This is a genomic window from Hymenobacter baengnokdamensis (assembly GCF_008728635.1).
Lineage (GTDB): Bacteria > Bacteroidota > Bacteroidia > Cytophagales > Hymenobacteraceae > Hymenobacter > Hymenobacter baengnokdamensis.
Genome location: NZ_CP044285.1, coordinates 2,347,256 through 2,806,989, shown reverse-complemented (window position 1 = coordinate 2,806,989; position 459,734 = coordinate 2,347,256). Strand labels below are relative to the sequence as shown.

401 protein-coding genes, 4 tRNA genes, 4 pseudogenes and 1 riboswitch (2 of these 410 running past the window's edge) are annotated in these 459,734 nt (G+C 59.4%); of the genes and pseudogenes, 207 read left to right on the top strand and 202 right to left on the bottom strand.

The features are described 5' to 3' along the window. Positions 1-398, top strand: partial view of a TMEM175 family protein gene (locus F6X24_RS12010; RefSeq protein ID WP_151088232.1) — the 3' portion only. The gene continues 208 nt to the left of window position 1, outside the view; 398 of the gene's 606 nt are visible here — the last part of the coding sequence; the start codon falls outside the window, past its left edge; the stop codon is at positions 396-398. On the opposite strand, the gene F6X24_RS12005 is transcribed toward F6X24_RS12010, so the two are convergent. Together F6X24_RS12005 and F6X24_RS19155 are read right to left on the bottom strand one after the other, a co-directional pair. Next, entirely contained in the window at positions 393-656 is a 264-nt protein-coding gene (locus F6X24_RS12005; RefSeq protein ID WP_229725069.1) for an NIPSNAP family protein, read from the bottom strand. The genes F6X24_RS12010 and F6X24_RS12005 overlap by 6 nt on opposite strands. Further along, positions 557-1,165, bottom strand: a complete 609-nt coding sequence (locus F6X24_RS19155; protein ID WP_229725534.1) for a hypothetical protein — start codon at positions 1,163-1,165, stop codon at positions 557-559. The genes F6X24_RS12005 and F6X24_RS19155 overlap by 100 nt, the downstream gene beginning before the upstream one ends. A 201-nt stretch (positions 1,166-1,366) precedes the next feature. On the opposite strand from F6X24_RS19155, the gene F6X24_RS12000 reads away from it, so the two are divergent. From F6X24_RS12000 to F6X24_RS11940, 13 genes are all read left to right on the top strand, one after another. Beyond that, positions 1,367-2,716, top strand: a complete 1,350-nt coding sequence (locus tag F6X24_RS12000) for a phenylacetate--CoA ligase family protein (protein ID WP_151088230.1) — start codon at positions 1,367-1,369, stop codon at positions 2,714-2,716. A 141-nt stretch (positions 2,717-2,857) separates the two neighbouring features. Continuing rightward, complete coding sequence (gene paaE / locus F6X24_RS11995; protein WP_151088229.1) at positions 2,858-3,931, top strand: 1,2-phenylacetyl-CoA epoxidase subunit PaaE; 1,074 nt, start codon at positions 2,858-2,860, stop codon at positions 3,929-3,931. 185 nt (positions 3,932-4,116) lie between these two features. Then, on the top strand, positions 4,117-5,067 hold the full coding sequence (gene paaA, locus F6X24_RS11990; RefSeq protein WP_151088228.1) for a 1,2-phenylacetyl-CoA epoxidase subunit PaaA: 951 nt from the start codon (positions 4,117-4,119) through the stop codon (positions 5,065-5,067). Between the two features lie 55 nt (positions 5,068-5,122). Continuing rightward, complete coding sequence (paaB, locus tag F6X24_RS11985; RefSeq protein ID WP_133655299.1) at positions 5,123-5,410, top strand: 1,2-phenylacetyl-CoA epoxidase subunit PaaB; 288 nt, start codon at positions 5,123-5,125, stop codon at positions 5,408-5,410. A gap of 11 nt (positions 5,411-5,421) precedes the next feature. Then, positions 5,422-6,222, top strand: a complete 801-nt coding sequence (paaC, locus tag F6X24_RS11980) for a 1,2-phenylacetyl-CoA epoxidase subunit PaaC (protein ID WP_151088227.1) — start codon at positions 5,422-5,424, stop codon at positions 6,220-6,222. Then, positions 6,216-6,731, top strand: a complete 516-nt coding sequence (gene paaD / locus F6X24_RS11975) for a 1,2-phenylacetyl-CoA epoxidase subunit PaaD (RefSeq protein WP_151088226.1) — start codon at positions 6,216-6,218, stop codon at positions 6,729-6,731. Before paaC ends, paaD begins: the two co-directional genes overlap by 7 nt. An 8-nt stretch (positions 6,732-6,739) precedes the next feature. Further along, positions 6,740-7,522 carry an enoyl-CoA hydratase-related protein gene (locus tag F6X24_RS11970; protein ID WP_151088225.1) on the top strand — a complete coding sequence of 261 codons (783 nt, stop codon included), beginning with the start codon at positions 6,740-6,742 and terminating at the stop codon, positions 7,520-7,522. Positions 7,523-7,623: 101 nt separating this feature from the next. After that, entirely contained in the window at positions 7,624-8,805 is a 1,182-nt protein-coding gene (locus F6X24_RS11965; RefSeq protein WP_151088224.1) for a 3-hydroxyacyl-CoA dehydrogenase NAD-binding domain-containing protein, read from the top strand. After that, positions 8,780-9,226: a hotdog fold thioesterase gene (locus tag F6X24_RS11960; RefSeq protein ID WP_151088223.1), complete on the top strand. Its 447-nt coding sequence runs from the start codon at positions 8,780-8,782 to the stop codon at positions 9,224-9,226. Before F6X24_RS11965 ends, F6X24_RS11960 begins: the two co-directional genes overlap by 26 nt. After that, on the top strand, positions 9,223-10,431 hold the full coding sequence (gene pcaF / locus F6X24_RS11955; RefSeq protein ID WP_151088222.1) for a 3-oxoadipyl-CoA thiolase: 1,209 nt from the start codon (positions 9,223-9,225) through the stop codon (positions 10,429-10,431). Before F6X24_RS11960 ends, pcaF begins: the two co-directional genes overlap by 4 nt. Positions 10,432-10,526: 95 nt before the next feature. After that, positions 10,527-12,590: a phenylacetic acid degradation bifunctional protein PaaZ gene (paaZ, locus tag F6X24_RS11950; protein ID WP_151088221.1), complete on the top strand. Its 2,064-nt coding sequence runs from the start codon at positions 10,527-10,529 to the stop codon at positions 12,588-12,590. Between the two features lie 193 nt (positions 12,591-12,783). Then, positions 12,784-13,539, top strand: coding sequence for an enoyl-CoA hydratase/isomerase family protein (locus tag F6X24_RS11945; RefSeq protein ID WP_151088220.1), 756 nt, complete (start codon positions 12,784-12,786; stop codon positions 13,537-13,539). A 474-nt stretch (positions 13,540-14,013) separates the two neighbouring features. Then, positions 14,014-14,181 (top strand): PIN domain-containing protein, encoded by a 168-nt coding sequence (locus F6X24_RS11940; protein ID WP_151088219.1) that lies wholly within the window; start codon positions 14,014-14,016, stop codon positions 14,179-14,181. Between the two features lie 25 nt (positions 14,182-14,206). On the opposite strand, the gene F6X24_RS11935 is transcribed toward F6X24_RS11940, so the two are convergent. Continuing rightward, the gene (locus F6X24_RS11935) at positions 14,207-16,018 is read right to left on the bottom strand and encodes an ABC transporter ATP-binding protein (RefSeq protein ID WP_151088218.1); all 1,812 of its coding nucleotides are present in this window, start codon (positions 16,016-16,018) and stop codon (positions 14,207-14,209) included. A gap of 174 nt (positions 16,019-16,192) precedes the next feature. Between F6X24_RS11935 and F6X24_RS11930 the strand changes: the two genes are divergently transcribed. Next, positions 16,193-16,864: a porin family protein gene (locus tag F6X24_RS11930; RefSeq protein WP_151088217.1), complete on the top strand. Its 672-nt coding sequence runs from the start codon at positions 16,193-16,195 to the stop codon at positions 16,862-16,864. Between the two features lie 318 nt (positions 16,865-17,182). Here the strand turns inward: F6X24_RS11930 and F6X24_RS11925 are convergent, their stop codons facing one another. The 4 genes from F6X24_RS11925 to F6X24_RS11910 all read right to left on the bottom strand — a co-directional run bounded on the left by F6X24_RS11925 (position 17,183) and on the right by F6X24_RS11910 (position 19,834). Beyond that, positions 17,183-17,620, bottom strand: a complete 438-nt coding sequence (locus tag F6X24_RS11925; RefSeq protein ID WP_151088216.1) for a hypothetical protein — start codon at positions 17,618-17,620, stop codon at positions 17,183-17,185. Between the two features lie 81 nt (positions 17,621-17,701). Further along, complete coding sequence (locus F6X24_RS11920) at positions 17,702-18,106, bottom strand: hypothetical protein (RefSeq protein WP_151088215.1); 405 nt, start codon at positions 18,104-18,106, stop codon at positions 17,702-17,704. A gap of 409 nt (positions 18,107-18,515) precedes the next feature. Next, positions 18,516-19,109, bottom strand: a complete 594-nt coding sequence (locus F6X24_RS11915) for a hypothetical protein (RefSeq protein WP_151088214.1) — start codon at positions 19,107-19,109, stop codon at positions 18,516-18,518. Positions 19,110-19,192: 83 nt separating this feature from the next. Then, positions 19,193-19,834: a hypothetical protein gene (locus tag F6X24_RS11910; RefSeq protein WP_151088213.1), complete on the bottom strand. Its 642-nt coding sequence runs from the start codon at positions 19,832-19,834 to the stop codon at positions 19,193-19,195. Between the two features lie 258 nt (positions 19,835-20,092). Here F6X24_RS11910 and F6X24_RS11905 point away from each other — a divergent pair, with 258 nt between their 5' ends. Further along, entirely contained in the window at positions 20,093-21,529 is a 1,437-nt protein-coding gene (locus F6X24_RS11905) for a dihydrolipoamide acetyltransferase family protein (protein WP_151088212.1), read from the top strand. 110 nt (positions 21,530-21,639) lie between these two features. Next, positions 21,640-21,855 carry a hypothetical protein gene (locus F6X24_RS11900; RefSeq protein WP_151088211.1) on the top strand — a complete coding sequence of 72 codons (216 nt, stop codon included), beginning with the start codon at positions 21,640-21,642 and terminating at the stop codon, positions 21,853-21,855. Between the two features lie 12 nt (positions 21,856-21,867). Here F6X24_RS11900 and F6X24_RS11895 read toward each other — a convergent pair whose 3' ends face one another. From F6X24_RS11895 to F6X24_RS18995, 3 genes are all read right to left on the bottom strand, one after another. Further along, the gene (locus F6X24_RS11895; protein ID WP_229725067.1) at positions 21,868-23,919 is read right to left on the bottom strand and encodes a S9 family peptidase; all 2,052 of its coding nucleotides are present in this window, start codon (positions 23,917-23,919) and stop codon (positions 21,868-21,870) included. 290 nt (positions 23,920-24,209) lie between these two features. After that, the gene (locus tag F6X24_RS11890; protein ID WP_151088209.1) at positions 24,210-26,840 is read right to left on the bottom strand and encodes a valine--tRNA ligase; all 2,631 of its coding nucleotides are present in this window, start codon (positions 26,838-26,840) and stop codon (positions 24,210-24,212) included. A 271-nt stretch (positions 26,841-27,111) separates the two neighbouring features. Beyond that, positions 27,112-27,429, bottom strand: a complete 318-nt coding sequence (locus F6X24_RS18995) for a transposase (RefSeq protein WP_191906305.1) — start codon at positions 27,427-27,429, stop codon at positions 27,112-27,114. Between the two features lie 89 nt (positions 27,430-27,518). Here F6X24_RS18995 and F6X24_RS11880 point away from each other — a divergent pair, with 89 nt between their 5' ends. Beyond that, entirely contained in the window at positions 27,519-28,418 is a 900-nt protein-coding gene (locus F6X24_RS11880; RefSeq protein WP_191906304.1) for an IS630 family transposase, read from the top strand. A gap of 43 nt (positions 28,419-28,461) precedes the next feature. Here F6X24_RS11880 and F6X24_RS11875 read toward each other — a convergent pair whose 3' ends face one another. Then, positions 28,462-29,034: a hypothetical protein gene (locus F6X24_RS11875; RefSeq protein WP_151088206.1), complete on the bottom strand. Its 573-nt coding sequence runs from the start codon at positions 29,032-29,034 to the stop codon at positions 28,462-28,464. 581 nt (positions 29,035-29,615) lie between these two features. Between F6X24_RS11875 and aat the strand changes: the two genes are divergently transcribed. Next, positions 29,616-30,269: a leucyl/phenylalanyl-tRNA--protein transferase gene (gene aat, locus F6X24_RS11870; protein WP_151088205.1), complete on the top strand. Its 654-nt coding sequence runs from the start codon at positions 29,616-29,618 to the stop codon at positions 30,267-30,269. A gap of 153 nt (positions 30,270-30,422) precedes the next feature. On the opposite strand, the gene F6X24_RS11865 is transcribed toward aat, so the two are convergent. Then, positions 30,423-30,773 carry a 4Fe-4S binding protein gene (locus tag F6X24_RS11865; RefSeq protein ID WP_151088204.1) on the bottom strand — a complete coding sequence of 117 codons (351 nt, stop codon included), beginning with the start codon at positions 30,771-30,773 and terminating at the stop codon, positions 30,423-30,425. Between the two features lie 226 nt (positions 30,774-30,999). Here F6X24_RS11865 and F6X24_RS11860 point away from each other — a divergent pair, with 226 nt between their 5' ends. After that, entirely contained in the window at positions 31,000-32,016 is a 1,017-nt protein-coding gene (locus tag F6X24_RS11860) for an acyl-CoA reductase (RefSeq protein WP_151088203.1), read from the top strand. A gap of 93 nt (positions 32,017-32,109) precedes the next feature. Beyond that, a complete protein-coding gene (locus tag F6X24_RS11855; RefSeq protein WP_151088202.1) occupies positions 32,110-32,415 on the top strand; it encodes a hypothetical protein in 306 nt (101 codons plus the stop codon). Between the two features lie 158 nt (positions 32,416-32,573). On the opposite strand, the gene F6X24_RS11850 is transcribed toward F6X24_RS11855, so the two are convergent. From F6X24_RS11850 to F6X24_RS11820, 7 genes are all read right to left on the bottom strand, one after another. Further along, on the bottom strand, positions 32,574-33,443 hold the full coding sequence (locus F6X24_RS11850) for a nucleoside phosphorylase (protein ID WP_151088201.1): 870 nt from the start codon (positions 33,441-33,443) through the stop codon (positions 32,574-32,576). A gap of 92 nt (positions 33,444-33,535) precedes the next feature. Continuing rightward, the gene (gene trhO / locus F6X24_RS11845; protein WP_151088200.1) at positions 33,536-34,489 is read right to left on the bottom strand and encodes an oxygen-dependent tRNA uridine(34) hydroxylase TrhO; all 954 of its coding nucleotides are present in this window, start codon (positions 34,487-34,489) and stop codon (positions 33,536-33,538) included. A gap of 105 nt (positions 34,490-34,594) precedes the next feature. Then, entirely contained in the window at positions 34,595-35,227 is a 633-nt protein-coding gene (locus F6X24_RS11840; RefSeq protein ID WP_151088199.1) for a DapH/DapD/GlmU-related protein, read from the bottom strand. A gap of 81 nt (positions 35,228-35,308) precedes the next feature. Continuing rightward, positions 35,309-36,604, bottom strand: a complete 1,296-nt coding sequence (locus F6X24_RS11835; protein ID WP_151088198.1) for a hypothetical protein — start codon at positions 36,602-36,604, stop codon at positions 35,309-35,311. Then, a complete protein-coding gene (locus tag F6X24_RS11830) occupies positions 36,601-37,914 on the bottom strand; it encodes a DUF2851 family protein (RefSeq protein ID WP_151088197.1) in 1,314 nt (437 codons plus the stop codon). Before F6X24_RS11830 ends, F6X24_RS11835 begins: the two co-directional genes overlap by 4 nt. Before the next feature lie 144 nt (positions 37,915-38,058). Beyond that, a complete protein-coding gene (locus F6X24_RS11825) occupies positions 38,059-38,703 on the bottom strand; it encodes a LolA family protein (protein WP_151088196.1) in 645 nt (214 codons plus the stop codon). Positions 38,704-38,856: 153 nt separating this feature from the next. Next, positions 38,857-41,757 carry a DNA translocase FtsK gene (locus tag F6X24_RS11820; protein ID WP_151088195.1) on the bottom strand — a complete coding sequence of 967 codons (2,901 nt, stop codon included), beginning with the start codon at positions 41,755-41,757 and terminating at the stop codon, positions 38,857-38,859. Between the two features lie 145 nt (positions 41,758-41,902). On the opposite strand from F6X24_RS11820, the gene F6X24_RS11815 reads away from it, so the two are divergent. Then, positions 41,903-42,385 (top strand): hypothetical protein, encoded by a 483-nt coding sequence (locus F6X24_RS11815; RefSeq protein WP_151088194.1) that lies wholly within the window; start codon positions 41,903-41,905, stop codon positions 42,383-42,385. On the opposite strand, the gene F6X24_RS11810 is transcribed toward F6X24_RS11815, so the two are convergent. After that, on the bottom strand, positions 42,342-44,111 hold the full coding sequence (locus tag F6X24_RS11810) for a DUF6044 family protein (RefSeq protein WP_151088193.1): 1,770 nt from the start codon (positions 44,109-44,111) through the stop codon (positions 42,342-42,344). The genes F6X24_RS11815 and F6X24_RS11810 overlap by 44 nt on opposite strands. A 4-nt stretch (positions 44,112-44,115) precedes the next feature. After that, on the bottom strand, positions 44,116-45,015 hold the full coding sequence (xerD, locus tag F6X24_RS11805) for a site-specific tyrosine recombinase XerD (RefSeq protein WP_151088192.1): 900 nt from the start codon (positions 45,013-45,015) through the stop codon (positions 44,116-44,118). A 147-nt stretch (positions 45,016-45,162) separates the two neighbouring features. Between xerD and F6X24_RS11800 the strand changes: the two genes are divergently transcribed. From F6X24_RS11800 to F6X24_RS11775, 6 genes are all read left to right on the top strand, one after another. Beyond that, positions 45,163-45,642, top strand: coding sequence for a type II 3-dehydroquinate dehydratase (locus F6X24_RS11800; RefSeq protein ID WP_151088191.1), 480 nt, complete (start codon positions 45,163-45,165; stop codon positions 45,640-45,642). A gap of 97 nt (positions 45,643-45,739) precedes the next feature. After that, positions 45,740-47,902: an IPT/TIG domain-containing protein gene (locus tag F6X24_RS11795; protein WP_151088190.1), complete on the top strand. Its 2,163-nt coding sequence runs from the start codon at positions 45,740-45,742 to the stop codon at positions 47,900-47,902. Positions 47,903-48,010: 108 nt separating this feature from the next. After that, entirely contained in the window at positions 48,011-49,099 is a 1,089-nt protein-coding gene (locus F6X24_RS11790) for an aminotransferase class V-fold PLP-dependent enzyme (protein ID WP_151088189.1), read from the top strand. Next, positions 49,096-49,551, top strand: a complete 456-nt coding sequence (locus tag F6X24_RS11785) for a ribonuclease H family protein (RefSeq protein ID WP_151088188.1) — start codon at positions 49,096-49,098, stop codon at positions 49,549-49,551. The genes F6X24_RS11790 and F6X24_RS11785 overlap by 4 nt, the downstream gene beginning before the upstream one ends. 25 nt (positions 49,552-49,576) lie before the next feature. After that, entirely contained in the window at positions 49,577-50,089 is a 513-nt protein-coding gene (locus tag F6X24_RS11780) for a GyrI-like domain-containing protein (RefSeq protein ID WP_191906303.1), read from the top strand. Further along, positions 50,082-50,804, top strand: a complete 723-nt coding sequence (locus tag F6X24_RS11775; RefSeq protein ID WP_151088186.1) for a tRNA1(Val) (adenine(37)-N6)-methyltransferase — start codon at positions 50,082-50,084, stop codon at positions 50,802-50,804. The genes F6X24_RS11780 and F6X24_RS11775 overlap by 8 nt, the downstream gene beginning before the upstream one ends. 21 nt (positions 50,805-50,825) lie before the next feature. On the opposite strand, the gene F6X24_RS11770 is transcribed toward F6X24_RS11775, so the two are convergent. The 4 genes from F6X24_RS11770 to F6X24_RS11755 all read right to left on the bottom strand — a co-directional run bounded on the left by F6X24_RS11770 (position 50,826) and on the right by F6X24_RS11755 (position 55,620). Continuing rightward, positions 50,826-52,472 (bottom strand): AMP-binding protein, encoded by a 1,647-nt coding sequence (locus F6X24_RS11770; RefSeq protein WP_151088185.1) that lies wholly within the window; start codon positions 52,470-52,472, stop codon positions 50,826-50,828. Between the two features lie 78 nt (positions 52,473-52,550). After that, positions 52,551-53,246, bottom strand: coding sequence for an ABC transporter ATP-binding protein (locus F6X24_RS11765; RefSeq protein WP_151088184.1), 696 nt, complete (start codon positions 53,244-53,246; stop codon positions 52,551-52,553). Continuing rightward, the gene (locus F6X24_RS11760) at positions 53,233-54,240 is read right to left on the bottom strand and encodes a hypothetical protein (protein WP_151088183.1); all 1,008 of its coding nucleotides are present in this window, start codon (positions 54,238-54,240) and stop codon (positions 53,233-53,235) included. The genes F6X24_RS11765 and F6X24_RS11760 overlap by 14 nt, the downstream gene beginning before the upstream one ends. A gap of 6 nt (positions 54,241-54,246) precedes the next feature. After that, positions 54,247-55,620 carry a saccharopine dehydrogenase family protein gene (locus F6X24_RS11755; RefSeq protein ID WP_151088182.1) on the bottom strand — a complete coding sequence of 458 codons (1,374 nt, stop codon included), beginning with the start codon at positions 55,618-55,620 and terminating at the stop codon, positions 54,247-54,249. Between the two features lie 153 nt (positions 55,621-55,773). Here F6X24_RS11755 and F6X24_RS11750 point away from each other — a divergent pair, with 153 nt between their 5' ends. Both F6X24_RS11750 and F6X24_RS11745 read left to right on the top strand, forming a co-directional pair. After that, the gene (locus F6X24_RS11750) at positions 55,774-56,298 is read left to right on the top strand and encodes a cytidine deaminase (protein WP_151088181.1); all 525 of its coding nucleotides are present in this window, start codon (positions 55,774-55,776) and stop codon (positions 56,296-56,298) included. Positions 56,299-56,407: 109 nt separating this feature from the next. Continuing rightward, complete coding sequence (locus F6X24_RS11745; protein WP_151088180.1) at positions 56,408-56,788, top strand: DUF423 domain-containing protein; 381 nt, start codon at positions 56,408-56,410, stop codon at positions 56,786-56,788. A 79-nt stretch (positions 56,789-56,867) separates the two neighbouring features. Here F6X24_RS11745 and F6X24_RS11740 read toward each other — a convergent pair whose 3' ends face one another. The 5 genes from F6X24_RS11740 to F6X24_RS11720 all read right to left on the bottom strand — a co-directional run bounded on the left by F6X24_RS11740 (position 56,868) and on the right by F6X24_RS11720 (position 60,531). After that, on the bottom strand, positions 56,868-57,299 hold the full coding sequence (locus tag F6X24_RS11740) for a DUF1573 domain-containing protein (protein ID WP_151088179.1): 432 nt from the start codon (positions 57,297-57,299) through the stop codon (positions 56,868-56,870). Positions 57,300-57,430: 131 nt separating this feature from the next. After that, positions 57,431-58,090, bottom strand: a complete 660-nt coding sequence (locus F6X24_RS11735) for a DUF4136 domain-containing protein (RefSeq protein WP_151088178.1) — start codon at positions 58,088-58,090, stop codon at positions 57,431-57,433. A gap of 94 nt (positions 58,091-58,184) precedes the next feature. Further along, positions 58,185-59,621: an ATP-dependent DNA helicase gene (locus F6X24_RS11730; protein ID WP_151088177.1), complete on the bottom strand. Its 1,437-nt coding sequence runs from the start codon at positions 59,619-59,621 to the stop codon at positions 58,185-58,187. Between the two features lie 97 nt (positions 59,622-59,718). After that, the gene (locus tag F6X24_RS11725; protein ID WP_151088176.1) at positions 59,719-60,078 is read right to left on the bottom strand and encodes a lipocalin-like domain-containing protein; all 360 of its coding nucleotides are present in this window, start codon (positions 60,076-60,078) and stop codon (positions 59,719-59,721) included. Positions 60,079-60,096: 18 nt separating this feature from the next. Then, the gene (locus F6X24_RS11720) at positions 60,097-60,531 is read right to left on the bottom strand and encodes a PaaI family thioesterase (RefSeq protein WP_151088175.1); all 435 of its coding nucleotides are present in this window, start codon (positions 60,529-60,531) and stop codon (positions 60,097-60,099) included. Positions 60,532-60,665: 134 nt separating this feature from the next. Between F6X24_RS11720 and F6X24_RS11715 the strand changes: the two genes are divergently transcribed. The 3 genes from F6X24_RS11715 (at position 60,666) to coaD (ending at position 62,641) form a co-directional block, all read left to right on the top strand. Next, positions 60,666-61,172: an NUDIX domain-containing protein gene (locus tag F6X24_RS11715; RefSeq protein ID WP_151088174.1), complete on the top strand. Its 507-nt coding sequence runs from the start codon at positions 60,666-60,668 to the stop codon at positions 61,170-61,172. A 42-nt stretch (positions 61,173-61,214) separates the two neighbouring features. After that, complete coding sequence (locus tag F6X24_RS11710) at positions 61,215-62,090, top strand: DUF3822 family protein (protein ID WP_151088173.1); 876 nt, start codon at positions 61,215-61,217, stop codon at positions 62,088-62,090. 86 nt (positions 62,091-62,176) lie between these two features. Further along, on the top strand, positions 62,177-62,641 hold the full coding sequence (gene coaD, locus F6X24_RS11705; RefSeq protein WP_151088172.1) for a pantetheine-phosphate adenylyltransferase: 465 nt from the start codon (positions 62,177-62,179) through the stop codon (positions 62,639-62,641). A 79-nt stretch (positions 62,642-62,720) separates the two neighbouring features. On the opposite strand, the gene F6X24_RS11700 is transcribed toward coaD, so the two are convergent. After that, positions 62,721-63,194, bottom strand: coding sequence for a hypothetical protein (locus F6X24_RS11700; protein WP_151088171.1), 474 nt, complete (start codon positions 63,192-63,194; stop codon positions 62,721-62,723). 230 nt (positions 63,195-63,424) lie between these two features. Between F6X24_RS11700 and F6X24_RS11695 the strand changes: the two genes are divergently transcribed. Together F6X24_RS11695 and F6X24_RS11690 are read left to right on the top strand one after the other, a co-directional pair. Continuing rightward, positions 63,425-65,047, top strand: a complete 1,623-nt coding sequence (locus F6X24_RS11695) for an ABC-F family ATP-binding cassette domain-containing protein (protein ID WP_151088170.1) — start codon at positions 63,425-63,427, stop codon at positions 65,045-65,047. Positions 65,048-65,138: 91 nt separating this feature from the next. Next, a complete protein-coding gene (locus F6X24_RS11690) occupies positions 65,139-65,939 on the top strand; it encodes a hypothetical protein (protein ID WP_151088169.1) in 801 nt (266 codons plus the stop codon). Positions 65,940-66,018: 79 nt separating this feature from the next. Here the strand turns inward: F6X24_RS11690 and F6X24_RS11685 are convergent, their stop codons facing one another. Continuing rightward, on the bottom strand, positions 66,019-66,189 hold the full coding sequence (locus tag F6X24_RS11685) for a lmo0937 family membrane protein (protein ID WP_151088168.1): 171 nt from the start codon (positions 66,187-66,189) through the stop codon (positions 66,019-66,021). A 203-nt stretch (positions 66,190-66,392) separates the two neighbouring features. Here F6X24_RS11685 and F6X24_RS11680 point away from each other — a divergent pair, with 203 nt between their 5' ends. Then, positions 66,393-67,286, top strand: a complete 894-nt coding sequence (locus tag F6X24_RS11680) for a 3-hydroxyacyl-CoA dehydrogenase family protein (RefSeq protein ID WP_151088167.1) — start codon at positions 66,393-66,395, stop codon at positions 67,284-67,286. Between the two features lie 186 nt (positions 67,287-67,472). Further along, entirely contained in the window at positions 67,473-68,012 is a 540-nt protein-coding gene (gene msrA / locus F6X24_RS11675) for a peptide-methionine (S)-S-oxide reductase MsrA (protein WP_151088166.1), read from the top strand. Positions 68,013-68,141: 129 nt separating this feature from the next. Here the strand turns inward: msrA and F6X24_RS11670 are convergent, their stop codons facing one another. Then, positions 68,142-69,002 (bottom strand): 2,3,4,5-tetrahydropyridine-2,6-dicarboxylate N-succinyltransferase, encoded by an 861-nt coding sequence (locus F6X24_RS11670; RefSeq protein WP_151088165.1) that lies wholly within the window; start codon positions 69,000-69,002, stop codon positions 68,142-68,144. A gap of 90 nt (positions 69,003-69,092) precedes the next feature. Here F6X24_RS11670 and F6X24_RS11665 point away from each other — a divergent pair, with 90 nt between their 5' ends. The 5 genes from F6X24_RS11665 (at position 69,093) to F6X24_RS11645 (ending at position 75,272) form a co-directional block, all read left to right on the top strand. Continuing rightward, complete coding sequence (locus F6X24_RS11665; RefSeq protein WP_151088164.1) at positions 69,093-70,322, top strand: glycosyltransferase; 1,230 nt, start codon at positions 69,093-69,095, stop codon at positions 70,320-70,322. Between the two features lie 127 nt (positions 70,323-70,449). Next, the gene (locus F6X24_RS11660; RefSeq protein ID WP_151088163.1) at positions 70,450-71,469 is read left to right on the top strand and encodes a 3-oxoacyl-ACP synthase III family protein; all 1,020 of its coding nucleotides are present in this window, start codon (positions 70,450-70,452) and stop codon (positions 71,467-71,469) included. A 107-nt stretch (positions 71,470-71,576) separates the two neighbouring features. After that, the gene (locus F6X24_RS11655; RefSeq protein WP_151088162.1) at positions 71,577-72,230 is read left to right on the top strand and encodes a metal-dependent transcriptional regulator; all 654 of its coding nucleotides are present in this window, start codon (positions 71,577-71,579) and stop codon (positions 72,228-72,230) included. Between the two features lie 174 nt (positions 72,231-72,404). Continuing rightward, positions 72,405-73,781, top strand: coding sequence for a tRNA uridine-5-carboxymethylaminomethyl(34) synthesis GTPase MnmE (gene mnmE, locus F6X24_RS11650; RefSeq protein ID WP_229725065.1), 1,377 nt, complete (start codon positions 72,405-72,407; stop codon positions 73,779-73,781). A gap of 198 nt (positions 73,782-73,979) precedes the next feature. After that, positions 73,980-75,272, top strand: a complete 1,293-nt coding sequence (locus tag F6X24_RS11645; RefSeq protein WP_151088160.1) for a citrate synthase — start codon at positions 73,980-73,982, stop codon at positions 75,270-75,272. Between the two features lie 211 nt (positions 75,273-75,483). Here the strand turns inward: F6X24_RS11645 and F6X24_RS11640 are convergent, their stop codons facing one another. The 5 genes from F6X24_RS11640 to lepA form a co-directional block, all read right to left on the bottom strand. Beyond that, the gene (locus F6X24_RS11640) at positions 75,484-75,846 is read right to left on the bottom strand and encodes a hypothetical protein (protein WP_151088159.1); all 363 of its coding nucleotides are present in this window, start codon (positions 75,844-75,846) and stop codon (positions 75,484-75,486) included. Between the two features lie 369 nt (positions 75,847-76,215). Beyond that, positions 76,216-78,174: an OmpA family protein gene (locus F6X24_RS11635; RefSeq protein WP_151088158.1), complete on the bottom strand. Its 1,959-nt coding sequence runs from the start codon at positions 78,172-78,174 to the stop codon at positions 76,216-76,218. A 156-nt stretch (positions 78,175-78,330) separates the two neighbouring features. Continuing rightward, the gene (locus tag F6X24_RS11630; RefSeq protein ID WP_191906546.1) at positions 78,331-78,942 is read right to left on the bottom strand and encodes a 7-carboxy-7-deazaguanine synthase QueE; all 612 of its coding nucleotides are present in this window, start codon (positions 78,940-78,942) and stop codon (positions 78,331-78,333) included. A 201-nt stretch (positions 78,943-79,143) separates the two neighbouring features. Further along, the gene (locus F6X24_RS11625) at positions 79,144-80,043 is read right to left on the bottom strand and encodes a bifunctional 5,10-methylenetetrahydrofolate dehydrogenase/5,10-methenyltetrahydrofolate cyclohydrolase (RefSeq protein ID WP_151088156.1); all 900 of its coding nucleotides are present in this window, start codon (positions 80,041-80,043) and stop codon (positions 79,144-79,146) included. A 134-nt stretch (positions 80,044-80,177) separates the two neighbouring features. Next, positions 80,178-81,965, bottom strand: a complete 1,788-nt coding sequence (gene lepA, locus F6X24_RS11620) for a translation elongation factor 4 (RefSeq protein ID WP_151088155.1) — start codon at positions 81,963-81,965, stop codon at positions 80,178-80,180. 89 nt (positions 81,966-82,054) lie between these two features. Here lepA and F6X24_RS11615 point away from each other — a divergent pair, with 89 nt between their 5' ends. The 5 genes from F6X24_RS11615 (at position 82,055) to F6X24_RS11595 (ending at position 88,887) form a co-directional block, all read left to right on the top strand. Next, entirely contained in the window at positions 82,055-82,909 is an 855-nt protein-coding gene (locus F6X24_RS11615; protein WP_151088154.1) for a hypothetical protein, read from the top strand. Positions 82,910-83,072: 163 nt separating this feature from the next. Then, on the top strand, positions 83,073-83,477 hold the full coding sequence (locus F6X24_RS11610; protein WP_151088153.1) for a GlcG/HbpS family heme-binding protein: 405 nt from the start codon (positions 83,073-83,075) through the stop codon (positions 83,475-83,477). Between the two features lie 233 nt (positions 83,478-83,710). Beyond that, on the top strand, positions 83,711-84,376 hold the full coding sequence (locus tag F6X24_RS11605) for a GNAT family N-acetyltransferase (RefSeq protein WP_191906302.1): 666 nt from the start codon (positions 83,711-83,713) through the stop codon (positions 84,374-84,376). A gap of 102 nt (positions 84,377-84,478) precedes the next feature. Then, positions 84,479-87,904, top strand: a complete 3,426-nt coding sequence (locus F6X24_RS11600) for a methylmalonyl-CoA mutase family protein (protein WP_151088151.1) — start codon at positions 84,479-84,481, stop codon at positions 87,902-87,904. A gap of 125 nt (positions 87,905-88,029) precedes the next feature. After that, the gene (locus F6X24_RS11595; protein ID WP_151088150.1) at positions 88,030-88,887 is read left to right on the top strand and encodes a DUF6438 domain-containing protein; all 858 of its coding nucleotides are present in this window, start codon (positions 88,030-88,032) and stop codon (positions 88,885-88,887) included. Positions 88,888-89,108: 221 nt separating this feature from the next. Here F6X24_RS11595 and F6X24_RS11590 read toward each other — a convergent pair whose 3' ends face one another. Beyond that, positions 89,109-89,657, bottom strand: a complete 549-nt coding sequence (locus F6X24_RS11590; RefSeq protein WP_151088149.1) for an REP-associated tyrosine transposase — start codon at positions 89,655-89,657, stop codon at positions 89,109-89,111. A gap of 300 nt (positions 89,658-89,957) precedes the next feature. Then, complete coding sequence (locus F6X24_RS11585; RefSeq protein WP_229725064.1) at positions 89,958-90,653, bottom strand: HAD family hydrolase; 696 nt, start codon at positions 90,651-90,653, stop codon at positions 89,958-89,960. Positions 90,654-90,788: 135 nt separating this feature from the next. Here F6X24_RS11585 and F6X24_RS11580 point away from each other — a divergent pair, with 135 nt between their 5' ends. Then, a complete protein-coding gene (locus tag F6X24_RS11580) occupies positions 90,789-91,415 on the top strand; it encodes a chloramphenicol acetyltransferase (protein WP_151088147.1) in 627 nt (208 codons plus the stop codon). Positions 91,416-91,422: 7 nt separating this feature from the next. On the opposite strand, the gene F6X24_RS11575 is transcribed toward F6X24_RS11580, so the two are convergent. Then, positions 91,423-92,220, bottom strand: a complete 798-nt coding sequence (locus F6X24_RS11575; RefSeq protein ID WP_151088146.1) for a cupin domain-containing protein — start codon at positions 92,218-92,220, stop codon at positions 91,423-91,425. A 323-nt stretch (positions 92,221-92,543) separates the two neighbouring features. On the opposite strand from F6X24_RS11575, the gene F6X24_RS11570 reads away from it, so the two are divergent. From F6X24_RS11570 to F6X24_RS11560, 3 genes are all read left to right on the top strand, one after another. After that, the gene (locus tag F6X24_RS11570) at positions 92,544-93,413 is read left to right on the top strand and encodes an aldo/keto reductase (protein ID WP_151088145.1); all 870 of its coding nucleotides are present in this window, start codon (positions 92,544-92,546) and stop codon (positions 93,411-93,413) included. A 63-nt stretch (positions 93,414-93,476) separates the two neighbouring features. After that, on the top strand, positions 93,477-94,286 hold the full coding sequence (locus F6X24_RS11565) for a polysaccharide deacetylase family protein (protein ID WP_151088144.1): 810 nt from the start codon (positions 93,477-93,479) through the stop codon (positions 94,284-94,286). A gap of 93 nt (positions 94,287-94,379) precedes the next feature. Further along, entirely contained in the window at positions 94,380-95,480 is a 1,101-nt protein-coding gene (locus tag F6X24_RS11560) for an OmpA family protein (protein WP_229725062.1), read from the top strand. Positions 95,481-95,538: 58 nt separating this feature from the next. Here the strand turns inward: F6X24_RS11560 and F6X24_RS11555 are convergent, their stop codons facing one another. The 3 genes from F6X24_RS11555 to F6X24_RS11545 all read right to left on the bottom strand — a co-directional run bounded on the left by F6X24_RS11555 (position 95,539) and on the right by F6X24_RS11545 (position 97,897). Beyond that, positions 95,539-97,047, bottom strand: a complete 1,509-nt coding sequence (locus tag F6X24_RS11555; protein ID WP_151088143.1) for an HTTM domain-containing protein — start codon at positions 97,045-97,047, stop codon at positions 95,539-95,541. A gap of 83 nt (positions 97,048-97,130) precedes the next feature. After that, on the bottom strand, positions 97,131-97,493 hold the full coding sequence (locus F6X24_RS11550) for a hypothetical protein (protein WP_151088142.1): 363 nt from the start codon (positions 97,491-97,493) through the stop codon (positions 97,131-97,133). A gap of 47 nt (positions 97,494-97,540) precedes the next feature. Continuing rightward, on the bottom strand, positions 97,541-97,897 hold the full coding sequence (locus tag F6X24_RS11545) for a hypothetical protein (RefSeq protein ID WP_151088141.1): 357 nt from the start codon (positions 97,895-97,897) through the stop codon (positions 97,541-97,543). A 209-nt stretch (positions 97,898-98,106) separates the two neighbouring features. On the opposite strand from F6X24_RS11545, the gene F6X24_RS11540 reads away from it, so the two are divergent. Beyond that, positions 98,107-98,505 carry a thiol-disulfide oxidoreductase DCC family protein gene (locus F6X24_RS11540; RefSeq protein WP_151088140.1) on the top strand — a complete coding sequence of 133 codons (399 nt, stop codon included), beginning with the start codon at positions 98,107-98,109 and terminating at the stop codon, positions 98,503-98,505. A 115-nt stretch (positions 98,506-98,620) separates the two neighbouring features. Further along, positions 98,621-98,992: a sugar 3,4-ketoisomerase gene (locus tag F6X24_RS11535; protein WP_151088139.1), complete on the top strand. Its 372-nt coding sequence runs from the start codon at positions 98,621-98,623 to the stop codon at positions 98,990-98,992. Here F6X24_RS11535 and F6X24_RS11530 read toward each other — a convergent pair. The 3 genes from F6X24_RS11530 to F6X24_RS11520 all read right to left on the bottom strand — a co-directional run bounded on the left by F6X24_RS11530 (position 98,942) and on the right by F6X24_RS11520 (position 102,279). Further along, positions 98,942-99,838 carry a glycosyltransferase family 2 protein gene (locus tag F6X24_RS11530; protein ID WP_191906301.1) on the bottom strand — a complete coding sequence of 299 codons (897 nt, stop codon included), beginning with the start codon at positions 99,836-99,838 and terminating at the stop codon, positions 98,942-98,944. The two genes, F6X24_RS11535 and F6X24_RS11530, sit on opposite strands and share 51 nt — an antisense overlap. Before the next feature lie 75 nt (positions 99,839-99,913). After that, entirely contained in the window at positions 99,914-101,158 is a 1,245-nt protein-coding gene (locus F6X24_RS11525) for an MATE family efflux transporter (protein WP_151088137.1), read from the bottom strand. Between the two features lie 125 nt (positions 101,159-101,283). Further along, on the bottom strand, positions 101,284-102,279 hold the full coding sequence (locus tag F6X24_RS11520) for a hypothetical protein (RefSeq protein ID WP_151088136.1): 996 nt from the start codon (positions 102,277-102,279) through the stop codon (positions 101,284-101,286). 157 nt (positions 102,280-102,436) lie between these two features. Between F6X24_RS11520 and corA the strand changes: the two genes are divergently transcribed. Next, on the top strand, positions 102,437-103,585 hold the full coding sequence (gene corA / locus F6X24_RS11515; RefSeq protein ID WP_229725060.1) for a magnesium/cobalt transporter CorA: 1,149 nt from the start codon (positions 102,437-102,439) through the stop codon (positions 103,583-103,585). A 93-nt stretch (positions 103,586-103,678) separates the two neighbouring features. Then, the gene (locus F6X24_RS11510; RefSeq protein ID WP_151088134.1) at positions 103,679-103,921 is read left to right on the top strand and encodes a hypothetical protein; all 243 of its coding nucleotides are present in this window, start codon (positions 103,679-103,681) and stop codon (positions 103,919-103,921) included. A gap of 29 nt (positions 103,922-103,950) precedes the next feature. Here the strand turns inward: F6X24_RS11510 and surE are convergent, their stop codons facing one another. Continuing rightward, positions 103,951-104,805: a 5'/3'-nucleotidase SurE gene (surE, locus tag F6X24_RS11505; protein ID WP_151088133.1), complete on the bottom strand. Its 855-nt coding sequence runs from the start codon at positions 104,803-104,805 to the stop codon at positions 103,951-103,953. A 76-nt stretch (positions 104,806-104,881) separates the two neighbouring features. Between surE and F6X24_RS11500 the strand changes: the two genes are divergently transcribed. Beyond that, entirely contained in the window at positions 104,882-106,642 is a 1,761-nt protein-coding gene (locus F6X24_RS11500) for a M14 family zinc carboxypeptidase (RefSeq protein WP_151088132.1), read from the top strand. A gap of 97 nt (positions 106,643-106,739) precedes the next feature. Here the strand turns inward: F6X24_RS11500 and F6X24_RS11495 are convergent, their stop codons facing one another. The 6 genes from F6X24_RS11495 to dnaG form a co-directional block, all read right to left on the bottom strand. Next, on the bottom strand, positions 106,740-107,963 hold the full coding sequence (locus F6X24_RS11495) for a bifunctional 3,4-dihydroxy-2-butanone-4-phosphate synthase/GTP cyclohydrolase II (RefSeq protein ID WP_151088131.1): 1,224 nt from the start codon (positions 107,961-107,963) through the stop codon (positions 106,740-106,742). A gap of 85 nt (positions 107,964-108,048) precedes the next feature. Beyond that, a complete protein-coding gene (locus tag F6X24_RS11490; protein WP_151088130.1) occupies positions 108,049-109,236 on the bottom strand; it encodes a glycosyltransferase in 1,188 nt (395 codons plus the stop codon). Between the two features lie 4 nt (positions 109,237-109,240). Beyond that, positions 109,241-110,503 (bottom strand): glycosyltransferase family 4 protein, encoded by a 1,263-nt coding sequence (locus F6X24_RS11485; protein ID WP_151088129.1) that lies wholly within the window; start codon positions 110,501-110,503, stop codon positions 109,241-109,243. A gap of 22 nt (positions 110,504-110,525) precedes the next feature. Then, positions 110,526-111,689 (bottom strand): glycosyltransferase family 4 protein, encoded by a 1,164-nt coding sequence (locus F6X24_RS11480; protein ID WP_151088128.1) that lies wholly within the window; start codon positions 111,687-111,689, stop codon positions 110,526-110,528. A 43-nt stretch (positions 111,690-111,732) separates the two neighbouring features. Beyond that, positions 111,733-112,752: a potassium channel family protein gene (locus F6X24_RS11475; protein ID WP_151088127.1), complete on the bottom strand. Its 1,020-nt coding sequence runs from the start codon at positions 112,750-112,752 to the stop codon at positions 111,733-111,735. A gap of 98 nt (positions 112,753-112,850) precedes the next feature. Next, positions 112,851-114,893: a DNA primase gene (dnaG, locus tag F6X24_RS11470; protein WP_151088126.1), complete on the bottom strand. Its 2,043-nt coding sequence runs from the start codon at positions 114,891-114,893 to the stop codon at positions 112,851-112,853. A gap of 172 nt (positions 114,894-115,065) precedes the next feature. Between dnaG and F6X24_RS11465 the strand changes: the two genes are divergently transcribed. Beyond that, positions 115,066-116,106, top strand: a complete 1,041-nt coding sequence (locus F6X24_RS11465; RefSeq protein ID WP_151088125.1) for an LLM class flavin-dependent oxidoreductase — start codon at positions 115,066-115,068, stop codon at positions 116,104-116,106. Between the two features lie 117 nt (positions 116,107-116,223). Here the strand turns inward: F6X24_RS11465 and F6X24_RS19290 are convergent, their stop codons facing one another. Next, on the bottom strand, positions 116,224-116,352 hold the full coding sequence (locus F6X24_RS19290; protein ID WP_262714498.1) for a hypothetical protein: 129 nt from the start codon (positions 116,350-116,352) through the stop codon (positions 116,224-116,226). Positions 116,353-116,614: 262 nt separating this feature from the next. Between F6X24_RS19290 and F6X24_RS11460 the strand changes: the two genes are divergently transcribed. Beyond that, positions 116,615-119,632, top strand: coding sequence for a leucine--tRNA ligase (locus tag F6X24_RS11460; RefSeq protein ID WP_151088124.1), 3,018 nt, complete (start codon positions 116,615-116,617; stop codon positions 119,630-119,632). A 163-nt stretch (positions 119,633-119,795) separates the two neighbouring features. On the opposite strand, the gene F6X24_RS11455 is transcribed toward F6X24_RS11460, so the two are convergent. From F6X24_RS11455 to F6X24_RS11445, 3 genes are all read right to left on the bottom strand, one after another. Continuing rightward, a complete protein-coding gene (locus tag F6X24_RS11455; RefSeq protein ID WP_151088123.1) occupies positions 119,796-120,128 on the bottom strand; it encodes a type II toxin-antitoxin system RelE/ParE family toxin in 333 nt (110 codons plus the stop codon). Then, entirely contained in the window at positions 120,100-120,354 is a 255-nt protein-coding gene (locus F6X24_RS11450; protein ID WP_151088122.1) for a hypothetical protein, read from the bottom strand. The genes F6X24_RS11455 and F6X24_RS11450 overlap by 29 nt, the downstream gene beginning before the upstream one ends. A 91-nt stretch (positions 120,355-120,445) precedes the next feature. Then, the gene (locus tag F6X24_RS11445; protein WP_151088121.1) at positions 120,446-122,500 is read right to left on the bottom strand and encodes a S9 family peptidase; all 2,055 of its coding nucleotides are present in this window, start codon (positions 122,498-122,500) and stop codon (positions 120,446-120,448) included. Positions 122,501-122,678: 178 nt separating this feature from the next. Between F6X24_RS11445 and F6X24_RS11440 the strand changes: the two genes are divergently transcribed. Together F6X24_RS11440 and F6X24_RS11435 are read left to right on the top strand one after the other, a co-directional pair. Beyond that, positions 122,679-124,178 (top strand): amidase, encoded by a 1,500-nt coding sequence (locus F6X24_RS11440; RefSeq protein WP_151088120.1) that lies wholly within the window; start codon positions 122,679-122,681, stop codon positions 124,176-124,178. A 101-nt stretch (positions 124,179-124,279) separates the two neighbouring features. Beyond that, positions 124,280-126,916: a M14 metallopeptidase family protein gene (locus F6X24_RS11435; protein WP_151088119.1), complete on the top strand. Its 2,637-nt coding sequence runs from the start codon at positions 124,280-124,282 to the stop codon at positions 126,914-126,916. 89 nt (positions 126,917-127,005) lie between these two features. Here the strand turns inward: F6X24_RS11435 and F6X24_RS11430 are convergent, their stop codons facing one another. Continuing rightward, positions 127,006-127,365, bottom strand: a complete 360-nt coding sequence (locus tag F6X24_RS11430) for an MmcQ/YjbR family DNA-binding protein (RefSeq protein ID WP_151088118.1) — start codon at positions 127,363-127,365, stop codon at positions 127,006-127,008. Positions 127,366-127,377: 12 nt separating this feature from the next. Next, a complete protein-coding gene (locus F6X24_RS18990) occupies positions 127,378-127,554 on the bottom strand; it encodes a DUF6728 family protein (RefSeq protein WP_173241410.1) in 177 nt (58 codons plus the stop codon). A gap of 151 nt (positions 127,555-127,705) precedes the next feature. Here F6X24_RS18990 and F6X24_RS11425 point away from each other — a divergent pair, with 151 nt between their 5' ends. From F6X24_RS11425 to F6X24_RS11415, 3 genes are read left to right on the top strand one after another with little or no spacing between them, the layout of a single operon-like run. Then, complete coding sequence (locus F6X24_RS11425) at positions 127,706-129,055, top strand: dicarboxylate/amino acid:cation symporter (RefSeq protein ID WP_151088117.1); 1,350 nt, start codon at positions 127,706-127,708, stop codon at positions 129,053-129,055. 46 nt (positions 129,056-129,101) lie between these two features. Next, positions 129,102-129,569: a Cif family virulence factor gene (locus F6X24_RS11420; protein ID WP_191906300.1), complete on the top strand. Its 468-nt coding sequence runs from the start codon at positions 129,102-129,104 to the stop codon at positions 129,567-129,569. Between the two features lie 12 nt (positions 129,570-129,581). Beyond that, on the top strand, positions 129,582-130,109 hold the full coding sequence (locus tag F6X24_RS11415; RefSeq protein ID WP_151088115.1) for a hypothetical protein: 528 nt from the start codon (positions 129,582-129,584) through the stop codon (positions 130,107-130,109). A gap of 10 nt (positions 130,110-130,119) precedes the next feature. On the opposite strand, the gene F6X24_RS11410 is transcribed toward F6X24_RS11415, so the two are convergent. The 4 genes from F6X24_RS11410 to F6X24_RS11395 form a co-directional block, all read right to left on the bottom strand. Beyond that, entirely contained in the window at positions 130,120-130,626 is a 507-nt protein-coding gene (locus tag F6X24_RS11410) for a hypothetical protein (RefSeq protein WP_151088114.1), read from the bottom strand. A gap of 2 nt (positions 130,627-130,628) precedes the next feature. Further along, positions 130,629-132,620, bottom strand: a complete 1,992-nt coding sequence (gene ispG / locus F6X24_RS11405; protein ID WP_151088113.1) for a (E)-4-hydroxy-3-methylbut-2-enyl-diphosphate synthase — start codon at positions 132,618-132,620, stop codon at positions 130,629-130,631. A gap of 213 nt (positions 132,621-132,833) precedes the next feature. Further along, complete coding sequence (locus tag F6X24_RS11400; protein ID WP_151088112.1) at positions 132,834-133,730, bottom strand: PAS domain-containing protein; 897 nt, start codon at positions 133,728-133,730, stop codon at positions 132,834-132,836. 49 nt (positions 133,731-133,779) lie between these two features. Then, entirely contained in the window at positions 133,780-134,139 is a 360-nt protein-coding gene (locus F6X24_RS11395; protein ID WP_151088111.1) for a hypothetical protein, read from the bottom strand. A gap of 289 nt (positions 134,140-134,428) precedes the next feature. Between F6X24_RS11395 and F6X24_RS11390 the strand changes: the two genes are divergently transcribed. Then, positions 134,429-135,007 carry a hypothetical protein gene (locus F6X24_RS11390; RefSeq protein ID WP_151088110.1) on the top strand — a complete coding sequence of 193 codons (579 nt, stop codon included), beginning with the start codon at positions 134,429-134,431 and terminating at the stop codon, positions 135,005-135,007. A 34-nt stretch (positions 135,008-135,041) separates the two neighbouring features. On the opposite strand, the gene F6X24_RS11385 is transcribed toward F6X24_RS11390, so the two are convergent. From F6X24_RS11385 to F6X24_RS11375, 3 genes are all read right to left on the bottom strand, one after another. Beyond that, a complete protein-coding gene (locus F6X24_RS11385; protein WP_151088109.1) occupies positions 135,042-135,977 on the bottom strand; it encodes a D-2-hydroxyacid dehydrogenase in 936 nt (311 codons plus the stop codon). Positions 135,978-136,097: 120 nt separating this feature from the next. Continuing rightward, a complete protein-coding gene (locus tag F6X24_RS11380) occupies positions 136,098-136,514 on the bottom strand; it encodes a hypothetical protein (protein WP_151088108.1) in 417 nt (138 codons plus the stop codon). Positions 136,515-136,653: 139 nt separating this feature from the next. Further along, complete coding sequence (locus tag F6X24_RS11375; RefSeq protein ID WP_151088107.1) at positions 136,654-137,361, bottom strand: hypothetical protein; 708 nt, start codon at positions 137,359-137,361, stop codon at positions 136,654-136,656. A 206-nt stretch (positions 137,362-137,567) separates the two neighbouring features. On the opposite strand from F6X24_RS11375, the gene F6X24_RS11370 reads away from it, so the two are divergent. From F6X24_RS11370 to F6X24_RS11360, 3 genes are all read left to right on the top strand, one after another. After that, positions 137,568-137,981 carry a 6-pyruvoyl trahydropterin synthase family protein gene (locus tag F6X24_RS11370; RefSeq protein WP_151088106.1) on the top strand — a complete coding sequence of 138 codons (414 nt, stop codon included), beginning with the start codon at positions 137,568-137,570 and terminating at the stop codon, positions 137,979-137,981. After that, the gene (folE, locus tag F6X24_RS11365; RefSeq protein ID WP_151088105.1) at positions 137,971-138,663 is read left to right on the top strand and encodes a GTP cyclohydrolase I FolE; all 693 of its coding nucleotides are present in this window, start codon (positions 137,971-137,973) and stop codon (positions 138,661-138,663) included. Before F6X24_RS11370 ends, folE begins: the two co-directional genes overlap by 11 nt. A 95-nt stretch (positions 138,664-138,758) precedes the next feature. Continuing rightward, entirely contained in the window at positions 138,759-139,673 is a 915-nt protein-coding gene (locus F6X24_RS11360; protein WP_229725059.1) for a TIGR01777 family oxidoreductase, read from the top strand. 2 nt (positions 139,674-139,675) lie between these two features. Here the strand turns inward: F6X24_RS11360 and F6X24_RS11355 are convergent, their stop codons facing one another. Then, the gene (locus F6X24_RS11355) at positions 139,676-140,188 is read right to left on the bottom strand and encodes a D-glycero-alpha-D-manno-heptose-1,7-bisphosphate 7-phosphatase (RefSeq protein ID WP_151088103.1); all 513 of its coding nucleotides are present in this window, start codon (positions 140,186-140,188) and stop codon (positions 139,676-139,678) included. Between the two features lie 72 nt (positions 140,189-140,260). Here F6X24_RS11355 and hemG point away from each other — a divergent pair, with 72 nt between their 5' ends. The 7 genes from hemG to F6X24_RS11320 all read left to right on the top strand — a co-directional run bounded on the left by hemG (position 140,261) and on the right by F6X24_RS11320 (position 147,041). Then, positions 140,261-141,613, top strand: a complete 1,353-nt coding sequence (gene hemG / locus F6X24_RS11350; protein ID WP_151088102.1) for a protoporphyrinogen oxidase — start codon at positions 140,261-140,263, stop codon at positions 141,611-141,613. Positions 141,614-141,718: 105 nt separating this feature from the next. Further along, positions 141,719-142,495, top strand: coding sequence for a polyprenol monophosphomannose synthase (locus F6X24_RS11345; protein ID WP_151089596.1), 777 nt, complete (start codon positions 141,719-141,721; stop codon positions 142,493-142,495). Positions 142,496-142,550: 55 nt separating this feature from the next. Beyond that, the gene (locus F6X24_RS11340) at positions 142,551-143,492 is read left to right on the top strand and encodes a TerC family protein (protein WP_151088101.1); all 942 of its coding nucleotides are present in this window, start codon (positions 142,551-142,553) and stop codon (positions 143,490-143,492) included. A gap of 90 nt (positions 143,493-143,582) precedes the next feature. Further along, a complete protein-coding gene (gene egtD, locus F6X24_RS11335; RefSeq protein WP_191906299.1) occupies positions 143,583-144,539 on the top strand; it encodes an L-histidine N(alpha)-methyltransferase in 957 nt (318 codons plus the stop codon). A 75-nt stretch (positions 144,540-144,614) separates the two neighbouring features. Further along, a complete protein-coding gene (locus F6X24_RS11330; RefSeq protein WP_151088099.1) occupies positions 144,615-146,030 on the top strand; it encodes an MATE family efflux transporter in 1,416 nt (471 codons plus the stop codon). A 122-nt stretch (positions 146,031-146,152) separates the two neighbouring features. Then, on the top strand, positions 146,153-146,692 hold the full coding sequence (locus F6X24_RS11325) for a DUF922 domain-containing protein (protein ID WP_191906298.1): 540 nt from the start codon (positions 146,153-146,155) through the stop codon (positions 146,690-146,692). Further along, on the top strand, positions 146,685-147,041 hold the full coding sequence (locus F6X24_RS11320) for a tRNA-binding protein (RefSeq protein ID WP_151088097.1): 357 nt from the start codon (positions 146,685-146,687) through the stop codon (positions 147,039-147,041). The genes F6X24_RS11325 and F6X24_RS11320 overlap by 8 nt, the downstream gene beginning before the upstream one ends. A gap of 11 nt (positions 147,042-147,052) precedes the next feature. Here F6X24_RS11320 and F6X24_RS11315 read toward each other — a convergent pair whose 3' ends face one another. Beyond that, positions 147,053-147,439, bottom strand: coding sequence for a DUF4296 domain-containing protein (locus tag F6X24_RS11315; protein ID WP_151088096.1), 387 nt, complete (start codon positions 147,437-147,439; stop codon positions 147,053-147,055). Between the two features lie 48 nt (positions 147,440-147,487). On the opposite strand from F6X24_RS11315, the gene F6X24_RS11310 reads away from it, so the two are divergent. The 3 genes from F6X24_RS11310 (at position 147,488) to F6X24_RS11300 (ending at position 150,128) form a co-directional block, all read left to right on the top strand. Beyond that, on the top strand, positions 147,488-148,402 hold the full coding sequence (locus F6X24_RS11310) for a DUF58 domain-containing protein (protein ID WP_151088095.1): 915 nt from the start codon (positions 147,488-147,490) through the stop codon (positions 148,400-148,402). Positions 148,403-148,405: 3 nt separating this feature from the next. Next, positions 148,406-149,365: a hypothetical protein gene (locus F6X24_RS11305; RefSeq protein ID WP_151088094.1), complete on the top strand. Its 960-nt coding sequence runs from the start codon at positions 148,406-148,408 to the stop codon at positions 149,363-149,365. Positions 149,366-149,447: 82 nt separating this feature from the next. Next, on the top strand, positions 149,448-150,128 hold the full coding sequence (locus F6X24_RS11300; RefSeq protein ID WP_151088093.1) for an SIR2 family NAD-dependent protein deacylase: 681 nt from the start codon (positions 149,448-149,450) through the stop codon (positions 150,126-150,128). A 28-nt stretch (positions 150,129-150,156) separates the two neighbouring features. On the opposite strand, the gene F6X24_RS11295 is transcribed toward F6X24_RS11300, so the two are convergent. After that, the gene (locus tag F6X24_RS11295; protein WP_151088092.1) at positions 150,157-150,849 is read right to left on the bottom strand and encodes a TIGR02117 family protein; all 693 of its coding nucleotides are present in this window, start codon (positions 150,847-150,849) and stop codon (positions 150,157-150,159) included. Positions 150,850-150,924: 75 nt separating this feature from the next. Between F6X24_RS11295 and F6X24_RS11290 the strand changes: the two genes are divergently transcribed. Further along, the gene (locus F6X24_RS11290) at positions 150,925-151,338 is read left to right on the top strand and encodes a hypothetical protein (protein ID WP_229725058.1); all 414 of its coding nucleotides are present in this window, start codon (positions 150,925-150,927) and stop codon (positions 151,336-151,338) included. An 82-nt stretch (positions 151,339-151,420) separates the two neighbouring features. Here the strand turns inward: F6X24_RS11290 and F6X24_RS11285 are convergent, their stop codons facing one another. Both F6X24_RS11285 and F6X24_RS11280 read right to left on the bottom strand, forming a co-directional pair. After that, positions 151,421-152,410: an aldo/keto reductase gene (locus F6X24_RS11285; RefSeq protein WP_151088091.1), complete on the bottom strand. Its 990-nt coding sequence runs from the start codon at positions 152,408-152,410 to the stop codon at positions 151,421-151,423. Positions 152,411-152,815: 405 nt separating this feature from the next. Beyond that, positions 152,816-155,095 (bottom strand): aconitate hydratase, encoded by a 2,280-nt coding sequence (locus F6X24_RS11280; RefSeq protein ID WP_151088090.1) that lies wholly within the window; start codon positions 155,093-155,095, stop codon positions 152,816-152,818. 219 nt (positions 155,096-155,314) lie between these two features. Between F6X24_RS11280 and F6X24_RS11275 the strand changes: the two genes are divergently transcribed. The 3 genes from F6X24_RS11275 (at position 155,315) to F6X24_RS11265 (ending at position 159,704) form a co-directional block, all read left to right on the top strand. After that, positions 155,315-156,658, top strand: a complete 1,344-nt coding sequence (locus F6X24_RS11275; protein ID WP_151088089.1) for a peroxiredoxin family protein — start codon at positions 155,315-155,317, stop codon at positions 156,656-156,658. 248 nt (positions 156,659-156,906) lie between these two features. Then, positions 156,907-158,355: a M48 family metalloprotease gene (locus tag F6X24_RS11270; RefSeq protein WP_151088088.1), complete on the top strand. Its 1,449-nt coding sequence runs from the start codon at positions 156,907-156,909 to the stop codon at positions 158,353-158,355. 452 nt (positions 158,356-158,807) lie between these two features. Beyond that, positions 158,808-159,704, top strand: coding sequence for a universal stress protein (locus F6X24_RS11265; RefSeq protein ID WP_151088087.1), 897 nt, complete (start codon positions 158,808-158,810; stop codon positions 159,702-159,704). 101 nt (positions 159,705-159,805) lie between these two features. Here the strand turns inward: F6X24_RS11265 and F6X24_RS11260 are convergent, their stop codons facing one another. From F6X24_RS11260 to F6X24_RS11200, 13 genes are all read right to left on the bottom strand, one after another. Then, positions 159,806-161,197 carry a cytochrome b N-terminal domain-containing protein gene (locus F6X24_RS11260; protein ID WP_151088086.1) on the bottom strand — a complete coding sequence of 464 codons (1,392 nt, stop codon included), beginning with the start codon at positions 161,195-161,197 and terminating at the stop codon, positions 159,806-159,808. A gap of 12 nt (positions 161,198-161,209) precedes the next feature. Next, positions 161,210-161,743 (bottom strand): QcrA and Rieske domain-containing protein, encoded by a 534-nt coding sequence (locus F6X24_RS11255; protein WP_151088085.1) that lies wholly within the window; start codon positions 161,741-161,743, stop codon positions 161,210-161,212. Beyond that, entirely contained in the window at positions 161,736-161,948 is a 213-nt protein-coding gene (locus F6X24_RS11250) for a hypothetical protein (protein WP_151088084.1), read from the bottom strand. The genes F6X24_RS11255 and F6X24_RS11250 overlap by 8 nt, the downstream gene beginning before the upstream one ends. Positions 161,949-161,998: 50 nt before the next feature. After that, positions 161,999-162,826, bottom strand: a complete 828-nt coding sequence (locus F6X24_RS11245; protein WP_151088083.1) for a cytochrome c oxidase assembly protein — start codon at positions 162,824-162,826, stop codon at positions 161,999-162,001. Continuing rightward, positions 162,823-163,320: a cytochrome c oxidase subunit 3 gene (locus F6X24_RS11240; RefSeq protein WP_229725057.1), complete on the bottom strand. Its 498-nt coding sequence runs from the start codon at positions 163,318-163,320 to the stop codon at positions 162,823-162,825. Before F6X24_RS11240 ends, F6X24_RS11245 begins: the two co-directional genes overlap by 4 nt. A 43-nt stretch (positions 163,321-163,363) precedes the next feature. Further along, a complete protein-coding gene (gene ctaD, locus F6X24_RS11235) occupies positions 163,364-165,070 on the bottom strand; it encodes a cytochrome c oxidase subunit I (protein WP_151088081.1) in 1,707 nt (568 codons plus the stop codon). A gap of 3 nt (positions 165,071-165,073) precedes the next feature. Beyond that, positions 165,074-166,003, bottom strand: coding sequence for a cytochrome c oxidase subunit II (gene coxB / locus F6X24_RS11230; protein WP_151088080.1), 930 nt, complete (start codon positions 166,001-166,003; stop codon positions 165,074-165,076). A 580-nt stretch (positions 166,004-166,583) separates the two neighbouring features. Beyond that, entirely contained in the window at positions 166,584-166,946 is a 363-nt protein-coding gene (locus tag F6X24_RS11225; protein WP_151088079.1) for a cupin domain-containing protein, read from the bottom strand. A gap of 107 nt (positions 166,947-167,053) precedes the next feature. Further along, entirely contained in the window at positions 167,054-167,926 is an 873-nt protein-coding gene (locus F6X24_RS11220; RefSeq protein WP_151088078.1) for a hypothetical protein, read from the bottom strand. Positions 167,927-168,023: 97 nt separating this feature from the next. Next, on the bottom strand, positions 168,024-169,751 hold the full coding sequence (gene gldG / locus F6X24_RS11215) for a gliding motility-associated ABC transporter substrate-binding protein GldG (protein WP_151088077.1): 1,728 nt from the start codon (positions 169,749-169,751) through the stop codon (positions 168,024-168,026). A 2-nt stretch (positions 169,752-169,753) separates the two neighbouring features. After that, positions 169,754-170,479, bottom strand: a complete 726-nt coding sequence (gene gldF / locus F6X24_RS11210; RefSeq protein WP_151088076.1) for a gliding motility-associated ABC transporter permease subunit GldF — start codon at positions 170,477-170,479, stop codon at positions 169,754-169,756. Positions 170,480-170,627: 148 nt separating this feature from the next. Continuing rightward, a complete protein-coding gene (gene gldA / locus F6X24_RS11205; RefSeq protein ID WP_151088075.1) occupies positions 170,628-171,536 on the bottom strand; it encodes a gliding motility-associated ABC transporter ATP-binding subunit GldA in 909 nt (302 codons plus the stop codon). Positions 171,537-171,538: 2 nt separating this feature from the next. Then, positions 171,539-172,243, bottom strand: coding sequence for an SDR family oxidoreductase (locus F6X24_RS11200; protein WP_229725055.1), 705 nt, complete (start codon positions 172,241-172,243; stop codon positions 171,539-171,541). A gap of 22 nt (positions 172,244-172,265) precedes the next feature. Here F6X24_RS11200 and F6X24_RS11195 point away from each other — a divergent pair, with 22 nt between their 5' ends. Next, positions 172,266-173,045 carry a GIN domain-containing protein gene (locus tag F6X24_RS11195; RefSeq protein WP_151088074.1) on the top strand — a complete coding sequence of 260 codons (780 nt, stop codon included), beginning with the start codon at positions 172,266-172,268 and terminating at the stop codon, positions 173,043-173,045. 24 nt (positions 173,046-173,069) lie between these two features. Here the strand turns inward: F6X24_RS11195 and F6X24_RS11190 are convergent, their stop codons facing one another. Beyond that, positions 173,070-173,717 carry an SDR family oxidoreductase gene (locus F6X24_RS11190; RefSeq protein ID WP_229725053.1) on the bottom strand — a complete coding sequence of 216 codons (648 nt, stop codon included), beginning with the start codon at positions 173,715-173,717 and terminating at the stop codon, positions 173,070-173,072. A 162-nt stretch (positions 173,718-173,879) separates the two neighbouring features. Between F6X24_RS11190 and F6X24_RS11185 the strand changes: the two genes are divergently transcribed. Together F6X24_RS11185 and F6X24_RS11180 are read left to right on the top strand one after the other, a co-directional pair. Next, complete coding sequence (locus tag F6X24_RS11185) at positions 173,880-174,611, top strand: MlaE family ABC transporter permease (protein ID WP_151088072.1); 732 nt, start codon at positions 173,880-173,882, stop codon at positions 174,609-174,611. Between the two features lie 90 nt (positions 174,612-174,701). Beyond that, positions 174,702-175,514: an ABC transporter ATP-binding protein gene (locus F6X24_RS11180; protein ID WP_151088071.1), complete on the top strand. Its 813-nt coding sequence runs from the start codon at positions 174,702-174,704 to the stop codon at positions 175,512-175,514. A gap of 32 nt (positions 175,515-175,546) precedes the next feature. Here the strand turns inward: F6X24_RS11180 and F6X24_RS11175 are convergent, their stop codons facing one another. Then, on the bottom strand, positions 175,547-176,803 hold the full coding sequence (locus F6X24_RS11175; protein ID WP_151088070.1) for an NAD(P)/FAD-dependent oxidoreductase: 1,257 nt from the start codon (positions 176,801-176,803) through the stop codon (positions 175,547-175,549). Between the two features lie 94 nt (positions 176,804-176,897). Here F6X24_RS11175 and fabG point away from each other — a divergent pair, with 94 nt between their 5' ends. From fabG to F6X24_RS11145, 6 genes are all read left to right on the top strand, one after another. Then, positions 176,898-177,647: a 3-oxoacyl-[acyl-carrier-protein] reductase gene (gene fabG, locus F6X24_RS11170; protein ID WP_151088069.1), complete on the top strand. Its 750-nt coding sequence runs from the start codon at positions 176,898-176,900 to the stop codon at positions 177,645-177,647. Between the two features lie 48 nt (positions 177,648-177,695). Next, a complete protein-coding gene (locus F6X24_RS11165) occupies positions 177,696-178,385 on the top strand; it encodes a YiiX family permuted papain-like enzyme (protein ID WP_229725050.1) in 690 nt (229 codons plus the stop codon). A gap of 88 nt (positions 178,386-178,473) precedes the next feature. Beyond that, positions 178,474-179,247: a hypothetical protein gene (locus tag F6X24_RS11160; protein ID WP_151088068.1), complete on the top strand. Its 774-nt coding sequence runs from the start codon at positions 178,474-178,476 to the stop codon at positions 179,245-179,247. A gap of 158 nt (positions 179,248-179,405) precedes the next feature. Further along, positions 179,406-181,487: a VWA domain-containing protein gene (locus F6X24_RS11155; RefSeq protein ID WP_229725048.1), complete on the top strand. Its 2,082-nt coding sequence runs from the start codon at positions 179,406-179,408 to the stop codon at positions 181,485-181,487. A 98-nt stretch (positions 181,488-181,585) separates the two neighbouring features. Beyond that, positions 181,586-182,266, top strand: a complete 681-nt coding sequence (locus F6X24_RS11150) for a pseudouridine synthase (protein WP_229725046.1) — start codon at positions 181,586-181,588, stop codon at positions 182,264-182,266. 23 nt (positions 182,267-182,289) lie between these two features. Beyond that, positions 182,290-183,210: an alpha/beta hydrolase gene (locus F6X24_RS11145; RefSeq protein WP_191906297.1), complete on the top strand. Its 921-nt coding sequence runs from the start codon at positions 182,290-182,292 to the stop codon at positions 183,208-183,210. A gap of 70 nt (positions 183,211-183,280) precedes the next feature. On the opposite strand, the gene F6X24_RS11140 is transcribed toward F6X24_RS11145, so the two are convergent. From F6X24_RS11140 to F6X24_RS11105, 8 genes are all read right to left on the bottom strand, one after another. Continuing rightward, positions 183,281-186,430: an efflux RND transporter permease subunit gene (locus F6X24_RS11140; protein WP_151088066.1), complete on the bottom strand. Its 3,150-nt coding sequence runs from the start codon at positions 186,428-186,430 to the stop codon at positions 183,281-183,283. A gap of 133 nt (positions 186,431-186,563) precedes the next feature. After that, positions 186,564-187,661 (bottom strand): efflux RND transporter periplasmic adaptor subunit, encoded by a 1,098-nt coding sequence (locus tag F6X24_RS11135; RefSeq protein ID WP_151088065.1) that lies wholly within the window; start codon positions 187,659-187,661, stop codon positions 186,564-186,566. Positions 187,662-187,732: 71 nt separating this feature from the next. Next, positions 187,733-189,052 (bottom strand): TolC family protein, encoded by a 1,320-nt coding sequence (locus F6X24_RS11130; protein ID WP_151088064.1) that lies wholly within the window; start codon positions 189,050-189,052, stop codon positions 187,733-187,735. Between the two features lie 190 nt (positions 189,053-189,242). Continuing rightward, positions 189,243-192,350, bottom strand: coding sequence for an efflux RND transporter permease subunit (locus tag F6X24_RS11125; protein WP_151088063.1), 3,108 nt, complete (start codon positions 192,348-192,350; stop codon positions 189,243-189,245). A 152-nt stretch (positions 192,351-192,502) separates the two neighbouring features. Further along, positions 192,503-193,591 carry an efflux RND transporter periplasmic adaptor subunit gene (locus F6X24_RS11120; RefSeq protein WP_191906296.1) on the bottom strand — a complete coding sequence of 363 codons (1,089 nt, stop codon included), beginning with the start codon at positions 193,589-193,591 and terminating at the stop codon, positions 192,503-192,505. A gap of 88 nt (positions 193,592-193,679) precedes the next feature. After that, positions 193,680-195,383: a TolC family protein gene (locus F6X24_RS11115; RefSeq protein WP_151088061.1), complete on the bottom strand. Its 1,704-nt coding sequence runs from the start codon at positions 195,381-195,383 to the stop codon at positions 193,680-193,682. A gap of 174 nt (positions 195,384-195,557) precedes the next feature. Beyond that, positions 195,558-196,940 carry a sensor histidine kinase gene (locus F6X24_RS11110; RefSeq protein ID WP_151088060.1) on the bottom strand — a complete coding sequence of 461 codons (1,383 nt, stop codon included), beginning with the start codon at positions 196,938-196,940 and terminating at the stop codon, positions 195,558-195,560. Between the two features lie 88 nt (positions 196,941-197,028). Beyond that, the gene (locus tag F6X24_RS11105; protein ID WP_151088059.1) at positions 197,029-197,712 is read right to left on the bottom strand and encodes a response regulator transcription factor; all 684 of its coding nucleotides are present in this window, start codon (positions 197,710-197,712) and stop codon (positions 197,029-197,031) included. Between the two features lie 107 nt (positions 197,713-197,819). Between F6X24_RS11105 and F6X24_RS11100 the strand changes: the two are divergent. Then, positions 197,820-198,911, top strand: a pseudogene (locus tag F6X24_RS11100) (redoxin domain-containing protein). 24 nt (positions 198,912-198,935) lie between these two features. Here the strand turns inward: F6X24_RS11100 and F6X24_RS11090 are convergent. Beyond that, the gene (locus tag F6X24_RS11090) at positions 198,936-199,271 is read right to left on the bottom strand and encodes a tetratricopeptide repeat protein (RefSeq protein WP_151088057.1); all 336 of its coding nucleotides are present in this window, start codon (positions 199,269-199,271) and stop codon (positions 198,936-198,938) included. 148 nt (positions 199,272-199,419) lie between these two features. On the opposite strand from F6X24_RS11090, the gene F6X24_RS11085 reads away from it, so the two are divergent. The 6 genes from F6X24_RS11085 (at position 199,420) to F6X24_RS11060 (ending at position 204,973) form a co-directional block, all read left to right on the top strand. Beyond that, on the top strand, positions 199,420-200,160 hold the full coding sequence (locus F6X24_RS11085; protein WP_151088056.1) for an electron transfer flavoprotein subunit beta/FixA family protein: 741 nt from the start codon (positions 199,420-199,422) through the stop codon (positions 200,158-200,160). Between the two features lie 107 nt (positions 200,161-200,267). Beyond that, positions 200,268-201,245, top strand: coding sequence for an electron transfer flavoprotein subunit alpha/FixB family protein (locus F6X24_RS11080; protein ID WP_151088055.1), 978 nt, complete (start codon positions 200,268-200,270; stop codon positions 201,243-201,245). A 235-nt stretch (positions 201,246-201,480) separates the two neighbouring features. After that, positions 201,481-202,116, top strand: a complete 636-nt coding sequence (locus tag F6X24_RS11075) for a bifunctional nuclease family protein (protein ID WP_151088054.1) — start codon at positions 201,481-201,483, stop codon at positions 202,114-202,116. Between the two features lie 124 nt (positions 202,117-202,240). After that, complete coding sequence (locus F6X24_RS11070; protein WP_151088053.1) at positions 202,241-203,479, top strand: pyridoxal phosphate-dependent aminotransferase; 1,239 nt, start codon at positions 202,241-202,243, stop codon at positions 203,477-203,479. Positions 203,480-203,637: 158 nt separating this feature from the next. Beyond that, positions 203,638-204,318 carry a cytochrome b/b6 domain-containing protein gene (locus tag F6X24_RS11065; RefSeq protein ID WP_151088052.1) on the top strand — a complete coding sequence of 227 codons (681 nt, stop codon included), beginning with the start codon at positions 203,638-203,640 and terminating at the stop codon, positions 204,316-204,318. A 70-nt stretch (positions 204,319-204,388) separates the two neighbouring features. After that, positions 204,389-204,973, top strand: coding sequence for a TetR/AcrR family transcriptional regulator (locus F6X24_RS11060; RefSeq protein WP_151088051.1), 585 nt, complete (start codon positions 204,389-204,391; stop codon positions 204,971-204,973). 108 nt (positions 204,974-205,081) lie between these two features. On the opposite strand, the gene F6X24_RS11055 is transcribed toward F6X24_RS11060, so the two are convergent. Further along, positions 205,082-205,267, bottom strand: coding sequence for a hypothetical protein (locus F6X24_RS11055; protein ID WP_151088050.1), 186 nt, complete (start codon positions 205,265-205,267; stop codon positions 205,082-205,084). Positions 205,268-205,997: 730 nt separating this feature from the next. On the opposite strand from F6X24_RS11055, the gene F6X24_RS11050 reads away from it, so the two are divergent. Together F6X24_RS11050 and F6X24_RS11045 are read left to right on the top strand one after the other, a co-directional pair. Continuing rightward, positions 205,998-207,221: a site-specific integrase gene (locus F6X24_RS11050; protein WP_151088049.1), complete on the top strand. Its 1,224-nt coding sequence runs from the start codon at positions 205,998-206,000 to the stop codon at positions 207,219-207,221. A 22-nt stretch (positions 207,222-207,243) separates the two neighbouring features. Beyond that, on the top strand, positions 207,244-208,068 hold the full coding sequence (locus F6X24_RS11045) for an RteC domain-containing protein (RefSeq protein WP_151088048.1): 825 nt from the start codon (positions 207,244-207,246) through the stop codon (positions 208,066-208,068). A 356-nt stretch (positions 208,069-208,424) separates the two neighbouring features. Here F6X24_RS11045 and F6X24_RS11040 read toward each other — a convergent pair whose 3' ends face one another. Beyond that, on the bottom strand, positions 208,425-209,126 hold the full coding sequence (locus tag F6X24_RS11040; protein ID WP_151088047.1) for a helix-turn-helix domain-containing protein: 702 nt from the start codon (positions 209,124-209,126) through the stop codon (positions 208,425-208,427). A gap of 333 nt (positions 209,127-209,459) precedes the next feature. Between F6X24_RS11040 and F6X24_RS11035 the strand changes: the two genes are divergently transcribed. The 11 genes from F6X24_RS11035 to F6X24_RS10995 all read left to right on the top strand — a co-directional run bounded on the left by F6X24_RS11035 (position 209,460) and on the right by F6X24_RS10995 (position 216,899). Next, positions 209,460-209,783, top strand: coding sequence for a helix-turn-helix domain-containing protein (locus F6X24_RS11035; protein WP_151088046.1), 324 nt, complete (start codon positions 209,460-209,462; stop codon positions 209,781-209,783). Positions 209,784-209,864: 81 nt separating this feature from the next. After that, the gene (locus tag F6X24_RS18985; protein ID WP_191906295.1) at positions 209,865-210,002 is read left to right on the top strand and encodes a hypothetical protein; all 138 of its coding nucleotides are present in this window, start codon (positions 209,865-209,867) and stop codon (positions 210,000-210,002) included. Positions 210,003-210,099: 97 nt separating this feature from the next. Further along, a complete protein-coding gene (locus tag F6X24_RS19150) occupies positions 210,100-211,131 on the top strand; it encodes a hypothetical protein (protein ID WP_229725043.1) in 1,032 nt (343 codons plus the stop codon). Between the two features lie 31 nt (positions 211,132-211,162). Continuing rightward, positions 211,163-211,687, top strand: coding sequence for a hypothetical protein (locus F6X24_RS11025; protein ID WP_151088045.1), 525 nt, complete (start codon positions 211,163-211,165; stop codon positions 211,685-211,687). A gap of 54 nt (positions 211,688-211,741) precedes the next feature. Beyond that, positions 211,742-212,704 (top strand): helix-turn-helix domain-containing protein, encoded by a 963-nt coding sequence (locus tag F6X24_RS11020; protein ID WP_151088044.1) that lies wholly within the window; start codon positions 211,742-211,744, stop codon positions 212,702-212,704. 72 nt (positions 212,705-212,776) lie between these two features. Then, positions 212,777-213,946, top strand: coding sequence for a hypothetical protein (locus tag F6X24_RS11015; protein ID WP_151088043.1), 1,170 nt, complete (start codon positions 212,777-212,779; stop codon positions 213,944-213,946). A gap of 371 nt (positions 213,947-214,317) precedes the next feature. Further along, the gene (locus tag F6X24_RS18980) at positions 214,318-214,488 is read left to right on the top strand and encodes a hypothetical protein (RefSeq protein WP_191906294.1); all 171 of its coding nucleotides are present in this window, start codon (positions 214,318-214,320) and stop codon (positions 214,486-214,488) included. A 31-nt stretch (positions 214,489-214,519) separates the two neighbouring features. Further along, a complete protein-coding gene (locus F6X24_RS11010; RefSeq protein ID WP_151088042.1) occupies positions 214,520-215,203 on the top strand; it encodes a hypothetical protein in 684 nt (227 codons plus the stop codon). Continuing rightward, complete coding sequence (locus F6X24_RS11005; protein WP_151088041.1) at positions 215,190-215,414, top strand: hypothetical protein; 225 nt, start codon at positions 215,190-215,192, stop codon at positions 215,412-215,414. Before F6X24_RS11010 ends, F6X24_RS11005 begins: the two co-directional genes overlap by 14 nt. Before the next feature lie 207 nt (positions 215,415-215,621). Continuing rightward, the gene (locus tag F6X24_RS11000) at positions 215,622-216,215 is read left to right on the top strand and encodes a peptide deformylase (RefSeq protein ID WP_151088040.1); all 594 of its coding nucleotides are present in this window, start codon (positions 215,622-215,624) and stop codon (positions 216,213-216,215) included. A 15-nt stretch (positions 216,216-216,230) separates the two neighbouring features. Beyond that, a complete protein-coding gene (locus F6X24_RS10995; protein WP_151088039.1) occupies positions 216,231-216,899 on the top strand; it encodes a peptide deformylase in 669 nt (222 codons plus the stop codon). Positions 216,900-217,250: 351 nt separating this feature from the next. Here the strand turns inward: F6X24_RS10995 and F6X24_RS10990 are convergent, their stop codons facing one another. The 9 genes from F6X24_RS10990 to F6X24_RS10955 all read right to left on the bottom strand — a co-directional run bounded on the left by F6X24_RS10990 (position 217,251) and on the right by F6X24_RS10955 (position 224,992). Further along, a complete protein-coding gene (locus F6X24_RS10990) occupies positions 217,251-218,240 on the bottom strand; it encodes a hypothetical protein (RefSeq protein WP_151088038.1) in 990 nt (329 codons plus the stop codon). Between the two features lie 105 nt (positions 218,241-218,345). Beyond that, the gene (locus tag F6X24_RS18975; protein WP_191906293.1) at positions 218,346-218,489 is read right to left on the bottom strand and encodes a hypothetical protein; all 144 of its coding nucleotides are present in this window, start codon (positions 218,487-218,489) and stop codon (positions 218,346-218,348) included. A gap of 130 nt (positions 218,490-218,619) precedes the next feature. Further along, positions 218,620-220,329, bottom strand: coding sequence for an AIPR family protein (locus F6X24_RS10985; protein ID WP_229725041.1), 1,710 nt, complete (start codon positions 220,327-220,329; stop codon positions 218,620-218,622). Positions 220,330-220,486: 157 nt separating this feature from the next. Next, a tRNA-Ser gene (locus tag F6X24_RS10980) sits at positions 220,487-220,574 on the bottom strand. 109 nt (positions 220,575-220,683) lie between these two features. Then, complete coding sequence (locus F6X24_RS10975) at positions 220,684-221,757, bottom strand: asparaginase (RefSeq protein WP_151088036.1); 1,074 nt, start codon at positions 221,755-221,757, stop codon at positions 220,684-220,686. Positions 221,758-221,843: 86 nt separating this feature from the next. Then, positions 221,844-222,623 (bottom strand): TatD family hydrolase, encoded by a 780-nt coding sequence (locus F6X24_RS10970; RefSeq protein ID WP_151088035.1) that lies wholly within the window; start codon positions 222,621-222,623, stop codon positions 221,844-221,846. Between the two features lie 17 nt (positions 222,624-222,640). Further along, positions 222,641-223,081 carry a GNAT family N-acetyltransferase gene (locus tag F6X24_RS10965; protein WP_151088034.1) on the bottom strand — a complete coding sequence of 147 codons (441 nt, stop codon included), beginning with the start codon at positions 223,079-223,081 and terminating at the stop codon, positions 222,641-222,643. Positions 223,082-223,107: 26 nt separating this feature from the next. Beyond that, positions 223,108-224,220 (bottom strand): glycosyltransferase, encoded by a 1,113-nt coding sequence (locus F6X24_RS10960; protein ID WP_151088033.1) that lies wholly within the window; start codon positions 224,218-224,220, stop codon positions 223,108-223,110. 70 nt (positions 224,221-224,290) lie between these two features. Beyond that, on the bottom strand, positions 224,291-224,992 hold the full coding sequence (locus tag F6X24_RS10955) for a polysaccharide deacetylase family protein (protein WP_229725040.1): 702 nt from the start codon (positions 224,990-224,992) through the stop codon (positions 224,291-224,293). Between the two features lie 129 nt (positions 224,993-225,121). Between F6X24_RS10955 and trxA the strand changes: the two genes are divergently transcribed. The 3 genes from trxA to F6X24_RS10940 all read left to right on the top strand — a co-directional run bounded on the left by trxA (position 225,122) and on the right by F6X24_RS10940 (position 228,798). Then, complete coding sequence (gene trxA, locus F6X24_RS10950; protein WP_151088032.1) at positions 225,122-225,427, top strand: thioredoxin; 306 nt, start codon at positions 225,122-225,124, stop codon at positions 225,425-225,427. A gap of 78 nt (positions 225,428-225,505) precedes the next feature. Continuing rightward, the gene (locus tag F6X24_RS10945) at positions 225,506-227,854 is read left to right on the top strand and encodes a TonB-dependent receptor (RefSeq protein WP_151088031.1); all 2,349 of its coding nucleotides are present in this window, start codon (positions 225,506-225,508) and stop codon (positions 227,852-227,854) included. A gap of 53 nt (positions 227,855-227,907) precedes the next feature. Next, a complete protein-coding gene (locus tag F6X24_RS10940) occupies positions 227,908-228,798 on the top strand; it encodes a DUF4249 domain-containing protein (protein ID WP_151088030.1) in 891 nt (296 codons plus the stop codon). 78 nt (positions 228,799-228,876) lie between these two features. Here F6X24_RS10940 and F6X24_RS10935 read toward each other — a convergent pair whose 3' ends face one another. The 4 genes from F6X24_RS10935 to F6X24_RS10920 form a co-directional block, all read right to left on the bottom strand. Further along, a complete protein-coding gene (locus tag F6X24_RS10935) occupies positions 228,877-229,692 on the bottom strand; it encodes a purine-nucleoside phosphorylase (RefSeq protein ID WP_151088029.1) in 816 nt (271 codons plus the stop codon). Positions 229,693-229,758: 66 nt separating this feature from the next. Further along, positions 229,759-231,645 carry a M1 family metallopeptidase gene (locus F6X24_RS10930; protein ID WP_151088028.1) on the bottom strand — a complete coding sequence of 629 codons (1,887 nt, stop codon included), beginning with the start codon at positions 231,643-231,645 and terminating at the stop codon, positions 229,759-229,761. A 64-nt stretch (positions 231,646-231,709) separates the two neighbouring features. After that, entirely contained in the window at positions 231,710-233,488 is a 1,779-nt protein-coding gene (gene sppA / locus F6X24_RS10925) for a signal peptide peptidase SppA (protein ID WP_151088027.1), read from the bottom strand. A gap of 204 nt (positions 233,489-233,692) precedes the next feature. Then, entirely contained in the window at positions 233,693-234,985 is a 1,293-nt protein-coding gene (locus tag F6X24_RS10920; protein WP_151088026.1) for a replication-associated recombination protein A, read from the bottom strand. Between the two features lie 112 nt (positions 234,986-235,097). Here F6X24_RS10920 and F6X24_RS10915 point away from each other — a divergent pair, with 112 nt between their 5' ends. The 6 genes from F6X24_RS10915 to F6X24_RS10890 all read left to right on the top strand — a co-directional run bounded on the left by F6X24_RS10915 (position 235,098) and on the right by F6X24_RS10890 (position 240,833). After that, positions 235,098-236,036 (top strand): DMT family transporter, encoded by a 939-nt coding sequence (locus tag F6X24_RS10915; protein ID WP_151088025.1) that lies wholly within the window; start codon positions 235,098-235,100, stop codon positions 236,034-236,036. A gap of 33 nt (positions 236,037-236,069) precedes the next feature. Next, positions 236,070-237,089 (top strand): energy transducer TonB, encoded by a 1,020-nt coding sequence (locus F6X24_RS10910; RefSeq protein ID WP_191906292.1) that lies wholly within the window; start codon positions 236,070-236,072, stop codon positions 237,087-237,089. 74 nt (positions 237,090-237,163) lie between these two features. Continuing rightward, positions 237,164-237,880, top strand: a complete 717-nt coding sequence (locus F6X24_RS10905; protein WP_151088023.1) for an SDR family NAD(P)-dependent oxidoreductase — start codon at positions 237,164-237,166, stop codon at positions 237,878-237,880. A gap of 53 nt (positions 237,881-237,933) precedes the next feature. Then, positions 237,934-238,566 carry a TetR family transcriptional regulator C-terminal domain-containing protein gene (locus F6X24_RS10900; RefSeq protein ID WP_151088022.1) on the top strand — a complete coding sequence of 211 codons (633 nt, stop codon included), beginning with the start codon at positions 237,934-237,936 and terminating at the stop codon, positions 238,564-238,566. 4 nt (positions 238,567-238,570) lie between these two features. Continuing rightward, entirely contained in the window at positions 238,571-239,881 is a 1,311-nt protein-coding gene (locus F6X24_RS10895) for an ABC1 kinase family protein (protein ID WP_151088021.1), read from the top strand. An 88-nt stretch (positions 239,882-239,969) separates the two neighbouring features. Then, entirely contained in the window at positions 239,970-240,833 is an 864-nt protein-coding gene (locus F6X24_RS10890) for a dienelactone hydrolase family protein (protein ID WP_151088020.1), read from the top strand. A 401-nt stretch (positions 240,834-241,234) separates the two neighbouring features. Here F6X24_RS10890 and F6X24_RS10885 read toward each other — a convergent pair whose 3' ends face one another. From F6X24_RS10885 to F6X24_RS10875, 3 genes are all read right to left on the bottom strand, one after another. After that, complete coding sequence (locus F6X24_RS10885; protein ID WP_151088019.1) at positions 241,235-242,041, bottom strand: hypothetical protein; 807 nt, start codon at positions 242,039-242,041, stop codon at positions 241,235-241,237. 286 nt (positions 242,042-242,327) lie between these two features. Continuing rightward, entirely contained in the window at positions 242,328-243,542 is a 1,215-nt protein-coding gene (locus tag F6X24_RS10880) for an alpha/beta hydrolase (RefSeq protein WP_229725038.1), read from the bottom strand. A 125-nt stretch (positions 243,543-243,667) separates the two neighbouring features. Continuing rightward, positions 243,668-244,369 (bottom strand): hypothetical protein, encoded by a 702-nt coding sequence (locus F6X24_RS10875; RefSeq protein ID WP_151088018.1) that lies wholly within the window; start codon positions 244,367-244,369, stop codon positions 243,668-243,670. A 750-nt stretch (positions 244,370-245,119) separates the two neighbouring features. Between F6X24_RS10875 and F6X24_RS10870 the strand changes: the two genes are divergently transcribed. From F6X24_RS10870 to F6X24_RS10855, 4 genes are all read left to right on the top strand, one after another. Then, entirely contained in the window at positions 245,120-248,209 is a 3,090-nt protein-coding gene (locus tag F6X24_RS10870; RefSeq protein WP_151088017.1) for a SusC/RagA family TonB-linked outer membrane protein, read from the top strand. A gap of 14 nt (positions 248,210-248,223) precedes the next feature. Continuing rightward, positions 248,224-249,828, top strand: a complete 1,605-nt coding sequence (locus F6X24_RS10865) for a RagB/SusD family nutrient uptake outer membrane protein (protein ID WP_151088016.1) — start codon at positions 248,224-248,226, stop codon at positions 249,826-249,828. 75 nt (positions 249,829-249,903) lie between these two features. After that, the gene (locus F6X24_RS10860) at positions 249,904-250,698 is read left to right on the top strand and encodes a SusE domain-containing protein (protein ID WP_151088015.1); all 795 of its coding nucleotides are present in this window, start codon (positions 249,904-249,906) and stop codon (positions 250,696-250,698) included. A gap of 160 nt (positions 250,699-250,858) precedes the next feature. Beyond that, entirely contained in the window at positions 250,859-251,314 is a 456-nt protein-coding gene (locus tag F6X24_RS10855) for a hypothetical protein (RefSeq protein ID WP_151088014.1), read from the top strand. A gap of 87 nt (positions 251,315-251,401) precedes the next feature. On the opposite strand, the gene F6X24_RS10850 is transcribed toward F6X24_RS10855, so the two are convergent. The 3 genes from F6X24_RS10850 to F6X24_RS10840 all read right to left on the bottom strand — a co-directional run bounded on the left by F6X24_RS10850 (position 251,402) and on the right by F6X24_RS10840 (position 254,674). Then, complete coding sequence (locus F6X24_RS10850; RefSeq protein ID WP_151088013.1) at positions 251,402-252,679, bottom strand: zinc dependent phospholipase C family protein; 1,278 nt, start codon at positions 252,677-252,679, stop codon at positions 251,402-251,404. Between the two features lie 55 nt (positions 252,680-252,734). Further along, on the bottom strand, positions 252,735-253,865 hold the full coding sequence (locus F6X24_RS10845; RefSeq protein WP_229725036.1) for a CaiB/BaiF CoA transferase family protein: 1,131 nt from the start codon (positions 253,863-253,865) through the stop codon (positions 252,735-252,737). A 68-nt stretch (positions 253,866-253,933) separates the two neighbouring features. Next, positions 253,934-254,674, bottom strand: a complete 741-nt coding sequence (locus F6X24_RS10840) for a class I SAM-dependent methyltransferase (protein ID WP_151088012.1) — start codon at positions 254,672-254,674, stop codon at positions 253,934-253,936. Between the two features lie 173 nt (positions 254,675-254,847). On the opposite strand from F6X24_RS10840, the gene F6X24_RS10835 reads away from it, so the two are divergent. Continuing rightward, positions 254,848-256,452, top strand: coding sequence for a DEAD/DEAH box helicase (locus F6X24_RS10835; RefSeq protein WP_151089586.1), 1,605 nt, complete (start codon positions 254,848-254,850; stop codon positions 256,450-256,452). Between the two features lie 86 nt (positions 256,453-256,538). Here F6X24_RS10835 and F6X24_RS10830 read toward each other — a convergent pair whose 3' ends face one another. Continuing rightward, positions 256,539-257,357 carry an SDR family oxidoreductase gene (locus F6X24_RS10830; protein WP_151088011.1) on the bottom strand — a complete coding sequence of 273 codons (819 nt, stop codon included), beginning with the start codon at positions 257,355-257,357 and terminating at the stop codon, positions 256,539-256,541. Positions 257,358-257,525: 168 nt separating this feature from the next. On the opposite strand from F6X24_RS10830, the gene F6X24_RS10825 reads away from it, so the two are divergent. Next, entirely contained in the window at positions 257,526-260,552 is a 3,027-nt protein-coding gene (locus F6X24_RS10825; protein ID WP_229725034.1) for a M16 family metallopeptidase, read from the top strand. A gap of 133 nt (positions 260,553-260,685) precedes the next feature. Beyond that, entirely contained in the window at positions 260,686-261,951 is a 1,266-nt protein-coding gene (icd, locus tag F6X24_RS10820; RefSeq protein WP_151088010.1) for an NADP-dependent isocitrate dehydrogenase, read from the top strand. Between the two features lie 732 nt (positions 261,952-262,683). On the opposite strand, the gene F6X24_RS10815 is transcribed toward icd, so the two are convergent. The 3 genes from F6X24_RS10815 to F6X24_RS10805 are packed head-to-tail and all read right to left on the bottom strand — an operon-like array spanning position 262,684 to position 268,412. After that, positions 262,684-264,120: a TolC family protein gene (locus F6X24_RS10815; RefSeq protein ID WP_151088009.1), complete on the bottom strand. Its 1,437-nt coding sequence runs from the start codon at positions 264,118-264,120 to the stop codon at positions 262,684-262,686. Beyond that, the gene (locus tag F6X24_RS10810; RefSeq protein ID WP_151088008.1) at positions 264,113-267,301 is read right to left on the bottom strand and encodes an efflux RND transporter permease subunit; all 3,189 of its coding nucleotides are present in this window, start codon (positions 267,299-267,301) and stop codon (positions 264,113-264,115) included. Before F6X24_RS10810 ends, F6X24_RS10815 begins: the two co-directional genes overlap by 8 nt. A 28-nt stretch (positions 267,302-267,329) precedes the next feature. Beyond that, a complete protein-coding gene (locus F6X24_RS10805; RefSeq protein WP_151088007.1) occupies positions 267,330-268,412 on the bottom strand; it encodes an efflux RND transporter periplasmic adaptor subunit in 1,083 nt (360 codons plus the stop codon). A 471-nt stretch (positions 268,413-268,883) separates the two neighbouring features. Here F6X24_RS10805 and F6X24_RS10800 point away from each other — a divergent pair, with 471 nt between their 5' ends. The 7 genes from F6X24_RS10800 (at position 268,884) to F6X24_RS10770 (ending at position 274,422) form a co-directional block, all read left to right on the top strand. Continuing rightward, the gene (locus tag F6X24_RS10800) at positions 268,884-269,447 is read left to right on the top strand and encodes a YfiT family bacillithiol transferase (protein ID WP_229725032.1); all 564 of its coding nucleotides are present in this window, start codon (positions 268,884-268,886) and stop codon (positions 269,445-269,447) included. Positions 269,448-269,542: 95 nt separating this feature from the next. Then, positions 269,543-270,964: a vWA domain-containing protein gene (locus F6X24_RS10795; RefSeq protein WP_151088006.1), complete on the top strand. Its 1,422-nt coding sequence runs from the start codon at positions 269,543-269,545 to the stop codon at positions 270,962-270,964. Positions 270,965-270,974: 10 nt separating this feature from the next. Further along, the gene (locus tag F6X24_RS10790) at positions 270,975-271,577 is read left to right on the top strand and encodes a hypothetical protein (RefSeq protein WP_151088005.1); all 603 of its coding nucleotides are present in this window, start codon (positions 270,975-270,977) and stop codon (positions 271,575-271,577) included. A gap of 64 nt (positions 271,578-271,641) precedes the next feature. Then, the gene (locus F6X24_RS10785) at positions 271,642-272,214 is read left to right on the top strand and encodes an RNA polymerase sigma factor (RefSeq protein ID WP_151088004.1); all 573 of its coding nucleotides are present in this window, start codon (positions 271,642-271,644) and stop codon (positions 272,212-272,214) included. Between the two features lie 30 nt (positions 272,215-272,244). After that, positions 272,245-272,703 (top strand): hypothetical protein, encoded by a 459-nt coding sequence (locus F6X24_RS10780; RefSeq protein WP_151088003.1) that lies wholly within the window; start codon positions 272,245-272,247, stop codon positions 272,701-272,703. A 14-nt stretch (positions 272,704-272,717) separates the two neighbouring features. Next, entirely contained in the window at positions 272,718-273,206 is a 489-nt protein-coding gene (locus F6X24_RS10775) for a hypothetical protein (protein ID WP_151088002.1), read from the top strand. A 34-nt stretch (positions 273,207-273,240) separates the two neighbouring features. Next, a complete protein-coding gene (locus F6X24_RS10770) occupies positions 273,241-274,422 on the top strand; it encodes an aspartate aminotransferase family protein (protein ID WP_151088001.1) in 1,182 nt (393 codons plus the stop codon). A gap of 105 nt (positions 274,423-274,527) precedes the next feature. Here F6X24_RS10770 and F6X24_RS10765 read toward each other — a convergent pair whose 3' ends face one another. Next, on the bottom strand, positions 274,528-274,974 hold the full coding sequence (locus F6X24_RS10765; protein ID WP_151088000.1) for a tellurite resistance TerB family protein: 447 nt from the start codon (positions 274,972-274,974) through the stop codon (positions 274,528-274,530). Positions 274,975-275,197: 223 nt separating this feature from the next. On the opposite strand from F6X24_RS10765, the gene pfkA reads away from it, so the two are divergent. Continuing rightward, on the top strand, positions 275,198-276,169 hold the full coding sequence (gene pfkA, locus F6X24_RS10760; RefSeq protein ID WP_151087999.1) for a 6-phosphofructokinase: 972 nt from the start codon (positions 275,198-275,200) through the stop codon (positions 276,167-276,169). Positions 276,170-276,240: 71 nt separating this feature from the next. On the opposite strand, the gene miaA is transcribed toward pfkA, so the two are convergent. Both miaA and F6X24_RS10750 read right to left on the bottom strand, forming a co-directional pair. Then, positions 276,241-277,176: a tRNA (adenosine(37)-N6)-dimethylallyltransferase MiaA gene (miaA, locus tag F6X24_RS10755; protein ID WP_151087998.1), complete on the bottom strand. Its 936-nt coding sequence runs from the start codon at positions 277,174-277,176 to the stop codon at positions 276,241-276,243. 51 nt (positions 277,177-277,227) lie between these two features. Continuing rightward, positions 277,228-278,409: a glycosyltransferase gene (locus tag F6X24_RS10750; protein WP_151087997.1), complete on the bottom strand. Its 1,182-nt coding sequence runs from the start codon at positions 278,407-278,409 to the stop codon at positions 277,228-277,230. A gap of 103 nt (positions 278,410-278,512) precedes the next feature. On the opposite strand from F6X24_RS10750, the gene F6X24_RS10745 reads away from it, so the two are divergent. From F6X24_RS10745 to F6X24_RS10730, 4 genes are all read left to right on the top strand, one after another. Then, positions 278,513-282,103: a PAS domain S-box protein gene (locus F6X24_RS10745; protein WP_191906291.1), complete on the top strand. Its 3,591-nt coding sequence runs from the start codon at positions 278,513-278,515 to the stop codon at positions 282,101-282,103. 84 nt (positions 282,104-282,187) lie between these two features. After that, complete coding sequence (locus F6X24_RS10740; protein ID WP_151087995.1) at positions 282,188-282,574, top strand: response regulator; 387 nt, start codon at positions 282,188-282,190, stop codon at positions 282,572-282,574. Positions 282,575-282,672: 98 nt separating this feature from the next. After that, the gene (locus F6X24_RS10735; RefSeq protein WP_151087994.1) at positions 282,673-283,440 is read left to right on the top strand and encodes an MBL fold metallo-hydrolase; all 768 of its coding nucleotides are present in this window, start codon (positions 282,673-282,675) and stop codon (positions 283,438-283,440) included. Between the two features lie 23 nt (positions 283,441-283,463). Further along, positions 283,464-285,041: an NFACT RNA binding domain-containing protein gene (locus F6X24_RS10730; RefSeq protein ID WP_151087993.1), complete on the top strand. Its 1,578-nt coding sequence runs from the start codon at positions 283,464-283,466 to the stop codon at positions 285,039-285,041. Positions 285,042-285,078: 37 nt separating this feature from the next. Here F6X24_RS10730 and F6X24_RS10725 read toward each other — a convergent pair. Continuing rightward, positions 285,079-285,160, bottom strand: a tRNA-Leu gene (locus F6X24_RS10725). A 214-nt stretch (positions 285,161-285,374) separates the two neighbouring features. Here F6X24_RS10725 and F6X24_RS10720 point away from each other — a divergent pair. Beyond that, on the top strand, positions 285,375-285,842 hold the full coding sequence (locus F6X24_RS10720) for a low affinity iron permease family protein (RefSeq protein ID WP_151087992.1): 468 nt from the start codon (positions 285,375-285,377) through the stop codon (positions 285,840-285,842). Positions 285,843-285,936: 94 nt separating this feature from the next. On the opposite strand, the gene F6X24_RS10715 is transcribed toward F6X24_RS10720, so the two are convergent. Then, positions 285,937-286,590: a Dps family protein gene (locus F6X24_RS10715; protein WP_151087991.1), complete on the bottom strand. Its 654-nt coding sequence runs from the start codon at positions 286,588-286,590 to the stop codon at positions 285,937-285,939. Between the two features lie 158 nt (positions 286,591-286,748). Between F6X24_RS10715 and F6X24_RS10710 the strand changes: the two genes are divergently transcribed. The 3 genes from F6X24_RS10710 to F6X24_RS10700 all read left to right on the top strand — a co-directional run bounded on the left by F6X24_RS10710 (position 286,749) and on the right by F6X24_RS10700 (position 289,187). Then, positions 286,749-287,213: a hypothetical protein gene (locus F6X24_RS10710; protein ID WP_151087990.1), complete on the top strand. Its 465-nt coding sequence runs from the start codon at positions 286,749-286,751 to the stop codon at positions 287,211-287,213. A gap of 82 nt (positions 287,214-287,295) precedes the next feature. Then, positions 287,296-287,874 carry an MOSC domain-containing protein gene (locus tag F6X24_RS10705; RefSeq protein ID WP_151087989.1) on the top strand — a complete coding sequence of 193 codons (579 nt, stop codon included), beginning with the start codon at positions 287,296-287,298 and terminating at the stop codon, positions 287,872-287,874. Positions 287,875-288,185: 311 nt separating this feature from the next. Beyond that, positions 288,186-289,187 carry a J domain-containing protein gene (locus tag F6X24_RS10700; RefSeq protein ID WP_151087988.1) on the top strand — a complete coding sequence of 334 codons (1,002 nt, stop codon included), beginning with the start codon at positions 288,186-288,188 and terminating at the stop codon, positions 289,185-289,187. A 127-nt stretch (positions 289,188-289,314) separates the two neighbouring features. Here F6X24_RS10700 and F6X24_RS10695 read toward each other — a convergent pair whose 3' ends face one another. The 5 genes from F6X24_RS10695 to F6X24_RS19140 form a co-directional block, all read right to left on the bottom strand. After that, on the bottom strand, positions 289,315-290,022 hold the full coding sequence (locus F6X24_RS10695; protein WP_151087987.1) for a PD-(D/E)XK nuclease-like domain-containing protein: 708 nt from the start codon (positions 290,020-290,022) through the stop codon (positions 289,315-289,317). Positions 290,023-290,181: 159 nt separating this feature from the next. Then, positions 290,182-291,576 (bottom strand): DUF4270 family protein, encoded by a 1,395-nt coding sequence (locus F6X24_RS10690; RefSeq protein ID WP_229725506.1) that lies wholly within the window; start codon positions 291,574-291,576, stop codon positions 290,182-290,184. Next, positions 291,560-292,663, bottom strand: a complete 1,104-nt coding sequence (locus F6X24_RS10685) for a Kelch repeat-containing protein (protein WP_151087985.1) — start codon at positions 292,661-292,663, stop codon at positions 291,560-291,562. The genes F6X24_RS10690 and F6X24_RS10685 overlap by 17 nt, the downstream gene beginning before the upstream one ends. Before the next feature lie 184 nt (positions 292,664-292,847). Beyond that, positions 292,848-293,324, bottom strand: a complete 477-nt coding sequence (locus F6X24_RS19145) for an ABC transporter permease (protein ID WP_229725030.1) — start codon at positions 293,322-293,324, stop codon at positions 292,848-292,850. Next, positions 293,264-294,061, bottom strand: coding sequence for an ABC transporter permease (locus tag F6X24_RS19140; protein WP_229725028.1), 798 nt, complete (start codon positions 294,059-294,061; stop codon positions 293,264-293,266). The genes F6X24_RS19145 and F6X24_RS19140 overlap by 61 nt, the downstream gene beginning before the upstream one ends. A gap of 82 nt (positions 294,062-294,143) precedes the next feature. Here F6X24_RS19140 and F6X24_RS10675 point away from each other — a divergent pair, with 82 nt between their 5' ends. The 3 genes from F6X24_RS10675 to F6X24_RS10665 all read left to right on the top strand — a co-directional run bounded on the left by F6X24_RS10675 (position 294,144) and on the right by F6X24_RS10665 (position 296,881). Next, positions 294,144-295,364: an exo-beta-N-acetylmuramidase NamZ family protein gene (locus F6X24_RS10675; RefSeq protein WP_151087984.1), complete on the top strand. Its 1,221-nt coding sequence runs from the start codon at positions 294,144-294,146 to the stop codon at positions 295,362-295,364. A 20-nt stretch (positions 295,365-295,384) separates the two neighbouring features. Further along, a complete protein-coding gene (gene fmt / locus F6X24_RS10670) occupies positions 295,385-296,320 on the top strand; it encodes a methionyl-tRNA formyltransferase (RefSeq protein WP_151087983.1) in 936 nt (311 codons plus the stop codon). A gap of 63 nt (positions 296,321-296,383) precedes the next feature. Next, complete coding sequence (locus tag F6X24_RS10665; RefSeq protein WP_151087982.1) at positions 296,384-296,881, top strand: dihydrofolate reductase; 498 nt, start codon at positions 296,384-296,386, stop codon at positions 296,879-296,881. On the opposite strand, the gene F6X24_RS10660 is transcribed toward F6X24_RS10665, so the two are convergent. The 4 genes from F6X24_RS10660 to F6X24_RS10645 form a co-directional block, all read right to left on the bottom strand. After that, positions 296,878-298,155, bottom strand: coding sequence for an acyltransferase family protein (locus F6X24_RS10660; protein ID WP_151087981.1), 1,278 nt, complete (start codon positions 298,153-298,155; stop codon positions 296,878-296,880). The two genes, F6X24_RS10665 and F6X24_RS10660, sit on opposite strands and share 4 nt — an antisense overlap. A gap of 96 nt (positions 298,156-298,251) precedes the next feature. Next, positions 298,252-300,183 carry an interleukin-like EMT inducer domain-containing protein gene (locus F6X24_RS10655; RefSeq protein WP_191906289.1) on the bottom strand — a complete coding sequence of 644 codons (1,932 nt, stop codon included), beginning with the start codon at positions 300,181-300,183 and terminating at the stop codon, positions 298,252-298,254. Continuing rightward, a complete protein-coding gene (porU2, locus tag F6X24_RS10650) occupies positions 300,087-303,458 on the bottom strand; it encodes a putative type IX secretion system sortase PorU2 (RefSeq protein ID WP_151087979.1) in 3,372 nt (1,123 codons plus the stop codon). Before porU2 ends, F6X24_RS10655 begins: the two co-directional genes overlap by 97 nt. 26 nt (positions 303,459-303,484) lie before the next feature. Next, positions 303,485-304,621: a putative type IX sorting system protein PorV2 gene (locus F6X24_RS10645; RefSeq protein WP_151087978.1), complete on the bottom strand. Its 1,137-nt coding sequence runs from the start codon at positions 304,619-304,621 to the stop codon at positions 303,485-303,487. A 294-nt stretch (positions 304,622-304,915) separates the two neighbouring features. On the opposite strand from F6X24_RS10645, the gene F6X24_RS10640 reads away from it, so the two are divergent. Both F6X24_RS10640 and F6X24_RS10635 read left to right on the top strand, forming a co-directional pair. Beyond that, positions 304,916-305,254: a PadR family transcriptional regulator gene (locus F6X24_RS10640; RefSeq protein WP_151087977.1), complete on the top strand. Its 339-nt coding sequence runs from the start codon at positions 304,916-304,918 to the stop codon at positions 305,252-305,254. Positions 305,255-305,325: 71 nt separating this feature from the next. Beyond that, positions 305,326-308,001, top strand: coding sequence for a GIN domain-containing protein (locus F6X24_RS10635; protein ID WP_151087976.1), 2,676 nt, complete (start codon positions 305,326-305,328; stop codon positions 307,999-308,001). Positions 308,002-308,037: 36 nt separating this feature from the next. Here F6X24_RS10635 and F6X24_RS10630 read toward each other — a convergent pair whose 3' ends face one another. From F6X24_RS10630 to gap, 4 genes are all read right to left on the bottom strand, one after another. Then, positions 308,038-308,382, bottom strand: a complete 345-nt coding sequence (locus F6X24_RS10630; RefSeq protein ID WP_151087975.1) for a translation initiation factor — start codon at positions 308,380-308,382, stop codon at positions 308,038-308,040. Positions 308,383-308,489: 107 nt separating this feature from the next. Beyond that, positions 308,490-309,278: a DUF3050 domain-containing protein gene (locus F6X24_RS10625; RefSeq protein WP_151087974.1), complete on the bottom strand. Its 789-nt coding sequence runs from the start codon at positions 309,276-309,278 to the stop codon at positions 308,490-308,492. Between the two features lie 95 nt (positions 309,279-309,373). Then, positions 309,374-310,249 carry a diacylglycerol/lipid kinase family protein gene (locus F6X24_RS10620; RefSeq protein ID WP_151087973.1) on the bottom strand — a complete coding sequence of 292 codons (876 nt, stop codon included), beginning with the start codon at positions 310,247-310,249 and terminating at the stop codon, positions 309,374-309,376. Between the two features lie 128 nt (positions 310,250-310,377). Further along, positions 310,378-311,385: a type I glyceraldehyde-3-phosphate dehydrogenase gene (gene gap / locus F6X24_RS10615; protein WP_151087972.1), complete on the bottom strand. Its 1,008-nt coding sequence runs from the start codon at positions 311,383-311,385 to the stop codon at positions 310,378-310,380. A gap of 254 nt (positions 311,386-311,639) precedes the next feature. Between gap and F6X24_RS10610 the strand changes: the two genes are divergently transcribed. From F6X24_RS10610 to F6X24_RS10580, 7 genes and pseudogenes are all read left to right on the top strand, one after another. After that, positions 311,640-311,714: transfer RNA gene (locus F6X24_RS10610), tRNA-Glu, on the top strand. A 663-nt stretch (positions 311,715-312,377) separates the two neighbouring features. Beyond that, on the top strand, positions 312,378-312,566 hold the full coding sequence (locus F6X24_RS10605) for a hypothetical protein (RefSeq protein ID WP_151087971.1): 189 nt from the start codon (positions 312,378-312,380) through the stop codon (positions 312,564-312,566). 183 nt (positions 312,567-312,749) lie between these two features. Further along, positions 312,750-313,820 (top strand): hypothetical protein, encoded by a 1,071-nt coding sequence (locus F6X24_RS10600; protein ID WP_151087970.1) that lies wholly within the window; start codon positions 312,750-312,752, stop codon positions 313,818-313,820. A 126-nt stretch (positions 313,821-313,946) separates the two neighbouring features. Beyond that, a complete protein-coding gene (locus tag F6X24_RS10595; RefSeq protein WP_151087969.1) occupies positions 313,947-315,122 on the top strand; it encodes an RES domain-containing protein in 1,176 nt (391 codons plus the stop codon). A 12-nt stretch (positions 315,123-315,134) separates the two neighbouring features. Then, positions 315,135-315,950, top strand: a complete 816-nt coding sequence (locus tag F6X24_RS10590) for a potassium channel family protein (RefSeq protein ID WP_151087968.1) — start codon at positions 315,135-315,137, stop codon at positions 315,948-315,950. 415 nt (positions 315,951-316,365) lie between these two features. Continuing rightward, positions 316,366-316,524: pseudogene (locus tag F6X24_RS19475) on the top strand (DDE-type integrase/transposase/recombinase); the annotation flags it as partial. Positions 316,525-316,658: 134 nt separating this feature from the next. After that, positions 316,659-316,829, top strand: a complete 171-nt coding sequence (locus tag F6X24_RS10580; RefSeq protein ID WP_151087967.1) for an IS3 family transposase — start codon at positions 316,659-316,661, stop codon at positions 316,827-316,829. 220 nt (positions 316,830-317,049) lie between these two features. Here F6X24_RS10580 and F6X24_RS10575 read toward each other — a convergent pair whose 3' ends face one another. The 4 genes from F6X24_RS10575 to F6X24_RS10560 all read right to left on the bottom strand — a co-directional run bounded on the left by F6X24_RS10575 (position 317,050) and on the right by F6X24_RS10560 (position 319,759). Then, positions 317,050-317,949 carry an IS3 family transposase gene (locus F6X24_RS10575; protein ID WP_151087966.1) on the bottom strand — a complete coding sequence of 300 codons (900 nt, stop codon included), beginning with the start codon at positions 317,947-317,949 and terminating at the stop codon, positions 317,050-317,052. Next, on the bottom strand, positions 317,946-318,254 hold the full coding sequence (locus F6X24_RS10570) for a transposase (protein WP_151087965.1): 309 nt from the start codon (positions 318,252-318,254) through the stop codon (positions 317,946-317,948). Before F6X24_RS10570 ends, F6X24_RS10575 begins: the two co-directional genes overlap by 4 nt. A gap of 213 nt (positions 318,255-318,467) precedes the next feature. After that, positions 318,468-318,722, bottom strand: a complete 255-nt coding sequence (locus F6X24_RS10565) for a hypothetical protein (protein ID WP_151087964.1) — start codon at positions 318,720-318,722, stop codon at positions 318,468-318,470. After that, entirely contained in the window at positions 318,719-319,759 is a 1,041-nt protein-coding gene (locus F6X24_RS10560; protein ID WP_151086484.1) for an IS630 family transposase, read from the bottom strand. The genes F6X24_RS10565 and F6X24_RS10560 overlap by 4 nt, the downstream gene beginning before the upstream one ends. Positions 319,760-319,988: 229 nt before the next feature. On the opposite strand from F6X24_RS10560, the gene F6X24_RS19470 reads away from it, so the two are divergent. Beyond that, positions 319,989-320,255, top strand: a complete 267-nt coding sequence (locus F6X24_RS19470) for an IS3 family transposase (protein WP_151087963.1) — start codon at positions 319,989-319,991, stop codon at positions 320,253-320,255. A gap of 109 nt (positions 320,256-320,364) precedes the next feature. On the opposite strand, the gene F6X24_RS10550 is transcribed toward F6X24_RS19470, so the two are convergent. The 9 genes and pseudogenes from F6X24_RS10550 to F6X24_RS19465 all read right to left on the bottom strand — a co-directional run. After that, positions 320,365-321,576 (bottom strand): FG-GAP repeat domain-containing protein, encoded by a 1,212-nt coding sequence (locus F6X24_RS10550; protein WP_151087962.1) that lies wholly within the window; start codon positions 321,574-321,576, stop codon positions 320,365-320,367. Between the two features lie 127 nt (positions 321,577-321,703). Next, complete coding sequence (locus tag F6X24_RS10545) at positions 321,704-326,005, bottom strand: hypothetical protein (protein ID WP_151087961.1); 4,302 nt, start codon at positions 326,003-326,005, stop codon at positions 321,704-321,706. A 230-nt stretch (positions 326,006-326,235) separates the two neighbouring features. Further along, positions 326,236-327,180, bottom strand: coding sequence for a hypothetical protein (locus F6X24_RS10540; RefSeq protein WP_151087960.1), 945 nt, complete (start codon positions 327,178-327,180; stop codon positions 326,236-326,238). 40 nt (positions 327,181-327,220) lie between these two features. Continuing rightward, on the bottom strand, positions 327,221-327,763 hold the full coding sequence (locus F6X24_RS10535) for a hypothetical protein (RefSeq protein ID WP_151087959.1): 543 nt from the start codon (positions 327,761-327,763) through the stop codon (positions 327,221-327,223). 97 nt (positions 327,764-327,860) lie between these two features. Further along, the gene (locus F6X24_RS10530; RefSeq protein WP_191906287.1) at positions 327,861-328,313 is read right to left on the bottom strand and encodes an OmpH family outer membrane protein; all 453 of its coding nucleotides are present in this window, start codon (positions 328,311-328,313) and stop codon (positions 327,861-327,863) included. A 28-nt stretch (positions 328,314-328,341) separates the two neighbouring features. Then, positions 328,342-328,737, bottom strand: a complete 396-nt coding sequence (locus tag F6X24_RS10525; protein ID WP_151087957.1) for a hypothetical protein — start codon at positions 328,735-328,737, stop codon at positions 328,342-328,344. 29 nt (positions 328,738-328,766) lie between these two features. Beyond that, positions 328,767-330,671 (bottom strand): RHS repeat-associated core domain-containing protein, encoded by a 1,905-nt coding sequence (locus tag F6X24_RS10520; protein ID WP_151087956.1) that lies wholly within the window; start codon positions 330,669-330,671, stop codon positions 328,767-328,769. Next, positions 330,569-334,000, bottom strand: coding sequence for a LamG-like jellyroll fold domain-containing protein (locus F6X24_RS19130; RefSeq protein WP_229725024.1), 3,432 nt, complete (start codon positions 333,998-334,000; stop codon positions 330,569-330,571). The genes F6X24_RS10520 and F6X24_RS19130 overlap by 103 nt, the downstream gene beginning before the upstream one ends. Before the next feature lie 564 nt (positions 334,001-334,564). Next, positions 334,565-336,067, bottom strand: a pseudogene (locus F6X24_RS19465) (hypothetical protein); the annotation flags it as partial. Between the two features lie 1,435 nt (positions 336,068-337,502). Here F6X24_RS19465 and F6X24_RS19285 point away from each other — a divergent pair. The 3 genes from F6X24_RS19285 (at position 337,503) to F6X24_RS10505 (ending at position 342,800) form a co-directional block, all read left to right on the top strand. Further along, positions 337,503-337,628, top strand: coding sequence for a hypothetical protein (locus tag F6X24_RS19285; RefSeq protein WP_262714495.1), 126 nt, complete (start codon positions 337,503-337,505; stop codon positions 337,626-337,628). Positions 337,629-338,248: 620 nt separating this feature from the next. Next, positions 338,249-339,457 (top strand): hypothetical protein, encoded by a 1,209-nt coding sequence (locus F6X24_RS10510; protein WP_151087954.1) that lies wholly within the window; start codon positions 338,249-338,251, stop codon positions 339,455-339,457. Positions 339,458-340,550: 1,093 nt separating this feature from the next. Then, a complete protein-coding gene (locus tag F6X24_RS10505) occupies positions 340,551-342,800 on the top strand; it encodes a phospholipase C/P1 nuclease family protein (RefSeq protein WP_151087953.1) in 2,250 nt (749 codons plus the stop codon). 551 nt (positions 342,801-343,351) lie between these two features. Here F6X24_RS10505 and F6X24_RS19460 read toward each other — a convergent pair. After that, the gene (locus F6X24_RS19460; RefSeq protein WP_151089583.1) at positions 343,352-343,492 is read right to left on the bottom strand and encodes a transposase; all 141 of its coding nucleotides are present in this window, start codon (positions 343,490-343,492) and stop codon (positions 343,352-343,354) included. Positions 343,493-344,099: 607 nt separating this feature from the next. Here F6X24_RS19460 and F6X24_RS10495 point away from each other — a divergent pair. The 3 genes from F6X24_RS10495 to F6X24_RS10485 all read left to right on the top strand — a co-directional run bounded on the left by F6X24_RS10495 (position 344,100) and on the right by F6X24_RS10485 (position 346,823). After that, on the top strand, positions 344,100-344,360 hold the full coding sequence (locus F6X24_RS10495) for a hypothetical protein (RefSeq protein ID WP_151087952.1): 261 nt from the start codon (positions 344,100-344,102) through the stop codon (positions 344,358-344,360). Positions 344,361-344,417: 57 nt separating this feature from the next. Beyond that, on the top strand, positions 344,418-346,340 hold the full coding sequence (locus F6X24_RS10490; RefSeq protein ID WP_151087951.1) for a T9SS type B sorting domain-containing protein: 1,923 nt from the start codon (positions 344,418-344,420) through the stop codon (positions 346,338-346,340). A gap of 75 nt (positions 346,341-346,415) precedes the next feature. Further along, on the top strand, positions 346,416-346,823 hold the full coding sequence (locus F6X24_RS10485; protein WP_151087950.1) for a hypothetical protein: 408 nt from the start codon (positions 346,416-346,418) through the stop codon (positions 346,821-346,823). 143 nt (positions 346,824-346,966) lie between these two features. On the opposite strand, the gene F6X24_RS10480 is transcribed toward F6X24_RS10485, so the two are convergent. The 6 genes from F6X24_RS10480 to F6X24_RS10455 form a co-directional block, all read right to left on the bottom strand. Next, positions 346,967-347,590, bottom strand: coding sequence for a hypothetical protein (locus F6X24_RS10480; protein ID WP_151087949.1), 624 nt, complete (start codon positions 347,588-347,590; stop codon positions 346,967-346,969). 956 nt (positions 347,591-348,546) lie between these two features. After that, entirely contained in the window at positions 348,547-349,692 is a 1,146-nt protein-coding gene (locus F6X24_RS10475; protein ID WP_151087948.1) for a FecR family protein, read from the bottom strand. A gap of 61 nt (positions 349,693-349,753) precedes the next feature. Next, positions 349,754-350,440: an RNA polymerase sigma-70 factor gene (locus F6X24_RS10470; RefSeq protein ID WP_151087947.1), complete on the bottom strand. Its 687-nt coding sequence runs from the start codon at positions 350,438-350,440 to the stop codon at positions 349,754-349,756. Positions 350,441-350,686: 246 nt separating this feature from the next. Then, positions 350,687-351,853 carry a cytochrome-c peroxidase gene (locus F6X24_RS10465; protein ID WP_151087946.1) on the bottom strand — a complete coding sequence of 389 codons (1,167 nt, stop codon included), beginning with the start codon at positions 351,851-351,853 and terminating at the stop codon, positions 350,687-350,689. Between the two features lie 323 nt (positions 351,854-352,176). Then, a complete protein-coding gene (locus F6X24_RS10460; RefSeq protein WP_151087945.1) occupies positions 352,177-353,286 on the bottom strand; it encodes a zinc dependent phospholipase C family protein in 1,110 nt (369 codons plus the stop codon). 494 nt (positions 353,287-353,780) lie between these two features. Next, positions 353,781-354,080 carry a hypothetical protein gene (locus tag F6X24_RS10455; protein WP_151087944.1) on the bottom strand — a complete coding sequence of 100 codons (300 nt, stop codon included), beginning with the start codon at positions 354,078-354,080 and terminating at the stop codon, positions 353,781-353,783. A gap of 274 nt (positions 354,081-354,354) precedes the next feature. Here F6X24_RS10455 and F6X24_RS10450 point away from each other — a divergent pair, with 274 nt between their 5' ends. Continuing rightward, on the top strand, positions 354,355-354,813 hold the full coding sequence (locus F6X24_RS10450) for a BLUF domain-containing protein (protein WP_151087943.1): 459 nt from the start codon (positions 354,355-354,357) through the stop codon (positions 354,811-354,813). Between the two features lie 85 nt (positions 354,814-354,898). Here F6X24_RS10450 and F6X24_RS10445 read toward each other — a convergent pair whose 3' ends face one another. Both F6X24_RS10445 and F6X24_RS10440 read right to left on the bottom strand, forming a co-directional pair. Beyond that, positions 354,899-355,753: a hypothetical protein gene (locus tag F6X24_RS10445; RefSeq protein WP_229725022.1), complete on the bottom strand. Its 855-nt coding sequence runs from the start codon at positions 355,751-355,753 to the stop codon at positions 354,899-354,901. A 281-nt stretch (positions 355,754-356,034) separates the two neighbouring features. After that, complete coding sequence (locus tag F6X24_RS10440) at positions 356,035-356,691, bottom strand: ABC transporter ATP-binding protein (protein ID WP_151087942.1); 657 nt, start codon at positions 356,689-356,691, stop codon at positions 356,035-356,037. A 253-nt stretch (positions 356,692-356,944) separates the two neighbouring features. Here F6X24_RS10440 and sucC point away from each other — a divergent pair, with 253 nt between their 5' ends. From sucC to F6X24_RS10410, 6 genes are all read left to right on the top strand, one after another. Beyond that, entirely contained in the window at positions 356,945-358,141 is a 1,197-nt protein-coding gene (sucC, locus tag F6X24_RS10435; RefSeq protein ID WP_151087941.1) for an ADP-forming succinate--CoA ligase subunit beta, read from the top strand. Positions 358,142-358,350: 209 nt separating this feature from the next. Next, on the top strand, positions 358,351-359,331 hold the full coding sequence (locus tag F6X24_RS10430) for an aldo/keto reductase (protein WP_151087940.1): 981 nt from the start codon (positions 358,351-358,353) through the stop codon (positions 359,329-359,331). 148 nt (positions 359,332-359,479) lie between these two features. Next, a tRNA-Arg gene (locus tag F6X24_RS10425) sits at positions 359,480-359,551 on the top strand. Positions 359,552-359,930: 379 nt separating this feature from the next. After that, positions 359,931-360,161, top strand: a complete 231-nt coding sequence (locus F6X24_RS10420; RefSeq protein WP_151087939.1) for a hypothetical protein — start codon at positions 359,931-359,933, stop codon at positions 360,159-360,161. 160 nt (positions 360,162-360,321) lie between these two features. Beyond that, positions 360,322-361,407, top strand: a complete 1,086-nt coding sequence (gene fbaA / locus F6X24_RS10415; protein ID WP_151087938.1) for a class II fructose-bisphosphate aldolase — start codon at positions 360,322-360,324, stop codon at positions 361,405-361,407. Positions 361,408-361,480: 73 nt separating this feature from the next. After that, positions 361,481-361,777 (top strand): hypothetical protein, encoded by a 297-nt coding sequence (locus tag F6X24_RS10410; protein ID WP_151087937.1) that lies wholly within the window; start codon positions 361,481-361,483, stop codon positions 361,775-361,777. Between the two features lie 195 nt (positions 361,778-361,972). Here F6X24_RS10410 and F6X24_RS10405 read toward each other — a convergent pair whose 3' ends face one another. From F6X24_RS10405 to F6X24_RS10385, 5 genes are all read right to left on the bottom strand, one after another. After that, the gene (locus F6X24_RS10405) at positions 361,973-364,792 is read right to left on the bottom strand and encodes a S8 family peptidase (RefSeq protein ID WP_151087936.1); all 2,820 of its coding nucleotides are present in this window, start codon (positions 364,790-364,792) and stop codon (positions 361,973-361,975) included. 131 nt (positions 364,793-364,923) lie between these two features. Next, a complete protein-coding gene (locus F6X24_RS10400) occupies positions 364,924-365,157 on the bottom strand; it encodes a hypothetical protein (RefSeq protein ID WP_151087935.1) in 234 nt (77 codons plus the stop codon). Between the two features lie 132 nt (positions 365,158-365,289). Continuing rightward, complete coding sequence (locus tag F6X24_RS10395; protein ID WP_151087934.1) at positions 365,290-365,856, bottom strand: hypothetical protein; 567 nt, start codon at positions 365,854-365,856, stop codon at positions 365,290-365,292. Positions 365,857-365,938: 82 nt separating this feature from the next. After that, positions 365,939-366,301 (bottom strand): hypothetical protein, encoded by a 363-nt coding sequence (locus tag F6X24_RS10390; protein WP_151087933.1) that lies wholly within the window; start codon positions 366,299-366,301, stop codon positions 365,939-365,941. 5 nt (positions 366,302-366,306) lie between these two features. Then, a complete protein-coding gene (locus tag F6X24_RS10385; protein ID WP_151087932.1) occupies positions 366,307-366,753 on the bottom strand; it encodes a hypothetical protein in 447 nt (148 codons plus the stop codon). A 167-nt stretch (positions 366,754-366,920) separates the two neighbouring features. On the opposite strand from F6X24_RS10385, the gene F6X24_RS10380 reads away from it, so the two are divergent. Then, the gene (locus F6X24_RS10380; protein ID WP_151087931.1) at positions 366,921-367,199 is read left to right on the top strand and encodes a GNAT family N-acetyltransferase; all 279 of its coding nucleotides are present in this window, start codon (positions 366,921-366,923) and stop codon (positions 367,197-367,199) included. A gap of 85 nt (positions 367,200-367,284) precedes the next feature. Here F6X24_RS10380 and F6X24_RS10375 read toward each other — a convergent pair whose 3' ends face one another. The 3 genes from F6X24_RS10375 to F6X24_RS10365 all read right to left on the bottom strand — a co-directional run bounded on the left by F6X24_RS10375 (position 367,285) and on the right by F6X24_RS10365 (position 370,926). Further along, positions 367,285-368,340: a DUF6807 domain-containing protein gene (locus tag F6X24_RS10375; protein WP_151087930.1), complete on the bottom strand. Its 1,056-nt coding sequence runs from the start codon at positions 368,338-368,340 to the stop codon at positions 367,285-367,287. Positions 368,341-368,353: 13 nt separating this feature from the next. Next, positions 368,354-369,721 (bottom strand): Gfo/Idh/MocA family protein, encoded by a 1,368-nt coding sequence (locus tag F6X24_RS10370; protein WP_151087929.1) that lies wholly within the window; start codon positions 369,719-369,721, stop codon positions 368,354-368,356. 170 nt (positions 369,722-369,891) lie between these two features. After that, the gene (locus F6X24_RS10365; protein ID WP_151087928.1) at positions 369,892-370,926 is read right to left on the bottom strand and encodes a Gfo/Idh/MocA family oxidoreductase; all 1,035 of its coding nucleotides are present in this window, start codon (positions 370,924-370,926) and stop codon (positions 369,892-369,894) included. 274 nt (positions 370,927-371,200) lie between these two features. On the opposite strand from F6X24_RS10365, the gene F6X24_RS10360 reads away from it, so the two are divergent. After that, on the top strand, positions 371,201-372,949 hold the full coding sequence (locus tag F6X24_RS10360) for a T9SS type A sorting domain-containing protein (protein ID WP_151087927.1): 1,749 nt from the start codon (positions 371,201-371,203) through the stop codon (positions 372,947-372,949). A gap of 272 nt (positions 372,950-373,221) precedes the next feature. Here F6X24_RS10360 and F6X24_RS10355 read toward each other — a convergent pair whose 3' ends face one another. Beyond that, positions 373,222-374,439: a homoserine dehydrogenase gene (locus F6X24_RS10355; protein WP_151087926.1), complete on the bottom strand. Its 1,218-nt coding sequence runs from the start codon at positions 374,437-374,439 to the stop codon at positions 373,222-373,224. Positions 374,440-374,581: 142 nt separating this feature from the next. Further along, positions 374,582-374,700: riboswitch (SAM riboswitch) on the bottom strand. 291 nt (positions 374,701-374,991) lie between these two features. On the opposite strand from F6X24_RS10355, the gene F6X24_RS10350 reads away from it, so the two are divergent. From F6X24_RS10350 to F6X24_RS10340, 3 genes are read left to right on the top strand one after another with little or no spacing between them, the layout of a single operon-like run. Then, a complete protein-coding gene (locus tag F6X24_RS10350) occupies positions 374,992-375,579 on the top strand; it encodes a (2Fe-2S)-binding protein (RefSeq protein WP_151087925.1) in 588 nt (195 codons plus the stop codon). Positions 375,580-375,592: 13 nt separating this feature from the next. Then, positions 375,593-376,618: an FAD binding domain-containing protein gene (locus F6X24_RS10345; RefSeq protein ID WP_151087924.1), complete on the top strand. Its 1,026-nt coding sequence runs from the start codon at positions 375,593-375,595 to the stop codon at positions 376,616-376,618. Continuing rightward, entirely contained in the window at positions 376,615-378,882 is a 2,268-nt protein-coding gene (locus F6X24_RS10340; protein ID WP_151087923.1) for a xanthine dehydrogenase family protein molybdopterin-binding subunit, read from the top strand. The genes F6X24_RS10345 and F6X24_RS10340 overlap by 4 nt, the downstream gene beginning before the upstream one ends. Positions 378,883-378,948: 66 nt before the next feature. Here F6X24_RS10340 and F6X24_RS10335 read toward each other — a convergent pair whose 3' ends face one another. The 5 genes from F6X24_RS10335 to F6X24_RS10315 form a co-directional block, all read right to left on the bottom strand. Next, positions 378,949-379,941, bottom strand: coding sequence for a phospholipase D-like domain-containing protein (locus tag F6X24_RS10335; protein WP_151087922.1), 993 nt, complete (start codon positions 379,939-379,941; stop codon positions 378,949-378,951). A 48-nt stretch (positions 379,942-379,989) separates the two neighbouring features. Next, positions 379,990-380,229: a DUF433 domain-containing protein gene (locus F6X24_RS10330; protein WP_151087921.1), complete on the bottom strand. Its 240-nt coding sequence runs from the start codon at positions 380,227-380,229 to the stop codon at positions 379,990-379,992. A gap of 133 nt (positions 380,230-380,362) precedes the next feature. Beyond that, the gene (locus F6X24_RS10325) at positions 380,363-381,382 is read right to left on the bottom strand and encodes an Atu2307/SP_0267 family LLM class monooxygenase (protein ID WP_151087920.1); all 1,020 of its coding nucleotides are present in this window, start codon (positions 381,380-381,382) and stop codon (positions 380,363-380,365) included. Positions 381,383-381,711: 329 nt separating this feature from the next. After that, positions 381,712-382,605, bottom strand: a complete 894-nt coding sequence (locus tag F6X24_RS10320; protein ID WP_151087919.1) for an NAD(P)H-binding protein — start codon at positions 382,603-382,605, stop codon at positions 381,712-381,714. 142 nt (positions 382,606-382,747) lie between these two features. Further along, a complete protein-coding gene (locus tag F6X24_RS10315; protein ID WP_191906286.1) occupies positions 382,748-383,617 on the bottom strand; it encodes an AraC family transcriptional regulator in 870 nt (289 codons plus the stop codon). Positions 383,618-383,744: 127 nt separating this feature from the next. Here F6X24_RS10315 and F6X24_RS10310 point away from each other — a divergent pair, with 127 nt between their 5' ends. From F6X24_RS10310 to F6X24_RS10300, 3 genes are all read left to right on the top strand, one after another. Further along, a complete protein-coding gene (locus F6X24_RS10310; RefSeq protein ID WP_151087917.1) occupies positions 383,745-384,872 on the top strand; it encodes an XdhC family protein in 1,128 nt (375 codons plus the stop codon). A gap of 166 nt (positions 384,873-385,038) precedes the next feature. Next, positions 385,039-386,928, top strand: coding sequence for a chloride channel protein (locus tag F6X24_RS10305; protein WP_151087916.1), 1,890 nt, complete (start codon positions 385,039-385,041; stop codon positions 386,926-386,928). Between the two features lie 176 nt (positions 386,929-387,104). Next, complete coding sequence (locus F6X24_RS10300) at positions 387,105-389,225, top strand: TonB-dependent receptor family protein (RefSeq protein WP_191906285.1); 2,121 nt, start codon at positions 387,105-387,107, stop codon at positions 389,223-389,225. A 3-nt stretch (positions 389,226-389,228) separates the two neighbouring features. Here the strand turns inward: F6X24_RS10300 and F6X24_RS10295 are convergent, their stop codons facing one another. After that, positions 389,229-391,385, bottom strand: a complete 2,157-nt coding sequence (locus F6X24_RS10295) for a hypothetical protein (protein WP_151087914.1) — start codon at positions 391,383-391,385, stop codon at positions 389,229-389,231. Positions 391,386-391,579: 194 nt separating this feature from the next. Between F6X24_RS10295 and F6X24_RS10290 the strand changes: the two genes are divergently transcribed. After that, positions 391,580-392,431 (top strand): hypothetical protein, encoded by an 852-nt coding sequence (locus F6X24_RS10290; RefSeq protein WP_151087913.1) that lies wholly within the window; start codon positions 391,580-391,582, stop codon positions 392,429-392,431. Here the strand turns inward: F6X24_RS10290 and F6X24_RS10285 are convergent. Beyond that, the gene (locus tag F6X24_RS10285) at positions 392,400-392,963 is read right to left on the bottom strand and encodes a gluconokinase (protein WP_151087912.1); all 564 of its coding nucleotides are present in this window, start codon (positions 392,961-392,963) and stop codon (positions 392,400-392,402) included. The two genes, F6X24_RS10290 and F6X24_RS10285, sit on opposite strands and share 32 nt — an antisense overlap. Before the next feature lie 170 nt (positions 392,964-393,133). Here F6X24_RS10285 and F6X24_RS10280 point away from each other — a divergent pair, with 170 nt between their 5' ends. The 3 genes from F6X24_RS10280 to F6X24_RS10265 all read left to right on the top strand — a co-directional run bounded on the left by F6X24_RS10280 (position 393,134) and on the right by F6X24_RS10265 (position 396,050). After that, on the top strand, positions 393,134-394,051 hold the full coding sequence (locus tag F6X24_RS10280; protein ID WP_151087911.1) for an alpha/beta fold hydrolase: 918 nt from the start codon (positions 393,134-393,136) through the stop codon (positions 394,049-394,051). 177 nt (positions 394,052-394,228) lie between these two features. After that, the gene (locus F6X24_RS10270) at positions 394,229-395,329 is read left to right on the top strand and encodes a sensor histidine kinase (RefSeq protein ID WP_191906284.1); all 1,101 of its coding nucleotides are present in this window, start codon (positions 394,229-394,231) and stop codon (positions 395,327-395,329) included. After that, positions 395,310-396,050, top strand: a complete 741-nt coding sequence (locus tag F6X24_RS10265) for a LytR/AlgR family response regulator transcription factor (protein WP_151087908.1) — start codon at positions 395,310-395,312, stop codon at positions 396,048-396,050. Before F6X24_RS10270 ends, F6X24_RS10265 begins: the two co-directional genes overlap by 20 nt. A gap of 345 nt (positions 396,051-396,395) precedes the next feature. Here F6X24_RS10265 and F6X24_RS10260 read toward each other — a convergent pair whose 3' ends face one another. The 6 genes from F6X24_RS10260 to F6X24_RS10235 all read right to left on the bottom strand — a co-directional run bounded on the left by F6X24_RS10260 (position 396,396) and on the right by F6X24_RS10235 (position 404,196). Continuing rightward, the gene (locus tag F6X24_RS10260) at positions 396,396-397,724 is read right to left on the bottom strand and encodes a Zn-dependent hydrolase (protein ID WP_151087907.1); all 1,329 of its coding nucleotides are present in this window, start codon (positions 397,722-397,724) and stop codon (positions 396,396-396,398) included. 152 nt (positions 397,725-397,876) lie between these two features. Next, positions 397,877-398,590: an MgtC/SapB family protein gene (locus F6X24_RS10255; protein ID WP_151087906.1), complete on the bottom strand. Its 714-nt coding sequence runs from the start codon at positions 398,588-398,590 to the stop codon at positions 397,877-397,879. 30 nt (positions 398,591-398,620) lie between these two features. Next, on the bottom strand, positions 398,621-399,859 hold the full coding sequence (locus F6X24_RS10250; protein WP_151087905.1) for a DUF2252 family protein: 1,239 nt from the start codon (positions 399,857-399,859) through the stop codon (positions 398,621-398,623). Positions 399,860-400,002: 143 nt separating this feature from the next. Further along, entirely contained in the window at positions 400,003-400,629 is a 627-nt protein-coding gene (locus tag F6X24_RS10245; protein ID WP_151087904.1) for a cyclase family protein, read from the bottom strand. A gap of 3 nt (positions 400,630-400,632) precedes the next feature. After that, positions 400,633-403,284, bottom strand: a complete 2,652-nt coding sequence (locus F6X24_RS10240) for an MGH1-like glycoside hydrolase domain-containing protein (RefSeq protein WP_151087903.1) — start codon at positions 403,282-403,284, stop codon at positions 400,633-400,635. A gap of 96 nt (positions 403,285-403,380) precedes the next feature. Beyond that, positions 403,381-404,196, bottom strand: coding sequence for an SDR family oxidoreductase (locus F6X24_RS10235; RefSeq protein WP_151087902.1), 816 nt, complete (start codon positions 404,194-404,196; stop codon positions 403,381-403,383). A 277-nt stretch (positions 404,197-404,473) separates the two neighbouring features. Between F6X24_RS10235 and F6X24_RS10230 the strand changes: the two genes are divergently transcribed. Beyond that, positions 404,474-404,848, top strand: coding sequence for a hypothetical protein (locus F6X24_RS10230; protein ID WP_151087901.1), 375 nt, complete (start codon positions 404,474-404,476; stop codon positions 404,846-404,848). Between the two features lie 23 nt (positions 404,849-404,871). Here F6X24_RS10230 and F6X24_RS10225 read toward each other — a convergent pair whose 3' ends face one another. After that, complete coding sequence (locus tag F6X24_RS10225) at positions 404,872-405,612, bottom strand: LytR/AlgR family response regulator transcription factor (RefSeq protein ID WP_151087900.1); 741 nt, start codon at positions 405,610-405,612, stop codon at positions 404,872-404,874. Between the two features lie 188 nt (positions 405,613-405,800). After that, entirely contained in the window at positions 405,801-406,898 is a 1,098-nt protein-coding gene (locus F6X24_RS10220) for a sensor histidine kinase (RefSeq protein WP_151087899.1), read from the bottom strand. Positions 406,899-407,082: 184 nt separating this feature from the next. On the opposite strand from F6X24_RS10220, the gene F6X24_RS10215 reads away from it, so the two are divergent. From F6X24_RS10215 to F6X24_RS18970, 12 genes are all read left to right on the top strand, one after another. Next, entirely contained in the window at positions 407,083-409,122 is a 2,040-nt protein-coding gene (locus tag F6X24_RS10215) for a 7TM diverse intracellular signaling domain-containing protein (RefSeq protein ID WP_151087898.1), read from the top strand. 330 nt (positions 409,123-409,452) lie between these two features. Beyond that, positions 409,453-412,641, top strand: coding sequence for a SusC/RagA family TonB-linked outer membrane protein (locus tag F6X24_RS10210; protein ID WP_151087897.1), 3,189 nt, complete (start codon positions 409,453-409,455; stop codon positions 412,639-412,641). Positions 412,642-412,730: 89 nt separating this feature from the next. Next, the gene (locus F6X24_RS10205; RefSeq protein ID WP_151087896.1) at positions 412,731-414,206 is read left to right on the top strand and encodes a RagB/SusD family nutrient uptake outer membrane protein; all 1,476 of its coding nucleotides are present in this window, start codon (positions 412,731-412,733) and stop codon (positions 414,204-414,206) included. A gap of 44 nt (positions 414,207-414,250) precedes the next feature. Beyond that, a complete protein-coding gene (locus F6X24_RS10200; RefSeq protein ID WP_151087895.1) occupies positions 414,251-415,504 on the top strand; it encodes a PKD domain-containing protein in 1,254 nt (417 codons plus the stop codon). 33 nt (positions 415,505-415,537) lie between these two features. Beyond that, on the top strand, positions 415,538-416,431 hold the full coding sequence (locus tag F6X24_RS10195; RefSeq protein ID WP_151087894.1) for a glycoside hydrolase family 16 protein: 894 nt from the start codon (positions 415,538-415,540) through the stop codon (positions 416,429-416,431). 82 nt (positions 416,432-416,513) lie between these two features. Continuing rightward, positions 416,514-417,944, top strand: a complete 1,431-nt coding sequence (locus tag F6X24_RS10190) for a T9SS type A sorting domain-containing protein (protein WP_151087893.1) — start codon at positions 416,514-416,516, stop codon at positions 417,942-417,944. 333 nt (positions 417,945-418,277) lie between these two features. Beyond that, complete coding sequence (locus F6X24_RS10185) at positions 418,278-422,789, top strand: Pls/PosA family non-ribosomal peptide synthetase (RefSeq protein WP_151087892.1); 4,512 nt, start codon at positions 418,278-418,280, stop codon at positions 422,787-422,789. Between the two features lie 33 nt (positions 422,790-422,822). Continuing rightward, positions 422,823-423,506 carry a 4'-phosphopantetheinyl transferase family protein gene (locus tag F6X24_RS10180; RefSeq protein ID WP_151087891.1) on the top strand — a complete coding sequence of 228 codons (684 nt, stop codon included), beginning with the start codon at positions 422,823-422,825 and terminating at the stop codon, positions 423,504-423,506. Positions 423,507-423,648: 142 nt separating this feature from the next. Next, positions 423,649-424,365, top strand: a complete 717-nt coding sequence (locus tag F6X24_RS10175) for a pirin family protein (RefSeq protein ID WP_151087890.1) — start codon at positions 423,649-423,651, stop codon at positions 424,363-424,365. Positions 424,366-424,456: 91 nt separating this feature from the next. Beyond that, positions 424,457-425,167, top strand: a complete 711-nt coding sequence (locus F6X24_RS10170; protein ID WP_151087889.1) for a pirin family protein — start codon at positions 424,457-424,459, stop codon at positions 425,165-425,167. A 242-nt stretch (positions 425,168-425,409) separates the two neighbouring features. Beyond that, positions 425,410-425,928: a hypothetical protein gene (locus tag F6X24_RS10165; RefSeq protein WP_151087888.1), complete on the top strand. Its 519-nt coding sequence runs from the start codon at positions 425,410-425,412 to the stop codon at positions 425,926-425,928. Continuing rightward, positions 425,925-426,101 (top strand): hypothetical protein, encoded by a 177-nt coding sequence (locus F6X24_RS18970; RefSeq protein ID WP_191906283.1) that lies wholly within the window; start codon positions 425,925-425,927, stop codon positions 426,099-426,101. The genes F6X24_RS10165 and F6X24_RS18970 overlap by 4 nt, the downstream gene beginning before the upstream one ends. A 20-nt stretch (positions 426,102-426,121) precedes the next feature. Here the strand turns inward: F6X24_RS18970 and F6X24_RS19280 are convergent, their stop codons facing one another. After that, complete coding sequence (locus F6X24_RS19280) at positions 426,122-426,778, bottom strand: hypothetical protein (protein WP_262714494.1); 657 nt, start codon at positions 426,776-426,778, stop codon at positions 426,122-426,124. A 67-nt stretch (positions 426,779-426,845) separates the two neighbouring features. Beyond that, a pseudogene (locus F6X24_RS10160) lies at positions 426,846-428,819 on the bottom strand (AAA family ATPase); the annotation flags it as partial. A 92-nt stretch (positions 428,820-428,911) separates the two neighbouring features. On the opposite strand from F6X24_RS10160, the gene F6X24_RS10155 reads away from it, so the two are divergent. Further along, the gene (locus F6X24_RS10155; RefSeq protein WP_151087887.1) at positions 428,912-429,496 is read left to right on the top strand and encodes a Fic/DOC family protein; all 585 of its coding nucleotides are present in this window, start codon (positions 428,912-428,914) and stop codon (positions 429,494-429,496) included. Here F6X24_RS10155 and F6X24_RS18965 read toward each other — a convergent pair. Further along, positions 429,471-429,629 (bottom strand): hypothetical protein, encoded by a 159-nt coding sequence (locus F6X24_RS18965; RefSeq protein WP_191906282.1) that lies wholly within the window; start codon positions 429,627-429,629, stop codon positions 429,471-429,473. The two genes, F6X24_RS10155 and F6X24_RS18965, sit on opposite strands and share 26 nt — an antisense overlap. A gap of 38 nt (positions 429,630-429,667) precedes the next feature. Beyond that, complete coding sequence (locus tag F6X24_RS10150; protein ID WP_191906281.1) at positions 429,668-429,832, bottom strand: AAA family ATPase; 165 nt, start codon at positions 429,830-429,832, stop codon at positions 429,668-429,670. Between the two features lie 43 nt (positions 429,833-429,875). Here F6X24_RS10150 and F6X24_RS10145 point away from each other — a divergent pair, with 43 nt between their 5' ends. Further along, positions 429,876-430,538, top strand: coding sequence for a hypothetical protein (locus tag F6X24_RS10145; protein ID WP_151087886.1), 663 nt, complete (start codon positions 429,876-429,878; stop codon positions 430,536-430,538). A 41-nt stretch (positions 430,539-430,579) separates the two neighbouring features. Here F6X24_RS10145 and F6X24_RS10140 read toward each other — a convergent pair whose 3' ends face one another. After that, positions 430,580-430,813, bottom strand: a complete 234-nt coding sequence (locus F6X24_RS10140; RefSeq protein ID WP_151087885.1) for a hypothetical protein — start codon at positions 430,811-430,813, stop codon at positions 430,580-430,582. 264 nt (positions 430,814-431,077) lie between these two features. Here F6X24_RS10140 and F6X24_RS10135 point away from each other — a divergent pair, with 264 nt between their 5' ends. After that, positions 431,078-431,755 carry a 3'-5' exonuclease gene (locus tag F6X24_RS10135; protein ID WP_191906280.1) on the top strand — a complete coding sequence of 226 codons (678 nt, stop codon included), beginning with the start codon at positions 431,078-431,080 and terminating at the stop codon, positions 431,753-431,755. A gap of 155 nt (positions 431,756-431,910) precedes the next feature. Continuing rightward, a complete protein-coding gene (locus F6X24_RS10130) occupies positions 431,911-433,761 on the top strand; it encodes a DUF294 nucleotidyltransferase-like domain-containing protein (protein WP_229725019.1) in 1,851 nt (616 codons plus the stop codon). Between the two features lie 14 nt (positions 433,762-433,775). Here F6X24_RS10130 and F6X24_RS10125 read toward each other — a convergent pair whose 3' ends face one another. Next, positions 433,776-434,813: a LacI family DNA-binding transcriptional regulator gene (locus F6X24_RS10125; protein ID WP_151087882.1), complete on the bottom strand. Its 1,038-nt coding sequence runs from the start codon at positions 434,811-434,813 to the stop codon at positions 433,776-433,778. 226 nt (positions 434,814-435,039) lie between these two features. Between F6X24_RS10125 and F6X24_RS10120 the strand changes: the two genes are divergently transcribed. Next, positions 435,040-438,363, top strand: coding sequence for an AsmA-like C-terminal region-containing protein (locus tag F6X24_RS10120; RefSeq protein ID WP_151087881.1), 3,324 nt, complete (start codon positions 435,040-435,042; stop codon positions 438,361-438,363). Positions 438,364-438,443: 80 nt separating this feature from the next. Here the strand turns inward: F6X24_RS10120 and mgrA are convergent, their stop codons facing one another. Further along, positions 438,444-439,439: an L-glyceraldehyde 3-phosphate reductase gene (gene mgrA, locus F6X24_RS10115; protein WP_151087880.1), complete on the bottom strand. Its 996-nt coding sequence runs from the start codon at positions 439,437-439,439 to the stop codon at positions 438,444-438,446. Between the two features lie 204 nt (positions 439,440-439,643). On the opposite strand from mgrA, the gene F6X24_RS10110 reads away from it, so the two are divergent. Beyond that, complete coding sequence (locus F6X24_RS10110; protein WP_191906279.1) at positions 439,644-441,527, top strand: CocE/NonD family hydrolase; 1,884 nt, start codon at positions 439,644-439,646, stop codon at positions 441,525-441,527. Between the two features lie 96 nt (positions 441,528-441,623). Here the strand turns inward: F6X24_RS10110 and F6X24_RS10105 are convergent, their stop codons facing one another. From F6X24_RS10105 to F6X24_RS10070, 8 genes are all read right to left on the bottom strand, one after another. Next, entirely contained in the window at positions 441,624-442,010 is a 387-nt protein-coding gene (locus tag F6X24_RS10105; protein ID WP_151087879.1) for a nuclear transport factor 2 family protein, read from the bottom strand. A gap of 156 nt (positions 442,011-442,166) precedes the next feature. Then, on the bottom strand, positions 442,167-443,243 hold the full coding sequence (gene dinB, locus F6X24_RS10100; RefSeq protein WP_151087878.1) for a DNA polymerase IV: 1,077 nt from the start codon (positions 443,241-443,243) through the stop codon (positions 442,167-442,169). A gap of 42 nt (positions 443,244-443,285) precedes the next feature. Then, entirely contained in the window at positions 443,286-444,986 is a 1,701-nt protein-coding gene (locus F6X24_RS10095) for an ATP-binding protein (protein WP_151087877.1), read from the bottom strand. Further along, positions 444,983-445,306 carry a circadian clock KaiB family protein gene (locus tag F6X24_RS10090; protein WP_151087876.1) on the bottom strand — a complete coding sequence of 108 codons (324 nt, stop codon included), beginning with the start codon at positions 445,304-445,306 and terminating at the stop codon, positions 444,983-444,985. Before F6X24_RS10090 ends, F6X24_RS10095 begins: the two co-directional genes overlap by 4 nt. A 9-nt stretch (positions 445,307-445,315) precedes the next feature. Then, positions 445,316-445,645: a circadian clock KaiB family protein gene (locus F6X24_RS10085; protein WP_151087875.1), complete on the bottom strand. Its 330-nt coding sequence runs from the start codon at positions 445,643-445,645 to the stop codon at positions 445,316-445,318. A 20-nt stretch (positions 445,646-445,665) separates the two neighbouring features. Continuing rightward, positions 445,666-447,402 carry a circadian clock protein KaiC gene (gene kaiC, locus F6X24_RS10080; RefSeq protein ID WP_151087874.1) on the bottom strand — a complete coding sequence of 579 codons (1,737 nt, stop codon included), beginning with the start codon at positions 447,400-447,402 and terminating at the stop codon, positions 445,666-445,668. Positions 447,403-447,493: 91 nt separating this feature from the next. Next, positions 447,494-448,108: a sce7726 family protein gene (locus tag F6X24_RS10075; RefSeq protein ID WP_151087873.1), complete on the bottom strand. Its 615-nt coding sequence runs from the start codon at positions 448,106-448,108 to the stop codon at positions 447,494-447,496. Between the two features lie 32 nt (positions 448,109-448,140). Then, complete coding sequence (locus F6X24_RS10070; RefSeq protein ID WP_151087872.1) at positions 448,141-448,716, bottom strand: dihydrofolate reductase family protein; 576 nt, start codon at positions 448,714-448,716, stop codon at positions 448,141-448,143. 111 nt (positions 448,717-448,827) lie between these two features. Here F6X24_RS10070 and F6X24_RS10065 point away from each other — a divergent pair, with 111 nt between their 5' ends. From F6X24_RS10065 to F6X24_RS10055, 3 genes are all read left to right on the top strand, one after another. Then, a complete protein-coding gene (locus F6X24_RS10065) occupies positions 448,828-449,205 on the top strand; it encodes a group III truncated hemoglobin (RefSeq protein ID WP_151087871.1) in 378 nt (125 codons plus the stop codon). Positions 449,206-449,272: 67 nt separating this feature from the next. Beyond that, entirely contained in the window at positions 449,273-449,761 is a 489-nt protein-coding gene (locus F6X24_RS10060) for a DinB family protein (protein WP_151087870.1), read from the top strand. Between the two features lie 283 nt (positions 449,762-450,044). Further along, positions 450,045-451,538: a hypothetical protein gene (locus F6X24_RS10055; RefSeq protein WP_151087869.1), complete on the top strand. Its 1,494-nt coding sequence runs from the start codon at positions 450,045-450,047 to the stop codon at positions 451,536-451,538. Between the two features lie 61 nt (positions 451,539-451,599). Here F6X24_RS10055 and F6X24_RS10050 read toward each other — a convergent pair whose 3' ends face one another. After that, positions 451,600-452,082, bottom strand: coding sequence for a YfbU family protein (locus F6X24_RS10050; protein ID WP_151087868.1), 483 nt, complete (start codon positions 452,080-452,082; stop codon positions 451,600-451,602). An 11-nt stretch (positions 452,083-452,093) separates the two neighbouring features. Next, a complete protein-coding gene (locus tag F6X24_RS10045) occupies positions 452,094-452,438 on the bottom strand; it encodes a hypothetical protein (RefSeq protein WP_151087867.1) in 345 nt (114 codons plus the stop codon). Between the two features lie 1,244 nt (positions 452,439-453,682). Here F6X24_RS10045 and F6X24_RS10040 point away from each other — a divergent pair. The 5 genes from F6X24_RS10040 to F6X24_RS10020 all read left to right on the top strand — a co-directional run. After that, on the top strand, positions 453,683-455,431 hold the full coding sequence (locus F6X24_RS10040; RefSeq protein WP_151087866.1) for a hypothetical protein: 1,749 nt from the start codon (positions 453,683-453,685) through the stop codon (positions 455,429-455,431). A 27-nt stretch (positions 455,432-455,458) separates the two neighbouring features. Then, positions 455,459-455,815, top strand: coding sequence for a hypothetical protein (locus F6X24_RS10035; protein WP_151087865.1), 357 nt, complete (start codon positions 455,459-455,461; stop codon positions 455,813-455,815). 83 nt (positions 455,816-455,898) lie between these two features. Next, on the top strand, positions 455,899-457,236 hold the full coding sequence (locus F6X24_RS10030; RefSeq protein WP_151087864.1) for a DNA methyltransferase: 1,338 nt from the start codon (positions 455,899-455,901) through the stop codon (positions 457,234-457,236). A 4-nt stretch (positions 457,237-457,240) separates the two neighbouring features. Then, entirely contained in the window at positions 457,241-459,556 is a 2,316-nt protein-coding gene (locus F6X24_RS10025; RefSeq protein ID WP_151087863.1) for an ATP-binding protein, read from the top strand. Between the two features lie 3 nt (positions 459,557-459,559). Further along, positions 459,560-459,734: the 5' end (the start) of a hypothetical protein gene (locus F6X24_RS10020; RefSeq protein WP_151087862.1), read on the top strand. It continues 1,301 nt past the right edge of the window; only the first 175 of its 1,476 coding nucleotides appear in the window; the start codon lies at positions 459,560-459,562; the stop codon falls past the right edge of the window.

Sequence of the window (459,734 nt, the reverse complement as noted above, 5' to 3'; positions counted from 1 at the left end):
TTAGCGGCGGCGTGCTGTGGGCCAATCTGCATTTGCTGTTCTGGCTCTCGCTCACGCCGTTTGCCACCGGCTGGATGGGGGAAAATCACTTCGCCCCGGCCACGCTGGCCGCGTACGGCGTAGTGCTGCTGGGCTCGGGCATCGCCTACTTTATCCTGCAAAACTGCCTGATTGCCGTCAACGGCCCCGCCTCGCCGCTGGCCCACGCGCTGGGGCACGACTGGAAGGGGAAGCTCTCGCTGGTGCTCTACGGCGTCGGCATTGGCAGCAGCTTTGTGCTGCCTTGGCTGGCCGGGGCCACCTACGTGGCCGTGGCCCTGATGTGGCTGGTGCCCGACCCGCGCATCGAGCGGGTGCTGCAAGCCCACCCGGAGCACGAAGTACAAAACCAGCTATAAGCCTGAATAGGCTGTCGGACGCAGAAATGTGATGTCGGTATGCGACACGTTGTGCTGATACTGCGGCAGGGCCTTTAGCTTCAGCCATTCGGGGTCGCTGCTGAAGGCTTTCCAGTGCGCCTCACGGTCGGGCATACTCTTGAAAGAAGTCATATACATCAGGTTCGGCATATTTGAGCCAAAAACAACCTCGCCGTAGAAGACACCATTGAAGCCCAGGCGGTTGAACAGCCTGATTTCGCCGCCCGCGTTAAACATCTGTACTTTGGTGCGAAACAGCCTCTCGCCGGGACCTTCGTAGCTGCGTAGCTCATATACCCGCTCGCTGGGGGCGCGTCGAGTTTAGGGGCAGTAAGAGCGGGCATCTCGTCGAAAGCCTTTACGAAGATGGTTTGCTGCCGGCCATAGGCGGGGCTGCTGTAAGGGGCATTTTCGTAGCTGCCACCGGCTGCCAGCAGCCGGGACGTCGTTTCCCTTTCTACTTTTTCCCATTGCGGCAGCGAGGTAAACGGCGTGAGCACGTAAATTCTGCGGTCGGCGGCCGTATCATTGCCGATGGGCTTGAACACCCCAACGGTCGCTACTCCGGCCGCGTGCAGCGCCGGCAGGTACTGCCGCTGCAAAAAGCTATCGACCAGGGCCTCCTGCCGGCTGGTTTTCAGGTGATAGATTTTCAGCGCGAAGTACGCCGGTCGGGCGGCGCGGGTCCCGGCATATGCCGCGCCCAGCACGGTAATGGTCAGTAGCAGGCAAATCAGCTTTTTCATGGGTGCGCAACGGCCGGGGCATAGGCGCTCCCCGGCAACGGGCCGCAGTATACGAGTGGCCCGACCAATTTGCCTAAGCCCTCGCGGCACCGGCCGCCTGCACCTGCGACAAGGGCCGAAAAAAACTTATCAGTTTTTAACAAACGTTTGTTAGTTTTGCGTTAGCCGTGGGCTTCCACGCTTATCCTAGTCTCCCACCCCATGCTCTTCCAACCCGAAATTGAGCGGCTTCCGCTGCCGCAGCTGCGGGCGTTGCAAAACGCCCGCCTCCGGGAGCAGGTAGCCTACTTACAGGCTCGCGTACCATTTTACCAGCGCAAGTTTGCCGAGGCGGGTATTAATCCGGCCACGTTCCGGGGGCTGGCAGACTTACCCCGGCTGGGCTTCACTAAGAAAACGGATTTTCGGGATAACTACCCCTTCGGCCTGTTTGCGGTGCCCGAAGCGGAGGTGGCGCGGCTACATTGCTCCAGCGGTACCACGGGTAAGGCCACGGTGGTCGGCTACACGGCCGGCGACTTGGGTATTTTCGCCGAGGTAGTGGCCCGCTCACTGGCGGCAGCCGGCTGCCGGCCGGGCATGAAGCTGCAGAATGCCTACGGCTACGGCCTGTTTACGGGCGGCCTGGGCATTCACTACGGCGCCGAGAAGCTGGGGCTGACCGTGATTCCGGTATCGGGCGGCAGCACCGACCGGCAGCTGCAGCTTTTGCAGGATTTCCGGCCCGAAATCATCTGCGCCACGCCCTCCTACGCCCAGGTGCTAGCCGAGGAGCTGCAACGGCGCGGCATTGCCCCGGAAGCCATCAACCTGAAGCTGGCCGTGCTCGGCGCCGAGCCCTGGACCGAGGCCATCCGCCAGCAGGTGCAGGCCGGGCTGCACGTAGCGGCCACCAATATCTATGGCCTGAGCGAGATACTCGGCCCCGGTATCTCGCAGGAAGATGTGGACGAGCGCGGCACCGGCAGCTACATCTGGGAAGACCATTTTTACCCCGAGGTGGTCGATAAAGACTCCGGTGAGCCGGTGGCGGAGGGTGAGCTGGGCGTACTGGTTTTCAGCACGCTAACCAAAAAGGCCATGCCCATTCTGCGCTACTGGACGGGCGACATCACCAACATCTACTACGACCACTCGGTGAAGCGCACCCACGTAAAAATGGGTCCGATTCGGGGCCGCGCCGACGATATGCTCATCATTCGGGGGGTAAATTTCTTCCCCACGCAGGTCGAGGACATCATCAGCCAGCTGGCCCACGTCAGCCCCTACTACCAGGTAGTGGCCACCCGGCGCGGCAGCCTCGACGAAGTGGAAGTAAGCGTGGAAGTAGCCGAGCCCCTGCTGCGCGAGCTGGGGCTGGCCACCGCCCCTCTCACCGCCGAGCACGTGCAGCAGCACGACAGCCTGCGCCAGCTGCAAGGCCTGTTTGCCAAGAAAATAAAGGACAATATCGGCCTCAGCATGCGCGTGAACTTACTGGGCTGCGGGCAATTGCCGCGCAGCGAGGGCGGCAAGCTAAGCCGGGTGAAGGACTTGCGCGAGCTGAAGTAAACAATCAGAAAACGTTGGTCATGCAGCGCGCAGCGAAGCAGCTCGTTCGCATTATTGGGTTAGTAACTCAAACATCAGCACGCGAGATGCTTGGCTGCGGTCTGCATGGCCAACGAGTATTACCAGATTAAGTATTTGTAGATGAGCCGCTTCCATACCTTAAAAATCAAGAGCATCACCCGCGAAACCCCCGACTGCGTGTCGCTGGCCTTCGAGGTGCCGGCCGAGCTGCGCGAAACGTTTCGCTACCTGCCCGGCCAGTACCTGACCCTGCGCCGCGAGCACCAGGGCGAAGACTTACGGCGCAGCTACTCCATTTGCAGCAGTCCGCTGGATGATGAATGGCGGGTGGCTATCAAGAAGGTGCCTGAGGGCCGCTTCTCTACCCTGGCCGTAGAGGGCCTGCACCCCGGCGATACCCTCGACGTGCTGCCGCCGCAGGGCCGCTTCACCCCGGCCCTGCACCCCGGCCACACCAAGCGCTACGCGCTGTTTGCGGCCGGCAGCGGCATCACGCCCCTGCTCAGCATCGCCCGCACGGTGCTGCTGACCGAGCCGGGCAGCCACGTGTACCTGGTGTACGGCAACCGGGGGCGCAACTCCATTATTTTCAAGGAACAGATTGAGGGACTGAAGAATAAGTTTCTGGGCCGGCTGAGCGTGTTTCACATCCTGAGCCGCGAGCAGGGCGAGAGCGACCTGTTGTTTGGGCGGGTAGACTACGCCAAGACGGCCCAGCTGCTGCGCCAGCTCATTCCGGCCAGTCAGCTCGACGAGGCGTTTATCTGCGGTCCCGAAGAGATGATTCACGGCGTGCAGCAGGCGCTGACGGAGGCCGGCGTCGCGTCGGGGAATATTCACTTTGAGCTATTTGCCTCGGCGGGCAGTGCCACGGTGAAAGCCGCCCCGCGCCGCGCCGCGGGCGAAGACGACCAGAAAAGCCAGGTTACGCTGCGCCTCGACGGCCGCGCTTACCGCCTCGACATGTCGTATTACGGCGATACCGTGCTCGACGCGGCGCTGGCCGCTGGTATCAATGCGCCCTACTCGTGCAAAAACGGGATGTGCAGCACCTGCCTGGCCCGCGTGACGAGCGGCACCACCGCCATGGACGTAAACTATTCGCTCTCAGCCGATGAAATAGCCAAAGGCTACGTCCTGACCTGCCAGGCCCGGCCTACTACGCCGGAGGTAACGGTAGATTTTGACCAGTAAAATTAAAATCGCGCAACAAAAATCGTTGTCATGCTGACGAAGGAAGCATCTTGTCAGGGCAGAACTACCTCCCAGGCAAACCCGATAAGTTGCTTCCTTTGTCGGCATGACAGGCGATTAGCAAGAAGTTATTCTTACTTTTGTCTTACGCTAAACTAACACTCGTTAGTTTTTGTTATCCGCTCATGGAAACGCTCGCTCCCACCCCCGAAGAACAATTTCAGGCCCGCATCGATGCCGACATCCGCATCGAGCCCAAAGACTGGATGCCTGAGGCGTATCGCAAGACCCTCATCCGGCAGATTTCGCAGCACGCGCACTCCGAGCTGGTGGGTATGCTGCCCGAAGGCAACTGGATAACCCGGGCCCCTTCGCTCAAGCGCAAGTCCATTTTGCTGGCCAAGGTGCAGGACGAGGCCGGCCACGGCCTCTACCTCTACAGCGCCGCCGAAACACTGGGCACCTCGCGCGAGCAGATGCTCAATGACTTACATTCGGGCAAGGCCAAGTACAGCAGCATCTTCAACTACCCTACGCTGAGCTGGGCCGACATGGGCTGCGTGGGCTGGCTCGTGGACGGGGCGGCCATCCTGAACCAGGTGCCGCTGTGCCGCACCAGCTACGGCCCGTACGCGCGGGCTATGGTGCGGGTGTGCAAGGAAGAGAGCTTCCACCAGCGCCAGGGCTTTGAGATTATGCAGACGCTGTGCGAGGGTGCGCCGGCCCAGAAGGAGATGGCCCAGGAGGCCCTCAACCGCTGGTGGTGGCCCACGCTGATGATGTTCGGGCCCAAGGACAGCGAGTCGCCCAACACCGAGCAGAGCATGAAGTGGCGCATCAAGCGCTTTACCAACGACGAGCTACGCCAGAAATTCGTGGACATGATGGTGCCCCAGGCCGAGTTTCTGGGCCTGACCGTGCCCGACGAAAAGGTAAAGTGGAACGAGGAGCGCCAAGCCTACGACTTCGGTGAGATAAACTGGGAAGAGTTCTGGGCCGTGGTAAAAGGCAACGGCCTCTGCAACCACGAGCGCCTGCAAGCCCGCGTGCAGGCCCACGAGGAAGGCGCCTGGGTACGCGAGGCAGCCCTGGCCCATGCCGAAAAGCGCAAGGCGCGGGAAACGGTGGCGGCGTAAGAGGCAACGAACATCGTGCAGCGCGCAGCGAAGCAACCCAACGATTTTTCAGAAAATGAACAACTCCGAATGGCCTCTGTGGGAGGTCTTTATCCGCAGCAAGCAGGGGCTCGACCACAAGCACGTGGGTAGCCTGCACGCCGCCGACGCGGCAATGGCCGTGCAGAACGCCCGCGACGTGTACACGCGTCGCCTCGAAGGCGTAAGCATCTGGGTAGTGGAGTCGAAGCACATCCACGCTTCCAACCCCGATGAGGCGGCCGAGTTTTTCGACCCGGCGGCCGATAAAGTGTACCGGCACCCCACGTTCTACGACGTGCCGGATTCCATTAAACACATGTAAGCCCGCGGGTTATGGCAGCTACTCAGTCTGAAATCTCCACCGCTCCGGCGGCGGCTCCTGCCGCCAACCCGCTGTTTCCGTTCGTGTTGCAGCTGGCCGATACCAGCCTTATCCTGGCGCACCGCCTTTCGGAGTGGTGTGGGCACGGCCCCGTGCTGGAGCAGGATTTGGCGCTGGCCAACATTGCCCTCGATTTGCTCGGGGAGGCCCGCAGCTACTACCAGTACGCCGCCGAGCTCGAAGGCCGGGGCCGCACCGAGGATGACTTGGCCTACCTGCGCTCGGCCGTGGAGTACCGCAACCCGCTGCTGGTAGAGCAGCCCAACGGCGACTTTGCCCACACCATCGTGCGGCAGTTCTTGTTCGATAATTTTCACTATCACTTACTTAAAGAGCTACAAAGCGGCCCGGATGCCCGGCTGGCCGCCATCGCCGAGAAGTCGGTCAAGGAAGCCTCCTACCACCTCAAGTGGAGCTCCGAATGGCTGATTCGCCTCGGCGACGGCACGCCTGAGAGCCGGCAGCGCCTCGATAAAGCTATTGCCACGCTCTGGCGCTTCGCCGGCGAGCTGACCACGCCCACCGCGCTCGAAACGAACTTACAGGAACTGGGGCTGCTGCCCGACTACGCCGCCCTGCTGCCCGCCATGCAGGCGCACGCGGCGCATGTGCTGGCCGAGGCCACCGTGCCCCTGCCCGCCGCGCCCTTCGCGCAGCAGGGCGGCAAGAGCGGCCGCCACTCCGAGCACCTGGGCTACCTGCTGGCCGAGCTGCAATACCTGCAACGCACCTACCCCGGCCTGACGTGGTAACTACCTCCCCCCCAGCGCCTACCGAAGCCCGAATCTGGCAGCTGCTGGAAGAGGTGAGCGACCCCGAAGTGCCGGTGCTCAGCATCCTGGACCTGGGCATCGTACGGGCCGTGGCGGTAGACGGCGAGCATATTACCGTTACCATCACCCCGACTTATTCGGGCTGCCCGGCTATGAGCGCCATCGCCACCGACATCCGGCTGCGGCTGCTGGCCGAGGGCTACCGGCAGGTAACTATCCACAACCAGATAAGCCCGGCCTGGACCACCGACTGGATGAGCCAGGCGGGCCGCTCCAAGCTTGAAGCCTACGGCATTGCGCCACCTATTGATGGCACGGCCAGCGGCCACGTCCTCAACTTATTTGGCCAGGATACCGCCGTACGCTGCCCGCTCTGCAAGTCGGCCCACACGCACCTGGTCAGCCAGTTTGGCTCAACGGCCTGCAAGGCCCTGTATCAGTGCGACGATTGCCGCGAGCCGTTCGATTACTTTAAATGCCACGCTTAGCTCTTTCCATGTCCGACACCGCCCTGCTCTACTCTTTTGCCGACGGCGTGGCCACGCTCACGCTCAATCGCCCCGACGTCTTCAACAGCATCAACAAGCCGCTGGCGCTGGCCTTGCAGCAGCGGCTGCGCGCATGCCAGGCCGATGCCAGCGTACGGGCCGTAGTGCTCACGGGCACCGGGCGCGCTTTCTGCGCCGGGCAGGACCTGGCGGAGATAACCGGGCCGAACGCGCCCGATGTGTCGGAAATCGTGGAGCAGCACTACAACCCTATTATTCTGTTGATTCGGGAGTTGGAAAAGCCGGTCATTGCGGCGGTGAATGGCGTGGCGGCCGGGGCGGGCGCCAACATTGCCCTGGCCTGCGACATTGTGGTGGCCAAAGAATCGGCAGCCTTTATCCAGGCTTTCAGCAAGATAGGCCTGGTGCCCGACAGCGGTGGCACCTACTTCCTGCCGCGCCTCGTGGGTATGCAGCGCGCCAGCGCCCTCATGCTGACCGGCGACAAGGTAAGCGCCACCGAGGCCGTGCAGATGGGCATGATTTATAAGGCGTTTGCGGATGAGAATTTTGACCAGGAAGTAGCCGCGCTAGCCCGGAAAATGGCCAGCCTGCCCACCAAAGGCCTGGCCTACACTAAGCAACTGCTCAACTACTCGTTTGCCAACGACGTGGCCCAGCAGCTGCGCGCCGAAGGCGACTACCAGCTGCGCGCCGGCCACACCGCCGACTACCGCGAGGGCGTAGCCGCCTTTCTGGCCAAGCGTCAGCCCACTTTTACCGGCCAGTAGATTTTAAATGTGGAAGATGTGAGCATGTGGAAGATGTAAAAAATCATCTGCAATCTGCATTTTCTCATTTCTCACCTCTTCGCATCTCCCACATTATCAGAATGACCATCGGAATTATTGGCAGCGGCGCGATGGGCGCGGGCATTGCCCAGGTGGTGGCTACGGCCGGCCACGCGGTGCGCCTGCTCGACCAGAACGCCGCGGCCCTCGAAAAGGCTACGGCTGGCATCGCCGCCAGCCTGCGCAAGCTGGCCGAAAAAGGCAAGCTGACCACCGAAGCGGCCGGGGCGGCCATTGCCCGCCTGCATCCCACGGCCAGCATGGCCGATTTTGCCGACTGCGAGCTGGTCCTGGAAGCCATTGTGGAAGACCTGGCGGTGAAGCAGCAGGTTTTCCGGCAGCTTGAAAATATAGTAAATTCTGAATGTATTCTGGCTACGAATACATCGTCGCTCTCGGTTACGTCGATTGCGGCGGCCTGTCGGCGGCCGGAGCGCTTCGTAGGCATTCATTTTTTCAACCCGGCCCCGCTCATGCAGTTGGTGGAGGTGATTCCGGCGGTGCAAACCCGCCCCGGACTGACCGACGACATCAAGGCGCTGGTGGCCAGCTGGGGTAAGCGCCCGGTGCTGACCCAAGACACGCCCGGCTTTATCGTGAACCGCGTGGCGCGGCCTTTCTACGGCGAGGCCATTCGGATTCTGGAAGAAGGCATCGCCGACATCGCCACTATCGACTGGGCCCTGACCGAGCTGGGCGGCTTCCGCATGGGGCCATTTGCGCTGATGGACTTTATCGGCCACGACGTCAATTATCGGGTCACGGAGTCGGTGTTCACCGCCTTTTTCTACGACCCGCGCTACCGCCCCTCCTTCACCCAGAAGCGCTTGTTTGAGGCCGGCTACTACGGCCGCAAAGCCGGGCGCGGCTTCTACGACTATGCGCCCGGCGCCGCGCAGCCCACGCCGAACCGCGATGCGGCGCTGGGCCAGCGCATTCTGTACCGGGTACTGGCCATGCTCATCAACGAGGCCGCCGAGGCGCTGTACCTGCGCGTGGCGTCGGCCCCCGACCTGGAGCTGGCCATGACCACCGGCGTGAACTACCCCAAAGGCCTGCTGGCCTGGGCCGACGAGCTGGGGCCGGCCCAGGTACTGGCTACGCTCGACGACCTCTACCACGACTACCACGACGACCGCTACCGCGCCAGCGTGCTGCTGCGGCGCTTGGCCCGCGAAAACCGGTATTTTCTGACGCATGAGCCCGTTCCCGCCATCCGCTAGCTCAACCGCCGAGGCCGTGAAAGCCCTCATGCTCGGCCAGGACGCCTTCAGCCAGCTGCTGGGCCTGCGCGTGGACGAGGTCGGCCCCGGCTACTGCCGCCTGCATTTTGCGGTGCGGCCCGATATGCTCAACGGCTTCGGGGCCCTGCACGGCGGCGTCACGTTTTCGGCGGCCGATACGGCGTTTGCCTTTGCCTGCAACAGCCACGGCCGCCAGAGCGTGGGGCTCAGCGTAACCGCCGATTACCTCGAAGCCGGCCGGGTGGGCGACGTGCTCACGGTGGAAGCCCGGGAGGTAAGTCTCAAGCATAAAATCGGCGTGTACCAGGTGCGCGTAACCAACCAGCTGGGCGCGGAGCTGCTGCTTTTCAAGGGCACGGCCTACCGCACCAGTCACGAAATCCTGCCTAAAACCTCATGAACGAAGCCTATATCATCGACGGCGTGCGCACGCCCATCGGCAACTTTGGCGGCACCCTGGCCGCCGTGCGCCCCGACGACCTGGCCGCCCACACCATCCGCGAGCTGCTCAGGCGCCACCCCAACACCGACCCGGCCGCCGTAGCCGACGTTATCCTGGGCTGCGCCAACCAGGCCGGCGAAGACAACCGCAACGTGGCCCGCATGGCAGCGCTGCTGGCCGGCCTGCCCTACTCGGTGCCCGGCGAAACCCTGAACCGCCTGTGCGCCAGTGGCCTGTCGGCCGGCATCGCGGCGGCCCGCGCCATTCGTAGCGGCGACGGCGACCTGTTCGTGGCCGGCGGCGTCGAGAACATGACCCGCGCCCCCTTTGTCATGTCGAAGCCCTCCCGGGCGTTCGGCACCGACTCGCAGCTGGCCGATTCCAGCTTCGGCTGGCGCTTCATCAACCCTGCCCTGCAGGCGCAGTACGGCACCGACGCGATGGGCGAAACCGCTGAGAATCTGGTAGACCAGTACCACATCAGCCGCGCGGACCAGGATAAGTTTGCGCTGGCCTCGCAGCAGAAAGCCGCCGCTGCCCAGCAGCGCGGCCGTTTTGCCGCCGAGATTGCGCCCGTGGCCATTCCGCAGCGCAAAGGCGAGCCGCTGCTGTTTGCTGAGGACGAATTTCTGAAGCCCGACACCTCTTTGGAAGGGCTAGCCAAGCTGCGCCCCGCCTTCCGCAAAACCGGCGGCACCGTGACGGCCGGCAACGCCTCGGGCCTCAACGACGGCGCCGCCGCCCTGCTGCTGGCTTCGGAGGAAGGCATCAAGCAGCACAGCCTCACGCCCAAAGCCCGCATCGTGAGCATGGGCGTGGCCGGCGTCGAGCCCCGCATCATGGGCATCGGACCGGTGCCGGCCAGCCAGCAGGCGTTGAAAAAGGCCGGCCTCACGCTGAACGACATCGCTATTATTGAGCTCAATGAGGCCTTTGCCGCACAGTCGCTGGCCTGCATCCGCGCCTTTGGCCTGGCCGACGACGACCCGCGCCTCAACCCCAACGGCGGGGCCATTGCGCTGGGCCACCCGCTCGGCATGAGCGGCGCCCGCCTGCTCAACACGGCCGCGCTGGAATTGCACGCGCAGCAGAAGCGCTACGCGCTGGTCACGATGTGCATTGGCGTAGGCCAGGGCTACGCCGTGATTATCGAGCGCGTGTAGCGTGGACGCTGCGAGTCCGCGCGTTTGATTGACTGATTTCTCTACTCCTACCCCCGCGCGGACTCGCAGCGTCCACGCTACACGCCCACCCCGCTATGACACCCACCCTCGAAAACTATACCCTCGGCCGCTGGTTGCCCGGCGGCTCCGACCCGCACGAGCTGCGCGATGCCAGCACCGGCGAAGTCATTGCCCTGGCCAATACCGAAGGCTTTGACTTCGAGCAGATTCTGGCCTACGGCCGCCGCGTGGGCAACCCCGCCCTACGCCGGATGACTTTTCACGAGCGCGGCCGGATGCTCAAGGCGCTGGCTTTTCACTTGCAGGAAAAGAAGGAGATTTTCTACGAGCTGAGCTACCGCTCGGGGGCGACGCGCGCCGATTCGTGGATTGACATCGAGGGCGGCATCGGCAACCTGTTTGCCAACGCCTCGCTGCGGCGCAAGTTTCCCGACAAGCCGTTCTACGTGGAGGGCGAGCCGGTGGGCCTCTCCAAGGGCGGCACGTTCATGGCCCAGCACCTGCTGGTGCCCCGCGAGGGCGTGGCCGTGCACATCAACGCCTACAACTTCCCCATCTGGGGGATGCTGGAGAAAATTGCCGTCAACCTGCTGGCCGGTATGCCGGCCGTGGTGAAGCCCGCCGTGCCCAGCGCCTACCTCACCGAGGCCGTGGTGCGCGAGATCATCGCCAGCGGCATCCTGCCCGAGGGTGCCCTGCAGCTCGTAGTGGGCTCGGGCCAGGGTATTCTCGACCACGTCACGTACCAGGATGTGGTGACCTTTACCGGCTCGGCCGCTACCGGCGCCCGGCTGCGCGCCCACCCGCGCATTATCAGCGAGGCGGTGCCGTTCACCCTCGAAGCCGACTCACTCAACGCCGCCGTGCTGGGCCCCGACGCCCGGCCCGGTACGCCCGAGTTCGACCTCTTTATCAAGGAAGTCCGCAAGGAGATGACGGCCAAGTGCGGGCAGAAATGCACCGCCATCCGCCGCGCCATCGTGCCCGCCGAGCTGCTCGAAGACGTGCAGATTGCCCTGGGCAAGGCCCTGGCCCAGACTACCATCGGCCACCCGCAGGCCGAAGGCGTGCGCATGGGCGCGCTGGCCGGCCGCGAGCAGGCCGAGCGCCTGCGCGAGCAGGTACGCAAACTGGCTAAGAACACTCCCATCGTGTACGGCGACCTCGACAACGTCGAGATTCTGGGTAAAGAGCGCGGGGCCGACGCGGCCAAGGGTGCATTCATCTCGCCCATCGTACTGCGCAACGACCATCCGTTTAAGCATTTGGACAGCCACGAGCTGGAAGCCTTCGGGCCGGTCGTGACCCTGATGCCCTACCACAACCTGGGCGAGGCCACCCAGCTCGCCAACCTCGGCAAGGGCTCGCTGGTGTGCTCGCTGGCTACCAACGACCCGCGCACGGCCCAGGAGTTTGTGCTGGGCGCGGCCACTCACCACGGCCGTATTCTGGTGCTCAACGGCGAGATGGCCAGGGAAAGCACCGGCCACGGCTCGCCGCTGCCCCAGCTCGTGCACGGCGGCCCCGGCCGGGCCGGCGGCGGCCAGGAGATGGGCGGCATCCGGGGCGTCGAGCACTTCATGCAGCGCGTGGCCCTGCAAGGCTCGCCGAGCATGCTGACGGCCATTACGGAAGTGTACCAGACCGGCGCCAAGACGGTGGAGTACGACAAGCACCCCTTCCAGCGCTACTTCGAGGAGCTGGAAATCGGCGAAACCTACACCACCCACAAGCACACCGTCACGGAGGCCGACATCAGCGCTTTCGCCGGCATTTCGGGCGATAATTTCTACGCCCACGTCGATGCTACCTCGCTGGAAGGCACGCTCTTCACCGGCCGCGTGGCCCACGGCTACTACGTGCTCAGCAAGGCCGCCGGCATGTTCGTGGACCCGCGCAAAGGCCCCGTTTTGCTGAACTACGGCCTCGACGAGTGCCGCTTCACCAAGCCCGTGTACCCCGGCACCACCATCGGCGTAACGCTCACGGTAAAGGAGAAAATCGGCCAGGAAAAGCGCGACGACACCGACATCGCCAAGGGCATCGTACGCTGGCTCGTGACAGTAAAAGACGAAACCGGCGACACCGTGGCCGTGGCTACCATTCTGACGATGGTAAAGAAGAAAAATCAAGGATAATTTATCTAATCTCAATTCAAAAAGAACGTCATGCTCATCTGGCGTCCGCTTGTCGAAGCATCTCTACCACGCCGCTAGGGTCACTAATTCAACGGCACGGTAGAGATGCTTCGACAAGCGGACGCCAGATGAGCATGACAGACGTTTTTAACAACCTTGTGAAACCTCGCTTTACCTAGCGAAACCTTGCGCTATGAGCAACCTCAACGCCGGCCACGTCACGGCCACCACCGATGCCGCCGGCATCGCCACCGTCACGTTCTTCCACCCTGCTCACAACTCGCTGCCCAGCGCCATCCTGGCACAGCTAGCCCGCACCATCACCGAAGTTGGCCAGGCTGAAGCCACCAAAGTAATTATCCTGCAAAGCGAGGGCGAGCGCACGTTCTGCGCAGGGGCCAGCTTCGACGAGCTGCGCGCCGTGGCCGATGCGGCGCAGGGGCTAGCGTTTTTTTCCGGCTTCGCGCACGTTATCAATGCCTGCCGCACCAGCCCCAAGCTCATTATCGGGCGGGTGCAGGGTAAGGCCGTGGGCGGCGGCGTGGGCCTGGCGGCGGCTACCGACTACTGCCTGGCTACTACCCACGCGGCCGTGAAGCTCAGCGAGCTGGCTGTGGGCATCGGCCCCTTCGTGGTCGGCCCGGCCGTGGAGCGCAAAATCGGCACCTCCGCCTTCGGCCAGCTGGCCATCGATGCCACGCAGTTTCGCCCAGCCGAGTGGGCCGCCAGCCACGGCCTCTACGCCGAAGTGCTGCCCGACCTGACTAGCCTCGACGCGGCCGTGCAGGCCCTGGCCCGGCGCCTGGCCGCCTCCTCACCCGACGCCATGCGCGAGTTAAAGCAAGTCCTTTGGGCCGGCACCGAGCACTGGGATACGCTGCTCGTGGAGCGCGCCGCCATCAGCGGCCGGCTGGTGCTGAGCGAGTTTACGCGGGCGGCCATTGGGTAAAGGCAGTGGAACGAACGTGCTTGCCGGTTACTTTGCAGGTAAATTTCCATCCCAAAACCAGTAGTTATGAGCCCGATTCTGATTGAGCCGCTAAGCGAGCAGGCCTACGAGTTGCTGCGGCAGTTAGAGGCACTTCATATTCTGCGCGTTGTGACAGAGCAAGTTCCGCCAATTTCACCAGCACGGCAATGGGGGGGTAGTTTATCTAATGCCGCTGCCGACCAGTTGCGCGCACACACCGAGCAAGTCCGGTCGGAATGGGAACGGCCTTCTTAGCTGATACCAATGCGGGCATCGATTTCCTGAATGGCAAACTGCCATCGGCTAACGCCACCTGGTTTCAGCAAGCTATCGAAGAAGGACGGGTATACTTATCCGTGGTGAGCCGGATAGAATTACTTTCTTGGACTGGCAGCCCGACTGACATGCAATTGCTGACCGATTTCATTGAGGCTACCACTGTTTTAGCATTGGATGAGCCAGTTTCAAAAGACCATTCAGCTACGCCAGCAATACAAAGTCAAGCTGCCTGATGCCATTATTGCGGCTACGGCTTTGGTTCACGGCCTGCCAATTCTCACGCGCAACACCCGCGATTTTAAAGCTTTCACTGATTTGGTCGTGCTCAATCCAGTAAGTTAAGTAGCCACCAGCTTATCGCACGAGATTACAACGCCGTATCCAGCACCTCATCGCCATCATCGGCCATTGTCTTGGCTAGCTTCTCGATGTTAAGACTACGGGCCGAAGCATCAAAAATTTCGCGGTAGGTGCCGCGCTTTTCGTACAATTCCAGGTGGGTGCCGCTTTCCACCATCTCGCCTTTTTTCATCACGTAGATGCAGTCGGAATCCACAATCTGGGCGAGGCTGTGGGAGATGATGACCACGGTGCGGCCCTGCTTGATGGCGTCGAGGCTGTTTTTGATTTGCTCGGTGGCGATGGCGTCGAGGCTGGCGGTGGGCTCGTCGAGGAAGATGATGGGCGGGTTTTTGAGAAACAGCCGGGCGATGGCGATGCGCTGCTGCTGGCCGCCCGAGAGCTGCTGCGCGTCGCTGAGGTAACCTTTGGGCAGGTCGAGTATCTGGTCGTGGAGGTAGGCCTGGCGGGCGGCGGCTTCTATCTCGGGCTGGGTGGCGTCGAAGTTGCCGTAGCGGATATTCTCCTCGATAGTGCCTTTGAAAATGTGGTTTTTCTGGAGCACCAGGCCAATTTGCTGGCGCAGGGCGGGCGTGTCGTATTCGCTGAGCGGCTGGCCATCGAGGAATACGCCGCCGTTGTCGGGGCGGTAAAACTCGCAGAGCAGGTTGATAATCGTGCTTTTGCCGGCGCCGCTGAGGCCCACGAGCGCGGTGGTTTTGCCGGCCTCGATGGTCAGGCTCACGTCGTGCAGCGCGGCCGTGCCGCTGGGGTAGGTAAAGTTGACGTGGCGCAGCTCGAAGCGGCCGTAGAGGTGCGCGGGGCGCAGCGGACCGGGGCGCTCGGTCTGGTCATCGGCGTCGAGGATGGCGAAGAAGCCTTCGGCGTAGGTCAGGGCCTCGTTCATCTCGTCGTAGATACGGTGCAGCTGCCGGATGGGCGCCGACACGTTATTGAAGAGCAAGACGTGAAACATGATGGCGCCTATGCTCATCTGGCCAGCCAGCACCAAGTAGGCGGTAAGCACGATGATGGCCACCACGCCAATCTGCTCGAAAAACGACTTGAGGCCGTCGTAGCGAAAGTTGGTTTTGCGCGTGGTGAGCTGGGCGGCTTCCAGCTTGTCCTGCACGGCTAGCTGCTTGTCGCCCTCGTAGGCCTCGCGCACGAAGCTCTTTATCACCACGATGCTGTCGATGATGCTGATGAGGCCGTGGTTTTTCTCCTCGCGCAGGGCGCGCAGGTTGCGGCGGGTGCCGTTGAGGCGGTCGGCCTGCCGGTAGCTCAGCCAGAAGTACACGGGCAGGATGGACGTGGCCACCAGGCCCACCCATTTATTGGCCAGAAACATGACCACCAGCGCCACGATGGCGTTGGCAAAAAGCGGCAGAATGTCGATGAAGAAGTTCTGCACCAGCTTCATCAGGCTTTCTACCCCTCTATCGATGCGGGTCTGGAGCTTGCCGGTTTGGTTGCCGGCTTCGGTGAAAAAGCCCAGCTCGTAGCCCAGAATCTTGGTGACAGCAGCTTCAGCCAGCGCGCCCGACACGCTGATGCGGATTTTTTCGCCGTAGTATTTCTGGCCGAAAGTGATGGCCGTGTTCAGCAGCTCTTTGCCGAGCAAGAGGGCGCTCACCCAGATAAGCATCTGCCAGCCCTGGGCTAGCCCCAGGCCTTTATTGAGCAGGCTCTGCACCGTATCGACGGTGTAGCGCAGCACAAACGGGTTGACCTGAGCGGCCAGCGAGCCCACCAGCGTAAGCAGCAGCGTGCTGACGACCAGGCGGCGATGAGGCCGCACGAAGGGCAGCAGGCGTTGAATGATTTGCCAAAGGCTCATGGAAGACAGCGAGGATTGTGCCGTGACAGAAAGGCTGCTTCGGATGGGGGTAGCAGACCTTTTCGGGTGCGTGCTATACGTAAACTCCGCAATTGGCGCAGTTATTGAAACGCCACTCTCAGGCTCACCCTACCTTTTACAGGGCTTGCTTATAGTTTCAACCCTCTTTTTATTATGTCCAAACTCCTTTCTTTGACGGCGGGGGCAGCGCTAGTAGTGCTTGCGACAGCCCCGACAGCTCACGCCCAAACTATTAGATTCGGCCTTAAGGCTGGCGGTAGTCTTTCCAATCTATCCGGCAATCTTACCAACCAGAGCCAGTACAACAACCGCCTGGGGTTCCAGGCCGGCGCCATGCTCAACTTTGGGCTCGCCAACGACATGTTCTCGATTCAGCCCGAAGTGCTGTATTCCCAGAAAGGATTTAAGTACGCTGACCAGCAATATACTACGGCGCTTGGCACCTATCACAACACGGGGAGCGTGCGCTACGACTACCTCGACGTACCGGTGCTCGTGCGGCTCAAAGTCGGCAGTGTCTTCTTTGAAGCCGGGCCTCAGTACAGCTACCTGATGAACATCTCGACCGACCGCACCCAAACCTTTAATGGCAGCGTAGTCGGGACCGCCGGCTCGGGAACTACCGACCTGAGTAACGTCAACCGCAACGAAATCGGCTACGTAGGCGGCCTGGGCTTCCAATCGACGCAGGGCTTTTTATTGGGCCTGCGCTACAATGGCGCGTTTACGGACTTTGCCAAAGATGGCTACAGCAACAATGATTTCAAAAATGCCCGCAACTCCGTGTTTCAGGCCTACATCGGCTTTCTACTGGGCGGCAAGTAAGCCCTGTGCTTAATTAAAAAAGCCGCTTGTTCATTCGAACAGGCGGCTTTTTTATAGCTACCTCCGATGTCTCGGCTTCCCGAAGCTAGGAGTGAATGGTAGCGCAATCCGGCAACTTTACTCGCCTTAACGACAGCTCACCCAGCCGGGCACAGGCTTAAAATATTCATTTTTCTGCATATTTTAAGCTAGCGTTGGGTTGTCGTCCGCCGCACAGCTTGCCGCACCACAGCCTAAGCATGCATTTTCTTGCTCAAAAAAACCCTGACCTTTTAGGGCCAGGGTTTTTGAAGAATAATAACGAGTGGCCGGAGCGGCTTAGCTATCCGTTTTGGTCTTAATTTTCAGATTGCCATCCTTCTCCTTCACCTTTCCCTCCGGCAACACCTCGCCCCCGCGCTGGCGGCGGTTGGCTTCCAGAGTTTGCATTTGGGTGAATTGTTCGGGAGTAAGAATAGCTTTAAGCTGGTCTTCGTACTTGGTTCGGTTGGCCTGCATCTGGCTGCGCAGCTGGGCACGGTCGGCAGTACCGGCTTGCATCTGGGCGCGCATGGCCATCATTTCCTGGTCGCGGGCGAGTAAAACAGGCTGCACTTTGGCCGACTGGTCGGCACTTAAACCCAGCTGTTTGGTGAGGCCCTGCATTTGGCGGGCCGCCATTTCTTCGGGTGTGCGTTGAGGGCGACCTCCATCCTGGGCCGAAGCGGCAGTGGCCGATAAAGCAAATGCCAGCAGAGGCAACAAAAACTTCTTCATAAAAAATAAGCAGAAAAAAAGGTGAAAAGCCGGAGCCGGGCCGGCACCCTTACAGCTTAGATGCCAGCCCGGCCAGGTAGTTTAACGGCGATACTGGGCCTCCCAGCGGGCGCGCTCCTGAGGTGTTACGCGGTGGCCCTGCTCATACCCGTAGTTGTGACCCTGCTCCCAGCTGCGGCGTTCCTCACGGGTTACCTGGTGGTTGCGGTCGAAGCCGTAATTTTTATTACGGTCGAAATGGTCATTGCCCTGGCGGTTGTCAGCCCGGTCATTGCGGTGCTGTTCGTTGTCGCGCACCTGGCCCTGGGGCATGGCGCGGCGGTCCTGCTGCCCCCGATTATCATCGCGGCGGGCATTATCGTCCCGGTGGCCGGGGTCCTGCTGGAAGCGGCTATCCCGGCCGCGGTCATTAAAAGGAGCAGCAAAAGCGCCGGTGCTCATAAGCAGGGTGGCAGTTGCCAGGGCGGCAAACAGGAAAGATTTCATGACCAAGAGGAAAAGGAAGTAAAAAATAACATGAGCAATCAGGCAGCCGCCGGTAAGCTGGGTCCCAGTGGCTGGCTGCTGAGTACTTGGCAAACGAGCGGCCGGAAATATGGTTGGGTTCATCGGTAGTGGGCCAGCGGGCCTCAACTCCCGACCAACGCCGCGCTTGTCCCGACGGAAAGGTTATTTCAGCCACTACCTGGGCCGCCCAGCTTAAGCTGAATGGCCCGGTGCTACCGGCAAGTGGGGCCAGGTTGCCGCCTGACGGCGCGCAAGCCGAAATAACGGGCTATCTCAGTATTAGCCGCCGCGTTTAGCTTGAGCTCAACGCTGAAATCGATGGAACGCCCCGCTACGGCCAGCGGCACTAGCACGCCTGGCACCTGCGCCAACTGCAAAGCAGCGGCGCTTACCTCCAGCCCCCCCGCGCCCGCGCCTGGCGCAATAGCGCGTAGCGGGCCTGCATCTGCTGGTCGTAGCTTGGGGCCACCATCAGCAGCTCGACCCATGCCTGTTTTACCTGCCCTACCCCAACCAAAACCACTAGCAGCACTACCCCTGCGCCGGGCACTAGGCGGCCAGCTAGCCAACGCGAGCCCACCGGCTGCCACCAGGTACCTACCCATAGCGCCAGCCCGGCAGTAGACAGCAGCAGTACCAGAATAAGCAGGTTAGTGACCCGGCCCAGGAGCGGGTCTACCCAGAACGTTTTCAGAAACACTACCACGATGGTATTAAGAGCTACATAGCTTGCTAGCACAACCAGCCCATCGGCCCGACGCGGACGGGCCGATGGGGCCGGACACAGCCAGGCGCCCAGCTTCAAACAGCCTAGTGCCAGCCCCACCGTACTGGCCAATGTAACGGGCTGGGTTATCAGGCGCAGCACGGCCAGACCTGCCCGAGGTAGTAGCAGCAGCCAGCGCCCGGCCGGCGGGTAAGCGTCCGTTAGCGCGGCCCGGTTCCAGTTGCCAGGCGCACTCAGCGACAGGGTAATGCCCACTACAGCTAACGCGCACCAACCCAGCCACAATGACCAGGCTGCTGGCCGGTGCCGGCGTATCCACCACCCTAGCGCGGCCATAGTTACCGCGCACAGCAGCAAAGCGGGCTCGCTGCTGCCAATGGCCAGCCCCAGGCTGAGCCCGGCCCCCCGGCCCACCGCCGCCGCTGCGGCCCGGGGGGTAGCTCACTCGCTCGCAAGGCTGCCGTTGTGAAGCCTAGCGTAAATACCCAGGCCAGCTGGTAAACGAAGGTGGCACTGTACCAATAAAGAAAAGAAAAGGGCTCCGGCATTGCGTTCAGTCCTAGTGCCGTTAGCAGGAGTGCCAGTAGCCACTCGAGCTGCCGCCTGTCCCTGTCGGCCCCGCTGACGGGGGTTAGCAAGCGCAGCAGCACCCGAAAAAACTGTTGCAGAGCCACTATCTGCGCCAGCATCACTAGTAGTAGTATTGCCCGCAAGCCGGCCAGCACATGGGAACCAGACTCGCCCAGCTTTCCCCAGAAAAGGGGGTTGAGCATCGTGTCGAGGAAAATAGTGACTATTCGCCCCGACCAGGTTTGATACCAATGCCATTGACTAGCAAAGGGCCCCATAGCAGTGGCATTATTGGCTACATCATAATCGTCGAAATACGGATGCGCAAAGAAAGCAAGCCCCATAAATGGTAGCACGGCTAGCAGCAAAAGTATTGACAACAGTAACCAGCGATAATAATAAATTTTCACTATATTATACTTATAAAATCAGCAATACTAGTACTCTCTGCAGGCACATAGCCGGCGAAAACCAGTGCAAAAGTAACCAGGTGCCCGGCTGCCGCCAGGAGTTGCTAACCCCAGTATTTGGCCAGCAGACGGGATGTACCGGGCAATTGAACCCGGCCCGAACCGGCCGCGCTAAACCCGGTTGAGTTTGCGGCTACCTTTGCAGTCATAAACTCCCTCCCACCCCACCCCTCCTTTTAACACCCCCTGCCCCTTTTTATGGCCCGAGTGGAAATGACGATGCCCAAGATGGGCGAATCCATCATGGAAGGCACCGTGCTGAAATGGCTCAAGCAAGTTGGCGATACCATTGAGCAAGACGAGTCGGTACTGGAAGTAGCCACCGACAAGGTCGATACCGAAGTGCCCGCCCTGTACGCCGGCACGCTGGCCGAAATCCTGGTGCAGGAAGGCCAGGTAGTAGCCGTGGGCGCGCCCATTGCCATTGTCGAGACGGATGCAGCCTCGGCCCCTGCCCAAAACACCGACGACCTGGAAGAAGCCAGCGCCAATCCGCCCGTAATCGCGCCCGACCGCGTACCCGCGCTGCCCACCCCGCCGGCCGGCGACGAAAGCGTCCCCTACCTGCCGGGCCCTGGCACGCCCGTAGCGGCTCCCGAGCCCGCCGGCGCCCAGCATCCGGTGCAGGAAGGCCGCTTTTACTCGCCGCTGGTGCTCAGCATTGCCCGCGAGGAAGGCGTGAGCATGGCCGACCTCGAGCGCCTGCCCGGCACCGGCCAGGAAGGCCGCGTAACTAAAAAAGATATTCTCGACTACGTAGCCAACGGCAAGCAGCCGCTGGTACCGGCGGCTCCGGCGCCCGCCGCGCCGGCGGCCCAGCCTGCCCCGGCTGTGCCCAAGGCAGCGCCGCAACCCGCTCCGGCTCCCGCTGCTCCCAAGCCGCAGGCCGCCAGCGCTACGGCCAAGCCCGCGCCGTCGGTATCGGGCAGCCAGGAGCTGGTGGAGATGGACCGCATGCGCAAGATGATTGCGCAGCGAATGGTCGATTCCAAGCGTATTTCGCCGCACGTTACGAGCTTCGTGGAGGCCGATGTAACCGAGCTGGTGAACTGGCGCAACAAGCACAAGGATGCTTATAAGAAGCGCGAAGGCGAAAACCTCACCTTTACGCCCATCTTCATTCAGGCGGTGGCGCGCGCCATTCAGGACTACCCCAACATCAATGTGTCGGTAGATGGCGATTATATAATCAAAAAACGCGATATTAACATCGGGGTGGCGGTCGCGCTGCCGTCGGGCAACCTCATCGTGCCGGTCATTCATAATGCCGACCAGCTTAACCTTAACGGACTGAGCAAGAAGGTGAACGACCTCGCCAACCGCGCCCGCCAGAATAAGCTCAAGCCCGAGGACCTCGAAGGCGGCACGTACACGCTCAGCAATGTGGGCTCGTTTGGCAACGTAATGGGCACGCCCATTATCATGCAGCCGCAGGTGGCCATCATGGCCGTGGGGGCCATCAAGAAAAAGCCCGCCGTTATCGAAACGCCCCAGGGCGACCTAATCGGTATCCGGCACTTTATGTTCCTGAGCCACAGTTACGACCACCGCGTGGTCGATGGCTCGCTCGGGGGCATGTTTGTGCGCAAGGTGGCCGACTACCTCGAGCAGTTTGACCCCAATACGGCAGTATAGCTTAGTGGTCAGAAATCAAAAAAGAACGTCCTGCTCAGCTGGCTCCCCTTGTCGAAGCGGATGCCGGCTGAGCAGGACGTTCTGCGGTAATTACAGCTTACCCAATACGCATGAAAAACATCCTTTTTATCGCCACACTGGCCATTGCGCTGGGCCTTATCCTCTTTCTCTACCAGCGCCTGCTGTCTACTGAGGCCGCCCTCAAAACGGCCGAGCAGCATTTTGCCGCCTGCCAGCAGGTCACGTTTCAACTACAGGCCCAGCTGAGCGCCGACGAAAAAAGCGCGGCGGCCCACTCGACCACCGCGCCTTCGGTACTGCGCTAAGCTTTTCGTTGCTTACATCACCGATTTTTGCCCCAGCAGCATAAAGAGGAAGGCGTACTGCCGGGCTACGTCGTGCAACGCCTTAAAGCGGCCCGATGCCCCGCCGTGGCCGGCATCCATGTCGGTATGCAGTAGTAGCAGGTTGTTATCGGTTTTGGTGGCCCGCAGCTTGGCTACCCATTTAGCGGGCTCGAAATACTGCACCTGCGAGTCGTGCAGGCCCGTAAGCACCAGCATATTGGGATATTTCTGGGGCTTCACGTTGTCGTAGGGCGAGTACGAGAGCATGTAGTCGTAGTACTTTTTATCGGCCGGGTTACCCCACTGGTCGTACTCGCCGGTGGTGAGCGGAATGCTGGCGTCCGACATAGTCGTAACAACATCCACAAACGGCACTTCGGCGATAACGCCTTTATATAGGTCAGGGCGCATATTCACTATTGCGCCCATCAGCAGGCCGCCGGCGCTGCCGCCCTCGGCAAACAGCTTGGCGGGCGACGTGAATTTGTCCTTGACAAGAAACAGCGAGCAGTCGATAAAGTCGGTAAACGAGTTTTTCTTGTGCAGCATGCGGCCATCTTCAAACCACTTGCGGCCCAGCTCCTGCCCACCCCGGATATTGCACAGCGCGTAGGCAAAGCCGCGGTTGAGCAAACTCAGCCGCGCCGAGGAGAAGGTTGGGTCCATGGAAATGCCGTACGAGCCGTAGGCGTATTGCAGCAACGGGCCGGTACCATCCTTTTTGAAGCCTTTTTTGTACACCACCGTCATCGGAATCGTTTTGCCGTCGCGGGCCGTCACGAAGTAGCGCTCCGTCACGTAGTCCTCCTTGTTGAAGCCGCCCAGCACCGGCTGCTCCTTGAGCAGCGTGAGCTTGTGCGTAGCCATGTTGTAGTCGTAGGTAGTGGCCGGCGTGGTAAACGAGGTATAGGTCAGGCGCAGCGTCGGGGTATCAAACTCCGGGTTGGCCCCGATGTAGGTAGTGTACGCCAGCTCACGAAATGGAATAGTGTGGCCCACCTCATCCGAGAAGTTGATGACGCGCATCTCGCGCAGTCCTTCGGCCCGCTCGTTGAGTACCAAGTGGTCTTTAAATAGCTCCATCTGCTCGATGAAAACGTCCTCGCGCTCCGGCACCACGTCTTCCCACTGGCCCTTGCCGGTGTTGGTAAGCGGCGCGGCCATTACCCGGAAGTTGGGAGCCTCCCAGTTGGTGAGGATGTAGAACTGACCGTTGGCATCCTGCACTTCGTAGAGGTGGTCGGGCTCGCGCTTCAGAAATACCTTAAACTCGCCGGCCGGCTTATTGGCCTCCAGATAGCGATACTCCGACGAGAGCGAGCTGTGCAGCGTAATGCCGATGTAGTGGCGCGACTTGCTGCGCTCGATGCCCACGCCAAAGGTGTTATCCTTCTCCTCATACACCAGCACGTCGTGGCCAGGGTCGGTGCCCAGCGTGTGGCGATATACCTGAAAAGGCAGCAGCGTAGTTACGTCCTTTTTGGCGTAAAAAACCGTCTTGTTGTCGGCGGCCCACACGGCCGAGCCGGCCGTATTAGCAATTTTCTCGGGATAGAGCTTGCCGGTTTTCAAGTTTTTGAAGCGCAGCGTATAAAGCCGGCGGCTTACACTGTCGACACCGTAGGCCAGCGTCTGGTTATCGTCGCTCACGGCGTAGCCGCCGATGGCGAAGTACGACTTGCCCTGGCCCATCTCGTTGCCGTTGAGCATCACTTCTTCGGGCCCCTGCGGCGAGCCCTCCTTGCGGCAATAAAGCGGGTACTCGCCGCCGGTTTCGTAGCGGGTGTAGTAATAGTAGCCGTGGTCGCGGTAAGGCACCGAAGCATCCTGCTCCTTAATGCGGCCTTTCATCTCATTGAAAAGCTTTTCTTCCAAGGGCTTAACGCCGGCCATTTGCTGCTCGGTGTAGGCGTTCTCCTTTTTCAGGTAGTCGAGTACCTGGGGATTTTCGCGCTCGTTGAGCCAGTAGTAGTTGTCGGTGCGGGTGCCGTTGGGCGACACCAGCTCCTTGGCTTTAACCGTGGCAATGGGTGGATTAGTCATAGAGGCAGAAGGGGCAGCCTGCGCCTGAACCTCAAGCGCCGTCAGACCAGCCAGGCAGCTAAGGCAGAATGCGTATAGTATTTTCATGGAAAAAAACTTTATTAACTACCTCAAAGAAACGGCATAAATTGTGACTGAGCCCATTATATTTTTCTGCTTCCCTGGGCTGAGTACCGCTTCCCAGGCCCAGAAAGCAGCGGCATATTACTGACCCTCAAAAGAGTGTTGGGGCTGGCACCGAATGTGGTACCAGCCCCAACACTTCTTTAATCCCACCAAATCATTCTCGTTCACAGCGCTTTCAAGGCTTGCTCCAGCGCCGCGATTTTGGCCTCGGCGTCGGCCAGCTTCTGGCGCTCACGCTCCAGCACGTCGGGCTTGGCATTGGCCACAAACTTCTCATTGCCAAGCTTTTTGTTTACCGAGTCGCGGAAGCCGATGGCGTAGCCCAGCTCTTTCTCCACGCGGGCGCGCTCGGCGGCGGCATCCACCTGGCTATCGAGCGGAATAAAGAACTCGCTGCCGCCGAGCACGAAGCTGACCGCACCGGCCGGCGCTTCCTGGGCAAACGATAAGTCGCTGAGGTTGGCCAGCTTGCGCACCAGCGGCGCATAGGCTAGCACGGCGGCCTGGTCGTCGGTTTTCACCGCCAGTGTTAATGGCTTCACCGGACCAAGGTTTTTCTGGTTGCGCACGTTGCGCACGCCGGCCACAATGGCCAGCGCCTTGTCCATCTCAGCCAGCGTGTTGGCGCTGTCGGCGGGGGCGGTCACTTTGGGCCAGTGGGCCACGGTTACGTAGTCTTTAGGGCCGCGCTCGGCCAGCTCGTGCCACAGCTCTTCGGTGATGAAGGGCATGAACGGGTGCAGCAGCTTGAGCAGCGTTTCGAGGAAGCCCACGGTGACGCGCAGCGTTTCGGCATCAATCGGGTGCTGGTAGGCCGGCTTCACCATTTCGAGGTAGAGTGCGCAGAAGTCATCCCAGACCAGTTTATACACGGTCAGCAAGGCATCGCTCATCCGAAACTTGTCGAAATGCTCATCGAGCACCGCTACGGCTTCGGCCAGTCGGGCCTCAAACCAACTCACCGCCTGCGCATTGGCGAAGGGCAAGCTGTTATCCACTTCCCAGCCTTTCACGAGGCGAAAGGCGTTCCAAAGCTTGTTGTTGAAGTTGCGCCCCTGGTCAATCAGCTTCTGGTCGTAAAACAAGTCGTTGCCGGCGGGCGACGAAAACAGCATCCCGGTCCGTACCGCGTCGGCGCCGAAGTCACGGATGAGGTCGAGCGGGTCGGGCGAGTTGCCGAGCTGCTTGCTCATCTTGCGGCCCTGCGCATCGCGCACAATACCCGTGAGGTACACGTTTTTAAACGGCACTTCCTTGCGGTATTCCAGGCCGGCCATTATCATGCGCGCCACCCAGAAAAACAGGATTTCGGGGGCCGTTACGAGGTCGTTGGTCGGGTAGAAGTAGTTGATGTCGGCGTTGTCGGGGTCATCGAAGCCATCGAATACCGAAATCGGCCACAGCCACGACGAAAACCAGGTATCGAGCACGTCCTCATCCTGGCGCAGGTCGCTGGCTTGCAGCCCGTTGTTGCCGCTTTGCTCGCGGGCGAGCTCTACGGCTTCGGTTTCATGCTGGGCCACTACAAACGAGCCATCGGGCAGGTACCAGGCCGGAATGCGCTGGCCCCACCACAGCTGGCGCGAGATGCACCAGTCGCGCACGTTCTCCATCCACACCCGGTACATGTTCTTGAACTTGGGCGGGTGCAGCTTGATGGTGTCGTTTTCCACCACTTCGAGCGCGGGCTTGGCCAGGTGCTCCATTTTCAGAAACCACTGCAAGCTCAGCTTGGGCTCAATCACGGCCCCGGTGCGCTCCGAGGTCTGCACGATGCTGGCGTACTCCTCAACTTTATCGAGCAGACCGGCTTCCTGCAAATCCTTCACGATGTTGCGGCGGGCCGCAAACCGGTCCTGGCCCACGTACAGCTCCGCTTTCTCGTTCAGCGTGCCGTTATCATTCAGAATATCAATAACCGGCAGGTTGTGCTTCAAACCCAGCTCGTAGTCGTTCAGGTCGTGGGCGGGCGTCACTTTCAACGCACCCGTACCGAAGTCTACCGTCACGTACTCATCCTGGATAACCGGAATTTCGCGGCCCAGCAGCGGGATGCGCACGCGCTGCCCGGCCAGGTCCTGGTAGCGCGGGTCGGTGGGGTTCACGGCCACGGCCACGTCGGCCATGATGGTTTCGGGGCGCGAGGTAGCCACCGTGAGGAAGCGGCCGGGCTGGCCCACCACTTCGTACCTGAGGTGGTACATCTTGGCCTGGGTGTCCTTAGCAATTACTTCCTCGTCGGAGATGGCGGTGCCGCCCAGCGGGTCCCAGTTCACCATGCGCACGCCCCGGTATATTAGGCCTTTCCTATATAAGTCTACGAACACGCGCAGCACGGCCTCGGTCAGCTTGGGCTCCATCGTGAAGCGCGTGCGGCTCCAGTCGCAGGAGGCGCCGAGCTGCTTCAATTGCTCCAGGATGATGCCGCCGTACTTCTCCTTCCAGGCCCAGGCGTGGGTCAGAAAATCTTCGCGGCTCAGGTCTTTCTTATTGATACCCTGCTCCTTGAGCATAGCCACTACCTTGGCCTCGGTGGCGATGCTGGCGTGGTCGGTGCCGGGCACCCAGCAGGCTTCCTTGCCCTGCATCCGGGCGCGGCGCACCAGCACGTCCTGGATGGTATTGTTGAGCATGTGGCCCATATGCAGCACGCCCGTCACGTTGGGCGGCGGAATAACCACAGTGTAGGGCTGCTTGCGGGGGTTGGGTTTGGCTTGGAAAAAGCCCTGCTCCTGCCAGCGCTGGTACCATTTGGCTTCAACGTCGGCGGGCGAATAAGTTTTGGCGAGGGACATTAGGTCGGGGGTCTGCTACTAGGTAGCAAAAGTACGGCAAACCGTTAAGGTGCCGCTTTTGCTTTTCAGTACCCTACCAGCTAGTACTGGCGCGAGTTTAGGCGAAGCCGTAACTCGTGCCTTTTTTATGGTGGAGGTTGCACCTCCACTGCCGCGCCAGCGGCAAAGCGGCATCGAAAGACTTGTGCTTACTGCGCAACCGTAGCTTGCTGCGTTGCGGCAGATGAGGTACAACCTCATCCTTATAGTTTGTCACGAGTTACGGCTTTGCCTAAACTCGCGCCAGTTGGGGCGGCAAATCCCCCGGTAAGTCCCGCCACATGCACCCGTTTTTGAGCACGTACAAAATGGCGTTCACGACCTCCACCAGCGGCCACTTGCTGCGCCGGCGCACGACCAACAGCGGTTCCAACTCCTGCCAGTCCCGCGTCGACAAATCCGAACTGTAGCGCTTGCGAGCGACCTTTTCCCCTACTTGTTTCACCAAGCTAAACTCGTCGCGAAGTAAAAAGCGAAAGCCGTTGATTAAACTTGCGGCATGCAGGTTTCCCTCACCGACCCGGAGCGCCAACGGTTGCGTGCGTTGCAAAAGCAACGGCGCGATGACGAGGGCTACGTAAAAGTGACGGTGGTGCTGTTGCTGGACAAGGGCGCTCGGCGGGAAGCATTGCCGACGATTTGGGGCTGGATGATGGCACGGTGTACCGCTACGCCGAGGCCTTTGCCCGGTTGGGCTTGGAGAAGTACCTGGCCCACGAGCAGCGCGGCTACTGGGGGCTGCTGACCAGCACCCAACTCGCCGGCTTGTGCCAGGAGCTGCGCCGGACCCTGTACACCGACTGCCGCCCGTTGCAGGCCTGGCTGACACAGGCCACCGGCGTGCGCTACTCGGTTTCGGGCCTGACGGACCTGCTACACCGGTTGGGCTTTGTGTACAAGCTCACCACGCCCATGCCTTGCGAAGCGGACGCCGACGCGCAGGCCGCTTTTCTGGCCAACCGGTTGCAGCCCCTGCTGGAACGGGCTGCGGCCGGCGACGCCGTGGTGTATTTTGCCGACGCGGCCCACCCCACCCACAACACCCGCTGCACCCGGGCCTGGACCGAAAAAGGCGCACAGCGGCCCCTGCCTACGGTCAGCGGACGCGAACGGGTGAATCTGAACGCGGCCCTCAACGCGCACTGCCCTACGCAGGTGTACGTGCACGAAACGGCCTGCGTCAACGCCCAGAGCACAAAAGCCTTATACGAACAGCTGCTGGCCGCCCATCCCAGCCAACCGATTTACGTGGTCTGCGACAACGCCCGCTACTACAAAAACCAGGAACTGACCCAGTGGCTGGCCGATAAGCCCCTGGTGCAGGTCTTTCTGCCGCCCTATTCGCCCAACCTGAACCTGATTGAGCGCCTGTGGAAGTTCCTGCGCCAGAAAATCATCAACGCCACCTTTTACCGCACCAAGGGCCACTTCCGACAAGCCGTGCTCGGCTTCTTCTCCCGACTCAACGAGTTCGGCCAAGAACTCGCGTCCTTACTTACCCTCAACTTTCACCTCCTGGATTCGCAACCCACTTCGTGACGGGTATAAATTAACTCAAACAGCTTCTTAGTGAAGGTAGCAGTTATGGCTTTTTCCATTGGATAGAGTGTACAATTTGCATAAACAGTTCTCTATTATTCTTATTAATGCTTTCAGAATGGCTTAACCCTGTCCATAATAGAGAAGCAAGCTGTTTATCCCTTTTATAAAAAGCAAAAATCTCCTCTAGCTTCATATTAAACTCTTTATTTCTACAGTTCAATTCAACAATTTTCAATTCACCTTCCTGTGTTACAAAGTTTTTCGAACTAAGTATTCTTATTTGGTCTTGCCCTGCACCCATATTTGTAAGCAGTGCTTTTTCTAGTTTTGAGAAGGAGATTGTACCATTACGCTGTGCTATTTCAATTATAACAGTTTCACGTAGTACTGTATCCTTGGAGTGTGTATTAAGGAATAGATACTTCTTATCCTTGTTGGATGACTGTAAACCTTGCGCTGCAAAATTTAGATATTCCCAAGTGCTCGGAATCTGAACGGTAAGCGCTCCTAAATCGTGGCTATTATAAAGGTTAACCCCATTTGCTTGACTATTCTTGTCTTTAGCGCATCCACTTGCAAAATAAAAAATTAATACATTTAAATACTTATACATATTATTCATATTTATTTCGCCTTGATTAATAGGATAGGCGACCCGCGCAAGTTAGACGCAAAATATTCCTGATGTCCCTCGCTTTCCCCACCCACCGCCGCGCGACGACCTTGACGGCCTGCTGCTCGGCGGCCAGCCCATCGTCAAATAATTACGAAGCCCAACAAACTTTTAGCAGGAGATTCACCCAAGATTTAATAACTCACGTACATTTGCCTTACAAAACAAAGGCCGCACCTCGCGGCACGGCCTTTGCAACCTAGTGCAGCAAGTGAGCTACCGCCGTGGCGGCAGTCCCACCAACTACTAGCCCGACGAGCCACTTGACTAGCTCGGCAGGCATCCGGAGTCTGACTTTAAAATCAAACTCCGGTCTCGCGTTTTCCTTCATGATTTCGGTGAAGTAAAGGGTTGTCCAATAACCCCGCACTTCTGAAGCCCCGGCCGCGTCCACGGTTCGGGGCTTCGTCTTTCAACCGAAAGTCGGTGTAGGTCGCGGGGCATAACCCCACGCGAGTGCGGCAAAGGTAGCCGGGCTAGCCCCGCAGCGCGAACTTTACCGGCAGCCAGCTAGCTCGCCCATGCCCCTCACCTTCCCGCCACCCACCGCCGCACGCGACGACCTCGACGGCCTGCTGCTGCTCGGCGGCCAGGCCAGCGCCGAAAACCTGGTGGCGGCGTATGCGCAGGGCATTTTTCCGTGGCCGGTGGAGGGCTGGCCGCTGGCCTGGTTTTGCCCGCCGCGCCGGGGCATTTTGCGGCTGGCTAGCCTGCACGTGGGCCGCAGCCTGGCGCGGGCGCAGCGGCAGTCGCCGTGGCGCATCAGCTTCGACGAAGCATTTGGGCAGGTGATGCGGGCCTGCCAGGCCCAGCCGCGCCCCGGCCAGGCTGGCACCTGGATAACACCGCAGCTGGTGCGCGGCTACGAAGCGCTGCACGCCGCCGGCCACGCCCACAGCGTGGAGGTGTGGGAGGGCGACGAGCTGGTGGGCGGCCTCTACGGCGTGGCCGTGCGGGGCGTGTTTGCGGGCGAAAGTATGTTTCACCACCGGCCCAATGCCTCGAAGCTGGCGGTGCTGGCGCTGGCCGGGCACCTAAGGGCGCGCGGGGCCAGCTTCGTTGATATTCAGCAACTGACGCCGCACATGCTGGCGCTGGGCGCGGAGGAAGTGTCGCGGGAAGAATTCCTGATGCTGCTTAAGGCAGAGCAGGGAGCAGGGCGGCAGTTGTTCTAAGCTGGAAATAACCAAAGAACGTCAGGCTGAGCTTGTCGAAACATCTCTACCGCGCCGCTAGGCTCGTTCGGTAGAGATGCTTCGACAAGCTCAGCCTGACGTTCTTTTTTATTACAGTTCAGTCAAACGCGGACTCGCAGAGTCCACGCTACTTTACGCGGCCTTGTGCAGCCACTGCTGCTTCTGAGTGAGGCGCTCGCGGCTTTCGCGGTGGTCGGGGTCATCGACGCAGCAGTCGACGGGGCATACGGCGGCGCACTGCGGCTCCTCGTGGAAGCCTACGCACTCGGTGCATTTGTCGGTTACGATGTAGTAGTACTCGTTCGACACCGGCTTTTGGGGGTCGGTGCCGCCGGCCAGCTTGCCGTCGATGGTCTGGACTTCTTTCAGGGTGGTGCCATCGGCCCAGCGCCACTGGGCGCCGCCCTCGTAGATGGCCGTGTTGGGGCATTCCGGTTCGCAGGCACCGCAGTTGATGCACTCGTCGGTTATCATGATGGCCATTGCCGTCGTCTCCTTATGCTAGTGAGTAATTTTGCTTGGTCAAAGCTGCCCGGCTGTACGTAAAAGCGCCGGGCCAGGCTGGTTTGAACCCTCAAAGGTACATTTTCAATGTGGCAAATAGCAAGAATGTGAAAATACGGGAAATGGCAAATGAGCTAAATACCCCCTCCAGGCCGCCGGCTTTTTCTACATCTTCCACATTTTCACATTCTTCTCATTTTATTTAATGCTGAATCACACTGCCCGCCTTGCGGCCTTCGCGGCGCTGGGCCGCCGCCTCGCTACTCTTTCCGAGGACGAAATACTGGGCCTGGCCGACCGCGCCCGCAATCAGAATGCCTGGTTCGACCTGCCCAACGTGCGCACCGCTCTCGGTGGCGTGGCCCACCTGCTCGAAGAGCCCACGCTTACGCGCTGGGCCGGCCGCTACCCCGCCGAGCCCGCCACGCCGCGCAAAGTAGGCGTGGTGATGGCCGGCAACATTCCGCTGGTGGGCTTTCACGACCTGTTGTGCGTGCTGCTCAGCGGCCACACGCTGCTGGCCAAGCTCAGTAAGGACGATACCGTACTCATGCGGTGGATTATCAAGGAGCTGACTGAGATTGAGCCCGCCTTTGCCGAGCGCATTCAGGTAGTGGAGCGGCTCAACGCGGCCGATGCCTTTATTGCCACTGGCTCGGACAACACGGCGCGCTACTTCGAGTTTTATTTCAAGAGCCGGCCGCACATTATCCGGCGCAACCGCACGAGCCTGGCCATCATTACAGGTCACGAAACGGCCGACGAGCTGGCCGCGCTGGGCCCCGATGTGGTGCAATACTACGGCCTGGGCTGCCGCAACGTGAGCAAGCTCTACGTGCCCGAGGGCTACGACTTCGTGCCCCTGCTCGATGCCTGGCAGCCCTGGCACCGGGTGCTCAACCACCACAAGTACCAGAACAACTACGACTACAACAAGAGCATTATGCTCGTAAACGCCGTGCCGCATTTCGACAACGGCTTTTTGCTGCTCACCGAGAGTGCGGCGCTCGTGTCGCCCATCTCGGTGCTGCATTACAGCTATTACACCCAGGAAATCGACCTGCTCGACCAGCTTACTGATGTGGCGGCCCAGACGCAGGCCCTCGTGTCGGCGGGCGGGCGCTATCCGGGCTCGGTACCCTTTGGCCAGGCGCAGTTTCCGGGCGTGGCCGACTACGCCGATGGCATCGACACGATGGAATTTTTAGCGGCCGAATTATAAACCGAACTGGCTTAAACTTGGTACAATAACGGCGCCGCTACCTGGGTAGCTAGGCCCTCCGCTCTTTTACTCACCTCCCGCTATTATTGCCTTATGTTTTCCCCCATTACCGACCAGCCCGTTGAAACGGTTGAAAAAGAAGCGCTCCCATCGCTGCACTTTGGACCTGAAGATGTCTTGACTGATAAGGCCGCGCGTGAGCGCCGCCGCGTCGATGCCGAACGCGCCTGCGTGCTGGGCAACGCGCACCACGGCAAGCTGGATATTTTCTTTCGAACCGCCGATGGCCAAACCAAGCGCGTCCAAACCGCCGTGTGGGGCGCTCACACCGAGTATCTTAGCCTGAAAGCCGGCATCACACTACCGCTGCGGGCCGTGCTCGGGTTCGATTTTTATTAAGTCTGAACCGTGGATTTATCGGATTCGTCGGATTACTCGGATTTTGTGGACGTAAGAAAGGCCACCCAATTGGGTGGCCTTTTCAGCTAAAGCAAACAAATAAGAATTGTCCACAAAATCCGAATAATCCGACGAATCCGATAAATCCGCGGTTCAGACTACACTAAAGCCAGCGTGCGGGCAATCATGCGGTCCATGATATCGCCGGCATTTTTGGCAAACTCGCCGGTGGCGCGGTTAGCTACGATAGCGTTGAGGCTGAGCACCTCGTGGCCCAGCAGCTGGCCCAGGGCGTAGTAGCCGGCGGTTTCCATCTCGAAGTTGCTGAGGCGGAAATCACCCTCCGGGCTTTGGTGGCGGAAGCCCTGCAGGCGCGCCATGTAGTCGGGCTGGCGCAGGTCGAGGCGCAGGCGCCGGCCCTGCGGGCCATAAAAGCCGGGGCAGGTCACGGTGTTGCCGACGAGCAGGTCGGCGGCCAGCTGCTCGCGCAGCAGGTCGGAGCCGCGCACCACGTAGGGCGCGAAAGGCAACGCCAGGCTTTGCTGCAAGTCTTTGGCTACCTGGGTTTCGAGGCCGGTTTCCATCAGCGGATAAAACTGCATCAGCGTATCGAGGCCCACGGCGTGCTGCGTAGCCAGCATAGCCCCCACCGGCACCTCGGCCTGCAGGCTGCCGCTGGTGCCCAGCCGGATAATGCGCAGGCTCAGGCGCTCCTCCACGGGCCGCACCGTGCGCGAGAGAAAGTCGATATTGACGAGCGCATCCAGCTCATTCATCACAATATCTATATTATCGGTACCCATACCGGTACTCAGCACCGTCAGGCGCTTGCCCCGGTAGTAGCCGACGTGGGTTACAAACTCGCGGTGCGTACCCTCAAACTCGATGGAGTCGAAATGCCGGCTTACCTGGGCCACCCGCGCCGGGTCGCCCACGGTCAGAATGGTATCGGAAATATGGTCGGGCAGCAGATTGAGGTGATAAATCGTGCCGTCAGGATTCAGAATAAGCTCGGACTCGGGAATCATGTTTTTAATTAAAAAATTAAAGAATTAAAAATTAAAAATGAGCAAAAAAGCTACTGCAATTCGGGAAAGAAACAGCCGCAATTTTTAATTTTTCATTTCTGATTTTTAATTCTAAAAGAGGCCAGCCCCTGCGCGGGGGTGTAGTGGTTGCTGAGTTTGGGATACGTGCCGGTGCCGTCGTAGGGGCGCTTGTCGGGGTGCTCGGCGCAGGCTTCGGAGCAGGCGCCTTCGAGCAGCGTGCCGCAGCTTTCGCAAAGCGGCAGGTGGGCGTTGCAGTGCGGATTAGCGCAGTTGATGAGGCGGGGCGAGGGCTGCTGGCAGTGGTGGCAGCGGGCGATAATGCTGGGGTTCACGCGGTTGACATCCACCGCCACGCGGTTATCAAACACGTAACACTGGCCCTCAAAGTCCTCCCCGCCCGCCTCAATGCCGTATTTGATAATGCCGCCGTGCAGCTGGTACACGTTTTCAAAGCCCTGCTCGAGCAGAAAAGCGGTGGCTTTCTCACACTTCACGCCGCCGGTGCAGTAGGTCAGGATTTTCTTGTCCTGAAACTCGCGCAGGCGCTCGACGCGCTCAGGGAAGTCGCGGAAATTCTCGATATCCAGCGTCACGGCATTTTTGAAGCGGCCGAGGTTATACTCGTAGTCCGAGCGCACATCTACCACTACCACGTCGTCGCGGTCTTTCAGCGCCTTAAACTCCTGGGGGCTCAGATGCTGGCCGGTTTTTTCATAGGGCCGCACGTGGTGCAGGCTGCTGTGCACGATTTCGGGCTTCACCCGAACATGCAGCTTTTGAAATGTATGCCCGGCCGCCTCATCAACCTTAAATTCCAGCGCGGCAAAGCGCGGGTCGGCTTTCACGGCGGCCATGTAGGCGGCGCAGCTTTCGCGCGTACCCGACACGGTGCCATTCAGCCCTTCGGCGGCCACGATGATGCGCCCGCGCAAATCCAGCGCCAGGCACAGCCGATGATGCTCGTCGCGAAACTGCTCGGGGTCGGCGAGCGGGGTATAGCAATAATAAAGAAGGACCTGATACATGTTTTAATTGAAAATTATGAATTAAAAATTATGAATTGGTGCCTGGGTAACCTTGCCCACTCGTAACGAACAGCAATTTTTAATTCATAATTTTTAATTTTTAATTTAAACCTTAACCGCCGGGTTGCCGAATACCGTTTGGCCAGCGGGCACGTCGGCCACTACCACCGAGCCGGCGCCTACGCGGGCCTTGTCGCCCACTTTTACGCCGGCCACCAGCACGGCTCCCGCGCCCACAAACGCATTGCTGCCCACGCTGGCTCCTACCCCAATCTGGGCGCCGCTACCAAGCTGGGCATAGTCGCCCACGGCAGCGCTGCCTTCGACCACGGCGTTGGGGCCAATGAGCACGCCTTCACCAATCTTGGCAGTGGCCGCGATTACGGCATTGGGACCCACATAATTACCATGCCCCAGCTCGGCGTGTATCGACACGCTGGCCCGCTGATGGATGCTGTTTACGGGCACCACCTCATACTCATCGCGCAGCATCTTGGTGAGGCTGCGGCGGCTGGCCGCGTCTTCGGTAGCTACGAACACTTCGCACTTTTTGCCCAGCAGCTTCAGCAGCTCGCCGTCGTCGGTGTTGCCCATTACGGGCACGTCGAGCAGTTCGGTGTTGTGCAGCTTGGGGTCATCATCGAGCAGACAGTAAACTACTACATCGTTTGACAAAAAAGCATCCAAAGCGGCCGTTCCCACGGCCTGAGCGCCGAGAATGATAACAGGGTTTTCCATAAGCAGGCAAAGGTACGACCGGGACAAAGTAAGCCGAAAGGATTGTACCGAAGTCGTTGCCGCGTGGGCCAGTTTAAGGGCTCACTCTGCCAGGCCTGCTTTGCTGAGCAGAGCGCGGGCGTAGTCATTTTGCAGCAGCAGCAGCAGCAGCCAGGGCAGCAGTACGGCCCGGTAGCGGTGCAGGGTGCCCAGGTTGGGAGTGCTCAGGCCGATAAAGGCGGCCAGCAGCAGGCAGTACCCCACCAGCACTACTACTAAGGCAACCGGCAGCCGGCCGACCCGCCCATTCCAGCCGGCGGCAAAGGTGAGGAGCAGCAAGGCCACCAGCGCTACGTTTTCCAGGGCCGCCAGCAGGTACAGCGGCCGCGCCGATTCGCCGAGCCAGGGCCGCACCAGCACCTGCACCACGGCCTGCGGCGCATGGCGCAACAGGCCCAGGGGCGTGGGTTGCCAATCGGCGTACACAAGGTGCGGCCGGCCCTGCGAGGTTAGCAGGCCGTGCTGATAGTTTTTATTTACTTCCAGGCTGAAATAGCTTGGCTCCAGGTAGCGGCCGCCCACCAGCATGGCGGTGCCGCCACCGGCGGCAATGAGTAGCAACACGGTGCCAGCCTGCGCCGGCCACCGGCTATTCAGCCAGCCGCGCCCCGTAGCCAGCTGCACCAGCGCCAGGGCCACCAGCCCGCCAAATAGCGGCAGGGCAAAGAAGTAGCGCATCCGGAACAGCACCCACGCGAGCAGCCCACCCAGTACCACGCTGCCGGCCAGCCGCCAGCCGGGCACCGGCCGGCGGCCATACACGCCCGCCAGCACCAGGGCGGCGAGGCCAGCGCTGGCACCGACGAGCACCGTTTCCTTGTTGAGACCAGCCGACCACCACAGCACCGAAGGCCACAGCAGCCAGGCCACCAAGCCAGCCCCGCGGGGCGTAGTCGGAAATACCTGACTCAGTACCCGGACCAGCTCCCAGCAGGCTATATAGCAAAAAACACTTAGATACAGCGAATTAAGCCATAAGGCTCCGCCCGAGGCCAGATTCAGTAAGCCCAACAGCTTACTAAAGAAGAGCGTATTCGACATGCTGTGTGTGGTCATCACTTCTCCGTGCGCGTGCACGGTCAGGCTTTGCCAGCGCTCAAAGGCCGCTGCCGGGTTGGCCCAGAAATCCGTCGTCAGCCCTTGGGCCCAGTAGCTTACTCCGCGCGCATCGGGCCCCGGCCAGTAGCCGGCAATAGCCGTCAGCCCCAGGCGCAGAGCCAGGGTAAGTAGCAGCCAGCGCCGGAGCCGGGGGGTAGCAGCGCGGAACTCGCGCCGCAGCCACCAGCCGGCGGCGGCCAGCAGCAGCCCGTTCAGGAGCAGCGCAGTAAGCAGCTTCATCGGTTGATAAGCGACTTGGCCCCGCCCCCAAGCAGCCGCCCGCCAATGGCGCAGTGCAGGCAGCGACGCGGCTGGCAATAGCCTTTATGCATAGCCAGCAGGCCCTGCGAGTCGGCCGCGGTGCGGTGCTCGAAGCCGAGGTCCTGGTAAAGGTCGGTGTACTGATTGTGCTCGGCGGGCAGCTCACTCAGCAGGGCTACGCTGCTTTCGACCAGCGCGGGCTGACCCACCTGGCGGGCGTAGGCCACCCGCAGGGGCACCACCACGTTGGTAATGAGCAGGGCAATGCTGCTTTTGCCCAGGCCCGGCACCTTGCCCGGCCGGCCGGGCCGAAAATGCGCCTGCCAGTAGGCCGGAGCGGGCGCACTTCCAAAAAACTCGGTGAGAGCGGCTACGCTGCCGGCCGTAAGCAGCGCATCGAACAGGGCCGGGCGGCGGTGCAGCAACCCCACCAGCTGCCCCAGCCGCACGGCCGGAAAGTTGGCGGGCCGTAATCTCAAATAATTCCACTCGTGGGCAGCCAACGCGCTGGGGGCCAAGCTATACTTATGACGCAGAAACTCGTACTCCAGCCGCAAGTCGGCCAGGTAGTCGTCGCCGGCGGTTGCCTCGTCTTCTACTAAAAAGCCGGCCTGCCCGAATAGCAGCGCCTCCAGCTGCCGGGCATCGTGGCGGTGCCGGCGCACTACCGGCAGCGGCACGGCCTTGGCCAGGCGGGCTAGCGGCTCGCTGTTTTTCTGGAAGCCAAAAGCCGCCATCAGGGCATGGTAGGCGGTGGCTTCCCAGTCGTGCCCCAGGTGCGCGTGCAGCTCGGCCAGCATATCGGCTTTTTGCTCTATTCTTTCCAGTAAAGCCCGCTCGGTCATCATGGTGCGCACCAGCTGCGGCACCTGGGGCAGTAGCGGGGCGCAGGGCAACGGGGCAGCAGCGGGGGCCTGTACCAGCGCTTCGTAGCGGCCCAGCAGGTCGGGAGCCAGGCGCGGAGCCAAGGCCAGCGCCGGAATGAGGCTGCCATTGGTGCGGTAGATGTCGGCGTCGGCGGTGTGCACTACGTGCAGTACCACCTGGTCGTACTTGGCATCGGTCTGGTGGCGGTGGCGCTGCCAGTCGGAGGCCCGCAGGTGAATCTCCACGGCGCCGTTCCACTCCACCTCGCCCAGGCGCAGGCGCGCATTCAGAAAGTCGGGGCCGGCATCGGCGTTGCGCTGGCCGGGGCGCAGCACCTGAATTTCCTCGCCGGCCGTGGTGCGCAGGTCAGCTTTATCGAAGTACTGGTGCTGCCAGACGTAGTGCAGGAAATCTTCGCGCATAGCGGGCTAAACATAAGAACCGCCTGTCATTGCGAGCAGAGCGAAGCAATCGCACCAGAACGAGCCGTTCGGGTTTGTTCTGGTGCGATTGCTTCGCAAGCTCGCAATGACAGACGGTTTTTCCAGCCTATCCCAGTCCGGAACCTAGCGCAGGTCTACCACCTTCACGCCCTTGTGCGCATTTTTGTCAAATGCAAACGTGGTAGCCGATACCGGTACGTTGGGCTTGAAATTCTTGAGGGTGAACGTGGTACGCGTCCCGTTTTTCTTAAACGTCTTCACGCTGTGGATGGCATGGTCGGCTGTGCCCACCACGATTTGTACCTTAAACACGTCGTTCTTGCGGTCTTCCGGCGACAGCTCGATGAGGTCGCTGGTAACACCGGCGTCTTTCAAGGATTTTACATAGACATATTTATATCCTTTTTTGTACATGTTGTACATCTGGGCCGGCGACATATCCTGGTTCGTGGGGTCCGACTCGGAGATATTTACCTCGTTCTCGTTTTTGAGATACGTCCAGGTCGTTTTGCTGTCGTTGATAACTTCCTGGCCGCTGGCGGTGAGGTGATATTTCTGGCCGCTCACGGTTACGTCGCCGGTCAGGTTTTGCTTGAGCTTGGCGGCGGGGTTTTCCAGGGTTTGGGTAAAGCTGGCCTGAAACGACTTGAGCGCCGTGTACTTAGCGCTCACGGCATCAAGAATTTTACCGGCTTTGGGGTCTTGCTGGGCAGCGGCAGGCAAAGCGAGCGAGGCGGCCAGCGCCAGCAGGGAGAAGTGCTTGGTCATAAATTTGCAAAATGCCCGGCTGAGTTGGCACCGGGCGAAGCCTGATACGCAAAAGCGGGGCCAAAAGGCTAACGTAGCGCGGACTCTGGGAGTCCGCGCGTATTCGCGCAGTATCGTCCGGCTGCTACCGCACGCGGACTGCCAGAGTCCGCGCTACTTCACCAGCGTATTCAGCAGCTGCTCGAGCTGGTACTCGTCGGGAATGAGCACGGCGCGGGCCTTGCTGCCCTCAAACGGCCCCACAATACCGGCCTGCTGGAGCTGGTCCATAAGGCGGCCCGAGCGGTTGTAGCCCAGCTTGAGCTTGCGCTGGATGAGCGAAGTAGAGCCCTGCTGGTGCAGCACGATGCAGCGAGCGGCCTCGGCAAACATGGAGTCCCGGTCGCTGGGGTCCATCTCTTCCTGGCCGCTGCCGTCGTCGCCCTCGGCGCCGGCCACTTCGGGCAGCAGGTAGGCATCGGCGTAGCCCTGCTGCTCGCCGATATAGTCGCAGAGGCGGTCAACCTCGGGCGTGTCGATAAAGGCGCACTGCACCCGGATAAGGTCGGAGCCGGCTGAGAACAGCATGTCGCCCTGCCCGATGAGCTGGTCGGCCCCGCCGGTGTCGAGGATGGTGCGCGAGTCAATCTTGCTGGTCACCTTAAAGGAAATCCGGCAGGGAAAGTTAGCCTTAATAATGCCCGTAATCACGTTCACCGACGGGCGCTGGGTGGCCACAATGAGGTGAATACCGATGGCGCGGGCCAGCTGGGCCAGGCGGGCAATAGGCGTTTCTACTTCCTTGCCGGCCGTCATCATCAGGTCAGCCAGCTCGTCAATTACCAGCACGATAAAGGGCAGAAAGCGGTGGCCCTTCCTGGGGTTGAGCCGCCGCTCCACAAACTTGAGGTTGTATTCCTTGAGGTTGCGGCAGCCGGCTTCCTTGAGCAGGTCGTAGCGCCGGTCCATCTCCATGCAGAGCGAATTCAAAGTATTGACTACCTTTTTCGTATCGGTAATGATGGCTTCCTCCGTATCGGGCAGCTTGGCCAGGAAGTGGCGCTCAATCTTATTGAAGATGCTCAGCTCCACCTTCTTGGGGTCGACCAGCACAAACTTGAGCGTAGCTGGGTGGCGCTTATACAGCAGCGAGGCCAGGATAACGTTCAGTCCCACCGACTTGCCCTGGCCCGTGGCCCCGGCCATGAGCAGGTGGGGCATCTTGGCCAGGTCGGCCACAAACACCTCGTTGGTGATAGTGCGGCCGAAGGCCACCGGCAAATCCATCTCGGTGCGGGCAAACTTCTCGCTGCCCAGCACCGAGCGAATGCTGACCATCTCCTTCCTGGTATTCGGCACTTCAATGCCGATGGTGCCCTTGCCCGGAATGGGGGCGATAATACGAATGCCTAACGCAGCCAGGCTCAGGGCAATATCATCTTCCAGACTCTTGATTTTGGAGATGCGTACGCCGGCTTCGGGCACAATCTCGTAGAGCGTAACCGTAGGCCCGATGGTGGCTTTGATGCTGGCAATGGTAATGCCGTAGTGCCCCAGGGTTTCCACAATGCGGTCCTTGTTGGCTTCCAGCTCCTCCTTGGTTACCTGCGCCTTGGCCACGCCGTAGTCGTTGAGCAGCTCCAGGGTCGGAAACTGATAGCGCGAAAGGTCGAGCGTGGGGTCGTAGTTCACGTCCGGCATCACATCCGCGTCCAGGTCCTCGTCGGCCACGGCCGCGATATCGGCCCCCGCATTGGGGTCCAGGTCGTCGCGGCTCGGTACTGTTAGTTCGAGGGGTTTGACGGTAGCATCGGGCAGCGCCGGGCCGGCAGCCGGCAGCGGGCTATCGGCCAGGTCGGCCATGGAGAGCGGGGTCGGAATGCTGGCCGCGACCGGCGCGGGCGCTACCTCCGGCTCAGCTTCGGGCAGCTCAAACGAGAATGAGGGGCCGCTGGCTGCGGAGGCCACCACCGCGGGTATAACCGGGGCCGTAGTCAGCGGAGCGGTGGCCAGGGCCACCTCCCCCACCGCGCCGGTAAGCGTCGCGTCGGGTAGCGCCTCCGGCTCGGCTTCGGGCATAGCTACTACCTCAAAGCTGGCGGCGGGCACCGGCGCTTTGAGCGGGCTGGCCCGCGGTGGGGCCGGCTCAAACTCGGGCTCACGGGTAGGCGCGGGTTCCGGGCGGGCCGGCTTACCGGGGCGTTGGGCCACGGCTACGGGCGCAGCGACTTCCGCCGCGTCAGCTTCGGTATTCTCCTCGTCTTCGTCCTTATCGCCCAGGCCCAGGTTGAGGCTGGTGACGTTAAAGAAGAACACCACGAACATAATCAGCCCAAAGGCCAGCAGCAGCACCGTGCCCCAGCCGATGAGCGAGTCAAGCCAGAGCGCCAGCTCATAGCCGCCGCCGCCACTTAGCCAGTCCAGCCGATGCGCCAAGGCCGGGTCGGTGCCGGGCTGCGCCATCTGCACCACCACATATCCCAGCAAGGCACTGACCCACAGCATAGTAAACAAACCCAAAGCCAGCACATAGCTTACCGAGCCCGCCGCCCGCCGGAACACAATTTTGTAGCCCAGAAAAAAGACTATTGGAATAAGCGCGTAGGAAGCCAGGCCAAAGCCCCGGTAAATCAGCTTTTCGGCAAGCCAGGCCCCGAGCAGGCCCAGCCAGTTGCCCGACTCCTGCCCGGCTTCCTTCACCGGCACGGTGCCCAGGGCTGCTACTACACTCTGGTCGGCCCGGCCGCTGAGCAGAAAAGAGGTAAAAGCGATGGTCAGATACAACGAGCCGAGCAGCAGCCCAAACCCGATGAGCAGGTGAAAGCGGCGGTCGTGCAGAATAGCCGTTAGCTGGCTGACGCCCGGCAAAGGGCCGCGCGGCACCGCGGCGGCCTGCGGCCGGGCACGGGCGGCCGGGGCCGCCGCCTTGGCCGGGGCAGCTGTCGGAGCCGAAGCCGGGGCCGGGCGGGGCATATTGCCCCGCGCCGGACGCGGACCGCCATTGTCGGCGGGCGGCACCGGGCGGTTGGTGGCAGCGGGGCCACCAGGCGGATTTCGATAATTATTGGTAGCCATGCGCGGGCAAACAGAAAGGTCAAATCTACGCCAGCGAAGCCGCTTTTGACCATGCTGCACTGCGTATGATAAGCTGTACTATAACTACCAGCCCAAAACTTGCGTCTAGTGTCGGCGACACTTTTACCGGCAGCATTCTCTCCTCATGACTATCCCTCCCAGCATTGTGCGGCACCCAAACGGCCAGGCCTACTGCATCACCGAATACGTGCCGGCCGAGCACTGGCTGCGCACTACCTGGCAAGGCTTCGTATCACCGGCCGATGCCGAAAAGGGAGCCTTGGCCGCGCTGGAGCCGCTGGGCCTGCAGGCTATCCCGTACCTGCTCAACGACAACAGCCGAATCCAGGGGCCGTGGTTCGATTCGGCGGCCTGGCTGCAGCAGGTATGGGCCCCGCAGGCCAATCGGCTGGGCTTACGCTACGTGGCGCACGTAGCCCAGCCCCACACCGAAGGCGACCTGGGTGCCCTGCTCCGGCACGACCCGTTTGCCGGGCAGTTTGAGCTTCAGATATTTTCGACGATGGAGCAGGCCAGCGGCTGGCTGCACGACTGCCAGCGCCGCGATTTGCTTTATCCGGCCTCTACCGCGAGCCAGGAACCGGGCCAGCCGGCGGAGGCAGCGTAGCCGCCCCTACCCTGGCAATGGGCTCGTATAGATGCAAGCGCCAATAGGCCTGCGAGTCGTCGAAAACGCCCAGTAGCTGCAACCCGCTTTCCTCGGGGTGAGCCAGGCGCACGGCCGAGAGCACGTAGCGCCCCCCCAGCTGCCGAAAAGCAGCGGTATCGAAAGCCCAGTGCTGCACCTGCCGCACCGCCGGCAGCTTACCAAGCTGATAGTTTCGCCCCAGCTCAGCCGACATCAGGTAGCAGCGGTTGCCCCAGGCGTCGAAGTACGTGGCCAGGGCCGGGCTTTTGGCCAGCTCGCCGGCGATGAGCGGGCGAAAGGCATGCTTGTAAGCCAGCGGATAAAGCGTCTGGTACGAGTCGAGGGTATAAAAGCCGTTGAGCTGCGCCACCGCCGGGGGCAGCCCCAGGCACACCACCCGATAAGCGGGCGGCTTTATTTTATTTTTACTATATATAAAATTCTCAACCTGTCGTAGTAGCCCCGGTGCTACGAACGCCGCATACGAGGGCGCATCGGGCCGGGGCCGCCCGGCCAGGGCACGCACATTATTGGTAAACTCCGGGTTAGCGGCCAGGGCCGGCAGCAGCTGTAGCCCCACCAGCGCCAGGGCCAGCCGGCCCGGCGGCAATTGTCGCAGGGCCAGCACCAGCACCAGCACCCAGGGCAGGGCCAACAGAAAATAGAACCGGCTGAGCGTAAATGCGTGCAGCAATGGCAGCTGCGCCTGGAGCCGTATCGACAGCTGCGGCAGGAAAGCGGCTAGCAGGCAGAGCGCAGCAATGCCCGCGAGCAGGCCGGCTACCTGCCGGCCGAGCTGGCGGCGCTGCGGCGCGGCCAGCCGGGCCAAGGCAATAGCCACGGCCAAGATAATACCGCCTTTGAAAAACGGGCTGGCGTGGTAGTGCCCCAGCCAGAATAGCGCCCCCGCTTCCCGCAGGCCCACTCCTACGCCCTGGGGCAGCAGGCGGGCCAGGTCAAACTCCTGGCGATGAGGAAGGAATGATTTGGCAATGAGCGTAGTATAAAACAGCTGCCACTCTACCAGCACGTAGCTCAGCAGCAGCACCAGCAAGCCCCCGGCCCCGCGCCGGGTGGCGGCCCCTGCCGCCGGGCCGCGCCGAGCCAGGTCGAGCAGCAGGGCCCCGACCCACGCCACCGCTATAAACGGCCCCACCAGCACAAACGACGACCACCAGGGCAGCGCCACCAGAACCAGCCAATCGGGCCAGCGGGCCGACCCATCGCGCAGGCGTAGCGCCGTGCGCAGCAGCAGGGGCTGGCCCAGCACACTCAGCCCGAAGATGCTGTAGGCCGGCAGCACCGCCCACAGCAGCGCCACTGCCGCAGCCAGGCTCCGCTGCTCGGGCCGCGGCAGGCCGTAGCGGCGCAGCAGCGCATACATTCCCAGCAAGGCTACTACGCGCACCAGGGCCTCGTGGAGCAGGTAGGCGGCCAGCGGCGAGCGGGGCAGCAGGTGAAAAATCAACACCGTCACGCTCAGCCCCGAGCGCAGGGCCTCGCGGGGCAGGCCGTTCATGATGGGCAGCACCAGCGCGCCCGGCCCGTGCGCCAGGGCCAGGTGCAGCTTGGTTAGCAGGTGCACCCACACCACCTCGCCCTCCAGGTTATCATGCACCAGAATGAAGGTGTGCGGGCCCAGCACGGCCAGCGGCACCATAAACAGGAAAAGCCCCAGCAAGGCCCAGGTAAGCGGCTTCAGCATGGCCCTAGCTACGCGGATGAAACTCCGTCATTACCTGCCGCAGATAGTCGCGGTCGAGGTGGGTGTAAATTTCAGTGGTGGTGATGGAGGCGTGGCCCAGCATTTCCTGCACCGCCCGCAGGTCGGCCCCGCCTTCGAGCAGGTGCGTAGCAAAGGAGTGCCGCAGCGTGTGCGGACTAATAGTCTGGCGCAGCCCGGCCAGCTCGGCCAGCTTTTTAATGGTCGTAAACACCGTGATGCGCGAGAGCTGCCTGCCGCGCATACTCAGAAACACAACATCTTCGTTGCCCGGCTGCACCACCAGGTGCTGGCGCACGCCGCCCAGGTAAAAGTGCAGGTGCTTCACGGCCTCGCGCCCAATCGGCACCAGCCGCTCCTTATTACCCTTGCCCAGCACCCGCATAAAGCCCTGCTCAAAATACAGGTTCGAGAGCTTCAGGTCGCAGAGCTCGCTCACGCGCAGGCCCGAAGAATAGAGCACCTCCAGGACGGCCCGGCTGCGCAGGCCCTCACTGGTGCTGAGGTCGATAGCGCCGAGCAGGTTTTCGATATCGGGATACGAAAGCGTGTCGGGCAGGTGGCGGCCGGCCCTGGGCGACTCCAGCGTATCGGTGGGGTCGATTTTGAGCAGGTCTTCCATGATGAGAAACTCGTAGAACGCCTTGATGCCCGAGAGCGTCCGCGCCTGCGAGGTCGACGATAATCCCAGCTCGGTGAGAGCGGCCAGAAAATCGCGCAACAGGCGCGTGGTTACCTGCAGCGGGCCGGCCTTGAGCTTTTCCAGCTCCAGCCACTGCTGCAGCTTGCGCACGTCGCGCACGTAGGCTTCGACCGAGTTGGGCGAGAGCGATTTTTCGAGGCGTAGGTAGCCGTCAAATTGTTTTATAGCTTGCGGCCAATTCATGGGCAATAGCAACACGTCTGGCCTAGCGAGTGCAGCGTAGCAATCGCAGCAGAATGATTCTGCCTGAACAAGACTACCACAAACGTAGTCGCTCTGCGGCGATTGCTGCGCTGCAACTGCCCGGCAACGCGCTTTTATTATAGTTATATGAATGTTTTAATTTTAAACGGCCCAAACCTCAACCTGCTGGGCCGGCGCGAGCCCCACATTTACGGCACGCGCTCGTTCGAAGACTTTCTGCCCGAGCTGCAGGCTGATTTTCCCGACCTCACCCTCACCTCGTTCCAAAGCAACCACGAAGGCGCGCTCCTCGACCGCCTGCACGCGGCGGCCGGCTGGGGCGAGGCCGGCAGCGAAGCCGCCAGCCAGGGCGTAGTGCTGAACGCCGGCGGCTTCACGCACACCAGCGTGGCGCTTGGCGATGCCGTAGCGGCCGTGGCCGGCGCGGGGCTCCCCGTAATTGAGGTGCACCTGAGCAACCTGGCCGGCCGCGAAGACTTTCGCCACCAAAGCTTTATCGGCAAGCACTGCGTGGGCAGTATCGCCGGCTTCGGGCTCGAAAGCTACCGCCTGGCGCTGCACTACCTGCTCAGCCAGCGGCCCCGGCCGGTGGGCTTCCGGCGGTAGCGAAACTTGCAAAAGAATTGCCGATGCCAGTCCGTTGCAGGGCGAAGGCCGCCGTAAATTTGCTGGAATTATCTGGCAACGCCGCTTTATTTTCTGTATGAAATACCCTTTACTTTCGGTCCGCTCGGGCCTGCTGCTTCTATTGACGGGCATCCTGCCCCTACTGGCCCCGGCCCAGGGCACCTGCCTGCTGGTGCCCGTGCCCCTGGCCCAACGGGTGCAGCAGGCGGCCCTGGTAGTAGAGGCCCGCGTAGTAAGCCAGCAGCCCGAGCAGGCGGCAGGGCACATCGTAACCCGCAGCACGCTCGACGTATTTAAGGTGTTTCGGGGTCAGCTGCCCGCCGGGCCGTTGAGCCTGCTTACCGTGGGCGGCACGCTGGGAACCCAGCGCGAAATTGCCAGCGGCACGCTGCAGCTGCAAGTGGGCCAGCAGGGCATTTTTATGCTCGAAGCCGACCCGACCCAGCCGGGCGAGCTACGGGCTTATGCCGGCCCGCAGGGTTTTATCCGGTACGACCTGGCTTCTCTTACGGCCTCGGAGCCATTCGGCAGATACGATAATATTCAAAATTCACTATACAATGCCGTAATTGCCAGCGCCGGCACTACTTACCAGGAGCTGGAACCCAACAGCAGCCTGAGCGGAGCGGCCAGCCAGCGGGCCACCCGCCGCCAGACCAACGCCCTGCAAGCCGTGCCCCCCACCATCAGCGGCTTTTCGCCGGCTTCGGTCACGGCGGGCACGAGCACGAGCACGTCGAGCAGCTCTACGGGCGTGCTCACTATTACGGGCAGCGGCTTCGGGGCGGCGCGTGGCACCGGCTACGTGCAGTTTCCCAATGCCGACGATGGCGGCACGAGCTACACCCAGCCCCTGGCCAGCGACTACCTGAGCTGGACCGACACCCAGATTGTGGTGCGCGTGCCGTCGGAAAGCGCGTCGGGCAATACGACCGGCACCGGCCAGTTTCAGGTAGCCCTCGACAATACGGGTACGCTGGTAGCCACCAGCCCCAGCGCGCTTACGGTAACTTATGCGCTTATCAACGTTAATTCGAGCGGTACTACCTACCGCGTGCATCTTATCGGTACCGACGGCATGGGCGGCTATACGCTGCAATACGCCAGCAGCTTTCCGGCCGTGGCCAAGCCCGCGTTTGAGCAGGCCCTCACCAGCTGGCACTGCCAGACCGGCATGAACCGCACCATGAGCGCTACGCCGGCCCCCAGCGATGTAGCAGCCCGCGACGGCGTGAACGTGGTGCGCTTTGCGGGGAGCGCCGAGCTGGGCACCGGCGTGCTGGGCGTCACGTACTCTTACTACAGCAGCTGCACCGGCAGCAGCACCAACTTTCGGCTCGACGAAACCGATTATTCGTACACGCCCGTGCCCATTCCGGCGAACCCGAACGCCACCCCACCCACCCCGGCTTACAACTGGCACTACGACCCCAGCACGCAGCCCGGCTTTCAGGAATATGATTTCCCGAGCGTAGCCCTGCACGAGCAGGGCCACGGCGAGCAGCTGACCCACATCATCTCCAGTACGGGGGTCATGAATTACGCCATTGCCAACGGCCAGGCCAAGCGCACGCTGGACGGACCAACTGATATTGCGGGCGGCAAAGACGTTATTGCCTACAGCACCAGCATTGCGCCCGCTCAGCTGTGCACCAGCACGGCCTTCACGCCCAGTACCGCCGGCTGCCCGCTGCCGGTGGTGCTGACGGCCTTTACGGCCCGCTACCAGCCCAACCAGGGCACGCTCGTGAGCTGGACCACGGCTTCGGAGCAGCAAAGCGCCGCCTTTATCGTGGAAAGCCAGGACGACCAGCCGGGCAGTGCCTGGCAGCCCGTGGTACGCGTAGCGGCCGCCGGCACTACCCCCAGCCTGCACCAGTATAGTGCCCGCGACGCCCGGCCGCTGGCCGGCACCCGCGCCTACCGCCTGCGCCAGCTCGACCTCGATGGGCACGTAGCTTTTTCGCCGGAAGTGATGATAGCGGGGGTTGCTACCGAGTTGGTTGCTTACCCCAACCCGGCGGCGGGCACCGTTCACCTGAGCGGACCGCTGGCTACCGGGGCCACGGCTCAGGTACGCCTGCTCGATGCCACGGGCCGCTGCCTGGCCACCCGGCGGGCCCCGGCCGGGCAGGCTGCCTTCGACCTGCCGCTGGCCGGGGTACCGGCCGGCCTCTACCTGCTGGAATGGACGGGCGGCCCCAGCCCCTGCCACCTGCCGCTGGAGGTGACAGAGTAGTACAGCCCCCCAAAAAAGGCTTATTCGGCCAACCACAGCACGCTTTTGCTGCTGCCATTCGTTGCCCAGGGCACTGCGCACCGCTTTTCATCGCCCTACCTTTGCCCTATGGCAACCCTCCCGACTTATACCTTCAATCCCGGCCCGGCGGCGGTGTATCCCGAAGTGCGCCAGTACCTGGCCGATGCTTTCGAGGAAGGCTGGCTGTCGGTACCGCACCGCTCCGAGCGCTTCACGGGCCTGGTGCGCCACTGCCTCGACCAGGCCCGGCTCAAGCTCAATATCCCGCAGGACTATACCATTCTGTTTACGTCGTCGGCGACCGAGTGCTGGGAAATCCTGACCCAGAGCCTGACGCCCCGCCGCTCGTTTCACCTCTACAACGGCTCGTTCGGGCAAAAGTGGTTCGACTACGCCCGCGCCCTGCGCCCCGGCTGCACCGGCCTGCGCTTCGACCTCAACGACGTGCCCGACCCGGCCACTCTGCCCTTCAATGCGGAGGAAACTGACCTGGTTTGCCTTACCCAGAATGAAACCAGCACGGCCACCCAGCTGCGCGACAACTTCATTCTCAATACGTTTAACCGCCTCGGCCCCGCGCTGCTGGCCGTCGATGCCACGTCGTCGCTGGGCGGCGTGGCACTTAAATTCATAAAAGCAGATATTTGGTACGCCTCGGTGCAGAAGTGCCTGGGCCTGCCCGCCGGCCTGGGCCTGCTGGTGCTCTCGCCCCGCGCCGTGGCCCGCGCCCGCGAAATCGGCGAGAGCGCGCACTACAACAGCCTGAACGCCATGGTGAAGCAAATGCTGAACTATCAGACCACCCACACGCCCAATGTGCTGGGCATCTACCTGCTGAGCCGCGTGCTGCAAGCCCGCGAACCCATCAAGACTATTGCCCCGCACCTGGCCGGGCGCGCCCAGAAGCTCTACGACTACTTCGAGCAGGTGCAGCCGCTGGGCCTGCGCCCGCTCATCGAAAACCCCGAGGCGCGCTCCACCACCGTTATCGGCCTGCAAGGGCCGCCCGCGCTCATCGAGGAAGTGAAGCGCCGCGCCCGCGACGAGGCCGGCCTGCACCTGGGCTCGGGCTACGGCGACTATAAAGCCACCAGCCTGCGCATTGCCAACTTCCCGGCCGTGCCCGACGCCGGGTTTGAGGCGCTGGTGCAGTTTTTTGAAGGCATCCGCGCATGATAACGCTGTTTACTGATGGGTCGAGCCGGGGCAACCCCGGCCCCGGCGGCTACGGCACCATTCTGCGCTACGGCCCCCACGAAAAGGAGCTGAGCCAGGGCTTTCGCCGCACCACCAACAACCGCATGGAGCTGCTGGCTGTGATTGTGGGCCTGGAGGCCGTGACGCGCCCCGAAATTCCCATCCTGGTCGTGTCCGACTCCAAGTACGTGGTCGATGCCGTGGAAAAAAAGTGGGTGTTCAATTGGGCCGCCAAGCCCGATTTCGGCAAAAAAGCCAACGAGGACCTGTGGCGCCGTTTCCTGCGCGTGTACCAAAACCGGAAGGTTTCCTTCAAGTGGATAAAAGGCCACGCCGGCCACGCCGAAAACGAGCGCTGCGACGTGCTGGCCGTGCAGAGCGCGCTCGGCAAAGGGCTGCTGGTGGATGAGGGGTATGAGGCGCTGGGGTAGTTTTTTAGCGAGTCAGGAAGTACTAATGCAGCCGCACATCAAAACCCTCCCGGAAACCCTGCTGGCCGGCCAGCGCCAGCGTCTATCGCTGCTGGCCGATACCACGGCCGTCCTTTGGCGGAGCTTTGGGCAGCGACTGCGGGCGCGGCCGTTTGCCAATGACTCCGCGCGGTATTCGGTGCAGGTGTACGACGCGACTTACTTCCGGCCCTTTCGCCCCGAGGCCACCTTCGAGAAATGGGCCGCCGTGGCCGTGGCCCATCCGCAAGAAGTGCCTGCCGATTTAGAGCTGCTGGTGTTGCCGGCCGGCCTCTACGCCGTATTTGACTATAAAGGCCCCGCCAGCGACGGCCCCACCGTGTTTCGCTACATCCTGCTGGACTGGCTCCCGGCCTCGGCTTACGAGCTGGACGACCGCCCCCATTTTGAGGTGCTGAGCGCCCACTACCGCCCCGACGACCCGGCTGCCGAGGAAGAAATCTGGATTCCGGTGAAGCCGCGCGTGGTACCCCCTGTTTCGAACCTTCCCCTTGGCTAACGACTATTTCCAGTTTCAGCAGTTCCGCATCGAGCAAGCTGCGTGCGCCCAGAAGGTGAGCACCGATGCCTGCGTGCTTGGCGCCGTGGCCGACCTTAGCGCAGCTACCCGCGTGCTGGATATTGGCACCGGGACCGGCCTGCTGGCCCTGATGGCCGCCCAGCGGGCGCCCCAGGCTACGATTGAAGCCATCGAGCTTGACCCGGCCGCCGCTAAGCAGGCAGCCGCTAATGTGGCGGCCTGCCCCTGGCCCGACCGTGTGACGGTGCGGCCGCTGAGTCTGGCGGCTTACGCGGCCAGCCAGCCGGCGCCTTTCAGCCATATTATTTGCAACCCACCGTTTTTTCGGGGCAGCCTGGCTCCGCCCGATGCGGCCCGCGCCACGGCGCGCCACGAGAGCGCGGGCTCGCTCCCGTTTGGTGAGCTTAGCGGCTTTGCGGCAAGACACCTGCTCCCAGGCGGCTCGCTCACGGTGCTGCTGCCCCCACCCGAGATGCAGCAGTTTGCCAACGAGGCGCGGGCCGGCGGCCTGGCCGAGCAGGCCCGGCTGACGGTGCGGCACCGGCCGGGTGGGCGCGCTACGCGCTGCATTAGCCAGTTTGGGGCCAATTGCCCGGCCGCAGTGCCCCAGGCCGAGCTGATTATTCAAACAGCCAATGGCACTTATTCGGCAGCCTTTCGGGCGTTGCTGGCGGGGTTTTATCTGGCACTGTAGCGCGGGCCTTCGCCGTTTGCGCTACGCCGTTTTTACGGCGGCCGCGGCTTGCAGACCTAGCTCTTCTATGGCCTGCTCGCGCATGAGATACTTCTGAATTTTGCCGGTCACCGTCATCGGGAAGCTGTCTACAAACTTCCAGAAAGCCGGGATTTTATTGGTGGCAATGCGGTTTTGGCAGAAGGCGGCAATGTCGGTACCGGAGGCAGTGTGGCCGTCCTTGAGCTTTACCCAGGCCATTACTTCTTCGCCGTAGCGCAGGCTGGGCACGCCAATTACCTGCACGTCGGCTACGGCCGGGTGGGTATAGAGAAACTCCTCGACCTCACGCGGGTAGATATTATCGCCTCCTCTCAAAATCAGGTCTTTGATGCGACCCACAATGTTGAGGTAGCCCTCCGTATCGATGGTAGCCAGGTCGCCGGTGTGCATCCAGCGGGCGCGGTCGATAGCGGCGGCCGTAGCCAGTGGGTTTTCCCAGTAGCCAAGCATCACCGAATAGCCGCGGGTGCACAGCTCGCCGGGCAGGCCGCGCGGCACGAGGTGGCCGGTTTCGGGGTCAATTACTTTTACTTCGAGGTGGGGATGAACGTGGCCTACCGTACTCACGCGCTTAGCCAGCGGGTCGTCGATGTAGCTCTGGGCCGATACGGGCGAGGTTTCGGTCATGCCATAGCATATAGTGACTTCGCGCATGTTCAGGCGGGTTTGCACCTGCTTCATTATCTCCTCGGGGCAGGGCGAGCCGGCCATTACCCCGGTGCGTAGCGAGCTAAAATCGAAGGAGTTAAATTCCGGGTGCTCCAGCTCGGTAATGAACATCGTGGGTACTCCGTAGAGCGAAGTGCAGCGCTCATCCTGCACGGTGCGCAGAGCCGCCAGCGCCTCAAATGCCTCCGATGGAATGACCATGCAGGACCCGTGCGACACGCAGGCCAGGTTGCCAATCACCATGCCAAAGCAATGATAAAATGGCACCGGAATGCACACCCGGTCGGCTTCGGTATAGCGCAGCGTTTCGCCGATGAAGAAGCCGTTATTCAGAATATTATGGTGCGAGAGCGTGGCTCCCTTGGGGAAGCCGGTGGTGCCGCTGGTATACTGAATATTGATAGGGTCGTCGAACTGCAAGCTGGCTTCGCGGGCGGCCAGCGCCTCGTCGGCGATGGCCGTGCCGCCGGCCAGCAGGGTTTCCCAGTCGTCTTCAAGCACCACGACATGCTCAAGGGCCGGGCACTCGGCACGCACGCTGGCCAGCAGGTGCACGTAGCTGGTTTGGCGAAACTTGGCGGCCAGCAACAGTACCCGGCAGCCCGATTGGTTAAGCGCGTGCTTCAACTCTTCGGCCCGGTAGGCGGGGTTGATATTGACCAGAATGGCCCCCACCCGCGCCGAGCCAAACTGCGTAATAACCCACTCGGCGCGGTTGGGCGCCCACAAGCCCACGCGGTCGCCGGCCGCCACGCCGAGCGCCAGCAGGCCCTTGGCTAGCCGCGTAGTCTGGGCCCACAATTCCTGATAAGTAGCCCGGTAGCTTTGATGAACCACTACCAGGGCCTCCTGCTCGGGAAAGCGGGCCACCGTGCGCCGCAGGTTTTCACCAATGGTATCGCCCAGCAGCGGCGTGGTGCTGGGGCCGCTGAGGTAGGATAGCGCGGGGGAATTCATGGGATATAACAGCTAAAAGGCAGGCCAAGGTAGCGCTTTTACCCTGTTTTGGCCAAAGAGACTGCGCTACGGCCCCGGCTAAAGCAGTTCCCGTAGCTGGCCCAGCTTTTCGCCGTGCAGGGCGGCCAGCAGGTCGGCTTCGAGGGTGCCAAACTCGGCGGCGAGGTAGTGGCGCTGCACCTGGCCGCCCACCAGCACGGTCGCCTCGTTGGCCACCTCGGTGAGCGTGCTCAGGATGTGCGAGGTGAGCAATATGCCGGTGCCCCGGTCGCGCAGCCGCCGGAGAATTTCCTTGAGCAGCAGGTTAGCTTCGAGGTCGAGGCCATTGAAGGGCTCATCCAGAATCAGATAAGGAAAGTCCTGCACCAGCACGGCCAGCAGGGCGAGCTTTTTCTTCATGCCGGCCGAGTATTCGTCGGCGTACTGGTTGAGGGGCAGCTCCAGCAGCTGGTTCCAGGCGCGCAGGTCGGGCACGGGCCGGCCGCGGGCCTGCACGCAAAATTCTACGTATTCGCGCCCCGTCAGGCGCGGGTAGAAGTATGGCTCGTAGGGCACCAGGCCCGCGACCTCGCGCACCAGCCGGGTTGTTTCGGTGGCGCGCACCCGCCCGGCAAAGTCTTTTTCCAGGCCGTAGAGGCAGTTGATGAGCGTGGTTTTGCCCGCGCCGTTCGCGCCCACCAGTCCGTGAATAGTGCCCGGCCGCACGGCCAGGCTCACCCCGCGCAGCACCTGATGCCGGCCGTAGGCTTTGCGTAAGTCGCTAATCTCCAGCATCCGGTAGCGGCGATGAGTAGTGGTTGGTTTCCAGCACGGCCCGCAGCCGGCGCTGGCTTTGCCACACCAGCCCGCCGGCTATTGCCAGCAGCAGCGGCGGGTAAGCCGGGTGCCAGGCCCCGAGCAGGCTCACGGCCAGCACCAGCCCCTGCGTGGTGCGAATATGGCTGGCATTGGGGTAAAACGCATATTTACTGAGCATAAGCAGCGTGAGCAGCAGCAGCCAGAACAGCCCCACCGCCAGCGCTGCGCCCCAGCCCGCGTTTCCCGCCCCCAGCAGCGCCAGGAAGGGCGCGGCCGTGAGCGCCCCGTAACCCAGCCCCAGCGCCAGCCGCCGCCGCAAAAACTGGCGCGGGGTGCGCAGGGCCAGGGCCAGCATCGTGGGCGGCTCGGGCGTGGCGTAGCCGGCGGCCACCACCAGCAGCCAAACCAGTAGCGCCGCCACCGGCACCCCCGGCGCGGCTCGCTGCCAAGCAGCTCCACCCACCAGCAGCGGCCACAGCCACAAGCCTTTACTGGCGCGCATACCGCCTACCCACTCAAAGGCCTCGCTGCGAAACGGACTGCGCCAGCGGTGCCGCGTGGTGGCGGCGCGACCGGGGGGCACCCAGGCCACCAGCGGCGCCAGTCCCAGCGTCAGCGCGGCCGGCCCCCCGGCCCGCCGGGCCAGCAGCCCCAGCACGACAAACATAGATAAAATACCATATTCTACCACCAGCCAGCGCCGGCAGTCGGGCGCCGCGATGGCCAGAAACTGCGCATCGGCCCGCCGCCGGTGCGCCCCCAGCAGGCTGGCCGCCGTGAGCAGCGGCACCAGCCAGCGCCCCACCGGGTGGCCGCCCAGGGTAACCAGCGCCTGGAGCAGGCTCAGCGCCAGCAGCGGCCCCACCAGCGCCAGCCGCAGCCAGCCGATTTCGCGCAGCAGCCGGCCCAGCAGGCGCAGCCGCAGCCCCAGGTAAGCGCACAGCGCCAGGCCTCCAGCTACGGGTTCCATGCGGTGCTACGCGGGAAATGGGCCCACCAACGTTTCCTCTTCCGTGAAGGCAATGCCGTAGTCGGTCGCCAGCTCGTCCAGAATCGGCTCGTAAAGGTCAGCAGTGGTCGGAATAACGACGCCCCGGCCCGCAACTTCCCCCCGTGCCAGGCGGCGCACGGCCATGCCCAGGGGCAGGCCCACGGTTTTGGCCATCGCGGTGTGCAGGGCATCGTCGCCCAGCACCACCAGCGAGGACGTAAGCCGCTTGCTTTCAGCCCCCAGCTCAAAGTCAAACCGGTGCTGCATCACTATCATGTCGCGGTCGTGGGGCTGAAGCTGCCATTTCCCGGCCAGCAGGTGCTCCAGCAGCTCCGCGGGCGTGGCATTGGCGCGGCCCACGGGCTTTGGCTCGAAAATACCCAGCCAGACCAGGCGCTCCAGTTCGGGGCCGTGAGGGTCCAGGCCCAGGTAGTCGGCGGTGAGCGCGGCCAGCGACTGCCCGGCGGCGGGCCAGCGGGGCAGGTAGCCGGCCACCACGTCGTGCCAGGTAAGCGCGGCCGAATTGTCGAGGCGCACACCGTCGTCGGTGAGGCCCAGGCGCACCAGCGCGTGCCAGGCGGCGCAGTAGCCCGGCCGCCGCAGCGTGCCGCGCCGGATGCTCGGGATGTCGTCGAGCCCGTACGGCGCGCGGTAGTTGAGCGAGTCGCGGTTGGCATAGCCCTCAAATGCGCCGTGGCCCGGCACGTGGATTTCCTCGGTGCGGGCAAAAAGCTGCTGGTACGGAATGACGCGCAGGTGGTTATCCTGCAAGTACTTGGCGGTGCTCTGGCCGGCCAGCACCACGTTGCGCGGGTTCCAGGTAAACTTGTAGCGCCAGGGGTTGTCGCCCTCCGAGGCAGGGTCGAGCAGCCCGCCGCAGTACGAGGCGAAGGCCGTCAGGCGCCCGCCCCGCGCCCGAATGTGAGCAATGGCCCGCATGGCCGACAGATGATCGAGGCCGGGGTCGAGGCCGCATTCCATCAGAAAAACCAGGCCGGCCGCTGCCGCCGGCGCGTGCAGGGCCTGCACTTCGGGGCTCACGTAGCTGGCCGTGGCTAGGTGGCGGCCAAAATCGAGGCAGGCCTGCGCCACTACCGGGTGTAGAAACGCCGGCAGCATCGAGATAACCACGTCGGCCTCGGCTACCAGCTGGCGCAGCTGCGCCACGTTTTGCGCATCGCAGGGCACGGCGCGGGCGTACTGCGAGTGCGCGGCCAGCACCGGCGCCAGGTGGGCCGGCTGGGCATCAGCCACGGTCAAAAACCAGCGCTCGGCCGGGGCATGGCGCAGAATATAGGTAATAAGCGATGAAGCCGAGCGGCCGGCCCCGAGCAGTAGCAAGCGGGTGGGTGGGGTCATGGCGGCAAAAGTACACCGGCCAGGGAAGGCGGCGTTTGGTAGCCGGAGCGAAGCCGGCCAAGATACCAGCCAGCCCTGGCCGGGCTTTTCACGCCAGCTCCAAAATGCCGGATTACTCCCTTTCTTTGTCGCCCCATTTTCAACCCCGCCGCCATGGCTGCCTCCTCTATCGAAGCTCCCCCTACGCTACGCCAGCTTACCCTACGCTACCACGAGCTGACCACCCCCAACCAGCTGACGCCCGCCGAGCGCCGGGTGTGGGACGCCGCCCGCGCTGCCACGGCCCACTCGTACGCGCCGTACTCGCACTTCCACGTCGGGGCCGCGCTGCTGCTGGCCGATGGCAGCCTGGCGCAGGGAACCAACCAGGAAAATGCGGCCTATCCGTCCGGCCTCTGCGCCGAGCGCACGGCTTTGTTTGGGCTGGCGGGGGGCCGGCCCAGCCCCCCGCCGCTCATCGTGGGGATGGCGGTAGCCGGGCGGCCGGCCGCTGGCGATTTCGGCGCCGCCCTGCCCTGCGGGGCCTGCCGCCAGGTGATGCTCGAATACGAGCTGCGCCAGGGCCAGCCCATCTGGCTGCTGCTGCCCAGCACTACCGGCACCGTGCTGCGCTTCGAGCGGCTGGCCGATTTGCTGCCATTCCATTTTTCTTCGGATGACCTGCCGGTCAGGAGTTAGCACCAACCCCTTGACCAGTTGGGTCTGGCTGGCTAAAGTAACGTGCTGCTTCCCGTCGGTCAGCACTGACGTACTTTGAGGCAGGTTTTCCTTTTTCCCTTTCTCTACTATGTCTCCCCGTCTTATTCTTCAGCTAGCGGCGCTACTCGGCGCCCTCACCGTGGCTATCGGGGCCTTCGGGGCACACGGCCTGCGGCCCATGCTCGAAGCCAATGGCCGCCTCGACACCTTCGAAACGGCCGTGCGCTACCAGTTTTACCACGTGCTGGCGCTGCTGGCGGTGGGCGTGCTGGCCACGGCCCGGCCCGAGCTGCGCGACCCGCTCGACACCACGGCGGCGCTGTGGCTGGGCGGCATCCTCATTTTCAGCGGCTCGCTCTACGCCATCTGCTTCACGGGCATCACCAAGTTTGGCGCCGTGGCTCCGCTCGGCGGCCTGCTGCTGATTGCCGGCTGGATTCGCCTGCTGCTGGCCGTAAGCAAATTATAAATTTACTATATAATGCATAAAAAATACCCCGGCCGTAACGACCGGGGTATTTTTTACGTGGTTTTCCACCAGCGGCGGCTTACTTGTTCGAAGCCGTGGCGGCCTCTTTCACCTCGCCTACCAGCGAAACGGTGGTGCTGCCACCGGCCGAGTTCGAGTCGATAGTCAGCACTTTGGTTTGCATGCCCATCTTGCCGGCCGAGTTGAACTTGGCCGAGATGGTGCCGGTTTTGCCGGGCTGCACGGGCTCCTTGGTCCACGAAGGCGTGGTGCAGCCGCAGCTTACGCCGATGTTGGAAATTACGAGCGGCTGGGTGCCGGTGTTCTTGAATTTAAATACGTGGTCCACCACGTCGCCCTGCTTGATGGTCCCGAAGTCGTACTTCACCTCCATAAACTCAATCTGGGGGCCGGCCGGCTTGGCGGTGGCTTTGGCAGGCTTGGCAGCCTGGGCGTGGGCAGCGGTGCCCGCAAACGTGAGGCCCAGGGCCAGCAGCAGCATCTTCGTCATGACAGGGTAAAAGTTAAAAAGGGTTGTTGAGAGTAAACAAATTTAAGCGATAAGTCGGCCTTTGCAAATCTGCGGCCAAACTAACGCCCGCCGGCTGGAGGCCAGATGAAGCTCCCCCCTAAACCTCCAGGCTAGCTTTTGAATTCCTTAGAATACGGAAATTGCCGCGAAGCCTTCCGCATAATCACCGTAATAATGCTGCCGGTATCGGAGCCCAGGCCACGCCCGAGGCTTTTGTCGTATTTCCACAGCAGCTCGCCCGTTTTTCCATCATGGATATTGATGCTGAGCTTGCCGGTATTGGTCGAGCCGCTGAAACCCACCACCATGGTCATGGCGATAGCCGCGCCGTTGGAGAAGGGCTGCGAGCTTTCAAACGTACCCGAGATAATCCCATCTACTCCCAGCAGCTGGGCTAGCTCTTCCATCGTCATGGCCGGCAGCTTTTCGGCCGTAATGTTGTTTTTAGCCAGCAAGGCGTTGGTTTTGGCGATATCCTGCACGTCTACCGATATGTCTTTGTCCTGCTTTTGCTTCAGAAAATAGGATTGCAGCGCGCTTTGAACATTTAGCCCTTCGCGCTGCTCCAGCTGGTGCACTCCTTCGGCGCCGCCATTTTTGGCCACCTCATTAGGCCGCAGCGACAAGGTGGCCTTAAAAGGCAGGATGGCTAATACTTTATGGTCTTTGGCCAGCTCCTTAAACTTGGGACTGGTATAAATCTCACGGGTTTGAGCCGATGCCGCGCCCGCCGTAAGCAGCAACGCGAAAACTAGTAACAGGTGCTTCATAAAAGCCGCAGAAAAAAGAGTGGAATGAAAAAGTGAAAACGCGGCTCGAAAGTACGTGCTTCAGCTGCAATAACTCCACTTCTCAATCAACTATTTATTCAGTTGCCTCAACCTCTCCTTCGGCCAGCAGCCGCCGCTGAAAATTGAGCAGAAACAGCCGCTCCGACGCCCGCGTGATGGCCGTGTAGAGCCAGCGCGCAAACTCGCCGCCCACCGGCTCGTCGGGCTTCAGGAAACCGTGGTCGACAAACACCGCCTGCCACTGGCCGCCCTGGGCCTTGTGGCAAGTGAGGGCGTAGGCGAATTTTATCTGCAAGGCGTTGAGGTACGGGTCTTTGCGCATCTCGGCGTTGCGCTCGCTCTTTTTGGTAAGGTGGGCGTAGTCGGCCAGAATCTCCTGGTAAAGCTTCTCGTTCTGGTCGCGCGGCAGCGCCGGGCTTTCGGTATGCAGCGTGTCGAGCAGCAGCTTCACTTCCATCTCGGGCTCATCGGGATAGTCGACCAGCCGTACCCGCGCCTGGGCAAAGCGGCAGCCAAACATTTCTTCGCGTCGAACTATCTTCTTGATTTCCAAAAAGTCGCCGTTCGCCAGAAAGCCTATTTCCGACTCCTTGGGCAGCCAGAAATAGTTGTTGCGCACTACCATGATGTAGTCGCCGGCCTCAATCTCCTCCTCCGCCTCAAAGAGCGTGCGTCTAATCAGCTGATTATACTGGTTGGCGTTGCGATTGGAGCGGCAAATGATAGTCGTGTTCTCGTGCCCGAAGTTGCGGTAGGCCCAGCGCAGGCCGTCTTCCAGCTTGTCGCCGCCCATTTTGAACATATCCTTGAACCCCTTGGTATGCAGCTGAATGTTAGGCGCTTCCTCCCGCAATTCCTCCCGCAATTCAGTGGCATTCACCAGGATGCCCGAAGCCTCGGCCTGGCGCATTACCTGGCGCAGCTCCACGCCCTCCACGCGGGCGCGAAAGCGGTGGGCCAGCAGCTCGGGGTCGAGGGCCGGGCTCAGGAGCTGGCCCACCGGCGGCAGCTGCGCCGTATCGCCGATGAGCAGCAGGCGGTTGGTCGATTTCTCAAACACGAAGCCCATGAGGTCATCGAGCAAGCCGTTTTCTCCGAAGGCTTTCTCATCCGAAATCATGGAGGCCTCGTCCACGATAAAGAGCGTCTCTTCCTGGCGGTTGGGCTGGCGCTGAAAGCTGAGGCGCTCACTGGGTGAGCCGCTGGTCTGGCGGTATATTTTCTTGTGAATGGTGCTGGCGGGCACACCCGCGTAGGCGCTCATCACCTTGGCGGCGCGGCCGGTGGGCGCCATCAGGGCGTAGCGGCGCTGCATGCGGCCCAGCCACTGCACGAGAGCGCTCACCACGGTGGTTTTGCCGGTGCCCGCGTAGCCGCGCAGCACAAACACCTTGCGCCCCGGCAGCTGGTCGCGCAAAAACTCGTCGAGCTGCACGAATAGTTCGGCCTGGTCGTCGGTCGGCTCGAAGGGAAAATAATCGCGGACCGAAGGGAAGCGGGTTTTTAGCATCAGATTAATTAGCCGAGACTTTTATCTTGTAATAAGGCCAAGTATCCAACAACATGCACAAGCCTTTTTTACGCTTAACAAGCTTAAATTGAACATTTTAGCGAATTGGCTCAACGATTTTATAAGTTTTCGCTTGCCCACTCGCAATTGACCAAGAGTCATTAAGCGTTGTTATATGACTTCTCTCCAAAACACCACCTTTCAATTCAGTCGTGTATTCCGGCGTCAGGTATAACGTATTGCCTAGCAATTTATAATGTCCACCTATTTTCAAAACTCTTTGCAATCCATCATAGCCACTAGGAGTATAAGTGAATTTTTTGTCGGCACTGAAAACATAATGCTGCTGATAATTTGAGCTAATAGTTGTGTCACTAGCCTGCCAAAATCCAACAATATTTTGGCTGAAAGCTTGGCTTGCAAGTATGAGCCAGAAAACCGTAAAAACTAGTTTCATAATTTCCAGCAAAATTGATTAAACAACCGGCTCCACCACCGCCATCGTGGCCGACGCCTTGGCAATGAGCACCTCATCGCACCACACTTCGGCCTCGCAAAAGTGCAGTCGCCGCCCGGCTTTCAGCACCCAGCCGATGGCTTTGATGCGCTGGCCCACGCCGGGGTGCAGGTAGCTCACTTTCAGGTCGGACGTTACCACGCCTACTCCTTCGGGCACGAGTGTAATAGAGGCGAAGCCGGCGGCCAGGTCGGCCATCGTAGCTACCAGGCCGCCGTGGGCAAAGCCGCGCTGCTGCTGGTGCTGCTGGCCCAGCGCCAGCTCGGCCTCGACGCGGCCGGGCTCGATGCGGGTGAGGTCGGCCCCGATGAGGTGCATAAAGTACTGGCGCTTCAGCTTTTCGCGGATGCGGGTTTCGAGGTCGGTAACGGAAGTAGATTCAACTGGCTGCATAAGTAGCCCAAAGATACCGGCCTGGCCCGCGTACCGGCAGTTGAGCAGCAGTTGGGCAAGCACGGCAACTAGTAATACCCCTACGCAGCAAGTTTGCGTAAAGGCAGCTGGCTATCCGGGTTTTCCTATTCTTTATGTCTGGCACTGCTATTCAAGAAAACAGCTCATTACTAACTCCTTACGCTGGCCTGGTACGGGTGCGGGTAGGCGGACTGCTGGTTCGCAATGGCGCCATCCTGTTGGCAGCCCACCGGGGTTTATTGCCCAACAACGCTCCCTTCTGGTCGCCGCCAGGCGGGGGCTGGGCCTTTGGCGAAAGTTTAAAAGAAGCGTTGCAGCGCGAATTTCTCGAAGAAACCGGCTTGCGGGTACGGGTAAACCGACAATTGCACCTGCACGAGTTTCGGCGCGATGAGCTGCAAGCCCTGGAAATTTTCTTTGAGGTACTCACCGAAGACCCCGGTGCCACGCCGCAGCTGGGCCAGGACCCCGAGCACGCCCCCGGCCAACAGCTGCTTAGTGAGCTGGCCTGGCTTACTCCGCGCCAGCTGCTGGCGCTGCCGCTGCCGCAGATACACCCGGTGCTGCGGGGCCTGCTCAGCACCGACGACGTTTTTGTGCCGCAGGTACTGCTGGGCTAACTTCCCCGCCGGCAACCAGCACGCAGGCCCTAATTTTACCTCGTGCCTGCCTCTCCTCTCCTGCCCGCTCCCGAAACGCTGCGCCTGCGCGACGATACCTTCGACCCGACCAACCCGACGGCGTACCAGTTGTATGCGCTGGCGGGCCCCGGCCGCCTGCGCGTGGCGGCGCTCGACATTGCCCGCCAGAAGGTAGTAGCTTTCGATGACCTGGCCCTTTCCTCGCTGGCCGAGCTGCCGGCCGTGGCTGCCGGCCACGAATTGCTCAGCCAAGCCGGCTGGGCTCGCCTGCGGCTGGCCCTGGCCGGGCGGGGCTGCCCGCTGCTGCCGGCTCCCCTCTACCGGCCCGGCGACGAGGCGGCCTACCTGAGCCTGCACTACGAGCTGGCCGCTACCGAGGAGGCCTTGGCCTACGTGCTGCACCTGCCTGCCCCGGCTACCGATGTAGTGAGCTTATTTGCCGCTCCCACGCAGCTGGTTGCCTGGCTACAGCAGGTGCACGGTCCTGGCGCCCGCCTCCTGCCCCAGGCCAGCGCCCTGCTTGGGGGGCTGCTGCACCAGCGCGGACCGGGCCCCGCCCCGCGCCAGCTTTACCTGAGCCTGGGCGACCAGGAGCTAACGGCCATTGTGCTGGGCAGCCAGCTGGAATTCTGCAACTCCTTTGCCGTCAGCACCGCCGAGGATGTGGTGTACTTTACCATCCTCGTTATGCAGGAGCTGGGCCTCAACCCCGACCAGGATGCCGTCACTATCTGGGGTGAGCTGACCAGCGACTCGGCTACGTTTACCCTGCTCAGCACCTACCTGCGTAATCTGCGCTTTGGCACCCGCCCCTTCGGCCTGCAATATTTTTATTACCTGAATGAGATTGCTGATTACCGGCACTTTGACTTGTTCAGTCTTGCCTTTTGTGAATGATTGAGTGCGAGCAATATTAAATATATATTATATTTAATATTTCTAATATCACCTCACCCTCTCTGGTCCTTACGCGCTGCGTTTACATGAAAAGAATTGCGCTGTTTCCCGGCTCCTTCGACCCCTTTACCAATGGCCATCTCGACGTGGTACGGCGCGGTGTGGGGTTGTTTGATGAGCTGATTATTGCCATTGGCACCAACAGCAGCAAACAGCGCTACCTGCCCGTCGACTGGCTGACGGGGCAGCTGCAAGCGCTGTTTCAGCACGAGCCGCGCGTGTTGGTGCGTAGCTACCGGGGCCTGACCACCGACTTTGCCCGCGAAACCGGGGCCCGCTACCTGCTGCGCGGGCTGCGCAACACGCTCGACTTCGAGTACGAAAATGCCATTGCGCAAGCCAACCGCCAGCTCAACCCCGAGCTGGAAACGGTGTTCCTCATTACCTCGCCGCTGCTGGCGGCCGTCAGCAGCACCATTATTCGCGAAATTCACCGCTTCGGCGGCGATGTAGCCCCCTTTGTGCCGTTTGACCTGCCGGCGGCAATATAGATTATTTTATGTGTTAAAAGCCCCGGTCCATTCCGAATACGGAAATGGGCCGGGGCTTTTAAGCTAACGTGTTAACTGCCTAGCGCTCCATAGCTTTCATAGGGTCGGCGCGGTCGGCTTTGAAATACTGCATGGCGATGAGCGAGGTGATGACGCCCGACATGGCCCCCATCAGCACGATGGCCAGCGCGGCCACGGTTACGGACAGGTTCAGATTGAAATCGGAGCCAAACAGGTTTTCTACCTGCGTCATATCCAGCGAATGCGGCATTATAATAGTAAGCACGATAAAAAACAGCCCCAGAATGGCCGAAGCAACCAGTCCGGTAATAATACCCGTGCCGTAGCCGCCCAGATACGGCATTTTTTCGCCATAAACGTGGCGCAGGTGCCGGATGGCCAGCACCGAGCCCAGCACCAGAATCAGCACGTCGAGGCTGCCGGCCTCTACGTGCGAGAAGAAGCCCAGCAGTGCCGCGACCAGCGTGTAGGCACACAGCACTGCCGCTGTAATCAGTCCGTACCGGACACCATTCTGTTCGGGGGTAGGCAAAACTTGGGCAGGAGCGGAAAGCGAAGTAGTAGCCATGACAAATGAAGGTGAAAGGTGAGAAAAAAGGCAGCGCCGGAGCCGCACGGCCCAGCTACATACAATACTGCTTTGAACCTGCGTAAGTTATGACAGAGCAGGGCACAAATTGCTACTTTGGGGCGTTCTCGGGGAGTAAGGGCGTGCGGCGGCGTATTTTTGCATAGTTTTTTTGGTTTCTTACTCTGGCTTAGATGATTTCCACGACCAACGTGAGCTTGCGCTACGGCAAGCGGGTACTGTTTGAAGACGTAACGGTAAAGTTTTTACCCGGCAACTGCTACGGCCTCATTGGGGCCAACGGGGCGGGTAAATCTACTTTTCTGAAAATTTTATCGGGTGAGCTGGAGCCCAATACCGGCTCGGTAGAGATGCCTGCCGGCCAGCGCCTGGCGGTGCTGAAGCAGAACCAGTTTGCCTACGACGACCAGCAGGTGCTGCAAACCGTTATTCAGGGCCACCAGCGCCTGTGGGCCGTTATGAGCGAAAAGGACGCGCTCTACGCCAAGGCCGATTTTAGCGACGCCGACGGCGAGCGGGCGGCCGTGCTCGAAGGCGAGTTTGCCGACCTCGAAGGCTGGAATGCCGACTACGAGGCCGCCGAGCTGCTGAGCGGCCTCGGCATCACCGAAGACAAGCACTACGCGCTGATGTCGGACCTCGGCGCTTCGGAAAAAGTGCGCGTGCTGCTGGCCCAGGCACTTTTTGGCAACCCCGACGTGCTGCTGCTCGACGAGCCCACCAACAACCTCGACGCCGAGAGCGTGCTCTGGCTCGAAAACTTCCTCGATAACTTCCAGAATACGGTGATTGTGGTAAGCCACGACCGCCACTTCCTCGATGCCGTGTGCAACTACATGGCCGACCTGGACTTTTCGAAAATCACGATGTACCCCGGCAACTACGGCTTCTGGTACGAAAGCAGCCAGCTGGCCCTGCGCCAGCGCCAGGATGTGAACAAGAAAACCGAGGACAAGCGCAAGGAGCTCGAAGAGTTTGTGCGCCGCTTCTCGGCCAATGCCTCGAAGAGCAAGCAGGCTACCAGCCGCCAGAAGCTGCTGCAAAAGCTGACCCTGGAAGAAATCAAGCCTTCGTCGCGCCGCTACCCCTACATCGCCTTCAAACCCGAGCGCGAAGCCGGCAACCAGCTGCTGACCGTGGAGGGCGTGGCCAAAAAGGTCGATGGGCAGTCGGTGCTGAAAAACGTGTCGTTCACGCTCGATAAGGGTGATAAAATTGCCATCGTGGGCCGCGACGACCGGGCCGCTTCGCTGCTGTTCGATATTCTGTTTGGCGAAGCCCAGGCCGATAAAGGCACCTGTAGCTGGGGCACGACCATTACGCCGAGCTATTTCCCTAAGGAAAACAGTGCCTACTTCCAGGCCGACAATATGAACCTGGTGGACTGGCTGCGCCAGTACTCGGTAGAGAAAGACGAAAGCTTTGTGCGCGGCTGGTTGGGCCGCATGCTGTTTTCGGGCGAGGAGTCGCAGAAAAAGCCCAACGTGCTGAGCGGGGGCGAAAAAGTGCGCTGCATGCTCAGCAAGATGATGCTGGAAAGCGGCAACGTGCTCGTGCTCGACGACCCCACCAACCACCTCGACCTGGAAAGTATTCAGGCCCTGAACAATGGCCTGAAGGACTTCACCGGCTCCATCATCTTCGCCTCGCACGACTTGCAGTTTATCGAAACCGTAGCCAACCGCATCATCGAGCTCACGCCCGAAGGTATCATTGACCGCCGCATGAACTACGAGGAATATCTGGCCGATGAAACCCTGAAAGCGCAGCGCCAGAAAATGTATCAACTGGCTTAAAACCCGGAATTAAGCAGATGCTTTCGGGGGTTTCGTCTAGTAAACCGGGCTTCTTCATCCTTTCTTTTCGCCTCTCCGCTAATTTTCATTCATGAAACGTCTGCTTCTTCCTTTTTTGCTGGGCGCCGTAGCGCTGCTGGCACCCGGCCGCAGCCTGGCCCAGGACAAGCCGGTGCTGAATACCGCCCCTCCCGGCACCGCGCCGGCACCCGGTCAGCTCATGACCGCGCCAACCGATACCACTTCGCGGCGCCCCTACTCGCCGCGGCCTGCTTATTCGCCCCCCAGCAGCACGGACCCCCAGCCCACGCCCTACAGCCCCTCGGGCCTGGAGCTACCCGGCCGTGAGCAGGCCCGTAAGGCCGCCCAGCAGCACGCCGAGCAATATACCAAATTGTTTATATACTCGGGGGTAGGCCTGGGCTACAGCTCTAATTACTACAGCGATGGCGGGGTATTCAATTTTAGTATCTCCCCTTCGCTGGGCTACCGACTCACCGACCGCCTGGCCGTTGGCCCCGGCATAAGCTATACGTATGTTAACTATACATTTGGCAAGAATAACCCGACCCTGAACCTCAATAATATCGGGGTAAAAGTATTCGGTCAGTTTCGGGTAATCAACCAGTTTTTTATTCATGCCGAATACGAAGTCACGAAAGCGGAGCTGCCCCTCGTAGACCAGTACAATAATTATATTATTGTTAATAATCAGATTGCTACCGGCTCCCGCCAGGTACAGTCGCCGCTGGCCGGCGTTGGCTACCGCTCCCAAATCAGCAACCGGGCGGCGGCCGATATTGTACTCCTGTATAATTTTCAGGATGGCTACAACAGCATTTATTCTAACCCGGTTATCCGCTTCAACTTCCTGTTCAATATTGGCCGCTAGGTAATAGGGGCTGGCGCAAAAGAAACCCCCGCTGTCTTCACAGCGGGGGTTTTTTATGTAGAAGCAGGAGCGCCGGTACTTATACCGGGTTACGACCGCTGATAACGCGCAACAGGATGGCAATAATAGCAATTACCAACAGAATGTGAATCAGGTTGTTACCTGCCAGGCCAGCGCCCAGCACGCCGAAAAAGCCGAGAGCCCAAATGATGATGAGGATGACGGCGATGATATACAACAGATTGCCCATGAGTGAAAAAGGAAAGAATGGAAGTGAAAAGGTGTGCGTAAGCCGGGGCAGCTTACGGGGGTTTGTACGGCAGGAATAGAAAAAGGATGAAGTTGTGTACAAAATTTTTGCCGGGCCCGGCCAAACTTTTCGGTAGCCAGTAGCTTTGCCGGGCGGCGGCCCCCTGGCCGGCCGTTTGTTTTTACCCTTTTACTCTCCCACCCATGAACGTTGCCGTTATTGGCTCGGGCACGATGGGCAATGGCATTGCCCACGTTTTTGCCCAGCACGGTTTTGCTGTTTCCCTCATCGATATCAACCAGCCGGCCCTCGACCGGGCGCTGGGCACTATCACCAAAAATCTCGACCGCCAGGTAGCCAAGGCTACCCTCAGCGAAGACGACAAAGCGGCTACCCTGGGCCGCCTGCGCACCTTCACGAGCCTGGCCGAAGGCGTGGCGGGCGTGGAGCTGGTAGTAGAGGCCGCCACCGAAAATGTGGACCTCAAGCTCCAGATTTTTCGCGACCTCGACCAGCACGCGCCGGCCGGGGCCATCCTGGCCAGCAACACCTCGTCGATTTCGATTACCAAAATCGCGGCCGTAACCAAGCGCCCAGCCCAGGTTATCGGAATGCACTTCATGAACCCGGTGCCCGTGATGAAGCTGGTAGAAGTTATCCGGGGCTATGCCACGTCCGAGGAGGTGACGCAGCGCGTCATGGAGTTGTCGCGCCAGCTCGGCAAAACGCCGACGGAAGTCAACGACTACCCCGGCTTCGTGGCCAACCGCATCCTGATGCCGATGATAAATGAGGCCATTATCAGCCTTTTCGAAGGCGTGGCCGGCGTGGCGGAAATCGACACGGTGATGAAGCTGGGCATGGCCCACCCGATGGGGCCGCTGCAGCTGGCCGATTTTATCGGCCTCGACGTGTGCCTGGCCATTTTGCGGGTGCTGCACGAGGGCCTCGGCAACCCCAAGTACGCGCCCTGTCCGCTGCTGGTAAACATGGTAATGGCCGGCCGCCTGGGCGTGAAGTCTGGTGAGGGCTTCTATCAGTACACGGCGGGCTCCAAAGACCTGGTAGTGGCCCCGCGCTTCAAACCGCAGATTTAACGGATTTAACGGATTGCGCGGATACGCTTGCTGCGCAAGCTGACTACGCACTGACTGTATGATGCGAAGGTATGGAGGCCGGGCAACATGAACGCTAGCCCCCTTTTTTTCGTTACCGAAACAGCACGGTAGTCAGCTTGCGCAGCAAGCGTATCCGCGCAATCCGTTAAATCCGTTAAATCTGCGATGGAACATGCAACATTTGGGGCCGGCTGCTTTTGGTGCGTCGAGGCCGTTTTTCAAAATCTGAAGGGCGTGGCGAAAGTGGTTTCCGGCTACGCCGGGGGCCGCATCAAAAACCCTACGTATAAGGAAGTATGCAGCGGCCTGACCGGCCACGCCGAGGTGATTGATATTACCTTCGACCCGGCCGTTATCAGCTACCCCGAGCTGCTCGAAATTTTCTGGAAAACCCATGACCCGACGACCCTCAACCGCCAGGGCAACGACACGGGCACGCAGTACCGCTCGGTTATTTATTATCACAACGACGAGCAGAAGCAGCTCGCCGAGGACTACAAAAAGAAGCTCAACGACGGTCACGCTTTCCCTAACCCCGTGGTAACGGAAATTACGGCCGCACCCGAGTTTTACCCCGCTGAGAATTATCACCAGAATTATTTCAACCTGCACGGCCACGAGCCCTACTGCCAGTTTGTGGCCAAGCCCAAAGTGGACAAGGTGAAGGCGCTGTTTGGGGAAAAGTTGAAGGCTGGAGTGGTGTAAGTACGGCCTCACTTGTAAAGAAAAAAGCCCGCTAGCCAGCGGGCTTTTTTCTTTACAAGTGAGGCTGTTTAGGAAGTCAAGATTGACTTCCTAAACAGCTTCTGTAATTAGTTTTTGTAGTTCGATTATTTATACCGACACCCCGAAATCGCGCAGCGCATCATTCAAACTCGTTTTCAAATCGGTGCTCGGCTTGCGCTGGCCGATAATGAGGGCACACGGCACCTGGTACTCGCCGGCCGGGAAATGCTTGGGAATAGTGCCCGGAATGACGACCGAGCGCGGCGGCACGTAGCCTTTGTATTCCTTGGGCGTGGCACCCGTTACGTCAATGATTTTGGTGCTGCCCGTGATGGTGACGCCCGCGCCGATGACGGCTTCCTTGCCAATGCGGCAGCCCTCGACCAGGATGCAGCGCGAGCCGATAAAGGCCCCGTCTTCGATGATGACGGGCGCGGCCTGCACGGGCTCCAGCACGCCGCCCAGGCCCACGCCACCGCTCAGGTGCACGTGCTTGCCCACCTGGGCGCAGGAGCCCACCGTGGCCCAGGTATCGACCATCGTGCCCTCGCCCACGTAGGCGCCGATGTTGGTGTAGCTGGGCATGAGGATAACGCCGGGGGCCAGGTAAGCGCCGTAGCGGGCCACGGCGGGCGGCACCACGCGCACTTTCTGGCTGGCGTAGTCGGTTTTGAGGGCCATCTTGTCGTAATACTCGAATGGACCAACCTCCTGGGTACTCATCTGGCGCAGCGGGAAGTAGAGGATAACCGCCTTCTTCACCCACTCATTTATCGTCCATTCGCCGCCATCCTCGGTGGGCGGCTCGGCTACCCGCAGGTGGCCTTTGTCGAGGTCTTCAATGGTATGCTCGATGGCCAGCTGGGTATCGTGCTGGTCGAGCAGGGTGCGGTCGGCCCAGGCCGCTTCAATGGCCTGTTGGGCAGCAAAGCGGTCGAGTACTGGGCTGTGGTGAATGGTGGTGTCCATGAGAAGGGGTAGATAATTGAGCACAAAACTAGCATCTTTGAGGGCAGGTCGGTTACTTGCCCGGCCGGGCTTTCTTTCGCCACGCCCCTCATGGTCGCTGCTCCTTCCTCGCCCAGGCGGTTCCTGCTTGCCTCCGTGCTCAAGCCCGTAGACGACACCCGGATGCGGGGCAAGTTTGCCCAAACCCTGCTCGCCGAGCCCCTTACCGAGGTGCACATAGCCGGCCGCAGCACCGGCGCCGACCTGCCTCAGTCGCTGACTCAGGATTCTCCGCGGCTTTATCACCACCACCTTTTTGGGGGCTCACGGCTGAGCCTGAACCGCCTGGCTGCCCAAGGGCGCTATTGGCGCCTGCTGCGGGGGCTGCGGCCCGACCTGGTAATCGTGCACGCGCCCGAGCTGCTGCCGCTTACGCTGCTGTGGCAGGCGCTGGGGCGCGGCCGGCAGTTTGCCTACGACATCCGCGAAAACTACGCCCTCAACGTAGGCACCCAACGGGTATATAGCGGTTTTACAAAGCGCCTGTTGGCCGCCGGTCTGCGCTGGGTAGAGGGTGCGGCGGCCCGGCGAGCCGCCGCGGTTTTTCTGGCCGAGGCCAGCTACGCCAACGAGCTGCCTTTTTTAAAAAAGCTGCCTCCTGAACGCGTTTTACTGCTCGAAAACAAGTACCAGTCGGCCCCCGGCGAAGTGCTGCCGACTACCTCCTGCCCCATGCCGGCCGCCACTGCGCCGTTACGGCTGCTGTTTTCGGGCACCATATCGGAGCTGAACGGCGTGAGGGAGGCTATTGCGCTGGCCCAGGCACTGCCTCAGCACTGGCCGGCCGGGGTGGAGCTAACCATCATGGGGTTCTGCCAGCAGCCTGCTTTACTGGCCGAGCTGCGGCGGCTGGCGCAGCAATTATCGGCGCCGCCGCTTCGGCTCACGCTTATTGCGGGGGCCGAGCCGGTACCGCACAGTCGCATTGTGGCCGAAATCGGGCAAAGCCACTTCGGGCTGCTGGCTTACCGGCCTCACCCCAGCACCGCCCGCTGCCGGCCCACCAAGCTTTTCGAGTACCTGGCCCACGGCCTGCCCGTGCTGGTATCCGACAATCCCCTCTGGACCAGCATAGTGCAGGCACATGGGGCAGGGCTGGCAATTAATTTCGGGGAGGCGCCCCGAGCAGCGGCAACCGTAGCAACGGCGCTGTCAACGGCTGTATTTTACCCCGCAGGCATCCCGGCCGACGAAGTGCTGTGGGCCAGTGAAGGCAAAAAATTAGGGCATATGCTGAAAACCCTCGGGCCAGGCCCGACCTTTGCGGCCCCTTTCGCGTAGCCCTGTTGAGCAAGAGCTGAACAGCTGCCACCGGATTTCAAGTAAATGTATCTTACTTGCAAGTCGGTTCATGGCTGATTTTCTGAACCATCGCTCTTTCTACCCACCCCCTTTCCTACCCCCTTCAATGGCTTCTGCTACCACCCTGCGCCACTCCGAGATTGCCGGCGTCGGCCACTACGTTCCCGACCGCGTTGTCAAGAACGCCGACCTCGAACAGCTCATGGAAACCACCGATGCCTGGATTCAGGAGCGGACCGGCATTCAGGAGCGGCGCTGGTTTGAGGAAGGCAAGGATACTACTGCCGGCATGGGGGCCGAAGCCGCCCGCCGCGCCCTCGCCGCGGCCGGCCTCACCCCCGATGATGTGCAGCTGATTGTATTTGCCACGCTTTCGCCCGATTATTTTTTTCCGGGCTCGGGCGTACTCATGCAGCGCGAGCTGGGGATTAAGAATACCATTCCGGCCCTCGATGTGCGCAACCAGTGCTCGGGCTTTGTCTATGGCTTGTCGGTGGCCGACCAGTTTGTGCGCACCGGCATGTACGATACCGTGCTCGTGGTGGGCTCCGAAATCCACTCCTCGGGCCTCGACAAAAGCACGCGCGGCCGGGCCGTGTCGGTTATTTTCGGCGATGGTGCCGGGGCAGTGGTGCTGCGCCCCTCTTCGCACGAAGGCCACGGCATTCTCAGCACGCACCTGCACGCGCAGGGCGAGTTTGCCGAGGAGTTGATTGTGAAGGAGCCGGGCTCAAACCGCGAGGGCCGCGTGAACTACGCCATTGCCCACGAGCCCGATATGTATCCGTACATGAATGGCCAGAACGTGTTTAAGCACGCCGTGGTGCGCTTCCCGCAGGTTATCAAGGAAGCGCTTGACCACAATGGCTATCAGGCCCAGGATATTGACCTGCTCATACCGCACCAGGCCAACCTGCGCATTACGCAGTACGTGCAGCAAAAAATGGGGCTGCCCGACGACAAGGTGTTCAGCAATATTCAGCGCTACGGCAATACCACGGCGGCCAGCATTCCCATTGCGCTCAGCGAGGCCGTGCAGGCCGGCCGCATTAAGCGCGGCGACCTGGTGTGCCTGGCTGCTTTCGGCTCGGGCTTCACCTGGGCTTCGGCGTTGATTAAGTGGTAACTTTTCATTTAACAGGTATCCATTAACAGTTAACATCCTGGCTGCCTGGCTTTCGGCGGGCGGCGGCCTATCATCTGAATTGTTAAATGATAAATGTTAATTGTTAAATGACAATTACGGAGGAAAACTACCTTAAAACCATCTATAAGCTGGCCGAGGCCGAGCCGGGGCAAGGGGTGAGCACCAACCGCATTGCGGCCGCCCTGGCAACCCGCGCCGCTTCGGTAACGGATATGCTGCGGCGACTGGCCGAAAAGGGGCTGCTCGCATACGAAAAGTACCGGGGCGTGCGCCTCACCCCGGAAGGCCAGCGCCTGGCGCTGCTCACCGTGCGCAAGCACCGGCTTTGGGAAGTATTTCTGGTGCAGCAGCTGGGCTTCAGCTGGGATGAGGTGCACGAGGTGGCCGAGGAATTGGAGCACGTTCAGTCGCCGCTACTGATGCAGCGCCTCGATGCGTTTTTGAATTACCCGACCCTCGACCCCCACGGCGACCCCATTCCGGCCGAGGATGGGGCCATGCGCCGCCCCCTGCATCGCCTGCTCACCGACCTGAGCCTGGATGAGTGCGGCACCCTTGCGGCCCTTAAAGACACCTCCGCGCCCTTCCTGCAATACCTGGACAAGGTGGGCCTGCACCTCGGCGCGCAGGTGCGGATACTCGCTAAAGTAGCCTTCGACAACTCGCTGGAGCTGCGCGTCAATCGCGACCGCATGGTGCTTATTTCAGCCGAAGCGGGCAAGAATTTATACATAATATAGTTTATTTAATATATTATATATTATAGGTATTACTCTCCCGTGAAGAATGCCTTTCGCCGACAAACTCAGCACCACGTTCGGCCTTTTTTAAGGCGTGCATTTTGCAACTCTATTATCTATTAAATATATTAAATAGCCTGACTCGCAGTGCAGACATTTTTTTCCGATACTATTGTGGCCCTCTCCACTCCGCCCGGCGCAGGTGCCCTGGCCGTGGTGCGCTTATCGGGGCCGGATGCCATTCGGATTACGCAGGCCCTGTTCTCGAAGAAAAATCTGGCCGCCCAGCCCGGCCACACCGTGCACTACGGCACGCTACGCGACCCGGAGAGCCACGTCGTGCTCGATGAGGTGGTAGTGGCGCTGTATCGCGGGCCGCGCTCTTACACCCGCGAAGACGTGGTGGAAATCTCGGGGCACGGCTCCGACTTTATCGTGCGCCAGATAATGGCCGCGCTGCTCCGCCAGGGCGCCCGGCTGGCAGAAGCCGGCGAGTTTACCAAGCGCGCCTTTCTGAGCGGAGCGCTCGACCTGGCCCAGGCCGAAGCCGTAGCCGACCTGATTGCCGCCGACTCGGCCCTGTCGCACCAGGTAGCCCTGAACCAGCTGCGGGGCGGCTTTTCGGATGAGCTGCGCGGGCTGCGGGCCCGGCTGGTGCAGTTTGCGGCCCTGCTGGAGCTGGAGCTGGACTTTGGCGAAGAAGACGTGGAATTTGCCGACCGCACTGGCCTGGGGCGGCTGCTGGCCGAGGTGCAGGGCGTGGTAGCCGGGCTGCTGCGCTCGTTTGAGCTGGGCAACGTGATTAAAAACGGCATTACCACCGTAATTGCCGGGCGGCCCAACGCCGGCAAATCGACCCTGCTCAACGCGCTGCTGCGCGAGGAGCGGGCTATTGTATCGGCCACGCCGGGCACTACCCGCGATTTTATTGAGGATGAGGTAACTATCGACAGCCTGCGTTTCCGCTTTGTGGATACGGCCGGCCTGCGCGACAACCCGGCCGACGAGGTAGAGGCCATCGGTGTGCGGCGCACCCGCGAGCGCATCGGCCAGGCGGCACTGCTGCTTTATGTGTTTGACCTCACGGAGCTGACGCCCGCCGACGTGCAGGCCGACATTGCCGAGCTAACGGCCACCCTGCCCAGCCTGCCCGTGCTAGCCGTAGGCAATAAGCTTGACCTGGCCACGCCGGCACAGCTGGCAGCCTTTCGTGAGTGGGACAGTAAAAGACAGGAAGTAGCCCTTATTTCGGCAGGTCAGCGCCGGGGGCTTGAGGAGCTACAAGCCGCGTTGCTGGGGCAGGTGCGCGGCGCGGGGCTGGCCGGCACCGGTACCAGCACCATCGTAACCAATGTGCGCCACGCCCGCGCCCTCGAAGTGGCAGTGCAGCACCTGGGCGCCGTGCGCGAGGGCCTCGGCCTGGGGCGCGGCACCGAGCTGCTGGCGGCCGACCTGCGCCACGCCCTGGCCGCGCTGGGCGAGATAACGGGCGAAGTTTCGTCGGACGACCTGCTGACGAGCATTTTCACCCAATTCTGCATTGGAAAATGAGCCGGCCGGCCAAAAATCGTCGCAAACGTTGCCAGTCCGCTTCCGAGGCCAAACTGTGCCACTTCCGGAAACCTCCCTTGGCTCACAGGTGTAGTATACCTGGCACTTGTCGGGCAAAAATTTCCCGGCTTACCGCCTGCGCCGTAGCTTCGCGCCCGAAATAGGCTGCTACTTTAATTCCCCTATCCTACCCAACCAATGGCAGAAACTGCTGAACTCATCCTCGACGGCAAGTCTATCACGTTGCCCGTTTTTGAGGGCACCGAGCACGAAAAGGCTTTCGACATCGGCAAGCTGCGTGACCAGACCGGCTACGTAACCCTCGATTCGGGCTATAAAAACACTGGCGCTACGAAGTCGGCCATTACTTTTCTCGACGGCGAAGAAGGCATTCTGCGCTACCGGGGCTATCCTATCGAGCAGCTGGCCGAGAAGTCTAGCTTCCTGGAAGTAGCCTACCTGCTGATATATGGCACGCTGCCAACCGAGGCGCAGCTCAAGGAATTCAGCGGCCAGATTACCAAGCATACGCTGGTGCACGAGGATATCCGCAAGATTTTCGATGGCTTCCCCAGCGCCACGCACCCGATGGCTATTCTGAGCAGCCTCACCTGCGCGCTCACCGGCTTCTACCCTGAAAGCCTCAACCCCAACCAGAGCAAGGAGGAAATCGACCTCACCATCGTGCGCCTGATTGCCAAGATGAGCACCATTGCGGCCTGGACGTACAAGAACTCGGTGGGCCACCCGCTCAACTACCCGCGCAACGACCTCGACTACTGCGCCAACTTCCTGTACATGATGTTCAGCTTCCCGACCGAGAAGTATGAAGTCAACCCCGTGGTAGTGAGCGCCATCAACAAGCTGCTTATCCTGCACGCCGACCACGAGCAGAACTGCTCGACCAGCACCGTGCGCCTCGTGGGCTCGGCCAACGCCAGCCTCTACGGCTCGGTATCGGCGGGCATCAACGCGCTGTGGGGCCCGCTGCACGGCGGCGCCAACCAGGAAGTGATTGAGATGCTCGAAGCCATCGAAAAGGACGGCGGCGACACCAGCAAGTTTATCGCTAAGGCCAAGGACAAGAACGACCCGTTCCGCCTCATGGGCTTTGGTCACCGCGTGTACAAGAACTTCGACCCCCGCGCCAAAATCATTAAGCTAGCCGCCGACGAAGTGCTGAAGGCCCTGGGCCTGGAAGACAGCCCGCTGCTGAAAATAGCCCAGGAGCTGGAGCAAGCGGCGCTTACCGACCAGTACTTCATCGACCGCAAGCTCTACCCGAACGTGGATTTCTACTCGGGCATCATCTACAAGGCGCTGGGTATTCCGACCGATATGTTTACGGTGCTGTTTGCCCTGGGCCGCCTGCCCGGCTGGATTGCTCAGTGGAAAGAGATGCGCGAGAACAAGGAGCCCATTGGCCGCCCGCGCCAGATTTACGTGGGCGAAGGCGAGCGCGACTACGTCGGCATTGCCGAGCGCGCCTAAGCCTGCTTTTTGGTTATTCGATTTTAGTCAGCCTGCCTTGTGGTGGGCTGACTTTTTTTGCCCCTACCCTACTACGACCATCTGGCCGGCGCTCAAAGCACCGTGAACAGAAGTCGGCAAATATATTAATTAAATTCTATATTACTACCACCTCCTTTGGTGCAGCTGGCCCCGCTACGGGAGCCAGCTGCGCCAAGGTGTGGCCGTGCTGCTAGAGCCGGTGGGCCGTGAAGTTGGCCCGCAGCTGCTGGTAGGCTACGCGCTGGTCGGGGTAGAGCAAGTCGTTGAGGGCTTGCTCGTAGCTGAGCTGGGCGGCAGCCATCTGGGCATCGCGGTCGGCGGCCGGGGCTCCTACCAGCGACAGCTCTAGCTCGCGGCGGTCGTTGAGGTACTGTAGGTGCAGGCGCTTGACCCGTACGTACTGGCCCTCGTTGAGGTGAATGCGGTGAGCCAGCGCCTGAGTCAGCGTGGTTGCCCGCACCTGAATGGCTTTCGGATACTCTTCGCCGGGCTTAGTAGTCGGGGCACCGGTAAGGCCTACTGTAAGAAAGGCCGCTGCAAATAGGTGGTTCATGGGTGAAAAAAGTGTGGAGGTGAAAAAATGACATGCTAGCAGCGTTCGGAGCCGGGAAGTATGCGGGGCGGCTGCCGGAACTGGTCCAAACGTACGCTAACTTTTCAATTAGGACTAAACAAGGTGATTTTAGCACTTTTTTAATCAAGCCATTTTTTCATCAGATTACAAGCTTCTCATTTTCGAGCAGTTATCTATTTTAAAAAAAGGCAGCCTTCAGGCAAAAAAAATACCCGCACTTTGGCGGGCACTACAGTTTATTTGAAAAATGCAATAAAAATTTTACTTCTTTAAAGCCTTGCTTTAAGTAAAAATGTCGGAAGCGGGTGCTCAGCCAACGTGCTTAAAGCTTTACTTGAAGGCAGTATTTTATAGAATTCGCAACTCTATTCGGCGGTTCTGGGCGCGGTGGGCCTCCGAATCGTTGGCAGTAAGGGGCTTGCTTTCGCCGTAGCCCTGGGCGCGCAGGCGGCTGGCGGGCACGCCGTGGGCCGTGAGGTAGCTCAGCACGGCCTGCGCCCGGCGCTGGCTCAGGCTAAGGTTAGTGGCGGGCTGGCCCACGTTGTCGGTATGGCCGGCTATCTCTACGCGCAGGCTGGCATCCTGGCGCAGAAAATCGACCAGGCGGTCGAGCTCGGTGCGCGAGCGGGGCTTGAGGGTTGCCTGGTTAGAATCGAAAAACAGGTTGTTCAGTACCGCGCTCCGGCCACTTTTGGCCGGGTCGAGGTAGATATCGAGCGTCAGCGGGTCAAATTTCTGCTGGTTGGAGTAGTCGAAGCTCAGGCTCTTGAGCAGGTAGCCGGGCGCGGTGGCGTACATGGCGTAGGCGCGGCCCTCGTTGAGCACGGCCGTGTATTCGCCGGTTTCGGCATCGGAATACACCTGCTGGGTCAGGGCGTTGGTTTTGAGGTCAAACAGCCGCACCACGGCATTGAGCGGCTTTTTCGTAACGGCATCAAAGACGCGGCCCTGGGTGTAGGTACTGGTTTCGCGGGCGCGGGCGCTGGCCGGGGCTTCGCTGCCGTAGAGCAGAATAACCGGGGGCAGGTTGGCCGCCTCGCCGGGCCGGGGCGGCTCGGTGCGGGTGCAGTACACGCGCTTATTATCCGAAGAGATAAAAATGGAGGCTTCGCTGGCAAAGGTATTGAGCGGGTAGCCCAGGTTGCGCGGCGGGCTCCACTGGCCTTTATCGTCCTGCTCGGAGCGGAAAATATCGGAATTACCCAGGCCCACGAGGCCCGTAGAGCTGTAGTAGAGGGTGGTGCCGCTGGCATGAATAAACGGCGCCAGGTCGTCGCGGCTGGTGTTGATGGGCGCGCCTACATTGCGGGCCGGCCCCCAGGCATCATCGTCCCCAATCGTACTTACATATATATCAAAACCCCCAAGTCCGCCCCCTCGGTTGGAGGCAAAGTAGAGCGTGCGGCCATCGGCCGAAAGGGAGGGCTGCGAGTCCCAGTTTTTAGAGTTAACGAGCACCCCCAGGTTGCGGGGGGCCGTCCACTGGTTGCCGCGCCGGTGCGAGATGTAGAGGTCGCAGTCGCCCACGCCGCCGGCCCGGCCGCAGCTGGTGAATACCAGCGTTTTGCCATCGCCCGAGATGGTGGCCGCGCCCTCATTCTCGCGCGAGTTAATGACCGGGGATATGGACTGCGGCACCCCAAACTTGCCCTCGGCATCGACGGCGCTGATGAGCACATCCTCGTTTTCCTGGCCGCGCAGCTCGGGGTTGCGGCGCACCGTGAAGAGCAGGAAGCGGTTATCGGCAGTCAGCACCGGGAAGTACTGGTCGCGGAACTGGTTGAGCGGCGCGGGCAGGCGCTCGGGCGCGGGGCCGGTGGGGTGTGCCATGGCCTCGGCAGCATAATCGCAGTTCTGGAGCTGTAGCTGGGCGTAGGCTACCTGGTTGGGGCTAGTGGGCTTAGTTTGTAAATAATTGGTATAGGCCGTGCGGATGGTGGCATAGTCGCCCACCTCCGAAGCCAGCTTGCCCAGGATAAGGTAATCGGCCGCCCGGGCAGGCTCAACGGGCAGCTTGCCAAGGCCTTGCTTATACGCCTCGAAGGCACCGGCGTGGTCGCCGAGCGTGAGCTGCAAGGAAGCCTTGCGCAAAAAAGGCTCGCCGAGGTCGGGAAACTTCTCCGTCAGCTGCTGCCACACCAGCAGCGCCTGCTGGGGCTGCCGGTCTTTGTAGTACAGGCTCTGAGCCTTTTCGTAGAGGCTACGGGCTTTGCCGTCGGTGATGGAAGCAGGTACTTGCTGGGCCAGGGTGGGCGTAGCGGCCAGACAAAGTACAAGGCCGGAGCCTAACAGAAGCTTGGATAACATAGCGGAATACTAATTCTTTGACCAGCAGAAAAGGACGCCCTGCTGCGGGCAAAATAGCTGTCTGCTTGCGTTGTATAGGTTGTACAACGCTGCAAGCGGGCGGCTGTGGTGCGCGCAGCATAACGTCCTTTTTTCAGGTATGACCCCGGAATAAAGCTACGGAATGTCGAGGTATTTGTGGGTTTGGAGCGACACTTGCCAGCGCGGATTAGCTTTTACATAGTCGATGAGGGCGGGCGTCATGCGGGCGGCGCGGCTCCACTCGGGCTGGAGGTAGAGGCGCGTGGTGGCGGGCACCAGGGCGGCGTGCTCTTCAGCCCACTTGAAGTCGCTTTCGTTAAATATGATAATTTTTAACTCATCGGCGTGGGCCAGCACGTCGGGACGCGGGGCCTTGAATTTTTTGGGCGACACGCATATCCAGTCCCAGCTGCCCGAGAGCGGGTGGGCGCCGCTGGTTTCAATCCAGGTTTTAAAGCCGGCGGCTTGCAGCGCCCCGGTGAGCGGGCCGCAGTCGTGCATCAGTGGCTCGCCGCCCGTGACGACGACGTGGCGGCCGGGGTGCGCGCTGGCGGCGGCCACCAGGTCGGCCACGGCCTGGCGGGGGTGCGCGTCGGCATCCCACGACTCCTTCACATCGCACCACACGCAGCCCACGTCGCAGCCGCCGAGGCGAATAAAGTAGGCCGCCCGCCCGGTGTTAAAGCCTTCTCCCTGAATAGTATAAAACTGCTCCATTACTGGAAGGATTGAACCAGTGGGGGGCATATTCTCGCCCGCCGCAAGCACGGGCAGCTGGGCAAGTAAATTGGTATCGGCAGACATAAGCAAAACAAAAAAGGGCGCGACTAACGTCAACGCCCGGGGCGCGACCGGGGGTTACGGTCACTCAAATTTACGAACCGTAGCGTGGACGCTGCGAGTCCGCGCGTAGAACGACCCACGCGCGGACTCGCAGCGTCCACGCTACTATTTCGGATATACGGTGCCCTTAGCAGCGCGCAGCGTGTTGAGCAGCAGCATGGCGATGGTCATGGGGCCTACGCCGCCCGGCACAGGCGTGATGCGCGACGCCAGCGGCGCTACTTCGGCGAAGTTGACATCGCCTTTCAGCGCGTAGCCGCTCTTCTTGTTGGCGTCGGTTACGCGGGTCGTGCCAACGTCAATTACTACCGCACCGGGCTTCACCATGTCGGCCGTTACGAACTCGGGCCGGCCGATAGCGGCCACGATGATATCGGCCTGCCGCACGATTTCGGGCAGGTTCTTCGTGCGCGAATGGCATAAAGTAACCGTGCAATTGGCGGTTTCCAAGTTCTTGGCCAGCAGAATGCTAACCGGAGTTCCCACAATGTTGCTGCGGCCGATAACCACGCAGTGCTGGCCGCTGGTTTTGATACCCTGGCGGGCCATCAGCTCCACGATGCCCGAGGGCGTGGCGGGCAGCAGCGCGGGCAGCCCGGCCACCATGCGGCCCAGGTTCATGGGGTGAAAGCCGTCCACGTCCTTCTCCGGCCGGATGGCCTCAATCACCTTCTCCGGGTCGATATGCTTGGGCAGCGGCAGCTGCACGATGAAGCCATCGATGTCGGCGTCCTCATTCAGGGCTGCCACCTGGGCCAGCAGCGCGGCCTCGGTGATGTCGTCTTCGAAGCGCAGCAGCGTGCTGGCAAAGCCGACGCGCTCGCAGGCCAGCACCTTGTTGCGCACGTAGGTTTCGGAGCCGCCGTCGTGGCCCACCAGGATGGCAGCGAGGTGAGGCACCTTTTGGCCGGCGGCCTTCAGTAACTCGACTTCGGCGGCGATTTCAACTTTGATGTCCTCGGCGGTCTGCTTGCCGTCGATGAGGTGGGGAGTGGCTTGGGTCATGAATAAAAATATCGGTCAGGCTGACGAAGGAAGCATCTTGTCAGGAAATAACGGTAGCTATCCAACCTGACGAGATGCTTCCTTCGCCAGTCTGACCGCCAAAAAAACGCGGCCCTTGCGGGGCCGCGTTTTCATCAGTCAATCTTAAGCACCGCCAGAAACGCTTCCTGCGGAATCTCCACCGAGCCCACCGAGCGCATCCGCTTTTTGCCTTCCTTCTGCTTTTCGAGCAGCTTGCGCTTGCGGCTGATGTCGCCGCCGTAGCACTTGGCAATTACGTTTTTGCGCAGAGCCTTCACGGTTTCGCGGGCAATAATTTTCTGCCCGATACTGGCCTGAATGGCGATGTCGAACATCTGGCGGGGCAGCAGCTCGCGCAGCTTCTCGCAGAGGCGCTTGCCCCACTCGTAGCTTTTGGAGCGGTGCACGATGGCCGAAAGGGCGTCTACCTTCTCACCGTTGAGCATGACGTCGAGCTTCACCATGTCCGACTCGCGGTAGCCAATCAGCTCGTAGTCGAGCGAGGCGTAGCCCCGGCTGATGGTTTTGAGCTTGTCGAAGAAGTCGAACACGATTTCCGACAGCGGCAGCTCGAAGCTCATCTCCACGCGCTCGCTCGTCAGGTAGCTCTGGCCCTTGATGATGCCGCGCTTTTCCATGCAGAGCGTGATAATCGGGCCGACGTACTCGGCCGCCGTAATAATCTGCGCCTTGATGTAGGGCTCCTCGATGAGCTTAATCAGGTTCGGCTCCGGCATTTCGGACGGCGCGTTGATGACGAGCTGCTGGTCCTTGGTGCCGATGGCGTGAAACTGCACGCTCGGCACGGTGGTGATGACCGTCATGTTGAACTCGCGCTCGAGGCGCTCCTGCACGATTTCCATGTGCAGCATGCCGAGAAAGCCGCAGCGAAAGCCGAAGCCCAGCGCCACCGACGTTTCGGGCTCCCACACCAGCGAGGCGTCGTTGAGCTGCAGCTTTTCCATGCTGGAGCGCAGCTCTTCGTACTCGGTAGTATCGACCGGGTAGATGCCGGCAAACACCATCGGCTTCACGTCGGCAAAGCCGTGGATGGCCTCGGCCGTGGGGTTGTGGACGTGGGTAATCGTATCGCCCACCTTCACTTCCCGCGCTTCCTTGATGCCCGAGATGAGGTAGCCCACGTTGCCGGCGCTCATTTCGGGGCGCGGCTCCTGGTTGAGGCCCAGGATACCGATTTCGTCGGCGCCGTACTCCTTGCCCGTGGCCATGAACTTCACCTTGTCGCCTTTGCGCATGGTACCGTTCTTGATGCGGAACAGTACTTCGATGCCCCGGTACGAGTTGAAGACCGAGTCGAAAATCAGGGCTTGCAGCGGCGCGTTCGGGTCGCCGAGCGGCGCCGGAATCCGGTCGCAGATAGCGTTCAAAATTGCCTCGATGCCGATGCCGGCCTTGCCTGAGGCGTGGATAATGTCTTCCGGCTTGCAGCCGATGAGGTCCACTATTTCGTCGGTCACTTCCTCCGGCATGGCGTGCGGGAGGTCGATTTTGTTGAGTACCGGAATGATTTCCAGGTCGGCCCCGATGGCGAGGTAGAGGTTGGAAATTGTTTGGGCTTCAATGCCCTGCGAAGCGTCCACAATCAGCAGCGCGCCCTCGCAGGCCGCGATGCTGCGGCTTACCTCGTAGCTAAAGTCGACGTGGCCGGGGGTGTCAATCAGGTTCAGCGTGTAGGTTTCCCCTTTGTAGGGAAACTGCATCTGGATGGCGTGGCTCTTGATGGTGATGCCCCGCTCGCGCTCCAGGTCCATGTTATCGAGCAGTTGGGCCTGCATGTCGCGCTTGGCCACGGTGCTCGTGAACTCCAGAAGCCGGTCGGCCAGGGTGCTTTTGCCGTGGTCGATGTGGGCAATGATGCAAAAATTTCGAATATTCTTCAACGGAGGGCGGTTTTTGGCAGCACGAAGATACGGCCAATTCGCGGGAGGGCGTATGTTTGAGCCTGGCTCCACTCCTTACCTTTTTCTCCTTGCTTCCTACTGCTCCTACCGCCCCCAAGCCCGTAGCGCGGGCTACGCGCAGCAAGTTTACGACGGTGTTTATCAATGCCACTGCCTGCTACCTGCTGGCCTACCTGGTGGTGCGGCTGGTAAGCCAGGCTACCCTGGTATATATGGGCCGACAGGCGGGCATTCCAGGCACCTGGGACGTGAGCGGCGTGCACTTTATGCTGGCCGATAGCGGCTGGCGGCGCGATACCGTGCTGGCCGTGTACGGCCCCGGGCCGGCCGCCATCGGCGGCATGGCGGTGGTGGCTTTCCTGCTCTTCTGGAAGTGGCAGCGCCACCGCCGGGGCCTGGCCAAGCTTCTGCTGCTGTGGCTTATCTTCCATGCCACAAACGCTATACTCGGCGGCCTGCTGGCCGATACCATCACGCAGTCGGGCTCGTGGTTTGTGCCCAACTGGCTGCTGGGGGCGGGTACCTGGCCCAGCACAGTGCTGGGGCTACTTTTTGGGGCGGTGCAGCTTGCGCTGGGGTCGGCGGCGGCTATTCCATTTTTACTGGCCCAGGACTCGCGCACGGTGCTGCAATTCGACCACCGGCCCCTGCTGGTACGCTACACTATTCTGGGGCCGTGGCTGGCGGGCTCGGTCCTGCTGGCCGTAGCGGCAATTCCGCACCTGGGCCTGAACGAAGTGCTGCGCTTTGGCACCATGGGGCTGCTGCTTATTCCGCTGGCGCAGGGAGTAGCCGAGGAGTCGTTCACCTTTAAGAAGGTGCTACCCAGCCCCACCCGCGTATCGTGGGTGCTGGCCGGCCTGGCCCTGCTGGGATTGCTGGCCTGGCGGCTGGCGCTGGGTGGGCCGGTGGCGGTGCATTAGGCTTATTTACTGAACAAGGAGCACTTAGCTTGCAGGCCCATCTGGCGGGACTATAATTCCGCTTTTGCCCGGTTAGTGAGTAGCCGGTGTCAAACAGATAGCCCAGCCTGCTAGTTAGGAGCCGGGAGGTCTATCATTCATCTTCTTTTTCCTATCTTTCCTTATGGGTATCACCCTTGCTCAAGCGCAGGCCGCCATTCAGGCCGCGCACCAGAAATCGCTCGCGATGGGCGTAAAAATGAATATCGCCATCGTTGATGCCGGGGCCAACCTCGTGGCCTTCGCCCGCATGGACGATGCCTGGCTGGGCTCGCTCGACATTTCCATTAAGAAAGCCAAGACGGCCCGCTTCTTCGATATGCCTACCAGCGCTATCGGCGGCCTTTCGCAGCCCGGCGGCCCGCTCTATAATATTGAGCACTCCAACGGTGGCCTCATCACCTTCCCCGGCGGCCTGCCCATCAAGGATGGCAGCGGCACGGTTATCGGGGCTATCGGGGTGTCGGGCAGCACCGTGGAAGACGACCACGCCGTGGCTGAAACCGGCGCGCAGGCAGTGAAGGGGTAATAACCGGAGCTTTTTTGACAAAAAATACCCCTGTGCGACGGCACAGGGGTATTTTTTGTTTAGTTTTAGCCGTTTAGCGCCGTTTCCAAAATCGGTGTACCGGGTGGGCTGCCGGCTTTTTGGCCGGCTGTCCGCTCGTCGCTGGCGCCGCTTGTTCTGCTAAAATGCGGACGGCCGGCTCAACCCCGGCAACTCGTACCAACCATTATGTACTCGGACCAGAAACTTGCGCTATGTCACTCTTTACGCCCGATTGGCAGTCTGTTAACCTTTCTGGTCTCCTACCTGCAACGCAACACGTATTCCAGCGCTGGTTATTACGGCAGACGGCTAACTCTTTGGCTTTTACCTTTCCTTATCAAAGCCTTGCCTCCTCCGCCCGGCTCACTTACGAACTGGTAGACTGGCTAAATTTTCCAATTTATTTAACCCTCTTCGCGGGCGACCCGTCCCCATTCGTTGATGCGCGCTTTAAGGAACGGAGTGCGCTGGAAATGTATGCGGTGGCATTGCTCACGGAATTACGGTTTTCCAGGAAGCACGGGGCCTGCGACTGGCTCGTGCGCCGCCGTTCTGACGAGCAGGCTATTGGCGTACTGCACTTATATGAGCTTAACCACGAGATAATTAACGACCAGCCTGCCCCCTGCGTCGTCGGCATGTCGCTGGCTGCGCCCTTTCGCCAGCAAGGCTATGGCCTCGAAGCATTTCACCAGTTGCTGGCACACACCACCAGCCTATTTGGCCGCCCGGAAGCACGGGCGCTGACTGCCGCCAGCAACCTGGCCGCCCAGCAGGTACTGCGTAAAAGCAGCTTTCTACTACTCGAAGAATACCCGGCGACGCCCCGGCAAGGAGCCATGCAGCTATGGCAGCGTCACCTCTGTTCGCACTACTAACCAACGCGGCCTGCCCCGGCCGACCTCGCCGGGGCTTTTTCGTACCTTCGCGTACGTTTTCCACTCTTACGGTCGCGGACTAAAAGTCCGCGCTACTGCCCTATGCATCCCGCCCCCGTTGCCCCGTACAAGCCTAAAAACCACGTTCGCATCGTTACGGCCGCCGCGCTGTTTGATGGCCACGACGCGGCCATCAATATCATGCGCCGCATCATTCAGAGCAGCGGCGCGGAGGTTATTCACCTGGGGCACAACCGCTCGGTGCAGGAAATCGTGGACTGCGCCATTCAGGAAGATGCCCAGGCCATTGCCATTACCAGCTACCAGGGCGGGCACAACGAGTATTTCAAGTACATGTTTGACCTCTTGAAGGAGCGCGGCGCGGGCCACATCAAGATATTTGGCGGCGGCGGCGGCGTTATTCTGCCTACCGAGATTGCCGAGCTGCAAGGCTACGGCATCACCCGCCTCTACTCGCCCGATGATGGCCGCTCGATGGGCCTGCAAGGCATGATTAACGACCTGCTGGAAAAGAGCGACTTCCCCACCGGCCAGCACCTCAACGGCGAGGTAACGCACGTCAAGGAGAAAGATGCCCGCAGCATTGGCCGCCTGATTTCAGCCGCCGAGAACTTCCCCGAGGAGTTTGAGCGGGTGAAAGGCCAGCTGATTACCGACTTTCAGCAGCAGGAAAACGACGATACGCAGCTCCTGGCGCCGGGTGCGAAGCAGGGCGCACCCATCCTGGGCATCACGGGCACGGGCGGCGCGGGCAAGTCGAGTCTGGTTGATGAGCTGGTGCGGCGCTTCCTGCTCGACTTCCCCGACAAGACGCTGGCCATCATCTCAGTAGACCCCAGCAAGCGCAAAACCGGCGGCGCGCTGCTCGGCGACCGCATCCGGATGAACGCCATCAACAGCCCCAGAGTGTACATGCGCTCGCTGGCCACGCGCCAGAGCAACCTCGCCCTCAGCCGCTACGTGCAGGACGCGGTAGACGTGGTGCGGGCGGCCGATTTTGACCTCATCATTCTGGAAACCAGCGGCATCGGGCAGAGCGATACCGAAATCATCGAGCACTCCGACGTGAGCCTCTACGTGATGACGCCCGAGTACGGGGCGGCCACGCAGCTCGAAAAGATTGACATGCTGGACTTTGCCGACGTTATCGCGCTCAACAAGTTCGACAAGCGCGGTGGCCTCGACGCCCTGCGCGACGTGCGCAAGCAGTACCAGCGCAACCACCAGCGCTGGGATTCGCCGCTGGAGGAAATGCCGGTTTTTGGCACCATCGCCTCGCAGTTCAACGACCCCGGCATGAACCGGCTCTACCGCGCCATTCTGCACACGCTGGAGGAAAAGACGGGCGCGCAGTTCGCCTCGCACCTGGAAACCAGCGGCGAGATATCTGAAAAAGTATATATTATTCCACCCCACCGGACGCGCTACCTCTCCGAGATTGCCGAAACCAACCGCTCCTACGACCAGCGCGTGCGCGAGCAGGTGAACATGGCCGAAGTGGCCGGCGCCTTTGCCAAGCTGGAAGAATACTACCGCGACGTGAAGCACTCGTCGGACAGCATGGTGGGCGAGTTTGCCAAGGAGAAAGACAAGGCCCTGCGCCGGCTGGACGCCGATGCCCAGACCATACTGGAAAACTGGGAGAACACCCTGCAAAACTACCGCAACCCCGAGTACGTGTACCAGGTGCGCGACAAGGAGATTCGCGTTAAAACGCACACTACCTCGCTGTCGGGCAACGAGATACCCAAGGTGGCCGTGCCGCGCTACCTGGGCTGGGGCGACCGCCTGCGCTGGGCCATGCAGGAGAATTTCCCCGGCGAGTTTCCATACACGGCGGGCGTGTTTCCATTTAAGCGCGAGGGCGAAGACCCTACCCGCATGTTTGCGGGCGAAGGCGGGCCGGAGCGCACCAACCGGCGCTTCCACTACGTGAGCAAGGGCCTGCCCGCCAAGCGCCTGAGCACGGCCTTCGACTCGGTGACGCTCTACGGCGAAGACCCCGACCACCGGCCCGACATCTACGGCAAGATTGGCAACGCGGGCGTGAGCATCGCCTGCCTCGACGACGCCAAAAAGCTCTACTCGGGCTTCGACCTCTCGCACCCGGCCACCTCGGTGAGCATGACGATAAATGGCCCGGCGGCCACGCTGGCGGCGTTTTTCATGAACGCGGCCATCGACCAGAACTGCGAGAAGTACATTCACCAGCATGGCCTCGAAGCGGAGGTGGATGCCAAAATCGACCAGCTTTTTGCCGCTAAAAAGCAGCCCCGCCCCCGCTACCAGGGCGAGCTGCCCGAGGGCAACAACGGCCTGGGCCTGCTGCTGCTGGGCGTGACCGGCGAAGACGTGCTGCCCGCCGACGTGTACCAGCACATCAAGGCCAAGACCCTCACCCAGGTGCGCGGCACCGTGCAGGCCGATATTCTGAAGGAAGACCAGGCCCAGAACACCTGCATTTTCAGCACCGAGTTTGCGTTGCGGCTCATGGGCGACGTGCAGGAGTATTTCATCCGCAACGCGGTGCGTAACTTCTACTCGGTCAGCATCTCGGGCTACCACATTGCCGAGGCCGGGGCCAACCCGATTACCCAGCTGGCGCTTACGCTCTCCAACGGCTTCACCTTCGTAGAATATTACGTGAGCCGGGGCATGCACATCAATGACTTCGCGCCCAACCTGTCGTTCTTCTTCTCCAACGGCATCGACCCCGAGTACGCCGTGATTGGGCGGGTGGCGCGCCGCATCTGGGCCAAGGCCATGAAGCTGAAGTACGGCGCCAACGCCCGCAGCCAGATGTTGAAGTACCACATCCAGACCTCGGGCCGCTCGCTGCACGCCCAGGAAATCGACTTCAACGACATCCGCACCACGTTGCAGGCGCTCTACGCCATCTACGACAACTGCAACTCGCTGCATACCAACGCCTACGACGAGGCCATCACTACGCCCACCGAGGAAAGCGTGCGCCGGGCCATGGCCATTCAGCTCATCATCAACCGCGAGTTGGGGCTGGCCAAAAACGAGAACCCGCTGCAAGGCTCCTTCATCATCGAGGAGCTGACCGACCTGGTGGAAGAAGCGGTGCTGCTCGAATTTGACCGCATCACGGAGCGCGGCGGCGTGCTCGGCGCCATGGAAACCATGTACCAGCGCGGCAAAATCCAGGAGGAAAGCCTGCACTACGAGATGCTGAAACACACCGGCGAATACCCGATTATCGGCGTCAATACCTTCCTCTCGTCCAAGGGCTCGCCCACGGTCATCCCGGCCGAAGTCATCCGCGCCACGGAGGAGGAAAAGCAGTACCAGATTACGATGCTCGAAGCCCTGCACGCCCGCAACGCCGAGGCGAGCCCGGCCGCGTTGAAGCAGTTGCAGCGGGTAGCGGTGCAGAATGGCAACCTCTTCGCCGAGCTAATGGAAACGGTGAAAACCTGCTCCCTAGGTCAAATTACGAACGCGCTGTTTGAGGTCGGCGGGCAGTATCGGCGGAATATGTAATTTGGCAAACTTTGGCATCTAGAAGGAAGCTGTCCTTAGCGGACAGCTTCCTTTTTCATTTTAAAGCACTTAGCTATATGAGATACTTCTTTCTGCTAGCCCTAATCCTACAGCATTTTTTTGTCTTGGCTCAAATAGACACTTTGCAAAGCAAGGCTGATGTGGAAGCCTATTTAAAACGCCGGTATCATTACAAGGAGATTGCGCTCAACCCAGTAAATATTATCATACGAGATACTAATGCTGTGCAGCCAATCCGTCCTTCATATTGGCTTAAAAAAGATTTTAACCACGATGGCAAGAATGACTTACTTGTTTCTGCTACTGTTGCCAAAGGGAAACGAGATAATCAACGTGAACTATTTATTATTGCTAGCGAGGGCAATCATTATACTAAGGTTGATATTGTAATCCCTGTTAGCTATGGTCATAATGGGGATGCCTCCTATGATATTTATCTAGCTTTAGGTAAGAGTTATCTGGTGATAAATACCCTAGTTCAAAAGATGCTCCGACCGCAAGATGTTAGACCAGGCCATTATGCTGTTTATAGCACCGGACACGACACAATATTTGTGCAGAATAATAAGCAAATGATTTACGCGAAGCATCCAGCGCAACTAGCTATCGAATCTGTGAAATTTTCCACGACAGAGTGCTTCGGCACTTGCCCAGTTTTTCAGCTTTTTATTAATAAAGATGGTTCGGTGAGCTACAAGGGCATTCAGAATGTTAGTAAAATTGGCGATTATAAGCTTATCATGTCGAAATCAGAACTCTCGTATCTTACTTCTTTACTAGCCGCAATAAACCCGCTGAAACTGAACAACCATTATAGTATCGATGCAAGTGATTTCCCAAGCATCAATTTAACTGTAAATTATGCTAATGGGCAGGTTAAGTCAATCGAAGATTATGGAGAACGCGGCACATACGGTTTAGCTGTATTGTACGAATTTCTATTAGATTTAAAAAACTTCTAATTCTAGACTGGCGCGAGTTTAGGCGCAGCCGTAACTCGTGCCTTTTCTTACCGTGGAGGTTACACCTCCACTGCCGCGCCAGCGGCAAGCGGCGACCGGGCCAGTATAAACCTAGAAACGACTCGTTCTATGGGAGGCACAGCCTCCCCCGAAAAACTGGCACGAGTTACGGCTTCGCCTAAACTCGTGCCAGTGAAGTTGTTAGGGTAATGACAGGCTGATTATTCAATTAGCAACACTTTCAACAGGCCGGGGCGGTCGGCGTAATTACGGGCGCTGCTATACAGGAAATCTTCGGGCTCATCTACAAAGCCAGCCACGACCGGATTGCGGTGTAAGTAGGCTAGCCGTTGCCGCTGTAGGTCGTTGGAGTGCAGTTCGATAGGATGATTGCTTTGCTGCCAGAACTGATAGTGCGTGTTGTGACTGTTCTGTTGGCCAGCGCGGGCAAACATCCTGAGCATCCAGTCGCGGCGGCTTTCCTGGCCGTTTTCCTCAATAGCACGGAGCAACTCCTTGGCCGTGTGCCGCTTCAGGTCGCGCAGGATGCCGGAGAGGTTCTCGGCTTCGCTGCTGATAATGAGGTGCGCGTGGTTGGTCATCAGGCACCACGCGTAGATTTCCAAGCCTTTGTGCTGCTGACAGTAGCGCAGGCTATCCACGAAAATATCGTTGTAGAGCCGGCGCGTAAATACATCAATCCATTGGATGGTAGCAAAGCTGACAAAATAAAGCTGTTGGGAAGCCTGGATTTTATATTTCTCACTCATGCAGCGGCTAAAGTACCGCTTGGCTAGCACCAAATATTACTGGCTTATGCTGGCGCGAGTTTAGGCGCAGCCGTAACTCGTGCCAGTTTTTCGGGGGAAGCTGTGCCTCCCATAGAACGACGTAGTAGCACGAAGCTATCGGCGCGGTTCCGCCTTGCCGCTGGCGCGGCAGTGGAGGCACAGCCTCCGCACGAGAAAAGGCACGAGTTACGGCTTCGCCTAAACTCGCGCCAGTACAAACCATACTTATCGTTAATTATTTTCACTAGTAGCTACTTATAGTATAGCCTTCAAAAGCTATTACGGAAGTAGCGCCAGCACCTCGGCCAGGCTGGCCACTTGCTCAAACTGCACGCCGGCCAGCTCGGCCTCGGGCACGTGCTCGTGAATCCAGTTGGCGTGGTAGGGCACGTGGATGGCGCGGTAGCCGAGGCCAGCCACGGGCACAATGTCGGATTTGAGCGAGTTGCCAATCATCACGAAGCTTTCGGGCGTGGCCCGGTAGCGCCGGAAGAGACGGCGGTAGGTGGCCGGGTCTTTCTCGCTCACAATTTCGACGTGGTCGAACAGCTCGCCGAGGCCCGAGCGGGCCAGCTTGGCTTCCTGGTCAAACAGGTCGCCTTTGGTGAGCAGCATGAGGTGATGGCCGCGCTGGCGCAGGGCCGGCAGCACCTCGGCCACGCCCGGTAGCAGCTCGATGGGGAAGCGCAGCAGCTCCTTGCCCAGGTCAAGAATCTGCTGCATCTCGGTGGCCGTCACGGCGCCGTTGGTTAGCTGAATGGCAGTTTCTATCATCGAGAGCGTCAGGGCTTTGGCCCCGTAGCCGTAGTACTGCATGTTGTGCCGCTGAATGGCGTAGAGCCGGGCATGAAGCGCAGCAGGGTCGCCGCAGCGGGCCAGGATACTGAAAAACGTGGCCTCTACCCGGTCGAAGTGCGGCTGGTTGGGCCAGAGGGTATCGTCGGCGTCGAAGGCAATGAGCAAAGGAATAGGCACGGCTTTTTTCATTCAAAGAACGGCATGCGCAGCCCCGCAAGGCAGTCTGCACGCATTGCGGAGCTCGTGCAACAACTCTGTGACGATGCTGCGCAGGGCGCCGCATGCCGTTCTTTGCAGGTAGAAATAAGCAAAATGAAACACCAAATTGACCTGGCCAGCTGGAACCGGCGCGAGCATTTCGAGTTTTTCTCCCGGTTTGAAGAGCCGTTTTTTGGGCTGGTAGCCACCGTCGACTGCACCCGCGCGCTGGCCGAAGCCAAGCGGCAAAGCATACCCTTTTTTCTATATTATCTGCACCGGGCCTTGCAGGCAGTTAACCAGGTAGAGGCCTTGCGCTACCGCATCGAGGAGGGGCAGGTGTACTGCTACGACCGCATCCATGCCTCGGCTACCATTGGGCGGGCCGACCACACGTTCGGGTTTTCCTTTATCGAGCAGCACCGCGAGCTGGCCGATTTTATACCCGGCGCGCTGGCCGAAATCGCGGCCGTGCAGGCCAGCCAGGGCCTGCGCCTGAGCGACACCACGAGCCGGCCCGACGTGATTCACTTTTCGGCTATTCCGTGGGCGCGCTTCACGGGCCTCACTCACGCCCGCAGCTTCAGCTACCCCGACAGCTGCCCCAAGATTTCGGTGGGCCAGACCTATACCGAAGGCGCGGCTACCCTGATGCCGGTGGCCATCAACGTGCACCACGGCCTGGCCGATGGCTACCACGTGGGGCAGTTTCTGGCCGCGTTTCAGGAGCAGCTGGGCTAGGGCCAGCTTACTTAGGCGGCTTGCTTTCCAGCTCAGCTTTGCTGTGCCACTGGATGGCGAAGTAGCCCACCGGGGCCTGGCTGGTATTGGTAAATGCGTGGGGCACGTTGGCGCGCATTACTATTACGTCGCCGGCCGCGGCCGGGTATGAGGTTTTGTCAATCAGCATCTGGCCGTTGCCCTGGGTCATCAGAATAAGCTCTTCGGCGCGGTGCGTGTGCGGCAGGTGGCTGGCCCGGCCCGGATTGAGCACGGTAGCGTGCACGTCGAAGCGCGGAAACATCGAGGTGGGCCGGTTGAACACCGGCCGGGTTTCGCCCTTCTCGGTTTTGGTGAGCGGCAGGGCCGGCCAGTCGCGCAGCCAGGAGCCGCCCCCGGCCTGGCCCCGCGCCGCATCGACCCCGTCAACCGAAGTGAATTTCAGGCACCAGTAGCGCACCGGCGCGGCGCTGGCATTGCGCAGCGCGGGCTGCTCACCGGCCATTGTCAGCAGCAGCCCGCCGGGGCTCAGGGTTTTGGTAGAGTCGTGCAGCGTTACGGCCAGCTGGCCTTCCTGCACAATCAGCACCTCTTCGGCAGTGGCCGGCCGGGGGCGGCTGGCCTGGCCGGCGGGTAGCAGCACGGTCGTTATTTCCAGCTCTTTCAGGTCGAGGGTGCTGCCTTTCAGCACCTGCTGGGTGGTAAGCGTGCGGCCGGGCTTTGCCGGCGCCGGCGCATGGTACACGGCCGCGGGCAGCGTATCGGAGGGCAGCGCAGCGAGGCTGACCGTAGCCAGCGCAGCCAGGGCCAGGGAGGAGAAATGCATAGCAGCAGGGAAAATTCAGGAATAGGGTAATGCGCCGGCCGGGCCGCCGCTTCCGGCTCGCCTACTGCCAGAAACACGCCTACCCGCAACCAGGGCGCTCATTGGGCAGCAAGTACGGAGATAAATGCGGCTTGTAACGATGCCTTCCGCTTTGGTAGCCAGCAAAAGCTTTGTAAGAAAGCCTTACTTATGCTTGCTAGCCAGCCCGACCGGGGCAAACTTTCCACGGGTCGAAGCGGTAGATATGCCGCTCGCACTACCAGCTTTAACCGAACGGCTTCCGGCCGCCGGGCAGGCTTTTCCACTTTCTCAAGCAGCAGTTCATGACCATTACCATTGCCCCCAACTCGGCCCAGCCGCTCACCGTCAACCGCCTTGGCTATGGCACCATGCGCCTCACCGGGCCGCAGATATGGGGCGAGCCGGCCGACCGCCCGCAGGCGCTCGAAATTCTGAAAACGGCCGTGGCCAGCGGCGTTAATTTTCTCGACACGGCCGATTACTACGGCGACGACGTGACGAACCGCCTGATTTTCGAGGCGCTGCACCCCTACTCCACCGACCTGGTAATCTGCACGAAAGTGGGCGCCACCCGCCGGCCCGATGCCAGCTGGGTGCCTTTCAATACGCCCGCCAACCTGCGCACCAGCATTGAAAACAACTTGCGCACCCTGCGCCAGGAGCAGGTGCAGCTGGTGCATCTGCGGCTGATGGGGCACAGCGCCGTGCCGCTGGAAGAGCAGCTGGGGGCCATGTTTGAGATGCAGAAAGAAGGTAAGATTCAGCACGTAGGCCTGAGCAACGTGAGCCGCGAAGAGCTGGAAACCGGCTTGCGGATGGGCGAAATCGCTACCGTGGAAAACATGTACGGCTACGCCCAGCGCACCACCCTGCACGACGCCCACGGCGAAACCCGGGGCGGCGAAGAAGTGCTGGCGCTGTGCGAGCAGCACGGCATTCCGCTGGTGCCGTTTTTCTCGCTCATCCACGGCCTGCCCAAGTCGGGCGACAAGCTGGCCGAGCTGGCCCGGCAGCGCGGGGTAACCACCGCCCAGCTGAACATTGCCTGGCTGCTGCACAAGTCGCCGGTGCTGTTGCCGATACCGGGCACGTCGTCGCTGGCGCATTTGCGCGAAAACCTGGCCGCGGCCGCTATTCAGCTCACGCCGGAGGATATGGCGTACCTGGGTTAGCGGCTTTTTCGGCTTAAACTTGCGCTGGCCGGCCGCTTGTGCAAAGCCGGCCAGCCTTATCCGATGAAACTTACCCGAACGTTACGCTACGCCGCCGCGCTGCTACTGGGCGGCCCGGCTGCTTATGCCCAGGCGCCCAGCGTGTGGAACAATAAGCAGTGCGCGGTAGTGCTGACCTACGACGATGCCATCGACGTGGACCTCGACAACGTGGTGCCGGCGCTCGACTCGGCCCGGCTGCGGGGTACGTTCTACTTAATTGGCTCTTCGCCGGCGGTGGCGCACCGGCTGGGCGAGTGGCGCCAGGCCGCCCGGCACGGGCACGAGCTGGGCAACCACGCCCTGATGCACCCCTGCGACGGCAGCCTGCCCGGCCGGGGCTTTGTAACGCCCGACAATGACCTGAGCAAGTACACCGTGAGCCGGGCGGTGAGCGAAATCAGGGCCAATAACACCCTGCTGAATGCCATTGACGGAAAAACGGCCCGCACCTTTGCCTACCCCTGCGGCGACCGCCAGATTGGCGGGGTCAACTTCTACGAGCAGCTGCGCCAGGATTTTGTGGCGGCGCGGGGCATCATGCCCGGCCTGCAGACGGCCGCGCAGGTCGACCTGGATAATATTGACTGCTACCTGATTAATGCCCAGTCGGGCGAGTACCTGGTCGACCTGGTGAAGCAGGCCCGGCAGTCGCACACGCTGCTGGTATTTCTGTTTCACGGCGTGGGCGGCGGCCACGGTCTCAACGTGAGCCTGCCGGCGCACCGCCAGCTGCTGCGCTACCTCCAGGCCAATCAGAAAGACATTTGGGTGGCGCCGATGGTGGAAGTAGCCGAGAAGATTAAAGCGGCCCGGCTGCCAGCCGCCAACTAAGCTGCCCGATGTCACCTGGGTCGGCCATGCATAGTAAAAATACTATGTATGGCCGACTTTTTTCGTTATCCTGCCTGATGGTATTTTAGCCCCATGAAACGCAGACTCTGGGGCCAGCTGCTGGCAGTGGTGCTGGCCGCGCCGGCCCACGTATTACAAGCCCAGTCGCTGACCGGCGTATGGCAGGGCGTAGAAACCAAGCCGGGCGAAAAACACTATTGGCCGGCCGTGCTGCGGGTGCAAACCGGCAAAGGCGAAAGCCTGTTCGGGGTGCTGTACCAGGAAGTGGGCGGGCAGCCCGCTATCTCCGTTACGTTTCAGATGGACGGCACCCCCACGCCCGACGGCCTGCAGCTGGAGCACGTGCGCAAGCTGAGTGAAACCGGCCGCTCCCCCTTTTCGGGCTGGTGCGCGGGGGCCATTAGCTTCAGCTACGATGCCACGGAGGAAAAACTCACCGGCCACGCCACTTATCGCCCCATGCTCGACTGCGATACCGGCGAGTTTACCTTTTACCGCATCAAGCTGAAGTCGGCCGCCACGGTACCTGCCGCGGCACTAAGCAGCCTGCGGGTATCGGGGCGCAGCGTACGCTGGTTTGCCGATGCTGAGCTGAAGCATCCGCTGGCTACCGGCAACACCTACCGCACCAGGCTCAGTAAAACCACCACCTTTTACCTCACGCAGGGGTTTTACCCGACCGCCGAAAGCCCGGTGGTGCCCATCACGATTCGGGTTACGGGCAAGGCTGCGGCTCCCCGCCCTTCCTTTAAGCCGGCACCCGTTCCTCCCGCGCCTCCGCGCCCCGACACGGTGCGGCCCCGGCCAGTGGCGTCGGCACCCGTAGCGCCCGCGCCGGTGGTGCTGCCCACCGTATTATTCAAGCTAGCTACGGCCGAGCTGCTGCCCGAATCTGCCCCGGCCCTCGACCAGCTGGCCGCCGGGCTGAAAGCCCGGCCCGCGCTGCGCGTGCGCATAGCCGGGCACACCGACCGCGTGGGCGAGCCGCAAAAAAACCAGCTTTTATCAGAGCAGCGGGCCGCTGCCGTGAAGGATTATCTGGTAAAAGCCGGCGTAGCAGCGGAGCGCATCAGCACCGTTGGCTACGGCGACGCGCGGCCGCTATATCCCTCGCCCGATGCCCGCAACCGCCGCGTAGAAGTGGAGGAAGTGAAGGAGCCCGCCGCAAAATAGCCGCAGGAATACAAGATATTTCTGCCGCTGTAGTAAGCGGACCACCCAACTGGCAACCTTATGGAGCGGGAGCCGGCTCACAGTCGCAGAGCACCTCGTGGGTGGCGGGCGGCACCCGGTAGTCGGGCTGCGACACCTCCTTCATATACACTACCGAGAGGTGGCGCAGGGGCGGGTGGGCGGGGTTTTCGTGCCAGATGCGCAGCAGGTAGTTGCAGTAGTAGCCCCGCATCCAGGCATTATTGACAAATAAATAGTTTTCTGAATATTTTCGCCAGCGGTCGTTCTTGAATAAAGACACCACGGCCGCCGGCTTTACGTAGCTCACGGGCGCGCCGCCACGGTTGAGGTCGAGTACCCGGCCAGTTTGAGTGGTGCCCTCCAGCACGTACCAGCCATCGTCTTTAAAAACCGAGGGCGCAAACATCCCCCAGTGCTGGTCAACGCGAAACAAGTAGCCAAACCAGCGGGTGGGCTCCGACATCCACCGGCCCGCGGGGCCGGCCACGTCATCAAGATTCCACCAGCATACGTAGAAGAACACGCTGAAAACGAAGCCGTCGCGCACTGCCCGCCAGAGCTTTACGCTACCAGGCGACCGGGGCCGCGTGCGCTCGATGCGTAGCTGCCAGGGGCTTTGCCAGGCGGGCAGGCGGGCGTGCCAGCGCCGGGTGCGCTCGGCATGCGGCACCAGGCGCCGGGTAAGCCAGTCGAGCGCCACGGGTGGCAGCAGCCCCAGCACCGATACAATATTAACAATAAAGAATATTCCCACAAACAGCGTGAGGCTGATGCCCAGGTGAAAGCCCACGAGCACACCGATAACAAGCAGCCGCCACCACTTCACCCCAAAGGGAATAAACAAGGCCAGCGGCAGCAGCAGCTCAATATACCAGGTGGCGAAGGTGAGTACGCGCAGCAGGTCGGGGTGCGGGTAGAGCAGGCGCCCGCCCGGCAGCAGCAACTGGTCGAGGCTGAGGGCGTAGTAAAGGGCCGTGCCGTCGCGGGTCCATTCGGGGCCGCTTTTGAGCAGGGCCGTGCACCAGTACACCAGAGCCAGCTGCCCGATGTAGGCCAGGGTAGCGGCGCTGCAATAGGCGTAGCGCTCGGGAGCCGGCTGCGAGCGGGCATCCCGGGACCACACCCGCCCCCAGGGCAGAAAGAAGCCCCAGAACAGCAGCATCCGCAGCAGGTCGTCGCCGCCCTGCCCGATGAGCGGGTTGCGATTTTGCAGCGACACCAGTAATACCCACGAGGCCAGCGTAGCCAGGCGCGTGTGGTAGCCCAGCAGCAGTGCCCCGGCCACTACCGCCGCCAGGCAAAAAAGCACGGCCTGCACCTGCCACAGGCCACTGGCCGCGTGCAGCGAAAATTGGTAGGCCGTCCAGACGTGGTCGAACAGCACTGCCACCGGCAGCACGCCCTTATTAGAATAATGTGCCTCCAGGTCGGTGCTGCGAATGGCCAGGTCGAGCACCAGCAGCGCGGCCGTGCCCATGCGCAACAACGCCAACGCCCGCAAATCGAGTACAAACGGCCGTCGTATTATCTGCCAAAGGCTGTGCATAAGGGCTCAGGTACAAACCAAACAAGGCGAAAAGGTAGCCCCAAACGGGTTTTCCTTTTCGCCTTGTGGCAATCTAAAAAAACTTAGCGCTGGGTTGAGCCGCCGCCAGTCGAGCCTGAGGTGCTGCCCGAGGTACTGCCCGACATGCTGCCGCTACCCGACTTGCTGCCGTGCGAGCGGCCTTTGCCCCGGTGGCCGCCCGAAGAAGAGCTGCCGCTGGTTGAGCCCATACGCGAACCCGACGTCGAGCCCATCGAAGAGCCGGAGGTCGAGCCCGACGTGCTCATACCGCTGCCCGAGGTAGAGCCGGAAGTGCTCATGCCGCTACCCGAAGTAGAGCCGGAAGTCGAGCCAGACGTGCTGCCCCCAGTTTGAGCGCAGGCGGTGCCGGTGGTAAATGCAAATGCGAGCGCGAGGGCGCTACCTACAAGAATGTGCTTTTTCATGGTGGGTAAGAGGAAAAGGTGAAAGGTAAAGAGTTAAAAAAGGTGATTTACTGACCGGTAGAGCCACCAGCGGCTCCGCCCGTGCTACCGCCCCCGGCCGTGGTGCCTGCGCCGCTGGTAGAGCCCGACATGGCCCCACCCGTGCTGCCGCCCGCCGTTGAGCCGCTGCTGCCCGCCGTGCTGCTTCCGGCCGTAGAACCGCTGCCGCTCATGCTGCCAGCCGTAGAGGCCGAAGAGTCGTTGCCCATACTGGTGTCAGCGCCGGTGCCGGTACCGGTACCACTATTGCTGGAAGTGCCGCTGGTGGAGCCACTGCCATCCTTATTATTGCTGCTGCAGCCGCCGAGCAGGGTAAGGCCGAAGACTAATGCTGCCAGCGTGAGTTGAGAGGTGAGTTTAGGCATAAAATGAAGAAAATGAGTGGTACTACAGCCTGCTTATACGGCAAGGTGTTGGGCAGCAACGACGTGAAAAGTGCGTATTTTTTTAGGAAAATTACGTAGCGGTAAATACGTAAACATGCTCTTGCTCAACGACAATAGCTACCCGCCGCAAACCTATAAGCGGCCTCCGCGTTACGCTAGTTGGCTTTGCTCTCTGTTACGCACCCCTGATGGCTACTATTCTTTTCGACGGCGTCTGCAACCTGTGCAACGGCTTTGTGCAGTTCGTTATTCGCCACGACCCGCAGGGCCGCTTCCGCTTTGCCGCCCTGCAAAGCGCCGCTGGCCAGGCCCTGCTGGCCGCGCATGGTGTGGCCGCCAGCGCCCTGACCAGCCCCGAGTCGGTTATCCTGGTAGAAGATAATCAGGTCTACTCACACTCGGCGGCGGTGCTGCGCATTGCCGGGCAGCTGGGATGGCCCTGGCGGCTGGCGGGTGCAGGCTGGCTGCTGCCCGGCGCCTGGCGCGACGGCCTGTACCGCTACGTAGCGCGCCACCGCTACCGCTGGTTTGGCCGCCAGGAAAGCTGCCTGCTCCCGACGCCCGCCTTAAAACAGCGGTTTTTGTAGTTCGTTACCGGCCCGCCGGGCTGACTGGACTTATCAATACCAGCGTAACCATGCCCATACTAAGGGTGGGTAGCCTAAGCGGCCCAGCTTTATCTTTGCCGGCCACTCTTGCTGCATGACGCTTCCTTACCTGCTAACCCTTCCCAGTCACGGCGCAGCCGACAGCGGCCGGCTCACCGTAGCTGAAGACGGCCAGCTTCCTTTTGCCGTGAAGCGCACCTACTGGATAACGGAGGTACCCGCCGGCCGGGTGCGGGGCCGCCACGCGCACCACACCCTCGAGCAATTATTAGTGGCCGTACACGGGCGCATTGACCTCGTGATGCAGGCCGAAGGCGAAGAGCCACTGCGCTTCTGCCTCAGCCAGCCCACCCAGGCCCTTTACCTGCCGCCGCACTGCTGGCCCGAAATCCACTTTGGGCCGGGGGCGGTGCTGCTATGCCTGGCCTCGCAGCCCTACGACCCGGCCGATTATATTCATGAGTAGCCGAAGGGCCTGGCCAGCCGCGGCCCACTGCCGGCGGCGCCCCGCGTGGCCCAGCTCGTAGCGCACCCGCCGGGCCAGCGCGCGTAGCTCGGCCGGCGTGCGGCACAGCGCCAGCGCCTTCTCGCACACCCGCAGCGTGGAGGCCAGGTAAGGGTCGTGGGCGCGGGTTATCTGGGCGCTCATGCTGCGCGGGTGTCGGCGCTTGCGGGTCGTTACGGCATCCTGGTACTGAAAGCGCCAGTCGCGGCTGGCTCGCACCCAGAAGTCGAAGTCTTCGTAGCTCAGGGTTTCGTCGTAGCCCCCCAAAGCCAGCAGCGTAGCCCGGCGCATGAGCATAGTAGGGGTACTGATAAAATAGCGCGTCAGCACGTCCGTAAAAACCCAGCCGCTCGCGGGGTGCGGGTTCAGGCGCCCGGCTCCGGCCGGCCGGTGGTGCAACCCCAGTACCTCGCCGGCTTCGCCGATAAGCTCACAGTTGGAATACACCAGGCCATAATCGGGGGGCAGCTGCCGAAACAGGGCCACCTGCTGGCTCAGGCGCTGGGGCAGCAGCACGTCATCGGTCGCAAAGTCGACCACAAACTCGCCCTGGCTTTGAAAGAAAGCCTGGTTGAAGGCGCGGCAGTTGCCCAGGTTTTCGGGCAGCAGCAGCAAGTGCCAGGCGGGGTTATGCTGCGCATATTCCTGCAGAATGGCTGGGCTGCCATCGGTGCTGCCATTATCTACCAGCCAGACCTCCAGCGCCGCGTAGTCCTGAGCCAGCACCGAATCAAGGGCTTCGCGCAGGTAGGGCGCATGGTTGTGGCACAAGGCGACAACCGTTACGAGCGGCTGAGCGGAAGCCATCGCCGTAACGCTTACCTTATCGGAAACCAATTTACTCTCTGGCTTACCCATTTACATATTACCCATAAGAGAATATTATTTCCAAATGTACCAAGCTCCGCAAGCCACCACGAGCACTCCGTAGCGGGCGGCATGGGCCAGCACCAGCCCGTGCAGCCCAAACCTGGGGAGCAGGCCTGCCAGCAGCGCCACGTAGAGCGCCGCCGAGGCAGCCTGCACAGCCAGGTAAGGCCAGGTGCGGGCACGCGCCAGCAGCTGATATAGAAATACCCAGCTTAAAAACTTGGCCCAATCGCCAAGCAGCTGGGGGGCCAGCAGGTCGCGGGCAGCCAGCAGACGAGGGGCAAACAACAACGACAGCAGTATATCCCGAAAAATGTATATTGCCCCGAGTCCGGCGGCCAGGCTGGTGGCTAGCAGGCCCAGCACTGCCCCCAGGTAGCGGCGGGCCTGCGCCGGCTGAGCCACCAGCGCCGCTAACCGGGGATAAAATACCGTACTAAGCAGCGCCGTGACCACCAGCGTGTAGTTGTCGGACAGCTTCGCAACGGCCTGCCACAGGTCGGTTTGGGCAGGCGCAAAGTGAGCCATCAGCCAGGCGCGCACGGCGTAATCAACGGCCCGGCCAAACAGCAGCGCCCCGGCCGCCATCAGCACAAACCGCAGCAGGCCCCGTTGGGCGCTCGAACTGGGCCACCGCAAGCCCAGGCCCTGTAGCAATCCGGCCCGCCTGGCTGCTCCCAGGGCCAGCGGCAAAGTCAGCGCCTGCCCGACCACATAAGCCAGCAGCACACGCGGCAACGACCAGCCAGCAGCCAGCGCTCCGGCGGCTGCCGCCGTACCAAGCAAGCTTAACGCTACGGACTGGGCCACGTAGGCCCCGCGGCGGCCCGCAGCCAATAAGGCGGTGCTTAGCAGCGCCTGCCCCATCACCAGCAGCATTGCCCCGGTAAATAACCCGACGGGGCCGACTGACCACCGCGGGCCACCAGTAGCCAGCAGCACCGCTCCGGCGGCCAGGCCAACTACCGTCGTCAGGAACAGGGCAGCTCCCAGCCAGGCCCGGTAGCGCCCCGAGCCGGGCCGCAGCGGAGCGAGCCGGGCCGTGGCCCCCACCTGCACCCCGTCGGTGGGTAGGGCTCCAAATAAGGCCATCAGGTTTTGAAACTGGGCGAGCTGAGTGAGGCCGCCGGCTCCTCCGTACAAAGCCACCAGCTTATTAAGTACCAGGGCGCCGACGGCCCGCGCAGCCACGGCTGCGCCCGTACCCAGCGAACCACGCACGAAGCCTTGCCAGATAGCGCGAACAGAGGTAGCCATAAGACAAAGGTCGGAGGCAGGCATTTAGCACAGCTACCAACCACCAGCCAACAGCTGAATAATCAACGCGCTATACAAATGGGCAATACCTGAATTCAATTTACTCATTTGCATAACACGTTACCTTATAACACTTTCTCCCAGCTTAACCTTAATCCCGCTACCCCGCCGAGGTGGCGCTTGAAGCGCAGCAGGGGCTCGTTTGGCCCGGTGGGCAGCGTGGAGGTGCCCAGGTCGACTACCCGCAGCCCGGAGGCACGGGCATAGGTGTGCAGGCTTTCGTTGAGCAGCACAACTGGGCTCAGGTGGTTTTCGGCCCTGGGGCTGGCCGGGTAAAAATTATACAGCACTTCGCTGCTCACCTGGATGGCGATGGTCAGGGCCGCCCAGTCGCCGCCCGGCTTGCGCACCGAAAATAACAGGTGCTGGCCGGGGAAAACCTGAAACAACTCCTGCACCTGGGTCAGGGGCAGCGACAGCGCTACCCCCCGCTCCTGCCGGCAGGCCGCAATGAAGTCGTAGGCCAAGGGCAAAATCAGGGGAGGCTCCTGCTCGGGTACGAGGCCCTGCTGGCGGCAGCGGCGCAGCCGGCGGCGCTCGCTGGGGTGCAGGTGCGCCTCGTAATCGCGGGTAGCATCGAGGTAGTAGTTCTGCTCGGCCAGGGGCACGGTGTAGTGGCGCTGGCGCAGCGCTTCGGCCAGCAGCGCGGCTCCGGCGGGGTCGTAGCAAAACGGGTAGCCGCGTATATGCAGTGTGCGCTGCCCGCGCTGGCGCAGGGCGGCCTCGGCCGTTGTGAGCAGCAGGTGGAGCGCGGCCAGCGGCACCCCGGCCGCCAGCTGCACGGCCCCGAATGGAGCCCGGCCCGGCGAGCTGGCCCGGCCCGGCCCCAAAAAATCGGGCACTATAAATAGCTGCGCCACACTGAGGCCAACGCTTTCATCTTCCAGATAAAAGCTGAGCACCCGGCTTGCTCCCTGCAACGCCTGATGCGCCGGCTCAAGGTACAGAAACGAGGCAAAGGCCAGCGGCCAGCGCGGCCCGGCCGGTGGTTGTCCGGGCGGGGCTTCGGCGGCGTATACGGCCCAGCCAGGCAGGGGCGGCGGGAAACTATCGGTTTTCACAAGGCTATCGGGCAGGGCAAAGTACGGCAGCAGCCGGCAGCAATTCGTTTTTCGGACTGCACCTTGCGGTGCTATTTGCATTTTTGCCCTCGTTTTAATGAATCCTAACGGTTCGACTCCGGCCGCTTCCAACCCTCCGGCTTCTTCCAAGGCCCCTATGGCCCGCACCGCCCCCGGCCCGGCGGCCCCCAGCCGGGAGGCCCGGCGCCAGGCCCTGTACCAGAACGTGGGCCAGCACCCCGGTACGCTGCACGTGCCGCCCGAGTCCCTTAAGCCGCGCCTCTTTCTGATGTCGTACGACGAGAGCGTGCACGAAGAAGCCGAATATACCGACCGCTACGATGAGCTGCTGCACTACCTGAGCGGGCAGCCCGGGCTGAAGCACTGGGTTGACGTGCGCGGCTACGGCGACCTGCCGCTGATGGAGCGCCTCATGACGGATTTTGGCCTGCACCCCCTGCAAATGGAGGATGTGCTCGGCGATTATCAGCGGGCCAAGGTGGAGGTGTTCGACGATAATCGCCTTTTTCTGGTATCGCGCATGACTGAGTTTACGGCCGACCTGACGGTGCACGACGACCAGCTCTCCATCTTTACCGGGCCAAACTACGTGCTTTCGTTTCAGGACGATTACGACGACTGCCTGGAAGTGCTGCGCACCCGCATCCGGGCCAATTTCAGCCAGCTGCGGCGTAAGTCCAGCGGCTACCTGGCCTACGCGCTCACCGATGTAGTGCTCGACCACTACTACCCTACTATGGCGGCCATTGGTGATTATATTGAGGAGCTGGAGCTGAGCATTTTCAACGAGCGGCGCGAGCGGCGCCTGCTCAACCGGATTCTGCGCATCAAGAAAGATGTAGTGCGCTTTCGCCGCCTCGTGTATCCCGAGCGCGATAAAATGTCGGAGATTCTGCGCCTGCCCGATGAAGTAGTACCCGAAGAGCTCAAGGTATTTTACCGCGATGCCTACGACCACGCCATTCAGGCCCTGGACCTGGCCGAGAGCTACCGCGACAACATCTCCTCGCTGGCCGACCTCTTCCTCTCCGACCAGAGCAACCGCATGAATGAGGTAATGAAGGTGCTGACCATCATCAGCTCCATCTTTATTCCGCTCAGCTTTGTGGTGGGCCTCTACGGCATGAACTTTCAGCACGACGATGGCCACGGCCACCTGATGCCCCTGAATATGCCCGAGCTGTATTCGCCCATGGGCTACCCTGTTCTGCTGGTGGTACTTACGCTGATTGTGCTGGGGCAGCTTTATTACTTTTGGCGCAAGGGCTGGCTGAGCAGCGACTAGCCGCGCCCGCGGGCGGGCCAGCGGAGTCAACTACCTGTATTCATGCGGCATTCACTGGTTGCGCGCCAACTTGGAGTACAAACTGAATACTCTATGAAAACGCCGGCGCTCCTGCTAAGTCTGCTGCTGTTGGTGCTGCTGCTGCCACCAGCCGGGCACGGCGCGCACCAACACCCCCACTACCTCACTGGCGGTACCCTGACGCCCAGGCTGCTGCCCGTGCGGGTGCTGCGCACGCCATATGCCGCGCAGCAGCACAAGCTGGTGCGGGCCGTGAAATATGGCAAGCGGAAGGAAAGCCGAAGCGCAGCTCATCCCGAGCACAGCGCAGTATAGCCTACCCTTCGGCCTGCCCTCCCGGTGCCTCACCGGGTGGCGGGGCCGTAATCCTCCCCCGGCACGGGTTGCGGGGGCGCAGCCGCGGCGCTGCTGGCCGGCAACGCGAGCTGCCAGCCCTGCGCCATGGCCGCCAGGCCGACGTAGCTGGTAAGGTCAAACTGGCAGGGCACTACCGACACAAACCCTTCGGCCAGGGCGGCTTCGTCGGTGTCGAGGCCCAGGTCCTGGTTTACGAACTCGCCCAGCAGCCAGTAATAAGGGCGGCGGTAGGGGTCGTGGCGCTGCTCAAAGCTCTCCTGCCACTTGGCGCGGGCCTGGCGCGCCAGCCGGATGCCCTGAATTGGCCCGGCCGAATTTTTGGGAATATTCACATTCAGGGCCGTGCCGGCCGGAATGCCGTGCGCCAGCGCCTGCCGGCACACCTCCAGCACCCAGGGGCCCACGTGCGAAAAGTCGGCGTCGTCGCCGTATTCGCAGAGCGAAAAGCCAATGGCCGGCAGCCCCTCAATGGCCGCCTCAATCGCCGCCGACATGGTGCCCGAATACAGCACGTTCACCGACGAGTTGGAGCCGTGGTTGATACCCGACACGACGAGGTCGGGCCGACGGTCTTTCAATATATAGTGTTTAGCTATTTTTACGCAGTCGGCCGGCGTTCCGGTGCAGGCGTAGGCCTCTACATCGGGGCCGAAAAGGGTAGATTTGTCGAGCCGCAGCGGGTGGCCGATGGTAATGGCATGGCCCATGCCCGACTGCGGGCTGGCCGGAGCCACCACCACTATTTCGGCGGGCAGCTCGCGCATGAGGCGCACCAGGTGCGCAATGCCGGGTGCCGTCAGGCTGTCGTCGTTGGAGATAAGGATGAGGGGGCGGGAAGACATAAGTCAGAAAAGGAAATTTGGCCGGGCCCCGACCCAGGTCAGGGCAGCTCACGGCTGGCAAAGGTACCTTCGCCCTATGTTCCTGGCTTCCCTCCTACTCGCCACCTCGCTCATGACCCCGGCCCCCGCCCCGCGTTTCAGTACGCCCTTCGAGCGCGACCCGCACCACAACACCACCGCTACCTACGCCGAGTGCATCGGCTTTTATAAAGAGCTGGCCGCCACCTACCCGGCTACCATGCAACTGCGCGAGGCCGGCCCCACCGATAGCGGCCAGCCCCTGCACGAGGTTGTGCTCTCGGCCGATGGCACCTTTGAGCCGGCCGCCAGCCGGGCGAAGGGCCGGCCGGTGCTGTTCATCCAGAACGGCATCCACCCCGGCGAGCCCGAGGGCATCGACGCCAGCATGCTGCTGGCCCGCAACCTGTTGCGCGAGAAAAAACTTCAGGCGCTGTTGCAACAGGTAACGGTCGTCATCATCCCGGCCTACAACATCGACGGGATGCTGAACCGCAACTCGACCACCCGCGTGAACCAGAACGGGCCAGCCGAGTACGGCTTCCGGGGCAATGCCCGCCACCTCGACCTGAACCGCGACTTCGTGAAGCAGGATTCGCGCAATGCGCGCTCGTTTGCGGCGCTGTTTCAGAAGTGGCGGCCCGAGATTTTTGTGGACACGCACACGTCTAATGGCGCTGATTACCAGTATACCATTACGCTCATCCCGACCCAGCCCGACAAGCTGGGACCGGTGCTAGGGCCGTATCTGCAAGACAAGCTACTGCCCGCGCTCTACAAAGGCATGAACCAGAAAAAGTGGCCCATGACGCCCTACGTCGACTTTGAGGGCGAAACGCCCGAGAGCGGCCTGCGGGCTTTCCTGGAAAGCCCGCGCTACTCTACCGGCTACGCGGCCTTGTTCAACACCATCGGCTTCATGCCGGAAACACACATGCTGAAAGCGTTCGGGCCTCGCGTGCAGGCTACCTACGACCTGCTGCTCACCTACCTCGAAACCGTGGCCGCCCAGGCGCCCGCGCTGCTCGCCGCCCGCGCTGAGGCCGACCGGGCGCTGGCCGCCCAAACGCAGTTTCCGCTGGCCTGGGCTCTCACCGACACGGCCACCACTACGGTGCAGTTTCGCGGCTATGAGGCCGGCCACAAGCCCAGCGCCGTGAGCGGCAAACCGCGCCTGTATTATGACCGCACCCGGCCCTACGTCCGGCCCGTGAGCTACTACAACACGGCCCGCGCCACGGCTACGGTTACCGCGCCGGCAGCCTATGTCATTCCGGCCGCCTGGGGCGAAGTAGCGGAAAACCTGCGCCGCAACGGCGTAGTGCTGCGCTCACTAGTGCAGCCCCTTACCGGGCCGGCCGAGGTGTACACTATCGGCGATTTTAAAACTACCCCCCGGCCCTACGAGGGCCACTACCTGCACAGCCAGGTGAGGATGCTGACTACCCCGGAGCCTCACGCAACGCTGGCCGCCGGCGACTACCTGGCCGTGCTGGCCGAGCAGGGTCCGGCCGCCCGCTACCTCGTGCAGGCCCTGGAGCCGCAGGCCACCGACTCGTTTTTCGCCTGGGGCTTTTTCGACAGCATCCTGCAGCAGAAAGAGCACTACTCCGACTATGTGTTTGAGGATTTAGCCGCCGATTTTCTAACCAGGAACCCCGCCGTACGCCAGCAGCTCGAAGACGCTAAAAAGACCGATGCTGCCCTGGCTGCCAGCGGTCCGGCGCAGCTGGAGTGGGTGTACCAGCACTCGCCCTATGCCGAGCCCGGCTACCGCCGCTACCCGGTGCTGCGCTGGCTGGGCGCGGTGCCCCGGTAGCCCATATTCCTGCCAAGCCGGTTTACCGGCCAGCAGTAAAAAGCCCCGTGCGCTTCAACAGCGCCGGGGCTTTTATTGTATTAATAATTTGCTATATTTACGCCGCTGTGTCGGGCTTCATAGCTTGCAGGATGTCGTGGCCCATCTTGTCACGCTTGGTGGTTAAGTATGAGTGATTGTGCTTGTTGGGCACGATTTCAATGGGTACGGTTTCGGTTATTTCGAGGCCATAGCCGAGCAGGCCAGTGCGCTTTTTGGGGTTGTTGGTGAGCAGGCGCATCTGCCGGATGCCGAGGTCGCGTAGGATGGCCGCGCCCACGCCGTAGTCGCGCTCATCACCCCGGAAGCCCAGGTCTTCGTTGGCTTGCACGGTATCGCGCCCGGCCTCCTGCAGCTTGTAGGCCTTGAGCTTATTGAGCAACCCGATGCCGCGGCCCTCCTGGTTCATGTAGATGATGGCCCCGCGGCCCTCCCGGTCAATCTGCTGCATGGCCTTGTGCAGCTGGGGGCCGCAGTCGCAGCGGCACGAGCCGAAGATATCGCCGGTGATACACGAGCTGTGCACGCGCACCAGCACCGGCTCCGGGCCGGAAATATCCCCTTTTACCAACGCCAGGTGCTGCACCCCGTTGGAGCGCTGCGTGTAGGCATAGAGGTCGAAGTCGCCAAACTGGGTGGGCATCTTCACCGTGATTTCGCGCTGAATAAGGCTTTCCTGGGCCAGGCGGTATTTGATGAGGTCCTGCACCGAAATCAGCTTCAGCCCCCACTGCTCGGCCACGAGGCGCAGGTCGGGCAGGCGGGCCATCTCCCCGTCTTCCTTTAAAATCTCGACCAGCACGCCGGCCGGCTCAAAGCCCGCCAGGCGCGCCAAATCGACGGCGGCCTCCGTGTGGCCGGCGCGGCGCAGCACCCCTTCCTTGCGGGCTTTAAGCGGAAATATATGGCCGGGCTTGCCCAAATCCTCCGCCTTCGTTGCCGGGTCGATAAGGGCCAGGATGGTCTTGGAGCGGTCGGAAGCCGAGATGCCGGTGGTTACGCCGTTGGTCAGCAAATCGACGCTTACCGTGAAGGGCGTGGCGTGCAGGGCCGTATTGCGGCCCACCATCAGGTCGAGGCCCAGCTCGTCGCAGCGCTCAGCGGTGAGGGGGGCGCACACGAGGCCGCGGCCGTGGGTGGCCATAAAATTGATAACCTCGGGCGTGGCCGAACGGGCCGCGCAGATGAAATCGCCCTCGTTTTCGCGGTCTTCGTCGTCGACAACGATAATGACCTTGCCGGCGCGAATGTCTTCAATGGCCGATTCAATGGTGTCTAGCATGGTATTCTCAAAAAAATCCCCCGCACGTCATGCTTCAGCAAGCGGACGCCCGATGAGGCATAACGTTCTATAAAATTCTAAGTGCTTAACAAGTATCCCGAAACAAGTTCTCAAGCTGGCGCGTGGCCGCGGCCCAGTCGTAGGTTTCGGCTACAAAGGTGCGGCCGGCGGCGGCAAGCCGGGCCGCGGCCGGCTCATCGGCCAGCAAGCTGCTGAGGGCATCGGCCAGGGCCGGCGCACCTTCGGCCACGAGCAGCTGCCGGCCCGGCTCGCCGCGCAAGGCATTGTTGGCCAGTGGGGTAGTTACACAGGGCAGCTGCATGGCCATGGCTTCGAGCAGCTTGTTTTGGAGGCCCGTGCCCACGCGCATCGGCGCTACAAATACCCGCGCCTGGGCGTAGGCGGTGCGAATATCGGGCAGCCAGCCGCTTACTTCCACGCCGGGGCGGCGGGCCAGCGCCTGCACCCTGGGCGCGGGCGTGGTGCCGGCTACCAATAGCCGGGCGCCGGGGTGGCGCTGCTGCACGAGGGGCAAAATGTCATCGGCCAGAAAGCAGGCAGCGTCTACATTAGGATAGTAGCCCATGTTGCCGCAAAAGAGCAGGTCGTGGGTTTTGGCAGCCGGCGGCCGGGGCTGAAAGTAGTCGAGCGCAATGCCATTGGGCACTACCGTAATCTGCTGGTGCTGCGGGTGCCGGATAAGCTGGCGGTCCTGGTCGCTGATAATGGTATGGTGCCGAAACCAGCCAAACGCCTCGGCTTCGTAAGCCGCCAGCCGGCGGGCTTCCAGGGCCAGTGTCGGGCGCTGCCAGGCCGGGGCCGTAGCCAGGCGCCGGGCCACCCCAGCCGAGAATACGTCCATGTAATCGAGGGTCATGGCTACCCGGCCGGCGTGGGGGCGCAGGTATTCGGCCATCCGGATAAGCTGGCAATAGACATGGTCGGGCCGAAAATCAGCCAGCAGCTTATCTACCAGGCGCTGGGCCCCAGCTTCGTAGAAGTAGCCCACCTGCAAAGGCCGCCCGGCGGTAGCCAGAGCCTGGGCCAGCCCCTGGCCCCGCGCCAGCCGGCCCAGCCGGTGCACCTGCAGCCCTCCCCGGCACAGCGGCCGTACGGCCGCCAGCGCGGCAGCGGGTACTACCTCATCGCTGAGGGCCAGCAGGCAGATTGTGTGGCCCTGGGCAGCCAGGTAGCGCAGCTGGTGAAACGCCCGCAGCTTGTCGCCCTTGTCGAGCGGATACGGAAAGCGCGAAAGCAGTACAAGTAGGCGCATAGCGTTACTGCGGCGTAGCAGCCAGGGCGCCGGGCCGCACATGCGGGCCCAGCACCTGGCGGTAGAGGTCGGTCAGGCGCTGCGTTACCTGGCGGGTATCGTATTCGGCGTGGGCCGTGCGGGCGGCTTCGCGGCCGAGCGCCGCCAGCGGCAGCTGGCCGTGGTAGTAGTCGCGCAGCGCCTGCTGCCAGGCGGCGGCGCCATCGCGCAGCAGCATATTTTCGTCGTTGCGCGCTGCAATGCCCTCGGCTCCCAGCGTGGTGCTGAGCACGGGCTTGCCCAGCGCCAGGCCTTCAACCAGCTTTACCCGCATGCCGCCGCCGCTGAGCAGCGGCACCAGCATCAGCTCGTAGCGCTGCATAAAGGCAGCGGCCGACGCCACGAAGCCGTGCACATAGACATTATCCTGCCCCGGCGCCCGCCCGACCAGGGAGGCCGGCGGATGCGAGCCGGCAAGGTGCAGCTCCAGCTCTGGCAGCTCGGCGTGGGCCTGGGGCCATACTTCGCGCAAAAACCAGTCGAGGCCTTCGAGGTTGGGCAGCCAGTTGAGCGAGCCGATGGCGAAGAGCGTACGCGGCTGGGGCGGCGCAGCAGCCGGCTGCCAGCGGCTGAGGTCGAAACTGGCCGGAATAAAGGTAATCGGGGCCTCACACTCCATGCTGCGCAGGCGCTGGGCATCCTGCTCGGTGATGGCCGCTATGGCACTAAAGCGCGGCAGCTCGGCCCGCTCGTACTGCGCCAGCCGGTCAGACAGCTCCTGCAAGTACCATTTTTTTAGTGGATTGCCGGCCCGGGCGGCCAGCATCTGCCAAATTGTATATTCTATATTATGCGCCCGCAGAATGAGCGGCGGCAGGCGTAGCTGAGTGTCGGCAGCGGCCTGGTGCAACAGCCTGCGGTAGGGCGCTACCTGCGTGCCCTCAAACTGGATGATATCGACAGCCTCTTGTCGCAGAATTTCGAGCAGCCGGGCCAGCAAGTCGGGGCTGACAAACCGCTCGATATTATAGGGCTGCCGGCTAAAAAGCAGGTTTTTGAGGGCTGCCAGCGGCCGGATGCGCGTATCCACGTCTACCACTACCAGGCGCACGTTGGGCCCCAGATGGGCCAGCGCATCGGCGGGCTGGTAGTGCTTGGGGGTGTTGGCGGCCAGCACCGTTACCCGGTGCCCGGCCTGGGCCAGTCCGCGGGCCGTTTCGTACATGGCAATCGCCCCGCCATCGTGCGGCGGATACGGAACGCGCGGACAAAGTTGCAGAATGTGCATTAGCGGCAAAGATACGCCGGGCCTACGCTGGCGTGGGCATCGTCTGAATGGCTTGCTGCACGGCCTGCCACAGCACGTTGGCGCTACGGGCCCACGAAAAGCGGGCTGCGTTGGCCAGGCCGGCGGCTTGCAGGCGCGCGCGCAGCGCCGCGTCGCGGCTCAGCTGCGTGAGGGCCGCAGCTATCTCGGCGGGCTGGGCAGGGTCGCAGAGCAGGGCGCTGCCGGGGCCGCCCGCCACCTCGGGCAGCGACGATACCGTGGAGGTAACTACCGGGCAGCCGCTGGCCTGCGCCTCTACCACCGGCAAGCCAAACCCTTCAAAAAAAGGCACATACACGGTAGCCAGCGCGGCGGCATACAAGCCAGCCAGCTCGGGCTCGCCTACCCGGCCCGTGAAGTGCACGGCCGCCTGCACGGCCGGCGGCAGGCTTTTATAAGCCGCGAAAATTGGTCCGGCCCGCCACGCCTCGCGCCCCACAATCAGCAGCTTGGTGGGGTCGCTTTGCCCGGCCTGCGCCTTAAATAGCGCAAACGCCCGCAGGAGGTTGCCCAGGTTTTTACGCTGGTGCAGCGCTCCCACAAACAAAAAATACGGCTGCCCCTGGCTAAACCTGTCCCGCACCGCTCCCTGCGCTTGGGCCGACTGCGGCTGAAAATGCGCGGCCGGGGCGTTGTAAGCTACTTTAATGCCACTGGCTGCTACGCCATACTGCCGCGCAACATCCTCCCGCGTGGCTTCCGACACGGCCACCAGCTGCTCCACGGCGCGGGCAAAGCGCGGAATAAAGTAAGCGTAGTAGCGCCGTATCAGGGCGTGCATGTCGGCGGGCCGATGAATGTAGGCCAGGTCGTGAAGCACCATTACGCGGGGCACGCTGGTACCCAGCACCGTAAAGCCCTCGGGCGAGAGCAGCGCCGCCGGGCGGTGCTGCCGCAGCCACCAAGCCACCGCGCCTTCGTACCAGGCTATCATCAGGAGCGGGTGCCGCGCCGGGGGGTGCAGCACGTGCGGCACTACATTGGGCCCAAACAGATAGGCCGGGTCATAGGCCCGGTCAAAAAGAAAGTGAAACGTGCACTCAGGCTGCTGCTGCACCAGCTGCCGCAGGGTTTCGGCCGTGAAGCGGCCCAGGCCCTCGAGCTGGCCGCCGGGCAATAAAAAACGGGTGGTAACGGCTATCTGCATTCCTACTAACTCATGGTTTTGCCGCAGCGGCCACTGGCTCAGGTTACTTAAACTGCCGATGCACCGCCTGAATCTGGGTTTCGTTGCCGAGCACCAGCAGTACGTCGCCAGCCACGGGGCGGTAGTCGGCGGCGGGGCTTACTTCCAGCTCGCCGCTTTCGCCCCGGCGCAGGGCAATCACGGTGGCTCCGCTGCGCGAGCGCACGTCGAGCTCCCGGATGCTCTGCCCGCGCAGGCTGGGCTTAAGCTCGCCAAACGACAGCTCTTCGAGGCGCAGCTTGTTGGGGTCGAGGCCCGAAATCATGTCCAGAAAGCGAATTACTTCGGGCCGGATGACGAGGTTGGCCATGTGGGAGCCACCGATTTCATCGGGCATCACCACCGAGTTGGCGCCGGCCGAAATGAGCTTGCTGACGCTGCTGCGGGCGCTGGCGCGGGCAATAATGAGCACGTTGGGGTTCAGCTCGCGGGCGGTGAGCGCCACAAACACATTATCGGCATCTTTGGGCAGGGCCGTGATGAGGGCCCGTGCGTGCTCAATGCCAGCCTGGCGCAGCGCGCCCTCGGTGGTGGCATCGCCAAACACGGCCGGAATGTGGTGGCCGATGGCGTTGTTGGCCGCCGTCAGCAGCTCCTGGCTTTGCTCTACTACCACGGCGCGGGTGCCGCTGTGACGCAGCTCGTCGTAGGCCTTATACCCGTTGCGCCCGAAGCCGCAGACAATGACGTGGTCGCGAAAGCTCTTGATTTCCTGGTCGGTGCGAATCATGCGAAAAAGGTGGCGCAGCTCGCCATCAAAAATGTAGGTAGTGAGCACCGACACGAGGTAGGCCACTATCAACAAGTTAAATAATATATAAAAAGAGGTGAATAACCGACCAATATCGGACAGCGGATGCACCTCCCCGAAGCCCACCGTGGAGGCGGTTATCACCGTCATGTAAAAGGCGTCGATAAAGCGGTAGTGCTCCAGCGTCATGAAGCCCGCCACGCCCACTACAAAGCTGAGGACCAGCAGGCCCAAGGCCAGCCACAGGCGTGAAAGGTCGAGTTGTTTAAGCATTAAGCAGTCGGGCTGAGGAAGGCAGCAGCTTGTCAGGGTTGTGAAAAATGATTCTTTCACCTGACAAGATGCTGCCTTCTGTCAGTACACAAATGAGTTTAGGCCCCGCGCGCTACTACCGTGCCAAGCATCTGGGCCAGCTGGTTGTCGAGCTTGGTGAGCTCATTATACCGCAGCAGAGCGTTAAGCTGGTCATTGTCATCGAGGCGGGTGTCGTTGAGTTGGGCCAGGCACTGCTGCCGCTCGCGCTGCACGTGGCACTTGTTGAGGCGCAGAATGGCATTATCGCAAGCCAGCTGAATTAAGTTGAGCTCGGTGGGCACGTAAATATCCTTGATGCGCCAGTTGGGGCTCAGGTCGTAGCGCTCGGTCGCAAAATCGGCCAGCAGGCTCCGGATGGCGGCGTCGGGGTGGTGGGCCAGCAGGCGCAAATCGGGTAGCTGGCCCTGCAGAAAGGCCTCCCGGCACTCGCTCCAGAGCTGCGCGTAGAGCGGCGTACGCAGCGGCGTGCCGTCGAGCTGGCTCAGTAAATAATGCGCCACCGTTACCTCGGGCTGCACCTCGTGCGGGCCGTAGAGCACCAGTAGCCGCAGCACGGCCTGCTCGCACTGCATGAGCACATCGAGCGGCTGGCCCAGGTCGCTGGCGTCGGCAGCGCTACTGCTAAGGCTGCCGGCCATTGCCTCCGAGCCGCCCGACACGCCATACATGGCTTCTTCGGCTTCTTCTTCGGGCGTGAGCGCCCGGCGCGGGGCGGCGGTTGGGGCGGGCGGCACGGCGGGCGGCTGCGAGCCGCCCCTACCTTCGGGCCGGGTCTTCAGCAGCTTATTGTATTCGGTGATAATGACCTGTTCCTCAAAGCCGAACACGCTGGCCGTCTGCTGCAAAAACACCTGGCGCTTGAGGCCGTCGGGCACCTTGGCAATGCTTTGGAGCACCTCCCGAATGGCCTCGGCCTTCTTCACCGGGTCGTGGCTGGCCTCGCGGGCTACGAGCGTGGTTTTGAAGGCGATAAAATCCTGGCTTTGCAGCTCGATGTATTCCGTAAAGCGCTGGTCGCCCACCTTGCGGATGTAGCTGTCGGGGTCGTCGCCGTCGGGAAAGAGCACTACGCGCACGTTCAGGCCACCCTCGAGCAGCAGGTCGATGCCGCGCAGACTGGCCTTGATACCGGCCGCATCGCCGTCGTAGAGCACCGTCACATTGTCGGTGTAGCGCTTGATGAGGCGAATCTGGCCTTCCGTGAGCGAAGTGCCCGACGAGGCCACCACGTTCCGGATACCGCCCTGGTGCAAACTCAGCACGTCGAGGTAGCCCTCCACGAGGTAGCACAGCTCCTGATTGCGAATGGGCTGCCGGGCCTGGTAGAGCCCGTAAAGAATATCTGATTTATGATATATTTCCGACTCGGGCGAGTTGAGGTACTTCGCCATCTTGTCGTCGCGCTTCAGCGTGCGGGCCCCGAAGCCCACCACGCGGCCGCTCACGTTGTGAATCGGAAACATCACGCGGCCCCGGAAGCGGTCGTAGCGCCGGCCGGTGTCGTGGCCCTGGTCGTCTTCGCGCCTGATGACGAGGCCGGTTTTTTCGAGATATTTCTGCTCGTAGCCGGCCGCCGTGGCGCTTTTAAGCAGGTCGTCCCACTGGTCGAGCGAGTAGCCCAGCTCGAAGGTCTGGATGGTAGTCAGGTTCAGCCCCCGCTCCTTGAGGTAGCCGTAGCCGATGCTCATGCCTTCCTCCGTATTTTGCAGCAGGCGATGATAATGGTCTTTCGCCCAGTTGGATACGATATACTGCGAGTCGCGCTCGTTCTGGGCCAGCTGCTCTTCGGGGGTGCGCTCCTCTTCTTCGGGCACGGCCACGCCGTACTTTTTGGCCAGCGCCTGCAGGGCTTCGGGGTAGCTGCTGCCCTCCACGTCCATCACGAACTGGATAATGCCGCCGGCCTTGCCGCAGCCAAAGCACTTATAGAGGCCCTTGCTCGGATTTACGGAAAACGAGGGTGATTTTTCGTTGTGAAACGGGCAGCAGGCCCAGTAGTTCTGGCCCTGGCGCTTGAGCTGCACGTAGTCGCCCACCACCTCCAGAATATCGGCGGTGTGGATAATCTGGTCAACGGTTTCTTTAGGGATGCGGGCCACGGGTTGGAGTTAGAGCTTCAAATTTACACCCGTACCGGAGCGAAGCGGTGACCAGTCGGCCCTAAACTGGCGCGAGCGGACTACGCCGCCTCAAACTCGGGCCAGTTTAGGGCCAGTCAACTTTTAGTGGGTAGCATTGGTTAAATCCATTCCTATCCTTTGTGCATTACTAATGGCAGATTCTCTTAAGCAAGTAGCTTTCTCCGTGTTGGATTTGGCCCCCATCCTGGCCGGCGCTACGCCTACCGATACCTTTCGCAATACCCTGCACCTGGCGCAGGCCGTCGAAAAGCTGGGCTACACCCGCTTCTGGCTTTCCGAGCACCACAACATGGCCAGCGTAGCCAGCTCTTCGCCGGTGGTGCTGATTGGCTACGTCGCGGGCGGCACTACCACGCTGCGCGTAGGCTCGGGCGGCATTATGCTGCCCAACCACGCCCCGCTGGTGGTGGCCGAGCAAATGGGCACGCTGGCCACGCTCTACCCCGGCCGTATCGACCTGGGCCTGGGCCGCGCGCCCGGCTCCGACCAGCGTACGGCCCAGGCCATCAGGGGCAGCCGGATGGGCGGGGCGCAGGATTTTCCGCACGACATTCAGCAGCTGCAAGCTTATTTCTCGGCCAGCAATAGCAGCAGCGCGGTGCGCGCCATTCCGGGCGAGGGGCTGGATATTCCGATTTATATCCTCGGCTCCAGTACCGATAGCGCTTACCTGGCGGCTGCGCTGGGTTTGCCCTACGCCTTCGCCAGCCACTTCGCCCCGGCCCAGCTGCTGCCGGCGCTGGAGATTTACCGCCAGAACTTCCGGCCCTCGGCCGCCCTGGCCCAGCCCTACGTCATTGCCTGCGTAAACGTGATTGCGGCCGATACTGACGAGCGGGCCGCTTACCTCTCCACCTCGCTCCAGCAGTTTATGCAGAGCGTCGTCACGGGCCGGCCGGCCCCGTTGCCGCCGCCCGTCGAGTCGATGCGCCCGCTGTGGGTGCCCGGCGGCCAGCAGGCCGTGCAGCAGATGCTGGCCTATTCTTTCGTGGGCAGCCAGGCTACCATTCAGCAGGATTTGCAGGAGTTTATCGCCCAAACCCAGGTCGATGAGCTGATGGCCACGACCAACATCTTCGACCAGCAGGCGCGCATTCACTCGTATCAGCTGCTGGCCGGGGCGCTGCAAGCGCTGGCCCCGCAGCCGGCCGGCGAGCTGGCTTTGCGCTAGCCCTGGCGAAGCCGGGCATTTTGCCAAAAAACTTGCATCTTTGCGCAACTCCCGGCGGCTGAACTTAGTTAGCAGCCCAAGCAGGAAGGGCGCGAACCCTCCCTGCCGGCTAATCGGTTACTGGTGCAGCAGCACGTACATGCTGCCGGCTACCAGCACCCAGCGACCAAGTTGCAACAGCAGCTTAGTCGGGAGCCTGACGAAGATTATGCTATAATACTCGTCGCTGTTTGGTTTTTTCTCCATAGACTTCGAATCTTAATGGGGAGAAAGAATCACCCACTTCGAAGCCCGTGGCTGCAACCACGGGCTTCGCCTTTTTCTAGCCGAAGCTATCGAAAGACACCGTGGTTGGCGGGAGACTACCCTGCCAGTATCGCAAAGCTAGCACTATAGCGCTACCTCCGTGCGTTCGGACGCCTAGCAGCCGGACGGTACTACGGGCGGACTCGCAGAATCCACGCTACCGGGTTTCGTACCTTTGCCCGAATTACAACCAGCCCAGCAAATGCCCGCGTACCGCCCCCAAGAGCTTGAAAAAAAGTGGCAAGACCACTGGCAGCAGCACAATACCTTCCGCGCCGACAACGACTCCACGAAGCCCAAATATTACGTACTCGATATGTTTCCCTACCCCTCCGGGGCGGGGCTGCACGTGGGCCACCCGCTGGGGTACATTGCCTCCGACATCGTGGCGCGCTACCAGCGCCTGCAAGGGCGTAATGTGCTGCACCCGATGGGCTTCGACTCCTTTGGCCTGCCCGCCGAGCAGTACGCCATCCAGACCGGCCAGCACCCGGCCGTGACCACCGAGAAGAACATCGAAACCTACATCCGGCAGCTCCAGCAGCTGGGCTTCAGCTACGACTGGGAGCGCGAGGTACGCACTTCCGACCCCGACTACTACAAGTGGACGCAGTGGATTTTCCTCAAGCTCTTCAATAGCTGGTACAACCTCGACACCGACCGCGCCGAGCACATCCGCACCCTGCAGGAGAAGTTTGCCGAGAGCGGTAGCGCCGGCATCCGCGCGGCCGGCGAAGCCGAGGACCGCCACGACTTCACGGCCGGCCAGTGGCAGAGCTTTACCGAGAAGCAGAAGCTCGCCGCCATTCTCCCCTATCGGCTGGCGTATCAGCAGGATACCTACGTGAACTGGTGCGCCGCGCTGGGCACCGTGCTCAGCAACGACGAGGTAAAAGACGGCCTCTCGGAGCGCGGCGGCTACCCCGTCGAGCGCCGCCTCATGCCGCAGTGGAACCTGCGCATCACGGCCTACGCCGACCGCCTGCTCAAGGGCCTCGATACCCTCGACTGGCCCGACGCCGTGAAGGAGATGCAGCGCAACTGGATTGGCAAAAGCATCGGGGCCGAGGTCAGCTTCCCGGTGCAGGGCCACGAAGGTACTGTCATTAAAGTATATACGACCCGCGTCGATACCATCTACGGTGCTACCTTCCTGGTGCTGGCCCCCGAGCACGAGCTGGTCGATACCCTCACCACGCCCGCCCAGCGCGCCGCGGTGGATGAGTATATCGCCGCCACCAAGCGCCGCTCGGAGCGCGACCGTATGGCCGACGTCAAAACCGTGTCGGGCGTGTTTACCGGCGCGTATGGCCTGAACCCGGTCAACAACGAGCCCGTGCCCATCTGGCTGGCCGATTACGTGCTGGCCGGCTACGGCACCGGCGCCGTAATGGCCGTACCCAGCGGCGACCAGCGCGACTATCTCTTTGCCAAACACTTCGACCTGCCCATCCCAGCCATTTCGGACGCCCAAAAGGACCTCGACCAGCAGGCCGACCCCACCAAGGAAGGCCGCTACATCAACTCGGGCATCGTCAACGGCCTGGGCTACAAGGAAGCCACCGCCACCCTCATCGCCTACCTCGAAGAGAAGGGCCTGGGCAAGGGCAAGGTGAATTTCCGCCTGCGCGACGCCATTTTTGGCCGCCAGCGCTACTGGGGCGAGCCCATCCCGATTTACTACAAAGACGGCACCGCCTACGGTGTGGCCGAGGCCGACCTGCCGCTCGTGCTCCCCGAAATCGACGAGTACAAGCCCACCGAAACCGGCGAGCCGCCCCTGGGCCGCGCTAAAGACTGGAAGTACAAGGGCCAGTACGAGTTCGAGCTGAGCACCATGCCCGGCTGGGCTGGCTCCAGCTGGTACTACCTCCGCTACATGGACCCGCACAACGCCGAGCGCTTTGTGGGCGAAGAAGCCGAGAAATACTGGGGCCAGGTAGACCTCTACATGGGCGGCGCCGAGCACGCCACCGGCCACCTGCTCTACTCCCGCTTCTGGTACCTGTTTTTGAAGGATTTGGGTTTGGTCACGGCCAACGAGCCGTTCCAAAAGCTTATAAATCAGGGGATGATTTTGGGGGTTTCGGAGTTGGCAACCCGCTTAATTGCACAAGTTGACCCTGATATTTTTGAAGTTTCTGAAAACGATTCGCATCCTTCGTTGGGTATTAATGTTAACAATAAATACCATGAGGTGCAATTACTTGGGCCTTCATCCAACGTTTTGATAAGTGCGGATGCGAAGCATCTTTTTGAAACCGTGACTCCAGAAGTCGCCTATGATAGCAGCGGAGAACCTTACATTCCTCAAGACGCTTCGAGCTTCGTTTACCAGAGGATTTATATTCCGATTGAATTCACGTCTAATTCCACTGTAGACACAATTGCTTACAGCCAATCTAATTCTATGCTCAAAGACACCGTCTTTGTCTGTAAAGGGGGTTTTTGGCAATTTGGTGTTTTCACAACTTTTGACGCCATCAAATCTGACAATACCGGTAGTCAATTCAAGACTGAGCCGACAGTCGAGAAAATGTCAAAGTCAAAATACAATGTTGTTAACCCAACGGAGTTAATTGACAAATTCGGCGCTGACGCCCTGCGCCTCTACGAGATGTTCCTCGGCCCACTGGAGCAATTCAAGCCCTGGAATACCAACGGCATCAGCGGCGTAGCCACCTTCCTCAAGAAGTTCTGGCGACTCTTCCACCCCGAAGACGGCCCCCTCGCCGTGACCGACGAGCCCGCCAGCCCCGCCGAGCTGAAGGCCCTGCACCGCGTCATCCAAAAGGTGGCCCAGGATATTGAGAAGTTCAGCTTCAATACCAGCGTCAGCACCTTCATGATTGCCGTGAACGAGCTAACGGCCCTCGGCACCCACAAACGCGCCATCCTGGAGCCGCTGGTTATCCTGCTCTCGCCCTTCGCCCCCCACCTGGCCGAAGAGCTGTGGGAAGAGTTAGGCCACGCCTCGGGCAGCATCAGCCACGCCGCCTACCCCGAGTTCCGCGAAGAATACCTGGTCGAAGCCAACGTGACTTACCCCGTAGCCATCAACGGCAAGGTGCGCGACCAGCGCCAGTTTGCCGCCACCGCCACCGCCGCCGAAATCGAAACCGCGATTCTGGCATCGGATTTTCTGAGCCGCTTCGGCGAGGGCAAAGCGGTGAAGAAAGTAGTGGTAGTGCCCGGCCGTATGGTGAACGTGGTGGTGTAAATGACCATAAAAAAGACTGTCATGCTGAGCTTGCCGAAGCATCTCTACCGCGCCGCTAGGGTGTCGTTCGGGAAAGATGCTTCGACAAGCTCAGCATGACGGACTACTTTTCTTTTCAAAAAACCGAAAGAGCCCGCTTCAATCGTAGCGGGCTCTTTCGGTTTTACAGCAATCCGTTTTCGCGCAATAGCTCGTCGCGCTCGCTATCCGAAATAGATTCCTGTTCAGATTTATCATAAATCGTGAGCAGGAATACCGTTTCGCCGACGATTTTAACGCAGGTGATTACCCTGGCGCCCCCGCTTTTCCCTTTGTTTTTGGCGGCAATGCTCATGCGCACCTTGTAGCAGTCGCGGCCCAATGGCTCGCCGGTTTGCGGGTTATTCCGCAACTCTACCAGCAATCGAGCAAAGTCATCCGGCATACTGACGTATTTCTTCGCCAGCCGCTTGATAAACCGGTCGAACCTAATCGAGGATATTATTTCGAAGCTCATCCAGCAATTCGTCAGCGGTTTTCAACTGGATTTTCCCCTGCTGATGCAGCTCCACTTCGTGGAGGGCCTCGCGAAAATCATCAATCCACTCCTGCTGCGCAGGCGTGTACTGCCTGGGCTTGGCTGGGGCTACGGTTTTGGTTTTAATGGCAAACGGCAGCGCTTTCAGCACTTTCAGCAAGGGCGCAAGCTGCTCATCGGGTACGGTTAGAATGACCTGGCTCATCGTGCAAGATACAAGTAGCTGGTACTTACAAGCAGCGCTCGGCGTAAGTTCAGCCGAGCGCTGCTTGTAGGCACCAGCTACAAAGTTCGCCTTACTGTCCGCCGGCCGTGCTGCCCATTGCCGAGCCTTTAGGCATCAGGTACTTATTATACCAGCTCAGGTAGCGCACGTAGCGGTCCTTGACGTAGCTGGGCGTCGTGACGCCGTGAAACTGGCCGGGGTAGATAACCAATTGCGTGGGCACGTTCAGGCTTTTGAGGGCCTGGTACATCTGCTCGGTGTTGAGCAGGGGCACGTTAAAATCCTTCTCGCCGCACACGAAAAGCGTGGGGGTTTTGATGCGGTCGGCGTGGTAGAAAGGGTACGACACCCGCATGTACACATCGGGGTTTTTCCAGGGCGTGCCCAGCTCGGTTTCGTAGTCGCGGATGTACTGGTCGGTGCCGTAGCCGGCCAGCACGTTAGCGATGCTGGCGCCGCTCACGGCCGCCTTGAAGCGCTGGTCGCGGGCGATAACCTGGTCGGTCATGATGCCGCCGTAGCTCCAGCCGCCCACGCCGAGGCGGTCGGGGTCGGCCAGGCCCTGCGCCACGGCGTAGTCTACCACGGCCAGCACGTCGTCGGTGTCCTTATTGCCCCAGTCGGCGTAGATGGCTTTGCTGTATTCCAGGCCCCGGCCCGAGCTGCCGCGCGGGTTGGCCACGACCACGGCGTAGCCGTTGGCGGCAAAGTATTGCCACTCAAACGAAAAGCCGTAGCCAAACTGCGCTACCGGCCCGCCGTGAATGCGCAGAATGGTCGGGTATTTACGCCCGGCCTGGTAGCCAACGGGCTTGATGAGGAAGCCGCTCACCAGCGTGCCGTCCTTGCTCTTGGTCTGAATGGGCTCGACTGCGCCGAGCGAAACTCCTTTCAGCCAGGTGTCATTTTGCCGGGAAAGCGGGCGCAGCGCCCCTTTTTTATCCAGGGCGAATACTTCATTGGGCTCTTGCGGCTGGCTGCTGAGCACGGTTAGCTGGCCGTTGCGGGCCAGGTCGTAAGCGCCAATTTCGCGCGGGCCGGCTAGCACCTTTTCTATTTTCCCTCCCGCAGCCGGCACCCGCATCAAGGACTCGGCGCGGTCGTCTTCGAGCAGAAAATAAACGCTTTTGCCATCGGCCGACCACTGCGGATGCGTGGTATTGCGGTCGAGGCCGGCCGTGAGGGCGCGGGCGGGGCCGCCGGCCACCTCGACTACCATGAGCTGGTGCAGGGCGTACACGAGCTGCTCTTTGGGGCCGCCCTGCACAAAGGCGATGCGGCGGCCATCGGGGCTCCAGGCGGGGCGGCTGCCGTAGTTGGGGGCGCTCTCAGGTACGTCGGTTGTCAGCAGCGGCCGGGCCGTGGCGCCGGGCTGCGCGTCAATTAAAAAAAGGTCGTAGTTGTCGTGGCGGTCGGGGTCGGGGCCGCGCTTGCTGCTGAAAACGAGCTGCTTGCTATCGGGGCTCCAGGCGGGCAGGCTTTCGTCGTACTGGCCCGGCGTAAGATTCACGAGGCGGCGCGTGGCCACGTCGAACACGTAGAGGTGCTGACGCTGATTATTCAGGTAGCCCTCCACATCCTGCTTGAACTGGAAGCGGTCGATGACGATGGGCGGAGGTGTTTTCTTCTTGGCTTTCTGGGCAGCCGTGAGCGAATCGGGGTCGGCATCCTTAATAATCAAGGCGATGCGCTGGCCATCGGGGCTCCACACGTAGTCGGCCACGCTGCCCTTAAGCCTGGTTACTTTCTCGGCCTCGCCGCCGGCGCGGTTGAGCAGCCAGAGCTGGGCGTTGCCACCCTCTTCCTCGTTGCGGCCCGAGATGAAGCTCAGGTATTTGCCATCGGGGCTGAAGCGCGGGTGGGTTTCGCTGGCCGGGTTGGTAGTGACGCGCAGGTTTTGCGAGCCATCGGTGCGGGCCATCCAAATATCGGCGTCGCGCTTGTCGGTGGTGGTATCTACGCGCGTTACCGTATAAGTCACCCAGGCACCATCGGGTGAGAGGTTAGGGTCGGCCACGTCGCGCATTCGGGCCAGGTCGGTGAGGTTGAGCGGGCGCGGCGCGGTTTGGGCGGGGCTGGTCAGCGGCAGGGCCAGCGCAGTGAGGAAGGGTAGCAGGTTTTTCATAAGTAGCGAAGAGGCTATTGACTACAACTAAAGAACGGTCATGCTGAACGCAGTGAAGCATCTCTACCAAACCGTATGGAAATGACTCCAAAGAAGCGCGCGAGATGCTTCACTGCGTTCAGCATGACCGTTCTTTTTTATCGGTTTCGAAATGCTACCCCGCCCCTATCTTGCCGCCATGCTTTCTCCCACCGAATACGACCAACTCGATGGCCTGGGCATGGCCGCCCTCGTAGCAAGTGGCCAGCTCACGGCCGCCGAGCTGTGCCGGGCTGCCATTGCCCGCGCCGAAGCTGTCAATCCGCAGATTAACGCCATCATTCTTCCCCTATTCGAGCAGGCGCAGGGGCGGGCTACCGCCGGGCTGCCGACCGGCCCGTTCGGCGGCGTGCCGTTTTTGCTGAAAGACTTCGGGGCGGCCTATGCCGGTGTGCCCCAGACGGCCGGCAGCCGCGCCCTACGCCACTACGTGCCCACCGAAGACGCCGAGCTGGTACGCCGCTGGCAGGCGGCGGGTGTCAATATCCTCGGCAAAACCAGCACGCCCGAATTTGCCCTGCTGGCCGTGACCGAGCCCGCGCTCTACGGCGCCTGCCGCAATCCGTGGAATTTGGGCCACACACCGGGCGGCAGCAGCGGCGGCTCGGCAGCGGCCGTGGCGGCGGGCATTGTACCAGTAGCCGGGGCCGGCGATGGCGGCGGCTCCATCCGCATTCCGGCGGCATGCTGTGGGCTGTTTGGGCTGAAACCCAGCCGGGGGCGCGTGCCTACCGGCCCCGAGCAGGGCGAGAAGTGGCAGGGCGCGGCCGTGGAGCACGTACTTACGCGCTCAGTGCGCGACAGTGCGGCCATGCTCGACGCTACGCAGGGCGCGGATGTGGGCGCTCCGTACTTTTTGCCCGGCTCCGCGCGCCCTTACCTGGAAGAAGTGAGCCGGGAGCCCGGCCGCCTGCGCATCGCCTTTACTCTCGACCACCCGCTGGGCCGGCCGCTGCACCCGGAGTGCGCCACCGCCGTGCGCGACGCGGCCCACCTGCTCGCAAGCCTGGGCCACGACGTAGCGGAAGTAGCACTGCCCTTCGACGGCCGGGCCGTGTCGGCGGCCTTTCTCATGCTTTATTTTGGCGAGACCGGGGCCAGCATCGCCAGCCTGGCGGCAGTGCTGGGCCGCCCCACCCGGCCCGCCGATGTGGAGCCCACTACCTGGCTGCTGGGCTTGCTGGGCCGCACCTACTCGGCCGCCGACTTTGCCGCTGCCCGCCACACTTGGAACGACCATGCCCGCCGCATGGGCCGGTTTCACCAGACCTACGACCTGCTGCTGACGCCCACGCTCGCCACGCCGCCCGTGCGCATCGGCGAGCTGCAACCCAAGCCCTTCGAGCAGAAGCTGCTACGCGTGGTGAATACCTTCGGGCTGGGCGGCCTCATCCGGCGCTCGGGCCTCGTGGAGAAACTGGCCGAGCAAAGCCTCGAAAAAACGCCCTACACCCAGCTGGCCAACCTCACCGGCCAGCCCGCCATGTCGGTGCCCCTGCACTGGACCGCCGACGGCCTGCCCTGCGGGGTGCAGCTCATTGCCCGCCTCGGGGCTGAGGACGTGCTCTTTCGCCTGGCCGGGCAGCTGGAGCAGGCCCGGCCGTGGTTCAACCGGCGGCCGGCGAACCTTATGCCCTGACCCCTTCACCCAAAAGAGATGGCAGGGCGCGAGTGCCGCTACTGCATCTTTGTGCCTCCCGTTTCCGTCCTTTTACCTTCTTTTCTACGCTACTTCAGTTGATGATTTCTCTACCTTCCTGCGGGACCGTTGCCACGCGCACCCTCGGCCCGCTGGGCTTTGGGCTGCTGCTGGGGCTAGCCCTGCCATTGGCCGGCACGGCCCAGACTACCACTACCGCGCCCAGCACCACCAGCACCGCCGACGCGGCCGGACCTTTATTAACCCCCGGCCAGTTTCTGGGCTATGAGCTGGGCAGCCAGTTCACGCCCCAGGCTGAGGTGCTGCGCTACGCCGCGCACGTGGTAGCCCACTCGCCCGGCCGGATGCGCATTACGCCCTACGGGAAAACCTACGAGAAGCGCACGTTGGAAGTCATTGAAATCGGCAATACTGAAAACTTCGGTCGGCTGGCTGACATTCAGCAAAACGACCGCCGGCTGGCCAGCCTCGAAAGCGGCGCGGCCAGCCGCCAGCTGCCGGCCGTGGCCTGGCTCAGCTACAACGTGCACGGCAACGAGGCCGTGAGCTCGGAGGCGGTGATGCAGGTGCTCTACGACCTGGCCAACCCGCAGGACCAGCAAATGCAGGACTGGCTTAAGAATACGGTGGTCATCATTGACCCCTGCGTGAACCCCGACGGCCACGACCGCTACGTGAACTGGTACAACCGCGTGCGTAACCAAAGCCCCAATGCCGGCCCCGACTCGTGGGAGCACCACGAGCCCTGGCCCGGCGGGCGCTACAACCACTATTACTTCGACCTGAACCGCGACTGGGCCTGGCAAACCCAGCAGGAAAGCCGCCAGCGCATTGTGCTCTACAACAAGTGGCTACCCCAGGTGCACGCCGACTTTCACGAGATGGGCCCCAACAACTCGTATTATTTCTCGCCGGCCGCCAAGCCGTATCATGCCGACATTACGCCCTGGCAGCGGAAGTTCCAGAACGTGATTGGCGACTACAACCGGGCCACGTTTGATAAAAATAACTGGCTCTATTTTACCCGGGAAGTGTACGACCTCTACGCCCCCACCTACGGCGATACCTGGCCCAGCTTCAACGGCGCCATCGGCATGACCTATGAGCAGGGCGGCGGCAGCCCGGCCGGCGTGGCTTATGCCCGCACCGAGGGCGATACGCTGACCCTGGCCCAGCGCATTGCCCATCACCACGCCGCCAGCCGCGCCACCATTCAGGCCACCGCCGAGCGCCACGACGATTTGCTGCGTGAGTTCCAGGCCTATTTCACCACCGCCAAAACCAGGCCCGGCGGCACCTACAAAACCTACGTGCTGGCCTCCGGCAACGACCCCGGCCAGCTGCGGATGCTCACGCAGTACCTCGACCGCCAGCAAATCAGCTACGGCTTTGCCCCCAGGAGCCTCAAAACCAACGGCTACAACTATGCCAGCGGCAAAACCGAGCAGGTAGAAGTGCAGCCGCACGACGTGCTCGTGAGCATGTATCAGCCCAAGTCAACGCTGGTGAAAGTGCTGTTTGAGCCGCGCCCGCAGCTCGAAGACTCGCTTACCTACGACATTACCTCCTGGGCGCTCCCCTACTCGTTTGGGGTAAAAGCCTACGCCCTCACCCAGCGCCTCGACGCCAGCGGCCCCACCCCAACCCCGGCTACGGTAAAGGGCAGCGCCGCCGCGCCTACCGACAAGCCCTACGCCTACCTGGCCCGCTGGAATAACCTCCAGGATGTGCGCTTTCTGAGCAAGCTGCTGCAACAGAAAGTGAAAATACGCTTCGCCGAGCAGGCTTTTGAGGCCGAAGGCCAGAAGTACGCGCCCGGCACGCTCATCATCACGCGCACCGGCAACGAGGCGCTGGGAGCCAAGTTTGACCAGCTGGTGCGGGCGCAGGCCGACTCGGCCGGCACGGTGGTACAGGCCGTAAAATCGGGCTTTTCGACCACCGGCCACGACCTGGGCTCGGGCACGGTACACTTCGTGAAGCAGCCCACCGTGGCCGTAGTAGCCGGCCCCGGCATCGACGCCACGGCCTTTGGCGAAGTGTGGCACTTCTTCGAGCAGCAGATTGGCTACCCGATTACGGTGCTGGGCACCGATTACCTGAGCCGGGTAAATATGTCAAAAATCGACGTGCTTATTCTGCCGGATGGCAATTACCAGGATATTTACCCCGCCCCGGCCCTCGAAAGCCTCAAAGCCTGGGTGCGGGGCGGCGGCAAGCTCATCGCCCTCGAAGGCGCCATGAAATTTCTGGCCAATAAAAAGGATTTCCTGCTCAAGGGTAAAGTCGCTGACTCGGTAGCCCTCAAAAAGGCGGAGGTCATTAACCCCTACCTGCCCCTGCGCCGCTACGGCAGCGCCGAGCGCGAAGGCACGCAGGAACAGGCGTTGGGCACTATCTACCGCGTGCAGCTCGACAATACGCACCCGCTGTCCTTCGGCTACGGCGACACCTACCCGGCGCTTATTCGCACGCCGCTCAGCTACCGGTTTTTGGGCAAAGGTGGCTGGAATGTGGGTGTCATTAAAAAGAACGGCTATTATGCCGGCTTCTCGGGCAGCAAAGCCCGTAAGGAGCTGGTCGATACCTTCGTGCTGGGCGAGCAGGACCTGGGCCGGGGCCAGGTTATCTACCTCGGCGACAACCCCTTATTCCGGGCTTTCTGGCAGAGCGGCAAGCTGCTGTTTGGCAACGCCGTCTTCCTGGTTGGCCAGTAGCCGTAGCTAAAAAGACCGTCAGGCAGCCTGTAAATAGGCGCAGCCTGACGGTCTTTTTTACGTCCGGGAGCAGGCAGCTGCTCTATGATTTACTTTATTTCCTGGCGCAGCTCGGCGCGCAATGCCTTGGGAAGCGCCGCCACAATGAGCTGGTACGAATCGGTCAGCCACTCGCGCAGCTGGGCATCGCTGGCCCCGGTTCCAATGAGCACGGTATTCCAGTGTTTTTTATTCATGTGAAAGCCGGGCAGCACGTAGTCGAAGCGCTCGCGCAGCTCGCTGGCGTGCTCGGGGTCGCACTTCACGTTGAAACTGGCAAAAGTCTGCAAATCGGTGAGGGCAAATAGCTTGCCGCCCACCTTAAACACCAGCGTATCAGGGCCGAAGGGGGTTTCCTCCGTGGCACCGGGCAGGCCAAGGCAGAAGTCGCGGTACTCTTCGATATTCATCGCCGCGGGGTTCTAGCGGATAAACCAGCGGTAGAGCAGCACGCACAAGCCCACCAGAAACATCGCCATGCTCAGCTTATTGATAAAGTGCATGGTGCGCAGGTTGAAGTTGGACTTGCGGCTCGGGTCGTTCTTGCGAAAGAAGTAGCCGAGTGCCGGTCCGAGGTTAAAAAGATTTTTACCGTTCATAAAAGAGGGCAAGGTTGAGGATGGCAAAGTAACACCGGCCGCGGCGGAAAGATTGTTGGCCCCGTGCTTTTCTTCCGGCCTACGCGCCCCGCACTGCCCAGCCAGCTAGCTTTGCGCCCTGCTGGCAGCGCGCCTCTCCTTTTCCACTACTATGACACGCTATTATTCCAACCTCACCGTGCAGGTGCTCACGGCCATTGTGCTGGGAGTAGTAGTCGGGGGCTTGTTTCCGCACTTCGGCGCGGCGCTTAAGCCCGTGGCCGACACGTTTATCAACCTCATTAAGATGTTGATTGCGCCCATTATTTTTCTCACGGTAGTGCTGGGCATTGCCGGCATGGGCAGCCTGCAAAAAGTTGGCCGCGTAGGCGGTAAGGCCCTGCTTTACTTTGAGCTAGTAACCACCCTGGCGCTGGCAATTGGCATTGCGGCGGCCAATATCACCCAGCCGGGCACGGGCGTGCAGGCTACTGCGCAGGCTGCTCTTCACGACAGCAAGCAAACGACCGAAGCCGCCAAATTCACCACGCAGGCCGGCGAGTTGAACTGGGTCGAGTTTATCACCCACATTGTGCCCACCAACGTGGTCGAAGCATTCGCCAAAGGCGATATATTGCAAGTACTATTGTTTGCTGTATTATTCGGCCTGGCCCTCAACCGCCTGGGCGAGTCGGCTCAGCCCCTGGTCAAGACCTTCGACCGGCTTTCACACGCCATGTTTGGGGTGCTGGGCATTGTCATGAAGCTGGCTCCGCTGGGGGCGTTTGGCGGGATGGCTTTCACTATCGGCAAGTACGGGCTGGCCACCCTGCTACCGCTGGGCAAGCTCATGCTGGTCGTGTACCTCACCATGTTTTTGTTCATTTTTGGGGTACTAAACCTGATTTTACGGGCTTACCAGCTGCGGCTGGGGCCATACCTGGGCTTTATTAAGGAAGAGATTCTGCTGGTGCTGGGCACCTCGTCGTCCGAGTCGGCGCTGCCGCGCATGATTGATAAGATGGAGCGCTACGGCTGCTCGCGCTCGGTGGCGGGGCTGGTTATTCCTACCGGCTATTCCTTTAATCTGGATGGCACCTCCATTTACCTGTCTATTGCGGTTATCTTTCTGGCCCAGGCCTTTAACATTCCGCTCTCGCTTACGCAGCAGCTATCGCTCATTGCCGTGCTAGTGGTTACGAGCAAGGGCGCGGCGGGGGTCACGGGCTCGGGCTTTATCGTGCTGGCTTCCACGCTGGCGGCTACCAAAACCATTCCCGTGGAGAGCGTGGCGCTGCTGCTGGGCGTCGACCGCTTTATGAGTGAGGCCCGCGCTATTACCAACGTTATCGGCAATGGCGTGGCTACGCTCATCATCGCCAAAAGCGAAGGTGAGTTTGACGAAGCCCGCCACCAGCTGGCGCTGCAGGGCCGCGCCGTGCCCGAGGAGCTACGCCCCGAGCCGGTGGCCGAGCTGCCGCGCATCCTGAAGCCCCATGAACAGGAGCCCGGCCAGGACTGATTTCCCTACCCCTAATTTGCCTACGCCGAACGCTTATCTTAACCACATGAAAAATCACGTTTCGCTGCTGCTGCTCAGCGGCCTGCTCGGCGCTACGTTCGCCGCACAAGCCCAAACGACCTCGGCCGAAGTGCCGGCCGTGAAGCAAGCCATCACAACGTTTTTCGACGCAATGCGGCGCGGCGACAGCACCCTGGTACGAAGCACCCTGGCCCCGACCGCCGTATTTCATACCCTGAGCCAGCCCCAAGGCCAGCCCACGGTGCAGCTCGAAAGCGTAAATGCCTTCTTAAAAGCCGTCGGCACGCCCCACGCCGAAAGCTGGGACGAGCGCGTGCAGTTCGAGCACGTACTCATCGACGCCAACCTGGCCAGCGTGTGGGCACCCTACGAGTTTTACCTGGGCAGCAAGTTCAGCCACTGCGGCTACGACTCGTTTCAGCTGGTGAAGCTGGCCAGCGGCTGGAAAATCGCGCACATTATTGATACGCGCCGCAAGGAGAAGTGCCGCTAGCCCTTCAACTACATGGAATCGAAACGCTATCCCCGCCAGCTTTCGCGCGGCGCCAATAATGCGGCCATCGCCCTTTCCGAAACGGAAGTTGGTAAGCTTTTCAGCGACGATACGCGCTCCGATATTGGCTCGGAAGCCGAAAAAATGCGCTTCGCCAATGCCGTGAATGGATTAGTAGTCCGCTTTCATCGCCTGGAAACCAACGAGGCCCTGGCCGCCGACATGCTGGTAATGGAGCGCATCTACCCGCTCGATTTCCGGGCCTACGAGGTAGAAATGCGCGAAATCTGGTTCGACGTTTTCACCGGTGAGCTGCTAGCCCTGCACGCCGCTGGTTTCGTGCACCACGATTTGCAGCGCCCCAGCAACCTACCCGGCGAGCGCTTCGACAATATCCTGCTCACGCAACAAGGCTTGCGGCTGATTGACGTCGGCATTTCCGTGTTGCAGCGGCAGGTTGGCGAGCCGTTTTTCAACGCCTACGTGCAGCGGGAGTTGGAAGAGTTGGCGCGGTTTCGGGAGTTTTTTTTGGGGCGGTAAGGTCGCCTAACTACTCATTACTATACCCTGTAAATGGGGAATTCATAAATGCGGCAGCTCCATAAGCATCAATCGGATAGTTTTCTACAAAGGCGGAATTCCAGTAAAATTGCCCAAGTGAACAGTCCATTTTGATTAGGTATTTTCTGGGGTCTTCTTCTGGTTTTTCCCAGAAGTAATCGTGAAATAAAATACCTGCTTGGCAATCCAGCAAATCCAATGTTACTATATCACCATTGATACCACTACCTGCAAATAGCAGATTGGTATGTAGCGCTCGCTTAAATTCCGCATCCCAGTCATAACTCTTCTTTAGGCAATTAGCTTGCATAAATGAGAATTCTCCCACCTCCAGCTCCGTTTCAAATGAGAACTGAGCAAAAAAGCATTGGACGTTTTGAATCGCTCCTGTAGCTCGTAATACTGCCGCGTTCTCTTCCCGAAAAGGCTCGAAATAGCGCTTTACACTAATCTCTTTTGCGTGCAAGGCTAGCAGCATTTTTTCGGCGTCTAACATCCCTACACCCCTACCGGCTCGTCCACTACTTCCTTCTCTACCCATTTGCCATCCTCGCGCATTAGCTCAATCAGCTCATCCACGGCGCGTTCTTCGGGCACGGCTTTTTTGATGACTTCCTGGCCGCGGTAGAGGGCAATTTTGCCTTTGCCGACGCCCACGTAGCCGTAGTCGGCGTCGGCCATTTCGCCGGGGCCGTTCACGATGCAGCCCATAATACCGATTTTGATGCCCTTGAGGTGGTCGGTGCGCTTACGAATCATGGCCGTGGTTTCCTGCAGGTCGAAGAGCGTGCGGCCGCAGCTGGGGCAGCTGATATATTCGGTTTTGCTCATGCGGGTGCGGGCCGCCTGCAAAATCCCGAAGCTCAATTGGTTGAGGCCCGAAATTGTATCGAGGCACATTTCCTTGCTTTGTACGGGCAGCACCTCCGTGCGCAGAACTATCCCGTCGCCAAGGCCATCGATTAGCAAGCCACCGATATCGGTAGCGGCATCGAGCTGGGTTTGCGCTACTGCCTGGGCGGGGTAGGTGCGGAATACTACTACCGGGCAGGTAACCTGACTGTTAAGCAGCTCGAAGAAAGCGCGGCGCAGCTCGGGCAGGGCATGAGCATTCGTAGTATCCAGCACCAGTACCAGCGTTGCGTCGGCGTGCAGGTGGCGCAGCAAAGAGGCATCGAGCGTGTCGAGGCTGAGTAGCAGAAAGTTGAGCTGTGGATGACGCGGCTGCTCGTTGAGATATCTGTCGACAGTCATCACCGGGTAGTGATGCAGGCGCTGGCCGGCGTCGAGCCAGGCGGTGTACGTCACAATTTCCTTCAGGCCATTGGGCAGCATGAAAGGCACCGGCCGCTCGCCGGTATAGATGTAGTCGGCCCCCTGGTCCGACATCTGAAACTTGTCGAGAAAGGGTGAGTACAGGTGGCCGGCGGCGCGCAGGTCGGCATATTCGAGCTGGTACGGCAGGCGCGACAAATCAACAATAACGCGCGGCACGTTGAGGCCGCCGAAGTTCAATACCTCGTGCGTAGCGCGGCGCTGGTATTGAAACGGGTTGAGGGGCTCCTCGCCTACCAGCGGCCTGATGGGCCGGGCCTGGGCGGCGCGGTCTACGTAGCGGTTGATGAGCATGCGCGCCACCGGCGCTTCGGCCTCGGGGGCTTCGGTGAGGCTGACGCGCACGGTATCGCCCAGGCCATCTTCGAGCAGTGTGCCGATACCCACGGCCGACTTAATGCGGCCATCCTCGGCTTCACCGGCTTCGGTTACGCCCAGGTGCAGCGGGTAGGGCTGCAAGCCTTCTTCGTCGAGCTTTTGCACCAGCAAGCGGTAGGCCTGCACCATTACCTGGGTGTTGCTGGCCTTCATGCTGAGCACTACGTCGTAGTAGTTTTCCTCTTCGCAGAGCCGCAAAAACTCTAGAGCCGACTCCACCATGCCCAGCGGCGTGTCGCCGTAGCGACTCAGAATGCGGTCGGAGAGCGAGCCGTGGTTGGTGCCAATACGCATGGCCGTGCCGTACTGCTTACAAATTTTCACCAGCGGCCGAAACCGCTCCCGGATGCGCTCAACCTCGGCGGCGTAGCTGGAATCGGAATACGCTATTTCTTCAAATTTCTTTTTATCGGCGTAGTTGCCGGGGTTTACGCGCACTTTCTCCACGATGCGGGCCGCCAGCTCGGCGGCGTTGGGCGTAAAGTGGATGTCGGCAATCAAGGGCACGTTGCAGCCCCGCGCCCGCAGCTCTTTCTTGATTTCGAGCAGGTTTTGTGCCTCCTTCACGCTGGGCGCGGTGATGCGGACGTACTCGCAGCCAGCGTCCACCATGCGCAGCGTTTGGGCTACCGAGCCCAGCGTGTCCATGGTATCGACCGTGGTCATGCTCTGCACCCGAATGGGATAGTCGCCGCCCAGCGGTACGCCGCCAATATTCACCACCCGCGCCACGCGGCGCCGGTACTCAGTCAGGCTAGGACAATATATCTTGTTCATAACGCAAAAGGCTAGGGCCGGCAACTACCCGCCGGGGCCGTATGCAAAGGTACGGCAACCACTCAGCGCCAGCTTAAGTCCACCATCTGCCTAATGGACAGGATATATATTAAATAAAATATATAAATATTACTTACAACCGAACCCCCATGCACAGCTGGCAACCTTCTTGCACAACGCTCTGCTGGACAAAGAGCTGCAGCGCTTACGGCACTACCCTGCCTGTTCGCCCAGCTGCTTGCGCAGGCGCTGCACTTCGTGCTCCAATTCCAGGTTGCGGAAAGTGACCTTGGCGTCGAGGTCGGCATAGGAGTTCTGTAGCTGCTCCTGCAGCTGGCGCATTTCGGTCACGTCGGTATTAGTGCCAAGCCAGCGAATGGTGTTGTTGTGCTCGTCGCGCACGGGCACGGCGCGGGTCAAAAACCAGCGGTACTGGCCATCGTGGCCCCGCAGCGGAAACGTCAGCTCCCAGGGTTGGCCCATCGCCCAGGCGTTACTCACAAAGTCCAGCACCGTCTTTAGGTAGTCTGGGTGATGAACTTTCTCCCAACCCCAGCCTTCCATTTCGGCCAGGTTGGTACCCGTGTAGTCGTACCAGCGCTTGTTGTACCAATAGATATGGCCATCGGGCCGGGCCATCCACGAAAGCTGGGCCAGGTTATCGGCCAGCGTCGTAAACTCCGACTCGCGCTCCAGCAGCTGCTCGCTGGCCAGCTTCTGGTCGTGAATGTCGGTGCAGGTGCCAAACCACGTCGTGATATTGCCGGCCGCATCGCGCCGGGGCAGCGCCTGCCCCAGAAACCACCGGTACCCACCGGCTTTCGACTTAAAGCGGTACTCTATCTCGTAGTCTTTGCCGGTGGCCAGCGAATGCCCCCACACCTGGCGGGCGCGGGCGCGGTCGTCGGGGTGCAGCAGGTTGTTCCACATGTCGGGCCCCAGGCTATCGGCCAGCGTATAGCCGGTGTAGTCAATCCAGCGCTGATTGAAATAAGTATGAAAGCCGGCCGGGTCAGTCATCCACACCAGCTGCGGAATAAAGTCGGCCAGAAATTGAAACTCTTCCCCATTTTTTTGAGAAGAATCAGGTAGGGAATCTGAATGAGTCACGGCTAAAAAGAACGGGGAAAGCTACCAGAATAACACAAGAAACAGGGGCTCAGGGCCGGTCGAGCTGCATTTCCAGCCCGGAGCTGAAATAGAGATTTAGCTGGCTGCGGGCCCCGTCGGCCGTGCGGCGCAGGCGCGTCACGAGGGCACGCATTTCCTCCGACGGGAAGCTCAGCCGCAGGTAAGGGCGATTGAGCAGCTCATCGCGCAATACGGCCCAGCTACCGGTTTCGCTCAGCATAGGCGCAACCAGCTGCAGCAGGTCGTCGCTGAGCAGCAGGCTGGTAGCTTGCGCCAACGCACTGTCGGGGTCGGCCCGGTTTACTACGCGGTGCGCCACGCGCCACGCGCCGGCCAGGTAATTGTCGGGGACTTCCTGCAGGTTTATGTCGAGTAATAAATCGGACATCAGGCAACTGAAAGCCACAGCTTAAGGCTGGCTTTCCACAATGACTTCTCTATACTAAGAGAAGCAGCTGCAACACGTTTTTTGGTTGAGCTTTCCCCTAACGCACGCCGGTAAAAATGGGTTTCTGGCGACGCTACTTAGCGTTTATGGACTACGTAAGTCATTACAAATTAATGATTTTACTTTTACGCTTTCGCACTCACAAGTCCTGGTTCTTCCCCAGCTGCCCGCTTTCTCAGCCAACCCGGCAGCTGGCGCGTATAGCCTATATTCGTTGGCTTTTTTACCCATGAAATACTTCTCGCTTCCTTCTGATTTACCCGGCCAGGTAGCCAGGGCCGCCCGCCAAACCGGCCTGCGCGCCTGGCAAACCGGCCGCTTGTTTCGGCAGGTAGCGCAGCGGGCGCTCGATGCCATGCAGGAAGTGCTGCGGGCCGAGATTCAGAGTGGCCACGCGCGGCTGGTTGCCGATTTTCTGGCTGATAAGGCCCTGCCCGCCGCCCGGGCGCTGCTGCTCGAGCGCATGGCGGCCCGGCTGCTGCTGCGTATCGGCCTGCGGGGGGCATTTATGACCAATATCGCGGGCTGGGTTCTGCCCTTTGTGCTCGAAAAGCTGTTTCAGGCGGCGCGGGCCAGCGGCCTGCTTGCCCGCCTCGAAGCCAACCCTACCATTTCGGAGGCCCTCACCCGCCTCGACGAGCTTCGCCAGGCGGCGGCCCGGCTCCTTTTTCCGGACGGCGAAACCGAGGCCCGCGTGCTCACCGATGAGGAGGCCGCAGCGCTGCTTCAGCAACCAGTTAAAAAGCTTGCCGCGCAGAGCACGCCGGAAGAAGCCCATCCCGGCTTATTATCCAGCGCAGCTCTGTAGTTAGGGCACAAGCAGCACGGAGCTAGCATTGGCACTAATAACCCCTGGCCAGGTAAATCTGATTTTCGAGGGGCTCGCCGGCCCGGAGCCGGGCTAAATTGCGCAGCAGCTGGTCGATTTTGCCTTCGGCTTCGTGGGGCTGGCCCCCGCCCGTGTGCTGGGTGAGCAGCACGTTGGGCATTGTCCAGAATGGATGGCTGGCCGGCAGGGGCTCGGTAGCGGTTACGTCGAGTACGGCTCCGCCGAGCCAGCCGGCTTGCAGGCTGCGCAGTAAAGCGGCTTCGTCGGTAGTAGTGCCCCGCCCCACACTGGCGTAGAGGCTGCCGGCCGGCATGGCGGCAAACAGCTCGGCGGTAAAGAAATTGACAGCGCTACCCGGCAAGCAGTTAATTACCAAATCGGTAACAGGCAGGGCGGCCAGCAGCTCGGCGCGCGAGTGCAGCTCGGCGTGCGGGCTCGTACGCGCCAGCAGCCGCACCTGGCAGCCAAAGCCGCTGAGCTGCTGCCGCACAGCCTGCCCAATAGCGCCGGCTCCTAGTACCACCACCCGCTTGCCCCGCAGCAGCCCGGTGCGGCTCCGGACGGCGGCCCCCACCCAACGGGCTTCGGACTGTAGCCGTAGCAGCTCGGGCAAGGCCCGGTAGTACGCCAGCACGCCGGCTACCATTGTTTCGGCGCAGGGCCAGGCAAAGTAATCGCCCATGTTGGCAACCGGCGCGGCCACCGCCACGCCCTGGTAGCGGTCGAAGCCCGCCGACTCGAGCTGCCACAGCTTTAAACGAGGCAACGAACCCGCAGCCAGCCACTCGGGCGGCGGATTGCCGAATACTATTTCGGCGGCTTCAAAGGCAAGCCGCTGCTGCTCGGCCGGCAGGTCGGCGGCCAGTAGTGCCTGGTAGCCGGCCGGCAGCTGCGCCTGCAAATATGCCCGGGTTATCGGGTGTAAATTAGAATAAATAAATATTTGCATAATATTTTACTAATTGACCATTTTTATCGCCCTAAAGCGGGCGGCTACCAAACGCAAACAGCTCTTCCAGATACTGCTATCTGGAAGAGCTGTTTGGCCGGGCTACTAGTAGCCGGCGGTTTAGCGGGCCAGGGTATCCTCGCCCCGGTTGTTGTTTTTCAAATCTTCCTCGGGCGTAGTGCTGGAGCCCAGCAGCTGGCCGGCAGCGGCCAGCAGTGCTTCACTCAGCTTCTCGACGTGCAGGCGGGTATTGCCTTCGGCGAAGTGCGCTACGCGCTTGGTTTCGGTGCCAAGGTGGTGTACCAGGCGGCCTACCTGCTCGCCGTCGTAGGTGCCGCCGTGCAGGAGCGCCTTCAGCGATTGCAGGTCAACTACCAGCTGATGAAACTCGGGGTTAGCGGCTTCTTTTAAGTCTTCAATCCAGCGCTGTAGCTGGTTGTCGATACCGGCGCGGCTGGCTTCCTCGTTCAGGTTGCCGGTTAGCAGCTTTACAGCGCCTTCCAGATGTACTTGGTGTTGAACTTCTTTCTTTTCCATGAGTGCGCAAAGAGTAATGGGGTGGGCAAGCCAGGCAGCCTGCCTACCTGCCAAACGCAAGGCGGGCCGTGGAGGTTAGGCTTAGCCCAATAAAAAACCCTGCCGGCTGCCGGCAGGGTTTTTTATTGGGCTAAAATGATTACTCGATTTTGCTCATGCGCTCTTTTACTGCCTCCAGGGCCACGCGCATGTTTACAATGTCGGCGCGGGCGGCTTCCTGCTCTTTCAGGTTGCTATCTACCTGGTTATTAAGCTGCTGCAACTCAGCGGCATTGGCTGCGAGCTGCTGCTGAATTTCCAGCTTGCGCGCTTTGTTGCGCTCGATATCCTTCTTGATGGCATCGGCCTTGCTGATAACCGACATGTGGTTGTTCTGCGAGGTTACCAGGGCCTTTTCGGCATCGGTAATCTGCGCCACCAGGTCTTCGCGGTACATCGAGCGGGCAAAGTCCTTGAGATATTTCTCAGCCGACTTCCACTGCGTGGGCGTCGAAGCCTGGCCCAGGTAGGCATTACCCAGGTCGATGCTCCACCACACACCGGTGCCGGTAGGCAGGGCATCTACACGGCTGATAACACGTACCGGCGTGGGCGAGATATCCGGAATCGTTACGCCATCCATCGTAATGATTCCTTTATTGTTTTTCACTTTACCGGGAAACTGCTCGTTCAACTGCTTTAGCCAGGCGGCCTCTACCCGCTTGTTATCGAGCTGCAGGCTTACGCGCTGGCCTTTGCGGGGAATATTGTTGATGTTCTGGTCCGACTCGTCAACGGGGGAGCGCTGAGCCGACACTTGCAAGGCCCCCAGCAGGAGCAGGAAGACGAAAAGTAGGTTTTTAGTCATCGGTAGGAAAGATGGGTAACTAGTAGAAAAACAAAAGAAATGAGCCGAGCTAGTATTCCGACTGCCCAAATTTAAGCAGCCTGACGCAACTGATTATGAGGTCTGGTATTTTTTTTTGCCGCGTTTATTTTTTCTTGGATTAATCCTATGAGGATAAGCAGTCATTTTACTCTTAACAAAAGGCCATTTGAGTGGTTGCAAACCCTATGTCACAGCTTACTATCTGCCGCTCCGAGCACTTCAACGCGGCCCATCGCCTGCACAACCCGGCCTGGAATGAGGCCCGCAATCAGCAGGTATTTGGCAAATGCAACAATCCGAACTACCACGGCCATAACTACAACCTGACCGTGCGACTCACCGGCGAAATTGACCCGGAAACGGGCTATGTTTTTGACCTGAAGCAGCTTAGCGACATCATAAAATCTGAGATACTGAATCGTTTCGACCACCGCAACCTAAATCTCGATACCGAAGATTTTCGGCACCTCAACCCGACGGCGGAAAACATTGCCGTTGTCATTTGGCGGCGGCTGCGGGCGGCGCTCCCGGCCGCGCTCAAGCTGGCCGTGACGCTCCACGAAACCGACCGTAATTTTGTGGAATACTATGGAGAATAAATCTGCCGGCCTCCCGGCCCCTGCCGCAGCCGCGCGGGCTACCGACCACGGCCCGGATGCTCACCTGCCAGCCGGCCTGCGCACCCCGCTACGACCCGATGCCTTTGCCCGCACCGACGACGAAAAAATCACGGCTATCAGCGGCCACTTCCACGCTATTATGCAGGAGTTGGGCCTCGACCTGACCGATGACAGTCTGGCCGGCACGCCCCGGCGCGTGGCCAAAATGTTTGTGCAAGAATGGTTTAAGGGCCTCAACCCCGAGCATCGGCCCGAAGTGCGGCTCTTTGACAACCGCTACCAGTACCAGCAGCTGCTGATAGAGCGCGACATTACGCTGTTTTCGTGCTGTGAGCACCATTTTGTGCCCATCATCGGCAAGGCGCACGTGGCTTACCTGCCCGGTGAGCACGTCGTAGGCCTCAGCAAGCTCAACCGGGTGGTGCAGTACTATGCCCGTCGGCCGCAGGTGCAGGAGCGCCTTACCCGGCAAGTGGCCGAACATCTGCGCCAGAGCCTGGGCACCGACGACGTAGCCGTGCTCATCGAAGCCGACCACCTGTGCGTGATGAGCCGCGGCGTAAACGACACGAGCAGCTCGACAATCACCAGCGAGTACGGGGGCAAATTTCTGGAAGACAGCACTTTGCGCAGCGAGTTTTTACGGCAGATTGGAAAATAGTTTTTAATGGCTAATTGCTTCATGGTCAATGAGTAATGATTTTTTAAGAGCTGACCAGAGATTAACCATTAACCATTGAAAAATTAACCATTAGCATGAAAATCCTCATCACCGGCGGCACGGGCATGATTGGGCAGCGGCTGGCTGAGCTGCTGATTGATGGCGGGCACGAGGTCGGACTGCTTACCCGCGACCCACAGAAAGCCAGTCACTTCCGGCTGTTTGGTTGGGACCCCCAGGGCGGCACCATCGACCCTGCCGCGGTGCCCTACGCCGACTGCATCGTGAACCTGGCCGGCAGCAGCGTAGCGGAGGGCAAGTGGACCACCGAGCGCAAGCACGACATCATTCGCTCGCGCCTCGATGGGCTGGAGCTGCTGTACCGTGAGCTAGCTAAGCCCGGCCACCATGTCCAAACGCTGCTATCTGCCTCGGCCATCGGCGTGTATGGCGACCGGGGCGCGGAAATGCTTTATGAAGACTCGCCCATTGCGGCCCCCGGCGACGACTTTCTCGCCGATGTGGTGGTGCAGTGGGAAGCTGCCGCCCGGCGCATCGGCGAACTAGGGCTCCGGGTGGTGCTGCCTCGCATCGGTATCGTGCTCAGCCCCGAGGGCGGGGCGCTGGTGCCCATTGCCAAAACCATTCGCTACGGGGCCGGGGCCCCGCTGGGCTCGGGCCGGCAGTACATGAGCTGGATTCATCTGGATGACCTGTGCCGCCTGCTGGTGCATATGCTGGAAGAGGCGCAGTGGCAGGGCGAGTACAACGCCGTAGCTCCCAACCCGGTCACCAACCAGGAGTTTACCGCAACGCTGGCCCAGGTAATGCACCGGCCGCTGCTACTGCCCAAGGTGCCGGCGTTTGGCCTGAAGCTGGCGATGGGCGAGATGAGCGAGATTGTGCTCGGCTCGCAGCGCGTGAGCGCCGACAAGGTCTTAAGCCAGGGCTTTGTGTATGAGTACCCGGAGGTTAAAGCAGCCCTGCAATCGTTTTACCAGGAAAGCTGACACTACTTTTCTTCGCTTAAAATCAACTCAGTAGCTTCCCACAAATCGGCTACCCTGGGCGAGTAAGCCAGGGGCTCGGCCGGCCCCACCAGGATGCCGCGCACGCCCAGCTTCGCCCCGGCTGCCATGTCGCGGGCCCGGTCGCCCACCAGCCAGCACCGGGCCGGGTCGAGCTGAAAGCGGGCCACGGCTTTTTCGAGCATTCCTGAATCGGGCTTGCGAAAAATAGACTCGCTGACGGATGGATGGCTTTCGGAATAATATATTGAATCTACTATGTTACCACATGCCTGCTGCAAGATGTGGTGGCAGGCCAGCACCTCGGCCGGCGTGTAAAGCCCCTTGGCAATACCGGCCTGGTTGGTTACCACAATGAGGTAGTAGCCCGCCGCCTTGAGGCGCGCCAGGCTCTCGGGCACACCGGGGCAGATGCGGAAGCGTTCGGGCGTCCAGACGTAGTCACCCATTTCTTCGTTGAGCACGCCATCACGGTCCAGGAACACTGCCTTATTCATATAAGTAGATTTTTATATTTCAGTTTCTTTCAGCTTTGCCCCACTGAAAACAAAGCTATTCGCTAATTGCTCATGGCCAGCAGCCCTTCTCCTATCCGCGTTGCCATTATCGGCGGCGGTCTCACCGGCCTCACGCTGGCGTATTACTTACAAAAAGCAGGCGTTGCCTACGACTTGTTTGAAGCGAGCGGCCGGCCGGGCGGCAATCTGTATTCGCCTCTTACGCCGGAGGGCTATCAGCTGGAGGCCGGGCCTAACTCCTTGCTGCTAAGCGCTGAGCTAGAAGAATTAGTGACCGAGCTTGGCCTGCAAAGCCACATTCAGGAAGCGGCTCCGGTAAGCCAGCACCGTTACGTACTGCGAGGCGGCCGGTATCAGGCTCTGCCTGCCTCGCCGCCCGCGCTGATAAGCAGCAATTTTTTTAGTCTGAGAACCAAGCTGCGCCTGCTGGCCGAGCTGCTACGCCGGCCGACCCAGCCCGTGCCGGGCGAAACCGTGGCCGCCTTTTTTGAGCGGCACTTCGGGGCCGAAGTGGTGCAGTATGCCGTCAATGCATTTGTTGCCGGCATTTATGCCGGCGACCCGGCCGAGCTGCTGCTCTCCCTTACTTTTCCGCAGCTGGCGGCGCTCGAAACCCAGTATGGCTCGCTGCTGCGCGGCCTGGCCAAAGGCCCAAAAACGGCGCGCCGCCGCACTATTACGCTGCGAGGCGGCGTGCAGGCCCTTACCGATGCGCTTGCCGCCAAGCTTACCAACTACCACCCGGATTGCCGGATTACCGCCATCGGGTTGCTCGCTGAAAATACGTATACCCTGACCCCCCAGCCGCCCCAGCCGGCCGCCCTGGCGCCCTACTCGCACCTGGCGCTGGCGCTGCCGGCCTACGCGGCGGCCCCGCTGCTGCGCCCGCACTTTGCGGCCGCCGCCGAAGCCCTGGCGGCCGTGCGCTACCCGCCCATGACGCTGGTATATTCGGCCTACGACCGGGCGGCCGTGGCGCACCCGCTCGCGGGCTTCGGGGCGCTGAATCCGAGGGTGGAAAACACCTATTCGGCGGGTTCCATCTGGACCAGCTCCCTTTTCCCCGACCGCGTGCCGGCCGGGCAGGTGCTCTTTACCAGCTTCGTGGGCGGGGCACAGTTTGCCCGCCAGGCGCAGGAGCCGGCCGCCACGCAGCTGGCTGCCGTGCACCACGAGCTAAGCCGGCTTTACGGCATTGAGGGTGCACCGCGCTGGCAGGGCCGCTATTACTGGCCGCAGAGCCTTCCGCAGTTCGACCAGTACCTGGCGGCGGCGCGGGCCGCCGTGGCCCCGCTGGCGGCCCGGGGAATGGTGGCCGTAGCCAACTGGCAAGCCGGCGTAAGCGTGCCCGACTGTATAAAGTACGCCCGCCGGCTGGCCGGGCAGTTAGCCGCCAATAAGTAGCCGCCCGCTCTATTCCTTCCCCGTTGGCTGCTAATAATTCGCCGCCAGCCAGCCAGGGAGGCAACCCTATTGCCACGCTCCTTATCTTTGCGTGTGATGAGTACTATGGCCGCCGGGTTAGTCTTAATTCCGACGTACAATGAGCGGGAAAATGTGGAGCTTATTCTGCGGGCCGTTTTTGCGCTGCCGAAGAAGTTTCACGTCCTGGTAATTGACGACGGCTCGCCCGACGGCACGGGCGCGGTTGTGCGCGGGCTACTGGCTGAGTTTGCGGGCCGCCTTTTTCTGGAAGAGCGCGCGGGCAAGCAAGGCCTGGGCACGGCCTACATCTTTGGCTTCCGGTGGGCATTGGCGCGGGGCTACGACTATGTGTTTGAGATGGATGCGGACTTCTCGCATAACCCGCAGGATTTGCTGCGCCTGCACGAAGCCTGCGCCGTGCAAGGCTACGACCTGGCCATCGGCTCGCGCTACAGCGATGGCGTTAACGTCGTGAACTGGCCCATGAGCCGGGTACTGATGTCGTATTTTGCCTCCAAGTATGTGCGCTTTATCACGAGCATGCCCATTCATGATGCCACGGCGGGGTTTAAGTGCTACTCGGCGCGGGTGCTGCGCGCCATCGACCTGAGCCGGATACATTTTGTGGGCTACGCCTTTCAGATTGAGATGAAGTGGCTGACCTACCGCCTGGGCTTTCACATCAAGGAGGTGCCCATTATCTTCACCGACCGCACCCGGGGGCAGTCCAAAATGTCGAAGGGCATTTTTAAGGAGGCCCTCTTTGGCGTCGTCCAGATGAAGCTCAGCAGCTGGATTCATCCGCCACGCCGCACCGACAACTCTCCCCAGGGCCAGCCAGCTATCGCGCCGGCGCAGTAGCGCTTACCGCCACGCGGGCAGTTTTTTCGTATCTGAGACAGCCTTATGCTGCCGGATGGAAAACACACCCCTGTTCTGGATTTTATTCAATCTACTTATAATTGGGCTCTTACTGCTCGATTTACTGGTGCTGAACCGCCGGGCCCACGCCGTCAAGCTCCGCGAGGCGCTGGGCTGGAGCATCTTCTGGATTACGCTTTCACTGGGCTTCAACTTCCTGGTGTACCGCACCATGGGCCACGAGGCCGGCCTGCAATGGCTAACGGGCTACCTCATCGAAAAGGCCCTGAGCATAGATAACCTGTTTGTATTCCTGCTCATTTTCACCTACTTTAAGGTACCAGCCGAGTATCAGCACCGCATTCTGTTCTGGGGCGTGCTGGGGGCGCTGGTGCTGCGCGGCATATTTATTCTGGCGGGGGCCGCGCTGCTGGTAAAGTTTCATTTTTTACTTTATATACTCGGCGCTTTTCTGGTATACACCGGCGTTCGCATGGCCCTGAGCGGCAGCGATGAGCCCGAAATCGAGCCCAACAACAATCCGGTAGTGCGGCTGCTGAGCCGGCACCTGCCCATCACGCGGCAGCTTGATGGCGGCCGGTTTTTTACCCGGCGCGACGGCCTGCGCTTTGCCACGCCCCTACTGGTGGTGCTGGTGATGATAGAAACTACCGACGTGGTTTTTGCGGCCGATTCTATCCCGGCTATCCTGGCCGTTTCGCGCAATACGTTCGTGGTGTATACCTCTAATGTATTTGCGCTGCTGGGGCTGCGGGCGCTGTATTTTGCCCTGGCCAGCCTCATGACGCTTTTTCACTACCTGCACTATGGGCTGGCGCTTATTCTGGTTTTTATCGGTGGCAAGCTGCTGACCGACGACCTTTTGCGCGTGCAGTTTAACCGGGAGCTACCCATGCCGGTTTCACTGGGCGTGGTAGGCCTGCTGCTGCTGGGCTCCATTGGCGCCTCGCTGCTGTGGCCCCGGAAAAACGGGTAATGGCCGCTTTTCACTGGCCACCAAGCAGTAGTATGTACTACCCGCTGCCACTACTACCCGCTACTTACTCATCACCCATTCGTCATTACCTTGAATCAACTTGCTGAACATCTGGCCCAAGGCTTCAGCCAAACGCCGAAGACCTTGTCGTCCAAATATTTCTACGATGCAGCCGGCAGCCGGCTGTTTCAGCAGATAATGAGCCTGCCCGAGTATTACCCTACGCGTACGGAGTTGGGTATTTTTCAGGAGCAGGGCGCGGCAATCGGGCGGGCGCTGGCAGCGGGTGCCACCACCGGGCAGCCCCTGGCCGTGGTGGAGCTGGGGGCGGGCGACGGGCTAAAAACCAAGCTGCTACTGCGTGAGCTGCTTGCCCAGCCGGTAGCGCTCACCTACGTGCCGGTTGATATCTCCCCCTCCGCTATTGAGGAGCTGACCAGCTCGCTGCAACAGGAGCTGCCCGGCCTGGCCACCGAGCCGCTGGTAGCCGAGTACGGGGAAGCGCTCACGGCGCTGGCGGCGCAGCCGGGGGCAAAGGCCGTGCTGTTTCTGGGCTCCAACATCGGCAATTTCGCGCCCGCCGAGCAGCTCGATTTTTTGCGCAACCTGGCCCGGCCGCTCACCCCGGCCGACCGCCTGCTGGTGGGCTTCGACCTGCGCAAGGACCCGCGCCGCATTCGGGCGGCTTACGACGATGCCCAGGGCATCACGGCTGAGTTTAACTTCAACCTGCTGCGCCGCCTCAACGCCGAAGCCGGGACTGATTTTCAGCTCGCAGACTGGCAGCATTTCCCTGACTATGACCCCGCCACCGGGGCCATGCGCTCGTGGCTGGTGAGCCGCCGCGCCCAGACCGTACGCGTGGCGGCGCTGGCCGGCCAGGCTTTTGAAATTGCGGCCTGGGAGGCCATTCAAACCGAAAGCTCATACAAATTTACCCTGCCTCAGATTACGGGGCTGGCCGCGGGCGCCGGCCTGCGCGTGGTGCAGGTCTTCCAGGATGCGGCCGGCGACTTCGCCGACGTGGTGCTGGCCGTGGCCGGCTAAGGTCGTAATTTTGTATCCAATCAAGTAGAACGTCATGCTTCGCTATGCTCGGCATGACGTTCTTTTTTTAAGTAGATGCAAGCTATAAAATCCCACCTTCGCCCTACCCTGCTCTTAGCTTATCCCGTGGTGCTCAGCCAGCTCGGGCATATCCTGGTGGGCGTGTGCGACTCGGTGATGGTGGGCCACCTTGGCAAGCTGCCGCTCGACGCCGTGGGCATGGGCGTGAGCTCGACCACGCTGCTGCTGGTGCTGGGCCTGGGCATCAGCATGGGCGCGGTGCCACGCGTGGCGGCCGCCAACGGGCGCGGCGATAAGGAGGCGCTGGGCCGGCTGCTGGTGGGCACCGTGTGGCTGAATACGCTGGTGGGCGTGCTGCTGGCCGGCTTCAGCCAGCTGCTGCCCCTGCTGCTGCCCCACCTGCACCAGGCCCCCGAGGTGGTGGCGCTGGCCACGCCCTGGGTGCGCGTAGTGGGCCTGTCGCTGCTGCCGCTGATGGTGTTTCAGGGCTTCCGCGAGTGGGCCGAAGGGCTGGGGCTGACCCGCCAGGCCATGCAGCTCTCCATTGCCGCCAACGTGCTCAATGCCCTGCTGTGCTACGCCCTGATTTTCGGCCATTTCGGGGCCCCGCGCCTGGGGCTGATGGGCGCCGCCTGGGCCACGCTCATTGCCCGTATCGGCATGGCCCTGCTGATGGGGCAGTTTGTATTGCGCACCCAGCTGCTACGGGCCAAGCGCCCAGCCACTATGGCCGAGTGGCTGCGGCCGGGCCTGGCCGAGCTGCGCGGGCAGCTGGCGCTGGGCCTGCCCATCGGCGTGCAAATGATGCTCGAAGTGGGAGCATTCAGCTTTTCGTATTTAATGATTGGCTGGATTGGCGTTACGCCCCAGGCGGCCCATCAGATTGCCATAAACGTGGCCTCGGTGACGTATATGGCCGCCACGGGCATTGCGGCGGCAGCTACCATTCGGGTGGGCAACCTGCGCGGCAGCGGCGATATGGCCGGGGCCCGGCAGGCTGGCTTTGCTGCCTACTGGCTGGCTTTTGGGTTTATGGGCACGATGGGCCTGCTGCTGATTGTGTTGCGGCATAGTATTCCTGCCTTTTATAATACTGACCCGGCCGTGGTAGCGCAGGCTGCCACGCTGCTGGCCATTGCGGCCGGCTTTCAGGTATCCGACGGCTTGCAGGTGGTGGGCCTGGGCGCCCTGCGGGGCCTCGAAGACGTAAAGGTGCCCTCGGTAGTAGCCCTGCTGGCTTACTGGGCTATTGCCCTGCCACTGGGCTACGGCCTGGGCTTTGGGCTTGGCCTGGGCGCGCCGGGCATCTGGCTGGGCCTGCTCACGGGCCTGAGCCTGGTAGCCGGTGTGCTGCTGCTGCGCTTTCGGCGCGAAAGCCAGCCGGGCAAGCCTACTGCCAAAGCGGGCAGCTCAGCGCAAGCGCTTACCAAGGCTGAAGAACTGCTGGTGCTGAGCCAGCCCGCTGGCTAACTGCGGAACTCAGAGCCGGGTGGCGGTTGTCAGGTGAGCGCTGGTTTACCAGCCGCATGGGCCCTGCCCGCTACTTTTATTTCTACCCTTGCAACTTCATGCGCATCTTCTGGCCTGAATTTTTGTTAATAGCCCTTTTCGCACCCGGCCCGGCCGCCGCGCAGCAGGTGAAGCTGCCGGCTGGGGCCATCCGCTGGTCGGCCAACCGCCCCCTCACGGTGGCTGATTTTAAAGGACGGCCCAAAACGAGCGAAGGCCATGCGGCGCTCACCTCGGCCAATATCAACACCGGGGCTACCTGCCACGCCAACGTGTTTTCGGGCACGGCCCAGGCCAGCTTCGACCCGGCTACGTCGTGGGTGCGCGACCCGGCCCGCATGACGCCCGCCCTGCTGCGCCACGAGCAGCTGCACTTCGATATTGCGGAGGTATATGCCCGCCGCCTGCGTCAGCAGCTGGGCGCGCTGCGAATTTCCTGCAGCCAGCTGGGTACTACCTTCGACCGCGTGAGCCAGGCGGCCTACTCGGCCTGGCAGCAGGCCGAAGATGCCTACGACCGCGACACCAACCACGGCCTGCTGCACGAGCGCCAGGCCCAATGGGAAACCCAGGTGCAGCAGCAGCTCCGCGAGCTGGCCCCTTTTGCCGAAAAAGATGCCTGAGCAGCCTCCTTCTGACGTGATAAGCGTAGCCGATTTTGAGCGCGTTGCCCTGCACGTGGGCACCATTGTGGAAGCCCGTGAGTTTCCACAGGCCCGCCGCCCGGCCTACCAGCTGCTCATTGACTTTGGCCCCGCAATCGGCCTGAAAAAATCGAGCGCCCAGCTTACGCATCATTACACGCCCGCTACGCTGCAGGGCCGGCAGGTGCTGGCCGTGCTCAACTTTCCGCCCCGGCAGATTGGCCCATTCCACTCGGAAGTGCTGGTGCTCGGGGCCCCCGATGCCGATGGCCACACGGTGCTCGTGGCCGTGGCCGCGCCGGTGCCCAATGGCAGCCGCATTTACTGAGCCGCGGCACGCTACGGATGCTTCACCGTCGGCTGGCCGCCCATGCGCTTTTGCTGGGCATCGAGCGAGTCGATAACGCCGGCGTAAATATCGTCCAGGTCCTTTTTGTGAGAAGCGTAGTAGTAATAGCTGCGCTGAAAAGAGGAATCCTCTTCGGCTATACCGTAGTGCCAGAGTATGTCGCGCTGCATACTCAGAAACAGCGCCCGGCTGGAATCGGGCGAAAACCGACCCGATTCCAGCCGCGATTCCAGCAGATGAAACCGGATAAGCAGGCTTATCATCTGTTGCTTGGTCAGTAGCTTGGGTGGAGGGCTCACCTCTTCGGGGCGGGCACAGCTACCGAGGGCCAGGAGCAGGCCCAGCGCCGGAATAAAGGAGGTCAGCGGCGATTTCACCCCCAAAAATAGCCCCGCGCCGTAGCTTCGTCTCTCAGCCTGCCCACCATGCCGCCCGCCGCCCCGCCATCTGCCCAGCTTCCTGCCAGCCTTACGGCACTGGTGCGCCGCCTGCGCCACCTCGAAATAAGAATGCGCCAGGCGGTAGAGGCCCAGCTGCAGGGCAACTTCGGCTCCGTATTTCGGGGCAACGGCCTGGAGTTTGACGACGTGCGCCTCTATCAGTATGGCGATGAGGTGCGGGCCATTGACTGGGCCGTGAGCAGTAAAGGCCACGGCACCTTTGTAAAAACCTACAAGGAAGAGCGCGAGCAGCAGGTGCTGGTAGCCCTCGACGTGAGCGCCTCGCAGCGCGTGGGCGGCGGCCCCGCCGGCAGCCAGTGCAAGCTTGACCTGGGCCGCGACCTGGCCGGGGTGCTGGCCCTGGCCGCCGCCCGCCAGGATTCGGCGCTGGGAATGCTGGCTTTTTCGGACCAGAAAGAGCTGTACCTGCCCCCGGCCAAGGGGTTGCGGGCGGCCTACGCCCTGCTGCAACGCCTCTATGGGCTGCGGCCGGCCTCGGAGCATACCAGCCTGAGCGCGGGTATCCGCCAGCTGCTGGGCCTGCTGCGCCGGCGCAGCCTGGTTATTCTTATCTCCGATTTTATCGACGAAAACTACGAGCGGGAGCTTAGCATGCTGGCCCGGCAGCACGACCTGGTAGTGGTGCAGCTGGTGGCACCGCAGGAAGCCGCCTTTCCGGCGCTGGGCATTGTACCCCTGCGCGATGCCGAAACCGGCCTGCTGCGCTGGGTCGACACGTCGGCCCCGGCTTTCCAGAACCAGTACCGGGCCCAGACCGATGCCCGGCAGCTGGCCCTGCGCACCCTGTGCCGCCGCCAGCGCGTGAGCCTGCTGCTGCTGCGTACCGACGAAGACTTTGTGCCGCAGCTGGTGGGACTGTTTCGGCAGCGACGGGGATAAATTATGTTTTTACTATATATAATACATAATATATTTAATAGATTCCGTTCCGGGCGGCGGCTTGCCCTGCTGCTGGGAGTCAGTACTGGCGTGGGCATAAGCGGGGCCGCGGCGGCTACCGGGCCGGTGGGGCGGTTTTCGCGGGCCGTGGTGGAGGTAGGCCAGCCCTTCGACTACGTGCTGAGCTACGCCCACGACCCGGCCGAGGAGGTTGTTTTCCCCGACTCGCTGGCGGTTTTTGGCTCGTTTGAGTACGTGGGGCGGCGCTGGCTGCCTACCCGCACCGAAAACGGCCGGAGCTTCGACCAGGCAGTGTACCGGCTGCGCACGTTCTCGCTGGCCCCGGTTCAGGTCCTGCAGCTGCCCGTGCTGGTGCTGCACGAAGATGGCGATACGCTGCGCCTGCTGCCGCCGGCTACGCAGGTGCGCCTGCACCGCGTGGCTCCTACCCTCTACACCTCCGAGCATGCGGGGCTGCCCACGCTGCGCACCAATTACCAGCCCCTGCCCCTGCCACCGGCTTTTAACTACCCGTTCTGGCTGGCGGGCCTGGCGGGTGCCCTGGCGCTGGCCGGCGTGGCCTGGGCCCTCTACGGCCGGCGCTGGCGCCAGCGCTATAGCCGCTACAAGCGCCGCAAAAACCACCTGTATTTTCTGACGCAGTTTGCCCGCAATGCCGAGCGCTTCACGCTATCCCGCTCGGCCCCGCTGGTAGAGCGTACGGTAGTGCTCTGGAAAAATTACCTTTCCAGCCTCGAAAGCACTAACCTCAGCTCTCTCACCACGAAAGAGTTAACCGAGTATTTTCAGCATAATGAAGACGTGCGCCGGGCGCTGCGCACCACCGACCGTGTCGTGTATGGCAACCTGCTCAGCGAAGATGCGCAGGAGGTTGACGCCGCCTTTCAGCGCCTGCGCGATTTTGCCGAGCGCCAGTACGAAGTGCTCCTGAATGGCCAATAGCTGACGGCCGAACAGGGCTTGGATTAGGTGAGGCCAGCCGTAATTTTGATTATTCACCAGTACTTACCCCACTAGCAGCAGCATGCCTCATCTCGTAGCACTTACCGGCGCGGGCGTATCGGCCGAGAGCGGAATTCGCACGTTTCGCGACACCAATGGCCTTTGGGAAGAGCATCGGATTGAGGATGTAGCCACGCCCGAGGCCTTTGCCCGCAACCCGGCGCTGGTGCTCGACTTTTATAACAAGCGGCGTGCCCAGGCCCGCACCGTAGCGCCCAACGCGGCGCACCTAGCCCTCGCCGGCTTTGAGCAGGCGCCGGGCTGGACGGTCAGCATTATTACCCAAAATGTGGATGACCTGCACGAGCGGGCCGGCTCTACGCAGGTGCTGCACCTGCACGGTATGCTGAATAAAATGCGCTCGGTGAAAAGCGAAACCACCGTTTTTGACTGTCCGGGCGACATTGAGGTGGGCGACCTGGCCCCCGACGGCGGCCAGCTGCGCCCGCACATCGTGTGGTTTGGCGAAATGGTGCCCGCCATTGAGGAAGCCGCCGAGCTGGTGGCTACCGCCGATGTGCTGCTTGTGGTGGGCACTTCCCTGCAGGTGTACCCGGCGGCCGGGCTGCTGCACTACGCGCCCGCCAGCTGCCCGGTGTACGTTATCGACCCGCACCAGCCCGAAGTAAGCGGCCGCCGCCACGTACAATATGTGGTGCAGCCGGCAAGCATCGGCGTGCCGCAGGTGCTGCAGCAAATCTGAAATCAGTAACTGCTGACTCCTGCCGCTGCTACCGGTACTGGTAGAGAATTCCGGTATCAAAAGGTGTCCAGAGGCTGGCTTTCTGGCCGCTCATCTTCAAGCCGTTATTCGTCCAGGTGTTGCAGGTATTGAGGATGCTGTAGCGGTTGTTGGCTTCGTAGAACGCATCGTGGGCGGCGTAGCTGTGGCCGGGCAGCCAGGTAAACTGGCCCGCGGCGTCGCGGCGGAAGCTTTTTTGAATATAGGCAATCAGCTGCTGATATTGCGTGGGCGTGAGGTGCAGCGCTACGCATTCGGGGCCGAGCTGCAGGTCGGCCTCGCGGTAAAAGGTGGTGTGCATAGCCGAAGTACTCAGCCAGAAGCCGGCCTTGATAGCCGTGCTGGCTTTGAGCTGTGCCCAGGTTGGGGTATCGAGGTAAAACCCCTTATCGCCCCACCCGATGCCGATATAGTGATAGGTGGTATCGGCGGCCTGCGTGTTGCCATAGGGCAGCTGCTGGCTCCAGTCGATAAACCGGGTTCTGACGGGCAGCACCAGGTCGGTATGCACCCCGTTGGAGTAGATAAACAGCGGGATGGTGGCCGGCTCCGCGGTCGGCTGCTTAGCCACCGGAATACGCGACAGCACATACGCCGAGCCCAGATACACGCCCACGGCCCCCACCAGCGCACCCAGCGTGCAGGCAGTTATTTTTAGCGATTTGCGCAGTAAAGGCGACATAAGCGGCGGTAGTTTTACTGCTAGTACGCTATTTCACTAAAAGTAACCCGCGCCGCAGCGCGCTTTACCTGCCCAATGGCTCAGCCCACCGAAGAAGAAGTTTACGCCATTCCGGCCAGATACCGGCAAATGGAGAATACCCACATCCTGTTCTGGCTACTCAAAGACATCAGCTGGTGCATGGTGTGGAAGCCCCTGGGAATCCTGATGATAGGGCCTACGCTGGGTATTGCCCTCGTCATTGCCTGGCGCACCCGCACCCTTAAGTCCGAGCTGGCCCATAACTTGGCCATTGTATTCTGGATTTCAGCCAACTCGTACTGGATGCTCAGCGAGTTCTTCGGCTTCGACACGGTGCGCATTGGCACCCTTACCGACGGTAAGCACCTGGCTATCATTCCGTTTGGCATCGGGCTAGCCATTTTGGCGTATTATTACCTCGTGCAGAAGCCGCGTGAGGCGCGGGCCGCGCAGGTGGCTACGCTGTGAAATAACCAATTGAAAAAGAACGTCCTGCTCACCTGGCGTCCGCTTGTTGAAGCAGGACGTTCTTTCTATATAAACCGCCTTTTTACCACAACTGATGCACGAGCGGCCGAATCATGCGGTCGTAAATACCGCGCACGGCCGCCAGCTGCTCACTTGTCAGTGCCGGCAGCTCTTCTGTTTTCAAGTTGGAAAGCAGCTGCTCGGGCCTGGAAGCACCCGGAATAATGCAGCTTACCTCCGGAAACATCAGTATCCAGCGCAAAGCCAGCGGGGCTAGCTGTGGCTGGCCAGGGAACACCTTTTTCAGCTCCTCCACGGCCGCCAGGCCGGTGTTGTAGTCCACGCCCGCGAAGGTTTCACCCTTGTCGAAGGCTGCGCCGTCGCGGTTGAAATTACGGTGGTCGTCTTTGTTGAAAGTCGTCTGGGGCGAAAACTTACCCGTGAGCAGGCCACTGGCCAGCGGCACCCGCACAATCAGGCCAACATTGCGCCGCTGCGCCTCCTTGAAAAACAGCTCGGCCGGCCGCTGCCGAAACATATTGAAAATCACCTGTACGGTAGTCACGTTCGGGTATTCGATGGCCTTGAGGCCCTCCTCCACCTTTTCGACGCTTACCCCCAGGTTAAGAATTTTGCCTTCCTCTTTGAGTCGGTCGAACAGCTCAAATATATCGGGGCGGTAATATACTTCGGTGGGCGGGCAGTGCAGCTGCACAAGGTCGAGGGTTTCGAGCTGCATGTTGCGCAGGCTGTCTTCGACGAAGCCGCGTAGCGCGGCGGGCTGGTAGGCGTCGGCCGTGTGGGGCTGCAAGCGCCGGCCGCACTTGGTAGCGACAATTATCCGCTCGCCCGAGCGGCTGCGCACAAGCCGGCCTACCGCTTTTTCGCTTTCCCCGTCGCCATACACGTCGGCCGTGTCGATGAAGTTGATGCCCGCATCCACGGCGGCGTTCAGAATGCGGTCGGCATTGGCGTGGCTGAATGGCTCGCCCCACCTGCCGCCCACCTGCCAGGTGCCAAGGCTGATTTCAGAGATGGAGAAGCCGGTTTTGCCAAGAGTGCGGTGGTTCATAAGAATTGAGAAAGTGCTTATTCCCTAACTCCTATTGCCGCCGCAAGTTGCATCCGTGGTACTAAAGTAGTTTACTAACTGGCGCGAGTTTAGGCGAAGCCGTAACTCGTGCCGATTATACTGTGGAGGTTGTACCTCCACTGCCGCGCCAGCGGCAAAGTGGAAATGCGCCGCTAGTTTCGTTCTACTACATCGTTCTATGGGAGGCACAGCCTCCCCGAAAACCTGTCACGAGTTACTGCTTCGCCTAAACTCGTGACAGTTTTGGAGATACAACCCATTGGCGATATGGAAACCTAAGTATTTTGAAAGGTAAAAATTAGAGATTATTTACTACTCTGCTTTACAAAAACGGCCACCCCGGTTTCCCGAGGCGGCCGTTAAAGTAATCAGCAATAACGATATTTACACTGCCACACCCTGTGCCTGCAACTTAATCAGGTTCAGAGCCGAGCCGGCTTTAAACCAGCCAATCTGGCCTTCGTTGTAGGTGTGGTTGACGGTGATGAGGTCAGTGTCACCGTCGGAGTGGCGCAGGCGCACTTGCAGCGGCTGGCCGGGAGCGAAGCTCGTGAGGCCCAGGATGTCAATCTGGTCATCTTCTTCGATGAGGTCGTAGTCGGCCTTATTGGCGAAGGTGAGAGCCAGCATCCCCTGCTTCTTGAGGTTGGTTTCGTGAATCCGGGCGAAGCTTTTCACCAGCACGGCGCGCACGCCGAGGTGGCGGGGCTCCATGGCGGCGTGCTCGCGCGAGCTGCCTTCGCCGTAGTTCTCGTCGCCTACCACAATCGAGCCGATGCCGATGCTCTTAAGCACGCGGGCGGCCTGGGGCACCGGCACGTAGGGCGAGCCCTGGGTACCACTGTCCTTCACAGCGTTGGTTTCGCCGGTGTAGGCATTGGTGGCGCCGATGAGCATGTTGTTGGAAATATTATCCAGGTGCCCGCGGAACTTGAGCCACGGGCCGGCCATGCTGATGTGGTCGGTGGTGCACTTGCCGAGCGCCTTGATGAGCACCCGCAACCCCAGCAGGTCGGTACCTTCCCAGGGTTTGAAGGGTTCCAGCAGTTGGAGGCGGTCCGAGTTACGGTCTACCAACACCTGTACGGTGCTGCCATCGGCCGCCGGGGCCTGGAAGCCCGCGTCTTCCACGGCAAAGCCGGACGGGGGCAGCTCTACGCCGGTGGGCTCGTCGAACTTCACCGCGCCGTTTTTGCCGGGCAGCGTATCGGTGAGCGGATTAAAGGTCAAGCTGCCGGCGATGGCGAAAGCCGTTACGATTTCGGGCGAAGCCACGAACGCATGCGTGTTTGGGTTGCCGTCGTTGCGCTTGGCAAAGTTGCGGTTGAAGCTCGTAATGATGGAGTTACGGCGCTTGGGGTCATCGGTGTGGCGGGCCCACTGGCCGATGCACGGCCCGCAGGCATTGGCCAGCACCACACCGCCCATCTCGGCGAAGGTGTCGAGCAGACCGTCGCGGGCCACGGTGTAGCGCACCTGCTCCGAGCCGGGCGTGATGGTAAACTCGGCCGCTACGTGCAGGCCCTTATCCACGGCCTGCTTGGCGATGCTGGCGGCGCGGGTAATGTCTTCGTAGCTGGAGTTGGTGCACGAGCCAATGAGGCCCACTTCCAGCTTCTCGGGCCAGCCGTGCTCCTTTACGGCGGCGGCAAACTGCGAAATCGGCCAGGCGGCGTCGGGCGTAAACGGGCCGTTCACGTAAGGCTCCAGGGTATTGAGGTCAATCTCGATGAGTTGGTCGTAGAAATTGGCCGGGTTAGCGTACACCTCGTCGTCGGCGCGCAGGTGCTGGGCCACGCCTTTCGCCATGTCGGCAATATCGGCGCGGTCGGTGCTGCGCAGGTAGTCGCCCATCTTCTCATCGTAGCCAAATACCGAGGTGGTAGCCCCGATTTCGGCGCCCATGTTGCAGATGGTGCCTTTGCCAGTGGCGCTCAGGCTTTCCGCGCCTTCGCCAAAATACTCCACGATGGCGCCGGTACCGCCTTTTACGGTCAGAATACCAGCTACTTTCAGAATCACGTCTTTGGCCGAGGTCCAGCCGCTCATCTTGCCGGTCAGCTTTACGCCAATCACCTTCGGGAACTTCAGCTCCCAGGGCATCCCGGCCATTACGTCCACAGCATCGGCGCCGCCCACGCCAATGGCAATCATGCCCAGGCCACCCGCGTTGGGGGTGTGCGAGTCGGTGCCAATCATCATGCCGCCGGGGAAGGCGTAGTTTTCGAGCACTACCTGGTGAATAATGCCCGCGCCCGGCTTCCAGAAGCCAATGCCATACTTATTCGAAACCGAAGCCAGAAAATCGTAAACTTCCTTGTTCTCGTCGTTGGCTACGGCGAGGTCTTCGGTGGCGCCGTCCTTAGCCTGAATCAGGTGGTCGCAGTGTACGGTCGAGGGAACGGCTGTTTTGTCCTTGCCGGCCTGCATAAACTGTAGCAGCGCCATCTGGGCGGTGGCATCCTGCATGGCTACGCGGTCGGGGGTAAAATCGACGTAGCTTATGCCGCGCTGGTAGGAAGCGCCGACTTTGCCCCCGTAGAGGTGAGCATAAAGGATTTTTTCGGTGAGCGTGAGCGGCCGGCCGACGGCCGTGCGGGCGGCTTCGATGCGCGCGCCGAGGCCCGCGTACACGGCCCGAATCATATCAAGGTCAAACGCCATAGGAGGAGAGTGGGGTTGTTAGCTTAGGCGCAAAAGTAACTGGCAGCCCAGGCAAATTGGTAGTATCCGGTTGATTTAGGAGTGTACTTAGAAATCTTCCAAATAGAATGCTGGTTGGAGAGGCACGCTGTGCGACTTTTACGCCGATTCGGCACGAAGCAGCCACATCTTATAACCAAGTGGCGCCGGTGCTAGTTTTGGCGGTTCTACTTTGCTTTTATGAAATCTCTCTGTTTGGTCTTTCTGGCAGCTACGCTGTTGGCCGGCTGCAACTCGTCTACTACTTCGGGCTCGGGCGCAGCGGGTGCCACTTCGGCCGCCGCGCTGCTTACACCCGGCCCCTGGCGCGGCGAACTGGCCACGCAGGGCCAGAAAATTCCGTTTTTATTCGAGGTTAAAACTGAGGCCGGCAAGCCGGTGGTGTACCTTGTTAATAAAGGGCTGAACGGCGAGGAGCGCCTGCGCTGCGACGAAATCTCGGCAGCCGGCGACTCGGTTACCATTCGCCTGCACGTGTTTGACGCGGCGCTGGTGGTGCGCGCCGATGGCCAGGATAAGCTGAAAGGCGTGTGGGTGAAATACGACAGCAAGACGCCATATCGGGTGCCGCTGGTGGCTACTGCGGGCGCGCAGTCGCTTTTTAACGGCGCCGATTCAAAAGACGCCGCTTCTTTTGCTGGTACATGGAAAACCACTTTTACCGATGGTAAAGACAGTTATCCAGCAGTAGGGGTGATTCAGCAAAAAGGTGCAGATGTTGTAGGCACCTTCTTAACTACAACTGGCGACTACCGTTATCTAAGTGGAAGTGCACTGGGTAGTGGACTGCGTATGAGCACATTTGATGGAAGTCACGCTTTTTTATTCGAGGCTAAAAAAGAGCCAAAAATAAAGGTTACCGCTGCTAATAATGAGCAAACCGGCTTGCCACGTGCTTTGGCTGAAAATGCTTACCGAGGAGAACTCAATGGCGACTACTACTCAGGCAAATCGGGCCACGAAACCTGGACGGCTACCCTCGACCCCAAGGCCAAGCTGCCCGACGCCGACACGCTCACCTACCTGCGCAAGGGCGAGTCGCGGCTGAATTTCAAGTTTCCGAGCATTGTGCAGGGCAGCAGCATCTCCCCTACCGACCCCAAGTACAAGGGCAAGGTGGTGGTGCTGCAAATCCTGGGCTCGTGGTGCCCCAACTGCATGGACGAAACCGCTTACCTCGCGCCCTGGTACGCGCAGAATAAGGCGCGCGGCGTGGAGATTATCGGCCTGGGCTACGAGCGTAGCTCTGACTACCAGCAGGCGGCCAGCCGTTTGCAAAAGATGAAGCAACGCTTCAACATCGGCTACGACCTGGCCGTGGCGGGCGTGTCGAACAAAGACTCGGTAGCCAGGTCGCTGCCGCAGCTGGCGAAGTTTCTGGGTTTCCCAACCACCATTTTTCTGGATAAAAAAGGCGTGGTGCGCAGCATCCGCACCGGCTTTTCGGGGCCGGGCACGGGGCAGTATTACGAGGAAGAAAAAGCCCACTTTAACCGCACGGTGGACAAGCTGCTGAAAGAATAGCGAGCAGCAATCAAATCGCTACACGAAACCTTCATCTTTGCGCACCGTTTTAAGCGCCACTGTCCGGCTTGCGGATGGTGGCGCTTTTGTTATGGAGTACTCCAAAGCTTTTAATGTAGGATTTAGCACAGTTTCCAAGACAGTGGACGGTGTGGGCTGCCGGCCAAGCTCTCCCCCCACTAGGGAACCGGTTTAGCTTTTTCGACCTGGCAATTTGAAAATCCAGAACTTTCACTATATATCAAATAATGAATATATTATTCCGCCGCGTGTTGCGGCCTGTTACGCTGCTTTTGCTGCTGCCGCTGGCCAGCGCTACGCCGGCCAGGCCAGCCAAACCGATTGGGGACGTTGCTTGCTTCAAGGAGCCGCTGCAAGGCGCCCAGCCCGACCCGCAGGTGATTGCCCAGTTTGGGATGTACGATAACCCCAGGCTGCAGGCTTACATCACGCAGCAGGGAAAGCGCATGACGGCCATTTCGGACCGGCCCGGCGACTATGGTTTTACCATTGTCGATTCGCCGGTTATCAACGCCTTTGCCACGCCCGATGGTCATGTGTACTTCACGCGGGGCATCATGGCCTATTTCAACGACGAGGCGCAGTTTACCGGCGTGCTGGGCCACGAGCTGGGCCACATTACGGCGCAGCACGGCAAAAAGCAGCAAACCCGCTCCACCATTACCGGCATTGGCATGCTGCTGGGCTCGGTGCTGGCCCCACAGGTGATGCAGTCGATTGGCGGCGTGGCGCAGCAGGTAGTGGGCCTGGGGATGCTTAAATACAGCCGCAACGATGAAAATGAGGCCGATGGCCTGGGTGTTAAATACTCGACCAAAGTTGGTTATGATGCCTCGCACATGGCCAGTTTTTTCCAGACCCTGGAGCGCACCGAGCAGCAGAGTGGCAGCAGCGTTCCCACGTTTCTTTCTACGCACCCCAACTCGGCCGACCGCTACCAGCGCGTGAAAGGGCTGGCTGCGCAGGCCAAGCAAGCTAGCGGCAAAACCACGTTTGCGGTAAACCGCGACAGTTACCTCCGCTCCATCGACGGGCTGCCCTTCGGCGATGACCCACGCGAGGGCTTCGTGGAAAATGGGGTGTTTTATCATCCCGAGCTGAAATTTCGCTTCCCGATTCCGGCGGGCTGGAAATCGCAGAACTCGCCCGAGCAGTTTCAAATGTCGGAGCCCAACGGCAAGGCGCTGCTGGCTTTTACGGGCGTCAGCGGCAGCTCGCTGGATGAGGCCGCCCAAACGCTGGCCAAACAAATCGGCGTAACGGCCGGCAACGTGCAGCGCACCACCATCAACGGGTTCCCCGCCCTCACGTTTGAAGGCGACCAGGCCGCTTCGCAGAGCCAGGCCACGCCGGCCCATGTACAGAGCTATATCTTACAGGATGGCAAGTCGCTGTTTGCTTTTGTGGGGCTGGCTACGGCCGCCACATTTGGCACCTATGCGCCGCAGTTTGCCAGCGCCGTGCAGGGCTACCAGCGCCTCACCGAGGCCAGCAAGCTCAACCGGCAGGCCGAGCACATTCACATAAAGCAGGCCCCGGCCGCTACCACGCTTTCGCAAGCCCTCACGGCCAACGGCGTGCCCACCAAGCGCCTCGAAGAAGTCGCTATTATCAATGGCATGCAGCTAACTGACCGCCTACCGGCCGGCACCTTGTTTAAGGTGGTAGGCAGGTAGACCTACTCGTTGCCAAACACCCTGGTTTCTGCCTGGTCCACCCGAAAGAGGAGGGCTATCCCTCGCGCTTCTCTTTATGTACTCGTGGAGAAGTAAGCAGTCATAAAAAACGTCCTGCTGACTGATAGGAAGCCTCGCTACCGCTCCATTGTACGGACCCCTGGTGAAGGGGTAGAGAGGCTTCGACAGGTGGATATCAAAGTAATATATATGAATTTGTATTTACATTTTTATATATTAATCTAGTGCACACCCAGAATCAGTGGAGAGCCGCGTAAGTTAACGTGCGGACTGAAAGTCCGCCCTACGATACCATGACTAAGAGGCTGAAGCTGAATATTGGATGAGCTAAAATAATTTTTAATCAGGAGCTTATTGTTTCAATGCCATCTACCGTAGAAGGGTAGCGGTGGCAGTGGCGACCGCTTTTAACTCCTTTAGCCCCAAGCCGTATGAAAAATATCCTGGTTCCTACCGATTTCTCGCCCGAGGCTCATCATGCCTATGAGGTGGCTTTGCAGCTAGCTAAGCATACAGGCGGCAACGTGACGCTGCTTTATGTGCTGGAAGGCCAGGAACCCACGGAAACGGGCAATTTCAGCACATTTGGCGCACCCGTTCACGGCGGCATCGTGCCCAACAGCGGCGGCGGCAACAGTGGTATGCAGGGGCTCTTTGTGCTGAAATTGATGCAGGCCACCAAGCACCGGATGCATATACTGAAAGACGAGGCCGCCACCCTGGCCGCCGATGTGCCGATGCAGGATACGGTAGAAGTGGCCGACCTCAGCGATGGCATTCTGAGGGCCATTCAGAAACACGGCAGCGACCTGGTGGTGATGGGTGTGCAAAACCACGGGGGCAGCGAGAACTTCTTTCTGGGCTCGCATGTCGAGCGCACTATTCGCCTGGCTCCCTGCCCGGTACTGGCTGTGAAGCCGCCGCAAGCCGCCTTCGACGTGCGCACCATCGTTTTTCCATCGGACTTTTCGGCCGATGCCGATAGTGCTTTTGCGGGCCTGCAACCCGTGCTGACGGCTTTCCCAGACGCTACCCTGCACCTGTTGCACGTAGCCACGAATGGTAATGATGAGGCAACCAAACAGCAGATGCAGGTATTTGCCAAGCGCCATCAGCTTACGCATTGCCAGGTAGCCTCGATAAATGCCGATGAGGTAAGCACGGGTATCGAGCAGTATGCCCAGCAGGTACAGGCCAGCCTGGTAGTACTGCCTACGTATCACCACTCCGGCCTGAGCAGCTTCCTGCACGCCGGTATTGCCGATATCGTGGCTACCCATGCCCTGCCACCCGTACTGACTTACCACTTCACGCAGCCCGGCGCGTAACGGCCGGCCGTAAGCACTTAGAGCACTGGTACAGATACTCGCAGCGGTTTTTAGAAGTATGGGACGAACTACTGGGAACTGCTCAAACTGCGGCGCATTGCCTACTTGCGCGTGCCCAAAAATGCGACCAGCGCGGCCAGCTCTTTTTTAGAAACCACCCCGCCATAGGCGGGCATGTTGCCGCCGCCGTTCACGATGCGGATTTCCAGCTCGCCGGGCGTGAGGCGGCGGCCCACCTCCGTTAGCTCGGGGCCGCGCCGGCCGCCGTGGCCGTCGATAAGGTGGCAGTAGAGGCAGCCTTTGTTGTAAAATAACGCGCTGCCGGCCACCACCTGCGGGTCGCTGGAATGCACGAGGCCGGCCGTGAGCGGCTGGGCCGTGAACTTGGGCGACCACGGTGCCTGCTCGCCCAGCAGCAGCAGTGCCCCTACAAACACCACTACGCACAACGAGCCAAACACCGCCCAGGGCCGCCGCAGCGGGCTGCGCTCGCCCGCGTTCGACACGAAGGGCAGCGCCAGCAGCCCTATCACGGTGAGGATAGGACCGATAAAAATGACGTAGGACTCGATTTTGGCGGGCATGAGCGCAAAAAGCGCGAACACAGGCAGCAGGTACCAGTCGGGGGCCGGGTTGGTATTGATGGTGGCCGGTGAGGGCGGCGTGGTTAGCTCAGGCGGGCCATACAATAGGGCCAGCCCGAAGATGCTGAGGATAACGATGGCCCCAAACAGCGTGTCGCGCCAGGCAGCAGTGGGCCAGAAGGGCACGCCCACTTTCTTCAGCATAGCCTGGTACCACTGCCGGTAGGTTTTGGGGTCGACGGGCCGGCCAGCCACCGGCGGCTCCGATACGCCGTTGCGAATAACCAGGTAGAGGTGAAAGCCCACCAGCCCCAGCAGCAGCCCCGGAAACAACAGCGTGTGGTAAGAGTAAAACCGGCTCAACGACTGCCCACCGATGGTATCGCCGCCCAGCAGCAGCCGCGCCACGTAGGTGCCGACAACCGGAATGCGCCCCACCTGCTCGGCCGCCACCACCGCCGACCACACGCCATTGGAATCCCAGCGCAGCAGCTGCCCGGTGAAGCCCATCGCCAGGGTCAGAAACAGCAGAAATACCCCGCTTATCCAGCTCATCTCGCGCGGAAACTTGTAGGAGGCTGTGATGTACACACGCATCATATGTACGCCCACCAGCAGCACCATGCCCGACGCCCCGAAGTAATGGATGGCCCGCAGCGTGCGCCCAAACACCGCCTGGTGGGTAATAAACTGCAGCGACTGGTAGGCCTCCGACGAGGTAGGCTGGTAAAGCAGCGTGAGAGCTAACCCCGTAACCACCTGCAGGATAAGACAAAACAGCGCCGCACTCCCGAACACGTAGCTCCACTTGGCCCCCGGCGGTACCAGGTGCCGGGCCAGCGGCATAACCGTATCCGAAATCCCCAGACGGTCGTCCAGCCAGGCCCCGATAGAGCGTAAAATCTTCATGGGCGGCGCGGGTCAGGAGGCGGTGATATCGGTGATGGGAATGGGAGCCGTGAGCAGCTCCACATCGTGGCCGGAAACCCGGATGTGGTACTGCGTGAGGCCGCGCGGTGGCGGGCCGGCGGCCACGGTCCCATCCTTGTAATAGATGCCGCCGTGGCAGGGACACATAAACAGGCCCGCGCCCGGCTCCCAGCGCACCGGGCAGCCCAGGTGGGCGCAGTTGACCGAGAAGGCCGTGAACGCCGTGGCCGAGTCGCGCCGCAGCCATGCTGCCGACTCGCTCGATACCCCTGACCACGCCACCGGGTTGGCATTCTCAAACTTGACGAGATGCGTCGAGCCGATGTCAAAATCGGCCAGCGTGCCCACCTTGCGCCAGGTTTGGGGGTCGGCCTGGAGCAGCGGGGCCAGCACCGCGCTCACCACGGGCACGCCCACGGCCAGCGCGGCCACACCGCCCAGCCCCAGGCTCAGCTTTACCAGAAAATCGCGGCGCGGCTCATCTTCGGCAGTCGGGCCGGGAGCAGTATTGTCGGTTTCACTCATGGCGTAGAATGGAAATCCAGCCTCCCAGGGCAATGGCAAAAATGAGCAGTCCGGCTACCAGAATTACCCAGGTAGTGAGCAGCCCCCAAAAGATAAAGGCGAGCCCCATCGCCAGAAAAAACGGCCAGTACGTGGGCTTCGGCAGCTTTTCCGGGCGAGCCTTGGGCCACTCGGCAGGCGGCGGGGTAGCATCAGCTTCGGACATAGAAATAAATAGTCATAAGTAAATCGTTCTGTGGGTAGCCCTGCCGCGCCTCACCCCACCAAAGCCGCCGCTGAAACTGTTTCCTGCTCCGCCCCAAAATACCGCGCCAGCAAAAACACGCAGCCGCTCAGGTAGATGAAGCAGCACGGCACCCACATAATCAGCCCCGCCAGCTGCTGGTCGTCGGCCAGGCTGAGGCCCCAGGCATTCGTAGCGTAGTCGGGGGCCAGGCTGGCAGTGCCGCACCAGGAGGCACGGGCGTAGTGCTGGTAGGTATCGGCCGGAGCGAAAGTAAGGAGCAGCCCCAGCAGTGAGCAGGCTACGCAGGCCGTAAACAGGTACCCCACCCCTGCCAGCGGGTGCAGGTGCTGCGCCGGTACCGGCCCAAACAGCGGCCAGCTAAACAGCGCCCCCGCCAGCAGCATCGCGCCCGCGTGCAGCATGGGCAAGGGGCTGAATACGTTATGCATAGCAGTAAATGAGGCATCGAATACGGCCGGTACGTGCAGCCCCCACATAATGCCCACACCCGCGCCCCAGGCCAGCCACTCGTGCCCGCGCAGCCAACCCGAAAACCGGGCCAGCCCCCGCGCGGCGGCCGGCACCGGCTGCGGCGGCAGGCCCAGCACCAGCAGCGGCCCGCTCAGCAGCAGCACCACGATGTGTACCACCATGTGGGCGCTGAACAGGGCGTGCATTCCCAGGTAGTGCAGCGGCGACAGCTCGGCCAGCGCAAACAGCGTCAGCCCCGCGAAATACACCCCACCCCGCGCTTGCCAGCGCCCGCCCGCCAGCCAGTAGTAAGCCGCCGCCAAGCCCGCTACCAGCAAAAGCAGCCCCGGATTGAAATACCACTGCCACCAGACGGACGTATTCATGAGCCAAAATGGGTAAAGTGAGGCAATACGTAAACCACCGAAAACACCACCGCCCACACGATGTCCACAAAGTGCCAGTAGATACCTACTGCACTGAGCACGGATAAGTTGGGCTGATTGAAATCGCCGGCAAAGGCCCGACCCACCAAGATACTGAGCACCACCAGCCCGGCCAGCACGTGCAGCCCGTGAAAGCCGGTGAGCGTAAAAAAGCTGGTACCAAAGGTGTTGCTGGCAATGTCGACGTGCCGGGCAAACAGCCCCCGAAACTCCCGTACCTGCCCCAGCAGAAACAGCGCCCCCAGCCCGATAGTGGCCAGTAGCCAGCCCTTGAGCCGGCCCGGTGCCCCTTGTCGGTAGCTGGCTTCGGCCCGCATATAGGTAAAGCTGCTGGCAAAGAGCAGCGCCGTAAACCCGCCCGTGCTACGCAGGTCGAGCGCCGCCAGCTGCTGCTGCCGGAAACCCGGCGCGAGCGAAAAATAGATGAAAGCCATGAGCAGTGACGCGAAAAATATCGTCTCGGTCGCTACTACCAGCTTAATCAACAGACTGTTCTCTTTCATGGTAGCCTTCTTTTTTACCGGGTTTAAGCCAATCTGCGTCGCCGGGGCGCTTGAGGTCGCGGAAGGGGCGGGCGCTGCGCACGGGCACCACGCGGTCAAAATTCTGCAGCGGCGGCGGCGAGGCGGTGCTCCACTCCAGCGTAAACGCGTCCCAGGGGTCGGAGGTGGCGGCCGGCCCACTGCGTATGGCCTTAATTACCATATATACCAGCAGCAGCGTGGCCGCTCCCATCAGGAAGCCGCCGATGGTCGAAATCATGTTTAGGGTGCCCCAGCCGGGCAGGTCGGGGTAGGTATACACGCGGCGCGGCATGCCCAGGGTACCCAGCACGTGCTGCACCAGAAAAGTACCATTGAAGCCGATGACGAACAACCAGAAAAACCAGCTACCCAGCCGCTCACTCAGCTGCCGCCCGCTCATCTTCGGAAACCAGTAGAACAAGCCCGCCAGCAGCCCAAACAGGGTGCCCCCGATAAATACGTAGTGGATGTGCGCCACCACAAAATACGTGTCCGTGAGCTGCAGGTCAATCGGCACGATGGCGAAGGCGATGCCGCTCAGCCCGCCAATCGTAAACTCAACCAGAAATGCCACGGCGAATTTCATGGCCGTGGAAAAGCGCAGCGAGCCGCCGTGCATCGTAGCCAGCCAGTTGAAGATTTTGATGCCCGTCGGGATGCCGATGAGCATACTGCTGGCCGAAAAAAAGCCGTTGACCACGTTGCCCAGGCCCACCGCCAGCATGTGGTGAATCCAGACACCAAAAGCCAGTAAGCCAATGGCTATGCCCGAGCCCACGATGAAGGAATAGCCAAAAATCGGCTTGCGCGAAAACACCGCAAACACCTCCGACAGGATGCCGAACGAAGGCAGGATAACGATATATACTTCCGGGTGCCCAAACAGCCAGAACAGGTGCTGCCACAGCAGCGCCGAGCCGCCCGCTTGCACGTCGAAGAAGTGCGCGTGCAGCTGCCGGTCAAGCAGCAGCATGGCCAGCGCCGCGTTCAGGGCCGGAAACGAAAAGATGATGAGAAACGAGTCAATCAGCATCATCCATACGAAAACGGGCAGCTGCTTGAGGCCCATGCCCGGCACCCGGTAGCGCAGAATGGTAACTACAAAATTGCAGGCCGCCGATACGGTGCCGATGCCGGCCAGCAGCAGTCCTGCGCAGTAGTAGTCGATGCCCGGCCTAAAGGAATAGTTATACTGATTGAGCGGCGCGTAGTTGAACCACCCCGCATCGGGTGCGCCGCCCGCCAGAAAGCTGAAATACAGCAGCAGTCCGCCAAAAAATGTTATCCACAAACTCAGCGCATTCAGGCGGGGAAAAGCCATCTCGTTGGCCCCAATCATAAGCGGCACGAGGTAGGTGGCAAAGCCAAAAATGGCGGGCATAGCCACGAAGAATATCATCGTGGTGCCGTGCATGGTAAAGAGCTGGTTGTAGATTTCCGGCCCCATAAACGTGTTTTTGGGTACCGCCAGCTGCACCCGCATAAGCAGGACTTCGACCCCGCCGATGAGCATAAACAGCAGCGCCACCCAGAGGTACATAATCCCAATCTGCTTGTGGTCGACCGATGAAATCCACTGCAGCAGGCCCTGGTCGCCCCCAAGGTCGAGGTCGGGCAACGCTTCGGCGGGTTCGGGCACCAGTACGGGTTGCGCAGCCATAACTTATTTTAATTGAGTTAAATACGCGGTCAGCGCCTGAATGCTGTCGCGGCCAAAAATGAACCGGGGCATGTGCGCGCCCGGCTTTACGGCCTGCGGGTCGGTGAGCCAGCGGGTCACGTTTTGGGGCGTGTTCGGGAGCAGGCCCGCCAGCATGGTGCTCCGGCTGCCAAAGTGCGTGAGGTCGGGCCCCTGCTGGCCGGCGGCAAGCGTGCCCCGCACCTGGTGGCAGCTGCTGCAGGCGTAATGCGCAAACAGTGCCCCGCCCACGCGGGCCAGCGAATCGGAAGGGGCGGCCACGGCGGGCCGCGCCGCCGCCTGCAGCCACCGGGCGTAGTCGGCGGGCATCTGGGCCACCACCCGGATACGCATCCAGGCGTGCTGCTGGCCGCAAAACTCGCTGCACGCCCCCTCATAAATTCCTGGCTTTTTGATGGTTACCCACACGTGGTTGCGCAAGCCGGGTATCAGGTCCATCTTCAGGCCGAACGAGGGCACCCACCAGTCGTGTACCACATCGGCCGAGGTGCCCACCACTAGCAGCCGCTGGCCCACGGGCAGGTGTACTTCATTGGCTGTCTGCACGTTCGTGCCCGGATACCTAAACTCCCACCACCACTGATGGCCCGTGATAAGCACCACCGGAGTTGTGGTGCCGGCGGGCGGCAGAATGGCGCTGGTCGTGGTAATGGTCAGAAAAAAGAAGCCGACTACCAGCACCGTTGGCCCGCCAATCATGAGCATTTCCAACCTGAGGTTGGTCGATTCCTGCTTCGGCTCGATGCCATTGCCCTTATCCCGAAACTTCAGCGACGTGTACACGACCAGGTAAGTCACCAGCAGCAGCACGGCCAGCGCCGCCACTATGAAGTAAGTGTCGAGCCGATTTAGCCGCGCGGCCTCCTGGGTGGCCGCCGAGAAAATAGAGCGCATAAAGGCACTGGAACAGTGGTTAGGACGCTTGCCAACAGCGACTAGACAATAGCAAGGAACAATGCATACCAGGCACACCCAGAATCGGCCGGTCAATATTTAATTAACCTGTTGATTTCAAACGTTATATCAACCCATTCATCTCTCATATGGAGTAAGCTCCCGTACCGGAATGCGAAGGCCAATCTCACTTTTTCTGCCTCACTCTATTTGCTAAGGCGTTCCTGGTAATATGTCAGCAACGCTGGCAAACATAGCTACTATTTAATATTCATTAAACAAACACCACCCGCTCGGGCACAAGAAAACTATGCTGACTGCGATTAGCATGACTGCCCGGTTTACACACATGTTATGTCCTGTTCCCTGGCAGCTTCATCGTAACGGGCTGCCTTTTGAAGCGGCAGGTGAGTTTACGAGTGATACGCTTGAAGTGAGTACGCAAAGCCCAAGGTTTGTGTTCGAGGCATTTCATTGCGAACGGCACTTTTAGCCAGCGCCTGCGCCCGGCACTATGCGCCTGGCCAATCACCCGCAGCAAAATGCTCCGGGCCAGCCGCCGTAGCAAAGCACGGTCGGGCTAAATGCGAGGTAGCTCGTGGCGGGTGAGGGCGTGCTCCACGGTACCGGTGTGGCGGGTAGCTTGCGGCTCAACGAGCATAATCCAGGTTTCTTCGGGCGCGTGGGGGCGGTGCTCTACCCCGCGGGGCACAACCAGGATTTCCCCCGCGTTGAGCACCGCCGTGGGCTGGTCGCGGAAGTCGATGTGAAGCTGGCCCTTTATGACGATAAATAATTCATCTTCGGCCTCGTGCTGGTGCCAGATAAATTCCCCCTGTACTTTGGCCAGCTTAATGTGCTGGTCGTTGAGGTCGGCGACGATGTGCGGGTGCCAGTGGGCGGTAAAGCACCCAAATTTTTCGGTGAGATTGATAACCTGCATAGGAATGTTGTTGACGGAATCAGAAGTCGGGTATTGTTCGGCAGAGCTACGCCTGACGTTCTTTCAGCAGCTTGCTAATTCAGGAGCAGGGCAATACACAAACGGCCTTATTTACCGCTAAGTTGGGCGCTGGTTTTCAGCGTAAAGGTCTGGAAGGTATCGCCGCCCCCGCGCATGGCTCCGCTACGCATACCGCCCCCGTAGCCACCACCGCGCATACCGCCCCCATAGCCGCCGCCATACCCGCCGCGCTGCGGGCCAACTACGCTCATATCGGAAGACTGGCTGCCGGTACCAGCGGGCACTTTCGGCCGCTGGCCGGCCACCCACACGCCCACCGTGGCCGCCTGGCCGCTGGCCAGCGCCGGCACCCGGCGATAAATGAGCCGGAGCGGCACCGCCAGTTCGTAAATCAGGTTGTTGCGGCTATCAATGCCCAGGGCGGCTTTCACGCCCAGCTTCGACTCCGAATCGGTCAGAACGGGCTCTTTGCTGCCTCTGTAATTGAGCAGCTCCATTTCGTGGTCACCGGCAATGGCTTCGCGCAGGCGGGTAATGTGCTCGGCCTGGCGCTCGGCGGCCGAAGGGCCAATGGCTCCGATGGGTCGCTCGGCCGGGCCCTTTATAGAGTTCAGGTCGATGGCCAGCGGAAAGCGCACGCCCAGCTGCTGCTGGTTGCGGCCGGTAGAGTCGAGCCACACGATGGTGCCCAGGTACACGAGCTTGGCCTGGGTAGGCATATCGTTGGCTTTGAGGCGCACATACACGTAGCGGGCATCGTTGAGCACCTGGTACTGCAAGTGGCTGTTCGAATCGTACTGCAGCGAGTCGGTCCACTCGGTGGCCCGCCCGTCGATGGTGGGCATTGTTTCTACGTAGCGGCTGGGCGCTTTGCTGGCAATGACAGGCTGCTGCTTGCCGGCATCAGTTTGCGCCGCTTTTTGGGAGGCAGCACAGCTAGTGAGGTAGACAGCAGGCAACAGAAGAAGCAAGGACGGTGACAGACGCATAATGCACGGGTAGGAATATAAAGCACAAAGCTACGCGCTGGCTGTAAGCAGCCGATGAAACGTTGGGCTAGACAAACCGGGCGTAGCGCCGCTTGCGCCGCCAGACGCGCACTGCGCCAAAAGCCGCCAGCAGCAGCAGCGGCGCCCCCAGGTTGAGCAGCTGCCAGGGCCGGCGGTGGTCGGCCAGCTGCACTTTATCGAGGGGGCGCAGCGTGATTTGCTTGCCACGCACGGCAATGAGGCCGGTTTCGTCGAGCAGGTAGTCGGTGGCGTTCAGAATCAGCTCGCGGTTGGCAAACTCGGTGCTCGATAGCCGGTCGTAGCCCAGGCGCATGGGCCGGCCGGTTTTGGGGTCCACGTCGTTGCGCAGAAAATCGCCATCCGAGATAACGAGCAGCTTGCTGGGCTGGGCATTCGGGTTCTGGTCGGGCTGGTAGCGCATGGTGCCCGGCTCTACCCGATTGGCAAACAGTGAGCGGAACCTGCCTTCGAGCAGGTAGCCCACCGACTGGTAGCTGTTCTGATAGAGTTTCGGATTAGGCTCCAGGCGCGCATCGTTGAAGTTGATGGGCACCGGCGCGGGTAGGCGGCGCGTGTAGCGCGAGGTTGTCATGAGTGAGGTTTTTCGGATGCCGACGGCCTTCACCGTGTCGATATTACCCACGAATTTCAGATATACTGCATCCAGATTCCGGGTTATCGGATTGGGACTAAAGCGGTTGACCAGCGGGTAAAGCTGCCAGGGCAGCGGCTCAATCTTAGGCTTGTTGCCGGTCATGCCCGTCACGAGCGGAATCTGCCCGCAGTTGAGGTCGAGCAGCATATTCGGGTTGAGCCGCACGCCGTAGCGGAAAAACAGGTCGTCGAGGTTGAGGTCGTAGGGCGTGGCCAGCGCTGCGCCGTTGCGGCTCACGCTGTCGAGGTCGGTGCGCAGGGCATCTACAAAAAACAGCGCTCGCCCGCCGTGCGTGATAAACTGGTCGAGCCGGAATTTCTCCACCTCCGAGTACGGCCCGGTGGGCTTGGCCACCACCACCGCGTCGAGGTTGCCGCGCAGGTCCTTCACCTGGCTCAGATTCACCCGAAACACATCATAGTTCTGGCTCCAGGCGGTAAGGATGTCGGCCATCTCGACATTGGGCAGCTCGCCGTGGCCCGTGACTATGCCCAGCCGGCGGCGCGCGCCGCCGGGCGGAGCTACCTGCCGGATGGTGCTGGCCAGCTCATATTCCAACCCTTCGATACTCTGATTGAGGCGCTCCTCGGGCGCGGCTACCTGGCTGCCGCGCAGCAGCAGCACGTTGCGACTCTGGCCACCAGCCTGCACCACGGCCCACGGGAAGATAATTTTCTCGACCCGCTTGCCATTCTCGTTGGCCCCCAGGTTGGTGGGTTTCAGGCCTTTCTTAAAAAGCGTTTCGTAGAATTTGTTGCGCCCCGCCTCGGTGCCGGCCGCGCTGGGGTCGATGAACACAAAGTTGAGGTTGCCGCCGCCGTACACCTGAAACTCGTTGAGCGTTTCGCGTACGCCCTGCTCCAGGCGGCGGAAAGTGGGCGGAAAATCGCCGGCCAGATACACCGTGATAGTCACCGGCTGCTTCAGATTGCTGAGCAGCTGCTTGGTGGCCGGCGACATGGTATAGCGCTTTTCCTCCGTCAAATCGAGCCGGAAGAAGAAGTGCTGGGCCACAAAATTGAGCACCAGCAAGCCGCCGATAATGGCGGCAAAGCGCAGCAAGTCCTGGCGCTTGCGCGAGGTAGCGGGAGCCGGCAGAGAGGTGAGAGTCGGTTCCATGCTTACCAGGTGCGGCTGCGCAGGGCCAGCCGCGTACCCAGCAGGGCCACGGCTACCACGGTGAGAAAATACAGTACGTCGCGCGAGTCAACCAGCCCCTTGCTGAGGTCGCGGTAGTGCGCCGCGATGCCGAGCTGGCTCACGTAGTAAGCCGGGGCGCCGTCGAGCACCGAGGCCACTGAGTCGAAACCAGTATAAACTAAGAAACAAGCCACTACGGCCAGCACAAAGGCGATAATCTGGTCGCGCGTGAGGGCCGAGGCCAGCACGCCCAGGGCCGAAAATACCGCCGCCAGCAGCGCCAGCCCCAGGTACGAGCCCACCGTGGCCGCCGAGTCGATGTTGCCGGGCGGCGAGCCCAGCTTGTACACCGAGAAATAGTAAAGCAGCGTCGGAATGAGCGCCAGCAGCGCTAATAATAAACAGGCCATATATTTACCACCCACTATCTGCCCATCGGTGAGCGGGCGCGTAAGCAGCAGCTCAATCGTGCCCGCCTTCTTCTCCTCGGCAAAGGTGCGCATGGTGATGGCCGGTATCAGCAGCAAAAACAGCCACGGCGCCAGGTTGAACAGCGATTGCAGGTCGGCGTAGCCGTAGTCGAGCACGCTGCTATCGGGGAAAACCCAGACAAACAGCCCCGTCGCCACCAGAAACACGCCGATGACGACATAGGCCACCGGCGAGTTGAGGAAGGCGTTGAATTCTTTTCTGAGGATGGTGAGCATAGGGAGTAATGTGGAAAATATGGCCGATGTGGAAATGTGCAAATTGGTACCGGCAGCCTCATTGGGTGCTACAGCTGCTCCCACAGCCGATTAATCGGACGGGCATTTTCACATTTCTCACCTTTCTCACATCTTCACATTTAAAAAATCACTTCGTCAATTCCCCAAACACCGCTTCCAGGCTCTGCTGCTCCTGGCGCAAGCCTAGCAGCAGCCAGCCCTGCTCCACGGCCAGGCGCGACACGGCGGCGCGCACGTCAGTGCCCGGCGCGGTGCGGATGAGCACCACGCCCGGCCCGGCCGCCTCTACGCCGCGCACGCCCGGCAGGACGGCCAGCGGGGCGGTGGCCACCGCGCCTTCAAACTCGGCGCGGAGCACGGTTTCGCCGGCGGCGCGGGCGGCCAGCTCGGCCACGGGCGCGTCGGCTACCAGCCGGCCCCGGCTGATGATGACGACCCGCGAGCACAGGGCAGTGACTTCGGGCAGAATGTGGGTGCTGAAAATGACCGTCTTATCGGCCCCCAGCTCGCGGATGAGCTGGCGGATTTCGCCAATCTGGTTGGGGTCGAGGCCCGTGGTGGGCTCGTCTAATATCAATACTTCGGGGTCGTGCACCAGGGCCTGGGCCAGCCCCACGCGCTGCCGGTAGCCCTTGCTGAGCGCCCCGATTTGCTTGTTCTGCTCGCGGGTAAGCCCCACTTTCTGCACCAGCTGCGCCACGCGCTGGCTCAGCCCGCGGCCTTTCAGCCCATGCACCGAGCCGATGAATTCGAGGTACTCGTGCACGTACATATCGAGGTAAAGCGGGTTATGCTCGGGCAGGTAGCCCACGCGGCGGCGCACGGCCAGCGGGTCCTGCTGCACGTCGAAGCCGCCGATGCGCACCGTGCCGGATGTGGGCGGCAGGTAGCCAAGCGCAATTTTCATGGTCGTGCTTTTACCCGCGCCATTGGGGCCGAGAAAGCCCACAATCTCACCCTTATCGGCCCGGAAGCTGATATCGTCCACGGCATGTTGGGTACCGTAGGTTTTAAGCAGGTGGTCGACTTCTACCATGGCTATTTTACCTGCGCCGGGCGCATCTGGATTTCCGAAATCATGGTAGCCTGCGGGGCTTCGAGGGCGTGCACAATGGCGGCGGCAATATCCTCGGGCTGCATCTTGTGCGGGTCGGGCTGCCGGCCGGGCTGAGCACCGTTGAAGTTGGTTTCGACCGAGCCGGGCATTACGCAGGTAACACGGATGCCATAGGGCCGCAGCTCCTTAAATAAGGCATCGGAAAAGCCCCGCACGGCATATTTGGTGGCGCAGTAGCCGGCCAGACTGGCCGTGCCGGCGGTAGCCGCCAGCGAGGCTACGTTAATGATGTGCCCTTCGTGCTGCTTTTTCATGGCGGGCAGCACGGCCCGGGTGCAGTAAAACAAGCCGTGCACGTTGGTATCGAACATGGCGTGCCAGTCGGCGGACTTAAACCCATCGACCGGCCCGAAAATGCCCACGCCGGCGTTGTTGACCAGGATATGAAGGTCGGGGCCCAGCTCGCGCAGCGTGTTGGTAAGGGCTTCGGCTACGGCGTGCTCATCGCGCACATCGCAGGCAAAAAACTGGAAACGGTCGTGGTCGAGGCCGCCGGGCGGAGTGCGGCCCCAGCCGGCTACGGCGGCCCCGCGCGCCAACAAGGCTTCGGCTGTGGCGCGGCCAATCCCGGTGCTCACGCCGGTGACAATGGCAACTTTCCCGCTCAGGTTCATAATTTCAGGCAAAATTTGACGGATGCGACTGCTGATGTACGTACAAAGTAACGCGCTGGCTGCGCTGCGCCCCGCAGCAGCCGTACTGGCCGCCGCTCTGGGCCTGGCCGCCTGCGGCCCCGACCACAGTACCGACTGCCTCAAAAGCAACGGCACCGTGATAACGCAGCGCCGGGCCCTCGACCGCCGCCTGTCCACCGTAACGGTGTACGATAATGTGGACCTCACCATCGTGCCCGACACCGCCACCTACGCCGAAGTGCGGGCCGGCGAGCACATGATTGATGACATCACGTTCTCCACGCCGCTGGGGCCGCAGAAGCTGATTATCGCCAATACCAGCCGCTGCAACTGGGTGCGCAGCTACGATACGCCCCGCCAGGTGCGCCTGCACGTAGCGGCCAACCACGGGCATTTCATTATTGAGCAGTACGGCTATGGCCTTATTAACAACGAGGGCCAGTGGGCGCAGGACACGCTGTTTCTGCGCCTTTGGAGCACCGGCGACATCAACATGAACGTGCGCTCTACCTACCTCTACACCGATATATACGACGCCGGCGATATGACCCTGAGCGGCACGGCCGAAGATTTTCATCCCAACCTGGGCAGCAACGGCTTTTTGCTGGCCAGTGGGCTCGACGCCCGCTACTGCTACTTTCTTACCTACCGCGAGTGGATAGGCGATGCCCACGTGCGCGTGCGCCAGAATCTGGGGGGCACGCTCAACGGCACGGGCCGTTTTTTTTACACGGGTACGCCCAGCCTCATCGACGTGAAGGGCCCCGACGCCGGCAATCTGATTAAGGAGTAGGATAGTACGACTTCTTCACATTCTTCACACCAAATCACCGAGCTGCGGCCGGATAATAATTTCTTCGACCACCGCCTGGGGCGAGAGCCGGAATGCGCCGAGCACGGCTGCTGCCACATCGGCCGGGTCGATAAAGCGCTCGGGCGGCACTGCGGCCCCATCCCAGCTGCGGGTAAGGGTGGCGCCGGGCAGCACCGCCGTTACGCGCAGGCCCTGGGCTTTTACTTCCTCGCGCAGGGTTTTGGTGTAGCCCAGCAGGGCAAATTTGGCTACGCCATACGAGCCGCCGTTGGGGTAGGGCATGATGCTGGCCGTGGAGCAGATGGTGAAAATGTGCCCGCGCCCCTGGGCCAGCAGCGTGGGCAGCAGCGCCCGCGTTACATCGTAGGCACTCAGCAAATTACTACCTAACAGCTCGCGCAGCCTTGAGCCATCGGCGGGCTCGTCCTGGAACCGGCCGGGCACGTAGGCCCCGGCATTGTTGATGAGCGCGGCCAGCGGCTGGCCCAGCCCCAGCACAAACTCGGCAAAGCGCTGGCAGTCGGCCAGCTGGCTGAGGTCGACGGGCAGGGTGTGCAGCGGCTGGCCGGGGCAGGCAGCGGCCAGGGCGGCCAAATCGGTGGGGCTACGGGCGCAGGTAGCTACCGTAAACCCCGCCGCTAAAAAACTCATTACCAAAGCCCGACCTATGCCCTGGCTACCACCCGTTATCACTACTAGCTCCACTGCTGAGACCACTATTTTCCGGATTTATACGTAAGACGCGCAAAGATGCCTCGCTGCGGCCCGCCACGGCTAAGCTGGCCTGTTTGGGCGACCTCATTTTCCTCCTCTATGTTTAAAATTTTCGGCTCTTTCGTTTTATTTCTGTACAACATGGTGGCGCGCGCCGAGCGGCTGAAAGTGCTCTGGCAGCGCTTTTTTGAAGAAGCCACGCTTATCGGTGTCAATTCTATCTTTATCGTGGGCATTGTATCGGCCTTCATCGGGGCGGTAACCTGCATCCAGATTGCCTACAACCTCACCAATCCGCTTATTCCGAAGTCGACTATCGGCTACATGGTGCGCGAAATGACCATTCTGGAGCTGGCGCCTACTATCACGAGCATCGTGCTGGCTGGTAAGGTCGGGTCGTCAATTGCGGGCGGGCTGGGCACCATGCGCATCACCGAGCAGATTTCGGCGCTCGAAGTAATGGGCATCAACGCTACCTCTTATCTGGTGCTGCCGCGCATTCTGGCGGCCATGCTCATGTTTCCGCTGCTCGTTATTCTGGCTATGGCGCTCAGCATTCTGGGCGGCTATATTGCCGGCACACTATCCGGCGTAATGGCTCCTCAGGATTATATTGAGGGTATTCGCACCGATTTCATTCCGTATAACATCTTGTTTGCCCTTATTAAAGCCGTGGTTTTTGCCTTCCTGGTGTCGGGCATTTCGGCCTACAAAGGGTTTTATACCGAGGGCGGGGCCCTGGAAGTAGGTGCAGCCAGCACATCGGCCGTTACCAACTCCATTATTGCTATTCTGGTGGCCGACTACGTGCTGGCGGCTATTCTGCTGTAAATTTTGTTATCCGTTTCTCGTTTCTCGGGTTATGCTTACCGGGCGTGTTACTGAACTTGCGAAAAACGAAAGGCAAAAAATGAACCGTATATGATTGAAATATCCAACCTCGAAAAGGGTTTCGATGGCAACCAGGTGCTGAAAGGCATTACCTGCACGCTCGAAACGGGCAAGTGCAACCTGCTGCTGGGCGGCTCGGGAACCGGCAAAAGCGTGCTGCTTTCGTGCATCGTGGGCCTGATGAAGCCCGACCTCGGCTCCATTACCTTCGATGGCACGGTGTATACCAATTCCAAGGTAGACATTCGCCAGGAGATTCGGCGCAAAATCGGCATGCTGTTTCAGGGCTCGGCGCTGTTCGACTCGATGACGGTGGCCAAGAACGTAGAATTTCCGCTGCAAATGCTCACGCCCGACATGAGCGTGGAAGAGCGCCGCGACCGCGTGGAGTTTTGCCTCAAGCGCGTGGGCCTCGAAAATGCCGGCAACAAGATGCCTTCCGAAATTTCGGGCGGCATGAAAAAGCGCGTGGGTATTGCCCGCGCCATTGCCCCCAATTGTACCTACCTGTTTTGCGACGAGCCCAACTCGGGCCTTGACCCGGCCACCAGCATCAAGATTGACGAGCTGATTTACGAAATCACGCACGAGTACAACATCACCACGGCCATTATTACCCACGATATGAACTCGGTGGTGGGCATCGGCGACCATATTATTTTCCTGCACCAGGGCAAAAAGCTGTGGGACGGCGACAAGGAGCACATCCTGAACGCCGATGTGCCCGAGCTGCGCGAGTTTATCTTCAGCTCGTCGCTAGTGCGCGCCGCCAAGCGCGTGGAAGAAGAAGATGGTCCCCAGGGCCTCGAACACCTGGCTGCCGAGCCGCTATCCGAGGTATAAACATAGTATTTTTCTTATATTAAGAACCCCGCCTAACTCGCTGGTGGGGTTCTTTTTTTGCTGCCAAATAGCAGTCGCATATAAAATCCGGGTTGTCGGAGCCGGGCGCGCAGGTCGATATCCAGAAACATCATCGAGAGGGTTTCGGCCAGCGTAGGGTTGGTAGCGGCGCGGTTGGCGACAAAGTTGAACAAGCTGGGAAAGCTCAGCAGCCGCTGCAGGACGTAGCTCACGCGCAGCTCCTGGCCCAGGCGGTTATACACGGCCTTGTCGTAGCCGCTCAGGAAGGCGGCGCTGAAATCGGCCTGTGCCACGGCCCGCCCGGCCCAGTCGGCAGCGTGGCGCCCGCTCACCATGGCGTGCGAGATGCCCTCGCCCGAGAACGGGTCGATGAGCGAAGCAGCATCGCCGAGCAGCAGGTAGTTAGCGCCCGACAGTGTCCGGCGCTTCGAGCCCAGCGGCAGCCCGAAGCCGCGCGCCGGCCCCAGGCGCTCGGCGTGAGCAAAGCGCGGGGCCAGTGTAGGATGAGTAGCCAGTATCTCCTCCAGCCGCTGGCGCAGGTTCACTTTTTTAGCGGCCACGGTCTTGGAAAGCATTCCCACGCCTACGTTGGCCTGGCCGTTGGGCAGCGGAAAAATCCAGAGGTAACCGGGCAGCAACTCTTTAATAAAGTGCAGCTCAATAAAATTGTCGGTACTAAGCCCGGCTACGTTGCGGTAATAGGTGCGCAAGCCGGCGCTGTAGTGCGCGGGCTCCAGGGCGTGGCCGGCCACCTTGCGGGTAAATTCCGACTGCGCGCCATTGGCCACCAGCAGCAGCCGGCAGGTGGCTACCGCCTCGCCGGCTTTGTCAAAGAGCTGCCAGCCATCGGCAGTGCGCTCGACCCGAACGACATCCACGTTTTCACGAAAGTCGATTTCGGGACGACGGCGTACTTCTTCGACCAGAAAATTATCGAAGTCGACCCGCTTGGCAACGTGGCCGGCTGGCTGGTCGATGGCCTTGTCGTAGCTGGGCTTGAACGGCACGCTGAGGTGGCGGCCGTTGGGGGCAAAGAAATCAATGCCCCAGCAGGTCACCTGCATGGGCGAAGCAGTCAGCTGAGCCGGCAAGGCGGCATCCAGGCGCTTTAGCTCAGCTAACACTTTCGCGCTCAGCGCATCGCCGCATATTTTATCGCGCGGAAAGGTGGCCTTGTCAAGCAGCAGGCAAGTGTGGCCGGCGCGGGCCAGGTGCAGGGCCGCCGTCGCCCCGCCTGGTCCGGCGCCCAGAATACAGATAGCAGGCATGGTAAAGTAAGCAGCAGCTTGGCGCGTGGCCGGCAAGCTGCCGGCTACAAAGAACGGACAGCCGGCTAAGCTTACCCTACGCTACTTTCGCAGTATGAATCAGACTCTCGCTGGAAAAGTAGCCCTCATCACCGGGGCCTCCAAAGGAATTGGCCGCGCCATTGCCACGCTATTTGCCCAGCAGGGCGCGCAGGTAGCGTTTACGTATCTCTCTTCGGTTGAAAAAGGCCAGGCCCTGGAAGCCGAGCTGGCCGCCCACGGCAGCAAGGTGAAAGGCTACCGCTCCGATGCCTCCGACTACGCCCAGGCCGAGCAGCTGGTAGATGAGGTGGTGAAAGAATTCGGAAAACTCGATATTCTGGTCAACAACGCTGGCATCACCCAGGATGGCCTGCTCATGCGCATGAGCGAGGCGCAGTGGGACAACGTCCTCACCGTCAACCTGAAGTCGGTATTTAACCTCACCAAAGCCGCCACCAAGCCCATGATGCGCGCCAAAACCGGCTCCATCATCAACATGACCTCGGTGGTGGGCATCAAAGGCAATGCGGGGCAGGCCAACTACGCCGCCAGCAAGGCCGGCATCATCGGCTTTACCAAGTCGGTGGCTCTGGAGCTGGGCTCGCGCAACATCCGCTGCAACGCCATCGCGCCCGGCTTTATCGAAACCGAAATGACCGATGCGCTCGACCAGAAGCAGGTGGAAGAGTGGCGCAAGGCTATCCCGCTCAAGCGCGGCGGCTCGCCCGAGGACGTGGCCAGGGCTACGGCCTTTCTGGCGTCGGACGATTCGAGCTACATTACCGGGCAGGTGCTGCAAGTGGATGGCGGCATGCTGACGTAGCGGCCAGCTGCCGGGAGCATCCTATTCTTACCCTTTAGCGAAATCGCTATGCTCTTTTCATCCAAATCAGCAGTTGGGGTCGCTGGGATGCTCTCGATTTTCGGCAGCTTTTTCGCCTACCCGCGCCTAACCAGCAAGCTCCACCGCTGGCAGACTACCCGCAAGGCCACGGCCACCGTAGCCCAACTATCCCCTACCCTGCGCGAGGGCGACCTGATTTTTCACACGTCGCAGTCGGCTCAAAGCCAAGCTATTCAACTGGCTACGCACTCGCCCTACAGCCACTGCGGCCTGCTTTATAAAACCAACGGCAAGTGGCAGGTCTTCGAGGCGGTGCAGCCGGTGAAGCTGACGCCACTAGCCCGCTGGGTGGCGCGGGGCCAGGGCAGGCACTTCGTGGTGAAGCGGCTGCGTGATGCGGCTACAACGCTAACTCCGAAGGCATTGGAACGGCTGCGAGCCGCAGGCCAGCCGATGCTGGGCCGCGACTACGACTTGGCCTTCAATTGGTCAGATAAGCAGATTTACTGCTCGGAGCTGATTTGGAAAGTGTACGACCGGGGCCTGCACCGGCAGTTGGGGCAGTTGCAGCACCTGCGCGACTTCGACCTGACGAACCCCGCCGTGCAAGCCAAGCTGCGCGAACGGTACGGAAATGAATTACCGCTGAATGAGCCAGTTATCTCGCCGGCCAGCGTATTTGGTAGCGCAGAACTGGTGACAGTGGTGAAACGTTGAGGCGGCTAGGACGTGCCATTCAGCTTAACATAGGATAAATATCATGAGTAGAAAACGCACTTTCTGCCTATTATTTTGCCTGAATGCCTTGGCTTCATCTGCCCAGACTACCCAAGCCGCATTTTCTTTGCCGCCCGAAAGCATTACCTATCAGCATAATCGACTAGCGGCTAGTAATTTAAAGCGCGACAACAAACTGAATCAATACACCAAGTATGATTTTAGTTCGCTATGGTTAAAAACCCCAAACGCCGCAGTTGTGGGTTTTATAGGCCCGGCTTGCCAGCGACTACGCGTTAAAATTTTGACCGTGCAGCAGGATGCCGCTAACCCTGCGCGCTACCAACTGATGGGCAAAACAAAGGTTACCGGGCGCGTAAGCACCTTTAGCGGCGTGCTGGTAATAAGGCAAATTCGGGAACTCCGGCAACTAGCCACCCGCGTTGATGAAACTGTGTCCCCAGCCCGGCAAGAGGGTATATTACTGGCAGATTATGAGTTGCGTGAAAACGCCGCTCAGTCAAAATCCGGCATCTTTAGGGGAGTAGTAGAAACCGACTGGTTTGTTGACAAGTGGGGCCGCCTGAAATACGATGATATCCGCACCACGGACAGGTTTTGCAACAATCAATTTTTAGGTAGCTGGACGAGCTATACATCCGGAAAAGCCCTGCGTTGTAACTGGGGTGACTACCGTATTCCTAACTCGGGCGATTTTGACATTGGGGTGGGAGAATTCAGCCCGGCTGACAAATACTTGGCTGCTGGCTGGCTGGATATGCGTGACTGTACGTTTGGAAACACTAATAGAGCACGCTCAGCCGCCGCGTGCAAGCGTGAGGCACAGATTTGGTGGAAGTAGCCCCACCCCCTTCCAGGAGCGCGAATCGGAACGTAGCGTGCGACAGTTGCCGTTAGCACGCAGCTACCGCTACTTCACACGCATCTTTGTGGGCGCGTGCCGATTGGCGGGCTTTTTCGTTTCTTGCTTCGCGCTGGCCTCTAGGCGCGCTTCTGCTCTTGCTCTCTACTGCTTATTCTCCCTGGTTTATTCTGCTTTGCCTGGCCGTGGGCGCGGGCTACGCGGCGCTGCTTTATTCGGCTAAGTCGCCTTGGAGCCGGACCGTCAACTACGCGCTGGCCGGGCTGCGCTTTGTGGTAGTCAGCTTTCTGTGCTTTCTGCTGTTGTCGCCGTTTATCAGGGCTACCACTACGCACACCGAAGCCCCAACAGTAGTAGTAGCGGTCGATAACTCGCAGTCGGTAAGCTTATTTACACCCAAAGCGAACTTAGCGCAGCTCACTACGGGCCTGCCGCAGCTGGCAGCCACCTTGCGCGCCAAAGGCTTCCGGGTCGAAACCCGCACGCTGACCAACGCCACTGCCTCGCCCGACTCGCTCCGCTTCACCGCCGACCGTACCGACCTGAATAAGCTGCTCAGCGATAGCCGCGAGGCCAACGCCGAGCACAACCTGGCCGGCGTAGTGCTGGTGAGCGATGGCTTGGTTAATCAAGGCCAGGAACCCCAGTTCTCGGAGTTTAATTTCCCGATTTTCAGCGTGGCGCTGGGCGATACGATTGCGAAGAAAGACCTACGCCTTACTGATTTGGTGTATAATCGCGTGGCGTTCAGCGGCAATAAATTTCCCCTGGAAGCCGAAATCAGCTACGAGGGCTATGCCGGCGGCGCGGCAACCGTGGAAGTGCGCGAGGGCGGCCGGATACTCGAAACCCGGCGCGTAGCCCTGCCAGCCGGCCGCCAGCGGGTGCGTACCACGTTTCAGCTCACCGCGCCCGCGCCGGGCAAGCGCCGCTACGAAGTACGCGTAGTGCCCCAGGCCGGCGAGTTTACGGCCCTCAATAACGTGCGCACGGCCTTCATTGAGATTGTCAAAGGTAAGCTGCGGGTGCTGCTGGCCGCCGCCGCTCCGCACCCCGACCTCAAGGCGCTCCGGGCCGCCATTCTGGCTAATAATAACTTTGAGCTCACCCTGAGTATTGCCGGCGTGGGCGCGCCGCTGCCCGCCGGCACCACCTTCGATGTGGCAGTACTGCACCAGCTGCCGGCGCACGGTGGCCTCGGCCAGGACCTGCTGGCGCGGGTACGGGCGGCCCACGTACCAACGCTCTATGTGCTGGGCGCACAGTCCGATTTTAACGCTTATAACCAGCTGAATGCCGGCCTGAATGTGCAGCCGCGCGGCTCGCAAACCGACGAGGTGACGCCTCTGCCCAACCCAGGCTTCGCCCGCTTTCCACTTGATGAGGAAACCCGGCTGCGTTTTGCGCAATACCCACCGGCGACAGTACCATTTGGCGAGCTGCGGCTGGGCAGCGGCGCAGAGGCGGCCCTCTGGCAGCAGGTGGGCCGGCTCCCCACCCAGAAACCGCTGCTGGCTTTTAGCAGCGCGGCCGGTACCGGGCCCCGCACGGCCACGCTGCTGGCCGAAAACACCTGGCAGTGGCGCTTGCAGGAAGCCATCGCCCACGACGACCATCCCGAAGCCTACGACCGCCTCATCAGCCGCACGCTACAGTTGCTGACCCAGAACGCCAACAAAAAGCGTCTCGACGTGTACCCGACGCAGGATGCCTTTGGCACCCAGGACGACGTGACGCTCAGCGCCGAAACGTACAACGCTGTTTTTGAGCGCATCTACGACCAGAAAATTACCCTCACGCTCACCGACTCAGCCCGCAAGGCGCGCACTATCACCTTTGCCAATGCCGCCGATGGCTCGCCGCTGCACCTGGGGCCGCTGCCGGCCGGCCTCTACCGCTACCAGGCCCGCGCCACCCTCGGCGGCCAGGCCCAGCAGGCCGGCGGCGAACTGCTGGTGCAGAATCAGCCCCTTGAAGCTCAGGAGTCGAAAGCCGACCACCGCCTGCTGGCGCAGCTCAGCCGCCGCAGCGGCGGCCGGCTCTATTACCCCGCGCAGCTAGACAAGCTGGCCCAGGATATAGCAAAAGGCAATTATAAGCCGCTGCTTTCCAGCGAAGAAGATTTAAAGGACCTGATTAACTTGAAGTGGTTGTTTTTCGCGGTGGTGGCGCTGCTGGCGGCCGAGTGGGCTACGCGTAAGTACCAGGGCGGCGTGTAGGCATCGTATAAAAAACGTTTGTCATGCTGACGAAGGAAGCATCTTGTCAGGTTCGCGTGTCCATTAATCTCTCCTGACAAGATGCTTCCTTCGTCAGCATGACAAACGTTTTTATGCGCTACGTCCTCCTCAACAAGCCCTTTGAAGTTCTTACCCAATTCACCGATGAGCAGGGCCGCGCCACGCTCAAGGATTTCGTGGCAGTGCCCAACGTGTATCCGGTGGGTCGGCTCGACTTCGACAGCGAGGGGCTTTTATTATTAACGGACGACAAGCAGCTGCAGCACCGCCTCAGCGACCCGCGCTACAAGGTGCCCAAAACCTACTGGGCACAGGTAGAGGGCCGGCCCACCGAAGCGGCACTGCAACAGCTGCGCGAGGGCGTGCAAATCAAGGAAGGCTTTACGCTGCCCGCCGAGGCGCGACAACTGCCCGAGCAGGAAACTACCGACCTGTGGCCGCGCAACCCGCCCATCCGCTACCGGGCGAGCATCCCGACGAGCTGGCTCGAAATCACCATCTCACAGGGTATGAACCGGCAGGTGCGCAAGATGTGCGCCGCCGTGGGCCTGCCCTGCCTGCGGCTGGTGCGCCAAGCCCTGGGCGACCTGCGCCTCTACGACCTGCAGCCCGGCACCTGGCGCGAGCTGACCGACGAGGAAGCACAGGCCCTGCGCGGACTGGCGGGCGTGGGTAGCCGCGCCAGCCAGTCTTACCGCCGTCCGGTACCTGCTTCGACTCCACACGGGCGCCCTGGCCCGCGCCACCCCCGCCCCTGATGCTACGCCGGCTTATCGTATTTTTGCTAGGTATAGTCGTACTGCTCAACGTGGTGGTGGCCCTCCATGCCTGGCGCTTTACGCACTTTACGACCACTCCGGGGCCGCGCACCCGCAACCCGGAAAAGCTGCCTACGGCGGAAAAAATCAAGCTTATTCTTACCGGGCTGCAAAATCCGAAGCCCGTCAACCTCGCGCCACCGGATTTTCCTTACCAGAACGTGACGCTGCACAGCCCCAACGGCCGGCTCGGTGCCTGGTATAGCGGTGTGCCAGCAGCGCGTGGCACGGTAGTGCTTTGCCACGGCTACACCAGCGATAAGTCGCGCCTGCGGCCCGAGGCGGCTTATTTTCGGCAGCTCGGCTACTCGGTGCTGCTGCTCGACTTTAGCGGCAATGGCACCTCCGAGGGCTACCAAACCACCATTGGCTACCGCGAAGCCGACGATGTAGCGGCCGCTTTTCGCTGGGCGCAGGCCCGGCAGCCGGGGGCGCCCGTGGTGCTTTACGGCGTAAGCATGGGTGCGGTAGCCATTCTGCGAGCTGAGGCCGCGCTGAGGCTGCGGCCCACGGCCAACATTATCGAGTGCCCCTACGGCAGCATGCTGCAAACGGCTAAAAACCGTTTTGTGTCGATGCACCTGCCGCCCTTTCCACTGGCTAACCTATTGGTTTTCTGGGGCAGCGTGGAGAATGGCTATTGGGCATTCGGCCTGAACGCGGGCGAGTACGCCCGGCACGTCGCCACTCCTACCCTGCTGCTGTGGGGCACCGCCGACCCACGCGTGACCCGCGCCGAAACGGACACCATATTCGCCCACCTGGCCGGCCCCAAGCAGCGCGTCGATTTTATTGGCTCGGGCCACGAGCCGTACTGGCCCAAGCATCCAGGGCAGTGGCGGGGCGTGATAAGCCGGTTTTTGCGCACGGAAATCAACAACTAAAAAGAAGGTCATGCCACGCAAAATGCGGCATGACTTTCTTTTAACAGGAGCCCGGAGCTTCTGCCGGCTCCTAATGCGCGGCCAGCTCGCGGCCGGTAGTCCGGTCGTCGGCGTAGTGCGTGTGCGAGGCGCGGTACGTGCGCTCGAATATCAGCGGGAAGATGAACAGCGTGAGGACAGTACCCGTGAGCAGGCCGCCGATAACCACAATAGCCAGAGGCTTAGAGGTTTCGGAGCCGATGCCGGTGCTGAGGGCCGCCGGCATGAGGCCGATGATAGCCATCAGGGCCGTCATCACGACCGGCCGCACGCGCGAGGCCACGCCTTCCGACAAGCTACGGTCGAGGCTCATCTTATTGAGCATGTTCTGCTTAAAGACGCTGATAAGAATAACGCCGTTCTGAATACAGATACCAAACAGGGCAATGAAGCCGATACCAGCCGAAATCGAGAAGTTGGTGTGCGTAATGAGCAGCATGGCAATGCCGCCGATGAGGGCAAACGGCACGTTGAGCAGCACCAGCCCGGCATCTTTGAGGTTGCCAAAGAGAATAAACAGAATGAAGAAAATGAGCGCCAGCGAGATGGGCACCACCTGCGCCAGCCGCTGCGAGGCCCGGCGCTGGTTCTCGAAGTCGCCGGTCCATTTCATAGAGTAGCCTTTGGGCAGCACCACTACTTTGTTCACCTTTTCCTGCGCCTCCGCAATGGCTGAGCCCAGGTCGCGGCCCCGCACCGAAAATTTCACAGCCGAGAAGCGGGTGTTGTCGTCGCGGTAAATCAGGCTGGGGCCGGTTACCTGCCTGATGTCGGCTATTTCGTTGAGGGGCACAGTTTTGCCCGCTTGCGTGGGCACCATGAGCGACGAAATCTGGGCCGGGCTTTCGCGGAACTGCGGCTCGTAGCGCACCCGAATCGGGAATTTGCGCTCGCCTTCGTACATCTGGCTGGCCTGCTTGCCGCCCACCGCCATTTCGAGCACGGCGTTGGCGTCGCTTTTACTGACACCGTAGCTGGCCATGCGACGCTCGTCGAGGTCGGCGTGTAGCTCGGGCTGGCCGATGTTGCGCAGCAGACCCAGGTCGTCGATGCCATCCACCTTTTGCAGTATCTCATATACCTGGCGGGCTTTGCCTTCCATCAGCTTGAGGTCAGTGCCATATATTTTAACTGCTATACTTCCCTTCACGCCCGAAGCCGCTTCCTCCACGTTGTCGGTGATGGGCTGCGAGAAGTTGAAGTCGACGCCCGGAAAACGGTTTAGCTTTTCCTGCATCCGCTCGATAAGCGCCTCCCGGTAAGCTTTATGCTTCATGTTCTTCTGTACCTCATCGGTGTGCTTTATCTGCACCAGAAACTCGTTGTTGTAGAAGCCCGTGGGGTCGGTACCATCGTTGGGGCGGCCGGTCTGGCTTACTACGTCGCTCACTTCGGGAAAGCTGATGAATACGCGCCGCATCTCGTTGCAAAGCTTGTTCGACGCATCGAGCGAGATACTCAGCGGCAGCTGCGCCCGCACGTAGATGGAGCCCTCATTTAGCTCGGGCAAAAACTCGGTGCCCAAAAACTGGTACATGCCGATGCCCACCACCACGGCCGCCGCCGCCGCCAGCAGACTAGCGGTTTTATGAATATATGTAAAATCAAATACGTTCTTCGCGCCCTTGCTGATGGCCCGCACGAAGAAGTTGTCTTTCTCCCGCACGTTCTTGCGCAGCAGAATGGAGGCCAGCACCGGCACCAGCGTCAGAGTAAAAATCAGCGCGCCGAGCAGCGCGAAGCCCAGCGTCCAGGCCAGCGGCGAAAACACTTTGCCCTCCACTTTCTCAAACGAGAAAATCGGCAGCAATGCGGTGATAATGATGGCCTTGGCAAAGAAGATGGATTTACCCATATCGCGGCCGGTTTTCTTGATGATGCCCAGCTTGGCGAGCTTGTTGAAGCGCTCCATGCCCACCTCGTGGGCTTTGTGGTCGAGCGCCACAAAGAGCCCTTCCACCATTACCACGGCCCCGTCGATGATGATACCGAAGTCGATAGCGCCCATGCTGAGCAGGTTGGCACTCATACCTTTGAGGCGCAGGCAGATGAAGGCAAACAGCAGCGCCAGCGGAATGATAATGCTCACAATGACCGTGGTGCGCCAGTCGGCCATGAACAGGAACACAATTACCGTCACGAAAATCATGCCCTCGGTGAGGTTATGAATAACGGTTTCGGTCGAGAAGTCAATCAGGTTCTGGCGATTGTAGAACGTGCTGATTTTCACGTCGGGCGGCAGAATCTTGTCGTTCAGCAGTTCTACCTTGGCTTGCAGCAGCTTGATAACTTCCGACGGGTTTTCGCCTTTGCGCATTACCACAATGCCTTCCACCATGTCGTCGTTCAGGCCCCGGCCCACGCGGCCCAGGCGGGGCAGGGCCGCTTCGGCTACCTGCGCCACGTCTTTCACCAGAATCGGCGCGCCGTTCACGTTTTTGATGACCGTGTTGTTGATGTCCGAGATGTTGTTCAGCAGGCCAATGCCGCGCACCACGTAGTTCTGCTGGCCTTCATTTATCACGTCGCCGCCCACGTTGATGTTGGAGCGCTGCACGGCCGTGTAGAGGTCGAGCGGCGTGAGGCCAAAATCCTGCAGCTTGCTGGGGTCTACCGATATCTCGTAGCTCTTTACCTCGCCGCCGAAGCTGTTCACGTCGGCCACGCCGGGCACGGCCTTCAGGTTACGCTCTACTACCCAGTCCTGAATGGTTTTCAGCTCGCGGGTCGATTTATCGTTAGATGCCAGCGTGTAGCGAAAAATCTCCCCCGTCGGGCCGTAGGGCGGCTGCACCTCGGGCGCCGCGCCTTCGGGCAGGTCGGCCCCGGCCAGCAGGTTGTTGACCTGCACGCGGGCAAAGGCGTCGTCTACGCCATCATCGAAAATCACCTTCACCACCGACAGGCCAAAGAGCGTGGTCGAGCGCACGCTGGTTTTCTTCTGCACGGGGTTGAGCGCGATTTCAATGGGCGCGGTCACAAACTTCTCAATCTCCTCGGCCGAGCGGCCGGGCCACTGCGTAATGATGGTGATTTCGGTGTTCGTTACGTCCGGAAAGGCCTCGATGGGCGTATTCCGGTAGCTCACTACACCGGCAATAATTGCCGCCAGCGTGAGCAGGAAAATAAAGCCCTTGTTCTTGAGCGAAAAGGCAATAATGCCTTGAATAAACTTATTCATTTAGCAAGTATCATTTACCATTTAACAGTTGCTTTTCAGCTCTTTATCACCGCTTATCTACAACGCGCCGGCTGTGGCAGTACACCACAGCGCAGGGGCTGTTAACCGGCAGATGCTACCTGTTAAATGACAGTTAGTCATTCAGCTCGTCGTACACGAGCAGTTGGTTTTTGGTAACGATAATGTCGCCGGCCTTAAGATTGCCGCTCACGTAGCTCACGTCGCCCACCGTCTTCACCACTTTCACCGGGCGGGTATCGACCTCCGTCCGGCTTTTATACACCAGCACAAAATGCTGGTCTTTGTCGAAAATCACCGCGTTGGTCGGCACGGCCAATGCCTTTTGGTTTTCGGTATTGAGAATGTGCACCTGGGCGTACATCTCGGGCTTGAGCAGGTAGCCGGGGTTGGGCAGCCGAATGCGCACCTTCAGGGCCTTGCTGTCGGGGTCAAGCACGTTGAACACCTTATCCACCACGCCGTGAAAGTGCTTGTCGGGGTACGAGAGCGTGGTAATGTCGGCCTGGTAGCCCAGCTTCACGTTGGCGATGTCCGACTCAAACACGTTGGCCAGCACCCATACCTGGTCGAGGTCGGCGATGGTAAAAAAGCCGTCGGCGTCAGTGTTGGCATTGGTGTACTGCATGCCCTGGGTCACGTTTTTATCCGTGATAAAGCCCGAAATCGGGGCTTTAATAGTGTAATGCCCATCGCGCGACACCCCATAGATACCCAGCTGCTTGTTGGTTTTGCCGAGGTTGCTCTGCGCTTTGCGCAGCTCTTCGCGGGCCAGCACCACGTCGCGCTCAGCCGCCAGACCAGCTTTAAACTGGTCTTCGGCTACCGACAGGTTTTTCTGGGCAATCGCCAGGTCGGTGCCGGCCGTACTGTTCTGGTTCTGCACGTCGGCAATCTCGCCCGAGCGCACCACGGCCAGCACCTGGCCCTTGGTAACGTGGTCGCCCAGCTCTACATTAAGCTTTTCGACTATTCCGCCTACCAGCGGGAATACTTTGGCAGTTTTGTCGCCATTGGTTTTCACCTGGCCCGAAAACGACTGCTCGCTGCGCATGGGCTCCAGGCGCACAGTATCGAAGGCCAGCTCCTTAAGGGTCTGGTCAGAAAGCGAGAATTTCTTGGCGGTTTTTGGTTCCTCTTTCGTCGTAGATTCCGACTTGGAGCAGGCCCCCAGGCCCAGGGTCAGCAACAGAAAATAAGCAGCGCGATTCATGAATAGTGAGTAGTGGCAGGGCAGGCTTCCGAAAGCACAGCTCCTTGTCATTCGAGGCTAGTGAGAAAGAATTATTCGGCGCGGAAGAACGTGCGCCCGGCGGCAAGATTGAGGCTCTCAAAGGCCCGCATCCGGTTGGCGCGCAGCGTATTGAGCTGAATAACGTTGTTTTTGTATGCTTCGTAAAAATCCAGATACTCTACTACGCTGATAAGGCGCTTGGTATAGCTCTGCTCGATGTTGTCGATGAGGCGCGCAAAGGGCGTCGTATCGCGGCTGGTGTGCTGGTAGAGGTCGTCCTGGCGCAGGGCTACCTGGTAGGCCTCGTGCACATCGCGGCGCACCACCAGCTGCTGCTGGGCGGCCTGGGCCTGGGCGTTGCTTATCTGGGCTTTAGCGGCCTGAATATTACCCTGGTTACGGTTAAACAAGGGCACCGCAACTCCCAGGGTCAGGGAGTTATAATTATTGATATAGGAGCCCAGACGGTCGTAGCTGTAGCCAACGGCGAGGTCGGGCGTGGCCACGGCCCGCTGCAGGCGCAGATTCAGCTCCTGGCGCTGCACCTCGGCCCGGCGGGCCAGCAGGTCGGCGCGGCGAGCTACGGCCGTGTCGGTCAGCTGCGTTTCGGAGTAGGCATTCAGCGAGATGTCGCGCACGCGGTTGGGGTCAACCACCGGCTGGTAAGCCGAGCGGGTCGAGTCGCGCAGCAGCACGTGCAGGTCGGCCTGGCCATTGGCCTGCTCGGTTATCAGGCCCAGCCGCTCGCTTTGCAGGGTAAAGAGAAACGCCTTGAGCCGGATAACCTCTTTGAGCGCAATGTTGCCCTTCTCGTACTGGCTCTGGTAAAGGTCTACAGTGTGCTGAAGCTGGGGTATTTCGGTATCGTACACGCGCAGGGTCTGCTGGCGGAAGTACACGTCGTAAAACGTCGTACGCAGCTGAAAGCGCAGGTTGCGCACCAGGTCTTCGAGGTTGAAGGTTTCGACCACGGCCGCCTGCTGGGCAGCTTTGCCCGCTGCGCGTCGGCGGCCCGCCAGCGCAAACAGCTGCTGCACCTGAAATGCCACCTGGTTCTGTTGGCCCGCGCCATCAGGCTCCTGCCGATAAATCGACTGCTGCAGAATATTCTGGTCCAGCGATATAGTCGGGTTATCAATGAGCTTTGCCTGCACCGCCAGTGCCTGCGCCGCCGTGATGTTGTAGCGCTGGGCCAGCAGCTGCAGGTTGTTTTGCACGAAGCGCTGCTCGGCATCGGGCAGCGTCAGGCGTAGGGTGTCTACAGCGGGCTGGGCTAAGGCCTGGGTAGCGAAAATTACTAAAAAAGCAAGGATTCTACTTATGGCGCGAAGTCGATTTCCCTTTAGATGTAACTTATTCTGCGTAATCACGGCTAAGCTTGGCTTTGGGTTAGCTTACAAAGCTATCCTAAAGCCAGCGTATTTTATTCATTACCACTACATCTACATTGGAAACAGATTAGTATTAGATTAGGAAGAGATTAGAAATTGTTTCCAGATGCCAAAAAAAGCCTCCAGCCAATTAGACTGGAGGCTTTTAAATTACTTCAGGATGAAGGCTTTATTTATGTCGCTCCCGCTCCTGCTTGCTGCTATATACCCACTCGTAAACCGCCGGCAAAATAAGCAGCGACAACAGCGTCGCGGTTATCAGGCCGCCAATAACCACGATAGCCAGCGGCTTCTGGGTTTCAGAGCCGATGCCGTGGCTGAGGGCAGCTGGTAAGAGCCCGAGCGAAGCCATGAGTGCCGTCATCATTACCGGGCGCAGTCGTGACCGGGCCCCATCTTTAATGGCCTGCACCAGGGGCATACCCTCGCGCATATTCTGGCGGAATTTATTGACCAGAATTACCCCATCCTGCGTGGCTACCCCGAAGAGTGCGATAAAGCCCACGCCGGCCGAGATAGAAAAGTTAACGCCCGTTAGCAGTAGCGCCGCGATACCCCCAATGAGGGCAAAGGGCACGTTGAGCAGCACCAGCACCGAATCAAGCACGTTGCCAAAGGAGATAAACAGAATAAAGAAGATAGCAAGGATGCTGATAGGCACCACGATGGAAAGCTGACGCTGGGCACGCTCCTGGTTTTCAAACTCGCCGTTCCATCCCGTTGCGTAGCCTTTGGGCAGCTTCACGTTGGCCGCCACCAGCTTTTGAGCTTCCGCAATAGTCGAGCCCAGGTCGCGGCCCCGCACCGAGAACTTGATAGCGATAAAGCGGGAATTATTCTCCCGATAGATAAAGGCCGGACCCGATACGTTTTCAATCTTCGCAATTTCCTGAAGCTTGATTTTACCGCCGCTCAGATTTGGCACTGTGAGGTCGCCAATCTGGTCGGGGGTTGAACGATACGGGATATCGTAGCGCAGGCGCAGGTCAAATTTGCGCTCACCCTCAAACACCTGGCTCACGGCCTTGCCGCCGATTGCCATTTCAATAACCGCGTTGGCGTCGGCAGCGCTCACGCCAAACTGCGCCATCTTATCCGGGTCGAGGGTAATGTGCAGTTCGGGCTGGCCAAGATTTCGGAAGATACCGAGGTCTTCAACCCCTTTTACCTTCTTTAGCTGCGCATATACTTCATCGGCTTTTTTATCCAGGAAATTAAGGTCATCGCCCGTAATCTTCACGGCCATCGACCCCTTTACGCCCGATACGGCTTCCTCCACGTTGTCGGAAATCGGCTGGGAAAAGTTGAAGTCAACCCCGCGGTAGTGACTAAGCTTTTTTTGCATCTCTACAATTAGCTCATCCTTGGTAATCTTACGCTTCCACTGCTCGGCCGGGTACAAATCGACAAAGAACTCCTGGTTGAAGAAGCCCGTGGCATCGGTACCATCATTGGGACGGCCGGTCTGCGAAATCACGCCCCGTACCTCCGGGTACTGCTCAAAATCCTGCCGAAACTGCTTGGTAAAATGGTAGGAATCTTCCAGGCTGATGCTCAGCGGCATCGAGGCCCGCACGTAGATGCTGCCCTCGTTCAGGTGGGGCAAAAACTCCGTTCCGACGAAGTGAAAAGCGCCAATGCCGGCAATAAGGGCCAGCAGTGCGGTAAGCATTGCCGTGCGGGGGTTGCCCATTACCTTATCGAGCAGAGGCGCATAGTTGCGGTTGAGAAACTCGATGAGCGGATTATGCCGCTCGCGCACATTCTTCTTCAGCAGGATGGACGACAGCACCGGCACCAGCGTAAGGGCCAGCAGCAAGGCGCCCAGCAGCGCAAACCCGAGGGTAAAGGCCAACGGGGAAAACAGTTTTCCCTCTACTTTCTGAAACGAGAAGATGGGAATCAGAGCCGTTACAATAATGAGCTTGGACGTGAAGATGGACTTACCCATCTCCGTACCCGTGTGCAGAATTTTGCTCAGCTTCGCGCGCTTGTTGAACTCCTCCATGCCTTCGTGCTCGGCCCAGTGAGCCAGCATTACAAAGAGCCCTTCCACCATTACCACGGCCCCGTCGATGATGATGCCGAAGTCGATAGCCCCGATGCTGAGCAGATTGGCCGTCATGCCTTTCCAGCGCATCAGGATAAAGGCAAAGAGCAGGGCCAGCGGAATAACCATTGCAACGGTTATCGTGGTGCGCCAGTCGGCCAGAAAAATCAGCAGAATAATGGTTACCAGCGTAATGCCCATTGCCACGTTCTCCCCTACTGTGTGCAGGGTATGTTCGTTAAGCTCGGTGCGGTCGTAGAATACCTTGAGGCGTACATCACCGGGCAGCACTGTGGTATTCAGGTAGTCTACCTTGGCTTCGAGCAGGGGCAGCACGGCCCCCGGGTTTTCACCCTTGCGCATGAGCACGATACCTTCCACTACATCGTCGTGGTCGTCGCGGCCCACTATGCCAAGCTGCGGCAGGTTAGAGGTGTGTACGGTGCCGATATTGCGAACCAGCACTGGCACACCGTTCACATTTTTAATGATAATCTTCTCGATATCGGCCACATTTTTTACAATGCCAATACCGCGCACCACAAACGCCTGCTGGCCTTCCCGCACAATGTCGCCGCCCACGTTCACGTTGGCGCGCTGCAAAGCCTGAAATACGTCGAGGGCCGTCAAGCCATATTTGGTTAGCAGCGGAGGCGTTACGGCTACCTCGTACGTTTTTACCTTACCGCCGAAGCTAACGACGTCGCCTACTCCCGGCACCGCCTTGAGGTTTTTTTCAATTACCCAATCCTCCAGGGTTTTAAGCTCAGTAGCCGTTTTTGTTTTGGAGACGAGGGTGAAACGGTAGATTTCCCCGGTCGGGCCGGTAGGTGGCTGCACGCCAGCGGTCACGCCATCGGGCAGGTTCACGTTAGCCAGCTTTTGAGCGGCTTCCATGCGGGCGTTGAAGTTATCAGCCCCGTCCTCAAACACAATCTTGATGAAGGAAAGGCCAAACAGGTTAATGGAGCGAATGACCGTTTTGCGGCTTATCGAGTTCATCTCCGTCTCAATCGGAATGGAGATGAAGCGCTCTACTTCTTCGGCCGAGCGGCCAGGCCACTGCGTAATAATTACCACTTCCGTGTTTGTTACATCGGGGTAAGCCTCTACCGGAGTATAGTAGAAACTCACTGCCCCTGCCACAACCACTAGTGCCGTGATAAAGAAAATGACATAGGGATGCTTCAGCGAGAAACCGATGAGGCCTTTTATGAATTTGTTCATTGTTAACTAGTTGTCAGTTGTTGGTTGGCAGTTGCCAGGCAATGCCGGGCCAGCGGCTCATGAAGCCGGGGCGAGTCTTTTGGCTTCGGCAGCCCGTTGCGCAGTAATTACCGGCGGCCGGCAATGCGCAGCGTGTAGCCGGCAACTAAAAACTAATCCGTCAAATCGTTGAATAGTAGCAGGCTACCTTCCGTAACCACCTGGTCACCATTCTTAAGGCTTCCCGTTACATAGGTATATTCCGGAGTTGAGCGCACCACATTAACCGGCACAACTGCGTATTTGCCAGGCGCAGTCTGCTTTACTACGAAGTACTTATCCTTGCTGAAAATCACCGATTTAGGATTAAGCGCCAGATTCTTACCCGAATTTTCAAGGTGCAGGCTCACGGTGCAGAACATATCAGGCTTGAGAAGTCCCCCTGGGTTGGGCAATTCTACCCGGGCTTGCAGCACCCGCGTATCAGCATCAACTACGTTCGAGATGTTGGTGATGGTACCCGAGAATTTTTTGTCGGGATAAGCCAGCGCCGTAATATCAACCTGCTGGCCAATGCGCAAGGCCGAAATATCAGTTTCGTAGATATTGAATAGAATCCAGACCCTGCTCAGGTCCGAGATAATAAAAAGGGGCGTCGAGTTGTCGGGCCGCAACTGCATGTTAGGGTTCACATTGCGGGCCACAACAAACCCGCTAACCGGGGCTTTTACTTCGTAGATTGGTTTGGCAGTGCCATTGCTGCTAGCGCCATAAAGCTTCAGAATCTGCTGGGTACGGTTCAGGGCCGACTGGGCTTTAACCAGGCCTTCGCGGGCGGCAATCAAATCTGACTGCGAAGCGAAGTTGGTTTTATAAAGCTGCTCGGTGTTGTTGGCATTACGCTGGGCCAGCGCAAAATCGCTCTTGGCGGCATTAAAGTCGTTGAGGTAACCGCTCACGTCGGCACTTTGCACGCGGGCCAGGGCCTGCCCCTGCTGCACATGCGCACCCAGCGTAGCCGATACGTCGAGTACATTACCGCTCACCACCGGAAATACCTGGTCGACGCGGCGCTGGTCATAGCTTACTTTACCAGTAAAGCGCAGGTCATCGGCCAGGTTACGCGTCATTACTGTATCAGTCCGATAAGTCGACTCCGTGTCCTTGCTATTAGTAGGAAGCTCAGCTTTTTTCTCGCTGCAGGCGGGCAGGCTTAGTATTGGCGCTGCCAGCACAGCCGTGATAAGCAAGCGAAAGGGCATTTTTTGAAACACGTTCATTTGGGTACGTAGAGAATTAGAAGGACGTAATCAGCCGGCAGGCCAAATCCCTTTCTTGCTTCTTAGTTAATTAAAATACTTTGGCGTTGGTGGCGAAATTGACTTGCTGCTCGCTTTGCAGCAGGCGGCTGCTGATATCGATAAGCCCAAGCTGCGCCTCTTTATAGGCCCGAAACTTGTCGATGAAGCTCACCAGGTCGATAAGGCGGCGATTATAGTCGGCTACAGCGTCGCGGCTCACGTTGGCCGTGCGGGCCAGGTAGTCGGGCGTAATACTGCGCCGCAAGGTGATAGCACGCTGCAACTGCTCGTAGGCGGACGCTACATCCTGCTCCACCTGTAAATGCACCGCATTCAACGCAAAGCCCGACTGCTGAATACCAATCTTAGCGGCTTGAATATTGCCCTGGTTACGGTTGGCAATCGGCAGGTCGATGGCCGATTGCAAGCCAAAATAATGCGAATAGGTGCTGCCCTGACTGGCATAGTCCGCGCCTACCAGGAGCTTGGGGATAGCCAGCGAATGCTGAACGGCCAGGTTTTGCTGGGTATAGACCGTTTGCTGGGTAGCCGCCCGCAGGTCGGGCCGCAGCGCAAAGGCCTGGGTTTCCAGATAAGCCAACTCAGGCACTACAGCCGGAGCATCGGGCAGAAATTCCACTCCTTCGGGCGATACAAACACGGAGCCCGGCGCGGCCAGCAGTACGCGCAGGGTAGCCTGGTCCTGGGTAAGCTGATTGAGCAGGTCGCTGCGGTCGCGCTCCAGGCTTTGCTGCTCCAGTTCGAGGCGGGTTACTTCGTAAGAAGCCACCACCCCCAGCCGCAGCCGCTCGCGGAAAGCGGCCAGCAGGCGGCCCAGCTGAACGCGCTCCTGCTCGGTAAAGCCCAGCTTACGGCGCTCGGCCGCTACGTTATAGAACGATTGTACCAGCTGGAAGCGGGCCTGACGCAGCAGGTCTTCAAATGCCGCCTGCTGCACCGCAACCCCCGTGCGCGAAAGCTGCACGAGCTTACTGCGCCGGCCCGATATATCAATAAGCTGCTGAATCTGCGCCAAAAAGGTACCGCCCGTGGGGTTCGTCGGGTCAGTCTGCTTATTCAGGGGGAAGAAGGTATTCGTATTTGGGTTGTAGGCGTTCACCTCCATCTGGAGGTTAGGGTTATCACGCAGCAGCGCCTGCCGGATAGCCGCGTTAGCCACGTCGATATTAAAATGCTGGGCCAGCAGCTGAAAGTTGGCCTGCATAAACCGCGCCTGCGCCTGGTCGAGCGTTACGCGCAGCGTATCGGTAGGAATAGCGGTTGCCGCGGCACCAGTCGGCACACCCAGCTCAATTGGATACCTGTTCAGCCCATTACCGCCTCCCGCACCGATGGTGGGGGCACCGGCAGCCGAAGCACCTGGGGCAGTAAGCGCCCCCGCCGGCGCTACCAGCCGGCCCGCCCCCATGCCGGGAGCTGAAGTGGTGGAGGTAGCAGCCGGGCTGGAGGCCGCCCCGCCGGGACTGGTAAGGGGGGTACCCGGCTGGCCGAATGTAGGCGTGGCGGTAGGCTGCCCCGGTAGCTGGGCCGGGCTGGTAGTGCCTCTGGCGGCGCCCGGCTGCTGGCCGGTCGTCGCTGGTGTAGTAGCAGGCGTTGTAACGGCTGGCAGGGGTGCCCCGGTAGCTGGCCGGGCTGCGTTGGGTTGTGGCAGCTGAGCCCAGCTCGCTACCGCCGTTAAGCTTAGGCCTCCGGCAGTAGCCAGGATTCGAAAAACAGAAATTTGAAAACGCATAAAGGGTAAATCTGCTGCTTAGGAACTTCGAAGTGGAGCTATTGTGGGCCCGCTGTCAAAAGCAGTAGCTTCTAATTAAGAAGCAAAGGTCCGACCAGTACATTAGGTCAGAATTAGAAGGACATTAGAAACCGATTAGAAAGATGAATTCCTTCGTCCTTTTTGGCTGTTCCGCTACCGGCCAACAAATACCAGCTCTGCTACTGTTCCCCGGCCGGGCTCCGAGCGCAGCGTGAGCAGGCCGCCGTGCAGGCCGACAATGCGCTGGGCCAGTGGCAGCCCTACCCCATGCCCGGTTACTCCGCGCACGGCAGCAGCCCGAAAAAAGGGCTGAAACACCTGTGCCAGGTCGTCGGCCGCGATACCCATGCCGGTGTCGGCTACCCGCACAATGCGTTCTCCACCGGCCAGACAGCGCAGGCTAAGCAGCACCCGCTGGTCGCTGGCCGAATATTTCAGCGCGTTATCAACCAGATTACCCAAAGCCTGCACTAGCAGCCCACGGTGGCCGAGCACAACAAAATCGGCAGGGTCGGCAGGCAAATCAGCCAGGTCGCCTAAGTCAACCTGAATCCGCGCGCGCTGAGCCGGCGCCACGGCTTCACGCACCTCCCAAAGCAGCTCATCCAGGCGCACTTCATCGGTCAGCGGCACCGCCTCTTCGGCCTGGGCCAGGTCCAGCAGATTATTAATTAAGGCCTTGAGCTGCTGCAACTCGGCCAGTACCGATGCGACGCCCTCCCGATAAGCCGCCGGCGGCCGGTCGCGCGCCAGCAATACCTGAAGCTCTCCGATACTAGCCGTTAGCGGCGTGCGCAGCTCGTGCGAGGCATTGCGCACAAAGGCTCGCTGGCCCTGAAAGCTGGCTTCGAGCCGCTCCAGCAGCCGGTTGAAGGTCCGGGCCAGGCGCGTGAGGTCATCGCGCTCGCTGGTACGCAAAAAGCCCTCATCTACCCGCTGGTGCAGGTCGTGCGCCGTAATGCGGTCTACCTGGTCATTGAGCGCCGCAATGGGAGCCAGCGCCCGCCCGGCAAACCCCCGGCCTACGCCATAGATTACCAGCAGGCTACTTATGTAAATCGCGCTCATTATGGAAGCCAGACTTTTCAGCCGCCGCTTGCCATATACATTTTCGGCCGCTGCTACAATAATATAGTCGCCCTGATTATCCTGATAAAACAGCCCAACCGCCTGCCGCTGCCCCAGCTGAAAGTACACTTCCTTGTTGGTAACAATACGGGCCAGAATGGCATCCGAAAGCCGCACGCGCTCATCCTCCGCCACAAAGCGCACCTGCCCTTTGGCGTCGTAGACCTGTAAAATCTCGTTGCTGAGCGATTGCAGGTATTTCTTCTCAAAGTCGCGGAAGGCGCTGGCCCGCATCTCATCTTTTTCGAGGTAGATATAGCCCGTCACCTGCGCCCGCTCGCGCAGCCGCTGCCGGAATTCCCGCTGCGAGGTGGTCATCTGCAGCACAAAAACCATTGCCAGCACCCCCAGCAACAGCACGGCCACCACGCCCAGAAAGAGCCAGGTAAGCCGGTTCCGGATAGTCATTATATTATAAATTTAATATATTAAAAATAATTAATATTATTCCAAAATCCTGCGTTCCTTGTCTCCGCAGTCAGCTGCTGTTGGCTGCTTATTCTTCACGCAGCACGTACCCCATACCTACCACCGTATGAATCAGCTTTTTATCGAATCCCTTGTCTACTTTATTGCGCAGGTAGTTTACGTACACGTCAATTACGTTGGAGCCGGTGTCGAATGAGTCTTCCCAGGTATGCTCCGCAATTTCGCCCCGGCTCAGCACGCGGCCCTGGTGGCGCAGCAGCAGCTCAAGCAGGTTAAATTCGCGGGCAGTGAGCTTAATGGGCTGGCCGGCCCGCACAACCGTTTTGGCAGCAGTATCCACTACCAAATCGGCCAGGCTCAGCTGGTTACCTTTAGCCGAACGCCGGTCGCGGCGGCGCGTAAGCGCCCGCACCCGGGCCAGCAGCTCCACAAAGTCGAAGGGCTTTACCAGGTAGTCGTCGGCGCCGCCATCAAAGCCCAGCAGCTTATCCTGGGTTGTGCCCAGCGCCGTAAGCATCAGGATAGGCAGCTCCTGGTCCTGGGCGCGCACGGCCTTCAGCACTTCCAGCCCGCTTTGGCCGGGCAAAATCACGTCCAGAATCAACAGGTCAAACTCCTGCTCCAGCGCCAGCCGCTGGCCAAAAGTTCCATCATAGGCTACTTCTACCTCGTAGCCTTCTTCCTCCAGCCCCCGCCGGATAAAGGCCGAAACCTTGGGCTCATCTTCGACCAGCAGAATTTTAGTTGACATAGAATGCAAAGTAACGCCGCAAGCCTCGCCACCGGCCGCCCAGGCAGGTTATACTACACGCGGGTCTATTGCCGTTAGCCGGTTCTGATTCCTGCCTATATTTCATCATGAATAAGCACCTACTTGGGTTTCTGCTACTTGCCTCAACATTGACCGGTGCCCAAACCACGCCCCTTTTCCTGGTTAAAGGCCAGATTGGGCACCTGAACGCGCCAGCTAAAATCTACCTGGTGTACGGGCCGCAGGTGCTGGACTCGGCCACGCTGAACAACGGCCAGTTTGAGCTGCGCGGCTCCAATGGCGGGCCACACTCGGCCGAACTGGTGCTCGAGCGCCGGGGCCGGCTGCGGGAAGGTTGGCGAAATAATATCTACGCGCGGACGTCGGCCGAACGGGTTTCGCTTTTTCTGGGGCCCGACCCGGTGATGGTAACCAGCCCCGACTCGCTGCCCAGGGCCCGGCTCACGGGCGGCCCGCAGCTGGCGGCCTGGCTACGCCTAAACACTGCGCTTAAGCCATTTGCGGCGAAATTTAAAGCGGCTCCTACCAAGGAGGAATCGGCTACGCTGCAGAAAGAATATGTGCAGACATGCCGGGCTTTTATCAAAGCCAACCCTACAGCCTGGGCCAGCCTCGAACAGCTTCAGCAGCTCCGCATGGTGGAGCTGCCGCAATATGCCGTGGAGGGCCCGCTCTACGAGGCTTTCAGCCCCAATATGAAAAGCAGCGCCTCCGGCCGCCAGTATGGCGAGCTGCTCCAGGGCCTCAAGGCGACGGCCATCGGCGCGCCGGCGCCCGCCTTCACCCAAACCACGCCCGATGGCAAACAGGTATCGCTGGCCGATTACCGGGGCAAATATGTGCTAGTGGATTTTTGGGCTAGCTAGTGCACACCCTGCCGCGCCGAAAACCCCAACGTGCTCAAAGCCTACGAAGCCTTTAAGGGGCGCAACTTTGAGGTACTGGGCGTGTCGCTCGATGAAGAAAAAAGTCGCGAAAAATGGGTCAAGGCCATTGCCGATGACCACATGCCCTGGACGCAGGTATCAGAACTACGCGGCTTCGACGGCACCACGGCCCAGCAATACGGTATAAAATCTATTCCGCAGAACTTTCTTATCGACCCGCAGGGCAAAATCGCGGCCTCTAACCTGCGTGGCGACGATATTCAAGCTACCCTGGCGCGCTTTATCAAGTAAGTGGTGAGCTGCCTGGGCCTACGGCTAGTCGTCTTCATAATCGAGGCCCAGGCAGCTGTTGAGGGCCTGCTGCAGCTCGCTGGCAGCGTGCAGCTGACCGGCCTTCCGGCTTACTACCAAGCCTTTGCGATATACCTGCTCGGCCTCGTCTTTCTTGCCAAAGCCTTCGAGCAGCTTACCGGCGTGGTAATAGGTCCCCACGTAATCGGGGTGCCCGGTCAGCAGCTTCTGGTAAAATTCCCAGGCCCGCAGCGGCTCGGCCGCCCGGTACTCGGTGGCCAGGGCGTAGATGGTGAAGGCATCGTTGGGGTCTTCTTCGTAAAAAGCTAACAGTTGCTGTAAGCGGCTGGGGGTACTCATGGGAAGGGTTTTGGCTATCTTTGGGACGAAATTGCGACTTTCGCGCCGCATTCGGGTTTATAACGGGGCCGAAAGCCCTTTTCAGGCTTGGCAACTGTTATGCAAGCCGACTACTTTTGTATTCTCTTCTCACCCTAACCTTGCTTAGATGAAGTTTCTGGTTTGCATCTCTAACGTACCCGACACAACCACCAAAATTACCTTTACGCCCGATAATAAGGAGTTTAACAAGGCCGGGGTGCAGTTTGTGATTAACCCCTGGGACGAATACGCCCTGACCCGCGCCATCGAGCTGAAAGAGGCAGCTGGCAGTGGCACCGTAACCGTATTAAATGTAGGCGAAGCCGACACGGAGCCCAACATCCGGAAAGCGCTGGCCATCGGCGCCGACGACGCCATTCGGGTAAATGCCGCCCCGAAGGATGCGTTTTTCGTGGCCGAGCAAATCGCGGCTATCGCCAAAGAAGGCGCCTACGACGTCATTCTGATGGGCAAGGAAAGCATCGACTACAACGGCTTTCAGGTGCACGGCATGGTGGGGGAGCTGCTCGGCATTCCAACCGTAGCCCCCGCCATGAAGCTGGATATGAGCGGCAACACGGCCACTCTGGAGCGCGAGATTGAGGGCGGCAAGGAAATAGTGAGCGTAAATACGCCCTTCGTGGCCTCGTGCCAGCAGCCCATGTGCGAGCCCCGCATTCCCAATATGCGCGGCATTATGACGGCCCGCACCAAGCCCCTGAAAGTAGTAGCTGCTACCGGCGACGCGGCCCGCACCCAGGTGCAGGAGTACGCCCTGCCCCCCAAGAAGCAGGGCGTGAAGCTGATACCCGCCGAAAGCGCCGGCGACCTTATCAAGCTGCTGCGCAACGAAGCGAAAGTAATCTAAGGAGAGTTATGAGTTAAAAGTCAGGAGGCAGGCGGTCGCTGATAGGCCACCTCAAGCTCAGACTAGCAACTCATAACTCCTGACTTTTAACTCATAACTCCCAAAAGATGTCAGTTTTAGTAGTAGTAGAATGCGATAAGGGCGAAGTGAAGAAATCTTCGCTCGAAGTGGCTACGTATGGCGCGCAGCTTGCCGCGCAGCTCGGCACCAGCGCTACGGCCATTGCCGTGGGCGAAGCCTCCGAAGCCAGCCTGGCCAGGCTCGGTGAGCAAGGCATAACTAAAGTGCTCTATGACAAGGAGCCGCGCCTGAAAGACTTCGTAAACAATGCGTACACCAAGCTAATTGCTACGGCGGCTCAGCAGGAAGATGCCAAGGTAATTGTGCTGGCCAACAGCAACATCGGCGCTACAGTGGGTTCGCGCTTGTCCATCCGGCTGCAAGCCTCGCTGGCGACCAACGTGGTAGAGCTACCCAAAACCGCCGGTGGCCAGTTTACGGTGAAGCGGGGCGCCTTCTCGGGCAAGGCATTTTCGGATGTGGTGCTGAGCGGCGAGCGCAAGATTATCGCCGTTAAAAAGAACTCCATCGAAGCCCAGCATGAGGCCGGCAAAACGGCCGAAGTGGTTGCTTTTGCCGCTCAGCTCTCCGATGCGGATTTTGCCGATGCGCCCAAGCAGGTGGTGATGCAGGACCAGGCCGGCGGCATTCTGCTGCCCGAAGCCGAGCGCGTTGTGAGCGGTGGCCGGGGCATGAAAGGCCCCGAAAACTGGCATCTTATCGAGGACCTGGCCAAAGCGCTGGGCGCGGCCACGGCCTGCTCGAAGCCGGTATCGGACGTTGACTGGCGCCCGCACCACGAGCACGTGGGCCAGACCGGCATCACAGTATCGCCAAATTTATATATTGCCTGCGGCATTTCGGGCGCTATTCAGCACCTGGCGGGCGTCAACTCCTCGAAAGTAATTGTGGTCATCAACAAAGACCCGGAGGCCCCCTTCTTCAAAGCTGCCAACTACGGCATTGTGGGCGATGTATTTGACGTATTGCCCAAGCTGACAGCGGCGGTAAAAGCGCTCGGCTAAGGCGCGTTGCCCGGCCAGTAACGTCATGGTGGGCTTGAAAAGCAGCTTGTTCGCGCCGTCGGGTCATGCATCCGGCGGTTCGGACGAGCTACTTCGCAAGCTCAGCATGACGTTCTTATTTCGTATTTTACGTCAACTTAAGCTTTTTTTGTGAGCCGTTTCCGGCCGTACTCGCTTTATTTGTCGTACGGAAAGCATCGCTTTCATTTACCAAGAATTCAAGTCCCCGAGACCCTTGAAAAAAATACCCCTCGAAATTCTGGGCCTGTCCTCCTCACAGTCGCAATCCGGCTCCTTTGCCCTTATCCTGGGCGAAAAGCATGGCAACCGCCGCCTGCCGATTATCATCGGCATGTTTGAGGCCCAGAGCATCGCCATCCAGATTGAGAAAATCAGCCCCAACCGGCCCCTCACGCACGACCTGTTCAAGGCTTTCGCTGAGCATGTGCATGTTACTATTATTGAAGTAGTTATCTCCGACCTCAAGGAAGGCGTATTTTATTCGCGCATTGTGTGCTCCGACGGGGCCACCACCTTTGAGATTGACGCCCGGCCTTCCGACGCCATTGCGATTGGCCTGCGTTTCGGCGTGCCGATTTTTACGGTAGAAAGCGTGCTCAGTGAAGCCGGCATCATCCTCTCCGACCTCGACGAGGCGGGCGAAGAAGACGAGGATGACGACGACCACGATGAGGATGAAGACGAGGGCGAAGGGGAGGCCCCGCGGGCGGCCAAAGCCACTGAGCCCCGCGAGCCAAGCGGGCAGGTGTCGCTCGACGAGCTGACCAAGATGCTGGCGCAGGCCCTGGAAAAAGAAGATTATGAAAAGGCCGCCAAGATTCGGGATGAGCTGAACAAGCGCAACGGCTAGCCACCACAGCTGAAAATGTGCTGAATGAAAAAATGGAATGCTGTGAACGTTTTTACTTAACGCGACAGCTTTACCACTTCTCATTCAGCACATTTTTACATTTAATTTATTCGATACTTAGCTTATGTCGTTATCCGTATCGCAGCGGGGGCAGGATATGCCCGTTTCGCCCTTTCGCAAGCTGGCCCCGTTTGCCGAAGCTGCCCGGCAACAGGGCATAAAAGTCTATCAGCTCAATATTGGCCAGCCCGATATCGCCACCCCGCCGAGCCTGTTTGAGGCCGTGCGCAAGGCCGACATCCGGGTGCTGGCCTATAGCAATGGGGCGGGCACCGACAGCTACCGGCAGAAGCTGACCGCCTACTACCACCGCGCCGGCATTGAGGTGGCCACTGAGGAAATACTGGTGACGACGGCCGGCAGCGAGGCTATTCTGTTTGCGCTGCTCACCTGCCTGAACCCTGGCGATGAGCTGGTGGTGCCGGAACCCTTTTATGGGGCGTACACGGCTTTTGCTATTGCGGCGGGCGTGCAGCTTGTAACCGTGACAGCCACTATTGACAACGGCTTCGCCTTGCCGCCGCTGGCTGCTTTTGAGGCAGTTATTACGCCCCGTACCAAGGCTGTGCTACTGTGCAACCCGAATAACCCCACGGGCTACGTGTATAGCCGCGCCGAGCTGGAAGCCTTGCTGCAGCTGTGCCAGCAGCACCAGCTGTTTTTACTGTCGGATGAGGCCTACCGCGAGTATTGCTACGATGGGGCCCGCGCTACCAGTGCCCTCAACCTGGCGGGCGGCGAGCCCTACGTAGTGGTGCTCGATACCATCTCGAAGCGCTACAGTGCCTGCGGAGCACGGGTAGGCTCGCTCGTGACGCGCAATAAAGACGTATTTCAGGCCGCCTTTCACTTTGCCCAGATGCGTATTAGTCCGCCCGGCCTGGGCATGCTGCTGGGCGAGGCAGCAGTTGCCCTGCCCGAAAGCTATTTTGAAGAAAACCGCGCCGAATACCAGGCTCGCCGCGACCTGGCCGTGCGCCGCCTGCAAGCCATGCCGGGCGTGCAGTGCCCGGTGCCCGGCGGCGCTTTCTACGTAATGGCCCACCTGCCCGTAGACGATGCCGAACGCTTTAGCAAATGGCTGCTGACCGATTTCAGCTATGAAAACCAGACGCTGATGCTATCGCCAGCCAATGGCTTTTACCAGACGCCGGGCCTGGGCCGCCAGCAAGTTCGCCTTGCTTATATATTGAATTTACAGGACCTTGAGGCCGCCCTGACCTGCCTGGAGCACGCTTTGCTGGCCTACCCCGGCCGCACGCTGGCACCCAGGGCGCTCAACGAGCTGGAAGCACTTGTCTAGTAAGAATAACTTTCTGATAATCAGTTGTTTTTTAGCAACGACTGTCTGCTGGCACTGTGTTTAGTTGAGTACCAGCTAAAGGATTGATTAGGCAAGCCGCATAAGCAATTTTTTAGCGAAGGAATTTCGTCTGTACCGCGCAACTTATCTTATCTCGCATGTCGTCACCTGCTCTGCCGCCCGCTACCGCCACCCACGACTACTCGGCCCCCATGCGCCTCTGGCACTGGGTAAACGCCGCGCTGGTGTCGGGTCAGCTGCTAACGATTCTTTTCCAGAAAGTTATCGTCAACGCCAAAGGAGCTGTACCGGAGTTTCAGCAGGCTTTCAGCAAGGGTGGCGGCAGCCTCACTGAGCAGCAGGGCCGGGCGATGGCCCACGTCATCAGCGAACGCATCTGGCACTGGCACATCTGGATTGGTCTGACGCTGGCGGCCTTCTGGCTGTTCTGGACCGTGATGCAGGCCCTGGACCCGGCGGGCCGCCGCTTCGGAGCTCGGCTGATGGCCGCGGCGCGGCGCTTTAAGCTGGCGGCCCCGGCCGAGCATGCCGACGCCCGCCATGCTTTGTTTGCCAAACTCACCTACGCCGCGTTTTACCTGTTTATTACCACGATGGTAGTGACTGGCCTTGCCCTGACCTGGGCCGATGATGTACCCTGGCTGCACCGCCTGGAGCATACGGTATCGGAAATACACAACGTCACTATGTATCTGATAATCGGCTACATTGTGCTGCATATAGCAGGCGTGGTATGGTCAGAAATCACCGAAGACCAGGGGCTCGTATCCCGCATGATAAGTGGTACCGTGGACCCGCGCACGCCGCGCGACTATTAACAAACATTCGTTAGGGTGGCACGTATGGCAGTAACTTTGTAGAGCATACTCCTCTCCCACCCGTCTTTCCATGCTCAAAACGAAGAAATCGGTTAAGCGTGAGCTGATTCTGGCCGAAGCAGCCAAGCTTTTCAAAGACCGTGGATATAGTGGAACTTCTATGCGCGACCTGGCCGGCCAGGTTGGGATGGAGGCCGCCAGCATGTACAATCACATCAAGTCGAAAGACGAGCTGCTGGACACTATCTGCTTTCGGATTTCGGATACGTATATCTCGCAGCTGGCTGCTATCGAGCACACTGGTATTTCGTACAGCGAGAAGATAAAGGCTCTCGTGCGCCTGCATATCCGCCTGATGGTGGAGGACGGGGCCGCCGTATCGGTAGCCAATCATGATTGGAAATACCTGCCCGAGCCTCGCCTGACGGAGTTCAAGCAAGCGCGTAAGAGCTACGAGAAAGGCTTTGCCGCGCTCATCGAGGCTGGGATAGCGGCGGGTGAGTTCCGGTCGGTAAATGCCTCGGTAGCCTTATTTACGGTGCTTTCGGCAGTGCGCTGGGTAGAGCTCTGGTATAGGCCCGGCCGTGGCCTGACGGCCGAAGAGCTGGAAAATAATATCATTACCGTCCTGCTGGGCGGGCTGGAGCTGCACTAGGCACGGCAGCTGGCTACTCATTCGGGGCCGATACCCGCCGCTGCAAAGCCAGACGGCGTAAGCTCCTCCCTGCACAGGCTGACGCGCAGGGAGGAGCCTTGCCTTTCGCTAACGCGCTACGACGGTATAGCGAAAGTCGGTTCCCAGCCACGGCCGAAACGGCAGCGTCTTTCCGGCAGCGCCCGTAGGGTGCGGCGCGGGATGAGGCTGCTGCGCGCTCGGCAGACCCGCCAGGAATTCGAGATGCCGCTCAATTAAGAGCGAGGAGGCAAGTAGGGTAAGTTTGTTTGTCATAGCGGGGTAGTGAGTAGCAGTTTTAATTAACCGGTAAGGGATAATATGTTACTAAGCTACTACCCAGCCCGCTACGACTGCAAATAAATAGCATAAAAATCAGTATTTTCTGCACAAAATCGCTAACAAACAGTTTTTTGGTGGGGTCACTACGTAGTACTTGCCGGTTCACTGGCGTGTTTTGGCTGACTCTAGTTTATACCCTCCATGCTTTCACTGCAACTGAGCTATAAGACAATAGCACCCTACCAGAATTAAGTTTCGAAACTTTCATTGGTTTCAGGCACTTTTTACAGGCTAGCTTGTCTCACGTGGTTCGTTTAGAGCCGTTTCCCAATCCGCGCCAGCCATTCTATTCTCGGACCGGGAATTTACACTAACTACTTCGGTAGCTGCATTATCTGCCATTTCAAAACTTTTCAAACAGGAACTCAGCAAAAGCCCGCGAAGGAATAGCATATACTTTATACGCAACAAAGCCCGCTGCAAGTGCTTGACTTACAGCGGGCTTTGTTGCGTAAAAGCAGAGAGGATGGGGCTTTGGCCCGCAGATTTAACTAGATTCATCCGACCACCAAAAAGGCCCCTAGCTCGCTCACGCGGGCTTTTTGCTTGTGCGCTTGTCTAGCCGAATCTAGCTAGTATCGGTTTAAGTCGGCGGGTTTGTCCCCCAATTGTCCCCGGCGTGGGGAACACGGCGTAGCTTTAGGGAAGCATTCTACTCCTCTCTATGGCCTCCGTTTCTTTCCTGCTCAAGGAGCCCAGCGCTACCAAAGCAACGCCCATTTTCGCCTTCGTGAGCTTCGATGGCCAGCGCGTCAAGGTTTCTACTGGCCTCACCATTCTCCCGAAGCAGTGGCTCAAAGCCGACCAGCGTGCTCAGGAACGAGGGCTGCCTGATAATGGCAAACTCAACGACGCGCTAGCCCTAGCTAAGCAGCAGCTGCTCGACTGCTACCAGGTGCACCGCAGCCAGGGCCAGCTACCCAGTTCCGAGTCACTGCGGGCGGCCGTGGTGCCTGTGGCTGCGCCGACCGGCAGCACTGCCCCGAAGGTGCGTACCTTCGGGGACTACTTTGATGAGTGGATAGCGCTAGCCCGCGCGCAGCAGAAGCCGCGCTCTGCCCAGGTGTACGCCACGGCAGCCCGGCATGTGCGCGAGTTTGCCCAGGCCACGGGCTACGCCGTGGACTTCGATACTATCACGCCCACCTTCGGCGACCGCTACACCACCTACCTGCTCCACAAGGTGCGGCTCACTGATAACACGGTGGCCAAGCAGGTACTCACGCTGAAGCGATTTCTGCGCTGGGCGCGGGAGCGAGGCTACACCGACGCCACCGGTTTTGACAGGCTGACGTGGAAGCGGCAGGAACCAGACATCATGACGCTCACCGCCGCCGAGGTTGCGGCCCTGGAGCAGCTGGTCTTGCCGCCTGGCGGCTACCTGGCTAACGCCCGCGCCCTGTTTCTGCTGGGGTGCTACACCGGCTTACGGTTCTCTGACCTCATAAGCATTAAGCCCGAGCACCTGCGCGGGCAGGCGCTACGCATGACCACGCAGGAAACCCGCGAAACCGTGACGGTGCCGCTACGGCCCGAGGCGCTCGTGCTTGTGGAGCAACTGCTAGCCGGCCAGGTGCGGGCTATCACGAATCAGAAGCTGAACGACTATTTGAAAGAGTTGGGCCAGTTGGCTGGCATTGATTCGCCCGTTGAAGTTATCCGGTTCCGGGGCGGGGTGCGCGAGAGTACCACCGTAGCTAAGTGGGAGCGGCTGGGCTGCCACACCGGCCGGCGCACCTTCGTTACGCTGAGCCTGGAACGGGGACTGCGGCCGGAAACCATTATGAAAGTGACGGGACACCGCAGCTGGAAATCCTTTCAGCGCTACGTCAACGTCACTTCTGACACAGTGGAGCGGGAATTTCGGCAGTCTTGGGGACAGGTATAAGACTATCTAATTAATATTTTTTATGGACTATTTATACCAACTTCCCGAAGAAGACCGAGAGGAAGAAGGCTTCCTCAGAGCCTCAAACTACGCATTAACCGAGTTCCTTAAACTCGACCTTAAAGGCATTCCAGCCGGTAAAATTGAAAAGTATATTACCGATTCTTGGTGGAAGTACATAGAAGATAATGACTTAACTAATGAAGACGCAGACAGCCTACTTGCTAAAATACAGGATGAAAGCGGATTCCATATACCCTATTCACCAAACCGACCATCTCATCTTGCCCGACTTGTTGAAGAAACACCGCTTTATCGCATAGAAATAAGTGTAAATGTTTGGGTATTTAGCCCACTTATTAACTCGCGTCCTGCTGACGCATTGCATGCTCGCTATCATTGGCAAATACTGCAAGAGCGAGTGCATGAGTTAATTGTAGAAGCCACCCCAGAGGCTCAGCACATCAAAACACCACGTCTACAAGCCGCTATTGACTGGCTAAAAGGCTATGAATTACGGTTAGCCACAACCCAAGAAAGGCTAGCTGCCAAAACTACTCCCCTGACTTGGCAGGGTACTAAAGCAGAATTGACCGAACTGGGCTATTCGTTGCTTGAGAGTGGTGCAATCAGTGCCACCAACCGAGCAGCAGCAGTTAAGAGCTTAGGTGAGGTATTCGGCGTAGCCTTGGGGGACAATCCAGCAGCGCACTTGCAAACCATTCAAAAGCGCAAAATAGGTGCTGTGCTTACTCCCTTGCTCGACAAGCTTAAAACAGCATTTGTCGGCTATTTGGAGCGCAAGACGGAAAGTGAGGCATTAAACCGGACTAGGCGCTCCCGTTGAGTGGATTGAGGCACCAAAAATTATAGAGTAGTAGGCGCGTAGTATGGCGTTTTGAGTCGGGTGGAGTAGTCCTTTTGTAGTGTAGGCTGGTTGGCAGACTTCCCAACAGCCTCACTTCTGATGCAAGCATCAATCTATTTTCCTCATATTGGCTACCGGGACAAATTGGCCGGTGTAGGCAGGCTAGTGGGGGCGGGCCACCGGTTTACCTGGCCGGCGGGGTGTCGCGTAGCATTTGCGCCACACGCTATAAATGTTGCAGTAGCAGGTAGACTACTGAGTCGAGCCAGCAGGCCACTAGATAGTCTAGTAGGGCGTGTAATTGTGTAGCGTATAATTTTCTACACAGTACACAATTACACAGACGGACTATTCACCGCCTGCACCAGTTGATGTCGTAATGAAATAGCCTGCATCTGCTTTTCAGCAGTTAGGGGCACTATTGCGCTCATGGACTCGGCCAGCTTCTTTTCCAGCTCCCCCTGATACTTGAGTGCCTTTAGCAACTCTTCCTCAGCCTGCTCTCCCAGTGGAAGGAAAGCAGCATAGCGCTCTCGTATATGATTAAGTGTTTCCTGCTGCTGCTGAATGACTGCCTGCATCAACTCCTGGGCCTTCTGATTAAGGCTAGGTAAGTACCCCATTTGCACCTGTAGGGCTGCCTCGTGGTGCTGCACCTCAGTGCGTAGCTGGGCTAGGTCGGTAGCGGTCTCTCGGTAGGCAGCCTTCTTGCCCTCCAACTGCTTTGACACCTGCACATATTCTTGGATGAGTTGCACTAGCTCATTGGTCTGCGGGACAGGAACTGAGGACTGTACTGCATTACGTACCATTTGGCCTTGGCCCATAAGTAACCAATCAAGACTTACCTCTGGGTATGCAATAGCAATTTTCTGCAGCATATCAAGCCCTGGCCGATTTTCTCTTTGGCTAAATAAGGAGCTGATAGCGCTCTGTGACACTCCTATTTTCTCTGCAAAGGCACGTTGTGTTAGCATAGAGTACTCATCAATTAAAAATTTAATCCTTTGATTAACAGATAAATCCTTGTTATTCATGATGTTTTGAGTAGAAAGAATGAGTGCATTAGTACTTTTTGAACGCTAGTGTGCATTATATTTGCAACAGCTATCAAAGACAAGTGCAATGATACTCAATACAACGCATTATGGCAGCAAAATCAAATCTTAGTCACCTCGTAGGCTATGGTGGCGTGAAGGCCATCGCCGAAAAGCTGGGCATAGCTCAAGGTACCGCTAGCGCTGCACTGCGACGCGGCTCCCCTGGCCACCCAGCAGTACGTGAAGCATTGCGCATGGCCAGAGAGTCCGGTTCTATTGAGGCTGCCCAAGCATTGGCTAGCCTCCCCACCGCTTAAGTTCTGCTTACTGATGCAAACCATCATCACCCAGGGCTTCACGCTGGAGCAGTTGCTTGAGGCCATGCGCCCTATGATTCGCCACGAGCTAGCCCAAGCTCAGCCGGCCGCGCCCACGGCCGGGTCGGCAGCCGACGAGCTGCTAACGGTGCAGCAGGCTGCCTCCCTGCTCGATGTGTGCGTGGCTACTATCCACGAATGGAAACGCCGGGGGGTGCTGGTATACAGCAAAATTGGTGGGCGCACCTACCTCAAGCGCTCCGAGGTGCTAGCTGCCGGCAGCCGTGAGCAGCGCACGGTGAAGCCCAGCCGTGCCAAGGGCAAGCCGCCCGCCTAATACTCCCTCATAGTCTGGATTTTACCCCCAGCCGACAACCCCGGCTTAGCTACCGCTTTGCCCATTTTTCCCTCCCTACTCATGTCCTATTACGACGACTTCACCCCCGACCACTACCGCCCCAGCTCTCCTGACCCGCCGCCCGCCCGGCCCGGCTTGCCGCGCCTGCTGGGAGCCGTGCTGCTAGGCCTACTGGCCGTGCTACACGCCTGCAGCTGACCCCACCAAACGAATAGAGCCGGCCGGGTCACTACCCCCAGCCGGCTCCTATGTGCCAAGTTCCTCAACCCAACACCACTTAATTCTTCCCAAAGATATGGCTCCCTTGCCTATTTCCTGTTTCCTACTGCCAGCCGCTGAATTGCAGCGCCGCACCGAGCTGGCCGAAGAGCGCGCCGAGGCGCTATGCGTGGCCCATGACCGCCCCGAGGGCCGCTACGGCCGTGAAATCTTGTGGCATAGCCTGTTCGGGGCCGAGTTCGTGGCCCTGCTCTCGGACATGCCCCTGCCCGAGAGCAGGGCCTGGCTGGCGGCCGACCTGGCCGGTTACGCCCACGAGGGCCAGCCGCTTGACTTGCTCGACTACGCCTACCTGGCGGATATCCTGCGGGAAGGCCTGGCCGACCACCCGGCCCCCCTGGTGACCCTGCGCCTGCGCCGCGCCCTGGCCTGGGTCAAGCAGGCCGGGGGCCAGCTGCTGACGGCATCCGCACCGACGCCCACCCAGGCCGTAGCCGGGGCCGTGCCGAGCCCTTATTCTGCTGACGAGGCAGCTAAAGCGGTGCTGGCCTGTGCGAGTGCCGACGCGCTAACGGCGCTCTGGCCCCACTTGCAGGCCTACGAAGCCGACGAGCTGGTTAGCCTGGCGCTGGCAGCCAGTACCGTGCGCTGGGCGGCCCCGGCCTACCGAAGCCCCGAGCAGGCCGAGCGCGAGGTGGCCAGCCGGGCTCAGCGCGACTTTGCCCACAAGCTACTGGCCTCGCAGCAAAACGACGCCTACCGCCTCGAGGCCTTGCACCTACTGGCCGACGCGGGCTTGTCGTGGGCCGCGTGCAGCCGCGTAGTCGACACGGCCAAAGCCCACGTGGACCGGCCGGCGCCGCTACGGCCCGAGCAGCTGCCCGCTCCCGTGCTGCCCGCCGGCATCGCCGGGGCGCCGGTCTACGCCACGCCCGCCCAGCGTGAAGAGATTATTCGCCTGCTCAACCACCCGGTCATTACCCGGCAGGAAAAAACCAAGATGCTGCTCAATATCAACCGCCTCGACGAGCAGCGCGCCACCCAAGCCATTGCCAAGCTACGCAAAGCCATTGCCGAGCGCCCGAGCACGACAGCGCTGGCTGCCTAAGCAGGCAAAAGGGGCGTGTGGCCCCTACGCCATGCGCCCCCCTTCTCTTACCTCAACTCACTCGAAGATAATGACTACCAAGCCCACTACCACTGCCCCCGCTTTCCCGCTGGCTGAAATTGCGGCCGCCCAGGCTAGCCGAAACATTTTTGCCTTCGACAGAGGGGCTGACCAACGCCAACTACTACGCTTGCAGGAGGTATATGCTACCAAACTAGTCCAGTTTGAGGCGTTTTACCGCTTCTTTGAGGAAACGACCCCCGACATTGTGCTACGCGGGCCTCAGGGGCGCGAAGTAGTGTTACGCGTGCCTCAGCAGGTTGTCAACGAGGTATACAGTACGCTGCGCGACCATCAAGACGAGCTATTGCGCAGTCTGGAACAACAGATTATTGCCCGGCACCTGAGCCTTGAGGAAGAGGTGGAACTGGCTGCGAAGCATCCCAGGACGGAGCCGGACTATGTCCCAGCTATCATGTCCTTGTGCCAGCCCGCCGCGCCGCTGGCCGTGCGCCTGACACCCGAGCAGTCCACTGCTCACGTCCAAGCTGCCTAATCTTCCATCACTGCCCGCCGGCTACCGAGCCGGTGGGCTTTCTGGCTTATTACTATGCCTTTGTCTCAAAAAGAATTAGAGGATTTTATCTGGCAGCAACCCCGCTTGTGTGAAGCACGGGGCCTGCGCTTGTACCGAGCTCTCTTCGCTTTAGGCCGCCGCTACCAACATCTCGACTTAGGCCCCTACGGCGAGGCCCAACAGGTGAGCGTGCGCTTTGACCCGCCTAGCAAGTTCTTCTTCGTGCAGTTCGTGCTTTCCTCTACTGGCACTATCGGCTCAGTTACCTACTTCAAAGCCAAGCGCCAGCTATCGGCCCTGAAGCAACTGCTACAGCAGGCTATCGACGACGCCGGTATAGAGGCTCGCATCTGCGCTGAATGTGTGCTCATTGGGCAGGATATACAGCAAACTGGCGACCTAGTATTTGTGCTGAATCTCGACGCATACTGTCAAGTATTTACTTACAGCTGTAATGCCACCACCGGCCTTCGGTTTGAGCCGGTCAGCAAGAAGTGGTGTCGGACACCGACGAAAGAGCAGGCGCTAGCCCTGCAGGAGTTGGCCACTGACTTACTGACTGAGCGAGAAGACGCCTTGGCCATTGCCGCAGCTAGCCGCGCCCACGCGCTGGCTGCATGCTCGACTACGCTCCCGGTTGAGCTAGCCGAACTCATGGTGACGCCCCTTGGGGTGCTGGCAGCCCCTGGCGCAACGCAGCTGGCCCCGGTGGGCCAACTCTCGCTGTTTGCGACGTCGGCGCTGCCCACCGGCCCGGCGGACACCACGATAGGGCAGCGCTTGGGGCAGTTGTCCCAGCACATGGGCGGGGGCAAGGTGAGTCGCCTGGCCAGGGCCGCGGGCCTGCCCGCCCCGGTACTGCACAACCTGGCCGCAGACCGCCACGCGCCCAGCTTTGAGACACTCAGACAACTTCTCACGGCCCTGCCCCAAATAAGTCCCGCCTGGCTCGTGCTGGGCCAAGGGCCGATGTTGGCCAGCCCCAGCACGCACTAACTGCCTACCTGTACTTGATAGCCAGTTGGCTAGCCTTCCCTCCCAGCCCTACGCCACCCACTGCTATTGCTCGTGAGTACCGAATCAAAACCCCTGCCGTTTTACCAGCTCATGGATGCCTTCGAGGCGTTCACGCACGGCGAACCCAACGTGAAACCTCAGCACCGGAGTCTCTACTACTTCCTGCTGGGCTACGCCCGTAAGCGCGGCCACGTGCCCCGTTTCGCGCTGCCCTATGAGGTAGGCATGCACGGCAGCAGCATCGGCAGTTGGGTCACTTATGATGCGGCCATCAAAGCGCTGGCAGGGTGGGGCTTCATCGTGTACACGCCGGGGGCCAACCGCTACAAAGTGCCGGTTGTAGAACTCACTTTTCGAAATCCTAGCGGCGATGAGCTACTAGACTACTGGCAAGCCTACTGCTTAGCCCACCCGGTAGAACTCCAAAACCGGAATCCTAGCCCGGTTATAGAACTCCAAAATTTCAGTTCTACCGATAACTCTACTGCTAACCCTAGTGGAGACATTAAAAAGAGAATAAGAGAGAAAGAGAACAAGAGTACGACTAGCGCCGCCACACCTTCTCTTTCTTCCGAGAAATCAAGAAAAAGCAAACCAGTTGCCAGTCCCAAAAAGGCAGCCGCCCACCTGGACGAAATCGCCGCCCTGCCCTTGCCGCACGCCGGCCCCGAGTTCGCTAGCCTGTGGGCGTCGTTCTCCACCGGCCCCAAGCAAATCAAAAAACCGCTGACCGCCCACCAGCTCATGCTCACCAAGCTAGGCAAGTACCCCGAGGCCTTCGCCATCGTCATGCTCGAAGCCGCCATCCAAGGCGATTGGTCCGGGATAGAAAACGGCGGTACGGCCAAGGCCTTCACCGACTGGCAGGCGGAAATAGCCCGCCGGCCGCCGCCTCGCTCTACTCCCTCCAGCCAGGCCTCCGTACCCTCAGACAGTGACCCGGCCCTCAATCATGAATTCCTGGCTGAACAGCAAGCCCGCGAGCAGGCAGCGTTCGAACGGCAGAATGCCGACTACCGCCGCCGCCACGGCCTGGCCGAACTAGTCAACGTCAATCCCGACGCCCTGTTCGGTCATACCCTGACACCGGCCCAGGGGCTAGCCCGCGCCAAGCAGGGCCCCGATTACCAGCGCTACCTAGACGAGGAGGCCGCCGAGAAAGCCAAACCGGCCGCCGCCCAGCAGCCAGACCCGCCCGATTCCGCTCAGAAAGCGGCCTAGGAGCGACGCACGCCCACCGCGCCCTACGACGCGCCTCCCACCGCCTGCCGAGCGCTTATCGTGCCTTTTCCGTGGGAGCCCAGCGCCCCTGAGCGAGCGCCCTGCCAAAGAATTGCGCATAGGCTATACATGATGTCGTCATAACCCGTTGCTTTTGGCGCGCTCAATTCGCCCCCAACTGCTTATTTATCAATTAGTAAACAGCCCCATCAATGAGCCCCTAGCCCCGAAAAACGCCCTATTCCGTCTTTTGCCGCTCTTTTCTCTCGCTAACGCCCTCATTTTCTTATGTTTACCCCCACGCCACCCCCGGCCTGAATCAACAGCAGGAAAACGCTCTGCAAGAAGTCGTCCAGGTCATCGACGAAGCCGTGACCAGCGGCCGCATCAATCCCACCGTGCGCACGGTCTTCCATCAGCTCGTTACCCAGACCCGGGCCCTGGCTCAGGGCGTGCCCGTGCCGGGCGCTACGGCCAGCCTGGAGCCGCTCACGGCCAGCACGGCGATGGCCGAAATCCAAGCCCGCCTGGCCGGCGCCTAATCGTTTCTCTTTTCTTCTTTTCTTCTCTCCCATGCTTACCCCCACCGAAAGCGCCGCCCTGCGGCAAGAGCACGCTGACTTTATGCAGCGCTGCACCTCCTACAAGGCCCTGCTCACCAATTCGGGCCTGCCCTTCTCGGTCGACCTGCCCACCCTCACCACGGCCTACGGCCAGCAGCTGTTTGAGCAGTTGCTTACCCTAGACAAGGGCCTCAAAGCCCGCTATGACCTGCTGCGCACCGACGAGGGCAAGCAGAAGCTCCTAGCTGCCACCATTGACACGGCCGGCCACGAAGTCATGGACCAGGTGAGCGCCGCCCTCACGGCGCTTACCCAGGCCTACCAGGGTATTTCGCTCGGTATGAGCCTGGGCTGGCTACACAACAAGTACAGTCTGGCGCAATTCGCCCAGTACTACGAGCTGGACCTGGCCCGCGTGCTGGAGGCGCTCACTATCGACTGGACGGGCAAGGAATACGTGCTGGCTTACTTCACGCAAATCGGGGACGAACTCACGCGCCTGCGCGACCTGTTCCGCCCGCTCGTGGGTACCAGCGCCCCGCTCGGGGTCGTCTTCGAGGTCCTGGCTTCCTGCTACCACGTGCAGCCCACCAACGAGCCACTCACCGTTGACGAGCGGCACCTGCACCAGCGCATCATGCCCGAGCTAAGCAAAAGGCAGGTGCTGAGTATGATTCCCCGTGCCAGTAAATAGTACCTGTCCACCCGCCCGCCTGGCTCAACTGCCGGCGGGCGGCCGTGGGGGCCCGCGCCGGCCCTACACGCGCCGCGACTACGCCTTCCTGGCCCAGCACTACCGCCACCAAACGGCCGCCGCCTGTGCGCGGGCCCTGGGCCGCACCACGGGCAGCGTGTACCGCTTCGTGGCTGGCCACCGGGGACTGCGCAAGCAAGGCCGCCCCTGAGCGACCTTATCGACTACCCGAAAAGAAACAGCCTCGACATGCTTAGGCTAGAGGTGTTTGCGGTTATAATGGGAAGATTCGCAAGATTTCTTCGGCACTGCGAAGACCCTCTGACGCACCACCAAAAGGCCGCTTAGGACATTAGTGCTCAGAGGGTAGAATAGCTTTTTGGTGTAGCTTAGCATTTCACTCAATCATTTTCATACCATGCCCACTTATCCCCACTCGCCTCCTCCTCCGATAATGATTTATGGGCAGCCTTGCTTGCGCGGCATCTCACAGGCCATCCCGGCTGATTACCCAACTGATGCATTACAAGGCCAAATAGACACATTGTTTGCTGTGCTGAATCCCACCAATGCGCTTAGTATTTCTGCTCCGCAAATCGGGTTAATGCTACGCTTGTTCGTGGTGAAAAATGTGGGCGCGTTTATTAACCCTATTATCACAGCAAATAGTGGAAATAGTGACACCCAAAGTTGTCCTGACGGATGCATTAGCATTCCTGGGTTTCAGGGAAGTACAGACCGACATACATGGGTTACATTGAAGTACCAAACGCTTGTCAACGGTGCACCCGTTTGGCAGCCTGAGCAAACCTATACGCAGCAGATGGCCTACGTTATCGAGCATGAGATGGACCACTTGAACGGTATCTTATTTATTGACCACCTTCCGTTACAAGCAGATTCTCTTGGTTACGACAAAGGTCAGTCTAACCTAAATAATCCCGGGCTACAGAACTATGTGAATGGCAATTACTTAGCTGACTACAACACACTACCTATCACCCAAGCCTAATCAGTCTACAGTCTTATGTCTACTACACCTCTTGCGATAGCTGCCTCGCTGCAACTGCCTCCCGTGCTCGTTTACGGTCACCCCGACCTACGCGGAGTTGCCCAAGCTGTTCCTTCGGATTACCCTATTGACGTGTTGCAAGACCATGCCAGCACGTTGTACCTGACCTGCGTTCAGTCTACGGGAGCAGCTATCGCTGCTCCCCAAATTGGACTACCACTGCGCTTTTTCATTGTCAAAAACGAATATTGTTCCCCAGCACTGCAAGGTCCTTTAGGGTACTTTGTATTCATCAATCCTTACTTCGAGCAGGCGTCAGGCTCCCGTGATGTACCTAACGATGGCTGCTTAAGTATTCCGGAATACATGCAGCAAGCTCCGCTGCCACCATCCAAGCGGTACACTGACTTTGTGTTCCACTTCCGAACCATTGACTATAGCGGTGAAAGCCCCATTATCGGTGCACCCCAAAGTCTTGTGTATACTTCAGCCGTACAGGACGATTTCGGCTGGCTTTTGCAACACGAAACGGACCATTTAGATGGCATACTTTTCATTGACCAGTTTGGGCCACCATCGTCGGATAATCCCAACGTAGATAATACTACTCTAACTACTATAAAGAACGCTGGCTACACTTCTCTTATGCATCCTTACGCTACCTTGCCCAAGCCGAAGGCCTAGCGAAAAGGCCTACGCTGCAAACTCATGCGCCTGCTTTATAGCTTTTGCACTTTTTATATCTGCGGCACGCAAGGTGTTTTACAAATACCTGCCTGATAGATTCAAGCTTGTTAAAAAATGTACAGAAAAGTTAATTAACAGGAAAAGAGAGGCGAGTAGGATTAGAAAGCGTAGCAACACAGCATGGCTGAGCATGGCCCCAATTTCTAAGTATAAGTTACTTACCCCGGCCCAGCGGCTAGCCTAGCTTTACCCTTGCGTTCAACAGCCCTTTTGTTTTTGATACGCCTTCAAAAACCTTGTCTGCCTCAGATGGGGCTTTTTTACGGGCTATTCTATTACCTAAACTTCTCACCTCCCATTAATCTTGCCAGCCATATCAGGTCCCCATGCCTCCTGATATTCGAGGTCTTTCAATGCCAAAAGGATATCGGAACGCATTACTTTTTCCATTTCTAACATATCAAAAATCATTTGCCCTCTAACTGCCAAACCAAGCTGCGATGGCCGAATCACAGTATGTTCAAAGAAAGAATTACCATTGACCTCAAGCAGTATTCCCTCTTGAAACAGAAGCAGTAAATCTCTTGCTACCGACATTACATCTTCACTAAGCTTTCCTGTAAATTCATGAAAACGAGAATTTAAAATGTTGAATTCCTCAAATTCATCCCGCCTACCGTAATAGGCAATTAAACATAAGTGGTTAAATGTTAGTCTATCAACAAGGTTTAGCACCTGATAAGCGGCCTGTTCTGATACGGAGGCATTGAATGTAACGTAGCTAAATATGCTAGAAACAAGCTGAACCTTTTTCTCCTGGAACTGTGCCCGGCATTTTAATAAAACCCCCTCCAATAATTCAGCTGCATTATTCGATAATGAAGTGTCTGTATTAAAGAATCCATCTTGCCGAGGCACCTGCTTATTAAGTAATCCCCTCCTGATGCTATCTGCTATATACTCGATGGAATTATCAAGGCGTATTCGCTCGCGTTGAGAGAGGGTACGCGATGCCATATCCTTAGCAGTTACATCTAATACAGATACTGCTGCAGCTGCCAGAACGCCCATGGGCCCCGATACTAAAGAAAGCAGTGCCCCGGTGGTTGCTGTAGCAGCTCCAATTACCTTGTTAGCTGTGTCTAATGATGCCATGTTTTTTGAAAGCAAATCTAATTCTGTACGTAGTAGCGTAAGACTTTCATAGCTCCAGTAGCCCTGCTGAAAGCTGGCCACGTCGGGCTGAGAATCAGAGTCAATGAGCAGTTGGTGAAGTGATAGCCAGTACACCAGATTAGGGTCGCCCGTAGGCGAGCGTACTTGGAAAGCCAGTAGCATATACTGCCAGCCAGCCCGCTGCCGACGCAGCACCACGCCCGCGTGCAGGCCGCGCAGCTGGCCCCGGTAAAGCTGCGTCGAGTCGGCCTGCGTTTGGAGTTCTGTTCACGTCGAGCAGGTGCTGGTGAGCCAGGCTTGCAGGTGTTCGGCCTGCACCAGGGCCGGAGCCAGCGGGCGCGCCGTGGGCCCGGTAAAGACTACCGTGCCTGTGGGGTAGTTGATTGGCCAGAAGGGTGCAACTGAGCGCACTACTTCGGCGGTAGAGCGCTGGGCGACTACTGGGCCAGCAGTAAGTAGGAAAAGCAGTAGCCTAACTTTGAAGAACCCAAGCTACGGCAACTATTGGCACTATGCTACTCGTGTGGGGTAGTGGCCCTTGCTATTTAGCAGGTTTAGCAGGTTTATAGTTCATGGCAGCATCTATGAGCTTTTTAGTCATATTTGATTGCTTCACATGCTGCTTATCAGCCAAGTCAAAACCTGAGCTTTCTAAAACTTCTGCTGCTAGCTTAAAGAACTCAAGGGTCTTTTCTTCATTTTGAAGAGTTTTAAGAAGAGCATCGCAGTAAGTTCCCATTGATTTAGAACTGTTTAGAAATGGCAAAGCATCTTTATTAACCAGCAAACGAAAAAGCATTATCAAATGAAACTTTGCTTTTCTAAACCGGGCATCTAATGCTTTCCTCCTAAAAATAGCCTCTAATTTATAGTAGGCCAAAGCGCTAGTGTAGTACGCAATATACGCTTGCCCTTCTTTGAAAATCTGTGACCCATCAGTGTTAAGCTTTTTCACAATGGAACCAAAAAAACTGGTAACCATATGAGGGTCACTTAAAAACATCGCAGAAAATGCCTTTATTTGTATGGGAATCGTGATAATACGTGCTTTAGGAACATTACTTTGAGTATTATACTGCTTAGCTCTTCTTTCGTAATAAAGTTTATTTTCATCATTGTAAGAATTATAGAATCTCTCGAGACCACGCTGAAACTCAGTTAAAGCAGCTAATTGCTCCTTTTTAATTGGCGTCTGATTATTAGTTGCAAGTGTAATCTGATTTTTTACTTCATCATCAGTTGTCACAATTAATTTTACGGGAACATATATTCCGTCCAACTCTTTATTATTTCTGTTATTAAAAAGAACATTGCTAGTCTGACATCCGTTTACGATTTGATAATCTTTGAGAACAAAATTATCGCTTGTACTAATTAGCTCACTAGCTACAATAGTGACACCATTATTTAAAACACTGAATAAGGTTGGCTGGTCACCATTAATAGTTTTATCAATAAGAGTATTTACATCATTTCCGACGCCCTGGAAATCACGCACGTTATCCTCAAATACATTTTTTAATCTATCATTTTCATCGACAATAATCTTTTTATATTCAGCAAAAGGCAGCAAACCTATATATGAAGCAGAAACACCAGAAATATTTGGAATGGTTATCTTTTTATCAAAATAAATCTTTGCCTGATTGGATTCTTTAGTTTTCCTGTAAAGATTTGTTATTTCCTTTGCTCCACACGGAAAAAAAGTTATATCATTAAAGAGGTTTTTTGCTTCCAACTCAACTAACCCGCTGTCAATAACTGCCTTATTATTTTGGTCGTTATTCCAAATACCAGTTGTAACGTAATAAAGTTTTAGATTAGGGTTTTTCCTGAAAAAGGAGGCTTGACTATAAATGTAATTTGAAATAGCAGAAAACCTTTCGATATCTTGATTGCGTACTAGTTTAGGATTGTCAGAAAAAAAGTCTTTTACACCGAAGAGGAAGGTGTTCATATCACTACTACTAAATCCAGTCGATGTCTTAGATTGCATCATCACGTATCTCACCTCTAGGTAGCCATTAGCTTCATGCAAATCTTCTACCTCGTCTATTGTTTCAACAATATTTCCATTTACTATTATGCATATACCATCAATTCCTGTGTCATTACCATTTCCTATGGTTGCAAACTCTAAATCAAATTGTTTATCATATTCATTAGATATGCAAGAATAATTGACTAATTTTTCAAAATCCCTCGACTCACCTTCTGATTTTATTTCTTGAGCTCGTAGTAGTTCATTCACGAGGCTGTCAGTGATTCTATCTAGTGGCATGACTTTTTAAGCTTGAGTATGGATGGGTAAAGCTCTAGCGTGGCGGCTGAATTCTAAGACAATGTCCCCTAAACAGTCCCCCCAGAACACAAAAAAGCCCCTAGCACAATGCCAGGGGCTTTTTTAGCAGAGAGGATGGGATTCGAACCCACGATAACCTTTTGGGCTATACACACTTTCCAGGCGTGCTCCTTCGACCACTCGGACACCTCTCTGAATGGGGCTGCAAAGATAGGGCGGAAAGATGATGAGGTAATCGCCGGGGCTGGCAAAAAGTGTGTTGCGACCCCGGAGTGCGAGCCGGCTATGGGCAGTAACTAACTGCTATAGCGTGATTTCACCGCGCAAATCCTGCGAGAGCTGCTGGCGGATTTGCGTTTCCGACAAGCCCAGGCCGAGGACAAACATGAGCTTGGTAATAGCCGCCTCGGTAGTGATATCGTCGCCACCGATAACCCCGAGGCTACTGAGCCGGGCACTGGTTTCGTAGCGCCCCTGGATAACGCGGCCTTCTTCGCACTGGCTTACGTTCAGGATAAACACCCCGCGCTGCTGAGCTTTTTCGAGGCAGGCCAAGAACCAGGGCGCAGTGGGCGCATTGCCCGAGCCGTAGGTTTCGAGCACGCAGCCGCGCAGGCCGGGCACGCTCAGCACCGCTTCGACCACGGCAGCCGTGATGCCCGGAAAAAGCCGCAGCACGGCAACCTTCTCTTCGAGCCGGTCGTGAATTCTGAGGCGGGCAGCAGGGAGCAGACGAATGCTTTTGTCGTTGAAATCCAGATTGATACCGGCCCGCGCCAGAGGCGGATAGTTTTCACTTTTGAAAGCGGCAAACTGCTGGCTTTCTACTTTTTTAGCCCGCGTGCCCCGAATAAGGATATCGTTAAAAAAAACGCCTACCTCGGGTAGGCGCACGGTGCGCGCGCGCGGGTGCCGGGCGGCGGCTATCTCCAGGGCCGTGAGCAGATTGCGGGTGGCATCGGAGCGGGTGCGGCCGACGGGCACCTGCGCCCCGGTAAATACCACGGGCTTATTCAGATGTTCGAGCAGAAAGCTAAGCGCCGCTGCCGAATAGGCCATGGTGTCGGTGCCGTGCAGTATCACAAAGCCATCAAAATCGGCATAGTGCTGGCCGATAAGCCAGGCCAGTTGCAGCCAATCGGCCGGGGTAACGTTGCTACTGTCAATAAGCTGCGGCAAGGCCAGCAGCTCGAGGCGGTAAGGTAGCTGCCGCAGCTCGGGCATCTTGCGGTCGAGCTTGTCGAAGTGCATCGGAACCAGCTCCTGGTGGCGGTTTACGGCCATGCCCACCGTCCCGCCCGTGTACAGGATAAGCAGCCGGGGCGCGGTGCGGTCGGTAGCATCGGTAGCGGTGGGCAGGGGCAGGGCGGAGAGCATAGGGAAAGCCAACGAAACGAGTAAGGCGCAGCAGCAAAGATGAGGACGGGCAGCAAGCCGGTTTTTAAGCAGCTTCTTTTTTTCACTTACCCCTGGTTCGCCAGCCGGAATAGCTCCTGAGCGTTGCGGGTGGTCGCCTCGGCCACTACCTCGGGCGACTGGCCCAACAGCGCGGCCACCCGGTGCAGCACCAGCGGCAGGTAGGCCGGCTCGTTGCGCTTGCCCCGATATGGTACCGGCGCCAGATAGGGGCAGTCGGTTTCGAGCACCAGATGCGCTAAGTCAACGTGCGGCAGCACTTTATCGAGGCCGCCATTCTTAAACGTAGCCACTCCGCCAATACCCATTTTAAAGCCCAGCCCAATAACGCGCTCAGCCTCCTCCAGGCTGCCCGAAAAGCAGTGAAAAACGCCGCGCAGGGAGCCATCCTGCGCTTCGGCCACGAGCGCAAACGCCTCCTCAAAGGCATCGCGGGTGTGCAGCACAATGGGCAGGTCGTACTGCCGGGCCAGGGCCAGCTGCACGCGCAGCGCCTCTTGTTGCTGCGGCAGATAGGTTTTATCCCAATACAGGTCGATGCCGCACTCTCCTACCGCCACGAAGGGGCGCTTACTGAGCCAGTCTTCGACCAGGCGTAGCTCCTTCTCAACTGTCGGACCCACCGAGCACGGGTGCAGGCCCATCATGGCGTGGCAGGTTTGGGGCGCGGCGGCTTCCAGCTCCAGCATGGCGTCGATGGTAGAGTGGTCCACATTCGGCAGCAGGATGGTGCCAACGCCGGCGGCCACGGCCCGGTGCAGGGCCTCAGCCTGGTCGGGCCGAAACTGCTCGGAATAGAGATGAGCGTGGGTTTCTATTAAATTCATATCGGAAATTATATATTCTAAAGCCGGCAGCTCAGCTTCACATAGGCCAGGTCGCCTTTGTAAAACACGTCTCCTTCCGGCGCCAGGCCGAAGCGTTGGTAAAAAGGCAGGGTACTTACCCGGGCGTCGCACCAGAGCGTGCGGGCCCCCTGCGCCCGCGCCACAGCCGTGATATGGCGCAGCAGCGCCGTGCCAAGTCCTCTACCCTGCCAGGCCGGGTCGGTGGCAAACTTGCGAAAGCGGGCCTCGCCATCGGTGACGAACAGCGAAATTACCGCCCGCAGCTCGCCGCCTGCTATTGCCCCGAAGTGCCGGCCGGCCGCATCGTCGGGCAATTGCACGTAGGCCAGGGGTTTATCGGGCCACAGTACAGCCTGGCGCAGGGCATAGGTCTGGGCCGGCGTAATAGGGATGATGCTATAGCTGCCGGGCGCTGACGGCTTAAGCTGAGTTGTCATTTTTTATATAGCTCATTAGTATATCCTTAGCGGTAAGCTCGACCTTTCCACTCGATACCGCGCCGGCCCAGGAGCCGCACCAGCGACAAGTGAGTAGTTAAGGCCAGCGAATATGCTTCAAAAGCCGGCACCAGCCACCAGGCGGGCCGGGCCATGCCGGCGCGGTGGCCGGCCGCCAGCGCGAGGGCATAGCTACTCAGTATTTTCAGGGCCAGCGCCGCCAGCGCCAGCCCTGGCCGGCCGGCCAGCGCCAGCCCCAGCGCCACCAGCCAGTAGCCGCTAAAAAACACCAGGCCGGCCTGCACGTGCCAGGGCAGCGCGGCTACTCCGTGCAGCCAGCGCAGGCGCTGCTGCACCAGGCTCCCCCACGAAGCCGCGGGCAGGGAAGTAGCGCGCACAGCCGGCTCGAAGAGCTGCCGAAAGCCGAAGCCGTGCGCATTCACGGCCTCAAATAAGGCAAAATCTTCGGTTACGGAGAAGGGTAAGGCCTCGTAACCGCCGGTGGACTGGTAAGCGGCCCGGGTGACAAGCATGTTGTTGCCCATGGCTGTCAGGGGCTGGCCGGCCTCGGTACCAACCTGAATCAGGGCCAGCGACAGCAGCCAGTCGAGGCGCTGCAAGCGGGCCAGCAGGCCAGGGCCAGCTATCACCGTGAGGCCCGTTACGGTACCCACGCCCGGCGCAGCATGCGCCAGCATGGCCGCTACCCAGGTTGGCGGCACAGCAATATCGGCGTCGGTAATGAGCAGGTAGTCGGCAGTAGCGGCGCGGGCCAGGTGCGCCAGCACGTTGGCCTTGCCACGCGCCCGGCCCAGGTTGTCAGTTATTGCAAGTACCTGGTAATTGCCTTCATACCCGGCCAGGGAAGCTTCGGCTACGGCGCGGGTTTGGTCGGTGCTGGCATCGTCGCCCACCAGAATCTCCAGCAGGCTGGCCGGGTAATCCAGCGAGCGCAGGCTGCCCAGGCAGCGCGGCAGGTTGCCTTCCTCGTTGCGGGCAGCCACCAGAATACTGACGCGCGGCCACGGCACAGGCCGGGCTACCGGCGTGGCCGCCCCGCGGCGCGTGGCCAGCCGCCAGGTAGCCCAGGCCATGAGCACCAGCCAGAGCAGGCAATACAAAAGCAAGGAAGGCAGCAAGCGATACGCGAGAAGGTGCCCGCAAAAGTACCTGCCAGGCGCGGCTGCCAGTCAGCACCCCGGCAGTCCGCTAGTAGAGTGCCGCAAACTCGTAGCCCTGCTCGCGGTACTGGGCCAGCAGCCGGGGCAGCAGAAAGCGCAGCGAGCGGCTGGCCTTGCGCGAGTCGTGCAGCACGATGATGTCGCCGGGCCGGGTATGGGCCAGGGCCAGGCGCAGGGCCCGCTCGGGCGCAAGGCCGGGGTCGTAGTCGCGGGTGAGCAGCGACCACATTACGACGCGGTAGTGCGGCCGCAGCAGCCGCAGCAGCGGCCAGGTGAGGCGGCCGTAGGGCGGCCGAAACAAAGGAAGCCGGGAAGCGGAAAGTGAGGGCGCAGCAGCACCGGGAATCAACTCTTCCTTACTTCTTACTAATTCCAGATTTCGCTCGCATTCGGCAATGCCGGCAATATATTCAGTATTTTTACTATTCCAGGCGCTGCGGTGGTGCTGGGTATGGTTGCCAAGCTGGTGGCCGGCGGCCAGCGCAGCACGGGCAATGTCGGGGTGGCGGGCTAGGTTGTCGCCTACGCAGAAAAACGTGGCGGGAGCCTGGTAGGCCGCCAGCTGCTCCAGCACCCAGGGCGTTTCTTCCGGAATGGGGCCGTCGTCGAACGTGAGGTAGAGCTGCGGCCGGCCGCTGGCCCCGACGGGCGCCCCGTGCCACTCGCTGCCCGGAAATACGGGACGCAGCCAGGCAGGCGGGCGGGTTAGCGGATTAGAAAGCAGCAACACGAAACCGAAATGAGCAGACGCAGGTACTTAAGCAGGCGGCGGAACGGCTTGCGGCTGCAAACTTACCGCCTTTGGGCTTTTTTGTGCCCGCCGCCTGGCTCACTTCTGCAACCTATTTACCTCACTTGTATGCCCCGCAAATCCTTCTCCGAGCTCATCAACAGCCCCGGCATGCCGGTATTAGTCGATTTTTATGCCGACTGGTGCGGGCCCTGCAAAACAATGGCGCCCATTTTGCAGCAGGTAGCGGCCCAGCACGAGGGCAAGCTGCGCATCATTAAAATCGACGTCGATAAAAACCAGGCCGTAGCCCAGCAGTTCCGGGTGCAGAGCATTCCGACGCTTATTCTGTTTCATAAGGGGCAGCCGGTGTGGCGGCAGGCGGGCGTGGTGCCGGCCAGTCAGCTTACGCAGGCCGTAGGAGCTTATTTATGAGCAACTGCCCGGCCGCAAACTAAATGCCAGGGGTGAGCGTTGGCCCAACGCCGCCCCCTTGGGTGGTAATTTGCGTGTATGTTCCGAGTGCTCCGATTTTATATAGTAAGTAGCCTTAGTATCTTATTTTTCAGCTTACCGCAGCACCTGGCAGCCCAAACCCGGCACATCTTGAGCGGCGTGGTGCGCGGCGACGATGGCACGGCCTTGCCGGGCGCTTCGGTGGCGGTGCCGGCGCTGAGCCTGGGCACTACCACCGAGGCTGACGGTAAATTCAGCCTGAGTCTGCCCGAGGGACCGCAGCAGGTGGCCGTGTCCTTTGTGGGTTATGTTACCCAAACGCTGACGGTAGACCTGCATCGCAATCAGCAGCACAGCTTTACGCTGGCAGCTTCTACCAATGAGCTGGGGGAGGTAGTGGTGCAGGGCCAGCAAACGCTGCGCGAAAAGCTGCAATCGACCCAGATGGGCGTCGAGCACCTCAGCATTCGGGAAGCCAAGCTGTTGCCGGCGCTGTTCGGGGAGGTTGATATTCTGAAGACCCTGCAGCTAAAGCCCGGCGTGCAAAGCGGCGGCGAGGGCAGCAGCGGGCTTTTTGTGCGGGGCGGCGGCTCCGACCAGAACCTGGTGCTGCTCGATAATGTGCTGGTGTACAACCCCAACCACTTGTTCGGGCTTTTTTCGGTTTTTAATCCGGATGCCGTGCAGAGCGTCGATTTATATAAGTCGGGCTTTCCGGCGCAGTTTGGTGGGCGGCTGTCGTCGGTGGTCGATGTGAAGCTGCGCGAAGGCAACCGCCAGAAGTTCGTAACTACGGGCGGCATCGGGCTCATCTCGTCGCGCCTGAGCTTCGAAGGCCCCATTCAGCAGGGAAAAGGTTCGTTTATCGTGTCGGGCCGGCGCACGTACTTCGACATTTTCACGCGGGCGCTCAACCGGGCCAATGCGCACAAAGAGGACTATAGCCCCATTCCGGATTATTATTTCTACGATTTCAACGCCAAGGGCAACTACAAGCTAGGCGAGAAGGACGAGGTATTTTTTACGGGCTACCTGGGGCGCGATGTGTTCGGCTTTACGTCGCCCAGCGGCTTTACGGCCGCTTTTACCTGGGGCAACACGCTCGGGGCGCTGCGCTGGCAGCACGTTTTCTCGCCCCGGCTGACGATGAATAATTCGGTCGGAGTGACCTCGTATAAGTACAACCTGGGCAATAGCGTCGACCAGTTCAGCTTCAACCTGGGCTCGACCATCTTGGATTATAGCGGGCACAGCGACTTCGACTACGTGCCCAACGACCGGCACACTATCAAGTTCGGGGCGGTGCTCACGCACCACGACTTTGGCGTGGGCCGCCTGCAGCGCAGCTCGCAGGATAACAGCGTCAACATCAACGCCGACGTAAGCTATACGGGCGCGGAAGGTGGAATATATGTTTCCGACAATATTAAAGCCAGCGACAAGCTTCAGCTCGAAGGGGGCCTGCGGCTCACGGGCTTTCAGAGCGGCACCGACCACTTTGGCGGGCTTGAGCCCCGCGCCTCCGCCCGCTACTCGCTCTCCGACAAGATTTCGCTTAAGGGCAGCTACGCGCTCATGTATCAGTACGTGCACCTGGTGTCGAACTCGGGCGCCTCGCTGCCGACCGATATCTGGTACCCGTCGCGCTTATCCGTAAAGCCCGAGCGCTCGCAGCAGGTAAGCACCGGGCTGAGCTTTTTGCTGGGCGAGGGCAAGTTTCTGCTTACCGATGAAGTGTACTACAAATGGTCGCAAAACCAGATTGACTTCAAAGACGGGGCGCAGATTTTTGCCAACAACGACCTGAACTCACAGTTCTTGTTCGGGCACGGCTGGGCGTATGGCAACGAGCTGTACCTGGAAAAGAAAACTGGCAAAACCACCGGCTGGGTTGGCTACACGCTGGCCTGGACCAAGCGCAACTTTCCGCCGCAGCTCGGCACCACCGGCATCAATAATGGCCAGGATTTTTACCCCAACTACGACCGACGCCACAACCTAACGGTAGTGGTGATGCACGAGTTGAGCACGCGCATCTCCCTCACCGCCAGCTTTGTGTACACATCCGGGGCTCCTACTACGCTGCCGCTGGGCCGCTTTGCCTTGCAGGATATTTACCAGGGCGGCATCCAGGCGGTGCCGGTGTACCCCGACCGCAACTCGTACCGCATGATTCCTTATCATCGCCTCGACCTGGGCATGGTGTATAAGCTGGCGCCCTCGCGCATGGGGGGCGAGCGCGACCTGACGTTCAGCATCTACAACGCTTACAACCGGCGTAATGCCTACTTCATCTACTTCGAGCAAATCCGGGATAAGACGACCGATATGGTAACCGGCTACAAGGCGCAGCAGGTATCCTTATTCCCGTTGATTCCATCGGTAACGTACAATTTCAAATTCTAACTGCGGATTTGTTGGATTGCCCGTTTTTGAAGTCAATTTTTTAGCCGAAGATTATGTTTAGCCGAATAATAGAGAAGCCTGTTGGGTTTTTGGGTCTGGTGGGCGGTATCAGCCTACTGGCGGGCTGTGGCAAGCTGCAAAACGACGCGAACGTACCCCTGCCCTATTACGCCAACCAGCTGGTGGCCGAGTGCTACCTCGAAAATGGCAAAGTGCCCGTCCTTACCGTGACCGAATCGGTACCTTATCTGGATGATGGCCAGGCAATAGCGGCTGGCTCGCAGGTGCTCGCGCTGCCCAATGGCCAGACCGTGCAGCTGCCTACCGACGTAACCGTGACGCTGACGCTGCCGGGCGGCCAGCCCATGCCCCTACGCTTCAGCCCCGGCGTTGATGCGGCTACGGGTAAGTATCATACCCACATTGGCAGCACGGCGCTGGTCGCGCAGGCCGGGCAGCAGTTTGGGCTCGATGTGCAGGACAAGCGGGGCCGGCATATCACGGGCACTGCCATTGTCCCCACTTTCATTCCTATCGACTCGGTAAAATACAAGTTTAATGGCCTGACCGGCGACAACAAGAAAGCCTACTTCGTGACCAAGTGGACGGACCCCGGTGCCACTACCGACTTCTATCGGCTACAGCTGCACAAGGGCAAACCCGCCAACAATACCGAAACCGATAACGACATCAGCGATAAGCTCTTCAACGGCCAGTCGTACGCGCAGGTAACCACCTACCGCTTCAAGCCCAACGATACCGTAACGGCCACGCTCTACCACGTCGATTCGCTGTATTACGACTTCCGGCAATCGACGCGCAATGCCCGCAATGCCAACGGCAACCCGTTTGCGCAGCCCTCGGCCATTCACAGCACGGTGCAGGGCGGCCTGGGCGTGTTTTCGGTATTGGTGAGCGACACGCGCACGGTATATTTGAAATAAGTAACGTTAGGCAGGTGGGTCGCGGAGGGCGACTCACCTGCCTAACGTCAGCGAAGTAGCTTAATCCGGCATGGAAGCTTAGCCAGCCAATACTGCCTTCATAAGAGCAGTAAGCCGGGGCTCGGCAGTGGCGGCGGCAGCCAGAATATCACTGATAACCACCGGCTTGAGCTGGCCAGGGTAGCACAGGTCAGTAATAACCGACACGGCCAGCACCGGCAAACCCAGGTGGCGGGCAGCAATAACTTCGGGCACGGTACTCATACCCACCGCATCGGCCCCGATGGTGCGCAGGTAGCGGTACTCGGCGGGCGTTTCGAGCATGGGGCCGGGCACGGCCACGTACACGCCGCGCTGAGTGGTGCTGCCCTGGCCCAGCGCCACGGCCGCGGCGCGGGCGCGGGTCAGCAGACTGGCATCGTAGGGAGCAAACATATCGGGAAAGCGCGGGCCAAGCTCGTTGAGATTGGGGCCAATAAGCGGATTGGTAGGCAGCAGGTTGATGTGGTCCTCAATCAACATCAAATCGGAGATGGCAAACTCAGGGTTCAGCCCGCCGGCCGCGTTGCTTACAAACAGCTGCTTTATGCCCAGCAGCTTGAGCACCCGCACCGGCAGCACCACTTGCGACATGGTATAGCCTTCGTAGTAGTGAAAGCGGCCCTGCAGCACGGCTACCGGCTGCCCGCTCAGCGTACCTAATAGTAGGCGGCCCGCATGGCTTTCCACGGTCGAAACCGGGAAATTCGGAATATCCGTGTAGCTGATTTCGTGCTGCACCTCAACCTCCTGGGCCAGCGCGCCCAGGCCAGTACCGAGAATGATACCGGTAGTGGGCTGAAAATTATCACTATGGGCCTGAATATAGGTAACTGCTGCTTGAATGGCTTGCATGATAAGATAATCAGGTAGCGTATTGGTGTTCTTTGGGGCTAGCTCTTCACAGCTTAGCTGCCAGCCCTACTGCACGGCCAGCTTATCATTGCTGGGGTCGGCGTCGAGGTACAGGCCGTGGTCGAAGGCTACTGCTTGCACCGCCTTGCCGGCCGGCACCGTAATGGTAGTCTGCTGCTGGTTGGCCCGCCAGATTTCGGGCGAGCGGTGCAGGGTTTCGGTGCTGCCATCGGCGTAGCTCACCTTCAAATCGACGGGCACCGTGAAGCCGCCCACATTCTGAATGGTAACTACCGTGCCCTGGGTCGTTTTTTCGGCCTTGGTAAGTGCCAGGTCGATGTAGCCATTGGTGAAAAACCAGTTGTTGAAAAACCAGCTCAAATCCTGGCCCGCGGCACTGCTCATGGAGTTGAAATAATCCCACGGAATAGGATGCTTGCCGTGCCAGCGATTCATATACTCGTGCAGGCATTTCTTAAACAGCTCATCGCCGAGCAGGTCTTTCAGAGCCAGGTAGCTGAGCGAGGCTTTCACGTAAGAGTTGTTGCCGTAGCCGGCCTTCAGCTCGCTGCTGGGCGTGATGGTGGGCAGGTCTTCGGCCGTGCTGGGGTCGTGAATCCAACGGTTTACACGAAATTTCCGATATAAGTCGTCGGCTTCGGCCCCGCGCTCGGTGCGCCCGATGAGCAGCTCGAACGTGGTGGCCCAGCCTTCATCCATGAAAGCGTAGCGGCTCTCGTTGATGCCCATGTAAAACGGGAAGTAGGTGTGGGCAATTTCGTGGTCCTGCACAAACTGCCCGAATTTTTCGTCCTTCTGCGGACTGTCGTTCACCATCATCGGGTATTCCATGTCGGCAAAGCCCTGGAAAGCCGTCATTTTCGGAAACGGGTAGGGCACGCCGGGCCAGTTGCGCGAAAACCAGCCCAGCGCGTTCTGCCCGTATTTTACCGACGAGTGAAAGTCGGCCGTCGAGTCAGCAAAGGCGGCCTGCATGCTGGCCCGACGCTTGGTGGCGGGGTCCACTATCACGCTGGCGGCATCCCACACGTAGTGGTCGCTCAGCCCTACCGTCATGTCAGAAATATCGTTGGCCTTCCACACCCAGATATTGAAGGGCTGCTGCGCGGTGATGTCCTTTTTGGCAAGGTCGGCTGCGGTGGCTATGTGAATTACCGCCTCGCTGGTCATCGATTTTTCCAGCCGCTTGGCGTAGGTGGGCTGCAACACCTGCTTCGGGTTCTGGAGCGTGCCGGTGGCCCACACCAGGTAGTTGGCCGGCACCCGCACTCGCAGGGTGTAGTTATTGAAGTCGTTATAAAACTCCTTGCTGTCCACGAAGGGCAAGCGGTCCCAGCCGTTGTAGTCATCATACACCGCCACGCGCGGGTAGAAATACGCCAGGAAGTACGTCGTTTTGTCAATCATACCCTCGCGCCCGCTTTCCAGCGAAATGGGAAAGTGCCAGGCAAACGAGAGGCGCACCGAGTCCTGGGGCATGAGCGGGCGGGGCAGCGCAATCGTTTGGGCCGTGGCCTGGCCCCGCCCGTTGTAAGGCCGCGCCTGCCCGCCCACGGCAAACGAGTCGATGGATACGCCTTCGGTCAGGTAAGCGGGCGAAGCATCGCCGTCGCGCGACACGCCGGGCTGGTGAATATTCTGAATAAGCCGGATAACCAGGCTTTTCAGCGTATCGGGGCTGTTGTTGAAATACGTTATGTGTTCGCGGCCTTTAATGTCGCGGGCGGGCGGCGCGGCCTGCACCGTAATATCGTAGCGGGCCGTATTCTGCCAGTACCGGGGGCCGGGCCGGCCGTCGGCGGCGCGGGTGCCTTTGGCAAAGGCCCGCTTGATGTCGCGGGGCTGGTAGAGGGTGGTTTGGGCGTCGGCCGTCTGGCCGACGCCAGCCAGCAGCAGGGTGCCAAAGGCAGCTTGGCAGAAAAGGCGTTTCATGGGCATAGATTACAAAAGAACGTCAGATGAGCATGACGTTCTTTGTTTATAAACAATAGGTTAACTACTTTATTTCCAGCTCATAGGGCAGGCGGGCCTGCACGCCCCGCATCTGCATGAGCTGCTGGTACTGGCGCACGGCCGGGTAGAGCGGGCCCAGCTTGGCTTGCAGCAGGCGGGCTTCGGCGGCAGCCTGGTCGTCGTCATTGTCGCTCATAAAGCGGCTGAAGAACTTCTCCACGCCCGATTTCTGGCGCGGCAGGCGCTGCACCTGGTAGTCGTCGGCCTTGAGGTGGGCGCGGGCGGCGGCAATGCGCAGGGCATCCTCATACGAGCCCAACACATCGACGAGGCCGATTTTCTTGCCTTCGGTGCCGCTCCACACCCGGCCCGAGGCAATGCGGCGCAGGCGCTCGACGGGCATATGGCGGCCCAGCGCAGCTTTGCTGGTGAAGTCGGCATAGATGGTATTGACTTCCAGCTGCAATTGCTGCTTCTCGTAGGGCGAGAGGGCGCGGGTGATGGTGGGCAAGTCGGAGAATTTGCCGGTGGTCACGCGGTCCACGGTAATGCCGAGCTTGTCGGCCAGCAGGGGCTGAATGTTGGGCAGCACCCCAAACACGCCGATACTGCCCGTAATGGTATTGGGGTGGGCCACAATGGTATCGCAGGCCATGCTGATGTAGTAGCCGCCCGAGGCCGCCACGTCGCTCATGCTGGCGATAATGGGCTTCACCTTTTTGGTCAGCAGCACCTCGCGGTAAATAATATCAGAAGCCAGCGACGAGCCGCCGGGCGAGTTCACGCGCAGCACCACGGCCTTCACCTTGTCGTCGAGCCGTGCCTTGCGGATAGCTTCGGCAAACTTGTCGCTGCCGATGTTATCGTCGGAGCCTTTGCCGGTCACAATATCGCCTTCGGCATATATTACCGCAATGCGGTTGCCGCTGGTTTTACCCTCCTTCTCGTCGGCGCGGCTGGCATCCTGGTAGTCGCTCAGGCTCACGAGGCCAGGCTTTTTATCGGCTTTGAGACCCAGCTTACCGCGCAGATAATCCTGCACCTGGTCGAAGTAGCCAAGCCGGGTTACCAGGTGCAGCCGCAGGGCATCCGGGGCATTGTGCACCAGCATCGAGTCGGAGATAACGTGCAGGCGGGCCACCGGAATCTGGCGGCTTTCGGCCACCTGCCCAATCATGTGGTCGTTGAGCGAATTGAGATACGTAACCGTCTGGTAGCGGGCCGAGTCGGAGAAGTTTTCGCGAAAAAACGGCTCCACGGCACTCTTGAACGAGCCCACCCGGAAAATGTAGGGCTCAATGCCGGCCTTGTCGAACAGCCGCTTATAAAACATCACCTCCGAGCTCAGGCCATTGAATTCGAGCGTGCCCTGCGGGTGCAGGTAAATCTCGTCGGCCACCGACGAAAGGTAGTAGCTTTTCTCGGACGAAATCTCGTGGTAGGCCACGATGAACTTGCCCGATTTCTTGAAGTCGAGCAGCGCGTCGCGCACTTCTTCGAGCGAGGCCATGCCGCCCTGCACCAGCTCCAGGTTTAGCAGAATGCCCTTGATATCGTCGTCGGTTTTGGCCCGGCGAATCGCGCCCTTCAGCCCTACCAGGCCGATGGTGGAGCCGTTGCCGCCGAAAAGGTCGGCGGCCTGCCGGCGCTCCGAAATAGGCTTGTCGAGCTTCAGCTCCAGCACCGAGTTGCTGGCCACCGACTTATCGGCGCTGCTGCTCCCGATGGCCGCTACTATGCCGGCCAGCAGCACAAAGCCCAGCACCGAAAACAGCACCAGCCCCACTAAGGTAGCCAGCACAAACTTGAAGAATTGTTTCATATAAAATTGCAGATTTTGTAGCTCGCGCGGCGCTTGCAGAGGTAGACAGTGCGCGTAAGCTTTTGAAAACGCGCAGCAAGATACACGCCGCAACAGGGCATCACCACCTCTATTAACTGTATCGCGCCTGCTAACCCGGCATTACGGATGCAACAGCTTACTACCACGCTGGCTCAATCTGCAAATGCTACTAGGCTGGGCGGGTCAATAGTCATATTTCTCCTGCCACCAGCCGCGCAGGCGCTCCCTTATTTTTTGCTCGGCGGGGTTATCGCCAGGGTCGTAGTAGCGGGTCCCGCTGAGGGCATCGGGCATAAACTCCTGGTAGGTAAAATTGCCTTCGCCGTTGTGCGAGTACTGGTACGCTTTTCCGTAGCCCAGCTCTTTCAGCAGCTTGGTGGGCGCATTGCGCAGGGGCACTGGCACGGGGTGCACGCCTGCGGCCCGCACCTGGGCCTGCGCCGCCCGAATGGCCGTGTAGGCCGCGTTGCTCTTGGGCGAAGTGGCAAGGTAAATAACCGTTTGCGAGAGAATTAAGTCCGACTCGGGCAGGCCGATAACGGTGCAGGCCTGGAAGCAGCTCTGCGCCAGCAGCAGGGCATTGGGGTTGGCATTGCCAATATCTTCGGACGAGAGTATGAGCAGGCGGCGGGCAATAAACTTGACGTCTTCCCCCCCTTCGAGCATCACGGCCAGGTAGTAGAGCGCGGCGTTGGGGTCGGAGCCGCGAATGCTTTTGATGAAGGCCGAAATAACGTCGTAGTGCATTTCGCCGCCCTTGTCGTAGCGGGCCAGCGGGCGCTGGGCGGTTTGCTGCACGGCCGCGTCGGTGAGCTGCACCCGGCCGTCGGCTGCGGGCGGGGTGCTTTGCACCACCAGCTCCAGCAGGCCCAGCAGCTTGCGCGCATCGCCGCCGCTGAGGGCCAGCAGGGCGTGGTCTTCGACCACATCAACCGGGATTTTACTAAGCACTTCATCCTCAGCTAGTGCCCGGCGCACTATCTCGCGCAGCGTTTCGGCGCTCAGCGCCTCCAGGGTGTACACCTGGCAGCGCGAAAGCAGGGCCGGAATTACTTCAAACGACGGGTTTTCGGTAGTGGCCCCAATGAGCGTGACGGTGCCATTTTCCACCGCGCCCAGCAGCGCATCCTGCTGGGCTTTGCTGAAGCGATGAATCTCATCAATAAACAGAATGGTGCCTGCCTGTTTCTTAGCGCGGTCGATAACCTCGCGCACGTCCTTCACGCCGGCATTAATAGCCGAAAGCATTGTAAAGGGTCGTTTTAGCTCCTCGGCCAGCAGCAGGGCCAGGGTGGTTTTGCCCACGCCGGGCGGCCCCCACAAAATGAGCGAGGGCAGCCGCCCGGCGGCCAGGTAGCGGCGCAGCACGCCGCTCTCGCCGAGCAGATGCGTCTGGCCGGCGTAGTCCTGCAAGCGGTGCGGGCGGCGGCGCTCGGCCAAAGGGGCAAGGTTAGGAATATCAAAAAGGGAAGCCATCAGCAAACAGTACGGCAGTAGGGCGAACTTTGTAGCTCGTGCCCCCGCCTTGTTCGCACTACACTAGTGCAACGGCGCAGGGACGCGAACTACAAAGTTCGCCCTACTCCTTATGGTTTCTAAGTTTCGCCTGCATACGGCGCTGTTTCTGGTTTCGCTTATCTACGCCGCTACCTATAGCCTCGCCAAGGATATTATGCCGCACTACATGCAGCCCTTGGGCATCGTGACGCTGCGCATTGTTGGCGCGGCGCTGTTTTTTGGTATTCTGAAGCAGTTTGTGGCCCCCCAGGAGCGCATCAGCGGGCGGGCCGACAACCTGCGGGCAATCCTATCGGGTGTGCTGGGCATTGGCCTCAATCAGCTGTCATTCTTCGCGGGCCTCAACCTGAGCACACCCATCAATGCCTCGCTGCTCCAAACCATTTCGCCCATTGTCGTGGTGCTGGCCTCCGCCCTATTGCTCAAGGACAGGATAACGCTTCCCAAAGTAGTCGGCATTTGCCTGGGGGCAGCCGGCGCAGCGGCACTCATTCTCAGCCGCCCCAGCAGCGGCGCAGTGCCGCAGGCGGCGCTGCTCGGCAACCTGTTTTTGCTGGTCAATGCCACAGTATTTGGTCTCTACCTGGTAGTAGTAGCCCCGCTTATGCGCACTTACCACGCCTTTACGGTGCTGGCGCGCATATTTCTGGTGGGCGCCGTCATTGCGGTGCCCGCCGGGTTGCCGCAGGCTATCAGAGCCAATTATAGCAGCTTTCCGCTCTACATCTGGGCTGAAATCGGCTACATGGTATTTTTCCTGACTATATTAGCTTACTTATTGAATAACTGGGCCCTGAAGTATGCTACGCCATCGCTGCTGGGCGTCTACATTTACTTGCAGCCCGTACTGGCGGTTCTCATTGCCGTGGCAACCGGCAAGGACACGCTTACCTGGGACAAAGCCTGGCAGGCGGCGCTCATTTTTGTGGGCGTGTGGCTGGTAAGCAAGAAGCCGAAGCCGGTGCCCGCGGCCAACCCGCCGTTTGCCCCGGCCCCGACTCCAGACTAATACATGTCGGCGGTGGCTGTAACTTGGGCCACTATGTGCGGTTCTCTCAGCTATTTTCCGGGCCAGTACTTCGCGGCCCTGCTCCTGCTGCTGGCTGGCCGTGGGGCATACGGGCAGGCCTACCCACCCGCAGCCGATACCAGCCACGCCAAAAAGTATACCTACGTGGAGAGAATGCCGGTTTTTCCGGCTTATGAGGCGGCCGACAGCACGCGCTCGTCGTCGCAGCGGGTTATTCGCTTTTTGAATAAGGGCCTGCATTTTCCGCTTCAGGCCGTGCGCGATGGCGTTACGGGGCGGGTATTCTTTTCCTTTGCCGTCGATGCCCAGGGCCGCACCACCGATATTAGGCTGGTCAAAGGCTTGCGGGCCGACGTCGATTCCTCCGTTATGCGCAATGCCCGCCGGCTCGGCACCATTCGGTGGCAACCCGGCATTCAGAATGGGCGGCCGGTGCGGGTATCCTTCACTGTTCCTATCTCCTTTAATGTGCAGCCGGGCGTGCCGCTCGACTCACTCGACCTCGGCCCTTACCACAGCCTGGCCCTGCCGCTGGTTAGCTGGTCGGGGACTCAGGCCCGCATTCCGGCTGGCAAGGGCGTGGTATATGGCAGCTGCCTCCAGCGCCTTAGCGTCAATAGCTTAGGCATGGGCCAATACGTGCGTTTAGTGAACCTGACCACCCACAAAGCGGTCCGCATCAACGTCAAGCCCATTCTGAAATCGCGCCGGGAAAGTACCTTCTGCTACGCCCTGCCGGCAGGCCGCTACGCGCTTTACCAATACGAATACCCCGACCCGGTGTGGGGCAGCTTTAAGCTACACCTCGAAAACCTGCGCAAGCCGCTGGCTCACTCGCCCACCGCTGCGCTGCGCGCCACGCGCTACTGCTTTACGGTGCAGGCGGGCCAGCTCCACTACCTCGGCACCTGGAACCTGGCCAACGAGCGCGAGCCGCTATTTATGAATGAGAAGGAATTGCTGGATACCGCTATCCGGCAAGATTTCCAGGGGCTCGAATTAGGCACTGCCCGGCTAGCTATTCCGCAGTAAGCTCTCAGTCGCAAAACCCTTGTCCACAGTCGGTAGTTAGCAAGGCACTACCCTATTGACTGCTCACTACGCGCATGAATTTTACTGGTAAGAACATTCTCGTCATCGGCGCATCGTCTGGCATCGGGCTGGCCACGGCCCGGCAGCTGCACGCCAGCGGGGCCACCCTCTTTACCGCCTCGCGCCAGCTATCGGCCGAGCTGGCGGCGTTGAGTACTACCCATTTTACCTACGATGCCACGCAGCCCGTGGGCAGCACCTTCGAGGGCCTGCCCGAGGTACTGCACGGCCTGATCTACTGCCCCGGCTCCATCAAGCTGCGCCCGTTTGAGCGCGTGCCCGTTTCCGATTTTCGCAGCGATTTTGAGCTGAACGTGCTAGGCGCGGTGCAGGCCCTGCAAGCCACCATCAAGCGGCTGAAAAAAGCCGAAGGTGGGGCGTCGGTGGTGCTGTTCAGCACGGTGGCCGCAGCCGTGGGCATGAGCTTTCATACCAGCATCGCTACCGCAAAGGCCGCCGTAGAGGGCCTGACCCGCGCCCTGGCGGCCGAGTACGCGGCCAGCGGCCTGCGCGTAAACTGCCTCGCGCCCAGCCTCACCGATACGCCCCTGGCGGCCGCCTTGCTCAACACGCCCGAGAAGGCCGAGGCTGGCGCCCGGCGCCACCCTTTGCAGCGCGTGGGCCACCCCGACGACCTGGCCAGCCTGGCCGCCTTTCTGCTTTCCGACCAGGCTACGTTCATTACCGGCCAGGTGCTGGCCGTGGATGGCGGCATGGGCAAGCTCAAGTAAACTGGGCTTCCCTACGCATCGAACCAGGCCTGCGCTGTAGTGGTTATACTGGCATGGAACCCACCACCCTCAAAGCGGCCTACCTCGACTATGTGCGTCGCCACGGCCACGCGCCCCGAACTGTTTTTGCCTTTGCCGAAACGCAGGGCTTGAGTGAGGCCGAGTTTTATCGCCACTATGCTTCGTTTTCGGTGCTGGACCGCGAAATCTGGGCCGATTTTGGCCGCGACGCGCGGGCCCAGGCCGCGCAGGAGCCGGCCTGGCAGGGGTACGGCAGCCGCGAAAAGATATTAGCATTTTACTATACTTTACTCGAACTTCTCAAGCAGAACCGCAGCTATGCGCTGCTGGCGCTGGGCCGCTCGCAGCGCTGGCGCCCTGCCCTGATTCCTAAAGTGCTAAGCTTATTTGAGCAGGAATTTTTGGTGTTTGTGAATGAGCTGTTACGCGAGGGCCGCACAACGGGCGAAGTTGCCAGCCGGCCGGTGCTGCAGGATGGCTACGGGCGTATTTTTCTGCGCCAGTTGCAGTTTTTGCTGCTCTATTTCGTGCGCGACGAGTCGGCCAACTTCGAGCGCACCGACGCCGCCGTGGAGAAGGCCGTTACCCTGAGCTTTGACCTGGTAGGACGCAATACGCTCGACTCGGCCCTCGATTTCGGGCGGTTTTTACTGCAAAAAAGCTAGCGCTATGGCCGACCAGCCCCAGGAATCACTGCCTACTTCTAAAGTCGCCCGGGCAGCCCGCTTTGCCAAAACGGGCTTTAAAGTCGGGGCCAACTACGTGCAGCACTACGCCAAAAAAGCTGTCGGAGCCGACTCAACTACCGCCAACCTGCACCAGGCCAACGCCGTTGAGCTCTACGGCACCCTGAGCGAGATGAAAGGCTCGGTGCTGAAAGTGGCCCAGATGCTGGCTATGAAAAAGAACCTGCTGCCGCCAGCCTATGCCGAGCAGTTCCGGCAGGCGCAGTACCAAACGCCACCGCTCTCGGGACCGCTGGTAGTCAAGGCGTTTCGCGATGCGTTCGGGCGCTCGCCCGCCGAAGTTTTCGACGAGTTCGACCCCAATGCCCGGCAGGCAGCCAGCATCGGGCAGGTGCATTTTGCTCGAAAAAACGGCCACGCCCTGGCCGTAAAAGTGCAGTATCCGGGGGTGGGCGCGAGCATCTGCTCCGATATTGCGATGGTTAAGCCCGTGGCGCTGCGCATCATGGGGCTGAAAGAAGAAGTCCTGCGCCCTTACCTGGCCGAAGTTGAAGCCCGGCTCCTGGAAGAGACTGACTATAAGCTCGAGCTGAGCCGGGGGCAGGCCATTGCTGCCAAATGCGGGCACCTGCCGCACCTGCAGTTTCCGGCTTACTATCCGGCGCTTTCGTCGGCCCGCATCCTTACTATGGACTGGCTGCCCGGCCAGCATTTGAAAGAGTTTCTGGCCGATAATCCTACTCCGGCCGTGCGCAACCAACTGGGGCAGGCGCTCTGGGACTTCTATCAGTACCAGCTCCGGGAGTTGCGCCAGCTTCATGCCGACCCGCATCCGGGCAACTTTCTCTTTAGCTCTACCAACGGGGGAACCGTAGGCGTGCTCGATTTTGGCTGCGTGAAAGACGTGCCGCCCCTCGAGCAGCAGCAGTTTCTGGCCCTGCTCGACCCGGCCACGCTGGCCGATGAGGCGCGCCTGTCCGCGCTGCTTACGGATGCCGGCGTGCTCCGCCCGGCCGACTCACCCGCCCTGCGCGCCCTGTATCTGCGCATGCTCACGCAATCGCTTGAGCTGGTGGGCCGCCCTTTCCGGCAGGCCACGTTCGACTTCGGCGACCCTGCTTATCTTCAGAGCCTTTATGCGCTCGGCGACGACCTCATGCAGGATAAGGAGCTGCGTCAGCAACGCGAGCCCCGCGGCTCGGCGCACTTTGTATACCTGAACCGAACCTACGTCGGGCTGTTTTCGCTGCTTACCGAGCTGGGAGCCGTGGTGCGCACCAGCTACGAGCTATAGGCTGCTAACAAGCTGGTTCTAACTATTAAAACCTCTGGTAGCTGTTTCGGTTTGGCTACCAGTTGCTTTCTAACTCTTCTTTTCACCCATGAAAAAACTATTTTTCCTCCTTGCGGCGCTCACCTTTGGTAGTGCGGCGGCCCAGGCCCAGACGGCTACCATGCTCAGCTGCTGCGCCCGCCCGGCTACGACCAGCGCTACCGAAGCCTTTGCCATGCTGGCCACCGACAAAGATTTTTCGGGCGGCCACGAGGCGCCACTCCCCTACTCGTACGAGGGAGAAGGCAAAATGATTGAGTTTAAAACCACCGATGGCGGTACCAGCCACGCCTTTGAGATAAAGAGCGCCAAGCCATCCAATAAATTTCTGTTTGTCATCCACGAGTGGTGGGGGCTCAACGATTACATTAAGAAGGAGGCCGCTACCTATGCCCAGGAGCTGCCCGGCGTAAACGTTATTGCCCTCGACCTCTACGACGGCCAGGTAGCTACCACACCCGAAGAAGCCGGCAAATACATGCAAGCAGTAAAAACCGAGCGGGCCACGGCCATCATCAAGGGTGCCCAGCTGTATGCCGGCCCGAAGGCGCAGTTTGCGTCGGTGGGCTGGTGCTTTGGCGGGGGCTGGAGCCTGCAAGCGGCCCTGCTCGGCGGCAAGCAAACTGTCGGCTGCGTGATGTATTATGGCATGCCCGAAAAAGACGTTGCCAGGCTCAAAACCCTGAATTCGGACGTGCTGGGCCTGTTTGCCGACCAGGACAAGTGGATAAACCCCGAAGTGGTAAAGCAGTTTGAGAAAGACATGGCGGCGGCTGGCAAAAAGGTAACCGTAAAGGAATATCCTGCCGACCACGCCTTCGCCAATCCCTCTAACCCAAAGTATAACAAGGAGCTGGCGGCCGACGCCCATCAGAAAGCACTGGCTTACCTGAAAGCCCGCCTGAAAGCATAAGCAATCGCCTCCTGCTTTACCTGACTAAAAGGACCTGCTTCCCCGAAGCAGGTCCTTTTAGTTTCTGGCGCTACGCTCCAACCGACAACCTATTAGCAACCCTCTTTTCGAGATGAGTAGCCGGCAGCCAAGCAGAACGTCAGCATGACACTCAGGATTGGTTTTTTCGATTTCCCACACTGCTTCTTTTTAAAAAAAGCTACTAAAGCCTCAGCATAAACATAGTTAATTTACACTATTAATACAGCTCGGATAGCCGCGCTGCCAATGCCGGCTGGCGGCCATCGGAAGTAGAACAGTTCCAAGTAAGTAGGCAGCCTGTAGAGACGCATCTTTGCGTCTCGGCGTTGGTTAAACCGCGCAGTTATAGTCGTTCAGCGCCGAGACGCAAAGATGCATCTCTACAGTAGGCCGCAACTGCTTTCCGCCAGCTGTGCGTGGGCACCAGCGGCCTGCCGCTGAGCTTTGAGCAGCTCTTCGCGCAGCTGCTGGATAACATCGAGGAGGTCGGCCCAGCTTTCGGCTACGAAATAGGGCGTTGGACTCACGGCCGTGATGCTTGCTTCGGCCGATGCTGGCGGCCCCAGGTGGCGCACTGCATTTGCCAGCGGCTCGTACACGGCCGGGTCGGCCGCCGCGGCCGCGTGCAGATGCCGGGCTGAGGTAAGCAGCGACGCGCCGTAGAATTGAGGACGCCCGCTCGCTGAAGCCAGCAAGCCCCGCTCAAATGTGCTACGTGTGAAACCCCGCAGCAGCGCAACGGCTGCCGGATTGGTACCCAATTCCCAGGCACGGCCCAACGCGCACAGCGCCTCGGCGTAGCCGGGCTCCAGCAGCAGCGGCACCCGGCCGAAGAGGTCGGCAAAGAGGTCGGGGCCACCCGGCGGCTGGTCAAACTCACTGAACGTGCGCAGCCGCGACACTACCGGCAGCTCGCGTCGGGCCAGGGAGGCATAATAGGCAGATTCGGTTACCGGCCTTTCGGCAAGCCGCAGCGTCCAGCCGGTGCGCTGCCGCACCGCCTGGCTGATAGGCAGAAGGTTAGGCAGTGTATCGCGGCGCAGGCCCAGCTCAGCGAGTGCCCGGCCGAATGCCGGCCGGGCCCACCGGTGCAGCAGCGCCTGCTGGCGGTCAAACAGCATCTTCCAGACCATGCCGGCAGCGGGCGCGGCAGGGTGGTGAGGGCGGGCGAGCAGGTGCAGTGACATAGCGGCAACGAAAAGGAAATACCAAAAAAAAGCCCGACTCCAGAAATCTGGAATCGGGCTGTAAAGGGTTAGCTGAACCGAAGGAGTAAAAGCATTTTAGTTGCTAAGTACCCGTGGCAGCCGGCCATGACGCGCGATTCCGAGGCCCGGTTTGGGTCGGCAATTCAGCATCATAATGACCAGTTGTTGGTGATTCATACGGCCGCAAATATACGGGCAGTGCTCAACTCTGCAAGGATTTTATTGATTTCTTAAAACACCGCAACCCGGCAGGCCGAAAAAGATGCTAGTTGCCCAGCAGCCAACGGTAAGCTGGGCCAAACTCGCGCCGCCAGAACCATTCGGCGTGCTTGCCATCGGCGGGCGCCTTCAGCATAAGGTTAGCTGCTGGCACACCCCGGGCCAGCAAGGCGTCACGCGCTTCCGTCATGAGCGGCACCATAGTTTCGCTCTCGGCAGGGCCGGCCACAAAGTAAAAGCGGCTGCTGAGCGGAGCCGGCTGGTGCCGGCGCTCGTAGCCCAGCAGCGAGTCTTTGGCAAACCAGATGGCTGGTGAGAAAACGCCTACCCGCCCGAACACCTTTGGATACTTGAGGCCGGCATACAAGGCAATAAGCCCCCCCATACTCGAACCCGCAATGGCCGTGTGGGCAGCATCAGGCAGCGTACGGTAGTGGGCATCAATGTAGGGTTTGAGGGTAAGGGCCAGAAAGTTAGTGTACTGCTCACCTTCGCCGCCTTTTTTATACTCGGCATTCGCCCAGGGCGAATACTCGTCGAGCCGCCGCGCCCCGCCGTTGTCTACGGCTACTACAATGCAGCCGGCAGAGTGGCGGTCCTGGGTAGCTAGCTGGTTCAGGGTTTCATCAACGCCCCACTCACCCGAGAACGAAGTAGCCTCATCAAACACATTCTGGCCGTCCTGCAGGTACAGCACCGGGTAGCGCTTCTGGCGCGAGCCCGCATAGCCGGGCGGCAGATAGAGCCATACCCGCCGGCCCCGCCCGCCCAGCTGGGGCAGCCGAAAAGAATCGGCCAGGATGCGCACGTTAGCCGCCGCAGTATGCGCCTTGGGCCCCGCTACGGCAACCCCACCGGGGCGCTGGTCCTGCCAGGTCGCTACCTGAAAAGTAAGCGTTGCGGGGTCGTTGCCAAAAGTGGCCCGCCGGTTCGCTACTGGCTGAAAGGCCGCATCAGCCTCTCCCGTTGCCCAGGAACCACGGGTAAACTTAAACTCCTGGGGGCCATGTATTGTGGCAGGCAGCACCAGCTCGTAGCTGCCATTGGGCTGGCGCGTTAGCGCATAGCCGGCTGCGCCGGGCTCCCAGTTATTGAAGGAGCCCGCTACATAAAGTGCTTGCCCGGCCGGCGTAGCCGCCGGCACTGACGTTAGCCGGAGCGTGGTTTGCGCTACTGCCCCGTGTGCCAGCAGGCTGGTCAGCAGCCCCACACCAAACATGGTATTTTTACTATATAAACCCGCCATTCTCTCCATAAGCATACCCGAATTTTTCAGTAGTCCCGGTTTTCCGACCTGAGCGTGGCTATGCGCAGCACCTTTTACACCTTGGCAAGCAGCAGCCTGCCCGCGGCACAGCAGCCGCGCGGGCAGCGCCGTAGCGGCAGCTACCGAATAATATCGCCGCTGCCGGCGCCGCGCTCGGAGGCATCTATCTTGCGCAAGGTGTATATAGCACGAACCGAATCTACCCCAGGCAACCCGTTGACGGCAAAGTCGATGCGGGAACCCTTTTTCTGGGGGCCGCTCACAAAATGCCGGTAGCCTTCGGCCGACTCGCGCACCACGTACAGCTCGCCGGGGCTGGGTACTTTCAGGCGGGCATAGGTGCTGCGGCCATCGGGCGCCGGGCGGCGCTTTTCACTGCTGGCCAGCAGGCTCACGCCCGTCAGGCGGTATTTCTGGGCATCGGCCGTGGTGCCGGGCGGGTCGTAGTTGCCGAGGCCATCAATGAATACCTCGCGGCGGGCTACCAACTCTTCGAGCGGCACCGTCTTAAGCAAGGGCAGGTTTTTTTCGTCCATCAGCAGTTGCTGTACCGCATTGGTCGGGGCTGTTTGCTGATAAAAAACCAGCACCGGGTCTTTTATCTTTACCTTATTAATAACGAGCGGCTCTTTCCCCTCTTCGGCCGAGTTATCAATGCGCTTGGCACTTTCAATGGGAGCCGGCGGGGCCGCTACCTTCGATGCCGGCCGGCCCTTGACTGCCGGCTTGCCGGGGGTGGGCCGCCGCGTCTGAGCCGCCGCCGTACCAGCAATACCTAGCGAGAAGAAAATCAGGGCAAAAGCGCAGTGGGATGATTTCATAAACGAATGTGAAAGTAGCCAAAAGTACGTCCGCGACTGCGTAGCGGGCAAGCATCCGCGCACCAGCTTTCACTTTACCTGACAAATGTCGGGTTGGCACCTTCAACGGCCGTTTTGAAACCTAAAACCTGGCCCGGTAGCTCAATTGGCGATAAGTGGCGGGTTTTTGGGCCCCAGCAGCAGGCGGCAAGGCATTTCCTGGCATTTTTTGGGCGCTATGCATTGCGCCGTAACCGTGTAGCGCCAGCGGCCGGTTGGGCGGGTCTGGTTGGTGCCTACGACCACTCAAGCCACCTGGCTGGTAGCCTAGCAGGCAAAAATTACCATCGCAAAGCCACTTGATTATCATTTAATTACCTTTAAACCTCTGCTTGCCTGCCCGCGGCGGCGGCCCAGCGCCGGCTTGCAGCCAGGGTGTTTTTTAAATGCAATTAGGCCATAGGAAAGCAACGGCTTCAAAAGCCGGCTTTGATTTGCCGGATTCACCGGCCCAACCCGGTAGCTTTTAGTTGGTTTGTGGCAGAGTCACCTGTTATCTTGCCGTGGTATCAGTTAATTTTTCACTAATAGTACCTTTTCAATCCGCAATCGATTGCGGGCATTTTACACGTTACCCTTCTTCCCTTTTTGTCGTGGGCAGCCGCCCGGGCAGCGGCTGTACTTCTTGGTTTTCTGCAACTTGCTCCTGACCAACGACTGCACCGCTCTCAATCTTCAAATTTCACTTTTCCCCACCCGTTTCTACCTTATATGAAACACCCTTACCTGGTGAAACTACGGTTTCTCCTTCTTTTAGTACTTGGCCTGACTGCTTCGCTCGGAGCGTGGGCTCAATCGGGTACCGGCACGGTGAGTGGCCGCGTCACGGATGCCAAAAACGAGGGCCTGCCGGGCGTAACGGTACTGGTTGAAGGTACTTCTATCGGGGGCTCTACCAACTCCGACGGCACCTATACCATTTCGGGGGTACCAACCGGTGCCCGCACGCTCATTATCTCCTTTGTTGGCTACTCTACGGCTCGTGTGCCGGTAACGGTAGCCGCCGGCCAGACGGTAAACGTGGCGGCCCAGTCGCTTAGCGAAAATGCTACCGCGCTGGGTGAGGCAGTAGTAGTAGGCTACGGCACCCAGCGCCGCCAGGACGTGACGGGCTCGCTTACGACTGTAACGTCTAAGGACTTCGTGCAGGGCCAGATAACCTCGCCCGAGCAGCTGGTGCAGGGTAAGGTTGCCGGCGTGCAGATTACTACCGATGGCGGTGCTCCCGGCGCTACTACCCAGATTCGTATTCGGGGCGGCTCTTCGCTGAATGCCAGCAACGACCCGCTTATCGTTATTGATGGAGTACCGGTTGATAACCCCCCTACCTCCGGACCCGGAGCGCTGGCCGGTGTAGCAAACCCGCTTAGCCTCATCAACCCCAATGACATTGAAAGCTTCACGGTTCTAAAGGATGCTTCGGCAACTGCTATCTACGGCTCGCGCGCTTCGAACGGCGTTATTCTTATTACGACTAAGAAAGGATTGGCCGGCGAAGCCTTGACCGTCAATGTCAGTTCCCAGACTTCGGTATCTAAGCGCTACAACTCGCTGCCGGTATTGTCGGCCGATGAGTTTCGCACGGCGGTTAAGAACTTAGCGCCTGCCAATGTCCACCTGCTGGGCAATGCCAACACCAACTGGCAGAACGAGATTTTCCGCACTGCCATGACGTATGACAACAACGTCAGCCTGAGCGGTTCTATCGGTAAAAACATGCCTTTCCGCGCCTCCTATGGCAACCTCAACCAGCAAGGCATTCTGCTTACCAATAAGCTGATGCGTAATAGCGGCTCGCTTAGCCTGACGCCGGTGCTGCTCGACGACCACCTACGTATCACGTTGAATGTGAAAGGCTCGGTGACCGACAATAACTTTGCTAATAACGGTGCCATTGGCTCGGCTGCTGTATTTGACCCTACGCAACCCGTTTATACGGGCAACTCGTCTTATGGCGGCTTCTACCAGTATCTGCAGGACCCTACCAACCCTAACAGCGCTCCCCAGCAGCTGGCCCCGAAAAACCCGGTGGCGTCGCTGCTAATGACCCGCGACCGCAGCACGGTACTACGTAGCATTGGCAATGTGCAGCTGGACTATAAGCTGCACTTCCTCCCCGACCTGCACGCCAACCTGAACCTGGGCTACGATATCACTCACAGCACTGGAGCTAAAAACCAGAGCACCGGGCTGGCTGATGACTACTTCAACGTACCGTACGATGCAACCAACACTGTTAACCGTGGAGGCTCTTACACCCTTTACCAGCAGGACCGTCATAACAAGCTGCTGGAATTTTACCTGAACTACTCCAAGCAGATTGGCGACCACCACATTGAAATACTGGGTGGCTACTCTTTCCAGGACTTCCTCACTACTTCGCCGGCTTTTGCCAGCTACCTAGGCCAGGACGGCAACTACAACGCAGCGGGTTTACCGCAGCTGATTATACAGTCGCCTGCTGCTCCTAACCCATACCGCTCGGAATATGTAATTCTTTCGTATTACGGCCGTATTAACTATAACTACAAGGACCGCTACCTGCTGACTGGCACCCTGCGTAATGACCAGTCGTCGCGCTTCCCCGGCCAAAAACCCTTGTTCCCGGCCGGTTCGTTTGCTTGGCGCATCAAGGGCGAAGACTTCCTGAAGGATAACACGACGATTTCGGAACTGAAGCTGCGGCTTGGTTACGGCCGCACCGGCCAGCAGGATGTGTTCGGCATTGCCGGTGACTATCCTACTATTCAGCGCTACGTGCACAACAACCAACAGGCTCAGTACCTGTTCAATGGCATTCCTTACGACCCGTACTCTCCCCAGGGTTTTAACCAAAACCTCAAGTGGGAGACTACTGATACCTATAATGCCGGCCTAGATATGGGCTTCCTCGACGGCCGCCTAACAGCCTCGGTTGATGCTTACTACCGTAGAACGAATGGCCTGATTAGCGGCATCTTCCTGCCCGCCGGCACCAACTTCACCAACTACTATACCTTCAACATCGGCTCGCTCGAAAATAAGGGGGTGGAAGTGAACGTCAACATTAACCCGGTTCGCACGACCGACTTCCGTTGGGATATCAACCTGAACGGCACCTACAACCAAAGCAAGATTCTGTCGCTGGGGCCACAGCTGCCCGGCTTCACGGGTATTGAAACTAACGGCATAGCCGGCGGTACCGGCACCAACATCGGTATCTATGCCGTTGGCCACGCCGCTTCGGCCTTCTACGTAGCCAAGCAGGTGTATGACACCAACGGTAAGCCGCTGGCTGATGTGTACGCCGACCTGAACGGTGACGGTAAGATTGACACCAATGACCGCTACATCTACAAGCAGGCGGCCCCGCCCGTGCTGCTGGGCTTTAGCTCCAACATGACGTACAAGCGCGTGAACCTGGCCTTCACCCTGCGTGCCAACATCGGCAACTACGTATACAACAACATCCAGTCGCAGAACGGTAGCTACTACAACATTACCGGCTCGACCAACTACCTCTACAACTTCACCACCGACACGAACTTCACGCAGTTCCCTAACGCCAACGGCGTGAACCACTACTCGTCGGACTACTTTATCCAGAACGCTTCCTTCCTGCGCATGCAGAATGCCACACTCGGCTATAACATAGGTAAAGTCTTCAACGGCAAAGGGAACCTCGGCTTGAACTTTGCTGTTCAGAACGTGTTTCTGATTACGAAGTACACCGGCCTGGACCCGGAGATTCCGAGCGGGGTTGACAACAACACGTACCCCCGTCCGCGTACCTTCACTTTTGGTTTGAACCTGGGCATCTAAGCCTTCTATCTGTCATGAAAAATACTTTTATTCGCAGCGCCAAGGTTCTATCCATTGCCGCCTCGGCCCTTGTGCTGGCCCCCTCCTGCACCAAGGACCTCAATCAGCTTCCTACCTACGACCTGACTTCTAACCAGGTGTATAAGGACGCTGCCAGCTACAAAAGCCAGATGGCCAAGGTCTATGCGGGCTTTGCGCTTACGGGTTCGCAAGGGCCGGCCGGCAACCCCGACATTAAGGGCATCGACGAAGGCACTTCCGACTATATCCGCCAGTACTGGAGTGCCCAGGAGCTGACTACCGACGAGGGTGTTATTGCCTGGGGCGACCCCGGCGTGCAGGATTGGCACAACATGAACTGGAGCTCCAGCGGGGTGCTCATCCGGGGCCTTTACAGCCGCCTGCTGTATCAGGTAACCATCTGCAACAGCTACTTGCAGCAGTCAACCGATGCTATGCTCGCCTCGCGCGGCATTTCTACCACCGACGCTACCAGCATCGCGGCTTATCGCGCCGAAGTACGCTTCCTGCGGGCGCTGTCGTACTACCACGCCATGGACCTGTACGGCAATATTCCGTTTACCACGGAGAATGACGTAATTGGTACCACTACCCTACCCCCCCGCATTACGCGCGCCGACTTGTTTAAGTACATCGAGTCGGAGCTCAAGGCAATTGACGGCTCGCTGATATCGGCTCGCAAAAACGAGTACGGCCGCGCCGACCAGGGTGCCGCCTGGGCCCTGCTAGCCAAGATGTATCTCAACGCCCAGGTGTATACCGGCACCCCGCGCTACGCCGATGCCGCTACTTATGCCAAAAAGGTTATCGATGCTGGCTACACCCTGATGCCTAAGTATGGCAACCTCTTTCTGGCCGACAACGACAAAAACAACCCGGAAGTCATTTTCCCCATCGTTTTTGACGGCAAGTTTACCCAGAGCTACGGCGGCACCACTTTCCTGACCCACGCGGCCGTATCGGGCACAGCCGATGCCAACTGGAACCCGGCCTATTACGGCCTCGGTGGCGGCTGGGGCGGCACGCGTGCCACGTCGGCCCTGTTTCAGCAATTTCCGGATACTGCCGCTGATTCGCGCGGCCGGTTTCACACCCGCGGCCAGACGCTGGATATCCCGGCGCTCACCAACTTCGCCAATGGCTATGTGCCTATTAAGTTCCGCAATGTGACCTCAACCGGCGCGCCCGGCTCCGACAATACATTTGTGGATACTGATTATCCGATGTTCCGCCTAGCCGATATGTACCTCACGTATGCGGAAGCAGCGGTACGGGGCGGCGGCGACCTAGGCCTGGCCCTCACGTATGTGAACGCGGTACGCACCCGCGCCTACAACGGCTCTACCAGCGGCAACATCGCCTCCGGCGACCTGACCCTCGACTTCCTGCTGGCCGAGCGCTCACGGGAGCTGTACTGGGAAGCAACCCGCCGCACCGACCTCATTCGCTTCGGCCGCTTTACCAGTGCCTCTTACCTGTGGCCGTGGAAAGGTGGCGTAGCCGCCGGCCGGGGTGTTGCAGACACGTACAGTCTGTTCCCGATACCTTCTTCAGACTTGAGCATCAACACCAATCTCCAGCAAAACCCTGGTTATTAAGCTAGTATAATTTTAGAGGAGGGACGTTGGCTTCTGGCGCCCCTCCTTTTTTACATCTCTTATATTCCCACCACCATGAAAAAATCCCTTACCCAAGCGCTGGGGTTTTGCGCAGCGCTACTAGTGACCCTGGCAGCTTGCAAAAAGGATGAGGTTAGAGCCGTTTTGCAGCCAGGGGCTAGCCCGACACTCACTTCTTCCGGCAACTCCTTTGTGCTGACCCAGAGTAACAGCGCCAACCGGGCTGTTATCTATACCTGGACGCCCGTTACCTTTGGGTATCCGGCTGTTGTTGACTACAGCCTGCAGTTCGACGTAAAAGGTGGCGACTTCAGCAAGCCTTACGTAATTGACGCTGGCTCCAAGCTGGCCGACACGCTGAGCGTATCCGATTTGAATGCGGCTTTCCAGAGCAAAGGCCTGGTAAGCACAAGCGGTACGCCTACCCCGGCTCAAATGGATGTGCGGGTAATCGCCTCCGTAGGCCCGGCTGCTCCATCGGTTAACTCAGTAGCTACCACGTTTACCGCTACGCCTTATTCCTTCTGCGCCCAGCCAGCTAAAAGCCAGGCCTGGTCTATTATCGGCCCCGGCGGCGTAGACTGGAACACCGACGTGCCCATGACGTACAACTGCCTGTCGAAAACCTTTACCTACTCCGGCCCGATGAACGCCGGTGACTTTAAGTTCCGCTACGGAGCCGATTGGACGGCCAACCTGGGCGGTGCCTCCAGCACGGGCGGTGCGCTCACCCAGGACGGCCCGAACCTGACTATTACGAAGGCTGGTAACTATACCATTGTGCTGACTCCGGGTCCGCTTGACCCCGCCACCAAAAAGTCAACCGGCGGCAGCTTTACTATCAAGTAAGCTATTTAACCGCCTGCTGATAGTTGAAAAAAGCCGCTGCCAGTCAGCGGCTTTTTTCATGCCCATCGTTTGCGGCACCGAAATGGCTGAAACTGCAGCCGGTGCATCGGCGTTCTTACTCTTTCCGCTCTGCCTACCTCATTTATATCATTCTTTTACTATGTTTAAATCACTCTTTTTGCTGACTGTCGTGGGCGTTGCCCTTGGCAGTGCCCGGCCCGCGGCGGCACAGGTAGCATCGGCTGCAGCAAGGCCTGCTTCGACCCCGGCGGGGGCCGCCCCCACCAGCGTAGAAGCCCGCGCCGAAGCCCTCACCACTAATATGACCCAGGCCCTGGCCCTCACCCCCGCTCAGGTGGAGAAAGTACGGGCCATCAACCTGGCGGCCGTACGCAGCGTAGAGGCAGCCCGGGTGCGCTATCGCCAGGACCCCGCTAAGCTCAAAGGCTACGTCGACGACATTGGCCTGGCCCGGCTCGACCGCCTGAAGGACGTGCTTACGTCGGTGCAGTTTGCGCGCTACCAGCAGAAACGGGAGGAAAAGATGGGCATTCCTACTATTCGCGGCAACCAGGGCAATCCGCCACCCGGCCTGCCTAGCCGCGGCGACGAATAGCGGACAGCCGGCCAAAAGCCGGCAGCCCGCACCAACCAAGCTGTTCTCGGACTTAGGAAACCGCGCTAACATATTGCCCCTGGCAGGCTACAGCTTCAGCGACTGCAGCTTGGACAGGGCGGCTTCCGTTTGCTGGCGCTTGTCTTTTTCCTGCTCCTCTTTATCGAGCGGCTGCTGCGAGGAGTCGCTAAAGAAGGTTAGAATATTTTTCTGCATCGGAGCTGAAACCTCTTTAAAATTATTTTTGGCAAGTTCCCGTACCCATTCACCGTAGGTGCGGTCGGCCAAGCTGTACTCACCCAGCTTAGTAGGATGGCCGGTATCGAAGTCGGTGTTGGGCAAGCTGGGCACCTGTGCAGCAACGGCCGTTTGCTCACCCAAAAACCTGCAATACGTAATGACTGTCTGCCGGAAGCTGGCTCGAAATACGGCCTGCGCCTCCGGGGAGGGAGCGACAAATTTCAGGCTTTTCAGCTTACCTACTTTGGGAATTATCCGAATAATGCCCGCTACTACCCGCGCGCCAAAATGCGGACGCTCGTAGGTAGTGCCGTATTCCTGCTCATACTCCGCTTTGCTTTGCTTGTACACGTAATCGCGGCGGCGAATCCGGCTGTTGACCTGGCGCAGCGCGTGGCGGTTGGCCCGCCAGGCCGCGCGGCTGGCCAGCGGAATAAGGTTGCGCACCGCAAAGCGGTAAGAGCCCAGGGCCAGGTCGACGTTGAAGATTACCTGCTTCAACTCCAGGCCGTAGGTGCGGGCAAAGGCCCGTTCGAGCGCATCCTTGCTTACCTTGAAGCCAATAAAATCGTGATAAGCGGCCGAACGGTACTTGCCGGCCGCCAGCTGCGTAACGTCGAAGGCAAACTCCGTGCGGCCGTGGGCAGTAGGGTTTTGCTCGTAAGTAACCACCGGGCCGTACTTTTCCTTTAGCTCTGGAAACAGCATGGGCACCGCTTTATTGATACCCATCTCATGCCCATATATATCAGCGGCATAATGGGCCAGCGCGCCCAAGGCAAAAGCGTATTCGTTGCGGTCGTGGGCCTCTAAGAGCAGGTTTTTGACAAAATCGCCCGAGCGCACGTAGTGGGTCAGGTTGGTAAACAGCGCCGAGCCGAAGGGATAATAGCCCATATCCTGGATAATAGAGCCGCCGTAGGCGTAAGCTTTGGCCTCGCGCAGCTCATCGGGCGTAGCGCCGGGAAAGCGCCGCTCCAGGGCCGGCTTCAGGCACGGGGCCCAGCAGGAGTCAATACTAGCCTGGTGGCTGAGCACAGAATAAGCGCGCGCCGGCAGCAAAGCCAGCAGCAGCAGGCCCAACAGCAGCATCCCTATCACACGCGGTACAAATACAGATTTCATGCAACAGTAAAACTGCCTCAACGGCAAAGGCTGGCCGGGCGTTGCACGGCCGAGCTTACGCCGGCCCGGCCGCGAGGGGCGGTGGCCCGTCGAGAGCCCCTACTGCCGGCCAGGCCGAGCTACGAAAAGCCACCGTGCGCAAGCCGGCATAGGGAAAATAAGGCGGCGCTGGCGGCAGGAGCATGGTCTGCGCCGCTTCCTGGCTCAGGGCTTCGCCTACCGAGCGCACGGCGCCGGCGGGTACGCCCAGCCGGGCCAGCTCGTGCAGCAGCGCCACGCCGTTGAGCTCGGCAATGCGCATTAGCAGCAGCTCTTCGAGCGCCTTGCGATGGCGCACCCGTTCCGGGTTGGTGCTGAAGCGCGGCTCATTGGCCCAGTGCGGGCGCATCAGCACCAGGCATAGCTGCCGGAACTGCGCATCGGTGCCCACGGCCAGCACCAACCGCTGGCCATCGGCGGCGCGGTACACGGTGCCGTAGGGCACAATGCCGGGATGGCCCGAGCCGAGCGGCACCGGGTCGTGGCCGGTCACGAGCCAGGTAGCCCCTTGGTTGGCCAGCGAAGCCAGCGCGCTATCGAGCAGGCTTACCTCGATGAGCGCGCCCCGGCCGGTTTGCTCGCGCTGGTAAAGCGCTGTCAGAATGCCTTCTTTGAGCTGGTGGGCGGCCAGCAGGTCGATGAGCGCCACCGGCATTTTCTGGGGCGGGTCGGCCGGGCTGGCCGCGTTGAGGTGCATAAAGCCGGTTTCGGCCTGCAGCACGGCGTCGTAGCCCACGCGCGGGCTGGCCGGGCCGTAGCCGGTGAGGTGCGCATAGATGAGCCGTGGGTTGCCGGCCGCCAGGGGGGCGTAGCTCAGCCCGAATTTTTCGGCGTCGCCGGGCTTGTAGCTGGCAATAAGCACGTCGGCCGCCGCGGCCAGCCGAAGCAGCTCGGCCTGGGCGGCGGGCTGCGTGAGGTCGAGCACTACGGATGATTTGCCCCAGTTAGCTGCCGCAAAATAAGCCGATACCGAACTGTCGGGGTCGTCGCCGGGCGTGCGCCAGCTCCGGGTCACGTCGCCGGTGGGCGGCTCGACCTTCAGTACATCGGCCCCCAGCTCGGCAAAAAACTGGCCTACCTGCGGGCCGGCCAGCACCGAAGCCAGCTCCAGCACCCGCAGGCCGGCAAAAGGTAAGGTGGCAGACATCTGTTAATTGCTTAGTTAGGTCGCGTACATCGCCGGGCAAGCGATTGGCATTACATATATAAAAAATACTATATTATGCCGGCTCGCGCAAAAATCGGGAATACTACCTCGCGCTCGCCTTCGCCCCACAGCCGGGTCAGCTCAGCAGCCACCAGCGCCACCATATCGGCCCCGCCGTGCTGCCGGGCATAGTTGGCGGTGGCCGACCAGCTGCGCAGATACCCCAGCATATCGTCTATTTTCCAGCGCTTTATCGCGGCAAAACGGGCCTGGCGCACGCGGGCAAACGGAAAGGGAATGCGGGCATACTCGTCGGTAATATGCTGGCGGTTGGCATCCCAGTAAGGCCCCGAGGTTTCCTCATGAAAATGGTTGAGCACGCGGTTGAGGGCAGCGTGGTCGGTGTGACAAAACTGGTAGCCCCACTCGGCCAGCACGGTGCCGGGGCCGGCCACGCGGCGCACCTCACGGTGGTAGGCCGCGTGGTCGAACCAATGCACGGCCTGCGCCACCGTGATGAGGTCGAAGTGGTCGTCGGGAAAGGGCGTATGCTCGGCCGTGGCTACCTGGTAGTGTATATTGGGCCGCTCGGTGGCCTCGGCCAGCTGGCTGGCACTAAGGTCGGTGGCCTCAACATCACGAAAGTACCGGGCCAGTACCACGGCCACCTGGCCGTTGCCGGTGGCACAGTCCCAGGCGCGCAGGCGGTTGGGCACCTGCGGCAGCAGCCAGTCGTAGAGTTCGGGCGGATAGTCAATGCGGTAGCGGGCGTACTGCGCGGCTTGGGTCGAAAAACGGTCGAGGGACATGCCCGCGAAGGTAGCCGCCAGCCGGGCACTTATCTGGCTTACCTTTGTTCTAAATCAAGCGGTTTGCTGACCGGGAAATATAAGGTCAGCCCCTTTTATTCACTTCATTCGCTGAACCTTTGACTTTTCACGATTTCAACCTCCACGACGACCTGCTGGCCGGCGTGGATGCCATGAACTACCTCAACGCCACGCCCATTCAGGAGCAGGCGATTCCGAAAATCCTGGCGGGTAAAGACCTGATTGCCTGCGCCCAGACCGGCACCGGAAAAACCGCTGCCTACCTCGTACCGCTGCTCGATAAGATTTCGCACGCCGGCCACGGCACCACCTCCACCCTGGTACTGGTTCCCACCCGCGAGCTGGCCACCCAGATTGACGAGCAGGTAACGGGTTTCGGCTACTTCGTAGAAGCCTCGTCCATTGCCATTTACGGCGGCGGCAAGTCGGAGAACTGGGAGCAGCAGAAGCGTGCCCTGACTTCGGGGGCTGATATTATCGTGGCCACGCCCGGCCGCCTCATCGCCCACATGCAGCTGGGCTACGTCAAGTTTGATGACCTGAAATACCTGGTGCTCGACGAGGCTGACAAGATGATGGACATGGGCTTTGCCGATGACATCCTAAACATCGTGCGCCAGCTACCCAAGCAGCGCCAGACGCTGCTGTTTTCGGCCACCATGCCGAGCAAAATCCGCGACTTCTCGCAGCAGATTCTGCACGAGCCCGACGAGGTACGCCTGGCCGTGAGCAAGCCCGCCGCGGGCATCAACCAGCAGTTTTACATGACCTTCGACCACCAGAAGCTGCCCGTACTGGAACACCTTATCAAGGCCCAGGATGTGCAGAGTATGGTGCTCTTTACCAGCAAGAAAGCGGCCGTGGCCGGCATCGTGCGCTCGCTCAACAAGCTGGGCTACCCGGCGCAGGGCATCAGCTCCGACCGCACCCAGGAAGAGCGGGAAGACACCATGCGCGCTTTCAAGAATAAGCAATTCCCTATATTGGTTGCCACCGACGTGGTGAGCCGGGGCATTGACATCGACTCGCTGAGCCACGTGGTAAATTTCGACGTGCCCCGCGCCGCCGAAGACTACGTGCACCGCATTGGCCGCACGGCGCGTGCGGCCACCACCGGTACGGCCATTACCTTCATTGCCGACCAGGACCAGGACCGCATCATCAAAATTGAGAAGCTCATCGAGCGCGAGATTGAGAAACAGGCCATTACCGAAGCTCTCGGCTACGGCCCGGCGCCCGAGTTCGACCCCAAGCGCTTTAGCGGCCTGCGGGGCAAAACCGGTCCGCGCGAAGGCGGCCGGGGTGGCGAGCGCGGGCCGCGCCGCGAGGGTGAGCGGGGGCCGCGTCCTGAAGGTAGTGGCCCCCGTGGCGGAGGCCGCGACCGGGGTCCTCGCCGCGAGGGCAACGACAAAAATGACCCGCAGCGGGCGGAGCGCCTGGCCAATGCCGCGGCTCGCCTGGCGGCTATCGACGCGGGCGAGCGCCCGGTGGGGGCCTATGTAGCACCTACCCGTGAAAGCCGGCCGCCCCGTGAGCCCCGCCCGGAAGGGGAAGCCCACCGTCCACCGCGCTTGCCCCGCGCCCCACGCCCCGAGGGAGAAGCACCGCGCCCGGCCCGCGCCGAAGGGGAAGGCGCCGAAGGCCAGCGCCGCCGCAAGCGTGGCGGCCGCAACCGCGGCAAAGGGCCCCGCAGCGCGGGCGAAGCCTCTGGCGCTACGGCCGAGACGCCCACAGCGCCTTCACCGACTGCCGAATAGTACGCTGGCCGCCATAAGAAAAGCCTTCGCGCATGCTTGCTTTATCAGCCGCATGCGCGAAGGCTTTTCTTATGGCGGCGACCTTTTTACACGCCGAAATTTTGCTGAATCATTTTCATAAAATCGGCTTCGGCCATCTGGGCCTTTGCCCCCAATAACCCCTGGGCATCGGCCCCGGCAATGTAGCGCAACTGCGCTTTACCATCGGTGGCAGCTTCGTAGATAACCTCAGCAATCTGCTCGGGCTGCGAGGCGGCCCCGCCCCGGCTGCTAAAGGCATCGAGCACGGCACGCATCTGCCCGGCGTAGGGGTTAGCTTCGTCGGCAGGGTCGGCGGTCATGTGCAGCGAGCGGCCGGCAAAGTCAGTAGCCACGCCGCCCGGCGCTACTACTTTCACCTGAATCCCAAAGGGAGCCAGCTCGTACCAGAGCGACTCCGAAAAGCCATCGAGCCCGAACTTGGTGGCGTGGTAGAGCGAGTTCATAGGAAACGCCGTGCGCCCACCCACCGAGGTAATAGTGATGATGACACCGGCCTGCTGCGCCCGCATACCGGGCAGCACGGCCTGCGTAACGGCAAATACGCCAAACATATTGGTGGCAAACTGCTGCTGAATCTGGGCATAGGTCGCGGTTTCAAAAGGCCCCACCAAGCCATAGCCAGCGTTGTTGATGAGCACATCGAGGCGGCCAAAATCGTGCTGGGCCTGCGCCACTGCCTGCTTCACGGAAGCCGGGTCGGTTACGTCGAGGGCATACACCCGCACGCCGGCCAGGCCGTCAAACTTCGCGTCGGCGGGGTTGCGCATGGTAGCGGCCACTTGCCAGCCGTGCGCAGCAAAAAGCCGAACGGTGGCCGCGCCGATACCGGTCGAAGTTCCAGTTATGAAAACTGTCTGAGCCATGAAAAAGGGTCTTGGTTAAAAAATGACTTACCAGACGAAACGGTGGCACGTTTGCTTTATCCCAAGCCCATCATTTTTGCAAATGTGTGTCTTTTAAGCTGATAATAGCTTAAGCAGCGCCTAAAAGGTAACCCATTACAAGTGAAATTTTTGTTTTTTATTCCCCGCATGAACTTCTACCTTTGTGCCCCTATTAAAATCCCCCGCGCTCTGACTGGTAAGTTTGTGAAAAGACCGTTGCTGCTTCTGCTGCCTGCCCTGGCAGCGCTGGGCCTGACCACCCAGTGTCAATCGAGCAAGCCTGCCGTGATGGCCGCGGCGGTTGCTCCGGCTTCGGTGCCAACGGCCCCCAGGGAATACCGCTACGAAACCGCGCCCAACGACCCGCTGGGCGTGCGCGTGTACAAGCTCGATAATGGCCTCACGGTCTACCTGTCTGACTACAAGAATGCGCCGCGTATCCAAACGTATATAGCAGTGCGCGCCGGCTCCAAAAACGACCCTGCTGCCGCCACCGGCCTGGCGCACTACCTCGAGCACATGGTGTTTAAAGGTACTTCGCGGCTCGGCACCAAAGACTGGAGCAAGGAAAAGCCGGAGTTGGATAAGATTGAGGCCCTGTACGAAACGTACCGCGGCGAGCGCAACGACCCAGTGGCCCGCAAGCGCACCTACCATCAGATTGACTCTATCTCGGGGGTGGCGGCGCGCTACGCCGTGCCCAACGAGTACGACAAGCTCATGGGCAGCATCGGCTCGAAGGGCTCGAACGCGCATACTTCGAACGAAGAAACTGTTTACCAGGAGGATATCCCGAGCAACCAGCTCGAAAAGTGGGCGGCCGTACAAAGCGAGCGCTTCCAGGAAATGGTGCCGCGCCTGTTTCACACCGAGCTGGAGGCGGTGTACGAGGAAAAGAACCGGGGCCTGGACTCCGACTTCAACAAGGAGTTTGAGGCGCTGAACGCCAGCCTCTACCCTACTCATCCGTACGGTACCCAAACCACCATTGGCACAATTGAGCACCTGCAAAACCCGTCGATAACCGAGATTAAGAAATACTTCGGCCAGTATTACGTGCCGAATAATATCGCCCTCTGCCTGAGCGGCGATTTGGATTACGACCAGACCATCCGGCTGATTGACAAGTATTTCGGTGACCTGAAGAGCAAGCCGGTACCGACGTTTGTTGCGCCGGTGGAGAAGCCAATAACTGCCCCCATCGTGAAGGAGGTAATCGGGCCGCAGTCGGAAAACGTGATGCTGGGCTACCGCCTGCCCGGCAAGGCCACCCGCGACGCCCTGCGCCTGCGGATGCTGGATAAAATCCTGACCAACGGCCAGGCCGGACTGGTCGACCTCGACCTGAACCAGCAGCAGCGGGTGCTGAATTCGGCCACTTTTGCCGACCTCAACGACGACTACTCGACGCACGTGCTCTACGGCACGCCGCGCCAGGGCCAGAAGCTGGAAGAGGTCCGTACACTACTACTGGGCGAGCTGGAAAAGGTGAAGCGCGGCGACTTTCCTGACTGGCTTATTCCGGCCATCGTCAACAACGACAAGCTGACGCGCACCAAGAGCTACGAGAGCAACGAGGCCCGCGCCTCGGCGCTCTACGAATCGTTTATCGAGCGCGTGAGCTGGGCCGACTACCTCAAGCAAAACGAGGACTTTGCCACCATCACGAAGGCCGAAGTCATTAAGTTTGCCAACGACAACTACAGCCAGAACTACGTAACCGTATTTAAGCGCACCGGCCAAGACTCAAATAAGGTGAAGGTGGTGAAGCCGGCCATCACGCCGGTGCCGGCCAACCGCGACGCGGCGTCGGCCTACTACACGGAGATAGCGAAGCTGCCCAGCACTGAATTAAAGCCGGTGTTTGTGGATTACAAGAAGGACATTCAAACGGCTGAAATAAAGCCCGGCCTGCCGCTCTACTACACGAAGAATAGCGAAAACGGACTATTCAGCCTGTTCTATGCTATCGACCTCGGCAACAATAATAATCCGCTGCTCGACGTAGCCACGGACTACCTGCAGTACCTGGGCACCGGCCAGTACTCGGCGGCGCAATTGCAGCAGGAGTTTTACAAGCTGGGCTGCTCGTTTGCCGTTAGCAGCAGCCAGGACCGCGTGCTTATCAGCCTCAGCGGGCTCGATAGCAACCTGGAGCCGGCCATGACGCTGTTTGAGCAGCTGCTCAACAACCCGCGGCCCGACGCGGCGGCCCTCAAAAACCAGGTAGCCGGTATTTTGAAGCAGCGCCAGGATGCCAAGCTCAACAAGGCAGTGATTCTAAATCAGGCCATGCTAAGCTACGCCAAGTATGGCCCACGCAATCCGTTTACCAATAATGTGCCCGAGGCGCAGTTGAAAGCACTAAAGCCGGAGCAGTTGACGGCGCTGCTGAAATCGCTGCCGACGTACCAGCATCGGGTGCTGTATTATGGGCCGCGCGAGATTGCCAGCATTACGAATGTGGTACGTTATGAGCACCTTACGCCCGCTACCCTCAAGCCTACCCCACCCGCTAAAGACTTTGCCGAGCAACCTTTGAAGGAGAAAAAAGTCTATTGGGTCGATTACAAGATGGTGCAGGCTGAAATCCTGTTTCTGACCAAGGGCGATATCTACGACCGCACAATGGCGCCCACCGTGGCGCTCTACAACGAGTACTTCGGCGGCGGCATGGGCAGCATCGTGTTTCAGGATTTGCGCGAGAGCAAGGCGTTGGCCTATTCGGCCATGTCGCGCTACGCGAACGCCGACAAGACGGGCCGCTCCAACTACATCCTCAGCTACATCGGCACGCAGAGCGACAAGCTGCCCGAGGCCATGGCCGGCATGGAAGGCTTGCTCACCGACATGCCCCTGGCCGATGCCAACCTAGCCATCGCTAAGCAGAGCATCCGCAACAGCATCGCCACCGACCGCATTACCCACGAAGGTGTGCTACTCAGCTACGAGCGCGCCCGCCGGCTAGGCCTCGACTACGACCTGCGCCGCGACGTGTACGACCAAACCCAAAACATGACGTTTGCCGAATTGCAGAAATTTCAGCAGGCTAAAATTCGGGGCCAAAACCAGGTTATCCTGGTTATCGGCTCCAAAGACCGGCTGAATTTCAAGGAGCTGGCCAAGTACGGCACCGTCCAGCAGCTTACCCTGAAAGAGATTTTTGGGTATTGATTTCAAAGAATACCGCCTGTTATTGGGCACAACACGAAGCAATGACAGGCGGGGCCAGCCGCTGGCAACACTAGCACCAAACAAGACTTCCCACCTGAACCTGACAACAGAATATTAGACAACCTTTTTCCTCATGGCAGAGCAAAAAATCACCATTAAGAATGGCAAGCTGACTGTACCCGACCAACCGACCATCCCCTACATCGAGGGCGACGGCACGGGTCCGGACATCTGGCGGGCCTCGCAGCGCGTATTCGATGCCGCGGTAGAAAAAGCCTACGGCGGCAAGAAGAAGCTGGTGTGGAAAGAAGTGCTGGCCGGTGAGAAAGCCTTTAAGCAACTGAATAACTGGCTGCCGGCTGAAACGCTCGAAGCCTTCCGCGACTACCTGGTAGGCATCAAAGGCCCACTCACAACGCCGGTAGGCGGCGGCATTCGCTCGCTGAACGTGGCCCTGCGCCAGGAGCTGGATTTGTACGCCTGCGTGCGCCCCGTGCGCTACTACGACGGCGTGCCCTCGCCCGTGAAGCACCCCGAGCTGACCAACATGGTTATCTTCCGTGAAAACACGGAAGACATCTATGCCGGCATCGAGTACATGAACGGCACGCCGCAGGCCCAGAAGATGCTCGAATTCCTGCAAGACGAGATGGGCGTGAAGAAGATTCGCTTCCCCGAGTCGTCGTCGTTTGGCATCAAGCCGGTGAGCAAGGAAGGCACCGAGCGCCTCGTGCGCGCCGCCATCAAGTATGCCCTCGAGCACAAGCTGCCGTCGGTAACGCTGGTGCACAAGGGCAACATCATGAAATTCACCGAGGGCGCGTTCAAAACCTGGGGCTACGAGCTGGCCGAGAAGGAGTTTGGGGCCAAGGTATTTACCTGGGCGCAGTACGATAAAATCGTGGCTAAGCAAGGCGTGGCCGTGGCCGATGCCCTGCAGAAGCAAGCCCAGGACCAGGGTAAGCTCATCATCAAGGACAGCATCGCCGATGCCTTCCTGCAGCAGATTTTGCTGCGCCCCGCCGATTACTCGGTAGTAGCAACGCTGAACCTGAATGGCGACTACATCTCCGATGCGCTGGCCGCCATCGTGGGCGGTATCGGCATCGCGCCGGGTGCCAATATCAACTACCTCACCGGCCACGCCATCTTTGAGGCTACCCACGGCACCGCGCCCAAGTACGCCAACCAGGACAAGGTGAACCCCGGCTCGGTTATCCTCTCGGGCGTGATGATGCTGGAACACCTGGGCTGGAAAGAAGCCGCCGCCCTCATCAACAAGGGCCTCGAAGCCGCCATCGAAAGCAAGCGCGTCACCTACGACTTCGAGCGCCAGATGGAAGGCGCTACACTGCTCAAAACGAGCGAGTTTGGCGACGAGATTATCAAGAATATGTAGTAGCTTGGCAATCGCCAATTTTTAATAACCCCCGCGTTGGCTGAAAGACTGGCGTGGGGGTTTTGCTTTTCGCACTATGCATACATTTCATAAAAGCCTGGTGCAGATAAGCGTTGCTTCGCTGCTTTCTTGTCTTTTGATTATGGCAATGATAGACGAGTGAACACCAGCAGCTAAAACAAGGTCAGTAGCGTAGTTTTGCAGTAGCGGGGCGGTCGTCTTGGACGTTAGGAGACAATGGGGCCGCAAGGCTATGCGTTTCGCCGCCCTTGCCTATTATAGACAAAAACAGCCCCGTATAGCCACGGGGCTGTTTTTGGATGGGCTGGCACTAATTCAGCCGCCTATTCACCGCCTGCCTCATCGCCCCCACTGGCGCGAGTTTAGCGCAGCGTGACTCGTGTCTATTTTCGGGGGAGGCTGTGCCGCCCACAGAACGAGCTAGCCGAACGACGCTATAAAGCATAGCACGGCTGCGCTAAACAGAGTGCTGCCACAGAACGAGCCGAACAACGCTGGCGGCGCAGTTCCGCCTTGCCGCTGGCGCGGCAGTGGAGGTACAACCTCCACAGTGTAATCGGCACGAGTTACGGCTTCGCCTAAACTCGCGCCAGTGCTTGCAGATTCATAATATAGCATATATTCTTAATATCTAGCACGCAAAAAGCCCGGTAGAACGCCATGCCTGGGCATCTTGTTCTACCGGGCTTTGGAGCTGCTGCTTTTTACGGGCTAATTCCAGCCGCCGCCCAGGGCGCGGTAGATATTAACGGTGGCATTGAGCTGCTGCATCTTGGTTTCGGTCAGGTCGAATTTAGATTCCAAGGCATCGCGCTGGGTGAACAGCACTTCGGTGTAGTCGGCGCGCACCGACTTGAAGAGGCTGTTTGAAATCCGGATGGATTGGTTAAGCGTCTGCACTTCTTTCAGCTTCGCGTCGTAGCTTTTTTCGAGGTTGCCGATATTTGAGAGCTGATTGGCTACCTCAATGTACGCGTTGAGCACCGTGCGCTCGTAATTGTACACAGCTTGGAGCTGGAGGGCATTGGCACTGGCATATAGCGCCTTAATGCCGTTGCGGTTAATCAGGGGAGCGGACAGGTCGCCGGCCAGCGAATAGAGCAGGGAGCCGGGCGTGGTGAACAGCAGGCCCGGCTTGAAAGCTTCAAAGCCCACGCCCGCGTCGATACCCAGCGAAGGATAAAAGTTGGCGCGGGCTATCTGCACGTCCAGCTTGGCGGCTACCAGGTTTTGTTCGGCCTGCCGGATGTCCGGGCGGTTGCTCAATAGCTGGGCGGGCACGCCAGCCTGAATGGTTTTGGGCACCAAATCATTAAACGACTGGTCGTTGCGTACCACCGGCTGCGGAAACCGGCCGACCAGGAAGTTAATCCGGTTTTCGGTTTCGGTAATGCGCTGCTGAATGGTGAACTGCCGGGCGGTGGTGTTTTGTATCTGGGCTTCAAAGCGTTTAACGGCCAGCTCAGTTACCCGCGCCGATTCCTTTTCCTGGCGCACCACCTGCAGCGCATTGCGCTGAATCTCGATATTCTGCTGCAAAATAAGCAGCTGGTTATCAAGGGCCAGCAGCTCATAATACGAGGTGGCAATCTCGGCAATCAGATTGGTCACCATGAAGTTTTTACCTTCAACGGAAGCCAGGTACCGGGTAGCCGCCGACTTGCGGGCGTTGCGGAGCTTATGCCAGATATCGACCTCCCAGCTGGCAAAGGCCCCCAGTTGAAAATCGCCGAGCGGGTCGGGATTCCGACGGTCGGGCCGAATGTTGATTTGGTCTTCCGTAGCTCCCTGAATCGTGTACCGACTGGTACGGTCGAGGGCGGTGCGCGCCCCGAGCGAAACGGAAGGCAGGTACTCCCCCTTGCGGGCCTGTATCTCGTTGCGGGCAATCTGGATTTCCTGCAGCGTGATGTTCAGCTCCTGATTGTGTTGCAGAGCGGTATCAATCAGCGCTTTCAGGCCGGGGTCGGTAAAAAACTCCTGCCACCGCACTTTAGCGGTGCTGGTCGTATCCTGGGGGCTGTTGCTGTAGGTGGCCGGCAGGCTGCGGCTCGCGTTGCGCTCAGCAAACTGCGGCACTTTGCAAGCCGCTGCTGCCAGCGCCAGGCCAGCAGCAGCCAGGCTTTTAACTAAATTTCTGTTACGCATAAGGCTCCATTTCTTCAATTTTAATCCGGGGCTCTACGCCTTCAAGTACCGGCGACTCATTCTCATCCCGAATCAGCTTGTTGTCGCCGGCCAGCGTGCCGAAGAAGTAATACAGGCCAGGGATGATAATTACCCCGAACACGGTACCAAACAGCATACCCCCCAAGGCCGAGCTACCGATGGTGCGGTTGCCGATAGCACCCGCGCCGGTAGCCACCACCAGCGGAATAAGGCCGGCGATGAAGGCAAACGACGTCATCAGAATAGGCCGGAAACGCACTTTGGCGCCTTCGATGGCTGCATCGCGCACCGACATGCCTTCTTCGTGCTTCAGGGCCGCGAACTCGACGATAAGTACGGCGTTCTTACCCAGCAGACCCACCAGCATTACCAGGCCTACCTGGGCGTAGATGTCGTTGGCCAGGCCAAACATCTTGATGAACAGGAACGAGCCGAACACCCCGGCTACCAGCGAGAAGATTACGGCCAGCGGCAGCAGGAAGCTTTCGTACTGAGCGGCGAGCACCAGGTACACGAATACCAGCACGACAATGAAAATAACGGTCGACTCGTTGCCGCGCGAAACCTCGTCTTTCGACAAGCCGCCCCAGTCGATGTCGTAGCCGTGCGGCAGCTCTTTGGCTACTTCCTGCACTGCCTTAATGGCTTCACCCGAGCTGTAGCCCTCGGCCGCGCCACCCCGGATGGAGGCCGTGGTGTACATATTGTACCGGTTGATTTCGTTGGCGCCCTGCGACTTCACGATGTGCATGAAGGCTGAGAACGGCACCATTTGCCCCTTGTCGTTTTTAGCCCACATGTTCAGCACGTCTTCGGGCAGGCGGCGGTACTCGGGCGATGCCTGCACGTATACCTTAAAGAAGCGCTGGTACTTGATGAAACCCAGCTCGTAGGTAGAGCCTACCATGATGGAGAGCGTGTTCATGGCGTTGCCGATGCTCACGCCTTTCTGCATAGCCAGGTCGTTGTCAATCTTGAGCTCGTACTGCGGATAATCAGCCGAGAAGAAGGTAAACAGGCCGGCCAGCTCCTTACGCTTTTTCAGCTTGGCCATAAATTCCTCGTTCACCTTTTCCAGCGCTTTATAGTCGCCGGAGTTGGTTTTATCGAGCAATTGCAGCTGGAAACCACCGGCTGCCCCGTAGCCCGGCACTGCCGGCGGCTCAAAGAATTCGATGGTCGCACCCGGAATTTCGTGCGCCTTTTTTTCGAGGTTGCCAATGATGTCGGCAATGGACTCCTTGCGCTCTGACCACGGCTTCAAGTCAATCAGACAGGTACCCGCGTTGGAGCCGCGGCCTTCGGTAAGCACTTCGTAGCCCGCCAGCGTCGAAATATTAGCGATACCCGGCACGTCTTTGGCCAGACTGGCGAGGCGCTGCGATACGGCATTGGTTTGCTCCAGCGTGGTGCCGGGCGGCGTCTGCACAATGGCGTAAATCAGGCCCTGGTCTTCGCTCGGGATAAAGCCGGCCGGCAGCCTGGCCGAGATGGCCCAGATACCCAGCGCGAAAGCAATGAGCATGGCGAAGGTGATGAGTCGGCTGGCCACAATCTTCGACAGCAGGCCGGTGTAGGCGTTGGTCAGGCGGTCGAAGCCCCGGTTAAACCAGTCGAAGAAGCGCTGCAACGGCGTTTTCTTCTTTTCCTGGCCGTGGTTGTTCTTCAGAATCATGGCGCAGAGCACCGGCGTCAGCGTGAGGGCAACGAGGCCCGAAATCACGATGGCCGTAGCCATGGTAATCGAGAACTGGCGGTAGAAGATACCCACCGGGCCGCTCATGAACGATACCGGGATGAACACGGCCGTCATCATGATGGTGATGGCGATAATGGCCCCGCTGATTTCGCCCACCACCTTGCGCACCGCATTATAGGGCGAGAGGTGCTCTTCCTCCATCTTGGCGTGCACAGCCTCAATCACCACAATGGCATTATCGACCACGATACCAATCGAGAGCACCAGCGCAAAGAGCGTAATCATGTTGATAGTCAACCCGAACGCCTGCATGGCCATGAACGAGCCAATGAGCGATACCGGCACGGCGATGGCCGGAATCAGGGTCGAGCGCCAGTCGCCAAGGAAGAGGAATACTACCAGCGCCACCAGAATAAAAGCGTCGCGCAAGGTGTGGATTACGTTCTCAATCGAGGCGTCGAGGAAGTTCGATACGTCGTAGGTGATTTTGTAGTCCATGCCCGGCGGAAAGGTTTTCCTGAGCTCTTCCAGCTTGACTTTCACCTCCTTAATTACGTCGCTGGCATTACTGCCGTAGGTCTGCTTCAGCACGATGGCCGCCGAAGGGTACTGGTTCAGGTTGGAGTAGATGTCGTAAAACTCCGAGCCCAGCTCCACCCTGGCTACGTCTTTCAGGTGCAGGTTCTCGCCGTTGGCGTTGGCCCGCAAAACCACGTTCTTATACTGCTCCACGTCGTTGAAGCGGCCCTGGTAGCTGAGCACGTATTCGAGCGACTGCGCCTGCCCGCCATCCGAGCGGCCGATACGGCCCGGCGAGCCGATAACACTCTGCTCGCCCAGCGCCTTCATCACGTCATCGACCGAGATATTATAGGCGCGCATGCGGTCGGGCTTCAGCCACACGCGCATGGCGTACTGCCGGCTACCCAGGATGCTGGCCCGGCCAATGCCACCGAGGCGCTGCAGCTCAGGTATCATGTTTACGCCAGCGAAGTTGAACAGGTACTTCATGTCCGTGTTCTTGTCTTTCGAGTACAAGTTCACGTACATGAGCATGTTGGGCACCACGCGGTTTACCACTACGCCTTCGCGCTGTACCAGCTCGGGCAGGCGGTTGAGCACCTGCGCAATGCGGGTATTCACGTTTACCACGGCCTGGTCGGGGTCGGTACCCAGGTTGAATACAATCTGGATGTTGGCCTCACCGGCGCTCACGGCATCGGAGGTCATGTACTTCATGCCCGGCACGCCGTTTACGGCCTGTTCCAGCGGAATCAGCACCGACTCGGTCAGCACCTTGGCGCTGGCACCCGGATAGGCTGCGCTCACCATTACCAGGGGAGGCGAAATTTCCGGAAACTGCGACGTTGGCAGCTTCATGATAGCCAGCCCGCCCATGAGCAGGATGACAATCGAGATAACAATGGCGAATACGGGCCTACGAATGAATTTGCTAAACATATAGTATGGCTATTATAATGGGCGGATTTTACTCGCTATACACCTTCAGGTGAGAGATAACTGCCTGAGGAGCTTTGTAGTTGTAGCTTATCTTATCCCCATCCTTCACCTTGCGCAAGCCTTCCAGCAGAATCTTGTCGCCGCTGCTGACGCCCCCCTTGAGAATGTAGAGGTCGGGCATCTCCGAGGCAATGGTTACCTCCCGCTGGTGCACTACGTTTTTGCTGTCAATCACATAAACGTATTTCTTCTCCAGAATCTCGAAGGTGGCTTTCTGCGGGATAAGCAGGGCGTTTTTCAACGGCACCGTCATCATGATGCTGCCGGTTTCGCCGTTGCGCAGCAGGCCATCGGGGTTAGGGAAAGTGGCCCGGAAAGCGATATTGCCGGTTTCGTTATTAAAATCTGCCTCAATCGTCTGCACCTTACCAGGGTATTTATATACCTCGTTATTAGCCATAAGCAGCTTTACGTTTACCACGTTGTCGGCCTTGGCCTGCTCCTTATAAGCCAGGTACTCGGCTTCGGGCACGTTGAAATACACCCACATCTTGCTGTTGTCGGAGAGCGTCGTCAGCAAATCACCTTCGTTGACAACACTACCCAGCCGCGCCTGAAAGTGGTCCATAATACCGCTAAACGGGGCCTTGATGGACGTAAACTGCAGGTGAGTCTGGGCCAGCGCTACATCTGCCTTGGCCTTATTGAGCTTAGCCTTGGACAGGGCTAACTCATTCTTGGATACGATGTTGCTATCGGCCAGGCTCTTGGTGTTGCGGTACTCGATATCCACATAATTGGCTTCGGCCTGCGACTTTTGCAGGTCGGCCTGATACACCAGGGGCATAATCTGGAACATGGGCTGGCCCTTGGCAACTGACTGGCCTTCGTCGACAAAGATTTTCTGGAGATAGCCTTTCTCCAGGGCCCGCAGCTCGATGTGCTGGTAGGCATGAATCTGCGCCACGTACTCTTTAGTTATGGTCGTATCCTTTTGTAAAGGACTGGTTGCCAGTAGCTTAATTTGCTCTTCCTTTTCTTCAGTTTTGGGCGAGCAGCTTGTGCAGCAGTACACGGCACATAAACTCATGAGCATGAGTATTCTTTTCATAAGAACATGTAAATGCCACACTAGGCAGTTAATAACACCAGGAATGTTGGGTTGAAAAAACGCGCTGAGCCGTCGCTTGTCCCGCCGAGGCGCTGGGAGCCGACATCACTAAATCAGCCCGTTTTTATGTTGGGTAGCCCGTTGCGAATCGGGCAGCTGCTTTTTCCATCCTACCACCTGTAGCCACTGGGAAAAGCTAAAAAAAATATAAATTCTTACATATTTATTAATCAGTTTCATCCAATTGCCAGAGGCTACCGGACACCAGCGAAAATGCTGGTCCTAATTCAAATGTGTTAGAGCAATATGGTGGGACGATGCCAACGCTTTACAGCTTATGTTGGCACGCTGGATAATACAAAGCAAGCGCAGCTACATTAAATTGGCATGAAATGAAAATATTTTGCGCGGCAGCGCGCCGGTCGCCATGCGTGTTTTAGCTACGCTGCGCCCGCAGCCAAACCGCTACTTTTGAGTACTAATTCCCTGCTATTCTTCATGACCACCTCCCCCACCGATGACCACCTGCGGTTTCCGATTGGCCGGCCGCATCTGCCCACAGCACCGCTTACGGCCGCCGGTCGCGCCCCCTACATCCAGCAGCTGGCCGAGCTGCCGGCGCAGCTGCAGGCCGCTGTGGCGCGGGCCGGCGCGGAGCGCCTAGAGCTACCCTACCGCCCCGGCGGGTGGACCGGCCGCCAGGTAATTCATCACCTTGCCGACGCGCATCTCATCCTCTACAGCCGCTTTCGGCTAGCGCTCACGGAAGACAACCCGACCGTGCGGCCCTTCGATGAGCAGGGCTGGGCCGAGCTGCCCGACGTGGCCGCTACGCCGCTGGCCGTGTCGCTGGCTCTGCTCGAAAGCCTGCACAGCCGCTGGGTAATGCTGTTGCAGCACCTGAGCGAGGCACAATGGCAGCGCACTTTTTACCACCCGCGCTACCAAACCACCAGCACGCTGGAGCAGGCGCTGGTGCAGTACGCCTGGCACGGCCGCCACCACCTGGCTCATCTTCAGCAGCTGGGCGCTTAGGCGGGCTCCGTGCTGGTTTGCAGCTGGGATTACCGTCGGCCGGTGCTTGGCTAAGGTAATGGGTGAAGTTGCGGATAGTAGTGTAAATTTCGCCGATGCTTTTCCCACTCCGACCGCTTGCCTTTTGCAGAATCGGCTGTCTGCTGGCTTGCCTGCTTTTAGCTATCAGCCGGCCAGGCCAGGCCCAGAATGCTCCGCCCGAGCACCCCAAAGTCACGCGGATTCTGTTTTTGCTCGACGCCTCGGGCTCGATGATGGCCCCCTGGGAAGGCACGCCGCGCTGGGAAGTGGCCAAGCGCCTGCTGGCCAAGATGGCCGACTCGCTCAATGCCTACCCCAACCTGGAGCTTGGCCTGCGCGTGTACGGCCACCAGCACGCCAATGCCGAGCAAAACTGCGAAGACTCACGCCTTGAAGTTCCCTTTGCGCCTAAGAATGCCGCGGCCATCAAAACGCGGCTCAAGACGCTGAAGGCACAGGGCAACACGCCCATTACCTACTCGCTGGAGCAATCGGCCAAGGATTTTCCCCTGGATAAAACCTCGCGCAACGTGCTGCTGCTCATCACCGACGGCGTAGAGTCGTGTAAGGGCGACCCCTGCGCGGCCTCGCTAGCCTTGCAGCGCAAGCGGGTTTTCCTGAAGCCCTTCGTAATTGGTATCGGGGCCGAAAAGGATTTTGGCCGGTCGCTCGAATGCCTGGGCAAGTACTACAACGCGGCCGAGGTTAAGACCTTCCAGACCGTACTCAACGATGTAATTGCTCAGACATTGGCTAAAACCACCGTGGCCATCAACCTCACCGATGAGGCCGGCCGGCCGGTGGAGTCGAACGTCAACATGACGTTTGTCAACAACGTGACCGGGCAGCCGGAGTACAACTACGTGCATTACCGCGATGCCCAGGGCAAGGCCGATGTGCTCGACATCGACGCCCTACAGACCTACGATTTGGTTATCAATACTGTGCCGGCCGTGCGCCAGCCCAACCTGGTTATCCGGGGCGGCAAGGCAAATGTGCTGACTTTCAAAATCCCGCAGGGCACCTTGGTATTGCAGCCGGCTACTATTACGCCCAACCCTTACGGCGGTGCCGTGCAGGCCGTGGTGCGGGCGCAGGGCAGCGCGACTACCAGCCTGGCCCTGCCCTTCGGCAGCCGCCAGAAGCTGCTGGCCGGCAATTATGAGGTCGAGATACTCACATTGCCGCGCATCGTGCAGCGCGTGAGCGTGCGCCAGGGGCAGGCTACTACGGTGACGTACGCCGCGCCCGGTACGCTCAACATCACGTCCGACCTCAAAGGCTTCGGCAGCCTTTACAAGCTCAACGATGACGAGTCGCAAACCTGGATTTATAACCTGCCCGAAAGCAGCAGCAAGCTCAACCTGGCCATGCAGCCGGGCGCGTACCGGCTGGTTTTTCGCACGGCTACCAGCAACGCCAGCAAGTTTACCGACGTGCGCAATTTTACCATTCGCTCGGCTCAGACTACTTCACTGAGCATTTTTGGGCATTAAATAGAGAAGCATGTCGGACAAGCAACACCCCCTTCTTGATAATATATTACCACGCGCAGAGTTAGTTAGCTGCATATTGACAGTGCTCGGCTTGGGGCTGAAATATTTACTATTCCCTACTGGCAATACCTTACTGCTCGTTGGGCTTGTTACGCTGGCAACTGTTCAGTACCTGCGCGCTTTTGCCCCTGTTGCCGGAGTTGATGAGTCCTTGGGTTTCGACTACGTGCCGGTAAACTCGCCGTCGCAGCAAGCATTTACTCACTTATTACTCCCCAAAATAAAGGGCATCGCTAGCGCAGTTACGCTAATAGGTATTCTTTTCAAGCTGCTTTTATGGAAAGGCGCGGCGATAATGTTGCTGACTGGCGTTCCAGCGCTCGCTCTGATAATTGCTATACAGCTAGCCACCGGTACGCTGCCTCGCTTAGACGCCTGCATCACCGCCTTAGGAATAATAGTTTGGCTGGTACCTGCTGATACCTTCATACAGCAATTTTATCGTGACGACCCGACGCTGGTTGATAAGATGATTTACCAACAGCATCACCCCAAAGACCCAGCTGCGGCCGCAGAGGTAGTCCGGCTGCTGCACGCCCGGCGCACACATTAGCAACAAGGATTAAACCTGCGTCCTTCCTCGTCGTCCAACCTGCACTTTCGCCCCCGCTCCGCGTTTGGAAGACCACGAAATCCTCGCCAAGTTTCAGCATCCGGCCAGCCGCAATCTGGCCTTTAATCAGCTCGTGCGCAAGTACCAGCAGAAGGTGTATTGGCATGTGCGGAAGATGGTTATCGACCACGACGATGCCGACGACCTCACGCAGGACGTCTTTGTGAAGGTGTGGAAAAATCTGGAAAACTTTCGGCAGGATGCCCAGCTTTTCACCTGGATTTACCGCATTGCCACCAACGAGTGCCTGAGCTTTTTGCAGAGCAAGCGGCGCAAGTTTTTTTTGCCGCTCAACGATGTGGGCGCCGAGCTGGCGGCTAAAGTCGAGGCTGACCCCGCCATTGCGGGCGATGAGATTGAGCTGCGGCTGCAAAAAGCCATTCTGCGCCTGCCCGACAAGCAGCGTCTGGTATTCAACCTGCGTTATTACGAGGAGATGCCCTACGAGCAGATGGCCGAGGTAACCGGTACCAGCGTAGGTGCCCTGAAGGCCAGCTACCACCACGCCGCCCGCAAAATTGAGGAATACGTTACTTCTACCGACAATCTGGCCTCAACTCCCGACGAAGCCGATTAAACCTTACCCTCGTTCTTCCATCCAACATTCATGAAAACGCCCTTCCGCCTTGACCAGCATCCGCGTCGCTGGCCGCAGCCGCTGAGCTCCCCGCCGCCCGGCTACTTCGAGCAGCTACCCATGCGGGTAATGGCGCAGGTGGCCGCCCCGGCTCCTCGCCCGCTACCGCTGGCCTGGCTGCGGCACGCCCCGGCCTACGTGCGCACTGGCCTGGCTTCTACCGTGCTGCTGGGTACCTTTGCCGCCTCGCTGTGGCTGGGGGGCTCTTCGCTGGGCAATGCGCCTAGCACCACCGCCACGCTCGACACTGTATCGCAACAGCAGCTGCTCGACTACCTCAGCAGTGGAGAGGTGCACGTTGATATGCTCGACCTAGCTGAGCTGCCGGCCCATCACCTGGGCATCACCAGGCAATACCTAAAGCCTTCGCCCAGCGAGCTGACTGAGGCGCTAGATGCCCAACCTGCCGACGAGGCAGGAGTTTTATAATTTATTTGCTATATATGAAAAATACACGTTCTTTCATCTTGGCCGGTCTCACGCTGCTTGCGCTGGCTACTGGCCAGCCGGCACGGGCGCAGGGGCGGGGCCGGTTTCAACAGGGTGGCGCGCGTATTAGTCAGCTCGATAACGCTAAGATTGCCTTTATTACCTCGCGCCTCACTCTCACGCAGGACCAGGCCCAGCGCTTCTGGCCGATGTACAACGAGTTTGTAGCCCGGCGCCGCGAGCTGGGCCGCTCGGCCCGCCTGCTGCGCCGCGACGCTGACAACCCGGCCCTGACCGACGCGCAGCTGCGCGACAACTTCAACCAGGACTTTGCCATTAAGCAGCAGCAGCTCAACCTCGAAAAAGACTATTTCGATAAGGCTCAGAAAGTGCTCACGCTGCGGCAGGTGGCCCAGCTCTACCAGGCTGAGCGCGATTTTACCAAGGAGGTGCTGAAGCGCGTAGCCGGCCAGGCTGAGCCGCCCTTAGGCACCGGCCAATAGCGCAGGCGACCCCGGCGGTACCTTTGCGGGCGTTATGCTTACGCCCCGCCAGCTTTTCCTGCGCCACCAGGCCCAGACGTCCGAGTTCCCGCTTTTACTGGAGATTGAGCGGGCCGAAGGCGTGTATATGTATACCCCCGAAGGCCGCCCTATCCTGGACTTAATCTCCGGTATCGGGGTCAGCAACGTGGGGCACCGCCACCCCAAAGTACTGCAAGCCATTCAGCAGCAGCTGGATAAATATCTCCACCTGATGGTCTATGGGGAGTTGGTGCAGGCCCCTCCGGCCCGGCTGGCTGCGGCGCTGGCCGCTACCCTGCCGGCCCCGCTCGACACCGTTTACTTCACCAATTCGGGGGCCGAGGCCATCGAGGGCGCGCTAAAGCTGGCCAAGCGCCACACGGGCCGCACAGGCCTGGTTTCGAGCCTCAATGCCTACCACGGCTCTACCCACGGCGCGCTGTCCATCACGGGCTCGGAGAGCTTCAAGAACAGCTATCGCCCCTTGCTGCCCGATGTTACGCATCTGCGCTACAACGAGCTGGCCGACCTGGCCCTTATAACTGAGCATACGGCCGCCGTTATTCTCGAAACTGTGCAGGGGGAGGCCGGGGTACGGCTGCCATTGCCCGACTACCTGCCCGCCGTGCGCCAGCGCTGCACGGAGGTGGGCGCGCTGCTTATCCTGGACGAGATTCAGTGCGGCTTTGGGCGCACGGGCACCCAATGGGCCTTCGAGCAGTTTGGGGTGGTGCCCGATATTCTGGTGTGTGCTAAGGGCATGGGCGGCGGCATGCCGATTGGCGCATTTATCTCCTCGCCCGAAATCATGGTGGGCTTCCAGACCAACCCCATTCTGGGGCACTGCACTACGTTTGGCGGGCATCCGGTGAGCTGCGCGGCATCGCTAGCTACGCTCCGGGTCATTCAGGAAGAAAATCTGCTGGCGGGCGTAGCCGGCAAAGCCGAGCGCCTGCGGCGGCAGCTGGTGCACCCGGCCATTCGGGAAGTACGTTATTGCGGCCTGCTCATGGCCGTGGAGTTTGCTTCTTTCGCGGTGCTCAAGCCCATCATCGACCGCGCCCTGGCCCAGGAAGGTATTCTCACCGACTGGTTTCTCTTCTGCGATAATTCGTTGCGCATCGCGCCGCCCCTCACCATTACCGAAGCCGAGATTGACGCCGCCGTAGCGGGGCTGCTGCGGGCGATAGTGTAATGGGGCAACAGGCCAAGGAAGCTATTAAGATATAGTAAGGAGTTCAATCATACGATTTCTTCACTTTATACTTGCTTTACTTCCGGCCCATTACCCCATCACCTTTTACCGCTGCGGCAGAGCATTGTAATTCAGAAACGAAAGGCTTTCTTCCTTGATGCGGTCGCGCGGCACAGCGTCTTTTACTCCCTGTGAAATCTTGCGCACCAGAATGCCCACAATGGCTTTGCGGAAGCCCAGCTTCTCGGCCATCATGATGCAGAAGTCCATTTCCGTTTCGTCCACGATGCCGTCGGCCAGCATCATATCAACCAAGTCGAATATCTGGTCGAACCGCTCCGAATCGTTCGTAGGCAAATCAGAGAGACAGTTGGTTTGGCCCGCTACCAGCTTGCGTACATCGCTGGCCGACACGCCATTCTTTTTGCCCACGGTGATGATGAAGTTCATTTCGCGTTCGTCGACGTTACCATCGGCTTTAGCGAGGGCCGCGAGGTTGCAGAGGTGGCCTTTTATTTTCTTAGCCTGCTCGTTTTCGAAAAAACCAAACATAAGGGTGCGGGTTGAAGGTGGGCGATGAGATAGCGAAAAGTAGGTATGAAACACCTAATAACCAAGTGTCTGCTGGCTACTATTGCCTACCTATACGTAATATCCGGAAAAATGTCGGGCCCAAATAACCTGGCCCCTGCCGGTAAGTGCCCTTGGCGTACGACCTTTGCAGGGTTTGCGCCTACCCAGCGGTAGCGCCGGGCGATTTAGCTGTCTTTTGACCATGAAGAGAATTGGAGTTTTTACCAGTGGGGGCGATGCGCCCGGCATGAATGCCTGCCTGCGCGCGGTGGTGCGGGCCGGGGTATATCACGGTATTGAAGTATACGGCATAATGCGCGGCTATAGCGGCATGATTAAAGGCGAGTTTGTGCGCATGGATTCGGCCTCGGTGTCGAATACGGTGCAGCGCGGCGGCACCATCCTGAAATCGGCCCGCTCGCAGAAATTCATGACCAAGGAAGGCCGCCAACAGGCTTTCGACCAGCTGGTTAACCACGGCATTGAAGGCCTGGTGGCTATTGGCGGCAACGGTACGTTTACGGGGGCCACCATTTTTGAGAAGGAGTTCGGCATTCCGACGGTGGGCGCGCCCGGCACCATCGACAACGACCTCTACGGCACCGACTACACCATCGGCTACGACACGGCCGTGAACACGGCGCTGGAGGCCATCGATAAAATCCGCGATACGGCCGACTCGCACGACCGCTGCTTTTTTGTGGAAGTAATGGGCCGTGACTCGGGCTACATTGCCATTCCGTGCGCCATCGGCGGCGGGGCCGAGATTGTGATGGTGCCCGAAACCGCCATGAGCGTGGAGGCCGTAATTGAAACGCTGCAAGCCAGCTACAAGCGCAACAAAACCTCGTTTATCGTTATCGTGGCCGAAGGCGAGGAGGAAGGCAACGTACACCAGGTAGCCAAGCGCGTGAAGGAAGCCATTCCGCAGCTCGATACCCGCGTCACGATTGTGGGCCACATTCAGCGCGGAGGCTCGCCCACGGCCGCCGACCGCCTGCTGGCCTCGCAGCTCGGTATCGCGGCTGTCGAAGGCCTGCTCAATGGCATGAAAAACGTGATGGCCGGCATTGTGGACCGCAAGCTCATGTACACGCCCTTCGACGATACCATCAACAAGCGCAAGGTCATCAACCAGAGCTTTATGCGGATGGTTGAAATACTTTCGGTTTGAGCTAATGAGTAATGGGTAGTGAGTAATAGGTAATATCGTTCCAAACGTTTAGTACAGATACCCATCTCTCATTAGCCATTATCCAATTCCACCCACGCATACGCCGCGTCGCGGCGCAGCCAGGTGAGCTGGCGCTTGGCATAGTGGCGCGTGTTGCGCTGAAGCAGACGCACGGCCTCGGCATAGTCGTAGTGGCCGTCGAGGTAGCCGAACAGCTCCTGGTAACCTACCGTTTGCAGCGCCTGGTGGTGGCGAAAGGGCAACAGCGCCTCCACTTCAGCCAGCAAGCCCGTGTCGAGCATCTGCACAACCCGCTGGTCGATGCGCTGATACAGCGCTTCGCGGTCGCGGCTCAGGGCCACTTTCACCACCCGAAACGGCCGGCCGGCGGCCGTAGCCGCTACGGCCGCCGGCCCCTTATGAAAGCTGGAAAACGGCCGGCCGGTACCGCGCGTAATTTCCAGGGCCCGCAGCACCCGCTGATGATTTTGCAGGTCGAGGCGGGCGTAGGCGGTGGGGTCGGTACGCGCAAGCTCGGCCACCAACGGCGGCAAGCCCAGCGTTTGCAGCTCGTGCTGCAGCTGTTGGCGCACAGCAGCCGGCACGGCCGGCAGCTCATCAAGGCCATCGGTGAGGGCCTGCAGATACAGGCCCGAGCCGCCGGTAGCAATCACTACCGCATGCCGCGCAAACAGCCGCGCCAGCAGGGCATCGGCGTCGGCAGCGAAGCGGCCGGCGCTATACTCCTGCGTAATACTGTGCGAGTCAACGAAGTGATGAGGCACGCCCTGCATTTCCTCGGCCGTGGGCTTGGCCGTGCCGATGCTCATCTCCCGAAAAAACTGGCGCGAGTCGGCCGAAATAATCTCGGTGCCCAACTGCTTGGCCAATGCCACCGTGAGAGCCGTTTTGCCCACCGCGGTAGGGCCGGCCACGGCCAGCAGTACGGGGCGCGGGTCGGCAGCAGAAGGCGCAAGTTGGTCGAGCAGGTAAGTCGGCAGGCGCATAGTATCTCTGAGCAGCTTATAAAAATATTCCCCGGTATTAAAAGCAGGCTTTTAGCACAAGCCCAGGGTAGCGTACAGGCTCAGCAGCGTTTTTTCCTCGTGCTGCCAGCACCATTCTACGCGGGCGCGGCGGCAGTTGGCCGCCAGTTGGTGGTAGCGCGGGCCCGGCTGGCCATCGGGCAGCAGCCGGGCCAGGGCGGCGGCCAGCGTGGCGGGGGCAAGGTCGGGCACCAGCTCCGCCACTTCATACTGCGCGTTGAGGGCACGGTATTCGGGAAAGTCGATGCACAGCTGCGGAATGCCGGCCTGCACGTAGTCGAAGAATTTGTTGGCCAGTGAGTAGTAATAGCTTTTGCCTATATTCTCCAGCAGCATGATGCCCACGGTAGCCTGGGCGGTGAGCGTGCGCAAGGCCGGGGGCAGCACGTAGCCTTTGAACTCAACCTGCCCGGCCGGATTTGCCTCGGTCGCCAGCAGGCCCAGCCGCGCAGCCTGCTCGCGCAGCGCTACCGAGCAGTCGCCTTCCCCGCAAATGACGAGCCGGGCCGGCACCTGCGGCATGGCCGTGAGAAGCTCGGCTAGGCCGCGGCCTACGTTCAGGGCGCCTTGGTAAAGCAGAAAAACCGCGGGCTTCGCCAGCCCGCTAGCTGCTGGCTTTTCTTCCTCGCCCTGGCCCATCGGCACGTTGCGCACCACGCCAAACGGGTAGCCCGGATGACGCTGCTCAAACAGCCGCGCCAGGGCCGGCCCCACCGTGTAGCGCAGCCGGGCACGCGGCACCACAAAGTTTTCGACCCATTGCCAGATGCGCTGCACGCCCGGCCGGGCTACCACCTCCGGCACTTCGGTAAAAAACTCGTGGGCATCGTACACAAATGGCTGGCCGCCAAGGCGGGCGCGCACCCAGGTAGGCAGCGCCGCGTCGAGGTCGGCACAAGACCAGGCGGCCGCGTGCTGACTTAATAAATATATTAAAATCCTTATATTATACTCCAAATAAAATAGCTTGCCCTGCTGAAACCAGCCGCGCAGGCGATGCTGCGCATACGGCTGGGGCCCCAACGGCAGCGACGCCGGCCGCTGCCAACCCACGAGCAGTACCTCGTAGCCGGCGCGGGTCAGGCTGGCGCAGATGCGCTGCATGCGCTGGTCGTAGCTAAGGTCGGTGGTGACGGCAAAAACCAGGCGCGGGCGCGGCGTGGGCAGGTCCGGCGGGGAAAAAGTAATGGGCACGAAGCAGACAAAACGGCGCAGCCGCCGTAAATTCAACCCAAAACTAACCTTGCGGCGGCCCAAATCGAAACCAAGTGCCCCGGCCTGCGTTTGCCAACTTAATATGCAAGTGAATTCCTCGGAGCCGTTGGTGCCGGCTACCGCGCTCCTGCTCGACCAGCTGCAACTCGCTTACTTGGTGCTCGACCGCGACGGACGGATAACGGAAGTAAATGAAACGCTGGCACGGCTAACGGGCTACTCGCCCGCCGACCTGACAGGCCAGTATTACCATCAATTGCTCACGCCGCCTGCGCAACAGGCCGAGCGGCAGCTGCACCTGCAAGAGGTGATGGCTGGGGAAAGCACTTGCCAGGCCTACTACGAGCTCGAAGTGGTTACCAGCAGTGGTAGTATTCTCGTTATTCAGTGGCAGTCGAATATACTATTTGATGCCCAGGGGCGCGTGGCCGGCCTGTGGGCGACCGGCTATACGCTGCGCAGCCAGCAGCCGGTGGCTGCTGAGCTGGGCAATCCTACCATCCCGGAGCCCTCTTACCTGCGAGAGTTTTTCGATAGCTCGCACGACCTGATTTTACACCTGAGCGCTACCAACAACCTGCTTTTTATTAACCGGGCCGGCCAGGAAAAGCTGGACTATACGGAGGAGGAGCTATTGGGCCGCCCGCTCACCGAGGTAGTACACCCCTACTACCGCGCCAAGCTGCTGTATCAGCTGCGCCGCCTCTACGAAGGGCAGGCGCTCAATAAGCTCGAAACTGTGCTGCTGACTAAGGCAGGCCGGCTGGTACACCTCATTGGCTCGGTGAGCAGCGAGCACCAGCCGGGCCGGCCGCCCACGGCCCGCGCCGTGCTTCACGATATCACCGACCGCATCAAGGCCGAGCGGCTGCAGAAGGTTTACTACAGCATTGCCAACCTGGCCATCTCGGCCCACGACCTGCCCGCCCTCTACGGAGCTATTCACCGCGAGCTGGGCAAAGTAATTGAAACCAATAATATATTCATTGCCTTATGCGATGATGCCCACACCGAGCTGCAGTTCGTGTATTACGTCGACCAGCACTCGTATTTTGAGCAGGGCGACGGACGGCCGTTCTCGATGGGCATCACGGAGTATGTGATTGAGCAGGGGCAGCCCATGTTTTTTACCCAGGCCGACCTGCTGCGCCTCATGCGCACCGGCGAGATGACGGCCTTTGGGCGGCTGCCGGCCGTGCTGCTGGCCTCGCCGCTAAGCGTGGGCGACCGGATTATCGGCGTACTAACCGTACAGGAATACGACCGCGCCGACCTCTACACGCCCGCCGACCTTGATATTCTGCATTTTATCTCGGGGCAGGTAGCACTGGCCATTGACCGCAAGCGCCAAGAAGAGCACCTGGCCCGCCAGAATGCCCGCCTGAACGCCATATTCGAGAGCGGCAGCCGCCTGATGTGGAATATCGACCGGCAGGGCTACCTGGTATCGTTCAACCACAATTATGCGACCTTTTACAAGCAGCGCAATGGCACTGTGCCGGTGCAGGGCCTCAACCTGATTGACAACGACGCCATTCAGGGCGATGAGCCCACCCGCGCGCTGTTCAGAGAGGGCTACCAGGCCGCCGCGCGGGGCGAGTCGCGCCATTTTGAAGTATCTATTCCCATGCCCAAGGGCGCCGCTGTCTGGCTGAGCGTGGCGCTGTCGCCCATTTACCTGCCCGACGGCTCGTTTGAAGAGATTACGGCCCAGGCGCAGGACATTACGGCCGATAAGAACTCGCAGCTCATCCTGGCCGCCCAGGAAGAAAAATTCCGCTCCATCTTCGAGTCGTTCCAGGATATCTATTACCGCACCGACCGCGAAGGGCGCTTTACTATTCTAAGCCCGTCGGTGCGCGAAGTAATGGGCTACAACCCAACCGATGTGCTGCGCGGCCGCATTGAGGATTTTTACTGGCAGCCCGACCAGCACCCGCTGCTGCTGCGGGCGCTGGCTACCAACAACGAGCTGCGCAACTTCGAAACCCAGCTGCGCCACCACGATGGCTACCCGGTAAGTGTGCTCATTAATGCCCGGCGCACGCCTTTCGGCACGGAAGGCATTGCCCGCGACATTACCGAAATCCGCCGTATTCAGGATGACCTGCGGCTGGCGAAGGAAGAAGCAGAGGCCGCCTCGGCCGCCAAAACGCAGTTTTTGGCGAATATGAGCCACGAGCTGCGCACCCCAATGAACGGCATCATCGGCATGATTGACCTGCTGAGCCAGACGCCGCTCAATGCCGAGCAGGCCGACTATGTCGATACGCTGGGCACTAGCTCGGAGGCGCTGCTGACCATTCTGAACGATATTCTGGATTTGTCGAAAATTCAGGCGGGCAAGATGCGCCTTCAGGAAGCGCCGCTGGCACTGGCACCGATGCTCGACCGCCTGAGCGCCCTGTTTTCGTACCGGGCCAGCCAGAAAAACATCCGGTTTACTTACCTGCTCACGCCCGATATGCCGGCTTTTGTCGTCACCGACGAAACCCGCCTGCTCCAGATTCTGGCCAACCTGGTGGCCAATGCCATCAAGTTTACGCCCCAGGGCACGGTAACGGTGGTGGGGTCGGTGGTGCGTACCGAGGGCGAGTTCTGCACGCTGCGCTTTGCGGTGCAGGACTCGGGTATTGGCATTTCGCCCAACGATGCGGCCCGGCTCTTTACCAGCTTTACCCAGCTCGACACCACTCCCAGCAAAGCCTATGGCGGCACGGGCCTGGGGCTGGCTATCAGCAAGGAGCTGGCCGAGCTGCTGGGAGGCACTATCGGGGTGCTGTCAAACACCGGCGAAGGCAGTATTTTCTGGTTTACTATCCGCTGCCAGATATCGGCTATGGCTCCGGTGGCTGAGCCGACGCCGGAGCTGCCCGCTATTGCGGAGCCTACTGCCAGCCAACGCCCTCGTATTCTGCTGGTTGATGACAACGCCATTAACCAGAAGGTAGCCGCCCGCCTGTTGGCCAAGCTGCACTGCGAGGTTGATGTAGCCAGCGATGGCTACGAAGCCATTGCCCGCGCCACCGCCCCCGGCGCGGCCTATCAGCTTATTCTGATGGATATCCAGATGCCGGGCCTCGATGGCATTGCCGCTACCCGCGCTATAAAGGCCCAATTGGGTGAGAGCAGCCCGCCCATCGTAGCCATGACGGCCTACTCAATGGCCGACGATGCCGCCCGCTTTGTGCAAGCCGGCCTCGACGACTACCTAGCCAAGCCCGTCAAACACCAGCAGCTGGCCCAGACGCTGGCGCGCTGGACTTCTACGACTGTTTCCGTGGCTGTGCCGACGGCCTCGCCGGTAGCCGTTACGATTATTGACCCTGAAGTGCTCACCCAGCTGCACCAGCTTGCCGGGGAAGGGTTTGCTGCCGAGCTGTATGCTGAGTTTGTGACCGAAACCAGTGCGCTGCTCACCGAAGCTGACGCCCGCTGGCAGGCGCTCGACCTGCCGGGCCTGCACCCGCTGCTGCACCAGCTGAAAGGAACCGCCGGTACCCTGGGGCTCACCAGCCTGGCTGCCCAGGCCCTGCTGCTGGAGCAGACAATTAAGCGCCACGAAACCCGCAGCCTAACTGACGGGCTGGCAAAGCTAAACCAGCTTTTTCAGCACTTTGTGACCCATTATCCCGCTTTGCTTACTGCCAAAGCATCTTCCTCAACAGGGTAATTTGTGGCTCTACTTATTTTATCACTTATTATTGCTTGCGTCCAACTATCTTTTTTTCCTCCTCTCTACCTCTTCTACCTTCAAATGGCTCCTGACCCTCAACCGAAAACTATCCTGATTGCCGAAGACAGCTCGGTTATTATCAGTCTTACCCGTAAAATTCTGGAACAGCAGAAGTATCGCGTGGTGCTGGCCAAGAATGGCGGCGAAGTGCTACGCCAACTGGAAAACAATGCTATTGACGGAGTATTAATGGATATTAATATACCAATAAAAAACGGTATAGAATGCACCCGCGAAATTCGCAGCCACGCTGACCCCCATATCCAGGGGCTACCCATTATCGCCATTACGGGCAATGCAAACAACTATTCCCTGGAGCAGTTTCAGGAAGCCGGCATAACCGACTACCTGCCCAAGCCGCTCGACTTTGATGCCCTGGTTCGTATGGTGCGGCAATACATCGGCTAGCTGACCGCCGGCCACTAGTCGCGCCTGGCGGTTAGCTTTGTGCCTTTCTTCGCCGCCGAAAAGCTGGTGGCCGGCGGCTACCCGACACTTATCGCAGCATGAGACTAACCTTTCTGGGAACGGGCACTTCGTCGGGGGTGCCAATGATTGGCTGTTCCTGCCCCGTATGCCGCTCGCTCGACTACCGCGACCAGCGGCTGCGCGTATCGGCGCACCTGGCCGTGGAAGGCCGCAGCCTGGTTATCGATACCGGGCCCGACTTCCGGCAGCAAATGCTGCGGGCGCACATCAGCCACCTCGACGGTATTCTGTACACGCACGAGCACAAGGACCACACCGCCGGCCTCGACGATGTGCGGGCGTTTAATTTTCGGCAGCAGCAGGAAATGCCCCTCTTCGCCGAGGCGCGGGTACTTGAGCAGCTCAAGCGCGAGTTTGCCTACGTGTTTGCCGAGCACAAGTACCCCGGCGTCCCGCAGGTGAGCCTGCACCCGATTACCGACGACCAGCAGCCGTTTGACGTGCTGGGGCTGGCCGTGCAGCCGCTGCGGGCCCTGCACCACAAGCTACCCGTGCTGGGCTTCCGGCTGGGCGGCCTGGCGTATCTTACCGATGCCAACTACCTGCCCGCCAGCACCCTGGAGCAGCTGCGCGGGGCCGACACCATCGTGCTCAATGCCCTGCGCCACGAGCCGCACATCTCACACTTCACGCTCGGCCAGGCCGTGGCTATTCTGGAAGAGCTGAAGCCACGCCGGGCCTACCTTACCCACATCAGCCACCAGCTGGGCCGCCACCGCGAAGTAGAAGCTACCCTGCCTCCGTGGGTGCGCCTGGCCTACGATGGGCTGCAGGTGGAGGTATAGGCAATTCCGGCGCTGCTTACCTTATGCATACCAACTACTACTTCCTGCGGCAGCTGGCCCCGGCCCTCACCGCGCGGCTGCGTGGCTGCCGCGTGGCCAGCTGCTTTTCGCAGGAAAAAGATGAGCTGGTACTTGGCCTGCTAAGCGAAGCCGGTACCGAGTACTGGCTGAAGGCGCAGCTCGGGGCCGGCTTCCCCGCCCTGGCCCTGCCCGAAACCTTCCACCGCGCCCGCCAGAATTCGGTCGATTTGCTGCCCGAGCTGCTAGGCCGCACCGTGGCCAGTGTTGAGGCCTGGCCGCAAGACCGGGTATTACAAGTCAACTTTGAAGAAGACGCGGCCACGCTGGTGTTCAAGCTCTACGGGCCACGCCCGAACGCTATATTCCGGGCCAGCCCGACAGCGACGCCGCAGCTGTTTCATCAGCGCTATGCCACCGATGCCGACCTGCGACCCGCCGCACCGGGCACCAGCTACGTAGTACCGATGGCCGGCGCGCCCGGCAAGCTGCCACCTGCCCTGGCCGACCTGCCGGCCCGTTTTCTGCGCGAGCAGCGCGGCTACGAAGAAGCGCCAACTGAGCAAAAACAGCAGCTGGCTACCGAATTGCTGGCCGAGCTGGAAAGTCCCACGGCTTATTATTTTATCTACCTCGACGGCCGCACGCGCCTGAGCCTGATGCCGCTGGGCGAAATCCTGGAAACGCTGCCCGGCACCGACCCGGTGGCTGCCCTGCGGCGATTTATACCGCTGGCACTGGCCCGCCGCGCGCTCGAAGCCGAGCGCCGGCAGCTGCGGCAGCTGCTTACGCGCCGCGCCGAGGAAGCCGGCACCAGCGCCCACCTGGCCAGCCAGCGGTTGCGGGCGCTGGCCCACGAGGCCGGTTATCGCCACCGTGCCGACCTTATCATGGCCAACCTGCATGCCATTGCGCCGGGTGCCGCCCAGCTCGAAGCCGTCGACTTTTACACCAATAAGGAAGTTGTAGTCAAGCTAAAGCCCCTCGAAAAGCCTCAGCGAACCGCCGAAAACCTTTACCGCAAAGCCAAAAACCAGCAAATCGAAGAGCGCCAGCTGCAAGCCCGCATCAGCAGCCGCGAAGCTGAGGCAATGCACGCCCTGGAGCTGCTTGAAGAGCTGGATGCCCTGCACGAGCTGCGCAGCCTGCGGGCCTGGCGCAAGCTACACGCCCTCGACCCGGCTCCAGCAGCGGGCAAGGCCGGAGCCGAGCTACCCTTCAAGGTGTTTGAATATATGGAATTCACCATATTGGTAGGTCGTAATGCGCAGAACAACGACCTGCTTACCCAGAAATATGCTCATAAAGACGACCTGTGGCTGCACGCCAAGGACGTGAGCGGCTCTCACGTGGTTATCCGGCATCGGTCGGGCCAGGCTATACCGGAGCCGGTAATAGGGCGCGCCGCGCAGCTGGCCGGCTGGTACTCGCGCCGCCAGCACGACTCACTATGCCCGGTTACGGTGACTCCTAAAAAATTTGTGCGCAAGCCCAAAGGCGCTTTGCCCGGCCAGGTACTGGTAGAGCGCGAACGGGTGATATTGGTAGTCCCCGGTAACCCTTTTGAACATAACCAGGCATAAAAAAGCCCGCTTGGCAGCGGGCTTTTTTACTATTGCGTGCGCGCGGGGAGATTCGAACTCCCACACCCGAAGGCACCACCCCCTCAAGATGGCGTGTCTACCAGTTTCACCACGTGCGCAAAAAGCAATCGGCAACTTTGTAGTCGGCTCAGGGCCGGCTTCGCTGAGGCGGCGAAGCGGGTGCAAATGTACTACGCCGGCTTGCTTTTGCAAATTGCCTGGGGCATTTTACGCCTAAAAAAGTGGAGGCTCAGGCACTACTCATAGCTTTATCGCTTACTTGGCAGGATATTAGCTCCTGCTCGCAGCTTACATTTTTTTCTACTATTCTCAATGGCCGACTCTCCCCAGGTAGCGAACAGGACTTCTTTCTTCGGCCGCTTTGCGGAACAAACTACCCGGTACTCGGGCACAACCTCGGTGTTTGTGAGCGCCGTCGGTATTGTGCTGGTATGGGCACTGTCGGGGCCGCTTTTTCACTATTCCGAAACCTGGCAGCTAGTGATTAATACCGGCACCACCATCATCACCTTTTTGATGGTATTTCTGATTCAGCGAGCGCAAAACAAAGACTCGCTGGTACTACACCTCAAGCTAAACGAGCTGCTGGCCGCTACCAAGGGGGCGAGCAACCGCCTCATCAACGCCCAGGACTTTTCGGAAGAAGAAATCCGGCTTATTCACCAGTTTTATTGCCTGCTGGCCGACAAAGCCAAGGCCGACAACGACTTGGGTGAAACGCACTCGGTGGAAGAAGCTGAAGATAACCACCATGAAAAACTAGCCGCTCACCGCCAATAGCGCCAGTAGCTTACCAACAAGCGGGGTCAAATCATAAGTAACAATACATATTATTATTTATATTTGACCCCGCTTGTTGGTACTCTTTTTCTTGTTACTCGGCCCGCGTGAGCGGCGACTCCACAATGTGCTCCGACACGAACCATACCTGTAGCTCATTGGTACGCATCACGTTGCTCACAATCAGGTCGTTGGTGCCGTCGTCGCCGGCATCATCGGCTTTTTTAGCGTAGTCGTGGCAGTTCTTCAGGATAATCTGGTGGGCTTCGAGCAGGCGCGACACCTGCACGGGAGCCTCCTCGCGGTCGCGCGGGGGGCGCGGAATGCTGGTGGTTTCAGCTACGTCGGCGGCCATTGCCACGGCTACGCCGCCCAGAATCTGGATGCGCTCGGCAATCGTATCGACCAGCTCGGCCTGCTCCTCGTAGTGCTTATCGTAGAGCAGGTGCAGCTGGTAGAACGTGGGGCCTACCACCTGCCAATGGTGCTTTTTATACAAATCGCGCAGCGAAATAGTATCGGCCAGCAGCTGGTTGAGCATGTTTACGCTGGCCAGGCGCACCTCATCGGTGAGGCCGATGGGCAGGCGCTGGCTCACCGTGCCAAAGCGCTGCGTAGGCGAGGGTGCCTTCAGCTGCTGGTTGAGCAGGGGCTGAATATTGACGGCAGAGTTGGACTGAGGCTGGCCGGCACCCTTCAGATTGGTGACGCCTTTAACAGAGGCTTTAGCTGGGGCTTTCGTAGCCATAAGGAAAAACTAAAAAGTGTAAGAACTCGGAGCCGGAGCGGGAATAGTGGCCGGCACATTCTACCAATCAATACGCAAGGGCTGCCCTGGGGTTGGTGCTTGTACCTTTAAGTTTTAAACACTAGACTGGGCTAATGCCTGGGCTTTCCCTCTGTTTTATGAACCAGGCACATTGGCACCTGCTTTTCAATCACGCCCCGATTTTTGGAGCTTTGGGGGGGTTGCTGCTACTGCTGGCGGGCTTAGGCTGGCGGCAGGATGCCGTATTGCGGGCCGGCCTTTGGGCGCTGGTGCTGGCGGTGGTGGCCGGTTTGCCCGCGCAGCTAACGGGGCCGGGCGCCGCCCAGGTAGTCAAAGACATGCCCCGCGTGAGCCAGGCCCTGATTCAGCACCACGCGCAGGCGGCCCGCCTGGGCTACTGGGTGCTGGCTGCTACCGGCACGCTGGCGCTGCTGACCCTGCTGCAGCTTGGGCAGCAGGCTAGTCGGGCGCGGCAGCTGGTGTGGCTTACGGCGCTAGGCGCTGCGCTTAGCTTCGGGCTGCTGGCAAGGGCCGGCAACCTGGGCGGTCAGATTAGCCACCCCGAGATACGCGAGGGCTTCGGCACGCCCGACGAACTTTAGGCAATTACTAGAACATTATTATCAGACTATACTAAATCTCCCAACCCTCCCATTCTTACCCTCACCCGTTATTTTTTACCCAATGGCTTTTCCTTTTTTTGGCGATGATAAATCGACGGTTGCGCGGCTGCTGGCTACGCTGCCCCAGCAGGGGCGGCTCGAATGGATAGGGCTGCGCCCGGCCCGCCGCGCCGCGCTGGAGGCGGTAGCTGAGGCCGAGGTCATTACCGACCGGCACCTGGCCGGCGACCACGCCAGCCCGAAGGCGGGCGGCAAGCGGCAGATTACCCTTATTCAGCACGAGCACCTGGCGGCCGTAGCGGGATTTCTGGGCTTGCCCGGCCCGCTAGCGCCCGGCCGGCTCCGCCGAAATCTCGTTATCAGCGGCCTTAACCTGCTGGCCCTCAAAGGCCGGCAGATTCAGCTCGGCAACGAGGTTATTCTTGACATTACTGGTGAGTGCCATCCCTGCTCACGCATGGAAGAAGAGCTGGGGGCGGGCGGCTACAATGCCATGCGCGGCCACGGCGGTCTCACGGCGCATATTGCGCAGGGGGGCCGCTTGCGGGTGGGCGATGCGGTGCTTGTGCTGCCGGCCGCCGAGCCAGCCCAGACAATAAAAAACCCGCAGCCAAAGGCAGCGGGCTTTCCTGAGCTATGAAAACACGGCTCTGGCGAGCCTATCCTTCTTACGAAATGGTTCCCCGAACCGGATTTAGCGTAGTCATCTTTTTTATGCACCGCCCATGCGCATGATTTTTGGGGTAAATGAGCCGGGCACCTCCACCAGCTCGCGCTGGTTGGCCATTACGGTATGAATACGCTTCATGTAGGCCGCCCCCAATCAGCTCGATGCCATGAGCAGCCAGGGACTTGCGCACCGCGCCTTCATTCAGCTCAGCCTGAGAGAATCCTATGTTTAAGCCACGGCTCAAACATAGGATTCTCTCAGGCTGCTATTTCTGCTATTACGTGTCCGATTTCTCTGCTCTTCGCCGCCAGTTTTTACCCGACCAGGCTGCCCCGCAGGGCACGGCTTCGGTAGCTCAGCAGGCCTTTCGCCAGGCCATTGAGGCCGTAAATGCGCTACGCGAGCAGTTGCGGGTGCTACTCGCCTCGCAGGCGGCTGCCCGCCAAACGTACTGGCGGCAGGTGGGGCCGGTGGCCGTGGCGGCGGTAGCGGCCCGACGAAGCTTATATGCGCCGCTGGAAGTAGCCCTGACCAGCGGCTATCTTACGCGCGCCGAAGAAGTGCAAGTAACGGAACTGCTGGTGCACAATGCGTTAAGCTTACAGGAACGGTTTGGGGAAGATGAGACTGAAGTGCTGGCCCGCTACGCGCCGGCCGCCGTTCCACTCTCCGAGCCACCGCTCCCTGCCGCGTCAGCTGCTCCACCCGAGCTGCCCCACGAGCAGGCGGCCGCCCTGGCCCGCGCCCGCCGTCAGCAGCGCGCCCGCGCCAAGGCTGAGGAGCAGCTAAAAACCCGTGCGAATGAAAGCCACGACCTGCTACAGCATACCAAAGCAGCTTATCGCCAGCTGGCCCGCCTGCACCATCCAGACCGGGCCGCTCGGGCCGATGCGACCACCCAGCAGACTCAAACTGAGCTAATGCAACGCATCACGGCAGCTTATGCCGCTGCCGACCTGGCCGCGCTGCTTACGTTACTGGCCGAGTCGGAAGCAGTTGGGGAGCCCGGCACGGAAGCAGCAGTGCTCCTGGAGCGCTATACGGCCGCTCTGAAGCAGCAGTACACTCAACTGACTCAGGAACTGGCCACCGCCCAGCGGCCAGTGGAAAACGCACCGTGGAGTGGCACCGAAAAGCAGCAGCGCACTCGCCTGCGCCAGCTAAAGCGCGACCTTCGCGCCGAAACCGACTACCTGGCCCTACTGGTGCGGCAGCTCCACGAGCCAGCCGCTTTGCGGCAGCTACTGCGCGAACTATCAGCCAGGCGGCAAAATATTGTTTAAAATATATTAATTAATAATTTAATATATTTTATCATATTAATACATTTTTTATCTGGCACTCTGCTCTTTGGAGAGGGGCTGGGTGAGCGCGGCTACACCGTGTACACGCGCCTGAAAGCTGCGCTAGCTACAAACCGAGTGCCGTCACGGCTGCCTGCACTGCCTCTGCGCGATAGGCAGGAGCCGTACCGGGAGCGCGCAGCAGCTGTAGCAGGTGCTTATACTTGCGGCGTCCTTCGGCCAGCATAGCGGGAGGCACTTCGAGGGGAAAGACGCCAAAAGGCTCTACTTTCTGCACGCCCACCAGTAAAAATCGCTCGGCCCGCAGGGCATCGGTGTAAAAGGCCGCCTGCCGGTCGTAGTCGTAGGCTGAGCATTGCCACCGAAAGTGTTCGGCGTCGCGCGCCATCGTGGTTTTAAAATCTACCACTGTATAAGGCAGGCCGGGCTGGTCGAGCACCAGGTCGGCGCGCAGCTTGCAAAGCGTACCGGTTTCGGGCTCACTAAATACGGCACTACGCTCCGTCACGCCATTTTCGAGCAGGCGGCGCAGCTCCGTATTCAGCTTGACCCCCTCTACCAGCCACCAGACGAGCGTATCGTTGAGGCCCGGCTGGCCAGCCTGATACTCGGCAGGTTCCAGCAGGGCCGTATGAAACGCAGTACCAAAGCTCAGTGCCCCCGAGCCCGAATCGAGCCGCGGCGGGCGGCCATCCAAGGCATCGCGCAGGCGCGAGAGGTCGGAGTTAGCGATGGCGGGTAAGGCGCGGTAGTCGTCGTATGACACGCGCAGCAGGTCGGGGCGGGCAGCGGAAGGGGAAAGTTGTTCAGACACGCTCCTTTAACAGGAAGTAGGTAGGAGTTAGTTGTCTTTTTTTGACGTGCTCTTATTAACTTCTGGTTATCAGCCTGCTCAAAAAAAGATTGCCAGCTGGCCGGGCTACGCTTATACGTAGCCCGGCCAGCTGGCAATCGCAGCTAACTGCGGCAAGCTTTACTTCACGGTTATGAAGTAGAGCTGGAGCTGGAGCTTGCTATCTTTATTCTGAGCGCTTCCCAGTACGACGCGGTCGGGTAGCGCAGAGGTAACCGACCCCAGCAGCAAGCCATTATTTGGCACATTGCGGTTGAGCACCTGTTGGACGTAAGTAGCTATCGACCATTGGTAATAGCCCTGCTGCAAGCCGGTGAGCGAAGAAATGCCTGACATGTATGGCACGTTGGCCAGGTAAGTAGCTTGCACACGGTTACTGCCATCGGCAACCGTAACAATAAGCGGGGGCGGAGCGGGCACAAACGGCGACTGCAGAACGCTAAAGGCCGGCACCGGCGCAATTAGCTGCGCGCTGGTTACGGTAATATGAGCGCCATACTGCTGAATATCGGTCAGATACGGGAAATCGAGCCGGGTTTGCAGGCCCAGCGCACCTTCAACGAAGGTTTGCTGCCCGGTAAGCGCGGCCGGAACTGCCTGTAGCGACATTTGCGGGAAGTTGGTACTGCTGGTGGCGCCCGCGGTACTACGGTCGGCTGTTACCTGGTAAAAGTGACGGTTGCCGGCTGCAAACGAGAAAAAGGTGCTAAGCACCGTCGTGGGGTCGGTAGGCAGGTGATAGTAGAGCGTAATACCCGCCCCACTCGAGGTGGCACTCAGCCGGATAATAGTGGCGTCGTCGGTAGGCGCTGGGGTGAGCGCAATACCCGGCAGGTAGCTATCCAGCGCATCCTGCGTACTTAGCTGGCCACGCTGGCCAGCGGCGAGTAGCTGGCGCCCCAGGTTATTGTCCAGATGCAGGCGCAACGAAGTGAGCGTAGGCCGGGCCCGAGCAATCGGCGCTACGTTCTTGCGCTGAATAGTATCGTAGTTGAGCAGCGTGGGGCTGTAGCTGGGCGGGGGTGTAAGGCGGGGCGAGGCAAACGACACCTTCGTAGCAGAAATGGCATTGTTGGGGTCGGTAAACCGATGCACCTCTACCAGCGACTGCGTCTTGGTTGTATCGCCATACCGGTAATTGTCGAGGGTAAGTACCAGCGTCAATGAGTCGTACACCGCGGTAGGGTCCGGGATAAAGGAACTCGTTAAGCCCAGGCGCACAAAGCTCTTGGCCGTAATGGTACCCAGCTGCGGGTCGGTGTAGCGGCCCACGAGTAGCGAGTTCGTATTGGAAGTAACCACCGAATCGCGCAGCACGGTAGAGCTTCGGATAGTGAGCGTATCCACGAGGTAAGCCCCCGTGTTGGTATTGGCGGTGGGCAGGCCCACCCCAATGTTGCTCACATCTTGCGAGCAGCCGGTAGCCAGTAGCCCCAGGGCCAGCAACAGCACCCAGGGCCACTGGTACCAGCGCCTTAGCTGGCACGAGCCAGCAATACTACTGCTGCGCTGCACTTGGGTCAAACTGCCAGAAATCATCAAATCGCGTGCTACCCGAGGCACCGGTACCTACGTAGCCATAATTGCCGATACCAAACGACACGGCCGAGTTACGACCAGCCCCGCCGCCCGTGGTGAAGTAAAAGGGATTGGTAGCCGTCCAGGTATCCATAGTGGGGTCGTAGGCATAGCAGTCGGTTTTAACAGCGCTGCTGCTGCCCACCGTTACGTAGCCGAGGTTACCTATCACGAAGGAAGACGCATAGGCCCGCGCCACAGCGCTATAGTCATACGAATCGGTTGAGGTGCTGATATTGGCCAGGTAGCGCTTTTGCGTCCAGGTGCCGCCGCCAGCCGGGTTATAAGCCCAGAAATCGGTATTATACTGGCTGTTGTTGGTACCTGTTCCTACATACATCTGGCCATTGATAGTGAAGGCCAGGGCACCCATGCGCTTGTTGCCGGGGAAGCCATTGGCCAGCGGGGCCCAGGTGTTGGCCTTCGGGTCGTACTGATAAAAGTCTTTCTCGAAGTTGCCATCGTAGCCGCAGCCTACGTAGCCAATATCATTTACGCTGGCAGCCACCGCGCTGTAGCGGCCTAACCCGTTAGGCATTGGAAAGTCGGCTACGCGCTTCCAGCTACCCGTAGTGGTTATAGTAGTAGTACCGGTGGTGGTGGCAGTATTAACGGTGGGGTCAAACTGCCAGAAGTCGCTCAGGTAGTTTTTGTTAACATCGGAGTTGGTGCCGTCGTAGCCGGTGCCAACGTAGCCTTTGCCGGCCGCCGTAAAGGCTACAGCATTGTAGCGGGCCGTAGCCGGCAGTGGCGTTACCTGCGTCCAGCTACCGGTTTTCGGGTTGTAGGCATAGAAGTCATTATAGCGCTTGCTATTGGCATCAATACCTGTGCCAACGTAGGCGATGTTATTGATAACGAAGCTTACGGCATTGCTGCGGGCCGTACCGGCAAATGAGTTACCGACAGTCCAGTTGCCTAGCACCGGTGTGGTATCGGAATTGGTGCAGCTGCTCAGGCCGAGGCTGCCAGCTACCAGCATCAGGGCCAGCAAACGGCCGGCTAGCCGAGGAAAGTTTTTCATGAAAAAAGGAAAGTTGTTATACCCAAGAGAGCGTACGGAGCACTAAACAGGTTGCACCCGGTTTTTATTTTTGAACAGCCCAATTGGCCCCGCTAAATTACACCTTGTTCGCTTAACGCGCCGGGTTTTGTCGCTCAACGTCGTTTTTTTGCCGCGTAGTTCCTCAACCTGGCGCTGAAGGCGGCTAGTCAAACCGGATGGCGACCATAGGCTTGATGCGGGCTATCATATAGGTAGGAATCAGCACCGATAGCACGGAAGCGACCAGCGTAGCGGCATTGAGCAGCACCATTACCGCGGGGCTCCAGGCAATGGGCACCCGGTCCATATAATAATTTTCGGGGTCGAGCGGAATGATGCGGAAATAATATTGCAAGGCACAGAAGCCGAGCGCGATAACATTGCCAATAACCAGCCCCCGGAGCGTAATGGAGACGCCGCGAAAGAAAAACATGCCCCGAATCTGGTTATCGGTAGCGCCTACCGCTTTCAGGATACCAATCATCTTGGTACGCTCCAGAATCATGATAAATATAGTGGCAACCATATTAAAGGTAGCTACAAATATTATCAGAATAAGGAAGATAATCACGTTGCGATTCAGCAGCTGAAGCCAGTCGAAGAGCTGCGCATACTGGTCGGTCGTTTTTTCGATGCGCACCTCGTAGGGCAGCTGCTCGTAAAACTGGTCGAAGGTGTGGTCGAGCTGCGCAAAGTCGCGCAGGCGCACCTCCAGGCCCCCACGAGCGAGTCGGGCCAGGCATTGAGCTCCTGAATCTGGCGCAGGTCGCCGAGCACGTACACCTCGTCAAACTCGTCGAGGCCAGTCTGGTAGATACCCGACACCCGGAACTTGCGCACCCGCGGTGGCTGCTGAATAAAGTAGAACAGGGCCGGACTGCCGACTTTAAGGCGCAGCTTATCGGCTATCTTCTGCGAGATAACAATGTCGTTGCTGGCGGCCGAGTCGGCGTAGTGAATAAAACTGCCGGCCACTATATTGGCCCGCATGGCGCTGGGGCCGTGGGTTTCCGACACCCCTTTCAGCACTACGCCCAGCACCTCGTCGGTGGTTTTGATGATGGCCGTTTTGCGGGCAAATGCCTGCACGGAGGCTACCTGCGGGTAGCGGGCCAGCTGGCGGCGCAGCACGGGCTCCGAAATAGGCGCTACCTCCAGCGAGTTGTTGGTATCGTAGCGCGAGAGCTGCAGATGCGCGCCAAACGAGAAGATTTTATTCTGAATCTGCTCCCGAAAGCCGTGCAGAATTGAAAACGACACAATCATCACGGCGATGCCGAGGGCAATGCTGACCGTAGCGATGCGCGTGACGGAGTGGGTAAAGGAGCCGGAGTCGGCCCCGTCCATGCGGCGCGATATGTAGCGGGCGATATTCACGAGTGGGCGTAAAGCTACGTCCTCGCCAGTGGTTGCGAGCGGCTAGCAGCGCGCTTCTTACGCAGCAAGGTACTTTTGGGCTATGATAAAGTGGATTTTAGTAGCGGCCGGCCTGGCAGCAGGCTGCGGGCCCGGCGCGGGCCCGGCCGTAGACCACGGCGGGCACAGGCCACCAACACCGGGCGCAAAGCAGGCCCGCCCCCTGCTCATGGGGGCTGCCCAGCTAAGCCAATACCTACCGGCCCTGCAGGGCAAGCGGGTAGGACTGGTAGTTAACCAAACCTCGCGCATTGGCGCTACTTACCTGGTTGATACGCTCAAGGCCCTGCACGTTAACCTGACCGCCATTTTTGCGCCCGAGCACGGCTTTCGGGGAGAAGCCGCCGACGGGGCCACCATCACCGACGGGCGCGATGCCCGCACGGGCGTGCCGGTGCGCTCGGTGTACGGCAAAACCAAGAAGCCAACTCCCGAGATGCTGGCCGATGTAGACGTGCTTATTTTTGATATTCAGGATGTTGGTACGCGGTTCTACACGTTTATCAGCACCTTGCACTACGTGATGGAAGCCGCCGCCGAGCAAGACAAAACCGTTATTGTCCTCGACCGGCCTAACCCCAACGGCCGGGTAGTTGATGGCCCGGTGCTGGTGCCCAAGTACCGCTCTTTTGTGGGGCTCGACCCGCTACCCATCTGCCACGGCCTCACGGTGGGTGAGCTGGCGCGCATGCTGAACGGCGAAAAATGGCTGGCTGGCGGCCGGCAGTGCCGCCTGCAGGTGGTGCCCGTGGCGGGCGGCTATACCCACGCCACGCCCTACGCGCTGCCCGTGCCCCCCTCTCCCAACCTACCCACTGCGCGGGCGGTGGCCCTGTACCCCAGCGTGTGCCTGCTGGAAGGCACCAACGTGAGCGTAGGGCGGGGCACCGACCGGCCTTTCGAGGTTATGGGGGCGCCTACGCAGCCGGCTACGCGCCCGTATCAGTTTACGCCCCGCCCCAATGCGGGCTCGCCCACCCCGCCGCTCAATGGCCAGCTTTGCTACGGCCTCGACCTGCACCAGCCGGCCGCGCACGAGCCGGCCCAGTTTTTTACGGTGCGCTACCTGCTCGACTTCTACCGGCAGAGCACCGATAAGGCGCATTTTTTTACCAAATACTTTGAGCAGCTGGCCGGCACCGACTCGTTGCGGGCGCAGGTGATAGCCGGGCGCCCGGAGGCCAGCATCCGGGCCAGCTGGGAGCCGCAGCTGGGGCAGTTTAAGCAGCTGCGCAGCAAGTACCTGCTTTACCCCGATAAATAATTTTTTTTACTATATACTAAATGCCTACTCCCTTGCGCATCGTTTTTATGGGTACGCCCGATTTTGCCGTGCCCACCCTCGAAACCCTGCTCACCCTGCCCGAGGCGCAGGTGGTGGCCGTCATCACGGGGCCCGACCGGCCGGCGGGGCGCGGGCGGCAGCTGCAGGCATCGGCGGTAAAGCAGGCGGCGCTGGCGCACGGCTTGCCGGTGCTGCAGCCTACCAACCTGAAATACCCCACTTTTCAGGCCGAGCTCAAGCGTTACGCGGCCGACCTGCAAGTGGTCGTAGCCTTCCGAATGCTGCCCGAAGCAGTGTGGAGCATGCCCCGGCTGGGCTCGGTCAACATTCATGCTTCGCTGCTGCCGCAATACCGGGGCGCGGCACCCATCAACTGGGCCCTGATGCACGGCGACGAGGAAACGGGCGTCAGCAGCTTTTTTCTGCGCCATGAGATTGATACCGGCGACCTTATCCTGCAGGATAAGGTCGTTATTGACCCATCCGACGACTTTGGCACTCTGTACGACAAGCTGAAGGTAGCTGGGGCGGCGCTGGCCGGCCGCACCGTGGCCGCCATCGCCGCAGGCCGGGCACCCAGCACGCCCCAGCCGCACACGCCCGACCTGCGCCCTGCCCCCAAGCTTACCAAGGAAACGGGTCGGCTGGATTTTACCCGCCCTGCCGCTGAGCTGGTAAACCAGGTGCGCGGCCTAGCTCCCGTGCCGGCCGCTTATACGACCCTACCCGACAACCGAGGCCTGAAAGTATATCGTGCCACGGCTATATCTGGCCCGTCAGCGCCGGCCGGAACCTGGACAACGGATGGCCGCCACTACCTCGGCGTAGCCACATCCAGCGGCTGGCTCAGCCTGCTCGAAGTGCAGCTCGAAGGCAAAAAGCGCCTGGGCGTGGAAGAATTTCTGCGCGGCACCAGGCTGGAGTTTGGTGCGTAAGCAGGGCATCGCGTCGGGGCCATGCCCGAGACGCTTACTCGTTATTCAGTATTCGTAATTCTTATGGTTTCGCTCATCGTAGCCGCCGCCGAAAACGGCGTAATCGGCCGGCAGGGCCAGTTACCCTGGCAATTGCCCGACGACCTCCGGCACTTCAAGGCCCTGACCATGGGCCATCCCATCGTGCTGGGCCGCCGTACCTTCGAAAGCATTGGGCGGGCGCTGCCGGGCCGCACCAATATTGTAGTAACGAGCCAGTCGGCCTGGCCGGCCCCGGCCGGCGTGCTGCTGGCCCACTCGCTGCCCGAGGCACTGGCGCTGGCCGCTGCCCAGCCCGGCGGCGAAGAAGTGTGCGTGATTGGCGGAGGCGAAATCTATCGCCAGGCCCTGCCCGCGGCCGATGTCGTACACCTTACCGAGGTCCATACCTCCATTCCCGATGGTGATGCCTTTTTCGCGCCGCTCTCTCCCACCGAGTGGCGTGAGGAAACCCGGGAGCGCCATGCCCCCGACGATAAGCACGCCGTGGCTTACAGCTTCGTGACGCTACGCCGCCGCTAATACTTTATCCGGCTCGCCGGCGCGGGAACGGCAGTGGGCGCGGCGGCAGAAGCCAGCTTGGCTCCTACCCAGCGCCCAAGCCAGCGGGCTGCCGCGTGGCTGGGCCTGTCGACCCACCGGTAAAAAAGCTCGGCACTGCCAGCCAGCACCAGCCCCGACGATACCAGCATCAGCCCGAAGCTGGCATGATAGGAAAAAAACCCGCGCAGCCACAAGAACAACCACGCCGAAACTGTCCCAAGCACCAGAAAATGGGTCAGATACAGGGCAAAGGCCCGCCGGCCTACCCGGCGCAGCCAGGGTGCCATCGTGAGCTGGCGCAGCCGGCCCGAGAGCAGCACGGCCGCCAGCAGCGCTGCGGCGCCAAGCGTGTGGTAGATATCGACCGTGCGGCCCGCCCCCACACCAGGTAGCGCCAGCCACACATAGGCTGCGTGCATGGGCGCGGCGTAGTACACCTGGGGGTGGCTGGTAGTAAAAAAAGCCACCAGCAGTAAGCCCACAATCAGCCTTCGGCGCGTCCGGGCAGCCAAGCGGGCCACCCACCCCTGCCGGTAAATATCGAAAAGCCCCAGCCCCAGCAGAAAGCCCACGTAGTAAAAGTCGAGTCGGCTCAGGGTAATGCCCAGCGCCAGCGCAGCATACAGGGCCAGCCGCCACGAAAGCCCACCGGCAAAAGCCAGCAGACCCAGCACCAGCAGCGAGCCAAACCACTCCACCATCATTGTCCACAGCACGGGGTTATAGAGGGCCTCCCCCTGCACCATTACTCCAAACAGCATGTCGCGCACCCACTGGGCCAGCGCCGGCACCACGTGCCAGAACGAGCCAAACCAGGCCGCCCCGGTAGCGGCGGCGGCCTGCTCATTGTAGAAGCCATGCACCCGCAACAGCGCATAGCCCATTGCCACGCTGACAGCTACCGGAAGACCCAGGCGCACGTAGCGCCGCACCAGCTGCGCCAGCAAGGTGCGCCACCCCCGCGGCGCGTGGGCTGTCGAAGCCGCCAGCACCAGTCCGCTTAGCACAAAGAAGAAGCACACCCGAAAGTTGAGCAGCACATGCACCGGAGAGCCGGCAAACCAGGTTTCCCACCTGCCCGGCAGGTGCGCCGTGTTGGCCATACCCGTCATGCTGGTGGGGTAAAAAGCGGCCGAATAGTGGTGAGCGATAACGACCAGCGCCGCGAACCCACGCAGGCCATCCAGAAACTCAAGCCGCCCCGGCACCGGGGAAATACTTTTTTCAGAAACACGCCACTGGCTAGCAGGCATATAGGCTATTTCGGTTTATTGTAGTAAAAAACCCCTTTCCTACAAAGGAAAGGGGTTTTATTGCCGGGGCGAGTCGGCAGTCAGCCTTTTGCGGTTTTAGCGCAGCAGCACGAGCTTGCCCCAGTCGTTTTTGAAGGCCTGGTCGCCGGCCGTGCTGAACTTCTTATACTCGCCGGTAGGGTCGTCGATAGACACCCGGTAGAGGTAGGTGCCGTTGGCCAGGCGGTCGCCGTACTGGTCGGTGCCGTCCCAGGCATAGTCGGTTACGTTATTGCCGATGTGCAGCGCGCCCAGCTCACTCATAAAAATCTCGCGCACCACGCGGCCCGTGAGGGTCATAATCTGGATTTTCATGTTGCGGGGGAGCTCATTTCCGGTCAGCGTAAACACAAATTTCGCCTTGCTCGTGACCGGGTTCGGGTACGGAAACACGTTGGAAATCATGGAGGCACCTATTACCTGAAACCTTACCTGGTAATCCTGGGTGCCGGCGGCCGAGTTCGAGGCGTTGCGCCCTTGCACCCGCAGCGTGTACAGGCCATCGTCGAGGGGCTTGCTCAGGCCGGGCCGGTACTCCAGCTTAGCCAGGCTGCCCGACGAGACATCGACGCTGAACTGCACCGAAGCCCCATTCACATCGACTGGCACGGCAGTTTGGCCGTCCTTCTGCAAAAACAGCGTAAAGGCCGAGGCATCCTTGATGAGCCGCAGCTTATCGGCATCCTTCAGCTGAATATCGATGACCGGGCGCGACGATACCAGCTCGCCATCCAGAATATGACGGCCATCAAAGGCGACATCGAGGGTGGGCGGCACGCTGTTATCGCGCACCGTAAAGGCATTCAGTCGCAGCTCATTATTAAAGTAATAGAGCTCCGGCTGCAGCTGAGGATTGACGAATATATGCGGAATAAGGTGGCCGAACACGCCGGTTACGTCCATCGTCACATTCACCGTAGCCGTGTCGTAAGGGGCCGGTACATGCGGAAACGGAATGAGCTTTTTGGTACTGGCCACGGGCAGGCCGGTGGTCGCATTCAGAAGCTCCACCTGGAGCTGGAGCGGATTGGCAAACGCATCCGACGACACGTTGTCGAACCTCACGGGGAAGTTGAGCTTGCCCGTAGCGGCCTGGTTGCGCAGGGTGGTAGAGTCGTACTTGATAGCGGCCACCAGGTCGCGGCGTACAACCCCTTCGGGCACCCCTTTATAGGTAATAAGCCACTGCCTGAGCTGCGGCGGCACCCGGTTTACCGAATCGCGCAGCGATAGCTGCAGCTGCATATACGGATACGTGGTAGCCGAGTAGCCCGTTAGGTCCAGGTTCTTCGTCTTCACGTTGGCATTGAGCACCGTGGCTTTGTTGTTGGCATCAATGCCCACCAGCTGCAAGGTGTAGTGGGCCGTCGGCGTTACCGGCTTTATCACGTTAAACAGCGTTTGCCACTGCTGGGCCGGGCCAATGAGCGTGCTCGTAATTGTCCCCGCCTGGCCAGGCGTGGTAAGCTGCGTCGTAAACTCCACGCCTTGGCTGTAAGCCGGCAGCGGCTGAGTGCGGTCGGGGCCCGCCTCCTGAATTAGCCGGCCGCCGCTGGCCCGCTTTTGGGCTACCAGGGCCCAGGGGTCGCCATTTTTGAGCTGGGTTATCAGCTTGCTGCCGAGCAGGGTGCTAAACGAGCTGCCCAGGATGGGCAGCAGGCTGGCATACCGCAGCCGGTTGATGCTGATAATAGCCACGTAGGCACCATCGGGCACATTGCTCAGGAAGGTTTTAAGCTGATTCTGGCGGACCACGCTGTTGTTAAGGTTGTCGAGCGTATCGCTAGTCCCTGCAAAATGATAGAAGGGTTGAGTTGGCAGCCCGCAGGTCAGGTAAGGCCCACCCTGGGTAATGTTGAGGCGCTGCAGCGAATGCTCGTCGAGCACGGCTATTACCAGGTTGGGTGATTGGATGGCACAATCAATGCCCGGAGGCTGCAGCGGGTCGGTGATGATACCGTAGCCACTCTTGATATTGAAGGTGGGCACGCCCGATACGGCCCCCCGCCCACCGTACGCAGCGTTAGCTGCTGCTGCTGCGTGGGAAAAGTCCACTGGTTGCCAGGTGTCGCAACGGCTACGCCCTGCAGCTGGTCGCGGTTAAACTGTCCGTTGTGGCTCTGCGACCAGCCATCGGCCACGGCCTTGGTTATCACCCGGAACGAGCTGACTTTCCAATTGCCATCTTCCTGAGGGCCAGGCGTAGTAAAGCGCGCGCGCCAATACCACACCACCGAATCGCGGCCGGCCGCGGGCTTCAGCTCATCAGCCCCGGTGGGCGTCCAGCTGGCTACTACGGCGGCCTGCACATTCAGCTTGCTTCTCAGGCCCTTGCTATCGAAGGTAGCTACCGAGTCGACCTGAAAGTCGTAGCCCCGCGTGGTACCCGCCAGGTCGTTGCTTTGGGCAACCAGGCGGGGGGTGGTAGTTGGCACAATGGCAAACTCGGTGGGCGTCAGCAGGGTTACGCCGCCCTCCAGAAAGGTATAGATAAGCGAAGCCGAGTTGTTGTTTTCGTTAAGCTCAGCCACCTTATTCTGGTAATCGAGCTCAACCAAAAACTTGTTGTCGCCAAATACATTGCCCGAGTTGGGAATAGTAATGGTATAGGTGGTATCGCGCTGCCAGGCCTGGCGCACGGTTGCAAAGAAAGTATCGGGCTTGCGGCCATTCTGAGCCGAGTAGGTGCGGGTAACGCGTATCTCGATAGGGTCGAAGGTGATGCGACCAGGGTTACTCACCGAAACTATCAGCTGGAAGCTGCTGGCCGTGGCGGCCACCGGGTTGGGCGAGATGGTAACGCCATTGGCAATAAAATCGGGCGCGACGGGCGCGTAGAGGCGCAGGGCCGGGTCGCCCTGCCAGAGCGTGGCCAGCAGGTCGACGGCACCGGCGGGGTTATGCAAAAAGGGGGTTAAATTTTGCAGCTGACGCACGACTTCCGCCCGCACTTCGGCGACGGGCCGCCCAAACCAGGTGGGATTATTAAAGAGCAGCTCGTGCAGCTTCTGCTGCGCCGGGTGCAGCAGGTAGGCAAATGACAAGTCGGTTTGCGAGAGCAGGCCCACGGCTCCTTTGCTGGGGGCCAGCATCCAGTCGTTGCCAAAGGTGCTGGCCACTACAAAGCACTGCCCCACCTCACAGCCATCGTACATCATTACCGGGTAGCGGCCGGCATTGTGGTAGTTGCTGACCGGGTCGTTGATGTTGCCGATGTTGAGGTCAACCGAGTTGATGGAGCCGTGCCCGAAGTACGAGATAAGCGACAGGCCGTTATTTACCTGGTCCGATATATTAATACTGGTAGGTAGAATACCAGATTTCTGGTAGGTAGTAACCGTGCCGCCAAACAGGGGCCGCTGAATCTGCTGCTTATAGATATTAAGGTATCCGGCAAACTCGGCAAAGTCGCTCGCATTCGCGCCGCCTACCAGATGCACGACATTCTTGCGCCAGTCCTCGGGCCCCAGGGCCTCGTGCTCTTTCAGCTTATTCAGATACGCCATCACATCCTGCGGAGTGGTGGCCGCTACGCGCCCGGTAGGCAGGCGCGGCACGTAGTTGTCGTGCTGCCAGTCGCTGGATAAAATGTTATCGGAAGACGCGCGCGATGAGGTCGGCACTAGGTCCTGGCCCAAATCACCCAGTATGCGCGTAGTGCTGTACGTTGATGCCCCCAGCGTGGTGGTCGGAATGGGGTCGCCGGGGTTATCGGCGCGCGTGTCTGGTGCCAGCGCCTTGCCCAGCAGCAGCAGGTACTGCGTCCGGGTGGGGCTGTTGGCCGCCAGCCAGAGGGCAAAGTGACGCAGGCCCATAAGTGAGCGCTCGCCGTAGTGAAACTGGTCGTAGAGCAGCGGGGCCGTCACCATCAGCGTATCGTAGCCGCCGCCCGCGGCCGAGGCCCGGTAGTTGGCATAGGCCCGCGCCGCATTAGGCTCGCTGCCCGCCGCCTTCATCAGCTTGGGGTGGGTGATAATGATGAAATTGGGTTTGGCCGGATTTATAGTGCGAAAGTGTACCGGCTGCGGGGCAGGCGGCACCAGCGGCTGCGCCCCGTCGGCCAGCAGCAGCTGGCGCGTGCTCGCCGCCGTAGCGTTCGGAAACACAAAGCGGCGGGCCGTGCTGCCCAGCGTTTGGGCGGCAGTGGGCGCAATGCGCTGCACGTTCCAGGGGTCCTGAATATCGTAGCCGTTTACCGTGGCCGGAATATTATCAATCTCATAGGTAGCCGGCCCTCCCAAAAGTGAATCGTTTTGAAACCACAGGCTGCGGCGGTCGCTAAACCAGCGGTTTTCCTGCGGGGCCGTCAGGCGCAGGTAGCCGTAGCGAAAGGCATCGTACACCGGCCCCGTACCCTGATTAAGCACGCTGCCGTTTACCTGAACAATTCCCGCGCTGCTGATGTCACTGCGCTGCAGCGTATAGCGCGCCCGGGCAGCGCTGAAATTCGGGTAACTCAGTATTGATAGGGGCCGCACAGTAGTCGTACCCGGTTGCAGCACGCCCAGGCTGGTAGTATGGTAGCCATTGGCGTGGCTGGGCACGCTGGCCCCCGCTACCAGCACTTCGGCAGTGGGCAGCGGCGAGGCCGGGTCGGTTACTACCGCTCGCAGCAGGCTGTCGTTTTTAGCCGTGGTATTGCCGTAGGACCCAAAAAAGCCTTCTCCCCTTTCCAGCCACGGCAGGCAGGTATTATAATCGGTATCGGGGGCCTCCATGTAGCTGTCATAATACACGGTGCGCACCGCCTGAATGCGCCAAGCATGCGGCGTGCCACCCGCTACCACCGGCTGAGCCATGCGCTTGCCCAGGCGGGCATTGCTCCAGGTCAGAAAATAGGTAGCCGTATCGGTAAAGAAGCTATAGAATGGATGGGCCTGGTCGCTGGGTTTCTTATATAAGGCACTGTCCAGCCGCCCGTCGTTGCGCTGGCCATAAAATTCCAGGTACGTGGTATTATCCAGCGTAGCCGAATTGCCACCCTGGTAAACCGCTACCTCCTTGCCCCGCCGCCACAGCTGGAGCTGCGTGGGGGCCACGCCGCCCAGGCCGCTGAGCTTGCTCAGGTAAGCGTAGTCGAGGCGATAAAGCCCGTTGCGCCATACCTTAAACTTGTAGTAAGCCTGGCCCTGCACTATCCACTCGTTGCCGTAGCGGCCCGACTGCGCCTGCGCCGCCTGCCCGCCCAGCACGGCCAACAGCAGCAGGCAAACGCGCAGGGCCCGAAGCATGTGCTGCCCGGCAGCTGAGTATCTTTTTTTCATAATATATTATATTTTATATAATACTCTTAATTTATCATCGGCATGCCCGTGGCCCGGCTGCCCAGGCCGTAGCCCAAGCTCACGATAAGCGAGTTGGTTTGGGAGGTAGAGCCCTGGTTTTCGACAGCCAGGCGCGACAAAGCCAGGTCTACGCGCAAGCCATTGATGGCGACGCCCGCACCCAGGCTGTACTGGCCCTTCCACTGCTGCTGCAAGTCAAAGTTCTGGATTTTCTGATAGTTGCCGGCCCCACCCCGCAGAAATACCAGGCTGCGGTAGCCTACCTCAACCCCCACGCGTGGGTCAACGCTCACGGGCTTGGCCGAAATAAGCGTGTTGCGCTGGCCATCGGTAGTGGCTTCGAGGTCGGCAGCCACCAGGGCCGTAAACTGGGCCGGCAGCTTAAACTGCCGGCCCGCCCCCAGCACCAGGCGCGGCAGCGTTAGCTCGGTGCTGTTGGTCGGAATAGCCTCACCTGGTATCGCATTGGCCTTAAACTTATCGGCATCAATGCTCCAGGCGTTGAAGGTAGTGGTGATATCGCGGGCCATCAGGCCCAGGCGCCAGCCCTTGTGGTTGTACTGCAAGCCCACATCTACCCCAAAGCCGTAGGCATTGGCAAAGCTGCCCACGTTGCGGTAGATGAGTTTGCCGCTGCCGCCCACGCTCAGGCCTTCGGGCCCCAGCTTGCGGGCGTAGGAAAGCAGGAGCGCGTAGTCGGCCACCGAGAAATACGTAATCTTGTCGTATTGAATATACCCGTACTCGTTGATGAGCGCCCGGGTATCGGCGATGTTATCGACGCCCGAGCGCAGCAGGGTTACCCCAATGGCGCTTTTATCGTCGAGCGGCATAGCAAAGGCCGCGTAGTCGTTTTTTACCACCCCCGAAAACAGCTCCGAGTGCATCAGCACGCCGTCGTACCTGGCCGTGACAGCGGTAAGGCCGGCGGGGTTCCAGTAGCCGGCAGTGGCATCGGTAGCCAGGCTCACCTGCACTTTGCCCATGCCCAGCGAGCGGGCACCGGCGCCCAGGTTAAGGAATTCGTCGCTGTACTTGGGGGCGCTGGTTTGGGCCATAGCCGGCGCGGCAGCCAGGCCCAGCCATACACTCAGCCCTAGTAGAGCCACCCACGGGCGGCAATTGGCGAAAAGTTGGAGCATAGAAAAATAAAACCCGATAAATAGTCGGTGCGGCAACGCAAGTTACTGCCGGATAGTGCGTAGTGACCACCTCTGGCTAAGGAACTCCCGCTCAGATGGCTGATTTTCGAGAAGTTATCTCAGTAACCCTAAGCTACCAGGCAACTAAATAGCAAAAATCTAATACTCTCTTGCTTATCAGAGATATTTTTTTTCGCAAAAAGGAACAAAATTTTTTACACCAAGTATTATGCAATACAAAGTACCTGCCGTACATTTGTACAGTTCCTCACCTACTACTAGCCCATACCGCCCATGAAACTAGAGAACACCCAGGTGCAGATGCGCAAAGGCATCCTCGAATTCTGCATCTTGGAGATTATTGGCCGCGGGGAGGCCTACGCCAGCGACATGCTGGAGGAGCTGACCCAGGCCCGCATGATAGTGGTAGAGGGCACCCTCTACCCACTGCTCACGCGCCTCAAGAATGCCGCGCTGCTCGACTACGTCTGGAAGGAGTCAACCTCCGGCCCGCCCCGCAAATACTACACGCTTACGGAGGCCGGCCGCCAGTTTCTGGAGGAGCTGCGCCAGACGTGGGAAGAGATGGCCCTCTCGGTGGGCATTATCCGCCAGCCCCGTCGCACTACCTAACCCCTGCTTTTTCAGCTACCCTTTCTTTCTCCGAATTCAACCTGCCGCGCTTCGCGCCTGCGGCCCTTCCCATGAAAAAGAACATCAGCATCAACTTGCAGGGTATCATCTTTCATATTGAAGATGATGGCTTCGAAGTGCTTAGCCGCTACCTTCAGGAGGTGAAGGCGCACTTCGCCAGCTACCAGGGCCACGAAGAAATCGTGGCCGACATTGAGGGCCGCATTGCCGAGCTGTTTTCGGCGCGCCTCTCGGTTAATAAGCAGGTTATCACCCTGCAAGACGTGGAGGAAATGACCGCCAAGATGGGCCGGGTGAGCGACTTCCAGTCGTCGGCCGACGAGGATGAGGAAGCTTATGCCGAGCCGGCCGCCGCCGGCACTGGTGCCGGCCGCGCTTTTGCCGGTGGCCCCACTCCTACCCCGGCCGATACCGAGCCGCGCCGCCTCTACCGCGACCTGGCCCACCGTAAGATTGCGGGCGTGTGCGCCGGGCTGGCCCAGTACTTCCGGGTGAACCCACTGCTGGTGCGCCTCATTTTCCTGGCTTTGGTGCTGCTGCCCAACGTTTTCGGGGTTTATGACCACATTCCCGGCACCGGCATATTTCGCCACCGCTTCGACTTTGGCGGCCTGGCCCTCATCGCCTACGTAGTGCTGTGGATAGCCCTGCCCAAGCGCGACGATGCCCCCGAACCAATTGATACGCTGGATTTTGGCGGCAAGCTCACCGGCCGCAAGCTCTTCCGCGATGTCGACAACGGCAAGGTCGGCGGGGTATCGGCCGGACTGGCCGCGTATTTCCAGACCGACGTGGTGCTGGTGCGGGTACTCTTTCTGATTGGCTTGTTTCTGGGCGGCTCGACGTTTATCATCTACTTAATACTCTGGGCCGTGGTGCCCGAAGCCCGCACCGTATCGGAGAAGATGCAGATGCGCGGCGACGCCGTCACGCTCTCGGGCATTGATAATAACCTGCGCTCCAATGCTTTTGATGGCGAGGTTCCCCCAACCCCCAACCGCCCGCTGGGCACTTACCTCGAAACGGCGGCCCGGGGTGCCCGGCCGGCCGTGAGCTTCTTGGGCACACTCATTCGCTGGGCGGTGGGGTTGCTGCTGATTTTTTGGGGTGGCAGCTGGCTGTTCAGTGTACTCATGGTGCTGGGCGCTTCCCTGAGCATTATTCCCTTTACGGCCGTGGAGCACACCAGCAACGGCTTTATGTTTGATGACAGCTTTGGGGCGCTGGTGCGCAACCTGCCGCCCTGGGGCGCGATAGCCGGGGGGCTGCTGCTGGGCATCCCGGGCCTGGGGCTGCTGCTGCTGGGGCTGCGCTTGCTGCTGCGCCGGCCAATATTGGGCCGCTCGGCGAGTGGAGTATTGCTGGGCCTGTGGCTGCTGGGCGTGGTAGGCTCGACGGCCGCCGGCTTGCAGGTGGCCCGCGATTTTCAGGCCAAGGACACTTATACCACTACCGTGCGCCTACAACCCATCGCTGGCCCCGGCATCGTGCTGGATTCGCGCAACGTGGAAGACCATTTTCAATGGGTTAACCTGAACCTAGCCCCGGCCGACAGCGGTGTGGCACCTTTCGTAGAAGAAGAATTCCGCGCCCGGGGCCGCACTGAGGAAGCCGCCCGCCTCACGGCTCAGCAGACGATTAATTACAACATCAGCCAGCGCGATTCGACCATCCTTTTCGACCAGGGCACTACGCTGAAAAGCAGCGCTCCCTTCCGCGACCAGAAGCTGACCCTGACCCTGCACCTGCCCCTGGACAAAATCTACCGCCTCACGCCGCTCTTTATCGAACACCTTGATGATAATGACTTTACCAGCGGCCACCGCCCGAGCCGCGACCGTGCCTACCGCGCCCGCTTTACCCGCGAGGGCAAGTTTGCCTGCCTCGACTGCCCGGCCTCGGCCGACAACAATGACGACGACAATGGCGACAGCCAGGACAGCGACAACGATGAAGTGGTGAACCTGGGCGTAAACGGCAGCAAGATGCAGGTGCGCGTGAACACCGACGGCGACAACCCGACGGTGCACATCCACACGGAGGCAGCCAAATTCAGCACCGAGCCCGCCTCTTACGGCAGTGGCCGCAAGACCATGAACAGCCCCGGTAATTTTACGGAAGTAGAAGTATACGGCGCCCTGCGCCTGGTAGTGCGCCAGGGCGACAGCTATAAAGTAGAAGCCGCCGGCCGCATCGAAGACCTCGACAAGCTGCGCCTCGATACTAACGGCGACCGCCTGGTGGTGCGCCAGCGCGGCGAGAGCTCCCTGCTTTCGGGCTTTAGCTTCAGCAGTCATCCTATGCTTGTTACCGTCACGATGCCACGCCTGGAGCGCCTCAATCTGAGCGGGGCGTGCCAGTCAGATATCAGCGGCTTTCATGACAACAGCCTGCACCTCGAAGCCAGCGGCGCCTCCACCAGCCGGCTCAACGTAACTGTGCCCCGCCTCGAGCTGGACCTGTCGGGGGCCTGCTCGGCCGACCTGAGCGGCCGGGCCGACGAGCTGCGCATCGATGGCTCGGGCGTGTGCCAGATTGAGGCGCTGACGCTGCAAACCACCCGCGCCAACGTGGAACTGGCCGGCATGTCGCATGCCAGAATTAAAGCCACCGACGAGCTAAAAGTAGACCTCAGCGGCAGCAGCAGCGTGCGCTACGCTGGCCGGCCCAGCCGCATCGAAAAAGACCTCAGCGGTAGTAGCTCGCTCGAAGAAGTGCGGGACTAGTGAGTAATGGGTAATATTTATTACCCATTACTTATTTCATCCGCCTATCTGCTTGGCCTTATAACCTTCCTTCTGTAGAATTTCCAGCACTTTGGCGCGAAAATCACCCTGAATGACGATTTCCCCTTCTTTGGCGCTGCCCCCCACGCCACACTTGGTTTTGAGCAGCTTGCCTAACGTCTGCAAATCTTCCTCGCGCCCCGCAAAACCCGTGACGAGTGTTACCTGCTTGCCCCCACGCTGCTTTTTATCAAGCTGCACGCGCAATTGCTGCTGCTGGGGCGGCAGCGTGCTAGCCTCGGCCGGCTCGTCAGATTGGTAAGAGAAGTCGGGATTGGTGGAATATACCACTCCCTGGCGGCGCGACTGGTCTTTTTTCATGTAGGCAAAGGTCGGGATGCCGGACTTTCCCGGCCACTGGCTCCACTAAGAAAGGGCATTAGCCCCTGGCTAGCGTCCTTTCTTAGTGGAGTGGAGGGTATAACTTCCTAAACGGCGACCTTCTCCTTAGCCAATGCAGCGGCAATACCATCCCACAAGGCCACGCGGGCGGCCATACCCTGTCGGGCGGCCTCGGTGGCCTGCTGCCAGCGGGCGGGGTCGAGGCCGCAGAGGTCGCGCACCATCTGCTGAGCCAGCGGCGCGTGGTGGTCCTCATCGAGCTCGATGTGGCGGTTGAGGTAGTAGGTAAGCGTGTCGAGCTGGCCCGGAAAGCGCCGCCCCAGGTCAGCAATCAGGCTTCGGAACATATCCGGAATTACATCCTCGCGGCCAAAGGTAAAAGCCGCTGCCACCGCATGGGGTTGCCCGCTAGTAATAACGTCAAATGTCTGTTTCACAAACGCCTGCACACTGGCCGGCGCCTGAGCTACTACCAGCGCGGCGGGTAAGCTGGCTCCTTCGGCCAGAGCAGCCAGCAATCGAGTTATCGGGGCAGTATCGGCCCCGCACTCCTGCATGGCCCGCAGGTACAGCTCAAAGTGGCTGGCCGGCCGCCCCTCGGGGTCCACATCAGTTTCCTCTTCCAGCACAATCTCGTTGATAAGGCGGCGCGTAGCCGGATTACCTTTCGGCACCCAGGGCAGCGTAGTACAGGTGAGGTCGCGCTGCAACGCTTTGAGCAGTGACATAAAATCCCATACCGCATATACATGATGCTCCATGAACAGGCGTAGGTCGGCCAGCGTCTCAATACGACGGTATACTGGGTGCGCTACCATCCGCTGACGGGCAGGCTGCAGCTGGGCTTGCAATTGCTGAATAAAATCCTGTGGCATTTTGGCCTAATATATATAAGATAATATATTTTTCACTTGGCGTTGCCGGGCACTCTGCACCACCAGCGACTACTCCTGGCCGGGTAGTGGATTGCCTACACGGCGACTTCCAGCGCCAACGGCAGCACTACCAGCTCAAAGTCGGTGGCATGGCCGAGGTAGTCGCCATCGGCGTGGTAGCCGATGGGAGCGGCGGCCCGCACTCTGGCGTGGCTGATGTGGCGATAGGCCGCTCCGCCGGTACGGGGCAGCGTGCCCAGGGCCATGCCAATTATTACCTGCACAGCCCGCCAGGGAGGCAGCGCATCAATCAGGCACATATCGAGCAGGCCATCCCGGAGGTCAGCCTGCGGCGCGATGTAGGCATTATTACCATACTGCGAGGCGTTGGCGAAGGCCAGCACGTAGCAATCGGTAGCCAACGTTTGGCCATTGGTTTCGACCCGCACGGGCACGGGCCGGAAGTGGCCATACTCACGAAACGTCACGCGCAGATACGTGCTCACCCCCCTGGTACCAGCCTGCGCAAAATGTTGACTCACATGCGCGTCAAAGCCCAGCCCCGCCGTACAGAAAAACGGGTGCCCATTTATAGTACCGACATCTATGCGGCTAAAGACAGCCTGGCGCAGCCGGCGCAGGGCAGCCGGCAAGCCCAGCGGCACGCGCAGGTGGCGGGCCAGGCCATTGCCCGAGCCGCGGGGCACAATACCCAGCGCCGTGCCCGTCTGGCCGAGCAAGCCCTGCCCTACCTCGTTCACTGTGCCATCGCCGCCCACGGCCACCACGATTCGGCAGCCGGCCTGCGCGGCTTCGCGGGCCAGCTGCGTGGCGTGGCCCGGCCCTTTAGTGGGCCAGAGCAGGTACTCGCTGCCCGCCCGGCCCCCAAAGTAGCGGGCTAGTAGCACCGGGAAGTCGGCCCGCCGACCCGTACCCGCTACCGGATTAAAAATAAAGCAAATCTGCGGCATAAGCGCGCGCTGCCCCTTGGCGGCAACATTTCTCAGGAAAAAACAAAAAGGCCTGCCTAGCAGGCAGGCCTCTTCAAACTATACCTGGCCAACAACCGCTGGCCGGGTAGCAACCAGGCAGCAACTAGTTAGCCCACCATTTTCTCACCCAGCTTCTGAATGAGGTCGGCGGTACGGGTCGAGTAGCCGGTTTCGTTGTCGTACCAGCCCACTACTTTCGCCAGTGTGCCATTGTTGGAAGTCAGCTCCGAGTCGAAGATGCACGAGTGCTTGTTGCCTACGATATCGATGCTCACCAGGGGGTCGGTGCTGTATTCAATAATGCCCTTCATAGGGCCTTCAGCCGCCTTTTTGATGGCAGCGTTAATTTCCTCCTTCGAGGCCTCCTTTTTCAGAATCACCGTCAGGTCGGTGGTAGAGCCATCTGGAATAGGCACCCGCATGGCAATACCATCGAGCTTGCCTTTCAGCTGGGGCAGCACCAGCCCCACGGCCTTGGCGGCGCCGGTGCTGGTAGGGATAATGCTGTAGGCAGCGGCCCGGGCGCGGCGCAGGTCTTTATGAGGCGCGTCCTGCAGGTTCTGGTCTGAGGTATAAGCGTGCACCGTGGTAATATAGCCCTTTTCGATGCCAAAGGCATCGTCGAGCACCTTAGCCATCGGGGCCAGGCAGTTGGTGGTGCAGCTGGCATTCGAGATAATAGTCTCGTTGCCAGTCAGGGTATCTTCGTTTACGCCCAGCACCACGGTCGGAATGTTGCCAGTAGCAGGTGCCGAAATAACCACTTTCTTCGCGCCGGCCGTGAGGTGCTGGCCTGCGCCGGCCTCATCCACAAAGCGGCCCGTGCTTTCGAGCACAATATCAACTCCCATTTCCTTCCAGGGAAGCAGCTTGGGGTCGCGCTCAGCCAGGGCAGCAATATGCTGGCCATTCACGGTCAGGCTATGCTCGTCGTAGACTACCGTGCCATCGAAGCGCCCATGCACCGAGTCGTACTTGAGCAGGTGAGCCAGGGTTTTGTTGTCAGTCAGGTCGTTGATGGCCACAATCTCCACGTTGTCGCGCCCGAGCAGCGACTTGAAGGTGAGGCGACCAATCCGGCCGAAGCCGTTAATGGCGACTTTGATTTTTGCCATAATATTGGAAAAAATAGGAAGAGTGGCGGGCCACTGCCGCAGCCCAAGTGATAACGCGCTACGAAGGTACGGTTGTCGGCGGCTTTGCCCGTTTCCGAACCTGAAGCGAATTGCCAGGAATAACACAATGGATACTCCTGCTGTTTTTTTCCAACTGAAAATCAGCGCCCTCTTCGCCCCTAATCACTTTTTTTATACCGCAGATTTGGTTCGCAAGCAAGTCCCCGTATCTTTGCACCATCAAAACGAACAACGGTCCGTTCGTCTAGGGGTTAGGACAGTAGATTTTCATTCTACCAACAGGGGTTCGATTCCCCTACGGACTACCAACTATGGCCTTCCTGCTAGCAGGAAGGCCATTTTTGTTTCTCGGATGTATCTCGGGGGACCCGTGAGGGGACCCTCGGGTCGGATTCAATTGCGGAGTGAATGGTTTAGAGGGGTATCGCAGGGCAGTTGAGCGAGGCATTGCGAGAATATTGCGCAGCCACCTTCCCTATGCTGAGCGAAATACTTGTGGCAGATTCAAGGTGAACGAGTAAGAGCCACTGTTCTGTGTCTTCCCTGCCGCTGTTGCTCAGCTGGTGCAAGCCTGGCTATCCGCACCGAATACTGCACTCAGCGGGTAATGAAGCTTAACTTTGGTTATTACGACTCGGTGCACGCTTGGTGATAGACCGCCGGTGAGTAACCAATCCTCCGACGCGTTACTATAGGTGGTCGCTGGGCTACCCCAATGCGGCACCATCACGGTGGGTAGCCTTCACAACGTACGCCCCGGCGCAACGCCAACTCGCCAGTCAGTTGTACTGAGTAGACTTGCCACAAATTTGGGATTTCTGAATACCTTAGCTCTGCGGTAGCTCACGCGCTCCAAGCGGCAGACTATCCATTATTTACACTACCCTTCCTTCGCTTCTACTAGTCGTCTATCTAATCGTCGTTTCTCCGCCTTCACACCAGGCACCATGACCGCGCTCCTACTGCGCCTTATGACAAACACCCTCGAAGCAAAAGCCTTCCAGCGCCTGGAAGAGCTTAGCCTCTTTATGCCGGAACTGGCCGAAGTGGTAGACATACTCAAGTCCGAACTGCGCCAGCTTTGCCACCACGGCGGCCCATGCCTGTCGGAACCGAAGCTCCTATCTAAGACCCAGCGCTGTAGCCCCCATACCTGCTGAACGGCTCGTTCAACCAAGTCAACGTGGTCAATACCCAGAAGATTAAAATCTGAAAGTCTGCCGCCCATAAGTTGACCTAGTAGTTCAGCGTGTACTACATAACGATGAGGCAAGCGTAGCAGATGTGGTGGCCAAGAACGAAATTATTATACTGTTGCGCAGCCAGTTTAACCAGTCAAACTGATGACCCGCCAAGACGAGATTGACCGTGTTTACAACAACAAGCCTCATGTTGTGCTGCTTGGGGCTGGGGCTAGCATTGCCGCAACTATTCGGAATCCGGAGCCGGGTGGGAAGCGTCTACCTTCAATGTACAGCATTGCAGACGTAGTGGGCCTACAGGACATAATCGCCAAGCTACCGCCTCACATCGTTGACCCTAACTTCGAAAAGCTGTACAGTACCCTGTACGATGAAATGCCCAAAAGCCCGCTGCTTGAGGTCATCAATCATCGGATTTATCAGTATTTTTCAAAAATGACGTTGCCTCCGGAGCCAACCATTTATGATTACCTGGTTTGCTCACTGCGAACGGAGGATGTTATCGCCACGTTTAATTGGGACCCGTTCCTCTACGAGGCTTGGAACCGAAACACTGAGTTCTTTACCGGGGGTAAACGCTCTTCAGAATGTACCCAATGGCACGAGTCGCCACCCAACGTACTATTCCTGCATGGCAACGTGCGCCTTGGATACAGCCGAGAGGACCAAAGAGCCGGACCAGTAGGTTATTCCATGCGTGCGGATGGAAGTGGTTTCTTCGAGCCGACGCAACTTTTATACCCTGTAACCCACAAAGACTATAATTCCGACGAGTTCATCGCCTCGCAGTGGCACATATTACAGGAGCGCCTAGAAAGGGCAGCGCGGGTGACTATTTTTGGCTACAGCGCACCGAAAACCGATGTCGAAGCAATAGACCTGTTGAAAAGTGCCTGGGGAGGGGCAGAACTCCGGAACATGGAGCAGTTTGAGTTAATTGATGTTCGCCCCGAACAGGAAGTAAAAGCGTCGTGGGATGGGTTCATTCACTCCCACCACTACGACTACCATACCAACTACTTTGATTCTAGCTTAGCGCGGCATCCGCGTCGCACGTATGAAAGTTACGTGCATATGACTATGCCAAGGACCATAGACGAGGCGTTCCAAGATGGCAACCCAATACCGCGCGACTTCACTACGCTTCAGGAGTTGTGGGATTGGCTCGGCCCGCTAAAAGCAGCAGAAAAAGCATTCGAGGAGCGAGAATGACAATACTCCGTAGAAATACGGTGGCGTTAAAATCAGGTGTTTCCACGCTAGTGCGAGACCGGGTAGGGCCAACACATTTGTCCATTTAACCCAAATATACTTTAAGATACCGTTACATTTACCAGCATGCCACTACCCGCTCGCCAGCGTAAAGCACCTGATGATGGTGACTTCGAGCGCGTCGCCAACCAGTTACACCCGGCGCAGTTCGAGCTTCCGCGTCCAGCACAATCCGATGCTAGTGGGGATTTTCGAGCACACCTTAAAGCTGAGCTCGACAATTACCTTAACTACCACCTAACGTACGTCAAGCCCCACACCGATGATGTGGCCTTATACGAGGGTGACGAGCAAAGCCCGCTCACGGATAAAATTCAGCGTCTTACCGAAGGAATCATCGAAGCCGTCGAGTGTTACTACCGGGGAAGACTGCTCCAAGCTGACGAAGCGTTCAGAGCGGCACTGAACTTCGTTGATTTCAACAACCTGACATCAATCGAGACGATAAGGGCGCACCACTCCTTCTACCGCGCCAGGCCCGAAGGAACCAAGAGGTTCACGAAGCGCGACTTATTTCATCATCCTTTTGAAAGCCGTGGTTTGGTAGGCACTAACCGCTACAGCATTCCCGGCCTACCTGCCCTCTACCTTGGCGATTCTACCTACGTCTGCTGGGAAGAGCTTAACAAGCCACGCCTACACTCTTTGAACTTCAGTAGGTTCGAGAACGTCAGAGACCTGAAGGTCGTCAAGCTCCAGCGGTTGACTGACTACCTGCCTCAACTGCGTGCCGTGGTACCCAACCTCCACAACCGTTACACCTATTTGCTTAGGTACCTCGCGCTGTTCCCACTATCCATCACTTGTTGCATCAAGACCAAGTCAACTACGGACACGTTCAAACCGGAATACGTCATTCCGCAGTTGCTCTTGCAGTACGTGACGAGCGAGAAGGAGACGATGTCGGGTATCATGTACCCGTCTACCAAAGCGGATTACGGCATCGCAAGAGGCGTACTTCTTTACAATTACGTCTTCCCAGTTAAGGATATCCAGGGTAGTGGACACTGTAGCGACTTGGCTGCGGCTTTCGCTCTTACGGAACCAACCTCGATTGACGTAGAGTCGATGGCTTCTTACGGTAATGTGCGACCATTCACGCTGGACGAATGCAACGAAATGGACAGCAATCCGCAAACACTTGCCCTGGTGGTGGATGACCCTAGAGATTACTTGATGACGGGATTTGGCTTCATTGAACGCACGTTAAGGAAGAGAAATCCAAAATTGCTCACACCGTAACGAAGCTGATTGATGAGGTACGACAACACAAAGGGCTTCTGGTCAACTCTATTCAAAGGCCAGGAGCACGCCCGGCCTACCCGAAAACTGAAAAGAACGGCCTGGGAAAACCAATGGCTCAACGTGTTGCGCGTGTGGCGCAACACGCGCCACGATGATGCGGGCATCGAGCGACTCATTCGCCTCAAACTCATTTGGCTACAGTACGCTACGATTGGCTTGTACGTCAGGCACTTTAGCGGGCTGTGTGGGCTACTGGCGCGAAAACTTTGGGTGGAGGTGTACGTCGTCCTCAAACTGCTTCTGCCCCTTGCCTTTTTACTACTTGGCCTAACTCGCTACGGATGCGTTGCAGTAATTTCTGCTTATATGACGCTAGAAACGGTCATTTATTTGGCTTCACTCATCTTCCTGTCTGACGAGTTTTCCGAGCCAATCTCCTCCCGGCGTTCCTTGTCAACGCTGCTGATAAACTACGTGCAGGTGTCGCTAGATTATGCCGTAATCTACTCCTACTCCAGTCACGCGAACCCCGACTTCTTAAAAGAACCTTTGGATTCGACAATAAAGGCAATCTATTTTAGCTTCGTCACGTCGGCAACGGTGGGCTATGGAGACATCTATCCGTGCACCGGGTTTGGGCAGTTTTTAGTGGTTTCGCAGATAGTATTGTTCCTAGTATTTGTCGCACTATTCATCAACTTCTTTTCCTCTAAGCTGCAAACCAACTATCATATTACTAATCCGAAAAAAAGAACTAAGCACTGGATGCCCCAACGTAGGAAGAAGAGGTACGAAATCAAAGTGACCATAACGGATAACAAGTGAGCAAGCACCTTCTTTGCAGCGACTGCGCGAAAGACCCAAACCTCAGCGCGGTCATCAACACGCAGGGCCAGGCAGGCAGGTGTTCGCTATGCATGCGGCAGCGCCTGCGCACGATGCCCACCATCCAGTTGGCCAATCTAGTTAAGACTCTCGTTCGCTACCATTGCAACGCGCCATGCGGGCCGCTACGGCACCCGCCTGCGGGCCGAGCTGCACGCCGAGGGCCACCTAGTGGGCCGTTGCGCGCTGCGGAGCTGGCTCCGCGCCAGCGGGCAACGTGCCCTGAGCACCCGCCCCCAGCGTCCGCGCACCACGGCGGACGGGTCGGCCACAGTGGTGGCCGAGAACCGACTGCTGGGCCAGCCCGCGCCCACGCACCCCAACCAGGTATGGGTGGGCGACATTACTTACTTACCTGCCGCTGGTAGGCGGCCGCTGGTGCTACCTGGCCACGTGGCGCGATACCTGTTCGCGCCGGGTGGTAGGCTGGCACCTGGCTGCACAGATGCCCACCGAATTGGTGCTCATTGCCTTGGAACAAGCCCTGACGCTGCGTCAGCCCGCGCCAGGGCTGCTCATCCACGCGGACCGGGGCAGCCAGTACACCAGCTTGGCCTGCCGCCAGCGCAGCAGGCGGGCGCACTGGCCAGCTACGCCCGGCCGGGCAACCCTTAGGATAACGCACAGGCCGAAGCCGGCTGGAGCACCATCAAAACCGAGCTGCTGCCCCACAGCGGCGCGTTCGCCAGCGTGGAAGAGGCCCGGCTGGAAGTGGCCTACTATCTCGATACGTACTTCAACCTCGACCGCCGCCACTCGGCACTCGGCTACCGCTCGCCTCACCAGTTTGAAGCCGACCTCCTCCAACACCTACCTTAGCTCTCTGTCCGTTCCAGCTAGACCACCCCAGGTAGTGGGCCGCCAACTCGGCCAGGGGCTGGCGCTCGGTGAGGGCGGCCAATGCCACCTCAGCTTTAAACTCGGCCGTGTAGCGACGGCGGGTGCGTTTGGGACTCATGGACTTGACTAAGATAGCCCGCCTGAACTGTCCAACTTTTGGGGAGTACTACACCCAGAGTACCTGCATGGGATGGTCTAGTTACGCTGGACAGTTTAGGGCGTTAAGTTGAAGAATCTGTTGGTGAGTATGATACGGAGTCTGGTAGTCGATACTGGAGTGCAGGCGCTCGTGATTATAATAATCAAAATAGTCGGCGACGCTGGTCTGCGCGTCGGCTAGGTCGGCAAAAACGGGCCGTTCGCGCAGTTCGAGCACCTCCGTTTTTAGGCGCGACCAGAGGCTTTCAGCTTGGGCATTACCGTAGCAGTCGCCGCGGCGGCTCTGCGAGCGCAGGGCCTCGTGGTCGTGCAGTAGTTTGCGATACACCTTGCCGCAGTACTGCCCGCCGCGGTCGGAGTGCACGAGTAGGCCGGGTGTGGGCGGCTGGGCCCAAAAAGCGCGCTGCAAGGCCGTGGTAAGCAGCTCCTCGGGCATGGTTGCCATGACGTGCCAGCCCAGCACCTGCTTGCTGACCATGTCCTGAAAGGCGCACAGATAAGCCCAGTCTCCATTGGCCAGCGGCAGATAAGTGATATCACTGACCCATACCTGATTAGCTTGAGTAGGTTTGGGCTGGTTGAGCAGCCGGTTGGGGTCGCAACGTAGCCCGTGCGTCGAGTCAGTCGTGCGTGGGGTAAATGATTTAGGTTGCAGCGCGTGTAGGCCTCGACGGTGCATGGCTGCCCGTAGGCGCTGGCGACCAACGCGGTAGCCCTTGCGGCGCAAGGCGACCTGCGGCCGACGCGTGCCGTAGCGGCGTTTGTGCCGGCCGAAAACCTTGACCAGCGCCTCTTCCCAAGCAGGCGCCTGTTTATCATTTACTTGTTCTTGAGCTTGTTGCCACGCATAGTAGCCGCTGACTGGCACCGCGACTACCTGGCAAAGCAAGCGCACGGGGTACTGATTCCGCTGCGCTTCGATAAAACGATAGCGGCTCATTGGTTGTCGGTCACCGAGAAGATGGCAATGGCTTTTTTTAAAATCTCGAGCTCCTGGGCCTGGCGTCGATTCGTGGCCCGCAGTTGGCGCAGTTCAGCGGCTGTGGCGGGGTCCAACTCCGCACCCCGTGCGGCGGCCACCGGCGTAAGAGCTTCCTTTTGCCACTTGTAGAGTAGCTTGACATTAATATTTAAGGCCCGCGCGGCGGCTTGGGTCGAGCGGCTTTCACCGGCTAGCCGCAGAGCCTCCGCTCGAAAGGCGGCGTCATAACGCCGGCGTTTAATAGGTTGAGGGTTGTCTTTCATGACGTGCGAAAGATAAGACCCTATTCTGTCCAGAATTACCCGACCACCTCAGTACCGAACGACCACAGTTAGTTAACTCACTCTGGTGGCCGCTCACGCGGCCACGTTGTAATCAAGGGCATCCACTAGCCGCTCGTTTTCACCGGCCAGCACGTCCTTTCCAGGGCATACAATCGCGCTTGAATCACTAGGTTAGGAGTGCTAACATATTAGCTACGCTTCATCGACAAGCACATTATTGGCCAGCAGGAGCTCGGCTAAATCATTACTTTCTTCTTCAATCCATTCATCAGCAGTCAGCAGACTGCTAATCAGTCGTTGCTGTGGCAATGTAAACAGACTGTCTTCTGAATCATCGCCTTGCAAATGCATTTTCCAGTGGGCCTTGTCCCATTTGCTATTATGGTTAAGCGAACCAGCTTTTTTTCGTTTTTCCTTGGTTACGGCTACGGGAGTTATACCCGTCACGAAGTGGGTTGCGAATCCAGGAGGTGAAAGTTGAGGGTAAGTAAGGACGCGAGTTCTTGGCCGAACTCGTTGAGTCGGGAGAAGAAGCCGAGCACGGCTTGTCGGAAGTGGCCCTTGGTGCGGTAAAAGGTGGCGTTGATGATTTTCTGGCGCAGGAACTTCCACAGGCGCTCAATCAGGTTCAGGTTGGGCGAATAGGGCGGCAGAAAGACCTGCACCAGGGGCTTATCGGCCAGCCACTGGGTCAGTTCCTGGTTTTTGTAGTAGCGGGCGTTGTCGCAGACCACGTAAATCGGTTGGCTGGGATGGGCGGCCAGCAGCTGTTCGTATAAGGCTTTTGTGCTCTGGGCGTTGACGCAGGCCGTTTCGTGCACGTACACCTGCGTAGGGCAGTGCGCGTTGAGGGCCGCGTTCAGATTCACCCGTTCGCGTCCGCTGACCGTAGGCAGGGGCCGCTGTGCGCCTTTTTCGGTCCAGGCCCGGGTGCAGCGGGTGTTGTGGGTGGGGTGGGCCGCGTCGGCAAAATACACCACGGCGTCGCCGGCCGCAGCCCGTTCCAGCAGGGGCTGCAACCGGTTGGCCAGAAAAGCGGCCTGCGCGTCGGCGTCCGCTTCGCAAGGCATGGGCGTGGTGAGCTTGTACACAAAGCCCAACCGGTGTAGCAGGTCCGTCAGGCCCGAAACCGAGTAGCGCACGCCGGTGGCCTGTGTCAGCCAGGCCTGCAACGGGCGGCAGTCGGTGTACAGGGTCCGGCGCAGCTCCTGGCACAAGCCGGCGAGTTGGGTGCTGGTCAGCAGCCCCCAGTAGCCGCGCTGCTCGTGGGCCAGGTACTTCTCCAAGCCCAACCGGGCAAAGGCCTCGGCGTAGCGGTACACCGTGCCATCATCCAGCCCCAAATCGTCGGCAATGCTTCCCGCCGAGCGCCCCTTGTCCAGCAACAGCACCACCGTCACTTTTACGTAGCCCTCGTCATCGCGCCGTTGCTTTTGCAACGCACGCAACCGTTGGCGCTCCGGGTCGGTGAGGGAAACCTGCATGCCGCAAGTTTAATCAACGGCTTTCGCTTTTTACTTCGCGACGAGTTTAAATAGCTCGTGGCCGACCTTAGCCTCGACAAGCAGATGTGGCAGGACGTGCTCAAAAAAAGTTTTAAGGCCCGGACCGCTAGGCACGCGGCCCAACACCTCCTCCACGCCTATCACATCTTGGCCCGACGAGCTTGCCGGGTCATCGGCTTACAGCGTTCGAGTTGGTCCTATAAAGCCCATGGCCGGGACGATACCGTGCTACGTCATCGTTTACGCGAGTTGGCTCAGGTGCCAAGTCCGCTACGGCTGGCGCCGGCTTCACATGCTGTTGCGCCGGGAGGGATGGCCTGATAACCACAAGCGGGTACATCGCCTTTCCTGTTCGGAAGGCTTGAACTTACGCAGTGAACGGCCACGGCGTAATCGGGCGGCGGCGTCACCACCTAGCGCGCATGGCGGTGACGCCGCCGCCTCAGAGGTGGCGCATAGATTTTGTAGCGGATAAGCTATTCGACGGGCGTATAATCCGGGTCTTAACGCTAGTCGATAACTTTGATAAAACCCCTAGTATAGTGGCGCAACCCGGCCGCTCCTCTTGGAGTGGACTAGCTACGCTAGAATTTACCCGTATTCAACAAGACGCCTATCACATTACTGCCAAAGTTGCTCGTGGCGATATCCAGCCGACCGTCTCCATTGAAATCGCCCACCGTTACGTCGTGGGGGCCAGTCCCCCCGCTCCGGTAGAGTCGAGCAGCAGAACTAAACACGGCAGCCTTAGCCGTAGAATTACTCAATATGGAAATGGTAGTGCCGGTTTTTGCCTCGTAATCTGCAACTATCACATCGGGTAGGCCGTCGCCCGTGATATCGCCTGCGCCGAGCCCTACCGGACCAGATGCCGCGGTAGCGTAGGCAGTAGCCGGCAAAAAAGTGCCGGCTGCCGTTTGGTAATTGAGTAAGACACTCACCGTCCCACTGGCCATATTGGTCACCAGAATGTCACTTAGGCCATCCAGGTTGACGTCCCTGCAGAGGAGCGCGCGGGGCGAGGTTCCGCCAGTAGCGTAGGATACGGGCGTAGCGAAGGTCCCAGGGCTTTGCGTGGAGTTGAGCAGAACGCCGACCGAATTACTGGTTTGGTTCGCAACAATAATGTCAAGTTGCCCGTCCCCATCCACATCACTTACTGCCAGGCCCTCGGGCCGGGTTCCGCCGCTCGGATACAGCTGGGCGGCCTGAAAAGTACCCGGGGCCGTAGGGGAATTGAGCAAAACTCCGATCTTATTGCCCACCGTCGCGGCCAGGACAATATCCAGGAGCCCATCCTTATTGACATCCCCCAGTGCTATCCCCCGCGGCAGCAGCGAGCCACTCCCATACACGCTAGCCGGCGCAAATAAAGCCGGGCTGTTCGTGTTCAGCAGCACACTGACCGTACTGCTGGTTTCGTTGACCAGGACGACGTCGGGGTAGGTATCGCCATTGACGTCCCCCACTGCTAAGGCGACCGGATACAGCCCTTTAGTAGAAAAGCTCGCCGGGGCAGTGGCAAACGTACCGGGCTGCGCGACTTGGTTAAGCAGCACACTCAGGGTATTCGCGCTCGAATTAGCCACCAGCAAATCGGCCAGGCCATCCGCATTCACATCGGCGGCCGCAATACCCTGGGGACTGCCGCCTGCCGCGTAGCTGACTGCCCCCGCAAAACTTTGCGCGCGGGCAGTGAGGTGAAAACACAGACTACTGAGACTAACGGCTACCGCGACCCGTACCCAAGAGAGCATCGGATGGCGGGTCGGCACGAAGGCGGGGGATAGGTTCATGCTAACCGGTGATGAAATACTAGGTTGATAGCAAGGATACTCGCTTTTTGTGGGCTTTCAATAGGGGGCCGTTACCTCACCTGCGTTGGACGGGTGGCCTCAAGGGAGGGCGTTCTAGCGGGTCTGGTTAAATTTGGGGAGCTATCTGGTTACAGTTATCAGTTGTGCACTCACTATAGGTATCCCCCGCATCATCCCCATTGCTGTAAATCCAATGGTAGGTCCACTGACAACATTGCCCATACGTCTGCTTCGTTGGGGCGCCATTCGGTTGCGCCTGCTCCCACTGATTATTGCGCAGGCGATTCGGAATGCTGCTGTCGGTAAACGGACAAGCAGGGCGAGCACAGGTGGATGATGCCCCGTTGTCCTCCCATTTTAGGGTGCCAAACGAACTACTCAAGGAATTTATATCGCTTATCTGCCGCTCCTCAACGCCAGTATAGTTTCCATCGCCATCTACTTTACACCGGTAGTCAGTCGTGAGCCAATTAGGGGCGGTAAGTTGCCCGTAGTTATAGTCATACTGCTTCACTACTTTCTTGGTAGAGGCCGCAATACCCGTCCCATCCAGTGCTTCTTGAGAGACCTGCCGTAAGCGCCCGGTGGGCGTATACTCATACTGGGTGAATAGATTGTCGTTATCCAGGCTGAAAAGCAGTTGATTGGAGCGCGGGTCATAGACCCGGCTCGTGACGGTGGACGTGAGCGGAGCCACCCGGAAGTCATCAAAATTAGCCGCGGCTACGCCATCGTTGGCACAGCCAAATTCAATGGTTTGGCCGGAGGCCGAAGCGGGCACCGTTACCAGCAGGGAGAGCAAGTACCACGCACCCGCCTTCTTCGTCGTGCTACTACTCCGCGAGCTTTCGGCCAACCGGCGACCGTTAAGGGAAGCATAGATCTTGCCCGCCGTTGCATTGGCATTAGCCCAGGCGCTGACACGGTAGGTTTTGCCCAGCGTCACATCCCGCCCCGCCTGGGCCTGGTAGACAAAGCCTTTCTTGCCACCGGCGACTTGCAGGCTATAAAATCCCGTGTGCGTGGGGGCAGTAGGCGCGGCCACGGCTATTCCGTCCGCCGCCACCACTTCCCCGCCAAAATGCGTGGCCCCCGCTACCGTAAGCTGGTCTTCTGCTCCCGCGTACGCGACTTCGGTGTACCGGGCGTTACTGGCTGACACTACTACTTGCGTTTGATTATAGCCCGTCTTCTGAACGGCGTAGCTGCCGTTCACATCTCGCGCTTCCACCGCGTGGGAGTAATGATCATAGCGGACGGTCTCCCCCGTTTTGAGCCAGCGGCTGTCCGGCGTTCCATTCCAGTTAAAGGGCGTAAAATCCTTGAGAGAACCGTCGGTATCCAGTACCGGAGATTGCCAGGTATAGGTAGCGGCCTGCCGCCAGACCGGCGTTTGACCAGCTATATCCTGGTACATGCCGGTAGCATCCGCTTCGCGGTAATTGGTCCAGTTGCTCTGCCAGGTTTGCACACTGGCCGAGAGCACATGCGAAGTAGCCGGATTGAGGGGGTTGAGTGGGTCATAGGCTGGGCCGCCCGGTACCTCCTCTAAGGTATAGACTGCTCCCTGTTGGGCCAGCATATGCCTATTTGTCGGATTATCCCCCTTCGCCCCCATCGCCTCATTGCCCGGTAACGTGTAAGCAGGTAGGGTACGTGTGTGTAGTATTTTACCCAATGAATTCGTAAAAGCAGTTTCTAATGTCTGACCGGTATAAAAGTCATAGAGCACATTATTAGTCAGAATACTTAAGCCGTTACGTGTGCTGCGTGACCCTGTCATAATTGCCGGCACATACTCTTTAGTAGTTCGGTTTACTTGGTAGTGATTAATTATAGTAGTCACTGGTGGCATGACGGATCCAGCACCCCTAGCACCTCTGGAAGTACTGCCTTGGTTAGTCGGAATGCCTAATTCTTCATTAGTAAGAACACCTTCTGAAAAATTTCCTTGCCTAGCCACATTATCCGCATTAGCTACTTGATTTGCATACATAAAGTCACTACTCAGCTCTAAGCTACCCTGCCTATTATATGTTCGCACCGACTTAGGCCGGCCAATCAAGCCCGTATTGATCCTAACTTGATTATTATATAAGTCAGCAATACCTGTGTAGTTATTATTAATTGGATCCCAGAAGCCTTTTGTACTAGTACCACTAAGGCCCTCGGTTACCATATCCGAGGTGGGTGTAAAAAACTCGTATACTTCCTTACTATCGTATAAATTTTCATTATTTTCATGGAAAGGCCCACGTAAAACGGTCACTTTATTATATAGAACTGGAGTAGTAGGATAGTCAAATTGATAATCTGTAGGCCGACTTAACTTCCCGAGAAATGAGGGTTCTTTGGTAAGCACACCTGTACTGTTGTAGCTTGTGCCCCTTGAGTCCTCATATTTGTAAACAACTTTGTATTCCCTGTCTCCTTCGGTAGTAGTTATGCTGGCTACTCGTATATCACCTCCGATTACATTTTTTGGCGTATATACTTGCACGTAAGGGGAGTAATTATCATTGGTAATGACACTTTGTGCACCGCAGGGCAGATTGAAGCTGGAAGTAAGCGTAATGCTGTTACTATTAACAGAAGCTATTTGAAGGACACCATCTATTTGCACGCCCACTGATGAGAAGCCAGTTCTTGGACAGGTACTAACGAGATTTGCTACTACTCTTACCTTATCTCCAGCCTTCAGCACGTTACCAAGGTCGTCATTTAAAATAGTGGCCTGTTCTGGCGCTAATGTTAAGGTCGAGACCCCATCACTGGTGAATCCGATTACAGAATTGCCATATTCTGACACATGAGCATATTGATCACGTTCGTACGAGATGGTGGTAGCGCCTCCTAAAGGAGAGGTAACTTTAGTAAGCGTCCAAGGTGCGGCATAGATAGCAGGATCCGGCTTATGGCTCGTGGTATTATGCATGCCATTGGGATTATACATCCCGTAAGCATCCCAGTTTTCTTGTGAATAAGCGGGATTCGTGTTGGCAGCTGTTTGACCGAGAGCCTCGTAGCTAAAAGTGAAATCAGGAATAATTTTGGTTGGCGTTTGGTTAACTGTTGGACCAAAGAACGACAAGCTTTTCAGCGTTAATTTTCCGCCCCTGTTAACAGTAGAGTGAGCCACATCCATGGACGGGAGACTAGCTAGCTGGTTATCTTGATACGTAAATGAGTTCGGTACTCCCCGGCATAGTTCGTAACTGTAGTTGAAGCGTATGCGCTTAATAGCATTAGCCTCTATAAATTGCTGGATACGCGGGTCAGTCGTCAAGTCAAAGCCATCTAATACCTGTCCGAAGTCATCGCCGCAAGTACTGCAATTAGTATTTGTGGAATTGCCCGCGGTATTATTGCTTAAGGCGGGCGTGGAAACAGGGTCATTTTGCAGCCGAATCCCATCCACTTTTTGGGCCTTTTCAAGCGTACTATTATCCAACAGGATAATTTCATCGAGCCGCAACGAAGAGGCTGGAAAATGATCATCAATACCTAAATCATTTGCGTGAAAAGAGCCATCTGGGCCAAATACTCCAGAGTAACGATCAAAATGACCTCGACCATCCTGCCGAACGCTCTTTACGAATAAAGCAGAGTTAGTGCGGGTACTGATTTTATCTAAGTAATAGCTTTCACGATAGCCCTGAGTGTAACCTTCGTACACAATTGGGTCAGAGGTATCGGGGTAGCTGGTGCCCACGTAAGGTTGACGCCATTTATAGCGAGAGGAAAATTTCCCATAGTCAAATCTCACCCATCCCCCCCAGTCGCTAGCATCAACCGTACCTGAGTTGTTACGGTCAATATAGTCTGAGGAGGTAATGGCGGTGAGCAACCATGTCGTTGCATAACCCCCGTGTTGGTTATTCGGACTCGGGGCGCCTTCATTCTTAATATAGCTGCCGAGATGGCCAACAGTGGTAGATAGCTGGTTTTCGCTGGACTTAGTACATGTTTTAAATTGATATACTGGCAGCGAGTAATGATAGGTCGTCCCGTCCTCTCCCGTTACGGCAAAGGCCCCAATTCCACTAGGGGGCAATTGATGGCGGAACGTATTGGCCGTACCAATTCCGGCCGTTGGCTGATTATAATCGAGAAAGTCACTGGTGCCAGGGTTAGCACTCAATTGCTCAATTTCAGCGTTGCTATACCACACGACATGCTTTCCTTGTACAAGTTGCGGCGTGCCAGCGGAAGGATTAACTAGCCCTTTGCGGGTCGCTTCGATGCGCGCATGCGCCGCAAATAGGCGCTCGTCCGTAATGGTGACGGACTGTTTGTCGGCACTTACCTGAAAGCCAATATCTTGTCCATTCTGATGATAATCGTAAGTATTCGAAAGATCTCCTTCGTATCTAAAACCGACCTTATAATCCTGGAAAGGCACGGTCATGTACTTGAGATGTTTATCACAGTCTGCTGTTTTTATCCATGGATAGGCTACACTGCCAACATCTAGTCGGTAAGGTCGTATCGAACCAGAAACGCCCTCTCCCATCACACTAAAGTAGTCATGGGCTATACTTATGGGGTTGCCCGCGCCATTGGGCTGGTAGATATCTGCCGCCGTCTCCTCTAGGTGCGTACCTGGGTCTAGGGTCGTCCCGGCGCAATCCCGAGTAGCTAGGAATTCAGGAGATTTCCCCCGCTTCCTCCAGTTGGGGTAATAGTAGGACCAGTCCCTGTAATACTTGTCTGTTGACTTAATTGACCGAAATATAAGGATCCATAAGCGTGCTCTATTGTATTATTTGCCTGTATAGTGTAAGTGTCGGATTCTATATAATCACCAATTGTATAACTAGTAATGCTATTGCCAAAAGAGGCAGTGCCGCCCATTCGCCCAAGCCCAAAAGCCCCTACCGCTACACCTATGCCTATATTTGTCGCGGTTTGATCAAATGCTTTAACACCAAGACTAGTCGCTTTCTCCGCAATACTAGCCCCACCTAATGTTGCGATAGTAACGGCCGCCATCATTAATCGTACTGGATCTATGGTCGCTCCTTGCCCTTTTTGGTAGCCCAGCCCTACTACGTCGCCTCCCGCAATTCCATCATTATTCCAATTGACGCTTGCTAATCCTATCAGGTCGACAGTACCGGAGAATTTTCCACTATACATCTCCTCAGTTACAGAGAATACTAGGGGGATATAATTTATTGTACTCACATCCGAAACCCGTTTATGCATATTGGAAACCGATATGTCTCCGTTCGCGTCGTCGGCATAGCCATTCACTGTTCGTGCAATTGCACCAGCATTAAGCGACCAACCCAAGCCTACCCAGGAAGCTTCTTGCTCCAGCTGAATACCTGCCTTATAACTAAGAGGAAGCGAAAAAGAGCGCTCAGGACCCGGAACATCTAACACGGGAATACTATAAGCAAAGTCACCAGTTGACAGGTTGACTAAGTCAGTTGCCCCAGGTGCTTCATAGCTAATAAACTCGGGCTGACTCGGACCTGACATCGCAAGGCTTATGGCAGGAAAGAACAGACTACTACTTACTTGTAGCAGTAAGTAACAGGCTATAACCTGCGCCAGGCGGCGATTGCGAAATATCATATGGGAAAACCGTAAGGATAAGACAATAGGAACGGAGAAGTCAGTCGAACTTAAGCACCGGCAATGCAGCTAAGTCCCGGCCTGTAAAGGTGAAGCGAAGCATATCTAGCCCGAGGCGTTGGCCGCGTAGGGTAAGGTGAAAGCCTTGCTCGGGTTTTAGCTGATGCGTATCAAAGACAAGTAGCAGCGTACTATGGCCAGTGGCACCGTACTGACGCACGTACATGCTAGCCGCAGCAGGCACCGAATCGGTAGGGGTAGTGGCTAGAAAAGCATCAGCAGCAATGCCCGTGTTGAGATAGCTGAGTACCTGCTGATAGGCGGCCGGGTCATTGACGAACTGGTTCTCAATCTCACTGCCATTTCGGGCCAGCGTTAAGGTGCAATAGGTTTTGCCCGCATAGGCGCGGGCCAGTGAGTCGCGAGTGGCAGGGCTAGCAGCAGCAATACCCGTTAAGTCTTGTAATACCAGTAGGGAGGTAGGGCGATAAGTGCAGGTAACAGTTGCCCCGTTTGATTCAGTGCTATGCGTAAGCCCATGCGTAGCATCGGCCAGGTAGGCTTGATAGGCTGCGGGTGGCAAGGGAGCCGTGCAGCTGCTTAGTAGCAAACTGAGCCCGCTCAGCAGACGAGGGAAGAGCTGGCTTGAACGTGCGTGACGAAGTAAGACAGGGAGCATATTAGCGGGCCGCACGGACGTGCTGACGGTCGTACTGGGCATTGAGACCCTTTAGGACGTCCTCCGTGATATCGGTGCCCTCAGCGGCATACACGATGTTGCCGCTCTCGGTGGCCCCGAGGATGAAAGTGTAGTGGTGGTCCTTGCCGTACTGCTTGAGGTAGGCATTTATCTCGTCGAGCACGGCTTTAGTCAGCCGCTGGTTTTCTTGCTGGGCCTGCTGCTGGATGGCATCGCGGTAGCGCAGGAGTTGTTGCTCCTTGGTGGTGCGGGTAGCCGCGGGCGCTTTGCTCAGGGCTTGCAGCTCAGTGCTGAGCGAATCGACACGCTGCTGCCAGCCTTGTGCTTTTGCTTTAAATAACTCGTGCTGAGTAATAGCGCCTTTATAACCTTGAATGAGATTGTTAGATTTTATGTAACAAATCTCAGTTTTATGCTGACAAGAAGTTGTCACATAAACCAAAGCTAATACTATATAATAACTACTTTTTAAAAAGATTGAGTAGTACGATTTCTGCTTCAATTTCTGCTTCGTTTGATACGTTAACATGATATTTTTTATTTTCAATACTATTGAAAAAATCTTGGTACAAACCCCAGCTGTTAAATTTATTCAAATAATACATAAAATATGAAGGCCATATCCATTCTCCATCACTATAGTAAGATTGTGGCTCAATTATCTCTCCAGTATCTAAATCTTTAAAATAATTCATCCAGCCAAAAACGATGGGGCAATTTCTAAAATAAATTCTAGATAAATGTAGCTTAGAGCTAGCTATAAATTTAGGATTATGCTCAGACGCTTTCTTAAAATCTAAAAAATCTACAGCGTCTAGAATGGCATCATGTTGTTTGATAAATCCAATAAGCTTCATGCTAAAATTATTTTAAAATGTAACCTGTATTATGGGGCAGGCACCTTGATGAAGGTGCCATCAGGAAAAAATGTTCTCCATATTCCATCTTCTGTAAAGAGCCTGCCTCCTTGTAAAACCACTACACGATTTAATGGAGCTGTAACAGGCGCATGTATATGCTCGGCTAGCTGAGCAGCAACACCTGTAACATCGCCACCAGTATAGCACGCTATTAATCTTATAGGCGTGCCTGGGACATGGCCGTTTGCTGTTAAATAATCACTTAATTCTTGGGCAGTCATAGGAGTTACATTGCTTATCCGAACAACATTATACTCCCCATGAACTAAAACTTGGTGAACACCTTGTTCTGGTAAAAGTCGGCCTTTATTGCGTATAGTAAGCGCATCTTCTCCTAGTACTGTTATAGCGCCTAGTTCACCCCCCACACTCATGAATTCGATACCAGGTATGGTCCCCCCAATTGGGCCTCGAAAAGCAGCCAATCTATTAAACTTGTATGATAAATGTAATAAATCGTCACTAATACCATGGGCTTCAGCTTCTCGTGTAGACCTGATATTAGCCTCAAAATAGCTCTTTCTTTGCTGAGCAAGCATTTGTTCTCTACCAGGAGCAGCAATAGCGTCACCTAATACACCCACAGCCCTGCCTAATATTCCTATTATAGAATGGCTCGAGGCCGTTACTAATCTCTGACCAACAGATGCCCAAGCTGCTGCTACATCAGCCTGAGTAGCCGATACTGAAACAGTGTTCAAGGCTACGGCTTCACCTCCATTAAATAGTCGGCTGAAAAAACCACCAATGCCACCTCCATCTAGTCCTCCTGTTGGGTCAATTCTTGAAATAGGGTTGTTGCCCATACCTACATAAGGCGAGCTATACTGCCCTTCCGGGTCGTAGCTGAGCCAGCGCCCAACTCGGCTGTTGTACATACGCAACTCAAAGCTATCAAAGCCCGTTAGGCTATCATGCTCAGCATACTGCCCTTGATAACCGTAGCGGTAGCGCTTGTTGCCCACGGTGTAACTCAAGCCCGGCAGGGGCGCTCCAAAGGTATACTGGTGCTGCTCCTGCACGATGAGGCCGCCGGTCTGCTCCACCCGCAGGTTATCAAAGTACACCGCTTCGCCCGTGCCCGAGGTGCCGGCCGTCACTTCGATGGTACCGTTCTGGGGCACGCGCACGGCAGTTTGCAAGTATTCCCACTGCCCCGTGCCGAGCAGGTAATCGACGCCGGCCAGGGGATGGCCTTGCGTATCCAGCATGGGGTTGCCTTGCGCATCCAGCACCCGGTATTTAATCCAGCCTTCCAGCGAAGTAGCTCCTAGGGTAGCTGGTTGCGTACTCTGGCCCAGGGTGAAGCCCAGCCCTACGGAGAGCAGCGAGAGCCAGTTCGGCGAGTTCGTGGGGTAGGTTGTTCCTTGGCCATCCGCCCCGCGCTGCGAGAGCGAATTGACCCCAGCCCCCGCGCCGGCTAGGATAAAGGGCGTGGCGCTGGTGCCCCCGGCGGCGGCATTCTGCTTCCATTGGCCCAGGGCGGAGAACGTAATGGTGTCGCCTCGGGTGACTGTCAGCACCCGCTTGAGCTCCTGGCCGGCAGGCTGCGAGTCCGTCAGGCGGGCCACAAAGTTTCCGCTCGGAGCGCCGCTCACGGCCACCCGGTAGAGGTCATCGTTCAGGAAGACAGCTTGAAGGGGTACCTGGTTCAGCTCCATCGTCTCCACCTGTACGGTGGTGGTAGGGCGATGGAAAATCACGCGCGCATTGCCCACCTGGTCAGTCAGCTCGTAGCGGTAGTCGTCGCTCCCGTTATCCAGGTGGGTCAGCGTGCCCAGCCGGCCGGAGCCGTACACGGGCACCTCCGTACGCAGCAGTGCCGCCACCGGGGTCGGCTGGGCATACACGGAGAGGATATTACCAGCCACATCACGCACGTAGTAGGTGGTCGAGGCAGCTGCCCCCCGGCCGGGTACACCGTCTGGCGCACACGGAAGCCACGGTCATCGTAGGCAAACGTGACCACCGGCTGCTGGTGGGCCAGGTCGAGGTACACACCCGTCGTTTTACCCGTCACATCGTAGGTGAAATAGCGCTGCCCCTGCTCGTCCCGCTGCCGGGTCATTTGGCCCAGCTCGTCGTAGTCATAATCCAACACCGTGCTGCCGCTGGAGCTGCCCGTGTGGACTTCCGCGAGTTGATTCGTATTGGGCTTGTAGGTGTAGCTGAAGTTATCGGTGACGGCCCCCACCTGATTGGTACGCCGCAGCGACTGCAGATTGCCGTTCGGGTCGTAGCGCAGGCCGCCCTCCTGAAAACTGTTGGTCGAGGCGCCATTCAACTGGTAGGCCTTATTGAGTAGTTGCCAGTTGCTATAAGTCGAGTTTTGGAGCTGGCTTTTCTCATCGTAGGTGTAGGCCAGGCGCTGAATATCGGCGCTGGCACCCGTCCGCCAACTGGCGCTACGGATAGTGCCGTCGAAGCGGTCAGCCACGCTGGTCCCGGGCAAGGAGGGGGCAGGAACGTCGAGGCTGCTACTACGGTAGTCGCCGCTGAAGTATTCCAGGGTGAGGGCAAACAGGTCTTTATACACCCCGTTGGTAGCGGGGGAATCCTGTCCCGGCTCGAGCGCCGCCGTAGCATGGTTAATACTTTTGAGGGTTCCCTGTAGGGTATACACGTAGTCCACGCCCTGCAGATTGCCCGCTACCTGCACCCGCTTCAGCGGGCCGTGCAGGTAGTAGCTGTACTGGGCCTGGAGGGTGCGGGTGAGCCCGTCCGTACCCGTGTAGACCGTCGTCAGGCGCTGGGCGGCGTCGTAGCTATAGTAGTGGTAGAAGCTATCGGACTGCTGCTTTTGATAGGCCACCTGCAACACGTTGCCGCTGAAATCATACTGGTAGTCGAGTGTTTTCACCCCGACCCCGACAATGTCCTGCACGACCCACGTCACGCGGCCCAGCTCGTCGTAGCTGTACCAGGTTGTGACGTTGTCGTTCTGCGTTTTGGCCACGGCGCCTACCACAAACTGCTGCTGACGGCCACCCAATTGACTATCCAACCCTTGGCTACCAACGCTGCCGTCAAAGGGCAGGTCATACCACACGCGGTTACGCTGGGCACAATTGGCCGCAGCCAGGCTATTGGTTGGCATCCGCTCTTCGAGCAGGGCCGGCTGCAGTACACTGGTGGCCGCCGGCGTTGCAGTGAGGTGGTTCTCAAAAACAGTGGCAGTGCCCGCGCCAGGGGTATACTCGCCCGACTCCACTACCCGGCCTATTTCATCGTAGTTGGAAAAGGAGAAGCGACCAGCTGGGCGTTGCAAGGCACTTTGCGAGAAGCGAATGCGCCCATCCTGGGCATAGACGTATTCCGAGCGGCCCTCGTCGTTGCTTTCCGTCGCCAGCAAGCGCCCACTCGTGTCGTAGGTAGTGCGGGTCAGAAACGTTACCCCGCCCGGGCTTGGCGGGCTGAGCTGCGGCGAAGGCGGATGAACCGTATTCCAGACCCGTACTTCGGCAATGGCCCCCTGAAAAAATTGACTTAATGCCGTACGTCCCCCTATTCGAAAGTCTGTCCCCGCGTAGGTCGCGTTTGGATCAATCGCCCCGCTGCCGGCATACGCCCCCCCTACCTGCTGGCCATTCAGATACGCCCGAATCTCGCCATTGTTGTAGGTAAGACTGATGCGTGACCACTGGTTGAGCGGCGCGCTAATTCCCGTGCTTACCCAATTCCAGCCAGGCACCGTGTTCTGGAACGCCCACTGGATGGAGCCATCCGGAAAGCGCGCCAGCTCGTACTCGTTTTCCTTATTGAGAATAATGCCATTGGCATTGCTGGTCGGATAAATCCAGGCCTCCATACTCATAGTAGTACTCATGCACACGGCTGGTGCGCTGGCAACCTGCACGTAGCTGGACTGGCCGTCAAAGAGCAGGCTGCCGCTGCTGCCGGGTGGCCCATCCGTACTCCAGGTGGGCTGGTTTTGCAGGGTTCCCGTTAGGTTATTGCCGGACCCGTCCGCTACCGAAGCTCCACTGCCCTCATTTAGGGGCCAGTACCCCACGGCTCCCTCCACGGGCTTCGGCGCTTTTTTCGTTTCGGCGGCCAGGCCGTTGGGGGCTACCGTGGCGACTACGCGCCCTGCGTCGTCGTAGTAGCTATAGCTCAGGTTACCGTAATGAAGTTCGTAATAGCACCACTGCGTCCCCGTAACGGAAACGAAGCGGTAAAAGCCGGGGTCGAGCGTAATATGTAGTTCCGGCTCGCTGCCGTCTAGTTTTCCCGCAATCCGGTAGCTAATGGTATCCTCGCTTATTAAATTCTGGACCAGGACCCGGCCCCCAGCCAGATAATTCTTGCCCATCGTGAATTTCACATCCTGCGCGCCCGCTGCCGGAATATGAATATCCTCGTAGGCCGGGGCGTTCGTATCGAAGCCATTGGTGGCCTCGGAGCTGATAAAGCCAAAGAAGGGCCGGGCCGGGTACTGGGGGCCGCTCAGGCAACTGACCAGCGCTTGCCCCTCTTTATTGCTCACAACGATACTCTCGCGGCCATCGGCGTTGACACTAACCGATTTCAGCGCCTGATATTCGAGGGTAGTCAGCGGGCTGCCCGGAATAAAATAGGGCCGCAGCGCGAGGTAGTCGTCGAACTCCTTGCGCACGAGAAAGTCACGGCCTTTTGCCTCGCGGCCCTTACCCATGTGCAGCTCGTCGCCCGGACTAGCGGCGCGCTTGGTGCCCCCGAGTGGTCCCTTGTAGGGCTCAACCAGGCTATAGGGATAGCTGGTAATGGGCGTGAGCGGTTCCTGACTGTTAAGCTGGCTGTAGTAGTAACCTAGCGTACCAGGGGCCGTGGCATCTACCGCCCTAGGCGTATTGGCAGGGGCGTCCTCAAAATGAGTCGGTCCGTAGGGCGTAGATTGTCCGTTGACGGTAGCCGTTACAAAGGTTTCCTGGTAGGCAAAGCTCTGATTGTTAATCGGGGCAGCCAGGGTTTGCAGCACGGGCTGGCCCCCCGTACTGTAGATGGTCTGCGCGGCAAACACCTGCTGCGTGGCGGCGTTACGGGCTTGCGCCTGGGTAGCGCGACCCAGGCCATCGGTAAACTGCTTGCTTTCGGCGACTACCTGGCCATTGCCGTCGAAGCTGCGCTCCAGCGTCCAGTTCCGATTCAAATCGTCACTGGGATTATCAGGGGGAAGATTCTGGGCAACCGACACATGCCAGGGCCGGGAGTATAGCGTCATTCCATATAGGCGGCTGTTTGTGACGGCACAGCGGTAATAGCCGGCATCGGTAGCCTGAGCGCTGCTGTTCGTGTACGTGGACCCGTTGTATCCAATGGGTTGCCAGGTACCGTCAATCAGCCGTTGCCACCTATAGTATGAATGGCGCCCCCCAACGCCAGAGGGCAAGCTGAAGGACTGCCCGATAGTAAATGTCAGCGTTTGCTCCTCAGCAGACAAAGTCTGGTGAGCGAATTCAAAATCACTTATAATATCGTCATTATAGCCATATGTGTATGGTTCCAGCCACTTAAAATCTAACTGATTATGGTCTACATAGAGCTCTAAGTATTCATTAACGCTTAAATCCGGCAGACTGGTAAATTGGTTGTAGCTCAGCTGTATGTGGTTTGTATTTACTAGTTTAGCCAATGCGACAGATAGGTCACCGCTGAGTTGGTTACGATCCAGGTTTAGCGTGTTCAACCGAGTTAGCTGCCCCCACTCAATTGGTACAGAACCGCTGAGTTGATTTCTACTGAGAGATAAAGTGTATAGTTGGGCTAGCTGTCCCCACTCGGCTGGCAACGAGCCGCTGAGTTGATTATTACTGAGATCAAGATAATTTAGGTGAGAGAATTGCCCCCATTCAGCTGGCAGCGAGCCGCTGAGTTGATTAGTATTAAGCGCTAGAACTTGCAACTGAGCGAACTGGCTCCACTCAGCCGGCAAGGAGCCGTTGAGTTGATTACTATTCAAGTCCAAATAGACCAAGTTGGAAAACTGGCTCCACTCGGGTGGCAGCAAACCGCTGAGTTGATTAACCGCGAGGTTCAGATAAGTCAATTGGGAGAACTGGTTCCATTCAGGCGGTAGCGATCCACTAAGCTGATTAGTACTCAGCTCAAGGTCTCGCAGAAGGGAAAGTTGCCCCCACTCTGCGGGCAGCGCGCCACTGAGCTGATTATTATTTAGCCACAGGTTTTGTAACTGGGAGAGCTGGCTCCAGGCTGCCGGCAGCGAGCCGTTGAGGTGATTCCCACTCAGTTCTAGCGATTGTAATTGGGAAAGCTGACCCCAGGCCGCTGGCAGGGAGCCACTGAGCTGGTTATTATAAACTATTAGATAGACTAATTGAGATAATTGGCTCCACTCGGCTGGCAGGGGGCCGCTGAGTAGATTATCATCCAGGTCTAAGTAGTACAGTTGGGAGAGCTGGGCCCACTCAGGTGGCAACGTGCCGCTGAGCTGATTATTACTCAGGTATAGATTTTGCAGTTGGGAAAACTGGCCCCACTCGGGGGGTAGCGTGCCAGTGAATTGATTAGCATTCAACTCTAGCCAGTACAGTTGGGAGAGCTGGGCCCACTCAGGTGGCAACGTGCCGCTGAGCTGATTATCGTTCAGTCCTAGAAATTGCAGCTGAGAGAGTTGACTCCACTCAGCCGGCAAAGAGCCGCTGAGTTGATTTCCACCTACCGTTAGATCTTGCAGCTGAGCGAGCTGGCTCCACTCAGCCGGTAGGGAGCCGCTGAGTTGATTCCCGTATAATAACAGGGTTTGCAACTGAGCGAACTGGCTCCACTCAGGTGGCAACGTGCCGCTGAGCTGATTATCGCTCAGTCCTAGAAATTGCAGCTGAGAGAGTTGACTCCACTCAGCCGGCAGGGAGCCGCTAAGTTGATTTCCACGCAGGTCCAGCTTTTGTAGCTGCGAGAGGCGTCCTAGTATGACACTAGGTAGAGCGCCCCTGAGATTGTTGTAGTATATTGATAATCCTGTAATATCTCCATTACTTACTGTAACACCATTCCATAATGCGGCATCAGCCAATGTATTCCCTTGTAGCCACCCGCCTTTATAATACCAAGCGTCACCACCTGTTGCATAATAGAATTGGCGCAACACATTTAGTTCGACGGAGTCAGCTACTAATCCCTCGCCTGTTGGGGCTGATTGGGCATGGGTCTTTACTGCTACAAGCACTATAAATGCTAGTATCGAAACCCGAATGATGCGCCATATGGATAGGCCACGCCATGTAGTGCGCAGGGAGAGCCGGAGGGAACAGCCGTAAAGAGAAGCCATGCACGTTACAAAGAATGGTATAATATATTACATTACATGGAATTATTTATATACATAAATTTTTCTATTATCTAGTGTGGGTGCCTGTTGAGGCTACTAGAACTGCCTCAATAGAAAAGTTAAGAGAAAAAGCGGTAATACGAAAGTTCTTTCTAAAAAAGGAATTGATAGATAAAGCTTCAGTTCATGCGAATAGTATAGCAGAATTATTTTAAACCAAAAGAATAGAGTGCGAAAATGACGACGAGTAGTATCAAGAGAGAATGGTGATGCAATTATACTTCAGAAAAGCTATCGGCAAGCATCTGCCAAAAAATAAAATGCTTGCACCTAGCTGATAAGGTTAGATACAGGAGGGGCTTAGTTGAAGTGGGCGGGGAGGTCAGCATCGCTTAGCCAACTCAATCATGAGCCATTACTACTTCTTCGCACGAGTCTTTATAAACGGTTACAAGTGCTTTGCCGAGCACTACACATCAGTCCAGTCAGCTGTTATCAGTGATTAGGCCAGGCAGACCGACCGGTGCCGGCTGGGAGCAAATGGCCGCTACCGCCTTTGTGCGACGTGCTCAGCGCTATAATACTCGCAGGGCTTACGCATCAAAAACCCTGCACTTCTTTTCTAGCTCGTGCGGGCACAGTTGACTCAAAAATCCGTAGGCTCTGACCGGTTATAAAATGACCTCACTGGCCGCAAACGCACTCGGCCAATTTTGATGCGTAAGCCCTGATGATACTCGACGCTTGCGGCCCGAAAGGTGCCCCTTCTTGAGCGGGCTAGTGCCCGAAACTATGCAGCGCAATTGGGCCATCTCAGGCTTTCTCTCCTCACCACTGGTGCGCTATTAACGCAAGCACATACTAGCCTGCGCCAGCAGCTGCAACGCCCGGGCGGCGTAGTCGCCCAGTTCCTCGTCGAGGAGGCGCTTAAACTCGTCCTGACACGCTGCCATGCTCCCAAGATGGGCGAAGGGGCGAGCCAAGTGTGGGACGAAAAAGCCAGCAGCCAACAGCTACTTATTCAAGCTTCATTATATTTGTAGCCTTACGGGTTCAGAAGGGCTCGATAAGTTACAAGCCCAAAAAGGCCGGAGTGATTAGCTCCGGCCTTTTTGTTATTGCACAGTTCGCCAGCTAAGTACTGCTCGCCAGGGCACTAGTTTCGCACTTTCGCACTTAGCAACTCCCACCCGACTGCTCCCACCACGGACCACCATGAGGCCCCGGTGCTAGCGCCTGTTAGGCACTTGCGAGCATTTTGAGCGTTGCCAAAAAATGGGCGAGATACAAGCAAGTCCGCTGTGGTACTGTCTCGGCGTCGGTGGGCCCACGGTGAGGGTGAGCAAAGACGGAACCGAAAATACTGTCTTTGCTCGCTGGAAAGTGAGGTGGTCTAGTAAAAACAGACGGGGAGAATTCTTCCCTTCCACTACCCATGACCGACCAGAAACCAGTTGACGGCCAGCGCGTCACCCGCAAGAAGTATACGCCAGCTCTCAAAGTTAAGTGCGTGCGCCAGCTGGCCGCTGAGGCGCGGCAAACGCACGCAGCCCGTGCCTAGAGCCTTCCACCCGCTCTACGCGGCCGCTGGCAGCGTCCCGCGGTAGCCGAGGCCGTACCTAGCAGCGCGGAACGTGACGAGATGAGGTGCAGGCGCGCCAAACTCAACCGCGTAGAACAAGCGCGCGGCAGTTTAAAAAGTCATGACTAGTGACCTGCTATGAGCGCAAGCTCTCCCACCCACCTTACTCATAACCTGTTATCAGTCCATTAAGCGAGTCGCTGCCGGGCCCGTGCGCTGTCGCGTGTTGGAGGTCAATTCCGCGGGCTACTAGCAGTGGTTAAGGCGGGCAGTTCGCCCGACGCCTAGTTGGGAGCCCACGGCCAGCGCCGCCTTTTCGCGCCACGCCCGGCGCTACAGGATCAGGCCGCCGCTTTCCTTGGTGCACTCTCCGTTTTTACTGGACCACCTCAGTTTTAGTTGCTAAAGCTATGGACAAGGTCCGACAAGAAAGACCTATAGAGCCCTATTATCCTAAAAATAAAAAGGAATATTTACACAAAATTCAGTGCTAGCACTGAATTGTCGAGTGGTTAAAAGGAGTATATTTGCTTAGTATTATTTGGCGTAGCGATATGCAATTTATGCATATGTCAGTACAAGCGGCCCTGTGATATAGTATGAAAAATCCACTATTTGATAAAAGTTGCTTAGCCCTACTGTTGGCAAGCATGCTTCCACTTTCACTTTTCGCTCAAAGTACAAGTAAGTGGCTAAGAGTTCAATCAAATCTAGAGCAAAATTTCGCGGGAAAAAAGATAAAGCTTAATGGCAGCTATTTGTCAATACAGATTCAGCAGGCTCGGATTTACAATAAATCTGATTGGTACACAACTTTAGTTGGCCGCAATAGGCAAGCATTTATCGCCGCTGAAGTGACGGCTAATTATCCAGGGGCAGTGAACTTTACTGACCGCCGTTCTAGTGATGCTACCAATATTAAGAAGTCTAAACAGCCTGTTGACATTGGTTGGGGGCATAATATTATTGAATTCATTCCTACCTCTTTTACAAAGCTGAATCTTAAGGTCACTTTAAATTCAACTGCAAAAGATGGAGTGGATGATGTTATCAAGGTTGCATCAGCGGTTTCACAAAGCGCGCCGCCGCTGACTATTGCCCAAAGTACTTTAGGTGTAATAACCGGAGCCAAACAAATTCTTGACCAAGTTTTTAATAAGAGCCTAGCTCAAACATATTTAACAAGCGACTACGATTTGTCGCCGTTATCTATATTCTCTGAGCAACCAGGATACTATGTAAGCTTTGGAGCTGACGTAGCAACTCAATACCAGCAGTACACCAATGATCCCTCTAAATTATCATGGGATGGACAAAACTTAAAGTTCAACAATAATTTTATTAACGATGCAACTTATTTTGTAATCTTAATAGAATCTCGTGACGAATACTTTGAGAAAAAAGATTTTAGTATTTTGTCCTCAAACCAGACTCCTTGGGCTTCGCTATATCAAGATTCTTTCAACTGTATATCTCAAGTTATATCTAAGCCCACATACGATACTCAATTGGCGAATATTAGAAATAATTTGTTAAATGCAAAGGTTTTTTTAGATAAGGACAATGGGTACTTACAATCTGAAAAAATCGAAATTAATGATGCTCTCAAAGCTATCGTTCAAACCTCTCTTGACAAGCGAGTAAAAGACCTGGGATTGACTCTATCTCCAGTTACCCCACCTGTTATCTTACCAGCTGCTAGTACTACAGTGTTGAATGACTCATCTCCAGTCATTAAGGACTTATCTCCAATTATTACTGAGCGCCCATCAATCTTGATTGATAAAACAATTATTTTACCAAGATGACCACTTCGCACATTAGGCATAAGTAAGGGTGAGGCGGTCTAGCTGAAACAGACAAAGAGAAGGCTTTATTTTCCTGCTCAAAACCGAGAAGACGGCCCTCTCTTTTACAGTTTGCGGCCCGGCAGTACATGCCTCAGTGAATTATCCAGCCGGGGACCCGTGAGGGGACCCAGTAGTCCTTTCAGGTAGTCAAAACTAGTTTCCAATAGATATCGGACTCTTCAGGCCATATTTCCGAGCTATTTTCTCGATACTCCTACCCTATCCTAGATACATCTAGACCCTAATTTCTGGCCCCCTACGGACTACCAACTATGGCCTTCCTGCTATCAGGAAGGCCATTTTCGTTTCTCGGGGGACCCGTGAGGGGACCCTCGGGTCGGATTCAAAGTTCGAGTGAACAGTTTGAGGGGTATTGGAGAGCTGGGGAGCAGGGTGAGGAAAGTGTGTCGTGAGGACGTTGCATAATACTATGCTGAATGTGAACGAAATAATCTTGCAGAGGATACTCAGTATATTGAAGCAAGTTTAGCCCTTGAGTCAATCAGCTACCAGTCCATCATGGGGAGACATTATACCAGCTAGGCGCGTCGGTAGCGAACAAAAAATACTTATATGCAGGTGTTGTTAGCCTGACAACTCCTCCGATAATGCTTGGGGCGAGGCCTGCTGGCGCACGTTAACAACCTTACGACGTTGCCTTTGCCAGCCTGCAGGAAGCCTGCCTAGAAGAGGCCTGCTACCTCGACACCAGCTTCAAGCTCGACCGTCGCCATTCCGCCCCGGCCTACTGCTTACGGCAGCAGTTTAAATTGACCTACTAGAGCGGTTTCGCGCTCAGTGTACAACCTGGATGTAGCGTGGATTCTGCGAATCCGCGCGTGGGCTGTTCGAGTACCATTCACGCGCGGATTCGCAGAATCCACGCTACACATACACTGTCTCCGAAACAGCTCTAAATCACATACCTTAGTTAGCTGTCCGTTTTTTTACTGCACCAGCTTGACCTAAAAATACAGTATAAACACGTGTTGCAAGGGCTGAAAAGCCAGTATACTTTTGAGGGTATCTCGTACATTCATCCATAGACAACATGGTTTCACTCAATAGCTTATCACTCGACGGCAAGTACCTGATTCCACTCGCTGAAAACCAGCCACTGGTGTTGTTAGGTAATACTCAGACTCCCCTGATTTCAGGGTCTTTGCAACAGGTTCCCCTGGCGGGGGGAGGCGTGGCGCTGCGTTGGTTGCGCCATAACTACTACCTCAGGGCCGATACTTCAGGGGAGTTGCGGGGGAAGTCGGTGTCCGAAATAGAGTTACTAGACGCCGGTCGAAACCAAGCCTATGCCTTTTTCCTGGAGCCAAAGGGTAATAATCTCTACCGGCTTAAAAATCGCGACGGCCGCGTTCTGGGTGAGCCAAATGGCTTACGCATCAGCGGGCAGGCATTGAGCGAATCCACCAGCTTGCTGCTGACAGAATTTACGGTAGATTTCTCCCAAGTACACAGTGCCTGTGGCTTAGACCATAGACCCCACTCCCGGCGGCCTCAGTGGGATAAGGACACGCATGCTGATGTAGTAGGCTGGGCGTTTGAGGTATTTGGTGCGCTGACCAACCACCCCGAAGCCAAACGGCTACATGACTTGTTTGGCGGCTATGCCGAGGAGAGCAAGCGCAACGACCTCATGAAGAGGCTGCTGGCTGGCTTGGAAGAGGCCGATACCAAGCCGGAGTACTCCGGCGTTCTGGCAGGCACCCTCATATTCTACAAGCACTTCTACAACCCCGAAACCAAAGTTAATTACCTAGGAGAGCTAAACTGGTTTCTCAAAGCCGTATTCGAATTGCTCACCGACCGGAACGTAAATGAGTTGAGCAAGCAAACTGCTTACTCAGAGGCCTTACGCTATGCTCAGGAAGCGGCCACACTTTTTGCACGCTACCCCGACGACCACCAGCAGCACCTGGAGGCCGCTTACAAACTGGGGCTTGCCCTGCATTATGTATCTGACCTGAGCCAACCGATGCACGCGGGCAACATGATTAATCTGCCTATTGTGTACCACGCAGGGTATTCGCCACCCGACTGGCGCCACGCTAATTTTGAATTATGCGCTGAAAAGCAGGAGGTACGGGACCATTACCTGATTCAGCAAGGGCAGGCGAGTTGGGATACGGTTAACCCGGACAACCAAGAGTTCGCAGCCCCTGACATGAGTAGCTTACTTGATAAGCTGGCGCGCAAGTCCTTAAGCATTTATAGGGAAACCCTTAAGCCTATTATGGACCAAGTGGTGGACCGTAACCTGACTCATTGGGTAAAAGACCATCCTTTCGACGAGGCGACCGTAGCTCCTATCTTGCGCCAGGCGTTGCCGCTGGGCCAGCGAGCCTCCGCTGCTTTTCTTCTGCTCTGGAGCCGGCTGGGTGCAGGCTTGGTGTGGTCCCCGAAACACGACTTGCCCTGCCACAGCGGCTGGGCCCCCGATTTCTTCCGGCATGGCTCAAAAACTTGGGCCGTCATCGCTGACCAGGATGCCCACGATACCCGCTACTACAGCCTCGACGGCGGACACAACTTTGTGCGGGGCGGCACCAACTGCTTCGAGTCGCCCAGCGTAGCCAGCAACGGGCAAGAACTGGTAGTGGCGTGGCACGCGCATAGTAGCATGAGCCTGTGGACAGGCTATGCCCGCTGCACAGAACTGGATGCTAACACCAACTGGGAGCACATCAACTTGAGTGATGCGCGCATTAAGGATTACACCAGCCCCAAAGTTATTTACTTTAATAATCAGTTCTGGATGATCTGGGCCGACTATGGCCATTGCCTGCACGCCGAGGGCGACTCGGACGGTATCTGGTGCGCCTCGTTCGACACAGGGCGCCGCGCGTGGAACACCCCGCGGAAAATACCTGGCATTTCCACTACCCATACCCCAGCCCTGACTATCCAGGGCAACCAGCTGTGGATGGCTTGGACTGGGCTGCATAGTGCCGAGGGAATTTTCTGGGCTACTACCACTGACTTAGAAGTATGGTCAGTGCAACAGCAAACCGTGTTTGTGACGGGTAGCGGGCCAGGACTAGGCTGCCTCCAGAGCTATCCTTACCTGTTCTGGCGTGCCCCCAATAACGAAGTTCACTACTCCGTTTATGACTACAAAACCAGTAAATGGTCCTTCCCTCCGGCACCGGTGGTGACAACGAACGTATCCTCCCACCAGGACATACGCACAGCGACCATTGGCACCGAGTTGCTAGTCGGGTGGAACGATGCGTGGTGGCCGCACTACCTAACTCTTCATGACAGCTACCAGGACCAACCGACCTAGGACTAGGACAGCGGTGCTCAGGCAAAAATAGACATGGCGAAAGTAAGGTAGTTGGGTATAAACGAACATCGAGCTAAGGTAGGTTGAAAAGGTAGTAGAATTCGATTTCGAGCGGGATACAGTAACCCAGGTCGGAGTGTGGTCGCTGGGTGTTGTAATAATGGTCCAGGTTCTCTGAGTTGGTCTGGCTGAATCGGACAGCAAGAAGTCTTACTTTTCCTGCCTAAGAGTGAGAAGACGACTCTCTCTGCTACAGTTCACGGCCCAGCTGTGCAATCCCGATGGATTGACTACATGGGGACTCTTGAGGGGACCCACTAGTCCTTTCAGGTAGTCGGACCTATTTTCTGATAGATTATGAGCCTTTCGCTACCATTCTGAAGCTATTTTCTCGATTCTTCTATCATATTCCTGATACATACATATTTCAATTTTTGACTACTGCAGACTACAATAAAATACCTTCTAGCTATTGGGAAGGCATTTTTTCGTTATAGAAGTATGTAATGGGTATGCGTACCCAACCGTAGGGGGCACCTAAGTTGGTTCGGTTACGCTGGACAGCTTAGGGGACTAAAGCCAAGTGGCTGTTGGTGAGTGGGACATGGTAATTGATAGTCACTTGTGGAATGCAGGCGCTTGTGATTATAGTAGTCAAAATACTCAGCGACGCTGGCTTGGGCATCGGCCAGGTCGGCAAAGACGGACCCTCACGCCGTTCGAGGACTTCCATTTGAAGGCGCGACCAGGGATGCCCAAAACCGGTAGCCGGTTTTCGGCCAGGGCGTTATCGCAGAGTCGCCGCGGCAATTCTGCGAGCGCCGGGCTTGGTGGTCGTTCAGCAGCTTGGGTCGAGCCACTTTCACTGGCCAGGCACAAGGCTTGGGCCCGGCAGGCGGCATCATAGCGCCGGCGTTTGGCAGGTAGGGAATATCTTTCATGACGATGGAAAGCTAAGACCTCGTTCTGTCCAGATTTACCCGACCACCTCAAGGTCGGGTCACGGGTAAAACTAGCGGGCTTTTTCTGCCATTGTGGGCAGCTGAATTCGTGCGGGCCAAGCCCCGAGGTGCCTGGCCAGGCTATAAGCCAGCAGGCAGGCCACGGCAAAGGCATATTCTCCGGCCGTGCGCCGAGGCTGGCTCATGTGCCTTCGTCAATGCAAAGAAAGCCGGGGGCTAAAAATAAATTTTTAGAAGCGTGGGGGTTAGCGGCGGCTTACGCCTCTACCTAGTGAATCCGGGGTTTACGCCCGGGTGCCTTTGCTACTTCCGCTTACTTCAAAATAGCCCTTTAGCTATGCTCCCTGCCCGCCTTGCCAACTCTTTGCTGCTGAGCTACCCAGCCTGCTGGCTCTTAGCCTGGCCTGCCACCAGCCAGACGCCGGCCAAGGCAGCGCCGGCTGCGTCACAACTGGGCAAGGGCCTGCGGCCCCGGCCCGAAGCCCGGCCCACGCCGCCTACCCTGGCAGAAGAGCTTACCCGCGAGCTGGCCGGCTGGAGCGTGCCGCAGGCAGCTATAGTCGAGGCGAATAAGCTGGGCGCGCACTGGCTCTGGTAAGCAGCTTGCTAGCAACGCGTAAGATATTTCTGGCGGCTCTTTTTTCTACGAAAGTCGATGACACCATGCTATTTTACCTGGTGGGGCTGGCTACGGGGTAGCCTGGGCGGCCTGCTGCTGCTGCTTGCCGGGCCGGCCTGGGCAACGCACATTGTGGGCGGCGAAATGGATTTGCTGCACCAGTCGGGCAGCACCTATACCCTCACCCTTACGCTTTATTTCGATGCGGTTAACGGCAACGCGGCGGCGCTCGACCAGGCGCTCACGGCCGGCATTTTCGATAAAGCGACCAACCGGCAGCTCGCCAGCGTGGTGCTGCCACTCACCAGCAATACGTTTGTGAGCTACACCAACCCCGCCTGCGCGGTGGGCTCGCTCAGCACCCGCAAGCTGATATATAGTAAAGATATTATTCTTGACGCGGCTACTTACACCAGCGCCAGCGGCTACTATGCCGCCGTGGAGCGCTGCTGCCGCAACCTGGCCATCAGCAACATTGTGGACCCCGGCGGGGCGGCCCAGACCTTTTACCTGGAGTTTCCGGCCGTGGTCCGCAACGGGGCGGCGTTTATCGATTCTACCCCGCGCATTTTTCCGGCCTTAGGCGACTATGCCTGCCTGAACAACCTGTTTTACTACGACTTTGGTGGGCAGGACCCCGATGGCGACTCGCTGGCCTACGACATGGTGACGCCGCTTAATGGCCACTCAACCGCGCTCAACCCCGCCCCGCTGCCGGCCGCCGCGCCTTACACCACCGTGAACTGGACCACCGGGCTGAGTACCGCTAACCAGATTCCGGGCGCGCCGGCGCTGGGCATCGACGCCCACACCGGGCGCCTGACGGTGCGGCCGAGCCGCCTGGGGCTGTTTGTGTTCGGGGTACGTTGTGCAGAGTACCGCAAGGGGGTGAAAATCGGTGAAACCCGCCGTGACTTTCAGCTCTACGTGCTTAACTGCCCCAGCAACAACCCGCCCGTGGTGACCGTGCAGGCCGCGGGCCGCCGCTACCAGGCGGGCCGCGATACGGTACACCTCGTGCCCGGTGGCCCGCACTGCCTCACCATTCGCTATACCGACCCCGACCCTAACTCGACGCTTACCCTCACGGCGCAACCCCTCAACTTCACCGACCCGGCTACGGCCCCCAGCTTTACTACCAGCACCGGCGGCACGGTGCGCGCCAGTGGCCAGCCCGATACGCTCACGGCCACGCTCTGCTTTCCCACCTGTGCCGATACCAAGGGAAAAGTTTACCTGCTCAACGTGGTAGTGGCCGACAATGGCTGCTCGCTGCCCAAGCACGACACGATACGGGTGGCGTTTACGGCTGCCCCGCCCCTGAGCACTACTCCGGTTCTTACAACCAGCTTTCCACCCGAGCCAGTGCCCGAAACTACGCCCGCCGTTGTGCGCGTGGCCCTGGGCCAGCCCTATACGGCTACCCTGCTCGGCACCGATGCGGCTCCGAATGCGCTGACGCTAACCGCCGCCGGTGAGGGCTTTGACCTGGCTGCCGTGGGCATGAGCTTTAGCGCCCAAAATGGCAACGGCCGCGCTGCTGCCACCTTTAGCTGGCAGCCGGCCTGTGGCCCGGCCACGGCCAGCCCAACTGGCCTGCTGGTGCATTTTACGCTGGCCCAGGCCGGCAACATCTGCACCCCGCACCAGCTCACGCGCCTTATCCGCTTCGAGGTGGTGCGCCCCGGCGACTCGCTGGCTTTTCGCCCGCCTAATATCATCACGCCCAATGGCGACGGCCTCAACGATGTCTTCACCCTTGACCGGGCCCTCCCGCCCGATTTCTGCGACGCGCAGTTTGCGGGCGTCAGCATCTTTTCGCGCTGGGGCCGGCTGGTGTACCAGTCGCCCGCGCGCAGCTTTAGCTGGACCGGTGCCGGCGCCGGGGGCATCTACTACTACCTCGTCACCTTCACCGATGGCCGCCGCTACAAGGGCTGGGTGGAAGTAATACCCTAACGCTACGCCGCTCGCTCCTGCTCTATTTCTTAGTTACCCTTTTTCTTTTTTCAACTCACTTTTTCAACCTTTTTTATGAACATGTTTTCTGCCCGCCGCGCGGCTTTCGCCGCGCTTACCCTCTTTACCTTAGGTGCCAGCACCTTGCTCACCGGCTGCTTTGAGAAAGACGGCACAAAAGGCAGCTGCAGCCCCACGGGCGGCACCTGCAACACCGCCGCCGTGGTGGTAGACCTGAGCAAGACCACCGGCTGCGGCCTGGTGCTGCACCTTTCCGACAGCACCTACGTGATACCGACGGGCCCAAACTGGACCAACTTCCACGCCAAGGCCGGCGAGAAAGTACTGGTGGGCTACACCATCAAGCGCAATGATGGCGATGCCGACGATGTGAACACCTGCAGCGCCGGGCCACTGGTCGAGCTGGGCTGCATCAGCGTAAACACCACCACAACTACGACTAGCACTACCGGCTCCAATTAAGGAGCTGGCAACGCCGCCGCTACCAGTCAGTGCATCCGGCAGCTTACCGGATGCACTGATTTTTTACTATATAAGTAATTTTTAATATGAACAGCAAGCTACTGCCTGCTGAAAGCGCTAAGCAACCGGTAGCAAACCCTTGCTCAAAAACGCAGCCCTACTTGCAGGCCGGGCCAGAGGCGCAGCAGGTCCGGCCCGCGGTCGGAGCTGAGCCAGAGCCACTGGTCCTGGCCCAGCGGCCAGTGGAGGCGCGGGCCCTCCTGATGAGCAGTGGCCAGGTTCAGGGTAGGGCCGGCCAGCAGCTGCCAGCGGCTGCCCTGCCTGAGCTGCCAGGCCAGCAGCGGCCGCAGCTGCGTAAGCAGGCTCGGCGGCGCCTCCCGGTCGCCGCCCACAAACCACTGCATCAGGTCGAGGCTGAGCGTGAAGCGCCCCCGGCTGCGGCCGGCGGTGCCGATACCTACTCCCCAGCTTGGGCCCGACTGATGGTCAAATAGCCCGAGTGCCGCGCCCAGCACCAGGTAAATACGCGGCACGCCAAGCTTAACGGCCCCATTCAGCGGCAGGGTTTCACTGGTCCAGGCTTCCCCATGCAGGTAGCCGCGGTGCAGCAGCCCAGCCAGCGCCGGCCGATTAGTGCTTTCAGCTACGGCGGATAGTGCTGAACCAGCCAGCAAACTTTGCTTTGGGCTGGGCTTCAGGTCCGGTGGCAGCGGCACCGCCTGGGGCAATCCGGTGGGCTCTGAGACGAGCACGTTCGAGGCCGGCACTGGCGCTAGCAAGGCTATCGCCCCCCGAGCCGGGCCCGGCTCGGGGGGCAAAGCTGCTGAAAAAGCTGGTTCTCGCGGCGCTGGGCGGCGGTTCAGGCTTAGTATACGCACCGGCCTTCGGCGGCTGCCAGGCCGGGCAGCTGTCGCCGCCTGGCTAAGGGCTTTTTTCTCTACTGACTTAGCGCGAGCTATAGCTCTAGAGTAAGCAGCACCGCTGCCTGACTTTTGAGGCACAGGCAGGGCCGTGCGGGGCTCAGCCACGGGGGTAACGGCCGGGCGGCCGGGTAGCGCTTGCTTGCCTAAGGCTTGACGCGGGCTGGTCGCTGCCTTTTTATTTCTTGCCGTAACAGTAGGCAAGGGTTTGCCCGCGCGCTCTACCTGAGTGTGCTGGTCGGCCGCAAGGCCATTGGCAGCCACTGGCTTACTATCTGTTAATGAAGACTTTGAGTGCTCACTTACCGGCACTGGTGAGCCGCTGGGTGATACAGTTGGGTTAGCTGCTTTGCCGGCCCGGCCAGCCGCCATAGCGCTTGAGGAGGGTGAGGCGGGAAGAAAGCCGGCGGAGGCAGCCCGCCCATTCACCGCTGCCACCCCTGGAGGCGCGGCCACGTGGTCGGGCCACAGTACCAGCTGCCCATTCAGCAGCCCGTAGGATAAGTGCTCGGCAGCCAGCACTTCCCCCAATATCACCTTCAGCGGCCGGGCGGGGCCGGGCCGCAAGGTACAAGGGTGCGCCACGGGTACCAGCGAGCTGCTATAGCTGAGCGGCAGATGCCCCTGGCGCGACAGCTCAGCCAGTACCGCGCCCAGCGAACGGGTGCCCGGCGCCGGCTGCACCAGCCGGGCTAGCGCTGGGGTAACGGTTTGTGCGCGCGCTGGGCGCAGGGCCAGCAAGGCCAACAGCATCAGCACCGGCCAGGCCAGTCGGCCGCTGTAGTGGTGTGCCCGCTGGCAGGTCACGGCCGGGGCGTGCGGGTAGCCGACGCCGCCGGAGTTTGAAGCCCCGAAGCCGGGGTAGCGCAGCCGGGCCCCTGCAACTGGTAGCTGCCGCGCTCGTCGAGCGCGAGGCGGCTGGCCGTAGCCGCTGCCACCACCGCCAGCACGGCCGCCGGCTGCGGGTGCGGAAACGTGCCGGTAAAGCGGCACTGCCCCAGGCCGGCATCGCGCAGCTCGATGGTCGTGCCGAAGGTGGCCCGCAACGTTTGGGTTACCTGCGTCAGCGGCGCATCTACAAACCGTAGCGTATCCGTTTGCCAGGCCCGGAAATTGGGGTCGGCGGCCGGACTGCTGCGCAGGCGGGCGGCTATCCGGCCGGGCGCATCGGAGGCGTGCAGGGCGGCCCGGGTGCCCGCCAGCAGCTGCACGCTGTCGGTGGGTGCCAGGTGCGAGAGCCACACTTGCCCGTGGGTTACGCTAACTTCTACAGAGTCTTCGGCGGCATAGGCGCGCACATTGAAAGCTGTACCGGTTACCCGTACGCGGGCCGTGGTCGTACTCACCACAAACGGCCGGGCCGGGTTGGGCAGCACCTCAAAATACGCTTCACCCGTGAGCTGCACGGCCCGCACCCCACGGGCCGGCTCCGGCCCTACTCCTGCATACCGCAGCCGCGAATGCGCGTGGAGCCAAACGGTGCTACCATCGGGCAGCCGCACCGCACGGCGAGCAGCGGCACTGGCGTAGGTCAACACCTGTTCCCGGGGTTTAAAAAGCCCCGATTTTGCTAACGCATAGCCCGCACCCAGCAGTAATGCCAGGCCAGCGGCCAGTTGCCAGCGGTGGGCAGCGGCCAGTTGCCTGATGGGCCAAAGCGGACGCACAACCGGCGTGGCGGCCGGGGTCGATACGGCAGCAGTCATTAGCGGCCGGAAGCGCTGCCAGGCAGCTTCTACGTCGGCGGGTGAGAACAGCACCGGGCCAGGCGTAGCCTCGCTGGCCCGCTCCCAGGCCCGGGTGACGGTGGTCAGGATTTGCAGATGAGTAGGGTCGGCCTGTACCCAGGCGCGCAGCTCCGCCCGCTCGCTCGCCGAGGCTTCGGCGGCCAGGTGGCGGGCCAGCAGCACCCAAGGGGCATCGGCCGGGTCGGAGTAGCGCTGCGTCATAGGGAGAATAAGTTGGCCTGAAAAAATAGCCCGGATGAATAGCAGATACGCCAGCCCTGCGCTACCCCCACGCGACCCCGCAAAAATAGCGCAGATGCCCGAGCTGCCCCGCACACCCGCTGTGGTGAAACGCAGGTAGCTGGTGCGCGCTCAGGCTGGCGGTGCTCATATAAAACAGCAGCCAATACAGGTTTTTCAATACGCCGGCCAGTTCGCGGCGCATAATGCGCAACGCCTTGCCCATCTGGTTCTCCACCGTTTTGGGCGATATTTCCAGCGCATCGGCTATCTGCTGGTAGCTCATTTCCTCGTAGCGACTCAGCTCAAACACAATGCGGCACTGGGGCGGCAGCTGCGACAGGGCAGCCGCAACGGCCTCGGCAGTTTCGGAGGCATGTAGCTCGGCCAGCGCATTGGGGGCCACCGGCGCAGTGTCGGGCGGGGCATCATCCCAGGCTACCTGACGCTGCGCCCGCTGCTGGTAGCGAATGGCGGCATTCAGACTCATGCGGGTGAGGTAGGCCCGGTACGACGCTATCTCCGGCAGGGCGGCCATGCCTTGCCATATTCGCATAAATACATCTTGCAATATGTCCTCTACCACATCCCGGTCGGACACGACGCGGTACACTACGGTCCCGAGGGGGGCGTAAAAGGTTTTGAAAAGCAGTTCGATAAACGCGGAGGGGTCAGCCTTGCGCAGCAGCGACAGGCGGGCATTCAGCGCATCATCATCGGGAACGGCCATTAGATGAGGAGGGAATAGCGGCCCGCAGCTGGCTCAACCAGTAGTTTTTACTCAAGTGATACGTGTCTTATACAAGATAGATAAAAGATGGTTGCCGCTACGCCCGGGGGCTGCTGGGCTGGCTCAGCAGGCGCGCGAGCAGCATGGCCACTGGCAAGGTAGAAACACGGAGCGGGCGCACATGTGCGCTGCGCTGCGTCAACGCATTGCAGAAGCTGGCGGGAAAAAGCAACTCAAGCATGCATTTTACTGAATATTACCACCCACTGCTAAGCCGCTGGGTACCGTGGCAGGCACGGTTCGGTCGTAGTTGGTGTCAGTAAGTGAATTGAGAAAAGCAATGATGGCCTGCTTGTTTTGGACGCGGTTAGGGAATTGCGGGTCACGCTGACGGGCGCTCACGTGGGGGTTGGCCGTGGTGCCGTCCCGGCCGTTGTCATAAAAATCCAGTACGGCGGCCAGGTTGGCTACGGCCCCGCTGTGCATGTAGGGCGCGGTCAGGGCCACGTTGCGCAGGCTGGGGGTGCGGAAGGCATAAGTACCGTTAGCACCCGTATCAGAAGTCAAGTTCTTGGCATTATCGGGCACGCCCATCACGTGCAGCTGGTAGTCACTGAGCATAGGGCCGCTGTGGCAGTTGCCGCAGCCACTCTGCAAGAACGACTGCATGCCTTGCACCTGCTGGGCCGTGAGCGCAGCCGTATTGCCCCGCAGGTACTGGTCATACGGCGAGTTGGTGGCTACCAGCGTACGCTCGAAGCAAGCCAGCGCCTGGCCAATGGTCGTTGCCGTGATGGGCGCCGGCTGAGGAAAGGCGGCCTGAAACAGCGCCTCATAAGCTGGAATACGGCGCAGGCGCGCCACCACCGAGTCGGGGGCAGCCCCTTCGGCATATTGATGGCCGCGCATTTCTTCCAGCTTGGCCACGGGTAGCAGGGCCTGGGTTTCCAGGGAGTTGGCCCGGCTATCCCAGAACATCGGGGCGAGGGCTGGGTCTACCGAGCCAGTAAGGGTCAGGCCATTGAAGGCGCTGTTGAGTACAGTGGAAGTATTGCGCTGGCCGAAGGGAATAGTATTGGGGATACGGAAATGCCGCGCCGCGCCGAGTCCCTGCCCGTTTTCACCAATGGCCAGGTCGAGCCCGTCGGCATAGCCAGTGGCCGGATGGTGGCAGCTGGCGCAGCTTACGTCCCGCCCACCCGAGAGCACCGGGTCCCAGTACAGGGCGCGACCCAGGTCAACCTTCGCCGGACTGGTAGGGTTATCGGCCGGACTTAAGGCAGTAAGTGGGAGCGCCGCCAGTGTGCCCGCGGGGATAAGGGCAGTAGTTTGCTTTTGACAAGCAGCTACTGCCACAAGCAAGGCCGCCGCGGCCAGCAGCGTAGTAAGCTGAGTAGTAGTGGAGGCAGGCATAGACAGAGTGCTAGCGAGTGACGGCTTAACGTACTTGGTTCAGGCAGCTTTATCAGTCCGGCGGGCTTCGGTGCTGCGGAGGCAACCAGGCTGCTTGGCAGGAAGATGCATGAGGCCAGCCCTACCCCTACGCCGGCCTGACACATAGCTGTTTAACGCACTTTTTTTCAGCTAAACACATGGCAGTAAGCCGATAAAAATATCTTTTTGCTGTTCAGTCTACTTGCTTCACTGGCCGCAGCAGCAGCCAGGTCAGCACCAGGCGGGTTCTCCCGGCTTCGCTTGCAAAGCCGGGAGAACCCGGCCTAAAAAAGCCAGTTGTTTTACTGCACGGCCGGTGCCAGATGCCCACGTCGGGCGTTCGCCAGCCGCCGAATCCACAGGGTGTTGGTGCGGTCGGCCAAGGAATAGTCGCCGGGCTGAGTCAGCCGCCCGGTATCCAGGTTCAGGTTAGGTAAAGGGGCGCCTGGGTCGGCCAGCAGCGCCTGGTAGCGCACAATCGCCTGGCCGAAGCTGGCCTGCATGGTAGCTTCGGCCGCGGGCGGTAGTGGGCGAAACGCCAGCTGGGGCGCTACTCCCAGCCGGGGCAGGGTGGGCCGCAGCCAGACCAGCAGGTGCATCCCCAGGCTCAAATGGTCGGGTCGCGGGCCCCCGCGCCGCCGAAAATGCCCGGTATTAATCCGTTCGTAATAGCGCAGCCGGTCGGTCGTTGGCAGGCGGCTCAGCTGACCAGGCGGCACATATTCGCTTGCACGCACGGCGGCGGGCAGCAGCTCGGCCGCCACGAAGTGAAACGCAGCCAGGCCCCGCTTTTCGTGCGGCAGCACCTGCGCCAGCTGCAAGCCATAGGTGCGCCAGAAAGCCCGCGCCAGCACCGGCTCGCTTATCCGAAGCCCGATGGCCTCGTGAAATTCCTCCGACCGGTAGTACCCCGCCTGCACCTGGGTTACATCGAAGGCAAACTCAACCTGGGCGTGCTGGCGCGGTGCCTGGGCATACGTGATGGGACAGCCCAGCCGGGCAGTGAGCTCGGGGAATACGAGGTTCGTGACGGCATTGGTTCCGGTGGGGTGCCCAACGCCATCCGCTACGTAGTGCGCCAACGCGCCAAGGGCAAAAGCCAGCTCGTTGCGGGTGTGGGCCTCATCGCGGAGCGCCCCCACAAAGTCGCCCGTATGCACGTAGTGCGTCAGGTTGGAGAAGAAAGCCACGTTGCCGGGGAAGTAGCCCAGGTCCTGGAGTAAAGACCCGCCGTAGGCGTAGCTGCGGGCTTCGCGCAGCTCGGCGGGCGTAGCGCCGGGGTAACGACTTTCCAGCACCGGCACCAGGTTATGTGCCCAGCAGGAATCCACCACCGCCTGGTGGGTCAGGGCCGAAAAAGCAGCGACCGAAGAGGCGCAGCCTAGCAAAGCCAGCAGCAGAACCGCGCGCATACGAAAGAACGCCGGTTTAGTGGGCAGTGCGCAGGGTATGCCGCGCGATGGTTTGGGGAAGCAGTTTGCCAGGGGGCCGGTCAATTAAGCTGCGGCTGGCCTTCCTAAAAGCCACCTCCCAGGGCAGGCCACCAGAAATGAGCAGCTGTAGATTCCCCGTTTTCAGCAGTGGCCGGAAAGGCGCACCCTGTAAGCGCCGGCTAAAAAAGTTATCGTGCATCAATTAAGAAGGCCAGTAAAAACCGGGAGCCGCACCCAAAGCAGCGGTTCTGACCAGCAACAGATGCACAGCGCATCGCCTACCCCCACGCGGGCTTCTACTTTTTTGCGTTTTAAAATGCGCTTATGACGTTCAGCTACCAGGACATTCTTACTTATCGTCGCCGGCATAGACTGATTTCCAGCTTTTTTGGTATTCTGTAAAAAGCTATATAAACAACACCCCGGACAGCCCATGCGAAGGCTCTCGGCAGACTTACGCAACTACTCCACCGTCAACACGGAGCCTCGACGCTAGCCCGCGCTACACAAGTGCTCGTGCTGGCTGGTACTACGAAGCTCTGGCTGGCTCTGGCCACGCGGGTCGGCACTACGGCTACACTATCCAGGCTCACGTAGGTGGTACCGTCGAGGTTGGCGCTGGTAAGCATAATGCTGCTGCCGCTTGCCGCACTTACGTGGCTAAAGCTGCTGATACCAGGCAGGGCTTCGGCCAGACTGCCGCTGGTGATGTACAACCGAAAGCTGGCACTCGTAGGCGCGATGCCCCCCAGCAGCACCCGAATGCCCGGCAATACGCAGGCACGCTCTTCCCAAACACTTCGGCTAAACTGCCGTTAGTTTGCAAAAAGGCCACGGCCGTGCCGTCGGTGCGTTGGTATTGCCGAAGGCGCTGCCGTTGGTGGCAAAGCCGCTCTGGCCGACGAAGGTCCAGCCGGCTCTGGGTTTTGTTCAGTCCACAACCCTGTAAACGCGAATTTAACTAAGAATAACGCTGTGTCGGGCCTGCTTTAGCTGAATCCAGCCTTTGCATTTATACCTTAGCAGGCCGATACTCTTTTAAGCGCTATGCCCCTGTTTTATCTCGTTTACGAAAGCCTGGCTACCCAGGCCTTCACCGAAGCCGACCTGCAAGACCTGCTGCTTCACGCCCGAAACTACAATACTAAGCAGGATGTAACCGGCCTGTTGCTCTATGTGCCTTCTGGTAAGTTTATTCAGGTGCTGGAAGGCGAACGGTCTCAGGTGATGGGGCTATACCAGCATATTGCCCGCGACCCACGCCACCAAAATTGCACTATTCTGGCCAGTGGCCCCCTGGCAGTGCGGCGCTTTGGCGAGTGGCGCATGGGTTTCCACGCAGCAGCGCCCGACACCAGCCTGGCTTCCTTGCTGGGCTTTGTAGATACGTCTTCCGCCTCCTTTCTACTGCCTCTGATACCTGCTTTATCCAGTACGCTGCTCAACCGGCTGCTCGACTACGTGCGGCGTACGCCGCCGCAGGCGTATACTAACCAGCTGGCTTAACCGCCCCTTTACTTCTGGCAGCACTCAACAAAAAAGCCCGGCACCTTACGGCACCGGGCTGGTAATCAGAATCTTCTTTAAGCTACTAGGCAGCTACGGCCGTCGTGCCCTCACGGTCTTCGATGGCTTTGCGCAGCTTGGCAATGGCCTGCGTGGCACGCTCCTCATCGAGGCGGTTGATATTGAGCAGCATCTTCGTCTTTTCCTGACGCGTGATGAGCGGGTGGTTCAGCAGGCGGATGATTTCTTCCTTCTGCGAAGCCGTAGCATACTGCACCGGTAAAGCAACGGGCGCTTCGGCGGCAGGGGTTTCTACTGGCAGGGCCGGGGCAGTGGTTACGGCGCGCATCACGGGCGTGGGCTCCGCTACGGCCGGGGCCAAGGCGGGGGCAGGCACATTGCCGGTGTACTCCATTTCCTCAGCGGGCGTGGGCTCGTAGCCGGCCGCCCGGATTATCCAGGCCAGGATATTGCGGTAGGCTTTGCCGATGGCACGCGTCTGGGCCATGCTGGCAATGGCAAACTCCTGGTAAAACTTCTTGCCGCTCTCCTTATTCGAGCAGATGGCGAAGCCGGCGCCCACGGTATGCTGCGAGCGCATATCGAACAGCGTTACTTTGGCCTGATACTTAATCTCTTGCTCGGAGCTGACGTTGATGACGTGCTCCACAATGGGTACGATGCCCAGGCGTGAGCCAGCATATTGCCAGCCCTCCACGTTTACAAACTCCTTGCCCTGCACCTGGGTGCTGAGCTTATTTTCCTTGATAAACTTAGCCAGGTCCTTCGCCAGGTCGAGCGTCTCGTCCGACTTGGCGATGTCATAGCTCTCCACGCGGGGAGCAGCCTTTTTGGCGGTAGCTTCTTTCGGGGCTTTGGTGACTTCGGTCATGGTTGGGGTGGCCGGCGGCCGGTTATCGTTCTGTAGTACGAATATCAAACCCAGCCAGGCTAAAGAAGGTGCCCCGAAAGCCAATTTATTTAGCAAATTTTATCGCTGATTATCAGACGCTTTAACGGGCAATTAAAAATTATTCCGAGCAGGGCGATTTTCCAACCGGCTTAGCGCGGGCCATCTTGTTAGAAAAGCTAAAAAAGAACGTCCTGCCGAGCCTGCGAAGCAGCTCGCCCGCCTCATTAGATTTTAGATTACTAACCTAACGGCGCAAGCGAGCTGCTTCAACAAGCTCAGCAGGAAGGTCTTTTTTGGATTTCTACCCGCTACTCCTCCAAAATATGGCCGTCGCGCATCACGATGGTGCGGTCGGCCATCTGGGCCAGGGTGTCGTTGTGGGTTACGATGACGAAAGTCTGGCCGAACTCCTTACGCAGCCAGAAAAACAGCTCGTGCAGCTCCTGGGCGTTTTTCGAGTCGAGGTTGCCGCTAGGCTCGTCGGCGAAAATAATTTCGGGCGAGTTGATAAGGGCGCGGGCCACCGACACGCGCTGCTGCTCGCCACCGCTCATCTCGCTGGGCTTGTGGTCGACCCGGTGGTCAAGATTAAGCAGGCCGAGCAGCTCGCGGGCCCGCACCCGCACCTCTTTTTCGGAGCGGTCGGCCAGGTAAGCGGGCAGGCACACGTTTTCAATGGCCGTAAACTCAGGCAGCAGGTTGTGAAACTGAAACACGAAGCCAATGTGGCGGTTGCGAAACCTGGCCAGCGAGGTGCGGCCCAGGCTCGTTACCGACTCGCCATCAAACAGCACTTCGCCCGAGTCGGGGTTATCAAGGGTGCCCAGAATATGCAGCAGCGTGCTTTTTCCGGCGCCCGACGACCCCACGATACTCACAATCTCGGCCCGCTGAATGGTAAGGTCGATGCCCTTGAGCACTTCCAGCGAGTTGTAGCTTTTACGGAGGTTAATAGCTTGTAGCAAAGCGAACGAAGGAAAACAGATAGTAGGAAGGCAAAGCTACGCGCAAAGGGGGCCGGGCGTTGGGCGCTAACGAGCCTAGACAGCACTTTGTCATTGCGAGCCTGCGAAGCAAGCGCACCCGAACGACACTCGCACGACTCGTTCGGGTGCGCTTGCTTCGCAGGCTCGCAATTACAGACGATTTTTACGCTCCCCATTCCCGCATCCGGCCCTACCTTCGCGCCAGTAAAAAACTCCACCCCTACCCCCTCCGATGAATATTCACGAGTATCAAGGCAAGGAAATCCTGAAAAAGTACGGCGTGCGCGTGCAGGAAGGCCTCACCGCCGACACTGCCGAAGAAGCCGTAGAAGCCGCCAAAAAGCTCACCGAGCAAACCGGCACCAGCTGGTACGTTATCAAGGCCCAGATTCATGCCGGCGGCCGGGGCAAGGGCGGCGGAGTGAAGCTCGCTAAAAATCTGGAGCAGGTAAAAGACATCGCCGGCCAGATTCTGGGCATGCAGCTCGTGACCAAGCAGACCGGCGCCGAAGGCCGCAAGGTGCACAAGGTGCTCATCGCTCAGGATGTGTACTACCCCGGCGAAAGCCCTACCAAGGAGTACTACATGAGCGTGCTGCTCGACCGCACCAGCGGTAAAAATGTCATTATCTATACTACCGAGGGCGGCATGGATATCGAGGAGGTTGCCGAGTCGCACCCCGAAAAAATCCACAAGGAGTTTGTGGACCCCGCCGTGGGCCTGCAAGGCTTCCAGGCCCGTAAGATTGCCTTTGGCCTCGGCCTCTCGGGCGATGCCTTCAAGGAAATGGTGAAGTTCGTGACGGCCTTGTACAAGGCCTACGATGAAACCGACTCGGCCATGTTCGAGATTAACCCGGTGCTGAAGACATCGGACAACAAAATTCTGGCCGTTGACGCCAAGGTGACCCTGGATGACAACGCCCTCTACCGCCACAAGGACTTCGTGGCCCTGCGCGACCTCAACGAGGAAGACCCGCTGGAAGTGGAGGCCTCGGCTTCGAACCTGAACTACGTGAAGCTCGACGGCAACGTGGGCTGCATGGTCAACGGCGCGGGCCTGGCGATGGCCACGATGGACATCATCAAGCTGAGCGGCGGCGAGCCGGCCAACTTCCTCGACGTGGGGGGTGGAGCCAACGCCCAGACGGTAGAGGCGGGTTTCCGCATCATCCTGAAAGACCCGAACGTGAAAGCCATCCTCATCAACATCTTCGGGGGCATTGTGCGCTGCGACCGCGTAGCCAACGGCGTGGTGGAAGCCTACAAGAAAATCGGCGATATCCGCGTGCCCATCATCGTGCGCCTGCAAGGCACCAACGCCGAAGAGGGCGCCCGCATCATCGATGAGAGCGGCCTCCAGGTGAAGTCGGCCGTGCTGCTGAAAGATGCCGCCGCCCGCGTGAAGGAAGTGCTGGCCGCTGCGTAATATAGCTAAAATTGAATGTATGAAAAAGCTCGTCCGGTAACCTGGGCGGGCTTTTTTGGTTTACTCCCTAAACCTAGTGAACGTCATGCTGAGCTTGCCGAAGCATCTCTACCACGGCGCCAGGGGTACTAATCAGACGGCGCGACAGAGATGCTTCGGCAAGCTCAGCATGACGTTCTTTTTAATTCAATTACTCTTTTCCTTTTCCGATGGAATTCACCCGCTTAGGAAACACTGGCTTACAGGTTTCTAAAATTTGCCTGGGCACCATGACCTACGGCACCCCCACCGAGCGCTGGCCCTGGGCCCTGAACGAGGCAGCCAGCCGGCCTTTCATTCAAAAAGCGCTGGAGTTAGGCATCAACTTCTTCGACACGGCCGATGTGTACTCCAACGGCGCAAGTGAGGAAGTAGTGGGCCGTGCCCTGCGCGACTTTGCCAAGCGCGACGAGCTGGTACTAGCCACCAAGGTCTTTAACCCGATGGGGCCGGGGCCGAACGATAAAGGCCTCTCGCGCAAGCACATTATGAGCGCCATCGACGCCAGCCTCCGGCGGCTGGGCACCGACTACGTGGACCTTTACCAGATACACCGCTGGGACTACAACACGCCTATTGAAGAAACCCTGGAGGCATTGCACGACGTGGTAAAGGCTGGCAAGGCCCGCTATATCGGCGCCTCGTCAATGTTCAGCTGGCAGTTTGCTCAGGCGCTGTACCTGGCTGATAAGCACAACTGGACGCGCTTCGTGAGTATGCAGCCGCACTATAACCTCGTATACCGCGAGGAGGAGCGCGAGATGCTGCCGCTGTGCCAGGACCAGAAAATCGGCGTTATTCCGTGGTCGCCGCTGGCGCGCGGGCTGCTCACGGGCGGGCGCTTGAAGGAGCGCAACGAAACCGAGCGCGCCAAAACGGACAACTTCGGCAAAAGCCTGTATGGCCGCGACGACGACTTTGCGGTGGCCGACCGCGTGACGGAAATTGCCCAGGAGCGCGGCCTGCCTAACGCCCAGATTGCCCTGGCCTGGATGCTGAGCAAGCCCGTTATCACTTCCCCCATCGTGGGCGCCAGCAAGCCCGGCCACCTCGAAGATGCCGTGGCCGCCGTAGATGTACGGCTCTCAGCCGAGGAGATAAAACGCCTTGAAGAGCCCTATCAGCCGCATCCGGTATTAGGCTTTAGCTAGGTAGTGACGCATTGCGGCATCGCCAGACAGGCAATTTTTAGCCGCCCGAATTGCTGCCTGGATGCTTCGCCTGAGCCACAAGCCGGATAAAAACCAGCCTGCGTTTGGCCACCCCGGCTTTTGTAGCTACTTTTGCAGCCCCGCAACGGGTCGCGTAGTACAACGGATAGTATAGGAGCCTCCGAAGCTCTAGATTTAGGTTCGATTCCTAACGCGACCACTAAAAGGCCTTCACGGTATTGTGAAGGCCTTTTTTATTATATGCAGCTTATACTATATTTCATAAATAGCCTCCCCCTACTGTGGCAAGCCGGGTGCTGTACCCTTGGTTTTCGGGTAGATAATGGAAGCTACTTCCTGGCCAGCTAGTGAAGCAGCAACGGCGGCCGAGCAATCTGCCAGCACGCGCTGGCATCGATAAGCGTTAAGCATTGCTGCGGGCCCGGTGCCAGCTTCGGGAGTTTAGTTGGGCGCCTCCTATGCCGAAGCGCTCCTCAGCGACGCCTCTGCTGCCTGGCCCGGCACCATAGGTAGTAAGATTTAAAATAATTGCACAAAACCAGCACAAAAAAACGGACCGCGGGCACTAACTTTAACTTATGAACTTTCCCACCCGCTCTATTCAACCCTTACAAGTTTGTTCCCCTGCTACTGAGCAGAGCCGCCAGCGACTTGTAGCAGCCATTATTTTCTATACCAACGGCATTCCATTTCTGGTAAAACCCTCTCAGCAACAGGCGCTTGATTTGTACTCCAGAGGCCGGCTCACCATTGACGAGGTTGTATATTACCTGGAATCAGCTGCTAAGCACGAAGCCAATGCTGCTTGATTTTAGCGTAGCTTTTCGTACTCTACGCCTTAGCTGCAAGCATTGGCCTGCAGCTAAGGCGCGGCGGACTTCAGCCCCGAATTTCGGGGCTTGATGCCAAAACAGCGGCCTGGCTGTTTTCTTTGCAGCGCGGCACCCTTAGCGCCGCGCCTTTCCAAACATGGCAACATCCACCCTGACCGGCCTGCGGGCCGGCGTGCTGCACGGCGACGAAGTGCAGGCCCTTTTCCAACACGCGAAGGCTAACGGCTATGCCCTGCCCGCCGTGAACGTAACCGGCACCGACACTGTGAATGCCGTGCTTGAAACGGCCCGCGACCTTAACTCGCCGGTAATCATTCAGTTTTCTAACGGCGGCGCGCAGTTTTTTGCCGGTAAGGGCCTGGCCAACGACAAGCAGCAGGCCAGCATCGCGGGCGGCATCTCGGGCGCGCAGCACGTACATCTGATGGCGCAGGCCTATGGCGTGCCCGTGATTCTGCACACCGACCACGCCGCTAAAAAGCTTCTGCCCTGGATTGATGGCCTGCTGGAGGCCGGCGAGAAGTTTTTTGCCGAGCACGGTCAGCCCTTGTATAGCTCGCACATGCTCGACCTGTCGGAAGAGCCGATTGAGGAGAACATCGAAATTTGCCAGAAGTACCTGGCGCGCATGGCCAAAATCGGCATGACGCTGGAAATTGAGCTGGGCGTAACCGGCGGGGAGGAAGATGGCGTCGATAACTCGGATGTGGATAGCGCCAAGCTCTACACGCAGCCCGAGGAAGTAGCCTATGCCTATGAGAAGCTCAGCGAAATAAGCCCGCGCTTTACCATCGCGGCGGCTTTTGGCAATGTACACGGCGTGTACAAGCCGGGCAATGTAAAGCTGCAACCCAGGATTCTGCACAATTCGCAAGAGCATTTGCGTCAGAAGCACAACATCGCCGAGGCGTTGCCTATTGATTTTGTATTTCACGGCGGCTCGGGCTCGAGCCAGGAGGAAATTCGGGAAGCTATCAGCTACGGCGCTATCAAGATGAATATTGATACTGATTTGCAGTGGGCTTTCTGGGAAGGGATTCAGAAGTACTACGTGAAAAACGAAGGCTTCCTGCAAGGCCAGATTGGCAACCCTACCGGCCCCGACGCGCCCAACAAAAAGTATTACGACCCCCGCGTGTGGCTGCGGGAAGGCGAAAAAACGTTCGTAACACGCCTCAAGCAGGCCTTTGAGGACCTGAATGCCGTGAATCGCCGGCCCTAGGCGGCGGGCGGCGGCCTAAACTTAGCTCGACGGCTATGCGTATAGCCGCCACATCATTTTTTCACTTCTGATTATGAAAAAGACTCTTTTTTCTGCAGTAGCTCTCTGCTTATTCGTTGCAGCTTCGGCCCAGGCGCAAACCTCGCCCACCACGGTTACCAAAGACGGCGGCGATAAAACCATCTCCAAAGCCGATGGCATGACTGTTAAAACCAAGGTGGGTGACGACGGCAAAATGAAGATGAAAGGCAAAGACGCCGCCGGCAACACCATGAAGGCCACGACCCGCCCCCGCAAAGGCGACATGAAAATGCACCACAAAGGGATGAAGAAAGACAGCGCAGCTACGAAGTCGGGGTCCAGCTATTAGTTAATTAGTACTCGGTCAAAAGCACAGGCGTTCTCAGGTATTCGTTATCAGGCACCTGCACCTGGCTAGGCTTATCCAACACCTGCCAACTGTTTTTTACCCGCTCTATTTTGCGCTGATTTTCAGCAAAAAAGCCGAACTCTCCCGAGTTCGGCTTTTTACATTCAGACTGGTCGCGGCCGGCCCGAGCAGACGCTACTCCCGTTCTACCCGCTGCCCCAGGCTGGTGCCGGCTATTCGCACTACGTACAGGCCCGGAGCCAGGCCTGCCAGCCTCAACTCGCCGCCACCGGCCCGCAACGGGGCCGCCAGCACCTGCTGGCCCATGTTGTCAAACACCTGAGCCATAACCGCTCCCAGCGTCGTGGGCAGCTCAATTTGCAGCCGGTCATTAGTCGGATTAGGATAGAGCTTCCAGAAAGCGGCCGGGCCGGCCGCCGGCCGGGCCGCCAGTACCTGCTGGTAGGTGGCAGTGGCGGCCTGGGCCGCAGTTTGCAGCTCGGCGAGCGTAGGGGCAGCCAGCACGGCAAACGCTATGGTGGCGGAGTCGCCGGGAGCCAGCCGGGTCAGCAGCGTACTTACTACCTGCGATACGTCGGTGCCGGCAGCCAGGGTGCCGGCCTCGCGGTGGGCCCGCCCGAAGCCCCCGCTGAGCGCCAGGTATTTTTCGGCAGGGCTAAACCCATCGCCAAAATAGATGGGACTGGATTTGGGCGCCTGGTTATCAATAGAGTATACGCCGGCCGGGCCAGTACCCAGAACCTGAATGCCGGTGTACACGACTGGCGCTACAGGGTCGAAGCAATAGCCTACGCGGTTGACCGAATCCCAGCGGGCTACGTTGCGGGCCGGGGCGCCGGGCAGGTCCCAGTCGGTAAATAAGCCGGCATACAGGGGCTTAAGGGTGTCGGCAGTAAGATTTTGCAAGGAATAGCTGAGCAAAATAACGTTGCGGCGGGCGGCGGGCGCGGCCCAGCTTTGGCCATGCTGCCGAATACGTACTCCCACCGAGCGTGGCTGCTGCGCAGTGGGCAGCGAGTCGCGAAATACGCCGTAGGCCTCCTGGTCGGCGCGGGGGCCGGGGGCCAGGCGCCTCACCTGAGCCAGGGTATAAAACGACTGGCGCGCCCCGCCGTTGGTGCTGCGCAGGCGGTCTGAGACGCGGGTAGGTGAAGTAGCGAGCAGCAGCCCCCCCTCACTAAGCAGCGGTATGCTGTTGCGGTAGCTGACGCCCTGGCCCAACGTGCCGGCAAGGTCATCGTAGGCCAGGCTACCGCGGCTGGTCAGGGTCAGCGAGAGGTCGCCGGCATTGAGCTGCACGTAGTCCGGATTCAGAGTAACGTCTACGTATTGGTCTGACTGATAGCCGTTATCGCCCGTAAAATGGTAGCGTAAAGTGGCCGTTGTATTTACTGGCACACCGGTAGCCGCTACCGTTAGCCAGTAAGGCAGCGCCTTGTTGTCGGTTTCGGCCAGCGTAGCCAGGCTGCCTGCCTCAAACAGCCCCTGGCGCACAGCCACGTAAGGAGAAAGCGAGGTTAAGGTTACTTTGAGGCCGACGATGGGCAACAGCAGGTTGCGCACCGTAGCTACCAGCTGAAAGGTATCACCGGGCGCATACCCTGCGGCGCTGGGCGGCAGCATGACACTGCGCACTACCCGGGCTTCCCGCTGGTTAAGGGCAGCAACTGCCCGCCCCACGTTCAGGCGGCCCGTACCCAGGTAGCCCTGGTAAGCTGCGTTGGCCGGCAATTTGTAGATACTGGCATCGGCAGTTTGGCGCAGCTGCGCCATTACCTGCTCGGACGTGAGCTGCGGAAACCTGACCCGCACCAGGGCGGCGGCTCCCGACACCTGCGGAGCAGAAAAGGAAGTGCCCGACGAGCGCCAGTAATCGGTATCTACTGAATCGGCCGCCAGCTGCACATTCCAGCCATAGGTCGAGAAAATGTTGATACCCGGCGCCACCAGGTCTACGCGGTGGCTGTAGGTAGCAAAGCTGGCTTTCGCGTCGGCACCATCGGTGGCCGATACCGACAGTACGTGGTCGTAGGAAGCAGGGTAAAACAAGAGGTCATTGGGCGTATTTCCGGCCGCCGCTACCAGCACTGCGTCGCGGTTTACGGCCGCGTACGTGCATACATCCTGCTCGAAGCTCGAATAGCCGCCCGCCCCGCCCCACGACATATTAATAACCTTACAGCCGTGGTCGGCTGCATACACGACGGCCTCATACCCTCCAAAAGCCGCCACCCCGACGTCAGAAAATATTTGCAGCGGCAAAAACTTGCACCGGAATCCTACGCCGGCAATACCCTTGCCATTGTCGGCCTGCCCGGCCACTACCCCGGAGGTTAGCGAGCCGTGGGCCACCACGCCCTCGTAGAGCGGGTCGTTATTATTATTGGCAAAATCCCACCCCCGAAAATTGTCGATATAGCCATCGCCGTCGTCATCTTTCCCGTTGATAGGGTCGGCATAATTATATTTCACCTGGTGGCGCAGGTCTTCGTGGCTGTAGCGAATGCCGGTATCCGTCATGCCAATGACCATGCTGGTATCGCCCTTGGTAAAATCCCAGGCGCGGTAGGCATTAATCAGCCGCAAGTAATACTGGGCCCCGGTAGTTGAGTCGGCAAGCGGGTCATTGGGCACATATAGCGGCTGCCTTATATAAAGCGGCTCTACGTATTCTACTACGCCGCTGGCCAGCAGAACGGCGCGCGCCTTAGCCAGGCTCAACGTAGGCGGCACGGTTATTTCAAATACCCGGCGCAGGTCAACGCCGCCTGGCTGCTCAGGATTGGGAGGCAGGCTAAGGGGAAACTTTTGCGTGAGGCCGGTAGCCTGCAACGATTGCAAAGCTGCCCGCACGGCATCAAGCTCGGCAGTCGGGGCAGCGCCGCCCGCCCGCAGCTTAAATACCAGCCGGCCCGGCAGCGTGGGCGGAGCCGCCATTACTGCCCCGGCACCAGCCAGTAGAGCAAGCCATAACAGAGTACTAAGTAATCTCATATAATCAGATAATATTCAGGAAAAAGAATACTCGTAAAAGTACCACTCAGACCGGTTATCACCGGTTGGTTACCTACGTAAAAAAAGGCAGCCAGCCTTTGGGGCTGGCTGCCTTTTTTTACAAACACAGCTTATTCAAACTTATAGTTCTTATTCGCGCGTACCGTTTTGAATTTCCCGGCATTGTGCGCTTTTAAATCTATCATTGGCAGTGGATGAGGATTGTGCCTAAACCGCATGTGGGCATTATGGTTTTTGGCGTCGTTGGTGCGGGCAAAGTCGCGGGCCTTGGGCCGGCGGCCAGCCGTAGCGGCTTGCGCTGAAAGCAGGCAGGCACTAAGCAGGAATAAAACGATGGTTTTCATGGGAGAAGCAGCAAAAGGGCCACCAGACAGTCGATAGCCGACGGGTTGTTTACGCGAGTAAGCGGCGGCTTGTTTCCCAGGCATGCTGGTAGTGCTTGGGGCTAACTTGCTGAATACACTTGGCTTGTCAGTCTAGTCTGAGTTACCCCAGGCTACCCGAGCTGGCAGCCCAGCCTCGCGGGCCAGCGGCGCCGCGCCCGAGCCAAACAAGCCGGCCAACACAGTATTGGTAGTAGCGGCCAGCTCCAGGTGATAATCGGGATGCAGCTTTTCAGCCTGTCTCAGCGTTTCCTGCGCCCGGCGCACCAGGTGCTGAAGCAGGGGCTGGGTGGGCCCGTGCAGCTGCGCCACCAGCGCGGGCTGGTGCTCAAATACGTTGGTCAGCAGGCGCAGGCTCAGCTCTACTTCCCCAAAGGCATCTTGCGTAATCCGGGCATGGTAGGCCAGCCGCGCTTGCAGCTGCCGCAGTATAACGAGCAGGTCATTAGGCGTTTGGTGGTAGCCGCGCACGGGGTCGTCTACCTGCTTGCGCAGGGCAGCCCGGCGGTTGGCCAGGGCATCAGGCCCTTCGAGCAGGCGGTAAGTCAGCTGCTCGGTCAGCAAGGCATCCTGGGCTACCAGGCGGGCCAGCAGCTGGTCTTTCTCTTTCTGTGGCAGGTCGAGCAAGGCGCGGCGTAGGGCGGGCGGCAGTACGGGCATAGATAAAGCAGGCTGGATACAAAAGAGCCTGCGTCCCTAAGGTCACAGGCTCTTTTGAAGACTTACTTGTTATGAAGCTGGTTTAGTCGGCGTCGCCTTCAGCGGTCAGGTTTTTACCCTGGTGCTGCATTTCGGGCAACGTAAAGTTGGCCTCGCTGGGGCGCGACAGCTCGGTGGGCACATTCTCGTCGGAGGCTGGCGCGGCACCCACCGGCGCCTGCATTTCTGAGCGCATCGAATCATCCATCTGGTCGGCCATTTGCTGGCCACTGTCGTTTTCGTCGAATACCTGACCGGCGGTTTCGCGGTCGAGGAAGCTATCCGATTCCTTTTCAGTGGCAGTGCGGGCGTTAGCAGAGCGGTCGGCTTGCGCGTCGGTAGTGGCCGTAGCGGCTGCCTTACGGTTTTCGTTGTTGCCGGCGGCGGGTTGGGGAGCAGTTGCCATAAGAGCTAGTTTTTATCGTGTTCCTTGTCGTTGTCGTCCTGGTAAGTAGCCTCGGGCTTGCCACCGGCATAGCGCGGGTCATCGTCAGCCCAAGCGGCGCGCTGCGCGTCGGTGTCGGCGTGGCGGGCGGCGTGCACGGCGGCCGGGTTTTGATTTTGGGTGGTGTGGCCGCGCTGGTCACCGGGGTTTGCTGGTGCTTTAGCCGCATCTTCGGGCTTACGCACCTCGCTGAACTCGTCGGGGTTGTCGTTGGAGCCGTTGCGGCCGGTGCCGGGCGCATTGCCCGCCGCGGTGTACTCGGGCTTGCCAAAGTCTCCATATTGCGGCGTGCCAGCCTGAGCCTGAGTAGCGGCCTCATCGGGCGTAAGATGAGCCGGCGCGGCGCGCTCGCGCTGGCCCTCGGGCAATTGGTTGTCGTCGTCTGCCGAAGTCGAAGCTGAATTGGTATTCATGGGAGGAAAAGAAAGATGTTCGGTAAACAGCCGGGCCGGGCCCGGAGTAGTGTTTACTCTTCTTTTCGGGTTCGCGTTGCTGAATCGTAGCATTGCCTCCCGCATTTTTTGGCCCGGCTACGTACACAGGCTTCTTATCACCCGCTTTATTCCGCTCCCCTATTCGCATGGCCATTCACCACGACCTTGTTAGTCAATCATTTACTACTGGCCAGAACGACGACCCGGCCGAGCTGGCTTATACACTGCCCGCTCCGGGCGTTATCGACTTCACCCACACCTTTGTACCTGAAAGGCAGCGCGGCCAGGGCCAGGCCGACGAGCTGGCCCGCGCCGGCCTGGCCTATGCCCGGCAGCACCACCTGCGCGTGCGCACCAGCTGTCCGTTTGTGGCCGGCTTCGTGCAGCGCCACCAGGCCGAATACGCGGCTATTTTAGACGCCTAGCCGGGTGAAGATTTGAGAGTGAAGATTTTGTGTAAGTCTCGGGTTTTTAATTCCTTATTCTTCACTCTTTACTCTCAACTCCTATTTACTGGCCGTATTTTTTTTTGGCGAAAGCCGCTGCTTCCTCGTCCAGCTGGTGGCTCGATAGCGTTTTGCTGCCGTCGTCAATCAGAATGCGGTAGCGAAACGTGGCGGATTCGCCTTTTTCCAGTCGCAGGTTTTTGGCTGATTTTCCTTCGGTAAAAACCTTCTCGCCCAGTGGGTTGGCCGCAAACAGCCCGTAGCCGCGGGCGTGCCAGAAGGTCGGGTAGTTCGGGTTGCCGGGATGGTCGATAATGGCGATGCTCACCGAGTCGGCCCCCATCTTGCCAAACACCTTGCACCACACGCCGCGGGTGCTCCAGGCATCGTTGCCGCGCTTGCCGGCACTGGTGAGGTAGCTGCCGTTGGGCACGTGGTCGGTACCGGCCTTCACCACCGTTACGATGCCTTTGCTATCGGTAAATTTCTGGTCCTGGGTGCTGGGCATTTGCAGCTCGTGGGCCAGGCGCAGGCCCAGCAAGCCATCCTTGGCGTCGTTGAAGGTGACGGGCACCACGGCTTTCAGCGTCGTCACGCGGTCGATGGTGCGGGCCCGGCCGGTGCCGCTAAACTCGAAGCGGGTGGTTTCTTCGAGCAGCACCTCATTGGCCTGGTTGGTCCAGTTGGCATGGTAGGCCAGCACGCCGGTGGGGCCGCTGCTGGTAGTAAGGATGCGGTCGGTTTTAATCCAGCCGTAAGCGTTTTTCTTTTCCTTCGGAATGGCGTAGGAGTTATTCCAGAAGTCGAGGCCGTTCACGTTCTCGTAATTAAACCACAGCCCGATGTGGTGCGGATGGTCGGTCGGGTCGCCTGCCTTGGGCTGAAGCGGAAAGCCCCGCGTTACGACGTTTCCATCGGCCGCCCGCAGCGGATAAAGCACCGGCTTTTCGAGCGAATCGGGATACAGGAAGCTGGTAAACAGCTGCTTGCCGACGTACACATCTATCTTTTTACCCGTACCGGCCTTCACTACGCGCACGGGCTCGGCTTTTTGGGCCTGGGCCGGCAAGCAAGCTACTACAGCAGCCAGTAAAGCACCGGATGATATTATTTTTTTCATATATAATTAATAATTAATACATGAACGCTTTTCCGCCCACCATCACTTCCTGGGTTTTCTCGTCGAAGGTGGCCTTCTGGCCGGTGTGCACGGCCGCATTGGTCATGATGGTGGCAATGGAGTGGCTGTAGCCGGCCTCCACCGGTGCGTGGGGCGTCTGGCGGCTGCGCACGCACTCCATCCAGTTGCGTACGTGGTTGGAAGTCAGCTTATCGCCGCCGGTATTGGCTGAGGCAATAACGGCTTCGGCATTGCCCAGGTTGGTTTCGGGCAGCAAAAATGGCTGCATGTGCATGGCTTCGGCAAATTTCTGGGTGAGGCCGCCGCGGGGCGATATCGTATTGGTATTCAGGTTCAGCTCGCCGCCGTTAGAATAGTAGATTTCGGCCGGATGCTCGTCGCCGTTGTCCATGCGCGAGCCGAACGTGACCTGAAAGCCGTGGGTCATATCCTGAGCCGGGCCGTAGTCGAACACCGCCGTGAGGGTATCCCAGTTGCGGCGGCCATCCTGCCACATATAAATGCCGCCGTTGGCCACCACGCTGCGCGGGTGCTGCAAGCCCGTAAACCAGTGCACAGTATCAATCTGGTGGCTCATCCACTGCCCGGCCAGCCCGGAAGAATAGGGCCAGAAAAGTCGGAATTCCAGATATTTACGCGCATCAAATGCTTCGGCGGGCCGGTTCATCAGGTAGCGCTTCCAGTCGGTGTCGGCTTCCTTGAGCTGGGGCACCAGGTCGGGCCGGCGCCAGCGGCCGGGCTGGTTCACGTTCCAGGTCAGTTCTACCATCTTAATATCGCCAAACTTACCCGACTTGATAAACGCTTCGGCCGCGCGGTAGTTGTCGCCGCTGCGGCGCTGCGAGCCAATCTGCACAATCTGCTTCGACCCTTTGATGGCCTTGAGCGCCGCCCGGTTGTCGGCCATCGTCTCGGCAAAGGGCTTCTCGACGTAGGCATCGCAGCCGGCCTGCACGGCCTCAATGGCGTGCAGCGCGTGCTGAAAATCGGCGGTGCTGATAAACACGGCGTCCACCGCCTTTTTGCTGTACATCTCCTCGTTGTTGCGGTAGGCCACCACGTCGCGCTGCATCTTCTCCTTCCAGATGGCGGCCCCTTCCTCCCGGCGCTTTTTCCAGATATCGGACACGCCCACTACCTCAAAGTTCAGCTCCTTGCAGTGGTTCATAAAGCTGGGAATGTGCGAGCTGCGGTGCCGGTCGGAGAAGCCGACCACGCCCACGCGCACGCGGTCGTTGGCCCCGATAATACGCTTGTAGCTGCTGGCCGACCACGCCAGGTGCGGCGCCACCAGCGCCCCGGCACCGGCCAGGGCAGCTTGTTTGAGAAAAAGACGCCGCGGCGTATCGTTGGTAAGCATGGGTGGGGAAAGGTTAAATGTTGTAATATCTCTATGAATACAAACTATCTACGAAAAGCAACTTGCTGACTGAGAAGTGAACGAAGCGGACAGCCGGCGAAAAGCCGGCAGCCCGCTACATTCCCGACTTTAGGACCGGCGCTTGCTGACTGGCACCAGCAAATGACTTCCTAAGCTTCGAGTATTTCGAGCTGCCAGGTCAGCTGCTCATCCGTAATCGGGTAGGGCTGGCCGTGGCGAATAGTCTGATACACTGCCTCAAACAGCCCCAGGTAGGTACTGGGTGCGGCGGGGTCGGCCACGGGAGGCAGCACGTGGTTGTGGCCCGCCGGGTCAGCCAGCACCAGGCGGCCTTCCTGGCCGGGCTGCTCGCGGCCGTAGGCCTCGTCGCCGGGCTTGATGCCGGCCAGCAGCTGCGGCTCCTGGGGGTCGGTGCGCTCCTTGCGGTAGCTACCCAGCGTGCCATTGAGCACGAAGGCCGGGCCGGCGTCGGCCACGAGCAGGCTGGCCGTTACCCACACGTTCAGGCCCTGGGGGTAGCGCAGCTGGATGGAAAAAAAGTCGGGCACCTGCGAGCCGCGCCGGTAGCTCCCGCTGGTTTTCTCAAACGACAAGGGCCTACCAAACAAGCTGATAACCTGGTCGAGCAGGTGCGGCCCCAGGTCGTACACGAGGCCCGAGCCGGGGCGGCCATCTTCCTTGAAAACCTTGGTGTGCAGCACCGGCCGAAAGCGGTCGTAGCGAAAATGCACCTCGATAAGCTGGCCCAGCTGGCCGCTTTCCACCACGCGGCGCACGGCCCCAAAGTCGGTGTCCCAGCGGCGGTTCTGGTAGGCCATCAGTTGCCGGCCCTGCTGCCGGGCCAGCGCCACCAGCTCGTGCCACTGCGCCACGGAAGTAGCTACCGGCTTTTCGACGAGCACATGCTTGCCGGCCAGCAGGGCCTGGCGCGTCAGGTCGTGGTGAGAGTCGCTGGGCGTATTTACTACTACCAGCTCCAGGCTGGGGTCGGCGAGCAGGGCTTGCGTGCTCGGGTAGCTTTTGATGGCCGGGTAATCGGCCGCCATGCGCTGCTCGGTACGCTCCACCACCGAGCGCAGCTCGAAGCCGGGATGCAGACTTAGGAAAGGAGCGTGAAAAAGCTTGCCGGACATGCCATAGGCGAGCAGTCCGGCCGGAATGGGCAAAGAAACAGAAGGCGTCATGCCCAAATATACCCGGCCAGCGGAAGGATACTACCCGCACCCCGGATTCCAATTCCGGCTACACCGCGCTTACGGCCCCGCCGGCAGTGAGAACTACCCGCAACTGGCCGGGTGGCAACGTTACCGGCATCGTTTGCGCAAAAAAAGCCGGGAACCCTCATTTTTTCGAGGCAGACCCTGGTTAATATTATACTCCCTTAGTCCAATTTCCGGCTGCCTGCAGCCGGTTCCTATCTGTTTTATGCCCATGAGTCAGCGCTACGCCTCCCGTCTTTTGCCTTCCCTTTCCCGGCCCGCCGGGCTAGGCCTGCTTTGCTTGCTAGCCGGGCCAGTGGCCGCGCAGCTACCCGCGTTTCCGGGGGCCGAAGGGGCCGGCAAGTATACTACTGGCGGGCGAGGCAGCACGGCAGTGCCAACGACGGTGCTGGAGGTAACCAACCTCAATGACTCGGGGGCAGGCAGCCTGCGGCAGGCTTTGTCGGGCACGTATCCGAGCCGCACGGTGGTGTTCCGGGTGTGCGGCACCATTCACCTGGTTTCGCAGCTGAGCATTCCGGCCAATACGACGCTGGCCGGCCAAACTGCCCCCGGCGATGGTATCTGCGTAGCCGATAAGCAAAGCAATGTAAAGGGCAACAACGTGATTGTGCGCTTTATGCGCTTCCGCCTCGGCGACCAGTACCAGAACCTGGGCATGGTCAATGGCAGCGGCGACGAAGATGCCTTCGATGCCATCTCGGGCACTACCGGCCTGGTGGTAGACCACTGCACCTTTAGCTGGGGCGATGATGAGTCGTTTACCTGCTACAAGGGCGACAATACTACGCTGCAATGGAACCTCATCAGCGAGGGGCTGAACTACTCATACCACTTCGAAACCGGCGACACGGATTTTGAGCACCACGGCTACGGCGGCATCTGGGGTGGGCGGCACGCCTCCTTTCACCACAACCTGCTGGCGCACATGCAGGGCCGCAACCCCCGTTTCGACGGCTCGCGCAACCTGTCGCCCTACACGGCAGGCCAGGAAAATGCGGAGTTTGTCAACAACGTGATTTACGACTGGGGCAGCTACACCACCAACGGCGGGGAAGGCGGCAATTATAATATAGTGAATAACTATTATAAATACGGCCCCAATACCAACCCCGGCAGTAGCTCGGGCGTGTCGGTGCGCTCGATGATTATCAATCCTTATAAGCAAACCAGCAGCCCGATACTCCCCTACGGCAAGTATTATCTGAGCGGCAACTACGTCGATAACTCGGCTTTCGTAACCAGCCACAACTGGTATGGCGCAGCCATGAGCGGCGGCACCATGGCCGATACTGTGCAGTCGAAGGTGCTGGTGCCGTTTGCTATTGAGAGCTATGCGCTGCCAACTCAAACGGCGGCTGCCGCCTATGCGTCGGTATTGGCGGGCGCGGGCTGCACGCTGCCCACCCGCGACCCGGTGGATACCCGCATTATTCAGGAAGTAAAGGACCGCACGGGTCGTATCATCGACGTGCAGGGCGGCTACCCGCACGGCACAGCCTACGCCAACTCGAAAGGCGCCTGGGATATTCTCAACTGCAATACCCCGGCCCCCGTCGATACCGACCACGATGGTATGCCCGACGCCTACGAAACCGCCAACAGCCTGAACCCCAACGACCCGGCCGACCGCGCATTTATCGCGGCCAACGGCTATACCAACCTCGAAAACTACCTCAATGGCCTGGTAGCCGCCACGGTGCTAAGCACGCACAAAGCCAGCGCCAGCGACCTGCTCCAGGTGTACCCCAACCCTGCGCAGGCCGGGCAGTCTATCACGGTAACGCACCCGGCCCAGTCCGGCGCGGCGGGCAGCTTCACTATCTATAGCTTTGAAGGCCGGCTGGTTGGCACAGTAGTGGCCCAGCCCGGCACCAGCCAGACGCAGCTCGACGTGCGCCAGCTGGCGACCGGCAACTACCTGCTCGTGTACCAGGCCGCGCCGGGCGCTCAGCGCCTGTCGGTGAAGTTTGTGAAGACCGAATAGCAACCCAAGGCTCAACGCTTACCGGAGGGTTCGCCGCTGCTTAGCCAGCCGGCGAACCCTCTTTTTTAGCACCTTCGCAAGCTGGGCAGTCTCATTCGAGTTGTTTAACGCATCTTTCAGGTTAACGTATGAGTGGGCTGCCAGCTTTTGGCCGGCTGTTCGCTCATCGTTCACACCGCTTGTTCAGCCAACGAGCGGACAGCCGGCTAAAAGCCGGCAGCCCGCCGCGCTCAACCTGTACCCTGACTTGCAACCTGCTTTAAACCGGGCTACTATGGCGCCATAGTAGCCCGCAGCGGCCCGGCCAGCCGCACCACGCTCACGCCCGGCCGGCGCAGCCACGCCGCCCGCGCCAGCTGCCCAAGGCCGATAGTGCCTGTTAGGTAGTTGCCGCGCTGCGCCGACCGAAACTGCTCGTGCACGGCCGAGAAGTCGGCTTCGGCAGGCGCATTGGCCTCGTCGAATGTCACCAGCACCTCTACTTCGGCCGCATCGGGCGCGAGGGCGAGGTGGGCGTTCTGCTGAATTTTCTTGTAGCCATAGCGGTAGCCATAGGTAAGGGCCGACAAGTCGCTGAGCACGGCCGAAGCGGTAGGAAAAGCTCCCGCCCCCCGCCCCAGAAAAAACTGCCGGTCGGCAAATGTGCTCTGGGTTATGAGACCGTTGAACTCGTCGTGCACCTGCGCCAGCTCGTGGCCGGGGCGCACCAGCGTGGGCAGCACGCCCGCCGCCAGTCTGCCGCCCGGCAGGCGCCGCGCCTCCGCTACCAGCTTGATTATCAGTCCCTGCTCGCGGGCATAGGCCGTGGCCAGCTCACTGATAGCCGTAATACCCACGGCCAGCAAATCGGCAGGGGCCACCACCAGCCCAAAGGCGTGAGCCAGCAGCAGCACCAGCTTATTGCGGGCATCGAGCCCCTCTACGTCGAGGGCCGGGTTGCTTTCAGCAAAGCCCAGCGCCTGAGCGCGGGCCAGCGCCTCGGCGTAGGGCTGCCGGTCGCGGTGCATAGCCGTGAGAATGTAGTTGGTCGAGCCATTGATAATACCTTCCACCGATTCCAGCAAATCGGTATCATAATATTCCTCCAGGTTGCGGATAACGGGCAGGCTGGCGCAGGCGGCCGCCTCGTAGAGCAAGGGCGTGCCGGTTTGCTGCTGAATGGCAATGAGCTCGGGCAGGTGCTCGGCCAGCATCTTCTTATTGGCCGTGACCACGGCCTTACCCCGCAGCAGCGCCTCTTTTACAATCAGATAGGCTTCGTCGGCGTCGTCTATCAGCTCCACAATTACCGTCAGGGCCGGGTCGCCCAGCAGGTCGTTTTTATCGAAGGTGAACAGCTCGGCGGGCAGCGGGCGCGGCTTGGTGCGGCTCCTGACGGCAATGCGGCCGATGCGGGCGCGCAGGCCGGGCGTGCGGGCCAGCACGGCGTGCAGGCCCTGGCCCACTACGCCAAAGCCGAAAAGCCCAATGTGGAGGTCGGTACGGGTCATGTTTAATATAATATTTTGTGAATATTATTCACGCCTACTCACCCGTCCCTAACGCAAGATATTCCTCACCGGAAGAGCCAAAAAAAGCCCTTCCGACAAGTCAGAAGAGCATGCACCGCCACGGCGGCAACCGGCATCTTATAACTTATCTGCTTCCGAAACCGGCCGGGGCCGGGTTTCGGAACAGGAATTAGCACCTTCGTATCGCTACTGGTTGCTAAGGCATCGTCGGGCCTGTCCCTCCGCCTTTCTTGATAAGGGCTCCGGTGAAGGAGCGTGCCGCAAAGGTAAAGGCGCAGCCCTGACATGGGCAAGTAGGCGGCCCAGCTAAGAAGCCGTAAGCCTCAGCCTGCTAAACCAGCTTAAAAAACAGGTTTTCATAAAAAGCATCAGCTTCTTTTTTTCGCCTTTTCACTTGTAATAAAGCTACCTGCCAGGGTAGTAGCCTCATAGCAGCCAGCCTATTTAGACTTTTTAAAAACATCGCAAACCCATGCTAAGCCGTATTATTTAACTGCTTAAATCGCTCGTTTCATTTAGTCTCAGTAGTACATGAGTTTACCTTTCACCCAACAGCCGCTGGACCGCATACCGCCGGCCGTGGTGCCCGCCGAGGACGTGACGCTGCACGTTAACGGCCAGGACCACACGATTAAAATTGCTCCTTGGACCACCCTGCTTGATGCCCTGCGCGAGTACCTGGACCTCACCGGCACCAAGAAAGGCTGCGACCACGGCCAGTGCGGCGCCTGTACCATTCTCGTTGAAGGCAAGCGTATTAACTCGTGCCTGGCCCTGGCCACCGTGTATCAGGGCGCGGACATTCAGACTATTGAAGGGCTGGGTACCGAGGAAAACCTCTCGCCCTTGCAACAGGCGTTTATCGACCACGACGCCTTTCAGTGCGGCTACTGCACGCCGGGCCAGATTTGCTCGGCCCAAGGTCTTATAAATGAGGGCCGCGCCAAGACTGAAGCCGAGGTGCGCGAGCTGATGAGCGGCAACCTCTGCCGCTGCGGTGCTTACCCAAATATCCTGTCGGCGGTGATGGAAGTGCTGCACGATGGCCGCGTGACGGTGGACAACGGCCGCCTCGTCACGATTCCGGCTCAGCCAACTACCTCCAGCTCAGTCAGCTAATAATCAACGCGCTATGAATAGTTTCACCCTCACCCAAGCCACGGGCGTTGCCGAAGCCGTGCGCGATAAGGCCAGCCACGAAAGCTCGGCCTACCTGGGCGGCGGCACCAACCTCATCGACCTGATGAAGGAAAACGTGAGCCGCCCCACCCACCTCACCAGCTTGCACAAACTGCCGCTGGGCAAAATTGAACAAACCCCCGAAGGTGGCCTGCGCCTGGGCGCCCTCGCCACCAACGCCGAAACGGCCTGGCACCCCGAGGTAGAGGCCCGCTACCCGCTGCTGAGCCAGGCCATTCTGGCCGGGGCCACGCCGCAGCTGCGCAACATGGCCACCGATGGCGGCAACCTGTTGCAGCGCACGCGGTGCTACTATTTCTACGACCTCGCCACGCCCTGCAACAAGCGCGAGCCCGGCACCGGCTGCTCGGCTATTGGCGGCTACAACCGGGTGTGCGGCATTCTGGGCACCAGCGAAAGCTGCATTGCTACCCATCCCAGCGATATGTGCGTGGCCCTGGCCGCCCTCGAAGCCGTGGTGCGGGTAGCCGGCCCGGACGGTGAGCGCACCATCCAGTTTGAGGATTTCCACCGGCTGCCGGGCGATACGCCCGAGCTGGATAACAACCTGAAGCCCGGCGAATTGATTACCGGCATCGACCTGCCGGCCCAGGGATTTGCCAAGAACTTTACCTACCTCAAGCTGCGCGACCGGGCCAGCTATGCTTTCGCGCTGGTGAGCGTGGCGGCGGCGCTGGAGCTGGATGGTAATACCATCAAAGAAGCCCGGCTAGCCCTGGGCGGCGTGGCCCACAAGCCCTGGCGCGACAAGGAAGCCGAAGCCATGCTGAAAGGCCAGCCCGCCACGGCCGACACCTTCCGCAAGGTGGCCGCCAAGGTAGTAGAAGAGGCCAAAGGCTACGGCTCCAACACCTTCAAAATCGAGCTGGCTAAGCGCGCCATCGTGCGGGCGCTCAAGCAGGCCACCGAAATGGACTATTCGCAGAATGACAACGCTTTCCAGAATTCAAACCCATGAGCCAGACTATTGCCACCCCGCCCACTGTGCGCCTGGGTACCGACTATATTGGCAAGCCCACCAGCCGCTTTGAGGGCAAGGCCAAAGTGACCGGCGCGGCCAAATACGCTGCCGAGTACAACGTGCCCGACCAATGGTATGGCTACGTGGTGAGCAGCCCCATTACCAAGGGCAAAATCACTAGAATTGACAGCGCGCCCGTGCTGGCTATCCCTGGCGTGAAGCAGATTTTTTCGCACGAGAATGTGCCGTCGCTGGCGTGGTTCGACCGCAGCTATAAGGACGATGTGGCGCCCGGCGGCTCGCCCTTCCGGCCGCTGCACGAGCCTGAAATCCTCTTTAATATGCAGCCGGTGGCGCTGGTAGTGGCCGAGACGTTTGAGTTGGCCCGCTACGCGGCTTCGGTGCTGCGCATTGAGTATGAGGCCGTAGCCCACGACACCGACCTCGAAACGAAGCGCACCCAAGGCTTTCCGGCACCCAAAGGCAAGGATGGCTTTGTGCCGCCGCCCAAGCCGAAGGGCGATGCCGAAGGTGCGTTCAACAAAGCGCCGCACCAGCACGAGGGTGAGTACATTCACCTGACCCAGCACCACAACCCGATGGAGATGTACGCCACTACCGTGGAGTGGCTGGGCGAGGGTAAGCACCTGAAAATCTACGATAAGACGCAGGGCGCGCTGAACGTGCAACAGTACATCTGCAAGATTTTCGGGCTAAGCAAGGACGAGGCGCGGGTAATTTCGAAGTACACCGGCGGGGGCTTCGGCTCGGGCCTGCGGCCGCAGTACCAGGCGTTTCTGGCGGTGCTGGCGGCGCTGGAGCTCAAGCACTCGGTGCGCGTGTCGCTCACGCGCCAGCAGATGTTCAGCTTCGGTCACCGGCCCCACACGCTGCAAACCGTGAAGCTGGCCACCGACGACTACGGCCACCTGCAATCGCTGGAGCACAAGGCCCTGGCCGAAACCTCGCAGTTTGAAAACTTTACCGAGACGGTAGTCAACTGGTCGGGCATCCTGTACGAGAGCCCCAACTGGAAATTTGACTACGAGCTGGCGCGGCTCGACGTGTTCTCGCCGGTCGACATGCGGGCGCCCGGCGCGGCCACTGGCTCGTTTGCCATTGAGTCGGCGATGGACGAGATGGCGTATGCGGCCGGTGTTGACCCACTAGAATTCCGCCTGCTCAACTACACTGAAACCGACCCCACCGAGAAGAAGCCCTTCAGCAGTAAGCGCCTGCGCGACTGCTACCGCGAAGGCGCCGCCCGCTTCGGCTGGAGCCAGCGCTGCCCCGAGCCCCGCTCGATGCGCGACGGCGACCTGCTCGTGGGCTACGGCATGGCCACCGGCTGCTGGGATGCCTCCATGCAGAAAACGGCCGCCAAGGCCAGCCTCACCGCCGACGGCCACCTCACGGTGAGCAGCGCCTCCAACGACATCGGCACCGGCACCTACACCATCATGACGCAGGTAGCCGCCCAAACCCTGGGCCTGCCCATCGAAAACGTGACCTCGGTGCTTGGCGATACCACGCTGCCGCTCTCCCCCGTGCAGGGCGGCTCCTGGACGGCCGCCTCGGTGGGCTCGGCCATTCAGGCCACCTGCCAGGAGTTGGGCAAGAAGCTGCTCAAGCTGGCCCAACAACTGGACAACTCGCCGCTCAAAGGCTTGGCTTTTGACGACGTGCAGTTTGCCGACGGCCACATCCGCGCCAACGAAGACATCAAGAAATCGGTGGCTATCCAGGACGTGCTAGCCGCCAGCAGCGAGGCCAAGGTGGAGGCCGAGTCGGGCGCGCAGCCCAACCCCCTCAACATGCTGAAATACTCCATGCACTCGCACAACGCGGTGTTTGTGGAAGTAAAAGTGGACGAAGACCTCGGCACCGTGCACGTTACCCGCGTGGTAAACGCCGTGGCCGCCGGCCGCATCCTCAACCCCAAAACCGCCCGTAGCCAGGTGCTGGGCGGCACGGTCTGGGGCATCAGCATGGCCCTGATGGAAGAAACCCATATCGACAACACCTACGGCCGCTACATGAACCACAACCTGGCTGAGTACCACATCCCGGTCAACGCCGATATCCACACCATCGACGTGGTTTTCGTCGAAGAGGAAGATGACATCATCAACCCGCTCGGCGTGAAAGGCGTGGGCGAAATCGGCATGCTCGGCGTAGCCGCCGCCGTAGCCAATGCTGTGTATCACGCTACCGGTAAGCGCGTGCGCGATTTGCCGCTGACGATTGACAAGCTGCTGTAGGTAGTGGTTAGGTAAAAGAGAAAGCGCCTCATAGCCGATTAGCTGCGGGGCGCTTTTACTTTGAACCTACTCTAGTATTTCTTCTAACAAGCCCGTTATTTTTTTAGTGACTGGCGCACACCTCCCATTATCTAATGACATTTTTTCTATTCGCAGAACCCCATAAATATCAACAGTAACTGTATACTTAATCTTAGCTTCGCCAGCCGGCTTGGGAGGCAAGCCCATTAGTTCTATTTCAGCAAACTGTTTGTTAAGGCTTGCTTTAGTATTTTCACCATAATGTATAGTAGCTGCTGAGCTTCTTTGGTTATCAGAAACAGTTTGCACTATTTTCACATCAGAAAATGGCAGCATTTTTCCCTTCGGCACGATAATCAAATACCTATCATGCATCAAACTCGTGCCTATCGAATGCTTCAAGCGCCATTTTTTAGTCAAAGAAAGGTCAACTGCTCTTTGTTGAACTTCAATATTACCAGGAGCTAGTTGAAAAGCCTCATCCACAATATCGTTTCTACCTGTGTCCTTTGCTCTGTAGATAATATCATTAGCAAGATAATCTCTTGCTTTTAATTGATTGAATTCGTCAACTTCAAATTTTGTCAAAACACGAATATCATCCACTAGATTTGTCAGAGACTTTAACCGTTCAAACTCAAGACTAAACTCTTCTAATACAGTCTGCTCATCTTTAATTACTAAAACGTTTTCTCTATTTTTATCCTCTGCATAATAAGTCCAATTATACGAACCATTTATAACCACTTTGTCATCAATGATGCAAAATTTATTATGCATCGGATGTTCAGAATTAGAAAAATAGAACTTTCCTCCTTTATTTATAAAGCCTTGAAAAGGAAGTCCGCTCTCTCTATTATTTATGTAATCATTATGTATAATTACCTCAACACTTAACCCTGAATCAAGTTTGTTCATTAACTTCTCAAGTAGAGCTTCGTTAGTAAACCAGTACACTGCAACACTTATTTTTTGAGTCGCATTATCTAATTCTGATAAAATTTGCTTACGGATTCCGTCGAAGTAAACCTTAATCATGTCGCGCTTAGTGTTTAGAAATTCAACTTTAATTACTTATCCAAAATATCATTGAGCTACCACATACACTTGGCGTATATTCTTGTCAGTTAACAGCTTGCTAACGGCTTCCAGTAGCGCTACGGCTTGCTCTTTACTTACGGTGGGGAAGTCATCCAAAAACTCATCCAGCGGTATGCCGGCCTCTAAATGGTCAAATAGCGTTTCCACTGGCACCCTGGTGCCCGCAAATACAGTCTGACCGCTCAGGATGTCGGGGTCGCTGGTTATTAGCTCGTTAACTTGCATTGCTCGGTATGGGAAATTGGTACTCGCTTAACAGTAGCAAGGTACCAACTAGCAACCAAATGGCTAGGGAGCGTAGCGCAAACACACGGCTGCGCTACGCTCCCTAGCCATTATTAATTTGCTACGCCTTGGCTTAGCGCAGCAACGGCGCGATGCGGGTACCAATCAGTTCAGTGGCGCGGAGGATTTTTTCGTGCGGCAGCACGGCTACATCCATTTGAAACGTCACCCGGGAGATGCCGCCCAGCGCCTCGCTGTGCCGCTTAATCTTGGCCGCTACTTCTTCGGGGTTGCCGACCAGCAGGGCACCCAGGGGGCCGGCCTGCATGTCGAAGTGCGCCCGCGTGAGGCCGCTGCCGCCCCGCTCGCGAGCGCGCTTGCTGAACGTGTCGAGGTAGCCCGGCACAAATTCGGCCACGGCTTCTTCGGTGGTGGGGGCCACGTAGCCTAGCGAGTGCAGCCCCACTTGGAGCTGCTCGGGGGCGTGCCCGGCCCGGCGCCCGGCTTCGCGGTACAGGTCTACCAGCGGCCGGAAACGGTGGGTGTCGCCGCCGATGATGGCCACCATCAAGGGCAGGCCCAGCGTGCCGGCCCGCGCAAACGACTCGGGCGTGCCGCCCACCCCTAGCCAGATGGGCAGCTTGGCCTGCGCCGGCCGCGGGTACACCCCCTGGCCGGTGAGCGCGGGCCGGTACTGGCCCTTCCAGCGCACTTTTTCCTGGTCGCGGATGGTGAGCAGCAGCTCCAGCTTTTCGCTGAATAGCTCGTCGTAGTCGTTGAGGCTGAAGCCGAAGAGCGGGAATGCCTCGGTAGACGAGCCGCGCCCGACTACCATTTCGGCCCGGCCCTGCGAAATCAAGTCCAGCGTGGCAAACTCCTGAAACACGCGCACCGGGTCGGCCGCCGAGAGCACCGTCACGGCGCTGGTGAGGCGAATGCGCTTGGTGCGCGCGGCGGCAGCGGCCAGAATGACGGCCGTGGCCGAATCAAGGTATTCGGCCCGGTGGTGCTCCCCGATGCCGAACACGTCGAGCCCTACCTGGTCGGCCCGCTCAATGCGTTCGAGTAGCAGGCGCATGGCCTCGGTGCCACTCAGGTGGTCGCCCCCGTTTTGGAGCAGGTGCGAGGCAAAACTATCGATTCCAACTTCCATCGGAGTGAGTTAAAGTAGATTTAAGGGAACGGGGTCGAGGTATAAGCTCCGTTTTTTAAAACAAATGTACATACATTTAATGTAAATACATTGTTACTTTTTGCCTCTCAAAAAGTGGGGGTAGGTTTTGCCAAAAAACGTACAGAACGTCATGCTGAGCTTGCGAAGTATCTCGCTCGCATCGTTGAGTTGATACCCTAACGGCGCCAGCGAGATGCTTCGGCAAGCTCAGTATGACGTTCTGTTAATGCGTTTCAACACGTTCGGAAGCAGTTCAGGCCACTCACCTTACGTGGCTCAATCATATAACATCGCGCCTGAACTCTTCCTTAATGCTCCTGCTTAAAAGCAGCGGCGAATTCTTTCGCAAAATCCTCCAGCTTCACCTGGCCCAGGGTGGGCTTGTGCTGCTCATAGTCTTCGCCGAGGGCGCCGCTGCTCATGCTGGCGTAGATGCCCACGATGTCGGCGGCGGTACTGGCGGGCAGGCCATTTTTGAGCAGGTTTTCGCGCATTTGCTCGTCGCTGAAGGCTACCCAGCGCAGGTCGGGCCGGCCGATGGCGGCGCCCAGGGCGTGCGCCACTTCAGCTTGCGTGCGCTCGTCGCTGGCTACGTAGCGAATAGTGCGGCCGATGGGGGCAGCGGGATTAGTCAGTTCCTCGGCGGCAGCAGCGGCGATATCCCGGGGGTGCACCAGCGCTACCGGGCGGTCACCGGCGCAGTTGGCGCCCATGAAGCCCGCCCCTTTTATCATGCCCACAAAGCCGTAGTAATTGGTGTAGAAGGACGTAGGCCGCAGGTGCGTGAGTGCCAGGTCCGGCACCGCCCTCAGGATTTCCTCCACGTCGTGCGAGCCGAGAATGCCGCCGGTGCCGTGGTCGCGGTGCGCGCCCCAGGAGCTGAGCTGCACCACCCGCGGCACCCGCGCCTGCTGAATAGCCTGCGCATAGTGGCGGCCAATGCGCTGGAAATAGGCCCGCGAATCGGGCGCGCGGTAGCTGGGCGGCACCATGGCGTACACGGCAGCGGCCCCGGCGAAGGTGGCAGCTAGGAAGTCGGCATCCTCCACCGAGCCGATGGCGGCGGTGGCGCCCAGCGCTTCGATGGTGGCCTGCCGGTCGGGCTGACTGCTGATGACCGTGACAGTGTGGCCCTGCTGCACCAGCGCGGTGGCCAGCGGCAGGCTGATGTTCCCGAGGGAACCTGTGATAATGATTTTCATGGGGCAAAGCTCCGGCGGGGGGCAGGTGGTTGAAAGGGCGAAAGGGCGGGAAGATTGGGCCGAAGTGCGGGGTAATGCGGACTTTATAGTCCGCGAGGGAGGGCGTTAGGTATACTGGCGGACTGAAAGTCTGCGCTACTGCTCACAACCCCTGCCGGTAGCTAGCCGGCGATACGCCGGTATTATTCCGAAAAAACCGCCCGAATGTGGACTGGTCGACAAAGTGCAGGGTATCGGCAATCTGACTAATGGATAAGGCCGGGTTTTGCAGCAGCACGGTGGCTTCGAGCAGTACGGCCTCGGCCAGCCACTCCATGGCGCGCTTGCCGGTAACTTCCTTCACGGTTTCGGCGAGGTGCTTGGGCGTGATGCAGAGCTTGTTGGCATAAAACGCCAGGCTGCGCTCGGTGGCGTAGTGGCGGTTGACGAGCTTCTTAAACCCAGCGGCAATCAGCTGGCTGCGGGTTTGGATAGCACCCGACGACACGTGCTGCGCGCTGTAGATGGGCGCAGTTTCGTGCAGCAAAATATGAAGCAGGCTGCGTAAAATCTCCTCGCGGTAGGCGTGCGGCGCGTCGTATTTCTGCTCGATGGCCCGCAGCAGGGCCGCGATGGCCTCGGCCTGCGCGGGCAGCAGCGCCACGACGTGTCGGGCATCGCGCTCAAAAAAAGCGAACGTGTCCAAGTTCAGACTGCTGTTGGCCGTAATGAATTCCTTGGTAAAAAATATGCTCAGGGCCTCCAAATTGGTCGACATAAACGGCCACTGCTTAATAAAATACGGCGAGAGCAGCATCAGGGAATGGGGGCCGATATCGTAGGTTTCCAGGTTGACCTGCAGGCGGGCGCTGCCGCGTAGGCAGAGGCCGATTTTGTAGTAATCGCTGCGGTATGGCAGGTTGATAGGCAAGTGTGCCGGAGCGGATTTAGGCCCCAGAAAGAATATCGCCGCCGGAGTTGCGGCGGGCTCGGTGAGGGCAGCTAGCTGAAAAACAGGGATGGTGGCAGTCATGCAAGGACAATTTACGCGCCGCTGGCCGGTTGGGCGCGGCTGGCCGGAAACCCCGCTTTCGGTTGGGCGGTTTATATAACCCCGCCCTCCTACCGGGCGTACTGCCTCCCCTACCCCTGCCTGCCCCATGACCGAGCTCCAACGCCTGTTCCTCGCCTACGACCAGCACCACGCGGCCGGCCGGCCCTGCGCCCTTGCTACGGTAGTGGAGGTAGTAGGCTCGGCCTACCGCCGGCCCGGCGCGCGCATGCTCGTGACCGAAGACGGCGAGCTGACCGGGGCCATCAGCGGCGGCTGCCTCGAGGGCGATGCCCGCCAGCGGGCGCGGCGGGCACTGGCCAAGGGCGAGCCGGCGCTGGTAACCTACGATACCCGCGACGAGGACGACCCGCGCCACGGCCTTGGCCCCGGCTGCCAAGGGGTAGTGCGCATTCTTATCGAACCATTAGACTTTCACGATATTCAGAATCCGCTGGAAATCCTGCGCGATTTTGCCCGGCACCCCGCGCCGGCCGTGCTGGCCACCGTATTTGAAACCGACGCCAGCGGCCTGAAAGCCGCCGTGGGCCAGCGCGTGCTGCTCGCCGACACGGGCGTGGTGCGGGGTACGCCGCTGCTGGCCGCCCCGCTGGCCGAAGCCGCCCGCGCCACGCTGGCCCAGGGCCAGTCGCGGGTACTCGACCTGGCTACTGATGCCGGGCCGGTGCGGGCCTTGCTCGAAGTACTGACGCCGCCGTTGCGCCTGGTAGTGTACGGCGCCGGCAACGATGCCCAGCCGCTGGTGCACCTGGCAGCTTCGCTCGGCTGGCATATTGTAGTGGTCGATGGCCGGCCCAATCTGGCTACTCCGGCCCGCTTCCCCGAAGCAGCGGCGGTGCGCCTTGTGCCCGTGCGTGAGTTGGAGGCCGCCACACCCGACCCGCAGGCCTACCACGTGCTGCTTAGCCACAACTACGCCTACGACCTGGCTGCCCTGCAAACCCTGCTGGCTTCGCCCGCGCCTTATATCGGCCTGCTGGGCCCGCGCCTGAAAGCCCAGCGGCTGCTCGATGAGCTTTCAGACGCTCCCGCTACGCAGGTTGCACAGCTACAGCAGCGCCTGCACAGTCCCATTGGCCTCGATTTGGGCAGCGAAACGCCCGAGGAGATTGCGCTGGCCATCGTGGCCGAAATTCAGGCGCGGCACAGCGGACGGCAGGGCCGGCCCTTGCGCGAGCGGGCCGGTACCGTACACAAGCCGGCCGTAAGTGCCTGAGCATACTTGCTCCGGGCACCGGCTTAAGCTCCCCAGCAAAGTGAAGCAGTGGCCGATTAGCACGCTGCTTTATTGCCTTTTTTTACTTCTTACCGTTTAAATGGCAGGCGTACTGGTGCAGCTCAGGCTTCATATTTTCCTGCGGCACCGGCGCTGACATTTGCTTATGAGACACCCTGAATTAGCCCACGTCGGCATTCCCATTGCGCCTTCCCTCGATTCTACCCTGGCCGACGACGGCGTGCGGCCGCGCGTTGCGCCCGACAAGCAGCGATTGGTACGGATTTCGGCGCTGGCGGTAGTAGTTGCTATCACTATCAGCGTACTGGCGCGGGGCCTGGTTTACTTGATAAATCTCGTAACCAACCTGGTTTTTCACGGCGAAGCTTCTATTGCCTATCACAGTCCGGCCGATAACCATCTCGGCCTGTGGGTAATCGCCATGCCGGCCTTGGGCGGACTGGTAGTTGGCCTGATGGCCATCTATGGCTCCAAAGCCATTCGGGGCCACGGCATTCCAGAGGCTATGGAGCAGATACTGACCAACCAGAGCCGGATAAAGCCTTCCATCATGTACCTCAAGCCGTTGTCGGCAGCGGTGTCCATTGGCACGGGCGGCCCGTTTGGGGCTGAGGGGCCGATTATCGCCACGGGCGGCGCGCTGGGCTCCACGCTGGGCCAGCTCATCAATATTACGCACCACGAGCGCAAGGTACTGCTGGCGGCGGGCGCTACGGCGGGCATGTCGGCTATTTTTGGCACCCCCATCGCGGCCGTTTTTCTGGCTATTGAGCTGCTGCTGTTTGAGTTTTCGCCTCGCTCGCTGCTGCCGGTAGCGCTGGCCTGCATTACCGGCGCGGCCGGCCACCACCTGCTTTTCGAGCAAGGGCCTGTGTTTGCCATGCCCGCCCTGGCGGCTCCCAGCAACGGCGCGCTGGCTACCTACAGTGCCATTGGCCTGCTGGTCGGCCTGGCTTCAGTTATCATTACCAAGATAGTATATTTTGTCGAGGACTTATTTGAAGAGCTGCCCATTCACTGGGCCTGGTGGCCGGCGCTGGGCGGCCTGGCAGTGGGCATCATCGGCTATTTTGCCCCGCACACCCTGGGCGTAGGCTACGAAAATATCTCGGCGGTCTTGTCGGGCAATGCGCCGCTGAGCTTGCTGCTGGCCTTGTGCTTTCTCAAGTTTGCCTCGTGGGCCATCTCGCTGGGCAGCGGCACCTCGGGCGGTACGCTGGCCCCGCTCTTAACCATTGGCGGGGCTACGGGGGCGTTGCTGGGCGTGGCTATCCGCCACTTTTTTCCGGCCTCCGATATTGTGCTGCCGCTGGCGGCGCTGGTGGGCATGGCCGCCATGTTTGCGGGGGCATCGCGGGCGCTACTTACTTCCATCGTGTTTGCCGTGGAGTCGACGGGGCAGGCGCAGGCCCTGCTGCCGCTGCTGGGCGCGTGCACGGGCGCCTACCTGGTGTCTTTTCTGCTGATGGGCAATACCATTATGACCGAGAAAATAGCGCGCCGGGGCGTTAAAACACCCGTGGACTACGAGCCCGACCTGCTCGACAAAATGAATGTGGAGCGGGTTTTACAAGGCAATATGCTCGCTATCAGCACCGACAATACTATTGGCGAGGTGCGCGAATGGAGCGAGCGTGAGCCCGAGCGCACCACGCCGCACCTGGTTACGGTGAACCCCGACGGCACTTTTGCCGGCATTGTGAGCCTCGTCACGCTGGCCGGCTGGCACTCCGACGACAACGCGCCTATCAGCACGCTGCTGCAGCCACGCACGGCCGCCGTGCTGGCCACCGACTCGCTGCGCACGGCCGTCGAGCGCATGGCCCGCGAAAACGTGGATGTGCTGCCGGTGGTATCGAGCGGCACCCTGCCGCAGGTGAGCGGCATTATCTCGTACCGCGACATTCTGGCGGCCTATAAAAACCGCCTCGAAGACGATGATAAAAGAGCGCCGCACATCCTGCTCAAGCGCAAGAGCCTGCGCGTGCTGCTGCGCGGCCAGGCCCTGTTCCAGAAGCAGCGCACGGAAGCATAGGCGTTCCTGCCAATTAGCCGACGGCCAGCCTGTCTTCTGGTAAAGGCGCCGGTTGCCGGACATAGCAAAAGGATTTCGGCAGTGGCCGAAATCCTTTTTCCACGTTATAGCCTTTAGCAATGGGGCTGAAACTCCTGCCTGACGCACCGTTTGCGACAACCATACCCCACGAGCTTATGCTGCTTCGCTACTTATTGGCGGTGGCGCTGGGTTTGCCGGCTTTACGCCTGGCCGCCCAGACCCCGGCCGCTTCTGATACCACTACCCGTCTTTTGCCTGGCGCCACGGTGGTAGGCTACGGCCAGCGGCTGCCGCTACGCCGCACGGCCGCCGGCGTGGGGGTTATCGACAATACCACTATTGAGCGCTTTAATGAAAGCTCGCTGACTTCGGCCGTGAATACGCTGCCGGGCGTGCGCCTCGAAGAGCGGGCCACGGCCAGCTACCGTATCAGCGTGCGGGGCAGCACGCTGCGCTCGCCATTTGGGGTACGCAATGTCAAAATGTATTACTTCGATATTCCCCTCACGGAAGCCAACGGCACCACCCAGCTCAATCTGCTTGACCCAGCCCAGCTAGGCCGCATTGAGGTGCTGAAGGGGCCGGCGGGCAGTGTATACGGGGCGGGCACGGGCGGCGTGATACGCCTCGAAAACCGCCGGCCGCAGCCGGGCACCAGCCAGGCCCAGGCGGGCTACTCGGCGGGCTCGTTTGGCTTGCAGCGCTTCACGGCCACGGCCGAAGCCAGCGGCAAGGGCAGCGACTACTGGCGCGCCCAGTATGCGCACCAGAGCCTCGACGGCTACCGCCAGCACAGTGCCCTGCGCCGCGAGGTCTTTGCCGTGGATGGTGAAGTAAGCCCTTCGGCCAGGCAGACCTTATCCTTACATGCGCTTTATACCGATATCAATTACCAGCTGCCCGGCGGTCTCACCCGCGCCGAGCTGGAGCGCGACCCACGCCAGGCGCGGCCCAGTACGCCGGCCGGGCCGGGCACGGTGGCACAGCAGGCTTATTATGCTTCGCAAACCGGCTTGCTCGGGGCCACGCACGAATATAAATTTTCGGATGGCTGGAGTACAACGACTACCCTCTACGGCCGGGCCAGCAGCATTCAAACTCCCTATCTGGTTGATTGGGAGCGCGATGCTAAGCTGGAAGGCGGCGGCCGCGTGGCCCTTAGCTACCGGGGCACCCTGGCCGGGCACACGCTGCGGGTGCAGGGCGGCGGTGAGTTTCAGGCTTCTTTTACCGACTCGCGCAGCTACCTCAACGTGGGCGGCGCCCCCACTACCCTGCGCTATGACGACGAGATAACGACGCGCACGGGCTTCGCTTTTGCGCAGGCCGACTACGAGCTGCCGGCCGGACTGCTCCTCACGGCCGGGGCCAGCTACAACCGCCTGCGCTACCAGATTGCCCGTGTGTCGTCGGCCGCCACCAATCCGAGCGGCTACGTGGTAACCCAGGATTTTCGGCCCCAGGTGTCGCCGCGCGTGGCGCTGCTGAAAGAGCTAACTTCCGAAATTTCGGTCTATGCCAGCGTGAGCACAGGCTTTTCGCCGCCTACCGAGGCTGAGCTGCGGCCTTCCGATGGCACCATCAGCCAGGGCTTGCAGGCCGAGCGGGGCACCAGCTACGAGGCAGGCGGCCGGGGCACGCTGCTGCACCAGCGCCTGATGGTTGACGTGGCCCTGTTCGACCTCGAATTAGCCAACACCATCGTCTCGCGCTCCGATGCCCAGGGCGTACAGCTGTTTGCCAACTCGGGCACCACGCACCAGCGCGGGGCCGAAGTGGCCCTGAGCGGCTACCTCTGGCAGCCGGCGCCAGCTGCGCTGAACTCCGGCAACGTGCCAACGGCTGGCAACAGCCTGCGCGCCTGGACCAGCTACGCCTACAATCACTTCCGCTTCGGCACTTATGAGTCGGCCACGGGGCAGAACTACGGCGGCAACCAGCTTACGGGCACCGCGCCGCACACGCTCAGCGCGGGGCTCGACTTTACGCTGCAGCCAGGCTTTTACTTGAGCCCGACGGTCAGCCACCAGTCGACGCTCCCCCTCAACGATGCCAACACCGATTACGCAGCTGGCTACTGGATTTTTGGCAGCCGCGCCGGGTGGCGGCACGCGCTGTTCACAAAGCTGAACGTAGATATATACGGCGGCCTCGATAATATAGCAAATACACGATATAGCCTGGGCAACGACCTCAATGCGTTTGGCGGGCGCTACTTTCAGCCGGCGCCGGGGCGCAACTACTACGCCGGCGCGCTGGTGGCATGGCGCTGGTAGCCGCTAGAGCGTTACGCCAATGCCCGGCCCGAACAGCAGAAATGGCTTGCCCTGCGACAGCAAATAGCCCCCGCCCAGGTAGAGCGGAAACGTGAGCCGGGCGCCCGTTCGAATGGGCGTTACGGAGCCCAGAACCACGATGCCCAGGTCGCGCTGCACCGGATTGTTCGGGTCGTTATTCGACGACAGGTTGAAGGCGTTGAGGGCCACAAAGCCCGCCCCGATGCGGTAGGGTCGCAGCTTGTTGATGCGGTCGGGGGCATAGAAGCTGAGCTGGGCCAGCGTAGCCAGGCTGATGCCGCTGAAGCTGCCATAGCCATCGACGTTCTTAATCTTGGTGAGCAGGCCCGCCGGGAAGCTCACGTTGATATCAAAATTGACGTGGCGACGCAGCACCAGCTCGACCTGCTGCGAGTAGCCTTTGGTGGTGTATTGCAGCGGGTTGTGCTTAATCACAATCACGATGCGGTACCAGGCATCGAGGTCGTAGGTTTTGCGGGTCAGGATGGTGTTCAGGTTCAGGTTGCCCACCTGGCAGTCGTTGCCCTGGTAGTAGGCCGAGCGCGGCGACGACTCGCCGGGGCAGATAGTGAGGTTATCGACCCGCTGCTGGTCGATGAGGTTGCCCTTGTCGTCGAGAATGCGCACATCCAGCGCCAGGTACTGGCGGCCGTAGAGGTCGGAGCCCTGGTCAATGGCATTGGTATTGAAGCTGACAACCACATCCGAAATGGTGCGGTCGTAGAGCACGGGGCCGTTGAGCTGGGTAATGGGGTGCGGACCGTTGCCGTAGTTCACCTGCACAAAGTTGAGCGGGTGCGGGCGCTGGGCTTCCTTCACGCTGAGCGAAAAATCGGTGGGCGTGCCGCCATCAAACACCGCCACCCGCTTGCGCACAATGGCCAGCGGCACCTGCAAGCGATAAATCACGGCCTTCTCGGAGCGCGTCGAGGAGTCGGAGGGTACCACTGATACGCCATCGAAGTGGTAGCGGCCTTTCAGCAGCGACTCGCCTTCGAGGCGCACATCCACGGTTTCGCCGGGGCTGATGGTAGTGCTCGACGTCCAGTCGCCGCCCCGGTGCAGCACGCTGATGGCGGCAATGCGCGGCCGGGGCGTAATATCAAAATTGGTGATATACCTGGCCACGTCGCCGTCCTTGATGTAGAGGTAGCCCTCGCTTTGGCGGTGCGGGTTGTACACCCGCAGCTGGCACAGCACCCGGTCGTTCGATATATAGTTTCGGGTGTATAGCTCCGCAATGAGGGCTCCGCCTGGCTCCTGCTGGGCCTCAATGCGGTAGGTGCGGTGCAGCTCAAAATTGTGGCCATCATCAAGCACAAATTCCACGCCCTGGCTGCGGCCGGCCTCATCGTAGGTTACGTCCTTGCGCTCGGCAGTGAGAAAGCGCAGGCGGCTGGCTTTCACCACAAAATCGAGGCGCAGCGGCGGCAGCTGGTAGGTGAGGCGACCCGCGCCGTCGAGGTGCGGGCGCTCGGCCAGGGCGCGCACTACCACCGAGTGCGGCCCCAGCGCATTGGGCACCAGGTGCAGAAACAGGCCGTTTTTTTCGCGCGCCAGCTTGTAGTCGATATCCTGGTTTTTGGTCCAGTCGTTGCTGATGCGCACGTTGGCCAGGTTGTTGGTGCTCACTTCCAGCACTTTCTCTTCGCCAATAAACAGCTCGGCGTTGCTCACGCGGGCGTCGAGCGTAGTGCGGGTCAGCGGCAGCAGGCTGATAAGCTGCTGGGCGCGGGCCGGCCGGCCGGCCGAGTCGGCAGCCGGTGCAAAAGCCAGCCGCACAAAAGGCGCGCCGGTGAGGTTGCGAAAGTGCAGCATCCCGCGGTACTCGCCGCTGGCACTGGCCACGAGCGAGTCTTGCAGCACATAGTCGGGCGAAGGCAACAGGCGCGGGGCGCGGCGGCCGGGCCGCAGGGGCACCAGGCGCAGCTCGGCCACCTGGTCATCGTTGTGGTAATAAAAATACAGACGCGGCTCGCCCGCCACGGTCAGCATCTGCTCGCCGAGGCTATAGCGCACGGTGTCGAACGTGAGGGAAAGGCTGCGCAGCAGCGGAGTGCCCGGCGCGGCCCCTTGAGCATGGGCCACGCTGCCGGCCAGCAGCAATAAAAGGCTCAGCAGCCACCTTTTTTTCATCATAACCAATACAGCTAGTGGCGCAAAGGTCCGCCCTGGCATGGCCTTTAGCCAATACCGGCGCGCTTTTTTAAGCTCCCCACCCTGATTAAACCTTACGCCCTGCCCGACATCTGAGCCTACCGGCTCGCCGGGGCCTGCTCCTACCTGCTCCTGAGCCGAATCTTGTGCCGACCTTTGCTTCTCTCTCCCTTTTTATGCCCCGCCCTTTTTGCTGCTGCCTACTGCTCATTAGTCCGGTTTTTTCGGCAGTAGCTGGTAGCTTTTCCCCTGCTGCCGACTCGTCGGCTACGCCACCGCCGCGCCTCACGGTGGGCCTTGCATCGGCCAACCGCACTACCTATCTGCAACGGGCGCCCCAGGCCGCCGATGACAAGGGCTACCTCGGCACTACCCTCACCTACCAGACTCCGCAAGGATTTATCAGCTCATTATACCTCAACCATTCGTATAATTACCAAACGCTGCACGAGCCCTTCATCAACTTTGGCGAAGCAATGGCGGGGTGGCAGTCGGTGAGCGAGTCCGACACGTACTGGACCGTGCAGTACACCCACCTGTTTTCCTACGGAGAAAGTGCGCTGGTGCAGGCTTCGCTACGCAATGACCTCAGCGCCAGCATTACCCAGTTTTTTGGCTTCGCCACGGCCAGCCTCAGCGCCGACGTGTTTGTGGGCAATACCCACGACGTGGTGCTGAGCCTTGACCTAAGCCACCGCTTTCAGCTGCCCGCGCTGGGCCACGATACCCTGTCGATAGAGCCCACCGTGGAGCTGGGCGCGGGCAGCCAGCATTTCTACGCTGCCTCGCTGGGCCAAACCAGCCGCGTTAAGAACGCCCGGCGCGGCACTACCACTGTATTTAAGGAGCCCGACTCGCCGGCGTTCAGTACGCTGGGCTACACCCTCTCAGTGCCGATTGTGCTGGCGGCGGGGCGCTTTAGCTTATCGGCTACGCCCAGCTACCTGGTGCCGCTGCACGTGCCCACCGGGGGCGAGAGCGGAGCATTTTTTTACCTCACCCTGGGAGTGAGCCGGACGTTTTGGTAAGGGGCGGTACAGGCGTGGTGGCCGGCAACGGTTTTTCGGGTAGCTGCAGCTGGGTTATCGCCTGCGCCACCAGCTGCTCGGGCGTGTCCTCGATGCTGAGGCGCAGGCCGTAGGCAGGCCGCTCCAGCGTAGCCAGCTGCGAATCCAGCATAGCTGCTTTCATATAATGGCCCTGCCGGTCGGTAAGGCGGGCGCGCAGCACGGCGGGGTCACCGTCGAGAAACACCCACTGCAAGGGTAGCTGCGCCCCGGCTTGCAGCGTTTGGCGGTAGCTTTCCCGCAGGGCCGAGCAGGCCAGCACGGCCCCGCTGGCCTGCTCCCACTGCCCGAGGTGGGCGGCCAGGGTGGCGAGCCAGCCGGCCCGGTCTTCGTCGGTGAGCGGAATGCCCTGGGCCATCTTGGCCACGTTGGCGGCCGGGTGAAAGTCGTCGCCATCGTAAAAGGGCCGGCCGATGCGCTGGGCCAGCAGTTGGCCTACGGTAGTCTTGCCACAGCCCGAGACGCCCATGACGATGATGTTTGGTTGCTTCATAAGCACAAATAACGCTCGCAGTGCTGGCTAAACCTCACAAGAGGCCGGCAGCTCGACCAGTGGTTTTTACCACTCAGCCGGGGGCTCTTACCGCTCACCGCCGGTTGGCTTGAAGGGCGCGGCACCGGAAGGTAGGTTTGACCTATTCTTTCACCAACCGCTTTTCAGCCATGTTTACCTCCCTGCTTTCGCGCTGGATTTTTGTACTCGCCCTTTTGCTGGCGCTGCCGGCAACCCGCCTGGCGGCGGCCCAGACGGCCCCGGCCGCTCATCCCACGTTCGAGGTCAGGGTAGTGGGCAAGGGCCAGCCGGTTATCCTTATTCCAGGCCTCACCTGCCCCGGCGCGGTATGGGACGAAACCCTGGCCCGCTACCAAAGCCAGTACCAGTGCCATGTAATATCGCTGGCGGGCTTTGGCGGGCTGGCGCCGCAGCAGCCGGTATCCGGGCACTTGCTGCAAGATACCCGCGACCAGCTGCTGGCCTATATTAAAGCCCAGCAGCTGCGGCGGCCCATCGTCATTGGCCACAGCCTGGGCGGCTTTCTGGCCTTGTGGATGGCAGCTACTGACCCCACGGCCCTCGGTCCGCTCGAAATCGTAGATTCGCTGCCCTTCCTCTCGGCCATCCAAAACCCCGCTGCTACCGCCGAAAGTGCCCGCCCCCAGGCCGAGCTGCGGCGCCAGCAAATGCGCCTGGGCCGCCTGCCCCTGGCCGCCGAGCGCCAGCTGGTGGCCGGCATGGTCACCGACACCGCCCGCATTACGCAGGTGGCCCGCTGGGGCCTGGCCTCCGACCCCGCCACTGTGGCCCAGGCCATGTACGACATGGCCACCACCGACCTGCGGGCCGACCTGGCGCGCATTCAGCAGCCGGTGCTGGTGCTGGGCACCTGGGCGGCTTACAAGGCCTACGGCGCTACCAAAGAAAGTACGCGCGCCATCTTCACCCAGCAGTATGCCAAGCTGCCCACGGCCCGCATCGAGCTATCGGAAGCCGGCCGCCACTTCGTGATGTATGACGATACTGCCTGGTTTTTTGCTCAAACCGATGCCTTCCTCAAGCAGCGCCCGGTAGCCACCCGGTAAGCGCCACGCTCAGTCTGGCTACCAAGCAGCTCGCGACTTATCAGGCAAAATATTTTTTATTATATAGTTAAAATACACTATTAACTAACCGAAAAGTCACCTCGCTTTGCCTGGTGCTATTGCCGGGCTGCGGCCCGGCAGTAGCTTTCGGCTCTCCTCTCAGCAATTGGCTAATTTATGCCTGGTATTCTTCGTCCTCGTCTTTACTGGACACTTCAGGGTATAGGATGGGCGCTATATGGCCTGTTCGGTGGTATTCTGGCGAGCATTTTCGGACGCTTCTCGCCGGCAATTATTGCGGTAGAAATCATTGTAGCGGCAACGCTCCTGCTGTTCAGCCACTTGCTGCGGCGCTACCTCAAGCGGCATGGCTGGGTGCGGCTGCCGCTCTCGGCGCTGCTGCCCCGGCTGCTGCTGGCGCACCTGCTGGTAACTGTGGTCAGCATCACCACCATCGGGCTGCTTACAAGCCTGTTTTTTAGCCTATGGCGGCCCACTACCAGCAGCCAGGGGTTTCCGTGGGTGCAGTACATTGGCTACACACTCAATGTGTTTTTTGTGCTCTGGGGCTGGTCGGCCATCTACTTTGGCCTGCATTATTTCGACAACTACCGCTCAGCAGAGGTCGATAAATGGAAGCTCGCCGCCACGGCCCGCGAGGCCGAGATGCGCACGCTGCAAGCCCAGCTCAACCCCCATTTTCTCTTCAATGGCCTCAACAATATCCGGGCCCTGGTGATGGAAGACCCCGCCCGCGCCCGCGCCATGATGACGCACCTGGCCGAGCTGCTGCGCTACTCCATGCAGCGCAACGGGGCCGAGCAGGTACCGCTGGCCACGGAGCTTGAAATCGTGGAGAATTACCTGCAGCTGGAAGCCATGCAGCTCGAAGAGCGCCTGCACTACTCGCTTGATGTGATGCCGGCCGCCCTGCCGGCCCTGCTGCCGCCCATGACCCTGCAGCTGCTGGTCGAGAATGCGATTAAACACGGGCTGGCGCCGCGCCCGGCCGGGGGGCAGCTCAGCGTAAGCGCCCAGCTTAATGAGGCCGGTACGGGCCTGCTTATCGCGGTGCGCAATACCGGCACCTATGCGCCACAGCCGGGCCATCCCGGCCTGGGCGTGCGCAACGTGCAGGAGCGCCTGGGGCTGCTGTTCGGCTCCACTGCGCGCTTTGCCATTGGCCCCGACCCGCTGCTGCCCGATACCGTGCTGGCCGAACTTCAGCTGCCGGTTCATCACCCTCAACTCTTGCTGCATGAACGCCCTGCTCATTGACGACTCGCGCCTGGCCCGTACCGAGCTGCGCCACCTGCTGCGCGCCTTTCCGGAGGTAGAAGTGGTGGGCGAAGCCCGCCACGCCGACGAGGCACGGCAACAGATTCGGACGCTGCGGCCCGATGTGCTGTTTCTCGATATTCATATGCCGGGGCAGACGGGCTTCGACCTGCTGGCTTCGCTCGATGGGCCGGCTCCGCACGTAATTTTCACGACCGCCTACGACCAGTATGCCCTCAAAGCATTTGAGGTGAATGCCCTGGATTATTTGCTGAAGCCCGTGAGCGAGGCACGCCTGGCAGCGGCCCTCGAAAAAATCAGGCTATTGGTGCCGCCGACGGTTCCGGCCCATGTGCCGCGCCCGGCCGGCCCTACTTTGCCCTACCTCACGGCCCAGGACCAGGTGTTTGTGAAAGACGGCGAGCGCTGCTGGTTTGTGCGTCTGGCTGATATCCGGCTCTTCGAAATCAGCGGCAGCGCCACGCGCGTGTATTTCGAGCAGCACCAGCCGCTGATTCCGCGCAGCCTGCAGCAGCTCGAAGCCCGCCTCGACCCCAAGGTATTCTTTCGCGCCAACCGCCAGCAAATCCTCAACCTGCACTGGATTGCCGGCATCGAGCCCTGGTTCAGCAACACCCTTAAAATAAGCCTGCGCAACGGCCCCGAGGTGGAGGTATCGCGCAGCCAGTCGGGGCTCTTCCGGGAGCTGATGAGCTTATAAGCTGTTTGTGATTTCGTTGTTTGGTGGTTTACGCCAACGCGTTGCCTCACAGACGCTGGCTAGTAAAGTCGGAAAATATCTTCGTCCTGCTTCAGCAGGCTCAGCACGACGTTCTTTCAACTTGGTAATCAGGATTCTACTATCCTAATTAGAGTCTATCCGAAAAATAATCAGACCGTCATGCTGAGCACGACGTTCTGTTATTTTCTCATCGCGGCTCCCTGATTTTCATTTCGTAGATGCACGATGAAGCGGTTTAGAAAGCCGCCCGCCCGCCCGCAATACTGCCCAACCAGACTTTCTAAACCGCTTCTCTGCCCCTGACCTCTGCGGTTCGCGCAACCGCTACTTGTTCTTGTCGATAGCCAGTATCGTTTGTAAAAGCACATTAGCGCCATTGGTCATGTCCGACGCTGTGGTAAATTCTTTGTACGCATGACTGATGCCCCCGACACTCGGGACGAAAATCATGGCCACGGGGGCAATTGCGGCGATTTCCTGTGAGTCATGGCCCGCTCCGCTTTGCATAAGCTTTGTACTTAGGCCCAGGGCTTGGGCAGTTGCAGTGATGACTTGCTGTAATTTCTTATCCGTAAGGGCTGGCTTAGAGGCGTTGGCCTGCCGCTCAAACCTGATGGTCGTTTTGCTTTCGGTGGCTATTGCGGCTGCCCGCTTTTCTATCTCCCGAAAGAGCGTCTCAATTTTATCGGCCGCTAAATCCCGTATCTCCAGCCCCATTACCACTTTCCCCGGAATTACATTGTAGGCATTGGGCGTTGCGGCGATTTTCCCAATAGTACCTACCTGATTCCCTGGTACAGAGTTGATGACTTCATTGACGGCAATGATGAGTCTGGCCGAAGCCAGCAGGGCATCCTGCCGCATATTCATGGGGGTGGTACCCGCATGGTTGGCAAAACCTTCTACGGTGACTTCCCAGTGCACAATTCCTACAATGCCCTCTACTACCCCAATCTGTACGTGCTCCCGCTCCAGGATGCCCCCTTGCTCGATATGCAATTCCAGCCAGGCGTGGATGTCTCCCTTTTTTCGGATGCAGGATTGAATAGTATCGGGGTTACCGCCAATTGCCTTAATTCCTTCTGCCATGGTTAAGCCATTCTGGCTTTTTTGCTGCAACCCCTCTTTGGTTAATGCGCCCGCCATCGCCATACTGCCAATAGTGCCGCCCTCCTCATTGGAAAAAATAATTACTTCCAGCGGATGCTCGGTCACTAGCTTATTTTCATTCAGCACGTCAATTACTTCCAACGCCCCGATTGAACCTACCGGCCCATCATAGTTTCCCCCATCCGGAACCATGTCGATGTGCGAACCAAAGGCAATGGGTTTAAGCGCCTGGTTTTTTCCTTTGCGTTTACCGATAATATTTCCGGCTGCATCAATAACCGGGTCGAGCCCGGCCTTCTTCAGCTGCTCGATAAACCAGTCTCTTCCCTCAATATCTCCTTTGGTGAACGCAACCCGGTAGCCATGCCCTTTTTCGTCCATGCCGAATTTAGAAAATTCGGTAATGCGGCTTACCATGCGCTGCTCGTTTACTTTCAGCTTGTTATCCCCTATAAGATTTTTGCTAGAAGATTCCAGTAGACCAACTGCGCTTACGCCTAAAGCGGTTAGAGAGGCATTTTTAACAAAAATTCTTCTTTTCATGATTTTTTCTTGATGTGTGAATGAGAAGCGCTTTCGGAAGTCGGGACCGAAGCGGGCCGCTCAACTCGACTTCTCCTAAATTGCTTCTAAGCAAAATTATAAGTTTATATATATTAATATCACAAGGTTTTGAAACTGGTAAGAAACCAACCTTATGTCTCCGTCGCTAGTGCCACCAGCGGCTCGCCGCTCACCTGCACCACGCCCGGCACAGCGGCCAGCGCCGCCAGCAGCTGCCCAAACGGGGCCGTATCGGTGGGCAGGCGCAGGGTAGCCTGTACCAGCGGCGGGTTGGTTTCCGTCACGCGCAGCGTGAGCAGGTGCCAGCTGTTGAGCAGCGCGAGCACTGTCGGCAAGGGCGGGCCGGCCCCCGCGGGCGGAGCCGGCAGCAGTTCGATGCGCACGCGGTAATCCTGGGTTGCCGGCGCCGGGGCGGCCGGGGCCGTTACGCGGTTGATGAGGCTGTCGAGGGGCCGCAGCAACACATTGGCCGTCAAGATAAAAAGCGTGCCCACGCAGGCCTCGTACCAGCTACCCAGCCCGGCCAGCGTGCCAATACCCGCCGCGCACCACACCGTGGCCGCCGTGGTGAGGCCCACAATGGTAGTGCCCTCGCGCAGAATAGCACCGGCACCCAAAAACCCGATACCCGTGATAACCTGCCCGGCCACGCGGCCGGGAGCCGAGGCATCGTGGGTAATGCTCTGGGCCATGAGCACGAACAGCGCCGCACCCAGCGCCACCAGGGCATTGGTGCGCGTGCCGGCCGTGCGATGATGGTACTGGCGCTCGATGCCCAGCACCGCGCCCAACACCAAAGCCAGCGCCAGCCGAAACTCAAATTGCACTAAAACAGCCGACTGCATACATGAATATCCTGGTAAGAAGGCAGCAAGCTACAAGCCGGAGGCCGTTGGCAGCGCGCCGTCGTGGCAGGCCGCGTGAAAAGCCATATAGTCGGCTTCGACCGCCAGCTGCGCCTCGCGGCTGAAAGCTAACACTTCCTGCTGCCAGCTGGCTCGGCTTGCCCCAAATGCACGCAGCTCATCGGGGCCGGCGGCACCCAGGTGGCCGGCCGCTCGCAGGTGCGCCCAGGCTACCAGCTGCCCAAAAACGGGCAGCGCGGCCTGAAAGCCAGCTGCATCCTGGGTAAAATTGCTGAAATCGAGCTTGTCGGCCACCGGCTGTAATTCCCGGAGCACAAAGGGCTGCCCCCCGAGCGTAAGAGGCTGAAGCAGCGCGGGGCAAACCGCCTGCATATAGCCCTGGGCAGCTACTACCCGCGCCGCCTCCGTGGGCCAGGCCGGCTGCGGCACTGCGCAAAAAGCCAGCGGCGCAGCCGGCAGCGCCAGCTTTAAATCGAGGAGAAGCGGCAATTTGCCCGGCTGCCGGCTCTGGGCCAGGATGGCGTAGCGCGGCACGCCCAGGCTGCCCACTCCGGCAATGCGACCGGCCACATCGAGCAGCGGGCCGCAGGGCGGCGAGGGCTGCTGCTGCCGCCAGGCTTCGACGGCGTGCCGCACGGCCAGGTATTCGGCCAGGGGCAGGGGCCGCAGGGTGGGCGACTTATAGGCGCGCAAGTGCCAGCCGCCGCGCTGGCTGGCCCGGCCCGCCAGCAGGTTGCGCTGCCGGCGCTGCTGCACAGTTTTAAGCAGCTGCCGCACCAGCCCGTGCGCGGTGGCCCGCTCCAGCAGGTAGGCTTTGCCGGCTGCCAGCGCGGATGTGTAGGCCAGCAAGAGTTGTTTAGCGCAGGCCTGCTGCTCGGCAAGCGCTAAGCCAAAATGCGCGGCGGCCAGGCGCGCACTCACTACCAGGCGGCCTATATCCCAGAGCAAAGGCCCCAGCACGGCTTCGTCAAAGTCGTTTAAGTCGAAATAAACCAGCTTATTATCTCCGCGGTACGAGCCAAAGTTTTCGACGTGGGCATCGCCGCACAGCCAACCAACCGGGCCGCCGGCAACAGCCTCAGCGGCCCCAAAGCGAGCGTAGTACAGGGGCGCGCTACCCCGGAAAAATGCCAGCGCATCGGCCTGCATGCGGTGGTAGCGCAGCGGCAGCAGTGCCGGCACCCGGCCGGCATCATGCAGCTGAAAAAACGCGGACAGGGAGGCGGACGTCGCAGAAATAGGGGTCACAGGCAGCGGGTGTGGGCGCGTAAAGACACCGTAACGTATAGCTTCTACCTTACTATTGGCTGAAGGGCACGGGTAAGCTACCCGCTACTGCCCGTAAGCGATTGAGCTTGCAATCAATCGCTTACGGGCAACTCGCTGCCAGGCTACAGCGGCCGCAGCAGCACCCGCGCCGGGGCGCCGTCGCTGCCCACAATCCGGAGGGGCAGGCACAGCAGCTCATATTCGCCGGGCGCTATATGCTGCAAGGCCAGTCCTTCAATCACGCAGATGCCGGCGTCGAGCAGGGCGTGGTGCGCATCAGCCTTGCCTACCGACAGATAATCGACGCCCACGCACACTACGCCGGCATCGCGCAGGTAGCGGGCGGCATCGCCGTCGAGGGCTACAAAATCGGGCTTAAAAGGCTCGGTGCTCCATTCGCTGGCCGAGATGCGCGTTTTGAACAACAGCCGCGCGCCGGGCTTAATAGGGAGTAGCTGCACTTCGGCCAGACTAATACTCTTGGGGTCGCTAATGGCTACTACTGTAGCTGGCCCCATCAGCCGGCCCAGGTCGAGGGTGGTAGTGTCGCCGGCTCCACTGGTAAAGTGTAGGGGCGCATCGACGTGGGTGCCGGTGTGGGCGCTCAGGTGCAGCTCGGTTACGTTGGCGGCATCGCCCCGGTCCTGGCTGAGCGTGCGCGCTACGGTCACGCCCAGGTTGTCGGGCCAATGCACCATCTGGTCGCGGATTGGCGTTGTGGCGTCGAGCCACGGAGCAGGAACAGGCATAAGTCAGGAATCTTCGTCTTGGGATTGGCCATTCAGCGCTTTGGGCTGCAACAGCTTTGCAATCAGGCCCGTCCAGCCGGTTTGGTGACTGGCACCAAGGCCCTGACCGGTATCGCCGTTAAAATATTCATTAAATACTATGTAATCCTTAAAATTCGGGTCTTGCTGCAGCTGCTTGCTGGGGCCGAAGCACGCGCGCCGGCCGGTTTGCGGGTCACGCAGGAAAAGCCGCGTCAGGCGCTCAGTGAGGGCACCTGCCACCTGTTGAATAGTAGCATACTGCCCCGAGTGGGTGGGATACTCTACCTTGAAGTCTTCGCCGTAATAGTGGTAGAAGCGCTGCAGCGACTCGACGAGCAGAAAATTGACCGGCATCCAGATGGGACCGCGCCAGTTGGAGTTGCCGCCAAACAAGTCGGTTTCCGATTCGGCGGGCTGGTAGTTAACCGTTATCTCGGTGTTGCGAAACACATACGGGTGGTCTTTGTACACCCGCGAGAGGCTGCGCACGCCGTAGTCAGACAAAAACTCATTTTCGTCCAGCATTCTGAATAGCAGGCGCTTCATGCGGTGCCCCCGCAGCAGGCTGAGCAAGCGGCGCGACCCTTTGCCGGGCTCCTGCCAGTGCGAAACCAGCGACGCCAGGCCCGGCCGGTTATCGAGCAGCCAGTTCATGCGCTCCAGAAAAAGCGGCGCCCCGGCCAGCAGGTCTTCGTCGAGCACTTCTACCGCAAACAGCGGTATCAGGCCCACCATGGTGCGCACCTTCAGCAGCTCGTGGCCGCCGTCGGGGGTGTTGAGGGCGTCGTAGTAAAACTCATCCTCATCGTCCCAGAGGTTCAGGGCGGTGTTGCCCAGGTTGGTCATGGCCTCGGCAATATAGAGGAAGTGCTCAAAAAACTTACTCGCCAGGTCCTGGTATACGGGGTTCGACTGGCTCAACTCCAGCGCGATACGCATCATATTGAGCGCAAACATGGCTACCCAGGCCGTGCCGTCGGCCTGCTCGAGGTAGCCGCCCACCGGCAGCGGGGCCGAGCGGTCGAACACCCCGATATTATCGAGCCCCAGAAAGCCGCCCTCAAAAATATTGCGGCCGTCGCGGTCCTTACGGTTGACCCACCACGTAAAATTGAGCAGCAGCCGGTGAAAGACGGTTTGCAGAAAGTCGGTATCGCCGGCATCGCCGCGCCGCTTCTGGTCCATCTTAAACACCCGGAAGGCCGCCCAGGCGTGCACGGGCGGGTTGACATCGCCAAAGCGCCACTCGTAGGCCGGCAGCTGGCCGTTGGGGTGCATGTACCAGTCGCGGCACAGCAGCCGCAGCTGGTTTTTGGCAAACTCGGGGTCGAGCTGCGCCAGCGGAATGCAGTGAAAAGCCAGGTCCCAGGCCGCGTACCAGGGGTATTCCCAGGTATCGGGCATAGAGATTATATCACTGTTATCGAGGCTCTTCCAGTCGGCGTTGCGGCCCTGCTGGCGCTCGGCCGGCGGGGGCGGAAAAGCCGGGTCGCCGGCCAGCCAGCGGGGCACGCTGTAGTGGTAAAACTGCTTGCTCCAGAGCATGCCCGCAAACGCCTGCCGCTGCACCAGCCGGGCATCGGCATCGGAAATGGCCTGCTGCATTTCGGCGTAAAACTGGTCGGCCTCGGCCTGGCGCTGGGTCAGCAGCTGCTCAAAATCCTGAAACGGAGTTTTCAGGCTCGCCGGGCCCAGACGCAGGCGCACTTTTTGGGTGGTTCCGGGGGCCAGGGTGAGGGTATAATGCGCGGCGGCCTTGGTGCCGGTACGCGCAGGGTTTAGCGCATCTGCCTGCTTGCCAATCAGGTAATTCGTAATTCCATCCTTAAAAAAATGGTTGGCCGAAGGCGCATTGTACAGCCGCTCGCAGTTGGTATCGTTGTCGCAAAACAGCCATTCGGGTGCGCCCTCGGCGTAGCAGGTCAGCTCGCCCAGGTCGCGGTGCGCCGCCTGCGCCGCCCCCTCGCCCAGCGCCGTGAGGGCAGGCCGGTAGTCATCGTAGCCCCAGGCCCAGGTGTTGCGAAACCACAGCTGCGGCAGCACATGCAGGGTGGCTTCGTCGGGCCCCCGGTTTACGATAGTGTACTGAATGAGCAAATCTTCGGCATCGGCCTTGGCATACTCTACAAACACGTCGAAATAGCGGTTTTCGGCAAAGATGCCCGTGTCGAGCAGCTCAAACTCCGGGTCTTTGCGCGTACGCCGGGCATTTTCAGCCAGCAGCTGCTCGTACGGAAAAGCCCGCTGCGGATACTTATACAGCAGCTTCTGGTACGAATGGGTGGGCGTGTTATCCAGGAAGTAATAGACTTCCTTCACGTCCTCGCCGTGGTTGCCCTGCGGCCCGCTCAAGCCAAAAAGCTGCTCTTTGAGTATGGTATCCTGGCCGTTCCAGAGTGCCAGGCTGCCGCACAGCAGCTGCTGGTCGTCGCAGAAGCCGGCCAGGCCTTCTTCGCCCCAGCGGTAAGCCCGGCTCCGGGCCTGGTCAAAGGTGGTATAGTTCCAGGCGTCGCCATTAGCCGAATAGTCTTCGCGCACCGTGCCCCACTGGCGCTCCGACAAATAGGGACCAAAGCGCCGCCAATTCTTGTGCTTGATGTCGGCTTCGAGCAGGCGTTGGGCTTCGGGGGTCATACCAAAGTAGTGTGGACGCTGTAAGTCCGCACGAAGGAACGTCAGGAGTCGTTGTTCAATAATACGTACGCGCGGACTCGCAGAGTCCACGCCACTTTATCCGCCCGTGGCGAAGCCGGGGTACAAGGTCATGCCGCCATCCATAAAGATGGTTTGACCCGTGATGTAATCGGCCTCGTCCGACACCAGCCAGGCGGCCAGCTGACCAATGTCCTCGGGCTCGCCCACGCGGTTGTACGGAATGAGAGTCAGCAGCTTGGCCTCGGCTTCGGGCGTAGCCCAGGCGTCGTGGTTGATGGGCGTTTTGATGGCGCCGGGCCCGATGCTGTTAACCCTGATTTTGTGCGGCGCCAGTTCCTGGGCCACACTTTTCATCAGCTCCATAATGCCGCCCTTACTGGTGGCGTAGTTGACGTGGCCGGCCCACGGAATAACCTCGTGGACGCTGCTCATGCAGATAATTTTGCCGGCTGCTTTGCTTACGTCGGGCTGCACGCCGCGCCGCATAAACTCACGGGCGGCTTCGCGCAGGCACAAAAACTGGCCGGTAAGGTTCACATCAAGCACCTTTTGCCACTGCGCCAGGGTCATGTCGATAAAAGGCGAATCGACCTGAATGCCAGCGTTGGCTACCACAATGTGCAGCGTACCAAACTGCGCAATCGCCTGCCTGAACATTGCCTGCACCTGGTCTTCCTGGCTTACATCGGCCTGAATGGCCACGGCCACGCCCCCGGCGTCGGTGATTTCCTTTACCACGGCATCGGCCGCCTCGGGATGGCCCACGTAGTTAACGACAACTGAGGCCCCGTTGGCGGCCAGAGATTTGGCCACGGCTGCGCCGATACCCGAATTGGCCCCCGTAACGAGCGCGTGCTGCCCGGCAAGGCGAAGTGAAGAAGAAGCAGGCATAAAGAACAATAAGGTGTGAAGAAGCGCAGCTACCGGCGCCAGCCGGGTATCGGAGGCAAGGCTGCGTGGGTAGACGGGTTTATAGCAGCTGGGGTTTTTACCAAGCGCTTCGGGTTGCGAAGTAACCACTTATTTGGTTGTCCCCGCTCCGCAGCCCTGGCGGGCACCAGGCGAGCCGTTCATACGTTAGCATTCCGTAGCCGTTAGCCCTGTTCAATACCTTTACTGCTGCGCTCCCGGCTGCTCTTCGGGTCGAACGCGTCCGTATTCTAGTTTTATGCTACGTACTCATCTGTTTTGGCTGGCTTTGCTGCCGGCTGCGCTCAGCAGCGTTGGCCTCTGCGCCCAGACCCTGCCCGAAGTAGTGGTGCTGGCGCACCGGGGCAAGCGCACGGGCATTTTGCGGCAGCTCGACCTGAGTCCTGCCCAGGTAGTCCGCATTAATACGCTGCTCGATGAAGAGCAAAGCCAGCGCAAGCAGCGCCTCACGCACCGCCCCGACGAAACGGAGCATGCCTCCCGCCAGGCCCGCGAGGCCGACTTCGAAACCAAGATAGAGGCCGTGCTCACGCCCGAGCAGGTCGAGAAATACGAGCAGCTGCGGGGCCTGCGGCCCGCCCCCCGCCCACCCGAGATGCAGGTACCGAAGTAGCAAGCGCTTACTGACCAGCCAGTTCAGGTCCAGCGGCTCAGAAACTGGGCGAAGGCTTCCTTGTATTGCTCGCCCACCGGAATGGTTTCGGTGCCAATCTGGACGGTGAGGCGGCGCACGGCCTCAATCTTATCGAGGGCCACGATAAACGAGCGGTGAATGCGCAGAAAGCGCCGGGCGGGCAGCTTTTCTTCCATTGCCCGCAGGCTCATGAGCGAGAGCAGGGCGCGGGGCGTACTCTTGAGGTGCACCTTCACGTAGTCCTTCAGGCCCTCCACGTAGAGGATATCGCTGAGCGAGACGCGCACAAGCTGGTACTCTACTTTCAGAAAAATGTGCTCTTCTTCGGCTGCCGCCGCGGGCGCGGCCGCTTCGTGGCTGGCGTGCGCGAGCTCGGCGTAGGCGCGGGCCTTATTGGCGGCCCGCAAAAACTCCTCGTAGTTGAAGGGCTTTACCAGGTAGTCGAGCGCATCTACCTTGTAGCCCTCCAGGGCATATTGCGGAAAAGCCGTGGTGAAAATAACGCGCGGCGGCGCGGCCTGCTGGCCCAGCACCCGCGCCAGCTCCAGGCCGGTCAGCTCCTGCATCTGAATATCGAGAAAAGCCAAATCAACCGGCTCCGTGAGCTCGTGCAGGCCTTTCAGGGCTTCCACGCCGCTGCCGTAGCGGCCCACCAGCTTTAAAAAAGGTGTTTGCTCAATAAAGGTGCACAGGAGTGCCAGCGCTAGCGGCTCATCATCAACGGCAATGCAGGTAACGGGCATTTTTTAATAGGTAATGGGTAGGTGGGTAGTGGGTAATGTACAGCGCAAAAAGGCAACAGCAAAAGCCGTAACTCATTACTTAGAGCAGTTTCCAAATCCGTATATAGGGCGGGCTGCCGGTTCTGACAACAGGCGGACAGCGGCCCACCGTAGCGTCCTGTGATGGACTGCCTAAACAGCTTCATAACTCATTGCCCATTCGTGATTAGCTTCAGCTTTACCTCAAATTCGTTGTCGGGTGTGTGCTCGCTTACTTGCAGCGAGTAGCGGCCGGGATACAGCAAATCGAGGCGGCGGCGGGTATTGGTGAGCCCAATGCCGTTGGAGCCGGCCAGGTCGGTGCCGGCAGTCGGCAGCAGCGTATTACGCACCTCTATTTCCAGCTGTTCGGGCGAGGGCTGGCGCAGGCCGATGTAGATATGGCTGGGGGCTGTAGCTGCCACGCCGTGCTTAAAGGCATTTTCGACAAAGGGCAGCAGCAGCATGGGCGCAATAAGAACCTCCTGCACCGGCTCGGGGTGCTCAAAGGTTACCTGCACCCGGTCGGTTAGGCGCAGCTTCATCAGGGTAATATAGTCCTGAATAAACCCCACCTCCTGGCTTAGCTGCGCGTGGCCCGAGGCCGTGTCGTAGAGTACGTAGCGCATCATGCGGGAGAGGCGGTGCAGCGCCGCCCTGGCCCGCTCCCCATCTATTAAAGTTAATGAATATATGTTATTTAAAGTATTAAAAAAGAAATGTGGGTTTATCTGGGCCTTGAGCATGGCCAGCTCGGCCTCCACGCGCTGCTGGTCGAGGCGCTCGCGCAAGCGGGCCTCCTGCTGCCAGTGCTGCACCACGGTAATAGCCGTGGCAATGCCCAGCACGAGCAGCGTAATAAGCAGCCCCACAAGGTCGAAGCGGCTGCCGTGCGGCGTACGGGGCGGCGCAGCTTTCCCCACTCCCTCACCGGCCGCCTGAAAGGCGTGGTGCATGAGGTCGGGCAGGTTGAGCACGCTTTCGAGCCCCCGGCTTACCAGCAGCAGCAGCACCGCGGTGGCCACCAGGGCCAGCCCAAACCAGCCGGTGTGGCCCCGCAGCAGCAGGCGCGGCACACTGATGCGCGTGGTGGCATAAAATGCGCTTATCCAGAGCACCAGCAGCGCGCCCTGCTTTATCCAGTACTGAACAGGCAGCACTACCCGGCCCTGCATGGGCTGAAACAGCAGCAGCGTGAGCGCCAGCAGCCCCCAGGCCAGTACATGAATCAGGGGGGTGAGCAGGCGCCTAACGGAAAAAGCAGACATGATTACTCCATGAAGTATAGTACCCAAATGTAACGGCCCCGGCAAGCTAACATGGCCTGCGCCCGACCATCGGGCGAATTGTGCCGACTGCAGCCCGGCTTTCTTCGCCCGGCCGACCAGCATTTTTTGTTACTTTTACTACCACCTCCGTGCGCATCCTATCCCACCCCAACGCACTTCGCTCTTGCAACCTTTCTACCCGACCTGCGGCCGGCGGGCCGCGCCGACGGCCTACCGCCTGCCTGCCCGGCACCGCGCAGGCTTTGTGCTGTTGCTGAGCCTGCTGCTGGGCCTGGCCCGCCCCGGCGCGGCTGCCCCCGAAGACACCCTGGTAGCCACTACTGCTCACCAGGCCCAGTACCTTGACGACCGCTACTACAGCGTACTCGAAGACCCCAGCGGCCACCTGCCGATTGCCGCCGTTAGCAGCCCGGCCTGGGCCAGCCGCTTCGCCACCCTGGCCGGCACCGCGCTCCCACCAAACATTCGGCATCCGCGCAGCACCTACTGGCTACGCTTTACAGTGCTGGCCGACGCCCGCCTGGCTGCCGACTGGTACCTGGAGCTATACGACCCGCATATTGGCTCGGCTACGCTGTTTCGCCCCGCGGCGGCGGGGCTGGCGCTGGCCTACGATAGCGTCACCACCGGCGCCAACTACCCGTTTGCCACCCGCCCACTGCCCTACAAGAACTTTCTGTTCAACCTGGGGCTCCGGCACGGCCAGCCCACTACCTACTACCTGCGCCTGCGCTCCGACACACCCACCAGCTTCCGGGCCATGCTGCACAGCGGCCCGGCCCTGATTCCGGAGATGAGCCTGCAGTACTGGCTACTGGGCGGCTTCTACGGGGTACTGTTTATCATGCTGGTGTACAACCTGTTTTTGTTTTTCTTCTTAAAGGAAAAATCGTACATTCACTATGTATTCTATGTACTGAGCGGGGCACTGCTTTTTCTTTCCGAGGATGGCCTGGGCTTTCAGTACATGTGGCCATTCAGCGCGCCGCTCAACCATTTTATCGGGGCCGTCGCGCCGGTGCTGCTGCTGCTGACTTTTGCGCAGTATGCCCGCTCGTTTCTCGATACGGCGGCCCGGCTGCCGGTGCTCGACCGGCACGTTCGCTGGGTGGTATCGCTAAGCGGCGCGCTGCTGGTGCTCGATGTGGCGCTCATTCATTCCGGGTTTAGCTTCTGGCTTTACCTGCTGCCCTATGGCTTGCTTTATTACGCGGCCTGGCGGGCTTATCGGGGTGGCCTGCGTCCGGCTCGCTACCTGCTGCTGGCCCAGGCCCTGGTGGCGGGCAGCCTCACTTTTCTTATCTGTCGCAAGCTGGGCATTGATTTTTATAATAATGCCTATACGGTATATAGCCTGAACGTAGCCTTTGTAATTGAGGTAGCCGTACTCAGCTACGCGCTGGCCGATAAGATAAAGGGCCTGATGGATACCACTCTGGTAACGCAGCGGCGGCTGCTGAAGCAGCTGCGCAAGCGCCACCAGGCCCAGGACCAGCTGCTGGAGCAGCTACGTGAGAACCAGGCGCTCAAAGACCAGCTCAACAGTGAGCTGGAGGCGCTGGTGGCCCGCCGCACCGACGAGCTGCGCCAGCAGAACGATACCATTGCGGCCCAAAACCGTGAGTTGCTCGAAACCAACGGCCTGCTGGCGCTGCAGTCGGCCGCTATTGAGCAACTCAACAGCGACCTGAGCCGTGACTTGCAGGACCAGAAGCATGCCCGCCTGCAAGCCCGGGAGTTTGACTTTGGCGAGTTCAGCCAGCTTTATCCCGACAAAGATGCCTGCCTGCGCTACCTCGCCGACCTGAAGTGGCAGGGTGGCTACCGCTGCCGCAAGTGCGGCCACGAAAAAAGCTGCGAGGCCCGCGAGCCCTTTGCCCGGCGCTGCACCCGCTGCCGCTACGTAGAGTCGGCCACCACTGGCACGCTGCTTCAGAAATGCAAATTCCCCATTGTAAAGGCGCTATATGCGGTATTCCTGCTACACGCCCACCGGGGGCGCTACGCGCCGGCCGAGCTGGCCAGGGTGCTGGAGCTGCGCCCGGCCACGAGCTGGGCGTTTGCCCAGAAAGTGCTGGCCGCTTTGCAGCGGCGCAGCCAGGCCCCCGACTTCGTCGACGGCGAGCCCTGGACCCACGTGCTGCTGGACGGCTCGGCCGAGGTAGAGCAGGAGGAGCTGACCGATATAAGCGACCATCAATAGAGCAAGCAGCTGGTTTCCGGTAACGATTGCGGAAGATTTCAGCGAGGATTATTACAGCATAAGCCGGCGGGCATTTTTTTTCGAAAAAAATACCCGCCGGCTTATTGTTTTTTAGGGTCCCGGCAGTGGGTAGCAATAGTGCTTTTAGCCCTTGTCAGCCCCATAATACGCAATGCTTACTTGTGCACTAAACGTAATCAAGCAATCGGTGCTTACTACAAAATAGCCGTTTTAAAGCGCTGAAGGCAGTTTTTAAGCTTGCATTTGCTAAACACAAGGCCCTAGCTTTGAAGCACTCCAGCTGCTTTAAGTTCTTTTCCCACCCTCTTCATGAAAAAAAGCCTATACCCTATAGGTTGGCTGCTTCGCGGTTCGGCTCTACTGCTGGCATGCGGACTTCCCACTAGCTTCGTTCTGGCGGCTCCAACGGGCGGACATATACCTGCCCGGCTGCTGAAGCGCCCGGCCCCTACTATCCCGGTGAGCGGGCGGGTGGTCGGCGCCGATGGCACCGGCCTGCCGGGCGTAACAGTACTTGTGCGGGCCAGTACTATTGGCACCACTACCGGTGCGGATGGCAGCTTCAGCCTGAATGCCCCCGAGGGCAGTACCATTTCTTTTAGCTACGTTGGCTTCGTTACCCAGTCGGTAACCGTGACCAGCGCTACCGCCAGTAATCTGAGCGTGACGCTGCGCGAGACAGCGCAAGGCCTGAACGAGGTGGTGGTGGTAGGCTACGGAACCCAGGAAAAATCGGATGTAACCGGGGCAATATCCTCGGTTTCGGGCCGCGAAATTGCCAGCCAGCCGGTAGCCGACCCCACCCAGGCGCTGCAAGGCCGCGCGGCCGGAGTAACGGTAACGCAAAACTCGGGCGCGCCGGGCGGGGCGGGCGGCACTACGGTGCGCATCCGGGGTATTTCCTCGGCCGGCAACAACTCCCCTCTTTACGTGGTCGATGGCTTTCCGCTGCCCAGCTCAGACTCGAATGGCAATGCGGTAGAAAACCAGCTCAACTCCATTAACCCCAACGACATCGAGAGCATTGACGTGCTCAAGGATGCCTCGGCTACGGCCATTTATGGCTTGCGGGCCGCCAACGGCGTGGTAATTATCACCACCAAACGCGGCAAGGCCGGCAACGCAACCATCTCGCTCGATGGCTACCGCGGTGTACAGCAGCCCTGGCGCAAGCTCGACCTGCTTAATGCGCAGCAGTACGCCGTTATCAATAATGAGAGCCTGATTGCGGCCGGCCAGCCTATCAACCCCAAATACGCTGACCCTAGCTCCCTGACCACGAGCACCGATTGGCAGAAAGCAGTGTTCCGGCCCACGGCCGTTATTCAGAGCTACAACGTCTCGGCCAACGGGGGCAGCGATAAAGCCCGCTTTGCCCTGTCGGCCGGCTACTTTCAGCAGGATGGCACGCTGAATGGCTCTAACTTTGAGCGCTTTACGCTGCGGGCCAATGGCGATATCCAGCTTAACAAATACGTTAAGGTGGGCAACAGCTTAGCCGTCAGCCACCAGGAAGACCGGCAGCTGAATACCGGCAACGACGAGTTTGGGGTGATTAACAACGTCATTCAGCTCCCGCCTACTATCCCGGTGTATAACCCCGACGGCACTTATTACGAGCCCACTGCTACCGCCGACAACTTCGTCGAGCCCAACCCGGTACTGCAGTCGCTGATTACCAATTCCAAGTTCAGCCGCAACCGCATTATTGGCTCCTTTTTCGCCGAGGTAGAGCCGCTCAAGGGTCTGCGCTTTCGGAGCAACGTAGGGGTCGACCTCATTTTTGACAACAGCAACGGCTTTACCCCTTCGCTCGGGCCCAATTCGCCCCGCAACTCGGTAGCGGGTGCTTACTCCTCGAGCAACTATAACCCAACCTATCTGATTGAAAACACGGCTACTTACGACCGGGTTTTTGCCGAAAAGCACCATTTGACCATACTGGCCGGGCAGTCGGCCCAGCAGTTTCAGTATACCTACCTGAGCGCCAACCGCTCGGGCTACCTGAGCAACAGCCTGCAGAACATTAACGCCGGCCCGGCCGCCAACCCGGCCTTTCCGGTTACCAACGGCGGCATCGGCGTTGCGCCGATTACTGACCGACTGGCCAGCTATTTCGGCCGCATCAACTACGAGTTTGCGGGCAAGTATCTGCTCACGGCCACCGCCCGTGAAGACGGCTCCTCCCAGTTTGCGCCCGGCTATCAGTTCGGCTTCTTTCCCGGGGTTTCGCTCGGCTGGCGCCTCTCGGAAGAAAGCTTTATCAAAGATATTCCGGTTATCAGCAACCTGAAGCTGCGCGGAGGGTATGGCCAGGTAGGCAACCCCCTGAACGCCGGGCGCTTCGCCTATCTGGCAACCATCAACACCGGTATCAGCTATCCGTTTGGCAATCCCCCAACGGTGCTGCAGGGCGCGGCGCCTACCCGGGGCGCCAACAATCAGCTGCGCTGGGAGATTAACAAGCAGTCGAACCTGGGCCTGGACCTGGGCCTGTTTCAAAACCGCATCGAGCTGACGGTAGATATCTACCGCCGCCACTCGGATAACCTCATCAGCAACGTGCCGCCTACCTTGGTATCGGGCACTTATGAGGCAATTCCCACCAATGCAGTAACGGTACAAAACAAGGGCATCGACATCTCGCTGAACACCCGTAACCTGACGGGTGGCAGCGGCCTGAGCTGGACCACCGGCATTACCTTCTCGGCCTACCGCAACCTGATTCAGAGCCTGAATGTAGCAACTCCCTTCAATGGGGCAACTACCCGCACGGGTACGGCCATCTCACGCTTCGACCAGGGGGTGGCAATCGGCTCGTTCTATGGCTACGTGGCCGATGGGCTGTTTCAATCGGCAGAAGAAATAGCCAAACTGAACGCTGCTTCGCCAACTGGTGTCTACCAGTTTTCCGGCACTGCTCCCGGCGATATCAAGTTTCGGGATATGAATGGCGATGGCGTAGTGAACGACCTCGACCGTGGATTTATCGGCAATCCTAACCCAAACTTTACCTTTGGTGTCAACAACACATTGACCTACAAAGGATTTGACCTGACGGCCTTTGTTCAGGGCTCCGAAGGCAACAAGATTTATGACCTGAACCGCGTGTATACGGAAGGTGGCTTATATAGCAATGGCAACAGCAGCACCCGCGTACTGGGCCGCTGGACCGGCCCCGGCACCAGCACCGACGTGCCCCGCGCCGTGGCCGGCGACCCCAACCAGAACCTGCGCGTGAGCAGCTACTTTGTGGAAGACGGCTCTTATGTGCGCCTCAAGGTGCTGACCCTGGGCTACAACTTCGCCAAGCCGCTTATCAACCGTTTTGGTAGCCAGTCGCTGCGCGTGTACCTGACCGCTCAAAACCTGGTAACCCTCACCAAGTACACCGGCTTCGACCCTGAGATTGGCAGCCAGGCCGGCGCCTATGGCATCGACCGGGGCATCTACCCCCAGTCGCGCGTGTTTATTGCTGGCTTGAACATTGGCTTTTAACTTAATAGCGGAAGCCGGCGTGAAAAAAGGCAAGGATTATCAGTAGGGCACTTCTCGCTTTTTCACACCAGGCTTCCCCCATCCCACCCATGCGTTCTTTATCTACTAAACTCACTGCCAGTGCTTTGCTAAGCCTGGTACTGCTCGGCGGCTGCGGCAAAAAGTTTCTGGATTTACAGCCTGTAGACCAGATTACAACTGTGAACTTTTATCAGTCCGAGTCGGATGCCATTCAGGCCGTAACGGCCTGCTACTCACAGCTCGGCGTAGGCGGGCAGTACAACTACGCCCTCTGGGGAATCGGCGAGATTATGTCCGACAACTCCTTTACCGGCGGCGGCGGCGGCGGCGACGGAGCCGAGGAGATTCAGCTCGACTTCTTCAACATTCCGGCAACCAACCCGATGGTGAGCCGCCTGTGGGGCGGCTGCTACGTGGGCATTGGCGCGTGCAACCTGGTGCTGCAAAAGGTACCCGGCATCACGAACATGAGCGATGCCATCCGGAAGCGCAGCCTGGGCGAGGCGCAGTTTCTGCGGGCAAAATACTATTTTGACCTGGTGCGGGCCTACGGCGACGTACCGCTCATCCTGGTGCCGCCGGCCAGCCCGGCCGACGCGCAGCTGCCCCGCACCCCGGCCGCTCAGATTTACACCCAGATTGTAACCGACCTGAAGGCCGCCATCGGCAACCTGCCTCCCGTGTACGGCGGCGCCGACCTGGGCCGGGCTACTACGTGGGCTGCTACCGGCCTGCTGGCTAAGGTGTACCTGACCATGGGCGACCTTCCCAATGCCGCTATTCAGGCCCGGGCGGTTATCGCGAACTCGGGCAAAAGCCTGTGGCCCAACTACGGCGACAACTTTACAGTGGCCAACGAGAACGGGCAGGAATCCTTGTTTGAGGTGCAGTATGTGAATGGCCTGAACCAGTACACGTTCGATGGCCTGGGCTTTGTAGGCAACGAGTTTTTCGGGCCCCGCGGCCAGGGCCTGGTGCCCCAGGGTGGGTACGGCTTCAACATCCCGGAGCTGGAGTTTGTGCAGGGCTACGAGCCCGGCGACAAGCGTAAGGCCGTTACCATCTGGTCGCCCGGCGACCCCTACCCCGCCGGCAGTGCCACTACTGCTCAGCCCGCTTCGCTGCCCGGCTCCCCTTATGGCTACAACTGCAAAAAGTGGTTTGTGGGCAAGGTAAATACCAACGTCTGGGACTCCCCGCTGAACTTTCCGGTGCTGCGCCTGTCCGAGATGTACCTGATTCTGGCCGAGGCCGTGGGGCCTACTCCCGAAGGCTACACAGCTATTAATACAGTACGCACCAGGGCGGGCCTGCCCAACCTGACCAGCGCCAACACGCCCAATTTTACGGATGCCGTTGTGAAGGAGCGCCGCTACGAGCTGGCGTTTGAAGACGACCGCTGGTTTGACCTTAAGCGCACGGGCAAGCTGCTCACTAACCCGGCGCTGCTGGCGAAAGGCATCAAGCCCTTCAATATCGTGCTGCCCATTCCGCAGAGCGAGCGCGACGCCAACCCCTCGCTGGCTCAGAACCCTGGCTATTAATACATTTGGCCCTCATACGCCCTAAACATCCCACCCGAAAGTATATGTTTACTTCACTTCGCAAAGCTGCTCTGCTGCTCGCTGGTGTGGCGGCGCTGGCTGCCTGCCGCAAGGATACCGGCGTGACGAGCCTGGAAGGTCCGGTGCCCACGCCCGGCTTCACCGTAACGGTCAATACCAGCCAGTACCCGGCAGTAGCAACGTTCACCAATACCACCACTGATGCCTTTCTCTATCAGTGGGACTTTGGCGATGGCTCGCCCCTGGTATCGGGCCAGAACGTAACACACGTCTACAAGCTACCCGGCACCTACCGGGTGAAGCTGACGGCTGCCGGGCGCGGCGGTACGGGCATTTCACCCCAGCAGCCGGTAGTGATTCCCAGCATCTGCGACAATGCCGCTTACGCGGTGCTTACGGCCTGCGGGGGCTCGGGAGCTACCTCCTGGACGCTCTCCGACCAGCCGGGGGCCGTGGTAAAGCTCTCGGCCAGCGGGGCCACCTTATCCAGCTCGACTACGCTTAACCCCTGCCAGCTCGACGACCAGTTTTCGTTTACCAACACGTTTGCTTACTCCTACGACGCCGGAGCCGGCACGTACAGCAATGGCACCTGCGGCAGCCCACAGACGGGCAACTCGGACTTTATCTACAAGCCCAACGGCTCGCTGGGGCAGATTATCTTGCAGCGCAACAAGGCCTTTATCGGCCTGCCCGACTCGGTAGTAAATAAGACCTACGACATTATTGAGGCCACACCCACCCGCCTGCGCCTGCAAGGCACCAACCCCGACGGCACCAAGACGGTAACAACCTACATGCCGCAGCTCTCGGCCCTCGACCGGGCTAAAAAGTACCTCACGGGCGGCTCCTCGCGCACCTGGACGCTGGACAATACGGTAGCTAATACCATTATAGTCGGCAACGAAGCTTCGCCCGGCGGCTACAACAAGAGCGGCTCGGCGGGCAGCGTACCCAGCTGCCAGGCCGACGATGAGTACACGTTTACAAGCACCGGCAACTTCACGTATGATGCCAAGGGCCAAACGTTTGTGGCTATCGACTATACCTGCCAGGCAGCCCGCACCGACAACAATACCACCTTCACTTTCGGGCCGGCTTCGGGCGCGGGCCTGGCTCAGTTTGTACTCACCAAGCCCGGCAGCTTTATCGGCGTAACTAATGCACCTACGTCGCGGATTTACCGGATTCTTTCCATTGACGACAAGCACATGACCCTGCGGGCCGGCGGCCCCAGCGACGACCCGCAGTTCACTTTTATGATGGTAGCCAAATAAGCGCCTTTTTCTCACCCTTATTACTTAGTAAATATGCTATATTCATTGACCGCGTGGCCACTCCGCCGTTTGGCGCTGGGCTTTACGCTGACGCTGGCGGCCGGCGGCTGCACCCAAAATCCCCCCGGGCCGGTTATCACGGCTACTACGGGCACGGGTGGCACCAGCTCGTCGGCCGTCAACGCCACCCCTCATCCATATGCCGATTACAGCGTGCAGGTGTGGAGCGACGAGTTTAACGACAGCAGCCTCGACGCAACCAAGTGGAGCTACGAGATACAGGACGTGTGGTTCAACAACGAGCTGGAAGCAACTACCAACTCGCGCAACAACGTGACCCTGACTGGTGGTATGCTCAATATCACGGCTATTCAGCAAAACTACAATGGCCGGCAGTACACCTCGGGTCGCATCAACACCAAAGGCAAGCAACAGTTTACCTTCGGCCGAATCGACGTGCGGGCCAAGCTGCCCAAGGGCAAGGGCATGTGGCCGGCCATCTGGATGCTGGGTGCCAATGATAGCCAGGCGAGCTGGCCGGCCTGCGGCGAAATCGATATCATGGAGCTGAAAGGCAGCTCGCCCAGTACTGACTACAGCACGGTACACTATGGCAGTTCCGTAGCTACCCACCAGTACAAGGGCACGGTCTATGCACTGCCGAGCACGGCTAACGGCGACTTCTCGACCGACTTCCATGTCTTTAGCTGCGTGCGGAGCATGAACCAGATGGACTTCTACGTGGATGGCAATAAGTACTACACGCTGACCTCGAGCGACGTGTCGCCGTATCCATTCAATAACCCCTTCTATGCCATCCTAAACCTGGCGGTGGGCGGTGACTTTGATGGCAACCCCGATGGCAGCACGACCTTTCCGCAAACCATGCAGGTAGATTACGTGCGTTTTTTTCAATACAAAGAGTAGTTTTTTACCAACCCGGCCATCCTGCGTGCAGGCTGGCCGGGTTGAGTTGTGACTTTCCCATTTTCCCACCAACTTTTTTTTCATGAAAACTTTTACTACGCTTTTACTGACTGCCGGCCTGTTCACGCTAGGCAGCCGCGCTGCTTCGGCCCAAACGTTACTCGATAACTTCGAAGATGTGCGACTCGTGAATTACCCGGCCGTGCAGGGTACGCTAACGGCGGTAGCGAACCCTGGCAGCATGGCTCCCAACACCAGCAGCACCGTCGGCAGCTTCGTGCGGGACGGCTCGCAGCAATATGCTACTATCACGATAGTCCCGAAAACCGGCAAATTTGCTGATGTATCTCCCTACGTCAGCGGCACTAAAAAGCTTTCAATGAAATTTCGGAGCCCGGGACCCGGCGTAAAGGTGCAGTTAGTATTGCAAAACAAGGCTAAGGCCACGGCTGCTCCCTATGTTTACCCACAGGGCAATTTCTCCGGCACCTTCAATGCAACCACTGCAGCTGCGGCCAATACTTGGGAAACGCTGACTTTTGCGTATTCGGCTGCCCAAAGCGATGGCTCCGTAACTGCCGCTGACATCGACCAGCTTGCTATGCTTATCGACCTGGGCACCAACAATGCCAATACCTATTACATTGACGACATCATGGGGCCGGAGTTTTTTACCAGCACCACTACTCCACCCGTCGTAACCGACCAGCTCTACGATAACTACGAGGGCACCCGTGCCGTGACGTACAAGGGCAGCCGTATTACCTCGGGCGGCTTTAAGCTCGACACGCTGAACCCGGCCTCCAGCACCGCTAACTCGAGCGCTCATGTGATGCGCTACACGCGCTCGAACCAGCAGTATGATGTACTGTTTCTGGCTCCCAAAGGCGCACCCCTGGCCGATGTAACGCCCTTCCTGAGCAACGCTAAGCAAATGACCATGAAGGTGTACGGGGCGGCCGCGGGCACCGTGTTCCAGATTACGTTGCAGGATTCTGCCAAGTCGCGGGCAGCTTACCCGGCCGGCCGGCACTCAGAATACACGGCCACGGCCAAGGGCGGTGGCTGGGAAACACTGGTATTCAGCAACTCGAACCGCCCCGATACCAGCGTTCCACCCACAGGCCTGAACGAGATTGTACTGCTTATTGCGCCCAATACCCTGAAGCCCGGCAAATTTTATATCGATGACTGGACCGGCCCGCACCTGACCAACTACGTGGTCACCGCTACCCGCGCCAGCCAGACGAGTGCAGCGGCCCTGGCCCCGGCTTACCCCAACCCGGCTGCCGGCCTCACGCACCTGGGCTACAGCCTACAAAAATCAGCCGTGGTTAGCCTGGCTGTGTACGATGCGATGGGCCGCCGCGTGGCTTCGGTAGTTGAGAACCAGACCCGGCCGGCCGGCGATTATACCGCCGACCTGCGTACCACCAGCCTGGCGCCCGGCTTCTACACCTGCCGCCTGGTGGTAGATGGCGTAGCCCTCACCCAGTCGCTGAGCGTAGAATAACGTAAGCAGGGCTGCTACGTTTAGCCCTACCTACTCCAGCCGGTTAAAATTCAGGCCGGCGGGTGCTTCTCAAAGAGCACCCGCCGGCTTTTTTGTATCCGGGCGTGGCGGTTTGGCGTAGGCTTTGCAGAAGGCCGCTTGTATTGCCGGTAGCCTGCCGCTTAGCCGTATTTTTATTGACCGGGCCCTTATACCTGGCTCAGCACTACCAATGCTGATTAAGTATTGACCGCTACCGGGTGGCATCTTTGCACGCATGCCACCTGTTATTTGTTTGCTGCTCTCCCTTCTGTTCTCCTTTGCTGCTGGCCTGCCAGCAGCGGCCCCGCCCCGATGAGTACGACCACCGACCTGCCTTTTGCTCCGCCTACGGAGCCCGAGTCATTAGCCAAGCCCGCCGACTTTGAGCTGGCTTTTCAGCAAAAGGAAACCCTGATTGCCGGTTACCTGGCCGCCTTTGCGGTGGTGTATTACCGGCAGCCCGCCGAGCGCAGCGCCGTGCAGCTGCAAGCCATTTTGCGGGTTGAGAATGCCACTACGGCCTTTCCGCCGGCTGCCGTGCTGCTCAACCTCAGCGATGCGCTTACGCTGGCCGAGCTGGAAGTGGAAGCTGCCAGCCGGCTGGCAATGGCCCTGGCCGGCGTGGCCGAGCAGCTGGGGGCGGCCATCACGCGCTGCCGCATTTCCTTCCCGGCGCCCGAAGCGCAACACCCCGACCACGAGTGGTGCGTAACCCTGGATTTTGCCCCCGACCATACCGTGGCCGTCAGCTTTGCCTGCACCGGCGGGCTGCCCGGCCCCTGGGGAGCCGCCTACCTGCCCACGCATGTGCAGCGGGTATTTGAGCAGCTTAGCCGCAACCGGCAAACGACGGTGGGCTACGTATTCTTTCTGGCCGATGAAGAAACCACGCTGCTGCGCCAGTTTATGATGGTGCCGCAGCACGTACCCGAAGGTGGCCCTCAGCAGCTACACCAGCTGTTTGAGGAAACCGCGCATCTCTATCCCAACCAGGTAGCGCTGAGCTGGCTCGGCGACACCCGCACTTACCAGCAGCTCAACCACGAGGCCGACCAGCTGGCCGCGCGCCTGCAGCGCCAGGGCGTGCGGGCCGGCGACTTTGTGGGCGTGCTCATGGCCAAATCCATTGAGCTGTACGTGGGTATGCTGGCCGTGCTGAAAGCCGGCGCGGCCTACGTGCCGCTCGACCTTTCTTTCCCGGCCGACCGCATTACGTTTATTCTGGCCGACTGCGGGGCGCGCGTGCTGCTCACCAACCGGCCACTGCCCGAGGGCTTCGAAACCTGGCCCGGCCGGGCTATCGACCTCAGCTTACCGGCCCCCGCCGAGGCTGGCGGGCTGGAGCCAGTGCCCCTGGGCCCCGAATCTATCGCCTATGTCATCTATACCTCGGGCACTACCGGCCTGCCCAAGGGCGTGCTCATTCCGCACCACAGCATCTGCCACCTGGTGCGGGCCGAGCAGCTGCTGTTTCATCCCACGCCGCAAGACCGCGTGGTGCAGGGGTTTTCGGTAGCCTTCGATGCCTCGCTCGAAGAGCTATGGCTGGCCTGGGGCGCGGGCGGCACGCTGGTGCCCGTGCCCGAAGAAACCATGAAAGCCCCCGACGCGCTGCCCGACTTTCTGGTGGAGCAGCAAGTGACGGTCTTTTCTACCGTGCCCACGCTGCTGTCGCTGCTGCCGGCCAGCATCCCGACGCTGCGGCTGCTTATTCTGGGGGGCGAGGTGTGCCCGCCCGAGCTGCTGACCAAGTGGGCCAGCCGCCAATGCCGGGTAGTGAATACCTACGGCCCCACTGAGGCCACGGTAGTTGCCACGGCGGCCGACTTCGTACCCGGCCAGCGCCTCACCATCGGGCGGCCGCTGGCGGGCTACGAAACGCTGCTGCTCGACCAGCTGGGCCAGCTTGTGCCGCTGGGCGCCGCCGGCGAGCTGTGCGTGGGCGGGCCGGCCCTGGCGGCGGGCTACCTCAACCGCCCCGAGCTGAGCGCCGCTAAGTTTAACACCGTCAGCGAGCTGCAAAATGGCTTTGTGGGCCGGCTGTACCGCACCGGCGACCTCGCCCGCTTCGAAGCCGATGGCAACATCGACTTCCTGGGCCGCATCGACACCCAGGTAAAAATCCGGGGCTTCCGGGTCGAGCTGGCCGAAATCGAGAGCCTGCTTTTGCAATGGCCGGGTATTCGCAACGCCGCCGTGGCCCTTAAGGAGGGTACTGATGGCGTGAAGAAGCTCATCGCCTACCTTATTCTCGAACCCAACCAGCTGCTCGATGAGAAGGCCGTGCGCGCCTTCCTGCGCGAGCGCCTGGCCCCGTATATGCTGCCCGCCGCGCTGGTGCCGCTGGTTTCGTTTCCGCTGCTCACCAGCGGCAAGGTCGACCGCAAGGCCCTGCCCTACCCCGTAAGTGGCGACCAGGCGCCCACCCGCGAGCTGACGCTGCCCCGCGACCCCCGCGAAGCTGCCATCTACGCCGCCTGGCAAAAGCGCTTCGACACCGCCGACCTGTCGGTGACCGACGACTTCTTCGATATCGGGGGCAACTCGCTGCTGGCCTCACTCATTATTTCGGAGCTGCGCCAACAGCCCGATTTTCAGGGCCTGTCGGTAAAGGAGATGTATACCCGCCGTACCATTGAGGCGCTGGCCGCCTCGGTTGCGGCTACCGAAGCTGCTTCGGCCGGGGCTATTCCGGAGCCGGCAGCGGCCCCGCTGCTTCGCACCAGCACCCCGGTGCGCCTGCTCACGGCCATCCTGCAGCTGCTCTCGATTGCCGCCTTCTATGCTGTGCCGGTGCTTACTCTCAACTTATCGCTGCACTTCCGGCCCTGGCTCACGCAGTGGTCGTGGACGGCGATTACCCTGCTTGGCATGGCAATGGTCCTGCTGTACGTGCCCCTGGCCTGCCTGCTGGTAGTGGCTTTCAAATGGCTGCTTATCGGCCGGTTCCGGGCCGGCGAGTATCCATTGTGGGGCTTTTACTACTACCGTTTCTGGGCAGTAAAAAAGCTGGTGGAAGCCGCCCCCACCCAGCTGCTGTCGGCCACGCCGTTTCTGGCGTTATTCTACCGCCTGCTGGGCGCAAATATTGGAAAAGGGGTATATTTAGGCTCCAATCGTCTGATGTGCTTCGACCTGCTCACGCTCGGCGACGGGGCCAGCATTGCCCGTGAAGCCTGCCTGCTGGGCTACCGCGTGGAGCGCGACCGCCTCATTATCGGCCCTACGCACGTTGGCCGCGATGGCTACGTGGGCCTGCGGGCTATTATGGAAGGCAATACCAGCCTCGGCGACGGCTCCGAGCTTGATGACTTGTCGGTGCTGCCGGCCGGCCGGCAGGTACCGGGTGGCGAGGGCTGGCTGGGCTCACCGGCCCAGCGCGTGCGGGCCGTTGGCCCGGCTCCCATCCGGCCGGCCGCACCCGGCGCCGGCTACCTGCTGGCTCAGCTGGCGGCTATCGCGCTCATGCTGCTGGTACCCACGGTGGCTTCGCTGCCCATTCTGGGCCTGCTGTATGAAAGTATCGAACGATTCACCCCTGTATCGTCGCTGCTAACCCTATTCCCCCTCTCGGCCCTTTACGTGCTGCTGCTGATGGGTACGCTGGCCGGCACCAAGCGCCTCGTGGCCGGCCGGCAGGCCAACGGCACCATACCGCTTTACAGCCTGGCCTACGTGCGCCACTGGGTGGCCGATGCCGTGCTCGCCCAAAGCCTGACGCTGCTGCGCTCGCTCTACGCTACTATTTATACCCCCTACTGGCTGCGAATGCTGGGGGCCAACATCGGCCACCGCGCCGAAGTATCGACCCTTAACCATATTTCGGCCGAGCACCTGACCGTTGGCCCCGGCTCTTTTCTGGCCGACTCGGTGAGCGTGGGCGCGCCGCGCGTGCAGCACGGGCTGGTATCGATTCTGCCCACCGTGGTGGGGCCGCGCACCTTCGTTGGCAACGGCGCGGTGCTGGCCGGCGGCACCGTGCTGGGCACCAACAACCTGATTGGGGCGCTATCCTCAGCGCCCACTACTACGCCGCCCGATAATACGTCGTGGGTTGGCTCCCCGGCCTTTTTGCTGCCCAACCGGCCGGTATCCCAATCTTTTGCCCCCGAGCTGACGTTTGCGCCGCCGGCCCGCCTGGTGTGGGCGCGCAGCCTTATCGAGCTGTTTAAAATCGTGCTGCCCATCACGTTTACGTTCGTGACTTTTGCCGTGCTCTACCACTATTGCCACTGGCACTTGCAGCATTATCCCTTCTGGAGCAGCGTGGGGGTAGGCACGGCCGCTTTTGTGGGGCTGATTTTCGGCTTCTCCATCCTCACTGCCTTGCTTAAGTGGCTACTCATCGGCCGCTACCGCCCCTCGGAAAAGCCGCTGTGGTCGTCGTTTGTGTGGCGCAACGAGCTAGTTAACTCCTTGTGCGAAAGCTACGTGTATCCTTTCTGGGAGGCGCCGCTGCTGGGCACGCCGTTTGCCACCTGGTTTTTCCAGCTCATGGGTAGTCACTTCGGCCGCTCGGTTTACATGGATACCACCGAAATTACGGAGTTTGACCTCGCCTGGGTGGCCGACCACGCCGTGCTCAACAACGGCTCAACTATTCAAACGCACCTCTTTGAAGACCGTGTGATGAAGATGTCGAACCTGCGCATTGGCCGCTACGCCACGGTGGGCACCTCCTCCGTGGTGCTCTACGATTCGGTTATCGGCCCCGGCGCCACCCTCAAAAGCCTGTCGCTGCTGATGAAAGGTGAGCAGCTGCCCGCCAATACCCGCTGGCAGGGCATCCCGAGCGCCTTTATCTCCGGCACGGCCGGCCACTAGCGTCGGTTTTACAGCGCCGGCCAACTCTGCCCCATGCCGTTTTTCCTCCACGTTTGGCAAGCCGACCTTAGCCAGGAGCACTGCGCGTGGCCTAGCGCCGAGGCCACGCTTGGCTCGGCTGAAAAGGCGCGGCAGGCCTGCCTGCGCACGCCCGCGCTGCGCCAGACGTACGGCCGGGCGCATGGCTTCCTGCGCGCGGTGCTTGGGCAATATCTGCAGCAGCCAGCCAGCGCGGTGCGCGTGGTGCCCGACGCTACCGGCAAGCCTGCTCTGCCGGGCTCCGGCCTGCATTTTAACCTTTCTTACCGGCCGGGCCGGGCACTGCTGGCCGTGTCCGATACCGGCGCCGTTGGGGCCGATGTGGAGGCGCAACAGCCCCTGGACGATGCCCAAGCGCTTATCCAGCAGCTGTTTGCGCCCGCCGAGCAGGCGGCGCTGCTGGCTGCGGCACCCGCTGCCTACTGGTCGCTGTTTTTCACTATCTGGACGCGTAAGGAAGCCTACGCCAAAGCCCTGGGCATGGGGCTGAGTATGCAGTTTTGTGAATTTTCTGTTTTGAAGCTCGGCGCCGACAACTCGGTCGCACTCACTGCTCCGGCCGGGGCTACGCTGCACAGCTTTGCGGCGGGCACGGCGCACCTGGGCGCGGTGGCAACCCTAAGCGCAGGTAATCTACCCCTCGCGCATTTCGAGTTTCCGGCCGGGCTTGCACAGTAGCCGGCCCGTTTCCCGGATTTTAAACTGCTTCAGCAGTCTTCGCGCTGACACACGGGCTCAGCAGCATAATTATTTTCTTTTTTTCAGAACAATGTACCTACATTAATTGTCTTTATTCCGACACCTGCTAAACCTGCATCTAATGGCACAATCCGTTTTACACCCGGCTGGCAGCCGGGGCCACGCCAACCACGGCTGGCTCGATTCTTACCACACCTTTAGCTTCGCCAGCTACCAGAACCCCAGTCGGATGCACTTCGGGGCGCTGCGCGTGCTGAACGACGATACCGTGGCCGGCGGCATGGGCTTCGGCCGCCATCCGCACGACAACATGGAAATCATCAGCATCCCGCTCGCCGGCGACCTGGAGCACCAGGATTCGCTGGGCAACAAGGCCGTGATTCGCCAGCACGACGTGCAGGTGATGAGCGCCGGCACCGGCGTGGCCCACAGCGAGAAGAACCACAGCTCTTCGGAGGCGGTTAAGTTTCTGCAAATCTGGGTATTCCCCAATAAACGCGGCGTAACCCCGCGCTACGCACAGCAGAGCTTTCCGCCCGCCGAGCGCCACAACAAGCTATTGCAGGTGGTTTCGCCCAAACCTAGCGAGGGCGACGTGTGGATTCATCAGGATGCCTGGTTCCACCTCGGCAACCTCGACCAGGGCTTTGCTACTGACTATCAGCTCAAAAAGCCGGGCAACGGGGTATACGCCTTTGTGCTGGCCGGCGACGTAACTATCAACGGCCAGCCGCTGCACCGCCGCGATGGCTTGGGCGTGTGGGAAGTGGAAAAACTCGATATTAAGGCCGATAGCAACGCCGAGCTGTTGCTGATGGAAGTGCCGATGGAATTTTAAACAGCGTATGGCCGCTGCGGGTCTGCGCGCAGGAGCGTTTCAATCCCACACCGCGCGGACTCGCAGCGTCCACGCTACTTACCTTTCCCGCATGAAAATCCGCCTCACCCGCGCCGCCGAGCGCGGCCTCAAAGACATTGGCTGGCTGCAAAGCAATTTCTCGCTCAGCTTCGGCCCGTATGCCGACCCCGAGCGCAGCGGCTTCGGGCTGCTGCGCGTGTTCAACGACGATTTTGTGCAGCCGGGCGGCGGCTTCGGCATCCACGGCCACGCCAACATGGAGATTATCTCGGTGATGCTGGCCGGCAGCATGAACCACAAGGACACGCTGGGCTACACCGAAATCGTGCACCAGGACTGGGTGCAAATCATGAGCGCGGGCAGCGGCCTGCGCCACGAGGAACACAACGTGGGCGAGTCGCCGGTCAATTTTCTGCAAATCTGGATTGAGCCCAAGCTCCAGAATATCGGGCCGCGCTACCAGCGCCGCCAGTTTCCGGAAGCCCAGCGCGAAAACCAGCTCACCACCATCGTCAGCAACGAGGAAGGCCAGGCCCACTGCTGGATAAACCAGAACGCCAAGCTCTCACTCGGCTATTATACCGAGGCCCAAACGGTGGAGTATAGCTTCAAACCTCTGAATAAGCTGCTGTTTCTGTTCGTCATCAGTGGCGCCGTGACAGTGGCCGGGCAGCCGGTGGCCGAGCGCGAAAGCCTGGGCATCTGGGACACCGATAGCGTAAGTATCGGCTGCGCGGCCGGCACGCGGTTTATCCTGATTGAGGCGCCGATAAACCATTAGCCCTGCCGGGGGCAATAGCGGCGCGCGGCCGGCGCCATTCCGAACCGGCGCATGGTGCGCGCACTGTTGGAGAAAGCCGAAGGGAAGCACGTTGAGTAGCGGCAGGAGCTTCGCGGAGGTAACGGATGACTGAGAAGCAGCTATGGGCCTTGAGGCGGCTTTTTATAACCTGTATTCCAGTTCCGGCTTCAACAATTCGCTGCTAAGCACTGCTATCTTGCGAGGTGTTTTAAGCGGCATTCATGAATAAATCTCTACCATTTGACATAGAAAGTGTAGTATTAGATACTTCGCTTAATTTGTCAGAGCTGCTACGTAGCGTGGAGCGTCAAATAGCTGGTGCGCCAGTCGAAGTTGGGTTTGCATTTGACCAAGCTGGTAATTTATTGACTGCCCGGGTAGGTGACGTAGGGTCGCTACGTTTCTATACCGATGATATGCGAGGAATGCGAGATGCTGTCCTGACTCACAACCACCCAGGCAACGGCTTTTTCAGCTTTGCTGACATTGCATTTGCCTGCTATGTCAATTTGTGGGAGATACGAGCCGTAGCTGGGCGACGTGTTTACAGACTATCACGTCCTGCTGTCGGTTGGAATTTTGACGCATTCAAGGCAGCTTTTGAAAGCGGACGCCGAAAGATTCTGCATAGTTATCAGCAGCGCAGCATCAATCGCATCGAAGCTGAAACCAGAATGAACAACTTGGTGAGCGTCACCGTTAAGAAACTATCTTTACCCTTGCAAGAGGAAAAACTATGAAACCGCAGCCCGTTTACTTCGACTTAGATGACAAAGCCCTGCTTAATTCCTTTCAGCAGGAGCTTGACAAGATTGACGAACAACATCGTCAAGCTGACCAGCGCAAAAAGAACGACGCTGCCCGAAAGGTAACTGACGACTTGAAACGTTATGATTCTGAAAAAGCCGCCTAATCAGCGGCTTTTTTTATGCCCTACAGCCGCGGGTCCACCGCCTCGCTTTCCAGCGCGAGCACGCCGAATACGCACTGATGCACGCGGCGCAGGGGCTGGCCAGCCACGAAGCGTTCGAGGCCCTCGACGCCGAGGGCGAACTCGCGCAGGGCGAGGTTGCGCTTGGTTTTCACGTTGCGCTGGCGCAGGCGCTCCAGGTTGCCGGGCAGCAGGTAGTCGGGGCCGTAGATGATGCGCAGGTACTCGCGGCCGCGGCACTTGAGGGCGGGCTGGAGCAGGCCGCTTTTACCCTGCGGGATGAAGTCGTAGGGCTTCACCACCATGCCCTCGCCGCCGGCCGCCGTCAGGTCGGTCCACCACTGAATGGCGTTTTCGACCTCGGCGGGGTCGGCCAGGGGTACCACGCGGTAGGGCGTGGCGCGGAGCAGGCCGGGGTCGGCCAGGGCGAGGGTGCGCAGGGTTTCCATGTGCCAGGCGTGGTCGCGGTCGAAGTAGGTGCGGCCCTCGGTGGCTAATAAATGGCAGGGGGCCAGCTTGAGTTCGTTGAGGGAGTGCACCGGCCAGCAGTAGCGGCGGTAGGCCTCGGCGTAGTGAGCGGCGGCCTGGCGGCGGGCGGTGGTGCGGGCCAGTAGCGCGTCGGCGCCGTCGAGCTGGCGGGCGGCGGCTTCGGCCAGCACCACCGCCCGCCGGCAGGGCGGCCGTGGCAGCAGCGGCCACAGCGGCGTACTGGGTTTTCACCAGTTCTTGGGCTTTGGCCGACCAGGGCAGCAGCTCGGCATCGAGGCACACCCAGTCGGTGTCGAATTTCTCCCAGAAGCCGGCCGTGTTCAGGGCGTCGCGCAGGCGGGCGAGAAAGGCAGTTTCCAGCGCGGCGTCGGTGAAGAAGTTGCGGCCGGTACGGGTGTAGCACTTGCCGATACCCTCGCCCACCAGGCCCAGGCGGCGCTGGATGGCCTCTTCATCTTTGCCCAGCACTACGACCACGCGGCTGCCCATGTGCTTTTCTTCGCACACCACGCGCTCTACGCCGAGGCGCCGGTAGTAGTCGAACGCCTCGGCGGGGTGTTCGAGCAGGTCGGGCAGCGCCGAAGTTTCGGTGGGCGACATGGTAGGCGGCAGGTACAGCAGCCACTTCGGGTGCAGGGCAAAGCGCGACATCACTTCCAGGGCAGCCACCGAGTTTTCCTCGCGGATGGTGACGCCGCGCATGAGCCGCGTTTCGATAAACTGCTTGCCAGTGACGTCGCGGATGTCGAGCAGGTCGTCATTTTCGTGCTGGGCAACTTGTAGCGCGGACTTTCCAGTTCGCGAGCCGGGGGATTCTGCTGACTCGCGGACTGGAAAGTCCGCGCTACTGCGGCGGTAGTCAAGTGGCCGGGCCGGCTCGCAGTACACCCGCGCGGCCGGCACGGCCACCAGCTCGCGCTCGGGGTAGCGCAGGGCAGTGAGGCGGCCACCGAACACGCAGCCGGTATCAATGTCGATGGTGTTATTAAGCCACTCGGCGTCGGGCACCGGCGTGTGGCCGAATACTACCATCGCCCGGCCCCGGTACTCGCGGGCCCACTCGTAGCGCACGGGCAGGCCGAACTCGTCAATCTCGCCGGTCGTTTCGCCAAACAGCGCGAAGGCCCGCACGGCGCCCGAGCCGCGCCCCTGCATCTCCTCAGTGAGGCCGGCGTGGGCGACGACCAGCTTGCCGCCGTCGAGCACGTAGTGGCTCACCAGGCCGTCGAGAAACCGCCGCACCTCGCTTTTGAAGGCTTCCGGCTCGGCTTCGAGCTGGGCCAGGGTTTCGGCCAGGCCGTGGTTTACGGTCACTTTTTTGCTGTTGAGGTGGCGCAGCAGCTTGATGTCGTGGTTGCCGGGCACGCACAGGGCGCTGCCGTCGCGCACCATACTCATCACCAGGCGCAGGACTTGCGGCGAGGCGGGGCCGCGGTCCACGAGGTCGCCGAGGAAGATGGCACGGCGGGTTGTTCTGACGGGCGCCTCACCCCCCGGCCCCCTCTCCGAAAAAGGAGAGGGAGAGCCTGACGATTCCGTAAGGGGCATTTCCGGTGCCCCCTCTCCTTCTTTGGAGAGGTGCGCAGGGGGTGAGGCGCCCGCCTGAACGACCAGCGGCGCGACCACCCGCACCCCCAAATCCCGCACGTCCGTAATCGGCTCTTCCGTAATTTGATACCCGAGCTTTTCCAGCAGCGCGCGCAGCTCCTCGTAGCAGCCGTGCACGTCGCCGATGAGGTCGAAGGGGCCGGTTTCCTCCTGCCGGTTGTTGTAGAGCTGCTCGCGGGTGATAGCTTGGATGGCGTCGATGTCGGCCACGCTGCGCAGGTGGTGGATGTGGCGGAAGCCTTCTTCTTTCAGACTGCGCAGGCTGCGGCGCAGCTGCTGGCGGTGGCTGGCAACGACGTGCCGGCCCAGGTGGCGGCGGTCGGGGCGCTGGGCGTTGCGCTGCTGGGCTACGGCCTCGGGCACGTCGAGCACGATGGCCACGGGCAATACGTGGTACTGCCGGGCCAGGGCCACCAGCGGCTTGCGGCCTTCTTCCTGCACGTTGGTGGCATCGACCACCGTGAGCAGCCCGCGCTTGAGGCGTTTGGCCACCAGGTAGTACAGCAACTCAAAGGCATCTTTGCTGGCCGACTGGTCGTTTTCATCGTCGGCCACCAGGCCCCGGCAGGCATCCGACGACACGATTTCCGTGGGCTTGAACAAGCGCCGCGCAAACGTAGATTTGCCCGCGCCCGTGCTGCCAATGAGGAGGATAAGGGAGGGCTCGGGGAGTTTGAGGGTATCTTGGGGTCCGAATGGACAAGTACCGCGCCTCCGCTCACGAAAGCGAAATTCTCCCAAATCTATTGGGCCTTACCGACGCCACCGCCATCGGCCTGGCCGAGTTTGAAGGCTTCCTGCGGGCCGATATCGTACTGACGGAATCCCTCACGTCCACTACCAAATTCACCCGGAAATACCTGCTGGAAATGCATCGACTGGCGCTGGGCCACCTCTACGCTTTCGCGGGCCGCTACCGCGAGGTGAATATTTCCAAAGGTGGCTTTGCCTTTCCGGCCGCCCGGTTTCTGCCCGCTTCGATGCAGCAGTTTGAGCAGGACTGGCTGCGCGAGTTCTTGCCAGCCGACCACAATACCTTGCTGGACCGGGTAGGCACCATCCACGGCGAACTGCTGTTTATCCACCCGTTTCGGGAAGGTAATGGGCGCACCGCCCGCCTACTGGCTAACCTGATGCTGGAGCAGCAAGGCCACGAGCGGCTGCGCTGGGAACTGATTGACGAAGCCGCATTTCCGCGCTACGTGGCAGCCGTGCAACAAAGCGGACTGGGCAATTACGCGCCCATGCAGGCCCTTATGCGGACGCTTTCCCCAAGCTAGCTTCCACCTTACGCAAAGCGGCCTGCGCCTGCTCGGCCGAAACCTGAATACCCTCGATGCGGAACGAGGCACGCAGGGCTTCGGCAATTTGCTGGCGCTTGGAGACCTGGCGAGCAGTTGAGGCGGGTTTCATGGGTGAACGATTTAGAATGGCAAGTTATAAACGAGGAATCAACCGCGCCCGGTTCCGTCGGCCACCAGGCGCCGGCCGGCATCCGACGACACGATTTCCGTGGGCTTGAACAAGCGCCGTGCAAACGTGGACTTGCCCGCGCCCGTGCTGCCAATGAGGAGGATAAGGGAGAGTTCGGGGAGTTTGAGGGTATCTTGGGGCATTGTTTGCATATTTTTGGGTAACCACCACTTCAACCTTAACGGCATGAACAACATATTAACCGACTTTGCAGGAGCAATAGATTCTATTCCAAATTTCTATTACAACATGGATGATGTCTCAATTCTCAATGACGAACTAGTAATCAATAAAGAACTTAGTAAGCCCTATGAAAGGAGATTTGTCTCCCAACTAAAATCCAGTTATGATACACTTATAGCAAAGAGAAGCTTGGAAGACTATAGTAGCGTTTACACGGATTTGGAGGTAATAAAAAAGTACATTTATACTGGCAATCCCGACCGAGCGATAGAAGAATCTTATCATAAGATGCTCAGAAAGTTTGGCAATAGCAAAGTATTTGAGGCAATAATCACTATTCCTGATTTCCTTATTCACCACGCACAATCTGATTGGGAGCACAAGAACCAGAAGCTTGTAGTTGAAGCAAAAACAAGTCCTAAACTTAGGTTCACTGAATTTGCACTAGATTTTTTTAAACTAAATGTATACGCTGAAAAGCATAATTTTCAGAACAGTGTTTATCTTATAGTTCATAATAGCTTTGAGAGTATCCAAGACTTATTCACAGAATATCGTCAAGAGGGTTTTTATTTATCTCCGCATAATTTGGAAAATATTTACCTATTTTTGAAAAAAGACTTCAGTAGTGAACTTATCGTTAGGAAAGCTAGCAGTTTACTATAGAATCCCAAACACCGCCATCTGCGAGGGCGCCCCCACGCCTTCTACCCCCACCCCCACCAGCCGCACCTGATACCCGCGCCGCTGGCCCAGGCGGCAAACTCGGCGCGGGACCACTCGAAGCGGTGGTCGTCGTGGCGGAATTCGCCGGCGTTGAGCTTGTCGAAGAGCTGGTTGTAATCGGCATTGGGAGTGGTAACGAAGACGTGCGCCGGGCGGGCCAGGCCGAACACCACGGCTTCGAAAGCAGCGAGGCGGTAGAGCAGCGAGCCTTGCATAAGGTCGAGCCGGGTGGGCGCTTGGGCGCGAATTGGTAGATTTCGTGGGCCACTTGCTGGAGGCGCTGGTCGTGGGGAAAGCTTGGGCTGTAGCGTGGACTCTGTGAGTCCGCGCGGCGCATCGTTTGGTTCGCCCACTTGCGGCTGCGCAGTTTCTGCGGAGCTGCTTTGCATCTCCTCCACGCGCGGACTCGCAGAGTCCACGCTACAGCAGCACCGGGCGCCCCCAACCCCGGAACAGTGATTGCTCACTACTTTTATGCTGTGGCCGACTACCTGCTTTTCGTTGACACTGAGACGTCGGGCCTGCCCGCCGACTGGCGGCGGCCCTACGCCGAGCCGGGTGCGTGGCCGCACGTGGCCCAGATAGCCTGGCTGGTGTACACGGCGGCGGGCGAGCTTATTAAAACTGAAAATCACTATATAAAGCCCAGCGACTACGACCTGACGCCCGCTTCCATGCAGGTGCACGGCCTCACGCTGGCTTACTTGCACGAGCACGGCGAGGCGCGCCAGCAGGTGATGCTGCGCCTGCACGCCGACCTGCTACGCTATAAGCCGCTGGTAGTAGGGCACTTCATTGAGCTCGATTACCACATGATGGGCGTCAGCTTTCACCGCTCCGGCCTAACCAATCCGCTGCCGGGCCTGCCCACCTTTTGCACCATGCGCCTGACCGAGCGCTTCTGGCAACCCATGCGCCAGCAGTATCTGCGCCTGGCCGACCTCTACCAGCGCCAGTTTGGCCGGCCCATGCTGAAGCAGCACGACGCCCTGGCCGATGCCGAGGCCACCGCCCAGTGCTTTTTCGAGCTGCGCCGCACCGGCGACATCGACGCCGAAACGCTAGCCAGCCAGCGCCAGCTGCAACCCCCACCTACCCACGCCGCCCTGGCCGCGGCCCGCCGCCCGTTCTGGAAATACTGGCTGGGAATGATTTAGCTCTGGCAGGCCCACTAAAACCTTCTGTTAATGCTTCGCTGCGCTTGCACTAACAGGCGGCTGTTGCTATTTGCCGCCTGTTAGCCCCTCATTACTATGACCTCCCGCCTTGCCTTTCTTCGCACCGTTGCCCCTTCAACCTGCTGCCGCCCGAGGTGCTGGAGGAAGTGGCCGCGCTGCTCCAGGAAGTGACGCACCCGCGCGAGGCCGTGATTTACCGGCAGGGCGAAACCAAGCTGCGCGGCGTCGATTTGATTATTGAAGGCGGCTACGACACGTTCTTTTTCGACGGGCAGGCGGCGCGCCGCCTGCCCGAGTTTTACGGGCCGGGCACCTGCTACGGCGGCGTGTCGGTGCTGCTCAACAAGAAACGCTCGCTGCGCACGGTGCAGGCGCGGGCCGGCACGCGGGTGTACTTTCTGCACCGCAGCGACTTTCGGGGCTTATGCCTGGGATACGAGGCTTTCTTTCAGCACTTTACTACTCGCTACGGGCGGCTGATGCTCGATGATGAGTATGCCCACTTTGTGCACCCCGGCCCACAAAAGGCCCAGAATTTTATCGCCGCCGACGAGCTCTACTCGCGCCGCATGGCCGCCGTGGAGCTGCGCGAGGTACTGGCCTGCCCCGGCAGCACGCCTACCCACGAGGTGGCGCGGCGTATGGCCAAGGCGCGCAGCAGCTGCTACTTTGTTCTGGATGAGACGGGCGAGAAAATCGCCGGCTACGTCACCGATATTACGCTGCGCGACAAGGTGGTGGCCGGTTTGGGCGACGCGCGGCTGCCCATCAGCACGTTTATCGACGCGCCCACGCGCTCCGTCAGCAGCGAGGCGTTTGTGTATGAGGCGCTGCTGCTCATGTTTCGGACCAAGACGCGCTATTTGCTGGTGGAGAACGCCGAGGGCGCGTACCTGGGCTTTATCTCGCGCAACAAGCTGCTTGCCGAGCAAGCGCAGTCGCCGTTCCTGTTCATTCAGGGCGTGAAGCAGGCCGTGAGTGGCCGCGAGCTGCGCCGCAACTGGCAGAAGGTGCCCGATATCGTGTTTCAGCTGCTCGACCGGGGCGTGAAGCCCGAAATCGTGAACCAGGTTATCACGACCGTGGCCGATACCATCGCGCTGAAAGTCATTGAGGACGTGATTCGGGAGCTGGGGCCGCCGCCGGCCCGGTTCGTGTTTATCGTGCTCGGCTCGGAAGGCCGCCAGGAGCAAACCCTGCTCACCGACCAGGACAACGCCATCATCTACGAGGACAAGGCCAACGAGCAGCGCGAGCTGGTGCGCGACTACTTCCTGCGCTTCGCCACCGAGGTGTCGGACCGGCTCAACGCCATCGGGTTCAGCTTCTGCGAGGGCGGCTTCATGGCCAAAAACCCGAAGTGGACGCACTCGCTCTCGCACTGGAAGCGCAACTATACGGAGTGGCTGCACGAGTCGAACCCCGAAAACGTGATGCGTTTCGCGGCGTTTTTCGATATTCGCTTCTTATATGGTGAAAATACTATATTAGACGAGCTGCGCGACTTTCTGGATACTGAGCTGCAACAGCCGCTCGACCGCTTTCTGCACTATATGGCTACCAATGCCTTGCAGTACGAGCCGCCGCTGACGTTTTTCAACAACATCCGCACCTTCGCCGTGGGCGACCAGCAGGTGGTGAATCTCAAGAAAATCATGTCGCCCATCGTGGACGCCGTGCGGGTGTTTGCCCTACGCAACCGGGTGTTTGCTACCAACACCGGCCAGCGGCTCGCCGCATTGCGCCAGCTCGGCGTCTTGACCGAAAAGGAATATCAGGAGCTGCTGCAATCGTACTATTACCTCATGGGCATGCGCCTCAAGAAACAGGCTGCCCAGATGATGTATGATAAGCTGCCGCCTGATAACTACCTCGACCCCAATCAGCTAACCAAAGTAGAGCGGGTCACGCTGAAGGAGATTTTCAAGGTGATTGCGGATTTTCAGCTGAAAATCAAGGTCAATTTCGCCAAGCTGCTGAATTAGGCCAAAAATACTCCTTATGCCCGCTGCGACGAGTCGCGCACTATCAGCTTAGGCTTCAGCACAATACCGCGGGGCGTAGTGTTTTTATGGTCGGGGCCGGGCAGCATCTTTTGCAGCAGCTGCACGGCGGTGCGGCCCATTTGCTCGCAGCGCTGGTCTACGGTGGTGAGGGCAGGCTCGGTAAGCTGGGTAAATACCTCGTTGCTGAAGCCGGCAATGGCCACATCTTCCGGCACCCGAAAGCCCAGCTTTTTGGCTACCTGCATGCCTCCTACGGCCGCTAAGTCATTGGAAGAAAAAACCCCATCGGGCCGGCGCGTGGGTGAAAGGCGCAGCAGGCCGCGCATGGCGGCGGCTCCCCCCTGCTGGCTCAATTCGCAGAAAGCAATGAGGCGCGGGTCGGGTATGAGGCCGTGAGCGGCCAGCGCATCGAGGTAGCCCTGGTGGCGGTTTTTGTGAATATTGACGTGCAGCGGGCCGGTAAAGTGCGCAATGCGGCGGCAGCCCTGGGCAATCAGGTGCTCGACCACCTGGTAGGCCCCGAGGTAGTCGTTGAGGGTCACCGACGTGACGTTGGGCCCTTTAAAACCCTGCACTACGCGGTCGAAAAACACCAGCGGCACATTTTGCTGGCGCACGGCCTCAAAATGCTCAAAGTCCTGGGTGGTATCGGACAGCGAGAGCAGGATACCGGCCACCTGCGCGCCCATCAGCAGCTCGATAATCTGCTTTTCCTGCTGCGCATCTTCGTTCGACTGGCATATCATCACGTTGAAGCCGGCTTCGCTGGCCTCGCTGGCAATGCCGTGAATGACCTCCGGAAAAAAATACCCCGTGATGTGCGGCACCACTACCCCGAGCGTGTTGCTGCGGCCCCGGCGCAGGCCCGCCGCCAGTGGGTTGGGCTGGTAGTGTAGCTCCTTGGCCAGTTGGCGCACCCGCACTTTGGTGGCTTCGCTCACATCGTGGTGGTCGGCCAGCGCCCGCGAGATGGTAGAAGGTGACAGGCCCAGGGCCTTAGCCAGGTCGGTGATGGAAGCACGACGATTCATGGGCGGAGAAAAGGCAGAAACGCAACTACTTTAGACTAGCCTGACCACAAAGATGGGGCCGGCAGCGGCCGGCAGCTGGTAAATTGGGCAAACATAAGCCTGCCGCCCGCAAGTAAGCCCCCCGGCCGTGCTGGTCGAAACCAGTGGCCTTGCGTATGTAGCCGAACGCCCGGCCGGCAGCAGGTGCTGCCGGCTGTATTAGCCCCCGGTCATCGTAGCTTGCCGTATGAAGTCGTTTCCCCTCTGGCGCGTGCTGGGTGTTGGTTTTTTACTTCTGCTGCTGGCACTTGGGCTGGCTGGCTGGCTGGTGGGCAGCCACTACGGCCAGCGCTACGTTAAGCAGCTCGTGCGCGAGCAGCTGACCCACAACTCGGAGCTGGTGCTGGCGCCCTTTGAGGTGGAGTTTTCAATCTGGCACGATTTCCCGCACCTCACGGCCTCACTCAGCCACCTCACCCTCAGCGACAGCTCGCACCAGCGCACGCTGCCCGTGATGCGCCTGGGCCGCGCCGACCTGCGCCTGAACCTGCGCGAGCTGCTGCACCGCCGCGTGCAGGTAACGCGCCTTACGCTGCACGACGTGGCCATTGGCCAGCGTGTCGATTCGCTGGGCCACAGCTGGGGCCTGCGCGGCAAAAAGCGCGTAGCTGCTTCAGCGCCGCCCAAAATTGACCTGGCCATCGACTCCATCATTATTCACAACTTTGGCATCTTCACGCATAATGACTACACCCACAGTGTGTTAAAAGGGCGTATCTACCTGGCCAGGGCCACGGCCGGGCTGCACCACGGCGTGCTGACCGTGCAAGGTAATTTCATTGGCCGGCTGGGCCAGCTGAGCAACCGGAGCGGCGACCTGCTGGCCAATGAGCCGGTGCAGGCCTGGCTGAACTATCGTTACAGCTTTGCTACCCGGCAGGGAGAGTTTACCAACACCCGCGCCACGCTCAACGGCGACACCATTCACATCAGCGGTACGCACACGGCCGACATGGCTCCCGGCCCCGGCCCTCCCAGGGGCACTATCCTCAACCTGCGCTTTGCCGGCAACCAGCCCCTGCTCGATGTGCTGCACGCTGCCCTGCCGCCCGCGCTGCGCCCCCTGCTGCAAGGAGCCAGCAGCCCCAGCAAGGCCCGGATTGAGTACCTGATGTCGGGGCTGAGCGGGCCGCTGGTGCGGCCGCGTATCGTGCTGCACTTTGGCCTGCGCGGGGCCAGTATTCAGTGGCCCGACTCGGCACGGCGCATCGACCGCTGGGACTTGCAGGGTACCTACGACAATGGCCCCTCGCACCTGCCCCAGACCATGTCGCTGAACCTGAGCCAGTGCCGCGTGTACTCGCCGGTGGGGCAGCTCGATATGGCCTTTCTGCTGCGCGACTTTCGCCGGCCCTACGTGCAGGGCCGGCTGCACGGCCGCACCGAGCTGCCCGCCCTGGCCGCCCTGCTGCCCCACGGCCGCTGGCACGCCCGCCAGGGCACGGCCGACCTCGACGTGCAGCTGCACGGCCTGCTGCCGGCCGTAGACCTGCGCCGGCGCGGCGCCTTTCGCACTAGTATGTCGGTGCGGGGCGTGGCAACCCTGCGCAAGGCGGTTTTTCAACTCGATGGGCACCGCGACGACCTGCACGACCTCGACGTACGCATTGGCCTCAACGACAGCTTATGGCAGCTCTCCAACGCCTCGGGGGTGCTGGCCGGCATGAGCTTTCGGGCTTCGGCTACTACTACATACCTTTTAGACTATATTACCGGCCAGCACCCGACCACCGACATTACGGGCAATTTTATGGTTGATGAGCTGGACCTGGGCAGCCTGCGGCAGCTGCTGCGGCCGCAAGCTGGTGTTCCGACGCCTTTCCCGACGGGCCGCCGGCCGCCGCGTAGCCTGGCCGCCCGGCGGCGCATTGCCACCACGCTGGGCAGCCACCTCATTCCGCCCGGTATGCACCTCGATGTGGCCCTGCACTGCGGCCGGCTGGCCCTGGCCACCGACACCCTGCGCGAGCTGGCCGTGCGCATCCGCCACGACGGCGAGCGGGTGCAGCTAACCGGTATTCATGGCAAGCTCTGGGATGGCGAGGTGCGTGGCGAAGCGCAGTGGCCCACCGACTCGGCCAACCGGGTGGTGCCGGTGTCCTATAACGTTGATTTTAAATTTGATACCCTGAACTATAAATCCCTGCTTGAGCGGCTCTCGCGCCCGCCCCGGCGCTCGAAGAAATCGCCCGGCAGCCCGGCCATCCGTGAGCTGCTGCTGGCGGCCAACGGGAAAATAAACTACGAAATCAACTCATTGCTGCTCCCCGACGGCGAAAAGCTGCGCAGCCTGCGCCTACGCTTCGACAAAGATGGCCCGGCGCTGCGCCTGCCCTACGTGTACTTTATAACGCCGCAAGGGGGCGTGGGCAGCGGCTCAGCTACGGCCCAGGTAGAGGGTATGCGTATCGTGAAGGCCGATGCCAGCCTCTACCTGCGCTACCCTACCCTCGATGTGCCCCAGCTGCTGCGCATGCTGGCCAGTGTGGCCCCGCCCCGTACCGACTCGGCCGCGGCCGCCGCGCGGCGGGCGCTGCGCGCGGCGCGGCGGGCGGCCCGCCTCACGCCCGGCAGCACGCAGCGGCCCCAGGGCTCGCTCATGGCCAGCGGACGCTTCACGGCGCTGTTGCGCGTGGAGGCCGACCGGGTGCGCTACGCCGCTATTCAGGGCACTGATTTTCAGCTGCTGACGCACTTGCAGGCTGGCGAAGCCCTGCTCGACGACTGCACCGTAAACACGCTCGGGGGCCGCATCACGCTGCGGGGCCGCCTTATCACGAATGCCGGCCGCCAGCACCATCCCTTGCAGGTGCAGGCGCTGCTGGAAGACATTCAGCTTTCTGACTTGTTTGGCACGGCCACGGCGATGCGCCTGAATGTGCCGGGCAGCGATAATATCCGGGGTAATCTGCGCTGCGCGGCGGCCCTGCGCACCGACCTCGACGAAAAATTCATTCCCAGCCTTGACAACACCAACGGCTATCTCAAAGCCAATATCCACGACCTGGAGCTGGTAAATGTGGGAGCCTTGCAGGATGCGTTTAAGCTCCTGAAAAAGCGCACCAGCCACCTCTACTTCGAGCCCGTCAGCAGCGAGTTTCTGCTGAGCCGGGGCGAGCTGCTCATCCCCGACCTGCGCCTCAACAGCAACCTCACCGAGCTGCAGGTGCACGGCCGCTACGACTTCGACGGCCGCGCCAACCTCTACGTGGGCCTGAACCCGCTGCACGCGCTGCTCGGCAACAACGACAAGCGCGTTACCCGCATCCAGGCCGGCGAGGCCATGACGCGCCACGACGCCAAGCTCAGCTACGTGAACCTGAGCCGGGAAATGCCCCACACCAAGTTCCGGGTAAAAGTATTTCAAAAGAAAGAGCAAGCCCAGGCTCAGGCCGAGCTGCGCCGCCAGTTCCGGCAGCTCGTCATCACCCAGCGCCTCGATACGACGCTGCGGCTGCTGCCAGTGCCGCCCGTCACCGGCCCCTTGCCCAAGTCAACGGTGCTTCCATAGGATTTTTACTATATAAAAACCCTGCTTCTACGGGTCGCGCCGCCTCTGCCGCAGGGCAGCAGGCGGCGCGGCCTGCATTGCTACTTCAGCACTGCCTCAATGCTGGCCAGCTCCTCGGGGCTGAAATGGTAGTTTTTTAGGCAGCCAATGGCGTCGGTGACCTGCTCGGGCTTGCTGGCCCCGATGATGACCGAAGTCAGACGCGGGTCTTTGAGCACCCAGGCCAGGGCCATCTGGGCCAGCGACTGGTCTCTGCGCTGAGCCAGCTCGTTGAGCTGGCGGGCTTTTTCAATATTAGCCGGAATAAGCTGGTCTTCGCCAATGGCCCCGTTGCCCAGGCTACGGGCCGCGCGCGAATCGGGCGGCACTCCCTGCAAGTACTTGTCGGTGAGGATGCCCTGGGCCAGCGACGAAAACGCGATACACCCCACGCCCTCCTCGGCCAGTACGTCGAGCAAGCCGTGCTCAACGTCGCGCACCAGCAGCGAGTACTTGGGCTGGTGAATGAGGCAGGGCGTGCCCAGCTCGCGGAGCACGGCGCAGGCGCGGCGGGTTTCGGCGGGCGAGTAGCTCGAAATACCCACGTACAACGCCTTGCCCTGGCGCACCAGCGCGTCGAGGGCCCCCATGCTTTCTTCAAGCGGCGTGCTGGGGTCGGGCCGGTGATGGTAGTAGATATCGACGTAGTCGAGGCCCATGCGGCGCAGGCTTTGGTCGAGGCTGGCCACCAGGTACTTGCGCGAGCCACCATCGCCGTAGGGGCCGGGCCACATGCCGTAGCCGGCTTTGGTCGAGAGTAGCAGTTCGTCGCGGTAAGGCCGAAAGTCGGATTTATACAGCCGGCCGAAGGTTTCTTCGGCTGCGCCGGGCGGCGGCCCATAGTTGTTGGCCAGGTCGAAGTGCGTAACCCCCGCGTCGAAGGCCGTGCGCAGAATAGCGCGGCAGGTGCCCAGGGCATTCAGCTCGCCAAAATTTTGCCATAAGCCTACCGAAATAGCCGGCAGCTGCAAGCCGCTGCGGCCACAGCGGCGGTATTCCATCGCCTCATAACGGGCAGGGTTTGGTTGGTAGGACATAATTATCTTCTTGATTACCAGCAGTTTGACAGCGCGAACTTGCGCAGCAATCGCCCCTGTACGATGGACCAACCCTGTTTTGGGAGCCGTGCGGGGGTAATTACTGCGCAAGCTCGCACGGACAAGCGACTTAACGGGCAAAGCAGCTGCTAGAAGCACGTCATACGCCTCATTATCGCCGGCCATCTGCTATTTTGCGCCGGTATGCTGCTCCGTTTTCTACCTCTTCTCGGCCTGGCCGGGCTATCTCTCACGGCCCGGCCCGCCGCCGCGCAAACCACCACCGCCACGCGCGCCCAGGATTCACTGTTCGTACGGCAAAACTACCGGAAAGTAGAGCAGCTCATCCCGATGCGCGACGGGGTGCGGCTGGCTACGATTGTCTACGTGCCGCTCGATGCGTCGGTGGCCCGCCCCTACCCTTTTCTGATGGAGCGCACCCCGTACTCGGCCGGGCCGCGCGGAGCCGATAACTACCCCACGCGCGGCCCCGGCCCCAGCCGCGAGCTAAGCCAGGAAAAGTACATTTTTGTGTATCAGGACGTGCGGGGCCGCTACCTCAGCGAAGGGCAGTTTGAGGAGATGACGCCCGCCCTGCCCACTGCCGCCAGCGACCAGGCCCGCCGCGCCCCGAAAGGCAAGCCGCAGGCGCACGACGAAAGTACCGATACCTACGATACCATCGAGTGGCTGCTGAAGAACGTGGCCGGCAACAACGGCCGAGTGGGCATCATGGGCATCTCATACCCTGGCTTTTACGCTACGGCCAGCCTGCCTACGGCCCATCCGGCGCTCAAGGCAGTTTCGCCGCAGGCCCCGGTTACGGATGAGTTTATCGGCGACGATGCCCGGCACAACGGGGCATTTTTTCTGCTCGACAATTTCGATTTTACCAATTCCTTCGATGTGCCGCGCCCCCAGCCGCTCGCGAAGTATACCGACCTGTTTCCGCTGAAAATTGACGACGCCTACCAGTACTACTTACAGCTCGGGCCATTGAAAAATGCTAACGCGCCGCAGTACTTCAATCAGCGGGCGCGCATCTGGAACGAGTACCTGACGCACGATACCTACGACGCCTACTGGCAGGCGCGCAATATCCGGCCGCACCTGACGGGCATCAAGCCGGCCGTGCTCGTGGTGGGTGGCTGGTTTGACGCGGAAGACCTTTTTGGGGCGCTGCACACCTACCAGGCCATCGAAAAGCAAAGCCCTGGCACCACCAACCGCCTCGTAATGGGCCCCTGGACCCACGGCGCCTGGAGCCGGCCCGACTGGAGCAGCTTCGGGCCGCTGAATTTTGGGCAGAATACCGCCGAATACTACCGCCGCACCCTGGAAACGCCGTTTTTCAACTATTATTTGAAAGACAAAGGCTCGTTTAACGCGGCCGAAGCCACCGTGTTTGACACCGGCGCTAATGAGTGGAAAACCTATGCGGCCTGGCCGCCCAGGGCGGCGCTACCCCGCACATTTTACCTGGGTGGCGCGGGTCAGCTCAGCACTGCGCCTACTTCCGCACCGGCCGACCAGTACGTGAGCGACCCGGCCAACCCGGTGCCCTATGCCGAAGGGGTGCTGAACAACCGTCGCAATGAGTATATGATTGACGACCAGCGCTTTGTGGCCAAGCGGCCCGATGTGCTCAGCTTTCAGACTCCGGCCCTGACCCAGGACCTGACCGTGGCTGGCCCCATCACGGCCGACCTGTGGGTAAGCACGTCGGGCACCGATGCCGACTTTATCGTGAAGCTGATTGACGTGCTGCCCGATGCCGCTGGTACTCAGCGCCTGGTGCGCGCCGATGTGTTCCGGGGCCGCTTCCGCAACAGCTTCGAGAAGCCGGAAGCTTTTCAACCCAACGTACCAACCCAGGTCAAATATGAGCTAAACGATATATTACACACCTTCCAGAAAGGCCACCGCCTCATGGTGCAGGTGCAAAGCACCTGGTTTCCGCTGGTGGATAGAAACCCGCAGCAGTTCGTCAATATCTCCACGGCTGAGGCGCCGGATTTTCAGAAAGCTACTATCCGGGTTTACCACGAGCCGGGCCACGCCTCGGCCCTAACGCTGCGGGTGCAGTAAGCTTGATGTTAGCACTTAACGCATTAACCAGCGGGATTTCCAGTTGGTATACCAACTGGAAATCCCGCTAACAACCAGTAACGAACAACTTAAAAACTAAGCCGCTTGCTTTTGCGCGTGCCAGAGCACGAGCTGCCAGCCTTTTACATCGGTTTTAATATATACCACCACGTACTTAATCCGCGTGAAGCTTGGCTGGCCATCGGCACCGGGGCCGAGGTCAATCTGGATGAGGCCGTTGACGACGGCGGTGTGGTCGGCATTGTAGGTGCGCACGGTCAGGCTTTCGATATCAACCTTGTCGTAGCGGCTCTGGCCGCTCTCGATGGACGCCAGGTAGCTAGTTTTGTCGTCCTGGTGGCCATTGGAATGCGTGTAGATGAGGTCGTCGGCAAAAATCTCTTCCAGCGTGGGCAGGTCTTTAACTATTTGGGCGTCGAAGCGGCGGCGCTCCAGCTGTTCTATTTCTTGGATGGCAGACATGAGTAGTAAGCAATAAGTACTGAGCGGTGCAAAAGAACAGCCGGCCACCGCAGAAAACAGTGCGCCAGCAAAGCAGCCGGCAGCCGCCAACAAGTAACAACCTGAGTGGCAGCCCGCTATTGCCTGGCCAATACCGCGCACTTTTATTTGCTGCTCCTAAAAAAGCGTGAGCTGCCCGCCGGCGCCGGCTGTTTCAGCGTCGAGGCCCGAGAGCGACAGCCCCAGCAGGCGCACGCCCTGGGGCAGCGGAAACTGGGCCGTCAGCAGCTCCTGGCCCAGGCGCAGCAAGGCCGCCTCATCGGGCACTGCCGTGAGCTGGGTACGACTGCGGGTGATTTGCTGAAAGTTGGCGTATTTTACTTTCAGCGTGAGCGTGCGGCCCGACTGGCCACTGCGTTGGCAGTAGGCCCACACCTTGGCGGCTACCGGCAGCAGGGCAGCAAGCAGGTCGGGCAGCTCGTGCAAATCGTGGGCAAAGGTGGTTTCGGCCCCTACCGACTTGCGCAGGCGGTCGGGCTGCACGGGGCGGTGGTCTTCGGCGTGGGCAATGGCGTGGTAGTAGCCGCCGGCCTTGCCAAAGTGCTGGCGCAGCAGCGCTTCGGGCTGGGCGCGCAGGTCGGCCCCGGTGAAGATGCCCAGCGCGTGCAGCCGCGCCGCCGTTGCCGGGCCAATGCCGTGAAACTGCCCTACCGCCAGCTTTTCTACAAAAGCCAGGCCCTGGCCGGGCGGAATCACAAACTGCCCGTTGGGCTTGCGCTGGTCGGAAGCCAGCTTGGCCAGAAACTTATTGTAGGAAATTCCGGCGGAGGCCGTGAGTTGGGTACGCGCCAGAATTTTGGCCCTGATTTCGCGGGCAATGCGGGTAGCGTGGGGGATGCCGGGCAGGTTGTGGGTTACGTCCAGATACGCTTCGTCCAGCGCCACGGGCTCGATGAGCGGCGTGTACTCGGCCATAATAGCGCGAATCTGACCCGATACCTCCTTATAAACGTCGAAGCGCGGCGACACGAATACCAGCTCGGGACACAGCCGCCGCGCCGTGGCGGCGGGCATGGCCGAGCGCACGCCGTAGTGCCGGGCCTCGTAGCTGGCAGCGGCCACTACCCCACGCTCGCGGCTGCCGCCCACGGCCACCGGCCGGCCCCGCAGCGCCGGGTCGTCGCGCTGCTCCACCGACGCATAAAAGGCGTCCATGTCGAGGTGAATAATCTTGCGTGGCTCAGCGGGTAGCATAGCCGTAAAATTACCACCGGCTCGAGCGCCCTTGCGAGCAGCTTACTGCGGCAGCAGCACGTTGAATGCCGAGCCTACGTCCAGCTCGCTCTCAACCCAGATGCGCCCCCCCGCATTCTCCACCATCTTCTTAACCATAAACAGGCCGATGCCGCTGCCCTCTACGTGGCTGTGCAGGCGCTCAAACAGGCCGAAAAGCTTGCGCTGGCCCGCTGGGTCGATGCCCAGGCCATTATCCTGCACGGTTAGGCGTACGTAGCGCCCATCCGGCTGCGCCCGTATCGTCACTTGCGGCACCCGTTCGGGCGCACGGTACTTGAGGGCATTATTAAGCAGATTGTACACCAGACTGCGCAGGTTTTTTTCCAGAAAGCGCACCGTAAGCTGGTCGGCCAGGTCAACGGTAAGCTGCGCGCCGGTGGTGCGCAGCATCGAAGCCAGGTCGAGGCTGACGTCGCGCACTACCGGTGCCAGCAGCACCGGCGTGCTGGCCAGGCCATGCTCGCGCTGAAGCTTGGCCACATCGCTGAGCTGCTCGATAGTGCGCTGAAAGCGCTCGACCGATTTATCGAGCATCATCAGGATAGACGAAACCGGGCCGGGTAACAGGTTTTTGACGGGCAGCTCATCGGCCAGGGCTTCGAGCAGCCCTTCGATGTTGGTAATCGGGCCCTTCAGGTCATGCGAGGCCGTGTAGATAAAGCTATCCAGGTCTATATTTACGCGGGTCAGCTCTTCGTTATTATCGTGCAGCAGCTGATGGGCCTGGGCCACGCGCTCCTGGGCCAGCTTGTGCTCATGGATATCGGTGTAGGTGCCAATCCACTGAATAATCTCGCCCTCCTCATTGCGCGAGGGCAAGGCCCGGCCCAGCATCCAGCGGTATTCGCCGCGGCTATTCAGGATGCGGCATTCGAGCTCCAGCGGCTCCTGGGTGGCCAGGCTTTTTTCCCAGCTCTGCATCGCGGGCCGGAAGTCGTCGGGGTGAATGCGGCTGGCAATCTGCTCCGGCGTAATAGCCGGCTCGCCCACGTAGTCGAACCAGCGGTGATTGAGAAAGGTAGTTTCGCCCCTGGCATCGGCAGTCCAGGCTATCTGCGGAATTCCTTCCAGCACGCGGCTCACTTCGACGGCCGTGCGCTCGGCCGCCTGGTGCGCCGCCTGCTGGCGCACCAGCTCCTCGTTTTTGCGGTCGAGCAGCTTGTTCTGCTTGGCAACTACCGAGCGGATGGAGGATATCTCCAGGCGCGCCGACACGTCGGCCAGCAGCACCGCCAGGGTAGATGTTCCGCTAAAAGTGAGCACGTTCATCGACACTGAAAACGGGCGCAGTACCTTATCGAGGCAGTTTTGCAGCGGCAGCTCGCCGCGGGCCTGGGTGGCCCAGCCCTGCTGCCACAGCTCGGCCCAGTAGCGCTGGTACTCGGCCGGAATAAAGTCGGTGAAGGCATGGCCCAGGATATCACTGAGCGGGCAGCCCAGCACCTGCGCCAGGGCGGCGTTGCAATACAGCACAAAGCCATCGGCCGCGAGCAGAACTGCCCCTTCGCTCATCTGCTCTACCAGGTGGCGGTAGCCGTGGTCGGCACTTTCGAGGGTAAAGATGCGCGGCCCGTCGGCTCCGTGAATGGCCAGCGCATCAACCGCCCCGGTGCGCACGGCCGCAATCAGCTCTTCAGCCTCCCGCAGTTGGTGGCGTAGCTCTTCGTTTTCCCGGGCCAGGTCAGCGGCGGTGGGGGTCATGATACAGAAGCCGGGGGCAGCAGGTGGTCAATTCCTAATACAGCCAATACGGTTGCCCGGTTAGAAAGGTCACCTACCAGGCGCCGCTGGGGCAGCGGGCGGCGCCGTATCAGCGTGGGGCTGGCTATAATCTGCTCCTGCTGGGCCACCTGGGGCTCTTGGTATATATCTACTATTTTTAATATATACTGACCTTGTAAATGCACCTCACAAATCTCTTTAATATTGCGCAGCGCCCGGGTCGAATTAGGAGTAGCTCCCGTTACGTAGAGGTAAAATTCGTAGGCAGGTTCTTCGGCAGGAATGGTAGCGGGGCTCATGGGCAAGGCCTAAGGGCGCTTCGGGCGCAGGTCGAGCCCGACAAATACGCGCTCCTCATTCGAGAGGTCGCCGATAACCTTGCGGATTGGCTCGGGCATTTTACGCACCAGCGTAGGAATGGCCAGAATCTGGTCGCCTTCGGCCAGCTGGGGCTTTTCAAGCAAGTCAATCACCTCCAGGTGGTAGCGGCCCGGCATATGCTGCTCGCAGTAGCGGCGCAGGTTAGCCAGGGCCGCAATTGATTTAGCAGTTTGGCCGGCTACGTACAGCCGCAGCTCCCACGTTTCGCCTTCTTCCGGCGGGCTGTTTTCGCCTATGTCTTCCCTCACTTCCATCATAATGTATTAGCATACGGCCCCTAGGGCCGGGTGTTGGGCTTGGCAGCTAAATAATCGGCCGAAAGACCTTTGGCCAGGACCGCGCGGCTCTCGTGCAGGCTGGTTTCACGGGTCTGCTCTTCATGGCTGATGCGCCGCAGCTCTTCTTCAACGGTTTCAAACTCGGTGCGCAGGTTGGCAATGGTTGCTTCGAGTACGCGGCGCTTACGCTCGAGGTCGCGGTCGCGTCGGGCCGATTCGTGCTGCTGCACCGCCCGCTGCGCCTCTTCCTGAATTCGCTGGGTGAGGCGACCCGCTCCGGTAATGATGCCGGCAGGGCCGATTATTACATCCAGCAGCTGGATACCGTTTTCCGTTACTAAAAACTCGCGCACCTGGTTGGAGTGCGACATGCCCCGGGCCTTGAGTATGCTCAGGCCCCGGTTGCGCTCGCCAATACCTTCGAGGTCGCGCACCGACACCCAGGTATCGACCAATGACGAGACGCCTTCCTCCGTCATGTCCATGCGGCCATCGCGGGCACTGATGAGGGCCGTAAACAGGGCCGTAATATTGTTAACCTTTAGAAAATCAATCATACGAGTAAGCATACTGCGCACCTCATTGAGGCTGCCCACCGATACCAGATTACTGATGGGGTCGATAACCACGGCGTGGGGCTGAAACTGCGCAACGGCGCGGTGCAGCGTAACCAAGTGGCGCTCGAGGCCATTGAGCGTGGGCCGCGCCGCTTCGATACGCAGCAAGCCCTGGTCGAGGAAAGGCCGCAAATCCATCCCCACTGAGCGCATATTGCGAATGAGCTGGGCCGGCGACTCCTCAAAGGCGAAATACAGGCAGCGCTCGCCACGGCGGCAGGTTTCGAGGGCAAAGGCGGCGGCCAGGGTAGTCTTGGCCGTGCCGGCCGTACCGGTTATCAGCACGCTGCTGCCCCGGTACCAGCCCCGGCGCGTAAACATCTCGTCGAGGCCCGGCACACCCGACGAGATAATATCCTCAGATACCGTATGCTCGAGCTTGAGCGAGGTAACGGGCAGCACCGAGATGCCGTCTTCACTGATAAGGTACGGGTACTCGTTGGTGCCGTGGGTGCTGCCGCGGTACTTCACAATGCGCAGCCGGCGGGTAGTAATCTGGTCGATAACCCGGTTGTCGAGCAGAATTACGCAGTCTGACACGTATTCTTCCAGCCCTTGCCGCGTGAGGGTGCCCTCGCCGCGCTCGGCAGTGATAATGGTGGTGACGCCCTTGTCCTTGAGCCAGCGAAACAGCCGGCGGATTTCGGAGCGCAGCACCGCTTCGTTGGGAAAGCCCGAAAAAAGTGCCTCAATGGTATCGAGCACCACGCGCTTGGCACCGATAGTGTCGATGGCGTAGCCCAGACGAATAAACAAGCCGTCGAGGTCGTACTCACCCGTTTCCTCAATCTCCGAGCGGTCGATGTGCACGTGGTCGAGGCGCAGCTGCTTGTCGGCCTGCAGCTGCTTGAGGTCAAAGCCCAGTGAGGCCACGTTGGCCGCCAGCTCATCGGCGGTTTCCTCGAAGGTCATGAGCACGCCCGGCTCGTCGTAGTTGCGGATGCCGCGCACCAGAAACTCGATGGCCAGCAGCGTTTTGCCGCAGCCGGCGCTGCCGCACAGCAGCGTGGGCCGGCCCAGCGGCAGGCCGCCTTCGGTTATCTCATCGAGTCCATCGATGCCGGTAGGAGCCTTCGGCAGCTGCTGCAGAGTGGCTGGCGAAAGCGGAGCATCTTGCATAGAAAAGGGGTATGTAGTACAAATACAGAAAGGCTTGATAGCGCAGAACCGACCGGAAAGTTAAGCCAATAAAGTAGGAAACCTGCAATAGCTAGTTGCGTCGCCGGGCTTGCCGCCGCTGCTGGGCGGCTGCCCGTCGCCCGCGCTCGGCTTTGCGCTCCTCGCGCAGCAGCAGGCGCTCGGGCAGCCGGGCAATGAGGCGTTCGCGCACGTAGTGGGCCAGGTCGGAAAGCGGCACGGTATGCGCCGTGCGCAGGTAGTGCGCCACCTCGCGCTTGCGCAGGGTGCTGGCGCCGGCCAGGCCCCGGGCCAGCAGGTACTGCTTTACTTCGTCGAGCAGCAGCAGCCCGGCCAGCGGCGCCCGCTGCACGGTGGCGTTGTAGCAGGCGGCGCGGTGCGGCCGCAGCGCACCTGCCTCGGGTGAGGCTACCGCAATGCCCACCCAGTCGGGCAGCAGCGGCAGCAGCCTGGCCAGGTGCTTTTCGGTGATGATGAAGGTGACGAAGTCGTACACTTCGGCGTAGCAGCGCAGCTGGTTGGCCACGCGCTGCAGGGTGTCGCCGTCGCCTTTTACCTCGTAGCCGTGCATAAACTGCGGCGTAATGTGCACCACGTCGGCGCGGGTGGTGCCGGTGGGCAGCTCTTCTATGTACACGCCGCCCTGCAGCAGCGGATAAAGCCGGGCGCGGATTTCGGGGTCATTCATCGCAACCTCAAAGCTACTTTACAAAGCCTGAGCTAAGGGCGCAGCGCACCCACGTGCCGGTACGTGTTGAGAAGCACGCCCGTGGACGTCACCTGCGAGCTGACAAAGGCAAGCTCGCGCGGGTCAGCAGTGTCCGCAAACAAGCGTTTGCCCCGGCCCAGCAACACCGGGTAAACCAGCAGCACTACCTCATCTACTAAGCCGTGGCCGAGCAGCACGCTGGTCAGCGTGGAGCTTCCGCACACAAGCAGGTCGGGGCCGTCCGTGGCCCTGATGCGCCGAATCTCCGCCAGCATGTCGGCCCCAAGGTCCTGGGCCGGCCCCCAGCCCAGGCCGGTGGGGCGGTGGGTGGCGACATATTTCATCGCCGCATTCAGACCGTTTGCCATCGGGCTATCGCCGGCCTGCGGCCAGAAGGCAGCCCAGGCATCGTAGGTGCGGCGGCCCAGCAGCAAATCGAAGCGGCTACCGTAGACTTCTACAACGGCCGCTAACCCAGCCGGCGTTCGGTAGGGAGTCGTCCAGTTGCCGTACGCGAAACCCTCGCTACCGTCGTGCTGGATTACGCCGTCCAGCGAGATGTGCTCCATGATTCGAATTTTTCTCATGTTATTGGTAGTAATTTATTGGTTGCCCGATGTTGCCGCACCTCAACTTTCGCGCTTGTGCGGAAGCCTGTTGTTTTTCATTTTATATATTATAAAATAACTATATTAATCATGCCCGACATCATCTCCGAAGCCGATATAAAGCTACTGGTTGACCGCTTCTACGAGCGCGTAAACGCCGACCCGCTGCTGGCACCCGTTTTCAACGAGGCAGCCCGGGTCGACTGGAGCCACCACCTGCCGCAGCTCTACGATTTCTGGAGCGGCATCTTGCTGGGCACGGCGCGCTACCGCGGCCGGCCGTTTCCAAAGCATATTCCGCTGCCCATCAGCGAAGCGCACTTTCAGCAGTGGCTGGCGCTGTTTTTTGCCACGGTAGATGCGCACTTTGCCGGTCCGGTGGCCGACGAAGCCAAGCTGCGGGCGCGCAGCATCGGGCAGGTTTTTGCGAGCCGGCTCGGGCAGCTGGGCCGGCTGTCGGTGCTGTAAGCCTACCTAGCCGGCACATTGTATATAGTAAAAAACATATTGATTCACAAAGAAAACTGACCATCCTATGGAAAAGCAAGTAAGAGCCGGCCTCGTGGCCGAGCTAACCCAGCTGCTGGCCGGCGGCAATGCCCATGCCACTTTCGAAGCCGCCGTGGCCGACCTGCCCGCGCCGCTGCGCAACCAGGCCGTGCCCGATGTGCCCTACACCATCTGGCAGCTTGTCGAGCACATTCGCATTGCGCAATGGGACATCGTGGAGTTTTGCCTGAACCCGCAGCACGTTTCGCCCGAGTGGCCCGCCGGGTACTGGCCCGACAATAAGCTGGCCGTGGATGAAGCCGGCTGGCAGAATACGCTCTCGCAGATTGCGCATGACCGCCAGCGGTTTATGGCGCTGCTCGAAAATCCGGCCACTGATTTTTTCGCGCCCCTGCCCCACGGCGACGGCCAGACTATCTTCCGCGAAGCCCTGCTCATTGCCGACCACGCCGCCTACCACACGGGCGAGATTATTCTGGTGCGGCGCCTGCTGCACTGTCAGTTGACAAAGTAGATGGGAATAGGTAGAAGTAGTTGGGAAAATTGTCAAAGTAGATGGGAATAACCTTGCGCTTGATTTATACTTATAGCTGCCCGCGATTACTATGCCAACCCCGCTGATATTACGCTTACCTGCCCTCCCTCCTAACTGGCTCTACCAAGTAGTCGCACACGGCAAGATTAACAGGAAGTGTAACTCAACCTACCAATATGAGATGGACTTGCATTTCGTGGCGAAAAGCGCACGGGACGGCTTCCGTCAGCCCGTCGGTGAGCTACTGAGTTGCAAGGCTAGCATGGCCGACTCCCACGCCTTTCTGCTCGGCTCACTATGGGATTCAGTTGGCAACCGCGTCTCCGACGGCCAGTATGTGACGGATACCGAGACAGGTAGGACACATCATCTTTTCTCCAGCCTCTACAGCTTCTGGCTCGGCGGTCATCAATCCGTCGCCCGTCGCCTGAATTCGCTCCTCACGCCAGCTGAGCTGACAAGCACTTCGCCACTAGTGCGACTTTTCTTAACTGCGGCGTCCGATAGTTGGGTACTTACCCGCCAGACAGGGGGTCGAACTATTTTAATACCATGCTTCGAACTGTTGCGCGTCCTGTTCTACGAGGCTGGTCCCGGGCTCTTGAAGCATTACTTTTCCCGCGAATCGCTTGACACCATCTGTACCGTCGTAGCTACGCCAGCGGCCACTAACCAGTATATGGGCCACGTGAGCATCCGGCGCCGCGGCCTCTCAACTGACCAGCAATGCATCCTGGCCGAACAATGCTTTAATCATCAGGCGCTACGGGCCATTACGGCGGCGCACAGCAATCTGGCGCAGGCTTTACTGCGCACTCCAGAAGGAGCCTATCCTCAGGCAGACTTCTACCTCGGGCGACCCATCCACCTTCAGGCCAATGGCTTTCACTTCCAGGTCGGCCAGCAGCGTTACTTCTTCGTCTGTAGCATCTGGTCCCTGACCAACCCGTTCAGTTTCCATCAGTTGCTGGTAGATGCGCCTGGGAGCAAGTCAAGGCTGACCAAGCCAGCCGGCGACCAGGCAAACGAGCCTGAGTCGCAATCCACCTTGCTCCAGACCCGTCAGCGACCTACTACCCCACTTGACTCCCAAGAACTCGGCAATGGTCGCTACCGGGATGCCACGGTTAGACCGCATGCCAAGAAAGGCATCGCTTGGCCCCAGGTGAAACCATCAATTGAAAAGACTATTGAGGCCAGTGAAAGCGCTTTTTCTCGTCGTATTCCCCGCACCCCAGACAGTCTCTCCCACATGCCGGGTGGCAGTGATGAAACCAAGGCGCTGGTGACACAGTTCGCGGATGCTCCCTGTGAGTACCAGCTTACCACTTACTTCCAGGACTTCGTGGACTGGTTCCGGCAGCAGCCTGCCTACAGGGTCGAACTGTTACAGCTCTATAACGACGAGGGTCTGCACGGGCTGGGCATCTCGCTATTGAGTCTGCACGATGACCGAGCAATAGCTATTGCCGAACTTCAGCACCGCAAGGGCTTCTTCTACTTTTGCGAGTTGGTTTCCGGTGGTCGGGCTGCCCTGATTTACCAGGACGGTTACGCACCGCTCACGCCGGGCGACTTTAACAGTCTATTCGCCACGTATAAAGCGCAACAGTTTGATTGGTTGAAGTGCAAGAAACAGGCACTTGGGGGAAAGGTAGCTGGCCGTTATGTAGTTCATCCCCGCAACCATCACACCGGGGGCGTGGCCACGGCCCTACGCTGTCACAAGCTTATTACTGGCCTACCGTTGTCCTAGTTGCATCCCCTCTCTGACCCCAACTATACTATTCGATTACCATAGCCCCTAAAACCAGGAATTATGCCGCGGCAATTTGTTGCAACTCGGTAAAGCCTAATTCACCGCTCCCCTCGGTCAACGAATTATATACGCGCAGCATTTTTTGGTACTTGGGCAGGGTGGACCTAGTGTGAGAGTTCAGCGGTTTGCCAACGTGCTCATCGTAAAGTCCTTCCTTTTCAATAATAAACTTGGTGAAAGCGTAGTGAGGGTCATTATTGGCATCAAAGCCCTTGAATTGGAAATCAAACTGCTGCTGCTGGTCAACTGGCAACGCTGCCACGGCATTTTCCAGGTGGCGAAACATACTTAATATATCGTGTGTCTCTTCCCCTACGGCCGCAGCTGTTTCCTCCTGGCCCGAAAACACCTCCCCATATAAGCCAGCGTGGCCGCTTTCCAGTAGTTCAACTTTTCTCGTATGCTCGGCGCTGTTCTCCTCATCGAGGAAAGCTAATAGTTTAAATTGGTTGATAAGTAGTTGTCGTTCAATACGCGTCATGAAGGCGAAGATTAAAGGTTCTGAAAAATCTGTTGCAGCGTAGCCAGTGGCGTAGCATTAGAAAAGGCATGCACTAGTGGCCCCTGTAAAGTACCATTACGCATGTCAATCTCGCCGGTACTATGATTGTAGACGAAAGCGTAGCGTCGGCCGCCCATTGTCACCCAGAGCACGTTTTTGGCTTGTCCATCGCGGGTCATCACTTGGATGGATTCACCATCGTCCTTGCGCCAAAGAATACCCCCAACCAGAGCTAGCGCGATTTCCTTAACGTTGCCGGCGTGGTGGTCGGCACGGGCCATTACGCCACACAGGTAATCGCGTAATTGTTCTACGTCCGTAACAGTAAGGGCCATTTTTTTACAATATTAGTTATATAGCCCAGAAGCGGCATTTAATACTACCGTTTTGGCCGGCAGTTCGCAGCGATAACACTCCCAGGAGCCCGATAAACGTGCTGTGCCGTCCTTGTAACAAGCCGAAACTAGTCGGAATGTTCCATCATATTGCTGGCTGCCAGGCTCTTGCAATATAACCTCCGCCCGCCCCTGGCTGAGTACTTTAAAGGTACCTGTTACAGGCCGTGTCGTATGGCTCACTGTATTATAGCCACTTAAGGTACCTTGCAAGCTGAATAGCCCATTGAAAGTGGCTTGGTTGATAACAACCTGCAAGCGTCGTTGACCAATCTTCCCGCTATAGGAATGTACCAGGCAGTCATAGGCTCCTGCTGGCCGAGTAATGCTGCCGGACAACAGTGGCAATGTCCCCATAATTACTAGTACTCGTGCGTTCATCAATTTAATGCTTCTTTTAGTTTGGACAATATTAATCGCCTAGTGACCATTCGCGAGTCTGTTTCGACGATTTATTTTCACTGGGGAACTTGTGTACACCTCGCCGCCTACCGAGTTGCTGGAATGCTTGCTGGCTAGTCGCAGGGCCTCGGCCCGAAAGGTGGCGTCATAACGCTGACGTTTGGCGGGTTGAGGGTTGCCTTTCATGACAATCGAAAGATAAAACCCTGTGCTATCCAGAATTACCCGACCACCTCAGGAGTGAGGTGGTCTAACTAAAATGCCAGTTAAATTCTGCCCGCACCGCTACTTGCCAAACTGGCTCCGGCGTTGACAGTTGTCGCCGCTGCACGTACTTGGTGCCACCCGCAGCACCTGGCAGAGCTTGCGCACGGGTACTTGGTTCCAGCACTGAGCGAGGCAGCAATAGATGCTCACCAAGTCGGCTGGCCAAAGATGACCAAGACTTTTTTTAACATGTCCAGCTCCTGCTCCGCCCATTTGAGTTGGGCGCGCAGTTGACGTACCTTCGGGTCGCGGGCCACTTCCACGCTACCTACTTCGGCGACGAATTTCGCTTCTTGCTAGCGACAGAGCATTTTGGGACTACTGCCGAGTTACTGGGCCGCCGCTTGCGTGCTGCGGCTTTCGGAGGCTGGACGCAGGATCTCGACCTTGAAAGTATCGTCGTACTTACGCCATTTATCCGGCGTTTTTTTGTTCTTTTCTGCACTTAATGACTCAGGTAATATACAGCCTGCTTCTGTGCGCCTTGACTAGACTACCTCATACACATCCCACCCATGTTTACCGAATACACCACTCACTACAAAAGTGTATTTATTATACAGCCGCATACGCTCAGTTCACAGCAAACAGCCTGGGAGGGTGCCTTGGGTAACATCTATGGCTGGCTACGACAGAACCTGGGTAAGCACAGCAAAGCACTGCTTGAGGAGTTGTTTCATATCAATTCTTTTCTTGCCCCTTCTCTAGGAGGCAAGCAGTGGATGGGCAGTAATTCCACCATTATCAAAACGCAAAGCGCTGGCGAAGAATATCCTCCTAAACTTTGGTCTTGTCGGTATGAGCACCCCGATCGAGACCTACCACAAGACCGGCGCTGGCGGACAGACATTGGTATTGAATGTCTGCCGGACAGTTGCCTACGTGTTGGTGTACGCTTATCACACTGCCTACGCGATGAATATATGGGGGCTCCGCTCGTCTCACCAGAGCCCACTGTTCCCCTAATTATTAAGTACTTAATGAAGGGGGGCGATTGGGATGTACGCCTAGGCTCGCTACGCCTAACGCCTACTCCCCACTTTTACGGCGAAGGACAAATAAAACAACTCTGGCAGCTACTGCAAGACCCTCAGCGCGAGGCACCAGTAGTGGTCGTCACGGGCAAACCAGGTGCCAGGTACCCCATCGACACTGCGAAGCTAAGCGAACAACTGACTGGGGTTGCCGCAGTCATTTGCCTACCCTACGAAACAAAACAAGAGCAAACTCTCTACATTCCAAAGGCTTACCAATGCTACCCAGGGTCAATCCGCGTCTATCAGCGCGGGCTCGACTCCATTCGGAAAGGCGATGCCGTGCGCCACCGCTATTTCTCAGCCCCAACTATTGATGCTGAAGGAGCTAAGCAAATCAGCCAGTGGTTCGTACCCAGCTTAATACGCCAAGCAACGCTTGCTCACCCGCGAGCACTCTTCTCACCTGATGATGTAGAAGATGCCCAACGCACCGCACGTTTAAATTTCCTACGCAGCCAGGTAGAAGAAGTACGTAATGGCACCGCTCAACTCAATGCTGATACCCAAGAGTTTTATGAGCTACTAGAGAAAGAAAATATCCGGCTTGAGCAGGAGACGAGAAAGTTAGACCTTGAGAATAAGCAACTTCAAGAAGATGTCCTAAATGCAGATATTGCCAAAGAATCTGCACTAAGCGCAGCCCATGAAGAAGTTAGTAAGGCGCGACGCGACAAAATTTATAGTTCAACTGAAGCGAAATCTCTGCGCAGAATAAACGGCGAATTAGCATCTGCAAGCGCCGCAGTTAACTCTTTGAGCGAGTTGCCACGCACATTAATAGACGTAGTTAAACTAGCCGGTAATCTCTGGCCCAGCCGAATAGTTTTCACCCCTCGTGCGCTTACTTCAGTCGAAAGTGCTACTTACCAAAGTGGAGTTGACGAGTTATGGTTTGGTCTCTATCTATTAGCCCAGAAGCTCTGGCCCCTCTATTTCGAGCAGCCGCCACAAGTACCACAAGACCTAGAGTTAGCCTTTCATGCTGATGCCAACAGTTGGACGTTAACTCACAGCGAGGGCAGCGAAACTCGTAAGAGCGCTAAACTTATCAAGCACCGAGAAGACGAATTTGAGGGCATTAATTTGGATTTGGAACCACACCTCAAGTTTAGCAATAATCCAAAAAAGCTCTTTCGTATTCATTTTCATCGTGATAATGAAGGGCGTCGCATTATTATTGGCCATTGTGGCGACCATTTGCCCACAGCTGGCACTCATAGACAGTAATTTACCACTCATCTGCGCATTAAATTTATGTCTGTCAATCCCGATTACCTTGTTCTTTATACCCACCGTCTTATAACTATCGGCGAGGAGTGGTATGCAGATGTGCAGGTCAAAAGCATCGACCCAAGCTTTGACCGCGCTACCCTGCCCAATGTATTAGCTGTAAAGCATGGCTGGCCCGTCGATAATATCGTGATTTCCAATATATTAGAAGAGCCTCTGCCTGGTGTACCTGTTGTCGACTACTTAGTTGGCCAGCGCCTACGCAAACTACACTTGGAAGGGCGCATCCCTGGCAAATGGCGCAAGGACCTTAAAGTACTCATCCGCCAGGCCACCGGTGGCCTGCGCGCCGACGACCCAGCTGAGCCAGATTTTAAGTAAGCTCTCAAAGTTTGTGACCTTTACAGCTTGCCAAAGTAGCCTACTTACGACTAGGATGGCTTACTTCATTATATCTTCGATTTATGCACATGGTACGCCAAGTCAACGTTATTGCTAGAGAAGACTTAGGTTTTCGAAGTGCTTTAACTAATACACACACACATAGTCTGCACCCTTATCCGGCCAAGTTCATCCCGCAAATAGCCACTGAGCTTGTCACTAAGTACAGTCAACCTGGAGAGATTGTAGCAGACATCTTTGCTGGTAGTGGTACCACAAATTTGGAAGCAATGCTATCAGGGCGTCACTCCTACGCGCTAGACGTTAACCCATTAGCAACCCTTCTTACGCAGGCAAAAACAGCAGTAATCCAACCCGATGTATTAAGCAAAGAAATCGAACGCGTAATAGCAAGTGTTATCAAAACTGCGCCTGATTTAGTACTGCAATCCGATGTCGTTCAGGCTGCTTTAATAGGCAAGAATCAAGAACGGTTAACCTATTGGTTTCCAGAAAATAATGTAGTTGAATTAGCTTTACTGCTTCTGGAAATAGAATCCATTGCAAGTTCAGACCTACGGGCCTTGCTTCTGCTTATCTTCTCTAGTAGTTTAAAGCCCTCTTCCTACTGGTTGGATTGGAGTGTAAAACCGCAGCATGACCGCCGGCCAATTCGCCCTAGTAATCCGGCCGATGTTAACCCGGCGGTGAAGTACAAACGGGTAGTGCCTCCTGCTATTGATGTTTTTACGAAGCGTGCCAAGGAAGTCCAGAAACGGTACACGGCTGCTGCACCGCTACTACACAAGCAAGCTGCTTACCGGCCTGAGATAGTATGCGCCGACCTGACAAACCACGAGTTAGGTACCAACCTGTTCGATACCATCATTACTAGTCCTCCCTACCTCACTTCTTACGAATACGCTGACCTGCATCAGCTCTCCGTTTTTTGGTTGTTTAACGCGCAAACTGTCGAATCATTTAAGCGGAGCGGTTTCATCGGCACCAAGATGCAGCCAGCTACTCCCCTGCCCGAAGCACTCATTGCCAGTCTTGCTCTGAGCAACCTGCGCGAAGTCATGCTCCCTGTTCCACTTCGCCACGTGGACCAGTACTTTACCTCTATGCATAATTGCCTCTCAAGAGCCTACACCGCGCTGCGGCCAAACGGACAATTGTGCATAGTCATCGGCGATAGCCGCTACAAGGGCCACGACATCCCAAATCACCTTATCTTCTTAGATATGCTCTCGGCGATGGGCTGCACAATCCAAGATGTCTGGGAGCGGCCCATTCCCAACAAGCGTCTCACCTCCCTGCGGGACGCCACAACTGGCCGCATTCTGCCCAACACGCAGAAAGGCAGTAAAACTGCTATGGAGATTTACCCGACCGAGCACATCCTAATACTTAAAAAATAATTTAATGGCTGTTGTCAAATCAGGAAGCTCTTCCTTCAAGCCTTATGCTCGCATCATGGGCATCATTGGCGACCAGCTCATTACTGACAAATTAGTCGCACTGGTCGAAATAGTAAAAAACTCTTATGATGCTGATGCTAAAAAAGTTGACATCAGGTTTAATAACTGGGTATCCAAGCCAGGTAGCACACTACCCCTTTTGGAACCATCTATAGAAATTATAGATAATGGTTCAGGTATGGACGAAGACATCCTTTTGAATGTCTTCTTGAACCCTGGTACTCCAAACAAGCTGCTCCAAAAAAAGGGGGAACGCAAAACTCCCATCCTGCATCGAACGATGCAGGGGGAAAAGGGAATTGGTCGTTTTGCTATCAATAAGTTAGGCCACTCAATCACCATTTATAGCAAGACTGCCACTACTCTTGAAGTACAATTAACTATTAATTTTGAAGAGTATGACAACGAGGATAAGCTTAACGTTGAGGATTATAAGTTTCTAAGCGAAGTCACAAACGAATATGTTATCAATGACCCACCAGTGGCCTTAAGAGAGGGTACTGGCACAATCATTAAAATCGAAAAGTTGAAACAAGTCTGGACGAAAAAAGACTTTGATGCGCTTACCTCTTCCTTACAGAAATTAGTAGCACCACCGGACATTTTAAGAAAAGAGTATTTCCCAAAGGAATATCATATAACGTCCGATTTTGATTTTAGCTTAGAAATCAATAATATCCCTCATAAGAAGCCCTTTAAAATATGGGAAGAAGTGCTGAAGTTAGCTCCTTTCCAAATGATAGGTACAATTTCAGCCGAAGGTGTTCTATCTTATAAGTATAAGGCAGCAGCCCCTTATAAGGACAGAGTCGTTGACGAAACAATTAACCTGCTTGACTTTAATAGCTATGATTTCCAAGCTCCTGATGTCAAAAAGCGTTTCGCCGGCATAAAAGACGAGGAAGAAGTTGATGAGGAAGTCAGTGATAGTGACGATATCAATAAAAAAATAGAAGACGACACTGACGATATCGAAGAAGCTTCGCAGAGACTTAGAGTTCCACAACAAGGAGTCTTATCATTCTCTTTTTATGTATACGATTTCGCGCTAGAACGCCGAGAGCTTCTTCTATTAAATAAGACGCAACAGGATTTCGTTAAAAGCCATAGTGTTTTTGTATTTCGCGATGGCATTAGGGTATATCCTTTCGGAGAACGAGGCTATGATTGGCTGGAATTGTCACGTCGGCGCGCACAAGTAAAAGCCGGGTGGTACTATAGTGATAGCCAAATTATAGGCTTCGTATACATTACGGGAAAGAAGAATCCCAAACTTAAAGATACTACCAGCCGCTACGGCTTGATGGACATAGATGGGGCTTACGACGATTTTCAGGCATTACTCGTCGGCACCCTGAATGCAATGAAGGTCGAATCTGATTTAGATATTGAGCGAGTTAGATTACTAAAGAAACAAGCTACTGGGTCGACATCTATTAAGCTTGATAACGCTTATAAAGCTCTAACTAAAGAAGTAGCAGAAACTGGTAATACGAAGCTTATAGAATCAGTTGAGGAATTCAAAACAAGCTTTGATAAAAACAGCGCTATACTGAAGGAGCGAATAGAGACTTATGAGGACTTAGCTGGTCTAGGTTTAGCAGTTGAGAAGTCATCACATGATGCCATAATGATTCTGAAAAGAACATTTGGCACCATTGAAGACCTAAGGTCTAGTCTACGTAATGATGGCGCACTTACCAAAAAGCTTAACGAGCTTATTGACGAGTTGAAATTGAATATCGATATCGTTTACAATGAGATGCAAGTTATCCAGCCTCTTTTTCGAATATCCCGTCGCACAGAAGTTACAGTCGATGTACGGGATGTTGCTGAAAAAACCTTGCGATACTTCCGCCATGAGTTAGCGTTAGGCATCAAAGCTACAGTAGAGAGTATTGGTGCTCCCCTCCAAATCGATACTACTCAAGGGACTTTATTGCAAATACTTATCAATCTGGTAGATAATGCTATTTACTGGCTAAGGGAGAAGGGTGGTAAGCAAAAGGAGATTCTCATTCGCATTAATGGTGACAACAGGACAATCCTCGTTTCTGACAATGGTATAGGAGTAAGCGAAGACTTATCTGATGTTGTTTTTGAGTCCTTTTTCTCGCGCAAAGAATCTGGCAGAGGACTCGGTCTTTTTATTACTCGTGAATTGCTTGCTCGTCTGGGTGCTAGCATAAGACTAGTTTACAAAGAATCCGAACGAGCCCTACCGGGAGCCAATTTTCTCATAAAATTTGACGAAGTATAGATAATGAAAGGAGTTGTACTATTTGCAGATGACGAGATACACGATAGCAATGGACCTGAACACAGGCTGTATCAGCTATTCAGGGAAGAGTATGTTGTCTTGACGGTTGACAACTTAGACCATTTAGACCATGCATTAAAATCCATTTCAAATTTTGACGTCATCATACTTGATTGGG

Bases quoted from the DNA above. Each gene is read 5' to 3' on its own strand.
- F6X24_RS12005 (WP_229725069.1), bottom strand. From the start codon at position 656: ATGTTTAACGCGGGCGGCGAAATCAGGCTGTTCAACCGCCTGGGCTTC.
- F6X24_RS19155 (WP_229725534.1), bottom strand. From the start codon at position 1,165: ATGAAAAAGCTGATTTGCCTGCTACTGACCATTACCGTGCTGGGCGCG.
- F6X24_RS12000 (WP_151088230.1), top strand. From the start codon at position 1,367: ATGCTCTTCCAACCCGAAATTGAGCGGCTTCCGCTGCCGCAGCTGCGG.
- paaE (WP_151088229.1), top strand. From the start codon at position 2,858: ATGAGCCGCTTCCATACCTTAAAAATCAAGAGCATCACCCGCGAAACC.
- paaA (WP_151088228.1), top strand. From the start codon at position 4,117: ATGGAAACGCTCGCTCCCACCCCCGAAGAACAATTTCAGGCCCGCATC.
- paaB (WP_133655299.1), top strand. From the start codon at position 5,123: ATGAACAACTCCGAATGGCCTCTGTGGGAGGTCTTTATCCGCAGCAAG.
- paaC (WP_151088227.1), top strand. From the start codon at position 5,422: ATGGCAGCTACTCAGTCTGAAATCTCCACCGCTCCGGCGGCGGCTCCT.
- F6X24_RS11970 (WP_151088225.1), top strand. From the start codon at position 6,740: ATGTCCGACACCGCCCTGCTCTACTCTTTTGCCGACGGCGTGGCCACG.
- F6X24_RS11965 (WP_151088224.1), top strand. From the start codon at position 7,624: ATGACCATCGGAATTATTGGCAGCGGCGCGATGGGCGCGGGCATTGCC.
- F6X24_RS11960 (WP_151088223.1), top strand. From the start codon at position 8,780: ATGAGCCCGTTCCCGCCATCCGCTAGCTCAACCGCCGAGGCCGTGAAA.
- pcaF (WP_151088222.1), top strand. From the start codon at position 9,223: ATGAACGAAGCCTATATCATCGACGGCGTGCGCACGCCCATCGGCAAC.
- paaZ (WP_151088221.1), top strand. From the start codon at position 10,527: ATGACACCCACCCTCGAAAACTATACCCTCGGCCGCTGGTTGCCCGGC.
- F6X24_RS11945 (WP_151088220.1), top strand. From the start codon at position 12,784: ATGAGCAACCTCAACGCCGGCCACGTCACGGCCACCACCGATGCCGCC.
- F6X24_RS11940 (WP_151088219.1), top strand. From the start codon at position 14,014: ATGAGCCAGTTTCAAAAGACCATTCAGCTACGCCAGCAATACAAAGTC.
- F6X24_RS11935 (WP_151088218.1), bottom strand. From the start codon at position 16,018: ATGAGCCTTTGGCAAATCATTCAACGCCTGCTGCCCTTCGTGCGGCCT.
- F6X24_RS11930 (WP_151088217.1), top strand. From the start codon at position 16,193: ATGTCCAAACTCCTTTCTTTGACGGCGGGGGCAGCGCTAGTAGTGCTT.
- F6X24_RS11925 (WP_151088216.1), bottom strand. From the start codon at position 17,620: ATGAAGAAGTTTTTGTTGCCTCTGCTGGCATTTGCTTTATCGGCCACT.
- F6X24_RS11920 (WP_151088215.1), bottom strand. From the start codon at position 18,106: ATGAAATCTTTCCTGTTTGCCGCCCTGGCAACTGCCACCCTGCTTATG.
- F6X24_RS11905 (WP_151088212.1), top strand. From the start codon at position 20,093: ATGGCCCGAGTGGAAATGACGATGCCCAAGATGGGCGAATCCATCATG.
- F6X24_RS11900 (WP_151088211.1), top strand. From the start codon at position 21,640: ATGAAAAACATCCTTTTTATCGCCACACTGGCCATTGCGCTGGGCCTT.
- F6X24_RS11895 (WP_229725067.1), bottom strand. From the start codon at position 23,919: ATGACTAATCCACCCATTGCCACGGTTAAAGCCAAGGAGCTGGTGTCG.
- F6X24_RS11890 (WP_151088209.1), bottom strand. From the start codon at position 26,840: ATGTCCCTCGCCAAAACTTATTCGCCCGCCGACGTTGAAGCCAAATGG.
- F6X24_RS11875 (WP_151088206.1), bottom strand. From the start codon at position 29,034: ATGTATAAGTATTTAAATGTATTAATTTTTTATTTTGCAAGTGGATGC.
- aat (WP_151088205.1), top strand. From the start codon at position 29,616: ATGCCCCTCACCTTCCCGCCACCCACCGCCGCACGCGACGACCTCGAC.
- F6X24_RS11865 (WP_151088204.1), bottom strand. From the start codon at position 30,773: ATGGCCATCATGATAACCGACGAGTGCATCAACTGCGGTGCCTGCGAA.
- F6X24_RS11860 (WP_151088203.1), top strand. From the start codon at position 31,000: ATGCTGAATCACACTGCCCGCCTTGCGGCCTTCGCGGCGCTGGGCCGC.
- F6X24_RS11855 (WP_151088202.1), top strand. From the start codon at position 32,110: ATGTTTTCCCCCATTACCGACCAGCCCGTTGAAACGGTTGAAAAAGAA.
- F6X24_RS11850 (WP_151088201.1), bottom strand. From the start codon at position 33,443: ATGATTCCCGAGTCCGAGCTTATTCTGAATCCTGACGGCACGATTTAT.
- trhO (WP_151088200.1), bottom strand. From the start codon at position 34,489: ATGTATCAGGTCCTTCTTTATTATTGCTATACCCCGCTCGCCGACCCC.
- F6X24_RS11840 (WP_151088199.1), bottom strand. From the start codon at position 35,227: ATGGAAAACCCTGTTATCATTCTCGGCGCTCAGGCCGTGGGAACGGCC.
- F6X24_RS11835 (WP_151088198.1), bottom strand. From the start codon at position 36,604: ATGAAGCTGCTTACTGCGCTGCTCCTGAACGGGCTGCTGCTGGCCGCC.
- F6X24_RS11830 (WP_151088197.1), bottom strand. From the start codon at position 37,914: ATGCGCGAAGATTTCCTGCACTACGTCTGGCAGCACCAGTACTTCGAT.
- F6X24_RS11825 (WP_151088196.1), bottom strand. From the start codon at position 38,703: ATGACCAAGCACTTCTCCCTGCTGGCGCTGGCCGCCTCGCTCGCTTTG.
- F6X24_RS11820 (WP_151088195.1), bottom strand. From the start codon at position 41,757: ATGGCTACCAATAATTATCGAAATCCGCCTGGTGGCCCCGCTGCCACC.
- F6X24_RS11815 (WP_151088194.1), top strand. From the start codon at position 41,903: ATGACTATCCCTCCCAGCATTGTGCGGCACCCAAACGGCCAGGCCTAC.
- F6X24_RS11810 (WP_151088193.1), bottom strand. From the start codon at position 44,111: ATGCTGAAGCCGCTTACCTGGGCCTTGCTGGGGCTTTTCCTGTTTATG.
- xerD (WP_151088192.1), bottom strand. From the start codon at position 45,015: ATGAATTGGCCGCAAGCTATAAAACAATTTGACGGCTACCTACGCCTC.
- F6X24_RS11800 (WP_151088191.1), top strand. From the start codon at position 45,163: ATGAATGTTTTAATTTTAAACGGCCCAAACCTCAACCTGCTGGGCCGG.
- F6X24_RS11795 (WP_151088190.1), top strand. From the start codon at position 45,740: ATGAAATACCCTTTACTTTCGGTCCGCTCGGGCCTGCTGCTTCTATTG.
- F6X24_RS11790 (WP_151088189.1), top strand. From the start codon at position 48,011: ATGGCAACCCTCCCGACTTATACCTTCAATCCCGGCCCGGCGGCGGTG.
- F6X24_RS11785 (WP_151088188.1), top strand. From the start codon at position 49,096: ATGATAACGCTGTTTACTGATGGGTCGAGCCGGGGCAACCCCGGCCCC.
- F6X24_RS11780 (WP_191906303.1), top strand. From the start codon at position 49,577: ATGCAGCCGCACATCAAAACCCTCCCGGAAACCCTGCTGGCCGGCCAG.
- F6X24_RS11770 (WP_151088185.1), bottom strand. From the start codon at position 52,472: ATGAATTCCCCCGCGCTATCCTACCTCAGCGGCCCCAGCACCACGCCG.
- F6X24_RS11765 (WP_151088184.1), bottom strand. From the start codon at position 53,246: ATGCTGGAGATTAGCGACTTACGCAAAGCCTACGGCCGGCATCAGGTG.
- F6X24_RS11760 (WP_151088183.1), bottom strand. From the start codon at position 54,240: ATGGAACCCGTAGCTGGAGGCCTGGCGCTGTGCGCTTACCTGGGGCTG.
- F6X24_RS11755 (WP_151088182.1), bottom strand. From the start codon at position 55,620: ATGACCCCACCCACCCGCTTGCTACTGCTCGGGGCCGGCCGCTCGGCT.
- F6X24_RS11750 (WP_151088181.1), top strand. From the start codon at position 55,774: ATGGCTGCCTCCTCTATCGAAGCTCCCCCTACGCTACGCCAGCTTACC.
- F6X24_RS11745 (WP_151088180.1), top strand. From the start codon at position 56,408: ATGTCTCCCCGTCTTATTCTTCAGCTAGCGGCGCTACTCGGCGCCCTC.
- F6X24_RS11740 (WP_151088179.1), bottom strand. From the start codon at position 57,299: ATGACGAAGATGCTGCTGCTGGCCCTGGGCCTCACGTTTGCGGGCACC.
- F6X24_RS11735 (WP_151088178.1), bottom strand. From the start codon at position 58,090: ATGAAGCACCTGTTACTAGTTTTCGCGTTGCTGCTTACGGCGGGCGCG.
- F6X24_RS11730 (WP_151088177.1), bottom strand. From the start codon at position 59,621: ATGCTAAAAACCCGCTTCCCTTCGGTCCGCGATTATTTTCCCTTCGAG.
- F6X24_RS11725 (WP_151088176.1), bottom strand. From the start codon at position 60,078: ATGAAACTAGTTTTTACGGTTTTCTGGCTCATACTTGCAAGCCAAGCT.
- F6X24_RS11720 (WP_151088175.1), bottom strand. From the start codon at position 60,531: ATGCAGCCAGTTGAATCTACTTCCGTTACCGACCTCGAAACCCGCATC.
- F6X24_RS11715 (WP_151088174.1), top strand. From the start codon at position 60,666: ATGTCTGGCACTGCTATTCAAGAAAACAGCTCATTACTAACTCCTTAC.
- coaD (WP_151088172.1), top strand. From the start codon at position 62,177: ATGAAAAGAATTGCGCTGTTTCCCGGCTCCTTCGACCCCTTTACCAAT.
- F6X24_RS11695 (WP_151088170.1), top strand. From the start codon at position 63,425: ATGATTTCCACGACCAACGTGAGCTTGCGCTACGGCAAGCGGGTACTG.
- F6X24_RS11690 (WP_151088169.1), top strand. From the start codon at position 65,139: ATGAAACGTCTGCTTCTTCCTTTTTTGCTGGGCGCCGTAGCGCTGCTG.
- F6X24_RS11685 (WP_151088168.1), bottom strand. From the start codon at position 66,189: ATGGGCAATCTGTTGTATATCATCGCCGTCATCCTCATCATCATTTGG.
- F6X24_RS11680 (WP_151088167.1), top strand. From the start codon at position 66,393: ATGAACGTTGCCGTTATTGGCTCGGGCACGATGGGCAATGGCATTGCC.
- msrA (WP_151088166.1), top strand. From the start codon at position 67,473: ATGGAACATGCAACATTTGGGGCCGGCTGCTTTTGGTGCGTCGAGGCC.
- F6X24_RS11670 (WP_151088165.1), bottom strand. From the start codon at position 69,002: ATGGACACCACCATTCACCACAGCCCAGTACTCGACCGCTTTGCTGCC.
- F6X24_RS11665 (WP_151088164.1), top strand. From the start codon at position 69,093: ATGGTCGCTGCTCCTTCCTCGCCCAGGCGGTTCCTGCTTGCCTCCGTG.
- F6X24_RS11660 (WP_151088163.1), top strand. From the start codon at position 70,450: ATGGCTTCTGCTACCACCCTGCGCCACTCCGAGATTGCCGGCGTCGGC.
- F6X24_RS11655 (WP_151088162.1), top strand. From the start codon at position 71,577: ATGACAATTACGGAGGAAAACTACCTTAAAACCATCTATAAGCTGGCC.
- F6X24_RS11645 (WP_151088160.1), top strand. From the start codon at position 73,980: ATGGCAGAAACTGCTGAACTCATCCTCGACGGCAAGTCTATCACGTTG.
- F6X24_RS11640 (WP_151088159.1), bottom strand. From the start codon at position 75,846: ATGAACCACCTATTTGCAGCGGCCTTTCTTACAGTAGGCCTTACCGGT.
- F6X24_RS11635 (WP_151088158.1), bottom strand. From the start codon at position 78,174: ATGTTATCCAAGCTTCTGTTAGGCTCCGGCCTTGTACTTTGTCTGGCC.
- F6X24_RS11630 (WP_191906546.1), bottom strand. From the start codon at position 78,942: ATGCCCCCCACTGGTTCAATCCTTCCAGTAATGGAGCAGTTTTATACT.
- F6X24_RS11625 (WP_151088156.1), bottom strand. From the start codon at position 80,043: ATGACCCAAGCCACTCCCCACCTCATCGACGGCAAGCAGACCGCCGAG.
- F6X24_RS11610 (WP_151088153.1), top strand. From the start codon at position 83,073: ATGGGTATCACCCTTGCTCAAGCGCAGGCCGCCATTCAGGCCGCGCAC.
- F6X24_RS11605 (WP_191906302.1), top strand. From the start codon at position 83,711: ATGTCACTCTTTACGCCCGATTGGCAGTCTGTTAACCTTTCTGGTCTC.
- F6X24_RS11600 (WP_151088151.1), top strand. From the start codon at position 84,479: ATGCATCCCGCCCCCGTTGCCCCGTACAAGCCTAAAAACCACGTTCGC.
- F6X24_RS11590 (WP_151088149.1), bottom strand. From the start codon at position 89,657: ATGAGTGAGAAATATAAAATCCAGGCTTCCCAACAGCTTTATTTTGTC.
- F6X24_RS11580 (WP_151088147.1), top strand. From the start codon at position 90,789: ATGAAACACCAAATTGACCTGGCCAGCTGGAACCGGCGCGAGCATTTC.
- F6X24_RS11575 (WP_151088146.1), bottom strand. From the start codon at position 92,220: ATGCATTTCTCCTCCCTGGCCCTGGCTGCGCTGGCTACGGTCAGCCTC.
- F6X24_RS11570 (WP_151088145.1), top strand. From the start codon at position 92,544: ATGACCATTACCATTGCCCCCAACTCGGCCCAGCCGCTCACCGTCAAC.
- F6X24_RS11565 (WP_151088144.1), top strand. From the start codon at position 93,477: ATGAAACTTACCCGAACGTTACGCTACGCCGCCGCGCTGCTACTGGGC.
- F6X24_RS11560 (WP_229725062.1), top strand. From the start codon at position 94,380: ATGAAACGCAGACTCTGGGGCCAGCTGCTGGCAGTGGTGCTGGCCGCG.
- F6X24_RS11555 (WP_151088143.1), bottom strand. From the start codon at position 97,047: ATGCACAGCCTTTGGCAGATAATACGACGGCCGTTTGTACTCGATTTG.
- F6X24_RS11550 (WP_151088142.1), bottom strand. From the start codon at position 97,493: ATGAAAAAGCACATTCTTGTAGGTAGCGCCCTCGCGCTCGCATTTGCA.
- F6X24_RS11545 (WP_151088141.1), bottom strand. From the start codon at position 97,897: ATGCCTAAACTCACCTCTCAACTCACGCTGGCAGCATTAGTCTTCGGC.
- F6X24_RS11540 (WP_151088140.1), top strand. From the start codon at position 98,107: ATGGCTACTATTCTTTTCGACGGCGTCTGCAACCTGTGCAACGGCTTT.
- F6X24_RS11535 (WP_151088139.1), top strand. From the start codon at position 98,621: ATGACGCTTCCTTACCTGCTAACCCTTCCCAGTCACGGCGCAGCCGAC.
- F6X24_RS11530 (WP_191906301.1), bottom strand. From the start codon at position 99,838: ATGGCTTCCGCTCAGCCGCTCGTAACGGTTGTCGCCTTGTGCCACAAC.
- F6X24_RS11525 (WP_151088137.1), bottom strand. From the start codon at position 101,158: ATGGCTACCTCTGTTCGCGCTATCTGGCAAGGCTTCGTGCGTGGTTCG.
- corA (WP_229725060.1), top strand. From the start codon at position 102,437: ATGGCCCGCACCGCCCCCGGCCCGGCGGCCCCCAGCCGGGAGGCCCGG.
- F6X24_RS11510 (WP_151088134.1), top strand. From the start codon at position 103,679: ATGAAAACGCCGGCGCTCCTGCTAAGTCTGCTGCTGTTGGTGCTGCTG.
- surE (WP_151088133.1), bottom strand. From the start codon at position 104,805: ATGTCTTCCCGCCCCCTCATCCTTATCTCCAACGACGACAGCCTGACG.
- F6X24_RS11500 (WP_151088132.1), top strand. From the start codon at position 104,882: ATGTTCCTGGCTTCCCTCCTACTCGCCACCTCGCTCATGACCCCGGCC.
- F6X24_RS11495 (WP_151088131.1), bottom strand. From the start codon at position 107,963: ATGCTAGACACCATTGAATCGGCCATTGAAGACATTCGCGCCGGCAAG.
- F6X24_RS11490 (WP_151088130.1), bottom strand. From the start codon at position 109,236: ATGCGCCTACTTGTACTGCTTTCGCGCTTTCCGTATCCGCTCGACAAG.
- F6X24_RS11485 (WP_151088129.1), bottom strand. From the start codon at position 110,503: ATGCACATTCTGCAACTTTGTCCGCGCGTTCCGTATCCGCCGCACGAT.
- F6X24_RS11480 (WP_151088128.1), bottom strand. From the start codon at position 111,689: ATGCAGATAGCCGTTACCACCCGTTTTTTATTGCCCGGCGGCCAGCTC.
- F6X24_RS11475 (WP_151088127.1), bottom strand. From the start codon at position 112,752: ATGCTTAAACAACTCGACCTTTCACGCCTGTGGCTGGCCTTGGGCCTG.
- F6X24_RS11465 (WP_151088125.1), top strand. From the start codon at position 115,066: ATGGCAGATTCTCTTAAGCAAGTAGCTTTCTCCGTGTTGGATTTGGCC.
- F6X24_RS19290 (WP_262714498.1), bottom strand. From the start codon at position 116,352: ATGGAGAAAAAACCAAACAGCGACGAGTATTATAGCATAATCTTCGTC.
- F6X24_RS11460 (WP_151088124.1), top strand. From the start codon at position 116,615: ATGCCCGCGTACCGCCCCCAAGAGCTTGAAAAAAAGTGGCAAGACCAC.
- F6X24_RS11455 (WP_151088123.1), bottom strand. From the start codon at position 120,128: ATGAGCTTCGAAATAATATCCTCGATTAGGTTCGACCGGTTTATCAAG.
- F6X24_RS11450 (WP_151088122.1), bottom strand. From the start codon at position 120,354: ATGAGCCAGGTCATTCTAACCGTACCCGATGAGCAGCTTGCGCCCTTG.
- F6X24_RS11445 (WP_151088121.1), bottom strand. From the start codon at position 122,500: ATGAAAAACCTGCTACCCTTCCTCACTGCGCTGGCCCTGCCGCTGACC.
- F6X24_RS11440 (WP_151088120.1), top strand. From the start codon at position 122,679: ATGCTTTCTCCCACCGAATACGACCAACTCGATGGCCTGGGCATGGCC.
- F6X24_RS11435 (WP_151088119.1), top strand. From the start codon at position 124,280: ATGATTTCTCTACCTTCCTGCGGGACCGTTGCCACGCGCACCCTCGGC.
- F6X24_RS11430 (WP_151088118.1), bottom strand. From the start codon at position 127,365: ATGAATATCGAAGAGTACCGCGACTTCTGCCTTGGCCTGCCCGGTGCC.
- F6X24_RS18990 (WP_173241410.1), bottom strand. From the start codon at position 127,554: ATGAACGGTAAAAATCTTTTTAACCTCGGACCGGCACTCGGCTACTTC.
- F6X24_RS11425 (WP_151088117.1), top strand. From the start codon at position 127,706: ATGACACGCTATTATTCCAACCTCACCGTGCAGGTGCTCACGGCCATT.
- F6X24_RS11420 (WP_191906300.1), top strand. From the start codon at position 129,102: ATGAAAAATCACGTTTCGCTGCTGCTGCTCAGCGGCCTGCTCGGCGCT.
- F6X24_RS11415 (WP_151088115.1), top strand. From the start codon at position 129,582: ATGGAATCGAAACGCTATCCCCGCCAGCTTTCGCGCGGCGCCAATAAT.
- F6X24_RS11410 (WP_151088114.1), bottom strand. From the start codon at position 130,626: ATGTTAGACGCCGAAAAAATGCTGCTAGCCTTGCACGCAAAAGAGATT.
- ispG (WP_151088113.1), bottom strand. From the start codon at position 132,620: ATGAACAAGATATATTGTCCTAGCCTGACTGAGTACCGGCGCCGCGTG.
- F6X24_RS11395 (WP_151088111.1), bottom strand. From the start codon at position 134,139: ATGTCCGATTTATTACTCGACATAAACCTGCAGGAAGTCCCCGACAAT.
- F6X24_RS11390 (WP_151088110.1), top strand. From the start codon at position 134,429: ATGAAATACTTCTCGCTTCCTTCTGATTTACCCGGCCAGGTAGCCAGG.
- F6X24_RS11385 (WP_151088109.1), bottom strand. From the start codon at position 135,977: ATGCAAATATTTATTTATTCTAATTTACACCCGATAACCCGGGCATAT.
- F6X24_RS11380 (WP_151088108.1), bottom strand. From the start codon at position 136,514: ATGGAAAAGAAAGAAGTTCAACACCAAGTACATCTGGAAGGCGCTGTA.
- F6X24_RS11375 (WP_151088107.1), bottom strand. From the start codon at position 137,361: ATGACTAAAAACCTACTTTTCGTCTTCCTGCTCCTGCTGGGGGCCTTG.
- F6X24_RS11370 (WP_151088106.1), top strand. From the start codon at position 137,568: ATGTCACAGCTTACTATCTGCCGCTCCGAGCACTTCAACGCGGCCCAT.
- folE (WP_151088105.1), top strand. From the start codon at position 137,971: ATGGAGAATAAATCTGCCGGCCTCCCGGCCCCTGCCGCAGCCGCGCGG.
- F6X24_RS11360 (WP_229725059.1), top strand. From the start codon at position 138,759: ATGAAAATCCTCATCACCGGCGGCACGGGCATGATTGGGCAGCGGCTG.
- F6X24_RS11355 (WP_151088103.1), bottom strand. From the start codon at position 140,188: ATGAATAAGGCAGTGTTCCTGGACCGTGATGGCGTGCTCAACGAAGAA.
- hemG (WP_151088102.1), top strand. From the start codon at position 140,261: ATGGCCAGCAGCCCTTCTCCTATCCGCGTTGCCATTATCGGCGGCGGT.
- F6X24_RS11345 (WP_151089596.1), top strand. From the start codon at position 141,719: ATGGCCGCCGGGTTAGTCTTAATTCCGACGTACAATGAGCGGGAAAAT.
- F6X24_RS11340 (WP_151088101.1), top strand. From the start codon at position 142,551: ATGGAAAACACACCCCTGTTCTGGATTTTATTCAATCTACTTATAATT.
- F6X24_RS11330 (WP_151088099.1), top strand. From the start codon at position 144,615: ATGCAAGCTATAAAATCCCACCTTCGCCCTACCCTGCTCTTAGCTTAT.
- F6X24_RS11320 (WP_151088097.1), top strand. From the start codon at position 146,685: ATGCCTGAGCAGCCTCCTTCTGACGTGATAAGCGTAGCCGATTTTGAG.
- F6X24_RS11310 (WP_151088095.1), top strand. From the start codon at position 147,488: ATGCCGCCCGCCGCCCCGCCATCTGCCCAGCTTCCTGCCAGCCTTACG.
- F6X24_RS11305 (WP_151088094.1), top strand. From the start codon at position 148,406: ATGTTTTTACTATATATAATACATAATATATTTAATAGATTCCGTTCC.
- F6X24_RS11300 (WP_151088093.1), top strand. From the start codon at position 149,448: ATGCCTCATCTCGTAGCACTTACCGGCGCGGGCGTATCGGCCGAGAGC.
- F6X24_RS11295 (WP_151088092.1), bottom strand. From the start codon at position 150,849: ATGTCGCCTTTACTGCGCAAATCGCTAAAAATAACTGCCTGCACGCTG.
- F6X24_RS11290 (WP_229725058.1), top strand. From the start codon at position 150,925: ATGGCTCAGCCCACCGAAGAAGAAGTTTACGCCATTCCGGCCAGATAC.
- F6X24_RS11285 (WP_151088091.1), bottom strand. From the start codon at position 152,410: ATGAACCACCGCACTCTTGGCAAAACCGGCTTCTCCATCTCTGAAATC.
- F6X24_RS11280 (WP_151088090.1), bottom strand. From the start codon at position 155,095: ATGGCGTTTGACCTTGATATGATTCGGGCCGTGTACGCGGGCCTCGGC.
- F6X24_RS11275 (WP_151088089.1), top strand. From the start codon at position 155,315: ATGAAATCTCTCTGTTTGGTCTTTCTGGCAGCTACGCTGTTGGCCGGC.
- F6X24_RS11270 (WP_151088088.1), top strand. From the start codon at position 156,907: ATGAATATATTATTCCGCCGCGTGTTGCGGCCTGTTACGCTGCTTTTG.
- F6X24_RS11265 (WP_151088087.1), top strand. From the start codon at position 158,808: ATGAAAAATATCCTGGTTCCTACCGATTTCTCGCCCGAGGCTCATCAT.
- F6X24_RS11260 (WP_151088086.1), bottom strand. From the start codon at position 161,197: ATGAAGATTTTACGCTCTATCGGGGCCTGGCTGGACGACCGTCTGGGG.
- F6X24_RS11255 (WP_151088085.1), bottom strand. From the start codon at position 161,743: ATGAGTGAAACCGACAATACTGCTCCCGGCCCGACTGCCGAAGATGAG.
- F6X24_RS11250 (WP_151088084.1), bottom strand. From the start codon at position 161,948: ATGTCCGAAGCTGATGCTACCCCGCCGCCTGCCGAGTGGCCCAAGGCT.
- F6X24_RS11245 (WP_151088083.1), bottom strand. From the start codon at position 162,826: ATGAATACGTCCGTCTGGTGGCAGTGGTATTTCAATCCGGGGCTGCTT.
- F6X24_RS11240 (WP_229725057.1), bottom strand. From the start codon at position 163,320: ATGGCTTTCATCTATTTTTCGCTCGCGCCGGGTTTCCGGCAGCAGCAG.
- ctaD (WP_151088081.1), bottom strand. From the start codon at position 165,070: ATGGCTGCGCAACCCGTACTGGTGCCCGAACCCGCCGAAGCGTTGCCC.
- coxB (WP_151088080.1), bottom strand. From the start codon at position 166,003: ATGCGCTCTATTTTCTCGGCGGCCACCCAGGAGGCCGCGCGGCTAAAT.
- F6X24_RS11225 (WP_151088079.1), bottom strand. From the start codon at position 166,946: ATGCAGGTTATCAATCTCACCGAAAAATTTGGGTGCTTTACCGCCCAC.
- gldG (WP_151088077.1), bottom strand. From the start codon at position 169,751: ATGGAACCGACTCTCACCTCTCTGCCGGCTCCCGCTACCTCGCGCAAG.
- gldF (WP_151088076.1), bottom strand. From the start codon at position 170,479: ATGCTCACCATCCTCAGAAAAGAATTCAACGCCTTCCTCAACTCGCCG.
- gldA (WP_151088075.1), bottom strand. From the start codon at position 171,536: ATGGTAGAAGTCGACCACCTGCTTAAAACCTACGGTACCCAACATGCC.
- F6X24_RS11195 (WP_151088074.1), top strand. From the start codon at position 172,266: ATGTACGTACAAAGTAACGCGCTGGCTGCGCTGCGCCCCGCAGCAGCC.
- F6X24_RS11190 (WP_229725053.1), bottom strand. From the start codon at position 173,717: ATGAGTTTTTTAGCGGCGGGGTTTACGGTAGCTACCTGCGCCCGTAGC.
- F6X24_RS11185 (WP_151088072.1), top strand. From the start codon at position 173,880: ATGTTTAAAATTTTCGGCTCTTTCGTTTTATTTCTGTACAACATGGTG.
- F6X24_RS11180 (WP_151088071.1), top strand. From the start codon at position 174,702: ATGATTGAAATATCCAACCTCGAAAAGGGTTTCGATGGCAACCAGGTG.
- F6X24_RS11175 (WP_151088070.1), bottom strand. From the start codon at position 176,803: ATGCCTGCTATCTGTATTCTGGGCGCCGGACCAGGCGGGGCGACGGCG.
- fabG (WP_151088069.1), top strand. From the start codon at position 176,898: ATGAATCAGACTCTCGCTGGAAAAGTAGCCCTCATCACCGGGGCCTCC.
- F6X24_RS11165 (WP_229725050.1), top strand. From the start codon at position 177,696: ATGCTCTTTTCATCCAAATCAGCAGTTGGGGTCGCTGGGATGCTCTCG.
- F6X24_RS11150 (WP_229725046.1), top strand. From the start codon at position 181,586: ATGACAAACGTTTTTATGCGCTACGTCCTCCTCAACAAGCCCTTTGAA.
- F6X24_RS11140 (WP_151088066.1), bottom strand. From the start codon at position 186,430: ATGAATAAGTTTATTCAAGGCATTATTGCCTTTTCGCTCAAGAACAAG.
- F6X24_RS11135 (WP_151088065.1), bottom strand. From the start codon at position 187,661: ATGAATCGCGCTGCTTATTTTCTGTTGCTGACCCTGGGCCTGGGGGCC.
- F6X24_RS11125 (WP_151088063.1), bottom strand. From the start codon at position 192,350: ATGAACAAATTCATAAAAGGCCTCATCGGTTTCTCGCTGAAGCATCCC.
- F6X24_RS11120 (WP_191906296.1), bottom strand. From the start codon at position 193,591: ATGCCCTTTCGCTTGCTTATCACGGCTGTGCTGGCAGCGCCAATACTA.
- F6X24_RS11115 (WP_151088061.1), bottom strand. From the start codon at position 195,383: ATGCGTTTTCAAATTTCTGTTTTTCGAATCCTGGCTACTGCCGGAGGC.
- F6X24_RS11110 (WP_151088060.1), bottom strand. From the start codon at position 196,940: ATGACTATCCGGAACCGGCTTACCTGGCTCTTTCTGGGCGTGGTGGCC.
- F6X24_RS11105 (WP_151088059.1), bottom strand. From the start codon at position 197,712: ATGTCAACTAAAATTCTGCTGGTCGAAGATGAGCCCAAGGTTTCGGCC.
- F6X24_RS11090 (WP_151088057.1), bottom strand. From the start codon at position 199,271: ATGAGTACCCCCAGCCGCTTACAGCAACTGTTAGCTTTTTACGAAGAA.
- F6X24_RS11085 (WP_151088056.1), top strand. From the start codon at position 199,420: ATGAAGTTTCTGGTTTGCATCTCTAACGTACCCGACACAACCACCAAA.
- F6X24_RS11080 (WP_151088055.1), top strand. From the start codon at position 200,268: ATGTCAGTTTTAGTAGTAGTAGAATGCGATAAGGGCGAAGTGAAGAAA.
- F6X24_RS11070 (WP_151088053.1), top strand. From the start codon at position 202,241: ATGTCGTTATCCGTATCGCAGCGGGGGCAGGATATGCCCGTTTCGCCC.
- F6X24_RS11065 (WP_151088052.1), top strand. From the start codon at position 203,638: ATGTCGTCACCTGCTCTGCCGCCCGCTACCGCCACCCACGACTACTCG.
- F6X24_RS11060 (WP_151088051.1), top strand. From the start codon at position 204,389: ATGCTCAAAACGAAGAAATCGGTTAAGCGTGAGCTGATTCTGGCCGAA.
- F6X24_RS11055 (WP_151088050.1), bottom strand. From the start codon at position 205,267: ATGACAAACAAACTTACCCTACTTGCCTCCTCGCTCTTAATTGAGCGG.
- F6X24_RS11050 (WP_151088049.1), top strand. From the start codon at position 205,998: ATGGCCTCCGTTTCTTTCCTGCTCAAGGAGCCCAGCGCTACCAAAGCA.
- F6X24_RS11045 (WP_151088048.1), top strand. From the start codon at position 207,244: ATGGACTATTTATACCAACTTCCCGAAGAAGACCGAGAGGAAGAAGGC.
- F6X24_RS11040 (WP_151088047.1), bottom strand. From the start codon at position 209,126: ATGAATAACAAGGATTTATCTGTTAATCAAAGGATTAAATTTTTAATT.
- F6X24_RS11035 (WP_151088046.1), top strand. From the start codon at position 209,460: ATGCAAACCATCATCACCCAGGGCTTCACGCTGGAGCAGTTGCTTGAG.
- F6X24_RS18985 (WP_191906295.1), top strand. From the start codon at position 209,865: ATGTCCTATTACGACGACTTCACCCCCGACCACTACCGCCCCAGCTCT.
- F6X24_RS19150 (WP_229725043.1), top strand. From the start codon at position 210,100: ATGGCTCCCTTGCCTATTTCCTGTTTCCTACTGCCAGCCGCTGAATTG.
- F6X24_RS11025 (WP_151088045.1), top strand. From the start codon at position 211,163: ATGCGCCCCCCTTCTCTTACCTCAACTCACTCGAAGATAATGACTACC.
- F6X24_RS11020 (WP_151088044.1), top strand. From the start codon at position 211,742: ATGCCTTTGTCTCAAAAAGAATTAGAGGATTTTATCTGGCAGCAACCC.
- F6X24_RS11010 (WP_151088042.1), top strand. From the start codon at position 214,520: ATGCTTACCCCCACCGAAAGCGCCGCCCTGCGGCAAGAGCACGCTGAC.
- F6X24_RS11000 (WP_151088040.1), top strand. From the start codon at position 215,622: ATGCCCACTTATCCCCACTCGCCTCCTCCTCCGATAATGATTTATGGG.
- F6X24_RS10995 (WP_151088039.1), top strand. From the start codon at position 216,231: ATGTCTACTACACCTCTTGCGATAGCTGCCTCGCTGCAACTGCCTCCC.
- F6X24_RS10990 (WP_151088038.1), bottom strand. From the start codon at position 218,240: ATGCTACTGGCTTTCCAAGTACGCTCGCCTACGGGCGACCCTAATCTG.
- F6X24_RS10975 (WP_151088036.1), bottom strand. From the start codon at position 221,757: ATGCTCTCCGCCCTGCCCCTGCCCACCGCTACCGATGCTACCGACCGC.
- F6X24_RS10970 (WP_151088035.1), bottom strand. From the start codon at position 222,623: ATGAATTTAATAGAAACCCACGCTCATCTCTATTCCGAGCAGTTTCGG.
- F6X24_RS10965 (WP_151088034.1), bottom strand. From the start codon at position 223,081: ATGACAACTCAGCTTAAGCCGTCAGCGCCCGGCAGCTATAGCATCATC.
- trxA (WP_151088032.1), top strand. From the start codon at position 225,122: ATGCCCCGCAAATCCTTCTCCGAGCTCATCAACAGCCCCGGCATGCCG.
- F6X24_RS10945 (WP_151088031.1), top strand. From the start codon at position 225,506: ATGTTCCGAGTGCTCCGATTTTATATAGTAAGTAGCCTTAGTATCTTA.
- F6X24_RS10940 (WP_151088030.1), top strand. From the start codon at position 227,908: ATGTTTAGCCGAATAATAGAGAAGCCTGTTGGGTTTTTGGGTCTGGTG.
- F6X24_RS10935 (WP_151088029.1), bottom strand. From the start codon at position 229,692: ATGCAAGCCATTCAAGCAGCAGTTACCTATATTCAGGCCCATAGTGAT.
- F6X24_RS10930 (WP_151088028.1), bottom strand. From the start codon at position 231,645: ATGAAACGCCTTTTCTGCCAAGCTGCCTTTGGCACCCTGCTGCTGGCT.
- sppA (WP_151088027.1), bottom strand. From the start codon at position 233,488: ATGAAACAATTCTTCAAGTTTGTGCTGGCTACCTTAGTGGGGCTGGTG.
- F6X24_RS10920 (WP_151088026.1), bottom strand. From the start codon at position 234,985: ATGGCTTCCCTTTTTGATATTCCTAACCTTGCCCCTTTGGCCGAGCGC.
- F6X24_RS10915 (WP_151088025.1), top strand. From the start codon at position 235,098: ATGGTTTCTAAGTTTCGCCTGCATACGGCGCTGTTTCTGGTTTCGCTT.
- F6X24_RS10910 (WP_191906292.1), top strand. From the start codon at position 236,070: ATGTGCGGTTCTCTCAGCTATTTTCCGGGCCAGTACTTCGCGGCCCTG.
- F6X24_RS10905 (WP_151088023.1), top strand. From the start codon at position 237,164: ATGAATTTTACTGGTAAGAACATTCTCGTCATCGGCGCATCGTCTGGC.
- F6X24_RS10900 (WP_151088022.1), top strand. From the start codon at position 237,934: ATGGAACCCACCACCCTCAAAGCGGCCTACCTCGACTATGTGCGTCGC.
- F6X24_RS10895 (WP_151088021.1), top strand. From the start codon at position 238,571: ATGGCCGACCAGCCCCAGGAATCACTGCCTACTTCTAAAGTCGCCCGG.
- F6X24_RS10890 (WP_151088020.1), top strand. From the start codon at position 239,970: ATGAAAAAACTATTTTTCCTCCTTGCGGCGCTCACCTTTGGTAGTGCG.
- F6X24_RS10885 (WP_151088019.1), bottom strand. From the start codon at position 242,041: ATGTCACTGCACCTGCTCGCCCGCCCTCACCACCCTGCCGCGCCCGCT.
- F6X24_RS10880 (WP_229725038.1), bottom strand. From the start codon at position 243,542: ATGCTTATGGAGAGAATGGCGGGTTTATATAGTAAAAATACCATGTTT.
- F6X24_RS10875 (WP_151088018.1), bottom strand. From the start codon at position 244,369: ATGAAATCATCCCACTGCGCTTTTGCCCTGATTTTCTTCTCGCTAGGT.
- F6X24_RS10870 (WP_151088017.1), top strand. From the start codon at position 245,120: ATGAAACACCCTTACCTGGTGAAACTACGGTTTCTCCTTCTTTTAGTA.
- F6X24_RS10865 (WP_151088016.1), top strand. From the start codon at position 248,224: ATGAAAAATACTTTTATTCGCAGCGCCAAGGTTCTATCCATTGCCGCC.
- F6X24_RS10860 (WP_151088015.1), top strand. From the start codon at position 249,904: ATGAAAAAATCCCTTACCCAAGCGCTGGGGTTTTGCGCAGCGCTACTA.
- F6X24_RS10855 (WP_151088014.1), top strand. From the start codon at position 250,859: ATGTTTAAATCACTCTTTTTGCTGACTGTCGTGGGCGTTGCCCTTGGC.
- F6X24_RS10850 (WP_151088013.1), bottom strand. From the start codon at position 252,679: ATGAAATCTGTATTTGTACCGCGTGTGATAGGGATGCTGCTGTTGGGC.
- F6X24_RS10845 (WP_229725036.1), bottom strand. From the start codon at position 253,865: ATGTCTGCCACCTTACCTTTTGCCGGCCTGCGGGTGCTGGAGCTGGCT.
- F6X24_RS10840 (WP_151088012.1), bottom strand. From the start codon at position 254,674: ATGTCCCTCGACCGTTTTTCGACCCAAGCCGCGCAGTACGCCCGCTAC.
- F6X24_RS10835 (WP_151089586.1), top strand. From the start codon at position 254,848: ATGAACTACCTCAACGCCACGCCCATTCAGGAGCAGGCGATTCCGAAA.
- F6X24_RS10830 (WP_151088011.1), bottom strand. From the start codon at position 257,357: ATGGCTCAGACAGTTTTCATAACTGGAACTTCGACCGGTATCGGCGCG.
- F6X24_RS10825 (WP_229725034.1), top strand. From the start codon at position 257,526: ATGAACTTCTACCTTTGTGCCCCTATTAAAATCCCCCGCGCTCTGACT.
- icd (WP_151088010.1), top strand. From the start codon at position 260,686: ATGGCAGAGCAAAAAATCACCATTAAGAATGGCAAGCTGACTGTACCC.
- F6X24_RS10815 (WP_151088009.1), bottom strand. From the start codon at position 264,120: ATGCGTAACAGAAATTTAGTTAAAAGCCTGGCTGCTGCTGGCCTGGCG.
- F6X24_RS10810 (WP_151088008.1), bottom strand. From the start codon at position 267,301: ATGTTTAGCAAATTCATTCGTAGGCCCGTATTCGCCATTGTTATCTCG.
- F6X24_RS10805 (WP_151088007.1), bottom strand. From the start codon at position 268,412: ATGAAAAGAATACTCATGCTCATGAGTTTATGTGCCGTGTACTGCTGC.
- F6X24_RS10795 (WP_151088006.1), top strand. From the start codon at position 269,543: ATGCTTTTCCCACTCCGACCGCTTGCCTTTTGCAGAATCGGCTGTCTG.
- F6X24_RS10790 (WP_151088005.1), top strand. From the start codon at position 270,975: ATGTCGGACAAGCAACACCCCCTTCTTGATAATATATTACCACGCGCA.
- F6X24_RS10780 (WP_151088003.1), top strand. From the start codon at position 272,245: ATGAAAACGCCCTTCCGCCTTGACCAGCATCCGCGTCGCTGGCCGCAG.
- F6X24_RS10775 (WP_151088002.1), top strand. From the start codon at position 272,718: ATGAAAAATACACGTTCTTTCATCTTGGCCGGTCTCACGCTGCTTGCG.
- F6X24_RS10770 (WP_151088001.1), top strand. From the start codon at position 273,241: ATGCTTACGCCCCGCCAGCTTTTCCTGCGCCACCAGGCCCAGACGTCC.
- F6X24_RS10765 (WP_151088000.1), bottom strand. From the start codon at position 274,974: ATGTTTGGTTTTTTCGAAAACGAGCAGGCTAAGAAAATAAAAGGCCAC.
- pfkA (WP_151087999.1), top strand. From the start codon at position 275,198: ATGAAGAGAATTGGAGTTTTTACCAGTGGGGGCGATGCGCCCGGCATG.
- miaA (WP_151087998.1), bottom strand. From the start codon at position 277,176: ATGCGCCTGCCGACTTACCTGCTCGACCAACTTGCGCCTTCTGCTGCC.
- F6X24_RS10745 (WP_191906291.1), top strand. From the start codon at position 278,513: ATGCAAGTGAATTCCTCGGAGCCGTTGGTGCCGGCTACCGCGCTCCTG.
- F6X24_RS10740 (WP_151087995.1), top strand. From the start codon at position 282,188: ATGGCTCCTGACCCTCAACCGAAAACTATCCTGATTGCCGAAGACAGC.
- F6X24_RS10735 (WP_151087994.1), top strand. From the start codon at position 282,673: ATGAGACTAACCTTTCTGGGAACGGGCACTTCGTCGGGGGTGCCAATG.
- F6X24_RS10730 (WP_151087993.1), top strand. From the start codon at position 283,464: ATGCATACCAACTACTACTTCCTGCGGCAGCTGGCCCCGGCCCTCACC.
- F6X24_RS10720 (WP_151087992.1), top strand. From the start codon at position 285,375: ATGGCCGACTCTCCCCAGGTAGCGAACAGGACTTCTTTCTTCGGCCGC.
- F6X24_RS10715 (WP_151087991.1), bottom strand. From the start codon at position 286,590: ATGGCTACGAAAGCCCCAGCTAAAGCCTCTGTTAAAGGCGTCACCAAT.
- F6X24_RS10710 (WP_151087990.1), top strand. From the start codon at position 286,749: ATGAACCAGGCACATTGGCACCTGCTTTTCAATCACGCCCCGATTTTT.
- F6X24_RS10705 (WP_151087989.1), top strand. From the start codon at position 287,296: ATGGCTTTTCCTTTTTTTGGCGATGATAAATCGACGGTTGCGCGGCTG.
- F6X24_RS10685 (WP_151087985.1), bottom strand. From the start codon at position 292,663: ATGAAAAACTTTCCTCGGCTAGCCGGCCGTTTGCTGGCCCTGATGCTG.
- F6X24_RS10675 (WP_151087984.1), top strand. From the start codon at position 294,144: ATGATAAAGTGGATTTTAGTAGCGGCCGGCCTGGCAGCAGGCTGCGGG.
- fmt (WP_151087983.1), top strand. From the start codon at position 295,385: ATGCCTACTCCCTTGCGCATCGTTTTTATGGGTACGCCCGATTTTGCC.
- F6X24_RS10665 (WP_151087982.1), top strand. From the start codon at position 296,384: ATGGTTTCGCTCATCGTAGCCGCCGCCGAAAACGGCGTAATCGGCCGG.
- F6X24_RS10660 (WP_151087981.1), bottom strand. From the start codon at position 298,155: ATGCCTGCTAGCCAGTGGCGTGTTTCTGAAAAAAGTATTTCCCCGGTG.
- porU2 (WP_151087979.1), bottom strand. From the start codon at position 303,458: ATGAAAAAAAGATACTCAGCTGCCGGGCAGCACATGCTTCGGGCCCTG.
- F6X24_RS10645 (WP_151087978.1), bottom strand. From the start codon at position 304,621: ATGCTCCAACTTTTCGCCAATTGCCGCCCGTGGGTGGCTCTACTAGGG.
- F6X24_RS10640 (WP_151087977.1), top strand. From the start codon at position 304,916: ATGAAACTAGAGAACACCCAGGTGCAGATGCGCAAAGGCATCCTCGAA.
- F6X24_RS10635 (WP_151087976.1), top strand. From the start codon at position 305,326: ATGAAAAAGAACATCAGCATCAACTTGCAGGGTATCATCTTTCATATT.
- F6X24_RS10630 (WP_151087975.1), bottom strand. From the start codon at position 308,382: ATGAAAAAAGACCAGTCGCGCCGCCAGGGAGTGGTATATTCCACCAAT.
- F6X24_RS10625 (WP_151087974.1), bottom strand. From the start codon at position 309,278: ATGCCACAGGATTTTATTCAGCAATTGCAAGCCCAGCTGCAGCCTGCC.
- F6X24_RS10620 (WP_151087973.1), bottom strand. From the start codon at position 310,249: ATGCCGCAGATTTGCTTTATTTTTAATCCGGTAGCGGGTACGGGTCGG.
- gap (WP_151087972.1), bottom strand. From the start codon at position 311,385: ATGGCAAAAATCAAAGTCGCCATTAACGGCTTCGGCCGGATTGGTCGC.
- F6X24_RS10605 (WP_151087971.1), top strand. From the start codon at position 312,378: ATGACAAACACCCTCGAAGCAAAAGCCTTCCAGCGCCTGGAAGAGCTT.
- F6X24_RS10600 (WP_151087970.1), top strand. From the start codon at position 312,750: ATGACCCGCCAAGACGAGATTGACCGTGTTTACAACAACAAGCCTCAT.
- F6X24_RS10595 (WP_151087969.1), top strand. From the start codon at position 313,947: ATGCCACTACCCGCTCGCCAGCGTAAAGCACCTGATGATGGTGACTTC.
- F6X24_RS10590 (WP_151087968.1), top strand. From the start codon at position 315,135: ATGAGGTACGACAACACAAAGGGCTTCTGGTCAACTCTATTCAAAGGC.
- F6X24_RS10575 (WP_151087966.1), bottom strand. From the start codon at position 317,949: ATGAGCCGCTATCGTTTTATCGAAGCGCAGCGGAATCAGTACCCCGTG.
- F6X24_RS10570 (WP_151087965.1), bottom strand. From the start codon at position 318,254: ATGAAAGACAACCCTCAACCTATTAAACGCCGGCGTTATGACGCCGCC.
- F6X24_RS10560 (WP_151086484.1), bottom strand. From the start codon at position 319,759: ATGCAGGTTTCCCTCACCGACCCGGAGCGCCAACGGTTGCGTGCGTTG.
- F6X24_RS19470 (WP_151087963.1), top strand. From the start codon at position 319,989: ATGGCCGGGACGATACCGTGCTACGTCATCGTTTACGCGAGTTGGCTC.
- F6X24_RS10550 (WP_151087962.1), bottom strand. From the start codon at position 321,576: ATGAACCTATCCCCCGCCTTCGTGCCGACCCGCCATCCGATGCTCTCT.
- F6X24_RS10545 (WP_151087961.1), bottom strand. From the start codon at position 326,005: ATGACCGTGCCTTTCCAGGATTATAAGGTCGGTTTTAGATACGAAGGA.
- F6X24_RS10540 (WP_151087960.1), bottom strand. From the start codon at position 327,180: ATGATATTTCGCAATCGCCGCCTGGCGCAGGTTATAGCCTGTTACTTA.
- F6X24_RS10525 (WP_151087957.1), bottom strand. From the start codon at position 328,737: ATGAAGCTTATTGGATTTATCAAACAACATGATGCCATTCTAGACGCT.
- F6X24_RS19130 (WP_229725024.1), bottom strand. From the start codon at position 334,000: ATGACGCTATACTCCCGGCCCTGGCATGTGTCGGTTGCCCAGAATCTT.
- F6X24_RS19285 (WP_262714495.1), top strand. From the start codon at position 337,503: ATGACCGACCAGAAACCAGTTGACGGCCAGCGCGTCACCCGCAAGAAG.
- F6X24_RS10510 (WP_151087954.1), top strand. From the start codon at position 338,249: ATGAAAAATCCACTATTTGATAAAAGTTGCTTAGCCCTACTGTTGGCA.
- F6X24_RS10505 (WP_151087953.1), top strand. From the start codon at position 340,551: ATGGTTTCACTCAATAGCTTATCACTCGACGGCAAGTACCTGATTCCA.
- F6X24_RS10495 (WP_151087952.1), top strand. From the start codon at position 344,100: ATGCTCCCTGCCCGCCTTGCCAACTCTTTGCTGCTGAGCTACCCAGCC.
- F6X24_RS10490 (WP_151087951.1), top strand. From the start codon at position 344,418: ATGACACCATGCTATTTTACCTGGTGGGGCTGGCTACGGGGTAGCCTG.
- F6X24_RS10485 (WP_151087950.1), top strand. From the start codon at position 346,416: ATGAACATGTTTTCTGCCCGCCGCGCGGCTTTCGCCGCGCTTACCCTC.
- F6X24_RS10475 (WP_151087948.1), bottom strand. From the start codon at position 349,692: ATGACGCAGCGCTACTCCGACCCGGCCGATGCCCCTTGGGTGCTGCTG.
- F6X24_RS10470 (WP_151087947.1), bottom strand. From the start codon at position 350,440: ATGGCCGTTCCCGATGATGATGCGCTGAATGCCCGCCTGTCGCTGCTG.
- F6X24_RS10465 (WP_151087946.1), bottom strand. From the start codon at position 351,853: ATGCCTGCCTCCACTACTACTCAGCTTACTACGCTGCTGGCCGCGGCG.
- F6X24_RS10460 (WP_151087945.1), bottom strand. From the start codon at position 353,286: ATGCGCGCGGTTCTGCTGCTGGCTTTGCTAGGCTGCGCCTCTTCGGTC.
- F6X24_RS10450 (WP_151087943.1), top strand. From the start codon at position 354,355: ATGCCCCTGTTTTATCTCGTTTACGAAAGCCTGGCTACCCAGGCCTTC.
- sucC (WP_151087941.1), top strand. From the start codon at position 356,945: ATGAATATTCACGAGTATCAAGGCAAGGAAATCCTGAAAAAGTACGGC.
- F6X24_RS10430 (WP_151087940.1), top strand. From the start codon at position 358,351: ATGGAATTCACCCGCTTAGGAAACACTGGCTTACAGGTTTCTAAAATT.
- F6X24_RS10420 (WP_151087939.1), top strand. From the start codon at position 359,931: ATGAACTTTCCCACCCGCTCTATTCAACCCTTACAAGTTTGTTCCCCT.
- fbaA (WP_151087938.1), top strand. From the start codon at position 360,322: ATGGCAACATCCACCCTGACCGGCCTGCGGGCCGGCGTGCTGCACGGC.
- F6X24_RS10410 (WP_151087937.1), top strand. From the start codon at position 361,481: ATGAAAAAGACTCTTTTTTCTGCAGTAGCTCTCTGCTTATTCGTTGCA.
- F6X24_RS10405 (WP_151087936.1), bottom strand. From the start codon at position 364,792: ATGAGATTACTTAGTACTCTGTTATGGCTTGCTCTACTGGCTGGTGCC.
- F6X24_RS10400 (WP_151087935.1), bottom strand. From the start codon at position 365,157: ATGAAAACCATCGTTTTATTCCTGCTTAGTGCCTGCCTGCTTTCAGCG.
- F6X24_RS10395 (WP_151087934.1), bottom strand. From the start codon at position 365,856: ATGCCCGTACTGCCGCCCGCCCTACGCCGCGCCTTGCTCGACCTGCCA.
- F6X24_RS10390 (WP_151087933.1), bottom strand. From the start codon at position 366,301: ATGGCAACTGCTCCCCAACCCGCCGCCGGCAACAACGAAAACCGTAAG.
- F6X24_RS10385 (WP_151087932.1), bottom strand. From the start codon at position 366,753: ATGAATACCAATTCAGCTTCGACTTCGGCAGACGACGACAACCAATTG.
- F6X24_RS10380 (WP_151087931.1), top strand. From the start codon at position 366,921: ATGGCCATTCACCACGACCTTGTTAGTCAATCATTTACTACTGGCCAG.
- F6X24_RS10375 (WP_151087930.1), bottom strand. From the start codon at position 368,340: ATGAAAAAAATAATATCATCCGGTGCTTTACTGGCTGCTGTAGTAGCT.
- F6X24_RS10370 (WP_151087929.1), bottom strand. From the start codon at position 369,721: ATGCTTACCAACGATACGCCGCGGCGTCTTTTTCTCAAACAAGCTGCC.
- F6X24_RS10365 (WP_151087928.1), bottom strand. From the start codon at position 370,926: ATGACGCCTTCTGTTTCTTTGCCCATTCCGGCCGGACTGCTCGCCTAT.
- F6X24_RS10355 (WP_151087926.1), bottom strand. From the start codon at position 374,439: ATGACCCGTACCGACCTCCACATTGGGCTTTTCGGCTTTGGCGTAGTG.
- F6X24_RS10350 (WP_151087925.1), top strand. From the start codon at position 374,992: ATGAGTTTACCTTTCACCCAACAGCCGCTGGACCGCATACCGCCGGCC.
- F6X24_RS10345 (WP_151087924.1), top strand. From the start codon at position 375,593: ATGAATAGTTTCACCCTCACCCAAGCCACGGGCGTTGCCGAAGCCGTG.
- F6X24_RS10340 (WP_151087923.1), top strand. From the start codon at position 376,615: ATGAGCCAGACTATTGCCACCCCGCCCACTGTGCGCCTGGGTACCGAC.
- F6X24_RS10335 (WP_151087922.1), bottom strand. From the start codon at position 379,941: ATGATTAAGGTTTACTTCGACGGAATCCGTAAGCAAATTTTATCAGAA.
- F6X24_RS10330 (WP_151087921.1), bottom strand. From the start codon at position 380,229: ATGCAAGTTAACGAGCTAATAACCAGCGACCCCGACATCCTGAGCGGT.
- F6X24_RS10325 (WP_151087920.1), bottom strand. From the start codon at position 381,382: ATGGAAGTTGGAATCGATAGTTTTGCCTCGCACCTGCTCCAAAACGGG.
- F6X24_RS10320 (WP_151087919.1), bottom strand. From the start codon at position 382,605: ATGAAAATCATTATCACAGGTTCCCTCGGGAACATCAGCCTGCCGCTG.
- F6X24_RS10315 (WP_191906286.1), bottom strand. From the start codon at position 383,617: ATGACTGCCACCATCCCTGTTTTTCAGCTAGCTGCCCTCACCGAGCCC.
- F6X24_RS10310 (WP_151087917.1), top strand. From the start codon at position 383,745: ATGACCGAGCTCCAACGCCTGTTCCTCGCCTACGACCAGCACCACGCG.
- F6X24_RS10305 (WP_151087916.1), top strand. From the start codon at position 385,039: ATGAGACACCCTGAATTAGCCCACGTCGGCATTCCCATTGCGCCTTCC.
- F6X24_RS10300 (WP_191906285.1), top strand. From the start codon at position 387,105: ATGCTGCTTCGCTACTTATTGGCGGTGGCGCTGGGTTTGCCGGCTTTA.
- F6X24_RS10295 (WP_151087914.1), bottom strand. From the start codon at position 391,385: ATGATGAAAAAAAGGTGGCTGCTGAGCCTTTTATTGCTGCTGGCCGGC.
- F6X24_RS10290 (WP_151087913.1), top strand. From the start codon at position 391,580: ATGCCCCGCCCTTTTTGCTGCTGCCTACTGCTCATTAGTCCGGTTTTT.
- F6X24_RS10285 (WP_151087912.1), bottom strand. From the start codon at position 392,963: ATGAAGCAACCAAACATCATCGTCATGGGCGTCTCGGGCTGTGGCAAG.
- F6X24_RS10280 (WP_151087911.1), top strand. From the start codon at position 393,134: ATGTTTACCTCCCTGCTTTCGCGCTGGATTTTTGTACTCGCCCTTTTG.
- F6X24_RS10270 (WP_191906284.1), top strand. From the start codon at position 394,229: ATGCCTGGTATTCTTCGTCCTCGTCTTTACTGGACACTTCAGGGTATA.
- F6X24_RS10265 (WP_151087908.1), top strand. From the start codon at position 395,310: ATGAACGCCCTGCTCATTGACGACTCGCGCCTGGCCCGTACCGAGCTG.
- F6X24_RS10260 (WP_151087907.1), bottom strand. From the start codon at position 397,724: ATGAAAAGAAGAATTTTTGTTAAAAATGCCTCTCTAACCGCTTTAGGC.
- F6X24_RS10255 (WP_151087906.1), bottom strand. From the start codon at position 398,590: ATGCAGTCGGCTGTTTTAGTGCAATTTGAGTTTCGGCTGGCGCTGGCT.
- F6X24_RS10245 (WP_151087904.1), bottom strand. From the start codon at position 400,629: ATGCCTGTTCCTGCTCCGTGGCTCGACGCCACAACGCCAATCCGCGAC.
- F6X24_RS10240 (WP_151087903.1), bottom strand. From the start codon at position 403,284: ATGACCCCCGAAGCCCAACGCCTGCTCGAAGCCGACATCAAGCACAAG.
- F6X24_RS10235 (WP_151087902.1), bottom strand. From the start codon at position 404,196: ATGCCTGCTTCTTCTTCACTTCGCCTTGCCGGGCAGCACGCGCTCGTT.
- F6X24_RS10230 (WP_151087901.1), top strand. From the start codon at position 404,474: ATGCTACGTACTCATCTGTTTTGGCTGGCTTTGCTGCCGGCTGCGCTC.
- F6X24_RS10225 (WP_151087900.1), bottom strand. From the start codon at position 405,612: ATGCCCGTTACCTGCATTGCCGTTGATGATGAGCCGCTAGCGCTGGCA.
- F6X24_RS10220 (WP_151087899.1), bottom strand. From the start codon at position 406,898: ATGTCTGCTTTTTCCGTTAGGCGCCTGCTCACCCCCCTGATTCATGTA.
- F6X24_RS10210 (WP_151087897.1), top strand. From the start codon at position 409,453: ATGAAAAAAAGCCTATACCCTATAGGTTGGCTGCTTCGCGGTTCGGCT.
- F6X24_RS10205 (WP_151087896.1), top strand. From the start codon at position 412,731: ATGCGTTCTTTATCTACTAAACTCACTGCCAGTGCTTTGCTAAGCCTG.
- F6X24_RS10200 (WP_151087895.1), top strand. From the start codon at position 414,251: ATGTTTACTTCACTTCGCAAAGCTGCTCTGCTGCTCGCTGGTGTGGCG.
- F6X24_RS10195 (WP_151087894.1), top strand. From the start codon at position 415,538: ATGCTATATTCATTGACCGCGTGGCCACTCCGCCGTTTGGCGCTGGGC.
- F6X24_RS10190 (WP_151087893.1), top strand. From the start codon at position 416,514: ATGAAAACTTTTACTACGCTTTTACTGACTGCCGGCCTGTTCACGCTA.
- F6X24_RS10185 (WP_151087892.1), top strand. From the start codon at position 418,278: ATGAGTACGACCACCGACCTGCCTTTTGCTCCGCCTACGGAGCCCGAG.
- F6X24_RS10180 (WP_151087891.1), top strand. From the start codon at position 422,823: ATGCCGTTTTTCCTCCACGTTTGGCAAGCCGACCTTAGCCAGGAGCAC.
- F6X24_RS10175 (WP_151087890.1), top strand. From the start codon at position 423,649: ATGGCACAATCCGTTTTACACCCGGCTGGCAGCCGGGGCCACGCCAAC.
- F6X24_RS10170 (WP_151087889.1), top strand. From the start codon at position 424,457: ATGAAAATCCGCCTCACCCGCGCCGCCGAGCGCGGCCTCAAAGACATT.
- F6X24_RS10165 (WP_151087888.1), top strand. From the start codon at position 425,410: ATGAATAAATCTCTACCATTTGACATAGAAAGTGTAGTATTAGATACT.
- F6X24_RS18970 (WP_191906283.1), top strand. From the start codon at position 425,925: ATGAAACCGCAGCCCGTTTACTTCGACTTAGATGACAAAGCCCTGCTT.
- F6X24_RS10155 (WP_151087887.1), top strand. From the start codon at position 428,912: ATGGACAAGTACCGCGCCTCCGCTCACGAAAGCGAAATTCTCCCAAAT.
- F6X24_RS18965 (WP_191906282.1), bottom strand. From the start codon at position 429,629: ATGAAACCCGCCTCAACTGCTCGCCAGGTCTCCAAGCGCCAGCAAATT.
- F6X24_RS10150 (WP_191906281.1), bottom strand. From the start codon at position 429,832: ATGCCCCAAGATACCCTCAAACTCCCCGAACTCTCCCTTATCCTCCTC.
- F6X24_RS10145 (WP_151087886.1), top strand. From the start codon at position 429,876: ATGAACAACATATTAACCGACTTTGCAGGAGCAATAGATTCTATTCCA.
- F6X24_RS10140 (WP_151087885.1), bottom strand. From the start codon at position 430,813: ATGCAAGGCTCGCTGCTCTACCGCCTCGCTGCTTTCGAAGCCGTGGTG.
- F6X24_RS10125 (WP_151087882.1), bottom strand. From the start codon at position 434,813: ATGAATCGTCGTGCTTCCATCACCGACCTGGCTAAGGCCCTGGGCCTG.
- F6X24_RS10120 (WP_151087881.1), top strand. From the start codon at position 435,040: ATGAAGTCGTTTCCCCTCTGGCGCGTGCTGGGTGTTGGTTTTTTACTT.
- mgrA (WP_151087880.1), bottom strand. From the start codon at position 439,439: ATGTCCTACCAACCAAACCCTGCCCGTTATGAGGCGATGGAATACCGC.
- F6X24_RS10110 (WP_191906279.1), top strand. From the start codon at position 439,644: ATGCTGCTCCGTTTTCTACCTCTTCTCGGCCTGGCCGGGCTATCTCTC.
- F6X24_RS10105 (WP_151087879.1), bottom strand. From the start codon at position 442,010: ATGTCTGCCATCCAAGAAATAGAACAGCTGGAGCGCCGCCGCTTCGAC.
- dinB (WP_151087878.1), bottom strand. From the start codon at position 443,243: ATGCTACCCGCTGAGCCACGCAAGATTATTCACCTCGACATGGACGCC.
- F6X24_RS10095 (WP_151087877.1), bottom strand. From the start codon at position 444,986: ATGACCCCCACCGCCGCTGACCTGGCCCGGGAAAACGAAGAGCTACGC.
- F6X24_RS10090 (WP_151087876.1), bottom strand. From the start codon at position 445,306: ATGAGCCCCGCTACCATTCCTGCCGAAGAACCTGCCTACGAATTTTAC.
- F6X24_RS10085 (WP_151087875.1), bottom strand. From the start codon at position 445,645: ATGATGGAAGTGAGGGAAGACATAGGCGAAAACAGCCCGCCGGAAGAA.
- kaiC (WP_151087874.1), bottom strand. From the start codon at position 447,402: ATGCAAGATGCTCCGCTTTCGCCAGCCACTCTGCAGCAGCTGCCGAAG.
- F6X24_RS10075 (WP_151087873.1), bottom strand. From the start codon at position 448,108: ATGAATGACCCCGAAATCCGCGCCCGGCTTTATCCGCTGCTGCAGGGC.
- F6X24_RS10070 (WP_151087872.1), bottom strand. From the start codon at position 448,716: ATGAGAAAAATTCGAATCATGGAGCACATCTCGCTGGACGGCGTAATC.
- F6X24_RS10065 (WP_151087871.1), top strand. From the start codon at position 448,828: ATGCCCGACATCATCTCCGAAGCCGATATAAAGCTACTGGTTGACCGC.
- F6X24_RS10060 (WP_151087870.1), top strand. From the start codon at position 449,273: ATGGAAAAGCAAGTAAGAGCCGGCCTCGTGGCCGAGCTAACCCAGCTG.
- F6X24_RS10055 (WP_151087869.1), top strand. From the start codon at position 450,045: ATGGCCGACTCCCACGCCTTTCTGCTCGGCTCACTATGGGATTCAGTT.
- F6X24_RS10050 (WP_151087868.1), bottom strand. From the start codon at position 452,082: ATGACGCGTATTGAACGACAACTACTTATCAACCAATTTAAACTATTA.
- F6X24_RS10045 (WP_151087867.1), bottom strand. From the start codon at position 452,438: ATGGCCCTTACTGTTACGGACGTAGAACAATTACGCGATTACCTGTGT.
- F6X24_RS10040 (WP_151087866.1), top strand. From the start codon at position 453,683: ATGTTTACCGAATACACCACTCACTACAAAAGTGTATTTATTATACAG.
- F6X24_RS10035 (WP_151087865.1), top strand. From the start codon at position 455,459: ATGTCTGTCAATCCCGATTACCTTGTTCTTTATACCCACCGTCTTATA.
- F6X24_RS10030 (WP_151087864.1), top strand. From the start codon at position 455,899: ATGCACATGGTACGCCAAGTCAACGTTATTGCTAGAGAAGACTTAGGT.
- F6X24_RS10025 (WP_151087863.1), top strand. From the start codon at position 457,241: ATGGCTGTTGTCAAATCAGGAAGCTCTTCCTTCAAGCCTTATGCTCGC.